Source organism: Marinobacter sp. SS21, from assembly GCF_028369065.1.
In the GTDB taxonomy this organism is placed as follows: Bacteria; Pseudomonadota; Gammaproteobacteria; order Pseudomonadales; family Oleiphilaceae; genus Marinobacter.
The window spans coordinates 1-459600 of sequence record NZ_JAQNDA010000002.1; the positions used below are offsets into that span (position 1 = coordinate 1).

At 59.7% G+C, this 459600-nt stretch carries 422 protein-coding genes and 2 pseudogenes (1 of these 424 only partly in view); 231 read left to right on the top strand and 193 right to left on the bottom strand.

Going from position 1 to position 459600, the window contains the following annotated elements:
* Window positions 1-148 precede the first annotated feature (148 nt).
* Window positions 149-1069: a restriction endonuclease gene (locus N6L25_RS02240; protein WP_271977423.1), complete on the top strand. Its 921-nt coding sequence runs from the start codon at window positions 149-151 to the stop codon at window positions 1067-1069.
* A 470-nt stretch (window positions 1070-1539) separates the two neighbouring features.
* Here the strand turns inward: N6L25_RS02240 and N6L25_RS02245 are convergent, their stop codons facing one another.
* Window positions 1540-1899 (bottom strand): transposase, encoded by a 360-nt coding sequence (locus N6L25_RS02245; protein WP_271977424.1) that lies wholly within the window; start codon window positions 1897-1899, stop codon window positions 1540-1542.
* Between the two features lie 138 nt (window positions 1900-2037).
* Here N6L25_RS02245 and N6L25_RS02250 point away from each other — a divergent pair, with 138 nt between their 5' ends.
* Complete coding sequence (locus N6L25_RS02250) at window positions 2038-2721, top strand: transposase (protein WP_271977425.1); 684 nt, start codon at window positions 2038-2040, stop codon at window positions 2719-2721.
* Between the two features lie 425 nt (window positions 2722-3146).
* Window positions 3147-3848 carry a transposase gene (locus N6L25_RS02255; protein ID WP_271977426.1) on the top strand — a complete coding sequence of 234 codons (702 nt, stop codon included), beginning with the start codon at window positions 3147-3149 and terminating at the stop codon, window positions 3846-3848.
* Between the two features lie 107 nt (window positions 3849-3955).
* Here the strand turns inward: N6L25_RS02255 and N6L25_RS02260 are convergent, their stop codons facing one another.
* The 3 genes from N6L25_RS02260 to N6L25_RS02270 are packed head-to-tail and all read right to left on the bottom strand — an operon-like array spanning window position 3956 to window position 6845.
* Window positions 3956-5215 (bottom strand): NADH:flavin oxidoreductase, encoded by a 1260-nt coding sequence (locus N6L25_RS02260; protein ID WP_271977427.1) that lies wholly within the window; start codon window positions 5213-5215, stop codon window positions 3956-3958.
* A gap of 47 nt (window positions 5216-5262) precedes the next feature.
* Window positions 5263-6099: an SDR family oxidoreductase gene (locus N6L25_RS02265; RefSeq protein WP_271977428.1), complete on the bottom strand. Its 837-nt coding sequence runs from the start codon at window positions 6097-6099 to the stop codon at window positions 5263-5265.
* A 17-nt stretch (window positions 6100-6116) separates the two neighbouring features.
* Complete coding sequence (locus N6L25_RS02270) at window positions 6117-6845, bottom strand: hypothetical protein (RefSeq protein WP_271977429.1); 729 nt, start codon at window positions 6843-6845, stop codon at window positions 6117-6119.
* A 101-nt stretch (window positions 6846-6946) separates the two neighbouring features.
* Between N6L25_RS02270 and N6L25_RS02275 the strand changes: the two genes are divergently transcribed.
* Window positions 6947-7978 carry an AraC family transcriptional regulator gene (locus N6L25_RS02275; RefSeq protein WP_271977430.1) on the top strand — a complete coding sequence of 344 codons (1032 nt, stop codon included), beginning with the start codon at window positions 6947-6949 and terminating at the stop codon, window positions 7976-7978.
* A 286-nt stretch (window positions 7979-8264) separates the two neighbouring features.
* On the opposite strand, the gene N6L25_RS02280 is transcribed toward N6L25_RS02275, so the two are convergent.
* From N6L25_RS02280 to N6L25_RS02290, 3 genes are all read right to left on the bottom strand, one after another.
* Window positions 8265-8555 carry a helix-turn-helix domain-containing protein gene (locus N6L25_RS02280; RefSeq protein WP_271977431.1) on the bottom strand — a complete coding sequence of 97 codons (291 nt, stop codon included), beginning with the start codon at window positions 8553-8555 and terminating at the stop codon, window positions 8265-8267.
* Complete coding sequence (locus N6L25_RS02285) at window positions 8552-8875, bottom strand: type II toxin-antitoxin system RelE/ParE family toxin (RefSeq protein WP_271977432.1); 324 nt, start codon at window positions 8873-8875, stop codon at window positions 8552-8554. Before N6L25_RS02285 ends, N6L25_RS02280 begins: the two co-directional genes overlap by 4 nt.
* 157 nt (window positions 8876-9032) lie before the next feature.
* Entirely contained in the window at window positions 9033-10385 is a 1353-nt protein-coding gene (locus N6L25_RS02290) for a hypothetical protein (RefSeq protein ID WP_271977433.1), read from the bottom strand.
* Window positions 10386-10687: 302 nt separating this feature from the next.
* Between N6L25_RS02290 and N6L25_RS02295 the strand changes: the two genes are divergently transcribed.
* From N6L25_RS02295 to N6L25_RS02320, 6 genes are all read left to right on the top strand, one after another.
* Window positions 10688-11011, top strand: coding sequence for a transposase (locus N6L25_RS02295; protein ID WP_271977434.1), 324 nt, complete (start codon window positions 10688-10690; stop codon window positions 11009-11011).
* 454 nt (window positions 11012-11465) lie between these two features.
* On the top strand, window positions 11466-12212 hold the full coding sequence (locus N6L25_RS02300) for a helix-turn-helix domain-containing protein (RefSeq protein ID WP_271978287.1): 747 nt from the start codon (window positions 11466-11468) through the stop codon (window positions 12210-12212).
* Between the two features lie 438 nt (window positions 12213-12650).
* Window positions 12651-14150 (top strand): radical SAM/SPASM domain-containing protein, encoded by a 1500-nt coding sequence (locus N6L25_RS02305; RefSeq protein WP_271977435.1) that lies wholly within the window; start codon window positions 12651-12653, stop codon window positions 14148-14150.
* A 14-nt stretch (window positions 14151-14164) separates the two neighbouring features.
* The gene (locus N6L25_RS02310; protein WP_271977436.1) at window positions 14165-14893 is read left to right on the top strand and encodes a 2OG-Fe dioxygenase family protein; all 729 of its coding nucleotides are present in this window, start codon (window positions 14165-14167) and stop codon (window positions 14891-14893) included.
* A gap of 85 nt (window positions 14894-14978) precedes the next feature.
* The gene (locus N6L25_RS02315; RefSeq protein WP_271978290.1) at window positions 14979-15629 is read left to right on the top strand and encodes an AzlC family ABC transporter permease; all 651 of its coding nucleotides are present in this window, start codon (window positions 14979-14981) and stop codon (window positions 15627-15629) included.
* Entirely contained in the window at window positions 15622-15927 is a 306-nt protein-coding gene (locus N6L25_RS02320) for a hypothetical protein (protein WP_271977437.1), read from the top strand. The genes N6L25_RS02315 and N6L25_RS02320 overlap by 8 nt, the downstream gene beginning before the upstream one ends.
* Before the next feature lie 300 nt (window positions 15928-16227).
* Here the strand turns inward: N6L25_RS02320 and N6L25_RS02325 are convergent, their stop codons facing one another.
* On the bottom strand, window positions 16228-16515 hold the full coding sequence (locus tag N6L25_RS02325) for a type II toxin-antitoxin system ParD family antitoxin (RefSeq protein ID WP_334312380.1): 288 nt from the start codon (window positions 16513-16515) through the stop codon (window positions 16228-16230).
* 189 nt (window positions 16516-16704) lie between these two features.
* On the opposite strand from N6L25_RS02325, the gene N6L25_RS02330 reads away from it, so the two are divergent.
* The 3 genes from N6L25_RS02330 to N6L25_RS02340 are packed head-to-tail and all read left to right on the top strand — an operon-like array spanning window position 16705 to window position 19673.
* Entirely contained in the window at window positions 16705-18504 is a 1800-nt protein-coding gene (locus N6L25_RS02330) for a DEAD/DEAH box helicase (RefSeq protein ID WP_271977438.1), read from the top strand.
* 58 nt (window positions 18505-18562) lie between these two features.
* Window positions 18563-19252, top strand: coding sequence for a nucleotidyltransferase domain-containing protein (locus N6L25_RS02335; protein ID WP_271977439.1), 690 nt, complete (start codon window positions 18563-18565; stop codon window positions 19250-19252).
* The gene (locus N6L25_RS02340) at window positions 19245-19673 is read left to right on the top strand and encodes a hypothetical protein (protein WP_271977440.1); all 429 of its coding nucleotides are present in this window, start codon (window positions 19245-19247) and stop codon (window positions 19671-19673) included. Before N6L25_RS02335 ends, N6L25_RS02340 begins: the two co-directional genes overlap by 8 nt.
* A 57-nt stretch (window positions 19674-19730) precedes the next feature.
* Here N6L25_RS02340 and N6L25_RS02345 read toward each other — a convergent pair whose 3' ends face one another.
* A complete protein-coding gene (locus N6L25_RS02345; protein WP_271977441.1) occupies window positions 19731-20138 on the bottom strand; it encodes a hypothetical protein in 408 nt (135 codons plus the stop codon).
* A 150-nt stretch (window positions 20139-20288) separates the two neighbouring features.
* Here N6L25_RS02345 and N6L25_RS02350 point away from each other — a divergent pair, with 150 nt between their 5' ends.
* Window positions 20289-21071 (top strand): helix-turn-helix domain-containing protein, encoded by a 783-nt coding sequence (locus N6L25_RS02350; protein WP_271977442.1) that lies wholly within the window; start codon window positions 20289-20291, stop codon window positions 21069-21071.
* Window positions 21072-21149: 78 nt separating this feature from the next.
* Complete coding sequence (locus N6L25_RS02355) at window positions 21150-21632, top strand: FKBP-type peptidyl-prolyl cis-trans isomerase (protein ID WP_271977443.1); 483 nt, start codon at window positions 21150-21152, stop codon at window positions 21630-21632.
* A gap of 312 nt (window positions 21633-21944) precedes the next feature.
* Here N6L25_RS02355 and N6L25_RS02360 read toward each other — a convergent pair whose 3' ends face one another.
* The 3 genes and pseudogenes from N6L25_RS02360 to N6L25_RS02370 all read right to left on the bottom strand — a co-directional run bounded on the left by N6L25_RS02360 (window position 21945) and on the right by N6L25_RS02370 (window position 23956).
* Window positions 21945-22364, bottom strand: a complete 420-nt coding sequence (locus N6L25_RS02360) for an SRPBCC family protein (protein ID WP_271977444.1) — start codon at window positions 22362-22364, stop codon at window positions 21945-21947.
* 808 nt (window positions 22365-23172) lie between these two features.
* Window positions 23173-23325 (bottom strand): annotated as a pseudogene (locus tag N6L25_RS02365) (glutathione S-transferase N-terminal domain-containing protein); the annotation flags it as partial.
* Window positions 23326-23341: 16 nt separating this feature from the next.
* Window positions 23342-23956 (bottom strand): DUF6635 family protein, encoded by a 615-nt coding sequence (locus N6L25_RS02370; protein WP_271977445.1) that lies wholly within the window; start codon window positions 23954-23956, stop codon window positions 23342-23344.
* A 113-nt stretch (window positions 23957-24069) separates the two neighbouring features.
* Here N6L25_RS02370 and N6L25_RS02375 point away from each other — a divergent pair, with 113 nt between their 5' ends.
* The 4 genes from N6L25_RS02375 to N6L25_RS02390 all read left to right on the top strand — a co-directional run bounded on the left by N6L25_RS02375 (window position 24070) and on the right by N6L25_RS02390 (window position 27653).
* On the top strand, window positions 24070-25089 hold the full coding sequence (locus N6L25_RS02375) for a sodium:calcium antiporter (protein ID WP_271977446.1): 1020 nt from the start codon (window positions 24070-24072) through the stop codon (window positions 25087-25089).
* Window positions 25090-25247: 158 nt separating this feature from the next.
* On the top strand, window positions 25248-25703 hold the full coding sequence (locus N6L25_RS02380; protein ID WP_271977447.1) for a GatB/YqeY domain-containing protein: 456 nt from the start codon (window positions 25248-25250) through the stop codon (window positions 25701-25703).
* A gap of 454 nt (window positions 25704-26157) precedes the next feature.
* Window positions 26158-26715, top strand: coding sequence for a YbhB/YbcL family Raf kinase inhibitor-like protein (locus tag N6L25_RS02385; protein WP_271977448.1), 558 nt, complete (start codon window positions 26158-26160; stop codon window positions 26713-26715).
* Between the two features lie 92 nt (window positions 26716-26807).
* Complete coding sequence (locus N6L25_RS02390) at window positions 26808-27653, top strand: helix-turn-helix transcriptional regulator (protein WP_271977449.1); 846 nt, start codon at window positions 26808-26810, stop codon at window positions 27651-27653.
* Window positions 27654-27743: 90 nt separating this feature from the next.
* On the opposite strand, the gene N6L25_RS02395 is transcribed toward N6L25_RS02390, so the two are convergent.
* Window positions 27744-28706, bottom strand: coding sequence for a DUF6635 family protein (locus N6L25_RS02395; protein WP_271977450.1), 963 nt, complete (start codon window positions 28704-28706; stop codon window positions 27744-27746).
* 90 nt (window positions 28707-28796) lie between these two features.
* Between N6L25_RS02395 and N6L25_RS02400 the strand changes: the two are divergent.
* Window positions 28797-29009, top strand: a pseudogene (locus N6L25_RS02400) (GatB/YqeY domain-containing protein); the annotation flags it as partial.
* A 17-nt stretch (window positions 29010-29026) separates the two neighbouring features.
* Here N6L25_RS02400 and N6L25_RS02405 read toward each other — a convergent pair.
* Window positions 29027-29587 carry a MarR family winged helix-turn-helix transcriptional regulator gene (locus N6L25_RS02405; RefSeq protein WP_271977452.1) on the bottom strand — a complete coding sequence of 187 codons (561 nt, stop codon included), beginning with the start codon at window positions 29585-29587 and terminating at the stop codon, window positions 29027-29029.
* A gap of 106 nt (window positions 29588-29693) precedes the next feature.
* Between N6L25_RS02405 and N6L25_RS02410 the strand changes: the two genes are divergently transcribed.
* Both N6L25_RS02410 and N6L25_RS02415 read left to right on the top strand, forming a co-directional pair.
* Window positions 29694-29939 carry a thioredoxin family protein gene (locus N6L25_RS02410; RefSeq protein ID WP_271977454.1) on the top strand — a complete coding sequence of 82 codons (246 nt, stop codon included), beginning with the start codon at window positions 29694-29696 and terminating at the stop codon, window positions 29937-29939.
* Window positions 29936-30676, top strand: a complete 741-nt coding sequence (locus tag N6L25_RS02415; RefSeq protein WP_271977456.1) for a hypothetical protein — start codon at window positions 29936-29938, stop codon at window positions 30674-30676. Before N6L25_RS02410 ends, N6L25_RS02415 begins: the two co-directional genes overlap by 4 nt.
* A gap of 407 nt (window positions 30677-31083) precedes the next feature.
* On the opposite strand, the gene N6L25_RS02420 is transcribed toward N6L25_RS02415, so the two are convergent.
* Window positions 31084-31590, bottom strand: coding sequence for an MOSC domain-containing protein (locus N6L25_RS02420; protein ID WP_271977458.1), 507 nt, complete (start codon window positions 31588-31590; stop codon window positions 31084-31086).
* A gap of 126 nt (window positions 31591-31716) precedes the next feature.
* Window positions 31717-33243, bottom strand: a complete 1527-nt coding sequence (locus tag N6L25_RS02425) for an alpha/beta hydrolase family protein (protein WP_271977460.1) — start codon at window positions 33241-33243, stop codon at window positions 31717-31719.
* Window positions 33244-33705: 462 nt separating this feature from the next.
* Here N6L25_RS02425 and N6L25_RS02430 point away from each other — a divergent pair, with 462 nt between their 5' ends.
* On the top strand, window positions 33706-34173 hold the full coding sequence (locus tag N6L25_RS02430) for a GFA family protein (protein WP_271977462.1): 468 nt from the start codon (window positions 33706-33708) through the stop codon (window positions 34171-34173).
* Window positions 34174-34249: 76 nt separating this feature from the next.
* Entirely contained in the window at window positions 34250-34432 is a 183-nt protein-coding gene (locus N6L25_RS02435; protein ID WP_271977464.1) for a hypothetical protein, read from the top strand.
* 102 nt (window positions 34433-34534) lie between these two features.
* Here N6L25_RS02435 and N6L25_RS02440 read toward each other — a convergent pair whose 3' ends face one another.
* A complete protein-coding gene (locus tag N6L25_RS02440) occupies window positions 34535-35350 on the bottom strand; it encodes an AraC family transcriptional regulator (protein ID WP_271977466.1) in 816 nt (271 codons plus the stop codon).
* Between the two features lie 83 nt (window positions 35351-35433).
* Between N6L25_RS02440 and N6L25_RS02445 the strand changes: the two genes are divergently transcribed.
* Both N6L25_RS02445 and N6L25_RS02450 read left to right on the top strand, forming a co-directional pair.
* The gene (locus N6L25_RS02445; RefSeq protein ID WP_271977468.1) at window positions 35434-36147 is read left to right on the top strand and encodes a DJ-1/PfpI family protein; all 714 of its coding nucleotides are present in this window, start codon (window positions 35434-35436) and stop codon (window positions 36145-36147) included.
* A gap of 236 nt (window positions 36148-36383) precedes the next feature.
* Entirely contained in the window at window positions 36384-36851 is a 468-nt protein-coding gene (locus N6L25_RS02450; protein ID WP_271977471.1) for a GFA family protein, read from the top strand.
* An 89-nt stretch (window positions 36852-36940) separates the two neighbouring features.
* Here N6L25_RS02450 and N6L25_RS02455 read toward each other — a convergent pair whose 3' ends face one another.
* A complete protein-coding gene (locus N6L25_RS02455) occupies window positions 36941-37312 on the bottom strand; it encodes a VOC family protein (protein ID WP_271977473.1) in 372 nt (123 codons plus the stop codon).
* Between the two features lie 144 nt (window positions 37313-37456).
* Window positions 37457-38458, bottom strand: a complete 1002-nt coding sequence (locus N6L25_RS02460) for a helix-turn-helix transcriptional regulator (RefSeq protein ID WP_271977475.1) — start codon at window positions 38456-38458, stop codon at window positions 37457-37459.
* A gap of 135 nt (window positions 38459-38593) precedes the next feature.
* Between N6L25_RS02460 and N6L25_RS02465 the strand changes: the two genes are divergently transcribed.
* The 5 genes from N6L25_RS02465 (at window position 38594) to N6L25_RS02485 (ending at window position 43748) form a co-directional block, all read left to right on the top strand.
* Window positions 38594-39751 carry an alkane 1-monooxygenase gene (locus N6L25_RS02465; RefSeq protein ID WP_271977477.1) on the top strand — a complete coding sequence of 386 codons (1158 nt, stop codon included), beginning with the start codon at window positions 38594-38596 and terminating at the stop codon, window positions 39749-39751.
* Between the two features lie 142 nt (window positions 39752-39893).
* A complete protein-coding gene (locus tag N6L25_RS02470) occupies window positions 39894-40136 on the top strand; it encodes a Rho-binding antiterminator (RefSeq protein WP_271977479.1) in 243 nt (80 codons plus the stop codon).
* Window positions 40137-40240: 104 nt separating this feature from the next.
* Window positions 40241-40723 carry a hypothetical protein gene (locus tag N6L25_RS02475; protein ID WP_271977481.1) on the top strand — a complete coding sequence of 161 codons (483 nt, stop codon included), beginning with the start codon at window positions 40241-40243 and terminating at the stop codon, window positions 40721-40723.
* 2 nt (window positions 40724-40725) lie between these two features.
* Window positions 40726-41217, top strand: a complete 492-nt coding sequence (locus tag N6L25_RS02480; RefSeq protein ID WP_271977483.1) for a hypothetical protein — start codon at window positions 40726-40728, stop codon at window positions 41215-41217.
* Between the two features lie 767 nt (window positions 41218-41984).
* Entirely contained in the window at window positions 41985-43748 is a 1764-nt protein-coding gene (locus tag N6L25_RS02485) for a BamA/TamA family outer membrane protein (RefSeq protein WP_271977485.1), read from the top strand.
* 70 nt (window positions 43749-43818) lie between these two features.
* Here the strand turns inward: N6L25_RS02485 and N6L25_RS02490 are convergent, their stop codons facing one another.
* Window positions 43819-44790 carry a ribonuclease Z gene (locus N6L25_RS02490; RefSeq protein ID WP_271977487.1) on the bottom strand — a complete coding sequence of 324 codons (972 nt, stop codon included), beginning with the start codon at window positions 44788-44790 and terminating at the stop codon, window positions 43819-43821.
* A gap of 143 nt (window positions 44791-44933) precedes the next feature.
* Here N6L25_RS02490 and N6L25_RS02495 point away from each other — a divergent pair, with 143 nt between their 5' ends.
* Entirely contained in the window at window positions 44934-45350 is a 417-nt protein-coding gene (locus N6L25_RS02495; RefSeq protein ID WP_271977489.1) for a PilZ domain-containing protein, read from the top strand.
* A 42-nt stretch (window positions 45351-45392) separates the two neighbouring features.
* Here the strand turns inward: N6L25_RS02495 and N6L25_RS02500 are convergent, their stop codons facing one another.
* Complete coding sequence (locus N6L25_RS02500) at window positions 45393-46136, bottom strand: class I SAM-dependent DNA methyltransferase (protein WP_271977491.1); 744 nt, start codon at window positions 46134-46136, stop codon at window positions 45393-45395.
* A gap of 125 nt (window positions 46137-46261) precedes the next feature.
* On the opposite strand from N6L25_RS02500, the gene N6L25_RS02505 reads away from it, so the two are divergent.
* The gene (locus N6L25_RS02505) at window positions 46262-47905 is read left to right on the top strand and encodes a cation:proton antiporter (protein ID WP_271977492.1); all 1644 of its coding nucleotides are present in this window, start codon (window positions 46262-46264) and stop codon (window positions 47903-47905) included.
* A gap of 265 nt (window positions 47906-48170) precedes the next feature.
* Here N6L25_RS02505 and N6L25_RS02510 read toward each other — a convergent pair whose 3' ends face one another.
* Entirely contained in the window at window positions 48171-49478 is a 1308-nt protein-coding gene (locus N6L25_RS02510) for a fibronectin type III domain-containing protein (RefSeq protein WP_271977494.1), read from the bottom strand.
* 469 nt (window positions 49479-49947) lie between these two features.
* Here N6L25_RS02510 and N6L25_RS02515 point away from each other — a divergent pair, with 469 nt between their 5' ends.
* Both N6L25_RS02515 and N6L25_RS02520 read left to right on the top strand, forming a co-directional pair.
* On the top strand, window positions 49948-50400 hold the full coding sequence (locus N6L25_RS02515) for an SRPBCC family protein (RefSeq protein ID WP_271977496.1): 453 nt from the start codon (window positions 49948-49950) through the stop codon (window positions 50398-50400).
* Between the two features lie 210 nt (window positions 50401-50610).
* On the top strand, window positions 50611-51174 hold the full coding sequence (locus tag N6L25_RS02520) for a cyclic nucleotide-binding domain-containing protein (RefSeq protein ID WP_271977498.1): 564 nt from the start codon (window positions 50611-50613) through the stop codon (window positions 51172-51174).
* A 202-nt stretch (window positions 51175-51376) separates the two neighbouring features.
* Here the strand turns inward: N6L25_RS02520 and N6L25_RS02525 are convergent, their stop codons facing one another.
* Window positions 51377-52423 (bottom strand): AraC family transcriptional regulator, encoded by a 1047-nt coding sequence (locus N6L25_RS02525; protein ID WP_271977500.1) that lies wholly within the window; start codon window positions 52421-52423, stop codon window positions 51377-51379.
* 131 nt (window positions 52424-52554) lie between these two features.
* On the opposite strand from N6L25_RS02525, the gene N6L25_RS02530 reads away from it, so the two are divergent.
* From N6L25_RS02530 to N6L25_RS02555, 6 genes are all read left to right on the top strand, one after another.
* Window positions 52555-53250, top strand: a complete 696-nt coding sequence (locus N6L25_RS02530) for an OmpW/AlkL family protein (RefSeq protein ID WP_271977502.1) — start codon at window positions 52555-52557, stop codon at window positions 53248-53250.
* Window positions 53251-53307: 57 nt separating this feature from the next.
* A complete protein-coding gene (locus N6L25_RS02535; RefSeq protein ID WP_271977505.1) occupies window positions 53308-54915 on the top strand; it encodes a GMC family oxidoreductase in 1608 nt (535 codons plus the stop codon).
* Between the two features lie 3 nt (window positions 54916-54918).
* Window positions 54919-56349, top strand: a complete 1431-nt coding sequence (locus N6L25_RS02540) for a coniferyl aldehyde dehydrogenase (RefSeq protein ID WP_271977508.1) — start codon at window positions 54919-54921, stop codon at window positions 56347-56349.
* A gap of 200 nt (window positions 56350-56549) precedes the next feature.
* Window positions 56550-57302 (top strand): TIGR01458 family HAD-type hydrolase, encoded by a 753-nt coding sequence (locus tag N6L25_RS02545; RefSeq protein ID WP_271977509.1) that lies wholly within the window; start codon window positions 56550-56552, stop codon window positions 57300-57302.
* A 97-nt stretch (window positions 57303-57399) separates the two neighbouring features.
* The gene (locus N6L25_RS02550; protein WP_271977511.1) at window positions 57400-58290 is read left to right on the top strand and encodes a DMT family transporter; all 891 of its coding nucleotides are present in this window, start codon (window positions 57400-57402) and stop codon (window positions 58288-58290) included.
* Window positions 58291-58420: 130 nt separating this feature from the next.
* Entirely contained in the window at window positions 58421-59515 is a 1095-nt protein-coding gene (locus tag N6L25_RS02555) for a malate dehydrogenase (protein ID WP_271977513.1), read from the top strand.
* A gap of 73 nt (window positions 59516-59588) precedes the next feature.
* On the opposite strand, the gene N6L25_RS02560 is transcribed toward N6L25_RS02555, so the two are convergent.
* Window positions 59589-60182, bottom strand: a complete 594-nt coding sequence (locus tag N6L25_RS02560; RefSeq protein ID WP_271977515.1) for an exopolysaccharide biosynthesis protein — start codon at window positions 60180-60182, stop codon at window positions 59589-59591.
* Between the two features lie 214 nt (window positions 60183-60396).
* Between N6L25_RS02560 and N6L25_RS02565 the strand changes: the two genes are divergently transcribed.
* Entirely contained in the window at window positions 60397-61086 is a 690-nt protein-coding gene (locus N6L25_RS02565) for an adenosylcobinamide amidohydrolase (protein WP_271977517.1), read from the top strand.
* A gap of 38 nt (window positions 61087-61124) precedes the next feature.
* On the opposite strand, the gene N6L25_RS17680 is transcribed toward N6L25_RS02565, so the two are convergent.
* Together N6L25_RS17680 and N6L25_RS02575 are read right to left on the bottom strand one after the other, a co-directional pair.
* A complete protein-coding gene (locus N6L25_RS17680) occupies window positions 61125-61391 on the bottom strand; it encodes a globin domain-containing protein (RefSeq protein WP_442915200.1) in 267 nt (88 codons plus the stop codon).
* Window positions 61363-61851, bottom strand: coding sequence for a DUF6942 family protein (locus tag N6L25_RS02575; RefSeq protein WP_271977521.1), 489 nt, complete (start codon window positions 61849-61851; stop codon window positions 61363-61365). The genes N6L25_RS17680 and N6L25_RS02575 overlap by 29 nt, the downstream gene beginning before the upstream one ends.
* A gap of 353 nt (window positions 61852-62204) precedes the next feature.
* Here N6L25_RS02575 and N6L25_RS02580 point away from each other — a divergent pair, with 353 nt between their 5' ends.
* Window positions 62205-64139: a methyl-accepting chemotaxis protein gene (locus N6L25_RS02580; protein WP_271977523.1), complete on the top strand. Its 1935-nt coding sequence runs from the start codon at window positions 62205-62207 to the stop codon at window positions 64137-64139.
* Window positions 64140-64228: 89 nt separating this feature from the next.
* On the opposite strand, the gene N6L25_RS02585 is transcribed toward N6L25_RS02580, so the two are convergent.
* Window positions 64229-64384 (bottom strand): hypothetical protein, encoded by a 156-nt coding sequence (locus N6L25_RS02585; RefSeq protein WP_271977525.1) that lies wholly within the window; start codon window positions 64382-64384, stop codon window positions 64229-64231.
* Between the two features lie 298 nt (window positions 64385-64682).
* On the opposite strand from N6L25_RS02585, the gene N6L25_RS02590 reads away from it, so the two are divergent.
* Both N6L25_RS02590 and N6L25_RS02595 read left to right on the top strand, forming a co-directional pair.
* Window positions 64683-65006, top strand: a complete 324-nt coding sequence (locus tag N6L25_RS02590; RefSeq protein ID WP_271977527.1) for a hypothetical protein — start codon at window positions 64683-64685, stop codon at window positions 65004-65006.
* A gap of 23 nt (window positions 65007-65029) precedes the next feature.
* Window positions 65030-65209 carry a hypothetical protein gene (locus tag N6L25_RS02595; protein ID WP_271977529.1) on the top strand — a complete coding sequence of 60 codons (180 nt, stop codon included), beginning with the start codon at window positions 65030-65032 and terminating at the stop codon, window positions 65207-65209.
* A gap of 90 nt (window positions 65210-65299) precedes the next feature.
* Here N6L25_RS02595 and N6L25_RS02600 read toward each other — a convergent pair whose 3' ends face one another.
* Entirely contained in the window at window positions 65300-65506 is a 207-nt protein-coding gene (locus tag N6L25_RS02600; RefSeq protein WP_271977531.1) for a cold-shock protein, read from the bottom strand.
* 514 nt (window positions 65507-66020) lie between these two features.
* On the opposite strand from N6L25_RS02600, the gene N6L25_RS02605 reads away from it, so the two are divergent.
* A complete protein-coding gene (locus N6L25_RS02605; protein ID WP_271977533.1) occupies window positions 66021-66986 on the top strand; it encodes an MBL fold metallo-hydrolase in 966 nt (321 codons plus the stop codon).
* Window positions 66987-67052: 66 nt separating this feature from the next.
* Here N6L25_RS02605 and katG read toward each other — a convergent pair whose 3' ends face one another.
* Complete coding sequence (katG, locus tag N6L25_RS02610; protein ID WP_271977535.1) at window positions 67053-69278, bottom strand: catalase/peroxidase HPI; 2226 nt, start codon at window positions 69276-69278, stop codon at window positions 67053-67055.
* A 438-nt stretch (window positions 69279-69716) separates the two neighbouring features.
* On the opposite strand from katG, the gene N6L25_RS02615 reads away from it, so the two are divergent.
* Window positions 69717-70415, top strand: coding sequence for a hypothetical protein (locus N6L25_RS02615; RefSeq protein WP_271977537.1), 699 nt, complete (start codon window positions 69717-69719; stop codon window positions 70413-70415).
* Between the two features lie 153 nt (window positions 70416-70568).
* On the opposite strand, the gene N6L25_RS02620 is transcribed toward N6L25_RS02615, so the two are convergent.
* Window positions 70569-71555 (bottom strand): hypothetical protein, encoded by a 987-nt coding sequence (locus N6L25_RS02620; protein ID WP_271977540.1) that lies wholly within the window; start codon window positions 71553-71555, stop codon window positions 70569-70571.
* 257 nt (window positions 71556-71812) lie between these two features.
* Here N6L25_RS02620 and N6L25_RS02625 point away from each other — a divergent pair, with 257 nt between their 5' ends.
* Window positions 71813-72151: a hypothetical protein gene (locus tag N6L25_RS02625; protein ID WP_271977541.1), complete on the top strand. Its 339-nt coding sequence runs from the start codon at window positions 71813-71815 to the stop codon at window positions 72149-72151.
* Between the two features lie 54 nt (window positions 72152-72205).
* Here N6L25_RS02625 and N6L25_RS02630 read toward each other — a convergent pair whose 3' ends face one another.
* Genes N6L25_RS02630 through N6L25_RS02640 form a run of 3 tightly spaced genes read right to left on the bottom strand, consistent with a single transcriptional unit; the run spans window position 72206 to window position 76174 of the window.
* Complete coding sequence (locus tag N6L25_RS02630; protein WP_271977543.1) at window positions 72206-72883, bottom strand: carbonic anhydrase; 678 nt, start codon at window positions 72881-72883, stop codon at window positions 72206-72208.
* A gap of 50 nt (window positions 72884-72933) precedes the next feature.
* Window positions 72934-74739, bottom strand: coding sequence for a sodium-extruding oxaloacetate decarboxylase subunit alpha (gene oadA, locus N6L25_RS02635; protein WP_271977545.1), 1806 nt, complete (start codon window positions 74737-74739; stop codon window positions 72934-72936).
* Between the two features lie 19 nt (window positions 74740-74758).
* Window positions 74759-76174, bottom strand: coding sequence for an acetyl-CoA carboxylase biotin carboxylase subunit (locus N6L25_RS02640; RefSeq protein WP_271977547.1), 1416 nt, complete (start codon window positions 76172-76174; stop codon window positions 74759-74761).
* 154 nt (window positions 76175-76328) lie between these two features.
* On the opposite strand from N6L25_RS02640, the gene N6L25_RS02645 reads away from it, so the two are divergent.
* Entirely contained in the window at window positions 76329-77276 is a 948-nt protein-coding gene (locus N6L25_RS02645; protein WP_271977549.1) for a LysR family transcriptional regulator, read from the top strand.
* Between the two features lie 2 nt (window positions 77277-77278).
* Here the strand turns inward: N6L25_RS02645 and N6L25_RS02650 are convergent, their stop codons facing one another.
* On the bottom strand, window positions 77279-77449 hold the full coding sequence (locus N6L25_RS02650) for a DUF2897 family protein (protein WP_271977551.1): 171 nt from the start codon (window positions 77447-77449) through the stop codon (window positions 77279-77281).
* Window positions 77450-77531: 82 nt separating this feature from the next.
* Between N6L25_RS02650 and N6L25_RS02655 the strand changes: the two genes are divergently transcribed.
* The gene (locus N6L25_RS02655) at window positions 77532-78200 is read left to right on the top strand and encodes a DNA-3-methyladenine glycosylase I (RefSeq protein ID WP_271977553.1); all 669 of its coding nucleotides are present in this window, start codon (window positions 77532-77534) and stop codon (window positions 78198-78200) included.
* Window positions 78201-78391: 191 nt separating this feature from the next.
* Here the strand turns inward: N6L25_RS02655 and N6L25_RS02660 are convergent, their stop codons facing one another.
* Window positions 78392-80905, bottom strand: a complete 2514-nt coding sequence (locus tag N6L25_RS02660) for a CoA transferase (RefSeq protein ID WP_271977556.1) — start codon at window positions 80903-80905, stop codon at window positions 78392-78394.
* Between the two features lie 377 nt (window positions 80906-81282).
* Between N6L25_RS02660 and N6L25_RS02665 the strand changes: the two genes are divergently transcribed.
* The 4 genes from N6L25_RS02665 to N6L25_RS02680 all read left to right on the top strand — a co-directional run bounded on the left by N6L25_RS02665 (window position 81283) and on the right by N6L25_RS02680 (window position 86870).
* Window positions 81283-82923: a BCCT family transporter gene (locus N6L25_RS02665; RefSeq protein ID WP_271977558.1), complete on the top strand. Its 1641-nt coding sequence runs from the start codon at window positions 81283-81285 to the stop codon at window positions 82921-82923.
* A gap of 71 nt (window positions 82924-82994) precedes the next feature.
* Window positions 82995-84152, top strand: a complete 1158-nt coding sequence (locus N6L25_RS02670; protein ID WP_271977560.1) for an iron-containing alcohol dehydrogenase — start codon at window positions 82995-82997, stop codon at window positions 84150-84152.
* A gap of 93 nt (window positions 84153-84245) precedes the next feature.
* A complete protein-coding gene (locus tag N6L25_RS02675; protein WP_271977562.1) occupies window positions 84246-85742 on the top strand; it encodes a CoA-acylating methylmalonate-semialdehyde dehydrogenase in 1497 nt (498 codons plus the stop codon).
* A gap of 219 nt (window positions 85743-85961) precedes the next feature.
* Window positions 85962-86870 (top strand): LysR substrate-binding domain-containing protein, encoded by a 909-nt coding sequence (locus N6L25_RS02680; protein WP_271977564.1) that lies wholly within the window; start codon window positions 85962-85964, stop codon window positions 86868-86870.
* 97 nt (window positions 86871-86967) lie between these two features.
* Here the strand turns inward: N6L25_RS02680 and N6L25_RS02685 are convergent, their stop codons facing one another.
* The 6 genes from N6L25_RS02685 to N6L25_RS02710 all read right to left on the bottom strand — a co-directional run bounded on the left by N6L25_RS02685 (window position 86968) and on the right by N6L25_RS02710 (window position 96933).
* A complete protein-coding gene (locus N6L25_RS02685; RefSeq protein ID WP_271977566.1) occupies window positions 86968-89022 on the bottom strand; it encodes an alkyl/aryl-sulfatase in 2055 nt (684 codons plus the stop codon).
* A 105-nt stretch (window positions 89023-89127) separates the two neighbouring features.
* Window positions 89128-90147 (bottom strand): AraC family transcriptional regulator, encoded by a 1020-nt coding sequence (locus N6L25_RS02690; protein ID WP_271977568.1) that lies wholly within the window; start codon window positions 90145-90147, stop codon window positions 89128-89130.
* Between the two features lie 572 nt (window positions 90148-90719).
* A complete protein-coding gene (locus N6L25_RS02695; RefSeq protein ID WP_271977570.1) occupies window positions 90720-92690 on the bottom strand; it encodes an acyl-CoA synthetase in 1971 nt (656 codons plus the stop codon).
* Between the two features lie 383 nt (window positions 92691-93073).
* A complete protein-coding gene (locus N6L25_RS02700; protein WP_271977572.1) occupies window positions 93074-94123 on the bottom strand; it encodes an AraC family transcriptional regulator in 1050 nt (349 codons plus the stop codon).
* 369 nt (window positions 94124-94492) lie between these two features.
* Window positions 94493-95464 carry an esterase/lipase family protein gene (locus N6L25_RS02705; RefSeq protein WP_271977574.1) on the bottom strand — a complete coding sequence of 324 codons (972 nt, stop codon included), beginning with the start codon at window positions 95462-95464 and terminating at the stop codon, window positions 94493-94495.
* Between the two features lie 191 nt (window positions 95465-95655).
* Window positions 95656-96933, bottom strand: coding sequence for a serine hydrolase domain-containing protein (locus N6L25_RS02710; RefSeq protein WP_271977577.1), 1278 nt, complete (start codon window positions 96931-96933; stop codon window positions 95656-95658).
* A gap of 530 nt (window positions 96934-97463) precedes the next feature.
* Here N6L25_RS02710 and N6L25_RS02715 point away from each other — a divergent pair.
* The 4 genes from N6L25_RS02715 to N6L25_RS02730 all read left to right on the top strand — a co-directional run bounded on the left by N6L25_RS02715 (window position 97464) and on the right by N6L25_RS02730 (window position 102968).
* The gene (locus N6L25_RS02715; protein WP_271977579.1) at window positions 97464-98753 is read left to right on the top strand and encodes a paraquat-inducible protein A; all 1290 of its coding nucleotides are present in this window, start codon (window positions 97464-97466) and stop codon (window positions 98751-98753) included.
* On the top strand, window positions 98750-100369 hold the full coding sequence (pqiB, locus tag N6L25_RS02720) for an intermembrane transport protein PqiB (RefSeq protein ID WP_271977581.1): 1620 nt from the start codon (window positions 98750-98752) through the stop codon (window positions 100367-100369). The genes N6L25_RS02715 and pqiB overlap by 4 nt, the downstream gene beginning before the upstream one ends.
* Window positions 100366-100893 carry a PqiC family protein gene (locus N6L25_RS02725; protein WP_271977583.1) on the top strand — a complete coding sequence of 176 codons (528 nt, stop codon included), beginning with the start codon at window positions 100366-100368 and terminating at the stop codon, window positions 100891-100893. Before pqiB ends, N6L25_RS02725 begins: the two co-directional genes overlap by 4 nt.
* Window positions 100894-101165: 272 nt before the next feature.
* Window positions 101166-102968 carry an ABCB family ABC transporter ATP-binding protein/permease gene (locus tag N6L25_RS02730; protein ID WP_271977585.1) on the top strand — a complete coding sequence of 601 codons (1803 nt, stop codon included), beginning with the start codon at window positions 101166-101168 and terminating at the stop codon, window positions 102966-102968.
* Between the two features lie 27 nt (window positions 102969-102995).
* Here the strand turns inward: N6L25_RS02730 and N6L25_RS02735 are convergent, their stop codons facing one another.
* Window positions 102996-103547, bottom strand: coding sequence for a cytochrome P460 family protein (locus N6L25_RS02735; RefSeq protein ID WP_271977587.1), 552 nt, complete (start codon window positions 103545-103547; stop codon window positions 102996-102998).
* A 399-nt stretch (window positions 103548-103946) separates the two neighbouring features.
* Here N6L25_RS02735 and N6L25_RS02740 point away from each other — a divergent pair, with 399 nt between their 5' ends.
* From N6L25_RS02740 to N6L25_RS02765, 6 genes are all read left to right on the top strand, one after another.
* Complete coding sequence (locus tag N6L25_RS02740; RefSeq protein WP_271977589.1) at window positions 103947-105509, top strand: long-chain-fatty-acid--CoA ligase; 1563 nt, start codon at window positions 103947-103949, stop codon at window positions 105507-105509.
* Window positions 105510-106004: 495 nt separating this feature from the next.
* Entirely contained in the window at window positions 106005-107138 is a 1134-nt protein-coding gene (locus N6L25_RS02745; protein WP_271977590.1) for a TAXI family TRAP transporter solute-binding subunit, read from the top strand.
* An 81-nt stretch (window positions 107139-107219) separates the two neighbouring features.
* Window positions 107220-109184: a TRAP transporter permease gene (locus N6L25_RS02750; protein ID WP_271977592.1), complete on the top strand. Its 1965-nt coding sequence runs from the start codon at window positions 107220-107222 to the stop codon at window positions 109182-109184.
* Window positions 109185-109200: 16 nt separating this feature from the next.
* Complete coding sequence (locus tag N6L25_RS02755) at window positions 109201-109881, top strand: 3-oxoacid CoA-transferase subunit A (protein ID WP_271977595.1); 681 nt, start codon at window positions 109201-109203, stop codon at window positions 109879-109881.
* Window positions 109868-110509: a 3-oxoacid CoA-transferase subunit B gene (locus N6L25_RS02760; protein ID WP_271977597.1), complete on the top strand. Its 642-nt coding sequence runs from the start codon at window positions 109868-109870 to the stop codon at window positions 110507-110509. Before N6L25_RS02755 ends, N6L25_RS02760 begins: the two co-directional genes overlap by 14 nt.
* Window positions 110506-111903, top strand: coding sequence for a hypothetical protein (locus N6L25_RS02765; protein ID WP_271977599.1), 1398 nt, complete (start codon window positions 110506-110508; stop codon window positions 111901-111903). The genes N6L25_RS02760 and N6L25_RS02765 overlap by 4 nt, the downstream gene beginning before the upstream one ends.
* Before the next feature lie 36 nt (window positions 111904-111939).
* Here the strand turns inward: N6L25_RS02765 and N6L25_RS02770 are convergent, their stop codons facing one another.
* Window positions 111940-112719, bottom strand: coding sequence for a crotonase/enoyl-CoA hydratase family protein (locus N6L25_RS02770; protein WP_271977601.1), 780 nt, complete (start codon window positions 112717-112719; stop codon window positions 111940-111942).
* Window positions 112719-114521 carry an acyl-CoA dehydrogenase gene (locus N6L25_RS02775; RefSeq protein ID WP_271977603.1) on the bottom strand — a complete coding sequence of 601 codons (1803 nt, stop codon included), beginning with the start codon at window positions 114519-114521 and terminating at the stop codon, window positions 112719-112721. Before N6L25_RS02775 ends, N6L25_RS02770 begins: the two co-directional genes overlap by 1 nt.
* 114 nt (window positions 114522-114635) lie before the next feature.
* Here N6L25_RS02775 and N6L25_RS02780 point away from each other — a divergent pair, with 114 nt between their 5' ends.
* Complete coding sequence (locus tag N6L25_RS02780) at window positions 114636-115625, top strand: GlxA family transcriptional regulator (protein ID WP_271977605.1); 990 nt, start codon at window positions 114636-114638, stop codon at window positions 115623-115625.
* A 123-nt stretch (window positions 115626-115748) separates the two neighbouring features.
* Window positions 115749-116315 carry an elongation factor P-like protein EfpL gene (gene efpL, locus N6L25_RS02785; RefSeq protein ID WP_271977607.1) on the top strand — a complete coding sequence of 189 codons (567 nt, stop codon included), beginning with the start codon at window positions 115749-115751 and terminating at the stop codon, window positions 116313-116315.
* Window positions 116316-116345: 30 nt separating this feature from the next.
* Here the strand turns inward: efpL and N6L25_RS02790 are convergent, their stop codons facing one another.
* On the bottom strand, window positions 116346-118031 hold the full coding sequence (locus N6L25_RS02790) for a methyl-accepting chemotaxis protein (RefSeq protein WP_271977609.1): 1686 nt from the start codon (window positions 118029-118031) through the stop codon (window positions 116346-116348).
* A gap of 285 nt (window positions 118032-118316) precedes the next feature.
* A complete protein-coding gene (locus tag N6L25_RS02795; protein WP_271977611.1) occupies window positions 118317-119201 on the bottom strand; it encodes a LysR family transcriptional regulator in 885 nt (294 codons plus the stop codon).
* 102 nt (window positions 119202-119303) lie between these two features.
* Here N6L25_RS02795 and N6L25_RS02800 point away from each other — a divergent pair, with 102 nt between their 5' ends.
* Both N6L25_RS02800 and N6L25_RS02805 read left to right on the top strand, forming a co-directional pair.
* Window positions 119304-119540, top strand: coding sequence for a DUF2798 domain-containing protein (locus N6L25_RS02800; RefSeq protein WP_271977614.1), 237 nt, complete (start codon window positions 119304-119306; stop codon window positions 119538-119540).
* Window positions 119541-119598: 58 nt separating this feature from the next.
* On the top strand, window positions 119599-120105 hold the full coding sequence (locus tag N6L25_RS02805; RefSeq protein WP_271977616.1) for a DUF2938 domain-containing protein: 507 nt from the start codon (window positions 119599-119601) through the stop codon (window positions 120103-120105).
* A gap of 30 nt (window positions 120106-120135) precedes the next feature.
* Here the strand turns inward: N6L25_RS02805 and N6L25_RS02810 are convergent, their stop codons facing one another.
* Genes N6L25_RS02810 through N6L25_RS02820 form a run of 3 tightly spaced genes read right to left on the bottom strand, consistent with a single transcriptional unit; the run spans window position 120136 to window position 122423 of the window.
* Window positions 120136-120942 carry an ABC transporter permease gene (locus N6L25_RS02810; protein ID WP_271977618.1) on the bottom strand — a complete coding sequence of 269 codons (807 nt, stop codon included), beginning with the start codon at window positions 120940-120942 and terminating at the stop codon, window positions 120136-120138.
* Window positions 120929-121540: an ABC transporter ATP-binding protein gene (locus N6L25_RS02815; protein WP_271977620.1), complete on the bottom strand. Its 612-nt coding sequence runs from the start codon at window positions 121538-121540 to the stop codon at window positions 120929-120931. The genes N6L25_RS02810 and N6L25_RS02815 overlap by 14 nt, the downstream gene beginning before the upstream one ends.
* A 40-nt stretch (window positions 121541-121580) precedes the next feature.
* The gene (locus N6L25_RS02820; RefSeq protein WP_271977622.1) at window positions 121581-122423 is read right to left on the bottom strand and encodes a substrate-binding periplasmic protein; all 843 of its coding nucleotides are present in this window, start codon (window positions 122421-122423) and stop codon (window positions 121581-121583) included.
* Window positions 122424-122605: 182 nt separating this feature from the next.
* On the opposite strand from N6L25_RS02820, the gene N6L25_RS02825 reads away from it, so the two are divergent.
* Window positions 122606-124345: an alkaline phosphatase D family protein gene (locus N6L25_RS02825; protein WP_271977624.1), complete on the top strand. Its 1740-nt coding sequence runs from the start codon at window positions 122606-122608 to the stop codon at window positions 124343-124345.
* Between the two features lie 12 nt (window positions 124346-124357).
* Window positions 124358-125818: an alkaline phosphatase PhoX gene (locus N6L25_RS02830; RefSeq protein ID WP_271977626.1), complete on the top strand. Its 1461-nt coding sequence runs from the start codon at window positions 124358-124360 to the stop codon at window positions 125816-125818.
* A gap of 87 nt (window positions 125819-125905) precedes the next feature.
* Here the strand turns inward: N6L25_RS02830 and N6L25_RS02835 are convergent, their stop codons facing one another.
* Window positions 125906-129130, bottom strand: coding sequence for an Ig-like domain-containing protein (locus tag N6L25_RS02835; protein WP_271977628.1), 3225 nt, complete (start codon window positions 129128-129130; stop codon window positions 125906-125908).
* 238 nt (window positions 129131-129368) lie between these two features.
* Window positions 129369-129821, bottom strand: a complete 453-nt coding sequence (locus N6L25_RS02840) for an Lrp/AsnC ligand binding domain-containing protein (protein WP_271977630.1) — start codon at window positions 129819-129821, stop codon at window positions 129369-129371.
* A 150-nt stretch (window positions 129822-129971) separates the two neighbouring features.
* Between N6L25_RS02840 and N6L25_RS02845 the strand changes: the two genes are divergently transcribed.
* The 7 genes from N6L25_RS02845 to N6L25_RS02875 all read left to right on the top strand — a co-directional run bounded on the left by N6L25_RS02845 (window position 129972) and on the right by N6L25_RS02875 (window position 143114).
* Window positions 129972-133478 (top strand): NAD-glutamate dehydrogenase, encoded by a 3507-nt coding sequence (locus N6L25_RS02845; RefSeq protein ID WP_271977632.1) that lies wholly within the window; start codon window positions 129972-129974, stop codon window positions 133476-133478.
* 194 nt (window positions 133479-133672) lie between these two features.
* Entirely contained in the window at window positions 133673-137296 is a 3624-nt protein-coding gene (gene putA, locus N6L25_RS02850; RefSeq protein WP_271977634.1) for a bifunctional proline dehydrogenase/L-glutamate gamma-semialdehyde dehydrogenase PutA, read from the top strand.
* A gap of 318 nt (window positions 137297-137614) precedes the next feature.
* Window positions 137615-138850 carry an HD-GYP domain-containing protein gene (locus tag N6L25_RS02855; protein WP_271977636.1) on the top strand — a complete coding sequence of 412 codons (1236 nt, stop codon included), beginning with the start codon at window positions 137615-137617 and terminating at the stop codon, window positions 138848-138850.
* A 10-nt stretch (window positions 138851-138860) separates the two neighbouring features.
* Complete coding sequence (locus N6L25_RS02860) at window positions 138861-140153, top strand: putative bifunctional diguanylate cyclase/phosphodiesterase (RefSeq protein ID WP_271977639.1); 1293 nt, start codon at window positions 138861-138863, stop codon at window positions 140151-140153.
* Window positions 140154-140238: 85 nt separating this feature from the next.
* Window positions 140239-141492 (top strand): cation:proton antiporter, encoded by a 1254-nt coding sequence (locus N6L25_RS02865; RefSeq protein WP_271977641.1) that lies wholly within the window; start codon window positions 140239-140241, stop codon window positions 141490-141492.
* A gap of 171 nt (window positions 141493-141663) precedes the next feature.
* Window positions 141664-142239, top strand: coding sequence for a TetR/AcrR family transcriptional regulator (locus tag N6L25_RS02870; protein ID WP_271977643.1), 576 nt, complete (start codon window positions 141664-141666; stop codon window positions 142237-142239).
* An 11-nt stretch (window positions 142240-142250) separates the two neighbouring features.
* The gene (locus tag N6L25_RS02875) at window positions 142251-143114 is read left to right on the top strand and encodes a peroxiredoxin family protein (RefSeq protein WP_271977646.1); all 864 of its coding nucleotides are present in this window, start codon (window positions 142251-142253) and stop codon (window positions 143112-143114) included.
* 73 nt (window positions 143115-143187) lie between these two features.
* Here N6L25_RS02875 and N6L25_RS02880 read toward each other — a convergent pair whose 3' ends face one another.
* Both N6L25_RS02880 and N6L25_RS02885 read right to left on the bottom strand, forming a co-directional pair.
* Window positions 143188-143892: a lytic transglycosylase domain-containing protein gene (locus N6L25_RS02880; RefSeq protein WP_271977648.1), complete on the bottom strand. Its 705-nt coding sequence runs from the start codon at window positions 143890-143892 to the stop codon at window positions 143188-143190.
* A 146-nt stretch (window positions 143893-144038) separates the two neighbouring features.
* Window positions 144039-144905: a LysR family transcriptional regulator gene (locus N6L25_RS02885; RefSeq protein ID WP_271977649.1), complete on the bottom strand. Its 867-nt coding sequence runs from the start codon at window positions 144903-144905 to the stop codon at window positions 144039-144041.
* 105 nt (window positions 144906-145010) lie between these two features.
* Between N6L25_RS02885 and N6L25_RS02890 the strand changes: the two genes are divergently transcribed.
* The gene (locus N6L25_RS02890; RefSeq protein WP_271977651.1) at window positions 145011-145448 is read left to right on the top strand and encodes a DoxX family protein; all 438 of its coding nucleotides are present in this window, start codon (window positions 145011-145013) and stop codon (window positions 145446-145448) included.
* A 46-nt stretch (window positions 145449-145494) separates the two neighbouring features.
* Here the strand turns inward: N6L25_RS02890 and N6L25_RS02895 are convergent, their stop codons facing one another.
* Window positions 145495-146487, bottom strand: coding sequence for a hypothetical protein (locus N6L25_RS02895; protein WP_271977654.1), 993 nt, complete (start codon window positions 146485-146487; stop codon window positions 145495-145497).
* A gap of 154 nt (window positions 146488-146641) precedes the next feature.
* On the opposite strand from N6L25_RS02895, the gene N6L25_RS02900 reads away from it, so the two are divergent.
* The 7 genes from N6L25_RS02900 to mtgA all read left to right on the top strand — a co-directional run bounded on the left by N6L25_RS02900 (window position 146642) and on the right by mtgA (window position 153852).
* Window positions 146642-147754, top strand: coding sequence for an esterase/lipase family protein (locus tag N6L25_RS02900; RefSeq protein ID WP_271977656.1), 1113 nt, complete (start codon window positions 146642-146644; stop codon window positions 147752-147754).
* A gap of 160 nt (window positions 147755-147914) precedes the next feature.
* The gene (locus N6L25_RS02905) at window positions 147915-148484 is read left to right on the top strand and encodes an NUDIX hydrolase (protein ID WP_271977658.1); all 570 of its coding nucleotides are present in this window, start codon (window positions 147915-147917) and stop codon (window positions 148482-148484) included.
* Between the two features lie 83 nt (window positions 148485-148567).
* Window positions 148568-149734 carry a GGDEF domain-containing protein gene (locus N6L25_RS02910; protein ID WP_271977660.1) on the top strand — a complete coding sequence of 389 codons (1167 nt, stop codon included), beginning with the start codon at window positions 148568-148570 and terminating at the stop codon, window positions 149732-149734.
* A gap of 104 nt (window positions 149735-149838) precedes the next feature.
* Window positions 149839-151116, top strand: a complete 1278-nt coding sequence (gene egtB / locus N6L25_RS02915; RefSeq protein ID WP_271977663.1) for an ergothioneine biosynthesis protein EgtB — start codon at window positions 149839-149841, stop codon at window positions 151114-151116.
* 9 nt (window positions 151117-151125) lie between these two features.
* Window positions 151126-152124: an L-histidine N(alpha)-methyltransferase gene (gene egtD / locus N6L25_RS02920; RefSeq protein WP_271977665.1), complete on the top strand. Its 999-nt coding sequence runs from the start codon at window positions 151126-151128 to the stop codon at window positions 152122-152124.
* Window positions 152125-152223: 99 nt separating this feature from the next.
* Window positions 152224-152988, top strand: coding sequence for a substrate-binding periplasmic protein (locus tag N6L25_RS02925; RefSeq protein ID WP_271977667.1), 765 nt, complete (start codon window positions 152224-152226; stop codon window positions 152986-152988).
* A gap of 168 nt (window positions 152989-153156) precedes the next feature.
* Entirely contained in the window at window positions 153157-153852 is a 696-nt protein-coding gene (gene mtgA, locus N6L25_RS02930) for a monofunctional biosynthetic peptidoglycan transglycosylase (RefSeq protein ID WP_271977669.1), read from the top strand.
* Window positions 153853-153949: 97 nt separating this feature from the next.
* Here the strand turns inward: mtgA and N6L25_RS02935 are convergent, their stop codons facing one another.
* Entirely contained in the window at window positions 153950-154780 is an 831-nt protein-coding gene (locus N6L25_RS02935; protein ID WP_271977671.1) for a hypothetical protein, read from the bottom strand.
* A gap of 474 nt (window positions 154781-155254) precedes the next feature.
* Between N6L25_RS02935 and N6L25_RS02940 the strand changes: the two genes are divergently transcribed.
* The gene (locus N6L25_RS02940) at window positions 155255-155998 is read left to right on the top strand and encodes a dienelactone hydrolase family protein (RefSeq protein WP_271977673.1); all 744 of its coding nucleotides are present in this window, start codon (window positions 155255-155257) and stop codon (window positions 155996-155998) included.
* A 7-nt stretch (window positions 155999-156005) separates the two neighbouring features.
* On the opposite strand, the gene nfsA is transcribed toward N6L25_RS02940, so the two are convergent.
* Window positions 156006-156743 (bottom strand): oxygen-insensitive NADPH nitroreductase, encoded by a 738-nt coding sequence (nfsA, locus tag N6L25_RS02945; protein ID WP_271977675.1) that lies wholly within the window; start codon window positions 156741-156743, stop codon window positions 156006-156008.
* Window positions 156744-157006: 263 nt separating this feature from the next.
* Here nfsA and N6L25_RS02950 point away from each other — a divergent pair, with 263 nt between their 5' ends.
* Both N6L25_RS02950 and N6L25_RS02955 read left to right on the top strand, forming a co-directional pair.
* Window positions 157007-158269, top strand: a complete 1263-nt coding sequence (locus N6L25_RS02950; RefSeq protein WP_271977678.1) for a hypothetical protein — start codon at window positions 157007-157009, stop codon at window positions 158267-158269.
* A 215-nt stretch (window positions 158270-158484) separates the two neighbouring features.
* Entirely contained in the window at window positions 158485-159249 is a 765-nt protein-coding gene (locus N6L25_RS02955; protein ID WP_271977680.1) for a hypothetical protein, read from the top strand.
* Between the two features lie 137 nt (window positions 159250-159386).
* Here the strand turns inward: N6L25_RS02955 and N6L25_RS02960 are convergent, their stop codons facing one another.
* From N6L25_RS02960 to N6L25_RS02975, 4 genes are all read right to left on the bottom strand, one after another.
* Window positions 159387-159662 (bottom strand): hypothetical protein, encoded by a 276-nt coding sequence (locus N6L25_RS02960; protein WP_271977682.1) that lies wholly within the window; start codon window positions 159660-159662, stop codon window positions 159387-159389.
* A gap of 12 nt (window positions 159663-159674) precedes the next feature.
* Complete coding sequence (locus N6L25_RS02965) at window positions 159675-160637, bottom strand: hypothetical protein (protein WP_271977684.1); 963 nt, start codon at window positions 160635-160637, stop codon at window positions 159675-159677.
* Between the two features lie 172 nt (window positions 160638-160809).
* Entirely contained in the window at window positions 160810-161736 is a 927-nt protein-coding gene (locus tag N6L25_RS02970) for an alpha/beta fold hydrolase (protein WP_271977686.1), read from the bottom strand.
* Window positions 161737-161960: 224 nt separating this feature from the next.
* Entirely contained in the window at window positions 161961-163976 is a 2016-nt protein-coding gene (locus N6L25_RS02975; protein ID WP_271977689.1) for an NADPH-dependent 2,4-dienoyl-CoA reductase, read from the bottom strand.
* Window positions 163977-164102: 126 nt separating this feature from the next.
* On the opposite strand from N6L25_RS02975, the gene N6L25_RS02980 reads away from it, so the two are divergent.
* Both N6L25_RS02980 and N6L25_RS02985 read left to right on the top strand, forming a co-directional pair.
* On the top strand, window positions 164103-164699 hold the full coding sequence (locus tag N6L25_RS02980) for a TetR/AcrR family transcriptional regulator (RefSeq protein WP_271977691.1): 597 nt from the start codon (window positions 164103-164105) through the stop codon (window positions 164697-164699).
* A 99-nt stretch (window positions 164700-164798) separates the two neighbouring features.
* A complete protein-coding gene (locus N6L25_RS02985; RefSeq protein WP_271977693.1) occupies window positions 164799-166082 on the top strand; it encodes an MFS transporter in 1284 nt (427 codons plus the stop codon).
* 40 nt (window positions 166083-166122) lie between these two features.
* Here N6L25_RS02985 and N6L25_RS02990 read toward each other — a convergent pair whose 3' ends face one another.
* A complete protein-coding gene (locus N6L25_RS02990) occupies window positions 166123-167370 on the bottom strand; it encodes a S8 family peptidase (RefSeq protein ID WP_271977695.1) in 1248 nt (415 codons plus the stop codon).
* A 292-nt stretch (window positions 167371-167662) separates the two neighbouring features.
* Between N6L25_RS02990 and N6L25_RS02995 the strand changes: the two genes are divergently transcribed.
* The gene (locus tag N6L25_RS02995) at window positions 167663-167902 is read left to right on the top strand and encodes a TIGR02647 family protein (RefSeq protein ID WP_271977697.1); all 240 of its coding nucleotides are present in this window, start codon (window positions 167663-167665) and stop codon (window positions 167900-167902) included.
* 147 nt (window positions 167903-168049) lie between these two features.
* Here the strand turns inward: N6L25_RS02995 and N6L25_RS03000 are convergent, their stop codons facing one another.
* From N6L25_RS03000 to N6L25_RS03025, 6 genes are all read right to left on the bottom strand, one after another.
* Window positions 168050-170713 carry a DUF6351 family protein gene (locus tag N6L25_RS03000; RefSeq protein ID WP_271977699.1) on the bottom strand — a complete coding sequence of 888 codons (2664 nt, stop codon included), beginning with the start codon at window positions 170711-170713 and terminating at the stop codon, window positions 168050-168052.
* Window positions 170714-170909: 196 nt separating this feature from the next.
* On the bottom strand, window positions 170910-171179 hold the full coding sequence (locus N6L25_RS03005; RefSeq protein WP_334312377.1) for an FCD domain-containing protein: 270 nt from the start codon (window positions 171177-171179) through the stop codon (window positions 170910-170912).
* Between the two features lie 93 nt (window positions 171180-171272).
* A complete protein-coding gene (locus N6L25_RS03010; RefSeq protein ID WP_271977704.1) occupies window positions 171273-171755 on the bottom strand; it encodes a DUF2244 domain-containing protein in 483 nt (160 codons plus the stop codon).
* A gap of 126 nt (window positions 171756-171881) precedes the next feature.
* Complete coding sequence (locus N6L25_RS03015; RefSeq protein WP_271977706.1) at window positions 171882-173255, bottom strand: nicotinate phosphoribosyltransferase; 1374 nt, start codon at window positions 173253-173255, stop codon at window positions 171882-171884.
* Window positions 173252-173803 (bottom strand): isochorismatase family protein, encoded by a 552-nt coding sequence (locus N6L25_RS03020; RefSeq protein ID WP_271977708.1) that lies wholly within the window; start codon window positions 173801-173803, stop codon window positions 173252-173254. Before N6L25_RS03020 ends, N6L25_RS03015 begins: the two co-directional genes overlap by 4 nt.
* Before the next feature lie 528 nt (window positions 173804-174331).
* On the bottom strand, window positions 174332-175138 hold the full coding sequence (locus tag N6L25_RS03025; protein WP_271977709.1) for a hypothetical protein: 807 nt from the start codon (window positions 175136-175138) through the stop codon (window positions 174332-174334).
* Between the two features lie 243 nt (window positions 175139-175381).
* On the opposite strand from N6L25_RS03025, the gene N6L25_RS03030 reads away from it, so the two are divergent.
* Window positions 175382-177067: a carbamoyltransferase family protein gene (locus tag N6L25_RS03030; protein ID WP_271977711.1), complete on the top strand. Its 1686-nt coding sequence runs from the start codon at window positions 175382-175384 to the stop codon at window positions 177065-177067.
* Window positions 177068-177096: 29 nt separating this feature from the next.
* Here N6L25_RS03030 and N6L25_RS03035 read toward each other — a convergent pair whose 3' ends face one another.
* From N6L25_RS03035 to N6L25_RS03055, 5 genes are all read right to left on the bottom strand, one after another.
* On the bottom strand, window positions 177097-177930 hold the full coding sequence (locus tag N6L25_RS03035) for a hypothetical protein (RefSeq protein ID WP_271977714.1): 834 nt from the start codon (window positions 177928-177930) through the stop codon (window positions 177097-177099).
* 365 nt (window positions 177931-178295) lie between these two features.
* The gene (locus tag N6L25_RS03040) at window positions 178296-179171 is read right to left on the bottom strand and encodes a DUF6160 family protein (protein WP_271977716.1); all 876 of its coding nucleotides are present in this window, start codon (window positions 179169-179171) and stop codon (window positions 178296-178298) included.
* Window positions 179172-179407: 236 nt separating this feature from the next.
* Entirely contained in the window at window positions 179408-180055 is a 648-nt protein-coding gene (locus N6L25_RS03045; RefSeq protein ID WP_271977718.1) for a hypothetical protein, read from the bottom strand.
* Between the two features lie 88 nt (window positions 180056-180143).
* Entirely contained in the window at window positions 180144-180878 is a 735-nt protein-coding gene (locus N6L25_RS03050; RefSeq protein ID WP_271977720.1) for an LrgB family protein, read from the bottom strand.
* Entirely contained in the window at window positions 180871-181236 is a 366-nt protein-coding gene (locus N6L25_RS03055) for a CidA/LrgA family protein (protein ID WP_271977722.1), read from the bottom strand. The genes N6L25_RS03050 and N6L25_RS03055 overlap by 8 nt, the downstream gene beginning before the upstream one ends.
* Window positions 181237-181592: 356 nt before the next feature.
* Here N6L25_RS03055 and N6L25_RS03060 point away from each other — a divergent pair, with 356 nt between their 5' ends.
* Window positions 181593-182333 carry a lysophospholipid acyltransferase family protein gene (locus N6L25_RS03060; RefSeq protein WP_271977725.1) on the top strand — a complete coding sequence of 247 codons (741 nt, stop codon included), beginning with the start codon at window positions 181593-181595 and terminating at the stop codon, window positions 182331-182333.
* A gap of 18 nt (window positions 182334-182351) precedes the next feature.
* Here the strand turns inward: N6L25_RS03060 and N6L25_RS03065 are convergent, their stop codons facing one another.
* Both N6L25_RS03065 and N6L25_RS03070 read right to left on the bottom strand, forming a co-directional pair.
* Window positions 182352-182531 carry a hypothetical protein gene (locus N6L25_RS03065; protein WP_271977726.1) on the bottom strand — a complete coding sequence of 60 codons (180 nt, stop codon included), beginning with the start codon at window positions 182529-182531 and terminating at the stop codon, window positions 182352-182354.
* Window positions 182532-182783: 252 nt separating this feature from the next.
* Window positions 182784-183065, bottom strand: a complete 282-nt coding sequence (locus N6L25_RS03070) for a YebG family protein (RefSeq protein ID WP_271977728.1) — start codon at window positions 183063-183065, stop codon at window positions 182784-182786.
* A gap of 193 nt (window positions 183066-183258) precedes the next feature.
* Between N6L25_RS03070 and N6L25_RS03075 the strand changes: the two genes are divergently transcribed.
* Window positions 183259-183759 carry a DUF1499 domain-containing protein gene (locus N6L25_RS03075; RefSeq protein WP_271977730.1) on the top strand — a complete coding sequence of 167 codons (501 nt, stop codon included), beginning with the start codon at window positions 183259-183261 and terminating at the stop codon, window positions 183757-183759.
* On the opposite strand, the gene N6L25_RS03080 is transcribed toward N6L25_RS03075, so the two are convergent.
* Window positions 183747-184754 (bottom strand): MBL fold metallo-hydrolase, encoded by a 1008-nt coding sequence (locus N6L25_RS03080; RefSeq protein ID WP_271977732.1) that lies wholly within the window; start codon window positions 184752-184754, stop codon window positions 183747-183749. The two genes, N6L25_RS03075 and N6L25_RS03080, sit on opposite strands and share 13 nt — an antisense overlap.
* Before the next feature lie 308 nt (window positions 184755-185062).
* On the opposite strand from N6L25_RS03080, the gene N6L25_RS03085 reads away from it, so the two are divergent.
* A complete protein-coding gene (locus N6L25_RS03085) occupies window positions 185063-185761 on the top strand; it encodes a hypothetical protein (protein WP_271977734.1) in 699 nt (232 codons plus the stop codon).
* A 52-nt stretch (window positions 185762-185813) separates the two neighbouring features.
* Here the strand turns inward: N6L25_RS03085 and N6L25_RS03090 are convergent, their stop codons facing one another.
* A complete protein-coding gene (locus N6L25_RS03090) occupies window positions 185814-186047 on the bottom strand; it encodes a hypothetical protein (protein ID WP_271977737.1) in 234 nt (77 codons plus the stop codon).
* Window positions 186044-186355 carry a DUF6316 family protein gene (locus tag N6L25_RS03095; RefSeq protein WP_271977738.1) on the bottom strand — a complete coding sequence of 104 codons (312 nt, stop codon included), beginning with the start codon at window positions 186353-186355 and terminating at the stop codon, window positions 186044-186046. The genes N6L25_RS03090 and N6L25_RS03095 overlap by 4 nt, the downstream gene beginning before the upstream one ends.
* A gap of 304 nt (window positions 186356-186659) precedes the next feature.
* Between N6L25_RS03095 and N6L25_RS03100 the strand changes: the two genes are divergently transcribed.
* Window positions 186660-188186, top strand: coding sequence for a hypothetical protein (locus N6L25_RS03100; protein WP_271977741.1), 1527 nt, complete (start codon window positions 186660-186662; stop codon window positions 188184-188186).
* A 101-nt stretch (window positions 188187-188287) separates the two neighbouring features.
* On the opposite strand, the gene N6L25_RS03105 is transcribed toward N6L25_RS03100, so the two are convergent.
* Window positions 188288-188584 (bottom strand): hypothetical protein, encoded by a 297-nt coding sequence (locus tag N6L25_RS03105; RefSeq protein WP_271977743.1) that lies wholly within the window; start codon window positions 188582-188584, stop codon window positions 188288-188290.
* 361 nt (window positions 188585-188945) lie between these two features.
* Between N6L25_RS03105 and N6L25_RS03110 the strand changes: the two genes are divergently transcribed.
* Window positions 188946-189269, top strand: a complete 324-nt coding sequence (locus N6L25_RS03110) for a putative signal transducing protein (RefSeq protein WP_271977745.1) — start codon at window positions 188946-188948, stop codon at window positions 189267-189269.
* A 393-nt stretch (window positions 189270-189662) separates the two neighbouring features.
* Here N6L25_RS03110 and N6L25_RS03115 read toward each other — a convergent pair whose 3' ends face one another.
* Both N6L25_RS03115 and N6L25_RS03120 read right to left on the bottom strand, forming a co-directional pair.
* Entirely contained in the window at window positions 189663-190112 is a 450-nt protein-coding gene (locus N6L25_RS03115) for an acyl-CoA thioesterase (RefSeq protein ID WP_271977747.1), read from the bottom strand.
* Window positions 190112-191251 carry an iron-containing alcohol dehydrogenase gene (locus N6L25_RS03120; protein ID WP_271977750.1) on the bottom strand — a complete coding sequence of 380 codons (1140 nt, stop codon included), beginning with the start codon at window positions 191249-191251 and terminating at the stop codon, window positions 190112-190114. Before N6L25_RS03120 ends, N6L25_RS03115 begins: the two co-directional genes overlap by 1 nt.
* A gap of 371 nt (window positions 191252-191622) precedes the next feature.
* On the opposite strand from N6L25_RS03120, the gene N6L25_RS03125 reads away from it, so the two are divergent.
* From N6L25_RS03125 to N6L25_RS03135, 3 genes are all read left to right on the top strand, one after another.
* Complete coding sequence (locus N6L25_RS03125; RefSeq protein WP_271977752.1) at window positions 191623-192225, top strand: CAP domain-containing protein; 603 nt, start codon at window positions 191623-191625, stop codon at window positions 192223-192225.
* 193 nt (window positions 192226-192418) lie between these two features.
* Window positions 192419-192763, top strand: a complete 345-nt coding sequence (locus N6L25_RS03130; protein WP_271977754.1) for a hypothetical protein — start codon at window positions 192419-192421, stop codon at window positions 192761-192763.
* 408 nt (window positions 192764-193171) lie between these two features.
* On the top strand, window positions 193172-193588 hold the full coding sequence (locus N6L25_RS03135) for a hypothetical protein (protein WP_271977756.1): 417 nt from the start codon (window positions 193172-193174) through the stop codon (window positions 193586-193588).
* Between the two features lie 42 nt (window positions 193589-193630).
* On the opposite strand, the gene N6L25_RS03140 is transcribed toward N6L25_RS03135, so the two are convergent.
* Window positions 193631-193879: a hypothetical protein gene (locus tag N6L25_RS03140; RefSeq protein ID WP_271977758.1), complete on the bottom strand. Its 249-nt coding sequence runs from the start codon at window positions 193877-193879 to the stop codon at window positions 193631-193633.
* A gap of 443 nt (window positions 193880-194322) precedes the next feature.
* Between N6L25_RS03140 and N6L25_RS03145 the strand changes: the two genes are divergently transcribed.
* From N6L25_RS03145 to N6L25_RS03155, 3 genes are all read left to right on the top strand, one after another.
* Window positions 194323-196488, top strand: a complete 2166-nt coding sequence (locus tag N6L25_RS03145) for a putative bifunctional diguanylate cyclase/phosphodiesterase (RefSeq protein ID WP_271977759.1) — start codon at window positions 194323-194325, stop codon at window positions 196486-196488.
* A 137-nt stretch (window positions 196489-196625) separates the two neighbouring features.
* Window positions 196626-196832 (top strand): hypothetical protein, encoded by a 207-nt coding sequence (locus tag N6L25_RS03150; RefSeq protein ID WP_271977761.1) that lies wholly within the window; start codon window positions 196626-196628, stop codon window positions 196830-196832.
* A gap of 513 nt (window positions 196833-197345) precedes the next feature.
* Window positions 197346-197843 carry a CAP domain-containing protein gene (locus tag N6L25_RS03155; RefSeq protein ID WP_271977764.1) on the top strand — a complete coding sequence of 166 codons (498 nt, stop codon included), beginning with the start codon at window positions 197346-197348 and terminating at the stop codon, window positions 197841-197843.
* 41 nt (window positions 197844-197884) lie between these two features.
* Here the strand turns inward: N6L25_RS03155 and N6L25_RS03160 are convergent, their stop codons facing one another.
* Complete coding sequence (locus tag N6L25_RS03160; RefSeq protein ID WP_271977766.1) at window positions 197885-198808, bottom strand: glutathione S-transferase family protein; 924 nt, start codon at window positions 198806-198808, stop codon at window positions 197885-197887.
* Window positions 198809-199041: 233 nt separating this feature from the next.
* Between N6L25_RS03160 and N6L25_RS03165 the strand changes: the two genes are divergently transcribed.
* The 4 genes from N6L25_RS03165 (at window position 199042) to N6L25_RS03180 (ending at window position 201733) form a co-directional block, all read left to right on the top strand.
* The gene (locus N6L25_RS03165; protein WP_271977768.1) at window positions 199042-199575 is read left to right on the top strand and encodes a shikimate kinase; all 534 of its coding nucleotides are present in this window, start codon (window positions 199042-199044) and stop codon (window positions 199573-199575) included.
* Window positions 199572-199904 (top strand): hypothetical protein, encoded by a 333-nt coding sequence (locus N6L25_RS03170; RefSeq protein WP_271977770.1) that lies wholly within the window; start codon window positions 199572-199574, stop codon window positions 199902-199904. Before N6L25_RS03165 ends, N6L25_RS03170 begins: the two co-directional genes overlap by 4 nt.
* A gap of 147 nt (window positions 199905-200051) precedes the next feature.
* Window positions 200052-201263, top strand: a complete 1212-nt coding sequence (locus tag N6L25_RS03175) for a DUF5610 domain-containing protein (protein WP_271977772.1) — start codon at window positions 200052-200054, stop codon at window positions 201261-201263.
* A gap of 119 nt (window positions 201264-201382) precedes the next feature.
* Window positions 201383-201733, top strand: coding sequence for a DUF1428 domain-containing protein (locus N6L25_RS03180; RefSeq protein ID WP_271977774.1), 351 nt, complete (start codon window positions 201383-201385; stop codon window positions 201731-201733).
* A gap of 66 nt (window positions 201734-201799) precedes the next feature.
* Here N6L25_RS03180 and N6L25_RS03185 read toward each other — a convergent pair whose 3' ends face one another.
* Window positions 201800-202255 carry an aminoacyl-tRNA deacylase gene (locus N6L25_RS03185; RefSeq protein WP_271977776.1) on the bottom strand — a complete coding sequence of 152 codons (456 nt, stop codon included), beginning with the start codon at window positions 202253-202255 and terminating at the stop codon, window positions 201800-201802.
* A gap of 210 nt (window positions 202256-202465) precedes the next feature.
* A complete protein-coding gene (locus N6L25_RS03190; protein WP_271977779.1) occupies window positions 202466-203227 on the bottom strand; it encodes a helix-turn-helix domain-containing protein in 762 nt (253 codons plus the stop codon).
* 214 nt (window positions 203228-203441) lie between these two features.
* Between N6L25_RS03190 and N6L25_RS03195 the strand changes: the two genes are divergently transcribed.
* Window positions 203442-203711, top strand: coding sequence for a YiaA/YiaB family inner membrane protein (locus N6L25_RS03195; protein WP_271977782.1), 270 nt, complete (start codon window positions 203442-203444; stop codon window positions 203709-203711).
* 5 nt (window positions 203712-203716) lie between these two features.
* A complete protein-coding gene (locus tag N6L25_RS03200; RefSeq protein ID WP_271977784.1) occupies window positions 203717-204424 on the top strand; it encodes a PspA/IM30 family protein in 708 nt (235 codons plus the stop codon).
* A gap of 4 nt (window positions 204425-204428) precedes the next feature.
* Here N6L25_RS03200 and N6L25_RS03205 read toward each other — a convergent pair whose 3' ends face one another.
* On the bottom strand, window positions 204429-204851 hold the full coding sequence (locus N6L25_RS03205; RefSeq protein ID WP_271977786.1) for a DUF4399 domain-containing protein: 423 nt from the start codon (window positions 204849-204851) through the stop codon (window positions 204429-204431).
* Window positions 204852-204979: 128 nt separating this feature from the next.
* Here N6L25_RS03205 and N6L25_RS03210 point away from each other — a divergent pair, with 128 nt between their 5' ends.
* Window positions 204980-205492, top strand: coding sequence for a GFA family protein (locus N6L25_RS03210; RefSeq protein WP_271977788.1), 513 nt, complete (start codon window positions 204980-204982; stop codon window positions 205490-205492).
* A gap of 10 nt (window positions 205493-205502) precedes the next feature.
* Here the strand turns inward: N6L25_RS03210 and N6L25_RS03215 are convergent, their stop codons facing one another.
* Entirely contained in the window at window positions 205503-206282 is a 780-nt protein-coding gene (locus N6L25_RS03215) for a hypothetical protein (protein ID WP_271977791.1), read from the bottom strand.
* A 218-nt stretch (window positions 206283-206500) separates the two neighbouring features.
* Entirely contained in the window at window positions 206501-206779 is a 279-nt protein-coding gene (locus N6L25_RS03220) for a peptidylprolyl isomerase (RefSeq protein WP_271977793.1), read from the bottom strand.
* Window positions 206780-206935: 156 nt separating this feature from the next.
* Between N6L25_RS03220 and N6L25_RS03225 the strand changes: the two genes are divergently transcribed.
* The 3 genes from N6L25_RS03225 to lpoB are packed head-to-tail and all read left to right on the top strand — an operon-like array spanning window position 206936 to window position 209487.
* The gene (locus N6L25_RS03225) at window positions 206936-208459 is read left to right on the top strand and encodes a COG3014 family protein (protein ID WP_271977795.1); all 1524 of its coding nucleotides are present in this window, start codon (window positions 206936-206938) and stop codon (window positions 208457-208459) included.
* Window positions 208460-208476: 17 nt separating this feature from the next.
* Window positions 208477-208875, top strand: coding sequence for a hypothetical protein (locus N6L25_RS03230; RefSeq protein ID WP_271977797.1), 399 nt, complete (start codon window positions 208477-208479; stop codon window positions 208873-208875).
* A gap of 9 nt (window positions 208876-208884) precedes the next feature.
* A complete protein-coding gene (gene lpoB / locus N6L25_RS03235; RefSeq protein ID WP_271977799.1) occupies window positions 208885-209487 on the top strand; it encodes a penicillin-binding protein activator LpoB in 603 nt (200 codons plus the stop codon).
* 32 nt (window positions 209488-209519) lie between these two features.
* Here the strand turns inward: lpoB and N6L25_RS03240 are convergent, their stop codons facing one another.
* Window positions 209520-211481: an MBL fold metallo-hydrolase gene (locus tag N6L25_RS03240; protein ID WP_271977801.1), complete on the bottom strand. Its 1962-nt coding sequence runs from the start codon at window positions 211479-211481 to the stop codon at window positions 209520-209522.
* 169 nt (window positions 211482-211650) lie between these two features.
* Here N6L25_RS03240 and N6L25_RS03245 point away from each other — a divergent pair, with 169 nt between their 5' ends.
* A complete protein-coding gene (locus N6L25_RS03245) occupies window positions 211651-212445 on the top strand; it encodes a crotonase/enoyl-CoA hydratase family protein (RefSeq protein WP_271977804.1) in 795 nt (264 codons plus the stop codon).
* 24 nt (window positions 212446-212469) lie between these two features.
* On the opposite strand, the gene N6L25_RS03250 is transcribed toward N6L25_RS03245, so the two are convergent.
* Window positions 212470-213405 carry a haloalkane dehalogenase gene (locus tag N6L25_RS03250; RefSeq protein ID WP_271977806.1) on the bottom strand — a complete coding sequence of 312 codons (936 nt, stop codon included), beginning with the start codon at window positions 213403-213405 and terminating at the stop codon, window positions 212470-212472.
* Between the two features lie 129 nt (window positions 213406-213534).
* Here N6L25_RS03250 and N6L25_RS03255 point away from each other — a divergent pair, with 129 nt between their 5' ends.
* The 3 genes from N6L25_RS03255 to N6L25_RS03265 all read left to right on the top strand — a co-directional run bounded on the left by N6L25_RS03255 (window position 213535) and on the right by N6L25_RS03265 (window position 216132).
* Entirely contained in the window at window positions 213535-214080 is a 546-nt protein-coding gene (locus N6L25_RS03255; protein ID WP_271977808.1) for a DUF1415 domain-containing protein, read from the top strand.
* A gap of 165 nt (window positions 214081-214245) precedes the next feature.
* Window positions 214246-215022, top strand: coding sequence for an SGNH/GDSL hydrolase family protein (locus N6L25_RS03260; RefSeq protein WP_271977810.1), 777 nt, complete (start codon window positions 214246-214248; stop codon window positions 215020-215022).
* A gap of 63 nt (window positions 215023-215085) precedes the next feature.
* Window positions 215086-216132 carry a hypothetical protein gene (locus N6L25_RS03265; protein WP_271977812.1) on the top strand — a complete coding sequence of 349 codons (1047 nt, stop codon included), beginning with the start codon at window positions 215086-215088 and terminating at the stop codon, window positions 216130-216132.
* A gap of 308 nt (window positions 216133-216440) precedes the next feature.
* On the opposite strand, the gene N6L25_RS03270 is transcribed toward N6L25_RS03265, so the two are convergent.
* Both N6L25_RS03270 and N6L25_RS03275 read right to left on the bottom strand, forming a co-directional pair.
* Entirely contained in the window at window positions 216441-217460 is a 1020-nt protein-coding gene (locus N6L25_RS03270; RefSeq protein WP_271977814.1) for a lipase secretion chaperone, read from the bottom strand.
* 52 nt (window positions 217461-217512) lie between these two features.
* Window positions 217513-218475 carry an esterase/lipase family protein gene (locus N6L25_RS03275; protein ID WP_271977816.1) on the bottom strand — a complete coding sequence of 321 codons (963 nt, stop codon included), beginning with the start codon at window positions 218473-218475 and terminating at the stop codon, window positions 217513-217515.
* A gap of 552 nt (window positions 218476-219027) precedes the next feature.
* On the opposite strand from N6L25_RS03275, the gene N6L25_RS03280 reads away from it, so the two are divergent.
* Window positions 219028-219684 (top strand): helix-turn-helix domain-containing protein, encoded by a 657-nt coding sequence (locus N6L25_RS03280; RefSeq protein ID WP_271977818.1) that lies wholly within the window; start codon window positions 219028-219030, stop codon window positions 219682-219684.
* 14 nt (window positions 219685-219698) lie between these two features.
* Here N6L25_RS03280 and N6L25_RS03285 read toward each other — a convergent pair whose 3' ends face one another.
* The 8 genes from N6L25_RS03285 to N6L25_RS03320 form a co-directional block, all read right to left on the bottom strand.
* The gene (locus N6L25_RS03285) at window positions 219699-222092 is read right to left on the bottom strand and encodes a putative bifunctional diguanylate cyclase/phosphodiesterase (protein WP_271977820.1); all 2394 of its coding nucleotides are present in this window, start codon (window positions 222090-222092) and stop codon (window positions 219699-219701) included.
* Between the two features lie 244 nt (window positions 222093-222336).
* The gene (locus N6L25_RS03290; RefSeq protein ID WP_271977822.1) at window positions 222337-222510 is read right to left on the bottom strand and encodes a hypothetical protein; all 174 of its coding nucleotides are present in this window, start codon (window positions 222508-222510) and stop codon (window positions 222337-222339) included.
* A gap of 147 nt (window positions 222511-222657) precedes the next feature.
* Entirely contained in the window at window positions 222658-223488 is an 831-nt protein-coding gene (locus tag N6L25_RS03295) for a metal-dependent hydrolase (RefSeq protein ID WP_271977824.1), read from the bottom strand.
* Between the two features lie 158 nt (window positions 223489-223646).
* Window positions 223647-225137 (bottom strand): flavin-containing monooxygenase, encoded by a 1491-nt coding sequence (locus N6L25_RS03300; protein WP_334312378.1) that lies wholly within the window; start codon window positions 225135-225137, stop codon window positions 223647-223649.
* Window positions 225138-225362: 225 nt separating this feature from the next.
* On the bottom strand, window positions 225363-226379 hold the full coding sequence (locus N6L25_RS03305) for a succinyl-CoA synthetase subunit beta (protein ID WP_271977825.1): 1017 nt from the start codon (window positions 226377-226379) through the stop codon (window positions 225363-225365).
* A 61-nt stretch (window positions 226380-226440) separates the two neighbouring features.
* Window positions 226441-227451, bottom strand: a complete 1011-nt coding sequence (locus N6L25_RS03310; protein WP_271977827.1) for a DUF1835 domain-containing protein — start codon at window positions 227449-227451, stop codon at window positions 226441-226443.
* Window positions 227452-227555: 104 nt separating this feature from the next.
* Window positions 227556-228302 carry a substrate-binding periplasmic protein gene (locus N6L25_RS03315; protein ID WP_271977829.1) on the bottom strand — a complete coding sequence of 249 codons (747 nt, stop codon included), beginning with the start codon at window positions 228300-228302 and terminating at the stop codon, window positions 227556-227558.
* A gap of 116 nt (window positions 228303-228418) precedes the next feature.
* Complete coding sequence (locus N6L25_RS03320) at window positions 228419-229933, bottom strand: L,D-transpeptidase family protein (RefSeq protein ID WP_271977832.1); 1515 nt, start codon at window positions 229931-229933, stop codon at window positions 228419-228421.
* A 230-nt stretch (window positions 229934-230163) separates the two neighbouring features.
* Here N6L25_RS03320 and N6L25_RS03325 point away from each other — a divergent pair, with 230 nt between their 5' ends.
* Window positions 230164-230895 (top strand): murein L,D-transpeptidase catalytic domain family protein, encoded by a 732-nt coding sequence (locus tag N6L25_RS03325; RefSeq protein ID WP_271977835.1) that lies wholly within the window; start codon window positions 230164-230166, stop codon window positions 230893-230895.
* A 172-nt stretch (window positions 230896-231067) separates the two neighbouring features.
* On the opposite strand, the gene N6L25_RS03330 is transcribed toward N6L25_RS03325, so the two are convergent.
* From N6L25_RS03330 to N6L25_RS03340, 3 genes are all read right to left on the bottom strand, one after another.
* Complete coding sequence (locus tag N6L25_RS03330) at window positions 231068-232474, bottom strand: sodium-dependent transporter (RefSeq protein ID WP_271977837.1); 1407 nt, start codon at window positions 232472-232474, stop codon at window positions 231068-231070.
* A gap of 103 nt (window positions 232475-232577) precedes the next feature.
* On the bottom strand, window positions 232578-233678 hold the full coding sequence (locus tag N6L25_RS03335) for a Glu/Leu/Phe/Val family dehydrogenase (protein WP_271977839.1): 1101 nt from the start codon (window positions 233676-233678) through the stop codon (window positions 232578-232580).
* A 130-nt stretch (window positions 233679-233808) separates the two neighbouring features.
* Window positions 233809-237288 carry an indolepyruvate ferredoxin oxidoreductase family protein gene (locus N6L25_RS03340; protein WP_271978296.1) on the bottom strand — a complete coding sequence of 1160 codons (3480 nt, stop codon included), beginning with the start codon at window positions 237286-237288 and terminating at the stop codon, window positions 233809-233811.
* A 579-nt stretch (window positions 237289-237867) separates the two neighbouring features.
* Between N6L25_RS03340 and N6L25_RS03345 the strand changes: the two genes are divergently transcribed.
* Window positions 237868-238656, top strand: coding sequence for a sulfite exporter TauE/SafE family protein (locus N6L25_RS03345; protein ID WP_271977842.1), 789 nt, complete (start codon window positions 237868-237870; stop codon window positions 238654-238656).
* A 151-nt stretch (window positions 238657-238807) separates the two neighbouring features.
* Window positions 238808-239347 carry a hypothetical protein gene (locus N6L25_RS03350; RefSeq protein ID WP_271977843.1) on the top strand — a complete coding sequence of 180 codons (540 nt, stop codon included), beginning with the start codon at window positions 238808-238810 and terminating at the stop codon, window positions 239345-239347.
* 52 nt (window positions 239348-239399) lie between these two features.
* On the opposite strand, the gene N6L25_RS03355 is transcribed toward N6L25_RS03350, so the two are convergent.
* Window positions 239400-240089, bottom strand: coding sequence for a PEP-CTERM sorting domain-containing protein (locus N6L25_RS03355; RefSeq protein ID WP_271977845.1), 690 nt, complete (start codon window positions 240087-240089; stop codon window positions 239400-239402).
* Window positions 240090-240516: 427 nt separating this feature from the next.
* Between N6L25_RS03355 and N6L25_RS03360 the strand changes: the two genes are divergently transcribed.
* The 4 genes from N6L25_RS03360 to N6L25_RS03375 all read left to right on the top strand — a co-directional run bounded on the left by N6L25_RS03360 (window position 240517) and on the right by N6L25_RS03375 (window position 242757).
* On the top strand, window positions 240517-241212 hold the full coding sequence (locus N6L25_RS03360) for an NAD(P)H-binding protein (RefSeq protein WP_271977847.1): 696 nt from the start codon (window positions 240517-240519) through the stop codon (window positions 241210-241212).
* Between the two features lie 145 nt (window positions 241213-241357).
* Window positions 241358-242068, top strand: a complete 711-nt coding sequence (locus tag N6L25_RS03365; protein ID WP_271977849.1) for an AzlC family ABC transporter permease — start codon at window positions 241358-241360, stop codon at window positions 242066-242068.
* The gene (locus N6L25_RS03370; RefSeq protein WP_271977851.1) at window positions 242065-242385 is read left to right on the top strand and encodes an AzlD family protein; all 321 of its coding nucleotides are present in this window, start codon (window positions 242065-242067) and stop codon (window positions 242383-242385) included. Before N6L25_RS03365 ends, N6L25_RS03370 begins: the two co-directional genes overlap by 4 nt.
* 156 nt (window positions 242386-242541) lie before the next feature.
* Window positions 242542-242757 (top strand): dodecin, encoded by a 216-nt coding sequence (locus N6L25_RS03375; RefSeq protein ID WP_271977853.1) that lies wholly within the window; start codon window positions 242542-242544, stop codon window positions 242755-242757.
* A gap of 35 nt (window positions 242758-242792) precedes the next feature.
* On the opposite strand, the gene thpR is transcribed toward N6L25_RS03375, so the two are convergent.
* From thpR to N6L25_RS03395, 4 genes are all read right to left on the bottom strand, one after another.
* The gene (gene thpR, locus N6L25_RS03380) at window positions 242793-243320 is read right to left on the bottom strand and encodes an RNA 2',3'-cyclic phosphodiesterase (protein WP_271977855.1); all 528 of its coding nucleotides are present in this window, start codon (window positions 243318-243320) and stop codon (window positions 242793-242795) included.
* A gap of 106 nt (window positions 243321-243426) precedes the next feature.
* The gene (locus N6L25_RS03385) at window positions 243427-244092 is read right to left on the bottom strand and encodes a hypothetical protein (RefSeq protein WP_271977857.1); all 666 of its coding nucleotides are present in this window, start codon (window positions 244090-244092) and stop codon (window positions 243427-243429) included.
* A gap of 127 nt (window positions 244093-244219) precedes the next feature.
* Window positions 244220-245374: a GNAT family N-acetyltransferase gene (locus tag N6L25_RS03390; RefSeq protein ID WP_271977859.1), complete on the bottom strand. Its 1155-nt coding sequence runs from the start codon at window positions 245372-245374 to the stop codon at window positions 244220-244222.
* Between the two features lie 74 nt (window positions 245375-245448).
* Window positions 245449-245841, bottom strand: coding sequence for a Spy/CpxP family protein refolding chaperone (locus N6L25_RS03395; RefSeq protein WP_271977861.1), 393 nt, complete (start codon window positions 245839-245841; stop codon window positions 245449-245451).
* Window positions 245842-246006: 165 nt separating this feature from the next.
* On the opposite strand from N6L25_RS03395, the gene N6L25_RS03400 reads away from it, so the two are divergent.
* The 6 genes from N6L25_RS03400 (at window position 246007) to N6L25_RS03425 (ending at window position 251190) form a co-directional block, all read left to right on the top strand.
* The gene (locus tag N6L25_RS03400) at window positions 246007-246693 is read left to right on the top strand and encodes a response regulator transcription factor (RefSeq protein WP_271978298.1); all 687 of its coding nucleotides are present in this window, start codon (window positions 246007-246009) and stop codon (window positions 246691-246693) included.
* Entirely contained in the window at window positions 246693-248012 is a 1320-nt protein-coding gene (locus N6L25_RS03405) for a sensor histidine kinase (protein WP_271977862.1), read from the top strand. The genes N6L25_RS03400 and N6L25_RS03405 overlap by 1 nt, the downstream gene beginning before the upstream one ends.
* 220 nt (window positions 248013-248232) lie before the next feature.
* Window positions 248233-248841 carry a YigZ family protein gene (locus N6L25_RS03410; protein WP_271977865.1) on the top strand — a complete coding sequence of 203 codons (609 nt, stop codon included), beginning with the start codon at window positions 248233-248235 and terminating at the stop codon, window positions 248839-248841.
* Window positions 248842-248895: 54 nt separating this feature from the next.
* Window positions 248896-249423: a DUF4136 domain-containing protein gene (locus tag N6L25_RS03415; RefSeq protein ID WP_271977867.1), complete on the top strand. Its 528-nt coding sequence runs from the start codon at window positions 248896-248898 to the stop codon at window positions 249421-249423.
* A 26-nt stretch (window positions 249424-249449) separates the two neighbouring features.
* Window positions 249450-249806, top strand: coding sequence for a translation initiation factor Sui1 (locus N6L25_RS03420; RefSeq protein ID WP_271977869.1), 357 nt, complete (start codon window positions 249450-249452; stop codon window positions 249804-249806).
* Between the two features lie 130 nt (window positions 249807-249936).
* Window positions 249937-251190: a D-amino acid dehydrogenase gene (locus N6L25_RS03425; RefSeq protein ID WP_271977871.1), complete on the top strand. Its 1254-nt coding sequence runs from the start codon at window positions 249937-249939 to the stop codon at window positions 251188-251190.
* 256 nt (window positions 251191-251446) lie between these two features.
* On the opposite strand, the gene N6L25_RS03430 is transcribed toward N6L25_RS03425, so the two are convergent.
* Both N6L25_RS03430 and ppnP read right to left on the bottom strand, forming a co-directional pair.
* Complete coding sequence (locus N6L25_RS03430; RefSeq protein ID WP_271977873.1) at window positions 251447-253090, bottom strand: fatty acid--CoA ligase; 1644 nt, start codon at window positions 253088-253090, stop codon at window positions 251447-251449.
* A 408-nt stretch (window positions 253091-253498) separates the two neighbouring features.
* Window positions 253499-253780: a pyrimidine/purine nucleoside phosphorylase gene (ppnP, locus tag N6L25_RS03435; protein ID WP_271978300.1), complete on the bottom strand. Its 282-nt coding sequence runs from the start codon at window positions 253778-253780 to the stop codon at window positions 253499-253501.
* Between the two features lie 67 nt (window positions 253781-253847).
* Between ppnP and N6L25_RS03440 the strand changes: the two genes are divergently transcribed.
* Entirely contained in the window at window positions 253848-254366 is a 519-nt protein-coding gene (locus N6L25_RS03440) for a DUF4112 domain-containing protein (protein ID WP_271977875.1), read from the top strand.
* Here the strand turns inward: N6L25_RS03440 and N6L25_RS03445 are convergent.
* Genes N6L25_RS03445 through N6L25_RS03470 form a run of 6 tightly spaced genes read right to left on the bottom strand, consistent with a single transcriptional unit; the run spans window position 254360 to window position 260168 of the window.
* Complete coding sequence (locus N6L25_RS03445; protein ID WP_271977877.1) at window positions 254360-254692, bottom strand: Na+/H+ antiporter subunit G; 333 nt, start codon at window positions 254690-254692, stop codon at window positions 254360-254362. The genes N6L25_RS03440 and N6L25_RS03445 overlap by 7 nt on opposite strands.
* Window positions 254693-254715: 23 nt before the next feature.
* Window positions 254716-254985, bottom strand: coding sequence for a K+/H+ antiporter subunit F (locus N6L25_RS03450; RefSeq protein WP_271978302.1), 270 nt, complete (start codon window positions 254983-254985; stop codon window positions 254716-254718).
* A 14-nt stretch (window positions 254986-254999) separates the two neighbouring features.
* Window positions 255000-255488, bottom strand: coding sequence for a Na+/H+ antiporter subunit E (locus N6L25_RS03455; protein WP_271977879.1), 489 nt, complete (start codon window positions 255486-255488; stop codon window positions 255000-255002).
* Entirely contained in the window at window positions 255488-257005 is a 1518-nt protein-coding gene (locus N6L25_RS03460; RefSeq protein ID WP_271977881.1) for a monovalent cation/H+ antiporter subunit D, read from the bottom strand. The genes N6L25_RS03455 and N6L25_RS03460 overlap by 1 nt, the downstream gene beginning before the upstream one ends.
* Window positions 257002-257367 (bottom strand): Na+/H+ antiporter subunit C, encoded by a 366-nt coding sequence (locus N6L25_RS03465; protein WP_271977883.1) that lies wholly within the window; start codon window positions 257365-257367, stop codon window positions 257002-257004. The genes N6L25_RS03460 and N6L25_RS03465 overlap by 4 nt, the downstream gene beginning before the upstream one ends.
* On the bottom strand, window positions 257367-260168 hold the full coding sequence (locus tag N6L25_RS03470) for a monovalent cation/H+ antiporter subunit A (RefSeq protein WP_271977885.1): 2802 nt from the start codon (window positions 260166-260168) through the stop codon (window positions 257367-257369). Before N6L25_RS03470 ends, N6L25_RS03465 begins: the two co-directional genes overlap by 1 nt.
* A gap of 609 nt (window positions 260169-260777) precedes the next feature.
* Between N6L25_RS03470 and N6L25_RS03475 the strand changes: the two genes are divergently transcribed.
* Complete coding sequence (locus tag N6L25_RS03475) at window positions 260778-261110, top strand: hypothetical protein (RefSeq protein WP_271977887.1); 333 nt, start codon at window positions 260778-260780, stop codon at window positions 261108-261110.
* Between the two features lie 68 nt (window positions 261111-261178).
* Here the strand turns inward: N6L25_RS03475 and N6L25_RS03480 are convergent, their stop codons facing one another.
* Window positions 261179-261988, bottom strand: a complete 810-nt coding sequence (locus N6L25_RS03480; protein WP_271977889.1) for a crotonase/enoyl-CoA hydratase family protein — start codon at window positions 261986-261988, stop codon at window positions 261179-261181.
* A gap of 206 nt (window positions 261989-262194) precedes the next feature.
* Window positions 262195-262359, bottom strand: a complete 165-nt coding sequence (locus N6L25_RS03485) for a hypothetical protein (RefSeq protein WP_271977891.1) — start codon at window positions 262357-262359, stop codon at window positions 262195-262197.
* Window positions 262360-262724: 365 nt separating this feature from the next.
* Between N6L25_RS03485 and N6L25_RS03490 the strand changes: the two genes are divergently transcribed.
* The 4 genes from N6L25_RS03490 (at window position 262725) to N6L25_RS03505 (ending at window position 267560) form a co-directional block, all read left to right on the top strand.
* Complete coding sequence (locus tag N6L25_RS03490; protein WP_271977893.1) at window positions 262725-262964, top strand: hypothetical protein; 240 nt, start codon at window positions 262725-262727, stop codon at window positions 262962-262964.
* 176 nt (window positions 262965-263140) lie between these two features.
* Window positions 263141-263440, top strand: a complete 300-nt coding sequence (locus tag N6L25_RS03495) for a hypothetical protein (protein ID WP_271977895.1) — start codon at window positions 263141-263143, stop codon at window positions 263438-263440.
* A gap of 205 nt (window positions 263441-263645) precedes the next feature.
* On the top strand, window positions 263646-265667 hold the full coding sequence (locus N6L25_RS03500; RefSeq protein ID WP_271977897.1) for a PhoX family protein: 2022 nt from the start codon (window positions 263646-263648) through the stop codon (window positions 265665-265667).
* 219 nt (window positions 265668-265886) lie between these two features.
* A complete protein-coding gene (locus N6L25_RS03505) occupies window positions 265887-267560 on the top strand; it encodes a methyl-accepting chemotaxis protein (protein WP_271977900.1) in 1674 nt (557 codons plus the stop codon).
* Here N6L25_RS03505 and N6L25_RS03510 read toward each other — a convergent pair.
* Entirely contained in the window at window positions 267523-268455 is a 933-nt protein-coding gene (locus tag N6L25_RS03510) for a LysR family transcriptional regulator ArgP (protein WP_271977902.1), read from the bottom strand. The genes N6L25_RS03505 and N6L25_RS03510 overlap by 38 nt on opposite strands.
* A 118-nt stretch (window positions 268456-268573) precedes the next feature.
* Between N6L25_RS03510 and N6L25_RS03515 the strand changes: the two genes are divergently transcribed.
* The 4 genes from N6L25_RS03515 (at window position 268574) to N6L25_RS03530 (ending at window position 272345) form a co-directional block, all read left to right on the top strand.
* A complete protein-coding gene (locus N6L25_RS03515; RefSeq protein ID WP_271977904.1) occupies window positions 268574-269194 on the top strand; it encodes a LysE/ArgO family amino acid transporter in 621 nt (206 codons plus the stop codon).
* Window positions 269195-269277: 83 nt separating this feature from the next.
* Complete coding sequence (locus tag N6L25_RS03520) at window positions 269278-269640, top strand: DUF4870 family protein (protein ID WP_271977906.1); 363 nt, start codon at window positions 269278-269280, stop codon at window positions 269638-269640.
* A 550-nt stretch (window positions 269641-270190) separates the two neighbouring features.
* Window positions 270191-271258: an OmpA family protein gene (locus tag N6L25_RS03525; protein ID WP_271977908.1), complete on the top strand. Its 1068-nt coding sequence runs from the start codon at window positions 270191-270193 to the stop codon at window positions 271256-271258.
* Between the two features lie 22 nt (window positions 271259-271280).
* Window positions 271281-272345, top strand: coding sequence for a thrombospondin type 3 repeat-containing protein (locus N6L25_RS03530; RefSeq protein WP_271977910.1), 1065 nt, complete (start codon window positions 271281-271283; stop codon window positions 272343-272345).
* A 120-nt stretch (window positions 272346-272465) separates the two neighbouring features.
* On the opposite strand, the gene N6L25_RS03535 is transcribed toward N6L25_RS03530, so the two are convergent.
* Window positions 272466-272786 carry a DUF6316 family protein gene (locus tag N6L25_RS03535; RefSeq protein WP_271977912.1) on the bottom strand — a complete coding sequence of 107 codons (321 nt, stop codon included), beginning with the start codon at window positions 272784-272786 and terminating at the stop codon, window positions 272466-272468.
* 754 nt (window positions 272787-273540) lie between these two features.
* Between N6L25_RS03535 and N6L25_RS03540 the strand changes: the two genes are divergently transcribed.
* Window positions 273541-274614: a hypothetical protein gene (locus tag N6L25_RS03540; RefSeq protein ID WP_271977914.1), complete on the top strand. Its 1074-nt coding sequence runs from the start codon at window positions 273541-273543 to the stop codon at window positions 274612-274614.
* 12 nt (window positions 274615-274626) lie between these two features.
* A complete protein-coding gene (locus N6L25_RS03545; protein ID WP_271977916.1) occupies window positions 274627-275427 on the top strand; it encodes a mechanosensitive ion channel family protein in 801 nt (266 codons plus the stop codon).
* 86 nt (window positions 275428-275513) lie between these two features.
* Here N6L25_RS03545 and N6L25_RS03550 read toward each other — a convergent pair whose 3' ends face one another.
* Window positions 275514-276611 carry a TRAP transporter substrate-binding protein gene (locus tag N6L25_RS03550; protein WP_271977918.1) on the bottom strand — a complete coding sequence of 366 codons (1098 nt, stop codon included), beginning with the start codon at window positions 276609-276611 and terminating at the stop codon, window positions 275514-275516.
* 156 nt (window positions 276612-276767) lie between these two features.
* Between N6L25_RS03550 and N6L25_RS03555 the strand changes: the two genes are divergently transcribed.
* Genes N6L25_RS03555 through N6L25_RS03570 form a run of 4 tightly spaced genes read left to right on the top strand, consistent with a single transcriptional unit; the run spans window position 276768 to window position 280055 of the window.
* Window positions 276768-277439: a TRAP transporter small permease gene (locus tag N6L25_RS03555; protein WP_271977920.1), complete on the top strand. Its 672-nt coding sequence runs from the start codon at window positions 276768-276770 to the stop codon at window positions 277437-277439.
* 43 nt (window positions 277440-277482) lie between these two features.
* Window positions 277483-278763 carry a TRAP transporter large permease gene (locus N6L25_RS03560; RefSeq protein ID WP_271978304.1) on the top strand — a complete coding sequence of 427 codons (1281 nt, stop codon included), beginning with the start codon at window positions 277483-277485 and terminating at the stop codon, window positions 278761-278763.
* A gap of 6 nt (window positions 278764-278769) precedes the next feature.
* Window positions 278770-279675 carry a DMT family transporter gene (locus tag N6L25_RS03565; protein WP_271977923.1) on the top strand — a complete coding sequence of 302 codons (906 nt, stop codon included), beginning with the start codon at window positions 278770-278772 and terminating at the stop codon, window positions 279673-279675.
* Complete coding sequence (locus N6L25_RS03570) at window positions 279672-280055, top strand: GIY-YIG nuclease family protein (RefSeq protein ID WP_442915201.1); 384 nt, start codon at window positions 279672-279674, stop codon at window positions 280053-280055. Before N6L25_RS03565 ends, N6L25_RS03570 begins: the two co-directional genes overlap by 4 nt.
* On the opposite strand, the gene N6L25_RS03575 is transcribed toward N6L25_RS03570, so the two are convergent.
* Complete coding sequence (locus N6L25_RS03575) at window positions 279984-280745, bottom strand: SDR family oxidoreductase (protein WP_271977925.1); 762 nt, start codon at window positions 280743-280745, stop codon at window positions 279984-279986. The two genes, N6L25_RS03570 and N6L25_RS03575, sit on opposite strands and share 72 nt — an antisense overlap.
* Window positions 280742-281635: an alpha/beta hydrolase gene (locus tag N6L25_RS03580; RefSeq protein ID WP_271977927.1), complete on the bottom strand. Its 894-nt coding sequence runs from the start codon at window positions 281633-281635 to the stop codon at window positions 280742-280744. The genes N6L25_RS03575 and N6L25_RS03580 overlap by 4 nt, the downstream gene beginning before the upstream one ends.
* 231 nt (window positions 281636-281866) lie before the next feature.
* On the opposite strand from N6L25_RS03580, the gene N6L25_RS03585 reads away from it, so the two are divergent.
* Together N6L25_RS03585 and N6L25_RS03590 are read left to right on the top strand one after the other, a co-directional pair.
* Window positions 281867-282883: an alpha/beta hydrolase gene (locus N6L25_RS03585; RefSeq protein WP_271977930.1), complete on the top strand. Its 1017-nt coding sequence runs from the start codon at window positions 281867-281869 to the stop codon at window positions 282881-282883.
* Between the two features lie 42 nt (window positions 282884-282925).
* Window positions 282926-283582, top strand: a complete 657-nt coding sequence (locus N6L25_RS03590) for an OmpA family protein (RefSeq protein WP_271978306.1) — start codon at window positions 282926-282928, stop codon at window positions 283580-283582.
* A gap of 77 nt (window positions 283583-283659) precedes the next feature.
* Here the strand turns inward: N6L25_RS03590 and N6L25_RS03595 are convergent, their stop codons facing one another.
* Together N6L25_RS03595 and serA are read right to left on the bottom strand one after the other, a co-directional pair.
* A complete protein-coding gene (locus N6L25_RS03595; RefSeq protein WP_271977932.1) occupies window positions 283660-283944 on the bottom strand; it encodes a hypothetical protein in 285 nt (94 codons plus the stop codon).
* A gap of 372 nt (window positions 283945-284316) precedes the next feature.
* A complete protein-coding gene (gene serA / locus N6L25_RS03600) occupies window positions 284317-285546 on the bottom strand; it encodes a phosphoglycerate dehydrogenase (RefSeq protein ID WP_271977934.1) in 1230 nt (409 codons plus the stop codon).
* 200 nt (window positions 285547-285746) lie between these two features.
* Here serA and N6L25_RS03605 point away from each other — a divergent pair, with 200 nt between their 5' ends.
* Both N6L25_RS03605 and N6L25_RS03610 read left to right on the top strand, forming a co-directional pair.
* Window positions 285747-287138, top strand: a complete 1392-nt coding sequence (locus tag N6L25_RS03605) for an FAD-binding oxidoreductase (RefSeq protein ID WP_271977937.1) — start codon at window positions 285747-285749, stop codon at window positions 287136-287138.
* Window positions 287138-287821: an SIR2 family NAD-dependent protein deacylase gene (locus tag N6L25_RS03610; protein ID WP_271977939.1), complete on the top strand. Its 684-nt coding sequence runs from the start codon at window positions 287138-287140 to the stop codon at window positions 287819-287821. Before N6L25_RS03605 ends, N6L25_RS03610 begins: the two co-directional genes overlap by 1 nt.
* 428 nt (window positions 287822-288249) lie before the next feature.
* Here the strand turns inward: N6L25_RS03610 and N6L25_RS03615 are convergent, their stop codons facing one another.
* The 5 genes from N6L25_RS03615 to N6L25_RS03635 form a co-directional block, all read right to left on the bottom strand.
* Entirely contained in the window at window positions 288250-289560 is a 1311-nt protein-coding gene (locus tag N6L25_RS03615) for an ABC1 kinase family protein (protein ID WP_271977941.1), read from the bottom strand.
* Window positions 289561-289683: 123 nt separating this feature from the next.
* Window positions 289684-290346: a fumarylacetoacetate hydrolase family protein gene (locus tag N6L25_RS03620; protein WP_271977943.1), complete on the bottom strand. Its 663-nt coding sequence runs from the start codon at window positions 290344-290346 to the stop codon at window positions 289684-289686.
* Between the two features lie 11 nt (window positions 290347-290357).
* Window positions 290358-290900, bottom strand: coding sequence for an adenine phosphoribosyltransferase (locus tag N6L25_RS03625; RefSeq protein ID WP_271977945.1), 543 nt, complete (start codon window positions 290898-290900; stop codon window positions 290358-290360).
* 11 nt (window positions 290901-290911) lie between these two features.
* Window positions 290912-292210 carry an NCS2 family permease gene (locus N6L25_RS03630; RefSeq protein ID WP_271977947.1) on the bottom strand — a complete coding sequence of 433 codons (1299 nt, stop codon included), beginning with the start codon at window positions 292208-292210 and terminating at the stop codon, window positions 290912-290914.
* A 181-nt stretch (window positions 292211-292391) separates the two neighbouring features.
* Window positions 292392-293003 (bottom strand): trimeric intracellular cation channel family protein, encoded by a 612-nt coding sequence (locus N6L25_RS03635; RefSeq protein ID WP_271977950.1) that lies wholly within the window; start codon window positions 293001-293003, stop codon window positions 292392-292394.
* A gap of 231 nt (window positions 293004-293234) precedes the next feature.
* Between N6L25_RS03635 and N6L25_RS03640 the strand changes: the two genes are divergently transcribed.
* From N6L25_RS03640 to N6L25_RS03655, 4 genes are all read left to right on the top strand, one after another.
* Window positions 293235-294215, top strand: a complete 981-nt coding sequence (locus N6L25_RS03640; protein ID WP_271977952.1) for an NADPH:quinone oxidoreductase family protein — start codon at window positions 293235-293237, stop codon at window positions 294213-294215.
* Between the two features lie 313 nt (window positions 294216-294528).
* Window positions 294529-295878: a hypothetical protein gene (locus tag N6L25_RS03645; RefSeq protein ID WP_271977955.1), complete on the top strand. Its 1350-nt coding sequence runs from the start codon at window positions 294529-294531 to the stop codon at window positions 295876-295878.
* A gap of 335 nt (window positions 295879-296213) precedes the next feature.
* On the top strand, window positions 296214-296528 hold the full coding sequence (locus N6L25_RS03650; protein ID WP_271977958.1) for a cupin domain-containing protein: 315 nt from the start codon (window positions 296214-296216) through the stop codon (window positions 296526-296528).
* Window positions 296529-296695: 167 nt separating this feature from the next.
* On the top strand, window positions 296696-297385 hold the full coding sequence (locus N6L25_RS03655) for a DUF899 domain-containing protein (RefSeq protein ID WP_271977961.1): 690 nt from the start codon (window positions 296696-296698) through the stop codon (window positions 297383-297385).
* 75 nt (window positions 297386-297460) lie between these two features.
* Here N6L25_RS03655 and N6L25_RS03660 read toward each other — a convergent pair whose 3' ends face one another.
* From N6L25_RS03660 to N6L25_RS03695, 8 genes are all read right to left on the bottom strand, one after another.
* A complete protein-coding gene (locus N6L25_RS03660; RefSeq protein WP_271977963.1) occupies window positions 297461-299290 on the bottom strand; it encodes a long-chain-acyl-CoA synthetase in 1830 nt (609 codons plus the stop codon).
* Between the two features lie 75 nt (window positions 299291-299365).
* Window positions 299366-300193, bottom strand: coding sequence for an SDR family oxidoreductase (locus N6L25_RS03665; RefSeq protein ID WP_271977964.1), 828 nt, complete (start codon window positions 300191-300193; stop codon window positions 299366-299368).
* The gene (locus N6L25_RS03670; protein WP_271977967.1) at window positions 300190-302175 is read right to left on the bottom strand and encodes an acetyl/propionyl/methylcrotonyl-CoA carboxylase subunit alpha; all 1986 of its coding nucleotides are present in this window, start codon (window positions 302173-302175) and stop codon (window positions 300190-300192) included. The genes N6L25_RS03665 and N6L25_RS03670 overlap by 4 nt, the downstream gene beginning before the upstream one ends.
* 9 nt (window positions 302176-302184) lie before the next feature.
* Window positions 302185-303018 (bottom strand): enoyl-CoA hydratase/isomerase family protein, encoded by an 834-nt coding sequence (locus tag N6L25_RS03675; protein WP_271977969.1) that lies wholly within the window; start codon window positions 303016-303018, stop codon window positions 302185-302187.
* A gap of 21 nt (window positions 303019-303039) precedes the next feature.
* Window positions 303040-304197, bottom strand: a complete 1158-nt coding sequence (locus N6L25_RS03680; protein WP_271977971.1) for an acyl-CoA dehydrogenase family protein — start codon at window positions 304195-304197, stop codon at window positions 303040-303042.
* A 48-nt stretch (window positions 304198-304245) separates the two neighbouring features.
* Window positions 304246-305862: an acyl-CoA carboxylase subunit beta gene (locus N6L25_RS03685; protein WP_271977973.1), complete on the bottom strand. Its 1617-nt coding sequence runs from the start codon at window positions 305860-305862 to the stop codon at window positions 304246-304248.
* Between the two features lie 11 nt (window positions 305863-305873).
* Window positions 305874-306740, bottom strand: a complete 867-nt coding sequence (locus tag N6L25_RS03690; RefSeq protein WP_271977975.1) for an SDR family oxidoreductase — start codon at window positions 306738-306740, stop codon at window positions 305874-305876.
* Window positions 306737-308554 carry an acyclic terpene utilization AtuA family protein gene (locus N6L25_RS03695; protein ID WP_271977977.1) on the bottom strand — a complete coding sequence of 606 codons (1818 nt, stop codon included), beginning with the start codon at window positions 308552-308554 and terminating at the stop codon, window positions 306737-306739. The genes N6L25_RS03690 and N6L25_RS03695 overlap by 4 nt, the downstream gene beginning before the upstream one ends.
* 134 nt (window positions 308555-308688) lie before the next feature.
* Here N6L25_RS03695 and N6L25_RS03700 point away from each other — a divergent pair, with 134 nt between their 5' ends.
* From N6L25_RS03700 to N6L25_RS03795, 20 genes are all read left to right on the top strand, one after another.
* A complete protein-coding gene (locus tag N6L25_RS03700) occupies window positions 308689-309303 on the top strand; it encodes a TetR/AcrR family transcriptional regulator (protein WP_271977979.1) in 615 nt (204 codons plus the stop codon).
* A 294-nt stretch (window positions 309304-309597) separates the two neighbouring features.
* On the top strand, window positions 309598-310662 hold the full coding sequence (locus tag N6L25_RS03705; protein WP_271977981.1) for a hypothetical protein: 1065 nt from the start codon (window positions 309598-309600) through the stop codon (window positions 310660-310662).
* 60 nt (window positions 310663-310722) lie between these two features.
* Window positions 310723-311733, top strand: coding sequence for a putative solute-binding protein (locus N6L25_RS03710; protein WP_271977983.1), 1011 nt, complete (start codon window positions 310723-310725; stop codon window positions 311731-311733).
* A 36-nt stretch (window positions 311734-311769) separates the two neighbouring features.
* On the top strand, window positions 311770-313821 hold the full coding sequence (locus tag N6L25_RS03715; protein WP_271977985.1) for a TRAP transporter large permease subunit: 2052 nt from the start codon (window positions 311770-311772) through the stop codon (window positions 313819-313821).
* Between the two features lie 358 nt (window positions 313822-314179).
* The gene (locus N6L25_RS03720; RefSeq protein ID WP_271977987.1) at window positions 314180-316726 is read left to right on the top strand and encodes a S8 family serine peptidase; all 2547 of its coding nucleotides are present in this window, start codon (window positions 314180-314182) and stop codon (window positions 316724-316726) included.
* Entirely contained in the window at window positions 316723-317199 is a 477-nt protein-coding gene (locus N6L25_RS03725; protein ID WP_271977989.1) for a protease complex subunit PrcB family protein, read from the top strand. The genes N6L25_RS03720 and N6L25_RS03725 overlap by 4 nt, the downstream gene beginning before the upstream one ends.
* Before the next feature lie 117 nt (window positions 317200-317316).
* Window positions 317317-319212 carry a DNA topoisomerase IV subunit B gene (gene parE, locus N6L25_RS03730; RefSeq protein WP_271977991.1) on the top strand — a complete coding sequence of 632 codons (1896 nt, stop codon included), beginning with the start codon at window positions 317317-317319 and terminating at the stop codon, window positions 319210-319212.
* Window positions 319213-319464: 252 nt separating this feature from the next.
* Entirely contained in the window at window positions 319465-320424 is a 960-nt protein-coding gene (locus N6L25_RS03735) for an ABC transporter substrate-binding protein (RefSeq protein WP_271977993.1), read from the top strand.
* The gene (locus tag N6L25_RS03740; RefSeq protein WP_271977995.1) at window positions 320424-321422 is read left to right on the top strand and encodes a FecCD family ABC transporter permease; all 999 of its coding nucleotides are present in this window, start codon (window positions 320424-320426) and stop codon (window positions 321420-321422) included. Before N6L25_RS03735 ends, N6L25_RS03740 begins: the two co-directional genes overlap by 1 nt.
* A 15-nt stretch (window positions 321423-321437) precedes the next feature.
* On the top strand, window positions 321438-322499 hold the full coding sequence (locus N6L25_RS03745) for a FecCD family ABC transporter permease (protein WP_271977997.1): 1062 nt from the start codon (window positions 321438-321440) through the stop codon (window positions 322497-322499).
* A gap of 72 nt (window positions 322500-322571) precedes the next feature.
* On the top strand, window positions 322572-323378 hold the full coding sequence (locus N6L25_RS03750) for an ABC transporter ATP-binding protein (protein ID WP_271978000.1): 807 nt from the start codon (window positions 322572-322574) through the stop codon (window positions 323376-323378).
* Window positions 323379-323467: 89 nt separating this feature from the next.
* A complete protein-coding gene (locus tag N6L25_RS03755; protein ID WP_271978002.1) occupies window positions 323468-324244 on the top strand; it encodes an HpcH/HpaI aldolase family protein in 777 nt (258 codons plus the stop codon).
* 98 nt (window positions 324245-324342) lie between these two features.
* The gene (locus N6L25_RS03760; RefSeq protein WP_271978004.1) at window positions 324343-326466 is read left to right on the top strand and encodes a TonB-dependent receptor family protein; all 2124 of its coding nucleotides are present in this window, start codon (window positions 324343-324345) and stop codon (window positions 326464-326466) included.
* A 252-nt stretch (window positions 326467-326718) separates the two neighbouring features.
* Complete coding sequence (locus tag N6L25_RS03765; RefSeq protein ID WP_271978006.1) at window positions 326719-327933, top strand: ATP-grasp domain-containing protein; 1215 nt, start codon at window positions 326719-326721, stop codon at window positions 327931-327933.
* Window positions 327930-329801 carry an IucA/IucC family protein gene (locus N6L25_RS03770; RefSeq protein WP_271978009.1) on the top strand — a complete coding sequence of 624 codons (1872 nt, stop codon included), beginning with the start codon at window positions 327930-327932 and terminating at the stop codon, window positions 329799-329801. Before N6L25_RS03765 ends, N6L25_RS03770 begins: the two co-directional genes overlap by 4 nt.
* Complete coding sequence (locus N6L25_RS03775; RefSeq protein WP_271978010.1) at window positions 329798-330988, top strand: MFS transporter; 1191 nt, start codon at window positions 329798-329800, stop codon at window positions 330986-330988. Before N6L25_RS03770 ends, N6L25_RS03775 begins: the two co-directional genes overlap by 4 nt.
* 4 nt (window positions 330989-330992) lie before the next feature.
* Window positions 330993-332819 carry an IucA/IucC family protein gene (locus N6L25_RS03780; protein WP_271978012.1) on the top strand — a complete coding sequence of 609 codons (1827 nt, stop codon included), beginning with the start codon at window positions 330993-330995 and terminating at the stop codon, window positions 332817-332819.
* Between the two features lie 29 nt (window positions 332820-332848).
* Window positions 332849-334090: a type III PLP-dependent enzyme gene (locus N6L25_RS03785; RefSeq protein ID WP_271978014.1), complete on the top strand. Its 1242-nt coding sequence runs from the start codon at window positions 332849-332851 to the stop codon at window positions 334088-334090.
* 8 nt (window positions 334091-334098) lie between these two features.
* Complete coding sequence (locus tag N6L25_RS03790; RefSeq protein ID WP_271978016.1) at window positions 334099-334836, top strand: (2Fe-2S)-binding protein; 738 nt, start codon at window positions 334099-334101, stop codon at window positions 334834-334836.
* A gap of 129 nt (window positions 334837-334965) precedes the next feature.
* Window positions 334966-336738, top strand: a complete 1773-nt coding sequence (locus tag N6L25_RS03795) for an SLC13 family permease (RefSeq protein ID WP_271978018.1) — start codon at window positions 334966-334968, stop codon at window positions 336736-336738.
* A gap of 4 nt (window positions 336739-336742) precedes the next feature.
* Here N6L25_RS03795 and N6L25_RS03800 read toward each other — a convergent pair whose 3' ends face one another.
* Window positions 336743-338050, bottom strand: a complete 1308-nt coding sequence (locus N6L25_RS03800; protein ID WP_271978021.1) for an EAL domain-containing protein — start codon at window positions 338048-338050, stop codon at window positions 336743-336745.
* A gap of 605 nt (window positions 338051-338655) precedes the next feature.
* Between N6L25_RS03800 and N6L25_RS03805 the strand changes: the two genes are divergently transcribed.
* Both N6L25_RS03805 and N6L25_RS03810 read left to right on the top strand, forming a co-directional pair.
* Window positions 338656-339213, top strand: a complete 558-nt coding sequence (locus N6L25_RS03805) for a cytochrome b (RefSeq protein WP_271978024.1) — start codon at window positions 338656-338658, stop codon at window positions 339211-339213.
* Window positions 339214-339267: 54 nt separating this feature from the next.
* A complete protein-coding gene (locus N6L25_RS03810) occupies window positions 339268-339855 on the top strand; it encodes a YceI family protein (RefSeq protein ID WP_271978026.1) in 588 nt (195 codons plus the stop codon).
* Window positions 339856-340050: 195 nt separating this feature from the next.
* On the opposite strand, the gene N6L25_RS03815 is transcribed toward N6L25_RS03810, so the two are convergent.
* On the bottom strand, window positions 340051-340296 hold the full coding sequence (locus tag N6L25_RS03815; RefSeq protein WP_271978028.1) for a hypothetical protein: 246 nt from the start codon (window positions 340294-340296) through the stop codon (window positions 340051-340053).
* A gap of 253 nt (window positions 340297-340549) precedes the next feature.
* Here N6L25_RS03815 and parC point away from each other — a divergent pair, with 253 nt between their 5' ends.
* Window positions 340550-342835 (top strand): DNA topoisomerase IV subunit A, encoded by a 2286-nt coding sequence (gene parC, locus N6L25_RS03820; protein WP_271978031.1) that lies wholly within the window; start codon window positions 340550-340552, stop codon window positions 342833-342835.
* A complete protein-coding gene (serB, locus tag N6L25_RS03825) occupies window positions 342828-344036 on the top strand; it encodes a phosphoserine phosphatase SerB (RefSeq protein ID WP_271978033.1) in 1209 nt (402 codons plus the stop codon). The genes parC and serB overlap by 8 nt, the downstream gene beginning before the upstream one ends.
* A gap of 53 nt (window positions 344037-344089) precedes the next feature.
* Here serB and N6L25_RS03830 read toward each other — a convergent pair whose 3' ends face one another.
* The 3 genes from N6L25_RS03830 to epmB all read right to left on the bottom strand — a co-directional run bounded on the left by N6L25_RS03830 (window position 344090) and on the right by epmB (window position 349476).
* Window positions 344090-346174, bottom strand: a complete 2085-nt coding sequence (locus N6L25_RS03830) for an EAL domain-containing response regulator (protein ID WP_271978035.1) — start codon at window positions 346172-346174, stop codon at window positions 344090-344092.
* Between the two features lie 242 nt (window positions 346175-346416).
* A complete protein-coding gene (locus tag N6L25_RS03835; protein ID WP_271978038.1) occupies window positions 346417-348210 on the bottom strand; it encodes a GTPase in 1794 nt (597 codons plus the stop codon).
* A 225-nt stretch (window positions 348211-348435) separates the two neighbouring features.
* Entirely contained in the window at window positions 348436-349476 is a 1041-nt protein-coding gene (gene epmB, locus N6L25_RS03840; RefSeq protein ID WP_271978040.1) for an EF-P beta-lysylation protein EpmB, read from the bottom strand.
* A gap of 45 nt (window positions 349477-349521) precedes the next feature.
* Between epmB and efp the strand changes: the two genes are divergently transcribed.
* Both efp and epmA read left to right on the top strand, forming a co-directional pair.
* Window positions 349522-350097: an elongation factor P gene (gene efp, locus N6L25_RS03845; protein WP_271978042.1), complete on the top strand. Its 576-nt coding sequence runs from the start codon at window positions 349522-349524 to the stop codon at window positions 350095-350097.
* 14 nt (window positions 350098-350111) lie between these two features.
* Window positions 350112-351089, top strand: coding sequence for an EF-P lysine aminoacylase EpmA (gene epmA, locus N6L25_RS03850; RefSeq protein WP_271978044.1), 978 nt, complete (start codon window positions 350112-350114; stop codon window positions 351087-351089).
* 23 nt (window positions 351090-351112) lie between these two features.
* Here epmA and asd read toward each other — a convergent pair whose 3' ends face one another.
* Window positions 351113-351970 (bottom strand): archaetidylserine decarboxylase, encoded by an 858-nt coding sequence (gene asd / locus N6L25_RS03855; RefSeq protein ID WP_271978046.1) that lies wholly within the window; start codon window positions 351968-351970, stop codon window positions 351113-351115.
* Window positions 351971-352170: 200 nt separating this feature from the next.
* Here asd and motA point away from each other — a divergent pair, with 200 nt between their 5' ends.
* Window positions 352171-353022 carry a flagellar motor stator protein MotA gene (gene motA / locus N6L25_RS03860; protein WP_271978048.1) on the top strand — a complete coding sequence of 284 codons (852 nt, stop codon included), beginning with the start codon at window positions 352171-352173 and terminating at the stop codon, window positions 353020-353022.
* A gap of 49 nt (window positions 353023-353071) precedes the next feature.
* Entirely contained in the window at window positions 353072-354037 is a 966-nt protein-coding gene (gene motB / locus N6L25_RS03865; protein WP_271978050.1) for a flagellar motor protein MotB, read from the top strand.
* Between the two features lie 18 nt (window positions 354038-354055).
* Here motB and rsgA read toward each other — a convergent pair whose 3' ends face one another.
* A complete protein-coding gene (rsgA, locus tag N6L25_RS03870) occupies window positions 354056-355111 on the bottom strand; it encodes a small ribosomal subunit biogenesis GTPase RsgA (RefSeq protein WP_271978052.1) in 1056 nt (351 codons plus the stop codon).
* 121 nt (window positions 355112-355232) lie between these two features.
* Between rsgA and orn the strand changes: the two genes are divergently transcribed.
* On the top strand, window positions 355233-355787 hold the full coding sequence (gene orn, locus N6L25_RS03875; RefSeq protein ID WP_271978054.1) for an oligoribonuclease: 555 nt from the start codon (window positions 355233-355235) through the stop codon (window positions 355785-355787).
* Here orn and queG read toward each other — a convergent pair.
* On the bottom strand, window positions 355784-356866 hold the full coding sequence (gene queG, locus N6L25_RS03880; RefSeq protein WP_271978056.1) for a tRNA epoxyqueuosine(34) reductase QueG: 1083 nt from the start codon (window positions 356864-356866) through the stop codon (window positions 355784-355786). The two genes, orn and queG, sit on opposite strands and share 4 nt — an antisense overlap.
* 112 nt (window positions 356867-356978) lie before the next feature.
* Here queG and N6L25_RS03885 point away from each other — a divergent pair, with 112 nt between their 5' ends.
* The 11 genes from N6L25_RS03885 (at window position 356979) to N6L25_RS03935 (ending at window position 370147) form a co-directional block, all read left to right on the top strand.
* The gene (locus N6L25_RS03885; protein WP_271978058.1) at window positions 356979-358538 is read left to right on the top strand and encodes an NAD(P)H-hydrate dehydratase; all 1560 of its coding nucleotides are present in this window, start codon (window positions 356979-356981) and stop codon (window positions 358536-358538) included.
* Complete coding sequence (gene tsaE, locus N6L25_RS03890; RefSeq protein ID WP_271978060.1) at window positions 358538-359056, top strand: tRNA (adenosine(37)-N6)-threonylcarbamoyltransferase complex ATPase subunit type 1 TsaE; 519 nt, start codon at window positions 358538-358540, stop codon at window positions 359054-359056. Before N6L25_RS03885 ends, tsaE begins: the two co-directional genes overlap by 1 nt.
* 1 nt (window position 359057) lies before the next feature.
* Entirely contained in the window at window positions 359058-360410 is a 1353-nt protein-coding gene (locus N6L25_RS03895) for an N-acetylmuramoyl-L-alanine amidase (RefSeq protein WP_271978308.1), read from the top strand.
* 169 nt (window positions 360411-360579) lie between these two features.
* Window positions 360580-362478: a DNA mismatch repair endonuclease MutL gene (gene mutL, locus N6L25_RS03900; RefSeq protein WP_271978062.1), complete on the top strand. Its 1899-nt coding sequence runs from the start codon at window positions 360580-360582 to the stop codon at window positions 362476-362478.
* 5 nt (window positions 362479-362483) lie between these two features.
* Window positions 362484-363518: a tRNA (adenosine(37)-N6)-dimethylallyltransferase MiaA gene (miaA, locus tag N6L25_RS03905; protein ID WP_271978064.1), complete on the top strand. Its 1035-nt coding sequence runs from the start codon at window positions 362484-362486 to the stop codon at window positions 363516-363518.
* 39 nt (window positions 363519-363557) lie between these two features.
* Entirely contained in the window at window positions 363558-363809 is a 252-nt protein-coding gene (gene hfq, locus N6L25_RS03910; protein ID WP_092022834.1) for an RNA chaperone Hfq, read from the top strand.
* Between the two features lie 134 nt (window positions 363810-363943).
* Window positions 363944-365254: a ribosome rescue GTPase HflX gene (gene hflX / locus N6L25_RS03915; protein WP_271978071.1), complete on the top strand. Its 1311-nt coding sequence runs from the start codon at window positions 363944-363946 to the stop codon at window positions 365252-365254.
* A gap of 76 nt (window positions 365255-365330) precedes the next feature.
* Window positions 365331-366521, top strand: coding sequence for an FtsH protease activity modulator HflK (gene hflK / locus N6L25_RS03920; protein ID WP_271978073.1), 1191 nt, complete (start codon window positions 365331-365333; stop codon window positions 366519-366521).
* Between the two features lie 2 nt (window positions 366522-366523).
* On the top strand, window positions 366524-367399 hold the full coding sequence (gene hflC / locus N6L25_RS03925; protein WP_271978075.1) for a protease modulator HflC: 876 nt from the start codon (window positions 366524-366526) through the stop codon (window positions 367397-367399).
* A gap of 193 nt (window positions 367400-367592) precedes the next feature.
* On the top strand, window positions 367593-368771 hold the full coding sequence (locus N6L25_RS03930) for an ATP phosphoribosyltransferase regulatory subunit (protein ID WP_271978077.1): 1179 nt from the start codon (window positions 367593-367595) through the stop codon (window positions 368769-368771).
* Window positions 368772-368851: 80 nt separating this feature from the next.
* Window positions 368852-370147, top strand: a complete 1296-nt coding sequence (locus tag N6L25_RS03935; RefSeq protein ID WP_271978079.1) for an adenylosuccinate synthase — start codon at window positions 368852-368854, stop codon at window positions 370145-370147.
* 111 nt (window positions 370148-370258) lie between these two features.
* Here the strand turns inward: N6L25_RS03935 and cmoB are convergent, their stop codons facing one another.
* From cmoB to N6L25_RS03960, 5 genes are read right to left on the bottom strand one after another with little or no spacing between them, the layout of a single operon-like run.
* Window positions 370259-371248 (bottom strand): tRNA 5-methoxyuridine(34)/uridine 5-oxyacetic acid(34) synthase CmoB, encoded by a 990-nt coding sequence (cmoB, locus tag N6L25_RS03940; protein WP_271978082.1) that lies wholly within the window; start codon window positions 371246-371248, stop codon window positions 370259-370261.
* A gap of 16 nt (window positions 371249-371264) precedes the next feature.
* Entirely contained in the window at window positions 371265-372017 is a 753-nt protein-coding gene (gene cmoA / locus N6L25_RS03945) for a carboxy-S-adenosyl-L-methionine synthase CmoA (RefSeq protein WP_271978084.1), read from the bottom strand.
* Entirely contained in the window at window positions 372014-372373 is a 360-nt protein-coding gene (locus N6L25_RS03950; RefSeq protein WP_271978086.1) for a kinase, read from the bottom strand. The genes cmoA and N6L25_RS03950 overlap by 4 nt, the downstream gene beginning before the upstream one ends.
* 33 nt (window positions 372374-372406) lie before the next feature.
* Complete coding sequence (locus tag N6L25_RS03955) at window positions 372407-373408, bottom strand: serine/threonine protein kinase (RefSeq protein ID WP_271978089.1); 1002 nt, start codon at window positions 373406-373408, stop codon at window positions 372407-372409.
* Between the two features lie 9 nt (window positions 373409-373417).
* Window positions 373418-373834, bottom strand: a complete 417-nt coding sequence (locus N6L25_RS03960; protein ID WP_271978091.1) for a hypothetical protein — start codon at window positions 373832-373834, stop codon at window positions 373418-373420.
* A 141-nt stretch (window positions 373835-373975) separates the two neighbouring features.
* On the opposite strand from N6L25_RS03960, the gene N6L25_RS03965 reads away from it, so the two are divergent.
* A complete protein-coding gene (locus tag N6L25_RS03965; RefSeq protein ID WP_271978093.1) occupies window positions 373976-375100 on the top strand; it encodes an NAD(P)/FAD-dependent oxidoreductase in 1125 nt (374 codons plus the stop codon).
* A 36-nt stretch (window positions 375101-375136) separates the two neighbouring features.
* On the opposite strand, the gene N6L25_RS03970 is transcribed toward N6L25_RS03965, so the two are convergent.
* A complete protein-coding gene (locus tag N6L25_RS03970; protein ID WP_271978094.1) occupies window positions 375137-375883 on the bottom strand; it encodes a ComF family protein in 747 nt (248 codons plus the stop codon).
* A 65-nt stretch (window positions 375884-375948) separates the two neighbouring features.
* On the opposite strand from N6L25_RS03970, the gene bioB reads away from it, so the two are divergent.
* The 9 genes from bioB to N6L25_RS04015 all read left to right on the top strand — a co-directional run bounded on the left by bioB (window position 375949) and on the right by N6L25_RS04015 (window position 385511).
* Window positions 375949-377007 (top strand): biotin synthase BioB, encoded by a 1059-nt coding sequence (gene bioB, locus N6L25_RS03975; RefSeq protein ID WP_271978097.1) that lies wholly within the window; start codon window positions 375949-375951, stop codon window positions 377005-377007.
* A gap of 10 nt (window positions 377008-377017) precedes the next feature.
* A complete protein-coding gene (gene bioF / locus N6L25_RS03980; RefSeq protein WP_271978099.1) occupies window positions 377018-378178 on the top strand; it encodes an 8-amino-7-oxononanoate synthase in 1161 nt (386 codons plus the stop codon).
* A 4-nt stretch (window positions 378179-378182) separates the two neighbouring features.
* Window positions 378183-378929, top strand: coding sequence for an alpha/beta fold hydrolase (locus N6L25_RS03985; RefSeq protein ID WP_271978101.1), 747 nt, complete (start codon window positions 378183-378185; stop codon window positions 378927-378929).
* The gene (gene bioC / locus N6L25_RS03990) at window positions 378929-379753 is read left to right on the top strand and encodes a malonyl-ACP O-methyltransferase BioC (protein WP_271978103.1); all 825 of its coding nucleotides are present in this window, start codon (window positions 378929-378931) and stop codon (window positions 379751-379753) included. Before N6L25_RS03985 ends, bioC begins: the two co-directional genes overlap by 1 nt.
* A 42-nt stretch (window positions 379754-379795) precedes the next feature.
* Window positions 379796-380488, top strand: a complete 693-nt coding sequence (bioD, locus tag N6L25_RS03995) for a dethiobiotin synthase (RefSeq protein ID WP_271978106.1) — start codon at window positions 379796-379798, stop codon at window positions 380486-380488.
* Between the two features lie 54 nt (window positions 380489-380542).
* Window positions 380543-380788: a flagellar basal body rod C-terminal domain-containing protein gene (locus N6L25_RS04000; RefSeq protein ID WP_271978108.1), complete on the top strand. Its 246-nt coding sequence runs from the start codon at window positions 380543-380545 to the stop codon at window positions 380786-380788.
* A gap of 60 nt (window positions 380789-380848) precedes the next feature.
* Entirely contained in the window at window positions 380849-381433 is a 585-nt protein-coding gene (locus tag N6L25_RS04005) for a putative metalloprotease CJM1_0395 family protein (RefSeq protein ID WP_271978110.1), read from the top strand.
* Between the two features lie 237 nt (window positions 381434-381670).
* The gene (locus tag N6L25_RS04010) at window positions 381671-383470 is read left to right on the top strand and encodes an acyl-CoA dehydrogenase C-terminal domain-containing protein (RefSeq protein WP_271978112.1); all 1800 of its coding nucleotides are present in this window, start codon (window positions 381671-381673) and stop codon (window positions 383468-383470) included.
* A 250-nt stretch (window positions 383471-383720) separates the two neighbouring features.
* Complete coding sequence (locus N6L25_RS04015) at window positions 383721-385511, top strand: acyl-CoA dehydrogenase C-terminal domain-containing protein (RefSeq protein WP_271978115.1); 1791 nt, start codon at window positions 383721-383723, stop codon at window positions 385509-385511.
* A 130-nt stretch (window positions 385512-385641) separates the two neighbouring features.
* Here the strand turns inward: N6L25_RS04015 and N6L25_RS04020 are convergent, their stop codons facing one another.
* The 5 genes from N6L25_RS04020 to leuS all read right to left on the bottom strand — a co-directional run bounded on the left by N6L25_RS04020 (window position 385642) and on the right by leuS (window position 391054).
* Window positions 385642-386277, bottom strand: a complete 636-nt coding sequence (locus tag N6L25_RS04020) for an endonuclease (RefSeq protein WP_271978117.1) — start codon at window positions 386275-386277, stop codon at window positions 385642-385644.
* Window positions 386278-386496: 219 nt separating this feature from the next.
* Window positions 386497-386760: a hypothetical protein gene (locus N6L25_RS04025; protein WP_271978119.1), complete on the bottom strand. Its 264-nt coding sequence runs from the start codon at window positions 386758-386760 to the stop codon at window positions 386497-386499.
* Window positions 386761-386872: 112 nt separating this feature from the next.
* Window positions 386873-387889: a DNA polymerase III subunit delta gene (gene holA, locus N6L25_RS04030; RefSeq protein WP_271978121.1), complete on the bottom strand. Its 1017-nt coding sequence runs from the start codon at window positions 387887-387889 to the stop codon at window positions 386873-386875.
* Entirely contained in the window at window positions 387886-388467 is a 582-nt protein-coding gene (locus N6L25_RS04035) for an LPS-assembly lipoprotein LptE (RefSeq protein ID WP_271978123.1), read from the bottom strand. The genes holA and N6L25_RS04035 overlap by 4 nt, the downstream gene beginning before the upstream one ends.
* A gap of 1 nt (window position 388468) precedes the next feature.
* Window positions 388469-391054, bottom strand: a complete 2586-nt coding sequence (leuS, locus tag N6L25_RS04040; protein ID WP_271978310.1) for a leucine--tRNA ligase — start codon at window positions 391052-391054, stop codon at window positions 388469-388471.
* 513 nt (window positions 391055-391567) lie between these two features.
* Here leuS and N6L25_RS04045 point away from each other — a divergent pair.
* Window positions 391568-392125 carry a zinc ribbon-containing protein gene (locus tag N6L25_RS04045; RefSeq protein ID WP_271978125.1) on the top strand — a complete coding sequence of 186 codons (558 nt, stop codon included), beginning with the start codon at window positions 391568-391570 and terminating at the stop codon, window positions 392123-392125.
* Window positions 392126-392177: 52 nt separating this feature from the next.
* Here N6L25_RS04045 and lnt read toward each other — a convergent pair whose 3' ends face one another.
* From lnt to miaB, 5 genes are all read right to left on the bottom strand, one after another.
* Window positions 392178-393704, bottom strand: coding sequence for an apolipoprotein N-acyltransferase (gene lnt, locus N6L25_RS04050; protein ID WP_271978127.1), 1527 nt, complete (start codon window positions 393702-393704; stop codon window positions 392178-392180).
* Complete coding sequence (locus N6L25_RS04055) at window positions 393694-394539, bottom strand: HlyC/CorC family transporter (RefSeq protein WP_271978129.1); 846 nt, start codon at window positions 394537-394539, stop codon at window positions 393694-393696. The genes lnt and N6L25_RS04055 overlap by 11 nt, the downstream gene beginning before the upstream one ends.
* The gene (ybeY, locus tag N6L25_RS04060; RefSeq protein WP_271978131.1) at window positions 394536-395009 is read right to left on the bottom strand and encodes an rRNA maturation RNase YbeY; all 474 of its coding nucleotides are present in this window, start codon (window positions 395007-395009) and stop codon (window positions 394536-394538) included. The genes N6L25_RS04055 and ybeY overlap by 4 nt, the downstream gene beginning before the upstream one ends.
* The gene (locus N6L25_RS04065) at window positions 395006-395989 is read right to left on the bottom strand and encodes a PhoH family protein (RefSeq protein ID WP_271978133.1); all 984 of its coding nucleotides are present in this window, start codon (window positions 395987-395989) and stop codon (window positions 395006-395008) included. The genes ybeY and N6L25_RS04065 overlap by 4 nt, the downstream gene beginning before the upstream one ends.
* 203 nt (window positions 395990-396192) lie before the next feature.
* The gene (gene miaB, locus N6L25_RS04070; protein WP_271978135.1) at window positions 396193-397539 is read right to left on the bottom strand and encodes a tRNA (N6-isopentenyl adenosine(37)-C2)-methylthiotransferase MiaB; all 1347 of its coding nucleotides are present in this window, start codon (window positions 397537-397539) and stop codon (window positions 396193-396195) included.
* Between the two features lie 240 nt (window positions 397540-397779).
* Here miaB and trmH point away from each other — a divergent pair, with 240 nt between their 5' ends.
* A complete protein-coding gene (gene trmH / locus N6L25_RS04075) occupies window positions 397780-398490 on the top strand; it encodes a tRNA (guanosine(18)-2'-O)-methyltransferase TrmH (RefSeq protein ID WP_271978137.1) in 711 nt (236 codons plus the stop codon).
* 47 nt (window positions 398491-398537) lie between these two features.
* On the opposite strand, the gene N6L25_RS04080 is transcribed toward trmH, so the two are convergent.
* From N6L25_RS04080 to N6L25_RS04095, 4 genes are all read right to left on the bottom strand, one after another.
* Window positions 398538-399551: a nucleoid-associated protein gene (locus N6L25_RS04080; protein WP_271978139.1), complete on the bottom strand. Its 1014-nt coding sequence runs from the start codon at window positions 399549-399551 to the stop codon at window positions 398538-398540.
* Between the two features lie 138 nt (window positions 399552-399689).
* On the bottom strand, window positions 399690-401348 hold the full coding sequence (cysN, locus tag N6L25_RS04085) for a sulfate adenylyltransferase subunit CysN (protein WP_271978141.1): 1659 nt from the start codon (window positions 401346-401348) through the stop codon (window positions 399690-399692).
* 11 nt (window positions 401349-401359) lie between these two features.
* The gene (gene cysD, locus N6L25_RS04090) at window positions 401360-402268 is read right to left on the bottom strand and encodes a sulfate adenylyltransferase subunit CysD (RefSeq protein WP_271978143.1); all 909 of its coding nucleotides are present in this window, start codon (window positions 402266-402268) and stop codon (window positions 401360-401362) included.
* Between the two features lie 194 nt (window positions 402269-402462).
* Window positions 402463-402867, bottom strand: coding sequence for a PilZ domain-containing protein (locus tag N6L25_RS04095; RefSeq protein WP_271978145.1), 405 nt, complete (start codon window positions 402865-402867; stop codon window positions 402463-402465).
* 267 nt (window positions 402868-403134) lie between these two features.
* Here N6L25_RS04095 and rimO point away from each other — a divergent pair, with 267 nt between their 5' ends.
* Entirely contained in the window at window positions 403135-404478 is a 1344-nt protein-coding gene (rimO, locus tag N6L25_RS04100) for a 30S ribosomal protein S12 methylthiotransferase RimO (protein ID WP_271978147.1), read from the top strand.
* A 378-nt stretch (window positions 404479-404856) separates the two neighbouring features.
* On the opposite strand, the gene gatB is transcribed toward rimO, so the two are convergent.
* Genes gatB through gatC form a run of 3 tightly spaced genes read right to left on the bottom strand, consistent with a single transcriptional unit; the run spans window position 404857 to window position 408103 of the window.
* Complete coding sequence (gene gatB / locus N6L25_RS04105; RefSeq protein ID WP_271978149.1) at window positions 404857-406320, bottom strand: Asp-tRNA(Asn)/Glu-tRNA(Gln) amidotransferase subunit GatB; 1464 nt, start codon at window positions 406318-406320, stop codon at window positions 404857-404859.
* Between the two features lie 25 nt (window positions 406321-406345).
* Window positions 406346-407791, bottom strand: a complete 1446-nt coding sequence (gene gatA / locus N6L25_RS04110) for an Asp-tRNA(Asn)/Glu-tRNA(Gln) amidotransferase subunit GatA (protein WP_271978151.1) — start codon at window positions 407789-407791, stop codon at window positions 406346-406348.
* A 24-nt stretch (window positions 407792-407815) separates the two neighbouring features.
* A complete protein-coding gene (gene gatC, locus N6L25_RS04115) occupies window positions 407816-408103 on the bottom strand; it encodes an Asp-tRNA(Asn)/Glu-tRNA(Gln) amidotransferase subunit GatC (RefSeq protein ID WP_271978153.1) in 288 nt (95 codons plus the stop codon).
* A 263-nt stretch (window positions 408104-408366) separates the two neighbouring features.
* Here gatC and N6L25_RS04120 point away from each other — a divergent pair, with 263 nt between their 5' ends.
* From N6L25_RS04120 to N6L25_RS04150, 7 genes are all read left to right on the top strand, one after another.
* Window positions 408367-409410 carry a rod shape-determining protein gene (locus tag N6L25_RS04120; protein ID WP_271978155.1) on the top strand — a complete coding sequence of 348 codons (1044 nt, stop codon included), beginning with the start codon at window positions 408367-408369 and terminating at the stop codon, window positions 409408-409410.
* Window positions 409411-409593: 183 nt separating this feature from the next.
* Complete coding sequence (mreC, locus tag N6L25_RS04125) at window positions 409594-410424, top strand: rod shape-determining protein MreC (RefSeq protein WP_442915204.1); 831 nt, start codon at window positions 409594-409596, stop codon at window positions 410422-410424.
* Entirely contained in the window at window positions 410424-410900 is a 477-nt protein-coding gene (mreD, locus tag N6L25_RS04130; RefSeq protein ID WP_271978159.1) for a rod shape-determining protein MreD, read from the top strand. The genes mreC and mreD overlap by 1 nt, the downstream gene beginning before the upstream one ends.
* A gap of 9 nt (window positions 410901-410909) precedes the next feature.
* Window positions 410910-411527, top strand: a complete 618-nt coding sequence (locus N6L25_RS04135) for a Maf family protein (RefSeq protein ID WP_271978161.1) — start codon at window positions 410910-410912, stop codon at window positions 411525-411527.
* Entirely contained in the window at window positions 411524-413005 is a 1482-nt protein-coding gene (rng, locus tag N6L25_RS04140) for a ribonuclease G (protein WP_271978163.1), read from the top strand. The genes N6L25_RS04135 and rng overlap by 4 nt, the downstream gene beginning before the upstream one ends.
* A gap of 29 nt (window positions 413006-413034) precedes the next feature.
* Complete coding sequence (locus tag N6L25_RS04145; RefSeq protein WP_271978165.1) at window positions 413035-416988, top strand: YhdP family protein; 3954 nt, start codon at window positions 413035-413037, stop codon at window positions 416986-416988.
* A 28-nt stretch (window positions 416989-417016) separates the two neighbouring features.
* Entirely contained in the window at window positions 417017-417868 is an 852-nt protein-coding gene (locus tag N6L25_RS04150) for a carbon-nitrogen hydrolase family protein (protein ID WP_271978168.1), read from the top strand.
* A gap of 38 nt (window positions 417869-417906) precedes the next feature.
* Here the strand turns inward: N6L25_RS04150 and yjgA are convergent, their stop codons facing one another.
* The 12 genes from yjgA to N6L25_RS04210 form a co-directional block, all read right to left on the bottom strand.
* On the bottom strand, window positions 417907-418440 hold the full coding sequence (yjgA, locus tag N6L25_RS04155) for a ribosome biogenesis factor YjgA (protein WP_271978170.1): 534 nt from the start codon (window positions 418438-418440) through the stop codon (window positions 417907-417909).
* 26 nt (window positions 418441-418466) lie between these two features.
* The gene (mgtE, locus tag N6L25_RS04160) at window positions 418467-419828 is read right to left on the bottom strand and encodes a magnesium transporter (RefSeq protein WP_271978173.1); all 1362 of its coding nucleotides are present in this window, start codon (window positions 419826-419828) and stop codon (window positions 418467-418469) included.
* A 143-nt stretch (window positions 419829-419971) separates the two neighbouring features.
* Window positions 419972-420241, bottom strand: coding sequence for an HPr family phosphocarrier protein (locus tag N6L25_RS04165; protein WP_271978175.1), 270 nt, complete (start codon window positions 420239-420241; stop codon window positions 419972-419974).
* Between the two features lie 7 nt (window positions 420242-420248).
* Entirely contained in the window at window positions 420249-421130 is an 882-nt protein-coding gene (rapZ, locus tag N6L25_RS04170; RefSeq protein ID WP_271978177.1) for an RNase adapter RapZ, read from the bottom strand.
* Window positions 421131-421157: 27 nt separating this feature from the next.
* The gene (ptsN, locus tag N6L25_RS04175) at window positions 421158-421628 is read right to left on the bottom strand and encodes a PTS IIA-like nitrogen regulatory protein PtsN (protein ID WP_271978179.1); all 471 of its coding nucleotides are present in this window, start codon (window positions 421626-421628) and stop codon (window positions 421158-421160) included.
* 142 nt (window positions 421629-421770) lie between these two features.
* A complete protein-coding gene (hpf, locus tag N6L25_RS04180; RefSeq protein ID WP_271978181.1) occupies window positions 421771-422079 on the bottom strand; it encodes a ribosome hibernation promoting factor in 309 nt (102 codons plus the stop codon).
* Window positions 422080-422204: 125 nt separating this feature from the next.
* Complete coding sequence (locus N6L25_RS04185) at window positions 422205-423725, bottom strand: RNA polymerase factor sigma-54 (protein WP_271978312.1); 1521 nt, start codon at window positions 423723-423725, stop codon at window positions 422205-422207.
* A gap of 205 nt (window positions 423726-423930) precedes the next feature.
* Complete coding sequence (lptB, locus tag N6L25_RS04190) at window positions 423931-424656, bottom strand: LPS export ABC transporter ATP-binding protein (RefSeq protein WP_271978183.1); 726 nt, start codon at window positions 424654-424656, stop codon at window positions 423931-423933.
* A 12-nt stretch (window positions 424657-424668) separates the two neighbouring features.
* Window positions 424669-425226: a lipopolysaccharide transport periplasmic protein LptA gene (gene lptA / locus N6L25_RS04195; RefSeq protein WP_271978185.1), complete on the bottom strand. Its 558-nt coding sequence runs from the start codon at window positions 425224-425226 to the stop codon at window positions 424669-424671.
* On the bottom strand, window positions 425198-425800 hold the full coding sequence (gene lptC, locus N6L25_RS04200; RefSeq protein WP_271978187.1) for an LPS export ABC transporter periplasmic protein LptC: 603 nt from the start codon (window positions 425798-425800) through the stop codon (window positions 425198-425200). The genes lptA and lptC overlap by 29 nt, the downstream gene beginning before the upstream one ends.
* Window positions 425791-426360, bottom strand: a complete 570-nt coding sequence (locus N6L25_RS04205; RefSeq protein WP_271978190.1) for a KdsC family phosphatase — start codon at window positions 426358-426360, stop codon at window positions 425791-425793. The genes lptC and N6L25_RS04205 overlap by 10 nt, the downstream gene beginning before the upstream one ends.
* Entirely contained in the window at window positions 426360-427328 is a 969-nt protein-coding gene (locus N6L25_RS04210; RefSeq protein ID WP_271978192.1) for a KpsF/GutQ family sugar-phosphate isomerase, read from the bottom strand. The genes N6L25_RS04205 and N6L25_RS04210 overlap by 1 nt, the downstream gene beginning before the upstream one ends.
* 313 nt (window positions 427329-427641) lie before the next feature.
* Here N6L25_RS04210 and N6L25_RS04215 point away from each other — a divergent pair, with 313 nt between their 5' ends.
* The 11 genes from N6L25_RS04215 to N6L25_RS04265 all read left to right on the top strand — a co-directional run bounded on the left by N6L25_RS04215 (window position 427642) and on the right by N6L25_RS04265 (window position 436210).
* Window positions 427642-428454 (top strand): ATP-binding cassette domain-containing protein, encoded by an 813-nt coding sequence (locus N6L25_RS04215; RefSeq protein WP_271978194.1) that lies wholly within the window; start codon window positions 427642-427644, stop codon window positions 428452-428454.
* Window positions 428451-429233: a lipid asymmetry maintenance ABC transporter permease subunit MlaE gene (gene mlaE / locus N6L25_RS04220; RefSeq protein ID WP_271978196.1), complete on the top strand. Its 783-nt coding sequence runs from the start codon at window positions 428451-428453 to the stop codon at window positions 429231-429233. Before N6L25_RS04215 ends, mlaE begins: the two co-directional genes overlap by 4 nt.
* A gap of 9 nt (window positions 429234-429242) precedes the next feature.
* Window positions 429243-429692, top strand: coding sequence for an outer membrane lipid asymmetry maintenance protein MlaD (gene mlaD / locus N6L25_RS04225; protein WP_271978198.1), 450 nt, complete (start codon window positions 429243-429245; stop codon window positions 429690-429692).
* 31 nt (window positions 429693-429723) lie between these two features.
* Window positions 429724-430377, top strand: coding sequence for an MlaC/ttg2D family ABC transporter substrate-binding protein (locus N6L25_RS04230; RefSeq protein ID WP_271978200.1), 654 nt, complete (start codon window positions 429724-429726; stop codon window positions 430375-430377).
* A complete protein-coding gene (locus N6L25_RS04235) occupies window positions 430374-430724 on the top strand; it encodes an STAS domain-containing protein (RefSeq protein ID WP_271978202.1) in 351 nt (116 codons plus the stop codon). Before N6L25_RS04230 ends, N6L25_RS04235 begins: the two co-directional genes overlap by 4 nt.
* A 116-nt stretch (window positions 430725-430840) precedes the next feature.
* Window positions 430841-431083, top strand: coding sequence for a BolA family protein (locus tag N6L25_RS04240; protein ID WP_271978204.1), 243 nt, complete (start codon window positions 430841-430843; stop codon window positions 431081-431083).
* Between the two features lie 30 nt (window positions 431084-431113).
* A complete protein-coding gene (gene murA / locus N6L25_RS04245; protein WP_271978206.1) occupies window positions 431114-432376 on the top strand; it encodes a UDP-N-acetylglucosamine 1-carboxyvinyltransferase in 1263 nt (420 codons plus the stop codon).
* A gap of 20 nt (window positions 432377-432396) precedes the next feature.
* On the top strand, window positions 432397-433050 hold the full coding sequence (gene hisG / locus N6L25_RS04250; RefSeq protein WP_271978209.1) for an ATP phosphoribosyltransferase: 654 nt from the start codon (window positions 432397-432399) through the stop codon (window positions 433048-433050).
* Window positions 433051-433086: 36 nt separating this feature from the next.
* A complete protein-coding gene (gene hisD / locus N6L25_RS04255) occupies window positions 433087-434403 on the top strand; it encodes a histidinol dehydrogenase (protein WP_271978211.1) in 1317 nt (438 codons plus the stop codon).
* A 4-nt stretch (window positions 434404-434407) separates the two neighbouring features.
* Window positions 434408-435463, top strand: coding sequence for a histidinol-phosphate transaminase (gene hisC, locus N6L25_RS04260; protein ID WP_271978213.1), 1056 nt, complete (start codon window positions 434408-434410; stop codon window positions 435461-435463).
* Between the two features lie 3 nt (window positions 435464-435466).
* Complete coding sequence (locus N6L25_RS04265; protein WP_271978215.1) at window positions 435467-436210, top strand: Nif3-like dinuclear metal center hexameric protein; 744 nt, start codon at window positions 435467-435469, stop codon at window positions 436208-436210.
* Between the two features lie 417 nt (window positions 436211-436627).
* Here N6L25_RS04265 and N6L25_RS04270 read toward each other — a convergent pair whose 3' ends face one another.
* Entirely contained in the window at window positions 436628-437065 is a 438-nt protein-coding gene (locus tag N6L25_RS04270) for a YhcB family protein (protein ID WP_271978218.1), read from the bottom strand.
* Window positions 437062-437322, bottom strand: a complete 261-nt coding sequence (locus tag N6L25_RS04275) for a hypothetical protein (RefSeq protein WP_271978220.1) — start codon at window positions 437320-437322, stop codon at window positions 437062-437064. Before N6L25_RS04275 ends, N6L25_RS04270 begins: the two co-directional genes overlap by 4 nt.
* Before the next feature lie 242 nt (window positions 437323-437564).
* Between N6L25_RS04275 and zapE the strand changes: the two genes are divergently transcribed.
* The 5 genes from zapE to N6L25_RS04300 all read left to right on the top strand — a co-directional run bounded on the left by zapE (window position 437565) and on the right by N6L25_RS04300 (window position 447032).
* Window positions 437565-438662, top strand: a complete 1098-nt coding sequence (zapE, locus tag N6L25_RS04280) for a cell division protein ZapE (protein ID WP_271978222.1) — start codon at window positions 437565-437567, stop codon at window positions 438660-438662.
* A gap of 94 nt (window positions 438663-438756) precedes the next feature.
* A complete protein-coding gene (locus tag N6L25_RS04285; RefSeq protein WP_271978224.1) occupies window positions 438757-439938 on the top strand; it encodes a thiolase family protein in 1182 nt (393 codons plus the stop codon).
* A 770-nt stretch (window positions 439939-440708) separates the two neighbouring features.
* Entirely contained in the window at window positions 440709-442616 is a 1908-nt protein-coding gene (locus N6L25_RS04290; RefSeq protein WP_271978226.1) for a DUF1302 domain-containing protein, read from the top strand.
* Between the two features lie 31 nt (window positions 442617-442647).
* Complete coding sequence (locus N6L25_RS04295) at window positions 442648-444009, top strand: DUF1329 domain-containing protein (RefSeq protein WP_271978228.1); 1362 nt, start codon at window positions 442648-442650, stop codon at window positions 444007-444009.
* Between the two features lie 320 nt (window positions 444010-444329).
* Window positions 444330-447032 carry a LuxR C-terminal-related transcriptional regulator gene (locus N6L25_RS04300; protein WP_271978314.1) on the top strand — a complete coding sequence of 901 codons (2703 nt, stop codon included), beginning with the start codon at window positions 444330-444332 and terminating at the stop codon, window positions 447030-447032.
* Window positions 447033-447105: 73 nt separating this feature from the next.
* Here N6L25_RS04300 and N6L25_RS04305 read toward each other — a convergent pair whose 3' ends face one another.
* The 11 genes from N6L25_RS04305 to N6L25_RS04355 all read right to left on the bottom strand — a co-directional run.
* Window positions 447106-448041: an acyltransferase gene (locus N6L25_RS04305; protein WP_271978230.1), complete on the bottom strand. Its 936-nt coding sequence runs from the start codon at window positions 448039-448041 to the stop codon at window positions 447106-447108.
* Between the two features lie 56 nt (window positions 448042-448097).
* On the bottom strand, window positions 448098-449021 hold the full coding sequence (locus N6L25_RS04310) for a glucosaminidase domain-containing protein (RefSeq protein ID WP_271978232.1): 924 nt from the start codon (window positions 449019-449021) through the stop codon (window positions 448098-448100).
* A gap of 83 nt (window positions 449022-449104) precedes the next feature.
* Window positions 449105-451243, bottom strand: a complete 2139-nt coding sequence (locus tag N6L25_RS04315) for a hypothetical protein (protein WP_271978234.1) — start codon at window positions 451241-451243, stop codon at window positions 449105-449107.
* 130 nt (window positions 451244-451373) lie between these two features.
* The gene (locus N6L25_RS04320) at window positions 451374-451931 is read right to left on the bottom strand and encodes a YfaZ family outer membrane protein (protein ID WP_271978237.1); all 558 of its coding nucleotides are present in this window, start codon (window positions 451929-451931) and stop codon (window positions 451374-451376) included.
* 280 nt (window positions 451932-452211) lie between these two features.
* The gene (gene yacG / locus N6L25_RS04325) at window positions 452212-452403 is read right to left on the bottom strand and encodes a DNA gyrase inhibitor YacG (RefSeq protein WP_271978239.1); all 192 of its coding nucleotides are present in this window, start codon (window positions 452401-452403) and stop codon (window positions 452212-452214) included.
* Between the two features lie 74 nt (window positions 452404-452477).
* Window positions 452478-454796, bottom strand: coding sequence for a response regulator (locus N6L25_RS04330; RefSeq protein ID WP_271978316.1), 2319 nt, complete (start codon window positions 454794-454796; stop codon window positions 452478-452480).
* 89 nt (window positions 454797-454885) lie between these two features.
* Window positions 454886-455683, bottom strand: coding sequence for a tRNA (N6-threonylcarbamoyladenosine(37)-N6)-methyltransferase TrmO (gene tsaA, locus N6L25_RS04335; RefSeq protein ID WP_271978241.1), 798 nt, complete (start codon window positions 455681-455683; stop codon window positions 454886-454888).
* Entirely contained in the window at window positions 455680-456714 is a 1035-nt protein-coding gene (locus N6L25_RS04340; protein ID WP_334312379.1) for a hypothetical protein, read from the bottom strand. Before N6L25_RS04340 ends, tsaA begins: the two co-directional genes overlap by 4 nt.
* A 28-nt stretch (window positions 456715-456742) precedes the next feature.
* Window positions 456743-457345 (bottom strand): dephospho-CoA kinase, encoded by a 603-nt coding sequence (gene coaE / locus N6L25_RS04345; RefSeq protein ID WP_271978243.1) that lies wholly within the window; start codon window positions 457343-457345, stop codon window positions 456743-456745.
* A gap of 90 nt (window positions 457346-457435) precedes the next feature.
* On the bottom strand, window positions 457436-458311 hold the full coding sequence (locus tag N6L25_RS04350) for a prepilin peptidase (RefSeq protein WP_271978245.1): 876 nt from the start codon (window positions 458309-458311) through the stop codon (window positions 457436-457438).
* Between the two features lie 111 nt (window positions 458312-458422).
* Window positions 458423-459600, bottom strand: partial view of a type II secretion system F family protein gene (locus tag N6L25_RS04355; protein WP_271978247.1) — the 3' portion only. 43 nt of this gene lie beyond the right edge of the window; only the last 1178 of its 1221 coding nucleotides appear in the window; its start codon lies off the right edge, out of view; its stop codon occupies window positions 458423-458425.

Here is a 459600-nt window from a genome sequence, read left to right on the forward strand (position 1 = left end):
GCGCTTCTTGGTCTGGTACTCGGCTTCGGAGAAGGTGATCTGATCCATGGTGACACTGAATCCTATGCGGTTGGCGATGGCCCTAATTATCGCTGAATTTGAGACTTATTCAGAGTCTCCTTAGCTTTTCAGGGGGAAAGGGATATAGATGGCAGCAAAACGATTATCACCTGCGGCGATTGTTGCTCTTAAGGAGTCTCTGTGTAGCGTCTACTGGTATAAGGCCGACCTACGGAGCTTCCTCTCGAATTCCGTGAGCAACAAGGCGCTGGTAAGTTCGTTGAACTGGGAAAACTACAAGCGGCAAATCGTTGCTGATTTGGTTGATACGTTGACCGGTAACCAGGACAGGTATCTGGGTGACCTGACCAAGCTTTGCTATGAGGTGACAAGCATTAGCAATTTCTCGCACCTAGAGCAGCTTGATGGTGGTCAGCAGAAAGCGCGCAGAGCCAAAGAGGCTGTTGAACAGCTACGACAACTGGTAGAACCTCATCAAGAAAAGAAGAAAGATGAGGAAGAATTTGAACGTAGGCGAAAAGAGCGAGAAGAAAAGCTCAGGTCAAATCGGGCAGTCCGCGAGAAACTGGTCGAATTGAACTCGCGCTTTATGGCAATCGCCGCGGGAACGAATCCGCAAAATCGAGGATTTGATCTCGAACGTTTAATGTATGACGTGTTCGAGCTTTTTGATCTCGATCCGAAAGCATCCTTCCGAAATGTTGGCGAACAAATAGATGGTGGCTTTTTTCTGGAGGGCACCGATTACCTTTTTGAGGCGAAGTGGCAGCAGGGACTCATTGGCGTTGAAGATCTCGATGCGTTCTCGCGAAAGGTCGAACGCAAACTCGAGAACACTCTTGGCGTATTTTTGTCAATGAACGGGTTTTCGCCAGATGGAGTCGCAGCACACTCTAGCGCAAGACCAAGTATCATCTTGATGGATGGAGCCGATTTGATGGCGGTTCTGGAAGAGCGGATTGATTTTGTCACTTTGTTGCTGCGCAAGAAGCGCCATGCTGCCCACACTGGCAATATCTATCTGAAAGTACATGAAATCACGCGATGAGTAAAAAGCCATTAATGCTGGCAGTAAAAAATGGGAAACTGGGACAGATTTATTTTTCAGGGTCGTGGTTGAAAGGCTAAAAACAATTAAAGGGGTCACCCATTAGCCAGTCGTAGTCAACAGGCAACAGCAACCCACCGCAACCGTAGGTTGTGGTGGTCCTCCCTGCCAATACACACCCGGTGTTCTCAGTGGTGGTTGCGGACTGATCCGCACCAGTCACCCATCAGGATCAAGGCGGCCCCTTCGGGCAGCCCCTGGCCGAAGCCCCAGAAAACCGTCGGTGCCTGATCGTGTCCAGGTGGGTACAGATTCAGTGGTTCGCCTGTCCGGCGCCAGTCTCTTGGTGGTTCACGATCAGGGCGCATCAGTGCACCGTTGGTGCTCGGGAGAATGCGCGGGGACTCATTCAGATTTCTGGTTTCACCAACCCCTTTTCGGAGCTCCCCCGCGCATTCAAATCAAAATCGTCAGGTGAACAGCCGCGTCTCATCGAACGCTACTCCATCGCGCATCACGTAGTAACAGGCTCTGGCCAGCTTGTGGGCGAGCGCCTTGGTGGCCAGAGCGCCGTTCTTCTGGGCGCGTTTGCGCTGGTAGAATCGGTGCGCCACCTTGTTGTGGCGGATGATGCTGTGGGCCGCCTCGACAAAGGCCCAACTCAGGTACTTGTTGCCGTTGCGAGTGTTGTTTTGACCTTTCGCCTTGCCATTGCTCATCCGGCGACTGTCGACGCAACGGCAGTAGGAGGCGAACTCAAAACTAAAGGGGTCCAAAACTAAAGGGGTCAGATCGATTTTAAATTGATCAATTCGCCCCGACCCGAACATCAAGCAAAACTAAAGGGGTCAGATCGATTTTAAATTGATCAATTCGCCCCGACCCGAACATCCGATACAATTCCCCCCTGAGCTAACGGATTGGCTCCAACCCTCAAACGGATTTGAACCATGCCACGGAAGACACGGATGTATCTCCCGGGCGTTCCCGCGCATGTGGTCCAACGCGGTCACAATAGGGATGCCTGCTTCTTCGCGGAAGACGATTTCCGCTTCTATTGCCAAGTTCTGGCGGAAGGCCTGAAGCGCTACGGCGCTGAGCTTCATGCTTATTGTCTGATGACCAACCACGTTCACCTGTTGATCACGCCGCTACATGCCGACAGCATCTCCAGGCTCATGCAGCATGCGGGTCGGCAGTACGTTCAATACGTCAACAAAACCTACCGGCGGTCCGGGACGCTGTGGGAGGGGCGGCACAAGGGAAGTTTGGTGGACGCCGAGAGCTATCTGTTGAGCTGCTATCGCTACATCGAGCTAAATCCCGTCACGGCTTGTATGGTCGATCAGCCGGAACAGTATCCCTGGAGCAGCTTTCGCAGTAATGCTTTAGGTGAACCGAATGAGCTGGTCACTGAACATCCGTTGTTTCTTGCATTGGGTCCCGAGGAGGGCGCTCGCCGTCAGGCTTATCGTGAGTTGTTTCGATTCAGTCTTCCCCGGGAACTCCGGAAGGAGATTGCAGATTGTTTGTCGGCCAGCCAGTTGTTGGGGAGCGGACGGTTCAAGGAGCAGGTGGAGGCAGCCTTGGGGCGCAAGGTGGGGCAGGTGAGTCGTGGCCGTCCGAGGAGGCAGACCGAATTGGTCAAATGAAAATCGATCTGACCCTTTTTAACCTTTACCTACTGATCCACGCCCATGGATAATGCGTCTGGAGCACGGGGCAAGAGCTTGCCCCGGCTCCACCCCATCACATCCGATCGAATCCCGCTTCCTTAAGCATTGCTTGCCGCGCAGGCCGTAGCTTGTCGTTGTAGCAATCCACCGGGCTACCGCCGGCACGCGCGATGCAACCGTTGCAGAAATCGCACTGTGGCCCTTCCACACCTTCGCGCAGATGTTGGACCAGGAACGGATCGGCAATCATGGCCCGGGCGATGGACACCGCGTCGCAAACGCCCGCGATTAAAGGGGTCAGATCGATTTTAAATTGATCAATTCGGCCCCGCCCCGAACATTCGATACAATTCCCCCATGAGCAAACGGATTGGCTCCAACCCCTCAAACGGATTTGAACCATGCCACGGAAGACACGGATTTATCTCCCGGGCGTTCCCGCGCATGTGGTCCAACGCGGTCACAATAGGGATGCCTGCTTTTTCGCGGAAGACGATTTCCGCTTCTATTGCCAAGTGCTGGCGGAAGGCCTGAAGCGCTACGGCGCTGAGCTTCATGCTTATTGTTTGATGACAAACCACGTTCACCTGTTGATCACGCCGCAACATGCCGACAGCATCTCCAGGCTCATGCAGCATGCGGGTCGGCAGTACGTTCAATACGTCAACAAAACCTACCGGCGGTCCGGGACGCTGTGGGAGGGGCGGCACAAGGGAAGTTTGGTGGACGCCGAGAGCTATCTGTTGAGCTGCTATCGCTACATCGAGCTAAATCCCGTCACGGCTTGTATGGTCGATCAGCCGGAACAGTATCCCTGGAGCAGCTTTCGCAGTAATGCTTTAGGTGAACCGAATGAGCTGGTCACTGAACATCCGTTGTTTCTTGCATTGGGTCCCGAGGAGGGCGCTCGCCGTCAGGCTTATCGTGAGTTGTTTCGATTCAGTCTTCCCCGGGAACTCCGGAAGGAGATTGCAGATTGTTTGTCGGCCAGCCAGTTGTTGGGGAGCGGACGGTTCAAGGAGCAGGTGGAGGCAGCCTTGGGGCGCAAGGTGGGGCAGGTGAGTCGTGGCCGTCCGAGGAGGCAGACCGAATTGGTCAAATGAAAATCGATCTGACCCTTTTTAACCCTTTTTAACCTTTACCTACTGATCCACGCCCATGGATAATGCGTCTGGAGCACGGGGCAAGAGCTTGCCCCGGCTCCACCCCATCACATCCGATCGAATCCCGCTTCCTTAAGCATTGCTTGCCGCGCAGGCCGTAGCTTGTCGTTGTAGCAATCCACCGGGCTACCGCCGGCACGGGCGATGCAACCGTTGCAGAAATCGCACTGTGGCCCTTCCACACCTTCGCGCAGATGTTGGACCAGGAACGGATCGGCAATCATGGCCCGGGCGATGGACACCGCGTCGCAAACGCCCGAATTGATAGCCTGTTCCATTGCCTCACGGGTATGGAAACCGCCAACGCAAATGACCGGGATATCCAGGGCTGCCTTGAACTGCCGGCTAAAATCCCCGTTGAATCCTTCCCGTGTCGGCCACGCCTTGTTGGCGCGTTTCGCCAGCGCCTTGGCGCCCAACTTTGCGGCCATGCGCATTGGTGCAGGCAAATATTTACCTGCCCCCTCGGCCACCTGAGCCTCCAGGAAGCCATCGAAACGCCCGCAAATCATCGGGAACCCCGACTCATAATGCCCGCAGGAAATCTCGATACCGTCCAAGCCTTCCGCCTGCAGTGCCTGCGCGACCTGCACCAGTTCATCGGTGTCGAGCCCTTTACCCTGCAGCAGCAAGTCGGCGCCGTTGAGCTTGGCAATCACGGGGTAGTCAGGCCCCACGCGTTTGCGCACCGCCCTCAACACCTCAAGCGGCAGACGCATGCGGTTTTCCAGCGAGCCGCCGTATTGATCCTTGCGGCGGTTGGTTTGCGGGGTAAGGAATTCGCTCAGCAGATAGCCGTGTGCCATATGAATCTGCACACCATCGAAACCGGCCTTCTGCGCCCGCACCACTGCGGCGACGTGATCCTCGATCACTTCCTCGATCTCGTTAAGCGTCATCGCCCGTGGCTTGGTCAGCATTGCCTTGTCACGCACGGCGGATGGGGCAAGCGCTTCCTTCACGCCAATGACATCCGGATTCATCTGTCGCCCGCAGTGATTGATCTGCGCGAAGATGCGGCTGCCATACTGGTGTGCCAGTTCAGTCCAGCGCGTGAGCCCCGGAATCTTGTCGTCGTTATCGATGCCACACATCCTGTATGTGGACTTCCCCTGCACGGAGATATACAGGTTTCCCGTAATAATCAGTGGCGTCCCAGCCCAGGCGATCGGCGCATAGAAGTCCAGCAATTCGTCAGTGACAAAGCCGTCTTCGCTGCCACGGGTTTCGGAAGTGGCGGTCTTGAAAATTCTGCCCGGCAGTTCCAGTTTTCCGATAGTCAGGGGGGAGAATAAAGTTTCCGTCATGACTGATCCTCAATGTTGGGACGCTTGAAGGGAAGGAGAGCATTAGCTCATCCTTCCTGATTGTCCTGTGCCAGTTTGTTGACGCGATCGCGATAGGACGCGCGGCTGTTCTGGTCGAGATGCTCCAGGGTGCGCTTGCGCGCGAGACTTCCACGAATCTTGCCGATCAGTGCGTCCGGCGCGATCGCCACGGTCGGTTCGTACAACCGCATCCACCCAGGGATAGCCATCACCGGCTGCCGGGTACGGCAGGACTTCACGATGCCCTTGGCAATGTCCTCCGGATCCACCGTGGGCAATACGCCGCCAAGCTGGATGCCAGAAACGAGCTCCGTGCGAACAGCGGAAGGCAGCACGGCGGTGACGGTGACCCCGGTATCGTGCAATTCTTCCCGCACGGCCTCGCTCAGCCCCAGGGTGGCGTGTTTGCTCGCCGCATAGGTGGCAAGGCCAGCCAGCGGGATCTTGCCCATGTAAGACACCACGTTGATGACGTGTCCGTAGCCGCGCTCGACCATGCCTGGCAGAGCAAGCTTCATGCCCCAGATCGGACCGAGGACGTTGATGTCGAGGATCGCCTCGGTCACCTTGTCATCCTCGTCCAGGAATGAACCCATAGGCATGATGCCGGCGTTGTTGACGAGAATGTCCAGCGGGCCTTCCACCTTGTCGAGAAAGTCGGCGAAGGACTGCTTGGAGCGAACATCCAGGGCAAACCCCTTTCCGCCCACGATTTCAGCAGCGGCCTGTGCCTCCGCGCCGTCGAGATCGCCGATCCAGATTTTAGCGCCCTGGGCGGCAAAGGCCTTGGCAGTCGCCAGGCCAATGCCACGTGCGGCACCGGTAATAGCAACATTTGCACCATCGAGATTAATGGCTTTCATTTGCGCTCCCTCCCCACTTATGCCGGAATTTTCGCGGCCCAGAAGGCCAGCTGGCGGTAACCGTCTTCCTGATGCCAGAGTTTTGCGCCGAGGTAGGTGCCGGGAACAATCTGGACAGCCTCATCACGAATCTGGTTGATCGGCCACGGGTTGGTGCCAATGTTTTCGTAATCGAGTACCAGCACCTGGGTGCCGGGCGATACCACGCTCTCTTCTACGAAGTTCAACATGTCAAAACCCTCAACCTTACCGCCGCCAACATTTTTCAGGCGGTAACCCGGAGACATCGGCGCAAACGGTGCAGCAACCAACCAGGCAGTGAGTGACATGGTGTTGGTGCCACGCTGAGCGGATTTATCGAACTTCTTGCCCAGCCAGGGCAACACACCGAGCTTCTCTACAACCGTACGTGCGCTGCGGTAGACAAAGCTGCCGGCGCGATCGAGATCTTGAGGGGCGAGCCAGCCAACCAGCAGGCCTTCGGTCTGGCCGTCCACATCCGCCGGCTGACCTGCGGCAAAGATCGCGGCCAGTTCCGCTTCGGCTGCTTCACCCGGCAGCTCGGCACCCAGACGCTGGAACCATGCCCAGGTGGCATCCTGTGCCGCCAGCGGATCAGATTCCGCCAGGGTGCGCAGCGCTGCTATGCGGGCAGCGACGGCTTGCTTCGCCACAGAACCAGGAACGGCATCAGAGACATTGTTTTTCGCGCTCTCGCGCGGTGCGGTCGTTGCTACAGTAGTCATTGTTCTTCTCCATGCGGGTCAGTTAACGCAGAACAGTGTTGCAAAAAAAAAACGGACGAACATGAGGCGGAGAACCGACATATCACTTATCATTATCAGACATGAAAGCATTCGCCGGATTTGACAGACCCTCAGTGCCCGCCTCCTACCTGCAGTTGCTGGTAGAGGTGGTGAGTGAGCGTGGGCATAACCAGACAGAACTGCTGGCGGGCTTGCCCATCGAGCCTTCAGTGTTGGAAGAAACCAATGCGCGCATCTCCCCAATGCAGTGGGGGCTCGCCGTCTCCCGCGCCATGTCACTGTGTGATGACAAGGGGTTAGGTTATGAATGCGGCCTGAGCATGCGCCCCACGGTCAACGGCTTTCTGGGTTACGCCATCATGAGCTGTGGCTCAATGCGTAAAGCGATGGAGCTAACCGCACGCTACTTTGAATCACGCCAGCGTAACTTTGCCATGTCGATGTCGATTAAGGGCGCGTATGCAGAAGTCGAGGTGCGGGAGAAGCATGAGATCCCGGCGCTTCGCGAGTTCTTTTATGAACATATTCTTATCGGGATAACACGCGGCGTGGCGACAATTCTGGGCAAACCCCTGTCGGATCTAGACGTCACCGTCTGTTTCGATTGGCGTGAACCGGCGTACTACGACGCTTATCGCGAGCGCCTGCCGACAACCTTGTTCTCTCAGAGCGCAAACCTGCTGCGCTTTCCCGCAACGCTACTGGATCTTCAGCCAGTCCTGGCGGACCCGCAGGCATCGAAACAGGCCATCGAACTGTGCGAGCGCGAACTGGCGCAACTCGGCAGCGCCGGTGACAGCATGGGCCTGCGCGTCTGCGCCCAGTTGGTGCAGGCCCCGGAAGGGGGATATCCGGACCTTGAGAGCATCGCCAGCAGAATCCATATGACCACCCGCACGATCGCGCGCAAGCTCAGTGATGAAGGCACCTCGTTCCAGCTATTGCTCGACGAAACGCGACGACGGGATGCCTGCGCGATGATCGAGGAAGGCACGCTGCAATTGCAGGATATCGCCACACGTCTTGGCTACCTCAACCCGGCGAATTTCACCCGCGCCTTTCGCCGCTGGACCGGCAAGACGCCCAGCGAGTGGCGCGATGGCCGTGAGTAGAGGAATTCTGGCTGGGCAGATGGAATTCTGATCTAGGGACTTTTAGCAGTACTGTCGACACCGGCCTGGAAGAGCATGCAAATAACGCGGTCAGGTCTTGCTTCTTGCTTTCCATGCAGGAGAGGGCAATTGGCAAGATCGGACTCCGGAGGTGTTACCGGAGGTGTTGTCGATGAGGTGGAGCGTCGAAATGGTCTGCGGGTAGCGCTCCGCAGTCCCGGGCGGGCAAGGAGTGGAAAATAAATCTGTCTTAGCTGCAGTAATTCAGATTTAATCGCTGCCACCATCATGCAGATGATCGGTTGTCTTCCACAGCCTCCAGTTTCACCCGAAAGCCACAAGCTGCCGCGTACTTATTGAGCGTGCTCCAGCTTGGGTTGCCCCTGCCGTGCTCAAGCCTGGAAATGTTGCTTTTGTTGGTGCCGAGCTTCTTGGCGACTTCCTCCTGGGTAAGCCCCGCTTTCGTTCTCATGCTGATTAACTGATCGATCAGGCTGAATTCGTTCTGGAGGGCATCGTACTCTTCACGAACTTCGGCGTTTTGCAACGCCTTCTGCTTTAACTCTTTGAACTTCATGATTTTTTGACCTCCATTAATCTTGCTTTGGCAAGTTCTAGGTCTTTCTTGGGCGTTTTCTGATCTTTCTTGACGAATACATGTAGAACGACGATTCGCTTGCCCTGCATATAGCAGAAAATCCCCCTTCCTATTCCTTCCTTGGCCTTGGCGCGGATCTCGAACAGCTCATCGCCCAGCGGCTTTGTGTGTGGCTCTCCAAGATTAGCGCCGTGTTTTTCCATCAGCTCCATCAGACGAATCATTCTTGCCTGGATCTTGGGTGGCATCCCCGCCAGGTCTTCGTCTACCTTCCCGTAGAACTCAATTTCCCAGACCATTTACACTCCTTCCATGTCTTAAGTTATCGTAAATGATAACTTTAGGCGAGAGTAATGATGATATGGAATAAAAACAGCTTCGCTTAGAGTTCGTAGTAAAAACAGTAAATGTGAAAACCAGGACAGCTCTAGTTTCCTGTCCCGGTCTGGACGAAAATCACTCTGCAGCTTCTTCCTCGAGATACTCTTCCTGTTTAGGTTCTATCGGTTCCGGCTTTTCGATCTTGGGCGGAGGCGCCGTCCATGCCTTCAACCACTGTCCTGCTTCCTGATAAAAGTGGGGGACGGCTTTTTCCAGTTCTTCTATAAAAACCTTCCTCCCACCGAATTTTGCGGCAAGGTCAATCTCATAGACCACTTCAAAGGTGGTTGCGGACGTGTTCGATGTATCGGACTCGAGTAGTTCTGGGTTATCTCGGAGATTTTTGAGGGCTTCGTGAGTCGGCTCCGCCTTTCCTGGTCTTGTGGCCCGGATATAGAAGCCTTCCGGATTTGTTTGTTTGAGTTGCCTGAGCAGCCAGTTAACGCGAGCTTTGGTGCTCTTTTTGTCTTTTGGAGCTGCCAGCCGCATTGAGCAAAAGATCATGCGTCCTTTTAGGTCGGCCTTTACCTCGAGATCCGCTGCGGCGTTGATGATGTTGAGAGCACACTGGAGTACCGGCACTTTGCAAAACTCTTCAGCATCGTCCTTCAAGCGTAGGGCAGGATCCAGCCGATGATTGTTTTTGAGCTTTAGTGAAACGTCGCTACCTGTTTTACGAGACATGATCAGGCAGAGGTCTCGCTGTTCTTGGTGCCACGCTGAGATCGTATTCTGGACTTCGTCGCTGGCCTTGTTCAGCGTTCCGTTGCTCTTAACTTTGTTAACCAGATCTTTCCACTCAGGATTCATCTGGTCAAAGTTGCTAATACCTGCGCGCTCACTTTCGAAGTAGCGAAGGATTTCGTTTAGGATGAAAATCTGATCCTCGTCTTCGACGCTGTCGTTCTTCAGTAGCAACGCGCACTGCGTTCTTACGAAAGCCCAGGACCAATGGAATAGGTCAACGGTTTTGGTGGCACTCTTTGGAAGCTTAATAGGGTGGTGAGTGGGTAGGGCGGCAAACTGGTTTGAAATAGTAATGACTGCATCCAATTGGTGGGTTTTGGCCTGCTGCAAATACTTGGCTATCTGCTCTTCATCAATCTTTTCATTCCCTACTTTCGCCTCTATCAGTGCTCGCCATTCCTTTTTCCCCGTTCGAAGGATCAACAAACCATCTGGGCGATCTTTGGGCTTTTGCTCTTTGGGCGATGACGCATCGAATACAACCTCTGTCCATGCCTCAAGTACCGCTTTGACACCAACTTTAATTCCGATGGATTTCAGAAGCGCTTGACGTAGCTCGAAGACCGAGCGCATTCCTGCGAGGAGCACAGAGGTGGATTTTTGTTCCCTGGCACTGTCAGCGACGATGGGGATAAGGCGTGCAGGCTCTCCCCCAGAGACAAAATCTGGACGGTTATGCATTGATGACTCCGTGTTCTTTTTATTGGGTTGCAGGGTAATAGCCTAGCAGCTATCTGGGAGTTTTCAGGTCAGTGCTTGGGGCTCACGAAAACCGGAACAGACTTATTTTCCGATCTCCATCAAGTTAGGTCTACATCTCGGAAGGGCTCAAGCGATCCGCTAGAATAACTCCTCTCTGCCCCAGAGCTGATGTTGGGCTTTAACTCTGCACAGGCAAGGAGAAGCCAATGCTCCGTCAGGCTGGAGTTATCGAGCCCGGTCTTCAGCACCACGTCGTTCAGCGTGGCCATAATCGTTAGCCGGTGATTGTCGAAGATCGCGACCATGAATATTACCTGTCGAATCTTAGGGAATGGAAAACGACGCTTGGCCTGGATGTGTACAGCTACTGTCTGATGATAAATCACGTACATCTGGTGGTGGGCGACAATGACAAGCTGACCGCTATTTCCCAGTTGATGAAACGCTTGGCAGGCCGCCAAACACGGTTTGTGAACGCCATGGAAAGAAGAAACGGCTCACTTTGGGAAGGGCGTTACAAAGTTAGCCCAATAGACACGGATGCATACCTGCTGAGTAGCTGTCGGTACGTTGAGCTAAACCCTGTGAAAGCGCGAATGGTTTAATCGCCGGAGACCTATCCCTGGTCGAGTTATTCGATGCGAGTCGACATTGTGGGTGACGATTGGCTCGATGAACCGCCCTCCTGGGAAAGTCCGGGGCATTCGGAGTTGGACCGGTTGGCGCGTTATCGCGATTTTTTCTCTGATTTGTCCGCAACCCAGGCGGAGTTTGATCAGTGCTGCTATCAACCGAAACAAGCTGACCGGTGGTGAGTGTTTTGTCGATGAGGTGGCGCGTCGAATTGGTCTGCGGGTAGAGCTCCGCGGTCCTGGGCGGCCAAGGAATGAAAAATAAATCAGCCTCGGTTTCGCGATGGTTTGCCTGATTTTGAATAGGGCGATAGGCAAAACCTGACCCCGGATCAGTTACTTGGGCTGGATGTAAAATCAGGATGAACAAGTGAAGAACACAAAGGATTGGACTAAGATTTCGCACCCAACTGCAAAAATAGAACGAATGGAGGCTTTCTTTGCCAGTCATGGATTTACCCCACACAAGCACGACACCTACGCCTTAGGAATTACCCTCAACGGCGTGCATAGTTTTAGCTACCGCAAGTCCATGCGGCACAGTCTGCCGGGCAATGCGGTCGTGATACATCCGGATGAACTGCATGATGGCGAGGCGGGTACGGAAGAGGGCTTTCACTATAAAATCCTCTATGTTTCGCCTGAAGTCATTCAGCAAGTGCTCGGCGGGAAGCCCCTGCCGTTTATTCCCGGCGGAATTTCGTCCGATCCGCGAATAGTCTCCGCCATTTCCAACATGCTTATCCATCTTGACGGTCCTTTAGATAGCCTGGAAGAAGATGATGGGATCTATGAAATCGCGCAAGCTCTCAGTGACGTGTCCGGTCAAAAGGCACGGCGCAAAAAATTAAATTACAAAGCGGCTGAATTGGCCCGACAATTTATGCTCGACGCCTCCAACGAAGCCGTCACCTTGGACCGTCTGGAGCTAGCCGCCGAGACGGATCGATGGAGTCTATCGAGGGATTTTCGTGCTTTATTCGGAACCAGTCCTTATCGCTATCTGACCCTGCGTCGGCTGGATAAGGCCAAGAGTATGATCAGCGCCGGGATGGCGTTGGTGGACGTTGCTGCCGCCTGTGGTTTCACCGACCAAAGTCATTTGACGCACCAATTCTCCAAAACGTACGGATTGCCCCCTGGCCGGTGGGCGGACCTTATGCTTCGCAACTAGCTCCAAATCTGCACGATCATACAAGACCCATTTTCGTACTAATACCTAGAATCGCCTGGGACTCCAGAGCAGAGCCCGAGTGTGCTCTTGCACGCTCCGGTTACATTTTTGGAATCAGGACGAGGGCTATTTGTCTTAGCAATGAGGCAAAGACTTCCCACTTAAAAACACTTTATAGGGACATATTTATGAAATTTGATAGCAAAGTGAATCCCGTTGCGGGAACTGTTGGTGGAACTGTTGGTGGAACTGTCGGTGGCACTGTGGGCGGAACCGTTGGTGGAACTGTCGGTGGCACTGTGGGGGGAACCGTAGGCGGGACCGTTGGTGGCACGCTTGGTCTGGAAGGCTTGCAGTTAGCCACTTCGTTGACCAAGTAATTTACCAGGCCATCCAGTAGGGTGGCCATTGATACACCTTAAGGATGAGGGCTGCTTTGTGATAACTGCAGTAGAAACAAAAACATTCACTTTATCTGAAGACATTATCCAGCAGCGAGTTGGGGATAGGACCGCGACCTACCACCGACTTTTGGGGGGGCTGTTCTTTTTGGACGGTGCCGGTCAAGAGGTTCTGCAATCCTTTAAACAAAATAGAGCTGTGCCGGAATCTGTTTTGCAGGGGCAGGCTAAAAACCGAACAGAAGAACTGGTTCAGCAATTGATTGCCAGGCGCATATTGGTCGAGAGCCCGGCGCCCAAAGCTCAGGACGCCACGCCTCAGTTAGAGAAAAAAGTAAATGTCATCCAGCTGATTTTGGCCAACGCGTGTAACTTTGGCTGCACTTATTGCTTTGAAGGCGTTCAGGGCAAAGAGATGTCGGTTGAGGATGAGGTCAATAAGGTTGAAGAGTCTCGGATCATTGCTAAGGACAGTATCAAGGTAAACATTGAAGACTCGATGTATGCCTCTAAAGAGCGGTTCGAGCACCAGTACAGTCCGCAGAATCGTTCAATGAAGCCGGAAGACGGCGTCGCTTATGTCGAATCCGCGTTAAGAGTGGCGCGCTCGGAAGGTGTCCGAGAAGTGATGGTTCAGTTTTTTGGCGGGGAGCCCCTGTTGAACTGGCGCACCATTAAGGCGGTTCTGGACCGGTTTGGTCGCGGTGAGAACGATGACATGACCATTCACTACTCGACGGTGACCAATGGCTCTTTGATCACCGATGAGGTGTCCAAGACATTCCGAGAGTACGAAGTGGCCGTGTGCGTCAGTGTGGATTCGCCGAACAGTCCGAGTCGCCCGCTCAAAAACGGGAATGACAGCATGCCTATTGTCATGAAAGGGCTCAGAAAACTCCAGAAATACAACAACCGGGTGGCCCTGAACGCGGCGTTGACGTCAGCCACATGGGACGACTTTAACGAGACGATCGTCGATTTGGCCGCCGACGTGGGTGCCAAGGAGATTGGTGTCGTTGTTGATTTTGCCCCCACCTTCTATTCCGAGTACGGCGCCGGGAACATCGTTGATCGCCTCTGGCAGGTGATTCAGTACGGCCGCGAAAACGGCGTGGTGCTGACGGGCTACTGGCACCAGATTTTTCAGGTCATGCTGGGCTTCGATACGGTCAGTTACCGAGGATTCAAGAACTGCTCGGCGAAGGGAGCCCAGTTCAGTATCGAGCCCAATGGATCGGTGTTCTCCTGCAAAGCCGGATCCACCTTACTGGGGGATATTCGTGATGAGGCCAAAATTCTGAACGAAAAGCCTTACTTGGACCACGCCAAGTTACGGCGGGAAAACCCGGCCTTCTGCAACGGCTGCGAAATTGAGGGCTTCTGCGGTGGACTGTGCCTCGGTCCCTTAGAAAAGAAGTACGGCTCAATCAAGTCGGTCGAAGAATCGGCCTGCGACTTCTATCGCGGCATCACGAAAAAGCACATTGAAGCGATACAGCCTTACGAAATTGCCACGTTTGATCTTGAGCCTGCCTAATTAAGGATACCTACATGACCGCTTTCGCCGAACAAATTCCCTTTGAGATCAGCGCTAATAAGGATTACTTGGAGAACGGGTACTGTGTCATTGATATGCCCGAGATCCCCCAGAGCCTATTGGATTCATTCGACAAGATGCCCCGAGACATTCACAGTCCGGGTAGACTCAGAGAGATTCGCTTGACCCAATACATTGGATACTGGGAAGAAGGGGAGTGGTTTTTTGCCCCGCTCCCAAAGCGAAAGTATGTGCAATCTGCCGACTATATAAAGCTGGCTGAAGCAGGTGGTGTCCCGAGGCACCGCGAACAAATTGTCGGGGACCCCACGGCGTTGATTGCGGCGGTATTGAATAAATTGCCCGTTGAGCTCAATGAAATGTTCCAAATCAACGTCAACCAGATCCGGGTCATCGCGAATGCTGAATTCAAAGGGGTCACGGTACCCGAAGGGCCACACAGGGACGGCCACGAATTCAGTGTGATCGCTGTCGCACGGCGAAGCAATGTTACGGGTGGGGAAACCCAAGTGATCGATCCTAAGACCCGGGAAATATTGTTCCGAACCATCTTGGATGAAAATCAGGCCATTCTGATTGATGACGAGCGCTTCATTCATTACGCGACTAACATTGAGCCGGACGAAGGTGATGTGGGTTACCGGGATATATGGGTAATTGAAATCAACCGCTGGCACAATCGATCATACGGGCCAGCCCACGAGCGGACATCTACTGCCTGAACCTATGCGCGATTCTTCAAGTCTTGATATAGCCATAGAGCGGGACCAAGGGAAGGCGTCATCCATTAGACGGCCTTTCCTTAGGGTGCTCCCATCCGCTATTACCATTATTCCGGTGAGCATGCTTTTCGGCGTACTCGCGTACCGGGCAGACTGGAGCATGCTTGAGGTTTTGGCCGCGGGGTTTCTCGGCTTCACGGGTAGCGGCCAGTTTGCATTGCTGCCGTTGGTAGACACCAATGCCAGTTTCCTGACAATGCTGATTGTCTGTGCATCCATTAACAGTCGTTATTTTCCAATTGCATTCACCACGACCAAAAGGTTGCCAAAGACATTTTTTGCCAGAACGTTTGTTTCACACATGCTTGGTGATGAAGCTTACGCAACGGAGAGAAGTGGCGATACGGTTAAAGAGACCCTCATTATTCGACTGACCATCTTCGCATTCTGGGTGGTTTCCGGCGTGATAGGCGCAATAGTTGCTCAGGTCATTCCCAGCGCTTGGTTAACTACTGATATCCACTTGGGATTTCCGGCCAGCGTTGTACTTGTTCATCTTTCTGTCTCACAAATAAAGATGCGGGTATCCGGCATTTTCCTGATGCAGTCGGTGATGGTGCTTACCTGTCTTTTATTGGCCACTGCTTTTTACTGGTGGTTAGGGCCTACCTATTTCTGGATCCCCAGCGTCATTATGACAGCCGTAGTCTTGGACCAATGGAAAAAACATGAGTGAAGGCGTAATCACTGGTATCGCGGCCCTTCTTTTTACGAGCCTCCTGGTCCGAGTGCTTCCGGTGGTCTACAACTTTAAGTTTCCCGAGGGGCTGGTAAAGTGGATGGAGACGATTCTTCCCTCGGCCGTGTTCCTTAACTTTATCGCGTATATTTTTTTGCAGGAAATGAGGGTCTCAGCTGTTGCTGCATTGGTTTCCTTGGGCTTAACAGCAATTATGGCCTATTTGAATCTCGGAGGCCTTTTCATGGGAGTACTTGGTGGCTGCATGTCTTATTACTTATTGACGACATCGTGATTGTTACACCGCCCAAATCTTGCCCACACTTTTGAATTCCCCTTTTGGGTCAAATCAAAAACCGGGACACCCATTAGCCAGTGCGCGTCTGGATCACGGGGTCAGGATAACGGGGTTTTCCTCACTTTCAGTAGTGGTACATCTGGCCCTTTTGCTTCAAGTTCCCGTATCGCACCCTGGATTTGTTAGGTATAGCGTTGGAGTTGAATGGTGCCGAACTCCAAGAGGGTGGCTTCCAGTATGTCGTCGAGATCGGAGAGCGCTGAGTCCGTTAGGGTAACCTCCATGGTTCCATTGCATTTAGGCGTCCGGTTTCTTAAGGGCTTTCAGATGGGCTCTCTCCGAGAGATAGCTCGCAAATTCATCTCCGGTGAACTTGCGGGTCTTGCCGGATTTCACATCTCGTTGGCCCAGTTCGATGGCGTCCCTCAGTTCGTTCATTTTCGTCAGGTAGGCGGATTCCGCCTCTTCTACCATTCTGAGGCCCGTTCGCAGTACTTCGCTGGCATTCTGGTATCGGCCAGATTCGACCAGTCGGTCTACCACTTCTGATTGGTGATTGGTGATTGGTGATTGGTGATTGGTGATTGGTGAGTACGATGTTCCTCGTAGCCATGGCGCTGATCCTGTGAGGACTTTATTGGCATATTATGCCAATGGGCTGGGGTGGCCAGCGAATCCAGGTAACCAGACGGGGTATGGGGTTCTAGCCCGGAGCACCGCAGCATTTGCTAGTATGACCGCCCTGTCTCCCTGATAACGATCAAACCCTGCAAAATGAACGCTCCCTTCAAACTGCGCCCCTACCAGCAGGAAGCGGTCGATGCCACCTTGCGGCATTTTCGCCAATCCGACGAATCTGCCGTCATCGTGCTGCCCACCGGTGCGGGCAAGAGTCTGGTCATTGCCGAGCTGGCCCGGCTGGCCCGGCGCAAGATTCTGGTGCTGACCCACGTCAAAGAGCTGGTGGAGCAGAATCACGCCAAGTACCAGAGCTATGGCTTAACGGGCGGGGTCTTCTCCGCCGGACTGAAACGGAAGGAAAACCGGCATCAGGTGACCTTCGCCAGCGTGCAGTCGGTAGCGGCAAACCTGGATCAGTTCCGGGATGAATACTCGCTGGTCATCATCGATGAGTGCCATCGGGTCAGCGGTGATGACAGCAGTCAGTATCAACGGATCATCGAGCTGCTGCGGCAACAGAACGACGCCCTCAAAGTGCTCGGGCTCACCGCCACGCCCTACCGGCTGGCCATGGGCTGGATCTACCGCTATCACTACCGGGGCTTTGTTCGCGGGTCCAGTGACGAGCAAGATAAGCCCTTTCAGCATTGCATCTACGAACTGCCGTTGAGTTACATGATCAGCCGGGGCTATCTCACCAAGCCTGACTTGGTGAACGCGGCGGTGGCGCAATACGATTTCTCCGCGCTGGCGCAGGACCGCTTTGGCGAATACGCCGAGAAGGACGTCAACCAGCTGCTGGGCAAACATAAGCGGGTGACCCGCGCCATCATAGAGCAGGTGATGGAGCTGGCCGTTGAGCGCCAGGGGGTGATGATCTTTGCGGCCACCGTGGAGCATGCGCGGGAGATCACCGGTTATTTGCCGGAACCGCAAACCGCCCTGGTGACCGGCGCGACCGATCTGAAGGACCGGGACCTGCTGATTCAGCGTTTCAAACAGCGGCAGTTGAAGTACCTGGTGAATGTGTCGGTGCTGACCACGGGCTTCGATGCGCCCCATGTGGACTTTATTGCCATTCTGCGGCCGACCCAGTCGGTCAGCCTGTACCAGCAGATCGTCGGCCGCGGTCTTCGTCTGGACGAGGGTAAGCAGGATTGCCTGGTGATGGATTACGCGGGCAACAGCGTGAATCTGCATCACCCGGAGGTGGGGGAGGCGAAACCGAACCCCGACAGTGAGCCGGTGCAGGTGTTCTGTCCGGGCTGTGGCTTCGCCAACATCTTCTGGGGCATCACCGACAGTGACGGCCGTGTGACCGAGCATTACGGGCGCCGTTGTCAGGGGCTGCTGGAGCCTGCGGATGAGGATGGCCCAGCCGGGCAGACCGGGCGCCCTGAGCAGTGCGACTACCGTTTCCGTTTCAAGGAATGCCCACACTGCGGAGGCGAGAATGACATTGCCGCCCGCAACTGTCAGCAGTGCCGTAAAGCGATCATCGATCCGGACGATCAGCTACGAGACGCCCTGAGACTCAAGGACGCCATGGTGATCCGTTGCGCCGGGATTACGTTGGGCACTTTTGATCGTAGCAATGGCAGGAGCGGCAACAAACTGAAGATCACCTATCACGGCGAGGATGGGGAGGAACTCAGCGAGTCGTTTGATTTCAGCAAGCCGACTCAGCGCATCGTGTTTAACAAGCTGTTCGGACGTCGCTTGGCGAATGGCCAGGCCCCGAACGAGTTCAGCAGAGCCGAGGAGGTTCTTGAGATTCAGGCCCTGCTGCCGGCACCGGATTTCGTCATTGCCCGCAAGCAGAAGCACTATTGGCAGGTACAGGAGCGAATTTTTGATTATCAGGGTCATTATCGAAAGGCGAACGAAGTGTAAGGCTTTGAAATTGAAACACGCGCTGCCGATTCGGAAGAGGTAGTGCACGGCCACGCGCATGAAGGGTAACTCCGGCATGTTGTGGGGTTTCATGATACCCGTTCTGGGTATAATATTACCCAAAATGGGTTTTATGGTCGCCGGTAATATGCTCGCAGTAACAACAGATCGTACTGGATTAGCGGACGCTCTGTTCTCCGCAACCCGCCAGAAGGTCTTGCACCTATTCTTCACGCGGCCGGGAAGGGACTTTTCGATCAAAGAACTCATTGAGCAGGCGGAAGCTGGTTCGGGTGCAGTGCAGCGGGAAGTTGCGCGTCTGGTGGATAGCGGGCTGGTGCAAGTTCATCTGCAGGGACGCCAGAAGCGGTATAAAGCCAATCCGAATTCGCCCGTTTATCCGGAATTGTCTTCTCTTGTCTCCAAGCTGCTCGGTCCAGAGCAACAAGTTGCAGATGCCCTCAAGCCGATTAGCGATGGAATCGAACTGGCCCTGATTTATGGCTCGGTGGCCAAGAAGACGGATCATGCCGATAGTGATATCGACCTTCTGTTGGTTTCAGATTCCCTGACCCTGGAAGAGGTCTTCGAGGCGTTGGGGGCTGCTGAGATCAATCTTTCCCGGACCATTAACCCCACCCTCTACAATCGAGAAGAGTTTAAAAAACGCCGAGCTAACGATAGCCCTTTTTTGAGGAAAGTCCTGGAAGGACAGTACATATTGTTGCAAGGAAGCATTGATGAATGAGGAAGCACTGGAAAATCTGGTCCGGATACACAAGCTCCACCATGAGCCAGCGGATGCCGGCGAGGTTCAGGGGCTCATCCAATCCGGTAGCGTTCGACTGAACGACGCGGGTTTGGAGGCGCTTAGCCTGGAGAGCCGCTTTGATCTGTCTTACAACGCAGCGCATGCGCTCTCTTTGGCGGCACTTCGTCATTTTGGCTATCGTTCTGACAACCGGTATCTGGTCTTCCAATGCCTGCAACACACGCTCGGCCTGTCACCAGCAAAATGGCGGGTGCTTGATCAGGCCCATCGCAAACGGAATTTGGCAGAGTATGAAGGCGATATCGAGGTAGACGGAGCGATGGTGACAAGTCTCGTGGAGATAACGGAAGAAATCAGGCGAGCGGTGGTTGCACTCACGGCCGGAGAAAACTCCTGAATACCCATATTGGGTAAACATGTGCCCAATATGGGTAGTGTTTTCGACGATGAGCCATTACCTGAGCGCAGGCTGGGGCGCCTTACCTGCAGCCACCCGCTTCATCCACGCCATATCCAGCGGAACCACCACGTTCAGGACGAACAGCACCCAGCCCAGGGGCAGCAGGCTCTGGGCAAACCACACCATCAGGGCGAGGGCCAGCAGGGCCCAGGTCACATCCACCACAATCATCAGGTTGAAGTACTTCTCCTGCCACTTCTGGTTGATGGCCATGGCGGCCATGTCCACGCACCACAGCAGCATCACAACGCCGACCACCAGGTAGAAGGTGGCGCCGGGGCCGCCCGCCCACTGGGCAATCGGCTCCGCGGCCAGGATGAGCGCCAACGCCAGGGGCGTGGAGAGGAAGACATCGCTCAGGATGATTTGCTTCACGCTGAATTGACGGACAAAGTTTTTCATGGGATCACCTCAATCGGGGTTCGCAATGGGTTGGACTACGCTTCCAAGCTTCCACCCGGGTGGTGATGGGCTCAATTACCTGTGAGGTAATGGTGCCGCCTACCTTCGGTTAGGATAATGGCTGAACTCTCGGAAATGACAGGGAATACAATGAGCGCCTTCGGTACGCTGTTCAGAGAAATGCGGCAGGGTAAGCGCCTGAGCCAGATGGATTTCGCGCTGGCGTGTGAGGTGTCGGCAAAGCACATCAGCTTTCTGGAAACCGGCCGCAGCCAGCCCAGCAAGGGCATGGTTCTGCATCTGGCGCAAATGCTGCAAACGGACCTGGCGGGCACCAACCGTCTGTTGTCGGCGGCGGGTTACAGCCAGGTCTACTCCGACCAGGATCTGAACGCGCCCTGCATGGCGATGATCAAGGAGGCGCTGGAGCACCTGTTGCAGGGGCACCTGCCGTACCCGGCGGTGGTGTTCGACCATGAGTATTATCTGGTGATGGCCAACCAGGCCATGCAGGCGCTGATGATGAAAATGGCGGCTCTGGGTGCCCAGTTTCCGGCCCGGCCAAACTTTCTGCTGTCGCTGCTGGACAGCAAGGGCATCAAACCCTTCGTGGGCGACTGGGAGAACATCGCCTGCCACATGCTGCAACGTGTCTACCATGAGCATCTTGCCGGCCCCTTCCGGGATCAGCCCAACCGCTTGCTTGAGCAGGCCCTGACGATGCCCGGTATCCCGCAACACTGGAAATCCCACGTGGTGGAACACCTGGACTACCCGGCGATTCCATTCACCCTGAACCTGGGGGACCAGCAGCTCAGAATCTTCTCCACCATCGCAACCATCGGCACGCCCCTGGACGTCACCGCCCAGAATTTGCGGATCGAGCATTTCTTTCCGATGGATGAGGCCAGTAAGGCGTATTGGAAAGATTGAGGGGGCATCTTTTTCTCCCCTGAAGTCGGCGCCGCTGCGGGCTATAATGGCGTACTTTTAATCGTCGCAGAGAACCTTATGCCAATCGAAAAGAATCAGGTGGTCTTGTTTCACTACAGCGTCCGTGATGAACAGGGCAACGCCGTTGAAAGCTCCCGTGGCGGCGAACCGAACGCCTACCTCCATGGCCACGGCGGCATCATCCAAGGCCTGGAAGAAGCCCTGGAAGGCCGCGACGCCGGCGATACCTTCAGCGTCACCGTCACGCAGGATAAAGCCTACGGTCCGCGCAGGCCCGACGCCATTCAGCGCGTGCCGATCAAGCATTTGATCGGTGCCAAACGCTGGAAAGCGGGCATGATCGCCCAAGTGCAAACCGAGCAGGGCGCGCGCCATGTGTTGGTCGCCAAAGTCGGCCACAAGTTTGCCGATGTCGACACCAATCATCCGATGGCCGGTAAAACCCTGACCTTCGATATCGAAATCATTGAAGTCCGCGCCGCCGATCCGGAAGAGATCGCCCACGGCCATGTGCATGGGCCGGGTGGGCATCATCACTAACTAAAGGCGCCAAGCGACTGGGGCCAGATTGATGTTCATTTGATCAATTTGGCCCCGCCCCAACATTCGCTATACCGTCAGATAACCGTTTGCAGATCCCGATTTCAATGCTCGAACCCTTTGGGCGCACTTTCATCGGATTGGTCAAATTACAATCGATCTGAAAATCATGTAGCCAGCCTCCCATAGCCCGCTATGCGGCCCCCTCATGCGCGGCACGATCAGCAACTGCGCGAGATTCAGAAAAAGAGGGCCGGCTCCACCCCGCACCGTTGGCCCAGGGCCGCCACGTGCTTGGGTGTCAGTTCAGTGTCAGGAGCCACCTTGCTGTTTCATGTATTTCACCAATGCCTGACAGCCCTTCTTGAAGGATCGCCCCAATATCGCCTTGCCTACCGGTCCGCTCAGCTTTAGGGGGAGCGCGGGTTCGTACGCTACGGTATAGGTGAAGCGGGTGATTGCCGGGCCGAGAGCCTCCAGGTGGTAATCTTCGACAAGCGTCTTCACAAACGGCAGGTTGGTGCCGGTGAAGTAGAATGAAAAGCGTTTGTTCTCCTCCCACTCAAAGAAATATTCGTCAACCTTGAGTGGGCCCAGGCGTACGGTTCGGGTGGTGCCAACGCCGAACGGCTTGGGGCTGGTCCAGGTGACCTTGTCGATCACGCCAAACCACTGGGGCCAGGAATGTTCATCCTTGAACACAGCAAACACCTGTTCAGGCGTGGCAGGCAAGTCGATGACATTAAGGAGCCTCTGATTAACTCCGAATCGCCTCTGCGCGATCTGAAGGCTGTAGATGCAAGACGCGGTTCGCAGCCAATGGCCGTCGCCCTTGGCAAGAGCCGCAACGCCGCAGGTGCAGCCTTCAGAGCGCGCCCTGCGGGGCGTTCAGAGCCATCCACACTCGGCGTTGCGCCTTTTTGCAAGGTCCAGACATTACTGCAAAGTCGCGCCTTGATTGTGAATGGCTCTGAATGCCAGAGGGGATCCGGAGTTAATCAGAGGCTCCTTAACTTCCTTTCGCGGTGCCTGCTCCAGATAATCCAGATCGGCGGGTGTGCAGTTTGGCATGATGGGTTACCCGTTCTGGTCAGCGGATTTTGTGTCGTCAGCAGTCTGGCGCTGGGAATCGTCCTGGGTGTTCTGCTCCGTCTTCTGCTTCTGGTCACCCAGGATCCGGGTCGCTGGGCAGATTTTGTAGGCTGGGCAACGGGTGCAGCTCACGGCGGCTGCTATTGGGCATAGGGTCATGGTTTCTCTCGGTCAGCTTTCGTTATTGGGTGTTTTTAGTTATCAAAAGCATGCGCGCGGCCATGTCCTCCGCAGCATCGGTCTCCAGATGGGGCCCGGTCATTCGGTCAGGGAGAAAACCGGGGCGTGATCCGCTGGCTTGGCGGCGCGCATCGCTTTGAGCCGATTATACGCTTCCAAAGCTGTTGGGCGATTGGCCCTGGCCCACGCCTAGGCCGATGTGGGGGTCAGGCATTATGGCGCGCGCGGGGCCAAACAACCGAGCCGCCTGGGGCCGCCCCTGTCGATTGCCCAGCGAGTGAATTTTCTTGAGGCTTGCAGGCGCCAGCATGGTTTTGGGGTCTCGCTGGTAACGCTGGATCTCGTAGGGCACGCCCAGCTCTTACAGTAACCAGAGAATACGCTGTGAGCGGGAATTGTTCAGGTGATGAACTGTAATCATGCAGAAATTCCGTTCGTTAGATTAAACCCGATCTGATCATGTCAAAGGTATCCAGAATGCGCGCCACATACTGGTCTTTCGGGCGGAAGCTGCTTTGGGGGCTGAGTGACACGTCCCGCTCCAGGTGGTCCAGCATCTTGTAGAGGCGCCGACGGTGCAAACCGATCGCCGCCTGCACCGGATCGGAAATGACGCCCGACAACGCCGCAAACGCCGCCAATGCGGCCATGACGGCAGCCATCACGCTGGCCGTTGTCGCCAGCGACGGCTCCGGTGGAAACCAGCTGTAGTACCAGCCGCCGATGGTTTCACCCAGGATGAAGTCCCTGGCGGCCAGGGTTTTTGCGAGCATGGACGCGAGCACCACCCCGAGCCCGATGCCACCCGGGGTAAACTTCTGGAATGCAAACGCGCCCAACACGGTACAGGAAATACTGTTGGTGATATCGGCAGACGCTGTCCGGGTTACCCGGTACTGATTGAGCGCGTCGGCGACCAGCGGTTCGATCAGCCTGCTAAACCGCTGGTGATTGACCGGCTCACAGGTATGGCGTGCATAGACAGCCTCCAGGGCCTCAACCAGATAGTCCTCCAGCAGGTGGCCCGACGGCCCCTTGTTCAGCAGCTCCATCTGGATCAGCTCCACTGGACTGGGGTCAGATTGATTTTTATTTGATCAGAGGCTCTTTAGAAACCGGGAAGGATTATTTTGCGCTCCAGCACTGAACAACCCGAGGCCCCTGCGTGTTCCCATCTCTGACCGTCAGTATCATTGCATTTATCATTGGCGCCGTGGTGATTGTCTCAGCCGGGAGCCGGTTGGCACGGGTCGCCGATGAACTGGCTGATCGAACGGGGCTGGGCGAGGCGCTGTTCGGCATTTTTTTACTGGCAGGCGTCACGTCCTTGCCTGACTTTGCTGCCACCCTGAGCGCGGCGCTGGATGCCAGGGCGGACCTCGCCATGAGCAACGTAATGGGGAGTATGGCGGCGAATCTGCTTTTTTTGGGCATCGCGGATATTATTTACCGCAAGGCCAACCTGGAGCATGCGGCGGCCTCTACCACCAACTTGATGCTGGCGGCCTTGCTGATCGTGTTACTGGCACTGCCATTGCTCGCGATCGCCAGTCCCCCAGTTGCCCTGTGGGGATTGCATCCGATTACGCCAGTGATTGTCGCAGCTTATCTGTTCGGGTTGCACCTGGTTCGCAGTACGGATACCAAACCGATGTGGTTTCCCCGGTACACCCGGCAGACTGTGCCGGACAAGCCAGACCCCCAAAATCAAGGTAGCCTGGCCAAGGCCTGGATCAGCTTCATCGCGCTGGCTGCTGTGACGGGTATGGCGGGCTGGGTACTGATGGAAGGCGCGAAGGTCATCAGTGACGAGACCGGGCTTTCTGACCCCCTGATTGGTGGCTTGTTCACCGCACTCGCTACCTCCTCCCCGGAATTGGTTACCACTATTGCCGCCATTCGTAGAGGAGCTCTCACCCTCGCGGTGAGCAATATCTTCGGGACTAACTGTTTTAACATGCTGGTGGTCGCCGCGGCTGATGCAGGCTACCCCGGCGGTTCCATCTACCATGGTATGGCGCCAATACAGATGACATGGGGCCTGATCAGCATCCTGATGTCTGCCATCCTTTTAATGGGAATGGTGCAGCGGCAACGCTATGGCATAGGTCGCATCGGGTTTGAGAGCGCATTGATATTGACGGTTTATGCGGTAGCGCTGGGCATCGTGGTCGCGAGCGGGTAGGGGAGGCGGCAATTCCGGGGTCAAGGTAATTCTGATGGCAGGACTTGAAGCTCAAGAAAGTATCTGACCCATTTCGCCCCATTTTCTTCTGTGCCCCCGTATACTGGGGTATTCATGGCCTTACCCCACAGATAAACCTACAGAACAGGAGCCCAATCATGGCGGAATCATCACTCAAGGACCAGCTTGGCAGTGCGGTTAAAACCGCCATGCGGGAGAAACAAAAAGACCGGCTGGTCACCCTGCGTACGGCCCAGGCGGCGATTAAACAGATTGAGATTGATGAGCGCCGGGAACTGGGTGACGAAGACGTTCTTAAGGTGCTGGACAAAATGCTCAAGCAGCGTCGGGATGCCGCCAGTCAATACGACGAGGCCGGTCGTGGCGAGTTGGCAGACAAGGAACGGGCGGAAATGGCGATTATCGAGGAGTTCATGCCCGTGGCCCTGACCGAGGACGAGCTGGACAGCCTGATCAGCACCGTCATCAGCGCTACCGGGGCCCAAGGGATGCCGGACATGGGGAAAGTGATGAACGAGTTGCGCCCTCAGGTAGTGGGGCGGGTTGATATGGGGCTGTTGAGCAAGAAGGTGCGGGCGGCGCTGGCGGGTTAACTTATTGATTGAACGTAAAAGGGGGCAGGCTGATATGGGGATAATTCATCCGACAAGCATGTAGCCTGCCTCCCATAGCCCGTTAACCGGCCCCCTCATGCGCGAGATTCAGAAAAAGAGGGCCGGCGCCACCCCGAATCGTTGGCCTAGAGCCTCTCTAATTCGAAGGTAAGCAGCGGATAGCATCACCATCACTCCTTGTTTCTGCGGTATTCGTCGGTTAGCCGGTCATACTCGCCATGGCTGCATATCTGTTTCACGTACATTCAGTTACCACGAAATTCAATAAAGGCGACCAAATAGCCCTGGAGCAGTCGCCAGGCAACCCTGGGTTAGCGCTATTTACTCAGACTTGCATGATTCAGGCAAAAAGTTGACGGTTTTTCAGCTATTTTGGCTCGCTACGAAGACTCTATGATGATGAGCGCCAAGCCAACCGACTCAGGAGAAACCAATGCGCAATTTAGTCATCAATTCAGCCTTAACCCTATCCGTATTGCTATCGGGTTCCGCCCTGGCCGACTCGTTACAGCTGTCGAGCACCGATATATCGGAAGGGAAGTTCATGGCGAGCACTCAGGAATTCCAGGGGTTTGGATGCAATGGCGGCAATCAGTCCCCGCAACTGTCCTGGACCGGGGCTCCTGAAGGCACCGAGGCATTTGCCATTCAGGCCTATGATCCGGACGCACCCACCGGCAGCGGCTGGTGGCATTGGCAAGTGGTCAATATTCCCAAGGATGTCACCACCTTGCCAGCGGGTGCCGGGGATCTGAGCAAAGCGCTGATTCCCGCCGATAGCATCAACGTCAAGAATGATTATGGCGTCGAAGGCTTTGGCGGCGCTTGCCCGCCCAAGGGCGATGGTGTGCACCGCTATCAATTTACCGTATACGCTCTCTCGCAGAAGCTGGAACTGCCAGACGATCCCTCTGGTGCCTTGACGGGGTATATGGTCCGTGCCCATTCACTGGCTTCCAGCACCATCGAGGCCCTGTATAAGCGAGACTGAATCAGAGGCTCCCTAACTCCCCGTTGATTTGACCACTAGTGTCCCGTCCCGGGCATTATGGCCGCGCAAGACAACTAAACAGCAGTGAGAATATGCAGGAAATAATAGAGCTCGCTAGAGAGACCCTGGATGAAAACGACCAGGTGCCATTCTCCGTGTATTCATCCTTCAGGGAACAGCGCATTTTAAATGTGCCTGTCATGAAGCCACTGCTGGTTTTTGTGCTAAGCGGCGTTAAAAGGCTGGGAAAAGGGCGTGAAGTATTGTGTCCTTCAGGAAGCTTCGTATTCCTGTCCAACAACCCCACCGTTGATATAAGGAACGTCCCCGACGACGAGGAGTATTTTGCCGTATTGATCGACTTTGATTACAACGACTTTGATCAGTTCAAGTTCAAACGGCGTAACTCGATGCGGTACTTCCAGGGCGAGATTGATTCAGTGCTGGCAAAAACATTGCACCAATATATTGAATGGTCGGGTTTCGCACCTCCTGAAGCCTGGCATTTCCGTAAAAAAGAACTTCTTCAGATTATGTACCAGTCAGGGTATGAAGAGGTCAGCGCTATCGCCGAGCCGCCAAGTCTCAGTCACCAGATACACGATATTGTCAGCGATAATATTTCAGGGAATTTGGGTGTTGATCGATTGGCCGAAACCCTGGCCGTGAGTGAGTCGACCCTGCGCCGGAGATTAAAGGCGGAGGGAACCAGTATTCAAGCCATTCGGGACCGGGTCAAATTGGGCCGTGGGCTTCACCTGGTGCAAACAACCATGGAGCCGATCGGGCACATTGCAGAGAGCTGCGGTTACTATTCCCAGTCGCAGTTTACTAACAGGTTCAAGCAATGGTTCGGCATCACCCCGACGGCACTCCGAAAGACACGAATTCATGATTCAGGGGGAAAGTGCCAAATATCGGGTCCTTGCACCCAATAAGGATCAGCGCCATGTTGTTGACCACCTCAATGGTGACGAGGTGGCTGAAAAGGCAGGAAGCTTTTAGTGAGGGGAATGGTCCGCCCCTGGCTAGAGTAAACCCGATCTGATCATGTCGAAGGTATCCAGAATCCGCGCCACATACTGGTCTTTCGGGCGAAAGCCGCCCTGGGTGTTGAGTGACACATCCTGCTCCAGGTGATCCAGCATCTTGTTGAGGCGCCGGCGATGCAAACCGACCGCCGCCTGAATCGGATCGGTAATGACGCCAGACAACGCCGCAACCGCCGCGAGTGCGGCCATGACCGCAACCATCACACCGGCCGTTGTCGCCAGTGACGGTGCCGGTGGAAACACGCTGTAGTACCAGCCGCCGATGGTTTCACCCAGGATGAAGTCCCTGGCGGCCAGGGTCTTTGCCAGCATGGACGCAAGCACCACCCCGAGACCGATGCCGCCCGGGGTAAATTTCTGGAAGGCAAACGCCCCCAGCACGGTGCAGGAAAGACTGTTGGTGATATCGGCCGACGCCGTCCGGGTTATCCGGTACTGATTGAGGGCGTCTGTAACCAGTGGTTCGATCAGCTTGCTAAATTGTCGGTGATCGACCGGCTCACAGGTATGGCGCGCATAGACGGCCTCCAGGGCTTCAACCAGATAGTCCTCCAGCAGATGACCCGACGGCCCCTTGTTCAGCAGCTCCACCTGGATCAGGTTCGAGATGTGCTGTTGCACCTGGGTGGTGAAACCGGCGGGCACACCATCGGCCAGACGGTGCAGCCACCTCAGGCCGGCTCGTTGGCGAACCAGAATTTTTACCAGACAGGCCAGGGCGTAAACCGGCGCCCAAAGCAGATTGATGGGTGCTCGCAACATGTCCCAGCCCAGCGCCATCCGGTTGGTGGCGATGGCTCCGGGGTAATGAAAATGGCGGTCAATGAACGCCGGCACTCGCGCCCGGCAGTCGGCAAAGTAGCGCTCAGTGCCTTGGCGGATGGCCTGGGCTATCTCGGCTTTGGAGATGGTTTGCTTGGGCAAGGTGGCAAAGGTCATGGCAACAGGCGTATCGACAAGTAACTATGTATATGAATGAGTGACTGGCACATTACAGCACAATTAAACCCACACAACAGGAGCTCGATCATGGCGGAATCATCACTCAAGGACCCGCTTGGCAATGCGGTTAAAACCGCCATGCGGGAGAAAGAAAAAGCCCGGCTAGTCACCCTGCGTATGGCCCAGGCGGCGATTAAACAGAATGAGATTGATGAGCGCCGGGAACTGGGCGACGAAGACGTTCTGAAGGTGCTGGACAATATGCTCAACCAGCGTCGTGGTGCCGCCAGCCAATACGATTAAGCCGGCCGGCGCGGCTAGCGTTCGTGTTCCTTGCAGATCAACAGCACATCTCGCTCTGACAAGGGTTGTTGCACCAACCCGCAATAGAATTGGCCATCGTCGTCGGTCCGGTTATGGCGGCAGCTTTGGCATTGACCAAACGGCTTCATGCCGTTGGCTTTCAGCAGCTGCGTCAGCAGCAATTGCAGGGATTGCTGGATTTGCTGTTGCTGATCGGCGCTCAAATTGCTGCAGGCTGCGTTGAACAGCGGGCCGGGAATGACACCGGCCAACAGGTCGCGACCTTGTTCGGTAACCTCCAGATGAACAACCCGTTTGTCGCCGGCATCGGGCACCTTTTCAATCAGCGCTTTCTTCTCCAGCACTTTCAGGGTCTGGGACACCGTGCCCTTGGTCTGGCCCAAATACTCGGTGACGGCCATCGGTGTGTTGGAGAACCGGTTGCACAGGGAGAGGTAGTGCAGCACTTCCAGTTGGATGGGCTGCAGACCAAATTCGTTCAATGACTGTCTGGCTCCTACCCGGAGCAGTTCCCCGAGGCGTTCAACCAGGTCGTAGATAGGCGTCGCATTCATGGGCAAATAGTATCGACTGAAAACAATGTTGACAACCCGGCAAAGGTGGCGGTAGTTTTTATAAGGTATCGACTCGATACATAAATAAACGAATGGAGGAAGACTTATGAATAGCGCCGTTTTCTATCACGCTGGATGCCCGGTCTGTGTCAATGCTGAACAACAACTTCTGTCAGCCCTGGATTCCCGTCAGTTTCAGGTGAGTGTGGTCCATCTGGGAGAGAACAAAGACCGGATTGCCGACGCCGAACAGGCGGGTGTGATATCGGTACCGGCCCTGGTACTCGACGGTCAGGTCTATCACATTAACTTCGGTGCGTCGTTGGATGACGTAAAAGGAGCGAGCGCATGAAGCCCCTTCCACTGGCGTTAATGGTCGCGTCTCTGGGCATCGCCCCGGTTAATGCAGGTAGCCATCACGAACATGGCATCCAGGCTGACGCGCAGGCTTCGGTTGAGCGTTCGTTTGACATTGTTCATGCCAGAATAACCACCGATGGTCGGGTAGCGACATTCCATATGGCGGTGTCCGGAGAGGCTGGGGTATCCCGGCCAACACCGTCCGGGCAGTTGGCGGGCAGCGATGTTTTTGCGTACGTCTGGCCAACTACATTGGACAGTTACGAGGTCGGATTCGAGCCCAATGCCGGTATCCTGGCGTTGGCGGTGACGTCACATCCCGACTTTGATGACACTCCATTGTTTGATGAAAATGGCGACGGCGACCTGGGTAACGATGGCAACCTCTGGCACAGCCACTGGGTGGTCTTGCAGCCCAACGAGCAATGCGGCGAGGGCGCCCTTGGGGTGGTGGACATTGCCGAGGGAACTGCGCCCAGATTGCCCCGGACCTGGCCCGGCCTTCCCATCCTGATTGACAGCCCAGGGTGGCAGCCCACCGTTGACGGGGACTCGGTGGAAGTGAAGGTGGCATTCGACGACATTGCCGATGTTGAGTCGGCCCGTTTCGATGGGGTGACGGCGGGACTCCGCGTCAATGCTAACGTTCATGCCCCCTTGTTGTGTGTCGTGGATGTCCGGGACATTGCATCCGGGGACCTCAGCTTGCCTGGAGAGGTGAATCTGTAAATTTAAGAGGCCAGGTCGATTTTAAAACCAATCAATCTGGCCCTTTTCTGCCCGTAATACAACGCAATGGGGCTCCTACTGGTGACGCCGGCGGACTCGAGGCAATCAAACAGGCTGGCCGGCTCCAAGCTCTCAAGCTGGATGCTGGAGCGACCGTAACTGCCTGTTCCTCAACTGGGTCACAACATTACTGAGGACACCAGCTTCTCTGTCAGCGCAGATGAGGACGATCAACTGTGGCTGACGGTGAAACAGGCTTTCTAGCGAACCAGAGCCCCTGACCCTCCAAACAACCCTCACGATGAGCCAACGGACTGGCTCTAAACTCTTCGGCACCCATGGCAATGGAAGTATAGCGGCGGGTGTATGTTCGTTCGCTGGACCGCTATGGCGGAATTCATAGCCGGTTACCATTCATTCCCGGGAAGGCAAACCTGCACGTCGTCTCCGAGTGCCAGTTCGCCGCCGTCAATAACCCGTGCCGTAATCCCGCCATGCCCGCGCATGGCATTGTAACCACCCGGACCAAGCGTGGTCTCCATCTTGCTGCAGGGGTGACAGCGGCCGGTATATTCCAGGACCACACCACCGATGCAGAATGTTTTGCCTTTCAGGGCCAGCAGGTTCAGGCCAGAGACGACAAGGTTGCGCCGGAAAACCTCCGGGCCGATGGCATCCCGATGCAGGCAGGCGGCAATGACCGGTAGGTGCTCCTGCTGAATCAGGGTGACCTGTCGTTTGCTGCTCTCGCGCCCCTTGAATCGGTCTCCTGCCAGACCATCGCCTGGAGTGACTGTGACGCGATCAAGCGCTTTCATGGCTTCACCACGGGCAGGGCGGATGCCAATCCATTCGACCCGGCCACGTTGGGGAAGGGTGTCCAGTAAGGTTTGAAGGGGCGTTGCCTCGGGCATGGGCGATCTCTTTTCTGTTATTGGTCTTTGATTACCTGCATTCTTGCTTACTCCTGCCAATCCCGGACCAGTTCCAGCAAATGTGGATGTAGTTACCTGACCCCTGAGTCCGATGAACAATGCGAACTAGCACCCCAAGGCCATGTATTCACAACTATGCATTTTTCCATTTCGATCCCTGAAGGCTCTCTTGCTCGGGAAGTACCAGCTTAAGCGGTCCCTGAAAATGCTGTCATTGAGCAATCGTGCGTCGGCATTGTCGTACCCTTGTTCACCGGGTAGCTTCATGTAACGGTCAAACCAGGCCAGCGTGTAATATTGCGCCACAGGATTGGCCCAGCCGCTGCCATTATCGCTACCATCTGCCGCAATCACCTTGCCAGCCTCCCAGTAAGATGAAGGGAATGGGTGAACCAGGCTCCAATCGTAATGGGTTGCGCTACGAATATTCACCTGGAAGGTGTCGACACCACTATCTCTCCACAAGTCAACGCCGGCGTTCTTGTTCTCTGTGGGCGGTTCCCTGTGGGGCGAAGGCAATAAAAAATAATCCCCCGCCTGCCCCATCGATGGCACCCGTGGGGTAACACTTATGCCATCGAGATTATCCTCCAGCATTAAGTTATCCCACGCGACCGCCGCTTTTATGGGGTTGCTCGCATGCATCGTTCCCTTCCAATCCGTCTCGCCCTGCACTACAGAAACGGCAATCGCTCCCATCGAGTGCCCAGCTATCCCTAACCGTCCTCGATCCAGCAGTTCGAATATTGGGTTGAACTCAGTGGTGTTGGCTAAGTTAAAGTCAGATATAGGGCCTGGTGCCCCAGGTAGGTTGTGTGGGTAAGGTTCATCCGGGGTTGAGTAGAAGAAGTCAATGGCGTCAATCAGGTTGCGTCGAAATACCACGGGATTGGCGTTGCTACCCAACTCACCGTCTGGGGTTGAACTGTCTGAATAACCTTGGCCCCGTGGGTCAAAGGTCATGACCAGATACCCATTTTCGACCAACAGTTGCGCCGCCCACCAGTAAAGTGTTTCGGGGGCTTGCACTGAGCCATTCAGAATGACCACGGCCGGATAGGTCTTGCCCGGTATGGTTTCTTTGGGAGCCCATACCCGACCACTAAGGCGGGCACCTTCGTTATCGTAGAAGTTAACAGGGAAAAACACCCCGACTGTGTCGTACCAGTCGTCCGATCCTGGGTGACGGAACGGATCGCCAGCGCAGTGGGGAATGATGGAACCGCACAAGTTCAACGTACTGTTCCAGAAAGGGTCTGTAAGTAGGCGCTCAGTAAATGCGAGGGTGCTTTTTATACCTTCCTCGATGAGGGCAGCTTGAAATTCGACATCCAGGAGTTGCCGTGGGCCGGCCTCGGTGGCAAGTGCAAAGTTTTGCTCCTCACACTTATCCCATTCTGGTGACGGGTACGTAGCGGCTCGACACGCTGAAACCGTCACGGGTTCTTCGGGCTCGGTAGGTTCTTCCGGTTCGGTTTGTTCTTCAGTGTCAGTCGCTTCTTCAGGCTCAATTGGTTGTAGTTGAGTTGTATTTGTATCCTCGGAATCGGTACCACATCCGGTCATTAGGACCAGTAGGAAGCTAGCTATTAGTATGTTCCTGAGCAAGTTGTTCTTGTTTATCGTCTTCATATTCGAACTCTTTATTGTTGATTATTGAGGTTGATGACAGCCAGATTCCCCTATTAAGCAACGGTGCCCGAATGGTTCGTGATGCCTTGTCAAGTATTGCTGGGCCACTATAATCCGGAATTTAGCTAGTTTCCGTGGCACTTTGTGCCAGGCGTCACATTTTGTGGTCGGCATTTATGGTACGGGTGGCGAGAGCGGCGGTCGCCGCCATACGCCGACAGCGAAGGTAATGATCTACAGCGAACGTAATGATTTGGTGTTTAATGGTGCCTTGTCTCTGAGTTTGTTTGGCAGTCACCATGGCACGCACGCCCCCTTGGACCAATGAGAACCAGGCCGAACTGGATCAGGAGCGGACGCTACGCGAGGCCGAGGACAAGCGCATGAAGGACAGGGCCAGCTTTTAGTGAAACTGATTTTTTGGTCCATCCATTGCCATCACCGACAAAAGGTTGAAACGGTATGAATGACTCTCTTAACGCACAGTGCCCCTGTGCGAGCACTCAGTTCAGCCTGCAAGGCAAGGCTCTGATGCGTGGCTTTTGTCATTGCACCATCTGCCAGGCCTTCAATCAGTCGGGGTATGCCGACATTACCGTCTTCCGTGCCAAGGATGTGACGAAGCCAGACCCGGCGCTGGTTGATTTCAAGAGCTATCGCTCACCACCGGTGTTGCAGCGGGGCAAGTGCTCCCATTGCCACAAACCGGCCATCGAATATTTTCACCTGTTTCCCATGCCGGAACTGGTCATTGTTCCAACCGCCAACATCCTGGATTCTGCCCTGATTCCTGAGCCATCGCTGCACATCTTCTACAATCGTCGTGTTGAGGATATTCAGGACAACCTGCCCAAATACAGCGGTTACCTCCGCAGCCAGCTTGCCTTCGGGCAACAGCTGGTGATGGCCCTGTGGAGGCGTGGTCGGTAATCCAGGCGAAAAAGTTGGGCTCGCGCAGAGTTTTGATTCTAGAATGTTTTTTTTCAATTATGTTCAGGGAGAGTCGATGCACCCCAACCGGCAGGCAATCGCATTTGGAAGTTTGGTATTTCTGGTGGCGATCTTCATCGGCCTCATTTTGCTGGCGTTGTGGGCATGGCCGAAGTACAAGGTCTATAAACAGGAGATGGACGGCATTATCAATCTCTCAGGACTGTCTGAGCCTGGGGCGCGTGAGGCACATGCGTAGCAATCAACTGGCCACCGGCTCAGGCCAGCGGGTATCGTGCAGTTTGATTGAAGGCCGACCGGGGATGTCCTGATCATTGCCTCCTCGCGCACCCGTTGCCGGTCATGACAATTCCGGGGGGCGGGCAGACAGTGTGGGCGGGGTAATCAGTGATGAGGGGGCAATACCAAATAACTGGCGAAAATCCCGGGTCATATGAGCGTGATCAAAGTAGCCGTGATCAATGGCTACATGGCTGAGGTTGATTCGGTTGTGGCTACCCCTTTTGATCGCCCTGAGGGCCACATTGGCTCTGGCTATTTTCCCCAGTCGCTGAGTACTCAAGCCAACCTCAGAACTGAAGTGGCGTTGCAGGTATCGCTCAGACCATCCGCTGGCTTGGCAAAGCGTGCTGATGGGCAGCGGGGTCGACCGTTCGAGAATCAAATTAACCACACTCTGCAGGACAGTGTGGCGCTCTGTCGGGGCTTGAACCAGGCCTAGCAGCCATTGGTCAAGAAGTGACACTCGATCTTGCCAACAGTTGGTAATGTTGAGCGATTTTAGAATGGCTTGCGTAGCCACTCCGGCACCAGCAAGGGGTATGTGGGTATTTAGGTACTCAGTGGCGGGTAATTGAGAAAAGCGAGCCTGGGCGCCCGGTTGAAACCGAATGCCGATCACGTCGGCCTGGTCGACGCCCAGTAATCGATTGCTTGTTCCCGTTGATGCATCAAAGACGCCTCCATGGCTGCAGCTACCCGTCGCGAAATCAAGCTGGCCATCAATCACCAGAATCCATCCGCTACCGCCCTCAATCGGCATCAGATCGTCGCGAGCCAGCGAGCCCAGGTGTCGTGCGTCGATTCTCCAGTAATTCCGAACCAGATGTTGTAAGGCCGGGGCTGGCGGCGCAATTGCGAATGACGGTAAATCCATCGGTGCCTCTCGAGACCTGTCGGTTTTATACAAGCCAGGGTAATGCGGGTGATGTTAGGGTGCCTGTGATTCACGTAAACATTATGGAGTTAAAGGAAATGTTCTCACGGCAAACGATCACGCTTTTATTGGCTCTCGTTATTTTTACAGGGTGGAACTCATCAGCCAACGCCGCCGACAAGAAAATTGGTGTTCTTGTTTACGATGAGGTGCTCACAAGCGATGTAATTGCGCCAGCCGAAGTGTTTGGCGTCGCCTCGCGTAAGGCTTGGTTCTCAGATTACGACGTGGTACTGATCAATGTTGAACGAACGGCAACGGTAACGACCGAAGAGGGTGTGACCCTCGCTGTGGATGCCAACATCTACGATGACCTTGATCTGGACGTATTGATCGTGAACAGCGCTTACGAGATGGACTGGCTGTTCGAGAACGAGGATCTAACCCGATTCATGCAAGATCAGGCTACCAGGGTGGAGTGGTTAGCGAGTAACTGTTCCGGGGCCTTTCTCTATGCCCACGCCGGCCTGCTGGATGGCTATCGTGCCACCACCTGGGCTGGCGGAGAGTCCGGCTTGCAGCGCGAGTTTCCGAACATCGACGTGGTTTTTGATCGTAATGTCGTCGTTGATCGCAATCGGATCACCAGCAATGGCGGCGTGCCGTCCTACCAGGGCGCGCTGGTGCTGCTGGCGCTTATGAGTGGCGAAAGCAATGCGAAGGAAGTATTTGAAACCATTCAGCTCAACCGCCTGATTCCCTGGTCGGAGATCACCAAATACGGTCTTGAAGACTAGGTTGCCGAAGTTTGTTGTACTGATGAACGGTCCAAAACAAACCGCCGATGAGCAGTATCACCGCGATCAGCGCCAACGCTCGCGACAACCTGATATCGAAGGCGAGTCGTCGAGTCTTTTCGTTCAAAATGCAAGCAGTAGATCTGTCTCGGTTTTCTGAATACCATCTGCTTGCACGGCAAACGCCATCGGCTTGTATCCTGGTCCATAGTCATCATTCAACAGGTTGAACTGGAATGAACGATCACCCTAACGCGCAGTGCCCCTGTGCGAGCACTCGCTTCAGCCTTAAGGGCAAAGCTCTGTTGCGTGGTTTCTGCCATTGCACCATCTGCCAGGCCTTCAATCAGGCGGGCTATGCAGACATCACTATCTTTCGCGCCAAAGACGTGGCGAAGCCGGACCCGGCGCTGGTCGAACTCAAGAGCTATCGCTCACCACCGGTGTTGCAACGGGGCAAATGCGGCCATTGCCACAAACCGGCGATCGAGTATTTTCATCTGTTTCCCATGCCGGAACTGGTCATTGTTCCAACCGCGAACATCCTGGATTCTGACCTGATTCCCGAGCCCTCATTGCACATCTTCTATGATCGTCGCGTCGAAGATGTGCAGGACAATCTGCCCAAATACAACGGTTACCTCAGCAGCCAGCTGGCCTTCGGGCGGCGTCTGGTGACGGCCCTGCGGTCCAGTGATCGGTAGGTAAGCCCGATCATGGCCTGGAACCTTGCCAGATGCTTCGCGCCAGCGACGGAGCATCGAGTCCGGCGTGAAAGGTTGGTCCGGGCCGGTTATCCGAACTGGAAAAACGCCAGTTTGTTGCCGTCCGGATCGCGTACGTAAGCGCCGTAGAATTGATTGGGAATGCGTTGTCCCGGCTTGCCAGCACAGCTGGCGCCCAGCTCGATGGCTTTTTGGTATAACCTGTCCACAGCCTCTTTTGAGCCCGCCTGAAGCGCCACCATATTGCCGTTGCCGGGGAGGTTAGGCTCGCCGTCATAGGGTGTGCAGATCGCCAGCATGGGCTTGGCCATGCTTTTACCGATAAAGGCGATGCGTCCCATGTCCAGCAGAACCTTGGCGCCCAGATCGCTCAGCAAATCTGTATAGAAGTTCTTGGCGTTCCCCAAATCGCTAACACCGATGGTCACGTATCCAATCATGTTGTTCCTCGCTGGTGGTTGATGAGCATTCAGCTGCCCGATATCGCCAAGTCAGGTTAGGCGCTTCCTGGTAACTGGGGGAGTGTGGTAACTGACAGTTATGAGGTGAAAAATGACAGTCGCTCGAGCCCGATACTCCTGGATCTACTTTTTCGAAAACTCCGAAGGTGTCATCCCCGTCGCGTTACGAAACGACCGGGTGAAGTTGGCGGAGTCCTGGTAACCCAGGCGGTAGGCTGTTTCGGTGACACTGAGCCGTTCGTATGTCAGGTAGTGTTTGGCCTGCTGAATGCGCGCTTGTTGTACCAGGTCGCGGAAGCTGACGCCATCGCGTTGCAGTCGCCGATGGAGGGTGCGGGAAGACATGCCGAGCTGGGCGGCGATCGTTTCCTGGTCCGCCGGCGGGCCCGCGACCAGCAGTTGGCGCAGTGTTCCCGCCAGGCTTTTCTGGCCGTTCAACGTCTTGAGTTCGCTCTCACACTGCTTGATTGCCTGGGCGTGGGCGGTTTGATCGGCGAGCGCAAAGGGGATATCGAGCCGTGCCTTGGGGATCGTGAAGCTGGCGCAGGGCTGATTGAAGGCAATGTGGCGAATGGCCGGGCTGAGCCGCTGGTTCAGTGCCTCCTGTTCCGGGAACGTCAGCGCCACCCGCAGCTCAAGATCCCCGACCAGAAAGCGGCCCATGACGTCGAAGCTGGCGAGCAGGGTATGCACCACAAACTGTTCTGCGCGTGACGAAATGCCGGCTGCGGGAATGACCTGCAGTTGAAGGCATTGGCTGGTGTGATGAAGGTCCAGCTTTACGAGTGAGGTGATGAGCGGGAAATAGCGAGCGGCGACTTCGATGGCCCTGCCTGCATTGGGCGTGGTCAGGCCGGCATAGCCCACGGCACCGTGTGCGCTAATGTTGAGGTGGTGACCCAGTAACAGGCCCGGCAGAGTAATTCGGGTTTGTTGCTCAATGTTCAGCAGAAAGCGGTCGAGCGCGTCATGGTGAACAAACTGACCCGGACGTTGTAGCGCTTCGGCCTGAACACCGGTGCCGTCCAGCAGGTTATCCACGGGCTCGCCTGCCTGGTGCAGCAACTGGCGTAGACTGTAGACGTAGCGGGCAGCGGTTGGCGCAAACAGCGGTGGCGTGTTCATGGTAACGCCTTCTTGTTTTCAAGGTGTTTGTCAGTGTCTGAAAATGACAACAGTCTGTCAATTTCCAACCTGCGTACCTCGGTGATTACGCGCACAGTGAACGGACGAACACAACGTTTGCTGATGGAGGGATGTATGGTTTCCTGGTTGCCTTCGCGAGTCATGATTACGTTAAAGAAGGGCTTGTTCCTGTTGGTGTTTGCGGTGGCGCTGTTGCCTTACAACGCCTGGCTGAACATGCAATCTACCGAGTATTGGAATCTGTATGCGTGGTGGCCGCTGTTCGTGATCTTCGGAATTCTACCGATCGTTGATCACCTGGTTGGCAAGGACAGCTCCAACCCGTCTGAGTCCGAGGTCGAGGCGCTGTCCCAACAACGTTGGTACGCCTTCTTGACCTTGATGGCGGTGCCGGCGCAACTGGCGGTGCTGGCGTTCGGCGCCTGGGTGTTTGTCACCACGGATCGGTTCTCGTTGGCGGGGCAGGTAGGGTGGATACTGTCTTGCGGGATCGTCAGTGCCATTCTCTCAATCAACGTTGGCCACGAGCTGATCCATCGCCGCAGTCGCCTGGAGCGGGGCGCGGGTGGCTTGCTGTATGCCTCTGTTTGCTATGCGGGGTTCAAGGTTGAGCATGTCCGGGGGCATCACGTCACGGTCTCCACGCCTGAGGATGCGTCATCGTCCCGGTACGGTCAGAGTCTCTATCACTTTCTGCCGCGGGCCTACCTTCACAATTTTCTCAGTGCCTGGAGGTTGGAGGCCGAGCGTCTGTCCCGTCGGGGCTTGCCGGCACTGCATTGGCGCAATGAGCTGATCTGGTGGAACGCCATCAGCGTCGGCTTTGCGCTGGCGGCCTTCGGGCTGTTTGGCTGGGCCGGACTGGTGTTCTATCTGGGGGTGAGCTGGATGAGTTTCACCACGCTGGAAATCATCAATTACGTGGAGCACTACGGGTTGCACCGACGGAAGCTGGCAAACGGCCGATACGAGCGCACCACCCCCGCCCATTCCTGGAACAGTAACTATCTGATTACCAACCTGGGGCTGTTTCACTTGCAGCGGCACTCGGACCACCATGCCTTCCCTGGCCGGCGCTACCAGGTGTTGCGACACTACGACGGCGCCCCGCAACTGCCGACCGGGTACGCTGGCATGTATGTGCTAGCGCTGATTCCGCCACTCTGGTTTCGGGTCATGAACCCGCGGGTGCGGTCCTATTATCAGGGCGAGGAATGGCAGCTGTCGGCCGGGGATTTTGAAAGGAGCGTTCAGGCTGGTAGAGGGTCATGAGAGAAAAAGGGGGTGAGCGATGGGCCACTAACTCAGATCGATGTTTAATAAATTCACCCCCTTTCCAGGCGTTAGCCAGCCGCTAAAATGTACGGCATAGGCGGCGAGTTAGGGCTGCCGAAGCTTGGGGAGCATTAGATAGATGCACTGCGATCAACAGGACTACATTGAAATTGCCTGCACCTTTCGGCTGCCGGTACGCCTCACCTTGCGCACGGGGGAGCAGTGCGCCGGCCAGGCGGTGGACACCTGCTACAACGACCGGAAAGAAGAGTGCCTGTGCCTGGCCACCGAGTCCGGCCAACGGGTATTGCCACTGACCTCATTGGCGGCCATGGAAGCCCTGACGGAGAATCCTCATTTCCGGTCGGTGCAGTTTGATTGATGGTCGTTGCCTTTTCCCGCTTGGCTAAGCGCCCCTCGATACTAAAACCGGGTGGATGAAACTACACTGACGGGCATTCCACGGATGCATAAGGGCGAACGGACATGAGATTCGTGTTGATAGGGCTGTGTGTGCTGCTTGCTGCCAGAGCGCAGGCAGGGGAGCCGGTATTTGAGGAATACACGGTTTCCCATATTTCATCGGTGGTTGTTGTGCGGATCATCCCGCCATCTACCGAGTTCGTCGATGAGATGTTCCTGAGCAGGATGGTGGGCGCACCCGCGAACTTTGCGGGAAAGTACGTGCTTACTTATTGGGGGTGTGGAACCCAATGCCAGCGCGTTGCGGCGATCAATGTCGAGACTGGCGCGGTGTTTTATCCGGGCGATGGCGGAGCGGCGAATGGGGTTTGCTTTGAGCTCGACAGCAGGCTCCTGATCGTCAACCCCATCGACAGGGAAGGGGCCCGGCAGATTCCTGATTGGTTCTACACGTATTTCTATGAGATCACAGACGAAGGCTTCCGGCTGCTGGGCAAGAGCCGGTCGGGGTTGTCGTCTCCATGTGGCACGGCACAGGGCGTCTAACAATGACAGATCAGGCGCTTGATGGCATACGGGTAAATGGTATCGGCTACGATATTGTCAGAGCCAATCCCGGGTTGTTCTCTCCCTGGGATTACGGCATCGAGCCACACAGTCTCTGCTCGTCCAATTGGTCCGGGTATGTCGCGGGTTTCGAAGTTGTGGGCAAGCGCCTTTGCTTGTCGTCACTGAGTGTTGGCTGGTCGCGGCCCCGCAAACGGCCGGCTGATAGGGAGTTGCCGCCGGACGATCCGCTGCGGATTCTCGGCGAACTTGAACCGGCACCTCTGCCGGCTTTGAATGGGGTAACTCCAGAACCCATCAGTGGCAGCTACATGCTGTATTCCGATGTGGACATGCCCCTCGATTACACCGGCAGGCTGGTGGGCTGCAAGGGTGACCCTCGCTGGCCCGAGGCCGGGGATTGCCTGGAGTTTGTGTTTGAAGCCGGTATTTTGATGGCCGCGGTTGAAACACCCTGGAATGACCTGGTTTGACGGCCCCGTAACGAGCATCCATTAACATGCCGGAATTACCTGGAACTCCAGCGCGACCCGAAAACCCAGGGCCATCGAAGATCAAACTGGCCCGATTGCTCCGCTGTCTTGTGGCTGAGTTTGAATCGGAACATGTCCGTAACCGGTTGGCCTTGAACGACCAAATCTTCGATCTGACGGCTGGTTTGGGGTGCCTGCGGAGCCTCGGAATCGCGGACGCTGCCGTCCATCAGCTGGCCGGGCAGGGCTATGTCGTCTGGGTGGATGAGGGGGCGCGGTTCGTCTTGTCTGAGCTGGGATTTAATATCGCCAGACCGGGTAGATAAGGTCTGGGTGAGTCTGGTGGGTGACTGGCGTATCCCCCCTCACCGCTAGCTGACCCCAATACAAGCCCCCAGCGTACCTTTTCGTTCTATAGTTGGCTTAGGGAGCCTCTGAATAGCTCGGGGTTGTCTCTGTGCGCTCAGAAGGCTGTAGCAGTAAGGCGCGGTTCGCAGCCAATGGCCCTGTTTTGACAAAGAACTTGGCCTTGGCAAGAGCCGCAACGCCGCAGATGCAGCCTAAAGAGCGCGTCCTGCGGGGCATTCTGAGCCATCCACACTTCGCGTTGCGACTTTTTGCAAGGTCCTGACATTACTGCCAAGTCCAGACATGCCTAAAAAGTCGCGTCTTGAATGTGAATGGCTCTGAAAGCCAGAGATGATCCGGAGCTATTCAGAGGCTCCTTAGAACGGATCGGGCTGAATCGCTGTATCCGGGGGCTGACCATGACCCGCATCGCAACCATCGACAAGTCGGGCGCCTGGGCGCGCTGGAGACACGGCTGCGTCAACGTCCTCGGCCACCTTCCTCGTGTGCTTGCCTTCTCCCTGCTCAGCCCGTGGCTGGCCGCCCAACCACACCTGGACGACTGCATCGCCAGCGAGGTGCAGCCGGAGGCCATTGACCTGGACCAGCCCCGCAATCTGCTCACGCGGCAGAGTGATCTTGTGATTCCGCAAGGGGCTCGTATCGGCGATATTCGTATCGTTCGCCGTCCCATCTTTGACCTTAGTGACCCGCAGCAGGACAACGTGTTGTACCGGGCACTGAACGCCCTCAATACACCCACCTGGGAATCGGCGCTGCGTGCCCAGCTGCTGTTCCGGGAGGGCGATCGGTACCAGCCGGAGCTGCTCGCCGAGTCCGAACGCCTTCTCCGTGAGCGAGAGTACCTGACGGCGGCCTGGGTTGGCGTGACCCGTATCTGCGGGCAAGAGCTGGAGGTGAGCGTTCTGGTGCGGGACACCTGGACACTGCTGCCCAGCGTGGGAGCCTCGCGCTCCGGTGGTGAGAACACTGCTAACACCGGGATCTCCGACCCGAATTTTCTGGGGTCGGGTAAGAACGTGGGGATTGGCTACCGCCGGGATCCCGACCGTACCGAAACCAGTGTGTTCTACGACGATCCCAACGTACTCGGCTCCCGCTGGCAAAGCGGCTTTGCCTTCGATGACCGCAGCGACGGCCATGGCCGCAGGGTCTATGTGCAGCGTCCTTTCTACCGCGAGGCGGCCAGCTGGCGGGCCGGGCTCAGTGCTGAAGACGATGAGCGCGAGGAGTCCCGCTTTGTCGGCGCGGAGGCCATCGCGGATTACCGTCGCAGCCTCGAAAGCGTCAGCGTCGATGTGGGCTGGCGTCTGGCGGAGCGGGGTGAGCGCCAACTCCGGTTGCTGACAGGCTACCGGTACGAGGCGCTGGAGTTTACTCGCCTGCCGGACGAGCCGGCGTTGGACGTTCTGCCGACGGACCGCACCCTGAGTTACCCCTGGATCGGATTCGATTACCGGGAGAACCGGTTCCGCGAAATGGTGAACCTGACCCGACTGCAGCGGGTTGAAGACGTGCGGGATGGCTTCGTGTGGCGCACTGAGCTGGGATACTCGCCCACCGGGCTCGGCGCCACCGAGGACCGCGTCGTGCTCGGAATGGACTTCGAGGATGCGCTGCTGGCCACCGAAACGAGCTTTGCACGTTACGGCGTCGGCCAGCGTGGCAACTATCGGCTCGACGAAGATCGTTTTGAGAATCTCCAGGGCACGCTCGATGTGGAGTACTTCCATGGTGGCTCCGTGCACTGGAACAGCTGGTATACCCAGCTGTCCTTCACCGCCGCTTACAACCTGACCGCGGACCAGACGCTGCTCATCGGCGGCGACAACGGTCTGCGGGGTTACCCCAGTGAGTATCAGCAGGGCAACCGACGTGTGCTGTGGACCCTGGAGCGGCGTTATTTCCCGCCTTGGTACCCGTTCAAGCTGTTTCGCCTCGGCGGCGTGCTGTTCACCGACGTGGGGCGAGCCTGGTTTCATGACGGCCGCAACAACGGCCCGGACGACGGGGTGCTGACGGACCTGGGCTTTGGGTTGAGGCTGGCGTCGAGTCGAATTGAAGTCCAGAGGATATTGCACCTGGATTTCGCCTTTCCGCTGAACGGCGACGACAGCATCGACTCCGTGCAGGTGTTGTTGCGGGGGAGGGCCGAGTTTTAGCGGGACACTGGGTTACTCCGGATCGTCGCCGAGTTTTGTGAATGAAGTCGGAATCGGAAGGTTTTGACGCTTAGTCCCCGGTCAGCCGGCTCAGCGACAGATCCTTCTCCAGCCGGTAGGTGTCGAAGTCCCGGGCCAGGAACAGCCGGCCCTGATACTGCTGCCGGGCTTCGGCGGCCACTTGGTCGATGTGGGGCGTGCCGCCGGGTTCGCTCTGGTAGCGGGAACTGAAGTGAGTCAGTACCAGGTTGGGCAGGTGGGCCTGCTGGGCGAAGCGGGCAACTTGCCTGGCGGAGCTGTGCTGGGGCCAGGGGCCGACCCGGTCGGCCACTTCCTGGGTGTAGGTGGCCTCGTGAATCAGTACATGGCTGCCTTTGCTGGCCTCGGTCAGCAGCTCCGGGGTGTCGTTGTCTCCGGCCACGATCAGGCGGCGGGCGACCCGTGGAACCCGGGTGTAGTCGTCACTCCTGAGCAGGCGGCCGTCATCCAGCTGTACGTCCTTGCCGTTTTGCAACTCGCCCCAGCTCGGCCCCGGTTCTATACCGTCCGCCCTTAGCTTGTCCTGTAACAGCTGTCGCTCCAGATTCCGTTCGGTGAACACATAAGCACGGCAGGAGACGCGATGGGACAATGCCACGTTGGTCACCCCGACGTGTTCATCCTGCCAGTGGAATTCCGGCTTCTCGGAATCGATGAAGTTCAAGGGATAGCTGAGGCTGGAATCGCTGTTTTCAATTACGGCGTTGATGAAACGTTGTACCTGAATGGGGGCGATGACATCGAGCGGTTCCGTGCGACCCAGCATGGAGGCGCTCGACAGCAACCCCGGCAGGCCGAAGGTGTGATCGCCGTGGATATGGGTGATGAACACCGCCCGCAGTTGCATGACGGAGTAGCGGGTGTGCAGCAGCTGGTGTTGGGTGCCTTCGCCGCAATCCACCAGATACCAGGGCTTGGGGCCGGAAGGGCACAGGGCCAGGCCGGTCACGTTGCGCAACTTTGTCGGCGTTCCGGCGGAGGTGCCCAGAAAGGTGAATTCCATGGTTTTCGAGGTCCCGTGTTTCTTGAAGGCCAGAGTTTCTCGTCTCGCAATCGGGCCTGTCCCAGGCTCGCCAATTTTGCTGAAAGGCGAAACCTATGCCATTGTTTCCATAGTCTGGTGCAACAGGCAAGGGAGGACGAAGCATGCGACGCTTTATACGTCACCCAACCGGTTTTCCAATTCTTGTTTTCTCCATGGACAGCGCCAATGGCGATGAGGCCAGTCTGTGCGACATCAGCCAGGGCGGGCTGGCCTGCAGTCTCCGGCGAGAGCTTCCGTCGGGTGCTGCGGTGGCCATGGGCATCCCTTCACTTCAACCGGATTATCGGTTCTCGGGGCAGGTGGTCAGGTGCAACCCCTGTTCCGATGGCTACCGAATCGGGATCCAGTTCCGTGATGATACCGAATCCTTCAAAAGCAAAATGGTTGAGCAGGTCTGCCAGATAGAACACTATCGCCAGGAGCTCAAACGGGATGGGCGTGAACTGGACAGCGAGACCGCAGCGCGAGAATGGATAGCCCGCTATGGCAGTGAGTTTGCGAGGGTCTTTGCGGGTTAATCAGAGGCTTCTTTGGGCTGGGGGCTGCCCGCTTTGGCGGTGTCAGGTCTTCACGCAGACGAACAGGGCGTTTCCGGAGCGCTGGTCCCAGGGCACGATGCGCTCGTAGTCGTGCTCGAAGATGTGAACGTCAAAGTAGGGCACCAGCAGGTGGCGGAAGTCCTCGAAGCCCAGCGCCACCATGGCATGTTCGTCCAGCCATGACTGGGTGACCCCCTGATGGGTTTTCTGGATGCTGAGGCGCAGGGACTGCCTCTCACCCTGGCCGCCATAGTGCCAGCCGGACTGGAACACGAAGTGGCTGTCGTCATGCTGTACGGTGTGAGCGACAGAGCGGCTGTTGTCGATCTTGTTCTTGTCCACGGCGTTGAAGCAGAACACGCCGTTGGGACTCAGCGCGCGGTGGGCACTGCGGATGCAGGCGTTGAGTTTGTCGATGCCGTCACTGTAGTGAATGGAGTAGAGAAAACAGGTAATCAGGTCGAACGGCTGTTCGAACTGGAAGTCGCACATGTCCTGACAGCTGAACTGCGCCTCGGGACAGCGTCGCTGGGCGATGTCCAGCATCGGCTGGTTGATATCCAGGCCATGGCTGCGGTAGCCGTAGTCGATAAAGTGGCGAATATGGGGCGCGGTGCCGCAGGCCAGATCCAGATGGTGGTTGCCGCCGGGGCCGAACAGCTGGTGGAGCCTGCGCACGCCAGAGCTTTGCGTGGCGTAGTCGATATCCGCGCACATCAGGTCGTAATAGCCCGACAAGTCGGTGTATAAGGCATTCGAAGACATGGGGACCTGGCGCGACGGGCGGGCAATTTCTGAGGGTGGCGTATCGTATAGCAAATGATCAGTGACGGGAAGCCTGATGAGGGAGACTATACTGGCTATAGCTGAAGGCCGGAATGCATGGTGTCATGTTTGACAGCGTGTTCGTACAGATTGGGGTCATTGTTGGCTTGGCGGCCGCCGCAGGAGGTGCTGCCCAGCTGCTACGTCAACCTCTGATCGTTGCGTTTATTGCGGTTGGAATCCTGCTTGGCCCGTCTGCGATTGGCATGGTGTCGCTCAGGTCGGAGATCGAGCTGTTTGCTCGCCTCGGTATCGCCCTGCTCCTGTTCGTGGTCGGCCTGAAGCTCGACGTCCATATTATCCGCACAGTTGGCCCAGTGGCATTGGCGTCCGGATTGGGGCAGGTGTTCTTTACTTCCGTGGTGGGCTACCTGATCGCCTTGCTGCTGGGGATGTCGCAGGTCACGGCGATCTATGTCGCGGTGGCGCTCACTTTTTCCAGTACGATCATCATCGTCAAGTTGCTGTCGGACAAGCGGGAGGTGGATTCCCTGCACGGTCGGATCGCGGTGGGATTCCTGATCGTGCAGGACATCGTTGTGGTTCTGGTCATGATTGGCCTGACAGCGTTCGGGCAGGCCGGTGATGATGTCAGTATGAGCAGGGAGGCCTTGAAGATCCTGCTCAAGGGCGGGGCCTTCCTCCTGACCGTAGCGTTGCTGATGCATTACGTACTGCCGCGCTTGCTGCACCGGCTGGCACGCTCGTCTGAACTGCTGATGTTGTTTGCCATTGCCTGGGCGGTGTTGGGTGCCGTGGCAGGGGAGGTGCTCGGTTTCAGCAAGGAGGTGGGGGCGTTCCTCGCGGGGGTTTCCATCGCCTCCACACCGTACCGGGAGCAAGTGGCTGCGCGTCTGGTCAGCTTGCGCGATTTCCTGCTGCTGTTCTTTTTTATTGAGTTGGGAGCGAGTCTGAACCTGGGCACGCTAGGAGCCCAATTGGGGGCTTCGGTGATCTTTTCGCTGTTCGTGTTGGTGGGCAATCCGCTCATCGTTATGGGCATCATGGGGTATATGGGATACCGGAAACGGACTGGTTTCCTGGCCGGTCTCACGGTCGCCCAGATCAGTGAGTTTTCGCTGATCCTGGCGTCGCTTGGGCTAAGTCTGGGGCATCTGCAACAGGAGACGCTTGGTCTCATCACCTTGGTCGGCCTGATCACCATCAGCGTCTCCACTTACATGATCCTTTATTCCCATCCGCTGTACGAGCGACTTGCGCCCTGGTTGTCCATATTTGAGCGCAAGGTTCCCCACCGGGAGCTAGACAGCCAGTTAAATCCTTCTGCCAGGGTAGATGCGCTGTTGATTGGCCTTGGCAGATACGGCGCGGCGCTGGCGGCGAACCTGCGTGAACGGGGTTGCCGCATGTTGGCCGTGGATTTCGATCCCACTGCGGTGCAGCGGCATGTGCGTGATGGCTACATGGTGCATTACGGTGATGCGGAGGACCCCGAGTTTGTGGCTACACTGCCGTTGACTGAGACCCGCTGGGTGGTCAGCACCATTCGCGATAGTGGCATCAACAATAGTTTGCTCCATGGCCTGAGACAGCAAGGATATCGTGGCAAGGTCGCCGTTGCCTGTTCCAGTCCTAGAGATGCGATCAGATTCGAGCAGGCTGGTGTAGACCTGGTGTTGATTCCATACTCGGATGCCGCTAAGGAAGCCGCTGACCTAATCCTGGCCGATGCTGAATCCGAAGAGTAGGTATTGAAAACTCGGGTAAGGAACTGTAAGCCCCGGTAATATTGGTTGGCTTCAGACGCCAAATGGTCAATGTGGGGCGTGCCACTTGCTCGGCGGAGCTGCCTGGAAAGGTGAATTCCATGGTTCCTCGTTTGGTGATCTGGTGCATCAGGAACCAGGAACCAGGAATCAGGAATCAGGAATCAGGAATCAGGAATCAGGAATCAGGGAAAGGGGGTAGGTCAATGCAACCATCCCCCCCTGCCTGGAGCCTATTTACGCCGGCTTAGATCTGTTTGTAAACCACCTCGGACAATTCGCTGCGATTGCCCTCGGTGTCCAGGGTGCGGATGGCGAAGTACCAGGTGCCGGTGGTGAGTTCGTCCACCAGCAGCTCGTCCACCGAGCCATCGCCGATGGCCAGGGTCTGGTCCAGGTTTTCGGCGTTGATGCCGTAGGCTACTTCAAAGCCGGCGATCTCGCCCATGGCGAGGCTTTCGCCGTCGACGCGGGTCAGCGGCGCGGTCCAGCTCAGCAGGGCAGCGTTGGCTGGAACGCTATTGTCGGCGCTACCTCCACCGGTGGAGCTGTCGTTGGTGGTGTCGTCAGTGCTGTCGCCGCTGTCCGCCACGTCGGTATTGGTGTCGCCATACACGTCGGCAAGGGTCTGGAAGCGCTGCACGTTGCGAGACTCCACCACCGCCAGCTTCTGGCTCACCAGGCTGGACTCCGCCAGGGTCTGCAGCTCGGACGCCTGGATGGCGGCGGCGGTCACCAGATCGGCCAGCGCCACATCGGTGCCGTCACCGGTCACACTGAGCCGGCCGGTGTCAGTGACCTGCACCGTCATGTCGTTGAGGACATCGGAAATGCTGTGCCACTGTGGATTGTCGTTCACCAATGCCAGGAAGGCGGCGTTGGCAATGGCGACCTGCATGGCATCGGCCGAGACATCGCTCATGTCATCGAGCCGGGTCAGATCCGGTGGCGCCAGGCGCAACGCGCCAGCACTCAGGCCGAACCAGTCTTCCACTGTTGCGTAAGCGCTGGACAGCGCCTCGGCTGACAGTCCGTTGCCACTGCGCTCCGCCAGGGTGACGGCCATGTGGGTCAGGGGGGTCAGGTAGACGGTTTCCGTGGTCAGATCGCCGGCGCCACTCAGCACGAAGTTGTGGTCCAGAGGCAGGGGTTGACCAAAGGCAACCGGGGCCGCGCCGGCCTGGTCGCACTGGGGAACCACGTCGCAGATCATCCGAGTATCGCTGTCTGCCACAAGCTCCACCAGGGCCCAGCCATCGGCTTTGCCGCGCAATTGCAGCTCGTAGCTGCCATCGGCTGCGGTCCGTACCGGTTTGGTGGACTGGCGTTGCGGACGGTAATGGCCGTTCTTATCGGCAACCAGGCGTTTGGCGGACACCAGTCCTTGCTGAATCACGCCTTTCACGGCGGCGCCGGCAATGTCCACCGTCGCTTCGGTTGAGCCTGGTGCTGAGGCATCGCTGCCATCGCCACCTCCACCGCAACCGGTCAGCAAGGCCACCGCTGGCAGGACCCAAAGACCGTGTTTTGCCAATTTGTTGTCGAAAATAGACATGGTTATCCGCCAAATAATCGTTAAGTTCCGGTCCATCATAAGGCTGCTGTGGCCGGCTGGATGCGGCCTGGTTCAGGGTTTTTCGGGCGGCGATCGTCAGCAATTTGACGGTTACCTGAAGATGCATGCTGAGACCAATTGTTACGCTGTGGCGGGTAGTGTGTTTTGAGTAATTCTCTGTTTTAAAAGGGTTCGCATGCAAAGAGCCGATTCCCGATCGGCGGAGCCGGGCAGTTCAGCCGGCGGGGCCTTACAAAATTAAACAGTGAAATCGACGGGCTGAGCCGCGAAACCGGGGCAGGCCGGTGGCTGCGCCGGCTGTCCTGTTCAAATTTTGACGGCGAGGCGTGAGTTCGGTTGTTCAGGCGAGGTGATCAATCGCTTTGATGTCGAAGTCGGTAGCCGGTATTCGACTAATCTACGACGCGTTCATGATGGACGGCGTTCATACCTTCAAAAGGAGAGTCTTATGCCTGGCAATACCATTCGACTGCACCGTGTTCTGCGTGGTACTCCCGAGCGCGTATACCGCGCCTTTACCGATCCTGAGGCCATGGTGAAATGGCTGCCGCCCCATGGGTTCACCGGCAAGGTGGACGAAATGGACGCCCGTGTGGGCGGGGGCTACCGCATGTCATTCACCAATTTCAGTACCGGTAAGCAACACGCGTTTGGCGGTCGTTATGTCGAATTGAAACCCGGTGAGCTGATTCGCTACACGGACCAGTTCGATGATCCTAACCTGCCCGGCCAAATGCAGGTGACCGTCTCCCTTAAGCCGGTACTTTGCGGCACAGAATTGACCGTGGTTCAGGAAGGGCTGCCGGAGGCCATTCCAGTGGAGTTCTGTTATCAGGGCTGGCAGGAATCGCTCAACCTGCTGGCCTTGCTGGTGGACCCGGAGATCCCGGACGAGGAGTGAGTGAAGCGGATCAAGTCTCCCAGGGCGGGACGGCCGGGCCGGATCTGCGGGGGCGTCTATACTGAAATAATCGTACAGGCGCCTATGAATAACTTCGGGTCCTCTCCGGCATTCAGAGCCATTCACCAGCAAGGCGCGTCTTGATGACGCAACGCGCAGAGACGATTCGGGGTTATTCCGAGGCTCCTTTACCAATCGAGTGGCAGCGGCATGCGCGAACTGGATGCTCGGGAATACTGGGAGGCGCAGGGACCGGCGTATTTTCATGAACTCTCCACCTTCGGAGCGCTACCGGATGAGGTGGTGCGGCGTCTGTTGCTCGACGGTCGGGTGATCCAGCTCGACGCCGGAGAGCTGCTGTACAACGTCCGTGAGCGTAGCGACGCTTTCTATATTGTGTTGAGCGGCAAAATGAACACCATCATGCCTCGCTCGGATGGCGGTTGGGCCATCGCCCGTTGCCATGAGCCGGGCGAAGACATGGGCTTCGTTCCCATGATCGCACTCAGGGATCGGCCTGCTCGCACCAGTGCCGAGGAGGCATCGGTGGTTCTGGAAATCCGCGTCGATCAGTTTTTTCAACTGCATCAGGATGAACCCGATGCCTTCGGCCTGATGCTGCTCAATCTCACTCGCGGTATGGCGCGGGCCATCATCAGCATGGCGACGGTGATGGCGGAACAGGAGCATCAGCTCCATAAAGCCTATTTGATGGAGCTTGAAAGCCGGCGGCAGATGGCTCCCCCCTCGTCAAAGCCGTCCCACGACACCTAAGGCCCCGATCAATGAAGCCGGTTCCCCGGATCAGTAGGACGGGCTGAGCGGGCATTGAGGCTCCTGGCGTTCATGGTCGCATCGACGGCGGGCCCGCCTCAATTCAGGCCTGCCCGGGGCGGGTGCTGAGCCGGACCACCCGCCGGATAGAGGGAGATCGGCGGTTCCAGCAACGGAGTGACGACCAGGAAACGCGGCAGAATCAGCCGGAGCGTTTACTCTGCCGATACTCACTGGGCGTCAGCCCCGTCCAGCGCTTGAAAGCCTTTCGGAAATTTGCCGCCTCAGAGAATCCCACCTGAGCGGAAACGACCTCCACCGGCAGGTCCGGCTGATCGAGGAACTGTTTGGCCAGGCTGCAGCGAATCTCGTCCAGCACCCCTTGATAGGTTTTGTTTTCACTGGCCAGCTGCCGGTGGAGCGTCCGCGTTGATAGCCCTACTTGTTCCGCGAAAACGTCCGCCGCGGGAAACCTGCCTCGATGATTGAGGCACGCCAACCGTATCTGTTCGATCAGAGAGGATTCCTCGGGTAGGTTTGCCAGCAGTTGGCGGCAGAGGTCAGCGGTCAAGGCTGCGGTGATCGGATTCGCGTTGGGGCAGTCGGCGTTCAGAATCTCGGCGTCAAAGCGCCACTCCATAACGTCACAGTTAAAGCTTACCGGACAACGAAAGACCTCCTGGTAACGATGCCAGTAATCGGGGGCTGGATAGGGGAGACGCAGGCTTCGGGCCGGGAAGCGGTCTTCAAGGATGAAGTTGACCAGTGCCTGGATCGACGATAACCAGAACTCGGTGGCCAGGGGCAGTAACTCGCCGAGCTCCATCAGCTGCCGCCCGCAAAAAACGCCTTCGTCGCCTTCAACGTGGAAGGCCTTTTCGAACACCGGCCCCATCAGGCGAACGTGCCTGATGCCGAAGTCGACCGCCTGGCCGAAGGTGCTGCAGCTCTGCAGGGCATAGCCGTATATCCCGAAATCACTGATTCGTTGGCGCTGGCCGGCACGCAACCCGCTGTCCGGTTCGCGCATACGCTGGTGCATGTTCTTGAAGATCAGAATTTTTTGCTGGTGGGATATTCTGGTGTCCGGTTCATTGAGCATTGCGAGCGACAGCCCCGTCCCTTCCAGCAGCGCCGCGGCAGGAACGTCCTGGGTTTCCATTTCCTTCACCAGTGCCGCCAGTCCCAACGTGCTGTGCTGTTGTACGTCGAGTTTGTGGCCGTAGGAGCCTTTTACCTTTCCGCGCATGCTTAACTCCCTGTCTCCAGGTGGCAGAAATTAACCCCCATACTGACACATTTCAACCTCGTCCGACCTCGCCAACCTCGCCAACATAGGCTCACTGCTACACCACACAACAATAACTATGAGGTTCGGAGATGAAAAAGCTTCCTTTGGCGCTTGCCATGGCGTTTCCATTTGTTGGTGTCCCGGCGCTGGCTGGCGAGGCCGACACAGACACAGACCACATCGTTCGCATCGGATACGCCGACATTCGGTTCAATGTTGATTCCGGAGAGCTGGCAGGACCGCCGGGTACGACCCCACCGGGCGTGACGGTTGCGGTACGGGACACCGCTACCTTGGCGTTGGTTTACGAGTATCGACTGTCGAAAGCGTGGTCCTTGGTGGCCCAGGCCGGAACGCCGCCCACCATTGAGATGGAGGGCGATGGTGCCGCTGCGGCCTTGGGCAAGGTGGGTAGCGTCAAAGCCTGGTTTCCCGCTCTTCTGATTGCCTACAACTTCGATTTTCACTGGATCAAGCCGTACGTTGGGGCCGGCCTTAATTACACCTGGTTTTCCGAAGAAGCGGTGACACCGGCCTACACCCGAGCCTTTGGCGGCACCGCCAGCGACGCCGAACTTGAGGACGCAGCCGGTGCGGTCGTCAAGCTGGGCGCAGAGTTTCCGCTGGCCGATCGCTGGAGCGCTGGCGTGTCCTATTCGCGGTACTGGGTCAGTACGACCGCTGAGGTCACCACCCACACGCCTGGGCTCGGTGACGTGAGGCGCTCCATCGACGTGGACGCCGACCCGGACGTTTTCTCAGTCACTCTGGGATACCACTTTTAATTTTTGCCGGCATCGTATTGGCCAGCTTTCAGAAGAGAGAAAAGTGCTGTGAACGTTATGCATAACAATTCCTTCGATTACATTGTTGTCGGTGGCGGATCCGCCGGATGCGTTGTCGCCAGTCGCCTGTCGGAAGATCCGAATACCAGGGTCTGTCTGGTGGAAGCTGGAGGCCCGGACAAGAGCGTGTTGATCCACGCGCCAGCGGGCGTGGTTGCCATGATGCCAACCCGTATCAACAACTGGGCCTTTAAAACCGTCCCCCAGCCGGGCCTGAATGGGCGTCGCGGTTACCAGCCGCGTGGTAAAACCCTGGGCGGGTCCAGTTCCATCAATGCCATGCTGTACGTCAGGGGGCATCGAAGTGACTATGATCACTGGGCAGAGCTGGGGAATCGCGGTTGGGCCTACGAGGACGTGCTGCCGTATTTCATTAAATCGGAGTCCAATGAAACGTTCGACAATCCCTTCCACGGCCGGCAAGGACCAATGAATGTTGCCGATGTTGCCTGTCCAAGTGTACTGAACAGGGCGTTCATCGAGTCGGCCAAACAGCATGGCGTCCCCTACAACCCTGACTACAACGGCGAGGATCAGGAAGGGGCATTCATGTATCAGGTGACGCAACGCAACGGCGAGCGCTGCAGCGCCGCCAAGGCGTACCTCACGCCTCACTTGAGCCGAGCAAATTTGACGGTGATCACCAAGGCACTGGTCGAAAAAGTGCTGTTGGCGTCGGGGCGGGCAGTGGGTGTCAGGCTCAAGCTGGCCGGAAAGTCCGTTGACCTGACGGCGCAACGGGAAGTCATCCTCAGCGCGGGCAGTTTCGGTTCGCCGCAGCTTCTCATGCTTTCGGGCATAGGCCCGGAACCGGAGCTGAGAAAACACGGTATTGCCGTGCAAAAGGCGTTGCCTGGTGTCGGGAACAACCTGCAGGATCACATTGACTATGTCTTCAGCTACCGCACCAGCACCGCTACCGACACCTTCGGTACCTCTGTGCCGTTCAGTTTCAAGTTCTTGAAGGCCATGCGGCAATGGCAACGGGAGCGCAAAGGCCTGGTGACCTCGCCATTTGCCGAGTCCGGGGCGTTCCTGAAGAGCACCCCGGAACTGTCACGGCCTGATCTGCAGTTGATCTTCGTGCGCGCCATCGTGGACGACCATGCCAGAAAACTTCGGCTGGGCCATGGCTTCAGTTGCCACCTGACCCTGCTGCGCCCCAAGAGCAGGGGCTCGGTCCGCCTGGCCAGCACCGATCCCGGTGACGCCCCATTGATCGATACCAACTTCTTCGCTGATCCGGAGGACATGGACGTCATGCTCCGTGGCGCCGATATTCAACGCAGCATACTGGATGGGGCGGCTCTGCAGCCCTATCGCGGCAGGTCGTTGTATCGACTGGATCAGCAAGACCGTGAAGCCGTTGAGCAGGACATCCGCAATCGGGCGGATACCCAATACCATCCGGTCGGCACCTGCAAAATGGGCACGGACCCCCTTGCCGTGGTTGACGACCGCCTGAGCGTCCACGGCGTTCCGGGGCTGCGGGTTGTCGATGCGTCGATCATGCCGACGCTGGTGGGTGGTAACACCAATGCGCCAGCAATCATGATTGGCGAAAAGGCTGCCGACATGATCCAACAAGATGCCAGGAGGGCTTGAGCCATGAACCAGATAGCCGTGTCGGCCGACACATTGGAAATCGAGCGGATGCAAGCCGTTTTTGAGCGCCAGCAGCAGGCGTTCCAGGCTCAGCCATTTCCTCAATATCAACAACGGGTAACCGCCTTGAAGGCGCTGATTGCGGCGTTGCAGCGCAACAAACACCGGATTGTCGAAGCGTTGGACGCGGATTTCGAGGGACGGGCGGCTTTTGAAACCCTGCAGATTGAGGTGTTAGGACCGATATTGCAGGCCAGGCATGCCATTTCAAGACTGCGTCGCTGGATGAAGCCCCGGCGGCGCAAGACCGAGCTGTTGTTCACTGGAAACCGGGCCTGGGTGGAGTATCAGCCCAAAGGTGTGGTGGGCATTGTTGGGCCCTGGAACTTCCCGCTGTACCTTACCTTGGGCCCCCTGGTGACGGCTCTGGCGGCTGGCAACCGGGCCATGATCAAGGTGTCCGAGCTTTCACCCAACAGTCGGCAGGTGCTTGAGACGTTGTTGCGAGAATGCTTCAGCGACGATGAGGTTGCCGTTTTTGGCGGCGAAGTGACGGCCGCCAAGGCCTTTACCCGGCTGCCCTTTGATCACCTGGTGTTTACCGGAGCGCCGGAAGTCGGGCGCCAGGTGATGCTGGCGGCCTCAGAAAATCTGGTGCCGGTCACCCTGGAACTGGGTGGAAAGTCGCCGGCGATCATCGGGCCGCAGGCCGACCTCCGGGATGCGGCGCTGCGGATTGCGCACGGTAAGAGCTTCAATGCCGGGCAAGTGTGTGTGGCACCGGACTATGTGCTGGTACCAAAGGGCCGTGGTCAGTCCTTTGCCAACGCGGTGAAATCGGCATTTGAGGGGCTGCACCAGGTGACGGAGGGCAGCAGTGAATACACCAGTATTGTCTCCGATCGCCACGCGAGGCGGCTGTACTCATTAATTGATGAGGCCGAAGCCAAGGGCGCGCAGGTGATTCGCTGCGGGCCGGAGGGAAGCCGGCAACGCCGTATGCCGTTACATGTGCTCACCCATGTGCGGGATGACATGCTGATTGCCCGTGAGGAGTTGTTCGGACCGATCTTGCCGGTGATCGAGTACGCCAGTCTGGACGAGGCCATACGCTACATCCGGCAGCGCCCGCGGCCGCTGGCGCTATATCCGATGGGAATTGGCGGAGCGGAGCTGTCGCGACTCCTGCGGGAAACCCACAGCGGCGGTGTGACGGTGGGGGATTGGGCCTGGCACGTGTTTCAGCATGATCTGCCGTTTGGCGGTATTGGAAATTCGGGCATGGGTTCCTACCATGGGGAGGAAGGCTTTGTCGCCCTGTCCCACGGTAAGTCGGTCTTTCATCGCCGACGATGGTTCCCCACGCAACTGTTCTATCCCCCTTATGGTCGGCTGGTCCAGCGATTAGCGTTGAGGTGGTATTTGGGGAGATAGAACGGTTGGTGCGCCGGGCGGAACCAGCCACGGGAGACTGCGGCAATTCTGGCGCCGCCAAGATGGGCACCAATTTTTACGGCGTGACGTTTGGCCGTCGAATGCCTGCTGCTAGACTCAGAAAGAGCGTGACGGCCCGAAGTGACGTTACCCGTGTCGGGGACGCCCACCGAAGCGCTGGTTTTGGGGGAGCCCGGATCATGTACAAGACGGTTCTTTTAGATATTTCGGGCGTGCTTTACCAGGGGAACGCCGCCATTCCCGGCGCGATCCAGGCGGTTCAGCGCCTGCGTAACGCTGGGGCGGTGTTGCGTTTCGTCACCAATACCTCGCGCCAGCCGGCAGCCGCGTTACTGAAGCGATTGCATGGCCTCGGGTTTGGGATTGCCTTAGAGGAGCTGTTCACCGCGCCCCAGGCGGCACGGCGCTGGTTGATCGAACGTCATCACCGCCCCTTACTGATCATTCATCCGGAGCTCGAACCGGAATTTGCCGACCTGGCACAGCACAACCCGGATGCGGTGCTGCTGGCCGATGCCGAAGAACGACTGAACTACGCCTACCTGGATCAGGCCTTTGCCTTGCTGATGGCCGGTGCGCCCTTGCTGGCCATCGGCGAAAACCGCTATTTCCAGGGTGCGGATCGCCTGCACCTGGATGCCGGCCCGTTTGTCCGCGCTTTGGAGTATGCCGCCGGGGTCCGTGCCCAGGTGGCCGGCAAACCGTCCCCGCTGTTTTTCCAACAGGCATTGGCCGAGGCCGGCGGCCAGGCCTGCGACACCCTGATGGTGGGGGATGACGTGCAGGCCGATGTGCTGGGAGCGCTGGATGCGGGGCTGCACGCCTGCCTGGTCCGTACCGGTAAGTACCGACAGGGTGACGAGCGGACGGTCAGCGGCCGCGCGCGAGTGGAATCGTCCCTGGCGTCCCTGGTGGAGCATCTGGGACTGTGATGGCTTGTGGTTCGCCGGGGCCAAGGTACGACCAAAGCCGCCTGTCGTAGTGCCCTGAAGCGGTCTAAGGTTTGAGGTTTTCACCGGAAGAGTCGCCATGCCTGCCGTGCTCTACAGCTACCTGATCCCCGCGTTGTTCGTCTGGCTCTGGAGTACCGGATTTATTGGTGCCAAATTTGGCTTGCCTTACGCCGAGCCCTTCACCCTGTTGCTGCTTCGCATGCTACTGACCCTGGCGCTGTTGACCGGGCTGGCGTGGTGGCTGAAGGTGCGCTGGCCGGACTGGCGTGGTGCCGGGCATGTCGCCGTCACCGGGCTGCTGGTTCATGGCTGTTACCTGGGCGGCGTCTACTACGCCATCCAGGGCGCAATGCCCTCCGGGGTGGTATCGCTCATAGTCGGCTTGCAACCGGTGGTCACCGGAGTGGCGGCAGTGGCCATCCTGGGGGAGGGCATTGGCGCCCGCCAATGGTGCGGGCTGCTGCTGGGATTGGCCGGCGTCAGTTTGGTCATCCTGGAAAAAATGGTGCTGGTTACCGATGCGGTGGCCGCCTTTCCGCTCTGGACACTGCTGTGGGCGCTGCTGGCATTGTTCGGTATTTCCCTTGGAACCGTGTATCAGAAACGTCACGGTACCCATGTGGAACTGGTGCCCGGCACCATCATCCAATACGCCGCCGCCTCCGTGTTTTTCGCCGTGGGCGCCTTCGGCTGGGAGAGTCGGGCGGTGGAATGGCATCCGCAACTGCAGCTGTCCATGGCGTGGCTCGTGCTGGGGGTGTCGATTGGTGCCATCCTGTTGCTGATGTGGCTGATTCGCCGTGGCGCGGCCAACCAGGTGGCCAGCCTGTTTTACCTGGTGCCCCCGGTTACCGCGCTGCAGGCCTATTGGGCCTTTGATGAACGATTGGGCCTGCTGGCCATGTTCGGTGGTGTGCTGTCCATCACCGGGGTGGCGCTGGTGGTGGCGCCCAAATCCACCGCCTGAGGGGGAGAGCGTTCCGGCGTCACGGTCTGGCAGACGGTGACACCGGCCAGCGTGGCCGATTCCTTGCGCCGGCACCACCCGGTGCTAGAGTTCAAGCAGAGACCACTCACTCGCGGAAGGGAAGGCATCCATGAAACGTCCCGTCAGAATCGCAATCACCGGTGCTGCCGGTAGCGTCAGTTATTCCTTGTTGTTCAAGATCGCCACCGGCGAGATGATCGGCCCTGACCAGCCCGTTATCCTGCAGCTGATCGAGGTGCCCGGGGCCATGGACGCCTTGCGTGGCATCGCCATGGAACTGGAGGATTGTGCCTTCCCCTTGCTGCACACCATCAGCTTGCACGACAGTTTCGAGGAAGGCGTGGTGGATGCCCACTATGTCCTGCTGCTCGGCGCCAAACCCCGTGGTCCGGGCATGGAACGTAGTGAGTTGATTGCGGCGAACGCCCCGGTGTTTGCCAGCCAGGGCCGGGCGATCAACGAATTTGCCAACCGGGACGTCAAGGTGCTGGTGGTCGGCAACCCCGCCAACACCAATGCGCTGGTGGCTAGCCGCAACGCGCCCAAGTTGTCTCCGGCCCAGTTCACTGCGCTCACCCGCCTGGATCACAACCGCTGTCGGGGCATCCTGGCCAACCATACCGGCGCCAACCCCAAGGACATTCGCCGCATCACGATCTGGGGCAACCATTCCTCCACTCAGTTCCCGGATCTCAATCACGCCACTATTTACGGCGAGCTGGCGTTATCCCAGGTTGAGGAAAGCTGGTATCGCGACCATTTTATCGACAAGATCCAGAAGCGGGGTGCGGCCGTCATTGAAGCCCGTGGGCGCTCCAGTGCGGCCTCCGCCGCCCAGGCGGTCATTAACCATATGCACGACTGGATCAATGGCACCGGCGAGCAGGACTGGGTGAGTATGGCGATCGTCAGCGACGGCAGCTACGGTGTCGCCAAGGGCATCTTCTATTCGTTCCCTGTGCGCTGCGACTACGGGCGCTACCAGATTGTGCAAGGGCTGGAAATCAGCGACTTTGCGCGGGAAAAAATGACCGCAACGGAGCAGGAACTGCTTGCCGAAATGAAGACCGTCGCCGACCTGCTGCCGAAAGAAACCGAAGCCTCCCACAATAACCTGTCGGTGGGCCTGCGCTCCGGCATCACCCTATACGACGATGGCATCTCGTTGCCCGAACAGTACCTGCAGACTGACCGGGTGAGCTAACGCCGTTCGGCCAACTTGCGTGGCGGCTCAGGCACACCGTCGCCCTGGTGCTGGGTCGTCGTTGGCCAAGGGGTCAAAACTGGCTCAGTACCAGCACCATCGCTAACAGAGCGGTGAATACAAAGGCGATCACCGCGAGCAGGCCATCCCGTGCCATCAGCGCCAGGCCGAAGGCGGTCAGGGCCAGTCCGGCCATGGTGGCCGAGAAGGGGATGAACTCCATGGCCGGAAGCGCCAGCGCGATCACCCCGCAAATCGCCGCGATCCCATAGCTGCCCGCGCGCCGAACCAGGAACGTCAGCCTGGGACGGAGCCAGCGGTCGATAAACCGCGCCGGCTTGCGCAGCCAGATGATTGCCTTGAGCAATTTCTTCTGCGAAATGGATCGGTTCAGCATCCACTGGGGCAACCAGAAATGCTGACGGCCCAGCAGCAGTTGCAATGCCACCAGCAGTACCAGTAGCGCCATCAGCGTGGGTACCCCTGGGATGCCGCTAAGGGGTGAGAAAAGGATGATGCCCACCAGCAATAACAGTGGCGCGAACGAGCGCTGACCCACGGCGCAAATCACCAGGTCCAGGGTCACCCGTCGCCGCTCATGCGCGGTGCTGGCGATGTGCTCCAGCAATTGATGCAGGCTGGAGATTTCTGCGTCGGGTTCGCTCATACGCACTGCAACCGCCCTTCAGTGAGCCGGCGGGTGGCGCCGCCGATTCTTGCCTCGGAACATCTGGCTGTGCACGGTTTAAAGCATCCGCCAACTGTTGGCGTCGGGTCAACAGGGGGGCGCAAATCTTGAGCGGCTGTGGATCGGTTGCGGTTGCAATTACCGGGCATCCGGCATGAAATGTCCCCCATGAAAACAAACGGGAGTAACCCTATTGCGTGAGTCAGTTTCACCGAGCCGGAGCGAGGCCAACTCAATCCAGGCAGGCAGAAGTGATCGACACATCTGCCTGTCCTGGCCAATCCCGCGTCCCTGCCTGAGTTCCGCGCCGCTGAACGGCGGCTACTGCCAAGCGAGCAGGATCCTGAATCTGCGGGTTAATGGGGAGCAGACGCCGCTGCCACCGGAAGACACGCTGCGGCAGTACGCCGATCGGCAGGGCTGGCGTGGCACTACGGTGGGTATGATGACCGCCGCGCCGATGGACACTTTGCGCCATTGCTCTGATCGGGTTGGCGAGGAATCCCTGCATCTGTGGCTGACCTGCGGTCTGGACAACGCCAGACGAGCAGGTGATCCGGCGGACTGGCGCGGCGAGTCGGCCCCGCCGGCGGGCACCATCAACACCGTCTTCGCCACGAGTCTGAGTCTCACTCCGGCCACCATGGCGGAGCTACTGATGGTATTGACCGAAGCCAAGTGTGCGTTTTTTCAGGACGCAGGCATCACCAGTCCGGCCTCTGGTGGCATTGCCACTGGTACGGGCACCGATGCCATGGTGATTCTCTCCGGCAGTGGCAGAGCAGAGCGCTGGGCGGGCAAGCACACTCTGCTCGGCGAGCGCGCTGCCCAATTGATGATGTGCGCTCTGGGGGACTGTTTAGGGGCCGCGGTCGAACATTGATCCCTGCCCGGCACCACCCCCGGTCGAGCGGGCGTTCGTCAACCGCCCGAAACCACGTTGTCCGCTTTGGTGGACTCGACAATGTCGAGGAGTTCCTGGGTTTCCGTGGCCGGAAGCTTATGTTTGGCGAGGATCTCCTTGAAGATGGTGACCATACGGTCCCACTCGCGCGGGGTGATGTTCAGGTGTGCGTGGGACTCTTTCATGGTGCGTCCCTGGTACTGTCTAGTCCCAGCGACCATGAATGCCATTCTGGGTCTTGCCTCGGGGGACTCCTTAGGGTTGCCAGCGCGCGGTGTCGTCATAGAAACCCTGGCGATCCAGGGCCGCGCGGATGTGCCCGACCACCTCGTTGCTGAGTTGCCGGTAATCCGGGTAAGGCGTCAGCAGCAGCCGTTGGTTGAAGTCTATGGCAACGCTGGCGCTGACCGTCAATGGCTGCGCCTGGTGTATCAAGCCTTCAAAGCGCCGCAGATTATCCTTGCCGCCGATCCAGTGCCAGTCGGCGCAGTTCGATAGCGCCGGGGCAAAGCACAGCGACGTGTGCTGGAACAGGCGGTCGTCCCGGAACTGGCGCCAGTCGTCGGCAGTCGGGCTCACGATTTTGGCCAGCAGGGATACGATCTTGCGCCAATGATTGGAATTGGTGGCCATCAGGGCCTGGGCGCTGAGATCGTCCTCGAGTTGCGGGAGCCCATTCGGGCGATGGGGCAGGTACAGTGCCAGACGCGGCTGGGAAGCGCCCAGGCAGTCGGAATGGGGCATGTGAGTGACGACCCTACGGGTAAAATGAGCGGCGATTTGCCATTGTCCATGGTTCGAATGCACGCTGCAAACCAGGGCCAAAGGCGGAGCCTGCTCAGACCTGTGGTGGCCCATTGTGGGGTTTATCTGGCCTTGTCTGCGCTTGATTTATGGGATATTTGATGTTCTCTGATATTTGACAAACTGGCATGTTTTCAAGTGGTTGGAACCCATTTGGGCCGATGTGCGTTTGTTAATGGGGAGCAGGCTGCGCATCGTCGTCCCAGCCCCGTGTCGTGATACTCCCACTGGATCCTCGATGAGCTGCCTGGCAACGAGGGGAACTGAATCACCCAACAACAAGATCAACCACCATGACTCTCGCCAAAAAGTTTGGATACTCCGTCACCGCTGCGTTTGTGGCCATCGCGCTGATGTTTGCCTTTTATTACACCAGCGCCTCGATCGATCACCTTACCGATCGTACCGATGAACAGGCCGCGATGTACCGGGAAGAAATAAATCGATTGCTGGAAATCAACGATGCCCACTTGTCTGGGCAGGTACAACGCAGTCTGCAACTGCTCAGCCGGGAAGGCCAGAGTGTTGGAGAAGGTGCCGCATCCGAGCTGGTGGTACGAGTGGCTGGTGCCATGGGTGGGCAAGCGGCGGTGTTTACCGGGCAGGGCGACCGTTTTGTGAGTGTCGCCACCACTTTCCGTGAGCCTGGCCGGCGCGGGCGGGAACCTGTCCTGGAACCCTCCAGTCGGGCATTAGCGGCCTTGCGACGGGGCGAGGCGTACTACGGTTTGGATGAGGTGCTGGGTGAGAGCTATGTGGTCGGCTACGAGCCGATGCGAGATGCGGCTGGGCGAATAGTGGGGCTTTGGATGGTGGCCTACGGTGCCGATCTGAGCGTCCTGCAGCCGGCAGTCGCTGAGCGTCGCCTGCTCGAGAGCGGGTTCGTCGGGGTGCGGGATAACCGGGGAGAGCTTGTCATTGCCTCGACGCACACCGATAAAAATAGCGCTCAGCGCGCCTTGGACGAGGGCAGCGGCTGGCGGCTGGCGACTACCCATTATGGGGCCTGGGGGGTGGACATAGTCACTGCGTACTCGCCCCAGGAATTGAGCCGTCAGGTACTTTGGGACGTGGCGCAAGTGTTGCTGGTGGTGGCCATTGGCGGCTTGCTGCTGCTGGCGTTGCTGCTGTATCTGCTGCACTTGCTGGTGGGTAAGCCCATTCAGGCCATGGTGGAGCGGATGGCGGACATAGCGGCGGGCGATCTGGCGGTGCGGTTGAACAGCGAGAGCCGGGACGAGTTTGGTGATTTGGCCCGCTGCTTCAATGAAACCCTGGTTCGGCTGCAGCAGACCTTGCTCGGTATTCGCAACGCCTCCTCCCAGTTGTCGATCTCGGCCGATCAGCTTTCGGCCGCCGCGGCCGATACCAGTGGCTCGGTACGGGCGCAAACGGCGGAGACGGAACAGGTGGCCTGTGCGATGACGGAAATGAACTCCACGGTGGCGGAAGTGGCGGCGAGCACCGAGCACGCGGCAACGGCGGCAGCCCAGGCCGAAACCAACGCCAGCGATGGCATCCAGGTGGTTCAGTCGGCCATACGGGGTATTGAGGGGCTGGCGGGAGACGTAGAGCAGGCCGCCGGGGTCATTGCGACACTCTCGCAAACCAGCCGGGATATCTCCCAGGTGCTTGATGTTATCCAGAGCATTTCCGAGCAAACCAACCTGCTGGCGCTCAATGCGGCCATCGAGGCGGCCCGGGCGGGGGAGCATGGGCGCGGTTTTGCGGTGGTGGCGGATGAGGTCCGGTCGCTGGCCCGACGCACGCAGGATTCCACCAACGAGATCCACAGCATCATCGAGCGTATCCAGAGCGAATCCCAGACGGCAGTGAGGGTGATGGAAACTGGCCAGAAAGCTGCCAACCAGAGCCTGCAGGAGGCGCGTACCTCGCAGCAGGCGCTGGATACCATTCTGGAGTCGGTGGCACGAATTAATGAACTGAACCGAGAGGTGGCCAGCGCGGCGGAACAACAAACCTCGGTGGCCGAGGAGATTGCCAGGAACCTCACCCGCATTCGCGATGCGGCGGAACAGAACAGCGAATACGCCGGCCGGTCGACCCAGGCCAGCGAGGATGTCGCCCGCCTGGCGATTGAGCTGCAGGAACGGATCCACTACTTCACGCTGGAACCCCAGGGATGTGGCGAGCAGCAGGACAGGGCACCGCTGGCGCCCGGAAACCTGGGCCAGGCGCCGGCAGGCGTTGGCTTGCTCGGCTCTTAAGTCGTCATCGGGGCGTTGGCGGTGCCATACTCCACGTTGTAGTCGCCCAGCTGGAACACATCCAGCCGGCGCTTCAGCGCGCCGAGTGATCAGGGCCAGGCGGCAGAGTTGCGACCGTTCTGGTCCAGGTAGTAACTGCTGCAACCGCCGGCGTTGACCAGGAACCAGATGGTGAACAACGCCAGCGCGAAACCGGTGATGTGCAACTGACGCAAAGCGTAAATCGACTGTTTGTTCGGGTTCAATTCGGAACTCGGCCGAGGTATTGCGCGTCGGCGACGTTGGGCAGGTGCCACGCCAGGTTCCGCGCTGAGGCCCTGAAATTAGGGGCTTGAGGCGGGTGGCGGATTGTTCGTCGGAGGATGGGCAGAGCGGCAGGGTGGCAGGTCTGGCTATTGGTTGAGTGCTTGTTCGGATTTTGAGTTGCGGTTCACTCGGTTTTGAGGGTACGGTTGGTCTGGGAGCCAGTCCGAAGCTCCTGGCATCCCCTGCTGCCTGAGGCCAGGCAACGAACTCACCCAAAGCAAGAACAGGCGGCCCCGAATGCCCGACAATCCCCTGAAAGCCCTGTCCGACATGGCCAGCGATGCCCACGCCCGGATCCAACAGGTTCATCAGCACATCAATCCAGTGGTCGCGGTGCGCCGCGGTATGCGTAACGCGGGCATTCCCGCCGACGCCATGACCATCGACTGCCTGCGAACCCGCCGGCGCATCATGCTGATCCTGCACGACGCGCAACCGGGCATCCTGCTTTACCAGTTCGTCACCCTGGACGATGAGTTCGGCAACGACTTCCAGCAGCTACCTCTGGCCGAGGTGACGGTTGAGACCTTGTTTGAGTGGATGCAGGATTACTTCGGCTGAGGCGGCCGATTGGGGAGCAAGGTATGGAAACCCTGATTGTTATCCTGGCGGTCCTGTTTTTGGCATTGTTTATCCTGGTGCCGCTGCTGGAGAAATTCGCCGGTAAGGGTGGGGGCCGGATCAACCCCAAGCTGGCGAAGTGGATTTTTCCGCTGATGGCGGCCGTCATTGTCCTGCAGTTGATTCGCTACTACTTCGGCTAGGGAGTCGCTGAATACTGGCTGGCCGATGAGGTGATCGCAGCCATAAAAAAAGGCAGCCGAAGCTGCCTTTTTTAGAGGGTTGTCTGCGGCTTACAGCGCGACAACGTTCTCTGCCTGAGGGCCTTTCTGGCCGTCAGTTACAGTGAACTCTACCTGCTGGCCTTCGGCCAGGGTCTTGAATCCACCGCCTTGAATGGCGCTGTAGTGAACGAATACGTCAGCTCCGCCTTCGCGGGTGATGAAGCCAAAACCTTTGGATTCGTTGAAGAACTTAACAGTACCGGTAATAGTAGACATATTTAAACTTCCTGAAATCAATCAAATAGATTGTTGGGGTTCATCGTTGTGATGACCATCCAACGGGATGCGGGAACTAATAAACAGGCGGAATCAAAAACAGGACGGCGTACTACTACTTGGTAACGTCTTATTCGTGAACTGCTTTGCTAACTCTTTCCTACGGCACCCACTGTACCCTTTTGAATCGGAAATAGCCAAGCTTTTCTGAGTAGGCATTTTCACGCACTTTCCTATTCCTGATCAAAGGCCCGGTGGCGCTGGTCCCAGCGTTTGCCCTGTCTGGACTTGGAAATGGACGTGCATCGGCAATTGATGGCGGTTGACTCGATTGCCCTCGCCAAGGCGATGCTCACAGCGAAGCTGTAGCAGGTCGCAGGATGGTTTCTGTCGCTGTTGGTCCGAGTCAGGATGTTGCACTGCCTGTGATAACCTGATGGGAGCCTTGCCGTTAGCGCCAAGCGCGTTGTAATACCGTCCCACTAATACCGTTTCACGTCAGGAATCCGACCCTATGGCAGTTCAGGTTTACGAAGACATCGGCCACCATATCACCCGTATCGATACCGGTATGATTCACGATGAACTGGCGGCCTGCTATCTGCTTGAGGGCGGCGATGAATATGCCGTGATCGAAACCGGTACTCACAACACCGTGCCAAGAATTCTGGCGCTACTGGAAGAGCGGGCGATTCGACGGGACCAGGTCAGCTATGTGATTCCCACCCATGTGCATCTCGATCATGCCGGGGGCGTGGGTGGGCTGATGGAAGCCTTGCCCCGCGCGACCTTGCTGGTGCACCCTCGGGGTGCCCGGCACATGATCGATCCGTCCAAACTCAAGGCCGGTGCGACGGCGGTCTATGGTGAAAAGGCGTTTGGCGAGATTTATGGCGACATCATCCCGGTGAGTGAAGACCGGGTGCGCACCATGGCGGATGGTGACGAGATCCTAGTGGGCAGCCGGCGGCTGGTATTCTTCGATACCCCGGGCCATGCCCGGCATCACTTCTGTGTTTATGATCCGGCATCCAGGGGCATATTTACGGGTGATACCTTTGGCCTGAGCTATCCGGTACTCACCACCGCGAAGGGGCCGTTTATTCTGCCCACCACCACCCCGGTGCAATTCGATCCATCGGCGCTGAAGGCTTCCATCCGTAAGTTGCTGGCACTTGCGCCGGAGCGCGTCTACCTGACCCATTACGGTCGGCTGGATAATCCTCAGCCCCTGGGTGAGCAATTGTTGATCATGGTGGATGATTTCGTCGCCCTGGCCGAAGGCGTGGCCGCTTGCTCGGACGATGACACGCTCGATGGCAACCTCAGGCGGGCCATGGCGGACTATCTGCTGGCGGCGGCACGGAGCCATGGTTGTACCCTGGCCGAAGAGCAGCTTCGGACCGCGCTGGGTATGGATATTCAGCTCAACAGCCAGGGGCTGGCGGTGTGGTTACGGAGCCGCCATCGGGCAGGTTAGTGGAGGAAAGGAAACAACGTCCGGGTTGTGGTGGGCGTTATTTCCTTTCCAGCTGCGCTGGCGAGGTCAGGCCAGATCGAAGCGGTCGGCATTCATCACCTTGTTCCAGGCGGTGACGAAGTCAGACACAAATTTTCCTTTGGCATCATCCTGGGCATAGACCTCGGCCAGAGCCCGCAGTTGAGAGTTGGAGCCAAAGACCAGATCCACTCGGGTGCCGGTCCACTTCAGGTCCCCGGTCTTTCGATCGCGGCCTTCAAACAGGTTGGCATCGCCGGACGTTGGTTTCCATGCCGTGCCCATGTCCAGAAGGTTGACGAAGAAGTCGTTGGTCAATTTACCTGGCTGCAGGGTCAATACGCCGTGTTGGGCGGTACCGTGATTGGCGCCCAGCACCCGCAGGCCGCCGATGAGCACGGTCATTTCCGGTGCGGTCAGTTTCAGCAATTGAGCTCGGTCCAGCAACAGTTCCTCCTCCGGCACCGAGAACCTGGCCTGGGTGTAGTTACGGAAGCCATCGGCGCGGGGTTCCAGCGGCTCGAACGAGCGAACGTCGGTTTGGTCCTGGCTGGCATCGGTCCGGCCCGGTGCAAAGGGCACGTCGATGGTGTGTCCGGCATCCTTGGCGGCTTTCTCGATGGCGGCGGCTCCCCCCAGGACGATCAGGTCGGCCAGGGAGATCTTTTTGTTGCCGGACTGAGCGTCGTTGAAGGCTTGCTGAATGCCCTCCAGCATTGTCAGTACCTTAGTCAGCTGAGTGGGCTCGTTCACCTCCCAATCTCGTTGCGGCGCCAGGCGAAGGCGAGCGCCGTTGGCTCCGCCGCGCATGTCCGAGCCCCGGAAGGTGGAGGCGGAGGCCCAGGCGGTGGACACCAGCTCGGCCACGGACAGCCCGGAGGCCAGAATTTTGCCCTTCAGATCGGCAAGGTCCTGGGCGTCGGCCAGGTCGTGGTCCAGCGCCGGCACCGGATCCTGCCAGATCAGATTCTCGGTGGGCACCTCCGGCCCCAGGTAACGGGCCTTGGGTCCCATGTCCCGGTGGGTCAGCTTGAACCAGGCTCGGGCAAAGGCGTCGGCGAATTCGTCCGGGTTCTTGTGAAAGTGCTCGGCGATCTTGCGGTAAGCCGGGTCTTCGCGAAAGCCCATATCGGCCGTGGTCATGATGGGGGCATGGCGTTTGTTGGGGTTGTGGGCGTCAGGGACTGAGTTTGCGGCCGCGTCACCCTTCGCGACCCACTGGTGGGCGCCCGCCGGGCTCTTGGTCAGTTCCCATTCGTTGCCCAGCAGGGTATCCAGATAACTCATGTCCCACTGGGTAGGCGTGTAGTTCCAGGCGCCTTCGATGCCACTGGTAATGGTGTCTTCGCCCTTGCCACTGCCCAAGCTATTGCTCCAGCCGAGGCCCTGGGTTTCCAGGGGCGCCGCTTCCGGCTCGGGGCCGACGTTGGCCGGATCGCCAGCGCCGTGGCACTTGCCGAAGGTGTGACCGCCGGCGGTGAGGGCGACGGTCTCGTAGTCGTCCATCGCCATGCGGGCAAAGGTCTCACGCACATCCCTGGCGGAGGCGATGGGGTCCGGGTTGCCATCGGGGCCTTCCGGGTTCACGTAGATCAGTCCCATCTGTACCGCTGCCAGGGGATTTTCCAGCTCCCGGTCGCCGGAATAGCGGCTGTTGGCCTTGTCGCTGGTGGCCAGCCACTCCCGTTCCGCCCCCCAGTAAATGTCGTCTTCCGGTTCGTAGATGTCCTCGCGGCCGCCGCCAAAACCGAAGGTCTTGAAATCCATGGATTCCAGCGCCACATTGCCGGCCAGGATGAGCAGGTCGGCCCAGGACAGCTGGTTGCCATACTTCTGCTTGATCGGCCACAGCAGCCGGCGTGCCTTGTCGAGATTACCGTTGTCGGGCCAGCTGTTAAGAGGGGCGAAACGCTGGTTGCCGGTATTGGCGCCGCCACGTCCATCGCCAATACGGTAGGTACCGGCGGCGTGCCAGGCCATGCGGATCATCAGCGGGCCATAGTGGCCATAATCCGCCGGCCACCAGTCCTGGGAGTCGGTCATCAGCGCACTGAGATCCCGTTTCACCGCAGCCAGATCCAGCTGTTTGAAGGCTTCGGCGTAGTTGAACTCTGGGGCGAGGGGGTTGGACAGGGGCGAATGTTGGTGAAGTAGCTTGAGGTTCAACTGATTGGGCCACCAGTCCTGGTTGCCTGGGCCTGTGCTTCCCGTGCTGGTTGGTGAGCCATGCATGATCGGACACTTGGCTGTGGAACTGCCGTTGGTCTTGTCCATTGTCTACTCCGGCTTCGTTGCGTTGGCGATCAAGAGCAGTCATCGGCACCGATTGTGTCTGCTCAAGTTGTGTCTATACATTTTTAGCAACGGGACCGGGGGACAGCTAGTTGCTTTTTCCAACCGGCGCCATAGTTTTCTGTTAAATCCCGCAGCCAGACAATGTCCTGCCAACAAACATTCATGGATTTGGGGGGGGGCTGAGAGCTTCGGATTAGGGGGTTTACGGTGATGGCCGTATTCCGGATCAGTGTCCTTTGAAATGCAAAATAATGCAAAAAACATGTCTGCAATGTGTTCATATTCACAGGCACGGCGTGATGGGATTAACCGAACCGGTTCCAGAACGCGGTTAGCATGGTGCCTATGTTGAAGGAACCAAGAGTCAACCAAGAAGGAGAGTGGTGGTTTGAATAAAACAATTAGATAGGTATTTTTATGAAGTTATCTCATGTGATCGTCCCTGCCCTGGCTGCATCGTTGCTTTCTACTTCCGCTCTGGCTGTTCAGGGGTCGAAGTTTTCCGCCACCCTGAGCAAAACCGCCCTGATGAATGAAGCCACCAACGGCTCCGCAGTGGTGATGGATACAATGATCCACACCGCCAATAAAAAAGAGCTGTTAATCGGTGTGTCGCTGGAAACCGGCCTCTATACCCAGACAGAGGTAAGGGGTAAAAACGGCGATAAAGATTCTGCCAGTGCCATGGCGGGGATCGATATCACCGTCTACGTCGATGGGGTGGCTGCTGAGCCCGGTACCATCACTTTTAATCAACGGGAGCAGGAACTAACTGCGGTGCTGGGTGGCGTCATTGAATCCTGCACCTTTAGCACCGATCAGGATGGCGATGGGATGACCGATGACTCACTTACCGTCACCATTGAAGATGACTGTACAGTCACCGACGAAGAGATTGAATTGATTCAAAGCACCATGTCGGCCCATCACTTCAATTTTGTCGCGCCCGATCTGTATGCCGGCGACCATACCATCACCGTGGAAGCGACTATCTCAAGCGATAGCAGCAGTGGTAATGGCAGTGCCAGTGCGGCCGCACTTGTTGGCAAGGGTTCCCTGACGGTTGAATCGGTTCGGGCCATCAATCAGGACGGCGGCCTTATCGTTCTGGAATGATACCGGCGGTTATCGATGACGCCGCTGTCTGGCCCTGAAGCTTCAGGGCCAGACGCTTCAGTTTAAATAGGAAGACGGAGCGATTGGCTGGTCGGAAAACCAATCGCCATGAGGCAACGCTGAGCTCGCAGTCGGGCTCAGGCTCTGGAGTGGTCAGTCCTCAAGCCGTTGCCGAAGGCGGTCGGCTGCCTGCAGCAGCAGGGCTTCCTCGGCGCTGTTGGGTGACTTGTCCGATAGTTGGTTGAGTAACACCAGGGCAGGTTCGACGCCGTCTTTTTCTTCCACCTTCAGTTTCGCCCGCGCATACTCGTAGTACACGCCCGGGTAGTTCGGTGCCAGTTCCAGCGCCCGCTCGAACTGGCGTTCCATGGACGAGGCTTTGGCGCCGTAGGTGAGTCGCGCCACCATCGAGCCAGCCTTTTCAATGATCCCAGACTCAACCCCGGCCATCAGGGTCATGGCGTAGACGTTATCGGGATTCTCCTCCAGCAGTCCGTTCAGGGTGTCCAGCACCTCCGAGGTGTAGCCGGTGCCCATTGCCCGGGAGGCCGACAGGTCCTCCAGGATGCGGGCCTTACCATAGGCATTACCAAAGCGGATCATGGGGTGGTCCGGCGCCATTGGCAGGATTTCCCGGGTCCGCTCGATCACTTCCTCCAGCAGGGCCTGGCGCTCGTCGGGGTTGGTTCCGAGCAGGCTGGCGTAGAGAACCTGGGCGTAAAGGCCGGGGAAATAGCCGGCGGGGCCCAGACTGAGGCCCAGATCCCGGGCCTGCCGGAATTGGCCGTTAAACAGCAGGCTCCAGGCACGGCGGAGTTCGGTGGCGTAGGCGTCGAAGTGCTCGCTCAGATCGCCTTCGGTGAGGTAGGCCAGCTCGGGATGGCTGTTGGCGATGGTCTTCAGGTGGGAGCGGGTATAGTCGTACAGTTCCGGCCAGCGCTCGGCGTCGGCTCTCAAGCTGGTGGCCGAGGGCAGAGGGCCGCGAAAGCCGCCGGTCAGATCGAGCCAATGCTCGCCCAGGTTCTGTTCGCTGTATTCGAACGGCGTCAAGGTGTCGGGATAGGGTGCCCAGCGCTCGGAGCCCAGGGCCAGGCCACTGGCGAAAAGCCAGCAGGTCAGCAGAAATAAACGTACCATCATGGTGAAAGTTCCTCTTTTTTTTAAAGATGACCATAGCTGGGCGGGTGTGCCATTGGCTGCCGTGTCCGCTTGGGTTGAATGTGTGCCAATGGGTATCCAGCTGCTGTGTCCACGTTGCCCGGGGGCTGAGTCCTGGAGGGGGCCAGAGCGGCGTACGGCACTGCAGCATGAGATCCGCTAGAATCCTCTCAGAACTCGGGCCTGCTGCAGCGCTCGAGCCGTTGATTTGCAGACGCTGGCGGACAAGGAGACTGGCCGTGTTTGAACATGTCAGCAGTGAGCTGCTTTCGATCCGCCGTTTTCTGCTGCGGATGGCGCGGTATTTTGCGATTGCGGTCCTGATGCTGCTGTTTGGCCTGTTGCCTGGCGTGGTGGGCTTTCACGTATTGGGATTGAGCTTGGGCGAAGCGACGCTGAATGCGCTCTCGCTGCTGGGCGGGGTGGAACCTCCCGTTGAATTGGCGGCGGATCACAGCCGGTGGTTCGTGGCCGGCTATGGGCTATTCATCGAGGCCGTCTTTTTCCTGGCGGTGGCAACCCTGTTGGCCCCCCTGATCCATCGGATGTTTCATCGGATGCACCTGCAAGAGCGGTGAACGGGGGCCGGCAATACCGCCCCCCGCACCTTTCGCGCCGTAGGTCTTGGGCGTTCAGCTTTCGTCTGCTGACGTCGTCACTCGTTTGATCTCTTCGGCATAGAAGTCGTCAAAATTCTTGAATTCCATGCTGTTCTGACCGCAGCAGCGGATGTCGCCAGACTTGATGTCGTACACCCAGCCATGGATTTGGACCTTCTGGGTCGCCAGCTTGGCCGCCACCACCGGATGGGTGCGCAGGTGCTGGACCTGTTGCAGTACGTTCTCTTCGATGGCCTCGTTGAGGTACTGGCCGTCCAGGCAGGCATCGGTGGCGATGCCATGACGCTCCCGCACGATTTCCATGGCGGAGCGGCAGTGGCCAAGCCATTCCTTGACGTGGGGCAGGCCCTTCAGGGCCGCCACATCCAGCGCGCCCTTGATGGCGCCACAGTCGGTGTGGCCACAGACGATGATATGACGCACCTTGAGCACCGCCACCGCATACTCGATGGAGGCGGTCATGCCGCCGGTTTCATTGCTGTGGGGCGGGATGATATTGCCCGCGTTACGGCAGATGAACAGGTCGCCGGGGTTGGAGCCGGTGACCAGATTGGGGTCGATGCGTGAATCCGAACAGGTCACAAACAGAACTTCCGGGCTCTGGCCGTCTGCCAGCGCGCCGAACAGGTCTTTGCGCTCAGGGTAGACGTTCTTGCGGAAGTCCAGCACGCCACGAACGATATGTTCCACGATTTCTCCTTAAGTCTTTCAGGCAATAAGTCTGTCAGGCAATAGGTCTGTCAGGCAATCTCGATCAACACTTCACCAGGGGTAACCCGGTCACCCTTGGTCACATGAATGGCTTGGACGGTACCATCGATGCCGGCATTTACCTCGGTTTCCATTTTCATGGCCTCGGTGACCAGCACCGCCTGGCCGGCGCTCACGGTGTCGCCGACCGCCACCACCACCTCGACAACGTTGCCCGGCATGGCGGTGGTGACATGGCCGGGTTCGCTGGCCCGCTTGCGGTTACTGCCGCCGTCAGCGACGTACTCGTTGAGGGATTCGAACACCACTTCTTCGGGCATGCCATCCAGGGACAGGTACAGTTTACGCTTACCGGCACCGGAATCCCCCACGCCGGTGACCGCCACTTCGTAAGTTTCGCCGTGAACGTCGATGCGGAACTCAGTGGCGACGGCGGTTCCCATACGGTCTTTGCCGCCATGCTCGGCAGGCAACAGTTCCTCCGGCTTCAGGGTGCCCTGGGCCCGTTGCTGCAGGAACTCCCGGCCCAAATCCGGGAACATGGCATAGGTAAGCACATCTTCCTCACACTTTGCCAGGCTACCAATGTCTTGTCGTAACTTGGCAAGCTCGGGGTTGAGCAGGTCCGCAGGCCGTCCCTCGTTGACGGATTCGTTGCCGATGGCCTTTTTCTGGATCTCGGCGTTGACCGCTGCCGGTGGCTGGCCGTAGCCCCCTTGCAGGTAGCGTTTTACCTCGTTGGTGATGGTCTTGTAGCGCTGGCCCGCCAGCACGTTGTAGACCGCCTGGGTGCCGACGATTTGCGAGGTTGGCGTGACCAGCGGCGGAAAACCAAGGTCTTCCCGCACTCGTGGGATTTCCTCGAAAACGTCGCGAATCCGGTCCAGGGCGTTCTGCTCTTTGAGCTGGTTGGCCAGGTTGGACATCATCCCGCCCGGCACCTGGTTGATCTGCACCGACACGTCTTCGCGGGTAAATTCACTTTCGAACTGGTGGTACTTCTTGCGGATCTCCCGGAAGTAGTCGGCGATGTCACTCAGCAGCGTCAAATCCAGACCGGTATCGTACTCGGTGCCTTTCAGCGCGGCGACCTGGGATTCGGTGGCCGGATGGCTGGTGCCGCTGGCGAAGGAGGAAATCGCGGTGTCGATGCGGTCGGCACCGGCTTCAATGGCCTTGAGTTGGCACAGGGGCGCCAGGCCGGAGGTGGCGTGACTGTGCACCACCAGCGGCAGTGCCACTTCCGCCTTGATGGCCTTGACCAGCTCATAGGTGGCGTAGGGGGTCAGCAGCCCAGCCATGTCCTTGATGGCGATGGAGTCCGCGCCCATGGCTTGCATGGCCTTGGCCTGCTCGACAAACAGCGCCGGGGTGTGGACCGGGCTGGTGGTGTAGCAGAGGGTGCCCTGGGCGTGCTTGCCGGCCTTCCTCACCGCCTTCATCGCGGTCTCGATGTTGCGCAGGTCGTTGAGGGCGTCAAACACCCGGAACACGTCGATGCCGTTGTCCGCGGCTTTCTGGACGAAGGCCTCCACGACATCGTCGGCGTAATGGCGGTAGCCCAGCAGGTTCTGACCCCGCAGCAGCATCTGCAGACGGGTAGTGGGCAGCGCTTTGCGCAGTTGTCTCAGCCGTTCCCAGGGGTCTTCCTTGAGGAAGCGAACGCAGGCGTCGAAGGTGGCGCCGCCCCAGACTTCCAGCGACCAGTAGCCTACCCGGTCGAGCTTGTCGCAGATCGGCAGCATGTCGTCGGTGCGCATGCGGGTGGCGATCAGCGACTGGTGCGCGTCGCGCAGGATGACGTCGGTGACTTCGATTTTTCTGGTGGTGCTCATATCTCATTCCTCCTGCGGATTACCAGCCGGCGTGGGCGGCAATGGTGGCGGCAATGGCCAGCGCAACTTCGCTGGGGTCGCGTTTGGTTGAATAGTTCAGCAATTCCGGATGGCTCGGCACAAAGCTGGTATCGAAAGTGCCGTCTTTGAAGTCCGGATGATCCAGGATCTGTTGGTAGTAGGCGGCGGTGGTTTTGATGCCGTGCAGACGCATGTCATCCAGGGCGCGCTTGCCGCGAGCGATCACTTCCTCCCAGGTCAGCGCCCACACCACCAGCTTCAGACACATGGAGTCGTAGTAGGGCGGTATCTCGTAACCGGTGTAGATCGCCGTGTCCACCCGCACGCCCGGCCCGCCGGGGGCGTAGTAGTGGGTGATGCGGCCGAAGCTGGGCAGAAAATCGTTCTTGGGGTCCTCGGCGTTGATGCGAAACTGCAGGGCGTACCCCCGGTACTGGATGTCGTGCTGGCGATAGCTCAGGGGCAGCCCTGCGGCTATCCGAAGCTGTTCGCGGACGATGTCGACCCCGGTGATGGCCTCGGTGATGGTGTGTTCCACCTGCACCCGGGTGTTCATTTCCATGAAGTACACTTCATTTCCGGACAGCAGGAACTCCACCGTGCCTGCGTTCACATAGCCAACCGCCTCGGCGGCCTTTACCGCCAGGTTACCGATGTACTGGCGTTGCTCTGGGGTCAGTTGCGGGCTGGGGGCGATTTCGATCAGCTTCTGGTTGCGACGCTGGATCGAGCAGTCCCGTTCGAACAGGTGCACCGCATTGCCCTGGCTGTCCGCCAATACCTGCACCTCGATGTGACGTGGGTTGACGATGCACTTTTCCATGAACACCTCGGCCGATCCGAACGCCTTGGTGGCCTCGGAGATGACCCTGGGGTACTGGGTTTTCAGTTCGTCCGGGCTGTCGCAGCGACGGATGCCACGGCCGCCACCACCGGAGGTGGCTTTGACCATCACCGGGTAGCCGATGTCGCTGGCCAGTGCCAGCGCCTCTTCCAGGCTGGCCAGATTGCCTTCCGATCCCGGAGTGATGGGTACGCCGGCCGCACGCATGCTGTCGCGGGCCTGGGTTTTGTCGCCCATTTTGTGAATGACCTTGGAGCTGGGGCCGATGAAGGTCACCCCTTTATGCTCACACAGGCGGGCAAATTCCGCGTTTTCAGACAGGAAGCCGTAACCCGGGTGGATGGCATCGCAGCCGGTTTCCACCGCGAGGTTGACGATGCGGGCGGGGTCTAGGTAACCGGCCAGCGGGTCCTCGCCCAGGGAGTAGGCTTCGTCGGCCCGCTTCACGTGCAGTCCGTAGCGGTCGGGTTCGGTGTAGATGGCCACCGAGCGGATGTTCATTTCGGCACAGGCGCGGATAATGCGCACCGCAATTTCGCCCCGGTTGGCAATCAAGACTTTCTTTAGCATGGGAAATTCCTCTTCAACATGGGAGATTCCTCGTCTCGTCGTCCCGAATGAAGGATGTGCAAAGCGTAGCGGGGTAGAACTCTAAGGAAAAATTGATATTATTTTTGATGTATATAACAGATCACTTATAGATGGGTGAAAAGGGCGATTCCCAATGCCATTGAGTACGCATAAACTGGCCAGCCGCCTGACCTTCAGGCAGCTCCAGGTCTTCAAGGCGGTCTACGATCTGGAAAGCTACAGTAAGGCAGGCGAACTGCTGGGCCTGACCCAGCCCGCGGTCAGCAGTCAGGTGCGTCACCTGGAACAGGCACTCGGACTGCCAATGTTTGAATACGTGGGACGCCGTTTGTATTGCACGTCGGCCGGAGAAGAAATGGCGCGGTGTGTACGGTCGGTTTTTGGTGAACTGGAGCGGGTGCAGAGTAAGTTGGCTGCCCTGGAGGGGCGGGTTTCCGGGCGGCTCAGCCTGGTGGCGGTTAACACCGCCCAATATGTGGTGCCCTATCTGTTGCGGGCATTTCTGAACCTCTATCCCGAGGTCACGGTATCCGTGACGGTGGTCAACCGGGCGGTCGCACTTCAGCGGTTGAATGAGAACCGTGACGATCTGGTTGTTATGGGGATGGTGCCCAGCGAACAGCCACTGGTGTCATTGCCGTTTCTGGACAACGAGCTGGTCCCCGTCGTACCCCGTGGCCATCCTTTGCTCGCACTGGAGACGGTCTCGCCCCAGGCGTTTCTCGACAGCCAGTTGTTGGTGCGGGAACTGGGTTCCGGCAGCCGGTTGGCCCTGGAGACCCATTGTCAGCAGCACCGCCTCAGCATGAATCCAGGTATGGCGCTCGGGTCCAACGATGCGGTCAAGCACGCGGTACTGGCCGGTCTTGGGGTGGCGGTCTTGCCCAAGCAGAGCATCCTGCCCGAGCTGGAGATGGGGAGTCTTGAGACCCTTGCGATGCCGGGCTTTCCTCTGCGCCGTAGTTGGTGCCTGGTGTACCCGCAGGCCAAACACCCCACCCCGGCGATGCAGGCGTTTATCGACTACATTCAGCAGAATATCCGTAATTTTGAACAGTTTTTTCTGCGGCGCCAGGCCTGATTTTAGCGATCCTCTGCCTCTTCTTCGGCGTCAAGTTCCGCCTTTCGCTTGCGGATCTTTTCCAGCTTGTCTTCGGGTATATTCATGCTGTGGGCGCTGTCCCGCAGCAGCAAGAGACTGCCGACGATCATCGCCAACGCCAGTAACAGTATCACCCAGCCAATCACGGGCATTGAGGTGTCTCCCTGGTTGTTTCTGTTTCCTCTATAGTGAACCACGGCGCCTGCCACCGACAACTGACTGAGGGAGAATGTCATGTCTTTTACCCGTATTTACGACCAGGCCGCTGCCCGCAAGGGCGGAGAGGATGCATTACGGTCGCTGTTGCCGCAAGTGCCGGGCCCCGGCGAACTGGAGGCCATGGGGGATGACCGGTATTTGTCCGAGCTGACCCGGTGCATCTTCAAGGCGGGCTTTGTCTGGCGGGTGATCGACAACAAGTGGCCGGGATTTGAAGCCGCGTTCGAGGGGTTTGTGCCGCTTTACTGGCAGCAGGTACCGCCAGAGGTGCTGGAAGCGCTGGCCCAGGATGAACGTATTGTCCGCAACCTGCAGAAGATCCGCACGGTTCCCGAGAATGCCCGGATGATTGTCGAGGCCGCCCAAGCCCATGGCAGTTTCGGGGCCTTCCTGAGCCAATGGCCCTCAGACGATGAAGTGGGGCTGTTGCAGTACCTGAAGAAACACGGCGCTCGCCTGGGAGGCAACACCGCCCAGTACTTCCTGCGCTGGGTAGGCTGGGATGGATTCATCCTGTCCCAGGATGTGGTGGCGGGGTTGCGCCGGGAACAACGGCTGGACGCCAGTCCGACCAGCCAGAAGGCCTTGAGTCAGGCCCAGCAGGCCTTTAACGAGTGGCACCTGGAAACGGGGCTGCCGTACAGTCATCTGTCCCGTATTCTGTCGTATTCGGTCGGCGATTAAACCCTGGTTCGCGGCGTTCGGCGAGCCTGTGCGGGAAGCTCTGACAGGCAATCGCTAACAGGCAATCGCTAATAGAGCAGCGACGAGGGGGCGCGACGAGGGGACGGAGGCCAGATCAACCTGCCGGCCGGAAGCGACCGGCAGGTGTCACTGACTGGTGGGGCAGGGGTAAGGAATACCCGCCCGATGACTCAGCTGGGCAAGTACTCCTTGCCCCAGCCCAGGCCGGCGATCCGTCGCTCGATCATGGAGTCGATCTCCTGCTCGGTATATCCCACGCTGGCCAGTACGGCGCGGGTGGAATGACCGAACCGCTCGGCCGGGGTGAAGGCCCGCACCCTCGCTTCGCTGGGGCGAATTGAGTAGTGGTCCACCTGGGTAATGCAGTGGCCGCTGGGGTGGTCAGGGTAGATGGAGAACGCGAAGCTGCCCAGATCGGTGCCCGGTGTGCCATCGGCTTCGCGGCTGTACTGCCCACGCAGGTTTTCAATGGCCATCGGCTCGGCAACGGCAACATCGACCTTACGCAGTTCCTTGGTCCAGTAAGCGACCGGGGCCTGGCCGAGGGCCTGGGTCAGGAAATCCCCCAGGTTGGCCGCTGCGCTGATGCCCTGCAGTCCCTCCACCTGCTCCAGCTTGTCCAGCTCGCCGCGATGGGAATCGATAAAGACCCAGCCGTCGCTGGTGGCGTAGAAGTGGGACAGCTCATGGTTGCCCAAAGCCTCGCGACCGGACGGCTCGTCGAACGGCGCGCGCCCCTGGTAATCAAAGGCGAACGGCGCCTGGGCCAGGTTGGTCACCGCGGACAGCGAGGTGCGGGCGCGGGACACTTGGCCGGTCTTGTGCTTGCGATACAGCGCCACCGCCATGGCCAGGCCCGCAGCGAAGCCGCAGTTGACGTCCAGGGTGCCCAGGTGGGCATGCTCCTCCGGGGTGGCGGCACCGCCGAAGCGGCTCATGATGCCACTGTTGGCCTGGATGATGTCGTCATAGCCAATGTAATCGGTCTTGGGGCCGCGGCGAGGACCGCCCAGGCAGTCCAGGCGGCAGAACAGCACGCCGGGATGAACCGCCTGCAAGCTGTCATGGTCGAGTCCCAGTGGCTTCATTTGCCGTTCCGGGGCATTGATCACCACGATATCCACCGAGCGCACCAGTCGATTGAATGCCTCCCGGCCCTCGTAGCTGGTGATGTCTACCAGTGCGCTTTGCTTGTTCACGCCGGTCTGGAAGGTGAACAGGGTGCCGATCAACGGGTCATACAGCGGTGTGACCGGGTCCAGCTTGATAACTTCGGCCCCGAACCGGCTGAGGAAGGCGGCGGAGTGGGGGCCGGCAATCACATTGGTCAGGTCGAGAATGCGCACGCCGTCCAGCCAGCCTTTGCCGCTGACCGGTGCGATGTTGCTGCCGGTGGGGCGGGTGATGGTTTCGCTGGCGGCCACTGCGCTGAGCTCCGCCAGCGCCTCGGTCACGGTGACCTGACGGCGGGGACGCGGCGTCAACATGTCCTCGGCGATGTCTTCCAGCCAGGCGATGGGGCCGCCCTGTTTCATCGGGCCGTATTCCGGGTCGTCCACTTCCACTATGAGGCCGGAGGCATTGGTGTGCTCATCGTTCACCCATTCCTGGGTGGTGCGGTGGGGTGCGCCGGGAATCTGGCCTTCGCCGAACAGTTTGCCCCACTCGTCGGAGGTGCGGGTGAGGAACGCCTTCTTCATCTTGGCGGAAATGATGTCCGCCCATTTCTTCGGCAGCGGATAGACGCCGATGGAGGTTTCACCGTCCCACTCGGCAATCGGCATGTGCAGGTCCTTGACGTCGGGCAGGCCCTCGGCCATCAGCTCGTCGTAAATGCCGAGCAGCTTCAGCGCCCGTTTGGCGTGGTTGCGGTGGGACGGGCAGACGCAATAGAACATGCGACCGTCGGCGCACTCGTAGGTGCGGTAGAACGGGTCCAGGTATTCCTGCAGGTCGTCGTAGCTCAGGTCCATGGTGATGTTGTGCGTCTTGCGATGCTCAATTTCCAGTTCACGCATGGTTTTGTAGCGTTCGGGCAGGCCGTCGATGACGTAAGAGTTGTAGGACAGGCCTTCCATCAGCGCTGCGGCCACCGGCACTTCGATACTGTCGCCGCGGCCGGATTTTTCCCGTGCCAGCAGACTCAGTACCACCGAACTGGCGGCCAGCGAGACGGCGTAGGACGAGCCCAGCGGCAGCGGCGAGAAGCTCGGGTTGACGCCCATCAGCACCCGGTTGAAGCCCATGTCGGTGAAGGCACCGCAGGTGGCGGCAACCACGGCCTCGGTGGCTTTCCATTCCTTGCGCAGATCATCGTTGCTGGCAAAGCCGGGCACCGACAGGGTGATCAGCTCCGGGCGCTCGGCGCGCAATTTCGCAAAGTCGATACCTAGGCGTTTCATCACCCCGGGGCGGAAGCTCTCGATCACGACGTCGGCCTGCTCGATCAGCGCCAGCGCCTGTGCCAGGCCGCTGTCCTGCTTGAGGTCCAGCCGCACGCAGCTCTTGTTGCGATGGAGCACGGCGTTGGCCGGATGGTCCCACTGGGGGCCTTCGGGGGGATCGACATGCACCACGGTGGCGCCGAAATCCGCCAGTACCATGGCCACGGCGGGGCCGGCGATCTGCTGGCCAAAGTCGACGACGCGTACACCGGTTAACGGAAGTTGAGTTTTATTGTTCATCGCTGTTTGCCCTTCCTGTCTCTGGGACCAATACCGGCCGACTCTGGCCGTGTGGGTCTGTGGCTGAAAACCGTTTCGTTGTTGTCGAGCACACGGGGAGTTGGTCAGCGTTTCTCCCTTGACTCGATTGCGCCAATGGTAGGGACAGAAATGTCGGCGGAACCAGCAATAAAAAATGGCCCTTAGCCCCAAGTTTTCTTATGGCTGATGGGGTCCGCCTGTGCCATAAAAAAACTTTGGTCTAAGGGGTGCATTTTATTGGTTCATTTTCGAACTCTTTTTTGATGTAAATAGTGTCACTTCGGTTCAGGAAGCATTAGCCCGCGGGACGTGGGCGCACAACAACAAACTGATACCTCCAACAGAGGACACGAAGAATGACCAATAACGACAACAGTCAATTGAAGTTACGCAGAGGTGGGGTGCTGGTCGGCACCCACCCGGTGATGTCGCTGGGGGCCGGAATACTGGTGTTTGCCTTTGTGCTGTTCACCGTGGCGGTGCCCGAGCTGGCCAACACGGTCTATACCGGTATCAAGGACTTTATCGCGGCCGATCTGGCCTGGTACTACATCGGCTTTATGAGTTTTGTGCTGTTTCTGGTGGTATGGCTGGTGTTCAGCCGCTACGGCGACATCCGCCTGGGCCAGGACAGCGACCGGCCGGAATTCAGCAACTTTTCCTGGTTCTCCATGCTGTTCGGGGCCGGAATCGGGATCGGCATCCTGTTCTGGAGCATTGCCGAGCCCATCTACCACTTTCAGAGCAATCCGCTGGTTCCCGAAGGCCAGCAGCTGACCGCAGAAGCCGCCCAGGTGGCGATGCGGATCTCCATCTTCCATTGGGGCCTGCACGGCTGGGCGCTGTTTGGCCTGGCGGGATTGACCCTCGGCTACTTCGCCTATCGCAAGGGCCTGCCGCTGTCGATTCGCTCCAGCCTGTACCCGATCTTCGGCGATCGTATCTACGGCCCCATCGGGCATATGGCGGACCTGTTGGCGGTGTTCGGTACCGTGTTCGGGATCGCCACCTCACTCGGTCTGGGGGCGCAGCAGATGAATGCGGGCCTGAACTACCTGATCGGCGTTGAGGTGTCCACCGGTAACCAGATCCTGCTGATTGCCATTATCTCGGTGATCGCGACCGTGTCAGTGATGACCGGGCTGCACAAGGGCATCCGGGTGCTCAGCGAGCTGAACATGCGACTGACCATGTTGATTCTGGGACTGTTCGTTGTGGTGGGGCCAACCGCGTACCTGCTGGGCGCGCTGGTGACCAACCTGGGCGACTATCTGGTACATGCGGTGGAGCTGGGTTTCTGGGTGGACCCGGACCCAGCCGGCCAGTGGCAGGGTTGGTGGACGCTGTTCTACTGGGGCTGGTGGATCGCCTGGGCACCGTTCTGCGGCATCTTCATTGCGCGGATCTCCAAGGGCCGCACCATCCGCGAATTCGTCCTCGGCGTGTTGGTGGCCCCGACCCTGCTGGCCGCAATCTGGATCACGGTGTTTGGTAACACGGCCATGTTCCTGGAACTGTTTGGCGACGGCGGTGTGGTTGCAGCGGTCAATAAGGACACCACCATGGCCCTGTTCTCCACCATCGAGCTGATGACCGACAGTGAACTCATGATCACGCTGATGGCGAGCATCTGTACCGTCATGCTGGTGACCTACTTCGTGACTTCCGCCGATTCCGCCACCCTGGTGATCTGCACCCTGATCTCCATGGGCAATTCGAACCCGCTGCCCCGCTACCGGGTGTTCTGGGGCGGCGCGATCGGTGCCGTGGCAGCGGTGCTGTTGTTGGCCGGCGGCCTCCAGGCGCTGCAAACCGCTTCGGTGGTGGCGGCCCTGCCGTTCTCCTTCATCCTGATCATGGCGATCTACGGCCTGTTCAAGTCCCTGCGGGAGGAGAGCCTGCCGGAAAAGGCGTCCCGGTTTTCCCGACTGACGGGGAAGGGAAGTCGGGCCAGCGCCCGCGAATCCTCGGCCGTACCGGCCACTGGCAACCTTTGAGTGCATCAGGCATCGCCGCGAGCGAGGCGGTGCCTGCCAAAAACCTTCAACTCTTCGATTCAGGATTCATTATGTCTACTCAAGTGATTCTTCCCCGTGTCATGCAGGTTGGTGAAGGTGCGTCCGAACAGGTCCCCACTGTGCTGGCCAGCCTGGGGTGTAGCCGGCCACTGATCATCACCGACAAGATGATGGTGCAGCTGGGCTATGTGGAGCGTATCCAGCAATGTCTGGCCCAGCACAGCCTGACCGCGGACGTGTTCGATGACACCGTGCCCGAACCTACGGTCAGCTCGATCCAGAGCGGCGTGGCGCGGGTCCGCGAGGGCGATTACGACTGCATCATTGCCCTCGGCGGCGGTAGCCCCATCGACAGTGCCAAGGCCATCGGCATCCTGGGCAAATTCGGCGGCGAGATGCGCGACTACAAGTTTCCCCGCCTGGTCAATCAGGTTGGTCTGCCGATCATCGCGGTGCCGACCACCGCCGGCACCGGGTCCGAGGTGACCCGTTTCACCATCATCACCGACGAGACTAACGACGAGAAGATGCTGTGTGTCGGGATTGGCTTCATGCCGGTGGCGGCGCTGGTGGATTACAACCTGACCCTGAGCCTGCCCAAGCGGATCACCGCCGATACCGGTATCGATGCGCTGACCCACGCCATGGAGGCTTATGTCAGCCGTAAGGCCAACCCCTACAGCGACAGCCAGGCGCTGTCGGCCATGCGTCTGATCGGCCCGAACCTGCGGCGGGCCTATCACGACGGTGCCGATAAGGCGGCCCGCGAAGCCATGATGCTGGGCTCCACTCTGGCCGGCGTGGCGTTTTCCAACGCCTCGGTGGCGCTGGTGCACGGCATGAGCCGGCCCATCGGCGCCGCCTTCCACGTGCCCCACGGTCTGTCCAACGCCATGTTGCTGCCCAGCGTGACCGAGTTTTCGATTCCGGCGGCGGCGGACCGTTACGCTGACTGCGCCCGCGCCATCGGCGTGGCCAACCAGGCGGACAGCACCGAGGTGGCCAATCGCAAACTGCTGGACGAGTTGCACGCGCTGAATGACGAACTGGAGGTGCCGAGCCCGGAACTGTTCGGCATCGACCGCAGCGAATTCTTCGAGCTGATGCCGACGATGGCGGAACAGGCCTTGCAATCGGGTTCACCCGGCAACAACCCGCGGGTTCCCAGTGCCGAAGAAATCATCGGGATCTACCGCCAGCTGTGGTAATCCGAGTCGCAATGTCTCGATACACGACTAACGACCCACGACTAACAACAATCCGCCGTCCAAGACGCGCATTTTTAAACTGAGGAAATGAAGATGAACACAGTAGGGCACCTGATCAACGGCCAGCTCACCACCGAAGGCGAGCGGCGTCAGCCAGTCTACAATCCATCCACCGGAGAGGTATCCAGGGAGGTGGCATTGGCGTCCCGGGCCACCGTGGAAGACGCCATTGCGGCGGCCGAGGCGGCGTTCCCGGAATGGCGCGCGACGCCCCCCATCAAGCGCGCCCGGATCATGTTCCGCTTCAAGGAACTGCTGGAGCAGAACGCCGAGCGCATCAGCGCGATGATCGGTGAGGAACACGGCAAAATTCAACACGACGCCATGGGTGAACTCCAGCGCGGAATCGAGAACGTCGAGTACGCCTGCGGTGCTCCGGAACTGCTGAAAGGCGAGCACAGCCGCAACGTGGGCCCGAATATCGATGCCTGGAGCGAGTTCCAGCCACTGGGTGTGGTGGCAGGCATCACGCCATTCAACTTCCCGGCGATGGTGCCGTTGTGGATGTACCCGATGGCGCTGGTGTGCGGCAACTGTTTCGTGCTGAAGCCTTCCGAGCGGGACCCGAGTTCTACGCTGTTCATCGCCCAGCTGCTGCAGGAAGCCGGGTTGCCCGATGGGGTGATGAATGTGGTCAATGGCGACAAGGAAGCGGTGGATACCCTACTGGAAGATCCGCGCATTCAGGCGGTGAGCTTCGTAGGCTCCACCCCCATTGCCGAATACATCTATGGCAAGGCCAGTGCCAATGGCAAGCGTTGCCAGGCCCTCGGTGGCGCCAAGAACCACGCCATCGTGATGCCGGATGCCGACATGGACAACGCAGTTAACCAGCTCCTCGGCGCCGCCTTCGGCTCCTCCGGTGAGCGCTGCATGGCCCTGTCCGTGGCGGTGGCGGTGGGAGACGCCGCCGGCGACGCCCTGGTGGCGAAGATGAGCGAGGCGATGCAGTCGCTGAAAGTGGGTGCCTTCTGCGAACCCAGCAACGATTTCGGTCCGGTGATTACCCGTCAGCACCAGCAGAAGGTGGTGGGCTACATCGACAGCGCCGAGGACCAGGGCGCCACGGTGGTGGTGGACGGTCGCAACCCACAGGTGGCCGGTTATGAAGACGGCTTCTTCGTGGGCGGGACGCTGATCGACCACGTCACCCCGGACATGGTCAGCTATCGCGAAGAAATCTTCGGGCCGGTGCTGCAGGTGGTTCGGGTTGCCTCCATGGAAGCGGCCATGAAGCTGATCAATGACCACGAGTACGGCAACGGCACCTGCATCTTCACCCGCGACGGTGAGGCCGCCCGTTACTTCACCGACCACATCCAGGTGGGCATGGTGGGTATCAACGTGCCGCTGCCGGTGCCGGTGGCGTACCACAGCTTCGGTGGCTGGAAGCGTTCGCTGTTTGGTGACCTGCATGCCTACGGGCCGGACTCGGTGCGCTTCTACACCCGCCGCAAGGCCATCACCCAGCGTTGGCCTTCGGCCGGGGTGCGTGAGGGCGTGGAGTTCTCCATGCCGACCATGAAGTAACCGCATTCGCTTCCCGGACCAGAACGGGACAGCGCTCCTTCGGCGGCACCGGCTAGGTGCCGCCTTTTTTTTGTTCCGTCAGGGGCTCTTTTTACCCTGACATGGACGCGTTTTTCCTGGCGGGGCGCTTTCCCCAGCGAGGACCGTTTCAAAAACACGCTGGCGCTGTGCTTAGAGTTCAATGAAAATTGACTATGAATGCACAATCGGGTTGTCACCATGAAGAAGAAACTCCCTCCGCTCAACTGGCTGAGGTCCTTCGAGGCCACCGCGCGTCACCTGAACTTCACCCACGCCGCCGGTGAGCTGAACTTGACCCAGGCTGCCATCAGTCAGCAGGTGAAAGGGCTGGAGTCGCAACTGGGCATGACACTGTTCACCCGGCTGCCCAGGGGCCTGGAGCTGACCGATGCCGGCAAGGCCTACCTGCCGGTGGTGCATGAGTGCATTCGACGCCTGGCCACCGCCACCGACGAAATCTTCGGCCAGGGTAAGGCCCGCTTGCTGACGGTGCGATGCAACCTGGTGTTCTTAACCACCTGGCTGGCGCCCCGGTTGCACCGGTTTCGGGAGCGTTATCCGGAGATTGGCATTCGCTTCACCAGCAATATCTGGGTGGAGGACGATGTCAAGGAAGCCGATATGGAGATTCGCTACGGCAAGGGCACCTGGCCGGGACTGGAGGCGGACAGGCTGAGCTGGGACGAGCTTTTTCCCGTGTGCAGCCCGGTGCTGGCCGGAGACCGGCAGCCCCCAGGCTCGCCGGAGCAGCTTGGCGAATACACCATCCTTCATGTTATCGGCTACGAGGAAGGCTGGGGATACTGGCTGGACCAGGCCGGCTTCGGCAACGTCAAGTCGGGCCAGGAGCTGCAGTTCGATACCCTGATCTCCGCGCTGGAAGTTGCACGCCAGGGCGGTGGCATCGCGTTGGGGCGCACCTCGCTGGTGCAGGAGATGATGTGCAAAGGCGAGCTGATTGCGCCGTTCGGGTATTCCGTGGCCACCTCCGAAGCCTTCCACCTGGTGCGGCCGGCGTTCAAGTACATTCATCCGCACGCGGAGATTTTCCGCTCGTGGATCTTGGCGGAAGCCGAAAACGACAAGGCCCCCCAAGAGGCGTCTTGAGTTTGGTCATCCGAGTTGGCGGGGTGACCTGTTAGCTAATGGAGGCAACGGATGATCAGGGACTGAGCCGCTCCTCCGGTCAGTCCCCATCGGCGGGTCAGGGAGTGACGATATTGAACGAGCCATCCGGCTTGTCCAGCATACCGAAGAACCTGATCAAATCGAGTTTGCTGCCCTCAAAGCTTACGTCGTCGCTGAACAACAGCTCCTTCACCCCTGCCTCACCCACCAGGAGATCGATGAACAGCGGATGGGTGAGGTTGAGGGTTGCGTCCGCAGGGGTGTCGTTGGCGGTTGCCTGGTGGTGCAGCACCGAGTTGTTCAGGGTCAGCAGGTAACTCTCGCCAAGGTCGGTAAAGGTGATCTTCACCGTCAGCGATTCGCCGTCGGCTTCGTCAGCCATCAGCCGCACCGCCATGCTGTCAAAGAACAGCGACACGGGCGTATTGACCAGCACCTCTTTCATCACGGCCGGGCTGATGCCCTCAGCCGGTGCGCCATGGCGTAACTCGAAGGCGCCGGTGAGGTAGAAGTCACGCCAGGGCGCCGATTCGGCGAGGTAACCCAGTTGGTCGTACACCTTGGCCAGCAGGGCCTTGGCCTCGGCATTGTCCGGTTCTGCAAACACCACATGGTTCAGCAACTCGGCCAGCCACCGGTAGGTCTGTTTACCGTCGGCGGGCGTCATGTCGGCCGCGGCGGCAAAGTCGGCGTCGGCTCGTTGGAGAATCTGGCTGGCTCCGCCCATCATCTCCACGTAGCGGCGGGCGGCATCGCTTTCCGGCAATGGATTGAGTTTGGCGGGATTGGCGGTAAACCAGCCCATGTAATTCTGATACACCGCCTTGGCATTGTGACTCACCGTGCCGTAATAGCCCTGGTTATGAAAATCCTCATTCAGCGCGGCCGGTAATTCCAGTTGCTCGGCGATTTCATTGGGCGTGTGGCCCTGGTTGAGCAAGCGGACGCTCTGATCATGGATGAACTTGTAGGTGTCGCGCTGCTTGATCAGGAAATCCTGAATGCTGTCCTGTCCCCACAGCGGCCAGTGGTGGCTGGCGAAATAGACCTCGGCTTCGGCAAAGCGGATTCGGGCCTCGTCGATATACGCACTCCAGGCGCGGGCGTCGCGCACCTTGGCGCCGCGCAGGGTATAGAGATTGTGCAGGTTGCGGCTGACCAGTTCGGCGCCGCAGAAGGCCCGCTGCTCGGGTAGGTAGAAGGTGAACTCCGCCGGCGCTTCGGAACCGGAAACCATCTGGAACACCATAGGCACACCGTCAACGGTCAACTCGGACCCGGTCTCGTGGATCAGGTCGGTGGCTGCCTCGAAGCCGAAGCTGCCGAAAGCCGGTCCTTTGCCCAGGCCGGTACCGACATGGCCGCGCTCGTCGCGACCAAGGCGCTTGCCGTACATGTACATGGCACGGCGGGTCATGGCGGGGCCCGCGATGATGTTTTCGCTGGTGGCTTCTTCTTCAAACCCTGCGGGCGCGATGATTCGCAGGTTTTGGCGCTCTTCCTCCGACAGGTGTTGGAGCACGCCTTGCACACCGCCAAAGTGGTCGATGTGGCTGTGGGTGAAGACGATGGCGTGCACCGGCTTCTTGCCCAGATGCTGCTGGGCGAAGAGGAAGGCCCGGCTGGCGGTTTCCCGCGAGGTCAGCGGGTCTACAAGAATCCAGCCACTGTCGCCCTCGATGATGGACATATTGGCCAGGTCGTAGCCACGGAGCTGATAGAGTCCATCGGTGACTTCAAACAGGCCGTGAATGTTGTTGAGGGCGGCCTGGCGCCAGAGACTCGGGTTAACCGAGGCTGGCGCATCGACACCTTCGGCATTGATGAAATCATAAGCGCCCATATCCCAGATGGTGTCGCCGTTCTGGTGCTGGATGACCAGGCTCGGTTCCTGGGCGATTAGCCCCCTCCGGGCATGGCTGAAATCCTCGCGGTTGCCGAACGGCCGCTGCTCGAGGACCTGCCCATTGGCGTTGGCGGTCGTGGTTGTGGCCGGGGTATGGCCAAGGGCATTGGCATCGACCTCCAGGGCTGGCCGCGAGTCGCAACCAGCCAGGCTCAGGGCCGCTGGCAGAAGCACTGCGATTAGCAGGGTGCGACAGTTGATTCTGGGGTACATTTTTGGGTGCATGGCAGACCTTTGTTGTTAGAGAACCTCACGGTCAGTGTACGGGGGCTGGCCAAGACGGCTTGTCTTTTGCGGACATTCGTCGGTCATGAGTGGTCCCGGCGACGCTCAAGCTTGGCGGGAGCGTGTGCGAAACTCGGAAGGACTCTTGCCGGCGTGGCGGGCAAAGGCACGGGAAAAGTTGCTGGTGTCGGAGAAACCGATGCTCAGGGCAATGTCGGTCACGCTCATATCACTGTGGCTCAAGTAGTGTTCCGCCACTTCCATCCGGCACTGCTGAACCAGCTCCCGGTAGGTGCGACCTTCCTGCCGCAGGTGCCGACGCAGGCTGCGTTCGGTCAGGTTGAGGCGTTCGGCAATCCGCTGGATCTTGGGCTCGCCCTGTTGCAATTGTGCTGCCACCAATTGCTTCACGCGATGGCTGAATGGGGTCGCCTGCAAGGCATCCACATAGCTTTTCACCACGGATTCGTTGAATGCGGCGAGCTGGGGATCACCCATGACCGATGGGCTGTTCAGTTGCGCCCGGTTTAGCCAGAGCGCATTGCGTTCGGCGCCAAACCTCACCGGTGCCTTGAAAAACCGCTCCCAGGGCGCAGTGGATTCAGGGTGTGATCGCATCAGTTCGACCGAGCTCAAGACCGGTTGCTCCGCGCCAAGTTGTTCGGCAAACAGGGCGAGGGTCGCCAGAAAACTGTCGATGGCCATGGCGCTGATGGTGACGCCTTCGATAGGCGCGATGCAGAAGCCAAGACAGGACGGGGTTTGCTCGATTCGGGTGGTGGCCGAGTTGCTCACCAGTGCGGAATAGTGACTCAGTTTCAGGAGTGCCTGCTCCAGGTTGCCGGTGGTATGCAGCAGCAAACCCAGGGCTCGGAAATGCATGGGCTGGACATATCGCGCCACCGTCAGGCCGAATGCCTCATCATCGGTGACCGCCAACACCTGATTCCAGAACTCGGTCATCAGCCGAATATCCACCCGGCCGTCGGGATGGGCGGTCAGCTCCCCGCGGTTCAGTCCCACTTGGGCCAGTATGGGGTCGGCGGGAATGCCCCTGGCCGCCAGCGCCCGACAGATGGCCAGCGGCCAGGCGGCAAGTGTGGTGTGATCGGCGTTGGAGGTCATGGCGCTGGATTTGGCCTGTGGGGTGGCTCCGCATTATCTCCAGTCATGCGAAATAAAACGTTGATGACTGCAAGGGAGTCAGCCATTAACTCGCCAGTTTCGCTGTGAGTTCGCAATAATCTCTTTAGCTCCCGATCCAGCATGGCAACAACATGACGCTCGGCCAATCGTACCCGTGCCTGAAGATCCGCTGACGGGGTATGCCATGGCACCCGAAAAACAAGCGCCTGATTTGGCAGCGGGCGCCGGTGGCCGTCAAGATTTGGTCCGGGCAATGGGATTGGCGACTGAAACAGCCATTGTATCTCCCAATCGTCAAGGCCAGGAACTTTTTTCCAGATCGATAGCGTGCCCACCCGCACCGAGACGGCAGCCGCTGTTGCTTCAGCCTGGGTATAGCAACTCTCGCCCTGCGAGGTGTGTGCAGGGGTTGTCTTTGTTAAATGGTCGCTCAAGGAACAGTCTCACCGGTCAGGTGCTCCGGATGGTTTCTTGTAGCCATTTCAGTTGATGGCAGCGCCATAAGCCACGGTCCAGAGAGGCGGATTCACAGGCTGAAGCCGAAGCCCCTTTTACCATTTTAATTTGATGGAAAATGGGAACTTGCCCAATATCTCGCCCGCGATATCTACCTTCGATGCATCAAGCAGACTTATTTTCAGCACCAAGCCTTTGTTCGAATCCTCACTGACCAACACTTCGCTCACCCCAACACCCGCTTCGTTCAGCTCATCCAATATGGCGTGCTCTATTTCTATCCGTTTGAGTGCGGGCTTGAAGATTTTCCCTACGCCGGTTAGGGGCATTTCATTGACGATGCGAATGCCCTTAGGCCGTGCCGCACGTTCCGCAATGTTCTGCTCGGCGAAGGCCAGGAGTTCTCTCTCGGTGACGGCGGCGCCGCTTTTCAACTGCACGTAAGCTACAGGAACCTCTCCGGCGTAGGCATCCGGGCGACCAACAGCCGCCGCAGTCTGGACTGCGGGGTGGCGGTGCAGTGGTTCCTCAATGATTAATGGGTCAATGTTATGGCCGCCTCGGATGATCAACTCCTTCTTACGGCCTGTGAGATAAAAGAATCCGTCCGAATCCTGCCAGCCAAGATCACCCGTATTAAGCCACTTTTCTCCATCACCCAAGTCCAGCCAAATACCCTTGTTATGCTCCTGGACTTTATAGCCGGCAAAGACATTGGGGCCATTCAGGGCGATTACACCAACCTCGCCAACACCGCAGATTCGGTTGAAGCCACCGTCATCATCGAGCTCCACTACCCGCATGTTCTGGAACGGTAAGCGGAGTCCGATAGAGCCGGTCTTTGTTTCCCCCAATGGTGGGTTGGTCGTGCTGGCACATGTCCCTTCCGTCAGACCGTAGCCTTCCAGAATTTTCAGCCCGGTCCTTTCCTGAAAACTGCGCAGCACCTCTCGAGGCATAGGCGCTGCCCCGCAAAGGGCGTATTCGAGGGAACTGACATCGTGATCTTCAATGGGAACCTGAAGCAGTGACGCAAAGAGCGTGGGGACACCGCTGAAGAAATTGATCCGATGCTGATCGACAATCTCCCAGAATCGCTCAATGATACCTTCCGCCCTATAGCCTTGGGGGGTTGCCAGCAGCACATGCGCACCCTTCGAAAAGGGTACGAGGCCGGTAACCAGTACGCCGTTGACGTGAAACAGTGGAAGGCCGCACAGCACGGTTTTGCCTTGACCAAAGTTGTCAGCCTGGAAGCGGGCAGCGCTCCACGCATTGAACACCTCGTTTCGGTGGCGGCGCATGGCGATCTTCGGGGTGCCTGTTGTTCCCCCGGTACAAAAATAGGAAGAGAAGTCCTCCGGCTCGATCGAGCGTCCGCTTACCAAGTGTCTAGAGGGTTGGGCGCTGGTGGCCTTATTGAAGTCATGGAGCTGAATGGATGGCGGTAACGAGCGATGCAGCCCGCCGGGTGCATGCAGTCTGCACGACTCCGCCCACTGAACGATTCTGGCCACAAGTTTGCCTGGAGCTTTGACGCGATCCGCCATATTCACCAGGACCAGGTGCTCTATTCCCAGAGTCAGCGGTAACACCTGATGAATCTTTTGCCATAGGTCGACGCCTGGAAACGGTGCCAGTGTGACGAGTACACGAGCCCCAGTGGCATTGAGCAGTTCGGCAATTGCCGACGGCTCCAACAAGGGGTTGATGGCAGCTACGATTCCGGCGGCCTGGCCACCCCAGATGGTGAAATGCGTTTCTGGTAGATTGGGTAACACATAGGCCACGACATCGTCTTTTCCCACACCCAGGGAATGGAATAGGTTAGCGGCTTGGGTTACCTGGGCCAGAAATTCGGCATAGCTCCACACTTCCGGACGTTTGTGCCCTTTAACACTCAGAAAGAACGATAAGGCGGGCGCGGTAGGGTCAAGTTCTGCGCCTCGCCTAAGCATGTCATAGGTGCTGTTGGGCAGATCGCTGGGGACACCGGTTGCCTCAATGGCTTCTACGTCGGCAATTGAGCCGACGCCACGGATGATCTCGTTGTTACGTGCTTCCACCACTATCAATACCCTGTATGCGAGCGACCTGGAACTTTTATGTCGCTGGTAGCGAATCAGGCCACCACTGGCAAGCGTGTTTGGCCGGTTGATGACTCCGTGGGTAGCATAGCGAAGCAAGGGGGGGCTCAGCAGTGTAGCGATAAGGACCTTTAATGCACAATTTCGGCCGTGATGAGTTTGGTGAAACTGTACACAGACACTAATTACGGTTTGGTTAACGGGTCTTATCCAGCTAAAAAGGACGGCTGTAGAAGCTTGGCGCGATTTGCATTGCGACTGTTCGCAAGGACCAGGGATTCCTGAAACACCTTGTCTTGATTGGGAATGGCCCTTGAGGCACCAGTGGTGCTCTGGAGTATTTCGGAGGTTCCCTGGGGGCCTCAGTTCTGTATGCTCTTCCGATATTGCCCCGGCGTTACCCCGGCCATTTTCCGGAACCAGCGGATAAAGGACTGACTTTCGGAAAATTTGAGCCGAAAGGCCACGGCTTCAATGCTGTCACTGCCATTGGCGAGGTAAAGGCGGGCCAGCTCAAGGCGAAGCTCATTGACGAGTTGTTGATAACTGAAGTTTTCCCGGCGCAGTTGGCGATGTAAATGTCGGCTGCTGATTCCAAGCGCTGACGCTAACGAATCCTTTGATGCATCACCCTGCCTAAGCAGGGCGCGCAGTTGTGTTCGCGCACGGTTGATAAAGGTGTCAGCCTGGCTTTGCTGCTCTATCAATATTCGGGCATGGCTCTCAAGCACACCCTGTAACTCGGAGTCGGGGTGAGATAAGGGTCGTTTCAGAGCGTCGATGGGCAGGGCCAGGGCCGACTCTCGCTGACTGAAATGAACTGGGCATCCGAATATTCGCTGGTACTCCGTCAGCAAACCAGGATCGCTCGGAGGCCCGTGCTGAAAGTGAACAGCGAGTAAGGGCGGCGGCAGTTGTTGCAACATGCCTAAATGAATAGAGAGCCAGCAGCCCATGATGTACTCGGTTGCCTGCCTCCTGAACAGAGGGTTGTCGCTAAGGCAATCCCAGCACCACAGCACAGAGCCGGGTCCGTAGGAAAGGCTGGTCAGACCGAAATCCCCCACCAAACGCTCATAGCGCATTGTCATGTCGATAATTTCTCGCAGCGTGCCACAGGCCAGTCGCAAATGACCGACCACGCCGAAGTCTGTGGCATCCGCCTGCTCGGACATATGCAAGCCGAGCAATGGGTCCTGACTGGTAGCTGTCGCAGCGCAGACCAGGTGTTCCAGCGTAGCAACAGGAACCCGTCCATTGGGGTCGGCAAGCGACTCCAGGTTCAAATGGGCGGTGTCCATAATCTGGTCGATGGCAAGACCACTGGCTACAGCACTGGCAATCAAGTGGCGCACCAAGCCCGCTCGAACGGTGCGACTGTTTTCAGTGCTTTCGTCGTAACTGCTTTCCATCACACTAGTAACTTTGCATATGTGTTTGGTGTTGTAAGTGCGGCTGCCATGCCCTGAACTCTTCGTAAATCGTGATCCTGACCTGATCGTGAGAACGCATTGGGGCCTTCGCAAGCAACATCTCGACTAAAGAATAGCCTATCAGGTGATCATTCTACTGGGGGGTGGTGGTCAGTTTTACGCGGTAGTTCTCGCCTTGTTCAGAGTCAACCACGAGCAACGAAGCGGATCGAGGGCGGGACTCCGGCTCTATCCCAGTCGGGTCGAGCCAGAGTCCGTATCAGTTCTGTATTGCAGCGTGTCGGCCCCAACTCGGCCACATTAGCGGGACCTAGCCAGCACCTACTGCGCCTGCGGGGCCATAGTGACCTACAAATTTCCGGAATGAAACACGCAAGGAGCTTGGTAGTTTCCTTCGTCATCCAACGCTTCCAGAATCAGTCCTGTGACTCGTGGGCTGGTGCTCATGGTAACGTGGGTGCTGAAGTCAAGATAGCAGCCCTCTTGCAGGGTGACGTTTTCCACCGTGGCACCGAGTCCGGCCGTCAGGAAGGTGGTTTCTCTGGGGGTAATGACGTAATCGTACAAGCTGGAGATGGAGACGTAGTGCACGCCGGGGACGGTCTCGCCATCGGCATTGAGTGTTTCGACAAACTCCGATCCGTGCAATTGCTGCTCCTGGGCCGGTGAGTTTTCGGCAAAAAAGCCGGTCAGGTCTTCGAAGGCACGCAAGAAATAACCGAGACCGCTGGCGGTGGAGCCATGGTGGGGAGCGCCGAAGGTAATCAGACTATGTACCTTGTTTAAACTGGGGTTCTCCGGATTGGCACCGCCTTCGAACTTCAAGTAATGGCGAGGCATCAAGCCGCCCTGAGAGTGGCCCACCATATCCACCTGAGTCGCGTTGGTGGCCGCCAGGATCTGATCGACGAAGTCGGACAGCTCCTTGGCGCCATCACGCATATCCGCCAGGCCCATGACGCCGGGGTAGTTCAGGGTGGCCTCTGGGTCTTGGCCGTAATTGAGTGCATACACACAGTAACCGGCGTCTGCCAGGCGCGGCGCGATGTAATGCCAGTTATTGTAGCGATTGGCGAGCGTGCCGTGGACCAAGACCACCGGGCGTGGACGCTGTGCGCTGGGCTGGCAGCTCCAATCATTGGCACCCGGTGTGTTGGCGTAAGGTTCTGCCAGGGAGTACAACACCGCTGCGGGCCAGGTCTTAAAGGAGGGACCGCTGGTTTCGTTGTCCTGGGCGCTACTGGTTTGCACAAAGCTACACGCGATCAAGCACGTTGCCGCGAAGGCCCGGGGCAGAATGCTGGTTGTGAATGAAGTCATTATAGTTGTTCTCCTGTGCTCACTTTTTGTTGTTTTGTCTAGGGAGCCTCTGAATAACTCCGTATCGTCTCTGCGCGCTCTGACGGCTGTAGCTGCCAGGCGCGGTTTGTCGCCAATGGTCCTAGCCCTTGGCAAGAGCCTTCCCTGGGGTTGCTGCTTCTGGGAACCGGTCATGCACTGTCTCGTTCAAATCAGTCATTGATGTCGGCAAAGTCTTTGCCCCAGAACAGATCCCAAGTCGTCGCCTTCATGGCGTTGTAGGCCTGTTGGGCAACGTCGAAGCCCAGTTCCATAAATCCGTCCCAGGCACTTTGGCCGTTGCACCAGAATATTGAACAGCCTTCGACGCTGTCCGAACCAATCCCAAAGGTCATCTCAAACAGGTGCCAGTTGGCCACGTCCAGGTCGAACTTGGTGATGTCAAACTGCGATGGTCCCTCAGGGTAGGTGTAAGGGCCTGGGTCGGTGTTCTGAGGCATATCCGCTACTGATGCGGTTACCAGGCGTACGAACTCCTTGTAGTCGACGCCCTCCACCGTGGACAAGCCACCGCCCGGCAGGCCATTGCGTACGATCACCAGGTGACGGCTGGGCACGACCACAATCATTTGTCCACCCGCGCCAAGCGCGCCATAGGCATCACGCGGGGTGCCCGGAAAAATGGGGTGATCCACCGGTACTGGACGACCGATATTGGAGGCCTTGTGAGTATCGCCCTCGTTCAGCCAGAGCAGGAAACCATAGCCCGGGTTGGCTTCGGTGCCAGTGAGGGCTTGGCGCATAAAGTCCTCATCGATCAACTGCTGGTCCCCCCAGCGTCCCAGGTAGAGCATCAGGTGCCCCAGTCGTGCGCTGTCCACCGGCCGTACTGCCAGCCCGCCAGACACAATGGTGTCGCCGCTATGGGTACGCAGCCCGACCCAGTGGTCACGGGGAATATCGAGTGGTGCGAACAGCTGCTGTTGGGTAAAGTCCTGGAAATCCTGCCCAGTGGTTGCCTCGATAATTCGTGACAATACCGCCAGGGCGCTCTGTCCATACATAAACTCGCTGCCAGGCTCGTACCAGAACGGTTGCTGCAGGGTGTACTGCACCGGATCGTTCAGGATCACCGCCGCTTCATCGACGATCGACACCCGCAGGCCGGAAACCTGATTGAGCAGTTGGCGGATGGTGATCACGCCGTGCTCGGCGCCCGCTTGTGGGAGATGCAAGGAAATTGGGTCGTCGAGGCCAAAATGGCCCAGTGTGACCGCGCGCCCAACTGCCAGCGCCAAAATCCCTTTTGAGGTGCTGGCCAGGGGATGCGGGACCGCATAGGCCGGTGCGTCCCATTGGTTCCTTCCGGCAAGACAGCCATAGCGGTAGACCCGGATCGCGGTACTACCGAGCTCGTTGCCAAAGGCAATGGCCTCATCCAGTTTTTCTGCATTGAAGCCCAGGGTTTCGGCAGCGACTGGCGCAAACAACTCCTCGTTCTTTGGTAGCTGACAATTGGGTATGTGATCGGGAATTTCTGACGGCAGAGCGGTCGCAATGCCTACATTGGCGCTCAAAAGTAAAATGGGCGCGATTAGTTTAGATGCCAAGTTAAACACGGTGTTGTTCCTCGCTTTTTCTATTTGTTTGTTATTTTGTGAGCTGAGGTTTTATTTTTCCTTGTTGTTCTTTGTTTTGATTTATTTTTATATGTTTTTAGTTGGTTGTTGTTTTAATTGGTCTTCCGGTTGGTGAATTAAGGCCTTATATGTTCTGAGCTGTCTTCAAGTCTAACCTAGGCGGTACATGGAGGAAGTAACCTATAGTGGCCATGCAGACAAACAAATCGGGCCGCGCATTGGCTGATGATTTATGCACTGGGAGAAAGTCCCCAAGGTTGGAGATAATGCCGCCCTCGGCAGCAGCCTTGCCATTCGCCGATTTCGAAAGCTGAAGAACGGTGAATTTGCACTAAGCTAATAGGCATCGCGACGCCTTGCATTCAGGGTGGGATGTCCACGTGTCAGTTTTAACGCCCGAGCCCAATGACCAACCTCATCTGCTGCTCGCCTGCTCCGAGTGCGACCTGGTGTCTGCCGTGGTATGTGATCAGGATGACCAGTGGCATGCCTGCCCGCGTTGCCATCACCCGCTGCTGCGCCCGGCACGCAGCGATCAGGCCACGCCGGCGCTGGCATTTACCGCGTTGATTTTATTGCTGCTGTCGCTGGCGTTTCCTTACCTCGGGTTCGAGAAGAGCGGCGTCGAACGCACCGTGACCGTTGCCGGGGCCGCCAATGAGTTGGCGCTGCACCAGCATCCGCTGCTGTCGGCGATTGTCCTTGCCACCATCGTGGTGATTCCTGCGCTGTACCTGATAGCGGTTTGCTGGATTCATCTGAGCCTGATGCAGGCTTGGCGCCTGCCGGGCGCGTTGTTCCTGGCCCGCTGGCTACCCAGATTGCAGCCGTGGATGATGGCCGATGTGTTCGCCATCGCCGCCCTGGTCAGCTTGATCAAAATCATCGGGATGGCGCACATCCAGTTGTTGTCGGCATTCTGGACCTTTGCCGGCTACGCGCTGCTGCTGTTGGTCACCGTGACACGCATGAATACCATCGCCCTGTGGCAGCGTCTGCTGGGGACCCTCCGGCAACCCGCAAGGTCCCGACCGGGACTGACCGCCCTGAAACAACGGCTGATCGGATGTGCCTGGTGTGGTCAGCTGCAACCGCTTGGGCACCATCATTGCCAGCGTTGTAACAGTGCGTTGCACGATCGCCATCCTTTTTCCCTGCAACGGGTCTGGGCGCTGTTGGTGACGGCGCTGCTGTGCTGTTTTCCCGCACACCTGTATCCAATCATGGTCACCTCCAGCCTCGGGCAATCCGACCCGGCCACCATCATTGGGGGGGTGCTGTTGTTTGTCGACCATGGCGACTGGCCCATTGCCCTGATCATTTTTGCGGCCAGCGTCTTGATTCCCTTCGGCAAGATTCTCGCCATCGGTTGGCTTTGCCTGGCTACCCGTCGGCGCCGGGTTCTGGATATGGCGGGCCAGATGAAACTGTACCGGATCACCGAGTGGGTCGGGCGCTGGTCGATGATCGACGTGTTCGTGGTGGCGATCATCGTGGGCCTGTTCCAGCTAGGCAACATCCTGACCATCACACCCGGGTTTGGTGGCCTGGCCTTCTCGGGGGTGGTGATTTTCACCATGCTGGCGGCGCATCAGTTTGATCCGCGCCTGATCTGGGACCAACAGCAAAGGCTGGCCCACGTCGGCCAGCGGATGGAGGAGCTGAAGTGAGCGAGTCAGCGGACAGCGGCCATCGGCCCAGGCTGTCGGCGGTCTGGGTCATCCCGTTGTTGGCCGCGCTGATTGGCGCCTGGTTGGTGTACAGCCATGTGACCAGCCAGGGGCCGGTGATCACCCTGAAACTGGCGGATGCGGAGGGGATCAGCGCCGGCAAAACCGCGGTGAGAACCCGCAACGTTCAGGTGGGGGTGGTCAAGCAGGTGTCGTTGTCGGAGGATCTCAGCCATACCCTGCTGACGGTGCAGATGCAGGCGGGTACCGGTCGCATGTTGCAGACCGACACCCAGTTCTGGGTGGTCAAACCCCGGGTTGGGCGGGAGGGGATCAGCGGATTGAATACCGTGCTGTCCGGGGCCTACATTCAATTGGTGCCGGGGGAGTCTGGAGTGTCGGCGGCGAGCTATACCGTCAACGATTCCTCGCCGCCGGAGGAGACTGGCGACGGTCTGTTCCTGCAACTGGTGAGCGAGGCCGGTAGCGCCGTCGATACCGGCGATCCGGTCAATTTCCGCAGCCTGCGGGTCGGCCGGGTGGTGGCGACGGAGTTTGATCCCGGGAAAAAGGTGTTTCGCCATCGCCTGTTCATTGAAAAGCCTTACGATGTCCTGGTGACCCGAGGCAGTCGTTTTTGGGAAGTGAGCGGTGTCAGCTTCAAGCTCGGCGCCCAGGGCTTTGAAGCCAAGTTGGGTTCGCTGGAAACCGTGTTGGGTGGCGGGGTTGCCTTCGCGGTGCCCGATCCGAACATCAGCGTTGGCGAGCCGGTCCAGGATGGTGACGAGTTCGTGCTCTACAAGGATCAGGAAGCAGCGCGCCGGGCCATTTATTCGCTGACCTTGGACTACGTTTTGTTGATCGACGGCAGTGTTCGCGGGCTAAGGGCCGGGGCTCCGGTGGAATATCGCGGCGTGCGGGTTGGGACCGTAGAGCGAGTGGCATGGGGCTTCGGCTTTGAGGGACCGAAATCCATGCGACAGGACCCGGTGCCGGTGTTGATTCGCCTGGAGCCGGAGCGAATTGCCCAGAAAACCGAGGTCGCCATGGTCCAGTGGGAACAGGAAGTGACGGAAATGATCAACGGTGGCCTGAGAGCCAGCCTGCAACCAGCCAACTTGTTGACCGGGGCGCTGTTTGTGGACCTGGCCTTTCATGGCAATGACGATGGCGCGGTATCGGCGGTCAGCTACCGGTCGGTGCCGGTGTTTCCCAGTGTTGATCATGACGGTATCCAGAAGATTGAAGAGCAGGTGAGCCAGTTGCTAAGGACCTGGAACCAGCTGCCCTTCGAGGCCATGGCCGATCGGCTGAACAATAGCCTGGATCGCATGGCCAGCGCCAGCGAGCGGCTGGAAAGGATACTCAGCAATCCTGCTATCGTACAACTGCCCCAGGAGGCGGTGAACACCATGAATGCGCTACAGGAGGCATTACAAGGCTGGCGCGCGGATGGCGAGGGCGATGCCTATCAGCAGGTGCAAACGGCCCTGGGCAAGCTCAATCGCCTGCTGGACGACGCCGCGCCGGTGATCGACACGCTGAATGAGCGACCTAATGCCTTGATCTTTCAAGGCCGCCCCACGCCGGACCCACAACCCAGGGCAACTCGATGATGAACTTGAAGCACCTATTCGTGGTGTGCTCGCTGGCGATTCTGCTGGCCGCCTGCGCCTCCGCGCCGTCCCCGCCACCACCGGGTTACCTGCTGCCCAGTGCTGCCATGTCGGGGCACGGTGCCATGGCAGTTCAGGTCCGTCTGGCGGGCTATCTTGAGCAGGGCGGCCTCGTGCTGCAGCTGAGCAAGAGCGAACTGCATAGTGCCCGCCAGCATCGCTGGGCGGAATCCTTGGCGCAGCAACTGCAGCGCGGGCTTCATGCCCACCTCGGTGAGCAGGCAGGGACAGAGAAAGGACAGCTCCTGGTCCGGCTCAGCCAGTTTCATGGCGTCCGGGACGCGCAGGGTGATCGGGCGGTGATTCGTGGCGCCTGGCAGTTCCAGGCCGCGGATGGCCCCCCCAGGCAGGGAACCATCGACTGGCACGAACCCATAGCCACGGACGGTTATGCGGCATTGGTGGAATCCCTCGATCTGGGGTGGCGGGACGTGGCGAGGCAGATTGCCTCAGCGCTGCAGTAGGGCGACGCGCTCGCCCTGCTCACCCCGCTCTCTTGTCCACAGAAACTGTGGGTAACTTTGTGTGCAACCTTCGGAGAACCCAGGGGAAGCCTTGTGGGGCAAGGCTTCGGGGTTGGTGGCTTTTAATTGATCGAGCCTCGCGTGGCTGTCGATAAATTGATCGAAGGGGGGCTGCGCAATGGTAACGTGGCGCTTCGAAGCGCCCACCCCCTTCGGCCAGAACAGCTGGAGCTGCTAAGCTCACTCTGACTCCCCCAGACAAGGTTTGCTCCATGCGCACCATGACCAGCGATATCACCCCCAAGCCCATCAACTGGTCGGTGCTGAAAACGCTGTTTCCCTACCTGCTGGAATTTCGCGCACGCATTGCTCTGGCGGTGGCCTGTCTGGTACTGGCGAAGCTGGCCAGCGTCGGGTTGCCGTTTATTCTCAAGTACATCGTCGATGACCTGGATGCCCAGGGCGCCAGTGAGCTGCTGACCCTGCCGCTGGGACTGTTGCTGGCCTACGGCGTGGTGCGGTTTTCCAACGTGCTGTTCGGGGAACTGCGGGATACCCTGTTCGGCCGGGTGACCGAGCGGGCTATGCGGCGGGTGGGGCTGACGGTGTTCCGGCATTTGCATGCACTGGACCTGGATTTTCACCTTAACCGCCGCACCGGCGGGTTGTCCCGGGACATCGAGCGGGGTACCAACGGCATCAGCTTCCTGCTGCGGTTCATGGTGTTCAACATCCTGCCCACGCTGCTGGAGGTTGGTATGGTCATCGGCCTGTTGCTGTGGAACTACGATGTCTGGTTCGCGCTGATAGTGGCGGTGTCGGTGGCGGCCTATGTGGGCTTCTCGGTGTTGGCCACCGAATGGCGGTTGGTGTTCATTCGCGAGGCCAACCAGGCGGAGTCCGCCAGCAGCACCCGAGCCATCGATAGCCTGCTCAATTACGAGACGGTGAAGTATTTTACCAATGAGGGCTTCGAGGCGGACAACTACGACCAGAACCTGGCCAGTTGGGAGCAGGCCAGGCGCAAGAATCGGCTGTCGCTGTTTGCGCTCAATGGTGGCCAATCCCTCATTATTGCCGCTGCCATGACGGCGGCCATGGTGCTGGCGGCGGTACAGGTGACCAACGGCAGGATGACCATCGGCGATTTCGTGTTGATCAATGCCTTCATGATGCAGGTGTTTATGCCGCTGAACTTTCTCGGTTTTGTATACCGGGAAATGAAAGGGGCGATGACCAATATCGAGAATATGTTCGCGCTGATGGCGGTGAGGCCGAAGGTGGCCGACAACGCAGACGCCGCCGGGCTGGCGGTGACGGCGGGTGAGATCGCGTTTCGGGACGTGCGTTTTGGCTACAACGACAGCCGTGAAATCATTCGCGGTGTGAGCTTTACCGTACCGGCGAAGCAAAAAGTGGCCATAGTCGGCAGCAGTGGGGCGGGCAAGTCGACGTTATTCAAGTTGCTGTTTCGCTTCTACGACGTCACCGGAGGCGAGATCAGCATCGACGGTCAACCGATTCGCGATGTCAGTCAAAACTCATTACGACGCCAGATCGGTGTGGTGCCACAGGACACGGTGCTGTTCAACACCAGCATCTTCGAGAATGTCCGTTACGGACGACTCGACGCCCGCGATGACGAGGTCTGGCAGGCCATTCGCCTGGCCTACCTGGCGGATTTTATCGCTGAACTGCCGGACAAGGAGCACACCCTGGTGGGTGAGCGCGGCCTGAAGCTCTCCGGGGGGGAGAAACAGCGGGTGTCGATCGCACGGGCGTTGCTTAAGCACCCTCCGATCATGGTGTTCGACGAGGCCACCTCCTCCCTGGACAGCCGCTCGGAGAAAATCATCCTGCAGGCGATGCGTGACATCTCCCACCAACAGACCACCCTGGTGATCGCCCATCGCCTGTCAACCATCATGGATGCGGACCGGATCATCGTGCTCGACAGCGGTCAGGTTGCAGAGCAGGGCACTCATGGTGAGCTGCTGGCGTGGGGCGGGCTCTATGCCCACCTGTGGTCGGTGCAACAGCAGGAAGGCTTGGGCAGACCCGCGCCGGCGGTGTAGCTCAGCGGCACCTGGCCGGATTCCGGTTCATTTCAGGGTCGGATAACCCTCGACGAAGACCCAGCCGGTATCCTGGGCCGGAACGTGGCAGCCCATGCAGGTGGCTTCAAAACTCTCGGAGACGTTCACCGCCGGGTTATCGGCCTTATAGAGTCCCCAGCCCCAGCCTTTGCCCCAGTGCGGCCCGTCGAAGCGGTTCTGGTTGTCCTTCACCATCACGAACCAGATCTGTGGCTCGCCCGCCCACAGTGCCGGTCCGGTGGTTTTGGTGCCGGACTCAATGCTGCGGATCTCCTTGATCAGCACGGTGCCATCGGCGAACTCGCCGGTTTCCCGGTAGGCTCGGGCCGCCTCAGGCTGGGTGTAAACGTCATGGAAGCCGGCTCCCGGCGCGTCAGCGTCATTCACCACCCAGGAACCCAGGTGGACCCAGCTGTTCCGGGCATTCGATGGAAGCGAGATGTTGCCCTCGGCATCCACGTAGTCCCGGAAGGTGGTGGTTGCCAAATCGTCCGCCAATACTGGCGTTGCGCTGAGGGCCAGCGCAGCCGACACAGCGATTGCCTTGGTTGTGGTCATGGTCCGGTTCCTCTTTTTGGATGTTGTTGAACTGCTTGCTCCGGTTGTTTCTGGCGTCCGTTGTTTTATCGGCGCGAGTTGACAGTGTAGTACGCGATTGAGGCAATAGGTCTCAACAATGGCTTCGCTCTGGCCAGGGTATTCCATTGCTATACCGGTCATTCGCCGTTGCAGTGGAGCAAGCCTGGAGGATCAATAACGCAGGAGCGACGCTGCGGAAACCGCAGGTCCATCTCAAGCTATGCCTTTAGCGTATGGCTCATATCGAAACTGTGTCATTGTTGGTATTTCTAGCCGGTGGTAGTTTGAAGCCTTTGGTGGGTGCGCTCTAACCACTGTCCAAACCCAATCGGACGATGAGTGCGCCCAGGAGGCTGAGAACCAAGGGTGAACGCAGCGATGTCAACGAAAACAACACCAGCGATTTCCATGGCCTGTTTGCTGCAACGGGCTGCGGAAACCTGGCCGGATAGCCCCGCCGTGAGTTATGACGGCGAGACCTTCAGTTGGCGGGCAACCCATGACCGCTGTCGGCGCATGGCCTCGGCCCTGGTCGGGCTTGGGGTGTCCGCGGGTGATCGGGTGGCCTACCTGGGCTTTAACTCGCACTGGTGTTTTGAGTTGTTTTTTGCCTCCCCGATGGCGGGCGCCATTTTCGTTCCCGTTAACTTTCGCCTTGCCGTTGGTGAGATGGTGGCCTGCCTCGAAGATGCCGAGCCGACTGTGTTGGTGGTGGATCAGCACCACCTGGGGCAAGCGGCGGCCATCGCTGAGGCCTGTCCCTGGCTAGAGACGTTGGTGTATGCCGGCACAGAGATGGGGCCGGAGGGTATGACTGGTTACGACCGGTTGTTGGCGGGGGCGGTGGACCGGGAGCCAGTCGCCAGCGGTGATGACGATACCCTGGTGATCTTCTACACCGGTGGGACCACCGGGCGTTCCAAGGGTGTGATGCTCAGCCATATCAACCTGTTCAGCAATGCGCTCGGCGGGATTCCCCGGTATTGCATGGTCGAGCGGGAAACCCATCTGCTGGCCAACCCCATGTTCCATACCGCGGCGGGATCGCGGGTTTATATGGCCGCGATGACCGGCACTCACTCGGTGATTCTGTCCCGCTTTGACGTGATGGAGCTGATGCATGCGGTGGAGCGTTATCGCATCAACACTATGCAGATTGTGCCGACCATGCTGCAAATGATCCTCGATCACCCCAAGTTCAGTGAGCTGGACTTCTCCAGCCTGCGCTTGATTACCTACGGCGCCGCGCCGATGCCGGTGGCGCTGCTGGAACGGGCATTATCGTTTCTCCCCGGGGTATCGTTTGCCCAGTCTTACGGCATGACCGAAGCCTCGCCGGTGGTGACCGTGCTGGATGGCGACGATCATTCGCTGGAAGTCAGCCGACTCGCCCGGTTGGAGTCGGTGGGACGCAGCATCACCCACAACCATGTGCGGATCGTGGATGCTTGCCGGCGGACCTTGCCGACGGGTGAGGTTGGCGAGATTGCCGTGAAGGGGGCAAGTATCATGAAGGGTTACTGGCGTGCCCCCGAACTCACCGAGGCGGTGTTGCAGGATGGCTGGTACTACACCGGCGACAGCGGTTATCTGGACGCCGACGGCTACCTGTTCCTCGCCGGCAGAATCAAGGACATGATCGTCAGCGGCGGTGAGAACGTCTATCCCATCGAGATCGAGAACCTGCTTTCCCGTCACCCGGATATCCAGGAGTGCGCGGTCATCGGCGTGCCCCACGACAAATGGGGTGAATCGGTTCATGCGGTGGTCCGGTTGACGGAGCCCGGCCTCGCGACTGAGCGCGATATCATCAGCTACTGCCGCGAACGCATCGCCCACTACAAATGTCCGACCGGCGTGACCTTTGTAACGCAACCGTTGCCGGTTTCAACGATCAACAAGCTCTTGAAATCCGAGGTCCGGAAAATGATCCTGCTGTAGGTGTGGTTTCGCCAGATTTTTCTAATCTACGGCGTTATTTTATTTGCGTTGTTTGTATTGCTGTTGGGGTTTTATCTGTTATCTGAAATCCCTTTTTTGTTATGTCTATTCCCCTTTTGTCTTATTGATCAATAATAAATATCAATCCTTAGGTTTTGTATTTAAAAAGTAAATTAAAACAAATTGTTATGGCTTTAATTGTTCGCCATTTCAAGCGATATAAAATCGGTATGGCGGCGATAAAATAATGGTTTGTTTTCGAATTTGATTGTTGTTGACCATGCTCTATAGGCAAGGGTAGCTTGATAAAGCTGCCTATGTAACTCATTGCCAGATTGCTGCTTGATCAACATTAAAAGAACTGTTCAGAGACCGTTCTGAATGAATCGGACCGTTTGGCTACAACAACAAGATCGGGAGAGTTCCATGCCCTTTAGCTTAAAGAATCGTTCAACGACGAATACAACGAAGAATACAACGAAGAGTTCAAAGAAATTGCGCCAACCCCTGACCGCGACGCTTTGCTCCGCCGCCCTCGCGCTGGGCATCAGTGCCCCGGTCAGCGCCGCCGAGACCGAACTACCGAGTACCATGACCTGGTCCTCCTACGACGTGGGCTCCGCGGGCTACGCGGAGGCGTCGGCGATCGCGGATGCCTTCGGCAAGAAGTATGGCACCCGGATTCGCATTCAACCATCCGGGTCTGCCATCGGCCGATTGCAACCGCTGCTCAGCGGCCGGGCCGACGTTGGCTTTCTGGCCACAGAAACGTTCTTTGCCGCCGAAGGCGTCCATGATTTTTCCACCCGTCGCTGGGGGCCGCAGGACCTGCGGGCCATTGCCGGCCGGCCGTCGTCAATTGGCATCTTCACGGCGGCGGACGCCAACATCAAGACAATGGCGGATCTTAAGGGGCGTCGCTTTGCCTACGTGGCCGGAAACCCCTCCATCAACGTCAAGTGCGATGCCTTCCTGGCGTTTGCCGGTCTGACCCGCGACGACCTGGAGGCGGTGATGTTTCCCACCTACGCCAGTGCCATGAGTTCCCTGGCCCGCAACGAAGCCGATGCGTCCTGTACCACCACCACGCCGAGCCACGTCTACGAGCTGGCCGAGTCCCCCCGCGGCATCCGCTGGCTGGAGATGGATCCCAACGACACCGAAGCCTGGGACAAGCTCAACAAGGTTGCCCCCTTCCTGGCCCCCTATGAGGAAACCGTCGGCGCGGGTATCAGTGAGGCCGATCCGGTCAACATCGTGGCCTACCGCTACCCGGTGTTGGCGGTGCGCGCCGATGCCAGTGCCGACGAAGTTTACAGCATGCTCAAGGCCCTGGATGAAACCTATCCCATGTACAAGGATGCGACCGCGGTTATGCCGCGCTGGAACATCAACCTCTCGGGGGTGCCCTCCATCGACGTGCCGTTTCATGATGGCGCCATCCGTTACCTGGAAGAAAAGGGTATTTGGACCGAGGATCTGCAGGCCTGGAACGACCAACGCACGGAACGTCTGAACGCCTTGCTGCAGGCCTGGCCGCAAGCGGTGACGGCAAGCGAAGGCAAGAGTGATGACGAGTTCGCCCGAATCTGGGAACACCATCGCCAACAGGCACTGAATTCCCTCTAACCGGCGATTGCCAACACCGAGCCAGGCGGCGGGGCGCCACGCCACCGTCGCCGCTCAGCCAAATCCGGAGTGATGCGAATCATGACTTCCCAATCGGGCGCTGATGCCCCGTCTCAGACAACAAACCGCGAAGGCTCAGGGAAGGGGCGACTCAGCGGCAGTGGCTACTGGGTCGTGCTGACGCTTGGCGCACTCGGCCTGCTGATGGCCGTCAATCAGACCTTTAACCTTAAGCTGCTGGGCTTCGAGCCGCTGGGTAATTCCTATCTGTACTACCTGATCGGGCTGTTTCTGGCGGCGGCATTTCTGTGTTTCCCGGCCTGGTCCGGCGCCCGCCAGCGGATCGCCTGGTACGACTGGGGGCTGGCCGCGCTGGCGCTGGTCGCCTGCGGTTATCTGGGGTACCACGGTCTGACCATGATCAATATGGGCTGGGAGTTCGAGGCCCCAACGGAGGCGACGGTGTTCTCCGGCATCCTGTTGGCGCTGGTGCTGGAGGGGGTTCGCCGCTGCGGCGGATGGCCACTGCTGGGTGTCTCGCTGTTCTTTGGCAGCTACCCGCTGTACGCAGACAGCATGCCCGGATTCTTGTGGGGTAACGAGTATGCGTTACCGGAGCTGATCCGGGCCCATGTCATCGGCGTTGAGAGCATCATCGGCATCCCCATGCAGGTGGTGGCGCAACTGGTGATCGGATTCGTGGTGTTCGGTGCGGCACTGACCATCACCGGCGGCGGCGATTTCTTCATGAAGTTCGCCACTGCCCTGATGGGGCGCAGCCGTGGCGGCCCAGCCAAGGTGTCGGTGATGTCCAGCGGTATCCTGGGCAGCCTGTCGGGCAGCGTGATTTCCAATATCCTCACCACCGGGCCCATCACCATCCCCACCATGAAGAAAACCGGTTATCCCGCCCACTATGCCGGGGCGGTGGAGGCCTGCGCCTCCACTGGGGGTACGCTGATGCCGCCGGTGATGGGGGCGGTGGCCTTCATCATGGCGTCTTTCCTCGGGGTCGCCTATGCGGAGATCATGATCGCCGCCTTCCTGCCGGCACTGCTGTTCTACCTGGCGCTGCTGTTCCAGGTGGATAATTACGCCGCCCGTCGTGGCCTCAAGGGCCTGCCGGAGTCGGAGATTCCGTCCCTCAGGGAGACCCTGAAAGAAGGCTGGCCGTACCTGTTTTCGCTGCTGATGCTGATCTACATGCTGTTGGTGATGCGACTGGAAGCCTACGCGCCTTACTATGCCTCGCTGGTGTTGTTGGGGGTGGCGCTGTTCAAGCGTGACTATCGGCTCAATCTGACCCGGGCGAAGGCCTTCATCACGGATCTGACCACCAACGTGGCCAATCTGGTGGCCATTCTGGCAGGCATTGGCCTGGTGGTTGGCGGTCTGTCCTATACCGGGGTGGCGGGGGCCTTTTCCCGCGAACTGCTGTTGTATGCGGACGGCAGTGTTCCGCTGATGCTGGCGGCGGGCGCGGTCACCAGCTTCATTCTGGGCATGGGGATGACGGTCAGCGCCTGCTACATCTTCCTGTCCATTCTGCTCGCGCCGGCGCTGGTGAATGCCGGGCTGAATCCTCTGGCCAGCCACCTGTTCATACTGTACTGGGGCATGCTGTCCTATATCACGCCACCGGTGTCGCTGGCGGCTATCACTGCGGCAGGGGTTGCCGGTGCCAATGCCACTCGCACCGGGCTGTACGCCATGCGGCTGGGGGGTATCCTGTTCATCCTGCCGTTCCTGTTCGTGTTGAATCCGTCGCTGATCTTGCAGGGTGAACTCTCCAATATCCTGTTGTCGACGGTGACCGCCATTACCGCCATCTGGCTGATTGCCTCGGCCATGGAGGGCTATTTGTACCGGATTGGCAGCATCGCACTGCCGTTGCGGGTGCTGGCGCTGATTGCCGGCGGCTTGATGATCTATCCGGATGCGGTGTCGGACGCGGTTGGCCTGCTGGTCATTGCGTTGATGTACCTGGGTAAGCGTTTGTTGAACTCGCCCGCGCTGGCAGTGCCGGCCTCTGACCATAGGGCGTGAACGAAGGAACTTGACCATGATTGATAAACGAATGGCGTCCTGCCGGGAAGCGGTTGCCGACATTCCGAATGGCGCACGGGTGATGATCGGGGGCTTTGGCAGCTCCGGTATTCCGCTGCGGCTGATTGAGGCGCTGCGGCAGCATGGCGCTGGCGACCTCACCATCATTTCCAACAACGCCGGCGTCGCGGAGGAAGGCATTGCGTCCCTGCTCCGGGACGGCCTGGTTCGCAAGATCGTGTGCTCCTTTCCCCGCTCGGCCGGTTCAGTGTGGTTCGAGAAACGCTACCAGGAGCAGTCGGTGGAACTGGAGTTGGTGCCTCAGGGCACCCTCAGCGAGCGTATCCGCATTGCCGGGGCCGGCATCGGCGGTTTCCTGACCCCCACCGGCTATGGAACCCGGCTCGCCGAGGGCAAGGAGACCCGGGTGATTGACGGCAAGGGCTACGTCCTGGAGATGCCGCTGCATGCGGATTACGCCTTGGTGCGGGCGGCTCAGGCCGATCCCTGGGGCAACCTGATTTACGACACCGCCGGCAGAAACTTCAATCCCATGATGGCGATGGCGGCCCAAGTCACCATTGCCGAGGTCGATACCGTGCGGGCGTTAGGTGAACTGAACGCCGAGCAGGTGGTGACCCCGGGCATTTTCGTCAATCGTGTGGTGGCACAGGAGCGTCAGCATGTTGCGGCTTAACCCTGAACAAATGGCGCAGCGGGTCGCCGCCGATATACCCGATGGCTCCTACGTCAACCTGGGCATAGGCCTGCCCACCAAGGTTGCCAACTACGTGTCCGGCGATCAGCAGGTCATCTACCACAGTGAAAACGGCATCCTTGGCGTGGGGCCTGCGCCGGCGACTGGCCAGGAAAACCCCAACCTGATCAACGCCGGCAAGCAGCATGTCACGCTGTTGCCCGGCGGCTGCTACTTCGATAACGCCGAATCGTTCGCCATGATGCGTGGTGGCCATCTCGACATTGCCGTACTGGGCGCTTTTCAGGTGTCCGAGCGCGGCGACCTGGCCAACTGGGCAACTGACAATGACCAGTTTCCCCCCGCCGTGGGCGGCGCCATGGATCTGGCGGTGGGCGCGCGCCGGCTGTTTGTGATGATGCGTCATAACACCCGGGACGATCAGCCGAAGATACTCGAGGCCTGCAGCTATCCGCTGACCGGAGCCGGCGTGGTCAGCCGTATCTTCACCGATCTGGCGGTTATCGACGTCACCCCCAAGGGACTGCAGGTGGTGGAGCTGTTCGGTGACAACCGTTTTGACGAAGTCCAGGCCGTCACCGGTGCACGGTTGCTGCCGCCGGTATGAGTGTTCAAGCCGCGGCGGACCCTGACGTAGAGCGCAAGGTGCCAGCGACGTCGGCACCCAGCAAGGCAACGCTGAACCCGGACAGCCTCAGCAAGCCCCGATCGATCCTGGCCTACCTGGCGTTGTTCGCCGGCATTGCCAACTTTGTGCCGGGCAACACGGTGTGGGCGTCGGTCTTTGCCTGTCTGGCCATTGTGCTGGGGTGGGGGAACCTGCGTCGGGTCGGCAAAGCCATCCTGGTGTTGATCGTCCTGCTTGCGCTTTCATCGGCGGTGTTCGAACCGACGGCCCTGGCGCCAGCGGCGGGCAACATGGCCCGCATCAGTGCCCTGATCATCACCGTGATGTTACTCTCGGCGGTGTTGGGACAGACCCGGGATTTGAAGGTCATTTCCCGTAGCCTGTTTGGTGGCCGCTCCACGGTCCGATACATGAGCATGACCTTTGGCACCACCTTGCTGGCCATTCCGCTGAATTTTGCGTCGGTGGGGGTGGTGGCCACCATGATCGGGCTCCAGGTCAAGGAACGTGGTGACTCCGCGCTTGCCCGCAATGCCGCCCGTGCGGTGGTCAGAGGGTTTGGCGGGTCGCCCATGACCTCGCCGCTGTCCATCTCCATTGTGATGACGGTGACTTTCCTACCGGGGCTGTCGAGCTGGAAGCTAATTGCCGTTGGGCTACCGGTGGCCACGCTCTACCTGCTGGCTGGGGCACTGGCGCGAGAGCAGGAACCACCCCAGCCTGTCACGCCACCGCCGGGTGAGGACGAGGAGTCCGCGCTGTTGCCCTGGTTGCGCTTCGTGGCCATTATTGCGCTGATCTGTTTGGGAGCTTTTGCCCTGAGCACCTGGGTTGGCCTGGTCTATTCCCTTGCCGTGACATTGAGCTGTCTGGCGGTGGTGATCCTGGGCCTGCTCCATCAGTGGAAGGTGGAGGGGGTGCTGGCACTGCCGTCGCTGGCGGCAATGAACAATGAGCTGGTGATCATGGGCGGTGCGTCCTTCCTGGGCGGGATCATCGGTACCTTCGCCCTGACCTGGCTGGGCATGGATTTCAGCCTGCAGGCCTGGGCCTATCCGCTGGTCGCCATTGCGGTGCCCTGGCTGTTCTTTGTGGGCGGTGCGGTCGGCATCAACCCAATCATATCCGGGACCCTCTCCGGCAGCATCCTCGGGCCGATCTGGCCCGAGTACGGATTGCTGGGGCTTGGCCTGGGCATGGTGACCGGCTGGGGAATCACCATCGCCGGAACGCCGTACTCAGCCAATGCCCTCTTGCTGGAGCGGTGCACCGGCTACAGCGCCCAACGCGCCGCCTACGAGTGGAGTCTGCGTTATTCCCTGATTGCGCTGACCCTGAGCAGCCTGCTGTGTATGGTGCTGACGCTGCCGTAATGAGCAGGCCGCCCAGGCGTTGGTTTGGCCCAGAAATCAATGGCCCTTGAACTTCGCCTCCCGCCGCTCCAGAAACGACTGGATTCCTTCCTTCACATCTTCACTGGCCATCACCGGTTGCAGGTCGGGGAACAGGCGCTGCTTGGCCTGCTCCTGGCCCTCGCTGACGGCGAGCTTGGAAGAACTGAGGCTGCCGCTGACACCCAGCGGCGCGGCATTGGCAATCTTTTCGGCAATCGCCAGGGCAACCTGGAACTGCTGGCCTGGTTCTACCAGTTCCTGAATCAGGCCCCATTGATAGGCCTGTTCCGCAGTCCACTCATCGCCGGTCAGCAGATAGCGCTGGGCATTGCCCCAGCCGATCTCCCGGGGCAGCCGGATGGTGGCGCCGCCGCAGGCGAAGATGCCGCGTTTGACTTCCAGCTGGGCGAAGCGGGTGCCCTTGGCGGCCACCCGGATATCGGTGTTGAGCATCATCTCGACGCCGCAGGTGTAGCAGATGCCCTGGGCGGCGAATACCACCGGTTTGCTCAGCCCTTCACCGACGATGTGGAACGGGTCCAGTTCGCCGTCGCCGGGCTCGATGCCGGCGCCGTTGGCAAACACGCCCGCCCAGTCGTCCAGCTGCAGGCCACTGGTGAAGTGGTCGCCTGCGGCGTGCAGCAGACCCACCCTCAACTCCGGATCGTGCTGGAGCTGGTAATAGGCGCGGGCGATGTCGTGGTACATGGCCCGGTTCATGGCGTTCATCTTGTCCGGGCGGTTGAGACCGATCAGCAGGATGTGACCCTGCTTTTCCACTGTAACGAGAGACATTAGAACCACTCCGCGTGCATGTTCAGACAAGTATCGTCCTGGTTGCGCAACAGCACCAGGTCCTGGGCCACCGTGGGCAGCTCCCAGTGGAAGAAGTACTGGGCGGCCTGCAGTTTGCCGTTGCAGAAGTCACGCTCGTCATCACTGCTGGCGGTGGCCAGCCTGCGGGTGGCGGCATTGGCCTGGCGCAGCCACATCCAGGCAACAATGATGTTGCCGAACAGGTGCAGATAACAGGCGGCGTTGGCCAGCGCCGGGTCTGGGTTGCCGGTCATCAGGGTCTTACCCAGGCTCTGGGTCACTTTGACCGCCTGTTGCAGGGTTTCGCTCAGGGACAGTGCCCAGGGCTGACAGCGTTCGCTGGTGGCCGCCTCAAGATCCACCTGCATTTCCTGCAACAGCAGCTGCAGGCCGTGGCTTTGATCCTGCCACAGTTTACGACCCAGCAAATCCAGCGCCTGGATGCCGTTGGTGCCTTCATGGATGGGGTTGAGGCGGTTATCTCGCCAACACTGTTCCACCGGGTGCTCCCGAGTGTAGCCGGCACCGCCGTAGACCTGAATCGCCAGATCATTGGCCTTGGGACCATACTCGGACGGCCAGGCCTTGATCACCGGGGTGAGCAGGTCCAGCAACTTGCCGGCTTCCTCACGCTTTCGCGGGTCCGGGTGGCTGTGCTGGTCGTCCATCAGCCGGGCGCCATACAGGCACAGGGCCAGGCCGCCCTCACTGTAAGCCTTCTGGGCCAGCAGCATGCGGCGGACATCGGCGTGCTCGATGATCGCTACCTGTGGGCTCTCCGGGTTTTTCTCAGACGGTTTGCGCCCCTGCAAGCGGTCCCTGGCGTATTCCAGGCTGTGCATGTAGCCGCGATAGCCGATCACTGCCGCGCCCAGACCGACGCCAACCCGGGCTTCGTTCATCATCTGGAACATGTATTTGAGGCCCTGGTGCGGCTCTCCCACCAGATAGCCGTAACAGGGGGCATCGTCACCGAAACTGAGGGCGGTGGAGGTGGTGCCCCGGTAGCCCAGTTTGTGAATCAGACCGGCAAGACTGACCCCATTGCGCTCGCCCGGAGCGCCGTCGTCCGCCACACGAAACTTCGGCACAATGAACAGGGAGATGCCCTTGACCCCCGCCGGCGCGCCTTTGATCTTGGCCAGTACCATGTGCACGATGTTCTCGGTGATCGACTGCTCACCACCGGAGATGAAAATTTTCGCCCCCTTGATCAGGTAATGACCTGCATCGGTGGGCGTTGCCGAGGTACGAATATCCGCCAGACTGGAGCCAGCGTGAGGCTCGGTCAGCGCCATGGTGCCGCTGAACCGGCCGGACAGCATGTGGGGCAGGTAGGTGCTGCGTTGCTGCTCACTGCCAAATGCCCGAATCAGGTTGGCCGCGGCGGTGGTCAGGAAGGGGTAACCGGCGGTACTGGGATTGGCGGCTGTGAACAAGCCGTTGCAGGCGGCCATGACCGACTCCGGCAGCTGCATGCCGCCGAGCTCATGGTCGTGGCGGCCGGCGATAAAGCCGGCCTGGGCGTAAGCGTCAAAAGCCTGCTTCACCTCCGACAGCATTGTGACCTCGCCATCAACGAAGCGGGGCTCGTCCTTGTCGGCCGCGCTGTTGTGGTTGGCGAAAGTTGCCCGCGCCATCTTGTCGGCGATTTCGATTACTGCATCGAAGGTGTCCTTGCTGTGTTCCTGGAAGCGGTCGCGCTTAACCAGCGCTTCGGTGTCCAGCACGTCGTAAAGCTGGAAGGCGAGATCGCGACGGTCGATCAGGGTATCGGTCATGGGGGGCTCCTTGTTGTTGCCCTTAGCCTCTCACACTCCGGCACTGCCGGGAAATCGGCATTTCTGACATAATCATGGTGAATATCGCCATGTCATGGGCACCATGGAGCGGTCATGAACACCATTTCGGTCATTGGGTTTGACGGAGCGCTGGCCAGCGCCATCACCGGGGTGATCGACCTGTTCCGCCTGGCGGGGGTGACTTGGGCGCGGATTCAGGGTGACACTCCGACGCCCTATTTCCAGACCCGCCTGCTGACGGCGGAGGGCGAACCCTGCCGCTGTATCAATGGCCTGAGTTTGCTGGCCGACGGCTCCTGGCGGGATATCGACCGGCACGACGAAACCGATCTGGTGGTGATTCCCACCATTGGCGCCGCCATCGAACCGGTCCTGACGGCGAACCCGGCGCTGGTGGTGTGGCTGAGTGCGTTCGTCGACGTCGACCCCGGCCAGGTACATATCGCCAGTAACTGCACCGGTGCTTTTTTGCTGGCAGAGGCCGGCTTGCTGGATGGCCGTCAGGCAACCACCCACTGGGGCTTCAGCAATCAGTTCCGGCAGCGATATCCGGCGGTGGATCTTTACCCGGAGAAACTGGTCACCGTGGACGGACCGGTCGCCTGCGCCGGTGGCGGCATGGCCTGGTGGGATCTGGGCATTTACCTGGTGGAGCGGTTTGCCGGCGCCCAGGTGGCCAGGGAGCTGGCCAAGGCCTTTGTGATTGATGCCGGGCGCACCAGCCAGGCGCCCTACAGCATGCTGCAGACTAAACGCTATCACTCCGACCGGGCCATTTTGCAGCTGCAGGACTGGCTGGAGCAGAGGTTTTGCGAACCGGTGTCGTTGACGAGACTGGCACAGCAAGCGGGGTTGACCGAACGGTCTCTGCTGCGGCGGTTCAAGCAGGCGACCGGCGACTCCCCTAACACCTATTTGCAGCTGCTGCGCGTGGAGGCGGCCCGACGGCGGCTGGAGTCGACTTCAGCCAGTATTGAGGTCATCACCCGGGAGGTGGGGTACGAAGACGTAAGCTCCTTCAGCCGGCTGTTTCGCAAGCACACCGGTTTGTCGCCGGGGGGGTATCGGGCGCGGTTCCGCTGAGCCGACCGACCGGGTATCGCACGGCGGGCGACTTCGTGTTATACCAGCAGTCCGCTGATCGGGACGGCTGCCCACGTCCCGAGTGATGATCAAAATTGGACATTTGTTGTGGAGCGTTAAACCATGCCCAAAGCCAGTGAAATCAAGAAAAATCAGGCCATCGAGTTCGAAGGCCGCGTGTATTTTGTCAAAGACATCGAACGCTCTGTGCCCCAGGGGCGGGCCGGGGGCAGCCTGTACCGTATGCGCATGTACGATGTGGTCACCAACAACAAACTCGACCAGACCTTTAAGGATTCCGACATGCTGAACCAGGCGGATCTGGTCCGCAGGCCGGCAACCTTCTCCTACAGCGATGGCGAGGAGTATGTGTTCATGGACAGTGAGGATTACACCCAGTACGCCCTGAACAAAGGGGCTATCGAGGACGAGCTGCTGTTCATCACCGAGGACATGCAGGGCCTGATGGTGATCCTGGTGGACGACGCCCCGGTTGCGCTGGATCTTCCCACCACTGTTGATCTGGAAATCACCGAAACCGATCCCTCCATCAAGGGCGGCTCGGCCACCGCACGGACCAAACCGGCGACCCTGTCCACCGGTCTGGTGGTGCAGGTGCCCGAGCACATCTCCACCGGCGACCGCGTCAAGGTGAATGTCGAGGACCGCAAGTTCCTGGGGCGCGCCTGAACAGGCGTAGCCGTCCTCATGAGGTGAATCTCAGGCCGTCTTGAACCGGCCCACCAGTTGCTGCAGCCGCCCGGCCAGTTGTGCCAGCTCTTCGCTGGCCACGGCGGTTTGCTGCGATCCCTGCGCCGTCTGCTGGGACGATTGCGCGATGGCATCGATGCTGCGAGTAATGTCGTCGGCGGCGGCGTTCTGTTGTTCGGCGGCACTGGCGATCTGGGTGTTCATGTCACTGATGACGGTCATGAATCCGCTGATTTCTTCAAGCGCGCCATGGGCGCGGGCGGCTTGTTCCACCGTGTCCGCCGCACCACGCCTGCCGGCTTCCATGGTGGTCACGGATTCCTTGGCTTCTTTTTGCAGGCGGGCAATCATCTGATCAATTTCTTCGGTGGAGTGCTGGGTCTTGGCGGCCAGCGACCTGACTTCGTCGGCAACCACTGCAAACCCCCGACCCTGTTCGCCCGCCCGGGCAGCTTCGATTGCGGCGTTCAGCGCCAGCAGATTGGTTTGCTCGGCAATGGTGCGAATGACGTCGAGAATGGTGCCGACATTGTCCGACTCCCGCTCAAGCTGAGCAATCTTGCCGGAGGCGGACTGGATATCATTGGCCAATGAGCTGATTGCCTCCCGCGTTCCGTTCACCACCAGCTGACCGTTGCGGGTGGCCTGATCGGCGTTTTGGGTTGCCTCCGCAGCCTGGCTGGCGCTGCGAGCGACCTCGCCAACCGTTGCGGTCATCTGGTGGGTTGCGGCGGCGGTTTGGCTGAGGGCTTGTTGTTGCTCTTCCACCTGCTCGCTGGTCTGCTGAGTGATGTTCGACAATTCTTCCGCCGAAGAGGCCAGTTGCGCCGTTGAATGATTGATTTCCAGGATCATGTCCCGCAGCTGGGCGATCATGTTCTTCATGGCCTGCAAGAGCTGGCCGGTTTCGTCCCGACTGGTGACCTGGATATCCATGGTCAGGTCACCCTCGGACAGGGCATTGGCGGCGTTGACGGCTGTTTTCAGCGGACCGGTTATGCTGCGGGCGAGCAGCAGGCCGATGGTGATGCCAAGCACCACGGAGACGAGACTGAGGCCAATCATTCCCTGCAGCGCCGCCTGCTCGTCCTGCTCTACGGTTTCCAGTGCGTGGTGGGTCATCTGTTCGATGCCCAGTAATATGGCCTCCAGGTGATGGTCGAGCGTGGTCTGGGCCTGCTCCATTTCCTGGGCATGAGCGACGGCCTTGGCTAGTTGGCCGCTGTTGATCTCGCCGAACAGCGCGCTGACCTCCTGCTCGAAGGCCTTGTGTTCCTGCTCGACGCTTTCCAGATCGCTGGTCAGTGAGCGGATTTCCTCTGCGATTTCGGGCGTTGGCGCGTGGACGAGTGCGCGTGCAATCAGCTCTCTGGCGGCGAGTATCTGCCGGTCTATGTCCTGAGCGAGTTCTGTCACCCGGGCTTCGATCTGCCCAAGGCTCTGGCCTTCCGCCAGAGGGATGTCCGCCAGCCGCAGCCCTCTTTCAATCAGGATGGACTTTTCCAGCTGCTTAATGGTGACTTCCGTCATCAATTCCACCAATGGCATGTCCTCGGTGGACACCGTATGCAGCTCGTTGCCGACTTTGGTGACTTTGATGATTCCGTAGCTCGATACCAGCACCAGCAGCATTAATAGCGCGCCAGCCATGGCCAGGATTTTGGTTCCGATCGTCAGGTTCTTGAGCTGTTGCATGAAAAGCCTCCCGGCTCCGGTGCGGGTGAGTCCTGGGGCCCGCTCGCAAAAGCTGACGGGTTATTGCAATAGTAGACGGTGATTCGAATCCGGCTAGCCAAAATATCAGTCAGTTAGCGGTTTTCGGCCGGGCACTGAAGCTGCGGCGGCAACAGCCAAAAAACGGCGTGATCATGGATGCGGCTCTGCGCATTGACGATCGGGCGTTCCGGCCCAGACGAAGCCTGAAGCCGAGCCTTGGGCTGTAACCCGGAGCCGGCACTTCATGGGCCCGTTCAGCCGGGCTCAGTGCAAGTTGCGCTGGATGTAATCCAACAAATAGGTCTTGAGGCACCGGGCACGAGCGTTGAGCAGTTTCCCGCTGGGCCAGATCAGAAATATTTCCCGAGGCTCGCCCAGCCATTGGGGTAGAACTCGCACCAGCTCACCAGAATCGAGTTCAGGCTTGACCTCGGTGGTCGGGAGCAGGGCGACACCCTGCCCATCGCACACCAGGTACTTGGCCAGACCGGTGTCGTTGAAGGTGGCGTTGTACCGGGGGTAAATCTCCTGGCCGGCGCCTGTTTCTGCATGGCTGAGTTTCCACCTGGACACCAGTGTGGTGCCAATGATGCGGTGCGCCTTCAGATCAGACGGCGTCTTTGGCTCGCCATGTTGCGCCAGGTAAGCGGGCGCAGCGACGACGATCTTGTCGATTTGCCCCAGCCTTTGCTGGTAGAGCTGGGAATCCGGCTGCGGGCCAATGCGGATGGCCAAATCCGCTTTGCTGTTCACCAGATCCTCTCGCTGGTTGCTGACGATCAGTTCCAGCTGAATGTCGGAGTGGGCTCGGGTGAAACCCAGCCACATGGACCGGAAAAAACCGTGGGATATATTGGTGGGCGCCAGGACCTTAAGGTGACCGCGCAATTGGGTCATGTCTTCGCTGAGCCGGCGCTGGGTCTGTTCGAACTGTTCTACCAGGCTGGCATAGGCCTGATAGTGAATCTCTCCTTCCTGAGTGAGCACACACCGACGTGCAGAGCGGTTCAGCAGGCGGCAGCCAAGCTGATGCTCCAGCTTTTGCAGTCGCCGGGTTACCGTGGCCAACGGCAGGCCAAGGTAGCGTCCGGCACTCGAAAGGTCACCCTGCTGAACGATGTGAACGAACAGGGCAATGTCATCCATCATGATTTCATTATCGAAATATAGATTCTAAATTATAGATGTATTTTTGATTATGAAATTGAGCTTATCATGAACGCACTACAGTAACCGACAGGAGATTGCCGCGTGATACCGGTGAAGTACTCGTCCTACGTGTTTTCGTTTTTCATGTCCCTGCTGATGTCGGGAATCATGTCACTGGTCATTTCCGCGTTTAACGTTGGCCTGGTTGACCACCTTGTGGCCATTTGGCTGAAGGCTTGGCTGTTTGCGTTTGCAGTCGCGCTGCCCACCATCATCATGGTCACTCCCCTGGTGAGAAAGTTGGTGGCGCTGCTTGTTTGCGATGGGAAGCAGTCCTGAAACACGGTTCAACGGGGCCTGGGTGGCTCCATAAGGGGGCAGGACGAGGAGACTCTCGATGGAAATGTCCTATCTTTGGGGATCAGTCTTGGTGGGTATTGGCGCCACCTTGTTGATGGATGTCTGGGGTGTGATCCAGCGCCGGGTATTCAAAACGACCTCACTGGATTTTTGTTTGGTGGGACGCTGGTTGCTGTATATGCCGGAGGGACAGTTCCGGCATCCGCACATTGCCCGCGCAGAGCCAAAGCCGGCGGAGTGCGCAGTGGGCTGGGCGGCGCATTACCTGATTGGTGTCGCCTTCGCCTTTGTGCCGGTGATCGCCACAGCGGGACAGTGGCTCGAACAGCCTACTTTGGCGATCGCGCTATGGGTGGGGATTGGAACAGTGCTGTTTCCGCTCCTGGTCATGCAGCCTCTGTTAGGCCTGGGGTTTGCCGCGTCGCGTACCCCGAATCCGACACAGGCGCGACTGAAAAGTCTGCTGACTCACACCCTCTTTGGCCTCTGGCTGTATGTCGCTGCGCTTCCCGTCAGTTTCTGGCTGATGTCTCAAGCCGGGTAGACAGTTTGATGGCCCCTAACGTCGGTTTCGTTAGTGTTCGCGATCTTCGACATAGCGGTCCAGCCGCAACCGGTGCCGCTCATCAAACAGCTGGCGCAAGGTCAGCTGCGAGGCGACCAGGATGCCGATGCCGGTACCGGCGGCGATCAGCAGGATGATCAGGATCTGGTAGCTGACTGCGCTGATGGGGTCGGCACCGGCCAGCAGTTGCCCGGTCATCATGCCGGGCAGGCTGACGATGCCACTGGCGGCCATCATGTTGATCACCGGGATCAGGCCCTGGCGAATGCCGTCGCGGCGGATGTCTTGGCAGGCTTGTGGCCAGGGTTCGCCAAGCGCCAGCCGCTGTTCCAGGATGGTCCGTTGCTGATGGGCGCCTTCGAGAATCCGGCTGATGGTCAGGGCGATGGCGGTCATGGTGTTGCCCAGCATCATGCCCAGGAAGGGGATGGCGAAACGTGGGTGATACCACGGATCGTGGCCGATCATCACCAACAGCGCCAGCAGGGTCAGTGTGAAGGAGCCGATGGCCATGGCGAACATACCGTCCCGCCATTCCCCCAGGCGGTGTCTGCGGTAGTGCTGTCGGGCCATCACCTCGCGGCCGGCGGCAAGTAGCATGACTGCGGCAACCAACAGCACCCACCACACCGTGATGTTGTCAAACAACGCCTTCAGGATCAGCCCGATCAAGGCAAGTTGCAGGCTCATGCGGGCCATGCCAATCAGCAGACCGTTGGCACTGCGTTTGCTCATGGGCCGTACAAAACCGGCCACCGCCACCACAATCAACGCGGCGAGGCCCAGGTCGAGCAGACTGAGTTCAGGTCCATTCACGGGTTGTTGCTCCTGTCTCGGTCACCTCACCATCCAGAATGCGCCAGTGCCGGTCCGCCAGGCGTTCGCGCTGGGCGGGGTCATGGCTGGTCATAATCAAGTGGCCCTGATGATGGCGGCACCAGTCCGTCAGTAACGCCTCCACCAGCAGGGTGGTGTCGGAATCCAGGTTGGCGCAGGGTTCATCGAGCAGCAGCACCTTGGGTGATCGGTCCAGGGCTCTCAGCAGGGCCAGGCGTTGTTTCTCGCCGCTGGACAGTTGCTGGGGATCGCGGCTGAGAATGGCTTCGCTGAGCCCGATGTGGCTCAGCGGCGCCGTTTCCGGCGAGTGAAAATGCTCGGACACCCGGTGATGCCACCAATGGCTGTCTGCCGCCACCAGCATCACCTGTTGACGCCATTGCGGGGCGCTGACGTCGAGGCTCGATTGCTGATCCAGCACGAGGTGCCCCTGCCAGGGGACGAGGTCGGCAAGCGCCCGCAGAAAATGGGTTTTTCCGGACCCGGACGGCCCTTGCACCAGCACCCGTTCGCCGGCAAGAACCCGAAGCTGGTCGGCCCGGATGAGGTCGGTTGTGAGTGATTTTACATCGAGCATGAATCAGGGTGGCCGGCTGCTGGGAAGTGGTGGCGGGATTCTAGCACGTACTCCCACGTTGGCAGGGATATCGAGAGGGCTTCGTGGCGGCTTGGGGGGCGTGTGTGGCTTCCCGCGTATAACGGTCCAGAAACGATCGGTAGTCTGGCAGTTGGCCGGAGCGAATGGCCAATTCGTAGCGTGGAATCAAGGCGGCCGCCACGGCCTTGGAAAACACCGGATAGGCCTGGGTTGGGGGTTCTGGCAGCGGCAGCAGTCTGATCTGATCCTCCAGGCCCAGCTGGTGCACCTTAAAACGCAGCACCTCGATGTCCGGGTTGTAGGTGGCATCGATCCGATTGGTCAGTAACCGGCGCAAATTGCGTTCCACCGAATTGCCTCCGGTGATCGGCGATTGGATCAGCCCGTGATGGGCAAGGATCGGTGACACGTAGGCGTCCTGCCAAACGCCGATGCGAAAGCCGGCCAGGTCGGCGATCGATTCGATTCGGCTCAGGGGCGACTCGTCACGAACCGCGATGCCAGCCTGGGCCGCATAGAGCGAGGTTTTTGGGTACTGAAACTTGCGCGCCCGTTCCGGCGTTCTGGCCAGGAACAACGCAATGTCCACCTCACCGTGCTCCAGTGAATGGAGCAGCCGTGAGATCGGGTAATCCCGAAACACAAAGTCCTCCATCCCCATCCGTTGCAGCACCATGCGGAAGTACTCCACTCCCGCGCCGGAGGGGCGCTGATCCCGGCCGACAAAGACATGAGGTTCCGCCGCGAAAGTGCCGATACGTAAGATGTCTCCCTGGGACTGGAGCGAGCAGCCGGCCAATGCAAGGACGATCAGCAGGCCGGACAACCGGCAGCGGTAGATGTTGGGCTTGTGGCGAGGCATCGTCGTGTGTGGTCCTTCTGTCAGGACATCGGCATTGATGCCGGAAGTATAGGCAATAAACAAGGGCTCTGAATGGCAGAATCGTGACAACCTGTCATTCCCTCTTGATAAATGACGTTAAACTGTCACATTCTATGTGTACGTTTGTCCCATTTCTTTCTGTCAGGCGTTGGGGTAGTACCATGGATAATCGACGAAGAAACGTGCTCAAAGGATTGGCGGCGGCCTCTCTCAGTACCACGCTGGTTGCCTGCAAGGGCACCGCCGATGGTCGTGCCGGGCCAGGAGACAACAGTGAGCCTGTGGTGCCCGGCGATCCTTCGGCGCCGGTGCCGGTAGCGTTCAATCATGGCGTCGCTTCCGGCGACCCGCTGGCGGACCGGGTGATCCTGTGGACCCGGGTGACGCCGACGGCTGATCTGCCACGCAATGTGGCCGCCGTTGCGGTGGAGCTGGTGGTCGGCCGTGATCCCGAGCTGCGCGACGTGGTCCATCGCTACCAGTGCGAAACCACCGCCGAGCGGGATTTCTGTGTCAAGGTGGATGCCGATGGCCTGACCCCGGACAGTTGGTACTACTATCAGTTCAGCGTGGGCGCGGAGCGCTCGCCGGTCGGCCGAACCCGGACCTTTCCGGCCGCCGGTACCCCGGCACAGCGGAGCCGGTTCGCGGTGGTGTCCTGCTCCAACTTCGCCCATGGCCTGTTTTCCGTCTACCGGGCGGTGGCGCAACAACCTGACCTGGACTTTGTCCTCCACCTGGGCGACTACCTCTACGAATACGGTGCCGGCGAATACGGCAGTTTCCCCGGGCGGGAGCCTGAGCCCGCCCATGAAATGGTGTCCCTGGACGACTACCGTCAGCGCCACGCCCAGTACAAGACCGACGGCGAGCTTCAGAGCGTGCATCAGCAACTCCCCATGATCTGCATTTGGGACGATCACGAATTCGCCAACGACAGTTACCGCGACGGCGCGGAGAACCACACCGAGGCCAGCGAGGGAAGCTGGACGGAGCGCAAGGTGGCGGCCATTCGCGCCTATTTCGAGTGGATGCCCATACGCCAGCTGCCGGTGGACAACCAGCGCCTGTGGCGCCGGTTCGCCTTTGGCGACCTGATGGACCTGTTCATGCTGGACACCCGCCTGGAGGGGCGTGATGCCCAGGTGGACAACCCAGTCTCCGGCGAACGCAATAACCCAGACCGTCATCTGATCAGCGAACAGCAGATGCAATGGCTGCAGGAGGGATTGACCACGTCCACCTCGCAGTGGCGGATGATCGGTCAGCAAGTGATGTTCGCCGAATTGAATGTAGCACGAACCCTCATCGAGGCGGACACGCTGGGCTTGCCCCAGCCGTCCCGGCTCAACGACCAGCTGGCGGTGCTGAATGTCGATCAGTGGGATGGCTACGTTGCCGATCGCGACCGAATTCTCACCACCCTGCACGAACAGGGCATCGACAATACCGTCATCCTCACCGGCGACATTCACACCTCCTGGGCCAACGAAATCTACCGGGACAGCTCACTAATTGGCGGTGCCTTGACGTCGCCGGTGGCCGCCGAGTTCGTGACGCCCTCGGTGACCTCTCCTGGGCTGGAGGCGTTCCTCAGTGAGACCGGGGCTGACCTCGCTGCGGCAGCGGTACGCATTGCCAATCCCCACATGAAGTACGTCGAACTCAAGTCCCGCGGCTATATGTTGGTGGATGTGACCCGTGAGCGCGCCCAGGCCGAGTACTACTACGTGGCCAGTGCCACCGAGCAGGACCGGCTCGGCGAGCTGGATGCCGCCAAGACCAAAGTGGTGGGCGTAGACAGCGGCAGCAGTGAGATCTATCAGGACCGCCCGCTGTCTTCGCCGCGTGCGGTGCGCACGGCGCTGTTTCAGCCCCGGGTTCCAGTGCAAGTCAGTTAATTGGAGACAACCATGACCAAGACGTCGAGCCTGAACCAGGCTCAGGGTAAAAACATGGCCATTCGTGGCTGGAACCGGCGGGAGTTCCTGCGCTCCATGTTCTATACCGCCGGGGCGGTGGGATCCACCGCCTGGCTGAGTGCTTGCGGTGGCGACGCAGGTACGACAGATTCGGCCATTGCACCGGGGGACAAACCGCTGCCCGGTGGCCCGGGCTTGCCTCCCGAGGTGCCTGCGCCGCTAACGGGCCGATTTGCCAATCTGGGGCCACTGGAGGAGGCCGACCGATATGGGGTACGGTCGCCCGCCGGCTTCACCACCCGGGTGGTGGCCATCAACCATGAGTTGCCCCAGCCCACCGGCATGGCGGCCGAAGGCCCCCAGACCGGTGGCATTGGCAACCGGCCCTGGCATATGTTTCCCGATGGCGCAGGTGTGGTGCCTCGGGACAACGGTGGCTGGATCTACATCAGTAACAGTGAAGTACCTGGTATCGGTACCATCGGCTTCCTCTATCCGGCGCTGTCGGGCCTGGCGAACGCAGCCGAGGCGCTGGTGCCTGGCCTGGCCCAGGTCGGCACCCTGGTGTTCGATCCGGACGGCACCATCGTGGATTCCTATACCATCCTGAGCGGCACCACCTTCAATTGCGCCGGGTGCGTCACACCCTGGCAGACCTGGTTGTCCTGCGAGGAGTTTCCCAATGGCCAGGTCTGGGAATGTGACCCGTTCCAGGCGGGGGAGGGCCTGGCCCGGCCGACGCTGGGCTTCTTCTCCCACGAAGCCATCGCCATCGACCCCAACCAGCGCCGGCTTTACCTGACCGAGGACATGCCCGACGGCCGTTTCTATCGCTGGATTCCCGATCCCGCCGATTGGCCAGAAGGCGCAGACCGGGCCGCGCTCCAAGCCGGAAGGTTGCAAGTGATGGCCGTGGCCGGCGACGGAGTTGCCGGCGCCCTGACGGCCCCCCAGCCGATCCGCTGGATCGACGCCCGTAACCCCCACCAACCCCAGAACGAGAACCGCATCCCTGAATCCACCGTCTTCGATGGTGGCGAGGGGGTCTGGTACTTCAACGGTATCGTCTACTTCGCCACCAAGGGCGATGACCGTATCTGGGCGCTTGATGTGATCAATCAGACCATTGAAATCATTTACGACCGGGCTACCGCCGAAGCGCCCAATAACATCCTGTCCGGGGTCGACAACCTGTTTGTTACCAATCAGGGCGATGTGCTGGTGGCCGAGGATGGCGGCGATATGCAGATTGTGGCCATACTGCCGGACCGCACCCTCAAACCCATTGTCCAGGTGGTGGGGCAGGACGCCTCCGAGATTGCCGGGGTGGCGTTCTCGCCCGATGGTCGCCGTATGTACTTTACCTCCGACCGCGGTGGTCGCGATGGCCGGGGCGGATTTACCAATGGCTTGGGGATGGTGTACGAGGTCTTGCTGCCGCAGAACCTGTAGCGGTGCTGCGGCGCAGACGGCGGGTACATTCCCGCCGTCTGGTGCAGGGAGGCCGGGGCCAGCAGGCGGCTCCGGCCGGCGGGTGGACTACTGGGTAATCGGCGACAGGTAATTTAACCGCAGACTACCTGGCGGAATCTCCAGCTGCAGCCGGGTGTCGGCGCTCACCGCGACGTTGGCGATGCCGCCACAAATATAGGTGAAGGGCCAAAGGCCGCACAGGCCGCCGGTGGTTTCACCATTGATCTCGATGGTGCCCCAGACGTCGGCGTTGATGCTGATCGCCTCTTCGTTGCTTAGGGTAATCTGCATGCGGCCATCCTCCAGGAAGGTCACCGGGCCGGTGATCACCAGATCGTTGAGCTCATAGCCGCGCAGGTTATGGGTGAGGTTGGCCGGCCCCAGGCTTGGATTGAGGTAGGGTGCATCGAGGTAGACGTCGAGCGTGGTGCTGAACATCAGCTGGCCACTGTCGTCGTTATAGAGTGAGCCCCTGGCGGGGATGGGATTGCCCGCTTCGTCCTCATGGTAGCGAATGCGCATGAACAGGGGGCCGGTGGGAATGCGTTCGTGCTGGCTCAGGTCCACATCCAGAATCACGTCCGGAAACAAGTCGATAAACGAGGTGTCGATCTGCACCCAAAGGTCGGCGCCGCTGGTGGACAATATGGTGGGCAGGATATCCACATCCAGTTGCCCCTGTTCGTTGGGCGTGCCATGGATAATGGCGTCGAGTCCTGCGGTCAGATACAGGTATTGGCTCTGCGGGCACCAGCCTGGCACCCAACAGCCCACGCGGCCGGCTTCGACCACCGAGGTCCGTGACCCCAACGACGACACATTGGCCACCTGCATCCCAATGGCGTTGGGCAGGGACTCGCCAGTCTCTGAGCCCGGCTCATGGCCAAGGTCGTAATTCAGATTGCCATTGACATCGGTGGCGGGCAGGTTGCGCAGTGGCAGCGCGAGCTGGTTCTCGACCTCAGTGGCAATAAAATGATTGATAAGATCCGGGCCGCCAAAGTTTCGCTGCGCCAGGGCGCGGGTCCCCTGGGTGAGCACCTGGGTCTGCAGTGGGTTACCGGTCAGCGAGCGGATAATGCTGCCGGCGTTGCTGACGTTGGACGCCAGGGTGTAGCGATGCAGGGCGCCGCTTTCCCATCCCGCCACCGGTACGATTTCCAGCGAGCGTGGGGTTAAGTGCAGCAGGTAATCGGAGCTGGGCAGCGACTCCCAAAGGCCGTCACGCTGGATCTCCACCCGCACGGTGTCGCCGGCGATGAAGGTGGATGGGTCCATGTCCTGGGAGAACCGCACCAGCAGTGGTTTGTCGCTGGCGTGGCTGGGCACCGGCAATTGGTCTTCCGAGGCTTTGCCTCCGGCACACTGGCCCTGATGGGCCGGTAAGCTGGGCGCTGTCTTGGCGCAGGGGTAGCCGGGCAGGGTGGTCAGGGGCCAGGGCGCCTGGTCGGTGGCGGCCCAGATGTCGGTGCCGGTCAGCGCAAAGGGCAGGGTCGTCGGCAGCAGCGGGTTGCCGGCCAGATCGGTCAGGTTGTTCAGGGTCAGGGTGTAATTGACGTTGCGCTGCAGGGGTTCTGCTGGGACGATCTTCAGCGCCGAGCCATTGCTCACCAACTCGATGTCCATTGCCCGTTGGCTGCCGGCGCCGTCGATATCGCTGAACAGCACCACATTGCCCGGCTCATGCAGACTGGTGGTCAGCATCGGTTCGGTAAAGAACACCACCAGCGGATCGCCGGGCTGGATGGTGTCCTGGGTGTCTGTGCCCGGAACCCAGCTGCGGATGCCGGGCTCGATGGTGTCGCCAAACTCCTCCGGCTTGGGTTCGGCGGCCTGGTTGGCATAGCCTTCCAGGCGGAAGCTGATTTGCCCCGAGGCCCGGTCCAGGCCCAGCACTTCGGGCTCGATCACGCCATACGCATCGATCACCATGCGGCCGTCTTCCACCATGGTAGTGCCCACCAGTTGCACGTGCAGCAACTGTTGGGCAAAGGCGCCGTTGGCCACCGGGTTTTCGGTGCTCAGCGCCAGGTCCAGGTACAGTTCGATCACCCGTGGCGCACTGGTCAGATCGCTGTAGGGGTTGGGATGCATGAAGCCGTTGGCGTCGGTGAGGAAGCGAACGTCAATGCTACCGGAACCAAAGCCTGCCGGCAGCGCTCCGGCCACCACCACATTCAGGTGGCTACCCTGCATCAGTGAATTGCGGCTGATGCGCAGCGGGATGCTCTGACCGCTGCCCTCGAATCGCGGCAGGTACCCCAGTTCGGCAAACACCGAACCGCTGGCCTCGGTGGCGGTGTCATCACCCAGTAGCAGGGAGCTCAATCCCACCGAGTTGTAGCCCAGGCCGGAGAGGTCCGAACGCTGGCGTCCGCCATTGGAGTCACGGGTACTTTGGGCTAGAAGGCCGCGGGGGTGAGTGTCGCTCGCCACAAACTGCCAGCCTTCAGCGGGTATCTCAAGGGCGGTGCCCACGATCCGGCTTTTGACCCCATCGGTGATGTCCAGCCGATACTGGCCGCCACTCTCCAGCGGCGCCAGGGGATCGACCGTAATGCGCTGATCCTGAACCAGTACCTGGGCTGCTACCAGATTGCCGCTGGCGTCCAGCAGGCTGATGGTGTCGCCGTAACGGACCGATGCCGGGGCCACCGGTTCGGACAGCTGCAGGCGCAAAGCCGAGAAGTCGGTGACCGGGCGATTGGCGCTGCCGTCTGGAATGCGGCGGAGGATCTGAAATGCCCCGGTGCCTTCGGTCTGGTCAATCGGCAAGCCATCGCTGGCGGGAGCGGTGGTGAAACGGATCTCCGGCTCGAACAGGGCACCCGACGGATTGTCCAGGGTGTAGGGGGTGCTGTAACTCAGTGCCGCCTCAGGTTTGAACACGATGCCCTGGCGATCTTCCGTCAGACGCACCAGTTCCAGCGGAACCGGGCCATGAGCGGATGTTAGCGTCAAGTCATCCACTGCGTCTTCGTCCAGGGTATGGTTGAAACGCAGAATCAGCGGGGTGGACGTGGGTACGGCGGCCTGACCGTCCAGTGGAAAACTGAATGTCAGGGTGTTGGCTTCGCCATCGCCGGTCAGCATGGTTTGCTGTTCTTCTCCACACCCGGCCAGCAGAGAGACGCAGACTGGTATCGCCAGCAGGCTGCGCCAGAATCGAGTCGACGGCTGAGACCGGAGGGGCCGGGTGGCGGGGAAGTGGCCGTGGCCATTGGAACGCCGACTGTCCAGTGTCTGACACGCAGCCGAACGCCTTCCCAAATCCAGGGATCGTATTGTCATAAGAAGGCCTTAGTGTTGTTTTTTTAAGTTTTTTGCGGTGCTGCCTGGGGCCATTTTCTTGTCGAGTGGCTGGAGTTCCGGCGCGCCGCTTTAGTCTGGAACGCCGTCTATGGTGCGCTACCGACTGGGTATGTTGTCATGCATTTTGGGACTAAGTGCGAACTGAAATGTAAAAAGTTGTACCACCGCCAGGGTTAATACCGCTCAGGGTCGGTGCCGTTCAGTTGCTGGCGGAGCTTTACAAGCCTTTGTCCTTCACATTCTCCATCACCACAAAGGTGCTGGTCTGCAGGACATGGGGTAGGGCGTTGATCTGTTCCCCCAATACCTGCCGGTATTCCGCCATGTTGCGGGTCCGCACCTTGAGCAGATAGTCGAAATTGCCGGCAATCATGTGGCACTGCTCAACGGCCGAGATCTGGCTGATGGCATGGTTGAAGGCCGCCAGGGCCTTGCTGCTGGTGTCTGATAAGGTGACCTGGGCGAACGCAATGTGGCTGAGTCCCAGCTTGGTCTGGTTAACCAGTGCAGTGTAACCGGTGATGTAGCCCTGCTCCTCCAGACGGCGCATGCGAACTTGGCAGGGGGTTTTGGAAAGACCAACCCGCGAAGCCAGCTCGGTCACGGTAATGCGACCGTTCTTCTGTAGCTCACGAAGTATGGAGTGATCGATTCTGTCCAGTTCGACCAAAATTGGGCTCCTCAGGGAGATATATGACTAAATGATCTGCTCAATATAATGAAGATGCCTGCTATTTGAAAGGTTATGGTCAAAGCGACTTTGGCGCCTTGGATATACTGGTCCGACACTCGTCCAGTTGGCCTACGCCGGAGACACCCCATGACCGATTCCCGCCCACAACTACAACAATCTTTGCTGGAACAACTCGCCGATCTGCTGCCGGATCAAACGCTGCAGCCGGATGACGCCGCCCATCTCAGACAGCTGCTGGCCAAGGTGATGGCGGAGTCCCGTTGTTGGGACGACGATCTACACACGCTGCTCCGGCGTTCCCTCGGCCAGGCCGAGGGCAGCAGGGCGGCGCGGATGTTTGGCAGCGGCTTCTCTCCGGCCTATCGGGCCCGATTCTCCGCCTCGGAAGCCGTGCATGACATTCGGATGCTGCAGTCCATTTCGGTGAGTTCGGACGTGTCGATGCAGTTTAACCCCTGTGGGGAACGGCCGGGTCAGGCACTGAACTTCAAGCTATACAGCCAGGGCGAGCCAGTGATCCTGTCCGACGTGGTGCCAATGCTGGAAAATCTCGGCATGCGGGTGCTCGACGAGCACCCCTATCGGGTGATGCGTGAAGACGGTCAGCCGTTTGGCATCAGCGACTTTACTGTGGAGCTCCAGACCGCGCCTCGCGGAACTGAGCTGGCATTGGTCAAACCGCTGCTGCAGGTAGCCTTTCGGGAAACCTGGAATGGCTTTGCAGAAAACGACGCCTTTAACCGTTTGATCCTGGCCTGCGGTCTGGGCTGGCGGGACGTGGCGATGCTCCGGGCCTATGCCCGCTACATCAAACAGCTGCGTTTTGGCTTCAGTCAGCCGTTTATTGCCGATGCCCTGGCTCGCCATGCCGACATCACCAATCAACTGGTGGCGCTGTTTCGGGCACGCTTCGAGCCGGATCTACCGTCGCCGGACCGCCGGGCAGCGGAGGCCGAACGCCTGGAGCAGGAACTCCAGTCGTCGCTGGAGAACGTCGACAGCCTGGATGATGACCGCATACTCCGGCGCTTCTTCGTGCTGATCAAAGCCACCCTGCGCACTAACTTTTTCCAGCGTCAGGGCGGCGAGCCCAAGCCCTACCTGTCCCTGAAGCTCAACCCGCGAGCGATTCCCGATATCCCGCAACCCCGGCCGATGTTTGAAGTGTTTGTGTACTCCCCGCGGGTGGAAGGCGTGCACCTTCGCGCTGGCCGGGTGGCACGTGGCGGGCTGCGCTGGTCTGATCGGGTGGAGGACTATCGCACTGAAATCCTGGGTCTGGTCAAGGCGCAACAGGTCAAGAACTCGGTGATCGTGCCAGAAGGGGCCAAGGGTGGCTTTATCGTCAAGCAGCCGCCGGAGGGGGGGTGGGAGTCCCTGCGGGAGGAGGGCATTGCCTGCTATCAGTTGTTCATCCGGGGGCTGCTGGACCTGACTGACAATCTGGATGGCGGCCGCGTGGTGCCGCCGCCGAGGGTGGTTCGTTACGACGACGATGATACCTATTTGGTGGTGGCCGCAGACAAAGGCACCGCGACCTTCTCCGACATCGCCAACCGGCTGGCCCAGGCGTATGGCTTCTGGCTCGGCGATGCCTTCGCGTCCGGCGGCAGCGAGGGCTACGACCACAAGAAAATGGGCATCACCGCCCGTGGTGCCTGGGAGTCGGTTAAACGACACTTCCTGGAGCGCGGCCTGAATACCCAGTCCGATGCGTTTACCGTGGTCGGCATTGGCGACATGTCCGGCGACGTCTTTGGCAACGGCATGTTGCTATCTGAGACGATCCGGCTGGTTGGTGCGTTTAATCATCAGCACATCTTTATCGATCCGCAGCCGGACGCCGCCCGGGCCTTTGTTGAACGCGAACGACTCTTTAGCGCGCCAGGCTCCAGCTGGGCCGACTACGATCGCACGGCGATCAGCGCGGGCGGCGGCGTCTTCTCCCGTTCCAGCAAGAGCATTGCGATCTCACCGCAAATGGCCAAGGCGTTGGCAATAGAAGCCGCGCAGCTCACTCCTAACGAACTAATTTCTGCCTTGTTGCGAGCCCCGGTGTCGTTGGTCTGGAATGGCGGCATTGGTACCTACGTGAAGTCAGCGGCGGAAACCCATGAACAGGTCGGTGACAAGGCCAATGATGGCGTGCGTGTGGACAGCCATGAGTTGCGCTGTCAGGTGCTGGGCGAAGGCGGCAACCTCGGCTTTACCCAACTGGCACGGATTGGCTTTTCCCGTGAGGGCGGTGCCGTCAACAGTGACTTTATCGACAACGCGGGTGGGGTGGACTGTTCCGATCACGAGGTGAACATCAAGATCCTGCTCAATGACCAGGTGCATCAGGGCCTATTGACGCTGGAGCAGCGCAACCGGAGGTTGCGGGAGATGACCGCGGAGGTGAGCGAGCTGGTGCTGCGGAACAACTATCGCCAGGCCCTGGCGTTGACCATTGCCGAGGCCGCTGCGGCGGCTGGCGTCGATCCGTACCAGCGTCTGATGCGCCGACTGGAAAGTGAGGGCAGGCTGGACCGTAGTCTGGAATTCCTGCCAAGCGACGAGGCGCTGCAGGAACGCAGGGAACGTGGAGCGGGACTGACCCGCCCCGAACTGTCGGTGTTGATCTCCTATGCCAAGATCGAGCTTAAGCAGTCATTGCTCGGCACCGCCATCGTCCACGACGAGCGCTTCCGGGCGGCGTTGCATTCGGCCTTTCCCGAGTCCCTGTTGGCGGCCTATCCGGCCGCGGTGAACGACCATCCCCTGAAGGCGGAAATCACCGCCACTCAGATGGCGAACGAGCTGGTCAACCGCATGGGCATCACCTGGCTGGACGAGATGCAGCGGGCAACCCAGGCCAGTTGCGAAGAGATCGCGGGCGCTTACTGGATTGCCTCCCGCATCTACGGCATCGAAAGTCAGTGGCGTGCCATTGAGGCCCTGGATGGCGAGATTGCCGCGGACGTCCAGCTGGACCTGTTCCGGGATCTGATTCGTCTGGTAACCCGTGCCACCAACTGGTTGCTACGCAATCGCCAGGGCGGACTGGACCCGGTGCTATGTCAGCAACGTTACGGTTCGGCGCTGAACCAGGTGCTCGAGTCGGTGGAAAGCCTGCGTGCGGTGGTGCCGGCCAGTCGCTGGCTTGAGCGTTATGACCAGTACCGGGAAAGTGGCGTGCCGGATCGGCTCGCGGCGTGTTGTGCCTCGGCGGGCAGCCGTTACTGGCTGTTGGATGTGATTGAAGTGGCGCTCCGCCTTGAACAGGGTCTGGACTCGGTTGCCTGGGTCTATTTCAGCTTGGGCGAGAGCCTCGACCTGACCTGGCTCGATCAGCAGATGCGGGTGTTTCCGGCGCAGGGACACTGGCAGAAGCTGGCTACCGCGCATTACCGGGACGAGCTGGACCGCCAGTTGCGGCATCTCACCTCCAGTGTGTTCCGCTCCGGAGCCGACGCGCAGGCCGAGTCGGTCACGCCTGAGCAATTGCTTGAGGTTTGGCGCACCGACAAAAAGTCCCAGTTGGGACGATGGCAGCGCATGCTGGCGGATATGCAGGCGGCGAACGAGGTGGATTGCGCCATTTTCTCGGTCGCCCACGGTGTATTGCGGGAGCTGGCCTCAACGGCGGGTTGAGCGCGCCGTGGGGCTGTTATATCGATCGATGGAAGGTAAAAGGTCTGTTTTTAATTGCAGGCTAGTTCGATATTAACTTTTTGTGAAAAACAAAAGATCAAACATATTGCCTGACTCTGGTTAAAAGGGAAAAAGCCTTTTTCGGGCTGGGTAAAATGCCCGTCAGAGCGACAAACAACGATGAGGTTAACGCTATGAGACCACAGCCGTCAGTGACTCCCGTACTAAACGAATGCCGTAACGCGATCCGCGATGACTACCTGGCAGACGAGCACAAGGTGATTCATGAACTGATTGCTGGGGCTCAGCTTTCACAGGCCGAGCGCGCGGCCATCTCGGCCCGTGCCGCCGATCTGGTGCGCAGTGTCCGGGCCAACGCCCGTCCGACCATCATGGAGAAGTTCCTGGCGGAGTATGGCCTCACCACCAAGGAGGGGGTGGCGCTGATGTGCCTGGCCGAAGCCCTGTTGCGCGTGCCCGACAACATGACCATCCATGCGCTGATAGAGGACAAGATCACCTCCGGCAACTGGGGTGCGCACTTGGGGAAGGCCTCGTCTTCGCTGATCAACTCCACCACGCTGGCGTTGCTGATGACCAGCAATTTGCTCAAGGACTCCGAGCGCCACAGCGTGGGCGATACCCTGCGCAAGCTGATCAAGCGCCTGGGTGAGCCGGTGGTTCGCACCGTAGCCGCTCGTGCCATGAAGGAAATGGGCCGTCAGTTTGTGCTCGGGCGTGATATTGATGAGGCCCAGGCGCAGGCCAAGGGCAACATGGCCCGGGGCTACACCTATTCCTACGACATGCTGGGGGAAGCCGCCCGCACCGATGCCGATGCGCGGCGTTACCACCGGGCCTATGCCGACGCCATCGGGCGTCTGGCCTCGGCCTGTACCGGCGACGTGCGCAAGAATCCAGGCATCTCGGTGAAACTCTCGGCCCTGCATGCCCGCTACGAGTACGGCCAGAAGGATCGGGTCATGACCGAACTGGTGCCGCGCGCGCTGGAGCTGGCGCGGATGGCCCGGGCTGCCAACATGGGGTTCAATATTGATGCCGAGGAGGCGGACCGGCTGGACCTGTCCCTGGACGTTATCGAAGCGGTGCTGGCCGATCCCGAACTGGCGGGTTGGGACGGCTTCGGTGTGGTGGTGCAGGCGTTTGGCAAGCGCGCCTCCCATGTACTGGACTGGCTGTACGCGCTGTCCGAGCAGCTGGATCGCCGCATCATGGTGCGACTGGTGAAAGGTGCCTATTGGGATGCCGAAATCAAGCGAGCCCAGGTGATGGGGCTGGCTGGCTTCCCGGTGTTTACCCGCAAGGCCTGCAGCGACGTCTCCTACCTGACCTGCGCGAAGAAACTGCTGGCGATGACTGACCGCATCTACCCCCAGTTCGCCACCCACAACGCCCATTCGGTTTCCGCCATTCTGGAGTTGGCCAAGGGGCGCGACTGTTACGAATTTCAGCGTCTGCACGGCATGGGCGAATCGCTGCATGATCAGGTGATCCGCGAGAGTGGGGTGCCCTGCCGGATCTACGCGCCGGTTGGGGCCCATCGCGACCTGCTGGCCTATCTGGTGCGCCGGTTGCTGGAAAACGGTGCCAACAGCTCGTTCGTGAACCAGATCGTGGACACCCGCATCACCCCGGAAGACATTGCCCGGGATCCGATTGATGCGGTGATGGCGCTGGGTGACGCGATTGCCAGCTCGGCCATCGTTCGTCCCGCCGAGCTGTTCGGCGCCCACCGTCGCAACGCCAAGGGCTGGGACATCACCGATCCGATCACGGTGGCCGCCATCGAGCAGGGGCGGGGCACGTTCCGTCGCCATCGCTGGAAAGGCGGGCCGGTGCTGGCCGCCGAGCCCGTAGGCACGGAAGTGCAAGTGATTCGCAACCCGGCCGACCCCGACGATCTGGTGGGGCATGTGGTCCAGGCGTCCCCGGCGGACATCGAAACCGCCATCGTGGCCGCCCGGGAGGGTTTCCAGACCTGGTCCCGGATGTCGGCGGAAGAACGGGCGCAGCGTTTGCGGAAGGTCGGTGACCTGTTCGAGGCCCACGCCGACGAGTTGTTCGCACTGGCCACCCGCGAGGCCGGCAAATCGTTGCTGGACGCCATCGCCGAGATCCGCGAGGCGGTGGATTTCGCCCACTTCTACGCCAATGAGGGCATTCGTAATCAGGGCAGCGGCGAGGCTCGCGGCATCCTGTGCTGCATCTCTCCGTGGAACTTTCCGCTGGCGATTTTTGCCGGTCAGGTGCTGGCCGGTCTGGCGGCGGGCAATGTGGTGCTTGCCAAGCCGGCGGAACAGACTGCGCTGATCGCGGCCCGTGCCGTCGAGTTGATGCATGAGGCCGGCATACCCAAATCAGCCATTCAGCTGCTGCCGGGCACTGGCGCTACCGTGGGTGCGGCGCTGACCTCGGACCCCCGCATCGCCGGCGTGTGCTTCACCGGCTCCACCGCCACCGCCCAGCGCATCAGCCGGGTCATGGCCGACAAGCTGGCACCGGACGCGCCGCTGGTGGCGGAGACCGGAGGCCTTAACGCGATGATTGTCGATTCCACCGCGTTGCCGGAACAGGTGGTGCGGGATGTGCTGGCGTCGTCGTTCCAGAGCGCCGGTCAGCGTTGTTCCGCCTTGCGCATGCTGTACGTGCAGCAAGACATCGCCGATCATTTGCTGGAGATGCTGTTTGGCGCGATGGACGAGCTGGCTGTCGGCAACCCCTGGCTGCTGTCCACCGACGTTGGGCCGGTGATCGACCAGGCCGCCCGGGACCGTATTGTTGCCCATTGCGAGCGGTTTGCCCGGCGTGACCGGGTGCTGAAGCAGGTGCCGGTGCCGGAAACCGGGCTGTTTGTTGCGCCCACGGTGATTCGTGTCGACGGTATCGCCGAGCTGGAAGAGGAAATCTTCGGCCCGGTGTTGCACGTGGCCACCTTCGAGGCCCGGGAGCTGGATACCGTGATCGACGACATCAACGCCAAGGGCTATGGCCTGACCTTTGGTATCCACAGTCGGGTTGATCACCGGGTGGCGCGGGTGACCCGTCGAATTCAGGTCGGCAATACCTATGTCAACCGCAACCAGATCGGCGCGATTGTCGGCTCCCAGCCGTTCGGCGGTGAGGGTTTGTCGGGCACCGGCCCCAAGGCTGGCGGACCGCACTACGTTCGGCGTTTCCTGACAGCTCCGTTCCGGGCCTTGGCTGCCGAGCCGGAGGCCGTGGTGGTCAAGGCCGGCCGGCTGCAGACCCTGATCGACAGTCTGGCAGGGCGCCCGGCGTTGCCGGCGGCCAGTCGCGCCGAGGTGCTGCGACCGATCTTTGGCGAGGTGCCGGTGGCCCTCGACGCCACGGCAGAAGACATGCCGGGACCGACCGGTGAGCTGAACCGGCTGTCGAACCACGCCCGCGGGGTGATTCTGTGTCTCGGGCCGACGGCGGAGTCGGCGCTGGCCCAGGCGGCTATGGCGCTGTCTCAGGGCAACCAGGTGGTAGTGATTGCTCCGGGCTGCGGCAGGTTTGTCGCCCAGGCCGCCAAGGCAGGACTGCCCGTTGTTGGGGGCGAGGGACTGCTGGAGCCCGAGGCGCTGGCGACGGCGACCGGGTTTGCGGCGGTCGTCAGTGAGGCCGAACACGAGCTACTGAAGCAATACCGGGTCGCGTTGGCCCGGCGTGAGGGTGCCTTGTTGCCGCTGATCACCGAGCCGGCACTGGCCCAGCGCTTCGTGCTGGAACGTCACCTCTGTGTTGACACCACCGCCGCCGGTGGCAATGCGAGCCTGATTGCCGCCTCCGAATAACCCATCGGTTCTGGTGTCGCAAGCCAACGCCCCGGAAGAACGTTTCCGGGGCGTGCTCCTCATTCTCGCCACATCCTTGGGCCAGCGATGTCAGCGTCTGCCGCCCTCCTTCCGCTAAAAACGGTTGCCGACCGTTTACCGCGCGCCACAATGGACTAAGCTGATATCGGATAGGGTTGTGAAGACCCTGCCGCATGGCCCTTCATTGACGTCGGTGCCTTGCGGCTGGATCGTCGTTGTCGCCCGACTGTCGCAGAACCAAGCGCAATAGTTTTCACGCGGCCTCTTTAGGTCTGGACTCATTGTGTGGAGTGGAAGATGGACCGAGAATCCGTCGCGATCAGCGTCGATGACTTGCAACCGGGCATGTTCGTCGCCCATCTGGATCGGCCCTGGCTGGAGACCCCCTTCCAGATTCAGGGGATCACGATCTTTGGTGAGCAAGACATAGCAACGCTGAAGAAGTACTGCAACTACGTGTATGTCGATCGTGAAACCCTGCCAGATTCGATGGCGTACAACGGGATTGAGATTAAGCCGAAGCAGGTGCCCACCAAGCCACTGCAGTCTGAATTGTCATCCAGCAAACCGGGACGCTATTCGCAGACCGTCGAGTTTGCCGAAGAGCTGGAAAACGCCAAGTGCATCAAAAACACGCTCTCATCGACGTTGTCGGAGGTATTCGATGATCTGACGAACGGTCAGTCGTTGGATCTGACGCAGATCAGGCAAATCCTGGACCCCATGGTGGATAGCGTCATCCGGAACCCGGATGCGATGATCTGGTTAACCCGCCTGAAACATCAAGGCGGGTACATCTATCGGCACGCCATGAGCGTGTCCATCTGGTCCGTCGCCATTGGGCGCCAGCTGGGCCTGCCGCGAAACCAGCTGTCAGCACTGGCCATTGGCGCGTTGTTGGCAGACGTGGGCAAGATCGATATCCCGTCGACCATTCTCGAGAAACCCGACCACCTGACCGAAGCGGAGTTTAATCAGGTGAAGTGCCATGTGACCAAGGGCATCGAGATTTTGAACAACAGCGAAGGCATTACCGACACCATTCGCAACATCGTGCTCTACCACCACGAGCGCCATCAAGGGCAGGGCTATCCCGAGGGATTGAGCGGGTCTGATATTCCGGTGTTCGCCCGCATCGTCGGGCTGGCCGACTGCTTCGATGCCATCACCTCGATTCGACCCTATCGCCGTCCGCTGTCCTCCAGTGAAGCCATCAAAAAACTCTACGAATGGCGCGACCTGGAATTCCAGAAGGAGCTGGTGGAGGAATTTATCCAGTCCATTGGCATTTATCCGGCCGGGACGTTGATCGAGCTTTCGGACGGCAGTGTGGCCATCGTGGTGGCGACCGGCCGGGAGAACCGTCTGCGACCGAGGGTGATGATCGTGCTGGATAAGGACAAGCGCCCGGTTAATCCGGTCAGGATTGTGGACCTGGCGCGACAGGACGCCGATTCCGAGGGTGTGTGCCACATCGAAAAGTCGTTACCCAATGAGGCCTACGGTATCGATCCTGACGAATACTACATCTGAAGGCGGGACCATGCTGGATATCTGTCCGAGGCAAGCATTCATCGCGCTGTTGCAGCGCCACGTCACCCAGTCCCTCAATCACTCGCGGTGCATCGGCCTGGCCTTCATCAAATTCCGAAACCTGAGGGAGAACAATCTGCACTACGGTTACGAAGCCGGTGACTTGCTATTGGCGGAAGCCTACAGCCGGCTTCAGCAGATCGCCAAGTCGGACGAGTGCCTGGTCCGCACCGGGTGCAACGAATTTGCGCTGATTCTCCCTTTTCTGGTGGGTCACGAGATCCTGGAGCTGGCCTGTGCCAAGCTGGAAACGGCACTGATGGAGGAGTATTCCCTCGGACAAAAGAACCTGTATATGTTGCCCCAAATTGGAATGAGTTATGTGGACAGCCAGGGGCAAAGCGCGACGGATCTGTGCCAGAGTGCCGAGCGGGCCTTGGCGATTGCGAGTCAGGGCTCCGCCAGAAGGATGATCGTCGATCCCGCCCAGGATGCAGGCGTACCGGATTACGACCTCTACAGTGGCTTGAGTCACGCGCTGGAAGTCGGAGATTTTGAATTGTATCTCCAGCCGCAGGTGGAACTGCGACGGGGTAGGTGCGTGTCGTTCGAGGCCCTGATTCGCTGGAAGCAGGACACGGAACTGGTGCCACCCGATGTATTTATTGGCTATGCCGAAACGTCGAACCTCATCTTTCCCTTGACCAAGTGGATCATCAATAACGCGCTGAGACAACTTCAGGCCCTGGGCGATAAGTATGATCAGCCGAGCACCAGCGTGAATATTTCGGGCGCCTGTTTCGATGAAGATCGGCTGATCAGGGAGGTCGCCAATGCGTTGAGTATCTGGGGGGTGGCGCCGTCGAGGCTGACGCTGGAAATCACCGAGACCGTTTTCATGAAGGATATGGAACGGACAAAGTACATTTGCGACAAACTCAGGAACGAGGTGGGGGTTCGCATTTCGATTGACGATTTCGGCACCGGCTACTCCAGTTTCGAGTTCTTCAAGCACATCAGCGCCGATGAACTCAAGATCGATCAGTCCTTCGTCAAGAGTATTGGTCGCAATGGTCGAGACCGGCACATTGTTGGCAGTATTCTGGCGCTGGCGAAGGGACTGAACATGACCACCGTGGCCGAAGGTATCGAAGACCTGGAAACCCTGTTCGCCCTGTCGGAAATGGGCGCGGATGTTGGGCAGGGCTATTTTATCGCCAAGCCCTTCTCAGAAAAGAATGTGCAGAGCTGGCTCGATATTCAGGCCAGGCTGGTCCGCGCCCACCTTTCCGTGCACGCGTAGTCGACTCGGGTCGGAGCCGTTGCAGTGCTGGTTCCGCTTGCCCAATAGGTGATGGCCGTTCAGAGTTTCGCGAGAGGAAGCGCCTTTGGTTGACGTTCACGGTAACCTGGCGGAGACGCTGGGCGGGTTCGCGGTTCTGCTGCTGGCGCTGGCTGCGTTGAGGGTGTTCAGTCGTCACTCCCGCTTGCCGGCGGAATCCTGGATCCTGCTTGTCGGTTTGGTCTACGGTGAGCTTTGGTCGTCATTCCCGGCCTTGCCGTTGCTGGAAGTTTCCCCAGATCTGGTCATCCTGTTGTTGCTGCCGGTGCTGGTGTTTGCCAGTGCCCGCTCCCTGCCGCCCCGTCAACTGAAATCCCAGCTCGTTCCCATCCTGTTTTTTGCCACGATTGGCGTCGTCACCACCATGGCTTTGATTGGATTGCCGCTGTACGCGCTGACATCGTTGCCGCTGGCGGACGCCTTGCTGTTTGCCTCGGCGGTCGCGGCTACCGACCCCTCCGCCGTGTCGGCAATCTTCCAGCGCTTTACCGTGCCCGAGAGGCTTGCGGTGCTGATTGAAGGTGAATCGCTGTTCAACGACGGCACCGCCATCGTGCTGTTTTTCAGTATGGCGACCTTGGCCATCAACATGGAATCCCTCACCGTGACGTCGGCCGCGCAAATGTTCGCCTGGACCATGGTGGTGGCAGTTGTGCTGGGGGCGGTTCTGGGCTGGTGCGCGGCTCATCTGATCCGGCTGTGGCGGGTCAAGAACCAGTTTCCCGGCCTCTCCATCACGCTGGCACTGGTGTATGGCGGCTTCCTGTTGGCAGAGCGGGGCCTGCACGTGTCCGGGGTGGTGACGGTGATGTTTGCGGCCTGGGTGTTCATGTTCGTCCGCGGGCGTGGCGAGCGCCCGCCAGCGGCCAGCGATGGCGCGCCGACCGATTCCCTCCAGCCACCGGAGCTGTTTGTGGGCTTTTGGGATTATCTGAATCAGCTGGCCGGTGGCATCCTGTTCTTTGCGTTGGGCGTCACCGTGGGCCGGCACGAATTCCCGTTCAGCTGGTTGATTCCCGGCATCATCCTGGTGTTGGTTCTGGCCCGGGTGGTGGTGATTTATGGTGGCAGTGCGCTGATGCGGGCAGGGCGGGTGCACCTGCCTGCCGGCTGGCAACACGTCCTGGTGTTGGGTGGACTGCGTGGTGCGGTTTCTGCCGCGTTGATCCTGATGTTGCCGGAAGACTACGTGTATCGCGAATACCTGTTGTGCCTGGCCCTGGTGCTGTGTTTGTACACTCTGGTGGTCCACCCCTTTCTGCTGCAGGCCTATCTGCAGCGCCAGCGGCTCCCGGAGTAACGCCGTCGATTCAACTCTCTGGTCGTTTCGCTTGTCCATTGCGATTGTCGTGTTGCAAGCCTCAGGGTCACGGATGGTCCGGCTCGAAAGTATTGGAACGATCGTTCTTTTCATGTAGTATTGGAATGATCGTTCCAAAACTAAGCCTGTAATCCCACGTCTGGAATCACGATGAGACCTGTCTCCTTCAACAAGCAAAAGGCGCTGGCTGAAGTCACCCAGCTGTTTTGGCAGCAGGGTTACGAGGGCACCTCGGTTCAGCAGATTCTCGACTGCACCGGACTGAGCCGAAGCAGTCTCTACGCCACCTTTGGCGACAAGCGCGCCTTGTTCCTCCAGGCCCTGGGGCACTTTGCCCGACTGTCGGAAGCGGCATGCCTGCCCCTGCGCAGCGGTGGCGACCCCCGGCAATCTGTACGGCAGTTCTTCGAACTGGTGTTCTTCGTGCTGCCGGAGGAGCAACGCCGGTTGGGTTGCCTGCTGGTCAACACGGTGCTTGAACAGTCCGGGCTGGACGATGAGCTGGCAACTTTCGCCAGCGCACAGCTTCGCAAGGTGGAACAGGCGCTTGAGCACTGCTTCGAACAGGCGGTGGCGAACGGCTCGCTGGCGCGGGACAAGGACCCGCGACAGCTGGCGGCATTCTTCATGACGGTGGTCCGCGGCCTGCGGGTCGTGGTGCGCGAAGGTCAAAGCGAGGCATTGTTGCGGGATACCATCGCAACTGCCCTGAACACCCTTGATTAGGAAACTCCAAGATGAGCAATCGATCCAAATCCCTGTTTATTTCTGCCTACCTGACGCTGCTGGCCCTGGCCGCGGGACACGGTCTGCTGGGCCTGTGGGCCGAAGGGCCGCTCAGCGGCTGGAGCGGCGTGGCGCTGGCCACCTGGCCGATGGTGTTTTTCTTCCTGCGGCTGTTCCTGTCGGATGTGGCGAGAACCAGTGCCAACCTGGCCGGATACCAGGCTGCCGCCTGGGCGGGCACGGCGCTCACGCTCGCCTTGGGGTGGTCGGGCGAGATGCTGATGCTGCAATTGGGTTACAGCGCCCTGATCGGTGGTGTCGGTGTGGCGATTTACGTGTATTGGTATTCCCGGTTCCAGCGGGACACCCGAACAGGCTTGCTGCAGGTGGGCGAACGCTTGCCGGCATTCACCCTGCAGGATGAGGATGGCCATGGGGTCTCTTCCTCGGAATTCCTGGGCCAGCCCGCGCTGTTGATCTTCTACCGCGGGAACTGGTGCCCGCTGTGCATGGCCCAGATCAAGGAAGTGGCCGGCCAGTATCAGGCGCTCGCCGAGCTGGGCGTTACCGTGGCGTTGATCAGCCCCCAGCCTCACGACAATACCCGCAGCCTGGCGGCGAAGTTTCAGGTGCCGTTCCGTTTCCTGGTGGATGCCGACAATCGCGCTGCCCAGGCGCTCGGTATCGACGCCGAGAACGGGCTGCCAAAAGGCCTGGAGGCACTGGGTTATGACAGCGATACCGTCATGCCCACGGTACTGATTACCGACGCCCAGGGCACGATCCTGTTCGCCGATCTGACCGACAATTACCGGGTCCGGCCCGAGCCGGAGACGTTCGTAGAGGTGTTGCGGGCTCACGGCGTCTCTGCCTGAACCGGGGAAGGGCGCTGCTGCAGGCCGGCGGTCCCATTGAATCGCTGGCTCACGGAAGGCCTGGGTTCAGTGGCTACCGCGACCCATATCTGCGATGCAGGATGCCCACCCGCTCGACGTAGGCCCGGGTTTCGGCGTAAGGCGGAATACCGCCGTAGCGGCTAACGGCGCCGGGGCCAGCGTTGTAGGCGGCGGTGGCGAGGGTGACGTCGTTATCGAACCTGTCCAGCATGCGGGACAGGTAGAGCACGCCGCCGCGAATGTTCTGCGCGGCATTGAGGGCGTCCGCCACCTCCAGTTCCTGGGCGGTCGCGGGCATGAGCTGCATCAGACCCTGGGCTCCCTTGGGCGAAACGGCGCCGGCATTGAAGGCCGATTCGGCATGGATCACCGCTCGCACCAGGGCGGGGTCCACTTCGTACTCAATGGCCGCTTCCAGAATCTCGTCCCGATACCGGGTGTGGAACAGTGGCGTGGTCAGCCAGTTGACGGTGGACGCGGGATTGCAGGCGTAGCAATGGAAGCGAATGACATCGTAGCTGGCGTCGGTGGGACGATGGCCGCTGTAGGAAATGACGCCGTTGTTGTCCTGGTAACGGTAGACGGTGGCATTGCTGGACGAGGCCAGTGGCTGGTTGCTGCCGACGTTGGTGAACTCCACCGAGCCGTCGGGGTGCTCAATGCGCCGGATATTATCGGCAAGCGTGGATGCCGAGACCACCAGCAGCGTCAGCGCAGTGATTAGCGTTGGGAAAAAGAAGCTCTTTCCGCCTGTCATCGCGAACCCTTGAAATCCTGTCATTTCCTCAAGTCGACCACCAGGTTGGCGTGGTCCTGGCCGCAAGTATAGAGCCTTCCACGGTGGAAAGAAGCGATCTGTGTCGAATTGCGGCGAATACTGTGGCCTCACGTCCCGAGCCGGAATCAGAACGCCCAGCGACCGAAGGTTTCGGTAAGGTGTTGCATAACCAGCCGGATTCGCTCCACCCGTCGCAAGTCGGGATGGGTCAGCAGCCAGAGCTCACTGGCTGGAGCGGCGGGGCAGGCAAACAGGCGCTCAAGCCCATAACGGGCCTGATCATCAGGCAGGAAGGCCAGGCCGTGACCGGTTTCCGCCAGGTACGACATGGCGGTCAGCTCGTCGCTGCGAGCGACGATCCGCTGCCCAAGCTGTCTGTCGAGCCAGGTGAAGGCCGGTAGGTTGGCCATGGCGCCACTGCCGCCAATGAGCCAGTGACGGCTCAACTGGTCGGGGCTGCCGGGGTGGTCGAAGCGGAGTCGATAAGCGGGGCTGCCGAACACACTCCAGGGAATGCTGCCCACCTTGCGGCCAATGAGGTGCTCGGGGGGCGCTGACGTCGCCCGTACCGCGATGTCAGCCTGCCTGGAATTCATGTTGATCTCCAGATTGCTGGACAGCAGCTCGATGTGGATGTCGGGATAGGATTGCCGGAAATCCGCCAACGCTTGCGGCAGATACCGACAGGCCAGGTTGTACGGCGCGGTAATCCTGACGGTCCCCTGCGGCTGAATGTCCTTGCCGGCGATGCGCCGTTCGATCTGTTCGAAACGGTCGGCAATCGCCTGCCCCTGTTCGAGCAGCTCTTCTCCCATCGCCGTTAACACGTAACGCTGGTCGATCTTATCGAACAATCGACCGCCGATCTCGGCCTCGAACGCCTTCAGGCGTCGAAACATGGTGGAGTGATTGACCCCTAATAATCTGGCGGCAGCCGCCAGTGACCCGGTTTGGGCAATGGCGAGAAAGCTCTTGAGTCCGTTCCAGTCCATGTTTTGATCTTGCGTATCTGCAAAGTCGGTTTGTGATTATTGCGAATTAACTTGCGTAAGAGCAAGTGAGAGTCTATCTCCCACAAACCACAGAGGAGTTATGACATGAACGCATTACATCGTCCGGAATGGGCCGCAATGATACTTCGCACGGTGCTTGGCCTGGTCATGGTCGCCCACAGCCTGTACCTGAAACTGGTGGTGTTTACCTTGCCGGGCACCGCGCAGTTCTTCGAATCCATCGGCCTGCCGGGGCCCCTGGCTTATCTGGTGTTCACGGTGGAGGCACTGGCGGGCCTGGCCTTGATACTGGGGTACCAGACCCGGCTGGCCGCGTTGGTACTGATCCCGGTGTTGCTGGGCGCCACCTGGGCCCATCTGGGCAATGGTTGGCTGTTTACCAATAGTGGTGGCGGCTGGGAATATCCGTTGGTGCTGGTGGCGCTGGCCGTGGTCCAGGTGATGCTCGGCAGCGGCGCTCTGGCGCTCGACAACCTCCGTCCGGGCCGGGCGGTGGTATCGGGTGCTTACACCAGCGGCTGAGTAAATGGGCCCCGGCTACCCGTTGCCACCGGGTGGCCGGGTTCGCTCAGTTCAGGCCGTATACCTGTGGTTCGGTAAATCGGTAATAGCCGGACTGTTCCTCATTGCGAATGATCTCGGCCTCCGCGCCGAACTGGTTTTGCTGCAGGTTGCGGAGCCGGCTCTGGAACTCGGCTCCGCTGTACTGTTGCTGAAGCTGTTGCCGTTTCGACATGTAGTCCATTCCAATTTGTCGGCGACGGTCCCGCTGAGCATCCAGAGCCTGCCAGCGGGCCACGGCGTCTTCGTCCATGCCCAGAGCGCGGCGGAAATCCGCAAGCTGTTCCCGGCGCTGCTCGGCGGGCATATCATGTAACCGGGCTTGTACGGCATCAGAGGACAGGAAACGGTCGGCCAGTTCCTGTCGCCGCAGAGCCATCACCGTGTCGGTTTGTGCTCCGTAGGCGCTACTCAGGGCATTGAGGTAATGCTGGGTTTGATCCCGGAATCCGCTGTCCGGGGGCAGGTTGCCAAGCTCAGTGAGGGCATCGCTGACCTGTTGGTTCCTGAGCGTTTCGGCCCAAATCTCTTCGGCGGCATCGCCAAAAAAGCTGCGACGCATTTCCCATAACAGCTGCAGGCGGTCCTCGGGCGACAACGCTTGCAGGTTCTGCCGTTCGCTTTCCAGCCAGGCACTGTAGCCGGTCATGCGGGAATGCATGGCCATCAGCTCGTCCACTCTGTCAGGAAAGGCCAGGCTCAGCATGCCCCGTAGGCGCTCTTCCCAGTCGTCCGGATAGCGGCTCCTCAGGTAGCCGGCCAGTTTTTCGATCGCCTTCACCTGACTGTGCCCATGCTCGATGGTGGCGCCGTACCGCTCCTGCAGATAGATCACCAGCTCCAGTTCGGGGTCGCTGGTCGCAGCCACCTGTCCTTGCGGAGCTGGCCAGCTGGGGGCGGAATCCGGTGGCGGGGCGTCTGGCCTGTTGGCTTCGACGCTCTGCGGGGCGGGCTCTGGGGGCGGGTCAATAACCGTCAGCTGCCAAATCGCTACCGCCACCAAAAGCGCCGCCGTTAGCCCAGTTATGGTTTTGTTCAAAAAATATGACGCCTTCATCATTTTTTTCCACTTTTTGTTCTTAGTATGGTTAAAATCTGATCGGTTCCGGTCGTGGACTAGCAATACCTACAATAAATACAAGAGGTCAATCATCATGCCACAACGCATCGCCAACGTTCTGCTGGGCGCCACCCTGGCATTCGGCATCAGCCAAGCTGCGCTCGCTGGAAGCGCGAGCAAGACTCAACACCCGATAGTGTTTGCCCATGGAATGGCCGGATTTGACAATATTCTCGGGTACGATTACTGGGGTGACGACTACGGCGTCTTCGTTCTCGACCCCTGTGATTCGCTGTTCGAATTAACCTGTAACGCTGACATCGACGCGAACCAGCAAAGCTACATTTCCTCGGTGACGCCGTTTGAATCTTCCGAGGTTCGGGGTGCCCAGCTGGCGGATAACATCGAAAGTTACATGGCCAGCACGGGGGCGACCCACATCAATGTGGTAGGCCACTCCCAGGGCGGCATCGATATGCGCAAGGCCGCCCGGCTGTTGCATGAGCGTAAGGGATACCGGGTTGTCCAGAGCATGATCAGTCTGTCCTCTCCGCACCGGGGTTCTCCGACCGCCAAGGAACTCCTGGACAATTACCGGTATCAGCTGGTGGAGATGTTGGCCAATTACTACGGTAACGTGGTCTATGGTGCCGGCAACGACGCCATCGCCGGCGCCAAGCAGCTGGTGTTCGACGACTATGAAGACGATGGCGTCATTACCGGCATGAAGGCCTTCAATGAGAAGTATCCGGCCAGTACGACCTACGCCAAGGACATCGCCTCGCTGTTGACGGCCCAGAATGGGCTCTCGGTGAACCCGGCATTGTGGCTGGTGTCCAATGGTATTCATGACATCGATGGCGATGGCTATTGCAACGACGACTGCAATGGCGATGGCGCTGCCGGTCAGGGCGACGGTAACCCTGGCAACCGGGATGATGATGGCCTGGTGGGAATCAACTCCCAACAGATGGGGCATCGCCTGGACTATGAGGAAGCATTTGGCTATCTCGACCAGGTGCATCTGCGAACAGATCACGGTTATGTCGATAACCTGAACCACCTGTCGCAACCGGAGCAGATGACCTCCCTCCAGTATGTCATCAATCAGGATCATCTGGATGTCATCGGTGTGGGCCCTGATACCTTCGATGAGATGGAGTTCTACGCCGCAATCACCGACTACATTGCCGACCAGGGCAACTGAGCCTGGGGGTAACCTGAGGTCAGTCTCCCGCCAAGAAGACGAGAGACTGACTCCTGGTCGCATGAGGTGCCAGTCCACTCCTTGCGACCCGGCTCATTCTGTGGCTGACTGTCCTCTGTTGTCAGATGTCTGCCCGAGAAGGTTTCCATAAACGGTGAAAATGAACTGGCCCGCCTTGCGGCCCCATAAAATACCCTTCCGCCAGCGCCTGAGCCGGGCATCGGTGGCGCTGATTCAGCGTCGGCTTCCAGGTTCTGGACGTTCCGAATTGCTGTTCATCCAACGAGCACAACGGGAAGGGGACCCCTGGTCCGGTGACATGGCATTTCCCGGCGGTCGCATGCAGCCGGACGATGCCGGACCGCGCGCCACCGCCGAGCGGGAAACCCTGGAGGAGACCGGGCTGAACCTGTTGCGGTATGGCCGCTTCCAGGCCCGCTTGTCCGACCTGATTACCCGCCATCACAGCCGTTGGCGGCCCATGGTGGTCACACCCTATGTCTACGAGTGGCATGGGCCGGAGGAGCCGTTACTGAATCATGAGGTGCAACGGCTGGTGTGGATTCCGCTGGAGCACCTTGCCGCGCCGGAACATCAGTCCCGGCGTCCCTTTCGTACTCCGGTGGGCACGGTCGGGCTGCCCTGCTGTCGCTACCAGGATTACTGCATTTGGGGGCTGAGTTACAGCATGCTGCAGGAACTGCTGGCGCGAGATCCGCTCAGCCGCTGAACGGCTTTCCTGGCCAAGGTAGTAGCGGCTCCCGTCAATCTTGTCTATACCTTATTCGTACCAAGGAACTGGGTAACGTCGGTATGGATACACTTCGCTCGTTTTGGCAACAGCGCTCCCTCAGATTCTGGTTAGTCGTGGGCCTGGCGATGGTCATGCTGCCCGTATGGCTGCTGGCAACGCTGGGTTACGCCCGCCTCCACCGTGACATTGTCCAGCCACTGGTTACTGTGACTTCCCAGCAGAGCCCGGCCCTGCAACCGCTGAATCGCATCGAGCGCAGCTTTCTGGATGTCTCCCGTTTGTTGGAGGGCGCCTCTGCCGAAGGGGCCGACGGGCGTGTTGAGGGGGTTGTCCTGCAGCGGGCCCGTATCAGTCGGGCTTTTGATCGGTTTGGCAACGAATTGGGCCAACTTCATCAGGGCATTCGAAGCGAGAACAATGCCGTCCACCAGCGTGTCCTGGCGGCGGTGGAGAGAATGGATGCCTGGGCGCTGACGGGCGGGTTATCCGCACTGCTGGTGGGCGCTTTGGGGCTCTGGATCATCCATCGTGTGCTGATCGAGAACTTCAACCGTGTGTCAACGGGGGCGGTGCGGCTGGCGCAGGGCGATCAGGATCATCGCATCGAGGTGCGTATGCCCAAGGACGTGGCTGAGGTAGCGGACACCCTGAACACCCTGAGGGACAGCCTCGTCAGTCAACAACAAGAACTGGCGGCAACGTCCGTTAGCGACCGGCTGACGGGGCTCAATAATCGCCGCTACTTTGAACAGGCGCTGCGGCAGGAGCTGCTTCGGGCGCAGCGCTTTGCTGATCAGTTTTGCCTGATCCTGCTGGAAATCGATCATTTCAAGGGCGTTAATGACAGCTATGGTCATCAGCAGGGGGATGAGGTCCTGAAACTGGTTGGCGGCCACCTTCAGGCGACGGTACGCCAGGTGGATGCCGTCTGCCGCTATAGTGGTGCGAAGTTTGTGGTGATCATGCCCCACTGTGGCCCGGATCAATGTCGCGATTCGGCTGGGCGCTTGCGACGGGTGATTGCTGAGCTGCCGATCCCGCTGGCGGATGGAACGGCGATTGCGGTGACCTGCACCTTCGGCGGCGTGGTGTACCCGGACCACGCCGCCACGGGAGATGGCTTGATCCGTCGGGCCGATAACGCACTGTATGAGGCCAGACGACATGGTCACAATCGGGTCCTGATGGTCGGTGATGTGGTTGCGGAAGGTCCCAGCGTCCAATAGCCGAAGTGGGTGAGTGTTGGTGCCGGCGCACAGCTGGCGTTTGCGTGTGCTGCTGAATTTTGATCTATCTTAATCAGACGCCCGGAACAATAAGACGCCTCGTTATGGATGAACTTGCCGCGGAAATTCGTGCCCACTACTGCAAGGTCCGACGTCAAAGTGAGACGCTGTGTGCTGGCCTGGAGCCAGAGGATCTGTGTCTTCAGGGGATGCCCGATACCAGCCCTTTGAAGTGGCATTTAGCCCATACCACCTGGTTTTTCGAAACCTTTGTCCTCAAACCGTTCCACGCCGGTTACCAATCCTTCAATGATTGCTTTGAGTACCTGTTCAACTCCTATTACAACGCCGTTGGCAAGCAGTATCCCCGGCCCCGGCGTCACCTGCTGTCCCGGCCCACGGTACGGGAAGTCAGCGCTTACCGGCAGATGGTGGATGAGTGCGTATTGGGGTTGCTGGAAAGTCCTGGGACGGCGGACTGCGCCGAACTCTGTCACCGACTCATCTTGGGCCTGAATCATGAACAGCAGCATCAGGAACTGATGCTGACGGACCTCAAATACTGTCTGTCGCTGAATCCGCTGGCTCCGGTATACAACGATACCCCCATACCGGCTAGTCAGGCCTCGCCGTTGACCTTCAGCGAATTTCCGGGGGGGGACGGAGAGATGGGCTGCGGCCGGGCCGGCGGCCAGGCTGACTCTGTCGGCGGCTTCTGTTATGACAACGAAGGGCCACGGCACCGGGTCTGGCGGGCCCCGTTTGGGTTGGCGAACCGGCTGGTAAGCAACGGCGAGTATATTGAGTTCATTGAGGCCGGCGGTTACCGAACGCCAGCCTGGTGGCATTCCGATGGCTGGGCTACGGTGCAGTCAGAGCAGTGGCGGATGCCGCTGTACTGGCGCCGAGAGGGACAGCGCTATGTTGCCTTCACCCTACATGGTGAGCTGGAAGTCGACCCGGCCGCGCCGGTGTGCCATGTCAGCCTGTACGAGGCGCAGGCATTTGCGGCCTGGAAAAACCTGCGCCTGTGCAGGGAATCAGAATGGGAACAGGCGGCCGCGGGGGTAGCACCGGCAGGGCAGCTGTGGAACCGCCTTTGCCACCATCCGCTCGCGCCTCCGGCCAACCAACCGCAACCACGACAGCTCTATGGCGCCGTCTGGGAGTGGACGCAGAGCGCCTACAGCGCCTACCCGGGCTATCGGGCCCAGGCTGGTGCCCTCGGGGAATACAATGGCAAGTTCATGCTGAACCAGATGGTGCTGCGTGGCGGCTCAGTGGCAACCCCGGCAGACCATATTCGCGCCACCTACCGCAATTTCTTTTACCCCAGAGACCGTTGGCAGTTCAGTGGCATACGGTTAGCCTACGACCTGTAAGGAGGCAGTGTGCACTCCCGAGTCAGTGATGCACAGGAACAGTCCCAGAAGCCCGCCAGCGGGCTTCATTTTCACAACGTCAAACCGCCGTTGGTGGACCAGCGTGAGGAAATCCTCAGCGGACTCCTGGCAACCCGCAAGTCCGTCTCACCCAAGTACTTCTATGATGAGGCGGGAAGTCGTCTGTTCGATCAGATCACCGAGTTGCAGGAATACTATGTCACCCGCGCCGAGCGCAGTATTCTCGAGCAGCAGGGGCGGGCGATCTGTCGCTATTTAACGAGGGACACCATGCTGGTGGAGCCAGGTAGCGGCAGCAGTGACAAGATCAAGATGCTCCTGCAGCACTACCTGCCCGCAAGCTACGCGCCCATCGAAATCTCCGAGTATTACCTGGAACGGGCTGCGTACCAGTTGCAACGGGATTTTCCCGAGCTGGTAGTGCATGCCGTGTGTGCGGACTTTACCAGTCTGGACCGGATGCCCGCGTCCGTGCCTGAGGCACCCAAGTCGGCATTTTTCCCCGGTTCCACCATTGGCAACTTTGAACGGGGGGAGGCGGTGCAGTTGCTGAAAAACCTCCATCGTATGCTGGGCCCTCACGGCAAGTTGTTGATCGGGGTGGATCTGATCAAGCGTCCAGAGCGGTTGCATGCGGCGTACAACGACGCCCAAGGCGTTACCGCTCGTTTTAACCTGAACCTGCTCAACCACATCGGCCGGATTTTGAAGCGTCCCTTCGACCTGGACCGTTTCCGTCACCTCGCGTTCTACAACAAAGACCAGAACCGTATCGAGATGCACCTGGAATGTCAGCAAAGCCACACCATGGAGGTGGCTGGACAGACACTGGTCTTCCATAAGGGGGAGACCATACACACCGAGAATTCCTATAAATACAGCGTTGAGGGATTTGAAACCCTGGCGCTGGAGGCGGGATTCCTGCGGCGGCAGACCTGGACCGACCGAGACCGCAACTTCAGTTTTCATTGTATGGAAACGGTGTGAATGGATTCGGTGGTCGGCGGACGCCTCAATTCCGGTGGCTGCTACCGCGAATCGCAGGCAAACTGAGGCTCCATGGCGAACTTGTGGGTCAACTTTTGGATGAAAGCAGCGAAATACGGGATAGCGGTGGCGGTGCTCCTGGCCATCTTGCCATTAATGGCGAGCGCCGAGTTGTTCATAGGCCATTGCCGGGACCGGCTTCCCGAGCTTAATCCCTTGGGCATGCGCTGTGCGGGCCCAGGGGCGGAAGTCATCGAACGGGCCCTGGCCTACACCGGTCATCAGGTCGAATGGGTGTCGGTGCCTTGGGCCCGGACCTTGTATATGGCTCAGCGGGGAGCGGTGGATATTCTCCCGGTTCACTCTATGGCGCTGGCCCGGGAAAGCTACCTGCTTCCAATTCATTACGGCAGCCGTAGCCGCTCGGTCTATTACTTTGCCCGAGCCGCCAGTACCATTCGGGTGGCCAGTTTTGACGACCTGTTCCAGTATCGCATTGGGGCCCTGAGAGAAAGCTTTTACTCTGAACAATTCAATACCGCCCAGGGGCTCGATGTGTTTTATGCCACCGAGCCTGATCAGCTCATCAATATGTTGCTTCACAACCGACTCGACGTAGTGGTCACCAGCTCCTTCCATGAACCGGATCTGTATTTCTCCAATCCTCGCCTGACACAGCTGGAGTATGTCGAGTACTTCGTCAATGAACGCTACTTCAGTATTCCGCTTGCATCGCCCATGGCCCGCCATTACCAGGACATCCAACAGGTCGTTCGGTTGATGCGGGACCGAGGCGAAATCAACGAAATCTATCGGCTCCATGGGGTTCCCGCACCCAGTCGAAATCCGCCGCTGGAACCTTGAGGCTCGCTGAATACCGCCTGCAATCGACAGAACAACTCGCCACCACCGGCTTGCCAATTTGTAACCGGGTTGGTCTCGGAAATTCGCTAAACTGGCGCCGAACGCCCCGGAGGGCGCCCAGAGACGATTCGGAGCTATTCATAGGCTCCCTCAGCAAAGGCATGAGTGATGGCGGCGACGACACTGATTGGCCAGCTCCGGCGACGGCTGCTGCAGCTGCTGGCTGGCGTTGTGGTGTTGATCCTTTCGGTCGTGCTGCTGTTGCGTTTTATTAACCCACCCACCACGGCGTTCATGGCGTCATACACACTGGCCCATCCAGACCGGCCGGTACAGCAGGAGTGGGTCGCGCTGGAAGCGATTTCTCCCTCGATGCGACTGGCGGTGATTGCCAGCGAAGACCAGCGATTCCCCCACCATTGGGGGGTGGATGTCAGCGCCATCCAACAGGCCGTTTCGGAGTATTACGAGGGTGGAGACCTGCGTGGCGCCAGCACCATCACCCAGCAGACCGCCAAGAACCTGTTTCTATGGAATGGCCGCAGCCTTGTGCGCAAAGTCATGGAGGCCGGGCTGGCCCTGAGCCTGGAGACGCTCTGGAGCAAAAGCCGGGTGTTGGAGGTGTATCTGAATATTGCGGAGTTTGGTCCGGGCATTTACGGAGTGGAAGCGGCCAGTCTGGCTTATTTCGGTGTGCCCGCGCGGCAGCTGTCGCCAAACCAGGCGGCCCGACTGGCTGCGGTGTTGCCCAACCCCAAGGTGCTGAACGCGGCCAATGCGTCGCCTTATGTCTTGAATCGGGCCAGCTGGATCCGTCAGCAGATGGTGAGATTAAAAGCGCAAAACTATCTACAGGCGTTGTAACTGCAACTCGCCAGCGGATTCCAGGCTCGCCGGCCAGGATGCGGTCACTTTCGCACCCTGGCCAGTTATGGCGCCGTTGCCAGCGTGGCCGAGAGGATTATTCCTCCTCCTCTTCTTCCGGACACAGTTCCTGGTCTTCGTTGTTGCAGAACCCGTCTTCCTCCGAGAAAGTCTGGTTGCCAAACGAGCCGTTGGGTCGCAGCTCGATGGCACCCACCTCCACTTTCAGTGGCAGGTCGGCGGGCAAGGCCGCCAGGTATTCGCTGGGCACGGTCAGGGCATTGACCGTTGCGGGCACCCGTACCGAGAAGGTGAAGGCGGACCAGGCATCGTCGTCCGGCTCCATTACCACCTCATAACCGGCGATACCGCCCTCCGGTGTCGGCATGAACAGGTCTGGCACGGTGGTGCATTCCCCCAGATCATCGCCGTAACTCCAGGAGATTTCCGAGCCGTCGAAGTCCACGTCGGCGGGGGCGGCGGGAATGCTATGGGTCAGAATGGTACTGCCCGCCAGTTCGCCGCCGTTCTCAAGTTTCAGCCGAAACTCATAGAAACCGGCCGGAAAACGTGCGAGAAACTCGGGGAGCGTTACAACTTCGTCATCCTCCTCTTCGGCCAACTCGTCTTCACACACCGGTTCGCTACTTTCGAAGAAGTTTTCCGTCAAGAGTTGGTCCCGCAGGTGGGACGAGGCGATTTCATGAAAGAGTTGTGAACCGTCAGGCCCCATGATCTTGGCTTGGCGCCAGCCTTCGGCATCGAACAGCACATGGAAGCCGATGTCGCCGTCGGAGGCGTTGATTTCGATGATCACCTTACATTCGCCCAACTCATTGCAAGGAGCGTCGGCGAACAGGGGAGCGGAGAGTAGGGGGGACAGAAACAACGACAGGCCAAGACCTGGCCGTTTGAGTGAATATAACATCTGTGGATCCTCCTTTATCGAGGCCTCGTCGAAAGCTGAGGAGGCGTGGGCCGGAGGTGGCCGCTTGCAGCACGGTCTACTCCTGTTTGTTACCAGGAACTGCTTTGTGGAAACGCAGAAACGCAGAAACTGGGTGGGTACAGCTCAATATCTTGCGCATATTCTATGCCAACGAACAAAAGCTCATGAATTCAATGGATTGAAAAAATGGCAGTTGCACAGGTGTATAAAATTTGGACATGCCGTCGAGCACCAGGAAAGCTGCCTGGCTAGCCGTTGAAATCTATCCATAAAACGCCACCTGAAATTTGCGCTGTGGCACGGGATTCCGCGTCAGCTTCAACAGCGATACAGTTTCCAGACCAGGCGGTGTTCAGAGGCCCCATGTGAGTCTGGTGGCGGTGTCCCTGGATCGGGGATACTGTCTTGTTGGATACTCAAGTGCTTGGACAATCAACGCGCAATGGGCACGCCATGACTGAACAGCAGATCGCCATTACTTTACCTAACGGCCACCCCATGCGGGCTCGCTGGCTCCGGCCGGACAGCCCCAACCCCCATCAAGCCGGCATTATCGCCGTCCACGATATCTTCGGGTACACCGAGGATATGGCGCGTATCGGCCAACGGCTCGTCAAGCGTGGCTATTCGGTGCTGATTCCCGATCTGTACGATCTGCCGGGCAGCAAGCCGCTGTGTGTGGTGAAAACCCTGAAAGCCCACGAAACCGGCGCAGGGCAGGCATTCGAACAGCTGGAGGCATGCCGGTTGTGGTTACTGGCGCAGCGTGACGAGACGATTACCCAGGTTGGCGTGATGGGTTTCTGCATGGGTGGGCGTTTTGCCGTACTTTATGCCAGCCGGGCCCCGGTGCAGGTGGTGGCTCCCTTTTACGGCGGGATTCCCCGCCACGCCGAGGCTCTCAAGGGCATTTGCCCGGCAGTGGGTGGCTGGGGACGGCGCGACTTGATCTATGGCCACCATGGCGACCGGCTGGCCAGTCACCTGGACGCCTTGGGTGTACCCCACGACATCAAAACCTACGACAACGTGGGGCATTCCTTCATGAATAACCACCAGAGCTTCACGTTCAAGAAGTTGGGCGGACTGTCGCCGTTGCGGGCCAGGTACGACGCGGGGGCCGCGGAAGACAGCTGGCACCGGGTGTTGGCGTTTTTCGAGCAGGTGTTTTCGGGCGCCTTCAGCACTGGCGCCTGAGGTGCTGCTACTTCATCTCGAAGCCCCGGCCCTTCAAAAAGTCGCGCATATGGGGACGCAGCTTGGAGGTAAACAGTGGTTTGAGCTGCTCCGACCAGCTGGTGTCCTTGTTGCCCCCGGTGCGCGCCAGGTAATACTGGCGCATGGTGTTGTCGAACTCGGCGATGTGGGCGCGGTCCTGTTCATCCTGGTAGTAGTCCTGCTTGAGAATGGATGCGAGCGGCAACCGGGGTTTAACCTCCGGGTCCTGCTCCGGGTAGCCCAGGCACATGCCAAACACCGGATAGACGTGGTCCGGCAGTCGGAGCAATTCGCTGACCTCGGCCGGGTTGTTTCGAATGCCACCGATGTAACAGAGCCCAATGCCCACCGACTCCGCCGCCACTGCCACATTCTGGGCCATCAGCGCGGTATCAATGCTCGCGACCAGCAACTGCTCGGTCATGCCGCGGATGACCTCGGCCCCGGCGCGTTCGGCCGCGTCGGTGGAGCGTTTCATATCGGCACAGAACACCAGGAAATCCGAACAATCGGCCACGTAGGCCTGGCCGCCGGACAACTCTGCCAGCGTGCGACGATTGTCGGCATCGACGACACGGATAATGGTATAGGCCTGAACATGGTTTGAGGTGGCAGCGCTTTGACCGCTGCGAATGAGCGCCTCGAACAGATCCTGTGGAATCTTCCGATCGCTGAATTTGCGGATGGAACGGTGTGACTGAAGCAATTCGATGGTTGAATTCATAAGGCCTCGCGGTCGTTATCCAGGCACGGTAGCAGACCCCTCATTCTGCCCGTTTATTAAATAGGATGCGAACGATGCGGTTGTGGCAATGGTGGTATTGACTAAGTACTGGCATTGACCAAGCGCCGTTATTTCGTGGCTCCCTGGCGGCAATACTGTCGTTTTTCCAACTCTGTGCTAATACTAACGATTGGTTCGCGGTTTGTTTATTGAGAGCAGGCCAGAATTCGGCCAGGGAACCGAGTGTCGAGGGAGTGACCGGAATGTCCATTTATCAACGGGTGATCGCCGCGTGTATCGGCCTGGTCTGTGTTGCCATCGTAACCTTCAGTGTGTTGGTCTTCCTGGGGGGGCGGCAAATTCTTCACAGCTCCCTGGAGGATCGTTTAAACGCTGTTGCAAATCATGAGCAGGACAAGATCAGCGCAATCCTGCTTGCCTGGCAGGACCGAGTGGCCTTGATCGCCAGTCGGACTCAGCTGCGCATCAGCCTGCGGGAATATCTGGTGTCAGGAAACCCTCAGGCCTTGTTGCGGGTTCAGCGCATCATCGGCGATGCCAGGAACGCGGTGCGTGCCGTCAGGGGCATTGCGATCGGCCCTGCCAACGGCGATTTGCTTACCGAGACCGGGCTCGCACACAGCAGCATGGTTGAGCGGGTTGATCTGGACGCTGGCGACTCGGCACCGGTGCGGATAATGCGGGATGCGGATGGCCTTTTTTATGCCCAGCTACAGGCACCTCTGCTACTGGATGGCGAAACGATTGGCCATGTCTGGGTGCTGTTGTCCGCCGATGAGCTGATTCAGGCGACCAGCGATTACACCGGACTGGGTTCGACGGGAGAGATCCTGCTGGCGGCGTACGATCACCAGGGCGAGGCTATCTATCTGACCCCGCTTCGTCACCTGCCGGAGGCAAGCCTGACGCCGGTTCACGACTTCGCCCAGGAACCCAAGGCATTGCGACTGGCGTTGACCGGAGAGGAGGGGCTTATTGAGGAGGTGATGGATTACCGTGGCCAGGCCACCATGGCGGCCATACGTTATCTCCCTAAGTGGCAATGGGGCCTGGCGGTAAAAATAGACCGGCCGGAGATTCTTGCCCCCATCCGCCGTTATCAGAATGTCATTATGATCCTGGCGGCTGCGTTGATTATCGTCGCGGTGGCGCTCGGGGTGGTGATCGCCAATGCCATTGCACGCCCAGTGGTTAACCTGGCAACAGAAGCTGGCCGAATACTGGCCGGGGAGCACCGTCTGCGGGCAACGGTCAATCGAAAAAATGGCAAGGAAATTCATGACCTGGCAGTCGCCTTCAACCGCCTCACGGATTACCTGCTGGAAGCTAATGCCAGTCTTGAGCGCCGGGTTTCCACCCGGACCCGAGAGCTGCAAACCCTGAATGAAACCCTGGAACAGCAGGTACGCGAACGCACCGCAGCGCTCGCCACGGTTCTGACCGGCCGCTCGGCCAGACATGGCACCCCTCAGAGCGCAGAGCCGGAAAAAGGGCCTGAATCCTGACCGAAGGCGGTCCCTGGCCCCGGCTGGTATCCGTCTCAGGCCCCGCAGTTCGCCATGCCCGAACGATCCCGCCAGGGTGCTGTCGATCTTTGAACCAGCCTCGCGGATGTCGGTGTGCGGTCAGGTCGACGCATTGGCAGGGCGGGAGTGCTATGCTGTAGCTATCTGCTCCGCAATTATCCACGCTGTCTTGGTAGGCCCAACCAGGAGGTGCGATGTCCTTGCCATCTGCCGGTGCACAGCATTATGTGCTGCTGTTGATCCCCGCTCTGTTGCGTGAACTGGAGCGGATGGGGGTTGAGGCCGTTATTGCCAAATCCGGACTTCCCGAGAATGAAATTACCCGTCTTTTTTTTCAAGCCCGGTCGCTGGGCCGGAATTTGCCGGTGCATCCGGCCTCCCTGGGGCCGGACTTGTGGCCGGAGCTTCTGCAGTGGGCAAGGGTGCTGACCAGTCTGGTTAATCTGATCTCTCAGGATGATCTGCTTCATGCCCGAAATCAGGCGGTTAGCCAATACCTTCCCCAGGCTCGACAGCACTTGCTTGATGAGTTGGCCCGCCAGCGTGAGGAAGGCGAAGTCGACTTTCACCTGGCTGGTATGGTGCGCGGCGAACAAAGCGCCAACCACGCAGATGAAATCTGCATGGAAGCGCTGCGCCTGGAGCGTGAACAGCGCTACGACTCCATCAATCAGCTCATCCATTCGGGCCTTTCCGAGCTCCAGTCGTCGGTGGTTCGGGAGGCGCAGGATTATGCCCGTGAAGGCATGCTCCGCCCCCCTGACGATTTCAGCACACTGGATCTGGTCATTCGGTTACTGGACCTGCTAAAGGCGGAAATAGCTGAGGCTTGTGGTCAGGGGCGTAATCCGGGGGACGATTCCACCATCGCCAGTGTCGTGCTTGGGCTTGGCAATCTTCTGTATCGTGAGGAACTGGGGTTGATGGCACACCGGGCCGGCGATGTGAATTTGCTCTAAGTTTGGCTGGCGCCGCGAGCAACCCTGTGAGCCGATCGGTATCGACAGCGGGAACGGCACCGATCGGTTCAATGCGGCGACACCTCGGTATCTGCAGCGACACCCTGGTCACCGCAATTAAACCCGGGCCACTGCTATTAAGAATTGGTAAAGGGTTTGAGCTTGTCGTCCAACGCGGCTACGCGGGATTTCAGTGCGGCAATGTCCTTGCAGAGGCCATCGCAATCGGCCTTGCCAATGGCATGGGCCTGCAGTGCTTGCTGAACCCGCTTCTCGTAGTTGTCCAGAATCGTTTCCAACGACAGCTCAATGCGCGGCGCCGTCGCTGCGGCCACCGGCTTGGCTTTGAGCTCCGGGCGGACCCTGGCGGCGTTCCAGCGTTGTTCAAACTCCTTGTGACTCAGGTGCTTCATGGCGTTTTCTCCTTAAAACGTAATCTGGTTGACGCTCACGCCGTTGGCTTCGAAGGCCTTGGCGGTGATGCCATGGATGGCAACCGGCAGTTGAATGTCCTGCAGTTGTACGGCGCCCAACTCGGCACTGAGTTCGGCATCGCTGATGACCATGGCGCCAACATTGAGGTGAACCGTCGGCGTGACCTGTAGGGTGACCTTGAGGATGCCGAGATCAACACTGAGGCTATGGGGGGAGGCGGCCGCGTCGGCTTGGAAATCGCCGCTGCGGATCTGTGGGATCTGGATCTGCGGGATCTGCAGGTTGCTGAGGGTCGCCCCCGGTAACGTCAGGGCCTGCTCCGGCGTGGCTTTTGCCACCTCAAGAGTCTGGCTGCTGGCTCCCGGAATTTCCAGGGAGCTGACGCTGACCTCGCCAACACCCAGGCCGGTCAGGTTCAGCCCCGCGCTGGGCACCGCCAGTTTACCGAGGTCGGTCTCGCTCACCGTAAATGTGCCCAGCTGCAGGTTGGTGATGGGCTTCATTTCGGCGAGCAGCTGGGGAATGTCGATCCTGGGCATGGCCAGTTCGATGTTGTCCAGGTCTGGAACCTCGACGTCACCCAGTTCCACCGGAATGTCGAGCTCTCCCAGGTCGCTGGCGCCCTGCCAGTGGCCCACCCAGCCCAGGTCAATCTCCCAGTGCAGACGGAAATCCAGCGACACCAGGGCGCGCACGTTGTTCAGCAAGGCGCTACTGTTGGCCAGTCGGGCCGAGCTGTTGGTAATGGCGAGATTGCCGATGGAGGCGTTGCCCAGGTTTACTTTGCTGATTTCAACGTCGTTCAGGCTGGCATTGCTGACGCTGACACTGCTGATGCTCAGCTTGCGGGTGGTTTGTCCCGCCAGGACGCCCAATCGGCTGAGAAACTCTCTGGATAGGGGCAGGGACTCAATCAGTTGTTCGGTGGATGGAAGTCGGTCTTTGATGGGCATGTTGCGCTCCTTGCGTTGGTTCTTGCGTACAGCATTCGGCCGTAATCCTTGGATGCGGCAGCATGCAGTATGGCACAGACCGACCGGGATTCCTTGGCGGCTGGCAAAGTGGCGCAACCTGACTGATGGCCTGGTCTTCCCACCAGTGACCGGAGCCAGCTAGCATCGGGCTTCAGGGCGCGGCCTGCGCAAGCGGGGACTCAAGCACGAAGCGGCTGAATTCCTGCTGGAAGCGCAGAGGCTCGTCGATGATGGGGATGTGTCCCGAGTGCTCGAAAATCACCAGGCGGGCTTGTGGAATCAGTGCTTGCATGGCCTGTTGCGCCTCCAGGGTGAAATAGCAGGAGTGGCGTCCCATCATCAGCGTGGTGGGGGCCTCAATATTGCTGAGAGCAGGCCAGGTATCCCGACCCGCCATAAAGGCTCGAAGTACCATCAGGTACACCGACCAGCGCTCGACCGGCATGACCAGCTGGGTCAGCAAACGCTCGGCGAGCAGCGCACTGGCGGCGATGCCGAGTCGGTTCAGTGGCCGGTAAACCGCAATGCGGTAGATGTCGGTCACCGCATTACGCAGGGCCAGCCGGACTTGCGGCGGCAGCTCCCAATAGGGGGTGTCTTCACCAGAGTCGGCCACCATATCCAGCAGCTTCTCAAAGCGGTCAAACATCTCTTCCTGGCGTTCGCCGAACAGGCCGGTGGCGCCCTGGTCGGAATGCCGGCTATCCGCCACATGTTCGATATTGAGGTAACTGCGCACTCGGGAGAACCCATGGAGCGCGTTGTAATTCAGGCACACATAGGCGCCCGTGGAAATGCCGCCGAGAATGACCTGGTCGAGCTGGAAGTGCTCCAGTAGATCGTGGAGGTCGTTGGCATAGGTGTTGAAGACGTCACGGCCGCTCAGGTCGGCGTGATGGGAGCCGCCAAACCCCCGCAGATCCGGTAGGTAGAAGCGGAATCGGTGGGCCAGCGGGAGAACGTTGGGGAGCCAATGGGCACCGCGGGAGCCGAAGCCATGGAGCAGGACCACCGGGTCGCCTCGGCCGAGGCAGGTTACGTGAAGTTGTTCGCCGTCACTAAGGGGTATCCAGGCCATGGCGCACTCTCCATTCGACCGGGAAATTCATGTTATGCCGACGTCCTGTCCACCATAACGTTTTCGAATCACCGGGCAAGATATGGGCCGGTTTGGATAAACGGCTTTGATTCAGCCGATTGTGGCTGTCTACAGCGGGAGTAGGGGGGAGTGTGTAAAAAAGTCCGACGATCGACGTCCAGGTCTGCCGGGTCCGATCATTCGAACCCGGCTCCTGGTGTCGACTACAGCTGGGCCGCCAACTCCGCGCCTTGGCGGATGGCCCGCTTGGCGTCAAGTTCTGCCGCCAGGTCGGCGCCACCGATCAGGTGGTGGTTGGCGGATTGCTCCTGGTACAGCTCTCGCAGGGAGTCCTGACCTGCGCAAACGACCACGTGATCCACCCGCAGCGTCAGGGCCTTGCCCCCCATCCGGATATGAAGGCCGTCGTCATCGATTCGCTCGTAGCTGCAGCCCCGTAGCATTTGCACCTGGCGGGATTTCAGGGTCGCCCGGTGTACCCATCCTGAGGTCTTGCCCAGATCCTTGCCCAGGTGGGTGGGCTTGCGTTGCAGCAGGGTGATCTGGCGTGCGGGTGCGGCCACGTCAGGCTCCACCAGGCCGCCAGGGCTGTCGCCATTGAGGTCTACGCCCCATTCCTTCATCCATTCCGGCAACGGCTGCTCGCCGTCACGAGGGTGTTCCGCCAGGTATTCGGAGACGTCAAAGCCGATGCCGCCAGCCCCGATGACCGCGACCTTCTGGCCCACCTGGGCCTTGCCCCTGAGCACGTCGACGTAAGACAGCACTTTGGGGTGGTCGATGCCCGGAATGGCCGGCTTGCGGGGTGTGACGCCGGTGGCCACCACGATTTCGTCGAAGCCGGAAGCTTCCAGGTCGGCCATCTCCACCCGGGTATTCAGTTTCAGGTTCACGCCGGTGTTGGCGATGCGCTTACTGAAGTAACGGATGGTCTGGTGAAATTCTTCCTTGCCGGGAATCGCCTTGGCCATGTTGAACTGGCCGCCGATTTCGCCGGCCTGGTCAAACAGCGTCACCTCGTGACCGCGTTCCGCCGCCACCGTGGCGCAGGACAGGCCTGCCGGACCGGCACCGATCACCGCCACTTTCTTGGGCTTGGCGGTCTTGACGTACACCAGCTCGGTCTCGTGACAGGCCCGTGGGTTGACCAGGCAGGAGGCGCGCTTCAGCTCGAAGGTGTGGTCCAGGCAGGCCTGGTTACAGGCGATACAGGTATTGATCTCGTCCGCCTTGCCGGCGGCGGCCTTCTGCACAAACTCCGGGTCTGCCAGCAGGGGGCGTGCCATGGATACGGCATCGGCCTGGCCCTTGCTGAGGATGTCCTCGGCGATGTCCGGGTCGTTGATGCGGTTGGAGGCGACCACCGGTACCGACACCACGTCTTTCACCTGACGGGTGGCCTCGGCGAATGCAGCGCGGGGAACCGAGGTGACGATGGTGGGCACCCTGGCCTCGTGCCAGCCAATGCCGGAGTTGATCAGGCTGACACCGGCGGCTTCCAGCTCCTTCGCCAGCGCCAGAACCTCTTCACGGGTGGCGCCATCGGGCACCAGGTCGATCACCGACATCCGGAACATGATGATGAAATCGTCACCACAGCGTTTGCGGGTTTCACGAACAATCTCAACCGGGAAACGACGGCGGTTCTCGGCGCTGCCGCCGTACTTGTCGGTACGCTTGTTGGTGCAGGGCGCGGTGAACTGGTTAATCAGGTAGCCTTCGGAGCCCATGATTTCGACGCCGTCATAACCGGCCTTCTTGGCCAGCTCGGCGGTGCGGGCGAAGTCCTGAACGGTTTTCTCGACCTCCCGCGTGGACATCGCCTTGGGCTTGAACGGGTTGATCGGGCTCTTGATGGCAGAGGCGGAGCGTGACAGCGGATGGTAGCTGTAGCGGCCCGCGTGGAGGATCTGCAGCGCGATCTTGCCGCCTTCCTTATGAACCGCCTTGGTCACCTTGCGGTGATTGAGGATGTCGAGGTGGTTATTGAACAGACCGGCGAACGGGTAGAACCAGCCGTGCATGTTGGGGTTGAAGCCCCCGGTCACGATCAGACCAACGCCGCCACGGGCGCGCTCGGCAAAGTACGCGGCCAGCTTGGGAAATTGCCAGAAGCGGTCTTCGAGCCCAGTGTGCATGGAACCCATGATTACCCGGTTCTTTAACTGCGTGTGTCCCAGATCCAGTGGGGACAGCAGATGTGTGTAGCGGTCGGTCATTAGTTGTCTCTCTCGTTCGGCGGCCTGTAGTCGTTATCTGGACAGTGTCAAGATAGGGGTATATTTTGACAGTGTCAAGATTGTTCGCGACACTTGGCCCCTATTACGCAGTGAGGAAAACAGCCAATGACAAACTCCGCCCGTTACCATCATGGGGATTTGCGTGCGACGTTGCTGCACGAAGCCAATGAGCTGCTCAGCGAACAGGGTGTGGAAGGCTTGTCCCTGCGCAAGCTGGCGGAACGGGTAGGGGTTTCCCGCACGGCGCCTTACCATCATTTCAAGGACAAGAACGCGCTGCTCTGTGCGTTGGCCGCCCAGGCATTCAGCGAACTGGACGCCTTGATTGGCCGCCAGTTACAGGATGGCGGGTCGCGTCTTCGGGTGCAGGAATTTGTCCGCGAGTACCTGCGGTTCGCCACGGAAAATCCCGAGCAATACGAGTTGATGTTCGGCCGCACCCTGTGGAAGATCGGAGAGCCCAGCGAGGAGCTCAAAGCGGTGGCGCACCGCAGCTTTCGCCACTACGCCGAGCGGCTGGCAGGCTTGCTGGAAGGGCGGTTGCCGGAAGGCACCGACCCGCGACGGATAGCGCAGGCCAGTTGGGCCACGGTGCATGGCCTGTGCCGCCTGCTCATCGATGGTATTTACATCAATCGCGACGATATGGAAGAGGTGAGTGAGCAGTCGGTGGCGCTGTTTATGGCGGCGCTGGCCAAATAGGCGTACTCGCGTTTGCTGAACGCGGTGCGCTGCCGGCGGCTGTGCTAATCTCAGCGCAAAGGCAATGCATTGCTTCCAGCGGACGGGGCCCCTGCTGCCATGCGCTTACTGATCATCTCTCTGCTCGCGCTGTTTCTCAGCCTGATCCTGCTGATTACCGGCAATTCATTTCTCACCACCTTGCTGGGGCTCCGGTTCGGGCTCTTGGGCGTCGAACTGGGCACCATCGGCCTGGTTATGGTGGGTTATTCCTTGGGGTTTGTGATCGGAGCCCGCTGGGGCGGCGTCGTCATTCGCCGGGTGGGACACATTCGTGCCTTTGCCGTGTTCGCCGCCGTGGCTGCGGTGGCCTCGCTGGTGTATCCAATGACGGACAACGTCTGGGCTTGGTGGGCGATGCGGGTCATCGGCGGCATGACCCTGGCGGCGCTGTTTGTGACCATCGAGAGCTGGTTCAGCGCCGTCGCCAGCAACGCCAATCGGGCGACCATCTTCTCGCTGTACCAGATCGCCTCCTACCTGGCGGCGGCCAGTGGTCAGTTGTTGATTGGGCTCAGCAGCCCGATCAGCTACCTGCCGTTCAGCCTGACGGCGATGTTACTGGTGGCGGCGATCGTGCCTTTGTCGCTGTCCCATATGCACTCGCCGGAACTCAGTGAACCCAGCGAGCAGATGCCGTTACGGCGCATGGTGCGACTGGCTCCGCTGGGGGTGGTGGCGGCCTTTACCAGTGGCATCTTCATCGGCTCCTTCTACGCGTTGGCCCCACTGTTCGCCAGTCTGACCGGGTTGGACAGCGACCAGGTCTCGCTGTACATGTTTGCCGCCGTGCTGGCGGCCATGTGCTTTGCCTGGCCCGTTGGCTGGGTGTGCGACCGGGTTCAGCGCAGTTATGTGCTGCTGGCCATCTGTGTGCTGGGCGGTGGGTCGAGCCTGTTGAATGTGTGGCTGGTGGAGGCCACGTTTGGCATTCGGCTGGCGGTGGTGTGCGGGTGCATGGGGTTGTCGGCCGCGTTGTACCCGGTGGCAGTCGCCATCACCAACGATCAGATGGACAGCAGTCAGATGATTGCCGCAAGCACCGGCTTATTGCTGAGTTACAGCTTCGGCGCCGTACTGGGGCCGCTGGTCAGTTCGCGGCTGATGGAAGTCCTGGGGCCCGGAGCCCTGTTTCAGACGTTGGCGGTGTCGCTGTTGCTGATGGCGGTGTATACCCTGTACCGCCAGCATCGCCGGGCTCCGCTGGCGGTGGCGGAGCAGGAGGGCTTCGTGCCGGCCATCCCCACGTTGCAGCCGATCCCCGATATTGACCCCCGCCATGAGAACTTTGTCGATACGCCGATAGAAGACCTGTTCGATGGCAAGGGCCAGGGCCCCCGGTAATCCCAGGTGCCCTGGCTGATGGCTGCCGTTAGGTTGGCGGTTATTGCGCGGTTTTGAGCAAGGCGTTCGGCGAACCGGCGCCGATGTCGCTCAACACGTTTACGGTGGCGCCACTGAGCAGGGCCGCAAACACCTCGGCGGGTTCCAGCTCCGGATCATTGGCCAGCAGCAGTGCGGCCGCGCCGGCCACGTGTGGCGAGGCCATAGAGGTACCGCTGATGGTGTTGGTCTGGGTGTCCGACTGATACCAGGCCGCAGTGATGTTGGAGCCCGGCGCAAACACGTCCACACAGGCGCCGTAGTTGGAGAACGACGAACGTTGGTCGTTGCTGGTGGTGCTGCCCACGGTGACTGCTTCGGCAACCCGGTTGGGCGAGCCGTTGCAGGCGTTGGCGTCGTCATTGCCGGCGGCCACCACGAAGGTTACCCCACTGGCGACGGCGCCCCGCACCGCCGAATCCAGGGCGTCGGAATTGCCGCCACCCAGAGACATGTTCGCCACGGCCGGGGCCTGATGATTGGCCGCCACCCAGTCAACCCCGGCAATGACGTCGGCGTTGCTGCCGGAGCCATTGCAGTCCAATACCCGAACGGCGGCGATCTGCGCCTGCTTGGCGATGCCGTAGTCAGAGCCTACCGCGGTGCTGGCGACGTGGGTGCCGTGGCCATTACAGTCATCGGTATCGTTGGGATCGGTGGAGAACAGCAGGCCGCCGAGACCGAAGAGGCCAAGGCCGGTAACGAAGTTACGGCCGTCGGTAACCCGGCCGGTGAACTCTTGGTGGGTGGCCCGCAGGCCGGTGTCAATGACATACACGGTGGTGCCGGCACCGGCACTGTCCGGATAGTCATAGGTGTTGTTCAGCGGCAGGTAGCGTTGGTCGGAGCGGTCAAGGCCCCAGGTGGCGCCGGTCTGGACGCCGGTTCCCAGAACCAGGGTGTCCGGTTCGATGGCCAGTACCCCTGGCATGCTTTCGAGCAGCGCCGCCTGGCTGGCGGTCAGTCCAACCGCGGCGCCGGACAGGGCGTGCTGGTAGAGGTGGATGAGGTCACCGCCGCCGACGGCGGTCAGCAGCGACTGCACGCTGTCCTCGAAACTGGCCAGTCCCAGCAGTCCCGGGAGATTGGGTGACAGGCTGACGATGTAGCGGTTCTCCAGTACCTGGCCGACCGTCGGCGCCTCGGTGGCGGTGTTGCTGTCGACGCTGACAAGCGGGAAGGCAAAGCTCTGTGCGCTGGCTAACACACTCGTAGCGGCCAGGGCGGCCAGCAGTTTCCGTACGTGCATGAGGGCTCCTGTGAATCGTTAGGGATATCGGTTGTTATTGGATGTTGCGGAGGCATCATGTTGAGGCCCCCAGTGATAACGAACGAACTGTCATGTCCGTTCCCATCCGCCGCAAAAAAATGTGCGCCGGTTCACATTTTGACGGCGAGTCAGTGATGTTCGGTTAGAGATGTCGGGCAAATGACCTCAGCCAGAGGGCCTCACCTGAGGTGTTGACCAGTGGCGGCGTCATTGGCGAAAGCCGATGCCTTGTACCACACTAGGGTATGTTTCATGACACTTTGAGGATCCTATGCCGTTCTCGCCTGACCAGATCGCTGAGCTTAATTTGTTGACCCTGTTTGAATCTGCCTCCTCCCAGGAAGGCATCAAGGTGCACCAGCACTCCGCCTCGCCAGAGGCCATTGCCGCCGCCGAGCGTCTCCACCGCAAGGGGTTGATCACGCAGCAAGACGGTGGCTATCTCACCAGTCTGGGCATTGAAACGGTCGAGCACACCCAGAAACTGTTGTCGGTGCTTTCCTGCAGTTGATGACATCCACCAGCCTGGTGGTTGGCGCGCATTGAACCTTTCCCGCCATTTGCAGCTATCGTCGAGCCAGTGGTTTTGTGGGTGTTTGCCAGCGAAACGTCGGGCATGATCGAAAGCGTGTCGCTGCCAATCATGCCCGGGACGGGGCTAGAGGCCCAATTCGAAGGAAGGTGAAGCCCAGCCCTGGCGGGAACTGGGCACCTCTGATGGCAACGGTTCGCCGCCATACACCACGTGATCCGCAGTGCCGTAGTGCAGCCAGGTCAGGGTCTCAACCGCGCCGACCGGCGGTCGGCTGTAGTCACAGACCCCACCGGGGAACAGCGCGGCAACCTCTGCGGCGAAGGCGTCAGCGTCACTCACCAGCGGGCTCTCGGCATAGTCCACCGCATCCACTGGCTTGAGCTGGCACTTGTTGGTCAGCGTCTTGATGGAGTCACCGGCCAGCGTGCGGGGGGTGCCGAAGCGGCTCTGCACGATCAGCTGCTGATGCTGCACGACCGCGTCAGTGAGCGGTTCGCTCACTTCGCTGGGCAGGCCCGCCTCGTTGAGGGCGGTCAGATCCAGTCCGCAGACCTGGCCCGATACCGCATCCACAATCAAACCCGCTTCCGCCGGCGGTGGCGGCAACAGAGCCGGGTTCAGGCCCGGAATGATCGGGTCCGGATACAGCAGGTTGCCGGTCATCGGAATGACCGGACCATCCGGGTTGAACAGCGACGAAGTCTGCAGGCAGCGGTCCCGGGCCTGGGGCGGTTTCTGATCCACCACCTTGGTCTCGACCGGAATGGCGCTGTCGTCCGCCTCGATGTTGGCTAGCCAGCGATCCATCACCACCAGCGCCTCGGTGCTGTAGACCGTGTCGCCAAACAGCGGCGCCGCGCCGTACCAGATCACGTGGTTGTCGGCATGGCCCTGGGTCGCTTCTATCCGCGCCCGCATTTGCCAGGAGTGATAGGCGTCGTGGGCGATGCCGGGGTCGGGGCCGCGCAGGTCCATGATGGCCACGTTGGCCAGGTGCTCGGCGGTATTGATGGCGCCGCTGCGGTAGGCCTGACTCAGGGCGGCCGGGTCGGCCTGGAAACGGGCCTCCTGGAAGCGAATGTCCACATTCAGCCCGCCGATGTCGCGGTTAACGGCCAGGAACTGGTCCGGGCTGATCACCCCCTGCTGCAGTGAATGCAGACCGTACTGCACCCCGACATTATCCAGCGGAATGCCGCCAAAGCCTCGGGCCAGCAGCTGTTCGTTGGGGGACCAGTTCTCCACCTGGCGCGGGCCGAACTGGCTGATCATGTAGTCCAGCAGGCCGCAGCGCAGGCCGTCGGGGTGGGTGTCCGGGTCATACACCTCGGCCGCCCCATTCAGTCCCGGACAGTTGGCCTGGTCCGGGAACGCCGATGGGAAGAAGGCCGCATCGGACGCCTGTGGGTTCAACGGCAGGTGGCCATACAGGGCGGGCCACTGCACCGGCAGCAGGTTCGCCTGCCCCGCCTGGAACAGGCTGACCATGGTCTGGAAGAAGTCTTCCGCCGAACCTGGCTGCTCCGCGCCAAAGTAGTGGTTGAGCAGGTGGTAGTCGGCGAACTGAGTGGCGGTGGTCCAGACGTCCGGATAGGAGCACTGCAGGATCAGGCCCTGGTAGATGCCGGGGTAGGCGTTGGCGATGTGCTGCTGGGCGATGGCGCCGCCGGAACAGCCGGTGCCGATGGTGTAGCGAATCTCGCCGTACTGCTCAACGATGCGCTCCTTGGCCATCATCAACGATTCCGCCGCCGTCACCAGGTTGACGTTGTGGCCGAGATTGGCCTGGGCGGTGGACAGGGTCACAAAGCCCCGGCTCAGCGCGACGGTGATGCTGTCGCCCAGCAACAGCTGGCCGCCTTCTGGTGCGGTGCCTGAGATGTCGCCGTTGGGTGGGTTACCCATGCCATAGCTGACCCCGACATTGCCGCCGTGGTGAATCAATACCTTGCCGTTCCACTGCTCCTGGGGGGCAAGGGCGGTCCAGTCCTGGTCGGGCTGGTAGAGCGCCATGATCTGGTAGCGATCGCGGTTCTGTACGCCGGTTTCCACCCGCACGATGAAAGGCACTTCCTTGCCTTCGTCGGTGGTGGTCATGGCGATGTCCTCGGCCGGGGGCGGGTTTTCCGGGTCGTAGGGATAGAAGGCGCCGGGCAGTCCGGGCTGGAAGCTGTCGGGGCTGTAGCTGGCCAGATAGGTTTGCAGCTTGTCCGCCGGTACGTATTTGAAGCTGTATTCCGGCGCCTGGTTGCAGTCGTCGTCGATGGCCTGGTCGTTGGTACAGTTCCAGGGTTCCACTTGGGGACCGGAAATGACGGGGCCGCCGTTGGGATGGTTGGTGATGGTGGTTTGCAGGAACGATTCGTCCGCCAATACCACCCTCAGTTCGTTATGACCCAGCGCCAGGCCGTTGAGCAGGCCCTTCAGGGTGTTTGGCCCGGTGGCAGTGAATGCGCCGGTCACCTCAATGTTCCCCAGCCATACCGTAGCGCCGGACAGGTTGTCCGGATTGTCGGCATGAACTTCTATCAGGGCATCGCCGCCGCTGATCAGATCGGCCCGGTTTGAGAGGACCTGGATCGCGCCTTCGCCAGCGACCGGTTCCGGTTCGGGCAGCGGCGGGGGTGACGGTGGCTTGGTGTTTGGTTTATTTGGTCTGGGTGTGGTTGGCGAGGTCTCGTTCACGCCTGCCACGACGGGTTCAGGGCTGGAGCTGGAGTCGGAGCCTCCACAGGCGGTCAGGGCCGCCGCCAGCGCGAGCGCAAGGGCATTGCGATGCTGCAACATCTTTTGGGTCCTTGATCGTGTTGTTGTTGTTGATGGACAGGGAAAGGCTGTCGCCAGTTAACACGACGCAAAGGAGAAGATGGTTCGACGGAATACCGGATTCGTTCGAAAAACGGCGCTAAATGACAAGTGTGGGCGGGGCTTCTTCAGGGCCCGTCCACGGCGAACCGGGGGCGTGCGGCCAGTCCTCGGCGGGTTACTTGGCGCTTTGCACCCGTCGCAGCGCCCGCTCGACCCGGGTTTCCCGCTTGGACAATTCCAGCAGGCCTTCTTCCACGTACACCAGGTGTTCGTGGGACATTTGTTGCGCGCGTTCGGCGTCGCCCGCCAGGATGGCGTCCATCAGGGCCTGGTGTTGCTTCAGCAATTGGCTGCGGGAGTTGTCCCGCTCGAACAGCTGGTCGAGGTTTTCGACGATGCTTTGTTGCAGCAGGTTGAACAGGCCACGGATGGTGTGCAGCAGCATCCTCGCGCTGCTCGCCATCCATGTGCTGGGGGTGACCGACCCGCTGTTATAAGCCTGGCTGGCTCGGCCCAGCCGTGGCATCGGCCGCGGGATTCAATACCAGAACCAGAGCGATGGTGGGCGTAATTGACGTTCTGCCCGGATTCCCTGACGTTCCAATATTGCGATCAGCGCTTCGGTATCGGTGCGATTGAGAAATTCCCCCAGCGGGAGCGAGGTGTCCCGGTGAACCAGAAAAAGTTTCGGTGGTGACTCGGGGTGAGCGCCCGGCGTCAGATGCAGCCGGGTATAGCTGCGGGGCAGCGACCATTCGGCCTGTTTGCGGCGATGTCCTTTCTCGAGCCGAAGTTGGTGGTCCGAGATGATCAGGACTTCCTGGCGTTGGCAGGCATGGGCGGTGTAATACAAGGCGGTGGCCAGCGCCATCAGCTCGATGCCGGCGAACGGCAGTACCACCCAGGCGCCGATCAGCGCCATGCCGACGGCAACCAGCAACGCCAACAACGCCAGCGCTATCCAGATAGCGACGTTACCGTGCCAGCTCAGCGAACGGTTGGGAGCCAGTATCAGACGCATCTCCTGGCTTCCGGGTAGGAGTCGCACCATGACGGTCTGCCTTTGGGGAATCGGCTATCGAACGGCAAGTCTCCCAAGCCGAAGCGCCGGGGTGGTGCTCGCCACTGTCCATGGATATCTGGGATGTCATGGAAGGTCCGTTCCGTGACGCTCGGTCAAGGCCTGCTGTTGCACCGAGTGGAGGTGCTCGCTGATGGTGACCGGATAGGGTACGTCCTCGTCCAGGCTGTGCAGGGCCTTGGGCAGCTTCTGCTGGGCCTCGTGGCAGTAGCGCCGACTGTCTTCGAGACTGGCGATGGCGCCGGGCACCAGTTTGCCCGCCCGCAGGGTCGGGACCAACAGCGGTTCGCCGTCGCAGGTTTCGTGTCGCCCGGTGATGATGTCGCCGCTGCAGTGACCCAGGTGATCGTGCTGGCGGTAAACCTGCTTCGCACCAGGGAACGACTGCTTGCCCGGGGAGTGCTTCATGCGCGGCTGGCCGTCATATTCGGTCAGCTTGTAGGCCAGATCCAGTGTCGGCGAATCGCTCACCGAGCCCAGTGCGGTACCCACCCCGAAGCCATCGATGGGGGCTCCGGTGCGCACGATCTGTTGAATGGCGTACTCGTCGAGCCCGCCGCTGGCGAGGATGCGGATGTGCTCGAAGCCGGCCTCGTCCAGTCGTTGGCGGCAGTACCGGGCCTGCTCGGCCAGATCGCCGGAATCCAGTCGGATACCGCTGATGTGAGCCCCGGCGTCCGCAGCCAGCCATCGGATGATCCGTTCCACCGCACGCCGGGTGTCGTAGGTATCCACCAGCAATGTCGTACCGGGGTACAACGCGGCATAGGTGCGGAAGGCCGCCAATTCGTTGTCGTAGGCCTGGATGAAGCTGTGGGCCATGGTCCCGCGTACCGGCAGATTGAAATCCTGCCCGGCCAGGACATGACTGGTGCCGGCCAGTCCCGCAATTTTATAGGCGCGTACACCCCGGTAGGCGGCATCGAGCCCATGCATGCGTCGCATGCCGAAATCAATGACCGGACGGTCTCCGGCGGCCGACACCATGCGGGCGGCCTTGGAGGCCAGCAAGGTTTCCAGGTGCACGTAATTCATCACCAGGCTTTCCAGTAGCTGGGCTTCAATCACCGGTGCCTGCACTTCCAGGAACGGCTCCTGGGCAAATACCGGGGTGCCCTCCGGCAGGCAATGGATATCGCCGGTGAAGCGGAACTCGGTCAACCAGGTGAGAAACTCGGGCTGGAACATATCCAGCTGCTGGAGCCGTTGGATCTGGTCCTGGCCAAAGTGGATGTTGCGGATCACCCGACACACGCTTTGTTGGCCGCAGGCCAGCATGAAGTTTCGGTGCGCTGGCTGCTGGCGGTAGAACAGGCTGAAAACGGCGACGCCATCGCGACCGGCTTGCCAGTAAGCTTGCGCCATGGCCAGTTCGTAGAGATCGACCATCAATGGCCAATCGCTGGACGGGAGCAAGTCGTGATGGTCCGAGTCACTCATGCCGAGACCACCCTGGCGCCAAGAGTGGCAAGCTCGTCGAAGACGCTGTCGGCCTCCGCCTGCTGGACCGCTCGGGTTCCGCCCCGGGGCAGCGTCACCGCCAAACCATGCTGGAGCGCGTCGCGCACCGTTGCGGCGACACAGACATCCAGTGCCAGCCCGACGACCCGAAGCTGGGTTATCCCGCGCTGTTGAAGAAACTTGGCCAGGCCGGTGCCTTCAAACGCCGAGTAGGCGTCCTGATCGAACGCGCTGCCCTTGCTGACCCGGATCGCCTCGGCGGGCAGGGTCATAGCGGGGTGAAACGCCGCCCCGGCGGTGTCCTGAACGCAGTGTGGCGGCCACGGACCACCCATGGCCTGGAAGCTGCAGTGGTCAACCGGGTGCCAGTCACGGGACGCGATGATCAAGGTGCCGTCGTGTTGCGCTCGAGCGATTTCGGCGTTGACCATGGGGAAAATGGCATCGCTGTCGGGCACGGCCAACGAGCCGCCCTCACAGAAATCGTTTTGGATGTCCACCAGCAGCAGAGCTTCGGAAGTGCTCATGACGTCCTCCTGTTCTCAAGGGGACTGTTTCTCAAGGGGGCTGTTTCTCAGGAGGACTGCGCAGGTTGGTAACCGCTGCCTTTGAAAACAAGCGTCCTCATCGAATTACCGTGTCAGCCGTTAGGGAGCCTCTGATTAACTCCGGATCCCCTCTGGCACTCAGAGCCATTCACAATCAAGGCGCGACTTTTTAGTCATGTCTGGACTTGGCAGTAATGTCTGGACCTTTCAAAAAGGCGCAACGCCGAGTATGGATGGCTCTGAACGCCCCGCAGGGCGCGCTCTGAAGGCTGCACCTGCGGCGTTGCGGCTCTTGCCAAGGCCAAGTTCTTTATCAAAACAGGGCCATTAGCTGCGAACCGCGTCTTGCATCTACAGCCTTCAGATCGCGCAGAGGCGATTCGGAGTTAATCAGAGACTCCCTCGGTAACTGTGGGCTCAAACCCTGCATTTAACAAGCCTCGACTCCTACTGGTAAGTTAGACCGGGGAAAGAGCAAAAGGTTGGCTCGGGGATGAGGCGGCCGGCTTAGTCGTAGATCTGCCAGTCCTGGTAGGGTTGATGAACCCGCCGGTGCAGCTCGCTGAGCCTGCCCTGGGCTTCGAGGGTCTCCAGCGCCTGCTGGAGAATGGCTTCGGTACGTCTGCCGCGATCGCCGCGTGGCAGAATGATCACATCGTCGTAGCACTCAAACAGCGTTCGGTGAATGGTGTTTAATTGAAGCTGCCGTAACACATGGTCTGCTTCTTCCTGGGCCCCCAGAAATCCATCGATCCGCCTCAGAGCCACCTGTTGCAGTCCCTGTTCTATTCGGGTGACTTCCTCTACCGGGAGATCAATGAACTGGGCGCTGCCACGGACGACGGAGAGGTGGTACGGGTAGATCTGTGCATTCTTGACGCGGTACAGCTGCTGCGGCCTCAGCCGCATGTCCACGTGGGAGTAAAGCACCAGGCAAACCTGTCCCATTGGCTTATTCATCAACCGGAAGGGGCGGCCCTGATCCGAGTAATGCGGGCTTCTGAGCATGGGTAGATGAAAATCCGCCATGTCGCTGGTGACATTCTGAATGGAGCGTGCGAAGGGAAAAACTTCAATGGAAATGGTGCCAGCTGAGTAGACCTCATCGATGGCGTTCACCAATTCAATGAAAGGCCCTTCAGTGGGCGATTCCGCCAGGGTGGGGATGTAGGCAACGCTGGCCCGCAGATCCTGAGCCCAGGCTTGGACCATCACCAGGGACAGCACCAGGCCTTGGGCGAGCGCCGACACGATGGCGCTCACGGGTTGGTGTTGCCGGGGCGCTTTGGCGTTGAGTGTTGGCGAGTTGGGCATGGCATCGCTCGACGGATTCCGGCCTCTGCCTTGCTGTATCGGGGGCAAACCGCAACTGTTCATCGTATATATGCTCCAGTTCAACATCGATTTTACACGTTGGCGCTATGCTTAGGGAGCTGCAGGGCAAATCAGTGGTGTCGCCGCTTAGGCGGGCGTTTCAGTCGGTGCTTGAGTGTAACGGTGTTCTGTCGGTAAAGTCGGTAAGGTCAAGGAATGCGGAATAAAAGGAAATGGACTGACATGAACATCTTAGGCATTAATTATTTTTTTCACGATACCTCCGCCTGCATTGTCAAAGACGGCGAACTCATAGTTGCCTTGGAGGAGGAACGCTTCACCCGCAGGAAACACACGTTTCAGTTCCCCGTGACGGCGATAGACAAATGCCTTGAAATAGCGGGCCTGTCCTATGACGACATCGACCATGTGGCGCTGTCCATCGCGCCGTACAAAGACCTTGCCAAGAAGCTGGTGTACGCCGCCTCTCTGACCAAGGGTGCCAAGCCCTTCCTGAAACATGAGTTCTGGGGCATATTTTCCAAGCAGACCACGTTTCGGCGCTGGTACAAGTCGAAGTGGTCCAACGGTGTTGGCCCGCGGATTCATTATGTGGAGCATCACCTCTCCCACGTTGCCGGAAGCTATTTTGTCTCGCCCTACGACAACGCCGCGTTGCTGTCTATCGACGGTTCTGGCGAATGGTCCACCGCCATGCTGGGGGGGGGCAGGGGCAGCCAGATTGATGTGTTTGCCGAGAGTTTCTTCCCCCATTCGCTGGGTTCCTTTTACGAAGCCGCCACCCAGTTCTGCGGATTTCAGCCGAATTACGATGAAGGCAAAACCATGGGGTTGGCCCCCTTCGGCAACCCGGACCGGTTCTACGACCAGGTCAGCAAGCTGGTGCGGATTACCAGCGAGGGCAAAATAGAGCTGGATCTGAGTTATTTCCAGTTCCAGAACTATGGCCATCAGCGCTGCAGCCAGAAGTTTTTTGATACCTTCGGCAAGCCCCGGCACCCGCAGGCACCTTTCGAGGAGCATCACCACGATGTCGCGGCGGCATTCCAGCAGGTGCTGGAAGACCGAATTCTGGACATGTGTCGAATTCTGGAGACGCGAACCAAGGCCGAGCACCTGGTGATCGCCGGCGGAGTTTCCCTGAACAGCGTGGCCAATGGCCGGATCGTGCGGGAGACCCGATTCAAGGATGTATACGTGATGCCGGGGGCTGGCGACAACGGTACCTGCATCGGCGCGGCTTACTATCTCTACAACGGGATACTCAAGCAGAAGCATCGCTTCTACCACAACAGCCCGTATCTGGGCACTTCCTACGAGTCCGACGAGATCGAGCGTATCCTGAAGGAATGCAAAGTCTCCTACGAACGGTCGGACGATGTCTGTGTGGATACCGCCAAGCTGCTGCGGGAAGGCAATATTCTGGGGTGGTTCCAGGGCCGCATGGAAATTGGCCCGCGGGCCCTGGGCAGCCGCAGCATCCTGGCGGACCCGACCCTGCCGGGGATGAAAGACAAGATCAATGCCGAGGTCAAACACCGGGAAGCCTATCGTCCCTTTGCTCCCTCCTGTCCGGTGGAGCACCGCCAGGCGTTTTTTGACATTGAGGTGGAAGACCCGTTCATGCTGAAGGTCTGCTATGTCCGGAAGGACAAGCAATCGACCGTGCCCGCGATTACCCACGTTGATGGCAGCGCCCGGCTGCAAACGGTGCATGCCGAGACCAATCCGCTCTATCACCGCATGATCAACGAGTTCGGCAAGCTTTCGGGGGTGCCGGTGGTATTGAATACCAGCTTTAACATCATGGGGGAGCCGATTGTCGAGTCGCCCTTGCATGCCATCCGCTGCTTCTTCTCCACGGGCCTGGACAAGCTGGTCATCGACGATTTCATCGTCCACAAGTAGGTCGGGCCAATGGTCGTCCGGTTTGTCAATCAATGGACCACGGCTATGCCCAGCCACAGGGCGGTGTGATTTGGGCGGTTGAGCCGAACCTTGGCGCCGTCGCTCAGCTGGTACCGCCACCGTTCCCGGAAATAGTAGCTGGCGCCCAGGCGGAGTCGCAGGGACGCCAGCAGTTGCCATTCCACGGCGAGACTGGAGTGCCAGCGGCGTTGCCGCAATTCGCCTGCCTGGCGGAGGGCGTCATCGCGGACACGCCATTGGCCGCCATCCGGTCCCAGGCTCAGGCGCATGGTTAGCTGGGGGTGCCAGCGCCATAGGGCGCTGCTGTCGGGTACGCCCAGGGCGAGTTGGCTACCGTTGGAGAATGCTTGTCGCCACTGCGCGGTGGGGTAAGGCCGGTAGTCGCCCAGCCGGCTGTCGACGCGAACGCCCCACATTCCGCTGCCCCAGCTGGAAAGGTCCACCGCCCGCACTGCCGATCCCTGTAGCTGCCAGTCGCTGAGGGACAGTGTCTTGAGGTTACGCAGGATATTGGACGAAACCGCCAGCACCGGGGCGAGCTCAAGTTGCCAGGAGTGGAGCGAGCGCTGGCCGTGCAGGGCGAGGGTGTGCACATGGCCATTGGCTGCGGCAGCGCTCCCGTTGACCTCTGGCAGCGCGAATACCCGGTAATTATGGTGGGCAAGCCAGTGGGTGCCCTGGGGGGTGCTCGGAGTGGAGTCCAGCTGAAGCCGGCTTTCCCGGTAACCGACCCGCTCATTGCGATCGGTGGCATCGACGCTGAAACCTACCTCGGCCAGCACATTGACCGACAGGCCGAGCAAGACGAGAGCACCAATATAGGCATGGGGGGAGGCGGCCATGGCGAGCCTCACGTGGGACGACTTCTGTTAGGCTGGTTTATCGCGTTGAAAAGCGCAAGGGAGCCTCTGCATAATTCCGAATCGCCTCTGCGTGCTCTGAAGGCTGCACCTGAGGTGTTGCGACTGCTTGAACGACCCCGGCACTACTGCAAGGTCACGCCTTGATTGGCAATGGCTCCGAAAGCCAGAGCAGATCCGGAGTTAATCAGAGGCTCCCAAGTGGTATCGTTGTTCAGGATAAGGTCAGTCAGGCTTGAGGGGAGGGCTCCGGACAGCGGGTTTGGGACACCGGGTTTGGGACAACCGGTTCGGAACAGCAAAAGGGGGAGCGCAGGCTCCCCCTCTGGATGCAGTGAAGCGATGGCTCAAGGGCGACCGTACACCGCAATTTCGCTGCCGGCCATGGTTAGCCCCTGCACAGCCACCGAGCCGACACTGCCGCCGCCGACCTGGACATCCCCCATCCACACGTCCAGATTGGAATCGCCGATCGACAGGCGCATGGCATTGGGTTGTGCGCCAGCGGTGTCGCTCAGGCGATTACCGGAGCCAATGGTGATCGTGTTGGAGGCCATCATGGCGCTGGTAATGGCGCCGCCGCTCATCAGCGTGTCGAGGTTGCCGCCGGCAGCTACCCGCACATCCCGCAGCTTGAGGCCGATCATATCCACGTCGGCTTCCAGGTTGTCGACTGCGAATGAAGACTCAATAACCAATGAGCCGGTGTTGCCGCCGCCGGCAAACGGGTTGGTGTTGGTGGCGGTAATGGTGGTTTCACCTACCAAAGCCTGAATTTCCAGGTTGGAGATCAGGGTGGTGCCTGGGGCATCAGTCATGTTGGTGCCCAGGCCGATGCTGTCGATACCAATGCCCACCTGGAATGGATCGGTGGTACCCCGGTTGCCCAGCTTGATCACCGCATCGCCGTTGGCCGCGATGTCGACATCAATCTGCAGTTCGAGATTGTCGTAGATCGGATTGCCGGAGCCATCGGTGCCGGATTGCCAGCCTGAGATGCGGATGTTGTCGATCAGCAGGGCGCCCATGCCGACGCCGCCATCGTTCTGGGAGTAGGCGACTCGATCAATATTGATGTTGGCGTCCACCTCCACGGTGATTCCGGCCTGGCCGGTTACATTCCCCATCGCAGTGTCGTCCATTGGAACCAGACCCTGCGCCATGACAGGCAAAGCGGTTGTCGCTGCTACTACAGCGCACGCAAGTTTTGTTACTGAAGGCATTGTTATTGTCCTCGGGCAAATTTCAGGATGAAAGCAGATTGGCCATCCTTTGCTGATGTTGATCAGTGTTCCGAGAACGGTTGTTATTCTTATGGTGACGCTGTTCGCGCTTCTTTTTTCTGCATCGCTTTCTTTTTTTCTAGTCTGGCCCCGCTGTCTCTAGGCGGAGTGTCTGATCCAGACAGCTCAAAACATAGCGTGTCTGGCGACGCTTGACTACGTGATGGCGAACCCTTTCACAATTCTTTACCTGGGTTTTGTGACGCAGTTCCGATTCCCAGCGTCGACTTCACCAAATCGTGCAGTCGGGGCTCGATCACCTGTTGCACCGCGTTGCCGACCCGCCACTCTCCGTTTTCCTGCCAGTACGGCACCACATGCAAGAGGCCAAGGCCGGCCAGATGCTGCATTTCGATCAACAGGTAGCGTACGTGGGCAATGTCCCGGCCCTCGGCGGTTAACTGCTCCTGAAACCTGGACAGCAGTTCCTCGGTTAACGACGGGCTACTGTCGGTGGTGATGTACAGCAGACTGGCGATGAGGGTTCCTTCCAGGGCGCCCTGGACCACGGTTTTCTGGATCGCGTGAGCTGCGACATCTGGCGGTATCTGTTGCTCGCTGGACAGACGGATAAATCGCCCGCCTCCTTCGTAGTCCCCGATATACGCAAAGGGACGGATGCCACCCTGACGGCGAATCTGCTCAAGGGCTTCGTCGATCGACGATTCCAGCAAGTGCTGCAGATTGCCGAGCACCACTTCTCGTTCGGATTCGCTGATTGAGCGGAACACCGTCGTGCGCGCCGAATCCTCGCCGGGGCTGGCCACGGCGAGGTTGGCGAGCGCGAGCAAGGCCAGAAGGGTGATCTGTCGAAGGGTGATCATTGTCGAGCTCCGTATTGTTATGGGTAGCGCTAATGTCGAGGTGCGATTATTTGACGTATTGCAGCACGAATGGGCAACAGGTTGCCAGCTACAGAATGTTCAGTAACTGCAGCGCAATGGGGAGCGTCAGGGCGGTAAAAATACCGGTTAAGCCCATGCCCAGGGACGAGAAGGCACCCGCCTGGGCACTGATTTCGAAGGCCCGTACGGTGCCAATAGCGTGGCCATTAATGCCCAGGGTCAGGCCAATCAGACGGTCATCGGTGATGCCCAGGCGAGAGGCCAGCCAATCCACGAACAGTGACGCGACAACGCCGGTGACCAGCAGTCCGCCCATCAGTAACGATACCGAACCACCGATCTGCTGGTTGATGCCAATGGCGATTGGAGCAGTGACGGATTTGGGGGCCAACGAGGCCAGTACTTCGCTGGAGCCACCCAGTGCCCAGGCGATCGCCAGGGCATAAATGACCGCCACCGTGGCAGCCAGGGGGATGGTCACAAGGATCGGCTTCCAGAGCGCGCGCACGTGATGGAACTGCTGGTACAGCGGCACTCCGAGGGCTACGGTTGCCGGGCCGAGCAGGAAGGTCAGCCAGGTCGCGCCAGCTTGGTAGTTCGGATAGCTGATGGAGCCTAGCCACAGCATGGCGGCCAATAGCAGGCCGGCCAGCAGGACTGGCGGGCACCAAACCGGTTGGCGCAGCTTACGAAATACCGCCACGGCCACAAAGTAGGCGATCAGCGTAAGCAATACCGACAATGCAGGGCTTTGCTGCAGATGAGGGAGGGTGTGACCCAGTCGCTGTAAAAACTCAGTCACAGCGCTCTCCCGCCGGCTGCTTCGATATCAGGCGACGCAGCACCAGCAGGGTGGTCAGCACGCTGAGAAAGGTGCCGGCAATCAGTCCCACCACGACGGCGGTCCACTGGCCATCGAATCGATCACCCAGGAAAAAGACCCCGACCACGCCGGGCATGATCAGCAGGATCAGAATCGAGATCAGTTGCTGGCTGGCGTTGGCGAGTGCGTCGCTGGCGCCGCCCGTCAGCATCAGCCAGCTGGTCAGCAGCAGCATGCCGATCACGCCGCCACTCACCGGCCAGCTGAACATGAAACGCAGACCTTCCCCCAGGATCAGGAACAACAGGAGGGTCAGAAAGCCTCGTAACATGGGCATGGGGTGGCCTTGAATGTCTGTCTGAAACTGAGGGGAATCTCGCCGCGGCACGATAATGAGGTGAAGCGGCTGAAAAACGGCCGCAGTATGCCTCCTCCGCGGCAGCGATGCCAGTATCAGATGGTCTCGCAAATGCCGGAGCAGTTTCCGCTGGATTACTGGCTGCAGGTCCACGCCCCGTTTCGACGGAGCACCGGTTGGATGCCGGCAAGGATTTGATTAAGGTGCGGTAAGGGGGGGGGTAAAGGAGGGATCGTGAGCAACCGGGGTTCCCACACCGTCCACTATACTCCTAGTGAGCCCGGTTGGGTCCGACACTGAATGGACTGCGGGACGGTGGAACTGGAGAGCCATGCATGACGTCAATGGTGGATCGACTGAAAATGGCCTGGTTACTTTTTTGGGCGATTGCGTTGACGTTGTTGCTGGCCGGGCCGGTGATCCTGGCGGCGATGCTGGGGCGCACTGGCAACCTGGCGTTTAACCTCACCAAGGTGTGGGCCTGGTGTCTGCTGAAACTGGCCGGAGTGCGGCTGGAGGTGCGGGGACGCGAGCACATTCAGCCCGATACTCGCTATGTGATTGTCAGCAATCACCAGTCCTATTTCGATCCGCCGGCACTGGTGCTCAGCCTGGGGCTGCAATACCGCTGGGTGATCAAGCAGGAGCTGCGTAAAATTCCGCTGTTCGGATTTGCCCTAGAGGCGTCCCGCAATCTGTTCATCGATCGCTCCCAGGGCCATGAGGCGCTGCGTAGCATTCAGCAGGGGGTCGCCCGATTGCCGCCTGGCACCGGGGTGCTGTTTTTCCCGGAGGGAACCCGGTCCATCGATGGCCGGATGCTGCCGTTCAAGGTTGGTGGATTCCTGGTGGCCCGGGAAGGCGGACTGCCAATCCTCCCCATCACCATCAATCACTCCCGGGCGCGGCTGCCCAAGGGCCGGCCGGTGTTCACACCTGGTCCCATCGAGATCATCATTCATCCGCCTATCGAGCCTGCGACGGCCGATCAGCAAGGCCATTCCGTTGAATCGTTGGATCAGATGGTGGAACGGGTACGTCGGATCATCGCGGCGGATTTTAAGGGAGCGCTCTGAACAATAACTTCGGCGGGTTCAGTGTGCCTTCACTTTCTGTTTGCCGCAGCGCTGGCAGCGATAGACGGTGACCAGCTTGCCCTCCTTCACGTCGAACTGCTTTTCCTTGCACACTTCCCATTTGTGGAAGTCATGTTGGCACAGGCCTTTGCGGGGTGCTTTTCGTACCGGTTTCTTGAACGGGAGAATGGTGGCCATGTTTACGTCGTCTACTGAGCCTGAGGCCTTGGTGAGTTTCCTAATGCTTCCACCTTCCTGGCGCTGTTGCAACTTTTGTAATTCGCGCAGCTCTAGAAGCTGGGGTAACTCTCGCATTTCATGTAACGCTGGCAACTAATGTAACGCTCACGACTCATGTAACGCTCACGACTCACACAGCTCTCACGACTTACACAGCTCACACAACTTTCCGGCTGCGTTAGTCGGCCACCATTCTCTTCAGCAGGGCCTTCAGCTTTCCTGCTCGGGGACCTGGTTGAGTAAGGTGGGTTTTTTTAGCGCTCTGGCGAACAGCTCTTTTTCTTCAGCAATCGCCATCGCAGCCTTTTCGGCCAGCTCCTCACCCAGCCCGTCTACCCTGGCTTGCAGAAACTGGGTGATCTCCTCCGCCAGTTCCAGGATCTTATCCCGGGCGTCGGCATCGGACTTGGATGAAAACAGCATGGTTTCCGGGTGCTTCAGCGCCATGTCCAGTCCATCCCTCTCTGAGTAATACAGTGCTTGTACTGCCATTGATGCATCTCCATGGGGTTACCGGCCTAAGGCCGACAACGGCGATTAAATTCGGTCAGCAGTTTACCTGATAATGCTGTACATAAAAACAGTGTTTTGGCTAAGTATAGAATGATCCGTCGCGCCGAATATGCCCTATAGTTATAATCTGCACCGGTACTCGTTCGTATATAGCGAAACAGGATGACACTTCATGGATGACGGAAGGGGGCAGTTGGGCATGGTGGCTCACCCACGGAAACGCTGGCGTCAACGCGTGTTGCTGGCCAGTTGTCTGGGCGTTTTGCTTGGCTGTACCAGCCCGGCGCCGGATACGCTGGGGCTTGGGGTTAACAACGAACTGCAGTCGTGCCCGGCCAAGCATAATTGCGTTTCCAGCCTCGGCGACTATCGCGACAAGGATCGCTACATCGCCCCGTTGGTCGCCAGCCCGGTAACCTGGTCATCGTTGCCACTGGTTTTATCGGCACAACCGAATTTGCGGGTTGTTGAGCAGGATGAAAATTACTTGCGGGCAGAGGCCACGTCCCGTTTCCTGCGCTTCGTGGATGACCTGGAGTTTCAGTTCCGGCCTGACCTGGGGCTCATTCACGTTCGTTCTGCCTCGCGGATTGGCTACTCCGATTTCGGGGCCAACCGGGATCGACTGGAGCAAATTCGCCGCAGTCTGAGATTGACGATTCAATCTCCATAATTGGCCGGAAATACCAGGGTTTCACCATGCTGCATGACCCTGAAGCAGCTTTCCGCCACGGCTTGCTCAGCCAGCGCTTTCCGTAATCGACGGGGCGGCTCGTCCATCGGTTCATCGGTGAGCACAAAGGTGCCCCAGTGCATGGCGACCGATTGCCGGGCACCGATATCCCGATGAATGTGGACGGCTTCTTCCGGTGCAACGTGAACTGGCGCCATGAACCAGCGCGGTTCGTAGGCGCCAATGGGAATGAGGGCTAAATGAATGGGGGCAAAGAGCTCCCCAATCTGACGGAATACCCCGCCATAGCCGGTATCGCCAGCAAAATAGAAGCGGTAACCGTCCATTTCCATCAGCCAGCTGCACCATAACGTGGTGTTGCCGTCGAGCGCCGAGCGGCCACTGAAATGCTGGGCAGGCAGACAGAACACCTCGGTGTCGTGGCCCAGCATTTCGGATTGCCACCAGCCGAGTTCCACCAAGTTGTGAATACCCCGTCGTTCGAACCAGTGCCTCAATCCCATCGGAATGCAAAACTGAAGCGCGTCCCCGAACCGTCGGTGCAGTTTTTCTACGGTGGCTTCATCCAGGTGATCGTAATGGTTATGGGAAATCAGTACCCGGTGGATTGGTGGCAGCTCCGCTACCTTCAGGGCCGCGGGGGTATAGCGCCGGGGACCGACGAAGCGGAATGGACTGGCCCGCTCCGAAAAAACAGGGTCAGTCAGTGCATTGAATCCCTGGTATTGGAAAAGGAACGAGGAATGACCCAGCCAGGTCAGCTGCGCATCTGGCGGCGGCTGGGACAACAAATGGGCATCGGGGCGTAGCAGGTGATATTGCTTGCCCATTGGGAAGCGTCGACCCGGCGCCAGTTGCCATCTCAGAAAGTCCCTGAGGCCATGCGACGGTACCGGTTCCAGATTCTGGAAGCGAGAGTTGGCGCTCGGGACGGCGGCTGCCAGTGCAGCCAGGCGTTTTCGGTCTATGGTCATATTGGGTGGACGAGCCTCGAAGTAATCCCTGGCGCGGTCGGCCTGAAAGTTTCGCCAGTCGGCAGAACCTGAACGACGTTCTTCCCAGGGGGCCGCAACAGTTTAGGTGGGAGTCTGCGCAATTGACACAGCCCCTGCGTCGGGCTGAGTGCCGAAGCCGATGACGCCGGGACTTGGCTTCATTGACTCTAGTACCCCACATCCTGTCAAGGTTTGGCCACTTTGTGCGCGAAATACTTTTGTCATAGTCGTTGCAGCGTTATCCAGAAGCTCCTTAACTCACCTGTCCATCAATGAAGGCGAAAATAATGACGACAGCAAACGCGCTTTGGGGATTTCCCATTGATCAGGATCTGCACACCAGCGCCCGCGAAACGGCCCGCCGCATTCAAACCGATAACGGTCAAAGCACCCGTGAGCTGAGTCAGGAAGCGGCCCAGGTGGTGGTCAAACTCACCCAGCATGGTCTACAGAGCTATTACTACCGGCCAACGGAAATCGTGCCACTCACACCAGCCCTGAAAAAGACTGCGGATACCGGAATCAAAGCGATCCTGGCCGCGATTCAGATGGTGATTAAGCAGTTTTTCAGCAAGCGTTCCGATGAAGAGCTGAAAGAACTCAGCGCTTACCTGGAGCACATGCTGTGGCAGCGGCCGGGCAGCGCTGAACCGCATCTGGTGTTCAGCGTACACGCGGAACTGCACCAGCGCGCGCTCGCTCTGATTGCCCAGGTACGTACGGAATCCGATACCTCTGCGTATATTGACGGCGTCATTGATGCGCTGTGTGAAATTGTCGACCTCAGCATCGTCCACTATTACCGCCAACCTACCAGTAAGGTCAGTATGGGGCGGGTCAGCAAGAAAACCGCGGATGTGGGCATCAGTACGGCGGAAAAAGGGATCCGCAAGCTGATTGACCGGTTACTGCGGGATCTCAAGCACGAACAGCTGATGGAGCTGTCGTATCACTTGGAGAGTTTGATTCATACACCGGAGAGCTGACGGTTCCGCTGCCTTCCCTTGGCTGCGGAGAGGTTCGTCACGGGGAAGGTGGTTACGGCAGCTTCTTGATCGTATCCATCTGTTCCTCAAGCTTGCCCTGGGGCTTGCCTGACCAGAACATGGCGGAAGCCGTATCCCCATGAATCGCTAACGGACGGTCGGGATTGCGAATTTCGACGACGGCGAGGTAGGCCCAAAGGCCAACGATGAAGATGATCGTCGAAAGGACGACTCGCCAGCGATGCCTGATTTGAAACGATTGCGTGACCGCGACTTCGTTGTTCACAGACCGTGGGCTCGTGGCAGGGTGTAGTTCTGGAGCAGGCTGAGCTCATCGCACAGGGCGCAGTCAGGGGTATCGCAGCCGTCGATACGATGGATGGTGGCGGTGTGCGCGGTATCGATAAAGCTGGGGCGGGGGAGGTGGCCAAATTGGGCGACATGCTGGTACAGGCCCGCAATGGCTTTATCCCGGCTGCTGAATGGGCCCAGTTCGGGAACCTCGCGAGTACGGACGTACCACTGATTTTCCTTTTCCAGAAGTCTTTTTTCCACTTGGTAAAGCTCGCCGGAGCGTACTGCTTGACTCGTCATGTGTTTTTCCCCTGTACATTCGCTGTTTTTTTGTCTTGTTATAAGTTGGGTGCATCGTGCGCCCTTCGCAGAGAAAACGTCGAATAGGTCACAATCGTTCCATAAAAAAATTGTCAATTTGGGCCGCTAGGTCGCACCTGCAGGCATCCGTTCCCGTCCCGTCTGGGGTGATCCGGCATTGACCCCATTGCCGGGGATCAGCGGCAGCACGCCAACGGACATTGCCGGGTAAGCTTTTATACTGGCCCGGAACGGATCTGGAATTGCCGAATCCAAAACAACAAATAGAACCTCCGGTATCTTCATGACCAAGACAATCTGTACGTGGCTGCTGGCCACGAGTCTGCTGCTTCCCACGGTGACCGTTGCCGTACCCAATGACGTGATTGAACGCGCCTGGCGGCCTCCGGTTGAACTCACGGGTCAGGGGAACGCCGATTTGGCGGTATCACGGCTCAGGGACTATGTCTCTTTGCAGCGGCTGATGATGGACCATACCGAGTACCATCAACAGACCCAGAGCTTCGTTGATGACCTCTGGGGTTCGCTGGAAAGTTTTGATCTGGAAGGCTTCTACCGGCTGTTGCCGGAAGAGCAGGCGCAATGGCGCCAGCTTCGGGTATTCGGGGCCGCAGATCGCGGGGTATACCGTATTGGGCCGGAGCCGTTGGCCACCGACGCGGCATCCGCCGGTTGGGGGCTGGGGGATTTTGAGGCCCGGATTCGGGCCCAAGAGATCGATGCGTCCAGCGCCACCCATTATCTGCTGAATGGCAACCTTGAGCTTGGCCTCGGTGGCATTACCTGGCCATCCATGGTGCAGGCGACGCGCGAAACCCTGCGGTTGATGGCGGAGAACGACCCAAGTTTTTCCGGGAACCGATCGGTGCCCGCTGAGCGTTACCGCTCTCTGGTACGCTCGATGAATCCTCAGTTAGACCCGCGGGAGGTGGAAGTGCTGGCGCCTTTGTGGGCCGCCTATCCGGATATGTGGAACCTGATCGCGGGCCTGGGACAGGTGGAAGGGTTGCTGGTTTCAGGAGGCAGTCACGGAGATCATCGAGAGGTCGCCGCCGTGTTCATGCTGGACCCGGATCGACTGCGCCATGCCTACCCCTCGCTCTCGGAGTACCTGGATCAGCTCGACAACCTGTTGCAGTTTCAGCTTCGGGTCTACGATGACCACGGCCAGTTGATGTCCCTGGCGTTTGACACCGAGACCCTTCGAGGGCGCCTGGCGATGTCGATCAGCGATGGCCAGGTGCTGCCGACCCGCCATGGTAAGCCGATCACCGATTCCGAACCGTTCGATCCCAAGCAACCCAAGCGGTTGACCGTCCGGCTGAACAGCCAAATGAATATTCTAGGGATTATCGCCAATGTTCAGGGTATGACGGCTCAGGTTGATTACCTTCCAACCGCCACGGGCGCCCGTTTTGAGTGGAGAATTCAGGACGTTCCAGGGATTCGGGTCGGCGGACGGGCCCTGGGCATGGTGCCGCCCGACCTGATTGACGTGTTCATCCCCCAACAAATCGACGAACTGATTGTGGACTTTCTGACGGTGGCCTGTAAGGGCAATAATGGCAATGGCATTGCCGGGTCGTTGGAATTGAAGGAATCACAGGATGGCGAGTCGGCGCGACTTAATGCTGAAGGTTCGTTCGAGGGGCTGGATAACTTCCTGGTCCGTGTCGGCATGAGAATCGTCAACAATCGCATCATCCCTAATGCCCGTGTGTCGGATGAGTTGCGGCAACTGGTTTATGATGCCCATGAGGCATTTTCCCGTGACCTGGACCAGTTCGAGCGGGTCAGCGCAGTGCCCTGACGACCCGACAGGCGGCGCCTGTACCGGCGTATCGGCGCTGAATCAACAGGCGGTAGAAAAGTGAACCCGGCGCCACATGTGCCGGGTTCACCGGCTTGCGCTTAGAAATCCTCGGAGTCGAAGATATAGCGTTTCCTTTCGTGGGCGGTTTCTACATGCTCCGGGAAATCGATACCCCAGGAGTCCTCCAGGGCTTGGGTGTCCTTCATCATGCCTTCGTCGCTGGTCGGGCCAGCAGCGGTTGCGCCATAGGTCTGATGAATTTCCTTGATCGGGTCGGCCTGCTGGGTCACACCGGTTTCATTGCGTCGGTCCGCCTGACCCTCGGCGACAGCAAAGGCCGAAGCGAACGCGAATGCAGTGGCTGAAGCAAAGAGCATCATGCGCTGAATGACCATGATCGAACCTCCGTTTGCGTTTGCTCTTCTTGATACGAATCCATGACTGAAAAAGTTTCGATTCTGAATTCGTATCAGTTGGACAGTGAAAATCGGCAAAGTTCGTCGGCGACGGGTTAATTTGGTTTTACGTCGCGTTGGAATTGCGTGCCAAGCACTGAGCGGGGTGGCGTCGGGCCGCACGACTGTTGCCGGCCTTCACCGCAACCGCTACTGAAAGTGTACGTCATCGCCACGGCTACCGCTCTTGACGGGACTTCCTCCTGGCTCGCCGATCATTCAACTTGCGGATCTTCAATGCGTTGCTGCAGCCGCTCACCTAGACTTATGGTGTCGTATGAGATTGAAAAGGGAGCTGCCTGTGCGGATTGCGTACCGTGCCAAAGACCTGGCCGAAGCCCATATTGTGGCTGGCTTGTTGCGAGCCCGTGGCATCGAATCTCATGTCGGCGGCCATTTTCTTCAGGGTGCCATGGGTGAAATTGGCGCATCCGGTTTTACCAATGTGCACGTTGACGATGACGACTACCCAAAGGCCCGCGAAATTGTGGGTGAATATGAACGCTCCTCGCCACGGTTACTGGGTCGACCGCGCCCAAATAAAACGGTGGACCGCTATGCCCGTGGATTTCTCGCCATCCTGTTGTTGATCGTGCTGGCCCTGTTTCTGGCGGTGAGTTGGTAGTTGGGCCCTGATTGTTTTGTAGACGTATCTAGGGCCACTGACCTTTTACCTACCAGCCCTTCGTTGGTTTTGAGCCCCCGGTTGACTCCCTGGCGGGGGCCTTTTTCTTAGGGAGCCTCTGATTAACTCCGGATCACCTCTGGCATTCAGAGCCATTCACAATCAAGGCGCGACTTTTTAGTTATGTCTGGACTTGGCAGTAATGTCTGGACCTTGCAAAAAGGCGCAACGCCGAGTGTGGATGGCTCTGAACGCCCCGCAGGGCGCGCTCTGAAGGCTGCACCTGCGGCGTTGCGGCTCTTGCCAAGGGCGACGGCCATTAGCTGCGAACCGCGTCTTGCATCTACAGCCTTCAGATCGCGCAGAGGCGATTCGGAGTTAATCAGAGGCTCCTTAGCAACGTTCGCTGCTGATTTCTGCCAGGCTGCCTCGCAGCGGTTCCGGCATGGCCATGGCCTGGCGGGTCGCCCGATCGACAAATACATGCACGAAGTGGCCCTGGGCAACGGCCGTCGTCTCGCCCTTGCGAAAAATGGCCAGCCCATACTCCACCGAACTGCGCCCCAACCGGTTCACTCTGAGCCCCCCTTCCAGGGCGTCGGGGAAGGCAATCGGAGCGAAGTAGCTGCAGCCGGAATTCACCACCAGGCCGATGCAGGGGCCTTGATGGATGTCCAGTCCACCCTGTTCGATCAGGTAGCGATTGGCCACCGTGTCGAACATGGCGTAATAGGTGACGTTGTTGACGTGGCCGTACAGGTCGTTGTCGTGCCAACGGGTGGTGATGGGGGTAAACCAGTGATAGTGCTCCCGTGACTCGGGCAGGGTTCGATGGTTGCTCATTACCAGGCAGCCTCGTAGATGGCGTGTGCGTCCGCTTCAGTAACCTCTCGCGGATTATTCACCAACAGCCGCTGCTGCAACATGGCATCCCGTGCCAGCTGTGGAATGGCATCCTGAGGGACCTGGGCATCGCGCAACCGGTCTGGTAGGCCCAGTGCGCCGGCCAGACCCGCCAGGTAGTCGATCAGGTCGGTGGCGGTGCGGTTGCTGTCGCGCAGCACGATAGGCGCCAGCTCGCCGTACAATTCGTTCGCTTGCGGTTGGTTGAATCGCATGACGTGAGGAAGCACCAGGGCATTACTGAGCCCGTGGGGAATATGAAAAATTCCTCCCAACGGATAGGCGAGGGCGTGGACCGCCGCGACCGGTGCGTTGGCGAAGGCCTGGCCCGCCAGCATGGCGCCAAGCAGCATGTCATGACGCGCGGCCAGATCCTGCCCCTTGGTCACCGCTGTGTGGATGGCGCCGGAGAGCAGGCGAAGGGCCTCGCGGGCGAGCATGTCGGAGTACGGGTTCTTGCGGTGACGACTGGTGTAGGCCTCAATGGCATGCACCATGGCGTCGATGCCGGTGGCGGCGGTGACGGCCGCTGGAAGCCCCAGGGTGAGCTCCGCGTCCAGCAGCGCCAGATCCGGTAATAGTTGCGGTGCCACTACCCCTGCCTTGGTGGTCTCGCCGGTGGTGACTATGGCAATGGGCGTGACCTCAGAGCCGGTGCCGGCTGTGGTTGGTACCTGTATCAGGGGCAAACGATCGCCTTGGGCAGTGCCGACGCCGTAGGTGTCCGCCAGCGGTTGTGGACTCCTGAGCAGTAGGGCCACCAGCTTGGCGGTATCCATGGCGCTGCCGCCACCCAGGCCGATCACGCCGTCGCATTGATGTTCCCGGGCAGCTCCGAGCGCGGCTTCGACGACATGCTCGGGAGGGTCCGCAATCACGTCGCTGAAGACGGCAATGGCAAGCCCCGCTTGCTCAAGGCTGCTCAGTGCCGGCGTGAGAATGCCTGTGGCCAGAATTCCGGCATCGGTTACCAGGAATGGTCGGGTCATCCCCAGGGCTCGGGCCTGGTCACCCAGTTGCTGGCTGGCACCGGGTTCACATAACAGGCTCCGGGTGGTGGAGAACTGGAAAGCGGACATTGTGAGCTCCTGTTTTTATTGGAATTTGTGATTTAGGCTCGATTTCGTAGCCTCGTTTTACAGCGTTTTAGTTTCCCGTAACACGCCGCAACAGTTGAAGGCTGGCCACCGTGATTTCTAGTTTTACCAAACGTTATCCGTAAGCGACAGGGGGGGATGGTGGTGTATTGCTTAACCTTATGAAACGTAACTGAAAAACATTCTTGCTGGCGGGCCTTTTATGACCTGTCGCAGGTTTCCGTGAGGGGTTGTTTTCTTTCAGACTGTACCGGAATGTAGTGAGATGTAAGCTGGGAGATCTGTCACGATTTTTTGTCGTACATCTGTGCAAACTGGCGCCAATACTTGGACATCAGCACGCAGGGGTCAATATGTACGTCAAGAGTATCTTACTGATTTCGGTAACGGCAGTGCTGACCGCCTGTGGTGGTGGTAGTGGTGGTGGTGGCGGTGATTCTGGAAAGTCTAACGCAGTGGCTGATTCCCGGGCGGAAGCATCCGCTCAGCCCAGCCAACAGGCGTCTGCATCAAACCGCGAGCCTGGGTGTGCGCTCACCACCTACCAGCAAGAGATGCTGGCCCAGCTAAACAAGGTACGGGCTGCGGGGCGCAGTTGTGGTGGTCAACGGTTCGATCCGGCACCGGCGTTGCGCTATAGCTGTAGCATTCAGCCGGCGGCTCGGGCCCACAGCATCGATATGGCCAGCAATAACTTCTTCAGCCATACCGGCTCCGATGGCTTGCGGGTTTCCCATCGGGTGGATAGTACCGGTTACGAGTGGAGCGTGGTGGGTGAAAACATTGCCGCTGGATTCGACACTGTCGGCGAGGTGATGGGCGGGTGGCTGGATAGCGCCGGCCATTGCCGCAACATCATGGACCCCCGCTTTGAGGTCGTCGCGGTGAGTCGAATCGACACTTCCAGTGCCGATTACGAGAACTATTGGACCCAGGTCTTTGCCACGCCCCGTTGACCCTGGGTTAAACCGCCCGCTCGTTGCCTCGGGGACGGGGCCCGCCCGGGGCAGGGCCGGATCGCAGTCTGGCGGATTGCCGTAGCTCGCCGTTGGACACAGTCCAACGCTGGACACAGATTGTACAAACAAGTAACCTTGCTGGCTCAAAAATTAACCAGCTTTTACTTGTCTCGACATGAAACCTGCAACTTTGAAACTGTCTATTACCGGCCTTTGCCTGATGTTCATGCTGGCGGGCGCATTGGTTCTTGTTCAGGCCATGGGCAGCGGGGCCGCTCCGGAAATTATGACCCTGGGCGCGATGCTGATTCTGGTGCCCGCATCCGTCATGATGACGCGACTGCCAAAACTCTGGAAGTTGCAGTCCATGACCCTCAACTGGTATCAGTCAACGTATCCGCAAGCGGTGAGTGGCGACCAGGTGGCCTGCTACGAATGCGGCAGCGATCAAATCCAGGCCCGGGACCTGAAGGTGCAGACCGGTCATCGCGGCCATTTCTGTGGTGAGTGTGACACGGCGCTGTACTACTCCTGATCCGACCTGTTGGGGCGGGAGAGCCTGGCGTCATCCCAGTTTACACCTTTCACCCGACGTTCCCCCGTTCGTGCCAGTCCTGGCCCGTCGTCACCGGTAAGCGCTGGCACCGGTAAACTGCCGTCTCGAGGCTGGTTCTTCTCGCCCGCTAACGACCATCCCTTTCCCGGAGGGCGGCATAGGTTGATGTCAGGGTTTTATACATTGACCCTGGGGCGGCCGGCGTCTCCTTTTCCAAGGTCCTGAAATCTTCTGGGTTCTCCTGCTGGTTTGGATCTTGCAGTGCTCCGGGCATGCCCACGGCAGCTCCAACCCCCAGCGCATACGCGTCGTGCCGTGTCGCGCCGTTCCCGGGGTCTGGAGCGCGTGGGCAACCACAGAGTTACGCCATCAAGAGAATCAGCTGAAATGTTTGGATTCAATAGGCTAGGAGCCTTGGTTATGCTTTGCCTGGCGGCGACCTCCCAGGCCGATCCGGTGCGCAGCGACGCGGCCGGAATTGCCAGCTACGGGCAAATGAATCAATCCTGTCCACTGAATGATGCAGTGACTGGAGCATGCGTCACTTATTTATACATCGGTGAAGTGACCGGGAGCCGTTTGGTGTGGGGCTGGAGCCCCGGCGATACGTCGGTTGACGTTGCATTTTCAACCGGTTCAACATTGATTTATCGGTTTTCTTCCCGTGACGCCGAACCTGAGGCGTCGATGTATAGACGCGTCGTCCTGGTGCAAGAGCCGGCGACCCTGGTCTTGATTGGACTCGGATTGCTGAGCCTGGGAGCCTTCCAGGCTCGTGTGTGGCGACGACGGGGCAACTGCTGAGCAGGAAACCAGCCCCGCTTAATCTTGAGCATCATTGCCCACTCAGTCTGCCCCGGCTGTTCTGAACAGTTCCAGCGCCTCATTCAGGGTTTGCACCGACTGCTGATGCTTGCCCTGCTGGTGCATGGCTTCGCCCTCATTACGAAGCGCCACGATTTTTTGCCTGGTGCTGCTGTCCAGTTGTGCGCTTTCCAGCTGAGTATCGATTTGCCGGATGAGCGTTGGACAACTGCCGGCCCAGGCGATACTGCTCAACACTAGGCTGAGTCCGACGGCTATGAGTATTCGCATGTTCGTTCTCCCGTTCAGGCCTCTCAGTTGCAGTTTAGTTGAAGGTTTCCCAATCGGTTATGTCCAGGCCAATCTTTCAGCTTGAGTTCTGACCAATGTGCGACTCACCGCCGCTTTTCGGTATTCGATGCAGGCAAGGCGAAGGAGGCAAGGTGAAGAGGGCAAGCTATCCGCGCCGGGGCGCATAAACCTTGCCCGCGGCGCATCAACATGGGGGGTGGCGATGGCGAGTGCCGTAGCCTGCAGAAAATTGGACTAATGTACCACTGTGTACAACAATGGCAAACACGACTCTTCAAAAAGGATGCTCTGGCCTAAGGCCGGTCGTCCTTCCGCGCACGGGAATGCCACTGAAGACACGGTACGCTGCTGGAACTCGATGGCTATGTCGCCTTCAGACCGAGAGATTGCTGCCGCAACCAGAATGAATGGCGAGACTGCATATGAACTCACAAGAAATGGTGGCGTACGATTGCCCGGAAAATTCAGCGCACTACGTAGACTTGCTTCAGGAAGTTTCGGTAGCGGCAAACGAGGCCCTCAATATTGACGCAGCGCTGTTAATGGCGCTGCAGGGAATATGCCGTATCACCGGATGGCCGGCTGGGCGCGCGCGCCGCAGTCTGCCCGATGGCGGTTTGGAGGCTGGCGGACTCTGGCAAGTACATAAGCAGTATCATCAAGCCGATTTCCTGGAGTTTCGGCGCAAACTGGAAGCGCAGGGCGACTTTGAGGATGATCGATTCGTCAAGGTTTTTACCCTGCCGGTGGGGGAAACGAATCGCGTGAGCGCCATGCTTGAGTTTTACGCCAGCGGAACGCAACCGTTATCACCTGAACTGGAGCAGGTAATGAAACAGATCGGAGTTCAACTGACTCAGGGCTTCGAGAATCAAGCCGTACAGCGGGCGTTGCAGGCCAGCGAACGGCGCAGTCGGCAGATCATTGACAGTGCCGGGGATGCCTTTATCGCCATGGACTGCCAGGGCGTCATCACCGCCTGGAACAGGGCCGCCGAGTCCATTTTCGGCTGGTTGAGCGACGAGGTGGTCGGGCGTTCGGTGGCCGAAATCATGATTCCGGAGGCGTATCGTGACGCCCATCACCGGGGGATGCAGCGTTTCCTGCGCGATGGCAATTCCAAAGTGCTCGGACAACGGCTCGAACTGCCGGCGTTGCATCGCAGTGGTCGGGAGTTCCCCATCGAAATTACGTTGTGGTCATTGGAGGAAGAGCATGAGCCGAGCTTCTTTGCCTTCGCTCACGATATCAGTGAGCGCAAGAAGGCGGAGCAGGAACTTGAGCATCGCGCCCTGCACGACACCCTGACCGGCTTGCCCAATCGTTCGTTGGCGCTGGATCGGCTGCAACAATGCCTGTCCAGACGGCAAGCAGAGGGGACATGCCTGGCCGTGTTGTTCGTGGACCTCGATCACTTCAAGCGCATCAACGACAGCTTTGGTCACGAGGCGGGCGATCAGGTACTGATCACCGTGGCGCAACGTTTAAGCCGCGCGGTTCGTCCGGCGGACACCGTTGCTCGACTGGCCGGCGACGAGTTTGTGGTGCTGTGTCCGGATATTGCTTCCCATCGGGATGCGGCCAGGGTGGCAAGTCGGCTGTTGGATGAAATGGCACCGGCGATTGAGTTGAAGGATGACAAGGTCTTTGTCAGTGCCAGTGTTGGCATTGCCATCGCGACGGACACCTGTAGTGCGGAGCAGTTGATCGGCTCGGCGGACATCGCCATGTACGAGGCGAAATCCAGCGGTCGCGCTCAGTTCCAACTGTTTGACTCGAAGATGCAGATGCAGGTCGCCGGCCGGATAAGCCTTGAGAATGACCTCCATCAAGCCCTCGTTCGAGAGGAGTTTCGCCTTTATTTTCAGCCAATAATTGCCGCAAGTACTGGCAATGTGGTGCGCGTGGAAGCCTTGTTGAGATGGCAGCATCCGCATCGGGGTATGATTGCGCCAACGGATTTTATTCCCATTGCCGAGGAGACCGGCCTCATCGTGCCTATCGGAATCTGGGTGGTCAAAGAGGCCTGCCGGATTGCCCAGAGCTGGAACATACCGGACGATGTCTCGATCCCGCTCGGCGTATCTGTAAACCTGTCGGCGCGGCAGCTGCTGCAGTCCGACCTGGTGGAGACGGTGCAGGAGATTTTTGCGGCCTACGCATTCGACCCGGCGCGCATCGAATTCGGCTTTGAGGTCACCGAAACGGCGGTCATGCACGATCCCGAAGTTGCGGCGGTCACGTTGCAGGCTCTGCGCGATCTGGGGGCGCATGTTCTGATCGACGACTTTGGCACCGGTTATTCGTCGCTGGCCTATCTCAAGCGGTTTCCGGTGGACACGTTGAAGATCGACCAGTCGTTTGTCAGCAACATCACCTCCGATTCGGTGGACCAGGCCATCGTCCGGGCGGTAACCGATATGGCCCACAGCATGAATCTGCTGGTGGTAGCCGAGGGTGTGGAGACCGTCGAACAGGCGCAGGCGCTGAAAAGTCTCGCCGTTGACCTCCAGCAAGGCTATCTGTACGCGCACCCGTTGCCGGCGGAGCAGTTGGGCGCCTTGCTGGCATCCTGTCGGTCGGCTTGACGTTCAAGCCGCCCATTGGTGAGGGCTGGGGGCTCCCTGGCGTTTTTCAGGACTGCCGGTTGAGGCTCTGTAGCTGCCCGGGTGTTCTCAGCAAAAGCGAAGCAAGGAGGCTCGGTTATGGTGGGAGAGTGGCATTCATGGCGGGCTATTATATCAAGTTGGTATTAGTGAATACGGTGGCCTTGATGGCCCTGGTGGCCGTTACGACTGCTCTCTCCCATACCCTGAATGTCCACGTGACCGGCTTGCCGCGGGTCAATGCGCCAGGGCTCAACCTCACTTTCCCCCTGCCTTCTGCCCCCGATCTCTACAGCCATCTGCTCGACAGCATTCGAAAACCGTGACCCGCCGCCTGTACCAGGGGTAACCGGCTTCGCGGACTCTGACGACAGCAATGGATGACTCCCCGCTTCGGCGTTCGATTTCAAATTTTCCCGTTTGTTGATTCTCTTCCTCGGTTGATCCGATAAGCGCGCGGCAACGGGCTCCGTTTCGGCAGCCGTTGGCCCTAAAACTGCTATTACCAAATGTTAATGCGTGGGCTGGCGTCATTTCTCGTTGTCGAGTTTCCCGGTTGTTTTTTAAGGGAAAGTCTTGCTGTCGAGCCAGCTTGCCTGAGGTGTCTGCGGTATCCGAAGGCAGTGATAGTTCTCCGACTGTGTGCATTTGTGGTGAATTGTAAGATGCCATGGCGTCGGCGATTTTTTGACCTAGTTTGAGATTGTAGCGCGTCAAAAAGACGACCGATGAGAAAGGGGGATTTACCCATGCAACCCAAGAACCTGCTCCTGATTTTGGTATCCGCATCCTTGACTGCGTGTGGCGGTGGCGGAGGCTCATCGAGCAAGGCCAGCACCGTGGCTGACGCATCCGAGGAAGCCTCGGTATCCCAGGTTCAGCGATCGTCAGGTTCCCCGGTGGTGGATTGCGCGATGACCGATTACCAGCGTGAGATGCTGGCCCAGCTGAACAAGGTGAGGGCGGTTGCCCGTAATTGCGGAGCTCAGCGCTTCGAAGCCACGTCACCGCTGACCTTTAGTTGCAGCATTCAGCCCGCCGCGCAGCGTCACAGCATTGACATGGCGACCAACAATTTTTTCAGCCACACCGGTTCCGACGGCCTGCGGGTCTCCCACCGAGTCACGGCCACGGGTTACGAGTGGGGCGTGGTGGGCGAAAACATTGCCGCTGGGTTCGATAGTGTCGGGGAGGTCATGGACGGATGGCTGGCGAGCGAAGGTCACTGCCGGAATATCATGGACTCCCGCTTCACGAACTTCGCGGTCAGTCGGGTGTTCACCTCCACGGCTGATTATCCTGACTACTGGACCCAGGTGTTTGCAGCGCCGCGATGATCCCATTGCCAGCGCGGCGATGCAGGCACTGGGCGTGCCGGTTAGGACGCCTCAGTCAGCTTGAACCCGGCACGGGGAAAGTGCAGATGAACCACGCCGACTCGGGGGTGTTCATGTCCCAGAATCAGACCTTGTTCCCGCTCCTGATGCAAGGTGCCTGTCACGGGGTCGCGGCCGTAGTCTGTCGGTTCAATCGATACCGTTCGAGCACCTTGAGTTTGACCATCTGGGGTGGGCTCGGCCAAGGGCCGGGGGGTTGATCGGCAGGCGAGGTCCAGTGCTTCATCTCGAGGAAGCTGCCGAACATTGCCATGACCGAAAGCGCGCATCTTTTCCATCCAGGCTTGCACGGCGGGGAAAGGCTCAAGCACCGGTTTGTTCGCCACATCCACGACAAACCACAGGCTGTGGTAGGCCGAGAAGTCAGCGGCACAGGGGGTGTCACCGAACAGGAAGTCCTGTCCCAGCATGGCCTCCATCCGCTCAAGGTGGGCCTGTAGTCGATGCTTGGCCTGCCTGATAGAGAGTGCTTTCACTTTAGCCTTGCGGCCCAGCTCTACACGATCCTTGAGGAATCTCATGGCATCCAGCAAGGAGGTATTGCGGATCAGTTTGACAAGCATGCCTCTGCCGCTGGCCGAGATGATGCAGGCCAGGAAAACCTCCAGATCCACCTCCTCGATAAACCGTTGTACCTGTTCCGGCTGTTGGTCTGGATCCAGCTCCGGTTTGTTGGCCAGCCGGGCGATCTCGGCGGCGATGGACCGGGTATCACAAAATACGTCCGCACCCAACTGGGCGACGGGAATCTTGCGGTAGCCTCCGGCCAGGGCCGCCAGCTCCGGCCTGGGCGGCATCTCCTTAACGATAACCGATTGCCAGGTCAAGCCGGCGTAGCCCAGCATGGTGCGGATTTTCTCAGAGAACGGTGAAAGCGAATAATGGTAGAGGATCAGGTCAGACACGGCGTAGGCTCAATTGGGTTGATGGATCAGTAAGGCTAGTGGTTGCGGGTTTCGCATCCATTGGCCAGATTGCGGTTAGAGGGCGTCGCGGGAAATACGGATCACCTGATCGGCGGGGTTCGCTGACGGTGCGGACCAGGTCTTGGTAGCATTTGACGCGATGCCGGCGGCGGCCGATCATGCAGAATACCGGGCCAGACGCGCCCAAACCACTCGGCAGGAACGACCTGGCAATGACCGCGAGACGTAACAATCTGGTGTTGATCGGCATGCCGGGCAGCGGCAAGAGCACGGTGGGGGTGTTGCTGGCCAAGGCTCTGGCGTTCGGGTTTGTCGATACCGACCTGTTGATTCAGTCCGACCAAGGGCGAACCTTACAGGACATTGTCGACCAGGACGGCTATCTCGCGTTGAGACCGATTGAAGAACAGATTCTGTGCCGACTCACCGGGCAGCGTCAGGTGATTTCGACCGGGGGCAGTGCGGTGTACAGCGATGCCGCCATGACCCATCTCCGGTCGTTGGGTGTGGTGGTCTTTCTCGACATCCGTCTGACTACCGTGCGCAAGCGCCTCGGGGACTACAGCTTGCGCGGTATCTCAAAACGACCGGATCAGACTCTGGAGGCGCTGTTTCGCGAGCGCCACCGGCTGTATAGCCGCGCCGCCGAAATCGTGGTGTCCGGAGACGGCCGTAACCAGGACGAGGTCTGCCAGGCCGTGCTGGCAGCACTGCCCGCAACGTTCAATCAGGGAGCCCGGGAATGAGGAAGTATTGGCACGTCGTTGTTCTGGTTTGGCTGACGGTGGCGCTCTATGGTTGCCAGGCCGGCCCCGCGGAGCCCCAGCGGATCGGTGCGATGGTGCTGGAGATTGAACAGGCGCTGTCCCACCCTGAAGACCCGCAGGCCTTGGCGACCATCGTGCGCCACGGTACCGATTCCCGCTATTACGTGATGATCCGCGGCTGGTTGCGGCAGGAGCTTGCCGGGGTGGAGAGCCAGCTGGCGTCCCTCCGCGATGTCGAGCGGCGGAGGCACTTGGCGATGCGAGCCGACTTTCTGCGCCTCGCCATACGCCGAATCGACCTGGAGTGAGGTTTATAGGCTGCTCGATGCTCAAAAGAGGGCAGGCTATGAAGAATCGTTCCTAGCATGCGCTGTCCCGTCGTGGACTACCATTAGATACTGACCCTGTTGCCAGCAATGTCTGTGCATTGACCGAGTTAACTGAGGGCTGTGCTGATGGCTGCTCCCCTAACTGGCCCCGGCTCCGATTCGACCGGGCGAATCCCGACCCAACCCTCGGGCCAACCGCTGAGTTCAACCCGCCAAGATCAACCCCCAAAGCCAGGGGAACAGCGAGCGCCGACATCGCCGGGACCCCAGATACGCACTGCCCAGGATGCCATCAACCTCCTCCGTACCCGCCTGGATCAGCGCTTGCAGCAAAGTCTCGCCGCTCAGCCTGGGTCGGGGAACGAGCCCCTTGCCGAACAGTTCGAACCGCCCAGCGCCGCCGACGTGGCTGCCCGGGTACTTGGCTTTATTCAGGGGCGACTGCAGCTAGAGGCCGACGCCGGCGCGGATCAGTCCCGGCTGGCGGACCTGCTGGCTCAGGCCCGGGCCGGCGTGGAACAGGGGTTTCGGGAGGCCCGGGAACAGATTGAAGCGTTGGGTATGATGAACGACACCCTGTCCGCGGACATTGACGACGGCTTTAACCGAATTCAGGAGGGCCTGGCGAGCCTGGAGGATCGCTTCCTCGGGAACGAGCCCGCCGAGCGTGGGGCGATGGTGCGCGGTTCCCTGGCCGAGGTTGATAGCCTGTCGCGGGACGCTCTGGCCTTCGAGGTCCGGACCCGGGAGGGGGATGTGGTTCAGGTACGGATGGACGAGCGTCGCTACCTGGGCGTGCGTGCCGGTGACGGTGATAACGAAGGCGGCGTCAGCAGTGCCGAACTGTTCGCGGGACGGTATCGGTTTACCGTTGAGGGCGAGCTGAATGAGGCCGAGCGTGGGGCTTTGACCCGACTGTTTGAGCAAGCACAGGGCGTCGCCGGCCGATTCTTCGACGGCGATGTCCAGGGTGCTTTCGAGGCCGCCCAATCCCTGGGTCTGGAGGGCGAGGAACTGGCCAGCTTCAGCCTAAACCTGACCAGCACTCGTACCATCCGCGCCGCCGCCTATGAGTCGTTGTCGGAACAGCCTTCCTCCTCGACCAGCCCGCTGCGGCCATTGGGCGGGTTGGCCCAGGCAATTCAGCAGCTGGGTCGGCAGGCCCAGGCCAATGGCCTCGAGGCCGGGGCGCTGGAAGGGTTGATGTCACGGATACTTGAGGACTTCCAAGCTGCCTTGGCGCCAGCGGAGCAAGCCGAGGAACTGGACCCGATGGACGATTTTTTCCGTCGCATCCTGGCACGGCTCCAGCCGGAGGTCGCGGACCAGCCAACCTGATTGCATGCTGATGGCGTTGGCTTTTTTTGGGGGGAGTGCGCTGGGTTTGTCGATTGTTTCCTGCGCCATACGACCAGTAGGGAAGCCGTATCCAACCCAATTCTCAAAGGAGCATGAACATGAACTACATCGATGGATTCGTGGCAGCGGTACCGACCGCAAACAAAGACGCTTATATCAAGCACGCCACCGAGGCGGCGAAGGTGTTCAAGGAACATGGGGCCTTGCAGGTGGTCGAGACCTGGGGGGACGACGTGCCCAACGGCAAGGTGACCTCTTTCCCCATGGCGGTAAAGTGTCAGGACAATGAAACCGTCTGTTTTTCCTGGATTGTCTGGCCTTCCCGGGATGTTCGCAATCAGGCGATGGATAAGGTGATGTCCGACCCCCGCATGCAGCCGGACACCAATCCCATGCCCTTTGATGGCAAACGGCTGATTTACGGAGGATTCGAGGTTATTCTGGAGTAATCGCCCGGCGTGAAAAGACGGCCACAATGCCTCGCATGTGGCCGTACTCAAGCCCTGGGGCAGGGGCTAGAAGTGAACCACGTTGGGATGGACCAGCCGTTCGTAGTCCCGATAGCTCATCTTCATGACTTCATCATGGCTACCGGCGTTGAACGTGATGCTCTCATCGACACGTAAATGTTCACTCACGAAGACTTCCATATCGTATAGATTGCCGAACGGAGGCATGGCTCCGATGTCGCAATCCGGGAATGCCGCTTTCATTTCTTCTTCGCTGGCCAAGGACACTTCGGTGGAACCCAGTGCTTTGCGGAGTTCCGCCAGATGGACCTGGTCGGTGGCTGGCAGTACCGCCATCCCGACGCGGCCGTCGGCTTTAAAAATCACCGTCTTGGCAAATTCCCGACCGGGCACATGGGCGGCCTGGGCGGTGCGCATGGCATCCGGCGTGGAAGGGTGCATTTCCGTATGATATTTGACGAGGTTCTGCTCCAGGAAATTTCGCAGTCTCTCACTGATCATGATCCGTCCCTCCTATCGTTGGAGTCACAACTACTGTGTGGAGCTACAACGACCAATCCTTGGAAATCCCCGAACGAAAACCAAACCCGTCCGGGGGCTCCACTTTCATTATAGCTGGCCGCTGAATACACGAAACAGTCGAAATCTTCGCCGGATAGCCTTTTCGCCCTATCGTCCTATCGCTACGCGCCGATCGCACCGGCGGATGGCTCATCCGCTACCGGGGTAGACCTTGGCGGTGCCGGGTTTGCGGTACTGCTGGAACACCGCCACTTCCCAGGGCCGGATGGCCAGCATCATGCTCACACCGAAGCGTTGGTGCAGCGGCAGCCCCAGATCGTCCTGGTGGCAATGGCGAAAATCCAGCGCTAGTCGGCGCAGCTTCTGCTGCATGATGTCGTTGGATCGGGGCGACAGCATGCCATTGAGGAACAGGCGCAGCTCTCCAGGTCGGTTGAATCGGCACTGAAAAAAATCCGCCTGCACCTGGGATTCAAAAAACTGTTGAATGGGGCCGTTCTTTTGCCACTGGAAGTCATGAGAAATCAATGCCTTGATGCGATTGTCCGGTAGCAGCTCGATCAGGCCCATGCGGTCCAGACTGGCCAGTCGGCTGATGACTTGGTGTTCACTGAGTTGGTAGTTGTCGAGAATCTGCTGGAAACGCCACCGATTCAGGGCACAGATGGCCACCAGCAACAGGGCACTGTCCGACACCAGCTCCTGCTCCTGACTCACGGTGAGACGGTCGATACGGACCTCCGGTTCCAGCCTCCGGATCAGGTCGCTGATCTCAAGCCCCATCAAGTTACAGACCTGGTCGAGCCGCTTCAGGGAAAACTGCCGCTCGGCGAATAGCCGCTTGACGCTGGCCTCCGACAGGGTGAGTTCCTCGGCCACCTGCTGGTAGGTCAGGCCGTGTTCTTTCAGTGCCCGCTTAAGGGCATCCACGATGGCGCTGGTTTGGGCCACGGACGGCTTCCTGAGTTGGGGGGCTTGCAGGTCAGCATAGGCCGGAAAGTCGCAAAATGTAATACCTCGCGTGTCCTGAGGTGCAACTTCTTGGGTTTGTCTGGAGGCGTGTCCTGGTTGGCGACATAGTGTGCCCAGACGTGATGCCGAGGGTCTGGTCCTCGCTTCAAAGCGTCATCTCAAACCCCGCCCATGCTCTGTGCAGGAGAAAACCGTGGATAACGAAATAAGCAGTAATTCAGCGAGTTGGCTGTTCTATGTGAAGGTGTCCTTTGCCGTGGCCTTGCTGGCTACCGGAGTGGGTATCGTGTTCGCTCCCACCGATTTGCTGGTGAAAGGGTACATGGCCATTTGCGCACTGTTTCTGGTGAGCACGACCATCACCCTGTCCAAGACCCTGCGGGACGAACACGAGAGTCGGCGGATCCACAATCGACTCTCCGAGGCCCGCGCCCAACAACTGCTGAAAGAATATACGGAGTAAACGCCATGATGATCTGGAGAAAAGTCGGCACGTTGTTTCGGGCCTCGGCCTGCGAGCCTGCCGAGAAGCTGGTAGACGCCAATGCCCTGCGCATCATGGCTCAGGAAATCCGGGAGACGGAGCAGGCGATGGTGCTGGCCAAGCGGGATCTGGCAGCACTGATGGCGGAAGTCAAACAGTTGGCCCGCAGTAACGCCGAACTGGAAGCGGCCATCGGCCAGCGGGAAGCCCAGGCGCAGGCGGCGCTCTCAAAAAACGAGGAAGGGCTGGCGCTGGAGCTGGCCGCGCGGATTGCCGCCGACGAGAATCTGCTGCGGGAACAGCGCCAACACGCGGAACAACTGGCGACACAGGAGTCCTCGTTGCGACAGCAGCTGCGGGACGCCGCGCGAAACCTGCAGCATTTCAAGCGCGAGATGAGTCTGGCAAGGGCCAACCGAAACGCGGAACAGGTGATGCGCCACCTGGGACGGCAGACGGTCGGGTTGAACGCCCATATGGGCGACCTGGCGGAATCCCTGGAACGGATCAAACACCGTCAGACCCGCTTCCGCGACATGGACGAAGCGTTGAAGGAGCTGGATCAGGATGCCTCGGATGGCGATCTGGAAGGTCGCCTGCGACGGGCCGGCATCCAGACGGACAAACAGGATGCCGAAGCCGTGCTGGCCCGCCTGCGGAAGGGGCGGAATCCGGGGGCTGAGGAACGCTGAGGCGTCATTCCGACACGGTGACGCTGATCTTGTCGGACATCACCGGCGGGGTATGGGGGGCATGCATGTGGTCCCCCAGCAGCAGTTGCAGGGTGTGTTCCCCCGGCGGCAGGTCGAGAGTTACTTCGGTCTGGCCGCCGCCGAAGTGTCGGTGGTGTTCGTCCGAGGGAATGGCCTGGCCGCTGGGCGGGAGCGTCTCCACATCCACCAGCAGGTGGTGGTGCCCGGTATGTTCTCGCTCCACCCCCGCCGGTGCCACGCCCATGCCCGATAGGCCGAAGGTGACGACAAACGGCGAGGAGACAGTTGCGCCGTCCTTGGGGGAGATGATGCGTGCCTCGGCACCGTCGGGTGCCGGCGCGGCCTGGGTTGTCAGGGGCACCGCCAACAGTGCGGTTGCCATCATTGCGGCGAGTGAACGAACCATGGCCGGGATCCTTGTGCGAGCAGTGTGGGGTTGGCATTCATCCAAAATACCTTAAGCATAGGTAAGTATGCAGGATTGGCAAACTCGACTAGGTTTGTCAGTAGGTTTGTCACCAGGGTGCAAAGACCATGAAACTGCAAGGCTCCTGCCATTGCGGCGCGGTTCGGTTTACGGTGGACTGCCCGCATCCTTACCCGTTTAATCTGTGTTACTGCTCGATCTGCCGCAAGACCGCCGGGGGCGGCGGTTTTGCCATTAACCTTGGCGGACGGTTCGATTCATTGACGGTGGAGGGGCGGGATCACCTGTCGGTATACCAGGCGAAGCTGACCGAAGAAGCTAGCGGCAAGGTGAGCCGGAGTCCGGCGAAACGGCATTTCTGTCGCCACTGTGGCAGCGCACTGTGGCTGTGGGACCCTCGCTGGCCCGAGCTGGTTCACCCCCACGCTTCGGCCATCGACACGGAGTTGCCGATCCCGCCACAGCACAGCCACCTGATGGTGGGCTCCAAGGCCAACTGGGTCGCGGTCCACGCCCAACCGGGGGACAAGGTATTCGGCGAGTACCCCGACGAATCGTTGGCGCAGTGGCATCAGCGGCTGGCGCTGGAAGATCCTCCCGAGGATTCAGAGGCTCCTTGACCCAAAGCCGTCACCCGAATTTTTTCTCGTGGGCCTGCAGCGTCTTTTCCACCTTCTGCAGGGCGGTCAAAATTCTATTCGCGATCGAAGCCGATGGATTGTCGCGGCCCAGCACAGTGGCGGAATGGGCCGCGCAGAGGTTTTCGGCGTCGCTCCAGCGCGCCGCCAGTGCCTGCGCCCAGTTCCGGAAATCCGCTGCCGCCCCTGGTCGTCGTTCCAGGGTTTTGGCCAGGGTCGGGTGGAAGGTGACTTGCGGCTTCTTGAGCTTGCCCAGCGGGCCCGGCAGCTGCAGGAACATCAGTGTGTCATCCGAATGGATCGTTCTGGAGGCCCGGTGATAGGCCAGCACGGATGAAAAGTGTAGGTGTTCGTTGGCTGAGATGAAATCGACACCGGCTGGAATGGCGAATTCCAGATCCTCTGCAAACAGTGCCGCGCAAGCCTCCGATTCGGTTAACTCTGATTCCCAGGGCAGATTGGGGAATTTGTCCCGATGCCGCTGGGTGCCGTATAGCCGTGCCTGCGGGTATTGCCGGTGAACAGCCTCCACATGCAGCGTGTGGAACGGATGCAGATTGATGATAGCTTCCAGTTCTGTGCCGCTATGGGTGAGGGCATCAACCTTCACTTTGGTCTCGCCTCGCAGGGTATAGGCATCCAGCAGCACAAATTTACCGTTGCCACGCTTGACCAGTGAGGCATGGGTGCCAATATTCAGGACACCGCCGATCTTTAGATCGCCTCGGATGTTCCAGAAAGAATTGGAGATTTGCTGAACCGGGTTGCTCATGGAGGCTGCCTTGGTTGCGAGGTTGTCTATGGGGGCTGATATCGATTCTGTGCTGAAGGTGGTGTGCCCGGCGATTCAGCCGGCCTCGAAGAATGGGGCGCCGTACCGCACAGCGATTGGACGCGCGGTTTGAACCGCTTTGCTGCCGGGTTCGGTGACCGCCTGGACGGTCACCTGTAACGGGGTAGGCAGTGTCCCAGAGATAATCTGAGACGCCCTTAGCCCCGGCTGGTGATTTCCAGCAGGTGGTAACCGAATTGGGTTTTCACCGGGCCCAGCACTTTGTGCAGCTCGCCACTGAACACGACCTTGTCGAATTCCGGTACCATCTGGCCCGGGCCGAAAGATCCCAGATCGCCGCCGTTGCGACCGGACGGACAACTGGAATGCTGTCGGGCAACTTCAGCAAAGTCCTGACCGCCTTCGATCGCCTTCTTGAGTTCTTCGCATTTTGCTTCGCTGTCTACCAGAATGTGGCGTGCGGTTGCCTGAGTCATAATAAATACCTTGCAGTTAATCGGGTGATTGCCGAGGGTTGTAACGTCGGCGTGGATCTGAGCCGCCCAGACGTTCCCTGGCTATGCTGCCGCCCCGGTTGGCTGGTGGCAAGCACTTTATGGCTGGTTGTAAATGGCATTCTGATCGGAAGCCTCATGGCAAACTGGATGAGTCGATTTTTTTCCGTACCGCTGCTGATCGTACTGTTGCTGCAGGGCGGCTGTGCCTCATGGCAGCAACGTAGCCAGCAGGCCCGCTTTAACGAGGCCTATTTTGTCGGCGATTACGAGGCGGCAGCCAGTGCTATGGCCGCCGCCGATGCCGATGGCCGGCCCCAGGTCCTGCAGCTGCTGCATCAGGGCGAAGCCTTCCGGCTGGCCGGCGATTTTCAGCAGGCGATCAACCTGTTCGACCGGGCCGAAGCCGGCATGAAACACCTGGACACCCAAGGCGTGATCTCGGGTGTGGGGCGGGACCTGGTGTCGCTGCTGGTGAATGAGTCGTCGCGGGATTACCGCGCGCTGATGTCAGAGGCGATCCTGGTCAATACCTACAAGGCGCTGGCGTTTCTGGCCCAGGCAAACTCCGACTTCGCCAGGGTGGAGTTTAATCGGGCCGATGATCGCACCCGCAGGGCTGTGGATTTCTTTGCCGACGACATCCGCGAGCAGCGTGAAGCCCTCGGCAAGCAGGGCGGCGGTGCGGCCAACGCCGCGCGTTCATTGAGCAATGACGAGACCCGGTCAGCGGTTGTCCGTCATTATGGTGATCCGGCGCAATGGCGGGTGTATCCGGAATACATGGTGCCGGTCAGCACTTACCTGCACGGGCTGTATTTCCTGGCCAACGGCGGCGGCCCCTCGGAACTGGAGCGGGCGGTGACGTCGCTGCAGCGGGTGTCGCAGATGGTTCCGGACAATGCGGTGCTGCACAGGGACGCCGAGCTGGCCGAAGCCCTGGCGGCAGGACGCCCGCGTCAGGAGCTGGAACCCCTGGTCTGGGTGCTGTACGAGAATGGGTTGGGGCCAGTGCTGGAGGAAGTGCGGTTCGAAATTCCGCTGTTCGTTTCCGGCGATCACGGCTCTCAGCTGATCATAACCGCCATCGCTTTGCCACGTTACCGGGATCGGGCGGCACTGCCGGGGGAACTGGTGATTGAGGGCTCGCCTGATGCTGCCGTGGAGACCGAGGCGCTGGCGAGTATGGGGCAGGTGATACGGACCGAAGTGCAGGCCCGATTTCCGGGTATCCTGATGCGGGCGTTGGCCTCGGCAGTGATCAAGGGGGTGATGCAGCGGGAAGCGGCTGAGTCCTTGGGCGCGCTCGGCCAGTTCGGCGCCATACTCTATACTGTGTCCACGACTCAGGCCGATCTGCGCAGCTGGCAAAGCCTGCCGGATCACTGGTCGGTGGCTCGGGTGGCGCGACCGGAAGCGGGTACTCTGTCGCTCCGGGACAGCCAGTCCGGGCAGCTTGGCGAGTTTCCACTACCGAATTGGCCATTCACCCTGGTCTATGTGAAACGGCCAACCGCCGCGACGCGGGCAACCGTCACGATGCTGGATCTACAGGGGCGTCATCAGGCACTGAGCTACCCCATGGCGAGAGGCGAAGGTAGGCTGAACACCGCCGCAGTGGCGGACGCGCCCTCTGGTTTGGATTACTCTGATTTGGATTAACCGAAATGGAGAATGGAATGCCGAGAAAAATCACCCAACTGTGTGTGGTCCTGCTGGCGCTGCTGTTGTCGGCCTGCGCGCCGTTACAGCCCGGACGCGAATACGTCGAGCGTGACGATCTCAAGGTCGACCCCGAGGTGCGCCATTCCCTGATCGTAACCGAACTGCTGCAAAGCCGGCGGGATCAGCCTGGTGGCGGCAGCCTGTTGCAAATCCAGTTCTCGGTGGAAGCCTATGAGGATACGGATATGGAATGGGCTGTCCAATGGTTTGACGAAGCCGGAATGGTGGTCCCCGGCGTGGGCGTGGGCTACCGCGATGTCCGTATTCTGCGTAACCAGACCCGTTTCTTCATGGCGACAGCTCCCCATGAACGCGTGGTCAGCTTTCAATTACACCTGCGCGAAGACCGCTGAGGAACACTGATGATAAAACCATTGGCTGTGGCCACCTTGAGTACCCTGTTGCTGGCGGCCTGCGCCGCACCCACTCGCTATATTGATCCGGCCGCCGACGACGGCCCGGTGACCATGACCATGGATTACCGGGATTTTGAACGGGCCGCCGATGCCGCCATCCAGGATTTGCTGGCCAGTGGCGCGGTGGACCGCCCCGGCGGCGAGCGTTATGTAATGGCGGTCAGCCGTATCGTCAACGACACCATGCAGCGCATCGATACTGACCAGCTGGTGAAGAAGATCCGGGTGGCGCTGTTGCGTTCGGGCAAGGTCATCACCACCACCGCGGTGGGCCTGGACGGCGCGGAAGACGAAATGAACCTGGCGGCGCGAGAGCTGCGGGAGTCGGCCGAGTTTGACCAGTCCACCGTGCAGCAGAAAGGCACTCTGCAGGCGCCGGACCTGAGCCTGTCCGGCAAGATTATCCAGCGCAACCACAAGGTGGATGACGAGCAGCAGGTGGAATACTACTTCCAGCTCAGCCTCACCGATCTGCGCCGGGGCCTGGCGATCTGGGAAAATGAAACCCCCATCATCAAACGCGGTTCGGACGACGCCGTCGCCTGGTAATGGGGAACCGGCCACGGCCATTGGCGGCGGGATCAGGAAACCTCTTCCTTTCGGGGTACGATCAGCCGTTCGGTATGCCGTTGTAGCTCCCGGTAAACCTGGTCGCGCTTTTTCTCATAACGGTGGGAAAAGTGGAAGGCCACCAGCTGCTTGACCCGGGCCCGATTGGCGACCCGGGCGCAGGCGTCGGTGGTCAGGTGATGGGTGCGGGTGGCCTGGTCGCGATCGGCACACAGGAACGACGATTCGCAGAACAGGGTGTGGGCATCCTGGGCCAGCCGGCTGAGCTTGTCCACATTGGCCTCGGTATCACCGAAATCGGTGGCATAAGCCAGCTTTTCCCCCGGTTCGGTCAGCAGCAGCGCCTGGGACAGTTCGTCCACCGTGGGTCGACGGCCATCGGCCAGGGGGATGCGCTGTTGCCAGTGACTGGCCAGGTAAGCGCGTTTCAGGTCCTGGAGCCAGGGCCCCGGGCTCAGTCCCAGGGCGTCGAGCCGGTCTTTGCGGACATTGATCTGGCAGCGGGGTTCGTAGGCATAGGCCAGTACCGGAATGCCGTGGTCGAGTTCGGTGGCCCACACCAAAAAACCGGGTTCCCGCAGCACCACGCCGTCCTCTACCGGCACGCTGGCAAGCGTCTCGATATCCCGGTTTCCGGCGGTCAGCCGCCAGCGCCGCAGATGATCCCGATGCCATTCGTGAACCTCAAAGCACGGTCCCCGGTCTTCCACCCGGTCCCACAGGATGCCATTCATCATGCCCTCGACCTGTTTGAGCAACCCGGCCGGGCCGAACACCCGACAGGGCGGGAAATGGCCGATGCGGCAGCGCACCAGCCAGATGAATCCGCCGATGTGATCGGCGTGGGCATGGCTCAGGAACAGGTCCGAGACCTGATGGGCGGCCCGCAGCGGCATCCGCCCGGTATCGCCGATATCAAACAACAGGCTGCGGGCGTGGTGCAGCATACGCACCTGCAACAACGGGTCACCCATAACGCCGTTGACCAGGGTTGCCATCACATTGCCGACTCGCACGGCGATTTGCGGTTCTCGCGCCACACTGGTCAGTGCGCCCAGTTCCACCCGGACTTCCGCCGCACCACTGCTCTCTGGCATCGCGGCGTCACGGGTGGGCCGAGCCCGGGCTGTGCTGCGTAACTGACCACCCCGGCTGACGGCGTCCCTGATCAACAGCTGGTCCGGCCGATGCGGCGGCCGGGCGAGCCGGAGTCGAACACCGTTAGGGGTGGCGGACACCACCTCGCCGAGGCACTGAAGCCGACCCTGTTTAAGTAAGGCAACCTGCCTTCCCCTCCAGGCGTCGCCCGAAATCAGCGGCGGCGGGGTGCCCGTTAGCTGCAGGGTGGCGGGCGACAGCTCCACGGTGGTCGAATTGGCCAGGTACTCGCTCCAGATCTGGCTGCGCCGTTGCAGGCGCTGGGAACGGGGCAGGGCATGGGCCTCGGGTGCAGGTGCCAGACGAGCGATCTTTACCGCCAGACCCTGAAGCGCCGATGCCACCGGCACCGGGGTGCGATCTGGCACCAGCGCCAGTATCAGGTCGACCCCGGCGAGGCTGGTTAAGGCCGGAATCAGTTCGGCGGCACCGGTGCCGCGGGTCAGGCCCGGGGTATCGATAAACAGCGTGGCGGACGCGTCGGGCAAGGCTTTCAGCAGCTCCTGGCTGGCCATCAGCAGGGGTAACCGGAACCGGCCGGCATCCAGGCTGCACAGCGGGTGGCTGGCAACCAGGTGCCAGCTCTGGCCATCGAACCGGCCGAGGGCGAGGGTACCGGGAACACCAAACCCCGGTAGTCCGGGGTCGCAGTTCAGGCACAGACTGGTCCGTCCGCGTCGATTCAACTCCGTCATCAACGCGGTGATCAGGCGGGTCTTGCCCGATCCGGAATCTCCCAGCAGCAGAATCCGCCGGTCATCGGGACAGTACCGGTCGACCAGCTCCGCCGGCGTGGCTGGCCTGGACGCGCCCATTCCGGGAACCTCCTAAAACCAAAGACCCTATCACTATGCGCCTGATGGGCGGAAAAACAAAATCCAGGGGGGAGCCCTTTCCCGGCTGGCTGGACAGGTTTGGAATGCTTTGGTGTGATACCTGAACCAAGGCGTGATCAATAACAAATAACAAATACAGGAGCCGTTCATGGCAAGTTCTTCTGTTCAGGTAGTGCATTCTGGTGTTGTCTGTCTCGTTACGATCCACCGACCGGAAAAACGCAACGCCGTTGATGGCCCCACTGCGACCGCCTTGCGGGACGCCTTCGAGGCCTTCGAGCGGAATCCGGACTTGAAGGTGGCGGTTCTGACTGGTGCGGGCGGCAACTTTTGTGCCGGCGCTGACCTGTCTGTTATGGCAAGCCCCGAACTGCGTAACGAGGTGGACCCGCAGGGAACGGGCCCGGGGCCCATGGGGCCGACCCGAATGCAGTTGTCCAAACCGGTGTTGGCCGCGGTGTCCGGCTATGCGGTGGCTGGCGGTCTGGAGTTGGCGCTGTGGTGCGATTTGCGGGTAGTGGAGCGTTCGGCGGTGTTCGGGGTGTACTGTCGTCGTTGGGGCGTACCGCTGATTGATGGTGGCACGGTGAGGTTGCCCCGGCTGATTGGTCAGGGCCGTGCCCTGGATATGATTCTGACGGGGCGCCCGGTATTCGCTGAGGAAGCGTTGCAGATCGGTCTGGCCAACCGGGTGGTTCCGGACGGCGAGGCCTTGACTGCGGCCTTGGCTCTGGCCAGGGAACTCGCCGGATTTCCACAACAGTGTGTGCGTGCCGACCGTCTCTCGGCTTACCAACAGTGGGACCACTCCCTGGATGAAGCCTTGCGTCTAGAAGGGGCGGCCGGCTATCCGGTGGTGTTCGAAGAAGCCATCCAGGGTGCGGCCCGTTTCGCGGGGGGCGCGGGCCGTCACGGTCAATTTGAGGATGAGCGTCCTGAATGACTGGGCCCAGGCCAGTCGTGAGCGTTAGCCGTGGCTGGCCTGGGCCGACCGTTGCGCCGGGACCGTTTCTCGATCCATCCGGGTTAGTAGCGTGTTGATCGCCTGGGCAAATTGCACCGGAGAATCCTCCTGCAGGAAATGACCGCCGGTCAATGTTTGATGCGACTGCCCTACGGCACCGGGAATTCGGTCCTGCATGTAACGATCTCCACCGCGGGTGATGGGGTCGCCATTGCTGAAGGTGGTGAGGAATGGTTTGGTCCAGTTCTCGAGCACCTGCCAGGCCTTGAGGTTTGCCTCACGAGCGGGATCGTCCGGGGTGACCGGGACCAGACGGGGAAAGGCCCGGGCTCCGGCTTTGTAGCGTTTGCCGGGGAAGGGCGCGTCATAGGCCTTCAGTTCATCCGGCCCCAGCCTGCGAAAGGTGCCGGTGTTGATGATGCGAGAGATCGGAAACCAGGGACTGTAGAGGGCAAAGTTCTTCCACACCTGGAAGGCTGCTGGCACTTTCTGGTCCCCGGTGGGGAGCATGCCATTGCCCACCACGATGGCGCGGAAACGGGACTCGTTTTCCGCGGCCAGCCGCAACCCGAGCAGGGAACCCCAGTCCTGGCAGACCAGGGTAATGTCGTCCAGGCGCAGCTGGTCAAGCAGCGCCTGCAACCAGTCCATATGGGACTGATAGCTGTAATCGTCGATTTGGGTGGGCTTGTCGGATTTGCCGAAACCGATCAGATCCGGAGCAATCACCCGGTGACCCGCAGCGGCGCAGATGGGAATCATGTGACGATACAGGTAGGACCAGGACGGTTCGCCGTGGAGCATCAGAATGGGCTTGGCCGTCTGCGGGCCTTCGTCCACATAGTGCATGCGTACCCCGTCCACCTCGGCGTAGTGGGGGGTGAAGGGATAATCGAGCAGGCGCTTGAAGCGATGTTCCGGGGTACGTACCACGTCCATAATCTCTACCTCGATAGTGGCTGGGAATTGTTATAATCCTTCAAAGTTAGCAGGATTTGTCGGGATTGCTTCCCGGTCACGATTTGAATAGCTGCACCTGTACCCTTCTCAGCCGTCTGGACTCTTAATGTGAATTCTCACCCGTATCTTGATGCCACCCGCCAATGGGTAGAACGCGTGGTGATCGATCTGAATCTCTGTCCGTTTGCTAAACGTGAGCTGGTCAAGGACCGGATTCGATTCGCCGTCACCGAGGCCGACAGCGAGGATGCGCTGGTGTGGGCCTTACAGGAGGAGCTCCAGCGTCTTGACCGGCAGCCGGAAATCGAAACCACCCTGTTGATTCATCCTCGGGTATTGACCGACTTTCAGGACTATATCGACTTCCTGGCGGTGGCTGAGGGACTGCTGACGCACCAGGGGTATGAGGGCATCTATCAGATTGCCAGCTTCCATCCGCACTACCAGTTCGAGGGCACGGCCGGCGCTGACGCCGAGAACTACACCAACCGCAGCCCTTACCCGGTGCTGCATCTGCTCCGGGAAGCGAGCTTGAGTCGGGCGATCGACCAGTACCCGGATGTGGACGCCATTCCGCAACGTAACATTCAGGTGGTCGACCGGTTGGGGGCGCAGCACATGAAGGCTCTACTGCGGACCTGTTGCGAGGGCTAACCCAAGGTTCAATACGCTTCGGTCTTTCGCCGATTGATGGTGATAGAGTGTCCTGTTTGTGCAAATGTTAACCAGTCGTCGTTTCTCGTGTTCCGCCTTTGTTTAAATTTGTTGTGCAGTTCTTGAACAACTACAACAAAACAAACAGAACAAAAGGGAACGATGATGAAACAGAGAACCAATCTATCAAGGCGGATTCAATCCGCCGGCTTTGCTTTCTCCAAGCGGGTCGCGGCGTTGATTGTGGTGGCTGCACTTACCGGCTGTAGTGGTGCCGGAAGCCTGCTCAGCAATCCGCGTGTCGCCGATGCGGATAACGATCGGGTGATCACCATTGGCGATTCCATCTTCGCCTTGTCCGGTGAACTCCAGGACTTTCTTGAAGCTTACGCCGGAGAAACGTTCCGTCGTTACACCCTGTCCGGTGCCGAGCTGAGCGGCGGTGTGATTGCCACTTCGGTAGTGGATCAGTACGCGATGGCCCGCGCCGACAATCCGGACATTGACACGGTGATCATGGACGGTGGCGGCAATGACATCCTCATTCCTGCCATCATGTTTGACCCCTACGACTGCAAGACCCAGTGGTATGAGTTCGGTCAACTGAGCAGCCGTTGCAAGGCCCTGATTGACGATCTGTATGTGGAAGGGGTCAACTTGCTCAATGATATGCACGCTGATGGTATCGACCATGTCATCTACCTTGGTTACTACTACACCAAGAATGGCCTGTTTCTGCTCGATAGCATGGAAGAAGCCATCGATTACGGCGATACCCGGCTGGCCCAGGCCTGCAGCTATTCGGCAGTGGACTGCCAGTTCGTCGATCCCCGTCCCGTGGTCAACGACAGCGACATCGTTATTGATGGCATCCACCCCAATACTGACGGTTCCCGAAAATTGGCCAACCTGATCTGGCCCAAGCTCCAGCCACTGCTTTAGGCACCCTTGGCCGGGTGGCTGAGCCGCCCGGCCATCCTCGGTAAACGGAGTGGAGACAGGCCCATGGCGATAAAACTCCCGTTGGTGCTCATTGGACTGTGTGCGCCGCTTGCAATGATCTATGGCATCGGTGAGCTGGCCGACCCAACCCTCCCTGATAAAGGCACCGACATCGATACGGGCCAGGCGGTGACCGCCCAGCGGGACGTCGTCTCAGCCGCTGAATCGCCCAACGATGCAGTTGCAGCCCAGAGACAAAGGCTGGTTCAGCAGCTGGCCATTGAACTGCTGGAGCAATTTGGCGAGGACATCGATGACCGGGCCGTTCAGTCGCGATTGCTGGAGGTTCGTAATCGGGTGATCGCGGCGCACCCCCAGGATGGCCGACTGCTGTTTGAGCGCGCGGTGATGCTGGCGTTTCCGATGTACGCCAATGAAATTTTTGGCACGCTGGACAAACTGGTGAGTTACCAACAGTGGTTGGCTTCCAACGACCTGATGTTGAGCGAGATGCCCTACCTGGAAAGGGAGGGTGCCAAATGGAACAAACGGTTGGCATTGTTCGGCACCGATGCGGAGCGCATCTGGGCGGAGGAGCATGCGCTGTGGGCGAGTAAGCAGCGAGCGGTGCGGCACACCATCGAAACTCTGGACCAGGCCCGACAATACTCCCTCGACGAGACGCTATTCCAATTGCAGAGCCAGCTTGAACAAAGCTATGGCGTGGCCGGTCAGGCCTTTGCGCCGAATCGTGGCTTGATCGCTCAGGTTTTCTTTGGTCTCGATTCCGTGCAGTCAAGGCTGAAGGCGCTGCCGGCGGAGCAACGTCAGCGGCAAATCGACCGGATTCGCAGTCAGTTGGGCTATTCCGAGGCACAGGTGCAACGACTCGCCGATCGCGACCAGCAGCGGGAGGACCGCTGGCAAAGGGGGCTGGCCTATATGGCGGCCCGGCAGCCACTGGAGGCGCGGCTGTCTGGCCCCCAGTTGGAGCGGGCTTTGGCGTCATTACGACAGGAGTACTTCCGGCACGAGGCGGCGACCATCGCGCTGGAAGAGCGGGACGGTTTTTTCCGCTACCAGCGGCCCCGACTGTATGGTCGCAATTGAGTCAGGTTTAAGAGCCTCTGAACAACTCCGAATCGTCTCTGCGCGCACTGAAGGCTGTAGCTGCCAGGCGCGGTTCGCCGCCAATGGCCCTGTTTTGATAAAGAACTTGGCCTTGGCAAGAGCCGCAACGCCGCAGGTACAGCCTTCAGAGCGCGCCCTGCGGGGCATTCAGAGCCATCCACACTCGGCGTTGTGCCTTTTTGCAAGGTCCAGACATTACTGCCAAGTCCAGACATGACTAAAAAGTCGCGCCTTGATTGTGAATGGCTCTGAATGCCAGAGATGATCCGGAGTTGTTCAGAGGCTCCTTAAATTTCCTTCGACAGGGCCCGCACCCGTCGGGCCTCCAGCGGGGTGAACTGCTCGTTGATCCACCGATCGATGGCTGCGGCCTGATCGTGCTGGCTTAACCCGGAGCGTTGAATACGGTCTCGTTCGGCGGCGAAAGCGGTCAGTCGTTGCTGCCATTGTTGGCGTTGACGATCCAGGTTGGCGAGGTTGGCGGCGGCGTCGTTGCCCAGTGCCTCAGCCCGCAGCTGATACAGCTGCTCGGCGCTGGCCCCGGCCTGACGAAGTTGCCGACTCTGTTCGTAAAGCCGGGCATTCTGGGTCACCCGTTGCCGAATCTCCCTCAGGGGCGCGGGTAAATTCCGTTCGAGTTCCGCCAGGGCCAGGGTTTTCTGGGCGTTGCTTAGCGTCGGCTGTTGTTCGACCCCGAGGCGTTCTAGCATGTAGCTGTCCTGGGCGGCTTCCAGGGCGAAGAAAGCGTCCCGTTCGGCGGGCTGGAAGTTGGCCGCCCGCAATGACAGCAGGGTGTCCTGGCGGCTGCGCAGTGCCTGGAGATCAAAGCCGGTGGCGGTGTAGACAGGACCGCTGGCCTGACTCAAACGGTCAAGCTCGATTCGATAGTTGACGTAGCGTTGGAGCAGATTTCGTGCCTGGGCCAATGCCGCGCCTTGGAGGCGAGCGGCAAGCGCCTGATCGAGTCGGCCGAGGGTCAGGGCCATGGGTTCGTCGCTCAAGCCGGCCAGATAGAAGTCGAACAGGTTGCGGATGCCCGGTGTCGGAATCAGGTTGTTGTCGGCATCGACCCTCAGTTCGGCTTCGGGCTCGGCGTTCGCCAGATGTGAAGGTAACGGTGGTAACGCCTCGTGGGTACCCGTCACGACCCCGAACGGCGCGGGTGGCGAGGACGCTGTGAGCCCTGCCGGAGGCCCGGATAAAGGTGCAGGGGTGCCGGTGGGCGCCAGCCGATCGGGGGGTAACAGCGCCAGCCCGGCGCCAATGGCGAGGGTTACGCCGACAAATAGCCGTGTGCTCAGATTCATTTCGACCGACCGAAACGTTGCGCCCCGGGCCTGCTGGCCCGGAGCTTTGGTGCTATAGGCCCGCGTTCTTGAGGCGGTTGGCGTGGTTCTGGAACAGGGTTTCCGGGCTGATTTCGAACAACGACACCAGGCCGAGAACGTGGTTGTTCACGTCGATGTGGTTCATGGTGTAGTTGTCCTTGATGACCCGGCCAAAATGGCTGGAGCAGCGCCCGGTGACGCCGTCGTTGGGCTCCTCAAAGGCGAGTCCGGTAATTCCGAACAGCGCATCGGAGAGGTCGAGGCCGGTGGTCACCGTGGCCGTTCCACTCCACGAGTAAAGGGCAATGGTATGACCGGCAATGGTCACCTGGCCGGGGCCCTCGCCGCATTCGGTCGTTGGTACGCCGGCGGGAAACTGCTGGTTAAAGGCGGCTGAACCCGGCTGGTTAAATTCCGCCAGCATGGCGTACACATCGGCCTCGTCCTGGGGGTTGGCGGATAACAGGTTGACCAAGTCGCCCACCGCGTTGGAAAAGACCTCAAAGGTCACACCCTGCAAGCTGTCTTCGGGCGCAACGCCGGTGACGATATCCGCCAGGGGCGAGCCCTTGTGGGGGGTGTGCATGGTGGTGACCGAGGCCACCAGGTCCGGGCGAACATTCATCACGTAGCGGGCGGTGACGCCACCCTGGCTGTGTCCGATCAGGTTGAACTTGGTTATCTGGCCATTGGCGGCGGCGCGGATTTCTTCCAGTTGCTCGATCAATCGTTCGCCGCGCATGGCAGAGCTGTCAAAGGCGTTGATTTTGGGAATGAAGACAGTGGCGCCTTCGGCTTCCAGCGCGGCGGGAATGCGATACCAGTAATCGACACCGGCAATGGTATCGAACGCGAAGATACCCGGCACCAATACAATCGGATGCGTGGTTTTGGCGTCGTCGTTGCTGAAGAGCCAGCTGAACCAGCCTGCGTGGGCGGAAACGGAGGTGCAGAGGCCGAGGGCGATTGCCCCGGCGAGGATCAGTTTTTTCATGGTTTTCCCTTTTAATTTATTGTTGTTACTGCAATTTTACGGTTGTTGCTGAAGCATTTGTTGTTGAAATATTTGTTGCTGAAACAGTTGTTGTTGAATCATTTGTTGCTGAAACTGCAGGATGGATAAGGCCGGGTTTGGGAGCCCCGATACCATCATGAGCACTACCTTAGCGGTCTGAAATTGATGCCAGCTTGTAAGAACTGATGAAGTTGTGCCGATGCGGGGGAAAACGCGTTGCCGGTCACGAATTGAACAGATGGCAGCGTCAGGCGTCCGGATTTGGCATAGACTGACCCGGAGCCCAATAAAAACAACCAATGCGTGCCTAAGGTCGCAGGGCCAGATTGACAGGGTGTCTGGCTGGCAGCGATCTATTGGCGAACCGATTGGAAGCGACCCGTGTCAGATCAAGCATCCTCCCGTCTTCTTTATCTGTGGCCAAGGCGAACCCTTCATATCGGTCGTCTACTCAGGCCTGTCCAATTCAGTCAGGCTGCGGCTACGCTTACGGTCAGCCTGGAGGGGCCATTCCGCTATCGCACATCGGAGATGGCGAGTTCTCGGCAAAGCCGCAGCCTGCTGTTACCGCCGGGGGGCTCGGTCAGCGTCGATGCAGGACAGACCCTGATTGGCACTTGTTATCTTGATGCGCTCGGGCAGGATTACGCCTGGCTACGGGGACAAATGGCCGTGGGAGCTGAAGGAACGGCCACCGGGGTGGTGCGGGAGGATCAATTCCGCTCACTATTCCGGCGCTTGCTGCGTTCGCCGACCACCTCGGAGGACGCCTACCGGTGTCTGGAAAGCGTCATCAATCCCCATCACTGCCCTTATCCCGAGGTGGACCCCCGGGTTGCCAGGGTGGTGGCGCTGATTCGGGAACTGGTGGCGGAAAACACGTCGGTGGAAACCTTGGCTCAGGCGGTGAACCTGTCGGTGCCTCGCCTGATGCAGTTGTTCCGCCAGTATGTTGGCGTGCCGATCCGTCGTTATCGGCAATGGCATCGGCTCTTTGTCACTACCATTGCCGTTGCCCAGGGCAAGTCGCTTACGGAAGCGGCGATGGACGCCGGCTTTACCGATTCGGCCCACTTTTCCCATACCTTCCGCACCACCCTGGGGTTAAAACCAACCGATGTGTTGACGGAGCTGGGACAAACCGGACTCATTCCCCCGTCGGCTGGTCTGGGGCCATTCCGGCTTTGACCTCTCGGCACCGGTCAGCGCAGAGGTTGCTGAGCTTCCCCGTTCAGTACCTGGTCCAGGTGGCAAGGGTGGTGTATGGCGCTGCCCTGTAGGTAGTCGATTCCCAGCTTCTGGAGGGTATCGGCGATTTGTTCGGATTCAACAAAACTGCAGATGGTTTGGATGCCCAGGGAACGGCAGATATCGTGAATGGCCCTGACCATGGCCAGCTCGGTACCGCCATTGAGCAGGCCCTTCATATAAGCACCGTCGATCTTCAGCTTGTCCACCGGCAGTCCACGAAGGTAGCTGAAGGAGGTCAGGCTGCTGCCAAAATTATCGAGCACAAAGCGGCACCCGAGGGGGCTGAGTTGGTCCATGAAATTCTGAACATCGACCAGATGGTGTACCGTGGTTTCCTCGGTAATTTCGAAGCACAGTTTGTGGCCGGGGAAGCCGGTCTTCTGGATCAGGCTAACCACATAAGCGGCGAAGTCCGGCTGGTCGAATGAGGGGCTGGCGAGATTGATGTGGCATGCGGTCAGCATGGTCAGGTGTTGGGGAGCCGAAGTCAGTCGCTCCAGGACCGTGCGGATGACCCAACGGTCGAGCTCATGCATGACCCCAAAACGCATGGCCGCCGGCAGGAACTCTGCTGCCGCGATCAGCTCGCCATTGTCATCAAGCATGCGCAACAGGATTTCGTAACGCAGCTCGGTGTTGGTGCCGAGGGTTGATGTGACCCGCTGAGCATTGAGAATGAGCCGATTGGCGTCAAGCAGCTCCTGGGTATCGCTCAACCAGGTATGATGGGTACGCTTCGGGGACGGGGAAGCCGCTTCCGGCGTGGAAACGCACACCCGATTTCGCCCCTGGTCCTTGGCCGTGTAGCAGGCCATATCGGCCGTTCTCATGAGGGCACTGATGTCTGGCGCCTGCTCATGGATTCGGACCACCCCGATGCTGCAGCCAATGTGATGGGTCCGGCCTTCCCAGACAAAGGTCAGCTCTTCAATGGAGGTGCGGAGTTTTTCGGCGATGGTTGCGGCGGTGCGTAGGTCGCAGTTCTCCAGGATCACGCCAAATTCATCGCCCCCGAGACGGGCCAGGATGTCACCCTCACGAATGTCGGCCCGTATGGTGCCGGAGACTAGCCGCAGCAGTTGATCGCCGGCACCGTGACCGGAGGCGTCGTTGACTTGTTTGAAGCCATCGAGATCGACAAAGCATAAAGCGTGGGAAGTGTTGTCATTTCGTGCCCGGCCCAGGGTGCTCGCCAGCCGGTGTTCGAATGCCCGTCGATTTAGCAGGTCGGTGAGGGGGTCGTGGGTGGCCTGATGGCTGAGTTCTTTCGACAGTCGGTGGGACTCTGAAATATCTTCCAACATGACGATGAAATAGGGCTTCCTGCCACTGCCTTCCTGCATGATCGAAGACGTCAGGCGTGCCCACATGACATCGCCACTGCCTTTGAGCATGCGTTGTTCCTGAGTGCGGCTTTCCCGGTTTCCGGCAATCAGCCGGTCGCGCACGTTGGGGTTCAGCGCCCAATCTTCTGGATGCATCAGATTGCTGTAGTGGGCGCTGGTTAACTGCTTCTTGTCGTAGCCCAGTATCTGGCAGCAGGCCTCATTTGCATCCAGCAACTGGCCCTGGTCGTCCAGCTGGAGAATGCCGACCGCGGACTGCTCAAAGATCGCCCGAAACTTCTGCTCCGAGCGACGCAGTATCTGTACTAGCCGACGTGTCAATCGCCAGGCGCCCAAGGCAAGGAGTGCCAGAAAAATCAGGCTGACTACCGACATCAGCACGGTGGCATTGCGGGCTGCCCGGCCGATGGCCAGGCGAAATTCCAGCGCCACGACTTCAAGGCTGGCGGCCCGTTGACCAATGTCTTGCTGGGCCTGGACTAGCACTGCCTCGGAGGGGGTTGCCTGGCCCCACTCGTATTCCAGGCGATTGGCGATGGCGACCAACGCCAGTATGTCGTCGTCGGAGCTGACCCATTCCTGGATGGCGCGATTGAAGTCGGGGTAGGCCGAAAAGTATTGGTAAAGCCAGACCAGTCGGCTGACGTCGTCGGGATGGATATTGGCCCGTACCAGAGCGGCGCGGGTATACTCCATATCCGGTCTGGGGCCGTCAAGCTCGCGGCGGGCCAGGAAAATACTATGGGGAATGTCGAGCCATCTTCTGGCCAGTTTCAGGTCGTTCGGATTGCCGGATTCCGCATACTCCGCCAGGTAGTGCACCGATGCCAGCTGCGCCCGTGACCAGATGCCGTTGCCAGCAACGCAGGCGACCACCGCCGCCTGGATCTGTACCACCGCGACGGTGAAGATGACCGCAGCCAGCACCAACCCCAACAAACCTGCGATAAGGGAAACGATCTTCCACTGCTTTTTTGAGCTGACAGAAAGTCCGAGCATTGGTGCGAGTTTCCCCGGCCGCAATGTTCACCATACCTTGTCAAGTCTAGTCTAACCGGCGCCTGCCGGGGGCACGCGGCCGCGGTTGAATATTCGTGCTGAGGTGGCTTGGGTCTCAGGGAGAAGGTTCCGCCTCGCCCCAGTGGGATAAAGATACGGGGAAATTCTGGATAACGCCTCAGAGTTATTCAGATCCCCGTTTGATCAAGATGGGCTTTCCGCATTGAAAACGGAGCAACTCGGGCTATCCCGCCGGCTTTGGTGTGAGTACCTTTTCCAGCTTCTCATGCAACAGGGCGCCGCGCTTAAGGAGCTGTAGGCGGGTTTTCTCATCCCGACGATGGGTAAACAGGTCCACGTATGTCTGGGTGATTTCACTCATCACCGGATGTTCTTGTTTGTACTGCTCATCTCTCATGACCGCTCTCCACTACTGAATCGAAGCAAAGGGTCTACGTCTTTATCCTACGCTTGGAGAGAGAGGCGGGGAAATAACATTTAGGCAGGAAAAGCAAAAGCCAGGATAGGCAAAGCGCATATCCTGGCTTTTTGGGAGCAGCTTGGCTCAGCTCTGCATGCCGGTTTTCTTGCGCCAACGTGCGAGCAGCAGGTTGGTGTCGTGATCCCAGGGATGGAAGCTCGGCTTGAAGTAGTCCAGATATTCCGGAACGATCGCACTGAAGATACCACGTCGTCCCCACAGCGAGTTCAGGCCCTTGGCCCACGATTTGATGTTGGTCAGCTGCTTGTCTTCACGCATCAGCTCGATAACGAAGGCGTGAATGGCAACCATAATCAGCGCGGTCGCCAGCGCCATGATGCCCATCCGCAGGGCGTAGCTGGCCACATCCTTGCCGTAGATTTTCTCGAAGGTATCGAAGGCCACGGCTTTGTGCTCGTTTTCCTCGATGCAGTGCCAGGCCCACAGGTCACGCATGGACGGATCGATCTGTTCGACCAGGTCTTCGCGCTTCAGGAGCTGGGCTGAGAGAATGCCGGTGAAGTGCTCCAGCGCGACGGTCGCCGCCAGATGCACTTTGTCGTTCTTGAAGAACGGCAGCTCGGCGACGGCGAGGAATTTGCGGGTCCAGCCTTCCAGTCTGGGGATGTCAAAACCTTCTTTGATGGCGCCGGCATTGAAGTTGCCATGTTCTTTGGCGTGCATCGCTTCCTGGCCGATAAAGGCACCGATGTCCTTTTGCAGCTGGGGGTCTTCGATCTTTTCGCGAACCGCCCTGACGCTGGCCACGAAGAAGCGCTCTCCATCCGGGAACAGTGCAGACAGGGCGTTGAAGAGGTGGGTCATGAACGGGTCATTGGCAACCCAATGACGAGGCACTTCATCAAACTCAAAATCCTGACGGCGAACCGGAAAAGACGATGTAACTGCAGTCATGCTGACCTCGAATGCGTTGTTATCCTGCTAGAAACGATACGGAATGCAAACAAGGAATGGTCGTTCATTTAAGGCCAGAAGCTTAGCAACTGGCCTTAACTGCACGTAAAAAGGAGCAACCGGGCAAATGGTTTCCTGGCCGCTTGTGGTTGCGGGATTCAACCGCTGGAGGCTTGGGCGGGCACTTCCTCCGCCGCTTTGGTGCTGAAATCCAGGTAGCCGTCGTCAATCGGCTCGTTGAGCAGCAAATGACGGTCTTTTTCGTAGTTATTCAGAACCTTCCAGGGCACCTTGCGGCCTTGTCTGGGCATGATGGCGCTGGCCCGTTGGATGTAGCCCGAGTTGAGACTGTCCATCACACAACGGTCCGTGGCGGCGCCGTCCCGGTCCCGGGCCACGGACACAGCTAGGTCATTGCAATCCATATGGTTGAGCAGACGGCACAGGTAGTTGGCGGCCAGGTCTGCCTTGAGGGTCCAGGAGGCATTGGTGTAGCCGAACACCCAGCCCAGGTTGGGCAGGCCTTCCACCAGCACGCCCTTGTAGGTCAGGCGCTGGCTGAGATCGCAGGGTGCGCCGTCCAGGCTCAGCTTGACGCCTCCGATCAGTTCGATTTGCAGGCCGGTGGCGGTGATCACAATATCAGCTGGCAGCTCCCTCCCCGATGTCAGGCGGATACCGCGCTCGGTAAAGGTCTCAATTTCCGCGGTTTCAATGGAGGCCTGCCCCGATTTCAGCACCTTGAACAGATCACCGTCGGGTACCGCACACAGTCGCTGGTCCCAGGGCAAGTAGCGGGGCGTGAAGTGCCTCGGGTCGAAGTCCTTGCCCAGGTGCTTGCGTACGTTTCGCAACAGCAACCAGCGGGTGGCCTTGGGATAGCGTCGGGCGCCCTTGTAGATCAGTCGCTGGAGCAAGATATTGCGCCGCCGGGCCAGCCGGTACACCCAGTCGTCTGGGAGTACCTTGCGCAGCTGTGCCGACAAGGCGTCCCGGGCCGGCAGCGAAAAGATATAGGACGGCGATCGCTGCAGCATGGTGATGTGGCCGGTGTCGGGAGCCATTGCGGGCACCAGTGTCACGGCGGTCGCGCCGCTGCCGATGACCACCACCTGTTTGCCCCGATAGTCCAGGTCCTCCGGCCACTGCTGTGGGTGGATACACTGGCCCTGGAAGCGATCAATGCCGGGGAAATCCGGTAGGTAGCCTGAGCTGTAACAGTAATAGCCAGTGCAGGAAATCAGGTAGTGACAGGTGTAGGTTCGCACGTCGCCAGTGTCGAGGTCCTGGGCGGAGACAATCCAGCGTTGCTGGCGACTATCCCAATTGGCGGCATTCACTTCCTGCCGAAAGTGAATCTTCCGTTCAACATCGTAGGCCTGGGCGGTTTCGCTCAGGTATTGCTTGATGGCCGGACCATCGGCCAGCACTTGCAGCTCATTCCAGGGGCGGAACTCGTAGCCAAAGCTGAACATGTCCGAGTCGGAGCGAATGCCCGGGTATCGGAACAGGTCCCAGGTCCCACCAATAGCTTGGCGCCGTTCCAGGATCGCGTAGCGCTTGCTGGGGCACTGTCGGGTCAGGTGACAGGCCATGCCGATCCCTGACAGGCCTGCGCCCAGAATCAGAACGTCGTAGTGCTCCGCCATCAGCTCATCGCTCTTCAGTCACCGCTCTATCGCCACCGCCTAACGCCACCCTTAACGCTACCCTCTAGCCACCCCTTCAAGCCACCAGTCACCACCTCAAACCAGCTCACAGGTGGATCTTGACAGCCTCAACCGGGTTAGGGCGCTTCGGAACGTCAGAGCGGATTCAGGTGTTTTTCAGAGGCTCCTAAATCTTTTAACAGCATAGGCCATGGTCAGAGAATGTCAGGGCTGCAGGTCCCGGGCGAGTCGAATTCTGGTCAGATAGACGATTTCCGGCGCTGGGAGGTACACCGTGAACAGACCCAGGCGGTGGAGGTTGCTCATGTCCATTTGTCGGGTTGCCGGGGCATCCCGAACCTCACGGAGGTCGATGGTGAATTCGTTGAGGCCCGGGCGTAGAAACAGTCGGGTGTTGAACCGATCGTCGTAGGCATTATCGCCCCGGTCATGGCGAACGTCGTTGATGCGTAGCGTCATGGTGAAGGGGGAGGTCGACGGGTTGAACAGGACCAGTTCAAGACGCTGGTAGTCACGCCAGTCGCTGGCCAGCTGGTGAAGCCACACGCCGGAGTATTGCTCCGTTCCCAACTGGATTTTCAGGGTGGGTTCGGCCGAACCGTTGCGCGCGATGTCCCGGCTCATGGAGCCGGACCAGAAGCTTTCGGGATGGGGCTCGGAGAAGTCGTAGAGATTGGGCAGCTGACGGACGATTTGATACTGCTGGTAGGCCACCTGTGCCACCGACCACAGCTCCAGCAACACCAGTGCCGTTGTGGCAAAGCGGGTGGTATGCAGGATGCTGACTTGCCGCGGGGGCGAGCGGTCACCGATGCTGGGGTGCCAGGCCAGCACCAGCCAGCAGCCGATCAGGTTCCGGAACACATCGTGCCAGTCGGCGTGGCGGTCAAGGCCATCCTGCAGCAGCTCCAGCCCGATACCCACCAGCAGCACCATCGTGGTTACCGATAGCCAGAGGGGCCAGCCGGCCAGCCAACGTCGGGGGTTGATCCACAGCGTCAGCAGGCCAAAGAACAGTATGTGTCCCAGGTTCCAGGCGGATCGGTACAAAGGGCCGGAACTCCAGTCAGGTCCGCCGAAGAAGAACAACGGCAGCATCAGCAGCAGGGTCAGCGCCATCAACCGTTTCGGCAATGGGCCTTGAGCGAAGGCCCCCCGTTGTCCTGTCCTGGCAGGGGGCGGCACAATGAGGCCGCCAGCCTCATGTTGGAGTTTGCTCATGTGGATCCTTCACTGGCTTTGGGGGCGGTCGGGCGAGTCCGGTTCGCCGTGAGCGCTGAGTCTACCGCAATTCGGGGCATTGACGGTGTTCGTCCCAACGCCAGTTGGCCTGGTTGTCGCCAAGCCGGATGCCGCCCAACCACCGGGTGGGTGGATGGCACGACATCCAGTCGGTCTCCCCCCTAATGACGGCAAGCCCGGTCTCGGTCAACTTCAGTTGTCGATGCGGCCAGCTGGCCTGACGGGTTTCGGCGGTCACCGCGATGGGAGGCTGCTTCGCCGACAGCAGTGATTCGACGATGTGCCAGAACATCAGGTCTCCAAGCCAGGGACGGGGGTCGAGTTGCATGGTCAATTTCTGAAACAGCTGGGCCACGCTGTTTGGGCCAGTCCGCAGTTGTTCCAAAACGATTTGCTCCGTCAGCCCCAGACCATGGCCGAGGGCAGGCAGTTCCTGCAAGTGGCGGCGCAGGGCACCGGACAGGTATGGCAAAGTCGAGGTGTTCGGGTCCGCCATCAGGGATGCCAGCCCGGTGGGTAGCGGCTCCCTCAGGGCCTGCCAGCATCGGCTGCCCAGCTCCAGTTGCGCGGGGGTGATGGCACTGCGTTGCTGCCAGAGCGTTTGTAACGCGGCGCCGTTCAGCTGGCCCAGACCGATGAAACGCTCAAAACCGGGGTAATGATCGGTGGTCACCATCTCCAATTTGCGGGGGACGTCGGCGCTATGAAAATGGTCCAGTACCCGGCACAGAATCAGTTGATCGAAGCTGTCGTGCTCGAACCAGAGCACCACCCGGTGATAGCGGGACGCTGCCTGCTGCAGACCCGTTTCCCACGTTTGCAACAGTGCCAGCGTCTCTTCGAAGCCCTCGGGCGTGTCGGCTTCGTAGGCCCGATTAATGAATTCGGCGCGGCAGGTCAGCAGGTCATCATCCGCCAGCGGTACCGGTCCCTGGCAGATGGGGTCGGCATACTCCAGGAAGTCGCCGGCAAACCCCGCCGACTGTAAGGGCACCCTGAGGTCTGAGCCGCAACGGATGTGCAGCGTGGTTTGATCGTCGTCTTGCGGCATGAAGCACCTTGCCTGTTCAGTTGTTATCAGCAGTTATAGCAGCCCTGACGGAGTGCGGCGGAAGAAAGGTCGGGATTCTGTGCCCGCTGGCGGCAAATGGTCGGTCATGGCACCAGCCGCTGGCTGGTTCCCCGGAAGGTGGCGGTGTAGGTGCCGTTGTCCATGAGCGTCCGAATGGCTTGATCGAACCGGGTTTTCAATTGCTCCCCTTCGGGGGTTGCCTGAAAACGGTAGGCCAGTTGCCCGACGCCAAATTCTTGCCCGTATTGGACCCGGTTCAGCAGATTCATGGCTGCAAGCTGCTGCAGGCCGTCGGACTGGTATTCAACGGTCGCGTCGATGCGTCCATGCAGCAGCTTGTTGAAATTCTGCTCCAGCGAATTGGCGGATTCAATGCGTATGTGGGGGTCGTCAAGCAGACTTGCCGGATAGTAACGACCTCGTATGATGCCCACTCGTCGGCCCCGGAGTTCGGCCGGGTGGTCGAATGCCCGGGTGTCGAGGCGGGAATACACCACGAAGCCGTAGGTCAGCGCAACTGGCCGCCCGGTGATGCCGGGTTGACTCGCATCGCCGACGATTTCGGGGAACAGCACGTCGATGCGTCGCTCCGCAAACATCATGTTGGCGCGAGCCCAGGCATCGACGAAGATCATTTCGCAGCGGGTGCCTCGGGACTCCAGGTGGCGGACGAGCTGTTTGGTCCACGCCCGGTTGGCGACGGTGAGCTCGGGATCGCTGGTCGGCCCAACCACCACCCGGCAGGGGAGGGTGTCTGCCGGTGCCAGCGATGGCAGAACGATCAGCAGTAGAAAACCCACTGCTGCCAGGAGTCCGATCAGGTTGTTCATGGCTCAGGTTACGAACCTCTCAGCCGAACGCCCAGGCATTGGCGCCTTGGTCACTGTGTCATTTTGGCGCTTAATGACGTTGGATTCCAGCGACCACCAGGGAGCGGCAGGCGGCGTTATTGGATGGCGTGGGAGGTGGTTGCGCTGACCTGACTCAACTCGGCGAGCAGGCGGTCATCCGTTTGGTAGGTGTCCGGGCGGAAATAGAGCTTGCCTTGATCGTCCGCCTCGGCCGTCCAGTAGGCCAGTAACACCGGCACGCTGCGCGGCAGGTGTACGTTGCGGGTTTCTCCGGAGGCGCGTAGCGCCTGCACTTCCTGCCAGCGGTTGGAATGCTCGTGCTCAAACAGTTTGGCGGTGAGATCCAGGGCGTTCTCCACTCGGACACAGCCGGAGCTGTAAAACCTGTTTGAGGTGTCGAACAGACCGGAGGAGGGCGTGTCGTGCAGGTAGACCGCAAAGGGGTTGGAAAAGCGTATCACCACCTTGCCCAGCGCATTGCCGGGGCCTGCGTCCTGGCGTAACAGGATGCCCCTGGGGTCGTTCCAGTCCACGTCCGCTTCACCGAGCTCCTCGCCCTGGCGGTTGAATATCCGAATGTTTCGCTGCGCCAGATAGCTGGGGTTGCGCTGGATTCTTGGCAACTGGTCCTGCAGGAATATGGACGTCGGGATGGTCCAGGTGGGGTTGACCGTCACGTGGGTGATCAGCGACTTGAGCCTGGGGGTTTCGCGCAGTGGCTGCCCTACCTGCGCGCGTCCGGACCAGATAATGTCGCCTGCCCGATAATACTGGATTCTGGCGGCGGCAATGTCCACCAGCAACAGGTTAGGCTCCATGTCCGCCGCCAGCCACCGCAGGCGCTCCAGATTGGTTTTGATCTGTCGCAGCCGCCGGCTTGGGCTGATGTTGAGCTGGGCAAGGGTTTGCGGCCCGAGCTTGCCATCCGGTTCGAGGTAGTGGCGGCGCTGGAATTGCTTGAGGGCGCCCTGAAGGGTCTCGTCGAATGGCTGTGGTTGTTCAGCGGAAGCGTTGCCCTCCGGCAAGTAATCTTCGGCTGCGAGCCGCTCGCGAAGTGCATCAACCCGCGGCGAACGATCGCCTAACTCAAGCACGGCGCCAGCGGGAACCTGGGGCCAACGCGCGGGAAAGTGGGCCAGCGCTTGCTGATAAGCCGTGCGCAGGTTGACGTACAGCGGCAGGGTGGGGCGGGCCAGGGCGAAGGCTTCCGCTGGGGTGCTGGCCTGATTCAGGGCGAGCGTCGTCAACGCCTCCGCGCGCAGGCGGTTGCCAAGTAAGGGCGAGTACCAGATGGTGTCCTGGTCGAGGGAGGTGGCGCGTCCTCCTTGCAGGTCCGACAGCGCACTCAGGAATGAGAAACTGGCCAGCTCCGCATCGCAGGGCAGCACGACACCCCAGGTGTGCAGGAACTCCTGCATCTGGATCAGGGTGTCCAGATAGTAGTTGGCCGGCTCCAGACCATCAGCGCGAAGACTTTCCAGCTGTTCGATCAGTGATAACAGGCGGCCCGGGCGTGCCCAGTAATCCGCAGGTACGGCTTGCTGGAACTCAGACATCGCCTGTAGGTGGGCCTTGGGGCCATCCGGCAGTGTCACACAATCATCGGGCATGACGCGAAAGTTGGCCAGGGCGCACAGCGGCAGCAACAGAGCGATGCCCAGTATTGCCGTTTGTAAACCGACTCGCCGGCAATGATGTTTTGTGTAAAATTTGTACATATGTCGATGGCCGTCCCACGCTTCCCTGCTAGAATGCGGCAACTTACTCGGGAACGCAGCATTGCTCCCGTAGGTGTCAGCTCAAACTGAAAACCTGCACGACGCTATTGGAGACTGTTTGGATGTCTTATCGATTACAACTCTCGGTTCGCAGCGCTGTACTCGGCCTGAGTCTCGCGACTTTGTCGTCCGTCAGTCATGCCGATTCGTTCGATGCACATCTGTACACGAATTTAGCCAATACGGCGCCAAATCTCAATCCACAAGTGCTGGCGTCGGCCCTTACCGCCTATGGCTGTGCCCGGGCTCAAGGCTTCGACTCGGTTGAGCGCTTGGCGGTGATCGATTTCTCCCTGCCATCCAGTGAACAGCGTCTTTGGATCTTTGATTTGGAGTCGCAAGCGCTGGTGCTGCGAGAGCTGGTGGCCCATGGCAAGAACTCCGGCATGGCGAGCGCAACCTCGTTTTCCAATACCGAAGGCAGCCATCAGTCGAGCCTCGGGTTGTTCATGGGTGGTGAAAGTTACCGCGGGCAGCATGGCTACGCTCTGCGGCTCGATGGCCTGGAGCCCGGCGTCAACGACCTGGCCCGTGAGCGGGCGATCGTCATTCATGGCGCGGACTATGTTGACCCGTCCTGGGTTGAGCAACACGGCCGCATCGGCCGCAGCCACGGTTGTCCGGCGGTGAGCCGGGGTATGATTCGGGAAGTGGTGGACAATCTCAAGGGCGGGCAGTTGGTGTTTACTTACTATCCGGATCAGGAGTGGCTTGCTTCGTCCGCCTTCTTGAACTGCAACTCTGATACTCAATTGGCTAAGGCCGAGTCTGGCTCTGTCTCGGTAGACGGCTAGTTTGATTTATCGGTAGTCTGCCACGGAAATGCCCTCCCAGCCGTATTCAAAATTCAGAAACTATCGCAAAGAAAAAAGGGCGTAACGGTCTAAGCCGCTACGCCCTTCGTCATTGCCTGAACGGGGCCGGTTCAAACCTGTCCCCGTTCGACTCTTTCGCTACTCAGCCCAATCAACTCAGGTTGTAGATAAACACCACCAGCACCGCCACCGGTGTCAGGTAACGCAGGGTGTTGTACCACAACTTGAAGCTGGAATCGGACAGCGACAGCTCGTTTTTCAGCGCCTGCTTGGACATGAACCAGCCGGTGAACACGGCCACCAGCAGACCGCCCAGCGGCAGCAGGATGTTGGCGGTGAGGAAGTCCAGCAGGTCGAAGATGGTCTTGCCCTCAAACATGGCGAACATGCCCAGCGGCGCCACGTCTGACCACAGGTTCAGGGACAGGATGGACGCGATGCCCAAGCCCCAGCAGGCCAGGCCCGCCACCAGCGTGCTGATGGTGCGGTTCATGCCTTTCTGTTCTTCCAGCCATTCCACCAGCGGTTCCAGCAGTGAGATGCCGGACGTCCAGGCGGCAAAGATCAGCAGTACGAAGAACAAGGTGCCAAACAGGCTGCCCATGGGCATCTGGCCGAAAGCCAGCGGCAGGGTCTGGAAGATCAGGCCAGGTCCGGCGCCCGGTTCCATACCGTTGGCGAAGACGATCGGGAAGATCGCCAACCCCGCCAGCAGCGCGACGCCGGTGTCCATGATGGACACGGTGATGGAGGTCTTGGCGATGGAAATGCCCTTGGGCAGGTAGGAGCCGTAGGCCATCATGATGGCCATGCCCAGGCTCAGGGTGAAAAACGCGTGGCCCAGGGCCACCAGCACGCCCGAGGTGGTCAGTTTGGAGAAGTCCGGCTGGAACAGGAAGCTGACCGCCTGACCGAAGTGGCCTGTGGTCATGGCATACGCGACAACCGCCAGCAGCAGCAGGAACAGCCCGGGCATCAGGATGCTCACGGCGCGCTCAAGACCGGCACGCACACCACGGGCGACCACTACCATGACCAGCGCCATGAATACGGTATGCCAGAGCAGCAAGGTGCCAGGATCGCTGAGCAGATTGGAGAAGATAGCGCCAATGGACTCGGCGGTCTGCCCCGCCAGTTGCCCGCTGGCCGCAGTGCCCACGTAGGAGACTGCCCAGCCGCCGATCACCGAGTAGAACGACAGAATCAGGAACGCGGCCAGTACCCCGATCACGCCCACCAGTTTCCAGGCCGGGTGGAGTTTGTCCCGCTCGGCAATCAGCCGCAGGCTGTTGACCGGACTGCGGCCACCGCGGCGGCCGATCAGCACCTCCGCCATCATGATGGGAATGCCGACTGCGGCAATGCACACCAGGTACACCAGCACGAAGGCGCCACCACCGTTCTCGCCGGTGATGTAGGGGAATTTCCAGATGTTACCCAGGCCGACCGCGGATCCGGTGGCGGCCAGAATAAACGCCAGTCGCGACGACCAGAGTCCACGCTTGGCGGTGGCTCCCTCTTGGGCACCGGTGGTGGTGGCGGAGGTAGAATAGGACATAGCTGTCTCCTGCTTACGAATTGTTGTTGTCGGGGGACAGGGCTTGAGCCGAAAAGCTCAAGCCCAGGGGTTTCCGTCAGCTAAACGGGATCAGTGCGCCCAGTTACCCGGCCTTGGCGAACCGGTGGGCGTGCTGCTCCTTTGCGGCGGGCAAGTGGTCGAAGCGCTCCTCCGCCAGCTCGTTGGCGATGGCGCCGGTGGGGCGGCCGTCTCGATCGGAGCGGGTGAAGATCTCTTCCAGGGTCACGCCGATGGACTCGACGTGGGCACGTACCTTGTCGGCGTCGTGATCGGTGCGCTCATGGAACACGTCGATGATGCCGCCGGCGTTGATGACAAAATCCGGGGTGTAGAGGATGCCGCGCTTCATCAGGGCTTCATCGTGGTGCGGGTGCTCCAGCTGGTTGTTGGCGGCACCGGCGACCACCGTGGCCTGCAGCTTGGCAATGCTCTGGTCGTTCAACACGGCGCCCAGGGCGCAAGGGGCGACCACGTCCACTGGCAGAGTCAGAATTTCATCTGCACTGACCGGGGTGGCGCCGAACTCTTCCACGGCACGGTCCATCTGATCCTGATGGATGTCGTAGATCCACAGCTTGGCGCCGGCTTCATGGAGGTGGCGCGCCAGACGGTAACCCACGTTGCCAATGCCCTGAACCGCCACTTTCAGGCCATCCAGATCGCTGCGTCCCAGTTTGTGCTTCACGGCGGCCTTGAGTCCGACAAAGGTGCCGTAGGCGGTAGCCGGAGACGGATCGCCGTTGCTGGGCTTGCCGTCGAAGCCGATGTGGGAGGAGATACCTGCTACGTGCCTGGTCCGGCGGCCCATTACTTTCAGGTCGGCGACGCTGGTGCCAGAGTCTTCGGCGGCGATGTAGAGGCCATTGAGCTGCTCAACAAAGCGCCCCATGGCTTCCATCAGGTCTTCGGTCTTGTGCTTGCGCGGGTCGCCGATGATCACCGACTTGCCGCCACCGAGATCCAGGTTGGCCAGGGCGGATTTGTAAGTCATGCCGCGTGACAGCCGCAGGACATCCCGCAGAGCTTCCTCGTCGGTGGCGTACGGGAACATGCGGCAGCCGCCCAATGCTGGCCCACGAGAGGTATTGTGTACGGCGACGATGGCCTTCAGGCCGGTCTTGGGATCGCAGAAAAACGATACGTGTTCGTGGTTATCAAATTCGGGATGGCTGAATACGTTCATGGCGTTTCACCTTACTTCCGAGGCCATTGGTACCCTTGTGGGGCCAACCAACAGCAGGTTTTTGTTTGAGCCCGCCCGGGATCACCGATTGGGCTCTCTTTTAGTTTAGTTCAGGCTTTTTTAAATCGGTTCACACCGCGGCACTGGCAATCCGGTTGTGTTGCACGGAGGCCGGATTGATCACGGTGCGCAACTGTTGGCGCTCTTTCTGTGCCGCGTCGTAGGCCGCTTCCTTCACCGGGCCGAAGCCGCGAATTCGACCGGGCAGGGCCGCAAGGTTACGGGCGGCATCCAGATGGTCGCGGCTCAGGTGCTTGAGCAGCCACTGGATGTCGGCTTCGTATTCCCGGATCAGCGTCCGTTCCAGCCGACGGTCGGCGGTATAGCCGAACACATCCAGCGGGGTACCGCGCAGGGATTTGAAGCGGGCCAGGAGGTGAAACACTTTCTCCATCCAGGGACCAAACTTCAGCTTGCGGGGACGTTCGCCGTTTTTGCCTCGGCTGAGCACCGGCGGCGCCAGGTTGAATTCCAGCTCGATGTCACCTTCAAACTGTTCTGCCAACTGCTTGCGCAGGCTGCCGTTGCTGAACAGCCGGGCCACTTCGTACTCGTCCTTGTAGGCCAGTACCTTGGCGTAGTTCTCTGCCACCGCACGTACCAGCATGGGGTCGTTGCCGACCTTTGCTTCCACGGCGCGTTGAACCTTCCGCACCAGCGCTTCATAACGCTTGGCCAGGGCTGCATTCTGATAGTCGGTCAAGTGACGTTTGTTGCGTTCAATCAGCTGATCGGTGGTTTCCACGATCTGCACCGGGCTTCCTTTCGGTTGCGGGAACGCCAGCGCCTTGACCTTGTCGAGATCGTGAGCCGCACGCCGGCCCCACAGGAAGGCCTGCTTGTTCTTGTCCACCGCCACGTTGTTGAGCTCGATGGCCCGTTCGATGGATTCGGCTTTCAGCGGCAACAGGCCCTGCTGGTAGGCGAAACCGACGGTAAACAGGTTGACGGCCATACCATCACCCATCAGCGCCTTGGCCAGTCCGCCGGCATCGAGGAACCAGCTGCCGTCGGCCTTGGACGCTTCGCGCACGGTGTTTTCCATTGCCTGGCCGGGGTATTTCAGGTCGGGATCACGGGTGAAGGCGGCCGGCATGGCCGTTTCTGTGTTGACCACGCTGTGGCTGAAGCGGTTGTCCAGCTTGGCCAGGGCGTCGTCACTGGCGCCGACCATCAGGTCGAAGGCGATCATCAGATCCGCTTCGCCAGCCGGAATGCGCACCGCATGAATGTCTTCCTGCTCGCTGCCAATGCGGATGTGGCTGACCACCGCACCGAACTTCTGCGCCAGGCCGGCCTGATCCAGTACCGACACCCCTTTACCCTCCAAGTGGGCGGCCATGCCGAGCAGGGCACTGACGGTGACCACCCCGGTGCCGCCGACACCGGTGAGCAGGATGCCGTAGGGATCGTGCTTGCCTGCGAAGGTGGGCTCGGGCAGCGCCGGGAAGTTGACGTCCTGGCTGATGCCGGGGGCCTTCTTGAGTTTGCCGCCTTTGACGGTGACAAAGCTGGGGCAAAAGCCACGAACGCAGGAGAAATCCTTGTTACAGGCAGACTGGTCAATGGTGCGCTTGCGCCCCTGTTCGGTATCCTTGGGCAGGATCGACAGGCAGTTGGACTGGATGCCGCAGTCGCCGCAACCCTCGCACACATCGGAATGGATCATCACCCGCTGGTCCGGGTCTACCATGGTGCCGCGCTTGCGGCGACGACGCTTCTCGGCGGCGCAGGTCTGGTCGTAGATGATGACCGAACAGCCTTCAATCTCACGCATCTCCCGCTGTACCGCATCCAGATCGTCCCGGTGGTGAAAGGTGGTGCGGTCGGCAAAGTCGGCCCGCGATGGGTACTTGTCAATGTCGTCACTGACCACGGCAATGCGGCGCACGCCTTCGCCGTAGAGCTGGTGACTGATCTGCTGCACGGTGAGGGTGCCGTCTACCGGCTGGCCACCGGTCATGGCGACGGCGTCGTTGTACAGGATCTTGTAGGTGATGTTGGAACCGGACGCGATGGCGGCACGGATGGCCAGCAGCCCGGAATGGAAATAGGTGCCGTCACCGAGGTTCTGGAACACGTGGTTCTGGTTGGTGAACGGTGCCTGGCCCAGCCAGGTGACCCCTTCGCCGCCCATCTGAGTGAAGGTGTCGGTGCCACGATCCATCCAGGTGGCCATGTAGTGACAGCCGATGCCGCCCAGGGCACGGCTGCCTTCCGGCACCTGGGTAGAGGTGTTGTGGGGACAGCCGGAGCAGAAATGCGGCGTACGCTCCAGGCGCTCCTTGGGTTGAGCCAGGCTGCTTTCCTTTTCGGTGAGGAAGTCCAGGCGCTGGCGCAGGGTGTCGTTGCAGTAATGGTCCTTGATGCGTGAGGTGATGGCCCGGGCGATCATGGCCGGGGTCAGCTCGTCATTGGAGCGTAGCAGTTCGGCACCTGACTCGTCGCGTTTGCCAACGATGCGTGGGCGGACCTGGTCCTGCCAGCCGTACAACTGGGTCTTGATCTGTTCTTCGATCAGGCCACGCTTCTCTTCCACCACCAGAATCTCTTCCAGCCCGGTGGCGAACTCAAAGATGCCTTCAGGTTCCAGCGGCCAGGGCATGGCCACCTTATAGACCGTCAGCCCCAGGGCTTCGCGTTCGGCTTCGCCCAGACCGAGGTCCGACAGCGCCTGAAGGGTGTCGAGATAGGACTTGCCGGTGGTGACGATGCCAAACCGGGGCTGGCTGGCGCGCAGCACGGTCTTGTCCAGTCGGTTGGCGCGGCAGAAAGCCTTGGCGGCTTCCAGCTTGTAGCGATGCAGGCGTTCTTCCTGTGCCAATGGCTTGTCCGGCCAGCGGGAATTGAGGCCGCCTTCGGGCAGTTGGAAGCCTTCCGGGATCTTGATATCGATGCGGCTCAGGTCCAGATTGGCGCTGAGGGACGAGTCCATCACTTCTGCCAGCGCCTTGAAGCCGATCCAGCAGCCGCTGTAACGGGACATGGCCCAGCCATAGAGACCGAGATCGAGGATTTCCTGCACGCCGCTGGGATTGAGCACCGGCATGGACGCATCCATGAAGCCGTAATCGCTCTGGTGCGGCAGGGTAGAGGACTTGCAGGAGTGGTCATCGCCGGCCACTGCCAGCACGCCGCCAAACTGGGAGGTACCGGCCGCATTGGCGTGTTTGAACACGTCGCCGGTGCGGTCGACACCGGGGCCCTTGCCATACCAGAGGCCAAAGACGCCGTCGTATTTGGCGCCTTCAAAAATATTGACTTGCTGGGAGCCCCAGACAGCGGTCGCACCGAGGTCTTCGTTGACTCCGGGCAAGAAGTGAACATTGCGCTGCTTGAGGTATTCCTTGGCTTTCCAGAGTACCTGATCGAACCCGCCCAGGGGCGAACCACGGTAGCCGGAAATGAACCCTGCGGTGTTCAAACCGTTTTGTTGATCGAGTTGGGCTTGCAGCAGGGGAAGGCGGGCGAGCGCCTGGCTGCCGGTCATGTACACCGGGCCGGAGTCGCGTTCCCACACGTCGTTGAGGCTGACATCACGCATAGCTATTCACCTTTTTCCGGTTAAGGCGATTCAACGTCGGCGATCGTTATCGGCCAACCGTCGGAATCGATTCGATTTGGGATTCGAAATCAGAAACGCAATCCGGGCCGAGTCAGCTGCACGCGGCCGAGAGCCGGAGTCGCAGAGCCCAGAACGATTGTCTGTACGGAAAAAGGGGAACTTCGATGGTGGTGCAGATGGCCGGGTGCCGGGCACCGACCAGCATTGGCAAATGCTGTCTGAGACATGGTTGAAATCCTCTCCCACCTGACCGGATCACGGTACGAGTGGTGGTCTTGTTGTTGTATTCCGGCTTTTGACCGGCATTCCGATTTCAGTTGCCGTGGCCCTTGTGGGGCACGAACAAGGCCACAAGCTAGATGCTTTTTCAAAACAGGTCAATGAATATTTTCTAACCAAAAAGTCGAGGTTGGCGGTTGGGCTTTTGGTGAGCCAAACAATTTCAACTGCTTAACGGGGCAGGACTTTGCGCGGCTGTTTCGGTTAACACGTAGGCGGGGCCCCCTGGCGTCCGGTACACTCCTCCGCTTTGTCCGTCCCTCCCCGGAGCCCATCAGGAGCGTCATGTCCGACCTGTCGATAGTGCAGTACTCCCTCATTGGCCTGATTTTCATCTGGAGCGGCTTCGTTCGTTCCGGGCTTGGCTTCGGCGGCGCCGTGCTATCCCTGCCCTTTCTGTTGTTGGTGTACAACGAGCCGCTGGTTTACCTGCCGATCATTTCCGTGCATCTGCTGGTGTTCTCGTCCCTCACCATTGCCATCAACAACCGCAAGCAATCCGCATCGTTAAGGGCGGGTGAGGGGACCGTGGACTGGCAATACCTGTGGCGGATCCTGGGAATCATGATCGTGCCCAAGCTGGTCGGGGTATTTGGGCTGATTACCCTGCCCGCCAGCGTGATGAGCGGCATCATCTTTGCCATCGTGTCGGTGTACTCACTGTCGTACATCCTGAATCGGCCCTTTCGCAGCAACAGCAAGGCGGTCGATATTCTGTTCCTGATGTTGGGCGGCTACATCAGCGGTACCTCGCTGATCGGCGCACCGCTGATCATTGCGGTTGTCGCCCAGCAGTTGCCCAAGGAGCGGTTGCGGGACACCCTGTTCGCCCTCTGGTTTATCCTGGTAACCATCAAAATGGCGGCCTTCGTCTGGGCCGGGGTCGACTTGCAGCTGATCCACCACGTGTGGCTGTTACCCTGTGCAGCCATAGGCCATGTGCTCGGGCTGCGCTTCCATGATCGCATGTTGCAGGCTGAGACCCCGGTATTCTTCCGGGTACTCGGCAGCATCCTGCTAGTAATCAGTGCCATTGGCCTGTGGAGCGGAGTGGTGTCACCCATGCTGGCGTGATGAGCGCTGGCCGGAGCCTTTAGCGCATGCCGGGCTAAGCCCGCCCAGGTTATGGCGAGACGGTCTTAGGGGGCCGGGCTGACCGGCAATTCACCGTCGTATAATGACCGTTGAGGTGGTTAAACGTTCTCTGCGAGAGCGGAGGTGAGTTATGAAACGGTTATTCTATTTGGTTGACCGTATTGACGACGTACAGGACATCTCCGATGACCTGCATGCCCGAGGCATCGGCGATTGGCACTTCCATATTGTAAGTAAGGATGAAGCCGGGCTGTATACCCACCGCCTGCATCGGGCCAGCGTTCTTGATCGGACCGACCTGGTTCGCTACGTCGAGCGAGGTATGTTGATCGGCTTGGTCATTGGGTTGTCGTTCATCCTGCCCGCTGCCTTGTACGGGGGCGTGGAGTGGCCAACTCTGGCCTGGGTGGCCCTTGGTGCGTTCGCGGTGATGGCGGGTGGCTGGCTAGGAGGTTTTGGCGGAATATCCGCTGAGAACTACCGCATTCGCAAATTCCACAACGCGATCGAAGCCGGCAAGTACCTGGTCATGGTGGATGTGCCACGCAAATACGCGGCCGAAATTGAACAGGAAATGCTTGAAAATCATCCTGAAGCCATGCTTGGCGGTGAGGGGAGCAGTATCAATAACCCGTTCGCTGGCCGGGATGGCCATGTTCATGTGATTTAAACTGACATAAGCATGGCGGAGTCTGTAAGGCTGGCGTGGCGTGGGCCAGGGGCTAGGCCGGTTGACGGCGTAAGTGCAACGCGCCGGAACGGAATCCCAGCCCCAGCAGCGCCAGGGCAAGCAGGCTTATGGTCGAGGGTTCTGGTACCCGAACCAGGGTGGGTGCGGGCATAAAGTGCTCTTCGTTCCCATTGTCGCCAGCCAGGTTCAGGCTGAACCAGCTTGATTCGTTAATCAGGCTCACATCGGGCGGCGTCAACGGCAACTGGTCGCTCTCTACCAGCATCGGGGTGGGGGGAAGCACAAAAAACTGCTCAAGGTGTATGGACGCCGAAATCCCGGAAAAGCCCAGAGTTGGTTCGATCTCCCACCACACATCGTATTGATTAACAAAGCCGAGGGGGCCCAGATCGGAATGGATGGCCTGTATGCCGTTGGGGCCGGTTGGATTGAACTCGAAGATATGGCTGCCCGCCATGATGGTTGCCGCGGTAATGGCGGCGGGAAATAGGCCGTACTCGGGAGAGCTGTCCGCATCCGGTGTCAGCGAGTCGAACGTGAAACGACCGACGATCGCTTCGCCCGGAGTCAGGAAGGCGTCCAGCGCCGTCGATGGGCCGGAGTTTTGGTATTGGGTAGTGAATTCAAACGTGATCAGCTCCGCGTTGGCCGCTGTTGTACCGAGCAACAGCCAGACGGCTAAGGCTGCAAACAACCGTCCCGGTGTGGTTGAATGAAGCATGGCTCCCTCCTTGGTAATGACAGAGCGTGTGACGATTTTTATGGAACCGCAAGCGCATCCGATGCGCAGACTGTGAATTCCCGATGTAGAAAAGAACGGCTATACATAATTCGTACCAGTCATCCGACCAAGACCGTCTATCAGCGTGCTAACGGGAGCGTCCAAGGCGCTGGCATCAACGAGTGAAAAGAAAGCTGACGCTCAAAACTGTCGTCTTGGTATACGGTTGTCTGCCTGACGCCCAGGCTGACATTGTTTTGAGTCGATTGGCAGCGCCAATCGCACTGGTCACAGCCTGGTTACCGCTGTAGCCAATGCTGACAGCCTGGCCCCGCAGGGGCGATGGCGATGGCGATGGCGATGGCGAAGCTGAAGCTGAAGCTGGAGGCCGCAGCACCGCGGCGGCTTTATTCACGGAGAGATTTGCATGAATGTTTTACTGTTGGGGGCCACGGGCCTCACTGGTAGCCAGTGCCTGCAAGGCTTGCTCGCCACCCCTGAGGTCCAGCGGGTGGTCACGCTGACCCGGCGGCCGTTGGTGCTGGAGCATCCCCGCCTCGTGTCAGTGGTGGCGGACTTCGATCATCTGGAAGCCTCCGCCAAACACTTCGAGGTGGACGTGGTGCTCTGTTGCCTGGGGACGACCCTGAAACAGGCCGGCTCCCGCTCCGCTTTTCGCAAGGTGGACCATGACTACTGCCTGGCGGCGGCCCGTCAGGGCAAGGCGCGTGGGGCTAAGGCTTTCATTCTGATGTCTGCCGTGGGCGCCAGTGCCAACTCGCCGGTGTTTTACAATCGGGTCAAGGGCGAGTTGGAGCGAGACCTGGCCACGCTGCAGTATCCCTACCTTTCCATCTATCATCCTGGTTTGTTGCTTGGCGCGCGGGCCGAACACCGCACCGGGGAGGCGGCCATGGGGGCCTTGATGCCGGCCTTGAATTGCCTGTTACCGGGGCCCCTGTCCAAGTACCGGGGCATTGCCTCCGCAGACGTCGCCCAGGCCATGGTCAATGAGGTTCGTGGCCTGGTCCTGGACCGTGCCACCGAACCTCGGGTGTTGCTCCGGCATTACGATGACATCATGGCCCTGGCTCACGCGGCACCGCTGGCGGTTGGGGCCTGAGCGCACGTCTGCGGAAATTACCTATACGCAGTTCGGGCCAGATTACCTAGTGTCCTAACAAATCGTCGCGCTATGAGGCCGCACTGTGGCTTGGCCGACGCTGGATCCAAATCGATTCACTCAGTTAGGACAACGGTTCGCCACCATGGCCACGCTTTCTCCCAGTTACCAGTTGCAGCCCGCCAGAGTGCGGGCTGAGTTTATCCGGCTGATGCCCATTGCTTTGTTTGTGGTGGCATTTGGTGCCGCGTTCGGTCTGGCAGCCGTACAGGCTGGCCTGACGCCGGCGCAGGCTTTGTTGATGAGTACCACGGTGTTTGCCGGGGCCTCCCAGTTTGCCGCCTTGGACATGTGGGGATCCACGGTGGCCCTGGTGCCGTTGATGGCGGTGGTGTTTGCCATCAATTCACGGCACCTGCTGATGGGCGCTTCGTTGTACCCGATGCTGAAGGAACTGCCCGCGACCCAACGCTATGGCATATTGCTGGTGCTCACCGATGCCAACTGGGCGGTGGCCGCGCAGGATTACCAGAACGGTCAACGCAATCTGGAGGTGATTCTCGGAGGCGGGCTGGTGCTTTGGTTGGCCTGGCTGCTCGGCACCGCCGTCGGGGTCTATTTTGGCGGCCTGCTGCAGCAGCCGGAAGCCCTGGGCCTTGATATGGTACTGGGCTGCTTCCTGCTTGCCATGGCGTTGGGCGGTAAAAAGTCGCCACGGGTGCTGGTTGCCTGGGGGGTATCGGCGGCAGCGGCTATGGTTGCCTACCGGTGGCTGCCGCCGCATACCCATGTGGTGGTGGGAGCGCTGGCTGGCGGTGTGGTGGGTTACTTCTGGTTGGAGCAAAAGCCGGCATGAGCATCGAAACTTCCACCTTGGGCACCTTGGTACTCATTGCAGTTATGACGGGCGTGACGCTGCTTACCCGTTATGGCGGTGTTTTCCTGATGTCGTTTGTTCGCATCAGCCCCCGCATTGAAAGCTTTATTAACGCCATGGCCAGCTCGGTACTTATTGCCATCATCGTACCCATGGCCTACGAGGGAGACCTGGGGGCCAGAGTGGCTTTGCTGGCCACCGCCGGGGTGATTCTGGTGACCCGCAAGCCGCTGCCGGCCATTGCCGCAGGTCTTGCCGCCGCCGCGGCCTGTCGCTACCTGATTCCGGGAGCCTGAGGGCTCTGTTTGGCCGCACCCACTGCTGGCCTGAACCGATTGGCGTGCCCCGGTGATTGCCGGTCGCCGGAATCAAAGCCCCGGTATTATCTGCCATTCCCTCGAACCTTGGTCTAGGCTCAAGTAACAACCGTTACCGATTCAGCGGAGGTTCCCATGTCTAACCATCATACCTACAAGAAAGTGGAAGTCGTCGGTTCGTCCAAGGCGGGTATCGAAGATGCCATCAACAATGCCTTGGAGGAATGCAGCAAAAGCATTCGTAACATCGAGTGGTTTGAGGTGAAGGAAACCCGGGGGCATGTCGTCGACGGCAAAGTTGGCCATTATCAGGTGGTCATGAAGGTAGGCTTCCGCATCGAGGGCAGTTGACGACCTCGTGGGAACAAGAGGCTCCTTAAGGGTCGCTAGAACGGTGGCATCGGCTCTTCGGAGCGCGCGATGACTTCATACTGTGATCCCTGTGGTCCCTGGGTGCTGGCGAACAGAGCGACCTGATGGACGCCGAAGAGCACTGACCGAAACTCCCGCTGCACCTCCAGATAATGGCTGCAGTCGCTATCGCGGCCCAGTCTGGCCACCGTGATATGGGGTCTGAAGCGCCGCCTTTCCGTCGGCCAACCCTGGGCCTCCAGGCGATGCCGTAGTGCCAGGTAGAGCTGGATCACTGGCTCCTCCGGGACAACGCCTAACCACAACGCATGGGATCCGAAGCGCCCTGCGCCCGCCAGCTGCAGACTAAACGGTGTGAAGCTGAAGTCTGAGACCAGGTTGCACAGTGCCGGAGCCTGGTCCTCTGCAACCTGGCCAATGAAATTCAGGGTCAGATGGAGCTGGTTGGCGTTTTGCCAGCGGGCGCCGGAACAGCGATGTTGGGTCGCCAAAACCTGTTGTTTGATTTCCGCCGGAAGGGCGAGCCCGATAAACAATCTCATGATGACGGCGATCTCGTCCGGTTCGTTGGTTGACTAATGTTAGAGGCCGGAGCATTTGCTCAAGGCATGGCATCGGCGCGGTATGGCGACGCGTGCCGAGCCTGGTTCAGTCTCCGCGTTGAACGGTGCGACGCCTGATCGCTTCGATCAGTTCGTTCATCAGCTCTGGCACCTCGCCCTCGTAAAGCAGCCGGAATTTCTGGTGTTGAACCTCCTGTTCGTGACTGGTGGCGTTGGCATCGCTGTCCCGCTGCAGTTCCTGATAGTGGCAGCCGGCCAAGTGGGCCTTGATTTCGCTGTCAATCAGCTGGGTGGCCAGTTCCTCCACCCGCGCATGACAAAAGGGCCGCACCTGGTTAAGTACGGATCTAGCCTCCAGGGCCGCGTTGCGTGCGGTAAGTCGGTCGTCGTTGGCAGGTTCCTGTGCCTCCACGGCCCGCAGGAAGGCGCCCAGCTTGTCGTGCAGATCGCAAACCGGTGGCCAGAGTTGCTCATAGGCCGAGCGCTCAATCGCCAGATGTTCCCTTGCCAAACCGTCGGTAGGGTGGCCAGTTGCAACGTGGGGCATATCGACCTGGCCCACGCGCAGATCGTCCAGCTCCTGCCAGAGTGTATCCAGCCGCTGTTTTTGTGCTTCGTACTCCGACTCCGACTGTTGCCGGTGGCGATTGACGATGAGCACCAATGTCAGCGCCACGATCAGGGCGCCGCAGGAGATAAGGATCGCCAAGTGATCATCCGCGAAGAAGGCCAAAATACTGCTTGAATCCATGTATACCGCTCCGCAGGGACAAAAGGGGTCAGTATCGGACGGACGGGTGCGACAGGCTCGGGTGCCGAAACAAGCCTCCGACGCTCCTAAAGTGTAGCCCATGGAGCGGCCAGCAGGGCCGCGTCGTTCATTGCTGCGACGTTTCCGCCCGGTACGGCAGGGCGCCCAGGGCGTCGTCCCGGTACTGGGCCACCTGGGCGGCTTCTTCATCGCAAAAACGGTGGATGGCGGCGCGAAAGCCGGGGTGGGCGATGCCGTGCCAGGAGTGGGTGAGCTCCGGGGTAAAGCCACGAATCAGCTTGTGCTCGCCCTGGGCGCCGGCATCAAAGGTGTTCAGACCACGGGCAATCGCCAGTTCGATGCCCTGGTAGTAACAGGTTTCGAAGTGCAGGTGATTGAACTCTTGCAGGCAGCCCCAGTAGCGTCCGTAGAGGGTGTCGCTACCCAGCAGGAACAGCGCGCCGGCAATGAACCGGCCGTCTTGCTCCGCCATTACCAGGTAAAGCTGCTCGCCCTGGCGGTCCCGCAGCAGGCGAAAGAACGCCGGATTGAGATAGGGGCGTTGTCCCCGTTTATGGTAGGTGGCCTGATAGAAACGGTAAAAGGTGTCCAGCACGGTATCCGGCAGTTCATCCCCGGGGTAATGGCGAAAGCGGATACCCTGGTCTTTCACCTGGCGGCGTTCCCGTTTGATGGATTTACGCTTTCGGGAGGTTAACGTGGCCAGAAAGCCGTCAAAATCGGAATAACCCCGATTGTGCCAGTGAAATTGACAGCCCAGCCGATGAATGGCGCGGGGATGCTCTAACAGCGCCTGGTCGGTGGCATCCGGGAACAGCAGGTGCCAGGAGTGAGCGCCCAAGTCGCGGATTGAGGTATCCAGAGCCCGGTGCAGCATAGCGGCGTTTATCCGATCGCGAGCCTGGGGCGCCAACAGCAGGCGTGCCCCCTGGGATGGTGTGAAGGGCACGGCGATTACCAGTTTGGGATAGTAGTCCTGACCGTGGTGCCGGTAGGCGTCAGCCCAGGCCCAGTCGAACACGTATTCGCCCATGGAGTGGGATTTCAGATAACCCGGCGCCAGGCCGACCAGCTCGTCGTCGAGCAGGATTTTCAGGTGACAGGGTGCCCAGCCGGTGGTCGGGCTGGTGCAACCGCTTTCCTCCAGAGCCTGCAAGAACTGATGGCGCAGAAACGGCGATGTCGTACCGCTGAAACGTTCCCAGGTGGCCTGGGGAATGTCGCTGATGGAGTCGACGGTGTGCAGGGTCAGATCGGGCATGGGGTTGTCATGATGGCTAAGGTCACCCGTAACCATACCGGCAAAGCCGGTCCCGATCATCATGCTCGGCGGTATCAGTCTTGCGGGTGGTTGTTATTAACGTTGTTATTGACGTTGATGTTGTTGCTGCACTGCTCCATCAGCCGTTCACGACGCTGTTCCCTGCGCTGCTCGTGCTGGGCTTTGTGCTCCTCATGTATCTGGTCCCAGATTTCCCGCTGTGCTTCGGTCAGTTGTAGACGATCGGCGATATCCGCCCGTCGTTGGGCCATCCGCTCGGCCATATCTTCGTTGTGGTGGCGGGGCGAGGGGGCCTCTCCCGCCAGTAGGCGTTCGCACAGTTCCTCTGGTGGCTTGTCGTGGTGCGAGCGGTTGCCGTGATGGCCTGCCAGTGCCAGCGGGCTGGCCAGCAGGGTGGCGGTTAACAGAGCGGGCGTCAGCCAGCGGGTTCCCTTGGGTTTGCTCATGGTGTCACTCTCTTTGTGGTGCCTGGTGAATGGATACCCGACAGTTTAGGGCCGCGTTTGTCAGCGGTTGTCAGGGCAATGTAAAGGTCATGCAAAGACCGCTCGGGCAATCGGGAGCGTGGCCCGCTCATGCTAGACTTCAGGCAGGTTTCAGGAGGTCGCTGGGTGCAGAACCGGGTATTGCTGATAGAAGACGACGACGAACTGCGACAACTGCTGGCCCGCTATCTCGGGGGGCAGGGCTTTACGGTGCGGGAAGCGGCCACTGGCCGCGATGGCCTGTCGCTGGCGGTTGAGCATCACTGTGATGTAGTTGTCCTGGATATCATGCTGCCGGACCTGAATGGCCTGGAAGTGCTGCGGGAGCTGCGCACCCATACGCACCTGCCTGTGGTGTTGCTGACCGCACGAGGAGATGAGACGGATCGCATTGTCGGGTTTGAGGTGGGCGCCGATGACTATATTCCCAAGCCCTGCAATCCGCGGGAGCTGGTGGCGCGACTGCAGGCGTTGCTGCGACGGGTCAGCTGGGACCGCAAAGCCGAGGATGCCGGCACCCGGCGTTGCGGTGATCTCCGCATTGAGCCGGAACAGCGGCGGGTCTTCCTGCAGGAGCTGCCCCTGGAGCTGACCGCCACCGAATATGAAGTCCTGCAGGTGCTGCTGGCCCATGCCGGCGGCGTCGTGCGCAAGACCGATCTGATGCAATGGGCGCTGGGCCGCCGGCTGGCACCCCACGATCGCACCCTCGACATGCATATCAGCAACCTGCGCCGAAAGCTGGGCGCCGCTGAGCATACCCGAATCGAAACGGTCCGGGGCCTGGGCTACAGCCTCAGGGTGCCTGCCTGATGGCCAAGCGACGGCTGTTTCCTCTGTTTTGGCGGTTCTTTCTGCTGATTTGGCTGGCCATGGCGGTTACCGTGCTGGCCAGCAACCTGGCCACCCGAGAGCTGATTGATCGCGAACGTCACGCCATTGAGCGCCAGCAGGGCTTGCGGGAACTCGGCGTTCAGGCCATTCGGCTGCGAGAGGACGCGGGGCGCTTGGCCATGCGGCGATTCTTGCGCCAGCAGGGTCTGGAACGGAACCTACATATCGTGCTGCTGGAGAGCGGGCGCCAAAACGAAACTCTGCCAACCGAGGTGCGGGACCGCATGAAGCCGGGCTGGCACCGACATAGACCGGCGGTGCTCGAGTTTGGCGATGACTACCAGTTGGTGGCTTGGCCCCGCCTGGGCGGCGAGGGCTGGTTGGACCCAAGGCTGTTCCGTTTGCTTGATCTGAGCATCGGCTTTGTGTTGATTACCCTGGCTTGCTGGTGGCTGGCCCGGTTGATCTCCCGGCCGCTCCGGCATATGGAAAGCACCGCTCAGTTAATCGCCAGCGGCGATGCCTCGTTACGGGTCAGCGAGCGGATCGCCAATCGCCTGGACGAAATCGGTGCGTTGGCCACGGCCTTCAACAACATGACCGACAGACTCTGCCATTTACTGGACCGGCAAAAGCATCTGTTGCGTGACATCTCCCATGACCTTCGAACGCCCCTGACCCGGCAGCGTATTGCCATTGAGCTGGCGAGCGATGCCGGCGCCGACGCTGAGTTCATGGCCAGTATTCTACGCCAGAACGAACGCCTGGAGGCGATGACCGCACAGATCCTGTCCCACTACCAGGTGTTGGAGCAGGGGCGTGACATGGTTCGGGAGGCGGTCAGCCCGGTGCGGGTGTTGCAACGGGTGCTGCGGGATGCGGCGGACTACGCCGAGCAGCGTGGCGTGGATTGTCGGCTGCAGTGCAGTCCCGAGTGTGCCGCGGCTTCGGTGCTGGGTGATCCGGCGCTGTTACAGCGGGCGTTTGATAACATTCTGCAAAATGCCCTGGATCACACTCCGCCGGGCGGTGTGGTCAGCTGTCTCGGCCGGCTTGGCGACGATGGCGTTTGTATTGCCATCCAGGACCAGGGGCCCGGTGTTCCCGAGGCGTCGTTGACCCAGCTGTTTGATCCCTTCTACCGCACGGATGACGCCCGTACAGGCCAAGGCTGGGGGTTGGGGCTAGCCATTGCCCGTGACATCGTCAGCGTCCATGATGGCGCCATCGACGCCAGCAATACCAAAGCGGGCGGATTGATCGTGCGAGTCACCTTGCCGGTGTTTGTCGGGGGGTGAGCTCCTCACGGGGCTCTGGCGAGGTGTCTTCGTTGACGGGGCGGAGTTGAACTGCGTTCGAAAAATCAATACCTTCGTGCAACTCATCCGCTTCGAACTGGATGCCGCAGGCGGCTTTTCGGATTTTTGCGGGAGGCGCGGTTCCCGGGCTGGTACGCTCGCTGTCGGACACGGTGGTGTACCTCCTGTCGGTTCCCATAGGTTCATCAGGTACAGTGCTGTGGCAAAAGATTATCCCATACCTGCCGGCGTGATAGAACGCGAGACGGAGGTCAAGAAGAGCCGGTTCATTGCCCGGGTAGCCCCGGTCTCGAACCGGGACGAGGTGCGGGAATGGCTCGATCAGGCTCATCGGGATCACCCCGATGCCCGCCATATCTGCTGGGCCTACCAGATCGGCCGGCCTGGCTCTGCTGCGGAAGCGGCCATGAATGATGACGGTGAGCCCTCGGGCACCGCCGGCAAGCCGATCCTGAATGTCATACAGCACAAGGACATGGGCGATGTGATGGTGCTGGTGATCCGGTATTTTGGCGGTATTAAACTGGGCGCAGGCGGTTTGGTGAGAGCCTACGCGGGAGCTGCCGAGAGCGTGTTGTCGCAGGTGCAGCGGGTGGTTCAGCCGGCTCTGGAAACCGTTACCGTCGCAATGTCGTATGCAGATGAACAGGTCGTTCGTCATTGGTGTGACCAGCATGCAGCCGAGGTCGTCTCGGTGGACTACAGTGCCGGCGTGCAGGCCGTGGTCAGGCTGCCGGTGGCCAGTCTGGCTGAGTTCAAGGGATTTTGCGATGCCCAGAAACTGCAGTGTATGACGAATGAACGCTGACGATAATTGCGGTCAAAAAGAGCATCCACATTGAAACAAATGAGGTAACAGCCCATGCGAACCCTACCGATCATCGTTGCCGTTTTGTTGCTGGCTGGCTGCGCCGGTAAGGTGGTGACGGACTACGACGCCGCCGCCACGTTTGACAGTTACCAGTCCTGGGCGTTTGCGCCAGGGTTGCAGCCCCAGGGCTTTACCTCGCTGGATAGCGCCCGGGTGGCGAGTGCGGTGACTCGGGAAATGGCGGCCAAGCAGTTACAAAGCCTGCCGCCTGAGCAGGCCGACCTGCTGGTGTTTTATCAGGTGGTCGAGGAGGATCGCCTGGAAAGTTATGGCTTCAGTTATGGTGTCGGCTTTGGGCACCGCCCGTTTGGCTGGGGCATTGCGTCGGCGCCGCCGGTGCGGGAAGTGAAAGAAGGTAAATTGGTGGTCGAACTGGTCGACAACGACAGCGAGCGTGTCGTCTGGCGTGCAGCCAGCAAGCGCTATCTCAATGAAAACCAGTCCCCGGAATACCGCAGTGAGCTGATCGACGAGGTAGTCGCTGAGATGTTCGCCAGATTCCCGCCGGAAAACCGCTGAGACCATCCCGACAATTTGGAGTCTGCATGAAAAAACAATCCCAGGGCGGCCTGGTCTATTCGACCGACCAGGGCCGCATGTGTCCCGACTGCCGGCAAGCCATGGAATCCTGCCGATGTGGGCAGTCTCAGCCGCGGGCTGGCGACGGGGTGGTACGGGTTAGCCGCGAAACCAAGGGCCGCAAGGGCAAGGGGGTGACGTTGGTGACCGGTATTCCCCTCGCCGATAAGGAACTGAAAGCCCTGGCCAAGGTTCTGAAGGCCCGCTGTGGCACCGGTGGCACGGTTAAGGACGGTGTGGTGGAAATTCAGGGAGATCAGCGAGACATACTGGTGCCTTTGCTTGAGCAAAAGGGCTGGTTGGTCAAGCGCGCCGGAGGTTAGTGTCCCGTCTGGTTAATTCCCGGAACTGGCCGAAAGTCACGCCCTATTCAGACCGGTGAACGGGTACAATGCCCGGGAGCCGGCTCGCGGCTCGACACGTCGTACTCATACTTTCCAGCGGAGGGTTACTATGCACGTCCTGGTTATGGGCGCCGGAGTGGTCGGTATCACGTCGGCCTGGTTTCTGCGCAAGGCCGGTTACGAGGTCACCGTGGTGGACCGCCAGAACAAGGCAGGCCTGGAGACCAGTTTTGCCAATGGCGGCCAAATCTCGGTGTCTCACGCCGAACCCTGGGCGAACCCGGGTGCGCCATTGAAGGTACTCAAGTGGCTTACCCAGCCGGACGCACCGCTGCTGTTCAAACCCCGTCTGGACCTCGCCCAATGGCGCTGGGCCATCAGTTTTCTGTCCCAGTGCACCGCTGCCAAGGCGGCCTACAATATTCGTCAGATGGTACAGTTGGGTACCTACAGCCGGACCCAGTTGCAGGCCCTGCGAGAGGAAACCGGCATTGAGTACGACTGCCTTTCCAAGGGCATCCTGCATTTTTACACCAACCCCCGGGAATTTGAGGCGGCGTTGGAGCCCGCGCGTTTGATGCGAGAGCTGGGCTGCGATCGCCAGATCATCGACGCCGACCGTGCCATTGAGCTGGAACCGGCACTGGCACCGGCCCGCCACCGCATAGCTGGCGCCACCTACACCTCGGAGGACGAATCCGGAGACGCGCGCAAGTTTACCCAAGGGCTGGCCGGGTTGGCCGAGGCCGCAGGTGTGAAGTTTCGCTACGGCACCGAGGTTCTCGGTTTTGAGCACACCCGCGACCGTATCCTGGGTGTACGTACCTTGCATGAAGGGCTCCATGAGACCCTCCACGCGGACAGCTATGTGCTCAGTCTGGGCTGCTTCAGTGCGGTGCTGGCGCGGCAGCTGGGGTTGTTCCTGAACATCTACCCCGCCAAAGGCTACTCCATCACCGTCCCGGTGAAGGATGAGAAGGCGGCCTATCAGGTCAGCCTGACGGATGATGAATACAAGCTGGTCTACTCGAGACTGGGGGACCGCATCCGTGTCGCGGGCACGGCCGAGCTGAATGGCTATGACCGCCGGCTGAATCTCACCCGCTGCCGGGCCATCGTGCGGCGCAGCGCCGAGTTGATGCCGGATGCGGCGCTCTGGGAGCAGGCGGAGTTCTGGGCCGGGCTGCGTCCGGCGACACCGTCCAATATCCCCTACATCGGCAGGAGCCATTTCGGCAACCTGTATCTCAATACCGGCCACGGTACGCTGGGCTGGACCCATTCCTGCGGCTCTGCGGCTGCGTTGGCCGATATTGTCTCCGGCAAGCGCCCAGAGGTGGACTTTGCCTTCGCCGGATTCTGACCCGTCAAACATCAGGGAACAGGGTTAAAAATCGGGGTCGGTTCAGACCCCGTTTTTACTTCGATCATTGGGGCGCATCGTAGGATGCCGGTGAGCGCCGCGAACCGCATCATTCTTGTTGCGCGCACAGAGTTGCCTTTGATGCGGTTCGCTTCGCTCACCGGCATCCTACGTATCTACTGAGGCTACTTGCCAACTTGAAGGTTCAAGCTGGCAGGCGATGACGGTGATTCCGGCATGGTGTGCTTGAACGCCATCAGCCCAGCTGGTCCCGGATCAGCTTCTTGTTGATCTTGCCAACGCTGGTCTTGGGGATGTCATCGACAAAGTCGATCTCGGCCGGTATTGCCCACTTATTGATTTCACCGCTGTCGACAAACTGCCGCAGATGGTCTTGTATCTCCGCCAGGGTGGCCTCCTGGCCCGGTTTCAGGGTGACCAGAGCATGGGGGCGTTCGCCCCACTTGTCATCCGGCACACCCACCACGGCAGCGGCAGCAACGGCGGGATGCTGGGAGATGAGGTTTTCCAGGTCGAGGGACGATAGCCATTCGCCGCCGGTCTTGATCACGTCCTTGATGCGGTCCTTGATGACCAGCGTGTGGTCGGGGTCCATGCTGGCGACATCGCCAGTGTGCAGCCAGCCTCCTTCCCACAGCTCCCGGCCTTTCTCGGGTTCCTTGAAATAGCTCTGGGTCAGCCAGGGCGCGCGAGCCACCACTTCACCCTTGGTCGTGCCGTCATGGGGCAGCGGGTTGCCGGCGGGATCGACAATCTGCACGTCCACCAGTGGCACCGCCACCCCGGTCTTAACGCGCTTGCCGGTCTGCTGCGCCAGCGGCAACTCCAGGTCGTGCGGCTGCAGGTGGGTAGTGGTCAGCAGGGGGCCGGTCTCGGACATGCCGTAGCCGGTGTACAGGCGGATGCCCAGTTCTGCGCCGGTTTTGCACAGGCTTTCGGTGAGGGCGCTGCCGCCAATCAGCACGTGCCAGTTGCTAAGGTCAGCGGTCTTGATGGCGACGGTGGCCAGCATCATCTGCATGATGGTAGGCACACAGTGGGAGAAGGTCACCTGGTGTTCCTTGATCAGGTTCACCAACAACTCCGGCTCATAACGGCCAGGATAGACTTGTTTGATACCGAGCATGGTGGCGGCGTAGGGCACGCCCCAGGCGTGAACATGGAACATCGGGGTGACTGGCATGTAGACCGATGACGAACGCAGCATGGGCATTTCGTCATAGGCGGACAGACCGCTGGCCATGGTCAGGGTGTGCAGCACCAGCTGTCGGTGGCTGAAGAAGACGCCCTTGGGATTGCCCGTGGTCCCGGTGGTGTAGAAGGTGGTGGCGACACTGTTCTCGTCAAAATCCGGGAAATCGAACTGGTCGGAGGCCTGTTCCAGCAGCGTCTCGTAGTTGCCCAGGCTCGACAGCGTGGTGTCGGCGGGGGCGGCATTGTCGGTGAGCTGGATATAGCCTTTCACCGACTCGATCTGGTCCTGGACGCTTTCCAGGATCGGCAGGAAATCATCATGCACCAATACAAAGTCGTCTTCGGCATGGTTCATGGTGTAGACGATCTGGTCCGGGGACAGCCGAACATTGACGGTATGCAACACGGCGCCAAGCATGGGTACGGCGAAAAAACATTCGAGGTAGCGGGGCGTGTCCCAGTCCATCACCGCGACGGTGTCGCCGGCCTTAACGCCTGCTTTGGTGAGCGCGTCGGCCAGCCGGTTGACTCGCTTGATCAGTTCGGCGTAGGTGTACTTGCTACGATTGCCGTAAACAATTTCCTGGTCCGGGGCATAGCGTGGCCCGGAGAGCAGCAGTTGTTTGATCAACAGGGGGTATTGATAGGCATTCTCGGCCGCTGGCAGAATCTTGGTCTGAACCATGTAACGCAGTCTCCTTGCTAAGGAGCCTCTGGACAACTCCGGATCATCTCTGGCATTCAGAGCCATCCACAATCAAGGCGCGACTTTTTATGGATGTCTGGACTGGGCAGGATTGACTGGCCCTTGCAAAAAGTCGCAACTCGCAGAGACGATCCGGAGTTGTTCAGTGGCTCCCTTATTGTTGATATTGAGGGGAGTGACTGGTCTCAAGTGTACCCGGTTAGTATGGGGCTGAATGTAAACGAATTTACAGTTGATGGATCTTGTTGGGGGGGGGGCAGGATTGGCTGGTGGCCAGCCGGCGTGGTGGCAGGAGAGCCGCCGCCGCGCCGGATGGGAAATGCCGGAGGGCTTACTTGCAGGTACTTGCTTTCAGCGACTCACTCGAAGGTACTCGCTCGCGGTAACTTACTCGTAAGTACAGAGGTAGGCGGTGTCGATATCGGTTTTCGCCTTGAAGCTGGCTTGTGCGGCCACTTCAAAGGCCTCGCCTGCGCCGTAGGTCATCCATTCGCTCATTCCGGGCAGCAGTACGGTCAGGGCGCCGCTGATGACCGTCATGGTTTCCTTCTGGCTGGTGCCGAACTCATACTCGCCCGGGCTGATGACACCAACGGTGGCGGGCAGGGTGGCGGTCTGGAAAGCAATGGACTTTGCCTTTCCGTCAAAATACTCGTTAACTTGCAGCATCATTTAGGCTCCGTGAATCGTTTGGGGGCTTACTATACGGCAAAAATACCAACAAGGAATGACAAAATTGACGAAGGTTTCCGACACTTCTTCGACCGGCAATGAGTCCGAACGTTACCAGCAGGCGTTGGCCAGACTCGACCGCTATGCCCGCACCCTGGATAGCCAGTTCAGGGTGCCGTTTACCCGCATCCGGTTTGGGTTCGATCCGTTGATCGGTCTGGTGCCGGTTGTTGGCGATGTGATTGGGTTGCTGCTGTCACTGTACCTGGTGGTCGAGGCCATCCGGCTGGGTGCCGGTCCCGGGTTGGTGATGAAAATGCTGGGCAATCTGCTCGCCGAGTTTGTGATCGGCCTGGTGCCGGTGCTGGGCGATGCCTTTGATGTGATGTGGCGGGCGAACGATCGTAACGCAGCCTTGCTACGGGGATACATCCAACGAAAGTTGCATCCCCGCAAACCATCGCGTCCCTGGCTGTCTTACATCCTGATGGGCGGTTTTGCCGCCCTCATGCTGTTGCTGCTCGGATTGGTGGTTTACTCGCTGCTGGCTCCCACCGTTGAACAGGCCCTGGCCACTCACTGATCCCAGGGTTTGCCACGGGTCTCCGGTGTCCGGTCCACACCGAGGTGCATCGCGGCTTTGGCGAGAATGTTGGCGCTGACCGGTGCGGTGAGGAACAGGAACACGGTGATCAGGATTTCCGCGACGTTTACCCCAGGCGCGCGGGCGCTGAAGTACGCCACCGAACCCAGCATGATCGCGCCCACGCCCAGCGTGGTCGCCTTGGTCGGCGCGTGCAGGCGGGTGAAAAAATCCGGCAGCCGGACCAGGCCGATGGCGCCGACCAGGGTAAACAGGCCTCCGGTCAGCAGCAGTGCCGAAATGACGTACTCGTAAATTGGCTGCATGGCTCGTTACTCCCAGTCAGTGCTTATTCTATGACGCTACCGCGTTTAAGGTATTTGGCCAGTGCGACGGTGCCGACAAAGCCCATGACCGCGATCAGCAATGCCGATTCCATGTACAGCCGCGTGCCGAGGGCGATCCCCAGCAGGATGATCAGCGCAATGGCGTTGATGTACAGGGTGTCCAGCGCCAGTACCCGGTCGGGTGCGTCGGGCCCTTTGAGCAGGCGGTAGACGTTTAGCAGGATCGCCAGGACCACCATGCCGATGGTGATGTGCAAGGCCCAGGAAAGGATGGGGAGATCGGCAATCATTGGAAAATCTCCTGCAGTGGCTGTTCGTAACGCTTCCTGATGGTGTCGATCACTTCCTGCTCGTCCTTGGCGTCGAGGGCGTGAATCAGCAAAATGCGGTTGTCGTCACTGACATCGGCGCTGACCGTGCCCGGCGTCAGCGAAATGGTGCTGGCCAGCATGGTGATGGCCAACGGGTGTTCAAGGCTGAGCGGATAGGAAATGAACACCGGTTGCGGCTGGCGCGTGCTCAGCACCAGTCGGGCGACCACCACGCTGGCTGTAATGATGTCCCAGACCACACGGAGGAGGTACATGGGTAACAGCCAGCCTTTCACGGTGGCCGGGCGTTCGGGCCAGAAGTTGTTGGTGAGCCGTGGCAGCATCCAGGCCAGGATCAGGCCCATGACCACGCTGCCGCCAGAGACACCGTCACTGAGTAACTGCCAGACCAGGAACAGGTTCAGGCTGAGAAACGGTTGTGGAAATCCTAATCGCGCCAGCATCAGAGTCCTCCCACCACGACCGGGGTATGCAGGGTCGTCAGGTATTCTGCGGAATTGAAAAGTTGCTGCGCGGTGGCATCCACGTAGGCACTGATGGGGCCAGCCAGCAACACGATCACCACGGCCATGGCCACTAGCCCGCCGGCGGCCACCGTCACCGGTAGCGTCAGCCGCTCAGACTGGGCAACATGACCCTCAACGGTGCGCCAGAAGACGATGGAACCCGCCCGGCTGTAGGCAATCAGGGTGAAGAAGCTGCCAACAATGAGTACGCCCCACAGCCAGGCCATTTGAGGGCCAGGGGTGGTGGCCTGCAGAATCAGCAGCTTGGCAAAGAAACCACTGAGCGGCGGCAGGCCGGCGGCAGCGACGGCGCCGAGCATGAACAGCACGCTGAGCAGTGTGCGGTTGTGCATCGGCGGTGCCGTGACGATCTTGTCCGCCGCCGCGCCGCGCTGGCCGGCGATCAGGTCTACCACCAGGAACAGGCCAGCGACAATCCAGGTGGTGTTCAGCAGGTAGAACAGGGCGGCAGAGGTGCCCTGCTCGGTGCCTAGTCCCACCGCTGCCAGCAGCGTGCCGATGGAGATAATGACCTGCCAGGTGATCAGGGTGCGCAGATTTCTGGCGCCGATCGCACCCACCACACCCATGGCCAGGGTTGCCAGCGCAACCGGGAACAGCCAGTCGAGGCCGAGATTGGCCAGTGGTCCGGCGTCTGCACCGAAGATCAGGGTAAATACCCGCACAATGGCGTAGAAGCCGACTTTGGTCATCACCGCGAACAGTGCGGCTACCGGGGCGGTCGCGCTGCCATAGGCCTTGGGCAACCAGAAGCACAGCGGCAGAATGGCGGCCTTGAGCCCGAAAACCACCAGCAATATCAAGCCGCCGGCTTTCACCAGGGGAAGGTCCTCGGCGCTTACCTGGGGCACCTTAACCGCCAGATCCGCCATGTTGAGGGTGCCGGTCACGCTGTACAGCATACCCACACTGATCAGGAACAGGGCTGAACCGGCCAGGTTGAGTACCACGTAATGCAGACTGGGAATGGTCCGCTTGGTGCCGGTGCCCTGCATGAGCAGGCCATAGGACGCGATCAACAGCACTTCGAAGGCGACAAACAGGTTGAACAGGTCGCCGGTCAGGAAGGCAATGTTCAGCCCCAGCAGCTGGAACAGGAACAGCGCGTGGAACTGGCGACTGCTCTCGTCGGTTTTGTGGATGGCGAACAGGTGGCAGAAGAAGGCCAGGATGGCGGTCATCAACAGCATCAGTGCCGACAGCCGGTCCAGCACCAGTACGATGCCATACGGTGGTGCCCAGTTACCGAAGCTGTAAACCCGGTAGCTGCCATCGTTGGCGAGGGCGAGCAGGCCTACGGTGGACACCAGGAGCAGTACGGTGGTGGCAAGCGCCACGGTTCGCCGCAAGGGAATCGGCGCATAGCCGATAAAGATCTGAAGGATTCCCCCCAGCAGCGGAATCAGAATCGGAGCGGTCAGCCAGTGGTTCATCGGTCGTAGTCCTCCTCGTCTTCCGGAAGCAGGCGAGCGGAGCTTTCGCGACCGTCGACATGGTCGTCGTGATGGTCGGCCTGTTTACGCAACGCCAGCACCACCACAAAGGCGGTCATCGCAAAGCCGATGACGATGGCGGTTAATACCAGCGCTTGGGGCAGTGGGTCGGAATAGCTGTCGGTACTGCCGAGGATGGGCTGGCCACCGGTGACCAGGCGACCGGTGGAGAACAGGAACAGATTGACGCCGTAGGACAGCAGGGTCAGGCCGACGATCACCGGAAAGGTGCGGGCCCGCAGCAAAAGATAGACGCCGGAGGCGGTCAGCGCGCCAATGGTCAGGGCATAGACCAATTCCATCACAGCCCTCCTTTGATATGGGTGGTGGCCGAGTGGGGCGACAGATTGCCCAGGCTGACCAGTGCCAGCAAGGTTGCGCCGATCACGGTGAGGTAAACCCCTAAATCGAAGACCAGGGCAGAGGCCACCTCAAACTTGCCTACCACCGGCCAGGTAATGTAGCCGAAAGTGGAGGTCAGGAAGGGGTAACCAAAGGCATAACTGCCGGCGCCGGCAACCGCCGCGAACAGCAGGCCCAGGCCGATCACATTGTGATAGCGGATGGGGATTCGCGCCTGGGTCCACTGTATGCCGCTGGCGATGTACTGGAGGACCAGCGCCACCGAAGTGATCAGACCGGCAATGAAGCCACCGCCGGGCATGTTGTGACCGCGCAGGAAAATGTAGAGCGATATCATCAGGGCGAGCGGTAGCATCGGGCGGGCAATTTGCCGGAGCATGACCGGATAGGCGTCCCGGGTCCAGGGATGACCGTGGCCGTCGCCGGGGGGCGGTGCCAGCTGCGTGTTCTTCAGCAGGGTGTAGATGCCGAGGGCGGCAATGGCCAGTACGGTGATCTCACCCAAGGTATCGAAGCCTCGGAAATCCACCAGGATCACGTTTACCACATTGGTACCGCCACCGCCGCTCTTGCTGTGCTCCAGGAAGTAGCCGGAGATAGACTCGAAGGGCTGTGTCAGCATCGCCAGGGTGATCAGTGTCATGCCGATGCCGGCGACCAGGGCAATGGCGATGTCGCGCAACCTCCTTGGCCAGGACGCTTCGATCGGTGTCCAGGAGGGCATGTAGTACAGCGCCATCATCAACAATACGATGGTCACCACCTCCACCGACAACTGGGTCATCGCCAGATCCGGCGCCGAGAAGCGGGCAAAGGCCAGCGCCACCATCAGGCCGACCACACTGAGCAGGATCAGGGCGTCGAAACGGGAGCGGTGCATGGCGGCGGTGCCGATTGCGCAGAGAATCAGCACCACGGCACCGATCAGGGTGGGTACGTCAATGGGTGACAAGCCATTGGCACCGATGAATACCCCCAGTTCTTCAATGGGCCTCCAGGCAACCGCAATCGCGCTGAGGACCAAGAGCATGGCGTAGCGTTGCAGGGAGCCGCTTTCCAGTTTGTTGGTAAAGGTGCTCGCCAGGTCTTCCATGCGCATGGCCACCTTCTCGAACACCGCTTTCTCGTCGATTTCCTTGAAGCGGGCATGGAAGTCGAAGAAGCGCTGGCGCTGGCTGTACATCAGCAGGCCACCGAAGAACGCCAGGAAACTCATCAGCAGGGGCAGATTGAAACCGTGCATCAGCGCCAACTGGTAGTCCGGGACATCGCCGGCCAGAGTGGCGGAGGCGGCGGCGTACAGTAGCGGGCCGATGGAGATGGCTGGGAACATGCCCACCATGATGCAGGCGAACACCAGAATCTCCACCGGGATCTTCATATACCGCGGTGGCTCATGGGGCGGGTAGATTGGCAGATCCACCGGCTTGCCATTAAAGAACACGTCATGGATGAAACGCGCGGAGTAGGCCACAGCGAATATCCCCGCCAGGGTGGCGATCAGCGGTGGCACGTAGGCCCAGAAGCCGGGCAAATTGAGGGCCAGGGATTCGGCAAAGAACATTTCCTTGCTGAGGAAGCCGTTGAGCAACGGCACCCCCGCCATGGACGACGCAGCCACCATGGCCAGCGTGGCGGTGTGCGGCATGAAGCGCCAGAGACCATTGATGCGTCGCATGTCACGCGTGCCAGTTTCATGGTCGATGATGCCGGCAGCCATGAACAGCGAGGCCTTGAAGATCGCATGGTTGATGACGTGGAACAGCGCCGCTACCGCCGCCAGGCGGGTGCCCATGCCAAACAGCAAGGTAATCAGACCCAGATGACTGACGGTGGAATGGGCCAGGAGGCCTTTCAGGTCATGTTTAAACAGGGCAACGTAAGCGCCGATGAGCAGGGTCGCCATGCCGGTGAAGCTGACCATGTAGAACCATTGCTCGGTGCCCGCCAGGGCCGGGTAGAGCCTGGCCATCAGAAAAATGCCTGCCTTGACCATGGTGGCGGAGTGCAGGTAGGCGGAGACCGGCGTCGGCGCCTGCATGGCATGGGGCAGCCAGAAGTGAAAGGGGAACTGGGCCGACTTGGTAAAAGCGCCTAGCAGCACCAGAGTGAGGGCGAAGGGGTACAGTGCATGGGCCTTGATCAGGTCGGCGGCCGCGAGTACATCGTCAAGCTCGTAGCTGCCGACGATGCGGCCAATCAGCAGGATGCCGGCGAGCAGGGCGAGACCGCCGCCCCCGGTGACGGCGAGTGCCATCCGGGCACCGCGACGGGCGTCCTTTTTGTGGTTCCAGAAGCTGATCAGCAGGAACGACACCAGACTGGTCAGCTCCCAGAATACCAGCATCAATAACAGGTTGCTGGATAGAACAATACCCAGCATCGCCCCCTTGAAACACAACAGCAAGGCGTAGAACTTGCCGACGTTCTCCTGGGGCTTGAGGTAGTAACGGGCGTACAAAATGATCAGCAAGCCAATAACCAGGATCAGCAGCGCGAACAGCAGCGACAGGCCGTCGAGGCGGAAGCTGAGCGAGAGCCCGATGGAAGGCATCCAGTCATAGGTCTGGACCAGAACGCCGCCTTCGGACAGCCGTTTCCAGTATGGGAACAAGGCCATCAGAGCGACCAAAGCCGGAACCGACGATGCGATGGCAATGGCGGTTCGGCCAGCCTGGGCAAATAAAGGCGCAGCAATGGCGCCGAGAAACGGTAGTAAAACGACCAGCGATAGAGTCATCGCAACCTCGTTGTTGAATCCATGCCACTGATGTGACGGAGTTAATTACTTTGGTTGCCTGAGTTTAGTAGCCGCTATTCAGGCTTGCCCGAAGTTGCTGCCGGCTACTTGGATTTGGCGGGGTGGGTCTGGAAAATACGGAAGCCTTCCCGAGCGCACGCCCGTGCACGCCAAGGATCGAAATGGAACTGGGCCTGTAAAAACGCTGGGCCAAACAGTCATGAACGCTCCGCAATCAATTCGCGATGTGTGATGATACGTACCCTTCCTTTCAGGTCAAGACTTTGGAGTGATTATCCGTGGTCGCCTTTGTCGATCCAGGGCATCTTTATCTATCCTTTTTGGTTGCATATTAAGCAGATTTCACTGGATAAACCCGGACTCTCGGTCCTTAATAGTTACATCGGGTGGCGGGCGCTTGTCGCCCACTCCAAGGGCGTTAGCCCGCCGGATCTGAGCCCGATCGCCGGTTTTCCCCGTGTATTACAGCGCCTCAAGCGCAGATTGGGTTAACCGGTCAGAGACCGGCGACTCCGGAAACCGTTCCGAAAACGCCAGGCTTGTGGTCAACAACAGATCGAAACAAGGCATCTACACAGGAGATATCTTATGAAGATCACGACCTTGACCTTTGCCGCCGCAGTGTCGTTCGCGCTGACGTCACCGTGGGCGCTGGCCGCGACTGATGAAACCAAGGCCGGCGAGGACACCATGATGGAAGATCAGGGCATGACCAGTCTGCATTCGCCACAGTTCGAAGAACTCGACGCTGATGGCAATGGCCTGATCAGTGCCGAAGAACTGAATGTGTATGGCAGCACGGCTGCCGGTCAGGCTGCTGAAGCCGCCGGAGAATCCATCACACTGGAGGTCAGCGACGCGAATGAGGATGGCAGCATTGATAGGGATGAATTTGAACAAAGCGTGATGCCCATGGAATAACGCTTCGTTCGCGACCAAAAGCCCCGGCAGGAATTGCCGGGGCTTTTTTTATCCGCGTATCCGCCGCCTCAGAAACCGCGGCGATCTTGGTAAGAACGCTCCGGATCGCTGGTATTGCGCAGCACCGCGGTGCGCTGGTTGGCGCGAGCCAGGATCTTCTTCTGAAGCCGGGTTTCCCAATCCAGCGCGGTTTTGTCAGAGGCGGTCCAGGTGCGGTTAAACAGCAGCTTGCTGGCGGCGACCGCATCGGGGGAACGGTCAGCCAGTTCGCGGGCAAAGGCCTGGGCTTGCTCAAGAGGGTCGGCACAGACTCGTGTCACCAACCCCATGGCTTTGGCTTCCTCGCCGCTAAAACGGCGCGCCGTCATGGTCAGTTCTTTGGCGAGATCGATGCTGATCAGCTCGCGTAACGTCACGGTCAGGCTCATGTCCGGGATCAGCCCCCACTTGCTCTCCATAATGGAGAATTCGCAGTCCGGTGTGGCAAACCGGAAATCGGCACCCAAGGCAATCTGGAAACCGCCGCCGAAACAGTAGCCGTGCGTCACCGCGATCACCGGAGCCGGAACATCCCGCCACAGGTAGCCAACGTCCTGCGCTAGGTTGCTGATCTTGCGTCCTGGTTTGACCAGCAGTTTCAGGAAATTTACCGGGTTTTTGGACACCTTGCCCACATCCAGGCCGGAACAGAAGGCCTCGCCGGCGCCTTTCAGGATGATGGCCCGAACGCTCCGGTCTTTCTTCAGCTGCCGGGCAACGCGGGTGATGGCTTCAAACATTGGCATGTCCAGGCCGTTGTACTTGTCTGGACGATTCAGCGTCACCGTGGCGATGCCCTGATCAATCTCCAGCAGCACCCGTTCGTTGTTTGCGTTCATCTGCTAGCCTACCTTCTCATGCTTTAGTCGAAAGCGGCTATGCTAACACGTCCGTCGAGTATTGGCGGGGGATAGGTCGCAAGGGCAGGCATAGCGGCAAAACGTTGCCGTATTCTCGTGGCCGGACCGGATGAGCTGTTGAGCTGGGCGGCCTACTTCCTGGCACCAGGATTGAAGTACCCAGCTCGTTGCGTTGATACGCCGTTCTAGCGATCGGATTTCATTGCATCACTGATGGCTTGCGCTTCGGCCGAGAGCACTCGGTAAAGCAAGCTGTCTGTCTGTTTGCGAGCCTGGAGCAGTTGTTTCAGCTTCAGGTCGTAAAGACGGTTTAGTAAGGCTGCCTGGTCTGCTCGCGCCGGTGCGTTCATGGTCATTTCCTCCCACGTAAAACACCTGGTTACTGCTGCTAAGGAACTCTTGTCAGAGTCCTTTACATTGTTATCGGCAATACCCCGATATTCTTGAATAAGGCATAAAGCGTGCCACGGGAGGTAAGACACCTGTTGTATCGACACCTACTCGTTATATACGAAGCGGGCAGCCGATGGACCTGTCAGAAAGCTGTCAGTGCCGGAACTGCGCCTGATTGGGGAGGTTGGCGAAATGCCGCCCGGTGGGCCACACTGAGTTGATCAATAACTGAGTTGATCAATAACTGAGTTGATCAATAATAGGAACGCCTGATGTCGTTGCAGTCAACGCATAATCCATGAGGGGGCCTCTGGGGTTCATCATGACCAATCACTATCAGCCGGTCGGCTGCGCGATCCAGTCCGCACTGAGGGAATACCTGACATCCGGTCAGTTGGTGGAACTGGTCTATCGGGATGAGTCAGGCCAGGTTCAGGCGGTTCATGATGTGGTTCGCGAGCTGTTCACGCGGGCCGGCGAAGACTTCATGCTCAGTGGGCGCGGTAAGCTGATCCGGCTCGACCATCTGCTTCTCCTGAACGGGCAGCCGCTGTCAGGCTAGTGTCCCGTCTGGTTAACAATACCGTAACACCCAGGTAATTGTGTCGTTGGAGGCTTGTCTCCTAGACTGAAAGAGCTAGCCAGCCTCTGACTGACTCCGGATCAGCTCTGGCATTCAGGGGCTCCAAATGGAAGGCGTCACTTAAGGGATGATGAATGGAACCAAAAGGAAACACCATGAAACGAATAACGCTGACTTTGATGCTTTTGTTCACCTCCGCTGGGCTTGTTGCATGCAGTGATGACAGTGAACAGCCAGTAGATATGGAGCAGGCCGCGGACAACGCGGCGGATATGGTCGAGGATGCCGGCGATGCGGCCGGAGACCAGATGGAAGAGCTCCAGGGCGAGCGGGACAGCACCTGGGATAGGGTAAAGGACAGTGCTGAGGAAACCGCCGAGCGGCTGGAAGAGTCGGCCGAAGAAAGCGCCGACGCCGTAAAGGATGGTTATGAGGATATGACCACCAGCGAATAGCAGCCAATCTGAAGAATACCAGGGCCTGCCCCGATTGTGGGGCAGGCCCTTTTTTGTTTTGGGCCTGGCGTCAGGCTGTCATCAATTGGTCATAGGGCTGTCTTGCTTGCTTCATATGGCAGTCAAATTCGGTCGGGACACTGAGCGAGCCGGAAGTCGATTTGATGGTTTCCGGTCTAACCTATAACTCAGAGAGATGCTCGCTATGGCCAAGAAAGATTTGAACCCCCGTTATCAAGACCCGAATTACGAACCGGTTGTCAATGAGTCCGGGAACACGCCATTTGCCTCGGTGCTCGCCAGCCGCATGCGGCGTCGGACCGTAATGAAGGGCAGTGTGGGGGCGGCACTGGCGGGTCTGATGGCAACAACTCTGGTGGGCTGCAGCGATGATGAGGACGGTGACAACGCTGGCCCGGGCGATACCGCGCAAGCATCACAGCGGGAACTGGGCTTTACCGCGGTTGCGGTATCCACGCTCAATGAAGTCGTGGTGCCAGAAGGATATAGCGCCAAGGCCTTTGTGCCCTGGGGGACTCCGCTGACCGGAACTTTGCCGGATTTTCTCCCGGATGGCAGCAACACCGGTGCGGATCAGGAGCAACAGGTAGGGATGCACCACGATGGTATCCATTTTTTTTCCATCGATCTGAAAACCGGTGGTGACAGTTCCGCCGAAGGCTTGCTGGTGATGAACCATGAATACATCAATCAGGACGCCCTCCATGCCGCCGGCGCCACCTACGTCGCCGGTGCCCGGCCGGAAGACGAGGTTCGCAAAGAGGTTGCCGCACACGGAGTCTCGGTCATTCATGTCATGCGTGATAGCCGTGGCGAATGGACGGTGGTTCATGGGAGCCCGTACCATCGTCGCATCACCGGCGCCACCGAAATGGAGATTCGAGGCCCGCTGCGTGGGTTTGACAAGCTGTACACCAAATTCAGCACGGATGGCACCCGTACCCGTGGAACGCTCAACAACTGCGCCATGGGGCCGACGCCCTGGGGCACCTATCTGGCCGCGGAAGAAAACTGGCATGGCTACTTTGCCAATGGCGACGCCAATCCTCCCAAGGAGCATCAGCGCCATGGCGTCGGGGACGCCTCCCGTTACGACTGGGAACTTGTTGAAGGCGGCGCAGACGCGTATGTGCGGTTCAACGCGACCAGCATTGGCGCATCCGCCATCGAAGACTACCGCAACGAGCCCAATACCTATGGCTACATGGTGGAAATTGATCCCTTTGAGCCAGCGAGCAAGCCCCAGAAACGTACGGCACTGGGACGCTTTGGCCATGAGGGGGTGATCTTCGCGCCGGTGACCGAAGGGCAGCCGGTGGTGTGCTATTCCGGCGACGATTCCCGTTTCGAGTACATCTACAAGTTTGTGTCCAGCAAGCCCTATTACGCTACCACTGCGGACGGTTCGCTGCTGGATGAAGGGACTCTGTATGTGGCGCGATTCCGCGACGACGGGACCGGGGAATGGCTGCCGCTGTCGATGGACGACGCCAATTTTGTTGCCAAGATGAACGCCGCGGTCACCACGGGAATGGTTGGCAACATTAGCTTTGATGAACCCTTCGCCAGCCAGGCGGATCTGCTGGTGAACACCCGCCTGGCTGCCGACATCGCTGGGGCCACGCCGATGGATCGGCCGGAATGGGGCGCTGTCGATCCCGTCAGCGGCGAGGTCTACTTCACCCTAACCAATAACTCCAGGCGTACCGAGCATCAAACCAACGCTTCGAATCCCCAGGGGCCGAATCCCAACGGCCATATTATTCGTTGGCAGGAGCTGGGCGGTGACTATGCCGCGACAGACTTCGAGTGGGATATTTTCGTGTTTGCCGGTGAAGAGGGCACCGAGACGGTTGTCGATGGCGAGGCGGTGGTGACGCTCGACGCCGACAATCATTTCAACAGCCCCGACGGCCTGTGGTTCGACTCCAAGGGCAAGTTGTGGATCCAGACCGATGGCTCCGACGCACCGCCGTACCAGAACAACATGATGCTGGCCGCCAATCCGGCCACCCGGGATATCCGTCGTTTCTTTGTGGGCCCGGTTGGTTGCGAGGTCACCGGTGTGGTGACCACACCGGACTGCAGGACCATGTTCGTCAATATTCAGCATCCTGACGGCTTCTGGCCGGACGCCGGTTCCGAGCGCCCGCGAGACGCCACCGTGATTGTCACCAAGGACGATGGCGGCGTGATCGGCAGCTAACCCCCCACCCCCTGTCGGCAGGCGCCCCGTCCCGGAACTGACCGGGAGTGGGGCGTTTTCATGTGCGAGTTTGTGATCTTTTCCCCATCGTTCCAGAAAACACCACTAAAGTATCAGTTATAACCAGAACGTAATTTCATAGGCTTTGTCGATGGCCGTTCGGCGCATTGTGCAGCATAGGCTGGGGTGGTGATGAAGTTAATATCGGGGCGCGTGGTTATGGCTGGAGCCATCACCGCGCTTTTGCTGACACTTGTTGGGTATGCCTTGGCACCGATGCTGGGGTTGGACCCGCTATCCATTGTGGCGGGGGTCATTCTTGGTTTGGCGGCGGCCACCGGATTCCTCGTGCTGAGAGTGCTGGAGCCGTTGGAGCACGGCCTTCGGCAAATGCTTGAGGGTGAAGTTACAGCGGATAATCCGCTGGGTGAGCCTGGGCAGAAACTGGTGGCCGATGCCGAGACCGCCCGCTCGCTAATCCGGCGGTTATCCGCCAATGCCGACGCCAACGCCATTTCTGCGGCGGAAGTGTCTCACGCCTCCGATCAGCTTAAGCAGCGTCTCGACCAGCAGGTGCGGGAAACGTCTCAGATGACCGACTACGCCGGTCAGATTTCCGATACCGTTCGTCAGTCCGCCCAGCAGGCGCACGAAGCGGCTGGCATGGCGCGGTTGGCAAGCCAATTGAGCGCAGAGGGGGGGCAGGCGCTGGAGGGGGCCATCGAACGGGTCCGGCTGGCCCACCAGCAGTCCAATGAAAATCTGGCCCGCATTCAGGACCTCAACGAAAAATCAGAGCGCATCCAGGGGGTCACCGGCGTGATTCAGGGGATCGCCGAGCAGACCAATCTACTGGCGCTCAACGCGGCCATCGAGGCGGCCCGCGCTGGCGATCAGGGGCGTGGCTTTGCGGTCGTGGCGGACGAAGTACGTCAGTTAGCTGCCCGTACCGCTCAGGCCACCGGTGAAGTGGCGGCAACTCTGGACGAGATTCGCAGCGATACCTCCTTGATCGTGTCCCGCATCGAAGCGTTGGCGGAGAGCGTGGATGACGGGCTGTCTTCGGTGCAAGGTGTTGGCGAACGCCTCCAAAAAATTCGAGAACAGTCCGATCAGCTTGAGCAGCGAGTGGTGCAGATGGCGGCCAACGATCAGCACAACGACGACAGTCTCCAGCAGATGTTTCACGCCATTGCCGCACTCAGGGACCAGATTGCGGAAAGCGACATCAGCGTCGAATCGTTGGCGGTGCAGGCAGCCAAGCTCATGGAGTTGGCGGAAGACGCCAATGCCGCCTACGCCAAAAGCAGTGACGCCAGTTACCACCAGTTTTTCTACCAGCAGGCGCGGGCCGGCGCGGAGCGCATCGGGACTATGTTGGAGCAAGCCTTGGCGGACGGACAGTTACGGGAGGCTGACCTGTTTGATCGAAACCGGGAGCGGATTCCGGACACCGAGCCGCCAAAGTATCATTGCGGATTCGACCGCTTTACCGACGATCGGCTTCCGGCCATTCAGGAACCTGTTAAAAGTGCCCATTCGGCCTTGGTGTTCGCCATTGCCTGTGCGCCGGACGGTTATGTCCCCACCCACAATCGGGAGTTTGCTCATTTACCGACCGGTAAGCCGGAGGTAGACCTGCTGAAAAGCCGCAGCAAGCGGCTTTTCAATGACCGCACCGGCGTTCGTTGCGGCAGCCATACTGAGGACATGCTCCTGCAGACTTACCGCCGGGATACCGGTGAGATCATGCACGACCTGTCGGTCCCGATCTATGTTCGCGGCAAGCACTGGGGGGGATTCCGGCTGGGGTACAAACCCAACGCCAACGCCAACGCCAACGTAAACGCCAGCGCTAAGCCAAACCTGGAGGCTCGGGACAGTCAGGGATGAGCCCGGTTGGAGAGGGGCATCCTAAGCCTGCAGCGGCGTAGCGCAATAGTGCCTGGGTAAGCCGGTCCATGAAAGTGCCTCCATGACGCCAGAAATGCCAGAACAGCTCCACCTGGAGCGGAGTTTCTGGTGCCATATCTCGCAGCTCGCCCTGCGCGATCAACGGGTTCCCCTGATGGTCTGGAATCATACCGTACCCCATGCCCGCCCTGGCCAGTTGCACAAATCCCTCGGATGACGGGCAGAGATGGTAAGGGAACTGGCCGTGATAGCCACTCTGTGCCAGGAAGCGGTGCTGCAGCTGATCGTGAGGACCGAACACGATGGCGGGGGCCTGACGAAAACGGTGGGCCTCAAGCCCTTTGGGAAAATGCTGCGCCAGGTAATCCGCTCGTGCCAGGGCCCGGTAGGTCATCCGCCCCAGGGCAACACAGCGCGCGCCGGCGACGGGCTGATCGCTCGCGCACAGGCAGGCGGCGACATCCCCTTCACGCATCCGGCGCAGGCCGACATCCTGATCTTCAATAACCAGGTCCAGCAGCAACGCTTCATCCCGGCAAAACTGGCCGATGGCTTCGGCCCACCAGGTGGCCAGGGAATCGGCATTCAGGGCGATGCGCAGTCGGCTACGTTCGTTGTGAAGTTCTGGCAGGTTGCGTTGAAGGTCGCGTTCCAGGAGCTGTACCTGCTGAACGTGATTGAGCAACTGTCGTCCGAGGGTGGTGGCTTGAAGTTCTGGATGTCTTACCAGTACCGGCTGTCCCAGCCTGCTCTCAAGCAATTTAATGCGCTGGGAAATCGCCGATTGGGACAGGCCCAATTCATGGCCGGCCCGTTCGAAGCCGCCCGCCTCCACCACTGCGGCCAAGGCCTGGAGCAATTTGTAATCAAGCATAAGAAAAACTAATGCGTCATTAGGATAATGATTTTTCAGTATAGCTTCTTCAGCGTACTCTGGCGCCATCAGATCGCCGACCGGGAGCGGTCGACATAGCCAATCGGGAGGCTGGAACGTGCTGGAGAGTTATCTGACCGGGCTGATAGTGTGTGGCGGGATCATTGTCGCGATCGGAGCCCAGAATGCCTATGTGCTGGGGCAGGCCGTCCGGCGCGAACACCACTGGTGGGTGGCCGGGCTTTGTATGAGCTCGGACATTCTGTTGTTCAGTGCCGGTATGTTTGGCATGAGCGCGCTGTTGTTGACGTATCCCGTCGCCCTCGATGTGCTGCGTTGGCTAGGGGTTGGTTTTCTGCTTTGGTTAGCCGTGGTGGCAACCTGGCGCGCAGTGCTCGGCCGGGTGCAACTGAAATCCGGGCAATCCGGGGGCAGTCGATTGCGGAGCGTGGTGGCCACCACGCTGGCGGTGACACTGCTGAACCCGCAGGTGTATCTGGATACGCTGTTGCTGGTGCCCGCCGTGGGCGCCCAACAGTCGGAGCCGTTCGGATTTCTGGCTGGTGCCAGTAGCGCCTCGGTGCTGTGGTTTGGGCTGCTGGCCTGGAGTGGGGCGATGCTGGCACCCATACTGGCCCGACCGCTGGCCTGGCGTATCATTGATGGCGTCATCGCCACCATGATGGCCGCCATTGCGTTGCATCTTGTGGTCAATGGCATTCAGCTTGCGGTTGTCTGATGGCACTGGGGCCGCCTGGGTTGTGTGGCGATCGATTCGGTTGTGATATGTTTATCAATGTACCCACCCATGGAGAGCTTTGCGTGGCTGACCAGGAATATATTCCCGCAGAATCCGATCCTATTGCTCGTCGTTCCGAACCGGCCCGCAACCTGGCGGTGACGGTATACATCCTCCAGGCGCTGGTGTTTTTTTCCGGTGGTGTCACCGGGCTCGTCGGAGTCATTATCAACTACATCAAATTGGACGATGTTCTTGGCACCTGGGTGGAACCCCATTTTCGTTGGCAGATCCGTACCTTCTGGATCGGTTTGCTATGGATGGTCATTGGCACCATCACGACCTTTCTACTTATCGGGTGGTTGATCCTGTTTGCGGTGTCGATATGGATGATTTACCGCATCGTTAAGGGCGCACTGGCCCTCAACGATGGGGCGTCGCCCTAAGTGCCGTTCTAAGCCCGAGCGGACAAAAGGGGTGACATTCTGATCGATGCCATTCCTCTACGGAGCCGCGCCATACGTTTCTATATTTAAAGTGATTTGACCTTGCTTGCATTCTATTGGCCTATCCTGACAAGGATGACGTTAATTAGCGAAAAAAAGGCCAATTTCTTAGTGTGCACTTTTGGTATGTTGTTAGCACAGATGTGCAATTTTCCTGGCCCTCAGCGGAACAAAAAGAGTCAGTGGCTTAAATAAGAGCCTGTTTGCAGAAGAGCACAAAGAATTACAAAAGCTAAACTGATCAATTTTTGAGCTGTGCGAAAGTGTGAACGCAGCGTGTGTCTATTCATGGCTGTCAGCCACGGTAGTTTCGGTGCAACATCGCAATGGGTCAGGTAAGGAAACACCGTTTACTCATTTACAAAATCGACCATCCACAAAGAGAGAGGGAACGCCGTCGTGTGGGTGAACGTTTTGTGGTGAGTAGGCGCAAGTGGTTAGGTTTGCTAAATAACTTTAAACAACAAGGCCATCCATGAAGGGGATTGCGATGAAAGGACTGGGGAAAAAAGCGCTTGTGACGGCGTTGGCAGCAGTTGCTGTGACGCCAAGCTATGCCACCGATAGCGTACAGCATACCAATGAGATTTCTGTGATGGGGGTCTACATTGAGCCAGATGATGATCGATCTGACGAATACGGTTCCGCGGTGCGAGCCATTTACGGCATTCGGCTCGACCGCCATTGGTGGCTGGAGCCGACTTTTTTTGCCGGCGTCATCGAAACGGGTGAGCAGGGTGGTCCGGACTTTTTCCAGCAGGGACTGGGGATGGACATATCCTACCGCCTGTTTGGTGATGCCGAGTTTACACCCTACGGCCTGGTTGGCCTGGGGGTTTCCCGCAACGATGTCGCCAACAATCCCGCCAGTGAGTTTGATGGCTACGCCAACCTCGGCCTGGGTGTGCTGACCTCGCCGCTTACCGAGTCAGGGCTTCGCCTGCGTGGTGAGGTGCGTTACCTGTATGACAACTATGATGATGGCCTGTTTGATTGGCACTTCGGCCTGGGTATAACCGTTCCCATTGGCGTCACCCGTCGCCAGGTCGTTGAAAAAGTCACGGTGATCGAACGGCCGGTGGTGGTGGAATCCCAGCGGGTCATCGAGCTGGCGGATTCCGATAAGGACGGCGTGGTGGACGGAGTTGACCAGTGCCCGAACACCCTGGCCGGGTTGCAAGTGGATGCCTTGGGTTGCGTGAAAACCGATCAGGTGCAGTCGGTGGTGCTCAGCGGTGTCAAATTCGAACTTAATTCCGATCGCCTGACCGCCAACGCTCGCGACATCCTCAATCGTGCTGCGGACGCGCTGAAAGGCCAACAAGATTTGGACGTGGAAGTCGCTGGCCACACCGATGCGTCGGGCTCCGACAGCTACAACCTGAAACTGTCTCAGGCACGTGCGGATTCGGTCAGGAACTACCTGATCGAGAACGGGGTCAATCCTGGGCAGCTGACAGCGGTTGGCTATGGTGAGACTCGGCCTATCGCGAGTAACGATACCGAGGAAGGTCGCGAACGGAATCGCCGAGTTGAATTCAATGTCATCTCCGAGTGACGAGAGAGGAAGGTAGTAAGGTATGAAAACAAAACTAAATTGGCCTTTGGTTGTACTGGTTACATTCTTGTTGGCGTTGGCGGGTTGTCAGTCAGACAGTTCGTCCGGTGCCGCGGTCGCTGGCGACAGCGCTATCTTCAATGGCGATGACGATGGCGACGGCATTCGTAATGGGGACGATAACTGCGTGCTGATTCCCAATCCTGGCCAGGAAGATCTGGACGGCGATGGTCTCGGGGATGTCTGTGACAGTGATCGTGATGGCGATGGCATCGACGACTCCGTGGATGATTGTCCGGCCGATCCGAACAATGCACCGGGGTGCGAAACCAACGGCGATGATGATGGCGACGGCATCATCAACGGTGACGACAATTGCCGATTCGACTTTAACCCGGGCCAGGAAGATGAAGACGGCGACGGCATTGGTGACGCTTGCGATGACAACACCGACACTGATGGCGATGGTGTGCAGGACAGTGAGGACAACTGTCCGAATACTGCAAACGCACCGCAAACCGACACCGACGGTGATGGCATCGGTGATGCCTGCGACCCGGTCGACAATACCGGTGACGATGCGTACGCCTGTGGCACAGCAGCGGCAGCCCCATACAAGCCATTTCAGGAGCCCGCGGCTTCGGCAAGTGGAACTGACTCCGTCCTCTGCCTAGAAGGTTGCGTTGTCAACGCTGGCAACGTTGTTGACAGTCATCTGCTGAACAGCGCAACCCTGCAGTCCACGTTGTTGGGTGGGGCGACGCTGACTGTAACGGATGCCGTGGAGACATACGAAGCGCCCAACAAATTGGGAGTGGCCATTGCTGATGCAGATGCCCTGCTGAGTATCTCGCTGTTGAGTACCATCGATGTCACAACTCGACTGGACGGTGCCGTACAGGAAACCTTCAGCGATTTGACTTTGGCAGAGTTGGATCTGCTGGGAATGATCAACGACGAATCGGTCGGGTTCCTGGTGTTCGACACTGCGGCGGACTTTGATGAAGTCGCTATCAGTCTCGGCGGCGTTAACGTGCTAGAGAGTATCGACGTGTTCGCAGTCTGTGCGAGCCCTGATGCGCTGTAATCTGCAAATCAGTTGATTACCAGAACAAGAAAAGCCCCGACATTTCGGGGCTTTTCTTGTTTGGGCCTGCACAAAGTGGCGAGGCCTGGGATGGGGCCGAGATTTCGCTGCACTGCTGGGTCACCACCCGGAATTCATTTTCTGCGCCATGGCGTCCGCTTCTGCACATCGCCCACAATTGATCTTGTGACACGTCTGGGGGTCGTGTAGATAAAAGCCGGAGAACGAGGCGTAAGGCGATCGGTTGGCCACGCGCTCGTGTTGTTTCAGGTGGCGGGACAGCGCACGTTTAGCCTCGGACAGGGAGGTATAGGGGCCGAGGTCCGCTCTTTCCCGGGTCAGTACGTACCAACCCACGGAAGTTTCAACGAAGCGGTTCGGTAGTGCGGCTACCTTCTCTAACTGTTGTGGTTCGGCAAGTGTTTGTGAATCATGATGCATAGTTATTCCTGTAACCCCAGCCACCAACAGGCTCTAGTAGGGGCTTGGCGTGAGCGTGAGTGAGCACACATGCGCCCAGCCTGCAAAACGGCGGCTTGCTGATTGAAATAGCAGTTTCAAGCAGTGCAGATTCCCTCCACCCGAAGGACAGAGTTTTTAAGTGTAACATTCATTTTGTGATCCGGGTCACACCTTAAGACGAATGACATCTATGGTGTATAGCAACCGTCGTTGATGGATTCTTCCCCGTTTAAGGCTATCTATAGGGCGTAAGGTGCTCTCCCAGTGGACGCAATGACGAGTCTGGCGCTGCGGTGCCAGATTGTCAGGGGCTGCGCAGTGAGGGCTACGACCAGGGTGGTGGTGATTATGATTTGCCTTCGTGTAATGAGTAACTGGGGTACATGGGGGTGTTATGTCTTAGCATTATGGGAGGAGCAAGCGGCTTGGCAGTCACTGGCCTTGTCCGAGGGCAGGCTTATAGGGCCTAATGCGGTAGAGGCCATTGGCTCGGAGCGGATCAGCTACGATCATCAATGGAAGTCGGTTCTTTGGAGGGGGGCAGCGTGACAGAATCGGGACAGGAGGAGCGCCGTTGACGGTACAGGAGCAGGGTATCGACACGGGTTCGGCTTTGCCGGGAGGGCTGATCCCTCTGGCCGATTGGAGGCTGCCGTCGGCTTCAGTCAAGCATACCCTGAAGGATGCTTTGCGTTCGGCATGGACGCGACTACACCGGGGATACAGGCATGACATGGGTGATCTTGTCGGCCAGTCAGAGATAGCCGCTGTCACCCAGCTGCAGCTGAGACGGCTTGCGCCAGAGCCGGATTGGCAGGCGCGTGCCAGCGCGCTGGCGAACGCATTGGAGGAAGCCGCCCCTGGCCAGAAGCTTGCCCGCTCCGTCTTGTTGGTGGCGCCGCCATTCTCTGGGCTTTGCCAACCTTTGGGTTTGTTGGCTGAGCGGTATGGTTGGCAGGTCATCGAGCCCCCCGAAGACCTATTGATGAGCCCGGACGCGGCGGCGGTTTGGTGGGATCGACAACCGCTGGATCAACCCTGGGTGATTCCGGAACTGGCGAAGTTCTGGCTTCGAAACTATGCCGGCTTGGCGGCGATCAGGGAGCTGCTAAACCGGGTGGCCAGTGATCAGTGCGCTCCCGGTGTCGTCGGCTGCTCCAGTTGGTGCTGGAGCTTCTGGCAGCGTTACCTGCCCGATCTGCCGGTGACGGTTCAGACCCTGGCCCCCATGGGGGCGGAAGAACTGGCGGTTTGGCTGGAATCTCTACCCGGTAATGCCAGTCGGCCGCCCTTACGGGTCCGCATGGCAAACAACAACGATTGGGTCATCCCGCTCAAGGATCGGCCGGCGCTTGGTGCTGGTCGCCACAGTACCTACCTCAAGGATCTGGCGGCGCTATCGCGGGGTAACCCCGGCGTCGCCCTGGCCATTTGGCAACGGGCGCTTCGGGCCCGCCCGGACGACGCCCAGTTGGCGGGCGATGGCGAGGCAGCATCGCCAACCGGCACCGCAACCCGGGATTGTTGGGTCATTCCCCTGGAGCAGGTGAGCCTGCCGGAGGTGTCAACGGTGTCCCGGCCGATGACGAGCGTGCTCCACTCGATCTTGTTGCACGCTGGCCTGACCACGGATCGACTCGCCTTGGTGACCGCGTTGACGAGCCTTGATGTGCTCCGTGCGCTTCGCTGGCTGGAGCGATACGAGCTGGTTGCCAACGGAGAAGACGGCTGGCAGGTAACAGCCCAAGCCTATCCATGGATCCGTCGCCAGTTGCAGGGCGAGGGCTATCCGGTGGACGGCTTCTAAAAGGAGATTGCGATGGGGGATTTTGGGCTTAAGGCGGCGTTGTCCTCGTTGACGTCGGAGTCGGTGTTCCAGGCTATCATGCTGGTGCTGGTGGCCGCCGTGTTGATCACTTTGATCCAGACGTTCCTGCCAAGGCTGGCGTATTCACTGGGCGGCAAGACCCGGTTGTATTTGCTGGCTTCGGTGCCGTTACTGCGTCTGCTGGTGATTGTCGCTGCCATTGTGTTGGTGGTGCCTGTACTGATTGAACCATCGTTCGAGAACATGTTCGCGGTGTTTGGCGCGCTCGGACTGGCCCTCGGCTTCGCGTTCAAGGATTACGCCAACAGCCTCATTGCCGGCATCGTAACGCTGTATGAAATGCCCTATCGTCCCGGTGACTGGATTGAAATTAATGGCCAATATGGTGAGGTTCGGAGCATCGGAACTCGGGCTGCGGAAATCACCACCCCGGACGACACGGTGGTGGTGATTCCCCACAGCGTGCTGTGGAGTGCGCTGATTTCTAATAGCACCGATGGCAGCGATAACCTGATGTGTGTCACCGAGCTTTGTCTGCAGCCGGGCCACGACGTTGGCCGGATCAGGGCGTTGCTGAGGGACGTCGCCTACACCAGTCCGCTGGTGAAAACCTGGCAGCCGGTGCTGGTTCATGTGTATAACCGCCCTTATGGCATGTGTTACAAGATCAAGGCCTATCCGCTGGCCCCCAGTGATCAGTTCGCCTTTAATAGTGATCTGGTTGCCCGCAGTGCCGAGGCTTTGGCGAAAGAAGGCGTTCAATTTACCTGTGTCGAATCGTTGGTTGGCTGACTGGGGCGTGGCAGCAGTTGATCGGCAGGTGCAAAAAGGCACGGTCGAAACCGTGCCTTGACGGGGCCTTGTTCAACGACTGAAATTCACATCTGGCCGTCTTCCGCCTCCTTGACCATTTCGGTGATGGTGGTGAGGATCTCTTGACCCCGTTCGCCAGCATCCTCCAGATAAATGTCCCGTACGCTCATACTGGCGGCGCGAAACACTTCCCGCTCTTCACTGGTGAGTTCCACCACTTCAATGTCGCTATTGGCCTTGATCTTCTCCAGGCGCTCATTGTTGAACTCGGCTTGTTTCTGGTAGATGTAATCCACCAGTTTGGCCCGTGTGTCATCCAGCCACTGACGTTGATCTTCAGCCAGTCCTTCGTACCACTGCTTGTTGGACACCAGGGTGGTGATGAACTGAGCGTGATTGGCGAACGTCATGGCTTCCTGCACCTCGTAGAAGCTCATTTCCTCGATTGCGAAGATGGGATTGACCTGACCGTCGATCTGTTTCAGCTGCAGGCCGCTGTATACCTCGGAATAGGGCATTGGCGATGGGTTGGCGCCGTATGCCTTGTAGGATTCGGTGAGGATTGGGGAGGTCATCGTGCGCATCTTGAATTCCCTGAAATCGTCCGGTGACCGAAGCGGCTTGCTGCCGGTCCAAACCATCCAGCCTTCCGGAACAATGCCCAGCAGCTTCATGTTCTGGTCTGCGTAGGGGGCTTCGAACAGGCCATGAACCCGCTCGCTGGAAAGCACGTCCTTGTTAATGTCGTTGTCATCGGATAGCACGAAGTGCAGCGTGAAAATGCCGACTTCCGGTATCACCGAGGCCAGGTGGCCCGGCGATGCGAAAGCCAGCTGGATGGAACCATCCTGCACCAGTTCAGTCAGTTGGGACGATGTGCCCAGAGCCCCGTAGGGGTAGATTTCAATGGAGATCTGACCCTTGGAGATCTCTTCGATCTGACGCTTGAACTCTTGCGCATAGGCGTCTTGAACGCTGCCTTCGATTTCTTCCAGGGCAAAGCGCCAGGTAACGGGTTCCGCCATCGCTTCTGATTCGGCTTGCTGAGCAGAAGGCGCGGCAGTCGAAGCCGCTTGTTCGTCGTTACCGCTATCGGAGCACCCCGCCAGGATCAGTGAAAGGGCTACGAACAAACTTGCGAGCCCGCGTGTGAGTATCGTCATTTGGTATCTCCTTTGCGATCTTTTCCTCTTCATGAATTTGGCAACAATCATCCAGAATTTCTTGGTAACAGCTTATTAGATAGACAAATTTCTTGATGTTTGCCACCTTTAACAACCTATACTGTGCAGAAAGTCATGGGAAATGGAGCCTCTGCGATGACTGTGCCGACCGAGGATTCAGTGCGCCAACGCGTCGGAAACTACGTCAAAATTCCCTTTCGTTGGTTGGATATCGGCCTCAATTTTATTGAAAAGTCCATTCTGATTGTCGGCATCCTGACCATGGCCGCCGTCAGTGTCATCAATGTATTTGCCCGCAACCTTGGCGCCAGCCTGTCCTTTGCCGATGAGGTGGCGCAGCTCCTGGTGGTGGTGGTTACCTTTGTCGGCGTAGGGCACGGCGTTCGTAATGCCCGGCATATCCGGGTTTCGGCACTGCACGACTTGCTTCCACCCGTTGGCCAGAAGATTTTGCTCACCATAGTCAGTTTCGTGTCTTGTGGCTTGCTGGCACTGCTGGCGGTGTACGCCTGGGAATACGTGATGAAACTGCAGGGTACCGGCCGGAAAATGCCGTCCTTGGGGATGCCATTGTGGACGGTGTACCTGATTGCTCCCATCGGGTTGGCGGTGGGCGCGGCTCAGTTCCTGCTGGCTGGGGTCCGTAACCTCGTCAGTCCAGGCGCTTGGTTGTCTTGGCATCACCCGGATGAATACGATTCCAAACTGGATGAACTGACATCGGAAATCGGCCTGGCGGACGAGTTCGAAGAGCCGGATCAGCCCGAGGCATTAAAAGGGAAGAACCGGGAGGCAGGCCATGACTGAGGTTATGGAAGTTCTTGGTCTAGGCAACCTGGGGATGGCCGCCATGTCCATTGTGGTGGCGGTGGTGATGGTGGCGCTGCTGCTGATGGGGTTCCCAATGATGGTGCCGCTGCTGGTGGGGGCCATGGTGTTGCTGTTCACCCAGTTTCCGTTTATGGACGGCTCGGTGATTGTGCAACAGATGATTGGCGGCATCTCCCAGAGCGTTTTGGTGGCGGTACCGATGTTCATTTTGGCGGCTGACATCATGATCAAGGGTCACACGGCAGACCGGCTGTTGGACTTGGTTTCCAAATTTGTTGGCCACCTGCGAGGGGGGCTGCCGATGACAACGGCTGTGTCCTGTACCCTGTTTGGTGCGGTGTCCGGTTCCACCCAGGCGACTGTGGTGGCGATGGGGCAACCGTTGCGTCCCAAGCTTGTCGAGGCGGGTTATTCCGACAAGTTCACCATGGCGTTGATCATCAATGCCAGCGACATCGCGCTACTGATCCCCCCGTCCATTGGCATGATTATCTATGGCGTGGTGTCTGGCACCTCGGTCGGTGATCTGTTCATCGCCGGGATTGGTCCCGGACTGATGATCCTGGCACTGTTTTCAGCGTACTGCTACGTCAAATCCATCAAGCTGAACATTCCCCTGATGGAAAAGGCCAGCTGGCCAGATCGCCTGGCGGCGCTGAAAAAGGCGCTGTTGCCGATGGGATTTCCGGTGATCATCATTGGAGGCATCTATTCTGGCCTGTTCAGTCCCACCGAAGCCGCGTCCATGTCGGTGGCCTATGCACTGCTGCTGGAGATGGTCATTTTTCGCCAGGTCAGCTTTCGGGATTTACCTTCCATTGCCCTGTCCACCGGTCTGATTACGGCGGTGGTGTTTATCCTGGTTGCCGCCGGTACCGCCTTTTCCTGGGTGATTTCTTTTGCCAAGTTGCCGGAGCTGATGTTGGGTGGGGTGATTGAGAGCGCGGCAGAAAATCCCTACATGGTGCTAGCGCTTATTGCTGTATCCTATTTTATCGGCTGCATGTTTGTGGACCCCATCGTGGTCATCCTCATTCTCACCCCCATCTTTGCCCCTGCCGTGGCGGCGGCCGGCATTGATCCGGTACTGGTCGGAACTCTGGTCACCCTGCAGGCGGCCATTGGCTCGGCGACACCGCCTTTTGGATGCGATATATTCACCGCCGTGGCCATCTTCCGAAGGCCCTACCTGGATGTGATTGCCGGAACACCGCCGTTCATCATGCTGTTGTTGTTGTCGACGGTGCTGCTAATCCTGTTCCCGCAGATCGCGTTGTTCCTGCCTGGCTTGATGGATTAGGGCACCATGAAAAATCAGACCCACGCCATGCTGTTTGGGCTTGGCGCCGTACTGCTGTGGTCGACGGTAGCCACTGCGTTCAAACTATCGTTACGGGAGCTGAGCCCGGTTCAGCTGCTGCTGGTGGCCTGTCTGGCTTCCATTGCGGTGATGGCGCTTGTGGTGATAATCCAGGGGCGCTGGCGGCAGCTGTTCACCCTTAGCGCCCGCCAATACCTGCTGTCCCTGCTGCTGGGGCTGATCAATCCCTGTCTCTATTATTTTCTGCTGTTCGGCGCGTTCGATCGCCTGCCGGCCCAGGAGGCTCAACCGCTGAACTACACCTGGGCGCTGGTGCTGGCCTATTTGTCGGTGCCATTTTTGGGGCAGCGCTTGCGAGCGGCGGACATCGTGGCCGGATTTATCTGCTATGGCGGGGTGGTGGTCATTGCTACCCGGGGCGACGTACTGTCGCTGTCGTTTTCCAATCCGGTGGGCGTGGCGTTTGCCTTGGGGAGCACTCTGGTGTGGGCGAGCTACTGGATTGCGGCAACCCGGGATACCCGCGAGCCGGTGATCGGCCTGTTGCTTAATTTTGTCTGTGGACTGCCTTTTATCGTCGCCGCCTGTGCTCTGACCGACGGCTTTGAGCTTGAGCCGGGCGTGGCGCTGTATAGCGCGATCTATGTTGGGGTGTTTGAGATGGGATTGGCGTTCGTGCTGTGGTCCTTCGCCATGAAAAAGGCCGACAATACGGCCCGGGTCAGTAACCTGATCTTTATTTCTCCTTTCCTCTCTCTGGTGTTTATCTCCTGGATTCTGGACGAAGTCATCCTCGGGTCTACCTTCATCGGGCTGTTGCTAATCGCGGCGGGGCTCTGGGTTCAACAGCGTAAGGTGCGTGGTCGAATGACCGAGGCGGCCACTTCGTGAAGCCCTGGCATCTCTACCTGGTACGAACGGCCGCCGGACACCTGTATACCGGGGTGACCACCGATGTGGCGCGCCGATTTGCCGAGCACCAGGCGGGCGCTCCCAAGGGCGCGCGAAGCCTGCGTGGCAAAGGGCCGCTGTCGCTGGCCTATGCAGCGGCAGTGGGCAACCGGTCCGACGCGTTGCGGCTGGAGCGGCAGATCAAGCGCTGGTCCCGGCAACGTAAGGAGCACCTGATTAGTGGTGATGCCTGCCTGCCAGCCTTGCCCTCCGGAGGCAGTGACAAGGCTGGTCGGGGCGAGCCGTCCTCAGTGACTGAGGGCGGCCATGATGCCGCGGGTAAAGATATTGGGCAGCCACTTACTGGCCAGGGCCAGTGATTTGAACTGAAGCCCGACCAGGTGGTGTACGTCTTCGGTCTGCGATGTCTGCCAGACTTCATCCGCCAGGTTGTCCGCCGACAGGTTGACCCCCAACCGCTCGATGACCGGTGCCTTAAACGATTGGCTGTCCACCATGGGCGTTTTCACAAACGGGGTCATGATGTCCTGCACCAGGATATCGTGAGCTTTCCACTCGATGTTCAGCGCTTCCGTCAGGCCCCGTACGGCGAATTTCGAGGCGGAGTAGCTGGCAAAATGCGGCGTGCCGTACATCGCCGAAGCCGAACTCATGTTGATCACCCGCGCCCCTGGCGTTTGTTTCAGCAGCGGGAAGGCCGCCCGACACATGCGAATCAGGCCGGTGACGTTGATGTCTATGATGCGTGCGTGGTCTTCGACCGATATCTGTTCGAAGTGGCCAATACGCAGGATGCCGGCACAGTTGAACAGCAAATCCAGCTGGCCTTTGCTGAAGCGGGTGAACTCAGCCAGGGCCTTCTCTACCGACTGTCCGTCGGTCACGTCCACTTCACAGGTCCAGTGCTGACCGCCCAGGGATTCATTGAGGCTGCTCAACGCGGCCCCGTTCACGTCCAGCAAGCCCAGTCGCCAGCCTTCGCGGGCGAATTTGCGTGCAGTGGCGGCGCCGATACCGGAAGCGGCACCGGTAATAAGGATGGTTTTCATAGGGCCTGATTTCTCCGTATGTGTTCACCGGCGGTGGTCATGGCTTCGGTGGCGCGGGACAGTTGTCCGGCGTGGACCTGGAAGACGTGCCAGAGGCTGTTGTACACCTCCAGCGTGACGTCGGTTTGGTGTTGGCGAGCTTTGTCGGCCAGCCGTTGGGAATCGTTTAGCAGGATTTCATCGCTGCCAACCTGGATCAGGATTGGGGGAAGCCCGCTGAAATCGCCGTAGAGGGGTGAGATGTAGGGGTTAGTACGGGGTTCTCCGGCGCAGTACAGGCCCGCGGCATTCTCGATCCAGCCCTGCTGAATCACCGGTTCATTCTCTGGGGCATAAAGTTCTGCGTGGCTCAGATCCGCCCAGGGGGAGAACAGCGTCAGGGAGCCCGGCAGGGCGATGCCTTCGTCGCGCAGGCGCATGGCCAGGGCCAGGGCCAGGCCGCCGCCTGCAGAGTCGCCTGCAATGGCAATGTTCTTCGGGTCATAGCCCTCGGCCAGCAGAGCCTGATAAACCGCCAGGGCGTCATCAAGCGCCGCCGGATAGGGGTTTTCCGGCGCCAGTCGGTAATCCGGGGCATAGACGGTCGCCTTGGTCGCTTTCGCCAGGTGACCGGTAATACCCTTGTGTGTCTTGGGAGAACCGATAACATAGGCGCCGCCGTGCAGGTAAAGGATGGCCTGATTCGAGTCGCTGCCGTAGCGGGTCCGCAGTACCGGAACCTCTGCCAGCCGGATTGCCTTGAAGCGGCAGCCCAGTGGCGGCACGGAACTGCGATAGGCCTGTCGAATCAGGCTGCGCTGCAGGGGCACTGGTATGGCCGGATTTAGCAGCGGCTTTACCAGCCGCTGCATGGTTTGGCGTAGTCCAGCGGTCAGGATATCTTGCAGCATCGGGGATTCTCCTGGAATTCCGGAATTAAGTAGACAGCCAGCATAGTCAGAGACTTGCGAGCGGCCAATGGCAAATATGACGGCGAACCCCCGGCGCTGGATTGCGCCGGTCCCTGACGGTCCGGGAGGTTGCTCACTGATGCAGCGGCTCCCAGGGCAGTTCTGCCGCACCGGGTATGCTAATCTTTCCCATATTTCGACCAACCCATCATGACAGGCGTTTAATCCTACGTGTATTGGAAAACCGATAACATAGACATACCGGATTGGGACCGGGACTCGCTGCTACAGGCGATACCTTTGTTTGATCCGGAACTGCCAGCACCGCTGTGCGAGGAAGCGACCGCTTACTGCCGCTACTACGGTCTGGATCTGTGGGTCGAGCATCCGGAGATCGTCTACCAGCAAGGCTATCTGATGGCCGGAGGCCACAAGGTGGTGGCGCACCATTACCGTCAACCCGGGAGCGGCTCCAAGGGCACGGTGTTCATTATGCACGGCTATTTCGATCACATTGGCCTCTACAGCCAATTGATTGATCGTTGCCTGGGCGCCGGTTACGACGTGCTGGCCTATGATCAACCGGGGCATGGTCTGTCCAGCGGCACGCCGGCGGCCATCGGCAGTTTTATGGAGTATCAGACCGTGCTGTGCGATGTGATGGCACGGCTGCGCAAGCGCGTTCCGGAACCCTGGTATGCGGTGGGGCAAAGCACGGGCGGTGCGATCCTGCTGGATTACCTGCTTTCAAACCACCACAGCGAACGCACGTCGGAATTTCGGCGTGTGGTGTTGCTGGCGCCGTTGGTGCGGCCCATGGGGTGGTTGGGAGCGAAGCTGTTACACAGCCTGGTGCGGCCGTTCCTGAAACGGTGGCGTCGGATTTTCTCGGAAAACAGCGGCAACAGCCGATTTCTGAGGTTCCTGAGGGAACATGATCCGCTGCAGGCCAGGGCCGTGCATGTGGACTGGGTGTCGGCGCTCCGTCAGTGGGTGCCACACATTGAATCCTGCCGACCAATTCAATTTCCGGTCACAGTGGTACAGGGTGAAAAAGATTTAACCGTTGACTGGCAGCATAACTTGAGGATTATACGAAACAAGTTCTCGTCAGTTGAGGAAATACGGATTCCCGATGGTCGACACCATCTGGTGAATGAAGCAAAGGATCTGCAGGCGACAGTGTTCAACAGCATTATCGACACGTTTGATAATGTGGAACCGGGGCATTATTCGGAGGCCTGCTGAATCATCAATTCTCACAACATAACCAAAGTGCAGAGGTGTATGGTGAAGAAAACAATACTGGCAGTCACAGTCGCAACAGTAGGGCTCGCGGGTTGCATGACCTATGACCCGTATACCGGTGAAGAAAAAGTGTCCAGTGCCACCAAAGGCAGCATCATCGGTGCCATCGGTGGTGCGGCGGTGGGCGCAGCCACCTCCAGCAAGAGCGACCGGGCCAAGGGCGCGCTTATCGGTGCCGCGGCCGGTGGGGCAGTTGGTGGCGGTATTGGCTACTACATGGACCGCCAGGAAGCGCAGTTGCGTCAGAAGCTGGAAGGTTCCGGCGTGCGGGTGGTCCGCAATGGCGACCAAATCGAGCTGATCATGCCTGGCAACATCACCTTTGACGTTAACCAGTCCACCATCAAGCCCAGCTTCACTGGTGTGCTGGAGTCTGTTGCGCTGGTACTGAAAGAGTTTGACCAGACTGTGATCGGTATTGAAGGGCACACCGACAGCACCGGCTCCCAGAACTACAATCAGTTGCTGAGCGAACGCCGTGCCGGGTCGGTCCGGGACTTCCTGCTGAACCAGGGCGTTCAGCCTGGCCGTACCCGTGCTGTGGGTTACGGTCCCCGTTACCCGATCGCCTCCAACGACACCGCTGCCGGTCGCGAGCAAAATCGCCGTGTTGAGCTGACGCTGGCCCCTATCCAGTAATTGTCAGGCCAGAACCCGCAATCCCGCCGCCCCGAATAGGCGCGGCGGCGGGATTCATGCCCTTGTGTTGCGGGGCGTTAGTTGGTGTTGCTGGGCAACCACTCGTCGATACGATCCTTGAGATCCTGCAGCTTGTCTTCGCCGGTGTTGACGATCTTCTTGAGTTCTTCCCGTGATTGTTCAATCTGAGCTTCGAGCGCTTTGATCTTGCTGGCGAATTCCCGTTCAATGCGAGCTTCGGCTTCGTCATCCTTGGCTTTGGCAATTTTTTCTTCGGATTCGGCGTAGAGCGCTTCAATCTGCTTGCTCCATTTTCCCGCCTGGGTTTCCAGTTTGTTGATGAGCGAGTCTTTGATCGTCATAGCTGATGCTTCCCTGGTAATCGTGTATTCAATACCATGGTCGCTATTTAGGAGTTAGCAAGTTTTTGTCGGCAGGAAAGTTTTACAAATTGTTAAGGTGGCAACGGGCTTGTTGGGGGCGCCGTATATCACCGTGAACTCCCAAATTTAGCCGGTGGCTCCGTAGAAAACCAGGATGCCGGTGAGCGAAATGAACCGCATTTAAGCCATTTCAGCGCAAACGACGAGAATGATGCGGTTCGGCTGGGCCTTTCGAAATCCTGCGAGTGCGCCTTAGTCAGTGGGTCGCGTCTATCTTTTGGGCGGGCTGCGATGAAACTAAAAAAGGCCTCGTGAACGAGGCCTTTTCAAAGTGTGCCAATCCGGATTGGATCAGAACAGGACGCGGCAGCGAACGGTGCCCTTGACGGACTTCAGTTTCTCCAGCGCCAGTTCACTGTAGGCTTTGTCGACGTCGATAACGACATAGCCGATCTCTTCCTTGGTCTGCAGGTACTGACCGCAGATGTTGATGCCGTTTTCCGAGAATACCTGGTTGATCTCGGACATCACGCCCGGCACGTTCTCGTGGATGTGCAGCAGGCGGTGTTGGTTTGGATGGGAGGGCAGGGCCACTTCCGGGAAGTTGACGGACGACACTGAGGTGCCGTTGTCGCTGTACATGGACAGCTTTTCGGCCACTTCACGGCCAATGTTCTCCTGCGCTTCCATGGTGGAGCCGCCTACGTGCGGAGTCAGGATCACATTGTCGAATTCCCGCAGCGGTGACACGAACTCCTCATCGTTGGACTTCGGCTCCACCGGGAATACGTCCACGGCGGCACCCAGCAACTTGCCGCTGCGGACGGCTTCGGCCAGCGCGTCGATGTCGACCACGGTGCCCCGGGAGGCGTTCATCAGGATGCTGCCGGGCTTCATCTGGGCAAACTGTTCGGCGCCAAACATGTACTTGGTGGCCGGCGTTTCAGGAACGTGCAGGCTGACCACGTCAGAGATGTTGAGCAGCTCGTGCAGGGTGCCAACCTGAGTGGCGTTGCCGAGCGGTAACTTGGACACAACGTCGTAGAAGAACACGTCCATGCCCAGGGCTTCCGCCAGTACACTGAACTGGGTGCCAATACTGCCGTAGCCGATGATGCCCAGCTTCTTGCCGCGAATTTCGTAGCTATTTTTGGCGGATTTGATCCACTCGCCACGGTGCGCCTTGGCGCTCTTCTCGGGAATGCCGCGCAGCAGCAGGATGGCTTGAGCCAAGACCAGTTCGGCCACGCTGCGGGTGTTGGAGAAGGGCGCGTTAAAGACGGCGATGCCAAGCCGGGTGGCGGCTTTCAAATCGACCTGGTTGGTGCCGATACAGAAGCAGCCGACCGCCACCAGCTTCTTGGCGGCTTCAAATACCCGTTCAGTCAGCTGGGTTCTCGAGCGGATACCCACGAAATGAGCGTCGGCGATCTTCTCGATCAGATCGTCCTCGGCCAGCGAGTGGGTCAGATACTCAATGTTCGTGTAGCCTGCGGCATTGAGGGTATCAATAGCGGATTGATGCACGCCTTCCAGCAGCAGGATCCGGATTTTGCTCTTTTCGAGAGACGTATTTGACATGGGCTTGCTTCCAGACCTTTCGTCGCGTCGTATGACTGTAATGTCACCTGTGAGACCCCGCGGAACCGCCGCCAGCGGCCAGGCTCACAGAACAGGGGCGGTATGATACCATAAACGCAGATTTTCACAGCGCGTCAGATCGCATGGATCAATTCATCCCGCTGACGGCCCGCCTAACCCAGAATGAGACCGGAAACTGCATGAATCCCGAACAGATCATTGCCACTTTGAAGACCCTGGTGGACGATGGCAAAGTCCTGACCGATCCCGCTGACCTCGAAAATTACGGTAAAGACTGGACCAAGATTTACCCCCCTAAGCCGCTGGCCATTGTGTTCCCCAAATCCACCGAGCAGGTGCAGGCCCTGGTTCGGTTTGCCAATGACGCCGGGGTAGCTTTGGTGCCCTCTGGCGGTCGGACTGGCTTGAGTGCGGGAGCCGTGGCCGCTCATGGCGAAGTGGTGGTGGCGTTCGATTACATGAATCAGGTTCTCGATTTCAGCGCCAGCGACCGAACTGTGCGTTGTCAGGCCGGGGTGATTACCGAGCAGCTTCAGGATTTTGCGGAGGAGAATGGCCTCTACTACCCGGTCGATTTCGCGTCTGCCGGCTCCAGCCAGTTGGGTGGCAACCTGTCCACCAACGCCGGCGGCATCAAGGTCATTCGCTACGGCATGAGCCGGGATTGGGTGGCTGGGCTGACGGTAGTGACCGGTAAGGGCGATATCCTGGAACTCAACAAGGATCTGGAGAAGAACAACACCGGGTACGATCTGCGTCACCTGTTCATCGGCGCCGAAGGTACCCTGGGCTTTATCACCGAAGCCACCATGAAGCTGACCCGCAAGCCCGACAATCTCACTGTGCTGGTGCTGGGGCTGAACGATCTGACCAACACCATGGATGTGCTGCAGACATTCCAGAACAGCATTGATTTAACCGCTTACGAATTCTTCTCCCATCAGGCCATGCAGCACGTGCTGGCCCATGGCCAGGTGCAGGCTCCGTTCGAGACCGAGGCACCGTATTACGCATTGCTGGAATTCGAAGCAGTGTCCGATCAGGTGATGGACGAAGCCATGCGCCTGTTCGAGCAGTGCGTGGAAAACGGCTGGGTGCTGGATGGTGTCATCAGCCAGAGCGAAACCCAGGCCAAGAATCTGTGGATGCTGAGGGAAGGGATTTCCGAATCCATTGCGCCCCGCACCCCCTACAAGAACGATATTTCCGTGGTTGTCTCCAAGGTGCCGGAGTTCCTCAACGAGATCGATGCGGTGGTGACCGAGCATTATCCGGACTTCGAGATCATCTGGTTCGGCCACATTGGTGATGGCAACCTGCATCTGAACATCCTGAAGCCGGAAGGGCTGGCGAAAGAAGTGTTTTTCGAGAAGTGCCAGCAGGTCAACAAGTGGGTGTTTGAAATCGTCGAACGCCACCAGGGTAGTGTATCCGCCGAACACGGTGTCGGCATGACCAAGAAGCCCTACCTGCACTACACTCGCAGCGAGGCGGAAATCGCCTATTTGCGCGGTATCAAGCAGGTGTTCGACCCCAATGGCGTGATGAACCCAGGCAAGCTCTTCGACTGATGAAGCAACACATCGTTGTCCTGACCGGTGCTGGCATCAGTGCCGAGAGTGGCCTATCCACCTTCCGCGACAACGGCGGGCTGTGGGAGGAACACAGCGTCTACGATGTGGCTACACCCGAAGCCTTTGCACGCAACCCGGAACTGGTGTTGCGCTTCTACAATGATCGCCGCCGGCAGCTGGAAGGTGCACAGCCCAACCGGGCCCACCGGTTGCTGGCGCAACTGGAGGCGGCTTATCGAGTCTCCATCATCACCCAGAATGTCGACGACCTGCACGAACGGGCCGGCTCCAGTGAGGTGATCCACCTGCACGGCGAACTCACCAAGGCTCGCAGTACCCGTTATCCGGAGGACGTCTACGACATCGGCTACCAGCCCATCCAGCTGGGGGATACCTGTGAGCACGGCAGTCAGCTGCGCCCGCATATTGTGTGGTTTGGCGAGTTGGTGCCGATGATCGAGGTGGCGGCGGATGTGGCTCGTACCGCCGATCAACTGCTGATCGTGGGTACCTCGTTGCAGGTCTATCCCGCAGCCGGATTGGTCCATGAGGTGGACTTCGACGTGCCGGTGACGGTGATTGACCCAGGCGAACCGGCCAGCGTGTCCCGGGCGCGGGTCATCCGTAAGGGAGCCTGCGACGGGGTGGCGGAGTGGGTGGCCGGTCTTGGTAGGTTTTAGACGTTGATGGAAGCCCTCGGGAGGGGGAGCCATGCTCCACCGCATTGAAGGTACGTCCTGTACCTGCAATGCTACCGGGGCATCCATGCCCCTGCTCCGCAAGGCTCCCCCTCCCAGGGCCCCGACTGCATGCGGGCCTGAAACCGGCAGGTCATGTAGGATGCTGGTGAGCAACGCGAACCGCATAAATTATTGTGCCGGTATTGACGAACTGTGGTGAAGACCATCGTGAGGGGCAGCGTTCAGGCCTGCAACAGACCCTGTGACGAACCTACGATATCTCTGGAGTCGATGAGTGGACGGTGGTGGGGCTTCTGGAGCAGCGGCATGGATGCCGCGGTCTCCGATAGGTACAGGACGTACCTTTGAGGAGAGCGGAGGAAGCCCCACCACCGGCCACATCCACAAAACCCTCAGGCTGGGCGCGATCAGCCAGCGCCCTCCAAATACTTCTCCAACTCCGACCGAAACGCCGCCTGTACCCCCAGCCGCTTCAGCATCCAGTAATGCCCGGCAATCATCCGGTCAATGAAGATGCTCTCCACCGGCGGCCGGAAATAGTCCAGATACTTGAACACCGTGCTGGTCTTGGCGGCAACGTCCTTGTGGATGTTCGATTCCGCAAAATCGTAGGGACCCTGGCTGTCAAAGGGGCGAATCAGAATGTCCCGCCACATGGCATAGTAGGCCTCGTCGATGGCCGGCTTGGATTCCACCCGGGCGCCCAGGTCGATTAGGTGGCGGTCCAGCGCCTGGTAGTCTTCGTGCAGGGCGGCAACCAGCGCCTTGCGATAGGACTCGACGATCTCGGGTTTGAGCTTCTTCACGCAACCGAAATCGTACAGGATGATGGTGCCATCGGGCCGATAGGCGAAGTTACCGGCATGGGGATCGCCGTGGATGCACTGGAACCGGAACAGCTGGTCCGCCATGGTGGTGAAGATCCGATGCCCGATGTCGTTGATGGTCTCCTGGCCGTATCGTTCCGGCGTCACCTCGCTGACATGATCGCCTTCCACCAATTCCAGGGTCAGTACCCGACGGCGGGAGTGACTGTCGAGCACCTCGGGGATAATGACCCAGGGATCTTTCTCATGGAATTCCCGAAACAGGCGAATGTTGCGGGCTTCGTTGTCGTAGTCCAGCTCTTCCTTCAGGCGCTCGCGAATCTCGGCAAACAGCTGATCGACGCTTTCTTTTGGCATCTTCAGCAAACCGCCGAGCTTGAGGGCAAGCCGCAGCTGCTTGAGGTCGGAATCGCAGGATTCATCCACGCCCGGGTACTGCACCTTCACGATGACATCGCGGCCATCGTGCAGGCGGGCCCGGTGAACCTGGCCGATGGAGGCGGCAGCATAGGGCGTCTCCTGCAGGTACTCGAATAGCTCGCCCGCCGGTTTTCCGAGTTCGGATTCAATCTGCCCGACGATGACCTCAAAGGGCATGGGCGGGGCTTCTTTCTGGAGCCGCTGCAGGGCGTCGGAGAATTCCTTGGGCAGGAAGTCCTGGGTTTGGGAGGCAATCTGGCCAACTTTCATCACCGCTCCCTTCATTTCCCCCAGGGTATTGGCGATCTGATCCGCCATCCGGCTATAGCCTTCGCTGCGAGCCTGTTCATCCAGTTCACCGGAAAACAGCCGGCGGGCCCGCTGGCCGGCGTATTGTCCGGCAACAGAGGCAGTCATGCCCGCCAATTTAAAGAAGCGTCCGCTGCGGGACGTAACCGGTTTTTTGGCCATGGTTGCTAAGGGTGTCCTGACTGATTGGCTGGAAACTACCAGTTTGTTTGAAACTACCGGTTTGTTTGAAACTACAAGTTGTTGGAATCTAAAATCTAATTGGAAACAACAGGGCGACAGATATCAGACGACGGTCGTTTCGACAAACAGCGCGTCTTCCAGTTCCAGTGACAGCACCTGCCCGGATTCCAGTTCACCCACCCCGGCTGGCGTCCCGGTCAATATCACATCGCCTGGTAACAGGGAGAAGTGTTGGCTGATGTGGCTGATCAGTGCCAGGGTTGGTGTCAGCATATTGCGGGTATCGCCAGTTTGGCGACGCTGACCGTTGATGTCGAGGGTGAAGGTCAGGTGGTCCTTTGCCAGGGCTTCCGAAGCCACAAAAGGTGACAGCGGACAGGCACCATCGAAGGCTTTGGCGCGTTCCCAGGGATGGCCGTTTTCCTTCAACTGGGATTGAACGTCCCGCAGGGTCAGGTCCAGAGCCAGGCCGTAGCCGAGAATGGCGTCCCGGGCCTCTGCTTCCGAGGCGTTGCACAGCGGCCGTCCGATCAGTACCGCCAGTTCGGTTTCAAAGTGCACAGAGCCCCGGTCCCGGGGAGGGTTAAGGGGGCGGGTGATGTGCATGGCCGACGTGGCGGGTTTGATAAACAGCAGCGGCTCATCCGGAATCGGGTTGTTTAGTTCCCGGGCGTGCTCGGCATAATTGCGGCCAATACAGACAATCTTGCCCAATGGCAGGTGGATTGGACTGCCATCCTTCCAGTGGTGTTGGTAGTCAGTCATGGCTGCACTCCTTAGTCGCCGTCAAACGAGCACACAGTATAAACCTGTAACCCCTGGTCCCGCAGTTTTTGTGAGCCTCCCAGATCCGGCAGGTCGATCATCGCCGCCGCCTCCACGATGTCGGCGCCGATCCTGCGGATCAGGCTTGCCGCCGCCAGCATGGTGCCGCCGGTGGCGATCAGGTCGTCCACCAGCACAACCCGGTCGCCGGGGCGGAAGGCGTCTTTATGCAGCTCCACCGAGGCGGTGCCGTATTCCAGTTCGAAGTCTTCCACCAGGGTGTCGAAGGGCAGTTTGCCCTTCTTTCGAACCAGTACCAGTCCGGCATTGATCTCGTAGGCCAGGGCGGAGCCGATGATGAAACCACGGGCGTCCACCGCTGCAATGGCGTCAATGTCCTGGCCATGATAGCGGTGCACGAAGGCGTCGATCAGCTTGCGGAACGCGGTACGGTCCTGCAGGACCGTGGTGATATCACGAAAGTTCACGCCGGGCTTGGGCCAGTCTGGCACCGTGCGGATGGTTTTCTTGATGCTGTCAGCGAAATAGTCCATAGCGAATCCGATCAGGCTGCGTCCAGGAAGATGAATTTGAGTATAAATACCGCGGCGATAACACTCACGCTGGCACTGATCTGGGCCCAGCGACCGCTCAGGGCTTTCAGTAAAGCATAGGTGATGAAACCAAGGGCAATACCGTTGGCGATGGAGAAGGTGAGGGGCATCATGATGGCGGTCACCACCGCGGGTGCCGCTTCGGTGAGGTCGTCCCAGTCGATCAGCTTGAGGCCTCCGGCCATCAGCACCGCCACATACAGCAAGGCCGGTGCGGTGGCGTAGGCCGGGATTATGCTGGCAATGGGTGACAACAACAGGCAGGCCAGGAACAGGGCGGCCACGACCACCGCGGTGAGCCCAGTTCGGCCGCCGGCGGCAATGCCCGCGGTGGACTCGATGTAGCTGGTGGTGGTGGAGGTGCCGAGGGCGGCGCCGGACATGGTAGCGACCGAATCACTCATCAAGGCGCGGCCCAGGCGGGGCAGTTTGCCGTCCTTGTCCAGCAGGTTGCCGCGCTGCGCCGCACCGATGAGAGTGCCGGAGGTGTCGAACAGATCCACGAACAGGAAGGCGAAGATCACGCTGACCATGGCCACATCGAAGGCCCCGGCAATGTCCAGTTGCGCCAGGGTAGGGGTGAGGCTGGGAGGCGCGGAGACGAAGCCCTGATACTCCACCATGCCCAGGCCCATGGCAGTGCCCGTGACGGCAATAATGCCGATCATCACGGCGCCGGTTACCTGTCGGTAAGCCAGGGCGCAGATCAGCAGGAAGCCGCCAAAGAACAGCAGGCTTTCGGTGGCCTTAAGGTCACCCAGTCCCACCAGCGTGGCGGGATGATCGGTGACAATCCCCGCGTTTTTCAGGGCGATCAGCGCGAGGAAAAAGCCGATGCCCGCGGAAATGCCGAAGCGCAGCGACAGCGGGATGCTGTTAATGATCCATTCCCGCACCCGGAAGATGCTGAGCAGGAAAAACAGCAGGCCGGATAGGAACACCGCCCCCAGGGCGACCTGCCAGCTGTAGCCCATGCTGCCCACCACCGTGAAGGAGAAGAAGGCGTTCAGACCCATGCCGGGGGCCAGGGCTATGGGGTAGTTGGCCCAGAGGCCCATGATCAGGGTGCCGATGACAGCGGCGAGGCAGGTGGCCACGAACACCGCACCGAAATCCATACCGGTGCCCTGCAGCATGCTGGGATTCACCACGATGATGTACGCCATGGTCAGGAACGTGGTGACGCCGGCGATGATTTCTTTACGAACCGTGGTGCCGTGGGCCTTGAGTTGGAACAGTCGTTCAAGCATTGGGGAAGTCTGCCTTTGGGGGCTGGTCAGGACGATAGGATTGGCCGCAACCTCGCCTGGATTAGGCGGATTGGTTAAAAAAATCGCAATGGTACCGGCTCGAACTACCGAGGCCAAGTAAGGGAAGGCCCCAGTAGCAAAGCGCTCATTGCCGAGCCTGTGGCCGGTCTGCCCCGAATGGTCAGTGCTGCGGCCGTTGCAGGCGGATATCGAAGCGAACGGCCAGCAGCCGGGTGATGACGATGAACATCAACCCGATGGTCAGCGCAGCGGTTTCGCTCGCCAACTGCCACTGGCACAGGAAATAGACCCAGCAGCCGGCAAATGAAATGGAGGCATAGACCTGGTCCTTGCGGAAGATGAAGGGCACCTCATTGCACAGGGTGTCCCGCAGCGCGCCGCCGAAGGTGCCGGTCATGACCCCAAGGAGGGAGGCAATGAACCAGGAGTGGCCGAGATCCAGAGCCAACTGGGCCCCCAGAATCGAGAACACGCCCAGGCCAATGGCATCGGGCACCACAATACGGGACTCCTTGATTCGCCCCAGGCGATGCCAGTAGCTGAAAATAATGGCCAGGATCAGGATGAACACCGGCTGCTCCTGGTGCTTGATCCAGTACAGCGGGTGGTTATCCATCATCAGATCCCGCAGTGTTCCGCCCCCCAGTGCGGTGATGAAACCGATGGTAAAGACCCCCACCGGGTCCATGTTTTTGGAGCGGGCGGCAATCATGCCTGAAATGGCAAAAGCGACAATGCCAACCATTTCAAGGCCATAAACGATGTCAAACATGAACGGTCGGTTCCGCGAGGTTTTCAGTGTTAAAGGCGCTGGTTCAGGGCGCGCAGCATAGCGAAAATCGATGGTTGATTCATCCTCGGGCAGAGGGGTACTTGCACTTATATTAGACATTTTTATAGGGGGGCATGAGTGGGTTTTATTTGATTCATGGAGGGTCTGGGATTAGCGTTGACCGATAGCTTCCGAACTAATTAACGGACACAACCAACAGGAAGAGACACGATGCGCGCGATTCTATGCAAAGAGTACGGACCCGCCGATACTCTGGTGATCGAAGAGGTTAAGAGCCCGGAAGCCAAAGGGCGTGGGGTAAAGGTGCGGGTCAAGGCCGCGGGTCTGAACTTTCCCGATACCCTGATCATTGAGGGCAAATACCAGTTTAAACCCACCATGCCGTTTTCCCCGGGCGGTGAAATGTCTGGCGAGGTCATTGCGGTTGGCGACAAGGTGACCCGCTTCAAAGTGGGCGACCGGGTTGCCGGCCTGACCGGCTTCGGCGCCTTCGCAGAGGAAATTGTGGTTGCGGAGGACAACCTGTTACCGGTGCCCGCCACCATGAGCGACGACAAGGCCGCAGCTTTCACCATGGTTTACGGCACCTCCTACTACGCGTTGAAGCAGCGTGCCAACATTCAGCCCGGAGAGTCCCTGCTGGTATTGGGAGCCAGCGGCGGCGTTGGCCTGGCAACGGTGGAGCTGGGCAAGGCCATGGGAGCCCGGGTCATTGCAGCGGCAAGCAGCTCGGAGAAGCTGGCGGTGGCCAAGGCCGCCGGCGCGGACGAGGTGATCAACTACAGCGAGGAGCCGCTGAAGGATACCGTCAAGAAGCTGACCGGCGGCAAAGGTGTGAACGTGATTTACGATCCGGTAGGCGGCGATTTCACCGAGCAGGCCTTGCGCGCCATGGCCTGGAATGGCCGCCACCTGATCATCGGCTTCGCCGCCGGTGACATTCCCAAAATCCCCGCCAACCTGACCCTGCTCAAGGGCTGTTCGGTGGTCGGCGTGTTCTGGGGCAACTTTACCCGGATGGAACCGGAAGCCAGCGCCAACAACATGATGGAATTGCTGGCACTGTATGAGCAGGGCAAGATTGACCCGAAAGTGAGTGAGGTTTATGAATTCGAGGATTACGTCAACGCCCTGAACGCGCTGACGGAACGCAGGGCAAAGGGAAAAATCGTCCTGAAGGTCGCCAAGTAACGGCTACCCCCCCCTTACTCCGCCCCTGCGGGATACGCTGAACAAAAAACCGGACGATGCTGCCACCGCCCGGTTTTTTTGTTCTTCGCCCAGGTGCTCGTACGGAGGCTCAGGAAGGCATTAATGTAGGAGTAAATCGCAGCAGTCCAATGATGCCATGGTGAAGCAAAAAATTATTGGCTAGGCTATTGTTTTGTATCTTGAGGATCGGTCCAAGATCGCAGTGAAGTTGTGTAGTCATGACGCAGTCAACTTTGTGTGAAAGCGGAGCGATCCGTCTAATTGCTGTTAGCAGTACTTAAGAAGGATCTATATGTCGAAATCAGTAGGACTAATAATTCACTTTGATGAAGATCAGAGAAACTATCTACTGAGTGAAGAACGAAGGGATCATAGATTTTCAGATGCATTAAGTGTTTATGACTGGGAAATTAAACAGGTTCAAGTTGTATTGCTATCCTTTACCGGGCGCACGATTGACTTTATAGCGCTAGCCACAAAAGGAAGTCGAGTGGTTACTGGTAAGTCACGAGTTGAGTTTTCTGATTTAGTTGACTTGGGCTCAATCTCCATTCGTGAAGTAGAGGGTTTGCTATCTCCCAATACACAACTGCACTTTATGAAGAGTTCAACTGGTCGAGGAGGAAGGCTGCCAGAGAAGACGTGGTTTGAAACTATAAAAGCCATAAAAGAACTCCGCCCAGGCTTGGTCGATGAGATCGAGAGACTAATATCAATAACCACAGTTTCAAAATATCGATTAAAAGGTGAGGCTGCAGAAGTCCTTATTCAGGAGCGTGAAGCTTTAGGTGCAGCGCTTGATATTTTTAGTGGTAATAACGAGCTAAGGAAGGACGTCCTTAAGTCCTGGGCACCTAAGCTTGACAACGTAGATAACTACGATCACGACTCTATGGAGGCTTATTTAAATCTGCCGCAAGATAGTTCAGTGTCATTTTTGTCTGGCATTCCAGAGCGTTATATCCAAGAAGAGTCTGCAATTCAGCACGATTTATTCAATTGGGAAAATGAGAAAGCTTCTTTACATAACTTGGGTGTTTCAAAGTTTGAGCAAGGAAGTAGAGTTCTAGAGGTTGTTTATGCTAATAAAAATCATTTAGAGCACACGCTAGGTGTTGACCTAATCTACTATAACAGGAGATTTCATTCTTTTGTTCTGGTTCAGTATAAATTGATGAAAGAAAAGAGTGATGTCGAAGGATTTTATTATAGGCCTGATGAGCAACTAGATAAGGAAGTAGCCCGCATAAACGATTTTCAAGAAAAAGTAAAAATAAATTCAGATATATCGAGCCACGATGAATTTAGACTTAATCATGATGGTTTCCTTTACAAGCTGGTGCCAAATAAGGGTTTGCAGGCTGCGACGGAAAAACTAATTGCAGGAATGTACATCACTAACAGCTATATGAAATTTTTACTTGGGGGTGATGGCCCGAAAGGTGAGCGAGGAGGAAGGCTTATTACCTTTAAAAATTCGCCAAGGTATCTAACAAACACTGAATTTTCTGGAATGGTCAATCGCGGCTGGATAGGTACCAGCTCAGATCAGAGTAATAGCCTTGCTCAACTAATACGTGAGTTTCTTGAAATTGGTCGGGCAGTTATTGTGGCAGTTGAAGAGGGTACTGCTAACAAGTGACTGTGGTGTCAGCCGTTGAATTAGAGCCTGTAGTTCCCGCCACGGTTCGTGATTTTTTGCCATGGCATTGAGCGCCACCACTGGTAGCTTCCTCTGGGAGCTTCAGGACGCAGCCCTCGGGGGGATTGGTGGAGCGTTCAGTTCAAAGCCATCCACACGCCCCGTTGCGACTTTTTTGCACGGTCTGGATACGCCTTCAAGATCGCGCTTTGAGGGTACGCGACTCTGAAAGCAAGCGATGGTTCGGAGTTATATAGGGCCGCCTTAACCATGCTGACCCTGTAACGAATTACGCAACGCCTGTTTTGCACACGGAGAAGACAAAGGAGGTCAAAGTGCCAGGAAAATACCCCGACAAAATTCGTACCCTTCCACTGTTTGACGGCCGGTTTGACGCCTATCGGCTGGCGGCAAATGGCGCGGATGTCCTGTTCGCTTCCTATCCTGCTGGCACCAGCATTGCTCCCCATTCCCATGAGACGGACAACCACGGCGTGATCGTTTGCGGCGAGCTGATTCTGACTATGAATGGCAAGACGGCGCGTTACGGGGCGGGGGATTGGTACCATGTGCCGGCAGGTGTTGAGCATGCGGCCCAGTTCGAACAGGAGACGGATGAAATCGAGTTCTGGTTTGAGCCCGGAAGTTGAGTGGGAGTGCTTCGATAGCTCCGAGCAAGGCCTCCGTGCAAACCAGGTAGTCATGGGGGGGCACTCGTAATCATTCACTCCGCGACGCAGTCGGCCCGATAGTGCGGCTTGTTGGTGCTATAAGTTAACACGGAAGGCTTGGGTTGATCGCAACGGAGGAACGCACCATGACCACAACCGGAAAACCACTGCCGGACATAGTGTCGCCGGAGGCGTGGCAGGCGGCGATGGATCGGCTGCTGGTCAAAGAAAAGGAACTGACCAGGGCCCGGGATGCACTGAATGCCGAGCGGCGACGGCTGCCGATGGTGAAGGTGGGCAAGGCGTATGCATTTCAGGGCGATGAGGGTACCAGGAGCCTGCTGGAGCTGTTCGAGGGCCGCCGTCAGCTCATTGTCTATCATTTCATGTTTGCCCCGGACTGGGAGGCTGGCTGCGACGGTTGCTCCTGGGTGGCCGATGCGATGTCTCACCCCGCTCACCTGCACGCCCGGGACACGTCGCTGGTGATGGTGTCACGGGCGCCGCTGGAAAAGCTGCAGCAGTACCGGGCGCGGATGGGATGGAACTACCCGATTCCCTGGTATTCCCCCTACGGGAGCGACTTCAACTACGATTTCGGCGCCACCACCCGTCAGGGGGAGCAGCACGGCGCGAGTGTGTTCCTGCGTGACGGCGACGACATCTACCGCACCTACTACACCGGTGCGCGAGGCGTGGAGTACCTGGGCAGTCACTGGAGCTATCTGGATCTGACGCCCTATGGCCGCCAGGAGCGCTGGGAGGATTCGCCGGCAGGCTGGCCCCAGACCGAGCCTTACACCTGGAACCGCCGGCACGACGAATACGTCGACTGACTCGTTGGCCTCAATACCGGCGACAGACAGGGTGCCGCCGGTAATGGGGCCGTTTCAGTCAACGGCGAGTGGGGATCAGAACCGTACCTTGCCCGCGTTGATGTCCTGCTCCAGCTCCGGCGTCACCAGGGTGTATTCCTGGGTCTTCGGCAGCCAGGCGTAGACATCGTCTTCGGCTTTCTCGGTGGTGTAGGCTAATTTCTGGATATCGACTTTGCGGTACTTGAAGGTGCCGGTCTTTTCGATGCCGTCGGTGACCCGGACAAACACGGGAATGGCGTAGGGCGGCAGATTGTCGGTCAGGTAGCGGAACAGCGCCTGGATATCGAACCCGGCCTTGCCCTGCTGCGGCACCAGAGTCACCATACCGGCCTTGCCGTTGGTGTTGGGGATCTCGACGCCGTAGCCAATCGCTTCTTCCACCAGCCCCGAGCCGTCAATGATGTTTTCCACTTCGGTGGTGGAGACGTTCTCGCCTTTCCAGCGGAAGGTATCGCCCATGCGGTCCACAAACTGCAGGTGGCGGAAGCCGATTTCCCGCAGCACGTCACCGGTGTTGAACCACTGATCGCCCTTCTTGAACGCATCCCGCAGGATGGACTTTTCGGTAGCCTCTTTCTGGGTATAGCCTTCGAAGGACCACTTCTGGGTGATCTCGCCCAGCAACAGGCCCGGCTCACCGGAATTCACTTCTTCCATGAAGCCCTTGGCGTTGCGGATGGGGTCGCGGGTGCCTTCGTGGAATCTCACCAGCTTGTAGGGCGCGGTGGAGAAACCCACGGTGTTGTCCATATTGAAGAAGTTGCTGAAGCCGATGTTGCCCTCGCTGGAGGCGTACAGCTCGGCCACGGTTTCAATGCCGAATCGATCCTTGAAGGGTTTCCAGATCGACGGCCGCAGGCCATTGCCAATCATCTTGGTCAGGTTGTGGTTGCGGTCCTGGGGGCTGGCGGGCTGGTTCAGCAGGTACCGGCACAGCTCGCCGACGTAGCCGAAGGTGGTGGCGTTGTAGCGGCGGACATCGTCCCAGAAGGCGCTGGCGGAGAATTTGCGGCGCAGGGCGATGGCAGAGCCACCGGCAATCACCGAGCCCCAGCACACCAGCAGGGCGGTGCCGTGGTACAGCGGCAGGGTGCAGTACAGCACGTCTTCCGGCGCCATGCTCAGGGACATCAGACCGAAGCCACCATAGGCCTTGATGAACTTGCGGTGGGAGCCTGGAGCCGCTTTCGGCAGGCCGGTGGTGCCGGAGGTGAACAGGTAGATGGCGGTATCGCCCAGGGTGGGCGGGTTGACGACCACCGGATTGACCCCTTTGTAGGCGCTGATCTGCTCCGCCAGGTTGGTGTAGCCCGCCGGAGTGTCACCAAACACATTCAGGGTATTGGCGTCGGCCAGGAACAGGAAGGGTCGTTGGTGTTGGAGGTCAAGCTTGTCTTTGATGCCATCAAAGGATTCGGTCAACTCTTCGCCGACCACCACCAGTTTGGGTTGGATCAGGTTGATGCTGTGCTCCAGCACCTTGCCCTTCTGGGAGGTGTTGAGCATGGCGCAGGCAATGCCGATTTTGGCGGCACCGGCGACGACGGCCAACAGCTCGGGCCGGTTTTCCAGGAACACGGCGATGGCGTCGCCTTTCTGCAGACCCTGGGCCCGGAAGAAGTGGGCATAGCGATTGGCCCAGGCATTGAAATCGTGCCAACTGAGGGTGCGGTCTTCGTAAAGGATGGCGTTACGGTTGCCAAATTTATCCGCGTTGTTCTCAATCAGGGTGCCAAGGGTCAACGCCTTCTGCTCGTCTTTCACTGAATAGTAGTAGAAGCCCTTGGCAATTGAGGGAATGCGCCGCAGTATGCCGGGCAAACTGCGGGCCAGATCGGTGGCGGTGACGGTCTTATCGGTCATTCGGTTATCCGTTTGGGTTGGTGCAATTTGCGTGTTGTGAATTTACCGAGCCCACGGATACGTTATGCCCTGGGCTCAGTCGAGAAACAGGTCTGGCAGCAGTGGCTTGTCGGTCTGGGCGTAGCGGTAATGATCGAAATCCGTTACGCCAGCCTGCCTCAATACCTCCTCGTCGATCAGCGCCTGCCCGGTTAGGGACTGGTCGCTGCGGCTGAGAATGCTGACTGCGGCATCGGCCATGATGTCCGGTTTGCGTCCTTGTTCCATCATTGCCTTGCCGCCTACTTCAAACTCGATGGCGGCGGTGGCAATCAGCGTCTTGGGCCACAGCGCATTGACGCTGATGCCGAAGCGCCGGAATTCCTCGGCCATGCCGATGGTGAGCATGGTCATCGCGTACTTCGTGGTGGTGTAGGCCCCATATTGGGCGAACCACTTCGGATTCAGATTCAGTGGCGGCGACAGGCTCAGCACATGGGCCTGTGGCGACTGCTTGAGCCAGGGTAATGCCGCCTGGCTGCAAGCGAACACCGCTCGGGCGTTGACCTGATGCATCAGGTCGTAGCGGCTGACCTTGAGGTTTTCGACCCCTTGCAGCCGAATGGCGCCGGCGTTGTTGACCAGCATGTCGATGCCACCGAAGTGGTCGGCGGCTTCGTCGATGCGGGCTTTCACCATGCTTTCGTCACGGACGTCCAGCACCAGCGGCAGGGCTTCGCCACCCAGCTGCCGAATCTCGTCGGCCACCGTATGAATGGTACCCGGCAGTTTAGGGTGCGGGGTGTCTGACTTGGCGGCGATGACCACCCTGGCTCCTTCGTGGGCGCAGGCCAGTGCAATGGCGCGGCCAATCCCGCGACTGCCCCCGGTGATAAACACCGTGCGATCGGTGAGTCGGCTCATTGTTCGGTCTCCTTGGCAGCATCAGTTTCATGTGTCGTGAGTTCGGGTTCGACTTCCACTAACAGCTGCTGCCTTCGGACCTGGTCGCCCTGAGCGGTATGGACACCACAAACCCGACCGTCTCGATCGGCTTTGACCGGGTGTTCCATCTTCATGGCTTCCAGGATCACCAGCACATCCCCCTGTCGCACCGGTTGACCTTCCTCAACCAGTACGTCGATGATGGCGCCGTCCATGGTGGCCAGAACCTTGCCAGTGCCGGTCAGGCTGTCCACTTCGGGCGGCTGGTGAGTCCGGTCGGTAAACCGCACCGACTGTCCAGACAGCTGCAAATATAGGTGATCGCCGTAATGCTGATAATGGCAACGATGACGAACCCCATTGTCGATATAGCATAGCTGGCCTTCTCCAATCCGGATGTCAGCCAGTTCAATCTGGTCTTCGTCGAGACTAACCCGCAGCGACTTATTGCGACGCTGCACCAGCAGCTCATGGGTACCCTCGTCACTGCCCAGGCGCAGCGGGATCACTGTGGCCAGAGCATTGCTCCAGCCTTCGGTGTGGCCGTGGTCGTGGCTCAGCACAGCCGCCGCCAGTGCCAGCTCGCGTATCGAGACGGTGGTCGCAGTCATCGAAGGGTCGTCGGCGAAATGCTGTGCCAGGAAGGCGGTGGTGGCCTCACCGGCGCCGAAGACGTCATGGCCGATCACTCGGCCAAGGAAATAGCGGTTGGTGACCACGCCGTTGACCTGGGTGTCCTCCAGCGCCCGTAACAAGCGGCGTCGGGCCTCGCTGCGGGTGCTGCCCCAGGCGATCACCTTGGCCAGCATGGGGTCGTAGTGGGGCGTGATGGTGTCACCGGTACGGATGCCGCTATCGATACGGATGCCATCGCCCAGGGCCGGTTCAAACCGCTCCAGCCGACCGGTCTGCGGGGTAAACTGGCTGGCCGGGTCCTCCGCGTACAGCCGCACCTCGATGGCGTGTCCGTTGAGCCGGATCTGGTCCTGGTTCAGTGGCAACGGCTCGCCTTCGGCAACGGCGAGTTGCCAGGCCACCAGGTCCTGGCCGGTGATGAGTTCGGTGACCGGGTGCTCGACCTGCAGGCGGGTATTCATCTCCAGGAAGTAAAAGTTGCGCTCCTGGTCCACCAGGAACTCGACCGTACCGGCGCCCCGGTAATTGCAGGCCAGGGCGGCCTTGACCGCAGCCTCGCCCATGGCCTGGCGCAGCTCCGGGGTGACGAAAGGCGAGGGTGCCTCTTCCACCACTTTCTGGTGGCGGCGTTGGATGGAGCAGTCCCGTTCCCCCAGATAGACCGCATGCCCGTGATTATCGGCGAACACCTGAATTTCGATGTGACGGGGCTCCATCACCGCCTTTTCCAGGATCAGTTCGTCATCGCCAAACGACTGCTTGGCCTCCGAGCGGGCCCGGGCGATGTTGTCGGCCAGCGCGCCTTCGTTATGGACCAGCCGCATGCCGCGGCCACCGCCACCGGCGGAGGCCTTGATCATCAACGGATAGCCGATGTCCTTGGCGGCGATGATCAGCCGCTCGTCACTGGCATTGTCGCCCTCAAAGCCGGGCACCACCGGTACACCGGCCTCCTGCATGGCGATTTTGGAGCGACGCTTGCTACCCATCAGCTCAATGGCGGCTGCGGGTGGTCCCACAAACACCAGGCCGGCATCGGCACAGGCGGTGGCAAAGCCTGCGTTTTCCGACAGGAAACCATAGCCTGGGTGGACGCAGTCGGCGCCGGTCCGGCGGGCAGCATCGAGGATGGCGTCGGCGTTGAGGTAAGAGGCCGCCACCTGGGCTGGCCCGATCCGTACCGCCTCGTCCGCTTCGTCAACGTGCAGGGCGTTGGCATCGGCATCGGAGTACACCGCCACGGTGCGATAACCCAGCGACCGTGCGGTCCGAATCACCCGGACCGCGATCTCGCCCCGGTTGGCAACTAACAGTTTCTTCAGCATGGCGAGTCCTCAGTGATCATCAGCCGGCCCGGCTTGCGCCCAGGCTGGTGGCCGTTTCTGGACAAAGGCCAGGGTGCCTTCAGCGCCCTCGGGGCCGCGCACCGCGGCGGCAAATTGTTCCGCGGCGTTGTCCAGCAGGCTGTGCATGGGTTCCTTGCCGACTCGGTGCAGCAGGCGCTTGGTGGTTGCAGTGGCTTGCGGCGCACAGTGCAGAACGCACTCAAGGGCGTTGGTGACGGCAGACTCGACGGCTTCGTCGTCGGCGCAGTACTGGTGCACTAGCCCCAGGCGTTGGGCTTCGGCGCCGTCGATACGGAGTCCCAAGAGGGCAAGGCGCCGGGTTTGGGTCAGGCCGATGCGTTCCACCACAAAAGGAGCGATCTGGGCGGGGATGACCCCCAGGCCGGTTTCTGGCAGGCCGAACTTGACCGTAGGGCCGGCAATGGCCAGGTCGGAGACACAGGCCAGGCCGAAGCCGCCGCCCATTACCGCGCCGTCCAGCACCGCAATGACCACCTTGGTGGATTCGTTGACCCGCTGGATCATCTGTCCGAAAGCCCGATTGAGGCGGTAAAACGGATCCTGTTCGCCCTCCGCCGCAGGCTGGCTGCGAGCACCGGCCATGTCCTTGATGTCGCCGCCGGCGCAGAAATGGCCCTCGCTGCCACGGAGGACCACGGCACGGATGGCATCGTCGGACTCGATCTGATCAAACACGGTGGCCAACTCGGCCACCATCTGCAGGCTCATGGCATTACGGACCTGAGGCCGGTTCAGGGTGATCCTCAGGGCATGGCCCTGGTATGCCAGGTCAAGAGTGTCGCAATGGGGTAAGTTGCTCATGGCTGTCTCCGGGCTGCATCCTTATTTCCGTTTGCCGGGCAGGGTGCCCATCATCTTGCAGATAATGCCCAGCATGATCTCGTCGGCACCGCCACCGATGGAGGCCAGGCGCACATCCCGGAAGGCCCGGGACAGCGGGTTGTCCCACATGTAGCCCATGCCCCCCCAGTACTGCAGGCAGCTGTCGGTGACTTCACGGCCGAGGCGGCCGGCCTTGAGCTTGGCCATGGAGGCCAGCCGTGTCGCGTCCTTGCCCTCGATGTGCAGCTCACAGGCCTGGTAGGTGAGGGCCCGCAGGGCCTCGATCTCGGTTTGCAGCTCGGCCAGGCGGAAATGGATCACCTGGTTGTCGATCAGGGGTTGCCCGAAGGTCTTGCGCTCGCGGCAGTACTCGATGGTTTTCTCGACGCAGTTTTCCAGCGCCAGGATCATGTTGGCGCATGCCCACATGCGCTCCTCCTGGAACTGCATCATCTGCATCATGAAGCCGGTGCCTTCGGCGCCGATACGGTTGCGCTGCGGCACCCGGACATCGTCGAAGAACACCTGGGCGGTTTCCGATGAGCGCATGCCCAGCTTGTTCAGGTGGCTGCTGAAACTGATGCCGGGGCTGTTCATCGGTACCACGATGAGGGATTTGTTTTTGTGGGCGGAATCGTCCGAGGTGTTGGCCAGCAGACAGATGAAATCCGCCTTCGGGGAGTTGGTGATCCACATCTTCGAGCCGTTGATGATGTAGTCGTCGCCGTCCTTCCTGGCGGTGGTCTTCAGGCCTGCCACGTCGGAGCCTGCGCCCACTTCGCTGACGCCGATACAGCCCACCATGTCACCGGCAATGGCCGGGGCCAGATAGTCGCGCTTCAGCTCATCGGAACCGAAACGGGCCAGGGCCGGGGTGCACATGTCGGTCTGTACCCCGATGGACAGGGGCACACCGCCGCAGGTGGCGCGGCCAAATTCTTCCGCCGCCACCAGGTTGTAGCTGTAGTCCAGTCCCATGCCGCCATACTCTTCCGGCTTGTGAATGCCCAGCAGGCCCAGGTTGCCCAGCTTCTTGAAGACCTCGTGGATGGGGTATTCACCGGCCTCCTCCCATTCGTCGATGTGGGGATTGAGTTCTTTCTCGACAAAATCGCGGACCGTTTTTCTGAGGGCCGTGTGTTCTGGGGTGAATTTCATGGGTCGCTCCTTAAATTCGTGACTTGTGCTTGTCGTTGTGGTCTTGAGTTAGAGCCGGCCGACACCAAAGGTGTTGGGGCGCAGTGGTCGCGCTTCCGCCTCGCGACAGACCGCCAGGGCCAGGGCCAGCACCCGTCGGGTATCCCGCGGGTCGATCAAACCGTCGTCCCACAGGCGGGCGGTACCAAACAGCGCAGTGGAGCCATCCTCCAGCTTCTTGGCGGTGGCCTGCTCCAGGAACGTCAGTGTTTTCTCATCGGGTTCGACACCGCTGCGGCGTTGTTTCTCCTCCGCCACGATGCGCATCACCTTGCCGGCCTGGGCGGGGCCCATCACCGCCGTGCGGCTGTTGGGCCAGGCAAAGATGAAGCGGGGGTCCAGACCACGGCCACACATGGCGTAGTTGCCGGCGCCGTAGGAACCGCCCACCACCACCGCGAGCTTGGGTACCCGGCAATTGGCGACGGCCTGGAGCATCTTGGAGCCGTGTTTGATGATGCCGTTCTGCTCGGAGTGGGTGCCGACCATGAAGCCGGTGGTGTTATGCAGGAACAGCAGGGGGGTACCGGCCTGGTCGCAAAGCTGGATGAACTGTGCCGCCTTGACCGCCCCCTGGGCCGTGATCGGTCCATTGTTGCCAATGACTCCCACGGCGTGGCCTTCGAGGCGGATGGTGCCGCACACCGTCTGGTCGTCGTAGTCGTTCTTGAAATCCAGGAAGCGGGAGTCGTCGGCGATGCGGGCGATGATCTCCCGCACGTCATAAGGCTTCTTGGCATCGGCCGGGACCACGCCCACCAGTTCGTCGGGGGAATACCTGGGTTCCTCCCACTCCAGGACCCGTTGTGCCGGCAGTTGCTCGTTCCAGGGCAGCGCGGAGAGGATGTTGCGGGCGTAGCGGATGCCATCGGCATCGTCCTCGGCCAGGTATTCGGCGGTACCGGCTATCTGGGCGTGCATCTCGGCGCCACCGAGTTCCTCGTCGGTGGCGATTTCGCCGGTGGCCGCTTTCAACAGGGGCGGGCCGGCCAGGAACATCTTGGCCTTGTTGCGCACGGTGATCACGTAATCGGACAGGCCGGGCTGATAGGCGCCACCGGCGGTGGCATTGCCGTGGACTACCGTGACCTGGGGGATGCCGGCCGCCGACATCCGGGCCTGGTTGGCAAAGCCACGAGCGCCCAGTACGAAGATATCGGTGGCGTAGTTCAGGTTGGCGCCGCCGCTCTCGGACAGCGACACCACCGGCAATTTGTTCTCCATGGCGATCTGCTGCAGGCGCAGGGTCTTGTCGAGTCCGGCGGGGGTTATGGTGCCGCCCTTGATGGCGCTGTTGCTGGCCACCACCAGGCAGCGAACACCGCAGACCATGCCGATACCGGCGATGATGCCGCCGCCGGCCATGCTGCCGTCCTTGTCGTCGTGCATCTTGTATCCGGCCAGGGAGCACAGTTCCAGAAACGGGGTGCCCCGGTCCAGCAGGCGGTTGAGACGGTCCCGTGGCAGCAACTTGCCGCGTTGGGTGAATTTCGCCCGGGCCGCTTCCGCCAGATCCAGCACTTTCTGTTCCACCTCGCGCCAGGTCCGGATTTGGAGTTCCATGGCCTCTGCGTTGGCGCGATACTCGTCCGATTGCGGCGTAAGGCTGCTTTCAAGCACTTCCATGACAGGTCTCCTCAGGAATCGCTGAGCACTTTGGGCGTGGCGCTGCGATGAAATCCGTTATACGGCGCATTGTTCTTGGCGTTTGGCAGTGGCCAGATGGGGGAGCCCTGGGAGGCGCCGCCGTCGATGCGCAGACAATCGCCGTTGATAAAAGCCGCGCCGGGACTGAGCAGGAAACAGATGGCGGAACTGATCTCCGCTTCGGTACCCATACGCTTGATGGGCACGAAGTTGGCCAGGTTGCGGATCCACTCGCGCATGGATTCGGGGTAGTTGTCCATGCCGCTGGAGGCGATCCAGCCCGGCGCCACCGCATTGACCCGAACCCCGGAGTGGCCCCATTCGTAGGCGGCGGTCTGGGTAAAGTTCACCATCCCCGCCCGCGCCGCGCCGGAGTGGCCCATGCCGGGCATGCCTCCCCACATGTCGGCGACGATATTGACGATGGCGCCGCCAGTCTTGGACAGTGCCTGGGTGTAGGCCTCCCTGGCCATCAGGAAACCACCGGTCAGGTTGGTGCGTACGACGGTTTCCCAGCCTTTCTGGTTGATGCCGGTGAGTGGTGAGGGAAACTGGCCGCCGGCGTTGTTGACGACGGCATGCAGGCCGCCGTGCTCTTCGATGATGGCCTGCACCGTGGCCTTGACCGAGGCTTCCTCGCGGATGTCGCAGACATGGGCGCTGGCGACGCCGCCGTCGTCGAGAATCTCGGCTTTCACCGCCTCCACTTTCTCGACCTTGCGGCCAACCAGGGCAACCCGGGCCCCCAGCGATGCCAGTTCGTGGGCGGTGCAACGGCCGATGCCCGAGCCGCCGCCGGTCACGATGATGGTTTGACCCTCGAACAGGCCGGGGCGCAGGACGGATTGGTAGCTCATGATTGGGTTCCTTTATTCAATACTGAGGAGGCAACCGGTACCGGTATCTCCAGAAGTTGCTGGGCGAAGGCCTTGCCCTGGGGGTCGATGCGCAGGCTGGCGACACCGCCGCCGCCGAGGCTGTGTTCCAATAGGAAGTTGAGGGCGTGTAACCCGGGCAGGCCCCAACGCCTGACCCGTCCAGTGTCCGGGTTCAGGGTGTGGGCCATCCAGGCTGCGACCCGTTCTTCGCTGAGGGCGGCGGCTATAAAAGGCAGGTATTCCGGTTGACGGGCGATGACGCCAATGTTGCTGTGGTCGCCTTTGTCGCCGCTGCGGGCCCAGGCCAGATCGATCAGGGGTACTTCGGTGTCGGTGGCCGGTGCGGTATCAGCCGGGCTGTCCACAGGTAGGGTGTCCGGATTGAAGCCGCCCCCGGTAGCCACCGCCACCGGCATCGGCGCATCGGTCAGATCGACGGTGACGGTCACCCGGTCCTTGGGCACCAGGCAGGAATAAAGGCGGATCTTGGGCCACACCGTGGGACGGCCGCCAACGATGCCGGTCAGGCCCGGCGCCATGCCGGTGGCGGCCTGGGCAATCTCCCGCGAAAACAGCACCAGTGCTTCCTTCTTGGGGTGGGCGACGCTGATTTTCACCACCACCTCGCGACAGCGTTCGCTCTGGCCGTGGGGGCCGTAGGTGGCTTCGGTGCCGAGCAGCTCGACGCTGGTGTCGGAGTAAGCGGGTAAGTCCCGCTCCTGAAACATCCGGCCAGTCTTGGCCAGGATGGCGTCGGCCACCCGCTGCGCCTTGGCTTTGGCGTCGATGCCGGCGAGCAGGAAGGTCACCGTGCACTTGAAGCCATCGGGCCAGGTGCCGGAGACCTTGTAACTGTCGGTGGGCGCACGGCCCTTGGCACCGGTGACCCGAACCCGGTCCTGGCCAATCTCTGTCAGGTTGACCTGGGTAAAATCGCAGCTGACATCCGGCAGCAGGTAGGCTCGTGGATCGCCAATCTCATACACCAGCTGTTCGGCCACGGTGCCGCGGCTGACCTGGCCACCGGTGCCCTCGGGTTTGGTGATGACAAATTCGCCCGAAGCGCTGACTTCGGCAATGGGGAAACCCATGTCCTCAAAGCCATCCGCCACCTCGCGCCAGTCGGTAAAGTTGCCGCCGGTGGCCTGGGCCCCGCATTCCAGCAAGTGTCCCGCCAGGCTGCCCTGGGCAAGCCGGTCGTAGTCGTTCCAGGCCCAGCCGAACTCATGCACCAGCGGCGCCAGCACCAGGGCGCTGTCGGCGACGCGTCCGGTAATCACTATGTCCGCTCCCTGCTCCAGCGCGGCCACCAGCCCCGGCGCGCCCAGATAGGCGTTAAGGCTCACCATGACTGGCGGCATGGGCGCGCCGGAAGCCATCTCGGAGACGCCGGATTCCGCCAGAGCCTTCTTCTGGGGCATCAGGTCGTCGCCCAGCACCAACGCAATGTTCAAGTCCAGGCCGGCCTGATCACACAGCGCTTTCAACGCATCCCGGCACGCCACCGGATTAACCCCGCCGGCGTTGCTGAGCACGCGGATGCCCTTGGCCTTGATGGTCTGCAGCAAGGGTGCCATGACGGTCTGGACAAAATCCCGTGCGTAGCCCGCGTTGGGATCTTTCATTCTTTGACCGGCCATGATCGACATGGTGATCTCGGCCAGATAGTCAGACACCAGGTAGTCGATGTCGCCGTGCTGAACCAGCTGCCGTGCCGCGGTCTCGGTATCGCCCCAGAAAGCGGCGGAACAACCGATGCGAACGATTTGCGGGGGGGTGTCGAGCTCTGCCATGAGGGGACCCTGCTGTATGGATAATGATGTCTTCTGAACGATGGTGAAATGACAATACCAAGCAAGCGCTTGGTTTGTAAATAGGCCGGAACGCGATAGAATAAGCCCTTCCTGACAACCTGCCGGAATTGCCTGTGAACCAAGACGCCATTCTCCAAGCCCTTGTTGCCGATAAGCTGGTCTCCGCCCCCGACAGTGCCCGTGGTCGCTTACTGACCGAAGCCGCCCGGCTGTTTCGGGATAGGGGTTATGAGCGAACCACCGTGCGGGATCTGGCGGCGGCGGTCGGTATCCAGTCCGGCAGTCTTTTTCATCATTTCCGGACCAAGGAAGCCATCCTCAAGGCGGTGATGGTGGAGACCATTCGCTTGAACACGGCGTTGATGCAGGCGGCGGTCGACGAGGCGCAAGGCGACCGCGCCAAGCTAAGAGCCCTGATACACGCCGAGCTGGAATCCATTAACGGTCTGACCGGCGAAGCCATGGCGGTGCTGGTGTACGAGTGGCGTAGCCTGTCGCCAGAAGCTCAGGAAGAGGTGCTGGCGCTGCGGGACATTTACGAGCAGCTTTGGTTGGATGTGCTGGGGCGCCTCCACCGGTCGGGTGAGGTTACCGCCGATCCGTTTGTGGTCCGGCGGTTGCTCACGGGCTCCTTGAGTTGGACGGTGACCTGGTTTCAATCCGGCGGAAAAATGGGGTTGTCGGAGCTGACCGATCAGGTGATGCTGAGCCTTGGTCTGATTGATTAATTTTCCAATTGATATGGCACGCCCGTGCCATTTCTGGTATTAACCTTAACACCCTGAAAATAAAAGGGATGTAGAAAAGCTGCCACTTGTTGCGAACGGGCCATTGGCCTGATCGGCATATATTTTTGGCAGCAAAGCCATTATTGTTGTGCGACGTTCGTCGCATTCTTCGTAATGTGAGAGACACGACTCGGATGGCGCGTCAGTGATTGGCCTGTTTTCGGCTGAAATCTGGTGCGGTCTACTGCGCTGAACCCTCGCGAGTCAATAAAAACAACGTAAACAGGGCGATCTATGACTTCCTCCTTAGTGACTCCAAAAGCCACCCTGGGTGGTTTTAAATCCAAATTGCTGGCCTTGGCGGCGCTGGTGCTGCTGGCGGGGTGCTCTGCCAATCCGATCTACACCACCACGGGCATCGTGCTGTCTAACTACTCTGAGGGTGAAGCAACCCCCTATGTCATGCAGACAAGCGACACCCGCATGGCCTGCAGCCTTGGTGAGGGCCTCGATCCCTTACTGTACTCCTTCTCCCGCGTGACCTCCGCTCCGGATTCCACCGGCTCGATGCTGATGCTGCTGGCGGCCAACTGCGCCGAGTATGACGCTTGGGAAGAAGAGCTGCGCTATCTGCGGGCCGATTACCAGGGCAATGTCTCTGCCGCCAAGGATGCCCGTGAGAGCATGAAGCGGCTCAATGCCCAGGTGGCCCAGCGTCGTTATCAGTCGTTCCAGCGGGCGATGAATGCGTATGACTACGATCCTTCTGCCGAGAATGCCGATTGTCCGTTCCTGTTCGAGGACCAGGACGAACTCACCTTTATGCTTGGCCTGCTTACTGGCATGCAAAGCATTGTGAACGACGCCAATTCAGGCGCCATGGCCGGCGTTCCCCGTAATATCGCGCCGCAGGCCGAGCGTGCCGCTCAATGTCTGGATAACGAGAAGTGGGGCGGGTTGCCCAACGCCATCCGGTCTCTGGTCTGGCTGTTGATTCCCGATACCCAGCCCTCTCTGGCACCGGATCCCTGGCGGGTCTTTAAGGACAGCTCACGGCTTGGCATCGAGAGTGGTCTGCGAGCGTCCATGGCGCTTGAAGCCGTGGCTGCGGAAACGTTTGGTCGTCCCGATGTGCTGGAAGACGTGCTCAAGCGCTACGTTGAATCGGAAGACCGCTTCGAGGTTCGCGAGGAGTATCGGCTAGTGGATAAGATCGCCGGAGAGGTCATGGTGTTCACTTCTGATAAATACTGGACCGCGAACTACGGCTACCGCACTCCGCAGCGGTTCTTCGGGCAGCTCAGCGAGGAGCGTCCCGGCGAAGAAACGGAAGTCATGGATCTGGACAGCCTGCTGTAAGCAGGTGACTTATCCCTTCGACATCATTGTACAAACATAAAAACGACCCGGAGGTCCCACATGTTTCGTAAAACCCTTGCTGCAATGACCCTGACCCTGGCTGCGCCGGTTGTCGCCGCTGAGCCGGTTAAAATGTGCGTGTTCGATGTTATCGGCGCCAACGGCGATGTCTTCAACATGGTGAAAGACTACGCCCTGGAAATGAAAGCCCTCGGCGTTGACTTTGAGCTGCGCCCGTACACTGACGAAGGTGTCGCGGTCGGTGACTTCAATTCCGGGCAGTGTGACGCCGTTGCGGCGACCGACCTGCGTACCCGTCCGTTCAACCGCTTTACTGGCAGCATCAGCGCCGTCGGTGCCATTCCGACCTACGACGATCTGAGAACTTTGCTGGCGACCCTGGCTCAGGCCAAGGCCGCGCCGCTGATGAAAGAGAATGGCTATGAGGTACTGGGTATCGTTCCTGCCGGCGCCGGTTACCTGTTCGTAAATGACCGCTCCATCGATACCGCGGGCGAGCTGGCCGGCAAGCGCATGGCAACCCTGGACTACCAGAAAGACGCCATCCACATGGTGAACTACATCAAGGCCACCGTGGTGCCGTCCGACATCACCAACTTTGCCGGCAAGTTCAACAACGGCTCTGTTGACACCGCTTATGCCCCGGCGTTCGCCTATGAGGCGCTGGAACTGTATAAGGGCATCGGTGACACCGGCGGTATCGTCGACTACCCGCTGGCCCAGCTGACCATCCAGATCATCGCCAAGGATCACGTGCTGGACGACGCCACAGCGCAGCAGTCCCGCGAAGTAGCCTGGGGCATGTACGGTCAGGCCATGGATCTGGTAACCCGTCTCGAGAACGCCATCCCGGAAGAAAAGTGGATCCGCATTCCCGACAACGACGTCCAGGGCTATCAGGAAATGTTCCGTGAGAACCGTATCCAGCTGCGTGACGGCATCGGCGGAGCCAGCCAGGTCTATCATCCGAAGATGCTGAGCCTGCTCAGCAACATTCGTTGTGCCAGCAACCCAGGTTCGTCCGAGTGCACCGCCGGTAACCGGGAATAACAGCTGATACCAAGACCAATAAAGGGCTGAACCTTCATGATCTCGCGCGTACTGTCTTCAGCCAGGGCCACAACAATTTACCCCGTGCATCGCCTGCACGGGGGCATTCTGTTGCTGCTCCTGTTGTTTACCCTGCTCCTGGGAATGGGGAACTCGTTCCACTCACGGTTACTCTGGATCGGCGAGCAGACTTGGCCGAACTACTATCTGCTCAACCCCGATGCGGTGGCACCGGAATGCGAACTCGAAATGGATGTCGAAAGGGAAGTTCAGCGCAGGCTGGATGCTTACCAGCCGGATCCTGACGACCTGTTCAGCTCGCCCCCCAACCCTGGCGCTCTCCGGGAATCGTTGCAGCGCAACCTGGAAATGTGTCAGCAGAAATATCTGGCGTTTGAAGAGAACCAGAAGCACGCTACGCCTGCGCTTGCCGCCTTCAAGACGGTAGAGCAGGGGCTGGCGCACTTCCTCCTCGAAAACATCGATCTGATGAAGTACCTGTTCATCGCGATGTTTGCCATGGCCGCGGCGATCTCGGCGCTGGATGCCGATCACATCGCCTTACGCCTGCCGCGTAACCGCGCCGAGTGGCGGTTGAATCAAGGCTCGCAACTGCTGGTCAACGGCCTGATGGTGTTGTCGCTGCAGTCCTACGCGGGCTTGCTGAGTTCGACGCCGGGCTCGGAGAGCACCGCCGCGCTTCAGAATGGCTGGACGCTGGTGTTTGGGTTGTTCATGGTCATTAATGTGATCCGGCTGATGTGGGTGCCGGAGCGAATCAAGGCCGGTGGGCTCAGTGCCTCTTCCGGGCTGGTGATCCCGCTCTATTGCGCCATGGGCCTGATCGCCATGAGTTACTTCTTCTTTGTGGATGGCTACAAGTCCGGTCTTGCCATCTACTTCGGCATGATGAGCAACCTGTCGTCCATGTTCATCAATATCGGCCTCTATGTGCTGGTGGGCATGGCGCTGAAGCAGACCCGTATTCCGGAGTTGCTGCTGAACGTCATCAAGCCGTTCCAGTTGCCGGCGCCGATGCTTGCCTCGGTGATGATTTTTGCCACCGCCTTCCCAACCGCCTTCACCGGCGCCTCGGGTATCTTCATCCTGGCGGTCGGTGGCGTGGTCTACGACGAGCTGCGTCGTGCCGGGGCCGGCCGTCAGTTGTCGCTGGCGACCACCGCCATGTCAGGGAGTTTGGGTGTGGTGCTGAACCCGTGCCTGCTGATTGTGGTGGTAGCGGCTCTCAACAAGGAAGTCACCACTTCCGAGATGTATGGCTGGGGCATCTGGGTGTTCCTGATGTCCGCATTGCTATTCTCCTTCATTGTCTGCAAGACCGAAGGTAACTGGCGGCCGAAGCCGGTGCCGGGTGCATTGCGTGAGGCGATCAGTCAGCTGAAGCCGCTGTTCCCTTATGTCCTGGTCGGCGGTCTGGTGATTTTCGCCATCTGGCTGCTGTTGGATCTGAACTTCAACGAGTACACCGCGCCGCTGATCCTGCCTCTGGTGATGCTGGTGCTGGTTTACCTGGACGCGGACAAGGACAATCGTGACGAAGAGCAGTCGCGGCTGAATGCCTTCTGGACCCGCAGCGCCTCCGCTGCCAGCGACTCGGCGGTGCATATTGGCGCGCTGCTGGCTTTGATTGGGTTCTCGATCTGCCTGGGCGGTATCCTGGAGCGGTCCGACATTGTGCATGCGATCTTCCCGGAAAATCTCGATAACCCCTGGCTGGTCATGCTGGTGGTGGTCTTCATGCTGACCTTTATCGGCATGGTGATGGACCCGTTCGGTGCGGTCATCCTGGTGTCCGCCACCATTGCCCAGGCGGCCATCAACTTGGGAATCGATCCGCTGCACTTCTGGATCGTATGCCTGGTTGCTTTTGAGCTGGGCTATCTCAGCCCGCCGGTGGCGTTGAATCACCTGTTGACCCGACAGGTGGTAGGCGAGACCGAAGTGCTCGCTGCGGAACGGACCGGATCGCTCTGGCACCGGTATGAACGGCTGCTGCTGCCGCTGGTGGTCATGGCAACCACCTTGCTGCTGGTCGCCTTCGTACCGATGCTGTTCTACGCGCTGTAAGCGGAGCTAAGGCCCCCAAAACCGCCTGCAGGTGACCACCTGCAGGCGGTTTTTTTTGAGCCGCATACCTCAGATGTTCGTATACTGTGGGTTATTGGAAGTCAAAAGGTGGCTGATGGCATCGGGACCTCGATCCAACGGGTAGCTTCGTGCGCTCGTTAATACGAGTGGTTTACCTGCGGAAAATCTTGGAACGCTCGCGGAGGGCGGGGCGTGTTGTTGTCAGATTCCAGAAAAAGGCGGGCAAATGGCAGACAGGCATGCAGAGAAAAGGTTCTCGGTCGTCGCCGTGGTGCTAGGGGCTTTGGCGGGATGCAGTGGGGGCTCGGGTTCCTCGAGTCCTGACGACCTCAGTGGCGTGATAACGATCGAGAGCCACAGTCGGATTGATTCGGATACCGCGGATGACAGCCAGGTGGGTGCCGCGGTCGCCAATAATGATGCCGCAAACGCCCAGCTGTTACCGGAGACGGGCATCGTCGGCGGCTACCTCAGTGGCTCCAGCGGATTTTACGCGACCGGTGGTGAGCAACAGTTCGAATACGTCACCGACACCAGCGATGTCTATCTGGTCCGGTTGCGCCAAGGCGATCGGGTGGTGCTGCAGACATTCCTGTCCAGCTCGACCCCTGCCGGAACCGACATGACCATCACCGAAGTGGGTGGCGGCGAAATTTGCGGCTCCGATTGCGACGGCTCGCCACCGTTCACCCACGTGGTGGACTCAATCCCGGACGCCGAATCCCGGCCTCATCTGATCCAGATTCGGGCCACCGGCGGCGGACCGTTTCGCTATGTGCTGACCGTCGCCGCCGAGGCCAGCGTCTCGGCGGCTAACGTGGCGTTTCAGGAACCGGAACTGGTGCCCAACGAAGCGGTGGTCATGGTGGATGCGCCCTCGGCGCCGGGCGGAAGTGCCAACGCGCTGGACATCCCCACCGCGTTGGACATCGTCAGCGGCCTGTCCGCGGGCCAGGTCCGGAATCTGGGCAGTGGCATCTGGCATCTCACGCGGGCGTCGGCAAGCTCTTTGCAGGCGGCACCGGGTCAGGAGCTGGCGGCTTTACGCCAACAAACTCTGGAATGGATCGGCACCCTTAATAGCCAGCCCGGTGTGACGGCCGAGCCCAACTACCTTTACCGGGCGCAGGTGGTGGTCCCGCAAGACGACGACCTGTACCGGCTGCAGTGGCATTACCCATTGATCAGTTTACCAGTGGCCTGGCAGGCGGCCCCCAGCGCTGGTGCCGATGTCGGGATCGCGGTGATGGACACCGGGCTGTTCAGTGCCACGCCCAGCAGTTACGGCAACTGGCATCCGGACATTCACGCCAATGTGGTGCCGTTTACCGGTCAGATTCTCGATTACGTCACCGGCAGTCTCGATATCGACGAGGACCAGGGCCAGCGGGACCAGAATCCGGCGGACCCAGGCGATGGCCGGGCCCAGAACAGCAGCTTTCATGGTACCCACGTAGCGGGCATCGCGGCCGGTGTGGACAACAGTACCGGCATCATCGGCGTTGCACCGCAGGCCACACTTTTTCCGGTGCGGGTGTTGGGCCAGGACGGGTCGGGGAACGCCAGCGACCTGATCGCCGCACTGAATTGGGCCTCTGGGCGCAGCGACATCGATGTCATCAACCTGAGTCTGGGAGGGCTGCCGGATTCCGAAGCCCTCAAGGCCGCGATTGACCAAGCCCATGGCAATGGCAAGTTGCTGGTGGCGGCGGCGGGCAATGGCGGCTCCGACAATCCGACGTTTCCCGCGGCCTTTGCCAATGTGGTGGGTGTGGGGGCCGTGGATGGTGGCAAGCAGCGGGCGTCCTATTCCAACATAGGTCCGTCGGTGGATCTGGTCGCGCCGGGTGGTGATGCCAGCCGCGATGGCAACCTGGATGGCAACGCCGATCTGGTGATCAGCACCTGGGGGGACGACACGGTATCGCCCCCTGAACCCCGATACGCGGGGTTGCAGGGCACCTCCATGGCCTCGCCCCATGTGGCCGGCGTCTATGCCCTGATGAAGAGCGCTGCCAACTCGGTAGGGGAGGATGTAACGCCGGACCAGTTTTTCGCACTGATGGCCAGCGGTAGCATCACCGACGAGGTAGGCAGCGAGAGTGAGTACGGTGCGGGCCTGATCAATGCCATCAAGGCGGTGGATGCCGCGATCAGCGGCGATTTCCCGACCGTGCTTGCGGCGTCCCCTTCCGCATTGCAATTCACGGACGCCACCCGCCAACAGACGGTGCAGTTACAGGTCTACCCGGATGGCGCCGACGTCACCATCGACACGGTGGCGGACATGCCCAGTTGGCTGACGGTGACGCCGGCGTTGGTGGTCGGTAACCCTCCTCCGGATCAGGTCCTGGTATCGGTGGACGTGGCCCAGCTCGAACAGAATACCAATTACGTGACCGAGCTGGAGATTGGCTATAGCGATGGCGGCGACAGTGGTGTCCTGGAGGTGCCCATTGCGGTACAGCGTCAGGACGAGGTAGACCAGCGGGATGCAGGCAGGCATTACGTGCTGTTGCTGAAGACCGACCCGGCGCGTAGCCTGGTCGACCAGGTCAGTGTTGACGCCGATGCCGGAATATACCGGTTTGCCTTTGATGACGTTGATCCCGGCGAATACTTTCTGGTCGCCGGCACGGACATCGACAACAATGGTTTTATCTGTGAAACCGGGGAGGCGTGTGCGGAATATCCGGTGCTCGGCTTGTTGGAACCGATCACCATCACAGAGGCGCCGGTTGCGGGGTTGGCCATGAACACCAGTTTTCGGCGTCCAACCCTTACCACCCTGGGACAGCCCCGTTATGGCTTTACCGGCTACCCCTTGAAGGCGCTGTCCGGTAACACTCAGCTCTTACGACAGTATCGCGGAGGTGGTGAATGAAATCCTGGCAGGGGTTGAGCGCTGGCATCTGGCTGTCGCTCGTTGGCGGCTGTGCGAGTCAGGCCGAACAGGCGGGCCCGGTGGCTCGGCAGCTAACGGCTTCCGCCCATTGCGGGCTGCAGGACCGGGGCTTGCTGTATCTCGCCTCGGGGCAGGATCTCCAGCAACTCTCGGGTTTGCCGGCGCAGGCACTGACGCTGGCTCCCCTGAACGCAGTGGATTTCTCCCGCGAGCATGTGGTGATCGTTGCCTTGGGCCAGAAGACTTCCGCGGGCTATGGTGTAACGCTGGATAGCGCCCAGCTGATCGGGGACCGGCTGACGCTGGAAATGCGCCTGCAGTCGCCGCCTCCCGACAGCATGGTGGCTCAGGTTATGACCACGCCCTGCGCCGCTGTTGCGGTTATTAACCAGGGCTGGAGCCATCTCTCTGTTTACGGCGAGGGCTATCCCGCTGTGTCGCACCAGCGTTGAGGATCGCGACCGAGCTTTCGCCAACCGCAAAACAACCGTTGATCTTTCTCGGGGAATCCCTAAGCTAGTGGCCCATTGAACAAGTTGATGGGTTTTGCCTGGAGTTATGCCTCATCTATGAGCCAGAAACAATATAACGCTGATGCCATTGAAGTCCTGAGTGGTTTGGATCCGGTCCGCAAACGGCCCGGTATGTACACCGAAACCAGTCGTCCGAACCACCTGGCCCAGGAGGTGATCGACAACAGTGTCGATGAGGCGTTGGCCGGCCATGCCCGTCGGATTGACGTAGTGCTCCACAGCGACGGCTCACTGAGCGTTGAAGACGACGGCCGAGGTATGCCGGTGGATCTCCACAAGGAGGAGGGGCTGCCGGGGGTAGAGCTGATACTGACCCGGCTGCATGCGGGCGGTAAGTTCTCCCAGGGCAACTACAACTTTTCCGGCGGTCTGCACGGGGTAGGGGTGTCGGTGGTCAATGCCCTCTCCAAGACGCTGGAGGTGACCATCAAGCGGGATGGCCAGCTCCATCGTATGACCTTCGCCGACGGTGACAAGGCCTCTGAGCTCGAGGTCATCGATACGGTCGGCAAACGCAATACCGGCACCCGGCTCCAGTTCCTGCCGGATGCCTCCTACTTCGACAGCCCCAAGTTCTCCGTTAGCCGCCTGCGCCATAACCTGCGGGCCAAGGCCGTCTTGTGCCCGGCCCTGACCGTCACTTTCCTGCAGGAAGCCACCGGCGAGAAAGACGAGTGGTATTACGAGGACGGCCTGCGGGATTACCTGCGAACCGCTTTGGCGGACATTGAAGCCGTTCCTCTGGAGCCGTTCACCGGTACCTTCGCCGGCAACACCGAGGAAGTCGACTGGGCTCTGCAGTGGTTGCCCGAAGGCGGCGAGGCGGTGACCGAAAGCTACGTCAACCTGATTCCCACCGCTCAGGGTGGCACCCACGTTAACGGCTTGCGCACCGGTTTGCTGGAGGCCATGCGCGAGTTCTGCGAGTTCCGCAACCTGATGCCGCGAGGGGTGAAGCTGTCTCCGGAGGACATTTGGGAGCGCTGCAGCTACGTGCTGTCGTTCAAGATGCAGGATCCGCAATTCTCCGGCCAGACCAAAGAACGGTTGTCGTCCCGCGAAGCCGCCGCGTTTGTTTCCGGCGTGGTGAAGGACGCCTTCAGTCTCTGGCTCAACCACCACACAGACATCGCCGAGGCGCTGGCCGAGCTGTTCATCAGCAACGCACAGCGGCGGTTGCGGGCGAGCAAGAAGGTGGCGCGGAAAAAGGTGACGTCTGGCCCGGCACTGCCTGGCAAGCTGGCGGACTGTTCCGGTGGCGATACCAGCCGAGCCGAGCTGTTTCTGGTGGAAGGGGATTCGGCGGGTGGTTCCGCCAAGCAAGCACGCGACCGGGAATTCCAGGCAGTGATGCCGCTGCGGGGGAAGATTCTCAACACCTGGGAAGTGGACTCCGGCGAAATCCTGGCGTCCCAGGAAGTGCACGATATTGCTGTAGCCATCGGTGTGGACCCGGGCTCTGACAACCTGTCCGGCTTACGCTACAACCGGGTCTGTATTCTGGCGGATGCCGATTCCGACGGCTTGCACATTGCCACCTTGCTGTGCGCCTTGTTCGTCAAGCATTTCCGACCGCTGGTGGCGGCCGGTCATGTGTTTGTCGCCATGCCGCCGCTGTATCGGGTGGACCTCGGTAAGGAAACCTTCTACGCCCTGGACGAGCACGAGAAACAGGGCATCCTCGACCGGCTGGAGGCCGAAAAACGTCGCGGCAAGGTCCAGGTCACCCGCTTCAAGGGCCTGGGTGAGATGAACCCGCTGCAGCTGCGCGAGACCACCATGGCGCCGGACACCCGTCGCTTGGTGATGCTGACCCTGGAAGAGGGCGACGAAACCGACGAGCGCATGGACATGCTGCTGGGCAAGAAACGCGCCTCCGACCGCAAGGTGTGGCTGGAGAGCAAGGGCAATATGGCGGATCTGGTGGTGTAACCGGGTCCGCGGACACTTCTCTTCGTTTGAGCTTTGGGGCAGGCCGTTGCCTGTCTGACCTTCCTGTTGAATCCTGGCAGTGGGCGGTCCAAGACCGGCCCGTTTCGCTCGTGCTCGGTCGTTTCGATCCCTCGCACCACGCCTTCGCCACTTCTCATCGGATTATTGTTGTTATTTGTAAATGTGAATTGGACGCATTAGACTTTCGCCCTTTGGCCCGAGGGTCGGTATTTCTCAGCGGGAGTGGGCATAGTGAGATCCGTGACAAAACGGCTCGGGGCGGCTGCCTCGGTAGTGGTACTTGCTGCAGTGTTTTCTCAAGCTGTCCTCGCGGTCACCCAGGTGCAGGATGACCGGGGTGTCTGGGTAAGCGTGCCGGATAATGTCGGCCGGGTGGCGGCTATCTCGACCTTTGCCGCCGACACCCTGGTGGCTTTGGGGGTGTCACCGGTCGCGGCTTCGACGTTCGCCGACCAGCCACTGCCTCAGTTTCTCGGGGAGCGGATCGACGGGGCGACCAGCCTGGGGCCGCGGGCGAAAACCAATCTGGAACTGCTCACCGCGGTACAACCGGACCTGATCGTTGCCATTCGCCGCTATACCGAGCCCTATGAGCGCCAGTATGAGCGGCTGGCGCCGTATCTGGCGTTTAACGTGATTACCTTCGAAGACAGCTTGCGGGCCGTGCGTCAGGTCAGCCGCGGGCTGGGGCTTCAGGAAGAGGGCGAACGCCTGAACCGGGAGTTCATCGCCGAGCTGGAGCGTCTGGGCCAGGCGGCACCCGGCGGCGTCAGTGCGGCGCTGTTGGTGTCCAGCAGCGAAACCCCCTTTGCCTACTACGACAACTTCCTGCCCGCCTACCTGCTGAATCGCCTCAAAGGGGTCAATGTGGTCGGCGCGGCCCCCCGCGGGGACGATCAGAGCCTGGGCTACCGGATCAGCCTGGAAGCGCTGCTGGCATTGGACCCGGATGTGCTGTTTGTCCTGCCATCGATTCAGCAGCAGGCCTATCGCAACAACCCGATCTGGCCTTACCTGAAAGCGGTTCGCAGCGGCCGGGTTTACGAGGTGGGGCAGCACTGGAAGGAAGGGGCCGGGCCCATTGCCCGTGGTTACATCCTGAACGAAATGGCCCATCTGCTTTACCCTGAGACCTTTCCCGCGCCGGCCATGCCGGAACAGATTCGCAGCCATTCCCTGGAGAACCGGTAATGGCTGCCGAGCAGGCCGTAGCCTGGGTGCGTTGGAGCGGTTGGGGGCTGGTGGTGCTGGCCGGCTCCCTGGTGTTGGTGCTGGCGAGTCTGAGTCTCGGGGTCGTGCCGGTGGCGGTTTCTGCCATCGTTGAGGTGTTGCTCGGTGAGCAGGGGGGCTTGTCACGGATCTTGGTCTGGGAGCTCCGGCTGCCGCGCACCCTGCTGGGGTTACTGGTGGGGGCGAACCTGGCCGTGGCGGGCACCTTGATGCAGGCAGTGACGCGCAATCCGTTGGCCTCGCCGAGCCTGACCGGGGTGATGGCCGGCGGTGCCCTGGCGGTGGTGGTGGCCATGAGCTATTCGTCCTGGCCCGTCACCGTCACCCCATATGTGGCGCTAGTGGGTGGCTTGGCAGGTGCGGCGGCCAGCATTGGCCTTGCCTGGAACGGCCAGTTGGCACCGGTGCGGCTGGCGCTGGCTGGGGTGGCGGTAACGGCGTTGTGCGGCGCGGTGGTGACGGCCGTGTTGCTGAACGTGGGCTCCTCGGCCGATGAGCTGTTCTTCTGGATGGCCGGCGGCCTGTTGGGGCGCAGCTGGCCGCAGCTGGAGCTGATTGGTGCCACGTCACTACTGGGCCTGCTGTTGGCGCTGGCGTTTCGGCGCCAGTTGAATCTGTTATCGCTCGGCGACGAGGTGGTGCGCAGCCTGGGCATGCGGGTATGGCGTTGGCGTCTGGGGCTGGCGGCACTGGCGGTGTTCTTGACCGCACAGGTGGTGGCCGTTGCCGGGCCCATTGGTTTCGTGGGGTTGGTGATACCCCACCTGGCACGCATCCTGGTGGGCGACGATCAGCGTCGCCTGCTGCCGGTTGCCGCCTGTCTGGGTGCCTGGCTGATGGTGGTGGCCGATGTGGCGGCGAGAACCCTGGTGGCGCCGGCTGAGCTGCCGGTAGGGCTGTTCACCGCCACGCTGGGTGGTGCGGGATTCATTGCCTTGATTTATCGTCAGCGTTTATAGCTGGGAGGGGAGCCGATGTCGAATCCAGGGTGGTTACTGCAGCTGTCGCGCCATCGTCTCATGCTGGTGTTGGGGCTGATGTTGGTGGCTGTGGCTGCCATCGTCGTCAATCTGCTGGCGGGCGCGGTGACCCTACCGTTTGGCCTGCTGTGGCAAACACTCTGGTCTTCGGTGGATGCGGCGGCTGGGCCCGATGCGGTGGCCGCCGACGTACTCTGGCAGTTGCGTATGCCGCGGCTGTTGCTGGGTTTGCTGGTCGGCGGGCAGCTGGCCGTGGCTGGCGCCATTCTGCAGGTGGTGTTGCGTAACCCGCTGGCGGATTCGCACATTCTCGGCATCTCAGGCGGTGCGAGCCTGCTGGCGGTGTTGCTGTTCCTGTTCGCCTCCGATGGCGTGCTGACGGTTGCGGTTTGGGACTGGCAGGTGTCGACCTTGTATCTGATGCCTTGGGCGGCCACCGCTGGCGGGTTGCTGGCCGCAGGCCTGGTCTTCCGGCTCAGTGCGGCCGGCGGCCTGACGCCGATGCGGCTGGTGCTGTGCGGCATCGCCGTGGCCAGTGTATTGAACGCCCTGGTGGGCGGGATTCTCGCCGGCTGGGGACACGCCAATGCCGAAACCGTACTGGCCTGGCTGGCCGGCACGCTGTATGGCCGTGACTGGCTGTATATCTGGGCCTTGCTGCCCTGGAGCCTGCTGGGCCTGCTGTTGTTGCCCGCCATGGCGAAGCCGTTGAACCTGCTGCAGCTGGGCGAGGAGTCGGCCACGTCACTTGGGCTGGCGGTCACCCGGTGGCGCGGCTTGAGTCTGGTCATGGCGAGTCTGCTGGCGGCCAGCGCAGTGGGGATGGTGGGCCCCGTCGGATTCGTGGGGTTGCTTGTGCCGCCGATCGCCCGGGCACTGGTTGGCTCCGACATGCGCCGACAGCTGCCCCTGAGTGGGCTGCTGGGTGCTTTGTTGGTGGTGGCGGCCGATGGTGTGGGGCGGTTGATGCCCGGGGCCAATGAGCTGCCGGTGGGCGTGGTGACCTCGTTGGTTGGGGTGCCGTTTTTCATCTACGTGCTGAGGCGCCAGTCATGACGAATCTGGTTCCGGCCTCTCTGTGGCGAGCCTGCCAGCCAGCCGCCAAGCAACCGGGTTAAGGAGACAGCTATGCGCTTGTCCGCTCAACAGATTTGCGTCGATTACGGCAAGAGCCGGGTGCTCGATGATTTGTCGCTGACCCTCGCCGAGGGCGAAATCACCTGCTTGTTGGGACCCAACGGGTCAGGCAAGAGCACGCTGTTAAAGGCGTTGAGCGGGGCGCTGCAACCGGTCTCGGGCCAGGTGGTGCTGGGTGACAGAGCGCTCGCGCAGTGGTCCGGCAAGGCCCTGGCGCGTCAGTTGGCGTTGCTGCCGCAACACCCGGTGGCCCCGGAGGGGCTGCTGGTGACGGAGCTGGTGCATTACGGGCGTTCGCCTCACCAGGGCTTCTGGGGCGCCCGCTCCCGGGAAGACGATGACATCGTGGCCTGGGCCCTGGCCGCCACCGGCCTGGAGGCATACGGTGCCCGGCCACTATCCCAGCTCTCCGGTGGCGAACGGCAGCGGGTGTGGATTGCCCTGGCGTTGGCGCAGCAGGCGCCCATTCTGCTACTGGATGAGCCCACCACCTTTCTGGATCTTGGTCATCAGCTCGAAGTGATGGAGCTGTTGACGGATTTGAACCGCGACCATGGTCTGACCGTGGTGATGTCGCTGCACGACCTCAATCAGGCGGCCCGTTACGCCCATCAACTGGTGGTCATGGAGCAGGGGCGCATCGTCGCTCACGGCGAACCCGCCGCAACGTTGACTGAAGGCCTGTTGGCCCGCGTCTTCCGGGTTCGGGGGCAGGTCGAGTCAGACCCGCATTCCCGGCAACTGTCCTGTCGATTCCACTCTTCCCTGAACTACACTATTGCAAATGAGAATGGTTAGCATTATAGTTCCGCCGGCTGATTCATAGCGTCCTCGCCTGGCAGTAAACAGACATCCTGGCGGCGCGGACACACTGCTGGAGAACCTGGATGCTGCACCGCAATGCCCTCAAGGCAAAAATGGCCGCGGGTGAAGTCGTGACCGGATTGCTGAATTCCGTACCCAGCCCCTGGTTGGTCGAGATGATCGGATACGCCGGCTATGACTTTGTCATCCTCGACATGGAGCACCTCTCGGTAAACCCCGAATCCATCGAGAACATGATCCGCGCGGCGGAATGCGCCGGCCTGACCCCGTTGGTGCGGGTGCCTGCCAGTCGGCCGGACGCCATTACCCATGCTCTGGACAGCGGCGCCCAAGGCATCGTGATCCCCCGGGTGAGCACGCCCGAACAGGCGCGCCAGGTGGTCAACGCCAGTCGTTATCACCCCCTGGGCGAGCGTGGAATCACCGGCGGGCGCACCACTGGCTTTGGGACCCTCGATCTGGCCACTTATTTTGAGCGGGCCAACCGGGAAATCCTGGTGATCATGATGATCGAGGACCAGCAAGGGGTGGAGTGCATTGACGACATCCTCGAAGTGCCCGGCATCGACTGGATTCTGGAAGGCGCGATTGATTTGTCCCAGTCGCTGGGTGTGCCCGGCGATGCCCAGCATCCCAGCGTGCAGGCCGCAATCCATACCGTCGCCCAGGCCTGCCAGCGTCATGGCGTGACGTTTTGTGCCTTGCCGCGCAGTCAATCCCAGGTCGATTATTGGCGACAGCAGGGAGTCAAGGCCCTGCTCCTCGGTGAAGATCGAGGGCTGCTGTTTCGTAAATTGAAATCCCATCGACAGAGTTTTCTCGAGCGCGACCAGGCCTAGCGGATCGCTTTGCTCTGATACCGGGGCTTAGTCGCCTCCAAAACGTAAATAAGACGCATTTGTAAAAGTAGTGCAATTCAATAAGGAGTTTGCAACGAATGAATAACCGTCCCAACACCCCGTTACGGCCATTGGCCCGCGCCATCAAGCGACTTGGTAGTGGCCCGTCCAGCTGGCTGCCGCTGCTGCTGGTCGCGAGTGCTCCGGGCATAGTCGTGGCACAGGATTCTGGTCAGGAGCCGCTTGAACTGGGCGTGCTGGAAGTCGTTGGCGACTGGATCGGCGAGTCCACCAACGAGTCCGCGCGAACCTACACCGGGGCGCGTACCGTGATTGAGCAGGAGGAGCTGCACCAGCGCGGCGCGCTTAATCTGGAAGATGCGATGCGCTCGACGCCGGGTGTGCAGGTACTGGATGAAACCGGCACCGGCGTGCTGCCCAACATCGGCGTCCGGGGCTTGAATCCGTTGCGATCGGAGCGGGTACAGTTGCTGGTGGATGGTTACCCCATCGCGCTTGGTCCCTACAGCAACGTAGGCGTGTCTCTGTTCCCGGTGACCATGGCCAGTATCAATGCGGTCGACATCGTGCGTGGCGGTGCGGCGGTTCACTATGGCCCCAATAACGTGGGCGGTGTGCTCAACTTCGAAACCCGCCCGATTCCTTACGAACTCGAGCAGACCATTCGTCAGCAGCTGACCATTGCCGAAGAAACCGGCAATGTGTTCAGCGATACCTACTATCGGGCCGGTGGTTACGTTACCGATAAGCTCGCGCTTCAGCTTCAGGCCAACGTGCAGCGTGGCGACGGTTTCCGTGATCACAGCGACACCGAAGTCGACAATGTCATCGTGGATGGCCGTTATTTCATCAACGATGAGCACGAAGTGGCCGCTCAGTTGCAGTACTACGATGTGCGGGCGGAGCTCCCCGGCGCCCTGAGCCCGGACGCCTACCGGGATGACCGTACCCAGTCCCAGCGCCCCTTTGATGAATTTGATGCGGACATCGTGCGTGGCACCCTGGAGTGGGTGTATACCCCCAGTGACGATGTCAAATTCGAGTGGCGCAACTTCGCCCACGATGCCGACCGTACCTTCGACTTTGGCCAGAACTTCAGCAGCGGCGGTCATTGGGCCGATCCTGCCATCCCCTCCACCCTCGTCGCCGACTCACCACGGCCGTTCAAGGTCTACGGTACTGAGCCGCGCCTGACGCTGCGTCAGGGCAACCACACGGTGATTGTCGGTGCGCGTTATGTAACCGAAGACGTGCAGTTCCTGGTGAATCGGGAAGAACTGGCCACCGGGATCACCACCAACGTCCGTGACTGGTCGCTGGATACCGAAGCCGTGGCGGTCTATGTCAGCGATACCATGAGCTTTGTGGACGATCGTCTGACGGTGACGCCTGGTGTGCGTTACGAAAACGTCAAAATGGATTTCACCGACAACATCGCTGGCGCCGATCAGGACAACCACGCCGAAGAGCTGTTGCCGGGTCTGACCGTGGGCTATCAGGCCACCGATGAGGTGTTCCTGTTCGCCAACGGCCAGCGGTCTCTGGTGCCGGTGCAGATTGCCCAGGTGTCCCGCGAAGGGGAAGTGGCAAACGAAACGGCCTGGAACTATGAGCTGGGCGGTCGCGTTCAGTTGCGTCCGGATCTGCTGACGTCCGCCACCCTGTTCCGCATCGATTATAAGGACCAGATTCAGTTCGACAGAACGACCAGCCGCTTCGAGAACCTGGGCGAAACCCGACACCAGGGCCTGGAGCTGGATAATCAGTGGCAGGCCACCGACAACCTGTCGTTCCGCCTGGGTTATACCTTCCTCGACACCGAACAGCGTAGCGGCGACGACAAGGGCAATGAGCTGCCGAATGCGCCCCGTCATCACGTGACGGTCGGTGCTGCTTATGACTACCAGCAGTGGAACGCCAGCCTGGTCGGTAACTACGTCAGCGAGAGCTTCAGCGATGCCGCCAACACCGAGGAAGAGACCGCCGACGGCAGCGCTGGGGAACTGCCGAATTACGTATTGCTGAACGCCCAGCTTGGTCGTGACTTCAACGTCGGGCAATCCCGTAACCTGCACCTGGCCTTGTCAGTGAACAATCTGCTGGACGAGGACTACTACTTCCGTGGTGTCGATGTGAGCCCGGTAGGACGGGTACCCGCGCCGGGTCGAGCCTATCTGGTGTCGGCACAGCTGGATTTCTAAGCGTTACTGGCCGATGCCGGCCGTTAAGGGTGGGTTGTCGCGGTACCGGGCAATCCACCCAGAAGCCCTCTTTCATTGGCGGGCTCGGGACATGCACCTTCCGGCTACCACAGCCATCGGATGTCACGCCTTCGCGCTCGGTAGGTCGTGCCAGCGTGATGCCCGCCACCGACAAACCTGAACAAGGCCAAGGAGTTGCCTGAAGGCGTATCCAGCCTCTCCCGCCTAACTCCCATCAGACTGGAGACGATTATGCGTCCTGAGTTGGTTGTTTTGACTCACGTGGTTACCGAAGCCGTCAACCTTGGATTCCTGCCCGCGGCCCGTCAGCTGGGGTTAACGGTGACCATCCTTACCGATCAGCCCGAAGAGCACCATCGGCATTTCAGCGCGCCGGGGATGCCTGCCTATCCCGATGAGATCGTCGGCTGTGACGTGTTTAACCCGATTGCCGTCATTGAATTGCTGGAGCAGCGCGGGCGACCGGCGGCGCTGTTTTCCAACAGCGACCATTTGCAAGCGGTCACGGCGATGGCGGCGGATTATTTCAGCCTGCCCGGCAAGGACTGGCGGGTGTGTTACCGGGCCAAGAACAAGGCCGCGATGCGAAGCTGGTCGCGCCAGGTCGGCGTGGCGGCGCCCTGGGCCCAGGTGATCTCCGACCAGGGCGCGTTGGAGGCCGCCATGGCACAGGCTCCGTTCCCCGTCGTGGCAAAGCCCAGGGAAGGCGTCGCCAGTATGGACGTGTGCCTACTCAGTTCCCGCGATGCGCTGCGCCGTCATGTGGAGGCCTTCTGGCAGCGTTGCCCGGGACAGCCGTTATTGCTGGAAGCGTATATGCAGGGAGACCTGTTCACGCTGGAGACGCTGGGGGATGGCGAGAACTTTGTGGTACTGGGGGGCTTCCGGGTAGAGCTGTCGCCGCCGCCGGATTTCGTTGAGATACGGGCTCAGTGGGTACCAGCCGGTGACGCCGAACAGTTGGCTGAAATGGTTCGCCAGATCCGCGATTTTGGCGTGCAGTTCGGTGCCTGCCACAGCGAGTTTGTGTTGACCGAAGACGGCCCGCGGCTGATTGAAATCAACTACCGCAGTGTTGGCGATGGCCGCGAACTCTTGCTCGACCGGCTGTTCCCATTCCCGTTGTTTGAAACGATCCTGCGATTGCACCTGGGCGAGCCGCTGCCTGAACTCACCGTGGAGAGGGGCCACGCGCTGATTGAATACCTCGTGGCCAGCCGCGAAGGTCGGATCAGTCAGGCCCCTGATGGCTTCACCAGGCCGCTGGGCCAAGGCGAACTCAGCTTCCATCCACTTCGTCAAGCCGGAGAGCGAATCGTGCTGTCCCGTTCCAACAAAGACTATCTGGGGGTGATCAAGGCCTATGGCGCCGATCTTGAGACCCTGCACGAGCGGGTCGGCGAGCAGGCCAGGGCGTTGCTGCCGGCATGGGAGATTGGCTCATGACTGCATTCGGGTCCGGCGAGACCGTATCGGCACTATCAGCACCACCATCGGCATCGCAGCCTGGCATCGAGCGGCGGGCCGCCGTCGATTACGTCAGCCTGCGCTTGATCGATACCTTGTTGCGTGAAGACGCCCAGGGGTTGATTGCACGCAGCCAGCTGCTGCCGTCGGCTGGTGCCCCTTTTACCCTTGCTCAGAGTCTGCCGGAGGGGGCGCACTGGCTGTGCTACCCCCTGGCCGATCGCACATCGTTGTGGTTTCTGGTGAACCCTGGCGAATTCATGCAATCGTGGCGGTCGGCCGCTGGCGTGGTGATGCACTACCACCCCGAGCAAGGCGCACAGTGGGTCCCGGATTACCGGGAACTCTTGGCACGGCTCGCCGTCGGGCTGCCGGAGGAGGCCGCTGGGCTCTATACCGACTATGCGCATGAGTGTGACGTTGCGGTTTCGCACCGGCTGCTGTGCGAGGCCGAGCGTCGCCGCTGGTTCAACGAACTGCAGCACCAGGGGGATGCCTGGCCGGCGGCGAATAACTGGAGCGGCCGCTTTCTGTTCTACGACCGCCTGGCGGCATTCCTGGACCACCCCTTTTACCCGTCGGCACGGGCCAAGCTGGGCTTTGGCCCGCGAGAGCTGGCGGCCTATGCCCCGGAGTTTCAGCAGGCCTTCGAACTGCGCTGGTTGGCGGTTCCCTCATCCCTGTTCGAGGGGACGCTGGATCAAGTCCCCGAATACTGGCCGAGTTTTGCCAAGGTCGGGTTGTCGCCGGAGCTGCAGGGGTGTTACCAGCTGGTGCCGGTGCATCCGGCATTGTGGCATGCGGCACTGGACGGATACCTGCAGGAGTCCGGCCTGGACGGCGAGGTCATTCGCGCCCCGGAATCGGCGCTGCGGGTCAGGCCAACCCTGTCGGTGCGCACACTGGTGATCGAAGCGGATCCCGGCACCCATCTCAAAGTACCCCTGACCATTCGTACGTTGGGCAGTAAGAATATTCGCACCGTGAAACCCAGCACCATAGGGGATGGGCATCGGGTACAGACCGTGTTACGGCGAATTGCCGCCGACGATGGGGCATTGCAGGACCGGCTCCTGCTCACCGACGAGCAGCGCGGTGGGCATGTGGCGGCGCAGAACTTCCTCGGCTTTATTCTGCGTGGCTATCCGGCGGAGCTGGCCAATGCCTCGCTGATCAGTGTGGCCGGTTTGTTGGCGGAGGGTGCCGACGGTCGGACGACGGTGGAAGTTGTGGCGGCGGAGTTCTACCACGGTGATCTGGCGGCCCTGTGGCAGGAGTACCTTGACCTCACCTTGACCCTGCATCTGCGGCTGTGGCTGCGCTATGGCATTGCCCTGGAGTCGAACCAGCAGAATTCGATGCTGGTGCTGGAGTCCGGGCAGCCGTTGCGGTTACTGCTGAAGGATAACGATGCGCCGCGCATCTGGCTGGAGCGGCTGGCTGCCGTCTGCCCGGAGCTGGCTCACCGTGCCGATCAGCTTCAGGATCGACGTATTCTGGCTGACGGTGAACAGGCGTTGGCGCAGATGTTCATCACCATCAGCTTGCAGCTGAATCTGGCGGTGCCATTGGAAGGCTTGATCGCGAGAGGACTTATGGACCGGCAGGCGGGTTACCGGCAGTTGCGCGGCAGCGTAGAGCGGCAATTGCGGGAGCTGCATCAGGAAGGGCTGGATACCCGGCTGGCCGACGAAGTCCTGTTGCAGGCAGAACGGCTCCCCGCCAAATATCTGCTGCGGGCTGGCAGCCTGGAGAGCAAGGCGAGCACCGGAGCGGCGGATATCAACAAGTTCTATGGCGAAACCGCCCCCAACTTTCTCCGCCAGGACGTTGAGGCGACATCATGAACCGCGCCCAGCGGCGGCAGGTGATGCTGGTGTTGTTCTGCCATTTCACGGCGGCCTTGGCGGCTTTGGGCATGCCGCCGTTCTTCGGCTTGATCCTGGCGGATTCGCTCGGTGTCAGTGCTGGCTTTGTGATCGGCTGGTGCTACGTGGTGCCAACGGTGTGTACCGCCCTGACCAGCCCCTGGTGGGGACGATTTGCCGATCGCTTTGGCAAGAAAGTGTCGCTGTTGCGGGCCCAGCTTGGGCTGGCGCTGGGATTTGGCTTGGCCAGCCTGGCCGACAGCCTGTGGATGTTCGTGCTGGCCCTGGTGGTGCAAGGCGTCTTTGGTGGCACCTTTGCGGCCTCCAACGCCTATCTCAGCACCTTCGTGCGCGGTGAAGCGTTGGCGCGCTGCCTGAATCTCATGCAGGGCTCGGCGCGGGCGGCGATGGTTGCAGCCCCGGTACTGTTCGGCTTTTTGGTGATGCAACTTCGTCCCCTGAGTCTCTATGGCTATCTGGCCCTGTTGCCGTTGCTGGCCGCTTTGTTGCTGTGGTGGGCGCCGGCCACCCTGCAACCGCAAGCCGAAACCGCGCCCGAGTCGCCTCGAGCCGAAGAGCCGCCGTCGGGTAACCGGCCATGGCCATTTGGGTGGCTCTACGGGCTTCAGTTCGGGTTTGCCTTCTGCACGGTGGTCACCTTTCCGTACTTCGTGTCTTTCGCGCAACAAATCGGCGCTTCGACGCTGCAGGCGGGGCTGTTGTTCAGCCTGCCTCATCTGGTTTATCTGTTGTCGGTCTGGGCCATTGCCCGTCTGACCGAGTCCATGTCGGCCATCCATGTCATCGCGGCAGGCCTTGGATTGCTGGTGCTGGCACTGCCAGTCCAGGCCGTCGCAGCTGACTGGATTCAGCTGATTCCTGGACGTGTGGTCATGGGCGCGGCAATGACACTGTGCTTTATCGGGCTTCACCGCCTGGTCAGCAGCGCTCTGGTGTCGCGACGCAGTGGTCGGCTGTTTGGGTCGCTCGACAGCGGCTCCAAATGGGCCGGTGTGGCAGCCGGCCTGGTCGCCGGCCTGGCAAGTGTGCCCTTGGGGTTGACGGCGCCGTTCTGGCTCGGCGCCGCCAGCGCGGCACTGACACTGTTGGCCCTGGCGCTATTGCTCTCGTTCCGGAACACCACTACAACCTTGGCAAAGGAGTGATCCCATGGGCAGTCCCGCCTATCAAGACTATTTTCTCACCAAGACACACAGTGATTTGGCCAATCAGCGCTCAATTGAAGCGCTCCTGAACTGTTACTGCCGGGATGTGGCCGCGCCAGCAGAGTGCCTGAGTGTTGAAGCCATGCAGGGCGGGCGTTGGCCTCAGGCTTTGTATCAGCGGGCCGCCGTAACCGGGCACAGCGGTGCGGTACTGCAAATCCAACTACCCGCCGAGCGAGGCAGCGTGGCAATCGCGGTGCTACGGGCTTCCGGCAGCCTGAACTTCCGGTACTTGTCAGCACCGTTCCACAAAGCCAAAGGACAAGGCTGGAAGCGACTGGACTACCGTCAGTTGGCCGCGCTGTTGCTGGACTCCATGGCCCGGCAGTTTGAGGAGCCGTTTAACGCCGAACTGTATCGCCAGATACTCAACAGCGCGCAGATGATGCAAGAGTTCGTGGCAAAGGCGCCGGCATTAATCGAGTGGGGTGAAGGCGCTCGCGGCTATGTTGCTTCCGAGCAGGCACTGACGTTCGGTCATGCCTTCCACCCGACGCCCAAGAGCCGAGAAGGTTTCAGCGCCGAGGATACACGTCGTTACTCGCCGGAAGTGGGAGCGGCTTTTCAGCTGGAATACCTCGCGGTTCGACATGAGGATCTGTTGTTTGCCGCTAATGCCGAGCACCTCGGCGACGACTGGCTGACCGCGCTGTCACCTGCGGATCTTGCGGTGCCAGACGGCTACACCGCCTTGCCCATGCATCCCTGGCAGGCGGATTACATGCGCCGCCAGCCGCTGGTGCAAGCCGCTCTGGCCTCGGGCCGCTTGCACGAACTGGGGGTCTCTGGACCGGAGTTTCACCCCACCGCGTCGGTGAGAACCCTGTACTCCTCAACAGCTGAGTACTTCTATAAATTCTCCCTGCACATGCGACTCACCAACTGCGTGCGCAAGAATTCCTACTATGAACTCGAAAGTGCGGTGGCGTTGAGTTCGATTCTACGGTCCCGTTTGCGGGGGCTGTCGCAGCTGTTCCCGGATACCGGCGTGCTGTATGAGCCGGCGTACGTGTCGGTGCGATTCGATGACCACACGAAGGAAGAGCAGACGCTGTTGACCGAAGGCTACGGTATGTTGCTGCGGGACGGGCTGGCGCCGAGCCTTGCCAAAGGCTTCACCCCCATGCTCGCCGCTGCCCTGTTTCAGGAGGATGTGACTGGAGTCAGTCCGGTGTGGCGTTATGTTTCCCGGCTCGCTCGCCGGCGTGGGTTGGACCCCGCCAGTGCCGCCCTGGTCTGGTTTGATGCCTATCTTGAACGAGTGCTGGAGCCGGTACTGTATTGCTTCTTCCATCATGGGGTGGTGTTCGAACCGCATCTCCAGAACGTGGTGATCTGCCTCGATGGGGACCTGCCGGCGCAAGTGCTGTTGCGGGATCTGGAAGGCACGAAACTGGTCCAGGAGCGCTGGCCGGAACAGCAGCTGCTGGAAATGGGGAATCGGGCCAGAAAGTCCGTACTGTACGGGGCATCTCAGGGTTGGGGGCGGGTGGCCTACTGTCTGCTGGCCAACAACCTGTTTCAGGCGCTGTTCCATCTGGCTGGCGCTGATGCCAGTTTGGAGCAGCGGCTGTGGCAGCGGCTGCGGGAACGACTGGCCAGATACCAGGCCCGCCATGGCTGTGCCATGTCCGATGTCCATATCGGTGGCCTGCTGCGGGGCGAGGCGTTTCCCTATAAAACCAACCTGTTGACCCGGGTGTTCAAGCGCGCCGATCGGGATTCCCAATACGTCTCGCTCCACCACCCCTTAGGCACCCAACATCCATAGCGGCAGATCGTCGAACAAAGGTAATGACCATGCAACTGAATTATGACCTTGCGGTGGCGGTGGCGACGGAGCTTGCCGCCACTGAAAACGACCCCTTGTGCGCCTATGTGTACGACCTGGACGGTTTGCGTACTCATATCCAACAGCTGGTTGCCAGTCTGCCGCCGCAATGCCAGTTGTTCTACGCCGCCAAGGCCAACGCCGAGACGCCGGTACTGCAAGTGCTGGCGGACCATGTTCATGGCTTCGAGGTGGCCTCCGGCGGGGAGCTGCACTGGCTCCGTGAGCACTTTGCCGAGGTGCCGCTGATCTTCGGCGGGCCCGGCAAGCTGGAATCAGAGCTGCGCGCCGCCATCGATGCCCAGGTGGAGCTGATCCACGTGGAGAGCCGGCTCGAGCTGGAGCGCCTGGCTCGGTTAGCGGACGAGGCGGGGCGGCCGGTCGATATCCTGCTGCGCATCAACTTAACTTTGGCAGAACTGCCCAGTACCACCCTGACCATGGGCGGGCGACCTACGCCCTTTGGCCTCGATGAGTCGGAGCTGGAAGGGATTCTGGCGTGGTTGCCCACTCAGCCGAATCTGCGGCTACAGGGATTCCACTTTCACCTGTTGTCGCACCAGCTGGACGCCGCGGCCCACCTGCGCCTGCTGCAGGGGTACTGCCGTCAGGTGAAACGCTGGTGTAATGACTATGGCCTCGAGAGTCGGCACGTTAATGTCGGGGGCGGCATTGGTATCAACTACGTGGAGCCGGACAACCAGTTCAACTGGCCGGTGTTCAGCCAGGGGCTGGCAACCCTGATCGAGCAGGAGCAGATGCAAGACTGGACCATCCGCTTCGAATTTGGCCGCTACGTGACGGCGGCGTGCGGCTACTACGTGATGGAGGTGCTGGATCTCAAGCGCAACCTCGGCCAGTGGTTCGCGGTGGCGCGTGGCGGCACCCACCACTTCCGGACACCCGCCGCACAGAGCCATAGCCATCCTTTCCATGTGGTATCCCGTAGCCAAGCGGAATCCCGTACCGGCGGCGCAGGGAATCCGCCAGCGGTGCTGGAGCGCGAGCCGGTTACCATCGTGGGCCAGCTGTGTACGCCCAAGGATGTGCTGGCGCAGCAAGTACCATTAGACCGGGTGGCGGTGGGGGACTGGCTGGTCTTCCCCTACGCCGGTGCCTACGCCTGGAACATCTCCCATCATGACTTCCTGCGTCATCCCCGACCGCGCTGTGGTTATTTCGACGGCGGCCGGGTGGTGGTGGCACCCTAGGGGGACCGGTGCTGTCTTCGTTGCTTGAGCCGGTGCTGCCGGACGATCCCAGTGCCCGCGGCCACTGCCTGAAAGCCTTGGCGGTGACGGTGCCGCGTCTCGAGGGCGATGCCGGGCGGGCGCAAGGCTGGCTGCCACTGAGTCGGTTGCTGGCCGAGCACAGCCTGGTGCAGCCATGGCTGCAAGCGGACCTGGACGCGGGTTCATTACCCTCCAGGCGGGTTGCGCTGTCCCAGTTGTACAAGCAGATCTGTCTCGATCTGCTGGCGCCGGTTTGGGTGGCCGCGCTGGCCCGGGGGAGGGAGTTTGCCGTCGCGCCCAGCCAGCTCTGGCTGCGCCGGGACGCCGGTGCCGACCGCTACGGGGTCGCCTTTGTGGCTGGCGACCCGAGCGCCAGCCCACTGGATGAGTCCCGTCTGCTTGCTGACGTCGGGGTGCTGGTGGCCGCGCTGGAGCGATTATTTCGCCAGCGGTTGCAGCTCGGTGCCGCTTCTTTCTGGAGCACGACCGCACTGGCGCTGGCGCAACCGTGGATTCGGCTGCGCGGTGAACTCGATTCGGCCATCCTGGCCCCGGCGGCAATGGCGGTGCTGGAACAGCTGGACCCGAGGCTCTGCCGCTACCTCCAGTGGGCGCCAGTGAGCCAGGCGGGAACGGCAATGGATTTCGTCTTGCGTCGCCGCGGTTGCTGCTTCAAATACCAACTCCCTGGCGAAAGTTTTTGCGGCACTTGCGGGATAGGCTGAGGACTTGCATTGACGGGCCCTTGCGGTTTGGTTCCTTATGCATATAAATGCTTTTAAAAGCATTCGTTATTCTTTCTCTGGTTTTGTGATCTTCGTTATTCTTGCGCTTTCCCTCCCTGAGTAACACGTATGGAATGGCAAGGCTGGTTTGCGCTGGGCTTGGCGGGTCTGGCGCTGCTGTTGATGAGCATTGGCCGCCTGGGGCCGCACCTGGTGATGCTGGGCGTGATGATCCTGCTCAGCGCCACCGGCATCATCGAGGCCCAGCAGGCCTTGTCCGGCTTCAGTAATGGCGGGTTGATCACCGTGGTAGCCATGTTCGTGGTTGCGGCGGGTATCCACCATTCCGGCGGAGTCGATCTGGTGGTCCAGTACCTGCTGCGCTCGCCCCGAACCGTCCGCTCGGCCCAGGCCCGTATTGCGCTACCGGTGTCGCTGTTGAGCGGTTTCCTTAACAACACCCCGGTGGTTGCCACCATGATCCCCGCCATCCATGCCTGGTCCCGCAAGATCGGCATTGCGCCGTCGAAGCTGATGATTCCACTCAGCTATTCCGCGATTCTCGGTGGCACCCTGACGCTGATTGGCACCAGCACCAACCTGGTGGTCAATGGCCAGTACCGACAGCTGACCGGTGAACCAGGATTCTCCATTTTCTCGATTACCGCCGTGGGGCTGCCAGTGGCTCTCGTGGGTCTTGCGACCATGTTGCTGGTATTGCCGCGCCTGTTGCCGGACCGTAAGGACCAGCAAAAATTCGGCTCCATGCGCGAGTTCACGCTGGAGGTGGCGGTCGCCTTCGACGGCCCGCTGGTGGGCAAGAGTGTCGGCGAAGCCGGGCTACGGGAGCTGGACCGACTTTACCTGGTTGAAATTGAACGGGATGGCAGCGTGGTGACGGCGGTGCCGTCAGAGGAACGTCTGCGCGGCGGCGACCGGCTGGTGTTCGCCGGGGAGACCCAGGCCATTTCCGACCTGCTGAGAATCAACGGGATCGTGCCGTCGGTGCATGAGGATGAACCCAGCCTGAGTCAGGATCGGGCCGAACGCTGCCTGGTAGAGGCGGCCTTGTCTCCGCAATCGGATGTGCTGGGGTTAACCATTCGCGATGCCCGGTTCCGGGATCGCTATGGTGCCGTGGTGCTGGCGGTGGCCAGGGGCGGCGAACGGGTGTCCGGCAATCTGGGCAATATTCGGCTGCGGCCGGGGGATGTGTTGCTGTTGGAAGCACGACCGGCCTTTCTCAGCCGCCAGCGATACGCCAAGGACTTTTTGCTGATCAACGACCTCGACACCCAAACCCCGCGGCATGACCGCGCCTTTGTTTCCTGGGGCATTCTGCTGGTGCTGGTGGCTGCAGCCGCGCTCGGGGTTACCAGTATGCTCAATGCGGCCTTGATCGGCGCGGCCTTGATGATCATGAGCGGTTGTTGCTCCGTCGGGCAGGCGCAAAAGGCGGTGGATGTTCCGGTGATGCTGACGATTGCGTCTTCTTTTGCCCTGGGGGCCGCGCTGGAGTCAACCGGGGCCGCCGCCTACATGGCACAGGAGATTCTGGGCCTCAGCGCGGGTCACCCCTTGCTGACCTTGATGCTGGTCTATCTGGTGGTCTCGGTGCTGACCGAAGTGATCACCAACAATGCGGCAGCGGTGTTGGTGGTGCCGGTGGTGCTCTCGATGACCGGCGTTCTGGGCATTGCGCCGGAGCCATTCATCATTGCCGTGATGATGGCCGCGTCGGCCAGCTTCGCCACCCCCCTGGGATACCAGACCAATATGATGGTGTTCGGCCCGGGAGGCTATCGCTTCCTGGACTTCGTCAAGATTGGTTTGCCGTTTAATTTCTTTATCGGGCTGGTGAGCGTGGCGGTCATCGCCCTGGTCTACGATATTCCGCTCTAGGACACTAGCCGATCGCCCGGGGTCGGGCCTCTGGTGGCGCCATCTGGGCCGCCAGTAGGTCGCAGCACAATACCTGCAGGCGACCGCACTGGTAATAAGCCAGGGACAGGGTGATGCACATGTGCGCGCCGGTGACTGAGAGGTAAGGCGTGGTGGCCTGCAGGATGTTGGGCTGCGCCAGCGCCTGCTTCAGGTAGTTTTGCCGAAAACCATCGGCGCTTTCCGTATTCTCCAGGGGCAGGAAACGACGGTCCTGTCGGTGCTTGGGGGCTGCCGCCGTGGCGGTCCGGTCTATCTGTATCCCGTTGATGTCCATGAGGTAGCAGCGGGAAGCCGCGGGATGATCGAGCAGTGCCTGGCAGGCCTGCTCCAGTTGCATCCCCTCATTAAGCCCCTTGATCGCTGTCAGGAAGTGGCCGCTGAACTGGGGGATGATGCCGGCAATCGGGTCCTGATCCAGCCGCTTGCCGTTCTTGTACTCCGCCAGCAGGGCGCTGATGTCCGGGGCCTGTTTCCGCAGCGTCGACAGATCGGTGGTGGGGTGGCAGAAAAAGAAACCCTGCACGAAGTCGACACCGGCATCGATGGCGATCATGGCTTGATCCCGGGTTTCCACGCCTTCCAGCAATACCAGGCAGCCGGACTGGTGGAGCAGCGCCACCATGCCGTTGAGGATGTGCCTGGCTTTGCGGTCCCGGGTGGCCCGGGTCAGCAGCGAGCGGTCCAGCTTCACGATGTCCGGTGACAGGTTCCAGATCCGTTCAAAATTGGAGTGGCCGGCGCCGAAATCATCGATCGCGGTCAGACAGCCCAGTGCCTGATAGTAATTGACGGCTTCCTGGAGCTGGCCGGCATCGTCCGTGGGCTGCTCGACAATTTCAATGACCACTCGATGTGGCGCCAGTCCGGTGCGTTCCAACAACTGGCCAAAGAATGAGTCGCAGCGTCGGCCATTGGCCACCACCTGCGGTGATACGTTGAGGAACAGCCAGTTGATCGGGTCACTGAATGCGGCGAAATTTTGCAGGTGGAGGTAACGGCAAAGCCGATCCAGCAACAGGTTTTCGGCCGCGTCCCGGGGCAGCTGGAAAAGGTGAATCGGCAAAACGCGGGCCTGGTCGGTGTCGTAGGCCCGAACCAGGGCCTCGTAGCCAACAACCCGTTGGTGGGAGATGCTGTAAATGGGTTGCAGCGCAGTTTTGAGTGTCAGTCCCTGGTAATCGGCGCTCCAGCCAGATTCACTTTGGTTCAGCAAGGGCGCGATCAGGCTGAATTCCGTGGTCGCCAGCGGTTGGGGCAGTAACTTGGACATGGAGCACTACTGACATCGGATTAAGGCAGATACTGCGGCCGGTCGCTGCGACAGCGACGGCCCCCCTGAGTCTTCATGTTCGACAAACCAACAGAGCTTGCCAGAGTTTCGGGGGACATGCCACTGCCAGCGTTACGCCAGCGTGCGTGCAACGAATGGCGCCGATGGGAATGGGCCCAGAGCGTGCAGGCCGGGAAACCGGTGATGCAAAAGGGAAGTGGTTGATTAAATTAAATACGCAGTGGCGGTGCCGCCGGCTCGATGTTGAAGCGCCTGGCGACACCCTCTGGAAAGCGTGATTAGTTGTTGCTTGGAACGACGACACTTTCGTCAAATTCGACTTCCATGATGCCTCCTCCTGTTGGGGTGGTCGCTGATAGGTGTTAATTCTATTAGTTGCACAAATCCGCTCAATCCGTAAAACCCGAATCAGACTAAAGGTGGCCGGGGCGAGGGTGGCTCGGCTGGCCCGATGGTGCCGGGGCCTATCAATTTCCATCAAATAATTTGAACGTTCAGGCCAAAACATTTCGGTTGGTTTTTGCAGGGCGCATTTCTAAACTGGTTTTCTCAACCTGCTGAATTTATTGAAAGGAAATTGCGGCATGCCGCTGAAAAATACGTCAACCCGATTTGGCCTGGTGAACGTGATTCTGCATTGGGGCGTTGCGCTGGCAATCCTTGGGCTGTTTGGGCTGGGGTATTACATGGTCGATCTGAGCTACTACGACCCCTGGTACCGGACCGCTCCGCATATCCACCGTAGCATCGGCATTCTTCTGCTGCTGGTGATGGTGTTCAGGCTGTTTTGGCGCTTGGTCAATCCAACCCCGGAGCCGCTGCCCAGTCACCAGCGCTGGGAGCGGTTTGCCGCTCACCTGACCCACGGTGTGTTGTACCTGCTGATTTTTGTCGCGCTGGTGAGTGGGTATCTGATTTCTACCGCCGATGGCTCCGCCATTCGGGTGTTCAACTGGTTTGAGGTACCGTCGCTCACCGGCCGCGTTCGCGGTATGGAAGAAATCGCTGGGGATATCCATTACTGGTCGACTTGGGCACTGGTGGCGCTGGCGCTACTGCACGCCCTGGCCGCCATCAAACACCATATGTTTGACCGGGATGAAACCCTGCGCCGTATGTGCGGTTTGGCACCCCGGTCTTGATGTGATTCGTCGTTGTTACTCATTGCCTATGGGCAGTCATCAAAGGAGAAAACTATGAAAAAACGTTGGTTGGTTTCGGCCGTTGCGGCCATGGCCTTAAGTTCTGGCGTTCAGGCCGATGACGGCGCCGGCGTCTATGCCTTCGATAAAGAGGGCTCCCACCAGTTCGTGATGTTCAAAATCTCCCATTTGGGATACAGCTGGCTTTACGGCCGCTTCAATGAGTTTGAAGGTCAGTTCAGTTTCGATGCGGAGAACCCGGCGGCGAGCTCGGTCAATGTGACCATCAATACCGACAGCGTGGATTCCAACCATGCCGAGCGGGACAAGCACCTGCGCAGCGAAGATTTCCTGTTTGTGGACGAGTTTCCCCAGGCTACTTTTCAGAGCAAGCGTATCACCATCGATGAAGACGGTGACGAGGCTGATATCGTGGGAGACCTGACCCTCCGTGGCGTGACCCGTGAAGTGACCCTGGAAGCCGAACTGATCGGCCATGGTGAAGACCCCTGGGGTGGCTACCGCATGGGCTTTGAAGCGGAGACCGAACTCGAGTTGGCGGATTTTGGAATCCCCATGGACCTGGGCCCGGTCTCACAAACCGTGGAAATGATCATCTCCATTGAAGGGGTGCGGCAGTAATCTGCTGACTCCGCTACGGCCAGGGCTTGGTGTCCTTTGAAAAGTGATACCCGGTGCTGGCCGACTTCCCACCTTTTATCTTGACGCTCCCATGGGCGTATCTCTGCGCACCCGATTACCGGCTGATAGGTTGAAACTGCGGATGTCGTTGTTTCCGCTAGAATGGAAGGTGCAATCGCGCGGGCGGCCGTGGTGTCAGCGGCGTGTTTGGCTGGCGGACTGTTGTGAGCCATGGCCGCAGCGGCACAGGTGACGTTGGCGCAGGAACTGGGCGATGAAGATGACCAGGCAAACCAATACGCCGGCCCACAGGTAGGGGGCGGTAATCCGCAGGGTTCCACTGATCGCGAATTCAACCAGCAGCATCAGCAGCAGAGCCAGCGATCCGTTGATCAGCGCGGTCAGCAAGGCTCGCCCACAGGCTTTGAGGTTTGGGGTCATAGGTTGCGCTCTTACTCTCGTCCAACGGACTGGCGTGTACTCTGCCGGCAGAATACGGCGAGCCAGGGTAGCCCTCCATTCGTGAATTCCGCTATTGGAAAGGATTGGCTGTTTGATCCGGCCTCAGCAGCGGGCGCCACGCCGACGCTGCTAATAGGGTTGGTGTCGGAGTCCCTGGCTCCATATAATGAGCGACCAGTAACGTGCCGCCTGGGCGGCAGAGGGAATTCATAACAGCCAGCAAGAGGCATCCATGCCAGAGTTTCAGACGACGGACGAGGGCTTTGAACGGGTCTCACTCAAGGAATACACCGAGAAGGCCTACCTCGACTACTCTATGTACGTCATCCTTGATCGGGCCCTGCCAAATATTGGCGATGGCCTGAAGCCGGTGCAGCGGCGGATTATCTATGCCATGTCGGAACTGGGCCTGAAATCCACCGCCAAGTACAAAAAGTCCGCCCGTACCGTAGGGGACGTTCTGGGTAAGTTCCACCCCCATGGTGACAGCGCCTGTTACGAGGCCATGGTCCTGATGGCGCAGCCGTTCTCCTACCGCTATCCGTTGGTGGACGGTCAGGGCAACTGGGGCTCTCCGGACGACCCCAAATCCTTTGCCGCCATGCGTTATACCGAATCTCGTCTGACGCCTTTTTCCGAGGTGTTGCTGGGTGAACTGGGGCAGGGGACCGTGGACTGGGTACCCAATTTCGATGGCACCATGGATGAGCCGGCGACACTGCCCGCCCGGCTGCCGCACGTATTGCTCAATGGCACCACGGGCATCGCGGTAGGGATGGCAACCGATATCCCGCCCCACAATGCGCGGGAAGTCACTGCCGCGTGCATTCGATTGCTGGACGAGCCCGACGCGACCGTCGGCCAGCTGTGCGAGCACATCAAAGGCCCGGACTTTCCCACTCAGGCCGAAGTGATCACCCCCCGCAAGGACCTGTTGCAGATGTACGAAACGGGCCGGGGTTCGCTGCGGATGCGGGCGCGCTGGGTCAGTGAGGGCGGCGAGATCGTCGTCACCGATTTGCCGCACCAGGTGTCCGGCAACAAGGTCCTGGAGCAGATCGCCCAGCAGATGCAGGGCAAGAAGCTGCCCATGGTGGCGGATCTCAGGGATGAATCCGATCACGAAAACCCGACCCGTCTGGTCATTGTTCCCCGGTCCAACCGGGTCGATCTGGAAGGGCTGATGGCGCACCTGTTCGCCAGCACCGACCTTGAAAAAACCTATCGGGTCAACGTCAATGTGATCGGCAACGATGGTCGTCCTGCCGTCAAGGATCTGCGCACGCTGCTGACCGAGTGGCTGAGCTACCGCCGGACGACGGTTCGGCGCCGGCTTCAGCACCGTCTGGACAAGGTACTGGCCCGCCTGCACATCCTCGAAGGGTTGTTGATTGCGTTCCTCAATATTGACGAGGTGATCGCGATCATCCGTCACGAAGACAAGCCGAAGCCGGTGTTGATGGAGCGCTTTAGCCTGTCGGCGGACCAGGCGGAGGCAATCCTCGAGCTCAAACTGCGCCACCTGGCGAAACTTGAGGAAATGAAAATTCGCGGCGAGCAGGACGAATTGGCCGCCGAACGTGACGAGCTCCAGGCTATCCTGGCGTCCGAAGAACGTCTTCGCGATCTCATCAAGGCCGAGCTTCAGGCTGATGCTGAAAAGCATGGCGATGACCGTCGTTCGCCCATCGTCGAGCGGGGCGAAGCGAAAGCCTTCAGCCAGACAGATCTGGTCTCTAATGATCCGGTCACGGTGGTGCTGTCTGAGAAAGGTTGGGTCAGAGCGGCCAAGGGCCACGACATCGAGCCGGAGGGCTTAAGTTACAAGGCCGGGGATCGATTCGCCCTGGCTGCGCGTGGTCGCAATAATCAGCAGGCGATCTTCCTCGATTCCACTGGTCGGGCTTACGCGTTAATGGCCCATACCCTGCCTTCGGCCCGTGGCCAGGGCGAGCCCCTGACCGGTCGTATTAACCCGCCTTCCGGCGCTGCGTTTTCCGGTCTGCTGATGGGGGATTCGGAGCGGAAGGTGTTACTGGTGACCGATGGCGGCTACGGTTTCGTCACCTCCCTGACAGAGATGGTCAGCAAGAACCGCAATGGTAAGTCCGTGGTAACGGTGCCCAAGGGTGCGCGCATCATGCCGCCCCAACTGTTACCCCGGGACAGCGCCCATCTCTATCTGACGGCGGTGTCCAACGAAGGTCGGATGCTGGTCTTCCCCCTCAGTGAGCTGCCGGAACTGGCGAAGGGTAAGGGCAACAAAATCATCAGTATTCCGGGTGCTCGGGTACAGAATCGGGAAGAGTACGTGGTGGCCACCGCAGTGTTTGCCGAGTCCGATCAGCTGGAAATCCGCGCCGGTAAGCGCAAACTGGGACTCCAGTTCCGCGATCTGGAGCACTATCTGGGTGAGCGCGGTCGCAGGGGCCATAAACTACCCCGCGGACTGCAGCGGGTGGACGGCATAGAGGTGATTCGAGCCGCCGACAACGAGGAGCAAAGCGAGAGTGAGTGAGCTGGTCTTGATTAACGTTTCCGGGCGGGATAAGCCTGGATTGACGTCGGAAATTACCGGCATCATGGGGCGCTACGAGGTGCGGATTCTCGATATTGGGCAGGCGGTTATTCACGACCACCTGACATGGGGCATCCTCGCCGAGATTCCCGATGAGTCGAAGGCGCCGCCGGTGATCCGGGATCTGCTGTTCCGGCTGCATGCCCTGGACCTTCAAGTGCGGTTCGCGCCCATCACCGTGGAGGAGTACCAGTTATGGGCAGAAGGGCGGAATCGGGCCCGTTACATTGTCACCCTGCTGTCCCGGGACATCAAAGCCGAACAGATCGCCAAAGTATCCGCCATCACGGCGCGTTACGGGCTGAATATCGACAACATATCCCGGCTGTCCGCGCGGCCATCGCTGGATCCGACCGAGAACCGGATCGCCTGCGTGGAATTTTCCGTACGCGGTGCGCCCTCCGATGCCGAACAGTTACGGTCGGATTTTCTGCGCATCGCCGCTGAGATGAACGTGGACATCGCCTTTCAGGAGGATTCCATTTTTCGCCGAAATCGCCGGCTGGTGGTGTTCGATATGGACTCCACCCTGATCGAGGCGGAAGTGATCGACGAACTGGCGCGGGAGGCTGGTGTCGGCGATCAGGTCGCTGATATTACCGAGCGCGCCATGCAGGGGGAGCTGGATTTCAGTCAGAGTTTTGCGGAACGCCTCGGACTGCTCAAGGGCCTGGATGAGTCCGTGCTGGAACGCATCGCCCAGCGGCTGAAACTTACCGAAGGCGCGGAACATCTGATCAGCCGGCTGAAATCCCTCGGTTACCGCACGGCCATTCTTTCCGGGGGCTTCACTTACTTTGCACAGCATCTGCAGCGCAAATTAGGCATTGATTACGTGCATGCCAATGAGCTGGAAATCATCGACGGCAAGGTGACAGGCCAGGTCTCCGGGCCCATTGTCGACGGCAAGCGCAAGGCCCAGCTGTTGCTGGAAATTGCCGAGAAGGAGCATATTTCCAGGGAGCAGGTGATTGCCGTGGGTGATGGCGCTAACGATCTGCCGATGCTCAGTCAGGCTGGGCTGGGGGTCGCTTTCCGCGCCAAACCGCTGGTGAAGGAGTCGGCTCGCCATTCCATTTCCACTCTGGGGCTGGACGCCATTCTGTACCTGATCGGCTTCCGGGAAAGCGAGAATCGCTGATTCAGTCACGGGGTGGCCAGTAGCGGCCATCCCGTGACTGCCACTGAGGCGGCCTACTGATCGCCAAAGTCGTAGTTCATCTCTGGAACCGGGGCCTGTACATAGTAACCCTGGATGTAGTTGACGCCGGCTTGCCAGAGCGTTGACAACACCACCGCGTTCTCCACCATGGGGATAATGGTGAGTTTGCCGGTGCCTTGCAGCTCTTTCACCATCTCCTGGACTCGCTCCTTCGCCTCGTCGTTTTTCTGCAACTCTTCGGTAAAGGAGCCATCGATTTTCACATAGTCCACTTCCACATGCTTGAGGGTGTTGAACGGGTTCAACGCACCGCCGAACTGGCTCAGGGACACCTTGCAATGCAGCTCATGCAGTGATTTGGCAAACTCTTTCGCCAGCTTCAAATGGTTGGTGGCGTCTCCCTCACGCAGCTGGAAAATCAGGGCGTCACCAGGCAGTCTGGCGGCTTTCAGAGCCACACTGAGCCATGGTGTGAAGGTCTTATCCTGAAGGGATTCCGCACAGACATTAAGGAACAGGCGGGAATCATGCCCGCGGGAGCGATGGGACGCCAAATGCTTGATGGTTTGCAGGATGACCCAGCGATCAATCTTGACCGCCATTTCTGACGGTCCCATGGGCGGCAGGATTTCATAGGGAGAGACTTCTTCGCCGTCTTTGTTGAGCATGCGAACCGTTGCCTCGTAATGCTCTTCCCCTTCACCGCGCAAGTTGATGATGGGCTGGTACAGCAGACGAAACCGGTCTTCATCGAGAGCCTTCTGAATCACCTCAGCGGCACTTTCTCCGCCGAGCCCCTCGGCATCCGCGGGATTGTAGACCACGATACCGTTGCCATCCTGGTGTCCGTCCAGTTTGCGGACCTCGTCGGAGGCAACGTGGCCGCGCCCCAGCATGTCGGCGGCCTTGGGCGCATTCTCGGTAATGGCGGCTATGCCGATGCTGACGGTCAGCTGAATGGTGCGACCGTCAATGTCGAAGAGGTGATCCTCAATGGTCTTGCGCAGGCGCTCGCAAGCCGTGTGCATCGCCTGCTGATCGCAGGTGCCGGTCAGCAGGCCGAAAGCATCATCGCTCAAGCGCGCCAGCAGGAATTCATTGCCGACCTGCTCCTTGAGGATGTTGGACAGGTCGCCCAATAGCAGATCCGCCCCGGCGATGCCGAGCTGCCCTTTAATGGACATGAAACGGTCGAGAGCGATATAGGCCAGGGCGCCCGGTTCGCTGCGTTCGGCGGCTTGGGCAATGGTGGCCGCAAGCTCATCCATGAAATACTGTCGGTTGTAGAGGCCTGTCAGCAGATCCTGGCTGCTGATCTGGCGCAACTTTTCTTCCAGCTCGGCGTCGCTGTGTTCCGGCTGTATAACGATCTGGGTACAGGGTTCGGAGTCATAGGTTGCCGACGACACGGCGAAGGTTATGCTCAGCTGCTGGTCGTCGCTGCGCCGGGCCTGGCAGTTCAGGGTCATGCCATCGCTGCCGGATTCCGCGAAACTCTTCATGAACTCCTTGTACTTGGCCTGGCTGTCCGGGGTCAGGGTGTCGAGGATCGGGACGCACATCAGCTCATCGAGGTCGTCGTAGCCGAGAAAGTCCATGTACGACTGGTTGGCGTAGATGTGCATGCCATCGTTGATGTAGGCGATGGCGTCCTTGGAGCTTTCCAGCAGTAGCTGGCAACGCTGCTCGGCCTCGTGCAAATGAGATTCCAGGGCGCGACGCCTGCGCCGCTCTTCCAGTGCACTCAGTTCCCGGAAAATGGTCAATACCAGCAAGTCGGAATGCTCGGCCTCGACTGTGGCCTGGGCTCCAGAGCGCATAACCTGGACGGTGCGGTCCCGGTCGAACTGGTCGGTGAGCAGGATGAACGGAAGGTCCTTGTCGAGACGCTTTATCATCGCCAGCGCGGCGTCGGGCGCGAATTCCTGAGCCTTGTCACGGGCCAGTAGCAGATCCCACGATGCGGATTTTAGCGTTTCTTCGAGGTCTTCTTCCGACGTGATGCGGTGTGCCCGCGTGGCCCTGCCGGAATTTCGTAACAGGCTGACCAGGGATTCCGCGTCATTCTGGTCGGGGTCTAGAATCAGTACGTGAACCGTCGATTTCTTCTTCTGCATACGTCAGGTGTCTCGCGGATAGGGAAAACCGGGATGCCCGGTCCTTTCGGAGTCAGTCTTGTCTTCAGGGAACGCCGACAGTTCGGAGTGTGGAATCGCTTGACGGCAGGTGAGCGTTCTTGCCGCCAAGGGCCAGTCGGGAACCCTGAAATTGTTATAAGGTATGCCGAATGATGCAAGGGTTGTCCGGTAATGACAACCCTTGCACCTAATTGCTGAGACCTGGGTGGCTCAGCTTGTCGTTACAGCGACGGCCAAAGCGAATCGAATTCATCTTCGCTGGTGCCGGAACCTTGCCCCGGGCTGGATGCCGCCAGTGGGGCCTGCTGCTGCAATTTCAATTCGAACTGGCTAATGCTGCCCGAAGCGGAGATGCGGGTGGTGAGTTGTCCGTGGTCTTCTCGGCCGTCGTGTAACAGCGTGATCCGGCTGCCAGCCTGGAAGGGCAAGCGCGGTGTGATCAGCGTGGCAGCCTGGTTGGCGACGCTGATCTCCGGCAGTAGCAGGCCCCGTAGGAATTCACTGCTACTGCCAACTTTCTGGATCAATTTGATGCCGCAGGGAGCGGCATTCGGTGCCAGCAATTCGATGCCGATCTCGGTACCCTGATGCTTGGCCTGGCGAATCCAGCGCACGATGGCGACGCTCCAGGGGTGGCTGGACTGCTCCCGTACGCCCAGAACTTCACCAGCCTGCATCGAGGGGGGTAGGTTGGCGCCCCAGGACACGCAATAACCTCCAGGGCTGGTGTTCACCAGGGCCGCCTTATGGGCGGTCGGCTGACTCTTGCGGGTGGGCTTGCTGATCGCGCCCGTGCTGGCGCGGAAGTCAATCGGCGTGTCCGTGACGTGATGGCGTTCCTCGCTGGGCCCGGCATCGAACGCTCCCGCCCAGGCATCCTGCTTGCGTTTGGCGGTGTTGAGGAAGCGGTTCTCCTCCTCTTCGGGTTCGTTACCGGCTACGAATTCGGTAAAGCTCTTCTGGCCGGCAATGAAATAATGGGCCGCCGTGAGGCCGACGCAAATCTCCAGGTGGCCCTGGCTGGCAATGCGGTTAAAGTTTCGTTTGGTGATTGCCCCGAACGCTTGGCTCAGGTGTGTCAGCAGGGTGTCGTTAACGCCCACAGGCAGCGGCACGCGCGACTCAAAACGCCGATTATTCAATTCAAGGCGCTCGTGCAGATACTCGGCAAGGTGCGAGGACAGCTCGCGGGTATCGAGGTCGATGGTGTCTCCGTTTTGTCCCCCCGCGACCAGGCTGCGGTACACCGGCGGTGAATCCTGCTCCAAATTGACCACAAACAGCGAGTCGTTTTCCCGGCCGGTGCCGCACCGAACCTGGCCGGTCCAGTACTCAAACAGGTCGTAGGTTTGGCTCAATTCATTCTGCCGCAGCTGATTGGGGCGTGCGCAGCCCAGTAACAGGATGCGTTTGTAGCAATCTGCGACGGTGCTCTGGTTCCGATGGCTTAGGGTTTCGTCGTCGATAGCCAGGTCTGCGAGCTTGTTGCGCTGGGCAAAGCGGAACAGCCGGTGGCATTCCAGCCAGCTCCGGGCCGGACTGGGGCAGTAAAGCTGTTGCGCGCGAACGATGGTGGCACCCAGCTCGGTGATCGCCCGGTGGCAACTGCTGGTCAGGGCCTTTCTGTTCTTCTCGATATTGCCTTCATCAATCAGCTCAAGCAGACAGAGTTTGTAGCCGTGGGCCAGATGCAACTGTAACGCCTGGGTCAGGTTGGCGATCTTGCGTTGTTTCTCCGGCAGGGATACCGCATGACCCAAAAAGTGACGGGACAGTTCGCCGCATACAAAGCGGATCTTGGGGCGAGCCAATTCCAGTAACTGGAGCCGGGTCTGGGGGGCAACGAACAGCTGGTTGAGTTCGATGATGGCGTGATATAGCTGGCGCGAGGCCTCGCCGACGTTTGCAATGGGCAGGTTGCGCGTCCAGTCGCGAAATGCCTTGGGGTTGGCATCGCAGAAAGAGAGGCTTGCAATTTTCTGTTCAGGTACGGACAGATCGGGTTTCAGGGTCATTCGTATGTATGCTCAGGCCATGCGAAGGTGCTGTTGTATTTTTCCTGCGGCCTCCTTCATCCTTGAACTGTGACGAGTTCCGCAAAAAGTGCCGAAAATACAAATCTTTATTAATAGTTAACCATGAACTGTAAAATAGCAGACGAGCAGCAGAAAGCCATTCATCGCGTAAGTTTGCAAGATTTGACACTTTTTTGGCTGTCCGGTTCCTTTTTCCGGGGCCGACTAGAAGTGTAGATCAATGGGTGTCTTGCCTGCGCGACCAGGCTGCTCCCGCACCAGTTTGGGGACCAGAAAGCCAGGCAGCCGTTCCACCAGGGTGCGGACCAGTTGACGGGCTTCGTCGTCACTGACGTCGAAGTGGTGGGCGCCGGCAACCGGATCGAAGGCGTGCAGGTAATAAGGCAGCACGCCGGATTCGAACAGCGCCTCACTGAGGGCGGCCAGGGTATCGGCGTCGTCGTTTACCCCCCTTAAGGCGACGCTTTGGTTGAGCAGCGTTACGCCGGCTGCTTTGAGTCGGTTCAGCGCATGACGGGTTTGCGAGTCCAGTTCGTTGGGGTGGTTGATGTGCACAACCAGAACCACCTGCAAGCGAGTTGCTGTCATCCAGGCGAGCAGCTCGTCGCAGATCCGCTGAGGGATGACCACCGGCAGCCGGCTGTGGATCCGGATCCGGCGAAGCTGGGGCAGGGTGGCCAGGTCGTGAGCCCACCGTGCCAGAAGCCGGTCGTTGACGGCGAGGGGGTCGCCGCCGCTCAGTATCACTTCGTTGACTTCCGGGGCCGCCGCCAGGGTGTTCAGCACCGCCGTGCGCTCGCTGGGCGACAGTCGGTGTTCGTCATAGGGGAAGTGGCGTCGAAAACAGTAGCGGCAATTGATGGCACACTGGCCGGTGACCATCAGCAACGCCCGGCTCCGGTATTTACGGATCAGTCCCGGGCTGGCGGTGGCTTCACGCTCGGCAAGGGGATCGCGAACATAACCCGCGCGCTCGGCGGCTTCGTCCTGAAGCGGCAGGATCTGCCGCAGCAGCGGGTCGGCGGCGTTGCCCCGCTCAATTCGGTCCAGGTAAGGTTGTGGCACGCGGATTGGAAACAGGCGATGGCCAGCCTGGGCTCCGCTGAGCCAGCGCTGCGGGGACAGCCCAAGTTCCTGCAGCAGGGCTTCCGGGGTGGTTACCGAATCGGCTAATAGCTGCTGCCAACTATGGCTGTCGATATCCTGCGGACGGGCTTCTATCGCGGTAGGAGTTCGCTGTATCATAGCGACCTTTCGATTCCAAACAGCTTTCTTTCAGGTGGTTTTATCATGGCATCCTATTCTACCAACGAATTTCGCAGTGGTCTTAAAGTTTTGCTGGACGGTGACCCCTGTGTGATTCTGGACAACGAGTTCGTTAAACCCGGGAAAGGCCAGGCCTTCAATAGAGTCAAACTGCGTAATTTGATGAGCAGCCGGGTCTGGGAGCGAACCTTCAAGTCCGGTGAGAGCCTGGAGTCCGCCGATGTCATCGATCAGGATATGGAATACCTGTACACCGATGGCGAGTTCTGGCATTTCATGCTGACCGACGGCTCTTTCGAGCAGCACGCTGCCGACGCCAAGGCGGTGGGCGATACCCTGAAATGGCTGAAGGAGCAGGACGTCTACACCGTGACGCTGTACAACGGCGCTCCCCTGACGGTAACGCCCCCCAATTTCGTGGAACTGGAAGTGGTCGAGACCGATCCGGGCATGAAAGGCGACACGGCGCAGGGAGGCTCCAAGCCGGCAACGCTGTCCACCGGCGCGGTGGTGAACGTGCCGCTGTTTATCTCCATCGGTGAAGTGCTGAAGGTGGATACCCGCAGTGGTGAATACGTCAACCGCGTCAAGAACGCCTGATTCGAGCCGGCGGCATGGTTGAGGCCACCAACTGGCTCCCCACTGCCCCGATGCAGGCCCTGCGGCAGCGGGCCTGCCAGCTGACCTACCTGCGCAGTTTTTTTGCCGAGCGGGACGTGCTCGAGGTGGAAACCCCGGTGCTGGCCCGCCACGGCGTTACCGATCTCCATCTCGACAGCGTTGCGGTCGAGATGTCTCCTGTCCCAGGCTGCCGCCAGACCCGCGGCTGGCTGCAGACGTCTCCGGAATTTCACATGAAGCGCTTGCTAGCGGCCGGTTCCGGTGCCATCTATCAGGTCTTTCGCGCGTTTCGTGATGGCGAGCGGGGCGGGCGCCACAACCCCGAGTTCTCCCTGCTGGAGTGGTATCGTCCCGGCCTGTCAGACGTCGACTTGATGGCGGAAGTGGCCGACCTCGTCTGCGGCTGGCTGGGGTGCGAGCGTCCGCAGACCCTGCGTTACCGTGACGCGATGCAGCTCTACGCCGGGGTGGATCCGTTTACCGTTAAGGATGATGCGCTGGCTACACGCTGCGAGCCGTGGGTTGGTCGTTCCGTTGCCGCGGAACTGGGGCGGGATGGTTGCCTGGAATTGCTGATGAGTCACGTCGTGGAGCCGGCGTTACGGGCGCAGCCGCCCACATTCATCGTGGAGTACCCGGCCAGCCAGGCCGCGCTCGCCCGGGTCTCCAGCAAGGACGGTCACCAAGTGGCGCATCGGTTTGAACTCTATGTCGCGGGTATCGAGCTGTGCAACGGCTACTGGGAACTGACCGATGCCAGCGAGCAGCGCCGACGGTTCGAGGTGGATAATGCGGCTCGGGCAGCGGCGGGGAAGGCACCTATGCCGGTGGACGAGGCCTTGCTGGCGGCCTTGGCCGCAGGCATGCCCGAGTGCGCCGGCGTTGCCCTGGGCCTGGACCGGCTGCTGATGTTGAAGCTCGGGGTAGAGCGAATCGACGAGGTGGTCAGCTTTCCACTGGAGCGGGCCTGAGTCGACCCGCCCGCATTTTTTGGTCAGTTCCAGCTGCCAAAGGCCGTGCCCATGCGTACGGTGGTGCCGGCCGCGAGCTCCGGATTCCAGCGAGCGGCACCTTTCGGCAGCAGCATGACTACCGTCGAGCCGAGCCGGAAGCGGCCCATCTCATCGCCCTTATTGAAATGGATTGGGGACTTCATGTGCTCATAGCGTGTGCTGGTAACCAGGCCGGTGCCTGGAGCCACCACGCCGGCCCAGGTGGTTTCGACGCTGCCAACGATCATCGCGCCCACCAGAACCATGGCCATAGGGCCGATCTCGGTGTCGAAAATGGCGGCCACCCGCTCGTTACGGGCGAACAGATTAGGTACGTTCGCTGCGGTTACCGGGTTAACCGAAAACAGTTTTCCGGGGATGTAGACCATTTCCCGCAGGGTGCCGGCCATGGGCATGTGGATGCGATGGTAATCCTTGGGAGCCAGATAGATCGTGGCGAACTCGCCGCTCTCGAAAGGGGCGGCCCGCTGCTCGTCGCCACCCAATAGCTCATTGAGGCTGAAGGACTGCCCTTTGGCCTGGAAGACCCGGCCGTCACTGATCTGCCCAAGCTGGCTGATGGCGCCGTCTACCGGGCTGGTCAGGGTATTCGGATCAGCGTCGACAGGGCGCAGCCCCGGTTTCAGTTCCCGGGTAAAAAACGCGTTGAAGCTCGGGTAGGCGGAGGGGTTGGATTCCAGCGCTTCACTCATGTCTACGCCGTAGCGGCCGATAAACCAGTTGACCACCTGGTTTTTCAGGGCGGGCACCTTATCGTTGTCGGCAAGCTTGCCTGCCAGTCGTGAGACGGCCAGTTGCGGAGTAACGTATTGACTGAGGACGAACAGCTTGTCGAACATTGGGGAAGTCTCTTGCACCGAAAGCGCGTGATTCTACCAAAGTCTGCCTCGCAGGTGGCAGCGGAATTTGGACATGGCCTGGAAAGGGTGGCTGCGCAGGCGGGCTGAATGCTCAAAAAGCGAACCGGTTTTTCGCGGACCGTTCCAGTGCTTGCTATGATTGGGGCGGCGCAATTGGATAACAGGGTGAAGTAGACTCTATGGCATTGATTATTGGCGCAGTTATCGTCGTTGCCTGTGTGCTCGGCGGCTTCGTGCTTCACGGTGGAACACTGCTGGTGCTCTGGCAACCGACCGAAGTGCTGATCATATTTGGCGCGGCGCTTGGTTCCTTTATCATTGCGAACCCGCCCAATATCATCAAGCAGGTGTTTCAGGGATTCATTCGCCTGCTGGTTGGCTCGCCCTTCAACAAGGCGTTCTATCTCGATCTGCTCAGTCTGCTGTACGACATCTTCGATAAGTCACGCAAGCAGGGCGTGATGGCCATCGAAGAGGACATCGAGAACCCGGAATCCAGCCAGATTTTTTCCCGATACCCGGCGGTGGCGAAGTCGAAGGAATTAATGGCCTTTATCACCGACTACATGCGCATCATCAGTTCCGGCAACATGGCCCCCCATGAGCTGGAGGGCATGATGGACAGCGAAATCGACAGTCGCCACCATGAGCTGGAAGAACCGTCCCATGCGGTGAACAAGATCGCCGACGCCTTGCCGGGTCTGGGCATCGTGGCGGCGGTACTGGGTATCGTCATCACCATGAATTTCCTCAGCGAGGGGCCGGAGCGGATTGGTCTCAGTGTCGCTGCGGCTTTGGTCGGGACCTTTCTGGGCATCTTCATGGGCTATGGCTTTGTTGGGCCCATGTCCATTGCACTGGAACATTCTGCCAAGTACGAGATTAAAGCCTATGAGTGCGTCAAGGCCGCCGTCGTGGCGACCGTGTCCGGGCAGGCGCCGCAAATGGCCATAGAATTTGGTCGCAAGTCGTTGCCGACCCACAAACGCCCGGGCTTCCAGGAGCTCAATGATCATGTGCGTTCCAAGTGACCGCCAATCAGAGGCTCCTTAATCAAAGCTGCTGGGCTAGGGTGACGTAGTGGAAGAAAGGCCAATCATCGTCAAGCGGGTGAAAAAAGTAGCCGGTGGCCACCATGGGGGTTCCTGGAAGGTGGCTTTTGCCGACTTCGCTACGGCAATGATGGCGTTTTTCCTGGTGCTCTGGCTGACCGCCACAGCCACGCCGGAACAGATTCGTAGCGTGGAAGGGTATTTCCGGGATCCGGTGGGCTTCAGCGAAGGTGGCTCGCCCAATCCGGTCGATCTGGGAGGCAGTGCCTCGGTGGTGGATGCCACCGATGCCGATGTGGCGGATGCCGAGATCCGGCTGGAAGATCAGCGTATCGAGGAGCTGGCGGACACCCTGGAGCGCCGGCAGATGCAGGAGCTGTTCCAGGATTTGCAGGAGCAGATCGAGCAAAGCCAGACTCTGCAGGAGTTTAAGGACCAGTTGCTGATCGATATTACCGATGAGGGGCTGAGGATACAGATTGTCGACCGGTCCCAGCGCCCGATGTTCGACAGCGGCCGGGCTCAGCTCAAGTATTATTCCCAGGAAATTCTGTTTGAGCTGGCCAAGCCGCTCAGCGCCGTTACCAACAAGCTCAGCCTTACTGGTCACACCGATGCCACCCCCTTCAGTGGGCGTCCTGGCTACACCAACTGGGAGCTGTCCGCCGACCGGGCCAATACGGCGCGGCGCGCGCTGGTCGCCGGCGGCGTGAACGGAACGCAGATTGCCCGGGTGGTGGGGCTGAGCGATTCGGTGTTGTTCGATGAAGACGACCCCACGGCGCCGGTGAATCGGCGGATTTCCATCATCGTGCTCAACAAGAAGACCCAGAAAGATATCCAGGACAATGCGGGGCGGGCCGACCCCAATGCGCCACTGATCGATTTGACCGCGCCTACCGAGGAAGAGCAGCGGGAGGCGCGGCGGTTGCTGGAGAGCGGTGAATTGCTTGAGCCCCGGGCGGAGCCCGATCCGCAAGATTTGAGCTGGTAATCCGGGGCCTGCCTCGGGTTAGGACACGGTCAGGCCTCGGGCCTGTTGCTCGGCCATGTCTTGCAAGATGCGATGAAAACTGTGCAGCCGTTCCAGGCTCAGGCGGCCTTCGGCCACCGCCTGGTCAAAAGCGCAGCCCGGATCTCCCTGGTGACTGCAATTGCGAAAGCGGCAGTGGCCGATCAGCTCGCGAATTTCCCGGAACCCATACTCGATTTCCTGTGCGGTCATGTGCCACAGGCCGAATTCCCGAATCCCCGGCGAATCGATCAGGTCGCCCCCGCAATCCAGGTGGAAAAGCCGGGCGGTGGTGGTGGTGTGGGTGCCTTTGCCAGTACTTTCGGACACCGCCCCGACGCGAATGAATTCATCGGGCAGCAGGGTTTGTATGATGGAGGATTTCCCCACTCCGGACTGACCAACGAACACGCTGGTCTGGCGGGTAATCAGCTCCTGCACCTGGGGCGCGGGGCCACCATCGGGGGCCTTGGCGCTGGTGCGCACGACCCGGTAACCAAGTTGCTCGTAGCGGGCAAGCAGGGTGGCGATGGCCTGGTGATTATGTTCGTTGATCAGGTCCTGTTTGTTGAGCAGGATGACCGCGGGTATGCCGGTGATTTCAGCAGCCACCAGATAGCGGTCGATCAGGTTGTCGTGGGGCTCAGGTTCCGGCGCAATGACCAGTATGATGTGGTCGATGTTGGCGGCGACCGGTTTGATTTGGCCAAACTTGTCCGGCCGCTGCAGCAGTGTGTGGCGCTCGGAGCGTGCCACGATGACGCCGGTGCTCTCCGCGCCGGCACGCCAGATCACCCGGTCGCCGGTCACCAGATTGTCGATATTGGCCCGCACGAAACAGCGAAACACGGTGCCTTGCCGGTCTCCCTCCAGCGCTTCAACGTCCAGTTGCTGACCATAGTGGGCAATAATCAGGCCTGCTTGTTCATCGCCCAGTTCGCCAGAATCCAGTTGCTGATCGATCACGCGTTCCTTGCGTTGTGCTCGTTCGGCACGTTCCGCCTGAATTTTGCGGATGCGCCATTGTTGTTGCTTGTTCAGTCGACGTTTGGCCATGGAGTAGGTTCGGGGAGTCGGTATCGGGAGTCGTTATGGTGTAACATCATACGCTATTTGCCCAGTGTCTGCCTGCAGCGGCAGGCGTCGCCATGACAACCCGACAATGTGGAGAGTGCCCATGTCCGCAACTGACCGCCTGGTCTGGATCGACCTGGAAATGACCGGACTGGATCCGGAGCGTGAGCGTATCATCGAGATCGCTACCATTGTGACCGATTCCAACCTGGAGATAATCGCCGAGGGGCCGGTGATCGCGGTTCACCAGCCGGACAGCCTGCTCGATGCCATGGACGAATGGTGCACCAAAACCCATGGCGAAAATGGCCTGACCCAGCGGGTCAAAGCGAGCACTGTGTCCGAGGTCGCTGCCGAACAGCAGACCCTGGCGTTTCTGCGCCAGCATCTGGACTCGGGGCAATCGCCGCTATGCGGCAACAGCATCGGCCAGGATCGTCGCTTCCTGGTGAAGTACATGCCGGAACTGGAGGGCTTCTTCCATTATCGCAACCTGGACGTCAGCACCATTAAGGAGCTGGCCCGCCGCTGGCGACCGGATGTGCTGGCCGGGGTGCAGAAGAAGGGATCGCATCTGGCACTGGACGACATTCGCGATTCCATCGCCGAGCTTCGGCACTATCGTGACAGTTTCTTTCGCCTCGATCCGACGCCCTAAAGCTCAGGCCCGGTGGGTGATTCCGGCTCGATGCCATGCTGCACCAAGGCCCAGAGAACATGCTCCCGCACCAGTGCCGAGGGATGCTGTGCCCGGCGTTTCAGGGCCTCGATGACCGGAATCGTGCTGGGTGCATTGCCCAGCCCCACAGCAAGATTGCGTAGCCAGCCCTCGTAACCGGTGCGTCGAATGGCGGACCCTTCGGTACGCTTGAGAAACTCCTCCTCGCTCCACAGGAACAACGTCGCCAGCTCGGTGTTGTCGAGTTGGTGACGAGGCTTGAAGTCGTCTTCCGCTGAGATTTTGCTAAACCGGTTCCAGGGGCACACCAATTGGCAGTCGTCGCAGCCAAACACCCGATTGCCCATCAGTGGCCGCAGCTCTTCCGGGATGCTGCCTTTCAGTTCAATGGTGAGGTAGCTGATGCAACGTCGGGCATCCAGGCGATAGGGCTCTGGAAAGGCCTGGGTGGGGCACAAATCGAGGCAGGCGCGACAGCGACCGCAATGTTCCTTGTCGTAGGGGGTGTCTATCGGTAATGGGGCGCTGGTGAAAATTTCTCCGAGAAAGAAGAACGACCCGGCCTGGCGATTGAGCAGCATCGTGTTCTTGCCTTGCCAGCCGAGCCCGGCTTTCTGTCCCAGGGCACGTTCCAGCACCGGGGCGCTGTCCACGAACGCGCGGAAATCGTAGCCGGCCACGGCGTCGTCGATGCGCTTGGCGAGAGTCGCCAGCCGCTTCCGGATCAGCTTGTGATAGTCCCGTCCCAGGGTATAGCGGGAGATGTAGGCCTTTTCCCGATTCGCCAGCACATCACCGGGGCTGTCCGGTGCGGTCAGGTAATCCATCCGCACCGAAATAACCCGCAGTGTGCCAGGCACCAGGGCATCCGGCGTGTAGCGTTTGTTGCCATGATCCGCCATGTACTCCATCTCGCCATGGAGCCCTTCCGCCAGCCACTTTTGCAAGTACTCGCCGTGTTTGCCGGTGTCAGGCAAGGTGATGCCGATGTCCGCGAAGCCGAGATCGCGGGCCCATTGGCGAATGGTGTCCGGCAGGTTGTCGAGAGAGTGGCTCATGGTGGTTGGTAATGAGGGAAGGTTAATTTGTGACCTTTTCGTCCGTTTTGCTATTCTTTACAGACCTCTGGCCAATCTACTTAATCCGAATTCTTTGCCGGGATAGACCCTTATGATCATGTCTGGTGCTAACAGCTTACCAGAATCCCTGTACGTCGCCGATGTCGTCAGGACGATGGATCGCTACTTGATTGATGGCGGGCAGGTGCCGGGCTTCGAATTGATGCAGCGCGCCGCCAGCGCTACCTTCCGTCAGTTGGTGCGGCTCTGGCCACAGCCAGGCCTTGTGCTGGTGGTGTGCGGCGCTGGTAACAACGGCGGCGACGGTTATCTGGTTGCTGCGGCTGCCAAGCGCCATGGCCTTGAGGTGTGCTGTCTGGCCATGACTGCGCCGGAGCGGCTCCAGGGTGATGCGGGGCAGGCCTGGCAGGCCGCGGTGAACGACGGCGTCGCGATTCATCGTCTGGAGGCACTGACCGAGGCGGAGCTGACCGGGTTGGTGAGTCGCGCGGAGCTGATTGTTGACGCCATGCTGGGCACTGGCGCTCGCGGCGTTCCCCGCGAGCAGTTTGCCGCTATGATCGCCCGCTGTAATTCGGCCGCAGCCCCGGTGCTGGCAGTGGATGTGCCATCCGGGCTCGATGCCAGCACCGGGGCCGTTGCGGGTGTTGCCATCCAGGCTGCGGCGACGGTGACGTTTATCGGTCTGAAGGTTGGCCTGTTTACCGGTCAGGGCCCCGCCTGTGCCGGCTCGGTGCTGTTTGATGCGCTGGTGGATGCGGCGCAGCTGGACGGTTTCAGTGGGGAGCCCGCGGCGCGCCGGGTTGATTGGTCGAGTGCGCAGTGGCAGCTGCCGCTGCGATCGGCCTGTGCCCACAAGGGCCGTTTCGGTCACCTGCTGATCGTGGCCGGAGATCGGGGCTTTGGGGGTGCCGGGCTGTTGGCGGCGGAGGCTGCGGTGAGGGCCGGTGCCGGACTGGTGACTCTGGCGACCCGGCCCGAGCACGTTGCCCCGGCCCTGGCCCGCTGCCCGTCGGTCATGGTTCATGGCGTCACCCATGGCTCAGAACTGGCGCCGCTGATTCGGAACGCAACGACACTGGTATGTGGGCCCGGTCTCGGGCAGTCGGCCTGGGGGCAGCAGATGTTGCAACAGGTGCTGGCCTGCGGGCAGCCCAAGGTGCTGGATGCCGACGCCTTGAACCTGCTGGCCCAACGGGTGCCGGTGAGGGCCGATAACCATATCCTCACCCCTCATCCCGGTGAAGCCGCCCGCCTGCTGGACCTGACGGTCGCCGAGGTGGAGGCTGATCGCCTGGCTGCGGCCTCGGCCCTGCACAATAAATACGGTGGCGTTATCGTGCTCAAGGGCGCCGGCACCGTGGTGGCGGGCAGCGCGGGTCTGGCCATCGTGCAGGGCGCCAACCCAGGCATGGCTACCGGTGGTATGGGGGACGTGCTGTCGGGTATTATCGGCGCGTTGCTGGCCCAGTTGGGTGCAGCAGAGCAAGCGACAGAGCTGGGGGCAACCCTGCATCTTGCCAGTGCCAACCGGGCCTCCGACCTGGTGGGCTATATGGGGCTGTCGCCCGGTGATGTGATCGATAGGCTGCCGAGTCTACTTCGTGACGCGGAAGTCGCGCTCGGACAGGCAGTACGCGGGGTTAAGTGATGACGTTGACGGCAAGTGAGGCTGTGCGCTGCTCGGTCGCCCTGTCTGATGAAGGCGAGACGGAGCAGCTGGGGCGAGAGATTGCCCGCCGGGTGCAGGCGAGTGGCAGTGGCTTGACGATATTTCTCGAAGGCAACCTGGGCATGGGCAAGACCACGCTCAGCCGGGGGGTGCTGCGTGGTCTTGGTCACCAGGGCGCGGTGAAGAGCCCGACCTACACCCTCGTGGAGCCATATGAACACCTGGTGCCGGTCGCCTATCACTTTGACCTGTACCGTCTGGGCGATCCGGAGGAGCTGGAGTACATGGGCATTCGCGACTATTTCCTTGGCGACGATGTCTGCCTGATCGAATGGGCGGAGCGAGGCCAGGGGGTGTTGCCGGAGCCGGACCTGGTGGTTCGTCTTGAGGTGCAGGGGGGCGGCAGGATGGCCTATTTGAACGCGGGAACCAAGCGGGGTAGTCAGGTTGTGCTGGCGTTGGCCGCCGGTCCTACCCAGGGAGGCGTAGGTGGATAGCATGAGTGGCGTGATCGGTAGGTGGTTCCGGCTGGCGGTGCTGTCATTGGTGTCTGCGCTGGTGGCCGTGAACGCCAGTGCAGCCACCGAGGTGAAGGGCGCCAGGATCTGGCCAGCCCCGGATCACACGCGTCTGGTGCTGGACGTTGGTGCTCCGGTGACCCATAACATTTTCGCCCTCGCCAACCCCGATCGGCTGGTGATTGATATTCGCGATGCCACCCTGAGCGCCAACCTGAGTCAACTTGAGCTTGCCGGCAGTCCCATTCGGCGTATCCGAACTGCGCCGCGAAATGGCACCGATCTTCGGGTGGTGTTGGATCTGGAGAGCGAGATCAAGCCTCGCAGCTTCCAGTTGGAGCCCAATCAGCAATACGGCCATCGTTTGGTGCTGGACCTTGTTGGGGAAGCCGGCGCTGAGCAAGTGGCGACGCCGCAGCCAACCCTCAGCGACGATGCCTCCGGCAAACGTGACATTATCGTGGTGATCGATGCCGGCCACGGTGGTGAAGACCCGGGCGCCATCGGTCCCCGTGGCTCGCGGGAAAAAGATGTGGTGCTGCGGCTGGCCAAGACCCTGGCGGAGTTGATCGAGAGCAAGCCGGGCTACGCCGCGCGTTTGACTCGGAGCGGAGATTATTACATTCCCCTGCGTGAGCGCACGTTGCTGGCGCGCCGCCACAACGCCGACCTGTTCGTGTCGGTGCATGCCGATGCGTTTCGCACGCCACAACCCCGTGGCGCTTCGGTGTTTGCGCTGTCGCAGCGGGGAGCAACCAGCGAGACCGCCCGTTGGTTGGCGCGCACCGAGAATCGTTCCGACCTGATCGGTGGTTCCGGTGGGGTCTCGCTGGACGGCAAGGACGATACGCTGGCGGGCGTGCTGTTGGACCTGTCCATGACCGCGAGTATTAATGCCAGCATCGGCGTGGGTGACTACATCTTGCGCCAGTTGGATCAGGTGACCCGGCTGCATAAGCCCGGTGTGGAGCAAGCGGCGTTTGTGGTGCTCAAATCGCCGGATATCCCCTCGATATTGGTTGAGGCCGGGTTCATTTCCAACCCGGACGAAGAGCTCAACCTGGGCAGCAGCAACTATCGACGCAAGCTGGCGCAGGCGGTGTTTAGCGGTATTGAAGACTACTTCGACCACACTCCGCCTCCCGGCACCCTGGTCGCCTGGCAGAAGCGTCAGGGCACCCAGGGCGTGAGTCATTACCAGATCCGGCGGGGCGATACCCTGTCGGCGGTGGCCAGGGACAACCAAACAACCGTGAGTGAATTGATGCGGTTTAATGGCCTCAGTAATGACCGGGTGGTGGTGGGCCAGACCATTCGCATCCCTGCCTCCTGAGCGGTGACGGCGGTTGGCTCGGCCTGCGACTTCCGCTTGCCGATGGGTGAGCCGTCACCGTTCCTTCTGATATGATGTCCAGCCTGGAAGGCCGAGGCGTAACGCCAAGGTTCCCGGCCTTCCTTCAATGGGTTTTTCCTGTCGCCGCAACCAGAGGCTGCTCTGTTCCATGTCTGTCATCAAACTCCTGTCGCCCAGACTCGCCAACCAGATTGCCGCCGGAGAGGTGGTGGAACGACCGGCTTCGGTGCTTAAGGAGTTGGTGGAAAATGCCCTGGATGCCAGCGCTGGCCAGATCGACGTGGATGTTGAACAGGGCGGGGTGAAGCTGATCCGGGTACGAGACAACGGCTCCGGTATCGGGGCGGCGGATTTGCCCCTGGCGCTGAGTCGCCACGCCACCAGCAAAATCTCCAGCCTGGACGACCTTGAGGCCGTGGCATCCCTGGGCTTCCGGGGAGAGGCGCTGGCCAGTATCAGCTCGGTGTCCCGACTGGCGCTCACGTCCCGCACCGAACAGCAGGACGCCGCCTCCCGGGTGGAGGTGGAAGGTCGGGAGATGGAGGCGCGGATCTCTCCGGCCGCCCATCCGGTGGGAACCACGGTGGAAGTCCGCGACCTGTTCTTCAATACGCCGGCCCGGCGCAAATTTCTGCGCACCGAGAAAACCGAGTTCAACCACCTGGAGGAGTGTCTGCGACGCCAGGCGCTGGGGCGGTTCGATACCGGCTTTACCCTGCGCCACAACCAAAAGGTGGTTCAGAACCTGCGCCCAGCGGCCAGCCAGCTGGACCGGGAACGGCGCATTGGTGCGCTGTGCGGGCAGAAGTTCATCGATAATGCGGTGGTGATTGATGCCGAAGCCACCGGGCTTCGGCTGTGGGGGTGGGTGGCGTTGCCAACCTTCTCGCGCAGCCAGGCCGACCTGCAGTATTTTTTTGTGAACAACCGGGTGATCCGAGACCGTTTGGTGGCCCACGCGGTGCGCCAGGCTTACCGGGACGTGTTGTACAACAACCGGCATCCGGCGTTTGTGCTGTATCTTGAAGTGGATCCGGCCACGGTGGATGTCAATGTCCATCCGACCAAGCACGAGGTGCGTTTTCGTGATGGCCGCTTGGTCCACGACTTTATTTTTCGCACGCTCCATAAGGCGCTGGCGGATGTGCGCCCCGACGACCATTTTCGCGGTGCGATGGCGCAATCGGGGGCGGACGGCACCGCTATGGACAGCCCGGTCACCGGCCCCGCCACGGGCCAGCTGCCAGCGCCAGCGGCTTCGCCGTTTGCTGGCCACAGACCGCAGCCCGCTCAGAAAACCTGGGAAGCGCGAGACCAGATGGCGTTTTACCAGTCGCTGAATCAGGGCGGCGGGGTGCAAACACCCTTGCCTGTTGAGCCGGCTGCCGAGTCTGGGCTGCAATCGGTCCCCGCCTCAGGGCTCTTGGAGGCCGCTCCTACGCGGCCGTCATCGGACGGTGACGAGCCGCCCTTGGGCTACGCCGTCGCCCAGCTTCATGGCATTTACATTCTGGCCCAGAGCCATCAGGGCATGATTGTCGTGGACATGCACGCGGCCCATGAACGCATCACCTATGAGCGCATGAAGCTGGCGCTGGCGGCGCAGGACCTCAAGAGCCAGCCGCTGCTGGTGCCATTGTCGCTGGCGGTCAGCCAGAAAGAGGCGGCCCTGGCTGAAAGTCATGGCGAAGAGCTGCTGCGTCTTGGGTTGCTGATCGAGCGTATTGGCCCTGAAACCATTGCGGTGCGCCAGTTGCCGGCCCTGCTGCGGGGCGCGGATGCCGAGCAGCTGGTAAGAGATGTCCTGGCTGACCTGATCGAGCATGGTCAGAGCGACCGGGTCGAGGCGGTTACCCATGAGCTGCTCGGCACCATGGCATGCCACGGCTCGGTACGGGCCAATCGTCAGCTGACCATCCCTGAAATGAATGCGCTGTTGCGGGACATGGAGGCCACCGAGCGCAGTGGTCAGTGCAACCATGGTCGTCCGACCTGGACCCTGCTGACCCTGGCCGAGCTGGACAAACTGTTCCTGCGGGGGCGCTAGCTACTATGTCCGATTCCATCAAATCAGCCGGAGCGCTACCGCCGGCCATTTTCCTTATGGGGCCCACCGCCTCCGGCAAGACCGATCTGGCCATCGAGCTGTGCCAGCGCCTGCCGTGCGAGATCGTCAGTGTCGATTCGGCGATGATCTACCGCGACATGGACATTGGTACCGCCAAGCCCGATGCCGTCGAGCTGGCGCGCGCCCCCCATCGCTTGATCGATATCTGCGACCCGGCGGAAATTTACTCAGCGGCGGATTTTCGCCGCGATGCGTTGCGTGAAATGGCGGATATCACCGCTGAAGGTCGTATTCCACTTCTGGTGGGCGGCACTATGATGTACTTCAAAGCCTTGTTGCACGGTCTGTCCGATCTGCCGTCGGCAGATCCGGCAATTCGGCAGGCGCTGGTGCAGGAGGCCGAGCTGCGGGGCTGGGCGGAACTGCATCGCGAGCTGGCGCGACGGGATCCCACCGCGGCCACATTGATCCATCCGAATAATCGCCAGAGACTGCTGCGTGCCCTGGAAGTGATTCGGATTACTGGCAAGCCAATATCCCGGATCTGGCAATCCGCGCAGTCGCAACAGACGGGCGATTCTCACCAGGATATTGAGGATTACCCTTATTTTACGCAGTGGCAGGCAGACGAATCGTCAACTCTGCCGTATACTGTGGTGCAGCTTGCGATTGCCCCCTCAGAGCGACGAGTGCTTCATGAGAGAATTCGCCTCCGGTTCCTGAAAATGCTGGATCAAGGCTTTCTGGATGAAGTTCGGGCGCTAATGGCGAGGGGCGACCTGACCCCGGATTTACCCTCCATGAGATGCGTTGGCTATCGCCAGGCCTGGGCTTACCTGGCCGGGGATAGTGACCGGGATGCCCTGGTGTCGACGGGCGTGGCGGCAACCCGGCAGTTGGCCAAGCGTCAGCTGACCTGGCTAAGGAAGTGGCCAGACGTTAACTGGCTTGACTCGGAGTCCGGGCAAAATGCCGACGCCGCCTTGAAAATAGTCGGGGCTCGCACCACATTAAACTGACTAAGACGATCCGCTTTAATAAATTACAGGAGAAAATACATGTCAAAAGGGCACTCTCTACAAGACCCTTACCTCAATGCACTGCGCAAGGAGCGAATTCCGGTATCCATCTTCCTCGTTAATGGAATCAAGCTGCAGGGCCAGATCGAGTCGTTCGATCAGTTTGTTATTCTGCTGAAAAACACCGTCAGCCAGATGGTGTACAAGCATGCGATTTCGACCGTGGTGCCCGCCCGTAACGTTCGCATTCCGCAGCAAAATCCTGCCGGTGAAGGCGAAGCCGAAGGCTGATAGCGTTCCCCGTTATTTCTGGCTTTCGGGCCAGTCTGCACCCGCCCTTTTGGACATCGTGAACCCTGGTGTCCGAAAGCGCGGGTATCTGTGTTTTTCTTGTGTGTCAGTTTTGGCTTTGGAGTCTGAGTCCCTTGTTTGAACGTCCTGATGTCGGTGAGCGGGCGATCCTGGTCCATATCGAGTTTTCGTCCCAGGCCGATGGCGAGGATCTGGGCGAGTTTGTCGATCTGGTGGGATCGGCGGGTGTTGAGGCGGTAGCAACGGTCACCGGCTCTCGGAACCAGCCCAGTCCACGGTTGTTCGTGGGCGAAGGCAAGCTCGAGGAGATTCGCCAGGCGATCCAGCTCTATGAGACGGATGTGGTGCTCTTCAATCACGCCCTCAGTCCCAGTCAGGAGCGTAACCTGGAGCGGGAGCTGAAATGCCGGGTGCTGGACCGGACCGGTGTCATTCTGGACATCTTTGCCCAGCGGGCGCGAACCCACGAGGGGAAGTTGCAGGTTGAGCTGGCTCAGTTGGAACATCTGTCCACCCGACTGGTTCGGGGTTGGACCCACCTGGAGCGGCAAAAGGGCGGTATCGGCCTGCGTGGGCCCGGTGAGACCCAGCTGGAAACGGACCGCAGGCTGTTGCGAGAGCGCATCAAATCGATTCACCGCCGGCTAGAGAAGGTTCGTAAACAGCGGGACCAGGGCCGGCGGGCACGCCATCGCGCGGACATTCCGACGGTGTCATTGGTGGGCTATACCAACGCCGGCAAATCGACGCTGTTCAATCAAATGACCGAGTCTACGGTCTACGCCGCCAATCAGTTGTTCGCCACGCTGGACCCAACCCTGCGTCGGCTGGAGCTGCCAGACATCGGGGCCGTGGTAATTGCCGATACCGTGGGATTTATCCGGCACCTTCCCCACAAGCTGGTGGAGGCCTTCCGAGCGACACTGGAGGAAACCACCGACGCCACCCTGCTGCTTCACGTCATCGATTGCCGTGATGAGCGTCGCGATGACAACATCGATCAGGTGGAGGAGGTGCTGCTGGAGATTGGCGCCGATGAGGTGCCGGTGCTTCAGGTGTTTAACAAGATCGACCTGCTGGATGATTTTCGGCCCCGGGTGGAGCGAAACGAACAGGGTGTGCCGATGCGGGTCTGGGTGTCCGCGGTTACCGGCGACGGCATGACCGAGTTGTCGGATGCCATCGTGGAGCGCCTGGCGGAGAGGGTGTTGCACCAGTTTGTGGTGTTGGGGCCCGCCGACGGCAAGTTTCGCTCCTTGTTGCACCAGGCAGGCTCGGTACTCAGCGAACGGCATCGTGACAACGGTGACACGGTCATGGAAGTTCGCCTTCAGGAGCGGGACTGGCTACAGTTGCTAAGGCGAGCGGGCCTGAGCGAGAGCGATGTTCGCCTGGAGGGTGCAGGGGATGATGGCGCTTTGTAGGTTGGTTGCTATTGCCCGCGCGTCGATAAATCCCTAGTATTTGCAGCCATTCGAACAGTTTAGAACGGAGAGGACTATGGCCTGGAATGAACCGGGTGGAAACCGAAACGACAATGACCCCTGGGGAACGGGTGGTCGTCGTGGCAACGACCAAGGGCCCCCAGATCTGGACGAGGCACTGAAAAAAGGGCTCGACCGGCTCAACAAGATGCTGGGCGGCAAAGGCGGTAAATCAAGCGGTACCGGCGGCTCCTCTGACAGCAGCGGCGGCTTCGGCGCGATTCTGGCTCTGGTCGGCATCCTGCTGGTTGGTTACGTTCTGTTCCAGTCCTTCTACACCGTGGACGAGCAGGAGCGCGCGGTGGTACTGCGCTTTGGTGAGTACCACAAGACCGAGAGCCCCGGTCTGCGTTTCAAGGTCCCGCTCATTGACGATGTCACCAAGGTCCGTGTAACCAACGTGCGGAACGCTGAATCCCGCGGGCAGATGCTAACCCAGGACGAGAATCTGGTGACCGTGGAACTGCAGGTTCAGTACCGTGTTGCCAGTGCCCGGGACTATGTCCTCAATGTTCGCGATTCCAACCAGGCGTTGGCGTTCGCCACCGATAGCGCGCTCCGCCATGAGGTGGGCAGCTCGCTGTTGGATGGGGTATTGACCGAAGGTCGTGCTGAACTGGCGGTGAGTGTGGAGCAGCGCCTGCAGCGGTTCCTGGAAGAGTACGGCACCGGGCTGGAAATCGTCCGGGTGAACGTTGAAAGCACCCAGCCGCCGGCACCGGTGCAGGACTCCTTCCGGGAAGTGCAGCGCGCCCGGGAAGATGAGCAGCGCCTGAAGGAAGAGGCGGAAACCTACCGCAACAAGGTAGTGCCCGAGGCACGAGGCCGTGCCCAGCGCATGGTAGAAGAGGCCATGGCCTACAAGGAGGAGGTGATCGAACGGGCCAACGGTGAGACCTCACGCTTCCTGGAGGTGCTGGCGGTCTACCGGCAGGCACCCAGAGTAACTCGCGATCGGATGTACCTGCAGGCTATCGAGAATGTGATGTCCAACACCAGCAAGATCCTGGTGGATGCCAAAGGTGGCAACAACATGTTGTACCTGCCTCTGGATCGTCTGGTTGGTCGTGCCGGCAGTGCCGCTCGTGATGACACGATGCAGAGCCCGCACCCAAGCCTGACCGAAAGCGACATCCGTTCGCTCACCGAACGGGTGGTTCAGGAGATTCAGGACAGACAGGGTAACAGCGTACGGAGGGGGAGATAATTATGGGACCTAAAGGAGTTGTGGGTCTTGCAGGCACCCTCATTGTGGTCCTGCTGGTATTGTCGAGCGTCTACATCATTCCGGAAACCCATCGTGGTGTGCTACTGCGATTCGGGGAATTGATTGAAACCGATATCCAGGCCGGGATTCATTTCAAGGTGCCGGTGATTGACCAGATACGCCGTTTCGACGTGCGGGTATTGACTAACGATCTACCCTCCAAGCAATACCTCACCATCGAGAAGAAGCCGTTGGATGTGGACTCCTACATCGCCTGGCGAATCCGTGATGTGGACGAGTTCTATCGGGCCACCGGCGGTGACGAGTTGCGGGCTCAGTCGCTGTTGTCTTCTCGTGTCGACAACGGGCTGCGTGACGAGTTCGGTGTGCGGACCATGCATGAGGTGGTGTCGGGGCAGCGTGATGAGCTGATGCACACTCTGCGGGACCGGGTTAACGAAACCTCCGTCGCCGAGTTCGGTATCGAGGTTTTGGATATTCGCGTCAAGGCCATCGAATTGCCGGGGCAGGTGAGCGAGAACGTCTACCGTCGCATGGCGACCGAGCGCGAAAAGCTGGCTCAGGAATTCCGCTCCCGTGGGCGGGAGGCCGCTGAGGGCATTCGGGCCGACGCCGATCGTCAGCGTACGGTCATCCTGGCGGAGGCCTTCGCCAAGGCGGAATCCACTCGCGGTGAGGGTGACGGTACAGCGGCAAGCATCTACGCCGACGCCTACAGCTCCAACGAAGAGTTCTACCAGTTCTATCGGAGTCTGGAGGCCTACCAGAAGACCTTCGCCAGCAAAGACGATCTGATGGTCATCGATGCGGAGAGTGACTTCCTGCGCTTCCTGAAGGACCCACAGGGCGCCAACTGAGACTGGTATTGATCCGCAAACCGGAATGCTTGGAGACTCTTTAGGCATTCCGGTTTTTTTGTGGCTATTAACAGTGTAAAATTCCGCCGGTTTTGGTCTGGTTTTCCGCTCCGCAACGGGCCTGGCCCTCAACTCTCTACTATCCTGGACCGGCTTGGCTGTACCCCGGGATACAGACGGACACTAGAAACGCATGACTGTATCTGATCGCTGGTTACTGCCAGACGGGGTGGAGGATATTCTGCCGCCGTTGGCCGGACGCATCGAATCACTTCGCCGGGACGTGATGGACACGTGCCAACGCTGGGGCTACCAGCTTGTTATCCCGCCGCTGATTGAATACCTCGAGTCCCTGTTTACCGGCACCGGCCATGACCTCGAGCTGCAGACCTTCAAGCTGACCGATCAGCTTACCGGTCGCATGATGGGGGTGCGGGCCGACATGACGCCGCAGGCGGCCCGAATCGATGCCCATACCCTGAAACAGGAAGGGGTCACGCGACTGTGTTACGCCGGTCATGTGTTGAATACCCGTCCACGACACATGTTGACCGGTCGTACCCCGATTCAGGCTGGGTGCGAGCTGTTCGGCAGCGCTTCGGAGTCGGCCGACCTGGAAGTAATCAGCCTGATGCTGGAGACCCTGCGTGTCTCCGGTCTGCCGCAAGTGCATCTGGATCTGGCCCATGTAGCCATCTACGAATCGCTGATTGGCGAAGCCAACTTCGACGCGGCCACCGAGGCTGAGATCTTCGATGCCATGGGGCGGAAATCGGTGCCGGAGCTCAACCGGTTGCTGGGCGACTGCGCGGCTGACAGTGCCGGCGGCCGGTTGCGGGAGCTGGCGGCTCTCACTGGCGGCCTCGACGCGCTGACGCAGGCACGCAAGGTATTGCAGGGAGCATCGCCGACGGTGATTCAGGCACTGGACCAGCTGGAGCGAGTGGCGACCATGCTGACCCGGGACTATCCGGAAGTCGGTGTTGGGTTCGATTTTTGTGAGCTCCGCGGCTACAACTACCATACCGGATTGGTGTTTGCGGCTTACTCTCCCGGACACGGAGATGCGGTTGCCAAAGGTGGGCGCTATGACGCCATCGGCAGTGATTTTGGTCGGGCTCGTCCCGCCACCGGTTTCAGCCTGGATGTCCGTGCCCTGGTGGCGCTGGGCGAGCGTGGCGTTCCGTCCAGCGGCGCAGTGTGGGCGCCGGCCAGTGACGATGCGGCCTTAGGCGGCGTTGTTGCTGGACTTCGAAAGACCGACGTCGTTGTCCAGGCCTTACCGGAAGATCAGGCGGTAGACCCGCGCAAGCGTGGCTGCGATCGGGTCCTGGTCAAGCAGGGCGATCAGTGGGTTGTGGAGACCCTGTAACCGCTGCTTGGCGGTCGGCATTCATTTTGGATATTTTACCGTTGCCGCTCCCTGGGGTGGCGGCACATCGAGAGAGAGTCATGGGTAAAAACGTTGTAGTTCTTGGCACCCAATGGGGTGATGAAGGTAAAGGGAAAATTGTTGACCTGCTGACCGATCAGGTCGCCGCGGTGGTGCGGTTTCAGGGTGGGCACAATGCCGGTCACACCCTGGTTATCGAAGGCAAGAAAACTGCGTTGCACCTGATTCCATCCGGGATCCTGCGGGAGCACGTCAACTGCCTGATCGGTAATGGCGTGGTGCTGTCGCTGGAAGCGCTGATGAAAGAGGTTGGCGAGCTGGAAGAGCGTGGCGTCGCGGTGCGGGATCGACTCAAGATCAGCCTGGCCTGCCCGCTGATCCTGCCGACCCATATCCGTATCGATCAGGCTCGTGAGCGAGCCCGTGGTAACGACAAGATCGGCACCACCGGCCGCGGCATCGGCCCCGCTTACGAAGACAAGGTATCCCGTCGCGGTCTGCGGGTGGGGGATATGCTCGACGCCGCCGGTTTTGAAGTCAAACTCCGGGATATCATGAGTTATCACAACTTTATGCTCACCGAATACTTCAAGGAAGAACCGGTGGACGTGGATCAGGCCCTGGCTGACCTAATGGCCCTGGGTCAGGAGGTCCTGCCGATGGCGGCGGACGTCACCGATCTGCTGCACGACTATCGCAAGAAGGGTGAGCATATCCTGTTTGAAGGCGCTCAGGGTTCCCTGCTCGACATCGACCTGGGTACTTATCCGTTCGTAACGTCGTCCAACACCACTGCCGGCGGTACCGCAACCGGCTCTGGTTTCGGGCCGATGTTCCTTGACTATGTTCTGGGTATTACCAAGGCCTACACCACCCGAGTGGGTTCCGGGCCGTTCCCGACTGAGCTGTTCGATGCTACCGGTGAATACCTGGCGGTGAAAGGTAACGAGGTTGGCACGACCACCGGCCGTGGTCGCCGTTGCGGCTGGTTCGATGCCGTGGCGCTGCGTCATGCCATCCAGATCAACAGCGTTTCCGGCATCTGCCTGACCAAGCTGGACGTGCTCGACGGCCTGGAGACCGTTAAGGTCTGTGTCGGCTACCGGACGCCGCAGGGCGAAATCCAGCGTCCGCCCATCGGCTGCGACAGCTACCGCGATATCGAGCCAATCTACGAAGAGTTGCCGGGTTGGCAGGAGAGCACCGTTGGTCTGACCAAGCTGGAGCAGTTGCCGGAGAACGCCAAGGCCTATATCCGGTTCCTGGAGCAACAGATCGAGGCGCCGATTGACATTATCTCCACCGGACCGGACCGGGTTGAAACCATCATCATGCGCCATCCGTTTGGTCAGTAAGTAGAACGAAAGCGCCTAAAAAAGGGCCAGCACAACCGCTGGCCCTTTTTGCATTTTGCTACCCGTCAATTGCCCACTAGCCAGTTCCGGTGGTGGCCAGCGGGCCAGGTTTCAGGGTTTCTCGGCAATGACCGTGGCCCGCTTCGGTCCAGGGTAGCCTTCCACCGTCCTGCTCGGGTCCTCAGGGTCGAGAAAGTCCGTCAGTGATTGAAAACGCATCCAGTCGGTTGTCCGCTGTTCGTCAGTAGTGGTTGCGGTGACGTCGACGACCCGGGCATTGCGATAACCAGCGCGGTCGAGCCAGCGCAACAGGGTGTCGCAGCTGGGCAGGAACCAGACGTTGCGCATTTGGCCGTAGCGGTCTTCAGGCATCAGGCTGTAGCCTTCCGGTCCGTCCACCACCAACGTTTCCAGCACCAGTTCGCCGCCACGCCGCAGGGTGTCCTTGAGCTCGAGTAGGTGATCGATTGGGGAGCGGCGGTGGTAGAGCACGCCCATGGAAAAGGTGGTGTCGAAGGTTTCCAGCTTCGCCGGCAAGTCTTCCATCCGTATCGGCAGCAGATCCACTGGCGCATCGACCAGGTAGCGTTTGACGCTGAGGAACTGGAACAGGAACAGCAGTCCGGGGTCGATCCCGATCACCCGCCGCGCGCCAGCGCCGAGCATGCGCCAGCAGTGATACCCAGATCCACAGCCGACATCGAGCACTCGGCGTCCTTCCAGGTCGGCGAGATGGGGGGCGACCCGATCCCACTTCCAGTCTGAGCGCCATTCGGTGTCGATATGGATGCCGAAGAAGTCGAACGGGCCCTTGCGCCAGGGCATCAGGCCGCGCAGACCCGCTTCCAGTGTCTCCGCCTGATGGCCGTCCGCGGTATCTGTGCGCAGGGTAATGGCCGAGCGCTGCAGGTCAACGGTGGCATTGGCGAGCTCGGGCAGCCGGGACAGTGCCTTGTGCCAGCGCTGGACATCGCCGTGGGGGTTGTCCTCAAAGCGCCAGGTCAGTTGCTCTCGCAAACGGGCGGCCCAGTCCTCCAGGCCAGTGGCGGAAAGGTTATCGAGTAGGGGCGCGAAGCAGCGCTGCCAGTCAAACGTGGTCATGGATCGACTCGAAGGCTCAGATGGATTTGAGGGCCAGCATGGACACGAAGTTGAAACACTGATACCACACCAGAACCTGGTCGAAGCCGGCCGCTTGCAGCCGGGTCCGGTGTTCGGCCAGGGTCTCGGGAATCAGCACCCGTTCCAGCGCCGAGCGTTTTTGGCTGATTTCCAGATCTGAATAACCGTTGGCGCGTTTGAATTCGTGGTGCAGCCGGGTCTGGATATCCTGTTCCTGGGGCGATTCGAAGAGGATCTTTTCCGACAGAATCAGGGCGCCGCCCGGGCGAGTCGCCGTTGCGATTCGGGTCAGCAGTTCCTGCCGGCGCTGCGGTGCCACAAACTGTAGGGTGAAGTTCAGTGTGGTCACCGACGCGTCGTCGAGCCGGGTCTGCAGAATGTCTTCGCAGCGCAGCGTCACCGGCAGCGGATGGTCATCCAGGGCAATGTGGTGCTCGCAGCGTTCGATCATCGCACTGGAATTATCCACGCCGACCAGGCTGCAATCGTCGAAGGGGATGCCATGGCGCATGGCCAGCGTGGACGCGCCCAGCGAACAGCCGAGGTCGTAGCAATGGCTGCCGGCCTGGGCGTACTGTTCGGTAATCACTTCGATCATGGGAATGATGGTGGTGTAGCCCGGCACCGAGCGCCGAATCATGTCCGGAAACACGCGCGCCACCGAGGCGTCGAACCGAAAGTCGGTGCGTGGCTGCTGTTCGGCGAACAGTCGATCGGTAGTCTGGGGTGGGGGGTTGCGCTTGCTCATTGAGGCGCCTCGCCGGCGGCTGGGTTCACCGCGCCCGCGCGGAGCTGGCCACAGCGCACGCCGCGATTCTTGTAGTCCACCAGGATGGCGCGGAACGCGGGGTCGACGTCGGAGGCAATGGCCAGATAGCCTTGCTCGCAGACCGCGTGCAGCTCGGACGATTTTGGCGACATGCGAACGCCGTCTGTTCCGGGGGTTAGATGAATGGCCTTGAACTCGCCTACCGGCACGTCGGTTTTACTGCCGGAGTGATCGATACGGCCACTCGTTTCAAGGGTGAGTACCGTGACCACCATGGCGATAAAAGCCGCAGCGATCAGGGTGCGAACGGAGTAGCGGCGCTCGGATTGGCTCATGGGATAGCTCCAGACAAAGTGGTGAAAGCAGGGTCAGTACTGGCCCGGAATGGCGATCGGCGGCGCCTGCAGGGCGGCCAGCTGCTCGCGCAGGGCGAGGATCTGATCGGACCAATACCTGGGCTGGGTGAACCAGGGGAAGTAGCGGGGAAAGGCCGGGTCATCCCAGCGTCGGGCCAGCCAGGCACTGTGGGTAATCTGGCGGTAGCAGCGCAGTGGCTCGATCAGGTAGCGTTCGCGACGGTTGAACTCACGGAACATTTCGTACCCTTCCAGCAGCTCGCCGAACTGGGCGCCTTGGTCCGCTTCGGCGCCATTCAGCAGCAGCCAGAGATCCTGGACGGCAGGTCCCATGCGGCAATCATCCAGATCGACAAACAGCATCTGTTCGTCCCGCACCAGGATGTTGCCGGCGTGGCAGTCGCCGTGCAGGCGTAGGGTCTCTACAGGACCGGCATCGTCGATACGGCGGGCGCAGGTGTCGATCAGATCGGGGATCAGGCTATCCCAGGCGGGCCGCAAGTCTGCCGGCACCCAGTTGTGGTCGGTCAGGTAGCGACTGTTATCGGTGATGCCGGCGAGTATTGAGAAGGCCGGCCGATGCTCGAACGATCGAGTGGCGCCGATATTGTGCCACTGCCCGAGCCACTGCCCAAGCCGGTAGAGGGTGTCCTCCGTGCTGGTGTCCGGTGCCTGGCCGCCACGTTGAGGAAACAGGGTGAACAGGAAATCGCCATGGCGTCCAAGCGTGTCGCCGGAGGCCGGCATGGCTATTGGGGCAATCAGGGGTACATCGGCCGCGGCCAGCTCCTTGGCGTAGTCGTGTTCTTCGCGCACCTGCGCCTCAGTCCAGCGGTTTGGTCGATAGAACTTGGCGATGATAGGAGGGCCTTCTTCGAGGCCAACCTGGTACACGCGGTTTTCGTAGCTGTTCAGGGCGAACAACCGGCCGTTTACCACAAAACCTTGAGCTTCCACGGCATCGAGAATCTGGTCCGGGGAGAGCGCATCGTAGGGGTGTGAGCTGTTGGTCATAGGGTCTTGTCAGTGAAAGCTGTTGCTCTGCATCCTGGTGAGATGGTACCAGTTGTTGTCCAGTTCCCACCGTATACGGGAAATGCTGGAAGCCTGCAGAATAAGGTTGCCGGCCCGGGCCTGCACCCTGGCCAACTCGCGCTCGGCCCGTTGCCACTCGCGATGATTGTCGGGCAGGGACTTCATGCTGGGAAAGAGGGTGGTTAGCGCCTCTCGGGTGGATACATCATGGGATCGCAGTGAGCTCATGATGGCGGTGCCGCCCTCAACCCGCAGCACCCGGTGCTGGTATGGGTAGTCGGCAACCACCGGATCGTCCTTGAGTCTTTGGTTCAGGCTGGTCACAACAAAGCCGCGCCAGCCTAACCAGCTGACAAGTAGCGCCGCTACGACCATCACCACCAGGAACTGCTTCCGGTCCGACATATCCAATTATGCTCCCTGCACAGGTTTTCTTCGGCGCTAAGTATATCTTGTTCGTACAAGCCTGACTAAGGGCAGCACAGGCGTTTTTCAGAATCGGACGGCTTTGCGTTACCCTGCCGTTTTTGGGGTGAGGAAACGGCGGTGAGCGGCGAAGAAACACTGACAGTGGAAACGGCGGTGATTGGCGGTGGCGTCATAGGTCTTGCCGTGGCAAGGGCGCTGGCCCTGCAGGGGCGGCAGGTGGTGGTGCTTGAGCGGGAAGCGACGTTTGGTGAGGGTGTGTCGTCTCGCAACAGCGAAGTGATTCACGCCGGGATTTATTACCCCAAGGGGTCCATTAAGGCGGCCACCTGCGTGCGCGGCCGGGAGCTGCTGTACCCGTTCTGCCAGCAACGTGGCGTGCCCCACCGTAAGTGTGGCAAGTGGATCATCGCCGTTACGCCGCAGCAGATCGACGTGCTGGAACGGATTCAGGCGCAGGCGGCCGGCAATGGCGTGGCGCTGGCGTTTGCCGGACGTAACGATGTCAGCAACGCCTTGCCCGGTGTGGACGCGGCAGCGGCACTGTATTCTCCTGAAACCGGCATCGTTGACAGTCATCAGCTCATGCTGGCGATGTTGGCTGATCTGGAATCCGCCGGTGGGACCTTGATCTGCCGGGCGCCGGTGGCGTCGGTCGAAAGTTCGGTCGACGACGGCGCTGGCCAGCATACGTTGGTTGTTGGCGGGGCGGTGCCCTGTCGGGTGCGGGCCAACTGCGTGGTGAATGCCGCCGGTTTGGGGGCGGTGCCGTTGGCGCAGCACTGGCAGGGCTACCCAGCCGACGCCTGTCCCACGCCTTATTATGCTCGTGGCGTGTATTTTAGCTACAGCGGCCGGCACCCGTTTCGACAGCTGGTCTATCCGGTACCGGAACCTGGTGGGTTGGGCATTCATCTTACGCTCGACCTGGCCGGGCAGTTGCGTTTTGGTCCGGATGTTGAGTGGATCGCGCAGCCGGATTATCGAGTCGACAAGGCGCGTGCCGAGGCCTTTGCCAGCGCCGTGCGTCAGTGGTGGCCGGCGCTGGACGTCGCGCGGCTGCAGCCTGGCTACGCCGGGGTTCGGCCTAAACTGGCCGGGCCCGGAGAGCCCGATGCTGACTTTGTCATCCAGGGGCCCGCTAGCCACGGCGTTCCAGGCCTGGTGCAGCTGTTCGGCATCGAATCGCCGGGGCTGACCGCCAGCCTGGCCATTGCCGAGGAGGTCGTGCGAGCTTTGCCATAGGGCCCTGTCTGGTTAATGAACTAACCAGGTGAGGCTCTATGGCGTACGGGCCAGCGCCCAGACCTGGATCTCTTGGGCGCCGGCGCTCGCTAACGCCTGAGCCAGCGCGCGGGCGGTGGCACCGGTGGTCATCACGTCGTCGATGATGGCGACCCGCCGAGGGGCGCGACCACGCGCCTGAAAAATACCTCGAAGGTTGTCCTGGCGCTGCTGGCGATTGAGCCCGGACTGTCTGCGTGCCGACCGGGAACGTTCAATCAGCGTAATGCTCCACGGGATGTTGAGCCTGCAGCCGAGCTGTTCCGCGATGTCCTCTGCCTGGTTGAAGCCCCGTTGGCGCTGCCGCTTGGGGTGCATGGGGCTGGGTACCATCAGTTCGGGTCGACGCTCTGGATGTGTCTCCAGCACCTGCGCCATGTGATCAACAAAGGCGTGGATCAACGGGTGGCCCAGGCTGAGCTGGCGTTGATATTTGTAGCGGCCAATCAGCTGATCGACCGGGAAGTGGTAGAGCCACGGGGCCTCGGTCAGCCAAAACGGTGGCGGCTGAGTCTGGCATTGCCCGCATAGGGCTTCAGGTTGAGCGGTTCCCGGCAGCGGTAGGGCGCAACGCCGACAAGCCCAGCGGTTGCGGGGCAGCTGGGCGAGGCATTGGGGGCAAAGGCCGCTGGTCGCCCCCGGAGCCAGGCAGGCGACGCAGAGGGTGTGGTGATCAATGGTGCTGTTAACCTTTAGTTTAAATTGGGTTGACAGCGAGAGCAGTCCCTTTATCATTTGTGCCATCCATGAATCCGGGCGGTGCCGGTATCTGCTGCCCCGAATGCCCAAAACGTTAACAGGACCCTCACATGACCGCCACCGCCATTCGTCACGACTGGACCGTTGCCGAAGTTCGCGCTTTGCTCGAAATGCCATTCAACGACCTGGTGTTCAAGGCTCAGAGCGTGCACCGGGAGCATTTCGATCCCAATGAGGTGCAGGTTTCCACTTTGCTTTCCATCAAGACCGGCGCCTGCCCGGAGGACTGCAAGTACTGTCCTCAGAGTGGTCATTACAACACCGGTCTGGAGAAGGAAAAGCTACTGGAAATTGAGAAGGTGGTGGCCGAGGCCCATGCTGCGAAAGAGAAAGGCGCTTCGCGTTTTTGCATGGGCGCAGCCTGGCGCAGTCCGTCCAAGAAAGACATGCCCTACGTGCTGGATATGGTGAAACGGGTCAAGTCACTGGGACTCGAAACCTGCATGACCCTGGGAATGTTGAACGAGGACCAGGCCGGGGAACTCGCCGACGCCGGGCTGGACTATTACAACCACAACCTGGATACCTCCGAGAAATACTACAACCACATCATCACCACACGCACTTACCAGGACCGACTGGATACGCTGGACAACGTGCGCAAGGCCGGCATGAAGGTGTGTTGTGGCGGTATCATGGGTATGGGTGAAGATCTTGCCGACCGTGCCGGGCTGCTGGTACAGCTGGCCAACCTGCCGCAGCACCCGGAGAGTGTCCCGGTCAACATGCTGGTCAAGGTGGAGGGTACACCGCTTGACCAGGTGGACGATCTCGACCCGTTCGACTTCGTTCGCACCATCGCGGTGGCGCGCATAATGATGCCGGCGTCTCACGTGCGGCTGTCCGCGGGTCGTGAAAACATGAACGATCAGATGCAGGCGCTGTGTTTCCTGGCCGGTGCCAACTCCATCTTCTACGGCGAAAAACTCCTGACCACCGCCAATCCGGAAGCGGACCATGACCGGCAGCTGTTCAAGCGACTCGGCATCCGTCCTGAGCAGCGGGAACAGAGCCACACCGAGGAAGAACACGTGGAGGCGTTGGCGGACGCAGTGGAGTACGAACAAACCCGCCATATGTTCTACGACGCCACGCGCGAATCCGCCTGAGGTTCAGTCCTTGCGTGATTTTGCTAGTGAGCTGGAAACGCGCAAACAGGCTGGCTTGCATCGCACCCGGCGGCTGGTGGATGGACCTCAGCAGCCGGCGCTGACCGCCGATGGCAAGCCGGTGCTGGCGTTCTGCAGCAACGATTACCTTGGGCTGGCCAGTCATCCTGCCGTGTCTGCCGCGCTGGCGGCAGCGGTAGCCGGGGTCGGGGTGGGTGGCGCCGCCTCGCACCTGATTTGTGGGCATCACCAGGCTCACCACCGCCTGGAACAGCGGCTCGCCGCGTTTACCGGCCGCAGCTCGGCATTATTCTTCTCCACCGGTTACATGGCCAATCTTGGTGTGATCTCGGCGCTGGCCGGGCGTGGCGACACCATCTTCTCTGACCGATTGAATCATGCCTCCATCATCGACGGCTGTATCCTCAGCCGGGCCAAGGTGAAGCGCTACCCCCACAACGATGTCCAGGTATTGGCGGATCAGCTGGCGCAAACCCGCGGCCACAAATTGGTGGTGACCGATGGAGTCTTCAGCATGGACGGCGATCTGGCGCCGTTGAAGGAGCTGGCCGCACTTTGCCGCGAATCCGACGCCTTGCTGGTGGTGGATGATGCTCACGGCGTCGGCGTGCTCGGGACACACGGCGGGGGCTCGCTGGAACAGTTGGGGCTGTCCGAGGACGAGGTGCCCCTGCTGATCGGCACCCTGGGCAAGGCGGTGGGCACCAGTGGCGCCTTTGTCGCCGGGCCCGAGCTGTTGACCGAATACCTGGTACAGAAAGCCCGCACCTACATCTATACCACCGCCATGCCGCCCGCCCTGGCGGAGGCCACCTGTGCCGCGCTGGATATCATTACCGCGGAGCCTCAGCGGCGTGCCCATCTGCAACGCCTGATCAAGCGTTTTCGTGATCGCACACAGGCGCTGGGCTATCGGCTGATGCCCTCGCAAACGCCGATCCAGCCCATTTTGGTCGGCGACAATTGGCGTGCCTTGGAACTCAGCCGTCGGCTCGAGGAGATGGGCTTGCTGGTCACTGCCATACGCCCGCCAACGGTGCCGGAAGGTGAGTCCCGGCTGCGGGTAACCCTCAGTGCGGCCCATACCGATGCCGAGCTGGAGCGGTTGCTGGAGGGCCTGGCGCAATGTGCCGATTTGGCCGGGGCGTGATGGCGTGAGCCCGAAGACTCAATCCCCTCCGGTGGTGCTGATCGGCGGCTGGGGCGTTTCCGTAGACATGGTCATGCCGCTGGTGGAGGATTGGCCCGCACCGGTATTCCCGGTGAGCCTGGATGATGAAGGTGTGGGCACATGCCCTGACGTTTCCGCGCTGGCGGAGCAGCTCACCAAGCGGTTTCCCAGGCCGGCACTGTGGATTGGCTGGTCGTTGGGTGGACAGGTGGCCATGGCAGCGGCAGAAGCAGCGCCGGCACAGGTTCGGAGCGTGGTGACGCTGTGCAGTTTTCCGAAGTTTGTTGCCACGCAGCAGTGGCCCCAGGGTATGGCCGCCGCCCAGTTTCATCAGTTTGCGGAAGGGCTGCAGCGGGATGCCCAGCGCTGCCGGCAGCGCTTCCTGATGCTCCAGACGCTGGGGGATCCCGATGAAGCTGAGGCCAGGCGAGCGCTCAAGCCCTGGCTGGCCAGAACCGAGCAGTTTTCCCCGCAGATGCTGGCCAAAACGCTGGATTGGCTGGCCCTTACCGATCAACGCTCGCTATGGCAAAGGCTGGATCGACCGGCGTTGCATGTCTGGGGCGACCGGGATCAGGTGGTTAATGCCGCCATGGCCGACGCTACATTGTCGAAGCGGGCACGGGGCGAGCGCGTTGCCGACCTGAATCACTGGCCCCGAGGTGATGCCATGGCGCGCTGTCGACAACTGGTGCGCGGCTTCGTCAATGCGTGCGAGGGGGTGGCGTGATGGCCGAAACAATGCAGTCTGGGCGAAACCCGGATCAGGACGCCCGCCTTCCCATTGCGGGCAAGGATACCGTAGCCAGGGATTTTGGTGGCGCATCCGGGTCTTACGATGGCGCTGCCCGACTTCAGCGGCATATGGGGCAGCGGCTGCTGGAGCTGTGCCTACCGGGCTCAGGGGCGGGGCAGGTGCTGGACCTTGGCTGTGGTACCGGCCAGTTTGCCGGTGAGCTTCAGGCTCACCTTGGCGCAGCGGCCCTCACCGGCGTGGATTTGTCCGAATCGATGATTCGCTACGCTCGAGCGCACCGGCCGGTCAAGGCCAGCTGGCTGGTGGCCGACGCTGAACAGTTGCCAGTGGCAGACCGAAGTGTCGATCTGGTCTTTAGCAATCTGATGATTCAATGGTGTGCCGATCCCCGGCCGGTATTGCGGGAATGTATGCGGGTGCTCAAGCCTGGCGGCCTACTGGTTTGTTCCACCCTGGTGGACGGCACCCTGCGGGAACTTGCGCAGGCTTGGCGGGTTGTCGATCCCGGTCGTGATCACGTCAATCGCTTCGAGCACCCCGCCGACTTGGCCCAGATGGTGGATGAGGTGTGCCCCTCGACGGTCCTCCATTATGAGACGGTTCGACTGGACTACGATTCGCCACTGCAGTTGCTCAAGGAGCTCAAGAGTCTGGGGGCTCAGTACAAGGGCGAGAGCCGCCGCAGGACGGTAACGGCTCCTGGCCGCATGCGCCGGCTTTGCGAGGCCTATCCCGGTGATGGAAACAGCGTTCAGGCGAGTTACGAAGCGGCCTACCTGCAGTGCCGAAAGGTCTGAGACTGAACGCTGGTCGAATCTGCTAAAGAGAAGGGAAAAGAGATGGCAAAAAGATCCTATTTCATAACCGGCACCGATACCGGCGTTGGCAAGACGCTGGTGTCGGCCGCGATACTGGAAGCGGCCAATGCCCAGGGGCGGCGGACTCTGGCCATGAAGCCCATTGCGTCCGGCTGTGATGAGACGGCGGAAGGGCTGCGAAACGAAGACGCCGTGATGTTGATGGCCTCGATGAGCGAATCGCTCAGTTACGAACAGGTGAACCCCATTGCGCTCAAGCCTGCCATCGCCCCACACGTGGCGGCGGCCCAGGAGGATCGTCGGCTTGCGGCTGAGCGCCTGGTGGGGTTCTGTCGTGGACTGCAAATGCACCCTGGCGACCTGATGCTGGTGGAGGGCGCCGGTGGCTGGCGGGTGCCGTTGAACGACCGCGAAACCTATGCCCGGGTACCGCAGGCGTTGGATATGCCGGTGATCATGGTTGTCCCGCTGCGCTTGGGCTGCATTAATCACGCCCTGCTGACTGCGGAAGCCATACGCAGTGATGGCCTGGCGCTTGCCGGATGGGTCGCTAATCGGCCGGATCCGGAAGCCATGAGTTGTGAAGGTGATACCCTTAATTACTTGCTCGGACACCTGGGCGCTCCGTGTCTGGGAGTGCTGCCCTGGCAGCCGACGCCAGACCCCAAGGCGCTGGCTGAAAACCTTGTGGTGGATGTATTGTTTGAAAATTGACCATGTTTGTGTCTTAATTGGGTCAAGTAATCGTCACTGAATCGGGCACCCGGTATGATCAACAACACCCTGGCCATTGGTATTCAAGGCATGCAGGAAGGCATGCTGGGAATGGAGAACGCCGCACGCAAGATTGCCCGCGGGGGTGTTGACGGGCCCCAGGGTTCGGCGGGTAGCGGCGCGGGTCTGATTGAGCCCATCATCGACCTGAAACTCTACCAACGCAGTGTTGAAGCCTCCGCGCAGGTTGTCAAAACCGCCGATGAAACCCTCGGGACGTTGCTCGACATCATGGCTTGATGCCGGATACCCGGTGAATCAGCCCGTTTCCTGCCTCGCGACTGACTGGGTGATTGAGCCATGATCGCTGGTCCCGCCTTTTCCCCGTCTTATCCTCAGTTACCGCAGGCGTCCGGCCCGGCCCCGACAGATTCGCTCGAACGTCGGGGGAGTGCGAGCAATCCGCAGCAACAGGATTTGGCCCAGTTGCGGGTTCTGGCCGAGCTGAAAGCCCGTGATCGAGAGGTGCGTGCCCACGAGCAGGCGCACCAGTCTGTTGGTGGCCAGTACGCCAGCGCGCCCAGCTACACCTATCAACGGGGGCCCGATGGCGTCCAGTACGCCGTTGGCGGCGAGGTTCAGATCGATATCTCTCCAGTCTCCGGCCATCCCCAGGCGACCATTGACAAGATGCGTACGGTGCGTGCCGCCGCGTTGGCACCGGCGGAACCGTCCGGGCAGGACCGGACCGTTGCCGCCGAAGCCATGCAACTGATGCTGCAGGCCCAACAGGCGTTGGCGAGGCAGCGATCCGCATCGACAGAGGCCGGTTCGAGTGCTGATTCGTCCCAGGAATCGGAGCCGGCTAGGTCTTATCGGTTGATAAATGAGCTGTCTGACTCCGGGCTCGAGGATCTGCCGTCATCCTTTCAGGTGGTTGCCTAAAATCAATGAGTTATCCGAGAGAGCCATTGTTTTCGCCGGCCTTGTAACGGCCATCTGTTGCACTCGGCAACACAAAATTTAAATCCCGCGCTTGACATCTCATTGCTTACAAACGTATGTTTCAAACACTTGTTTAACTGGCGTCGTTGGAAGGTTTTGTCCGACGTCTAAGCAAACCCAAAGGCAGAGTGCTGCGAGCTCGATTGCAGACCTAACCGATAATCTGAGGTGGATTCCATGCCTGAATATAAAGCGCCCCTGCGTGAAATCAAATTCGTAATGAATGAGCTGCTGAACAGTGAGCAGCACTACGCCAATCTGGATGGTGCCGAAGACGCGACTCCGGATATGGTCGATGCGATTATTGGAGAAGGTGCCAAATTCGCTGAGCAGGTCCTTTCCCCTCTGAACGCGGTTGGCGACCAGGAAGGCTGCACCCTGACCGAAGCTGGCGTGACCACCCCGAAGGGCTTCAAAGAGGCCTACCAGCAGTACGTGGAAGGCGGCTGGCCGTCCATGACTGCCGACCCCGCCTATGGCGGTCAGGGCCTGCCCAGCTCCATCGGCATCGTAATTAGCGAAATGGTGGGGACTGCAAACTGGTCCTGGGGTATGTACCCTGGCCTGAGCCACGGCGCCACCAACACCGTTGAGGCTCACGGTACCGAAGAACAGAAGCAGACCTATCTCACCAAGCTGACCAGCGGTGAGTGGACCGGCACCATGTGTCTGACCGAGCCGCATTGTGGTTCCGACCTGGGTATTCTGCGGGCCAAGGCCGAGCCGAACGCCGACGGTTCGTACAGCGTCTCCGGTACCAAGATCTTCATCTCTGCCGGCGACCACGACATGGCAGAGAACATTGTTCACATCGTACTGGCACGCCTGCCGGGCGCTCCTGAAGGTACCAAGGGTATTTCCCTGTTCATCGTGCCCAAGTATCTGCCGAACCAAGATGGCTCCGTGGGTGAGGCCAACGCCGTTTCCTGTGGCTCCCTGGAGCACAAGATGGGCATCCATGGCAACGCTACCTGCGTGATGAACTTCGACGGCGCCAAGGGCTGGTTGATCGGACCTGAGAACAAAGGTCTGAACTGCATGTTCACCTTCATGAACACGGCCCGTATCGGTACCGCGATCCAGGGTCTGGGCGCCTCCGAGCTGGGCTTCCAAGGCTCCCTGGCGTACGCCAAGGACCGTCTGGCCATGCGTTCCCTGACTGGCCCGAAAAATCCTGAGGGACCTGCCGATCCGATCATCGTTCATCCAGATGTTCGTCGCATGCTGTTGACTCAGAAGTCCGTGTCTGAAGCGGCCCGTGCTCTGGTTTACCTGGCGGCACAGCAGGCTGACATCGTGCATCAGGGCAAAACCGAAGAAGAGAAGAAAGCTGCGGATGCCATGCTCGGCTTCCTGACTCCGATCGCCAAGGCGTTCCTGACCGAGATCGGTTACGAGTCCGCCAACCTGGGTATGCAGGTATTCGGTGGTCATGGTTTCATCAGCGAGTGGGGCATGGAGCAGAACGTTCGTGACGCCCGTATCGGCATGATCTACGAAGGCACCACTGGTATCCAGGCGCTGGACCTGCTGGGTCGTAAGGTTCTGATGACCCAGGGTGAGGCGCTGAAGCAGTTCACCAAGCTGGTTCACGTGTTCTGTAAGGAAAATGCTGACAATGAGCAGCTGAAAGAATTCCTTGAGCCGCTGCAAACCATGAACAAAGAGTGGGGCGATCTGACCATGAAGATCGGTATGAACGCCATGAAGAACCGTGACGAAGTGGGTGCCGCTTCTGTGGACTACCTGATGTACTCCGGTTATGCCGTGTTCGCCTACCTCTGGGCCCGTATGGCCAAGGTTGCTCTGGACGCTATGGCCGAAGGCACTTCCGAGGAGGCCTTCTACAACGCCAAGGTTCAGACTGCACGCTTCTACTACAAGCGTCTGCTGCCGCGCGCCAACGCCCACGCCGAGATGGCACTGGCCGGTGCGGACACCCTGATGGACATTCAGGAAGACGCGTTCGCCTTCTAAGGCGGAGTTGCTCTGGTAGAAAAAAAGCCCGCTCATCACGATGCGGGCTTTTTTTGTTGCCAGTCTGACCGACCCCCTGTCCCTCGCATGCCATCGTTAACCGTGAGCCGCGCGTAAAAATTGGGTAGAATACGCGGCTACAATAACGAGCAAAATTCTCGGGCACATATTTACGGGCACATAATTAAAGGGTGCGCCAATGAATCGGCGACACCGAAATTGTTAGAGATTGAGATCTGGAGAGATATAGATGGCTGACTATCAGGCGCCTTTGCGTGACATGCGCTTCTTGCTGAACGAAGTATTCGACGCTCCCGCTTTGTGGGCTTCCATGCCGCGGCTGGCGGAAAACGTGGATCCGGACACTGCCGATGCCATCCTGGAGGAAGCCGGCAAAATCACCAGCGGAGTGCTGGCGCCCCTGAATCGCGAGGCCGATGAGCAGGGCTGTCGCTGGAACGATGGTGAGGTGACCTCGCCGGAAGGCTTTAAGGAAGCCTACCAGACCATCGTGGAAGGTGGCTGGAACGGTTTGGGCGGTAACCCGGAATTTGGTGGTATGGGCATGCCGAAGATGCTGGTGGCCCAGTTCGAGGAAATGATGCAGGGTGCCAACATGGCGTTCGGCCTGGCCCCGATGCTGACGGCAGGCGCCTGCCTGTCCCTGAATGCCCACGGCAGCCAGGAGCTGAAGGAAAAATACCTGCCGAACATGTACTCCGGTGTATGGGCCGGCGCCATGGACCTGACCGAGCCCCATGCCGGTACCGATCTGGGTATCATTCGCACCAAAGCCGCACCGAACGATGACGATTCCTACAGTATCACCGGTACCAAGATCTTCATCACTTGGGGTGAGCACGACATGGCGGAGAATATTATCCACCTGGTGCTGGCCAAACTGCCGGACGCCCCAGCCGGTCCGAAAGGCATCTCGCTGTTCCTGGTGCCTAAATTTATGGTCAACGAAGATGGCTCCCTGGGCGAGCGCAACAGCTTCAGCTGTGGCTCCATCGAGAAGAAAATGGGCATCAAGGCATCTGCGACCTGTGTCATGAATTTTGATGGCGCCAAAGGCTGGCTGGTGGGCGAGCCCAACAAAGGGCTGGCAGCCATGTTCACCATGATGAACTACGAGCGTCTGGGGGTGGGCATCCAGGGCATCGGTGCCGCCGAAGCGTCTTTGCAAAGCGCCCGTGAGTACGCACTGGATCGGATTCAGAGCCGTGCTCCCACGGGGGCCCAAAAGAAAGACAAGGCGGCGGATCCGATCATTGTCCATCCGGACGTGCGTCGCATGCTGTTGACCATGAAGAGCTACGTCGAAGGTGGTCGTGCCTTCTCCACCTACGTGGCTCAGTGGCTCGATATCTCCAAGTTCTCCGACGACGAAGAGCAGCGCAAGCACGCCGAGGGCATGGTTGCTCTGCTGACCCCCATTGCCAAGGCGTTCCTGACCGATCGCGGCCTGGATACCTGTATCCTGGGGCAGCAAGTGTTCGGTGGCCATGGCTTTATCCGTGAGTGGGGGCAGGAGCAGTTGGTGCGCGACTGCCGCATTACCCAGATTTACGAAGGAACCAACGGTATTCAGGCACTGGACCTGATGGGGCGGAAGATTGTCGCCAATCAGGGCCAGCTGTTCGAACTGTTTGCCGCTGATGTGGCCAGGTTCATTCAGGATAACAGTGACGATGCCACCCTGCGCCCGTACCTGGAATCCCTGTCTGCGGCGCTTGAGCGTCTGGCGGACGTGACCGAGGACGTGATCAAGCAGGCGGCGGAAACGCCGAATGCCATTGGCGCGGCTTCCGTGGATTACCTGGATCTGTTCGGTCTGACAGCGGTAGCGTACGTATGGGCCCGAATGGTGAAGGTGGCGGCGCCGAAGGCGGCGGGCGACACTTCAGGCTTCTACACTGGTAAACTGAAGACTGCCCGTTTCTACTTCGATCGCCTGTTGCCCAAGACGGTCTCGCTGGCGGAAGGGATCCGCAGTGGCAGTGATTCCATGATGGCACTGGCGGACGAGGAATTCTGATTTCCTGAACGCCAACAGGGCTGGTTGATCGGACCAGCCCGGGAACATAAAAAAGTCGGGCCTAGGCCCGACTTTTTTATGTCTGAAACAATCGACTGACCGCAGGATCAGAAACGGAGCCAGGTTCAGTTTAGAGTTCGGTCATCCTGGCTGGCTCGCGGATGAAGGGGTTGGCGTTGCCTTGCAACTCGACGATCCGGTTGTGGCGGGTCAGCTCACCGTCGTCCGGTGGATCCAGCTCGTTCCAGTCACGGAACACGGCGAATGCGCCCACCCAGGGCAGGTCGTAAGTACTCACCATATAGGCGACGGTCCGAGCGACATCGCCTTTGATCCGCTGCGGTGGTTCGATGAACTGAGTGCTCTCCCGGATACCGCAGTCGCCCTCGGGACTGGTGCCCGCCAGCTGTTCAAATTTTGCGTTGCGACGGCGCATTTCAACCCGGCTCTGCACCGGTACGATGTTGTGTAAATCCGAGGCGATCTGGCGATAGCGGTCGTCTTTCTCGCATTGCCGGGGCGTACCGCAGCGCAACGCGTTGCGGACGTGGACCAACGGATAGACATACCCTTCGGAGATCAAGAAGCCCTTACGGTCGAACTGCTTATCGCAGAAAAAGGTGCTGCCGCCAGCGGCATACAGCTTGCCCCAGAATTGCTGCTGCAGGGTTTGATCCGGGTCATTGAAGCGGTTGTTCTGACTGGTGGCCAGAGAGGGCACCAGGAGCAGGAGTGTAAATGTGACTAGCAAGTGATGTTTTTTCATGGCCTTTTTATACCCGGCAGCTTTCGCGCCTGCATCGGCCAATCGGGCCACCTTGGCATTCCTGTGGAGTGACAGGTGCAATTTGTGCGCTGGTTCCGATCGGCCCTGTAAGAAAAATGACACCGCGTTCATTTACTGGGCAGTATGGCACAGGTGTACGCTGAACAGCGTATCGGATTGTAACCGTTGGTTAATCAGAGGCTGCATAAGCCACAGGCACTATTTCAGCCGATTACGCAGGTTCTCGTAACGTGTTCGCAGTTCGCTGCCCAACTTGTGGGCGGCTTCACGGGTCTCCTGGGTGGCGTCGCTTGCGTCATGGAGAATCCGGTCAAGCCGTTGGCGAAACCGTTCCCAGTCTGCCTCCAGATCGTCCCATTCATCCCTTACGTCCTCGCGGGCAAGGTGCAACTGCACTCGGGCCTCATCGCGGTATTTGCGGACTTTTTCAGCAATTTTCTTCAGGTCGTCTTGCAGGTTCATGGCGCTCTCCAACTCAAAGCTGGTTGCTATTTAACCATGCTCCCGGCAACAAATTGTTGTCAAGTGGGATGTTTCAGTCGTCCTGTCGGGCTGTGGTTGAACGGACGGTGGTTTAACGGGCTGCAGGCGCTTGGGCCATCACGTTGGCCAGTTCCCGGAGGTAATGCCAGGGTGGGAGTTGGCCAAAGCCTTTTGCGGCCCGGTCAATGTCACTACACAGTTCCAGTGCCTGGTAAAGCTGGCCGCGCTGAAGGCGGCGGCAGGCTTGTTCCAGGGCGCGTGCGCGTTGAGGTTGGCGAACCCCCCGTTGCTTGAGAAAGCTGCCGGGTGCTTCGCGGCGGGCCATGGCCTGCTGGAGTTCCAGGGCCAGGTTGAGGTCGCGACTGAGGATGCTCAGCAGTCCCAGCGGGTTCTCTCCTTCCTGTTGGATGAAGCCGATCATGCGATGTGCGTTGCTGGCATGTCCGCAGAGTAATTCGGTGACCAACTCAAAGATGTTGAAGCGTGCGCTATCCTGAACCGCCTGTTCCACCGCCTCTTCATCAATGGTTGCTCCGTTGCTGAACAGTGCCAGCCGATCCAGTTCCTGGGCGGCAGCTAGGAGGTTGCCCTCCAGCCGTTCACAAAGCATGTCCAAAGCGCCCCGGGTGAGACCAAGGTTTTGGCTGCGGGCCCGCTGCTGTAACCAGGATGGAAACTTGTCCGGATCGATCGGCCAGACGGTGACGTGTACACCCTTGTCCTGCAGCAGCTTGTACCACTTGCGGCGCAGCTCGGCGGCGTCCAGTCGGGCGCTGATCAGCAGCAGGATGATGTCTTCCGGAGGTTCCGGTAAAACCTGCTCCAGCAGCTTGCGGCCGTCGCCAAGCTTGCCGGAAGGCAGGTGAATCTCGATTCGACGCCGTTCCGCAAACAGGGAGAGTGCGCCAAATTCCTCGCCTACGCTGTTCCAATCCAGTTGCTGATCGGCGTGATAGGTCACTCGGTCCTCGAAGCCGGCTTGGCGGGCCGCGTTGCGAATCTGGTCGCAGCATTCCTGGACCAGCAGCGGCTCGTCGCCGGATACCAGGTAAACCGGGGCCAGCCCTTTTTTCAGCAGTTGCGGCAGTTGGCCGGGCTGCGCCTTCATTGAGCGTTGTCCTGCTGAGCCTGGGCGGCTTCCACTGCCTGCTGCTTCAAAGCCTCGATGCGCGTTTCGTTCAGGGGTGTCAGGCGGAACAGGATCTGTTGCGCCAGGCGTTGGTAGAGGGTTGCCTCTACCTCTCGCTGTTCCCGCTGCTTGGCGAGAACGTTGGTTTCATCGTAGCGGAAGGACTCGCTGCTGCGGATTTCGGCCTCGGCCACCAACGGAATGCCACCGGCGGCCAGGACGTCGATCCATACCCGCTGGCGAAGGTCGTATTCGGCGGCTGCGCCCTGCAAGGTGATGGCGCTGGCCCGCCGGGTCTGATCGAAGCGGGTCAGGCGGAGCGCATATTCGCTGTCGCCGTCGGGTGCCAGGATAACGCCACCGAGGTGGAGCTGGTCTTGCACCTCACGGCACAACGGCTCTGGAATATCCGCCGTGCAGTGCACCGAGAGGGGCTGCAGGGCGGCAGAAACGGGTGCCGCGCCGCGAAGCTGGAAGCCGCACCCAGCCATGGCGGCAGTCAACACGACCAGCGCCAGGGCGGTCGTGCTGCGGCCTATGGCCTTCGCCGGCGCCATATCAGTTGGCCACCACATTGACCAGCTTGCCGGGCACCACGATCACCTTGCGAACGGTCTTGCCGTCGATGAAGCGGGTGACATTCTCATTGTCCAGCGCGAGCTTTTCCAGCGCTGCCTTGTCGATGTCCGCCGGCACATCGGCCTTGGCCCGGACCTTGCCGTTGACCTGCAGGACAACCTGGATTTCGGTCTTCACCATGGCCTGTTCGTCGGCCGTCGGCCAGTCGGCGTCTACCACCGCCTGCTCATGGCCGAGGGCACGCCAGAGGTCGTGACAGATGTGCGGTGCGATCGGGGACAGCAGCAGTACGGCGGTGTCCAGTGCTTCCTGGGTGACGGCGCGACTCTGGGGCTGATCATCGCCCAGTTTGCCGACCTCGTTCATCAACTCCATCACGGCCGCGATGGCGGTGTTGAAGGTGAGCCGGCGGCTGACATCGTCGCTGACCTTGGCGATGGTCTCGTGGGTCTTCCGTCGCAGCGCCTTCTGATTACTGTTCAGCGTCTCAATCGCCAGTGCCGGTACCTCGCCTCCGGCGGTATGCTCGCTGACCGCGCGCCACAGCCGCTTGAGGAAGCGATGGGCACCTTCGACACCGCTGTCGGACCATTCCAGGGACTGCTCCGGCGGTGCGGCAAACATCATGAACAGGCGTACCGTGTCGGCGCCGAACTGGTCAATGATGGCCTGGGGATCGATGCCGTTGTTCTTCGACTTGGACATCTTGGTAACGCCGCCGGCGATGACCGGTTGGCCGTCGTCCTTGTGGATGGCCTGGATGACCTGGCCCTTGTCGTCCCGCTCGATGGTGACATCGGCAGGGGCGATCCAGACCTTGCCGCCCTTGTCGTCTTCACGGTAGTAGGTTTCGGCCAGCACCATGCCCTGACACAGCAGGCGATTGAACGGTTCCGAGCTGGTGACCAGGCCGACGTCCCGCAGCAGCTTGTGGAAGAAGCGGGCGTACAGCAGGTGAAGGATGGCGTGCTCGATGCCGCCGATGTACTGGTCCACCGGAAGCCAGTAATTGGCCGCCGCCGGGTCCAGCATGCCCTTGTCGTATTTGGGGCTGCAGAAACGGGCATAGTACCAGGAAGATTCCATAAAGGTGTCAAAGGTATCGGTTTCCAGCGTCGCCGGCTGGCCTTCAAAGGTGGTTTTGCACCACTGTGGATCCGCCTTGATCGGCGATTTTACGCCGTCCATCTCGACATCTTCCGGCAGGGCGACGGGAAGCTGATCGTCCGGTACCGGACGCTCGCTGCCGTCAGCCAGGGTCATCATGGGAATCGGTGCACCCCAGTAACGCTGACGGGATACACCCCAGTCGCGCAGTCGGTAGTTCACGGTGCGTTTGCCGATACCTTGTTGTTCCAGATCGTCGGCAATGGCCTCAAACGCTTCTTCGCTGCTGAGACCGCTGTACTTGCCCGATGACACCAGGGTGCCCTTTTCGGTGAAGGCGGTTTCCTGAATGTCGATTTCCCGACTGTCATTTGGCGCAATTACCTGCTTGATGGGCAGGCGGTATTTCAGCGCGAACTCGTGGTCCCGTTCGTCGTGCCCCGGCACCGCCATCAGCGCGCCAGTGCCATAATCCGTCAGTACGAAATTGGCGATCCACACCGGAACCGGCTCCTGGGTCAGCGGGTGAATCACCCGAAAACCGGTGTCGATGCCCAGTTTCTCCATGGTGGCCATTTCCGCCTCGGCCACCTTGTGGTGGTGACACTCTTCGACAAAGTCAGCCACTTCCTTGCTGCGCTCTGCCGCGGCCTTGGCCAATGGATGCTCCGCGGCCACCGCCATGTAGCTGACGCCCATCAGGGTGTCCGGACGGGTGGTGTAGACCGTCAGCCCGTCTTGGTGGTTCTCCAGTTCGAAAGTCAGTTCGACGCCGACGGACTTGCCAATCCAGTTGCGCTGCATGGTCTTGACCTGTTCCGGCCAATCCTCGAGGTGATCCAGATCGCTCAGCAGTTCCTCGGCGTAGTCGGTGATGCGGATAAACCACTGGGGAATCTTTTTCTGTTCCACCAGGGCGCCCGAGCGCCAGCCGCGACCATCCACGACCTGTTCGTTGGCCAGTACCGTCTGGTCCACCGGGTCCCAGTTCACCGTGGCCATCTTCTTGTAAACCAGGCCTTTTTCATACAAGCGGGCGAAGAACCATTGCTCCCAGCGATAGTAGTCGGGATCGCAGGTGGCGAGTTCCCGGTCCCAATCGTAACCGAAGCCCAGCTGCTTGAGCTGATTCTTCATGTAATCAATGTTGGCACGGGTCCACTTGGCAGGTGCGGTCTTGTTGCTGATGGCGGCATTTTCAGCCGGCAGGCCGAAGGCATCCCAGCCCATGGGTTGCATGACGTTCTTGCCCTGCATGCGCTGATAGCGGGAAATGACGTCGCCAATGGTGTAATTGCGTACATGCCCCATGTGCAGCTTGCCGCTGGGGTAGGGGAACATGGACAGGCAATAGTACTTGGGCTTGCCCGGCTCTTCCTTTACGGTGAACGTGTTGTGGTCTTCCCAGAATTTCCGGGCGTTCTGTTCAACGTTGCTGGGGCTGTAGTGCTCGTCCATTCCTGCCATTACCGAAATTACCTTGTGTGAAAATCAAAGAACCCTGTGTCGAAAAAAGATCTGCCGAGGGGCCGGACATTCTAACGTACCGGCGCTGCTACAGGTAGTCTGCCAAATCCGGAAAGTTGTGCCAGACTCTAGGGAGCCTCTGATCAACTCCGGATCACCTCTGGCATTCAGAGTCATCCACAATCAAGGCGCGACTTTTTAGTCATGTCTGGACTTGGCAGTAATGTCTGGACCTTGCAAAAAGGCGCAACGCCGAGTGTGGATGGCTCTGAATGCCCCGCAGGGCGCGCTCTGAAGGCTGCACCTGCGGCGTTGCGGCTCTTGCCAAGGCCAAGTTCTTTATCAAAACAGGGCCATTGGCTGCGAACCGCGTCTTGCATCTACAGCCTTCAGATCGCGCAGAGGCGATTCGGAGTTAATCAGAGGCTCCCTAGAAGCGAGATGGAATCCCGGGCTGCTACGTTGGCCAGGGTTCCTGGCCGTCGATTTGGGCGAGGAGTGAGCATGACACAACCGGAGCGCAATCATTTGTCGGGGCAGGCCCTCGAGGTTTATGACCGAATGTTGCACAGGGTGCAGGATGGGCTCAGCGAATTGGAGGAGATTACCCTGGACGGCCTGCACGAAGAGATCGGTAAGGCAGTGGAAGTGGAGTATGCCCTGGAGGAAATGACCCGGGAGGAGGTGGATTTGCTGTCTGCCTACCTTAAGCGGGATCTGGCGCACCTGATGAGGTTCGTCGATGAGACCGGCGAGGGCCTGAGTGAGTGGTTGCAGCTGGATATCTCGCTGATTGAGCGCCAACTGGCTGACATGCTGTTCTCGGTGGCGGACAAGACGCGGCTGGATACCCTGGAGCTCAACCAGAAACTGGCCAATGAAGACCAGAGCTATTACATCTGTGGCGAGGTGGCCACCGCCGGCATGTTCAAGTGTCTGAACTGCGGCCACATGAAATGCCTGACCGCCACCAGTCACATCCTGGCCTGTGAAGCCTGCGGCTCACACTACTATGAGCGAGTGACCAGCCGTTGGCCTAAGGAGCCCCTGCGCGATGCCTGAATCGCCTCGAGAGCCGATTTGAGGCTCCCGCAGGCGGCGTGACCAGCGGGCTTCAGGCCGAACGGGGAATGATCCGCTCCCGGCTGAACACGATCAGGATGGCGGCCAGGGTGAGGATGGGCCAGGATCCCGATTGCATGTAGGGCGTTAGGCCGGTGACCGGAAACACCTCGCCGCGCAGGGTGGCGCGGGTGAATTGTGGGATTGATTCGGTGATCTCGCCGTGATGGTTGACGATCGCGGTCGCTCCGTTATTGGTGCCCCGAATCAGGTAGCGTCCAGTTTCCAGAGCCCGCATCCTTGCAATTTGCAGGTGTTGATGTGGCCCGATGGAATCGCCAAACCAGCCGTCGTTGCTGATGGTGATCAGCAGGCCCGCTCCGCGCGCATTCACGGCAACAAAATCCGGATAGGCCACTTCGTAGCAGATGAATGGCATCACCAGGGTGTCACCGACCTGTAACGGCACTTGGTGTTCCGGGCCGCGGGAAAACTCCGACATCGGCAGGTCAAAGAAGCCGATCAGCCCCCGCAACCACTGCTGTAAGGGTACATACTCGCCAAAGGGCACCAGCTTCTGTTTGTGGTACATCCCATCGCCGTTACCCAGCGCCATAATGCTGTTGTGGAAAGTGAAATTTTCCAGCCGATCGCTGAAACCGTACCAGGGGATGCCGGTAATCAGGGTGCTGCCGGGCGCCAGCTCGGTCTCGATGTGCTCGAAGATCGCGCCTGCCTGGTCCTGGGTTAGCGGTATTGCGGTCTCGGGCCAGAGAATCAGGTCCCTTTCCCAATCTTGCTGGGTCAGCTCCAGATAGGTCACGATCTGGTCTTTCAGGTAGGCCGGGTCCCATTTGATCAGCTGCGGGACGTTGCCCTGCATGGTTGCCACCGACAGCGGAGCATCGGACGGGATCGTCCAGGCGGCGTCTTTCAGTGCTGGGCCGGAGAGCCAGGGCGCCAGAGTCAAGGCGGTGACCGCCAGCGCGGCCTTGTGGTGCTGTTGCCGGACAAGCCAGTAGAGCCCGTAAGCACTCACCCCGGTCAGCAGAATCCAGAAGGTCAGGCCATGAACGCCGACAATGGGGGCAAATCCCGCCAGTGGGCCGTCCACTTGGGCGGTGCCGAGGTACAGCCACGGGAATCCGGTCAGCAGCCAGCCGCGTACCCAGTCGGCCAGCAGCCAGACGGCGGGAAACAGGATCAGCCTGCGTACGGCGCTGTGCTTGGCCAATTTGCCCCAACACAGGAAGGCAAGGCCGTGGAACAGCGCCAGGCCCGCCACGAACACTACGGTCAACAGGATCGATACCGGCACCGAGGTGTTACCGTATTGGCTGATGCTGATATAGACCCAGGAGGCGCCGCTGCCAAACAGTCCGAACCCCACCAGCCAACCGGCCCGGAACAGTTTGTGCGCCGGCAGCGGCAGCGCCACCAGCAGGATCAGGGCGATGGAAGCCGGGCCCAGCCACCACCAGCTAAAGGGCGAGAAGGTCAGGGTTTGCAGTGCGCCTGCTGCCAGCAGCAACAGGGCGCTCAACCGGGGATGGCGGCTCAGTTTGGTTTCAGGTGTCACTGCGGGTTACCTGGAGCAGTCGAATGACACGATTGTCGGCATTGGCAATGGTGAAGGTCAGTCCGCCGACGCTCACCGATTCGCCCCGACGCGGCAGGTGGCCGAATTCCTTGAGGATGACACCACCGATGGTGTCGAACTCCTGTTCGTCGAGCTCGGACTTGAAGAATTCGTTGAAATCTTCGATGGGCGTGACCGCCTTGACGGCGAAGATGCCGTTGCCGCGGGCCTTGATATGGGTTTCCTCGTCGAAATCGTGTTCATCCTCGATTTCGCCGACAATCTGCTCCAGCACATCCTCGATGGTGATCAGGCCGGCAGTGCCGCCGTATTCGTCCACCACGATCGCCATGTGGTTGCGGGTTTCCTTGAACTCCTTGAGCAGCTGATTGAGTCGTTTGCTCTCTGGCACGAACGTGGGTGGTCGCAGGATTTCCCGGATCTGAACCCAGTTCAGTTCATTGTTCAGTGCCAGCGGCAGCAGGTCCTTGGCGAGCAGGATGCCGATGACGTCGTCCTGATTGTCGCCGATGACCGGAAATCGACTGTGGGCAGACTCGATGATCTCGGAGAGGAAGGCTTTGGGTTCCTGGGACGCCTTGACGGTCACCATCTGGGAGCGCGGGATCATGATCTCCTCGACCCGCATGTCGATCACCTGCATGGCCCCCTCAATGATGCTCATGGCATCGGAATCGAGCACACTCTGGGCTTCGGCATCCCGCAGGATTTCAAGAATGTCCTCGGCGGACTCGGGTTCGTTGGAGAAAGCTTGTGATATTCGTTCCAGCCAGGACCTGCTGCCCTGGCTGCGACTCGACTGATCGTCGCTCATGAGTCTGGTTCCGTTTCCTCTGATTCGTAAGGATTGGCGTATCCGAGCTGGCCGAGCAGCCGGATTTCGAGGCTTTCCATAACCTCTGCGTCATCGTGGTCGATGTGGTCATAGCCCTGCAGGTGCAGAACGCCATGTACCACCATATGGGCCCAGTGCGCTTCCACGGCCTTGTTTTGTGCGCCGGCTTCGTTGCGGACCACGTCCGCCGCGATCACCAGGTCACCGGCCAGTGGCACCGTTATACCGGCTGGTGCCTCAAATGGGAAGGACAGCACATTGGTTGGTCCGCTTTTGCCGCGATACTGTTGGTTCAGATCGGCGCTCTCGGCAACATCAACAAGGCGAATGGTGACTTCCGAGTCGTGATCCTGCAGCCAGGCCGCATTGGCCCAGCGGGTCAGAGCCCGGTCGTCCGGCAAGTCCGGGCCATCCACCGCCCGCTGCACGTCAGTGATGAGCTCGCTCAATGGGAGCCTCCACTGCCATCGTCAAAGGCGTCATAGGCTTCTACGATCCGCTGCACCAGCGGGTGTCTGACCACGTCCTTGGCTTCGAAACGGGTGAAGCTGATGCCCTGCACTTTGCCGAGCACGCCCGCGGCATGAATCAGTCCTGAATTCTGGCCTCGGGGCAGGTCGACCTGGGTGGTGTCGCCAGTGATGACTGCGGTGGAGCCGAAGCCGATGCGGGTCAGAAACATCTTCATCTGTTCCCGCGTTGTGTTCTGACTTTCGTCGAGAATGATGAACGCATTATTAAGGGTTCGACCCCTCATGAAGGCCAGCGGGGCAATTTCGATCACGCTTTTTTCGATCAGCTTGGTCACCTGATCGAAGCCGAGCATTTCGTAGAGCGCGTCGTACAGCGGGCGCAGGTAGGGGTCCACCTTCTGGGCCAGGTCGCCAGGCAGGAAACCCAGTTTCTCACCGGCTTCCACCGCCGGCCGCACCAGCAGGATGCGCTTGACCTGTTCGTCCTTGAGCGCTTCGACGGCGCAGGCAACGGCAAGCCAGGTCTTACCGGTGCCGGCCGGCCCGATCCCGAAGTTGATGTCGTGGGTACGGATGCTGTGGACGTACTTCTGCTGGTTGCCGCCACGGGGTTTGGCCTGCAATTTAGGGGTCTTGATGACCACCTGGCTGCCATCGTAGGGCTTGTCTTCCGGTAAGCGTTCCAGTCCGGATTCGCGGATGAACAGATGAACAGTATCCGGCGTTATGTCGTCGTTTCCCTCGGTTTCCCGATACAGGTGGCGGATGACTTCCGACGCTGCCGCGACGTGTTCTGCTTCACCCTCAAGGCGAAAGTGATGGCCGCGCCGACCAATTCGGATATCGAGGCGCTTTTCAATGTGTTTGAGATGTTCATCGAACTGGCCACAGAGGGTGGCAAGCCGGCGTTGGTCCACTGGGTGGAGGTCAAACTGTTTGACGTCGTTGGTATTCAATCAGTCCTCTTTCGTATTCGTTGCTGCTCCGAACGGTCGGAGTTGGGGGTGAGGGTGCTTCGTGGTTGCCAATTATCAGGCCTCGCCTCTGGCGTAGGATGTGGTGAGCAACGCGAACCGCATCGCGGAATTCAGGCGCAAACCCGACTGATGCGGTTCGGCAGGCCTCACCGCATCCTACGTTCCGAGGCCGGCATCGAGTTTTAGTATAGCGTCGAGTCGACCGGCGCGCCCCGCAAAGAGTTTGGCAGCGCCTCTTTGATGTCTACGTCGATGAAATGGCCGATCACCTTGGGGTTGTCATGCCGGAAATTGACGATGCGGTTGTTCTCGGTGCGGCCGGCGTACTCGCCCGGATCTTTCTTGGACAGTCCGGTCACCAGGATGCGCTGGGTGGTGCCGACCATCTTGCGGCTGATGTCCATGGCGTGTTGGTTGATGCGCTGTTGGAGGATGCTCAGGCGCTGCTTTTTGACGTCCATCGGGGTGTCGTCCGGTAAGTCTGAGGCCGGCGTTCCCGGGCGGGCGCTGTAAATGAAGCTGAACGAGACGTCAAAGCCGATGTCGGTGATCAGCTTCATGGTGTCCTCGAAATCTTTGTCGGTTTCTCCCGGGAAGCCGATGATGAAGTCGGACGAGAAGCTGATATCCGGCCGAATTTTTCGCAAGCGCCGTAACTTCGACTTGTATTCCAGGGCAGTGTGACCCCGCTTCATCTGAGCCAGAATGCGGTCGGAACCGCTCTGCACCGGTAAGTGCAGGTGGCTGACCAGCTCCGGGACCTGGGCGTACACCTCGATGAGGGCATCCGAGAATTCCACCGGGTGGGAGGTGGTGTAGCGGATGCGGTCGATGCCGTCGATGGTGGCAATCAGGGTGATCAGTTCCGCCAGATCCATGGCATCGCCATCGTGAGTGTCACCGCGGTAGGCATTTACGTTTTGCCCAAGCAGGTTGACCTCGCGGACTCCCTGCTGCGCCAGGTGAGCGATCTCGGCAATGACGTCATCCACCGGTCGGCTCACTTCCTCACCTCGGGTATAGGGCACCACGCAAAAGGTGCAGTACTTGCTGCAGCCTTCCATGATGGAGACAAAGGCGGACGGGCCTTCGGCACCGGGGGAGGGCAGGTTGTCAAACTTTTCGATCTCCGGGAAACTCACATCCACCACGCCGACGCCGTCGCCCTTGCTGCGCACCTCGGTGATCATGTCAGGCAGTCGGTGGAGGGTCTGAGGGCCGAAAACCATGTCCACATACGGCGCACGGTCGAGGATGGCCTGGCCTTCCTGGCTGGCAACGCAGCCGCCGACGCCGATGATCAGATCGGGGTTGGTCTTTTTCAGACTTTTCCAGCGACCCAGCTGGTGGAAGACTTTTTCCTGGGCTTTTTCCCGGATGGAGCAGGTGTTCAGCAGCAGGATGTCCGCGTCTTCCGGGGTCTCAGTCATTTCGACTTTCTCGCCGGTACGGAGCAAGTCTGCCATGCGGGACGAGTCGTACTCGTTCATCTGGCAGCCGTGGGTCTTGATGTAAAGCTTCTTGGCCATGTGTCTCAACGTGCATTGGTGAATGTTCGCGTGACCGGTTTTAGCCGGGGGCGATCGGCCAGCGCGGCCGTTTTGGTTAAATAACCGTGGTCAAACAACTCCGGGTAACGCTGGCAGCTGTGAAAGCAACTGGCTATTATAGCGAGCCGCTCAAATCGCAACCAGCGTTTCCTGGCCTCAATTACGGCAAATCCCGATGTGGTATGATGGCCTGCTTTGGACGTCACCGAGAGACCGTGAATGACCCCGGAACGCCTCGCACGCATCAAGCAGATCCTCGATCGCCGCCAGCCCGACCTGACCGTACTGACGGATCAGGTTCACAAACCGCGTAACCTTTCGGCCATTATCCGGTCCTGTGATGCCTTTGGTGTCGCCAATATGCACGCGGTGTGGCCGAAGGAAGGTTACCGGGCGTTTCGCAAGACCGCGGGTGGCAGTTTCAACTGGGTGACGACCCGCACCCATCCCGCCATGACCGACGCTGTTGAAGCCCTGCGCCGCAGCGGTCACAAACTCTATGCGGCGCAGCTGTCTGAGCGGGCGGTGGATTACCGGGAGGTGGATTACACCTTACCTTGCGCGGTGATCATGGGGAACGAGGTGGAGGGTGTGAGCGCCGATGCCGCCGAGCAGGCGGACGAGCACATCGTCATTCCGATGATGGGGATGGTGGAATCGTTGAACGTTTCCGCGGCCTGCGCCATCATCCTGTCCGAGGCGCAACGACAGCGTAAGGAGGCCGGCCTCTATAAGCAGCGACGGCTGCCGGACGACGAGTACCTGCGCTTGCTTTTCTGTTGGTGTCAGCCAGCGGTTAAGCAGTACTGTGATGACCGCAATTTGCCGTACCCGCCGTTTGACCCTGAAACCGGGGATCTCATTGATGGCGTTGGCTGGATGGAAGCGGTGCGGCGGCAGCGGCATCCGCATTTGGCTGAAGAATCTTGAGCTGGGGGCAGATTCGAAACCTGTCCCCGATCGGCCGGGCGGAGCGTCTACTCTCTTGCTTCCAGATAGCGCTGCAATTGCTCCCGCAACGCCTTTGGTAACCGGGTGATGGTCAGGGCGTCCTTGTCTCGGTCATAGTACACCGCCTGGTTGACCAGGTCGGAGGAAAACGACACGCTCATGCCACCGCCAGAACCGGCGATGCGGACCAGTTTCTTGACCTTGCGATGATCTGGGTGCAGCAGTCCGCTTTCGGGCAGCTCGGTGGACTGCTTGGCAAATTCCTTGAAGCGCTCGGGCTGGTTCTCGTCCAGATAGCCGGACAAGGCTTCGATGGCAACGGGTTCGCCCAGGGCATGCTGCTCTTTGCAGAACTCGTAGGCACGGTGGCGGACCTTGCCGGCTTCTTCCGGCTCGGAGGTCTTGGCGAAGGATTCGACGGCATCCAGAAAGGTCAGTGTTTCCTTCTCAACATCAATCTGGTTGGTGAAACCGCACAGTTTGATGAAGCGCTCACCCGGTTCGCCGGTGCCGCGGCCGTGAACCAGGGTGAGGTAGTTCTCCGCCGGGGTGTCGCCGAGCCAGTCATCCAGTTCGATGCGAACCGCCAGGTTCAGGCGGGAGAGGCTCAGTACGTCGGTGGCATCCAGCGTCTGTTCGCTGTCGAAGCGCATGGCGCTGTCGTTTTCCACAACCAGCAGGTAGACCGCGTCCGAGTCCGCCAGGGCTTCATGGGCAATCATCAGATGGCCGTCATGCTCCTCCTGGCAGTCATTCAGTAATTCCTGCCACTGGCCAAACAGGCGCTCGCTCAAGGAATCGAAGCTTTGCTTGTCTTCGATGTAGTCCTTCAGCCAGGCGCTGAACGGGGACTGCCCAATGTCGTCAGAGAAACGGCCGTATTTCTTGCCGGGCTTGCTGTTGAACAGCCGCTTCATCTGCTTGTGCAGCGCCTCGTAGTCGCCGCCGGGTTCCTTGAGCGGTGCTCCAGGGCGAATCCGGGCCGGCTGCCCCGGTTGGTATTGGCTGGCAAAGGCGGTGCGAAGGTATTTGATGGCCATGAACGATTTCCCTGGTCGCTAAAACAGAAAAAGCCTCAGCCTGGGGCTGGGGCTTTTTATCATAGCCGCTGAGTCTGCGGAAGCGAGGCAGGCTTTGCCTGGCCTGGCCGACTCAGCGGCTTGTTGGGGCTGGAGCCACTAGATCCGTTGCTCCCGGAGCAGGCTCTCCACCAGCTTGCCAACGGCCGCCGGAATATCGGCTTCGGAGTCCGCTTCGGCTTGGGCGGTGGCCACATCGGTGCCGAGATTGACCGCTATGGCAATCAGACCGTGTGCCGTAAGCAACTGTGCGGTCCTGCGCCGGTCGTCGGCGTTGCCTGCACTGTCTTCGGTCAGCACCACCGAGGTCTTGCCCTGGTCAAACAGTGCCCGCTCGACGGCCAGAGCCAGGGCGGGGGCCTGCTTGCCATTGCAGGCAATGATGGCGGGTTGCTGGGCCAGGCGACGGCTGCGCTCTTCGCCGGTGACCGGGTCCAGGGATTCGTCACCATCGGCATTGCCGGCGATCATGCCGGCGCCAATGGTGACGTTGGTCAGTCGGTCAATGACGATGAAGCTGCCAGTGGCGTGGTTGCGACCATAGGCGTCGAACGCCACCGGTTGGCTCAGGGTGAACTCACACAGGCCAATCTCGTTGAGCTGCAGCGCGGACGGATTGGGCTGTTGCTCCAGGGTGTTGACGTCGGTCTGGTGGTGAATCTTCTTGACCGTGCCGGAGGTGAACGTTGGGCCCAGTTTGATGTCATACAGGCGGCCGGTTTGCAGCGGGGCGTCGGTCATCCAGACCACATTGGCATTGAAGCGGTTGCCCACCTCCGGCTCGTCTGCCGCCTTGACCAGCATATCACCCCGGCTGATATCGATTTCGTCATTCAGGGTGAGGGTGACCGCCTGGTCAATGTAGGCTTCGTCCAGGTTGCCTTCGAACGACACGACTTCCTTGACGGTGCTGGTGCGGCGAGAGGGCAGGGCCATCACCTGATCGCCCGGGCGAACCACGCCGGAGGCAACCGTGCCGCAGAAGCCGCGGAAGTTAAGGTTGGGGCGATTGACGTATTGAACCGGGAAACGGAAGTGTTCCAGGTTCTTGTCCCGGGACACCTCGACGTTTTCCAGGATTTCCATCAACGGCTGGCCGGTGAACCAGGGGGTGTTTTCGCTTCGGCTGACGACGTTGTCCCCTTCCAGTGCGGACATGGGGACAAAGCGTATGTCCTTGAGTCCGAGTTGGTCGGCAAACGTCAGATAGTCCTGCTTGATTTCCTCAAACCGGGCTTCGCTGTAGTCCACCAGGTCCATCTTGTTGATGGCCACTACGATGTGGCGAATACCCAGCAGCGAGGCGATGAACGAATGGCGACGGGTTTGGGTCATCACGCCGTGGCGGGCGTCAATCATCAGGATTGCCAGTTGCGCCGTGGACGCGCCGGTGGCCATGTTGCGGGTGTACTGCTCGTGGCCCGGTGTATCCGCGATGATGAACTTGCGCTTGTCGGTGGAGAAGTAGCGGTAAGCAACGTCAATGGTGATGCCCTGTTCCCGCTCGGCCTGAAGGCCGTCAACCAGCAGCGCCAGATCCAGCTTCTCGCCGGTGGTGCCCATTTTTGCGCTGTCGGATTTCAGACTGGCCATATGATCTTCGTAGATCATCTTGGTGTCATGGAGCAGGCGCCCGATCAGGGTGGACTTGCCGTCATCAACACTGCCACAGGTGAGCAGGCGCAGCAGTTCCTTGTTTTCGTGCTGTTTCAGGTAGGCCTGAATATCTTCAGCGATGAGGTCTGACTGATGTGACATGAATAAATTCCTTAGAAATAACCTTCACGCTTTTTCTGTTCCATGGAGCCGGCGGAGTCGTGGTCGATGACTCGGCCCTGGCGTTCGGAACTGGTGGCAAGCAGCATTTCCTGAATGATATCGGGCAGGGTTTTGGCTTCGGACTCGATGGCGCCGGTCAGCGGATAGCAGCCCAGGGTGCGGAAGCGGACCGATTTCATCATCGGGGTTTCGCCTTCCTTCAGCGGCATGCGGTCGTCATCCACCATGATCAGGGTGCCGTCCCGTTCAACCACCGGACGCTCGGCGGCGAAATAGAGTGGAACGATGTCGATGTTTTCCAGGTAGATGTACTGCCAGATGTCCAGTTCGGTCCAGTTGGACAGCGGGAAGACCCGGATGCTCTCACCCTTGTTGACCTTGCCGTTGTAAATGTTCCAGAGCTCTGGGCGCTGGTTTTTGGGGTCCCAGCGATGGTATTCGTCACGGAATGAGTAGACCCGTTCCTTGGCGCGGGATTTTTCCTCGTCCCGGCGGGCACCACCGAAGGCGGCGTCGAACTTGTACTTGTCCAGGGCCTGCTTCAGTGACTGGGTTTTCATCACGTCGGTGTGCTTGGCGCTGCCGTGGGTAAAGGGGCCGATGCCCTGCTTTACGCCGTCTTCGTTGATATGCACGATCAGGTCGAGGCCATACTCGCTAACCTGCTTGTCGCGGAATTCAATCATGTCCTTGAATTTCCACGTGGTGTCGACGTGCATCAGGGGGAAGGGCGGCTTGCCAGGATGAAAGGCCTTGCGCGCGAGGTGGAGCATGACCGCCGAGTCTTTACCGATGGAGTAAAGCATGACGGGGTTATCGAACTCAGCTGCCACTTCCCGAATGATGTGGATGCTTTCCGCTTCCAGCTGTTTGAGGTGAGTCAGATTATAACTGGTCATCGTAAGGTTTTACCGATTGCCGTGGGCGTATGAATGCCGCAACTATACCAGACGCGGCCTGGATATAAGAAGGCGAATTACTAGAGTTTGGGGCTATAACAATATGCCGCTTAGCAACGAATGGTTGGCTGGGCACGGCTGCGCAGAAGCCCGCAAGATCCGACCAACCTGCCGCTGGCCGGGGGTCACCCCGGCTAGCCCAGGGTGGCTGCGAGTAAACGGCTGACGTACTGATCCAGGTAGTCGTAGCCATTATCTTCAAAGTCACTGAACTGGATGCCAAGGTGAAATTCGTCGCGGGAAACCCGGCGTAAGTGCACGATGTGGCCGTGTACGCGAATCGACACATTTTGTGAGGCAACCACTGGCACGGCGAAGCGGGTGGATACCTGAATCCACTGGCCCGGAGCCGGTGTCACCTGGCCAGGGAGTAGTTGGCGCACGGCGTCCAGGTTGCATCGCAGCATAACGCCGGTGCGGGACAGATTGGCCGCGTGGCAGTGCAGTTCATCGCCTGCGGGGTTGCTGACCAACACTTTCAGCCCAACGTCTACGCGTTGCTGGTTACGAAGGTTGGGCTTGGTTGGTGACGCTTTCATGGCAATCTGCCTGGTAAATTCTGGCTGCGATTGAATGGCCTTTCCCATACTGCTGAATCCCGGCGTGTAATCTTACATAAGCTCCTGAAAGTTTAGTGGTTTAAAAAATGAACAGCAAGCCATCTGTCGTCTTTGTGGTCAGCTTTGTGATGAAAGCCCGGGACGAGTCGTCGGCATGGGGTGCGCAAAGATGTGTTTTTCATTGGGTTGGTGGCCGTGGCTGCGGTAAAATGCTGCTCCAATTTTGAACAGCGCTCCTGAGACGTTATGACAGACAAGACAGCTACTCCCGCGACCGGCAGCGGTAAAGTCGGATTTATCAGCCTGGGATGCCCCAAGGCCCTGGTGGATTCCGAGCGAATCCTGACCCAGTTGCGCCAGGACGGCTACGATGTTGTCCCTACCTATGAAGATGCGGATGTGGTTGTGGTGAATACCTGTGGCTTCATTGATGCTGCCAAGCAGGAGTCGCTGGATGCCATCGGCGAGGCGATCAGTGAGAACGGCAAAGTGATCGTCACCGGCTGTATGGGGGTTGAGGAGGAGCGCATACGGGAGTCCCACCCCGGCGTGCTGGCGGTGTCGGGGCCACACGCCTACGAGGAGGTGGTGGGAGCGGTGCATGAATTTGTGCCGCCGAAAAAGGAGCATGATCCGTTCGTGGATCTGGTGCCTCCCCAGGGCGTCAAGCTGACCCCCCGTCATTACGCCTACCTGAAGATTTCCGAGGGCTGCAATCACCGTTGCACCTTCTGCATCATTCCCTCCATGCGCGGCGATCTGGTCAGCCGTCCCGTTGGCGAGGTGATGGATGAGGCCAAGCGCCTGGTCGACGCCGGCGTCAAGGAGTTGCTGGTCATCTCTCAGGATACCAGTGCCTATGGCGTGGATATCAAATACCGCACCGGGTTCTGGCAAGGGCGTCCGCTGAAGACGCGGATGCTGGCGTTGTGCGAGGCCCTTGGGGAGTTGGGCGTTTGGGTGCGGCTGCATTATGTTTACCCCTATCCCCACGTAGACGACGTGATCCCACTGATGGCGGCAGGCAAGGTGCTGCCCTATCTGGATATCCCGTTCCAGCATGCCAGCCCGAAGGTGCTCAAGGCGATGAAGCGGCCGGCCCACGACAGCAAGACGCTGGAGCGCATTCGCAAGTGGCGGGAGATCTGTCCGGAGCTGACCATTCGCTCCACCTTCATTGTCGGTTTCCCTGGTGAAACGGAAGAAGACTTCCAGTACCTGCTGGATTGGCTGGATGATGCCCAGCTCGATCGTGTGGGGGCCTTCAAGTACAGCCCGGTGGATGGGGCTCCGGCCAATGCGTTGGACGGTGCCGTGCCGGAAGAAGTGAAGGAAGAGCGGTTGGCGCGGTTTATGGCCAAGCAGGCGGAGATCTCGGCGGCGCGGTTGCAGGCCAAGATCGGCAAGACTATCGAGGTGTTGATCGACGAGGTGGACGAGGAGGGCGCCATCGGGCGTTCCAAGGCGGATGCGCCGGAGATCGACGGCATGGTCTACCTCAACGGCGAGATTGAGCTACAGCCGGGGCAGGTGGTGAGTGCGGTGGTTGAGCATGCGGATGAGCATGATCTTTGGGCGGTGCTTGCTTGAGTCTTGTGAGTAGCCTGACTGGCATGGCGGTGGGCCTTGACGGGAGGCACCTCCCAAAAACCGCTACAAGCACATCCATGTGCGCTTGACTCCGGCCATCCATGGCCTCCGACATTTTTGGGAGGTGCCTCCCGTCAAGGCCATGGAGCTCTGAGATATCTCAATTGGATCGCGGGTAGCTGAGCCGAAGCATTCGGAAGCTGGGGTTTTTTGATGCGGTTCGGCAAGCCTCACCGGCATCCTACGGGTGTGCATTGATTGGAGGTCGAGGGTAATAATGCAGTTCGCTTCGCTCACCAGCATCCTGCGAGGGTGTAGGATGCTGGTGAGGCTTGCCGAACCGCATCGAAGCGGCCGGTGATCTGAGATAAGGAGGGATTATCCCTCCAGCTTCTTCTTCAAAATCTCCGTAAACAGCTTCGGGTTGCCCTGGCCTTTGGAAGCCTTCATCAGCGGTCCCATAAAGCCGCCCATCAGCTTCTTGCGCTTCTTGTCGTCGGCTTCCTGGTACTGTTGGATCTGATCCGGCATGCCGGCCAACACCTCATCCACCAGTTTTTCCAGCGCGCCGGTATCGGACACCTGCTTCAAGCCCTTGGCGTCAATGATCGCGTCGACGTTGTCGTTTTCCCCGGCCCAGAGCGCTTCAAACACCTTCTTGGCGCCGGCGGAAGAGACGGAGTCGTCGGCAATGCGCACGATCAGGTCGCCCAGCTGGGCCCCGGTGATGGGGGAGTCGGCAATCGATTTGTCTTCCGCGTTCAGGCGAGCGGAGAATTCACCGAGAATCCAGTTGGCGGCCAGTTTGGCGTCTTTACCCCGCGCGGCGACCTCTTCGAAGAATGAAGCCAGTTTGGCATCGCCACTGAGCAGGCTGGCGTCGTAGTCATTCAGGCCGAACTGTTCCTTGAAGCGCGCCTTACGGGCGTCCGGCAGTTCAGGCAAGCGGCTGCGGCAATCCTCGATAAAGCTGTCATCGATTTCCACTGGCAGCAGGTCCGGGCAGGGGAAGTAGCGATAGTCGTTGGCCTCTTCCTTGGTCCGCATGGAACGGGACTCGTCCCGGTCGCCGTTGTACAGGCGGGTTTCCTGCACGATCTCGCCGCCGTCTTCCAAGATGTCCATTTGTCGCTCCACTTCATGGGCAATGGCTTGCTCCATGAAGCGGAAGGAGTTCAGGTTCTTGGTCTCGGTGCGGGTGCCAAGCTCGTCCTGGCCTTTTGGTTTGAGGGAGATGTTGACATCAAAGCGCATGGAGCCCTGGGACATGTCGCCGTCACAAATGCCCAGCGAGGTCACCAGGCTGTGCAGCTTCTTGGCGAAGGCCACGGCCTCCTCGGCGTTACGCATGTCGGGTTCGGTGACCACTTCGATCAGCGGGGTGCCGGCGCGGTTCAGGTCGATGCCGGACATGCCATGGCCATGTTCGTCAAAGAACGCTTCATGGAGGGATTTGCCGGCGTCTTCTTCCAGGTGCGCGTGGTGAATGCGGATGGTCTTGGTGCTGCCGTCCGGCAGGTCGATTTCCACGTGGCCGGGGCCAACAATGGGCTGCTCCAGCTGGGTGGTCTGGTAGCCCTTGGGCAGGTCCGGGTAAAAGTAGTTCTTGCGCTCGAACACCGAGCGCCGGCCGATCTCGGCGTCGATGGCCAGGCCGAACATCACCGCGTAGCGGAACGCCTGCTCGTTTGGTACCGGCAGGGTGCCCGGCATGGCCAGGTCAACCGCGTTGGCCTGGGTGTTGGGCTCGGCGCCGTACGCGGTGCTGGAGCCGGAAAAAATCTTGGTGTTGGTGGCGAGCTGAACGTGAATTTCCAACCCGATTACGACATCCCATTGCATGGTGTTTGGTCTCCTGATTGCCCGCTTATTCCGGTGTACGCTGGTGCCAGTCGGTCACTTGCTGATACTGGTGTGCAGCGTTCAGCAGCCGGGCCTCGGAAAAGTAGTCGCCAATGATCTGCAGGCCAACCGGCAGCCCGTCGACCAGGCCGGCTGGCAGCGACAGTGCCGGCAGTCCCGCCAGGTTTACCGCGATGGTAAAGATGTCTTCCAGGTACATGGTGACCGGGTCGTTGGCCTTCTCGCCCTTGGCAAAGGCCGGTGACGGGCAGGTAGGGCTCATCAGCACGTCGACTTCTTTCAGTGCATTGACGAAATCCTGCTGGATCAGACGGCGAACCTTCAGTGCCTTAAGGTAGTAAGCGTCGAAGTAGCCGGCCGACAGGGCGTAGGTGCCCACCATGATGCGGCGTTTCACCTCGGCGCCAAAGCCTTCGCCCCGGGTGCGGGTGTACAGGTCCATCAGGTCTTTGGGGTCATCGCAGCGGTAGCCATAACGCACGCCGTCAAAGCGCGACAGGTTGGCGGATGCCTCGGCTGGGGCGATGACGTAATAGGCGGCAATGGCCAGGTTGGCGTTGGGCAGGGAGACTTCCTGAACGGTGGCGCCGAGTTTTTCGTATTCGGCGATGGCGTTACGGATGGTCTGTTCCATCGCCGGGCTGAGCTGGTCGGTGAAGTATTCCTTGGGCAGGCCAACCTTCAGGCCTTTCAGCGGCTCATTGAGAGTGGCGGTGTAGTCCGGCACGGCGCGGTCGAGGCTGGTGGAATCCTTGGGGTCATGGCCGGCCATGACGTTGAGCATCATGGCGTTGTCTTCGGCGCTGCGGGCCATGGTGCCGCCCTGGTCGAGACTGGAGGCGAAGGCGATCATGCCGTAACGGGACACCCTGCCGTAGGTGGGTTTCAGTCCGGTGATACCACACAGCGCGGCCGGCTGGCGAATGGAGCCGCCGGTGTCGGTGGCGGTCGCGGCGGGGGTCAGGCGGGCGGCAACCGCAGCCGCCGAGCCGCCGGAGGAGCCGCCGGGCACCCGGTTGTGACCCCAGGGGTTGGTGACGGCGCCAAAGTAACTGGTTTCGTTGGAAGACCCCATGGCGAATTCGTCCATGTTGGTCTTGCCCAGGCAGACTGCGCCAGCGGCACGGAAATTGGCGGTCACGGAGGCGTCGTAGGGCGGAACGAAGTTCTCCAGCATTTTGGAGGCGCAGGTGGTGCGAACGCCGTTGGTGCAGAAGATGTCCTTATGGGCGAACGGCACACCGGTCCAGGGCGTGGCGCTGCCCTGGCTGCGCAGGGCGTCGGCCTGGCGAGCTTCGGCCAGCGCCTCGTCCTCGCAGACCGTAATAAAGCTGTTGTACTTGCTGTCTTCCTGCTTGATCCGGTCGAGGAAGTGCTGGGTCAACTCGACGCTGGAGACCTCGCCAGCCGCCAGATCGCGGGAGAGTTCGGCTACGGTTTTGTTATGCATTGCGGGTTCCTGGAGAAACTGGGGTTAATCAATCACTTTGGGGACCAGGTAGAGACCGGCTTCGGTGGCCGGGGCGATGGCCTGAAACGCCTCGCGCTGATCGGTCTCGGTTACTTCGTCTGCGCGCAGTCGCTGAACCGCATCCAGGGGGTGAGCCATGGGCTCGGTGTTCTCGGTATTGGCGTTCTGAAGCTGATCCACCAGGTTGAGAATGTTGCCGAGGTCTTTTTCCAGCTCAGAGACCTGCTTGTCGTCCACCCGGATACGAGCCAGCAGGGCAACTTTTTCTATATCTTCGCGGGAAATGGTCACGCATTGTCTCCCAGGTAAATGAAATGTCTGTAAGGTCTGATACTTGCGGCCGGGCCGAGATGACGGATTGGTCTTTCCCTGTCGGACGGCTGATACCAGGCCGGGCAAAAGGGGTATGGTAACAGATTCAAGGTGCATCGCGAGGGGCAGTTGGCCTGCAAAGTGCGCCGTTAGGCCGCCTCGCGCCTTGCCTGTGGGGGTGCTCACTGCTAAAGTTGCCGCAACATTTCTGCGACTGCACATCTCAGGTTGAAATAACACGAATGTTAATCAAAAAAATCCGAGGTCTATTTTCCAGCGATCTGTCCATCGACCTGGGCACCGCCAATACACTCATCTACGTTCGCGATCGCGGCATTGTGCTTGACGAGCCTTCCGTGGTGGCCATTCGAACAAACAACGCCCAGAAATCCGTGGCGGCGGTGGGGACCGAGGCAAAACGCATGCTGGGCCGTACGCCCGGTAACATCACGGCAATCCGCCCGCTCAAGGACGGTGTGATCGCGGACTTCGTGGTGACTGAGAAAATGCTTCAGCATTTCATCCACAAAGTGCACGAGAACAGCTTCATTACCCCGAGCCCGCGGGTTCTGGTGTGTGTGCCGAGCAAGTCCACCCAGGTGGAACGCAAGGCCATTCGCGAGTCTGCGTTGGGTGCTGGCGCCCGCGAGGTGTTCCTGATCGAAGAGCCGATGGCTGCAGCCATCGGTGCCGGACTGCCGGTCGAAGAGGCCAGCGGGTCAATGATCGTGGACATCGGTGGCGGCACCACTGAGATTGCCATTATCTCCCTCAACGGCATCGTTTACGCCGAATCCGTACGAGTCGGCGGTGACAAGTTTGACGAAGCCATCGTCACCTACGTCCGTCGCAACTACGGCAGCCTGATCGGCGATACCACCGCAGAGCGCATCAAGCATGAAATCGGCTGCGCCTATGAGGGTGTCGAGATTCGTGAAATTGATGTGCGCGGCCGCAATCTGGCCGAAGGGGTGCCGCGGGCCTTCACACTTAATAGTGAAGAGATTCTGGACGCGCTGCAGGAGTCGCTGGCGCAGATCGTACAGACCGTGAAAAGCGCTCTGGAACAGTCGCCCCCAGAACTTGCGTCGGACATTGCCGAGCGCGGCATTGTGCTGACCGGCGGTGGCGCCCTGCTGCGTGGGTTGGACAAGCTCATCAGCGAGGAGACCGGTTTGCCGGTCATCATCGCCGAAGATCCGTTGACCTGCGTTGCCCGGGGCGGCGGTAAAGCCCTTGAGGTCATTGATCGCAGCGGGATTGGAATGTTTTCCCAGGAGGGATAAACGTGGTATTGGCAGCAAAACCGATACCTTCCCGCTCGCAACCGCCGCTTGTGTCTCCGCACAGCGGCGGTTGTCGTATCAGTGCTGGTCAAGACGGGAGGAGGCGTCCCCATTAAGACCATTTTTGTTCAAGGTCCCATTCCCGGTTTTCGACTGTTTCTGGCCATTGTGGTATCGGTTGCTTTGATTGTCGCCGATGGCCGCTTGGCGCAGCTGCAGACGGTACGCAGTGCCATTGGTACCGGGTTGGCGCCGGTCTATTGGTTGGGCAATGCGCCGTCCCAGTTCAGCGCTTGGGTGTCCGGTCTGTTCACGACCCGGGACGACCTGCTGGAAGAAAATGACGCTCTCAGGGCACGGCTGTTGATCCTGGAGCGGCGCGCACTCAAGTACGCTGCCCTGGCGGCCGAGAACAATGAGCTGCGCCGGCTGATGAACTCATCCGAAGTGCTGGATGACCGGGTGATCGTGGCCGAAGTTGTCAGCGTCTCTCCAGACCCGTTTTCCCACGAAGTGGTGATCAACAAGGGCAGTCGTGACGGGGTTCAGGTCGGGCAGGCCATACTCGATGCCACCGGGCTGATGGGGCAGGTGCAGCAGGCCAGTAGCTTTACCTCCCAGGTTCTGCTGATCTCCGACAGCAGTCACGCGGTGCCTGTAGAGGTGGTGCGTAACGGCTTGCGGGCCATCCTGTTGGGTAATGGCAACATCAACACGCTGGAACTGGTTCATGTGCCGGACACGGCCGATCTCCGCGAAGGCGATCTGCTGGTCAGCTCGGGACTGGGCGGCCGTTTCCCCAAGGGGTATCCGGTGGCCGAGGTTGTTTCGATCCGCAAGGATCCAGGGGAGCCGTTCATGCAGATCGAGGCGAAACCGAAGGCCGAACTGAGCCGTAGCGAAATGGTGCTGGTGGTGTTCAGCCAGATTCAGCAGGCGATTCAGTCACCGTCAGAGGTGTCCGGTGACGAAACGGAGCTGCAACAGCCCACTGACTCCGGGGAGGAAAACTGATGCTGTCGGTCATCAGTTACCCGGTATTCGCCATCAGTATTCTCATTGCGTTGGTGCTGAGTATTTCGCCGTTTCCCCTCGGTTGGTTCGAGTTCCGCCCGGAATGGCTGGGACTTTTGGTGTTTTACTGGACCTTCCGGGCGCCAGCCCAGTTTGGCATCCTGCTAGCCTGGTGTCTGGGCTTGATGCTCGACGTGCTGGAAGCCACGGCCCTGGGGGTGAATGCCGTCGCCATGGCGATGATTGCCTTTCTGGTGTTGACCATCCATCAGCGCCTGCGCATGTTCCCCATTCCCCAGCAATGTGCGATGGTATTTCTGCTGCTGGGTATCAATCAGATGCTGGTGCATTTCATCAAGCAGATGCTCGGCGCGGATGACGCCGGATTCAGTTACCTGTGGCCCGCCATCACCAGTGCCATCATCTGGCCACTTTTGTGTGTGCTGCTGGACGGCTTAAATCGAAAACTGGGATAGGAAGTTCCCATGCCGCAGATTGTACTTGCTTCGGCGTCCCCCCGACGCGCGGAGTTGCTCGCCCAGATCGGGGTGGACTTTACCGTCTCCCCAGCCCATATCGATGAAACTCCCAGGCGGTTGGAGTCTCCAACTGATTATGTGATTCGCATGGCCCGGGAAAAGGCGCTGGCGATCTACCGCGAGGGTGACGGGGTGGTGATTGGCGCAGACACCAGCGTCGTGCTGGGTGACCGGATTCTCGGCAAACCGCCTTCCGTGGAGGCGGCCGCGGCCATGCTGGATCTTTTGTCCGGCTCGGTGCACCAGGTGTTAACGGCGGTTGCGGTGGTCTGTCGGGGCGATTGCCGGGTCAGGCTGGTGACCACGGATGTCAGTTTTCGGCAGCTGGCGCCACCGGAAGTCGCCGCCTACGTGGCTACGGGGGAACCAATGGACAAGGCCGGTGGCTACGGTATCCAGGGTCTTGGCGGCGTGTTCGTAGATCGCCTCCAGGGGAGTTACAGCGCCGTGGTGGGCCTGCCACTGGAACAAACCGCCGAATTGCTGGCCGATGCCGGTTGCCCGGTTTGGCGCGGCTGGAATAACAATAACGTGAGCAAGATTGATAACGGAGAGACTCAATGAGTGAAGAAATCCTGATCAACGTCACGCCGGTGGAGACCCGAGTGGCCCTGGTGGAAAACGGCATGCTTCAGGAGGCTTACATTGAGCGTACCAGCCGCAAGGGCATCGTGGGCAACATTTACCGCGGCAAGGTGGTAAGGGTGCTGCCCGGTATGGAGGCGGCCTTTGTCGATATCGGTTTGGAACGGGCCGCGTTCATCCATGCTTCCGATGTGGTCAATGGGCAGTCCAACGACGACGAACCCGGCGACTCCCCCAAAACAGTGCCGGATATCCGCACCTTACTCCGGGAAGGGCAGTCGTTGGTGGTGCAGGTCACCAAAGACCCGATCGGAACCAAAGGGGCTCGCCTGACCACCCAGCTTTCCATTCCATCCCGCTACCTGGTGTTCATGCCCGGGGTCAATCACATTGGTATCTCCCAGCGCATCGAGGACGAAACTGAGCGAGCCCGCCTGAAGGGCATTGTTGAGGAAGAGGCCGCCTCCCAAGGGGAGCTGAAGGGGGGATACATTATCCGCACTGCCGCCGAATCCGCCTCGTCGGAAGATCTGATCGGAGATATGAAGTACCTGCACCGGTTGAGCCACTCCATTCACGAGCGCATCAACCGGGTGAACGCGCCTGCGGTGGTTTATCAGGATCTTCCCCTGTTTATTCGAACCATTCGCGATCTGATTCGTCCGCAAACCGAAAAAGTCCGCATCGACAGCCGTGAAAGTCACCAACGGGTGGTGGAGTTCGTCGAGGAGTTTGTTGCCGAGTTTGCCGATAAGGTGGAGTATTACCCTGGCGAGCGCCCCATTTTCGATCTGTACAGTGTCGAAGATGAGATCCAGAAGGCGCTGAGTCGGAAAGTCCAGCTGAAGTCCGGTGGCTATGTCATCGTTGACCAGACCGAGGCGATGACAACCATCGACATCAACACCGGTGCCTTCGTGGGACACCGCAACCTGGAAGAAACCATCTTCAAGACCAACCTGGAGGCGGCCCGGGCCATCAGCCGGCAACTTCGGCTGCGCAACCTCGGTGGTATCATCATCATCGATTTTATCGACATGGAAGATACCGAGCACCAGCGCCAGGTTCATCGAATGCTGGAAAAAATGCTGGAGCGGGATCACGCCAAGACCAAGATCACCGGGGTCTCTGAACTCGGGCTGGTGGAGATGACCCGCAAACGCACCACCGAGAGCCTGGGTCAGGTGCTGTGCGAGCCCTGCCCAGTGTGTGATGGCCGGGGCTTCCTCAAAACGGCGGAAACGGTGTGCTATGAGGTCTTCCGCGAAATCCTCCGGGTTAACCGGGCTTACGAGGCGGAAAGCTATCTGGTGATGGCCTCACAGAGTGTGGTTGACCGATTGCTGGATGAGGAGTCCGACAACGTGGCCGATCTCGAAACATTCATCAGCAAGAGCATTCGCTTCCAGGTTGAGCCTTTTTACAGCCAGGAACAATACGATGTGGTATTGCTCTAAGGTGGCGTTGATGGGCCCTGGCGGAAGTCATGTCAAGAATTGACGCGACGGTAGCCGATGCCGGGCGGCCGATCACCTTGCTCCAACGCCTGGCCGGGTTGGTGTGGTGGCTCGCGCTCACGGCACTTATTTTGCTGGCCCTGTATGCGGGCATCGGCCGCCAGTTCACCGAAAACATCGACAGCTATCGCGACGATCTGTCGCAGGCGTTGTCCGCTCGCCTCGGGCAAGACGTCACCATTGACTCTCTCAGTGCGCGCTGGACTTGGCTCGACCCCATTATCGAGGCCCGGGGAATTCGGGTGGCGTCCAGTCCGGATCATGCCGAACCCTTCCTGGCCAGGCTGGATTATCTGACAATCCGCCTGGACAGCCTGGCGTCGTTGCTCCGGCAGAGAGTGGTCTTCGGCGAGTTCGCCGCGGACGGGCTGGATCTCGCGCTCCGTCAGACCGACGATGGACGAATTCTGCTGGAAGGTCTTGGCCAACCAGCGTCGTCCCCACCGTCTCCCCAATCAATCAGCGGTAACTGGTTCACCCGTGTCGGGCAATGGCTGTCTGATCCTTCGGTCCGGATTACCCGGGTCAACCTGGCGCTTCGCTCGCCGGATCAGCAAGATAAGCACATCGACATTCCCCAGCTGGATCTCAACTACGTACGCGGCCTGTTTTCCGCCTCGGGCCGGGCGATGCAGGCTGGCACTACCCATCAGTTGGCCAGCTTTTCGTTGGTGGGGCAGCATTTCTTTCGCGGTGAGTTTACCGGACAGCTCCATATCGGCCTGAATTCGGGCCGGCTGTTTGACGAGCTGGCGGGAACCTACCAGTGGCGCGGGCTGAGCATTGAGGGCTTCGATGTCGGCGGCCAGGCCTGGCTGACATTCCGAAACGGCTTAATGGAGCAGGTGAGCGGGCATCTGGAGGTGCCCTTCCTGCAGCTCCGGGCGCAGCAACAGTCGCTGGCGCCGCTGGAAAATATAGCCTTCGAGTTTGGCTGGCGGGCACGTCGGCCGGTCGCCGACAACGATCTGCTGAGTGGCGAGCTGCATCTTCGCAACCTCCGCTGGCTGTGGCTGGATGACTGGGCCGAGGGGTTCGACCTTCGCCTGACCCACCACAGTCACGCCATTCATGCCTACGCCTCTGGGCTGCCGCTGGGACCCCTGGGCCGTCTGGCCAGCCGCCTGGGCGTGCTGCCCGAGCGCGCCAACCGGGCGCTGCTGGGGTATCGACCGGAAGGCCAGCTCGATGATCTCCGGCTCACCATCCCCACCAGTGCCGAAGGCCCAGAGTTCGGTCTGCGGGCCGACCTCAATGACGTCAGTGTTGAGGCCTTTCGGGGCGCACCTGAAATCGCCGGCGCGGTGGGAACGATTTCGGCCAATCGCCGCGGTGGTACGGTTCGGGTTTCCGGGCCGGATATTACCCTGGGATTCCCGCTGCTGTATGCCAACAGCTGGCAACTGGCTCAGGCCGAGGCAACGGTATCCTGGCTGTTCGATGGCCCGTTGCTCCGGGTGTTTTCAGATGCCATTCAGCTGCGTTATGGAGAGCAGACCGAGCTGGCCGAAATCACCGAACTGAGCGGTGCCTTCGATCTTCGTATGGACCGGGACGGTGAAGACAACCTGGGCCTCATGGTGGCGGTTCGCAATGGCACGGCAGACATGCTGGCCACTTTCGTTCCCAGCAAGAAGGTTGCGCCCGAGTTGTACCAGTGGTTGACCACCGCGATATCCAGCGCCCACATAGCCGAAGGTGTGTTCTATGGGCATGGTCAGATCAATCAGGGAGCGCCCCGGCGTTCCTTCACGTCGTCCATGCGCTATCGGTTTAGCGATGGCGTCGTACGCTACGGCTCCGACTGGCCCGAGGTTGAGCAGGCGAACGGGACCGTGGTGGTGCACGATGGCGCCACCGAGGTCTGGCTGGATTCGGCCAGGACCGGTGGCCTGGAGGTCCGAAACACTCGGGTACAGGCGGTGGTCGAGGAGGGCGACTTCCTGGTGCGTGTGGACACAGAAACGGACGTGCCGGGGCCGGCGGTAAGTTACTGGCTGGCGAACACGCCGCTGGGCGAGTTATCGGGTCTGACCGCCGATACGGTGGAGCTGGACGGGCAGTATCGGTTGGCGCTCGGGCTGGAAATACCGCTCTCCGGTGATCGGGACGTGGGAATTCGTGTTACCGCTGAGACCGGCAACGGTGAACTGCGCTACCCCGGGGCAAGCCTGAGTTGGCGTGAGCTCGCGGGCAAGGTCAGGTTTGACAGTCGCAGCGGTTTCCAGGCGTCGGGCCTGAGGGGACTGTTCATGGGGCAGCCGGTCAGGCTGGGCTTTGATTACGACCCCAGTACGCATCACTTCACTCTGTCCCAGACCGGCGAACTCTCGGTATCCAGCTTCTTCGACCTCTTGTCCGTATCCCCTCCCCAGGGCGCAGGCCTGGCGGGCCAGTTCGCTTACACCGCTCGCCTGGGGCTGGCGAAGGGGGCTTCGCCGGAGTTATCGCTGTACAGCAGTCTGTTGGGCACCGAAATCGACTGGCCAGCCCCGCTCGGTAAACGGTCCGATGAGTTCGTGCCGTTGCAGGCGGTGTTGGAGCCCGGTGACCAGGGCCAATTACAGCTTGCCGGTGTCTGGAATGACCGGCTTGCATTCCGGGTGGAATGGGGGGACACCGGATTTGAGCGGGGGCATGTGGTGTTTGGGTCGCAGTCCGCTGAGCGGTTGGCATCGCCCGGCCTGACGCTGTCCGGACGGGTCCAGCGGGTAAATATGGATGATTGGAACGAACGCTGGGGGCGGCTTTCCGCTGGCGCAGGGGGCGGCGACGTCGATGCTGCTGAGTACACCGAGCAAGTGGCCAGCTGGCTCAACGACATCACCCTGACCATTGCCGAGCTGGAGGTGCTGGGGCAGAGTTTCCCCAATGTGCGGGTGGCAGCCGGCCTGGATCAGGATCGCTGGACGATCGATACCGCGTCATCGCGGGTAACCGGTCGCCTGATTTTGCCCCTGAGGCCGTCGGCGGGAGTCGAGGTGAACCTGGCGTCGCTGTCCCTGATGAGTGATCGCAGCGAAGAGCCCAAGACCAGGCCAGCGATGACCGCAAGCGAGCAGGTCGCGGCGTTTCGCGCGATGACCATGGAAGGATGGCCCGAGGTGCAGGTCCGCATCGAGGCCCTGAGCATGGATGATCGTCCCCTGGGCCGTTGGAGGTTCAAGCTCTTGCCCAGCGCCCAGTCGCTGCACATTTCCGCGCTGGAAGGCCAGATCGAGTCGCTGAATTTCAACGGTGACCTGCACTGGGACATACTCGAAGGTCGCCAGATGTCCCGATTGAAGGGGGAGGTCTCAGGCGAGGACCTGGGCGACATGGCGCTGCTGATCGGGACACAGGCGCCGTTGCGGAACAAAAACAGCCAGCTGCTGCTGGACCTTGACTGGCCGGGCCGACCCGATGATTTCAAGTTGACCGAGCTGGAAGGCGAGGTCAGCATCCGGCTCGACGACGGGGTTATATTGGAAAGCAACAACACCGCCCAGCTGTTCCGGCTGTTCAATGTGTTGAATGCCGACACCCTGTGGCGCCGGTTGCAGCTGGACTTTTCCGACCTCTATGAGGCTGGCGTCGCCTTCGATGCCATCTCTGGAACGGCGGAACTCCGGGGCGGGGTGCTGAATTGGGCTCCGGAACTGCAAATTGTCGGACCGTCGGGCGCGTTCAAGTTGTCCGGGTCCAGTAACATGATTGACGAGTCTCTCGATATGCGTTTGGTGGTGGTGTTGCCGTTGACCCAGAACCTGCCGCTGGCGGCGCTCCTGATGGGGGCGTCAGCGCCCATCGGTGGCGCGCTGTTTGTTTTGGACAAGGTGTTGGGCGATCCCTTGAGCCGGCTCACCAGCGCCACCTATAGTGTCAAAGGCAGCTGGGATCAGCCGGAAGTGCGTCTGCGTAACGTGTTCGATACCGGTAACTGAGATTAACCCGCAAGGGTAGGAGGGCGGCATGGGGACGGCATTGTCAGGCACTGGTACCAGCGTGGCCGGTATTCAGATGGTCAGCGGTGGCGATGTGCAGGAGAACCTGCGGGAAGCCCGGGAACTGCTCGAAGCGGCGGCGCAGGCCAAGGCCAAGATCGCGGTGTTACCGGAAAACTTCGCCGTTCTGAAGGCGGCCCAGATGGTGGCGCAGGGCCGCCGCGAATGCGACGGTGACGGGGAGATTCGTGCCTTTCTGTCCGCTCAGGCTCGGCGACTGGGGATGTGGCTTGTCGGGGGTTCCATGCCGCTGGCGCAGCGGCCCGATGGCAGCGCAATGGAGCGGCGGGTTCGTGCCAGCTGCCTGGTGTACGACGACCGCGGGCAGCAGGTGGCTCGCTACGACAAGGTGCATCTGTTCGATGCCGACGTGGACGATGCCCATGGCCGCTACCGGGAATCCGACACCTTCGAGCCGGGACAGGAGGTGGTCACGGTGGACACCCCGGCCGGGGTGCTGGGGCTGGCGGTGTGTTACGACCTGCGCTTCCCCGAACTGTTCCGGAAACTGCGGGAACAGGGAGCGGATTGGGTGGCGCTGCCCAGTGCCTTCACCTACATGACCGGGGAGGCCCATTGGCATGCGCTGATTCGTGCCCGAGCCATTGAGAATCAGTTCTGGATGGTGGCCGCCGGACAGGGCGGTCGTAACAGCCCGCGGCGACACACTTTCGGCCACTCGATGGTTGTCGATCCCTGGGGCGTGGTGGTCGCCGAACGCCAGAATGAGGGCCCGGGTTGGGTGAGCGCTGAGCTTGATCCCGAACGGCTGGCGAAGGTACGACAGCGAATGCCGGTTTGGGGGCATCGCAGGCTGTAGGACATCCTATGAGCGGGCCGCAATCTTAAAGCGTAGCCTCAGGATTGTTCACCCTCGTCGATGCATTCCCGCAAATAGCGAAACAGCTTCTTGCTCAGGCCGGTGTTTTTTTGCTGCTCAGCGTCTCTGCGGGCATTTCGGGTCAGGTTGCGCAGGTGCTGGATGTCGGCGCCTGGGCAGTAGTCGATAAATTCCGCTAGCGCGGTATCACCCTCGCCGATCAGCCGATCCCGCCAGCGTTCGGCCAGATGGTGGCGTCGAGTGTGCTCCTCGCTGCCGGCGTGGAATGCCTCAATGGATCGACGCACCTGATCGATATCGTCTTCCTGACGAATGACTTTTCCAATGTACTGCAGGTGACGCCTGCGCGCTTCGTGCTGGCGAATGCGGTGGGATTCGTCGATGGCCCGGCGGAGCGTGTCGCTGATGGGCAAGGTGTCCAGCTGTTCCCGTGACAGATTGAGCATCTGTTTTCCCAAATCCTGCAGGGCCTGCATTTCCCGCTTTATCTGGGACTTGCTTTTGTCCCACTCCAGTTCGGAGTCATCTTGGTGGTCGTCGAAATCAGACATAACGGCTATCCGGCTTGATGAACAGGTCAGGCGTAACAGATGGTCGCCAGCCCCAGAAAGGACATGAATCCTACCACATCGGTGACGGTGGTGAGTATGACCCCGCCGGCGAGGGCGGGGTCGATGTTGCGAGATTTGAGGAACAGCGGCAACAAAGTGCCGACACAGGCTGCGGCCAACAGGTTAATGACCATGGCTGCGGCAATGATCGCGCCGATCAACGGGTCCTTGAACCACAGGGTGGCGGCGGTTGCCACCACCAGTGCCCACAGCAGGCCATTGAGCACGCCGACCAGGAACTCCCGGTTCAGCAGCCAACGGACGTTGGCTCCGCTGATCTGGCCCACCGCCATACCTCGAATCACCAGGGTCAGTGTCTGGCTGCCGGCGATGCCGCCCATACTGGCTACAATCGGCATCAGCACGGCTAGGGCCACCACTTTTTCGATGGTGCCTTCAAACAGGCCGATCACCGCGGATGCGATGAACGCGGTGATCAGGTTGATGCCTAGCCAGACCGCACGACGGCGGGAGGTTTTCATGACTGGGGCGAACGTGTCTTCATCCTCGTCGAGACCGGCCATGCTCATGAGGGAGTGGTCGGCGTCTTCCCGGATGACGTCTACCACGTCATCGATGGTGATGCGGCCCAGCAGGTTGCCGTCCTCATCCACCACCGGCGCCGAGATCAGATCGTAGCGCTCGAACAGCGTCGCGACCTGGGTGTCGGAAAGCGTCACCGGGATTGGTTCAATGCCCGTGTCCATGACCTCCCGCACGGTGGTGGCCGGGTTGGTGACCAGCATCTTGGTGATCGGCAGCATGCCAATGAACTGGTCTTTCCGGCTCACCACGATCAGGCTGTCGGTCATCGGTGGCAGTGAGCGGTGGCGACGTAGGTAACGCAGCACGACGTCAATGCTGATGTCCGGACGAACCGTAATGGTGTCCGTATTCATCAGGCCGCCGGCGGTGTCCTCTGGATAGGCGAGGACTTCTTCCACCCGCTGCCGGTCCTGCTCGTCCATGGTATCCAGGACTTCCTGGATAACCGTGTCCGGCAGCTGTTGCAGCAGGTCGGCCAGGTCATCGGACTCAAAGTCTTCGATGATATCGGCCAGTTCCTGGGCGTTCAGTTTGCTGAGGAAGTAACCCCGAATGTCGTCACTGAGGTACTGGAGAACTTCCCCTTCCAGGCTCTTATCGACCAGGTTCCACAGCAGCGCCCGCTGGCGCGGTGGGGAGGATTCCAGCAGGTGAGCGATATCGCTGGGACTCAGGCCGCCATTGAGGATACGTGCCACCTGTTTCAGGGCACCACTGTCCAGAGCCTCTCCGAGGGAGCGGAGGCGCTGGCGAGCCTGGCTTTGTTCCAGAATATCCGTCATGAGTTACCCAAGCGTACTGAGCGGTTTCGTCGCAGTTGGCCGATTCCCGCGCCGCGCGGCGGCATGAGCGGAAACTTAAGTATTATAGCGGGCTTACGTTGCGGTAGTGAGAAAGAGTTGTAAGTGAATGCCGCAGCGGCGGGTTACTCGCCCTCGCCAAAGTAATCGTTGATCAGCTCAAGCAATTTGTCGAGGGCCTGGTCCTCGTCCGCGCCCGAGATGACCAGTTCGATCTCGGTGCCTTTACTGGCGGCAAGCATCATTACCGGCATGATCGCTTTGGCATCCACCTTCCGGTCCTCCTTGACGATCTGGATGTTACTTTCGAATTCCGAGGCGGTGGCAACGAGTTTGGCGGCTGCTCGGGCGTGCAGGCCGAGCTTGTTAATGATGGTTACAGGCTGGCGAATCATAGGTGGCTCAGGAGTCGACGTGTTTCAGGTGGGGCAGTTCGGTATGGCGGACCTGGACGTTGTTGTAGCGCTCGGCAAAGAACTTGCCGAGCTGCTCGCAGATGTATACGGAGCGGTGCTGGCCGCCGGTACAGCCGACGGAAATGGTCATGTAGCTGCGATTGCTCTCGCCGAAGGAGGGCAGCCAGCGTTCCAGGAAATGAGTGAGATCCTCCACCATCTTCAGGGTCGCAGGCTCGTTTTCCAGGAAATCGACCACCGGTTGGTCGATGCCGGTAAACTTGCGCAGACTGGTGTCCCAATAGGGGTTGGGTAGGCAGCGAACATCGAACACGTAATCGGAATCCACCGGCACCCCATGCTTGAAGCCAAAGGATTGGATCAACAGCGCCAGCTCCTGCTCCCGTCGCCCGATGACGCGCTGCTTGACCATGTCGCGCAGTTCGTAGATCGACAGTTCGGTGGTGTCTACGAAAAGATCCGCGAGGCTGGCAATCGGTTCCAGCAGGTGTTTCTCGCTATCAATAGCCTCTTTGAGGGAGGTGCGATCGTTGCTTAACGGGTGTTTGCGTCGGGTGGCGTGGAAACGTTGTAGTAGGGCCTGGTCGGTGGCATCGAGGAAAATGGTTTCGATGGTGGCACCGGTCTGTCGCAGTTGGTGGTGGATATCCTCGAAATTGGCAATCTCGTCCGAGAGGTTGCGGGCGTCGATGCTGACTGCGATGCGCTTGAGCCGGGCGGTACTTTCCTTGACCGTGGCTTCGCGTGTTAGTGGGAATAGCAGGCCAATGGGCAAATTGTCGATGCAGTAGTAGCCCAGGTCTTCCAATACGTGCAGAGCGGTACTTTTGCCTGATCCGGAACGACCACTCACAATGATCAGCTTCATAACCCCTTACCCCTGAAAAGACGTTCGCTACTGATTGGCTCCGATCATGCGTTTATACAGGGTGTCACTATCAGCGCATTGGCGCAGCTGGTCACAGAAGCTGTGGTCATTGAACTTTTCCGCCAACTGGCTGAGCAGTTCCAGGTGCTCACTGGTCGCCTCTTTCGGTACGATCAGCGTGAACAGCAAGTCCACCGGCTGATTGTCGATGGCGTCAAACGCCACGCCTTCCTCCAGCGTTACCAACACCCCAATCACTTGGTCGCACCCCTCCAGACGGCAATGGGGGATCGCAATGCCCTGGCCGATGCCTGTGCTCCCCAGCCGCTCGCGGGACACCAGGTTATTGAAAATCTGGCTGTCACTGAGCTCTGGCTGTCTCCGATGAATTTCCTCGGAGATGTGTTCCAGAATACGCTTTTTACTGCTTCCTGGCACGCGGCAAAGGGTGAGCTCCGGTGTCAGGATGGTGTCTATGGTGAGTGTAGTATCCGTCATGAATCGACAGTTTATCCGTTAAAAAAAGGCTGCGGTACGTGGCACGTACCGCAGCGCGATCAGTCTTATGGTGCCTCTGAATGCCAGAGATGATCCGGAGTAAATCAGAGGCTCCATCATCGTTAGCTGGCAAGGCTACCGCTTAGCGCGCGCCGTTTCCATGCTTACGATCGATATTTTTCTCTTTGTGCTTCAGGATCTGACGATCCAGCTTGTCCACCAATGCGTCAATCGCCGCGTACATATCCTCATTTTCAGCCTTTGCGTGAATCTCACCGCCAATCACGTGCAATGTGGCTTCCGCCATCTGACGTACCTTCTCGACTTCAAGTGTGACCTGGCAATTGCTGATGTGGTCAAAATGGCGCTCGAGCTTTTCGAATTTGCCAGATACATACTCTTTGAGAGGCGGAGTCAGTTCGACGTGATGACCTGAAATGTTGAGTTGCATAGGCGTCTCCTATTGTTAGCTTGCCAGCGACACGGATCACTGGCGGGGCTGCTATCGCCGGTGGCGGTAGCGATGTATCCCTGCATGCCAGAGTCAGGCCTTCGGACGACCTGCGCTACCCTGGTCTACACTAATCGTTTTCGCTCGTTCGACGGCGGAATCTGCATGGCCTCGCGATACTTGGCGACGGTTCTGCGAGCGACCTGGATTCCCTGTTCTCCTAGCATGGCGGCAATTTTGCTGTCGCTCAATGGCTTTTTGGGTGTTTCGGCTGCGATCAGTTTTTTGATCATGGCGCGAATGGCCGTGGATGAGCATTCGCCGCCTTCGTTGGTGCTGACATGGCTTGAGAAGAAATACTTCAGCTCGAAAATGCCCCGGGGTGTATGCATGAACTTTTGGGTGGTAACCCGGGATATGGTCGATTCATGCATTTCCACAGCCTGGGCAATATCCGACAGGATAAGCGGCTTCATGGCCTCTTCGCCGTGGTCAAGGAAGCCCTGTTGATGCTCGACAATCCGCGTCGCCACCTTCAACAACGTTTCATTGCGGCTTTGCAGGCTCTTGATGAACCATTTGGCTTCTTGCAACTGATCCCTCAGGTATGTGTTGTCTGCACTGCTGTCTGCACGTCTTATAAGTGAAGCATAGCTCGCATTCACGCGAATGCGTGGTGCAATTTCAGGATTCAGCTCCACACGCCAGCGTTCGTTGTGCTTTCGGACGATGACGTCGGGGATGACGTAATCCGGTTCGGCCTGGTCGATGGCGCTGCCAGGACGAGGATTGAGCTGGGTGACCAGGGCCAGCACTTCTTTGAGCTGGTCTTCCTTGAGCCGGCTGCGGCGCAGCAGTTGCGCGTAATCCCGGTTACCCAGCAGATTGATGTAATGAGTGATCACCAACCGGGCCTGGGGCAGCCAGGGGGTGTCGGCAGGCAGCTGGTTGAGCTGGATCAGCAGGCATTCCTGCAGACTGCGCGCAAACACCCCGGGCGGGTCGAAATGCTGCAGTCGCCGTAACACCGCTTCCACCTCATCGAGCTCGACCGGGTCGTCATCGTCTTCGTCGATCAGGCCGGAGTGGATTTCGTCCAGGTCGGAGCTGAGGTAGCCTCGGTCATCCACCGAATCCAGCAACGAGTGGGCGATGGCCTGATCGCGCTCACTCATCGGCGTCAGATTGAGTTGCCACTCCAGGTGATCGTGCAGAGTTTCCGTCGGAGAATTGCGAGTCTCGAAATCGTTGTCGTTTTCGTCGTCGACGCGGTTTGCCGGCGCAGGAGCGGGCTGGTAGATGTCATCCCAGGCGGTGTCCACCGGCAGATCGTCGGGAATGTTGTCGTCGGCGTTGTTGTCCGCCTGCCATTCCTCGGGTGGCTCCTCGTCCCAGCTATTGTCGGTGTCTGCGGTGGCGGTGTCGTCGTCGCCGTGATCCGCGCGGTCGGCTTCGTCGTTCTTCGTCGCGTCGGCCTCCAGGCTATCGTCGTCCTCCTGGGATTCCAGCAAGGGGTTGGAGTCCAGGGCTTGCTGGATCTCCTGTTGCAGGTCCAGCGTGGACAGCTGAAGCAGTCTGATCGCCTGTTGCAGCTGGGGCGTCATGGTCAGGCTTTGACCCAGTTTCAGCTGAAGAGAGGCTTTCATTACCATGATTTAACTTCCGTCACCTACTCGCTCCCGGTGCCCGTCTGGCCTCGTCGTGACTCACCGCTATGACAAAAAAGTCTTGCGTATTGGTTACTTGCTGCGACAAGCAAGTTCTCTGCCGAGTGTACTTGCTTGTGGCTAGCAACACAATCTGACTGCTGTATGACAATCCTCCGCAAGCCCATGGTAAAAATCAATGGGATTACAGTCTGAATTCATTACCCAGATACACTTCTTTGACTTGCTGGTTGGCCAGAATGTCCTCGGCATGGCCCGACGCGATGATGTGGCCGCCACTGACGATATAGGCATTCTCGCAGATATCCAGTGTTTCGCGAACATTGTGATCGGTGATCAGCACGCCGATGCCTTTGTCGCGAAGGTGGCGGATGATCTGCTTGATGTCGCTGACTGAAATTGGATCCACCCCGGCAAAAGGCTCGTCCAGCAGGATGAATGCCGGCTCCATGGCCAGGGCGCGGGCGATTTCGACCCGTCGACGTTCGCCGCCGGAAAGCGCCATGCCCAGGCTGTCGCGAATGTGGGTAATGTGGAATTCTTCGAGCAGTTCCTGCAGTTTCCTTTCCCGCTCGGCGCGCTTGAGGCCCTTGCGGGTTTCCAGGATCGCCATGATGTTGTCGCGAACCGTGAGTTTGCGAAACACCGAAGCCTCCTGAGGCAGGTAGCCGATGCCCTTGCGAGCGCGACCATGCATGGGCAGCGGGGTGATGTCTTGCTCGTCAATGGCAATGCGCCCGTGGTCGGCGGGCACCAGTCCGACGATCATGTAGAAGCAGGTGGTTTTGCCCGCGCCATTGGGCCCGAGCAGGCCAACGATCTCGCCGCTGCGAATTTCCAGTGACACGTCCAGAACGACTTTCTTGTGCTTATAGCTTTTCGCCAGGTTGCTGGCTCTGAGAACTGCCATGGGATGCCTTGCCTAGTTCCGAGGTTCTGAAAGAGGGCGATTTCGCGGATGGATCACCATTTCCACCCGGCCTTGGCCGTCGCTGCCGCGTGCCGCGCCCTCGGCGGTGACCACGCGGTTTTCGGTATCATAGTAAATGCGCTCGCCACGGAACAGGTTGCCGCCTTGCTCGATGATGGCCTCCCGTTCCAGGGTCAGGCGCTGATCCGATGCCGAATAGGTGATGATCCGGGCGCTCGCGTCCGTCGCTTCGCCCAGGGTGGCCGATGGCTGGAAGTAACGCGCGGGCTGGCCGGTGGCTTCAATTCGTTGCAGCCCGGTTTCGCCTCGGTACAACACCACCCGGTCTGCGGTCAGCTGGGTGTTGAGTTGGGTTACCACCACGTCACCGGTGTAGGTGGCAATGCCCTGAGCGTCGTCCAGGCGGGCGGTGTCGGCATTCACTGTGATGGGGGCGTCCGAATTCAGGTCGAACCCAAGCGCCGGGGGCGCCAGGAACATCAGCGTGGCGGTCAGCGCCAGCATGGCTGGGTTTGAGCGCTTATCGGGCAGGGCGGTGCTCAGGTTCATAGTGTCCTTCTACCTGTGATTTGAATTCCACGATGCGATCGTCGATCCAGGCGGTCATGCCGGTGGCGCGGGTAACGCTGCGGCCATCGGTCATCACCACCAGGTCGTCGGTGTGAACGGTGCGTTTTCTGTTGTCCAGAGTAAGGCTGTCGGTCTCCAGCGTACCCTCGCGGTCGGCTCTGATGGGGCGGGTCACCAGGACGTCGCCATCGAGTTGAATCAGGTCGCTGTTTTCGCGGAACGTGCCGCGATTGGCCGTGAGGTTCCAGGATGCCCCGGTTTTCTGGTGGATCAGGGTGGCATTGGGTTCGGCCATGATGGCCGTGCCGTTATGATCGAACTGTTCAATCCGTGGGCTGCTGATCATGGTGGCGAGGTTGCCCTGTTCATCAAAGGCGCGGTAGTGGCCATTGATGACAAAGCCGTCCGGCTCCGAGGGTCCCCGCAGGGATTCGGCATCCGGGGCGGGCATCCGCTCGTCCGATTGCCACAGCAGCAGAACCAGAACCGCCACACTGATCAGCAGTGCCAGGGTACGCACCCAGGGGCGGGTCAGTGCGTCGGTCAGGGGCATTCAGCGGGCTCCAGGCAGAAACTGGTGAGCGCGGATTGCAGTTGTCCCTGCGCGTGCAGGATCAGGTCGCAGACTTCCCGGACCGCGCCGCTGCCGCCTGGGGTGTGGGTGCAATAATCCGCATGCTGGCGAACAAACCAGTGGCCGTTGGGAACGGTCAGGCCCAGTCCCGCGTGCTGGATGGCCGACAGGTCGGGCAGGTCGTCCCCCATATAGGCAATGGCGTCGGCTTCGATGGCCAGCCTGGTGGAGAGTTCCAGCAGGGCGACCCGCTTGTCCTCTCGGCCTTGCATCAGGTGGCGGATGCCGAGATCGTTCATGCGTTTCTCGGTCAGTGGCGACGAGCGGCCGGTGATGACGGCCACTTCCACGCCGGCGGTCATCAGAAGCTTGATGCCGAGGCCGTCGAGGATGTTGAACGCTTTCAGCTCATCGCCCTTGGCGCTGAACTGCAGTCTGCCGTCGGTCATTACACCGTCCACATCCAGCGCCAGCAGCTTGATGGCTGCGGCCTGAGCCAGGATCTCTTCGGGCCAGCTGGGCGTTTGCGTGGTCGTCATCAGATTACCCCCGCCCGCAGCAGGTCGTGCATATTGATGGCGCCGGTCAGGCGGCCATCGCGATCAATCACCGGCAGGGCGTTGATCTTCAGCTCTTCCATAATGTTGAGCGCCTCGGCGGCCAGCTGGTCTTCGTGGATGGTCTTGCCGTTGCGGGTCATGACGTCACAGATGGGGGTGCTGTGTATGTCGATGGGCCGGTCCAGGGTTCGGCGCAGGTCGCCGTCGGTGAAAATTCCGGTGAGGTTGCCGCTGTCGTCAACGACCGTTGTCATGCCCAGGCCCTTGAGGGAAATCTCAAGCAGCGCACCGCTGAGCGGGGTATCTTCGGCTACCTTTGGAATTCGTTCCCCGGCGTGCATGATGTCCGAGACCCGAAGCAGCAAGCGGCGCCCGAGGCTGCCGCCCGGGTGCGAGAAGGCGAAGTCCTCGGCGCTGAAGCCGCGGTGCTCGAGCAGGGCGACTGCCAGAGCGTCGCCCATAACCAGTGTGGCGGTCGTGCTGGATGTTGGCGCCAGGCCAAGGGGGCAGGCTTCCTTGGTCACGCTGACGTCCAGGTTTGCTTCCGCCTCCCGCGCGAGTACCGACTGGGCGTTGCCGGTCATGGAGATCAGCGGGGCGCCCATGCGCTTGATCAGCGGCAGAATGGTGAGCACTTCGCTGGTGCTGCCCGAATTGGAAATCGCCAACACCACGTCCTGGCCGGTAATCATGCCGAGATCGCCGTGACTCGCTTCGCCGGGGTGAACATAGAAGGAGGGGGTGCCGGTGCTGGCCAATGTTGCGGCGATCTTCTTGCCGATGTGGCCGGACTTGCCCATGCCGGTGACCACCACTCGCCCCTTGCAAGCCATGATCACCTCGCAGGCGTGAACAAACTGCTCGTCGATACGCTGGGTGAGGGCGTCGATGGCATCCCGTTCAATGGATATCGCCTGGAGGGCGGAGTCTTTGTACTGTTTGCTCATTTGTACGGTTGGCTCCCTGGTTGCAGCCGCATTCGGATAAAGATTAGTAGAGGCGGAGTATATCACTTTCCTGTAGAGCCTCAGAATAACTGCCCAATCGCCGCAGTGGCGAGTCCCGGCAGTCTGGCGAAACGTCCGGTTGGGCGTTTCCACGGCGCACTCGGTATGTTGGCTCCGTTACGGTTTGGATAAAATCGGGGTCATTGATTGAGCTTGGTGCAGAGTTCGAATACTGTACTGCTCCAAATGGAAGTCCGTTGCGGGTGATGCTGCCCGGCCGGGACGCGATCAAATGCCATCACAGAACAGATTCATGGATTCTGCCTCTTATATAGATCTTGAGAATGTCGTTTTTTCCCGCAATGGGCGGCGAATTTTTGATGGCGTATCCCTGTCCATTCCGCGGGGGCGCATTACCGCCATCATGGGGCCGAGTGGAACCGGTAAGACCACGCTGCTGCGTTTGATCGGCGGGCAGTTGCGGCCAGACAGTGGCCGCATTTCGGTGGCCGGTCAACAGGTGCCGGCCTTGGGCCGCAAGGCGTTGTACCGGCTGCGTGAGAAAATGGGCATGCTGTTCCAGAGCGGCGCCTTGTTTACCGATCTCAGCGTGTACGAAAACGTGGCGTTTCCGTTGCGGGTTCATACCTCCCTGCCCGAAGACATGATTCACGATATCGTGTTGATGAAGCTGCAAGCGGTGGGGTTGCGGGGTGCCCGCGACCTGATGCCGGCCGAGTTGTCGGGAGGCATGACCCGGCGGGTGGCCCTGGCGCGGAGCATCGCGCTCGACCCCGAGCTGATCATGTACGACGAGCCCTTCGCGGGTCAGGACCCCATCGCCATGGGGGTGCTGGTGAAGTTGATCCGGGACCTCAATCGCACCATGGGCTTGACCAGCGTACTGGTGTCCCACGACGTTCCCGAATCGCTCAGCATCTGTCACTTTGCCTGCATCATCGCGGATGGTCATGTGATTGGTCAGGGCACGCCGGAGCAGTTGCGCAATCACCCCTCCGAACGGGTTCAGCAGTTTTTGCAGGGCCAGCCGGACGGTCCTGTGCCATTTCACTATCCGGCGCCCGACCCCGGGCAGGACTGGTTCGCGACAGGAGAGGGCGCGTGATCCATCGCATTCGCCGGCTGGGTCGGCAGGGTATCGAAGTTCTGAGGGCCCTGGGTCGCTCCGGGGTTTTTCTGTTCGGGGCGTTATGGGGATTGCCGCGGCCGTCCGAGGGATTGCCGCTGTTGATTCGCCAGCTTTATGTGGTCGGTGTGCTGTCGCTGGCCATCGTCATTGTGTCGGGGCTGTTCATTGGCATGGTGCTCGGGCTGCAGGGCTATACCATCCTCAGCGACTATGGCAGCGAGGATGCCGTGGGCCAGATGATCGCCCTGACCCTGGTGCGTGAGCTGGGTCCGGTGGTGGCGGCGCTGCTGTTCGCCGGCCGGGCGGGATCGGCGCTGACGGCGGAAATTGGCCTGATGAAAGCGACCGAGCAGCTGTCCAGTCTGGAGATGATGGGGGTGGACCCGTTGCGCCGGGTCATCGCGCCGCGACTGTGGGCGGGGTTCATCGCCATGCCTTTGCTGGCGGTTATATTCTCCACCGTGGGCATCTGGGGCGGTATGCTGGTGGGTGTGGAATGGCTGGGGGTGTTTGAGGGCTCGTTCTGGGGCAACATGCAGGCGTCGGTCAGTTTCGTGGACGATGTGCTGAATGGCGTGATCAAGAGCATTGTGTTCGGTTTTTTCTGTACCTGGATTGCGGTGTTCCAGGGGTATGACTGTGTGCCGACGTCCGCCGGGATCAGTTCGGCGACCACCAAGACCGTGGTTTATTCTTCGCTGGCCGTGCTCGGCCTGGACTTTGTGCTGACCGCGGTTATGTTCGGCAGTTTTTGAGGGAGCGTCATGGCGCAAAGAACAACGGAATTCATTGTGGGCGTGTTTATGGTGGCGGGATTTGCCGCGCTGGTGTTTCTGGCGCTGCAAGTCAGTGGTCTCACCCCGGGTGCGGCCTCCGATACCTATACTGTGTATGCGCGGTTTAATGATGCCGGTGGGCTGGCGGTGCGAGGCCGGGTCTCCATGGCGGGTGTCACCATAGGCCGGATTCAAACCATTACCTTGGATCAGGAATCCTTTCAGGCCCAGGTGGTCATGGATATCGATGCCAGCGTCAACAACATTCCCACCGATAGCTCGGCGATAATACGTACATCAGGGCTGCTGGGAGAGCAGTACATTGATATCTCGGTGGGTGCGGACGAAACCGCCATGCAAAACGGTGATGCGTTCTATTCCACGCAATCGGCGCTGAACCTCGAGCGTATGATCAGTAACTTTGCCTCCGGGCGTTAGTGGGTTTCGGGTTTCAAAAAGGGGAAAGGATATGGTGAATTTCAGGAAGTGGGTCTCGTTTGTAACCATGGTCATGCTGGCGGTTGCGCTGACGGCACCGGCCAGTGCCAATGAGGCATTGCGCCAATACGTTGACGAGAATACCCAGCACCTGGTGCAGAAGCTGAACGAGGATCGCGGTCTCTATACGACTGACCCCGAGGCGTTCTACCGCAGCATGAATGAAGCGCTGATCGATTTCGTGGACTTCCGTCGGATTGCCGCTCGGGTGATGGGGCGCTATGCCCGTCAGGCTACCCCCGATCAGCGCGACGAGTTTGTGGCGAAGTTCAAGCGCAGCCTGTTCGACAGCTACGCCCAGGCGCTGGTGGAGACCGAGCAGTTTTCCATCGAGGTCAAGGATGCCGTAGTCAGTGCCGGCAACGACGCCCGCGCTGCCGTGCAAATGGAGGTGATTTCCGCGTCCGGCAACCGGTATCCGGTGACCTACTCCATGTACCTTAAGGAAGGTCAGGACTGGATGATGGAGAATGTCATTGTTGAAGGCGTGAACATTGGGCTGGCCTTCCGCGATCGATTCAGTCAGGAGATGGAAGCCAATCGCGGCGATATCCAGGCGGTCATTGATGGCTGGGGCGATGCGGTGAAAGAGATCAGTCTCGAGGGAGAGGCTGGCGAATCGTGAGTGGGCGCTCGGTCACTGGCGATGCGACCGCCCGGCCTCGACTGCTGGTTCGGGACGGCTGCATCCAGGTTGTCGGCTGGTTGGGGGTAGATACGGTTTTGGCCCTGCGCGAAGAGGGCGAGCGTGTGATCGCCACCGGCAGTGGAACCTTGGAAATTGATCTGTCCGATGCGATGGGGGCCCACAGTGCCGCGCTGTCCCTGCTGCTTTGTTGGTCCCGCTCTGCCGCTCAGTGCCGGCGATCGCTGTCGTTTACTCACGCCAGCGAGCAGCTGGTTGCACTGGCCGCATTGGGTGGGGTTAGGCAGGCGCTGTTTGGCACAGGGCAGGCTGGCGACCTTGCCTGAGTCCCAGCTGCTGACATAGCTGCTCTCGAGGAATCAGTCTTTGCCAAGGCTGACCCGCACTGCAATATTGGTTACAATTCCGCTCCTGAATTATAAACACCCCGAGGACTGTTGTTATGGAAGCCCACGAAGTAGCCGAGCTGGTGAAAAACGCACTGCCGGACTGTGAAATCGAAGTGCAGAGCGAAGGTAATCACTACCTGGTCATTGCCGTGGGGGATCGGTTTGAAGGTCTGTCTCCAGTCAAGAAGCAGCAGCTCATCTATGGTGCCCTGAACCAACAGCTCGCCGAAGGCACCATTCACGCCTTGACCATCAAAGCATTCACTCCGGCCCAATGGGCTGCGCGCCAGGGCTGAGGCTGGCCCGTACTGACAGGGAAAACAACTGTGGACAAACTTCTGATTCGTGGCCGCAAGCCGCTCGATGGTGAAATTCGTATTTCCGGCGCCAAGAATTCCGCGTTGCCGATTCTGGCCGCGACTCTTCTGGCCGATGAGCCAGTTACTGTGGGCAACCTGCCGCACCTGAACGACATCACCACCATGATCGAACTGCTCGGTCGCATGGGTGTCGAGCTGATGATCGATGAAAAGATGAGTGTTGAGGTGCATGCCAACACCATCAAGCAATTTCATGCGCCCTATGAGCTGGTCAAGACCATGCGGGCCTCGATCCTGGTGTTGGGCCCGCTGGTCGCCCACTTTGGCGAAGCGGAAGTCTCGCTGCCTGGTGGCTGCGCCATTGGCAGTCGGCCGGTCAACCTGCACATTCACGGCCTGCAACAGATGGGTGCCGATGTGAAGGTGGAAAACGGCTACATCAAGGCCAAATCCAATGGCCGGTTGAAGGGTGCGCATATTTTCCTGGATACGGTGACCGTGACCGGCACCGAGAATCTGATGATGGCGGCGGCCCTGGCCGACGGTAAGACCATCCTGGAAAACGCTGCCCGTGAGCCGGAAGTGGTGGATCTTGCCGAGTGTCTGATTGCCATGGGCGCGGACATCAAGGGCCACGGCACAGCCACCATCGAGATCAACGGCGTGGAGCGTTTGCACGGCTGTCACTACGACGTGCTTCCGGACCGGGTGGAAACCGGCACCTACCTGGTCGCCGCGGCGGCCACCGGTGGCCGGGTCAAGCTCAAGGATACCCGCGAAGATCTGCTCGACGCGGTGCTGTTGAAGCTGGAGGAAGCCGGCGCCCATATCAGCACCGGCGACAACTGGATTGAGCTGGACATGAAAGGCAATCGCCCGCGCGCGGTCAGCCTGCGCACGGCGCCCTATCCGGCGTTCCCGACCGATATGCAGGCTCAGTTCGCGGCCATGAATACCGTGGCCGAGGGCACCGGCACCATTGTGGAGACGGTGTTCGAAAACCGCTTCATGCACCTGCAGGAATTGATCCGCATGGGCGCGGATGTGACTCTGGAAGGCAATGCGGCCATCATCAAGGGCGTGGATCATCTCACCGGCGCCCCGGTGATGGCGACCGATCTTCGGGCCTCGGCCAGCCTGGTCATTGCTGGCCTGGTGGCCGATGGCGATACCGTGGTTGATCGCATCTACCACATCGATCGCGGCTACGAGTGCATCGAAGAGAAGTTGCAGTTGCTGGGTGGCAGTATCCGCCGGCTGCCGGCGTGACCAACAAACCGGAAAGGCTCATGACTGATACCATCACGATTGCGTTGTCGAAGGGGCGCATCCTCAAGGAAACCCTGCCGCTGCTGAAGGAGGCGGGGATTGAGCTGATCGACGATATCGATAAATCACGCAAGCTGGTGTTTCCCACCACCGATCCCGAGGTGCGGGTGCTGATTATTCGCGCCACCGATGTGCCGACCTATGTCCAGTACGGCGGTGCCGATCTGGGCGTAACCGGCAAAGACGTGCTCATGGAGCACGGCGGAGATGGGCTCTATGAGCCCCTCGACCTGAACATCTCCCGCTGTCGGCTGATGACCGCCGGACCCAAGGGACAAACGCCACCGCAGGGGCGGCTGCGGGTGGCGACCAAGTTCGTCAACCTGGCACGACGCTACTACGCGGCTCAGGGCCGTCAGGCCGACATCATTAAGCTCTACGGAGCGATGGAGCTGGCGCCGATCCTGGGACTGGCGGATGAAATCGTCGATATCGTGGACACCGGCAATACCCTGAAAGCCAACGGCCTGGAGCCGCGGGAGCTGATTGACTACATCAGTACCCGGCTGGTGGCCAATCGCGCCTCCATGAAGATCAAGCATCGCAAGATCCTCCCCATCATCGAGAAGATGGGCATCGCCGTGGCGCGGCGCAACGAATCTGAAACGGCCTAACGCCCAACCATTCACTCCTGTCAGCAGGACGATACTATGACCGAAATCGCCATTACCCGATTGTCAGCCCGTCAGGCGGATTTTGACACCGCGCTTGCCCAGCTCCTGGCCTGGGACGACAGTGTCGATCATCAGGTCAATGAGTCGGTTCGTCATATCCTGCAGCAGGTTCGAACCCGTGGCGATGCTGCCGTACTGGAGTTTACCGCCCAATTTGATCAGCTCGAGGCGGCGTCGCTGTCAGCGTTGGAGATCTCCGCGGACCGTCTGCAGCAGGCGTTGCAGACTATCCCCTCGGAGCAGCGAGAGGCCTTGGAGCAGGCGGCGGAGCGGGTGCGTGACTATCATCAGCGGCAGAAACAGGATTCCTGGCAGTATCAGGAAGCCGACGGCACGGTGCTCGGTCAAAAGGTTACCCCGCTGGATCGGGCCGGTCTCTACGTACCGGGTGGCAAGGCCGCTTATCCCTCTTCGGTGTTGATGAACGCGATTCCAGCCAAAGTGGCGGGGGTCAGCGAAGTGATCATGGTGGTGCCGACCCCGGCGGGTGTGGTGAACGAGATGGTGCTGGCGGCCGCGGCCATTGCCGGCGTTGATCGTGTGTTCACCATCGGCGGCGCCCAAGCGGTGGCGGCGCTGGCTTACGGCACTGAGACGGTGCCCCAGGTCGACAAGATCGTGGGGCCTGGCAACATCTATGTCGCCACCGCCAAGCGCGAAGTCTTCGGCACCGTTGGTATTGACATGATCGCCGGTCCGTCTGAGATTCTGGTGATTTGTGACGGTAAGACCGATCCCGACTGGATCGCCATGGATCTGTTCTCACAGGCCGAGCATGACGAGCAAGCGCAATCCATTCTGATCTGCCCGGATGCGGCCTATCTCGACCGGGTTGAGGCGAGCATTCGCCGGCTCCTGCCCACCATGGAGCGAGCCGCCATCATCGCCACCTCCTTGAACAGTCGGGCGGCGTTGATCGAGGTCGCGGACCTGGCCGAGGCTGCCCGGGTCAGTAACCGGATCGCGCCGGAACACCTGGAGCTGTCGGTGGCAGACCCCCAGGCATTGCTGGCGGAGATTCGCCATGCCGGCGCCATTTTCATGGGCCGTTACACCGCCGAGGCACTGGGTGACTATTGCGCGGGTCCCAACCATGTGTTGCCCACGTCTGGCACGGCCCGATTCTCCTCGCCGCTTGGGGTTTACGATTTCCAGAAGCGTTCCTCCATCATCGGCTTCTCGGCCGATGGCGCCAGCGAGATGGGCAAGGTCGCGTCGATCCTGGCCCGGGGCGAAGGACTCATTGCCCACGCCCGATCCGCCGAGTACCGGATCAGGCAGGGCGAGGAATAGCGCCATGAGCAAATTTTGGAGTCCGCTGGTGGAAAGCCTGGTGCCCTATGTGCCGGGTGAACAGCCCAAGGTCGATAACCTGGTCAAGCTCAACACCAACGAAAATCCTTTCCCGCCTTCGCCCAAGGCAGTGGCGGCAATGCAGGCGGCCATCGGCGACAGTCTGAAGTTGTATCCGGACCCTGAGTCGGAGCAATTGAAGGCCGCCATTGCCGACTATTATCGGGTGGAGACCGACCAGGTCTTCGTCGGCAACGGTTCTGACGAGGTGCTGGCACACATCTTTTACGGCCTGTTCCAGCACGGTGAGCCGGTGTTGTTCCCGGACATCAGTTACAGCTTCTACCCGGTTTACTGCGGGTTGTATGGCATTGAATACCGCACTGTCCCGCTGACCGACAGCTTCGAGATTGATCCGGCGGATTACCTTGCGCCCAATGGTGGCATTATCTTCCCCAACCCCAATGCGCCCACGGGCCGTTATCTGCCGTTGGAGCAGGTGGAAGCGATTGCTGCTGCCAATCCAGATCGGGTGGTGGTGGTCGATGAGGCTTATGTGGACTTTGGCGGCGATACTGCCATCGCCCTGGTCGAGCAATACCCAAACCTGCTGGTGACCCAGACACTGTCCAAATCCCGGTCGCTGGCCGGTATGCGGGTGGGCTTTGCGGTGGGGCACCCGGAGCTGATCGAAGCCCTGCAGCGGGTGAAGAACAGTTTTAATTCCTATCCGTTGGACCGGGTCGCCCAGGCCGGTGCCGTTGCCGCGTTTGCCGATGAGGTCTATTTCCGGGAAACCTGTGCCGCGGTGATTGCGGAGCGGGAACGGGTCAGCCAGGCCATGTCCGAACTGGGTTTTGAGGTTCTGCCATCGGCCGCCAATTTCGTATTTGCCCGCCATGGTACTCACGCCGGTGCCGATCTGGCCCAGGCCTTGAGGGAACGCAAGGTGATCGTGCGTCACTTCAACAAGCCGCGGATCAGTGAATTCCTGCGTATTACCATTGGTACCGCCGGGCAGAACGACGCCTTGCTGGCGGCATTACGAGAGGTGGTGTGAGTCATGGCCTCCCGCGATGAGTTGTTGCAAGCCCTGGATCGCTGGTTGGTCCCTGATAACTTCCAGGACTACTGCCCCAATGGACTTCAGGTCGAAGGTGCCACCGAAATAACCCGAATCGTCAGTGGGGTCACCGCCTCCCAGGCCTTGATCGATGCGGCGATTGAACAGGGCGCCCAGATGGTGCTGGTGCACCATGGTTATTTCTGGAAAGGAGAAGATCCGACCGTTCGGGGCATGAAGCACGCCCGGTTGAAGGCGCTGCTTGAGCACGACATCAATCTGGTCGCCTACCATTTGCCGTTGGATGACCATCCCGACTACGGCAACAATCGACAGCTGGCTCAGGTGCTGGGGGTCCAAAATCCGGCGCCGTTGGATGGCCTGGTCTGGCATGGCCAGTTACCGAAGCCCATGACCGCCGACGAGTTCGCCGAGCATCTATCGGTACGGCTCAGTCGGCCCCCGCTGCATATCGGCAACGGACCGGAACGAATTTCACACATCGGCTGGTGCACCGGCGCGGCTCAGGGCTACATCGGTAAGGCCTTGGACGCCGGGCTGGATGCCTTTGTCAGTGGTGAAGTTTCCGAGCCCACTACCCATGTGGCTCGGGAATGTGGCATCCACTACTTTGCCGCCGGCCACCATGCCACCGAGCGCTATGGCGTGCAGGCGTTGGGTGAGGCCTTGGCCAAGGCGTTCCATATCGAACACCGTTTTATCGATTGCGATAACCCGGTGTGATGCAGTGAAATAGGGCTTGCTGAGTTGCGCGAGCCACAAGCGTGTCATAGGCAGTCGACGTAGGATGCCGGTGAACAAAGTGAACCGCATCAAACGCAAGTTGCAGCAGGCAAGGGCGATGATGCGGTTCGGCAGGCCTCACCAGCATCCTACGATTACTGTATGCGCTTTTAGCTTTGCTGACATTGCTCGACACTCTGGCGAGGCATGCCAAGCCGTAGGATGCCGGTGAACGAAGTGAACCGCATCAAACGCGGGTTGCAGTAGGCAAGGGCGATGCGGTTCGGCAGGCCTCACCAGCATCCTACGTTTACTGTATGTGCTTTTGGCTTTGCTGACAGTGCCCGACACTCTGGTTCAGGATGCTGGGACGTAGGATGCCGGTGAACAAAGTGAACCGCATCATTGTTCGCTCAGTCAGGCCTTTTCCTGTGACTTGGCTGACAGGCCAAAGTCTTCGGACAGTGTCCCTTTTTCCTTGGGATCGCTCTTCGGTGCATAGTCCCTTGGCGGCTCCACGCCATCGTCACGGACGTCTTCCAGGCGAGCCCTGGTGGCTTCGCGGTCGAGTTCTTCCAGCCAGTCTTCATCGTTACACAGCCGGTTGGCGCCGCGGGCCATGTGTTGGTTTACGTCCCGGTAGGTATCGTTGAAGCGACGCAACAGATGAGCCGACTCCATGAAGTGTTCGTTGACTTGGGCTTGGTAGCGGGTGTATTCGCTACGCAGCTCGTCGATCTGCTGCTCGGCTCTGCGCTGCCGCAGGGTGGAGCCTTGCCCCGAGCGCCCGATGAGTACGCCGATGACAACGCCAGCGACGAGTGCGGCAACGGCTGCCAGAATCAGGTTAGTCATATGCTGCAAAGTCCTTTGTCATGAAAACCAACTGTCATGAATACCAACGCCGATGGATTGTCTGGATTCACCAGACCTAATTTGTTGTTATGGAGGCTCACTGAATCCAACGCCTGTGACTGAGTATAACGTCCGATTGTGTTGTCGCCCATGACCACGCGCTGCGCCAATCGTCGTATTGCCAGAGTCATGGCTTGGGGTACCGTAGCGAAATTGGTCGAAATCAGCGACAATACCCGGCCCATACGCGCGGCCATCCAATATCATGGCGCTATCCGCGGGTTTGTTGACCGGCTCACGCGACGACTCGCAAGACCGCCGGACACTGCCGCCTGAGCACACCGGCGGGTTGCCCCGTCAGAACATTCGCCAGCAGTGATCTCTCAACAATCATCAGAGCAAAGGATGCCGCCGTCAAGCCTTTGACGAATGCCCTGTGCCAACGTCGGCCAGAGCCCAGAGCAAAACAGTACGAGTCACCAACTTCGGGAATTCCTAGATGACACCTTGGGAACGCTATCAGCACGACCTGAAACGTCCTGATTTTCACAAAGACCCGGCGCAGGAAGACGCGGTGCGGCGCCTGCAGTCTCTCTATGACAGACTGGTGCTGGCCGAAAGCGAGCGCGAAAAAACCCTGTCGCGACTACGTCGCAAGCTCAAGAAAGGGCGCCAGGAACCGGTCAAGGGGCTGTACTTTTGGGGTGGTGTAGGGCGTGGTAAAACCTATCTGATGGACACCTTCTACGAGGCGCTGCCGTTCGAACGCAAGATGCGGGTGCATTTCCATCGTTTCATGCAGCGGGTGCACCATGAGCTGAAAAGTCTCAAGGGCGAGAAGAACCCTCTGGACATTGTGTCCAGGCGTTTTGCGGCCGAAGCCTGTGTTATCTGCTTTGACGAGTTTTTTGTCTCCGACATCGGTGATGCAATGATTCTCGCCACCTTGATGGAGGGGCTGTTCAGCCGCGGGGTAACACTGGTGTGTACCTCCAACATCGTTCCCGATGGCCTGTATAAGGACGGCTTGCAGCGCGCCCGGTTCCTGCCCGCCATTGAGCTGGTGAAGAAGCATACCGAAGTGGTCAATGTGGATGGTGGTGTGGATTATCGCCTGCGTACCCTGGAGCAGGCGGAGCTTTATCATTGCCCGCTGGATGATGACGCCGATACCAGTCTGGGCCGCAGTTACGATGGTCTGGCCCTGGAGGCGGCGAGTCATACCCTTGATCTGGAAGTGAACGGGCGCAAGCTGCGGGCGCTCCGCCACGCCGATGACGTGGTCTGGTTTGACTTCAAGGAACTGTGTGACGGGCCCCGCAGTCAGAACGATTACATCGAACTGGCCAGGGAGTTTCACGCCATCATCATCAGCAATGTGCCGGTGCTGGGTGCAGAGAAGGACGACCAGGCCCGCCGCTTTATCAACATGATTGACGAGTTTTACGATCGCAACGTCAAGGTCATCATGTCGGCGGCAGCACCGATTACCGAGCTGTATGCCGGCGGGCGGCTCAGTTTCGAATTCGAACGGACGGAGTCCCGGCTGCTGGAAATGCAGTCCCACGAATACTTGGAGGCCCCCCATAAGCCTTAGGGCGCGGTTTCCTGATAATAAAAACATTCGACAGACAATACCGCCGGTTGATGGCAGGCCGGGCGGTTCATTCACCGAAGAGGTCCATTAAACCATGAGTAATAACGTAGTCATTGTCAGCGGCGTTCGTACGCCGATGGGTGGTTTTCAGGGTAGTCTGAGCGCTGTCTCCGCCATTGAGCTGGGTGCGGTCAGCGTTGCCGAAGCGGTTCGTCGCGCCAACATCGAAGCGGCGGACGTTCAGGAAATTATTCTGGGTAACGTACTGCCGGCCGGGCTCAAGCAAGGGCCGGCGCGTCAGGTCATGCGTAAGGCCGGGCTTCCGGACAGCACCGGCGCCACCACTATCAACAAGCTGTGCGGCTCCGGCATGAAGGCCACCATGCTGGCCCACGATCTGATCAAGGCGGGCACCAACGACATCATGGTGGCCGGTGGTTTCGAGAGCATGTCCAACGCGCCCTACCTGCTGCTGAACGCCCGTAAGGGTTACCGCATGGGAGCTGGGGATACCGCGCAGGATCATATGTTCCTCGACGGTCTCGAAGACGCCGAGACTGGCCGCCTCATGGGCTCCTTCGCCCAGGACATGGCCGACAAGAAAGGTTATACCCGTGAGGAGATGGACAATTACGCCATCAACTCCCTCAAGCGCGCCCAGCTCGCCATCACCGAAGGCCTGCTGAAGGACGAGATCACGCCGGTGACCGTCAAGACCCGTAAAGGCGAGACCGTGGTGGTGGACGACGAACAACCGCTGACCGCCAACCTGGAGAAGATCCCAACGCTGCGTCCCGCGTTCAGCAAGGACGGCACGGTGACAGCAGCCAATGCATCTTCCATTTCCGATGGCGCCTCCGCGCTGGTTCTGATGAGCGAAGCCGAAGCCGAGCGCCGTGGCCTCAAGCCACTGGCTCGTATTGTTGGCCACAGCACCCATTCCCAGCATCCTTCCGAGTTCACCTGTGCGCCAGTTGGCGCGATCAATAAGTTGTTTGAGAAGACCGGCTGGACCAAGGACGAGGTGGATCTGTTCGAGATCAACGAGGCCTTCGCGATGGTTGCGATGATGCCGATTCGTGAGTTGGGCCTGGATCCTGAAAAGGTCAACGTCCACGGTGGCGCCTGTGCCCAGGGCCATCCGGTAGGTTCCACCGGCTCCCGTCTGCTGGTGACACTGATGTATGCGCTGCAGCGCTACGGTAAGAAGAAGGGCGTCGCCTCGCTTTGCATCGGCGGTGGTGAAGCCACGGCCATGGCCATTGAGCTGCTGTAAGTCGGCGCAAGACTGTCGAAACAAAAAAGGGTGTAGCGGCTGATGCCGTTACACCCTTTTTTTGTTCATTGCACCTTAACCGATAATCCGGCGTTGACCATGAGGCTCGGCAGCCCAGTAGGATGCCGGTGAGCAAAGCGAACCGCATCAATACCCAACCTATACCGGCGGTTAGAATGATGCGGTTCGGATGCGCCTCACCAGCATCCTACGGAGTATCCGGAAGTAAGTCAGAGACCGGACGTGAAAGAAAGGGTGTAGCGGGTGATGCCGTTACACCCTTTTTTTGTTCATTGCACCTTGACCGGTAATCCGGCGTTGACCATGAGGCTCGGCAGCCCAGTAGGATGCCGGTGAGCAAAGCGAACCGCATCAATACCCAACCTATACCGGCGGTTAGAATGATGCGGTTCGGATGCGCCTCACCAGCATCCTACGGAGGACCCAGTGTCAGCGGGAAAGCTTTACCACCGGTTGAGGTCACACCAATTGGCAACGAACTTTTTGATGGGCCGTCCGCCGGCCTTCATCCCATTTCCCCCGCTGGTTGCCTTGCGGATTGTTGTCTATAGTGTCTCTGAGCTAGGGAACCAGCGGAAAATCATACTTTTGACTGATCAAAGGGCCAGTCTACGTTAGCTATAGTGCGAACATCACGAGCGCTGTGCGTGAAGCCTCTATTCTCGTGGTCACCAAGAATTCGAGAGCACCAAAAATAGAGCACTAAAAAATAAAGTCGCGACTCAGAACAACAATGGAGTAGCCTTCCAATGACAAGAAAAACTCATCAAAGACAGACTTGGGCCAAACTACCTTTGGCCGTGGCTGTTGCAGCTGGCATGTCGGGTCAGGCGTCAGCTTTTTCATTCTATATTGGGGACGTGGAAGCCTCTCTAGACACCACCCTCTCCGCGGGTGCCACCTGGCGTACCGAAGACCGTGACAAGCGGTTGATTGCCCAAGGTAACCTGGGGCCCGAGTTTGCCCCGGGCGGTGCCCAGCAAAATATCGGCGCCTCCACCAACAATTATGACGACGGCAACCTTAATTTCGACAAGGGCGATACCGTCTCCAAGATCGTCAAGGGCACAACCGAGCTGTTCCTGAACTATGACGTAGACAGCGATGTGCTTACTCGCGTCGGGGGCTTCGTTCGCGGTCGTTACTGGTACGATTTCGAACTGAAAGACGAGATGCGCGCGGAGGACGACGTGGGCCAGCGTCGTGAGCTCAATGATGACGCCAAGGACAACGCCTCCGGCGCGGAATTCCTCGATGCCTATGTGTTCACTGACTGGTACCTGGGTAACGTACCGCTGAGTGTTCGCTACGGTAAGCAGGTGGTGAGCTGGGGTGAAAGTACCTTCATCCAGGGTGGTATCAACACCATCAACCCGATCGATGTTCAGGCGTTCCGCGCCCCCGGCTCCGAGCTGAAAGAAGCCTTGCTGCCGGTGGAAATGTTTTACATGTCGGCCGGGGTGACCGAGAACATCACCCTTGAGACCTTCGTCCAGACCGACTGGGAGCCGGTTCGTCCGGATGATTGCGGCACCTTCTTCTCCACCAACGATTTCGCCGCCGATGGCTGTGGCCCGGTGCTTCTGGCCGGCCAGTTGCCCGACTCCCTGGCCCTGGCCAATGGTCTGGTAGCCCCGCGTCTGGGGGATCGCGAGCCGGATGAGAAAGACCAGTTCGGGGTGGCGTTGCGCTGGTACGTGCCGGAGCTGAACGATTCCGAGTTTGGTTTCTACTACATCAAGTACAACAGCCGGCTGCCTTACGTCAGCGGTCTGGTGAACAATCCCAGCTCGCCTGCGGGCACTCAGACCAATGACGCGACATTGCCGAGCGCGGCTTTCCCGAGCTACTTTGTCGAGTACCCGGAGAATATCAACCTCTATGGCATCAGTGTCAACACCACCACACCGGGTGGCTGGTCGTTGGGCGCGGAGTACAGCTTCCGCGATAACCTGCCGCTGCAGTGGAACGCGTTTGAGCTGCTCCTGGGTGGTTCACAGGCCCGTACCGCGGCTGATGGCTCCCAGACCCCGCTGAGTCTGCTGGAACGCCAGCGCCTGGCCGAGTCTGGTGGCGCCAACCTTGCCGGTAAGGCCGTTGACGGATTTGACCGTTTCAAGGTTTCCCAGGCCCAGTTCACGCTGATCAAGTTCTTCGATCAGGTGATGGGTGCAAGCCGCCTGGCGCTGATCACCGAAGCCGGCGCCACCTATGTGCATGACCTGCCGGATACCGATGAGGCCCGCTACGGCCGCTCCGGAACCTTCGGGGTTGGTGAAATCGAGCTGGATACCCTGGGCGGCGCCGATGTCTGTGCCCTTGGTGCCAACATCAATACCAACTACTGCAACAACGAAGGCTTTACCACGGCCTTCTCCTGGGGTTACCGGGCGCGTCTGGTTTGGGATTACTCCAACGCGTTTGCCGGCATCAACCTCAGCCCGCAGTTGGCCTGGAGTCATGATGTCAAAGGTTATGCGCCCCAGCCGGGCGGTAACTTTAACGAAGGCAGCAAGGCCATTGGCCTGTCGCTGACCGGGACCTACCAAAACCAGTACACAGGGACAATTGGTTACACAAACTTTTTCGGCGGCAAACCGTATAACGAGAGAACCGACCGTGATTTTGTGAGCGCGAGTGTGTCGTACGCGTTTTGATCGGCCTGAATTCGTTAACGAGGTAACTTCCATGAGATTGACAAAGAACGTTTTGGCAACCGGTGTGCTGGCAGCTTCGCTGGTTGCGGCTAATGCGCAGGCAGCAGTATCAGCGGCCGATGCCGCCAAGCTGGGCGACACCTTGACCCCCATCGGGGCCGAGAAGGCGGGTAACGGCGGGGATATTCCTGCCTGGGACGGAGGTCTGAGCCAAGTTCCCGCCGCCTATAAGGGCGATGGCATCTACGTGAATCCGTTCGCCAACGAACAGCCGTTGTTCACTATCGATCAAAGCAACGTCGGCGACCACGCCGACAAGCTGTCCCCGGGACAGGTTGCGATGATCAACAAGTACAGCGATTACGTCATTCCGGTGTACCCGACCCATCGGACGTCCGGCTACCCAGATGACATCGAGCAGGAAACCATCGAAAACGCCACCAAGGTCGAATTGGTGCAGGGGGGCAACGGTCTGGCGAACTACCAGAACGCAACCCCGTTCCCAATTCCCCAGAATGGACTCGAGGTGATCTGGAACCACATCACCCGTTATCGGGGTGGCTCGGTCCAGCGTAACGTTGGTCAGGTAACGCCGCAGGAAAACGGCGCCTACAGCGTGGTGAAGTTCCAGGATGAGCTGACCTGGCGTGCCTTCCTGACAGACTTCAATCCCGATGAAGATGCTAACGTACTGTTCTACTTCAAGCAGGCCATTACCGCTCCGGCCCGCCTGGCGGGTAACGTGCTGCTGGTGCATGAAACCATCGACCAGATTGAGGAACCCCGTCGTGCCTGGGTCTACAATGCCGGGCAACGCCGCGTGCGCCGGGCTCCCCAGGTGGCCTACGACGGTCCGGGTACCGCTTCCGATGGCATGCGGACGTCTGACAACTTCGATATGTACAACGGCGCGCCGGACCGCTACAACTGGGAGCTGGTAGGCAAGAAGGAAATGTACATTCCATACAATTCCTATCGGCTGGTGGACCGTGATCTGAGCTATGATGAAATCATCAAGGCAGGTCATATTAATCAGGAGCTTACTCGCTACGAACTGCACCGCGTCTGGCACGTTCGGGCGACGCTTAAGAGCGGTGAACGCCATATCTATGCCCAGCGGGACTTCTTTATCGATGAGGACAGCTGGCAGGCCTCGGTCATTGATCACTACGATGGTCGCGGAGAGCTATGGCGTGTCGCCGAAGCGCACAACATGTACTTCTATGACCAGGAAGTTCCCTGGTACGCGATCGAAGTGCTGTACGATCTGCTGTCTGGACGCTATTTGGCGCTGGGGTTGACCAACGAAGAGTCTGATCCGTACACCTTCGGTGTCGAGCGGGCTTCCCGTGAATACACGCCGGCTGCGCTGCGCAGGGCAGGTACCCGGTAAGTCAATCACGCGGCAAACAAAAAAGCAGGCCTCCGGGCCTGCTTTTTTTTGTGATGGCAGCGGCTTGGTATGCAGGGCTTATGCGGTGGCTCCCGCCCAGGGCTGTTCATTTCTCGTCACTCTAAAACATAAGAATCTGTCAAAGATTTTGCAGTTTCCGGTTTTTCTGGTTTAATCGTGACCGCAATCATACTAAAGGCGTATCCAAAGCAGGTCGCCACTCAGAGGTCATCCTCCTGATCAACATTCTGGCACCAATCCGTACACACTTTGGGGTGATTCGGCTGTTGGTGTTTACGACGGGGTAGCTTGTGAAAGCGATGGACAGTCATGCGGCGGCCAATGATGAGGGCCTGGCCGAGGCCGGCGAATGTAAGCCCGGACGGCTCGTCATGGATTTGCTCCGGAATCGGGTCAAAACGCCCAGACCGGTAACCGAGCATTTTCGACGCGAAGCCTTGCTGACGCGGATGCGCAGTGCCTTGCGCCCTGGGTGCATCCTTCATCTCGAAGCGCCCGCTGGCTACGGCAAGTCTTGCGAGTTGGCGGCGGCGTTGAGTGCGGCTGAACACGCTGCCGATGCCGTTAGCTGGGTAACTCTCAATCATCAGGACAATGAGCCCTCCCGATTGTTGTCGTTGCTGAGCATCGCCTTGCACTGCGACACGGAATCAGGCCCGCCGGCGATCACGTCGGATTCCTCGCAATTGGCGGATGCCCTCGATCTACTTCTGGTTCAATATGCCCGTGGTGCCGCTGGCGCAGAGCCAAGGGTGCTGGTGCTCGATGGGTTGGATGTACTCAGCAGCTCGGCGGCTATCGCGCTGATTCGGCGTCTGCTGGCGCACCTGCCGCCGTCCCTGTCCCTAGCGTTGACCTCCCGTCAGTCCCTACCGTTCGAAACCCACGCCTATGAGATCCAAGGCCGGTTCACCCGGTTGAGCAGCGATCAGTTGGAGTTGTCGAGGGAGGAGACCCTGGCCTTTTTTCAGCCGTTGATGGACCGGGACCTTGTGACCCAGGTAGCGGTTGAACACGTCTATAGCTTGACCGAGGGGTGGCTAACGCCACTGGCGTTGTATCGATTGGAGGTTCAGGCGCACGGCGAATCCCGACTGCCGATTCAGGAGGCGCGTAACGTCGTTGCATTTTTGAACGGTGCGGTGTCAGGGCAGTTGACCCAGGCTCAGCGTCGCTCCTTGATGGTGATGTCTGAAATGGATGCAGTCTCCGACGAGCTGTTCCAAGCGATTGCTGACCCGCACTGCGCTCTGGACTATTCGCCCTCGCGGGCGGCGGCGGCTGGTATGCCCGTGCGAGGCGTACCGAATCGGGGGCGTTGGTTCCGCGTCCTGCCGCTGGTGAGGGAATGGTTGCTGGCGGAGCCTTCGCCGGGCAGAGCCGCCCGAGCCACCCTGGCTTGTGATTGGTTCAGTCGCCAAGGGCAGTTCACAGAGGCGCTTCGCTATGCCTTGATGTGCGACGACAGCGACCGCGCCCTCGCAGTGGCGTCCTCGGGGTCTGAGGACCTGTTGATCAGTCAGGACACGGCATCATTGCTTACCTTGCGCAGATCGTTACCGCTGGGGCTGATCCAGAGCAGCCCCCGGCTGCGGGTTGTGTACAGTTGGGTACACGCCATCGGCGGGCAATTCCGGGAGGCTCGTGGCTTGCTTGAAGGGCTCTGCTCAAAGGAGCAGGAGGAGTTGAGTGGTAGGATCAGCGCCCTTAGGGCGTTCCTGCTCAGCGGCGAGGGTAACATAGAGGCCGCGCTGCCAGAGGCCGATGCCGCCCTGGACTCGGCGGAGTTGTCCTGCCACGGCCGCTTGGTCACCTTATTGGTCAAGTCGGGCGCGTTATGCGCCCTGGGCCGGTTTGCCGAGGCGCGATCGGCCAATCGATCGGCCGCCAGGCTGGCAAGGGAGGCCGGGGATGCCGGATCGGAAATGCTCACGGTTTATGCCCATGCCAGGATTGAGCTGGCCAAAGGCGCCCTGAAGCATGCTGAACGGCTCTTGCGCACCGGGCTGGACACGGCGGTTAGCGAACCGGTACGTCCGCCCCGGGTTGGAGAGGGACGCTTAATGATCAATCTGGCGTTGGTGATGTGGCATCAGGGCCGGATTGCCGAAGCCGATCGATTGCTGACCCGGATTATCCGCCAGGCCGATCAAACCCGCGATTTGGCACTGCTGCTGGCCTTGGCGGTGCGGGTGTTGATTTCGAAGGCCCAGGACCGGCTGGACGAAGCATTCGCCTGGATCGGAGTGGCGGAGCGTACCATGCATGCCTGGCAGGTGGACGACGCCGTGTTCGTTCCGGTACTGGAGGCTTTAAAGATTAGCTGCTGGCTTGCGACCGGGCAATGGGACAGTGCCGCCCAGTCGATGACGAGGCTGTCTCCCTATCGTGAGCAGTTCCGGGTTCTGGAACTTTTTCCCATGATGCCCGGGTTGTTGGATACGCTGGAAGTACGGGTCGCCCTGGCGGCTGATCGGCTTGATGAAGCTCGAGACCTTCTGGATCGCCCGTCCGGTGGCAGTGATCAGGGCCGCCATTTTGGCCATCAGCTTCATTTGTCCCTTCTCGGTGCGTTGACAAGCTTTCGTCAGGGCGAGAAGAGTCGTGCCTTTGAGGCAGTTAGAAAGGTGGTCGAGCTGGCCGAGCCGGAGCATTACATCAGTCCGTTCATTGAGCTCAAGGGAGAGATCCGGGAGCTGGTGGCCCAAGGGTTGGCGGGTAGCGGTCGATCCCGGGTCAGGGACTCGCTACGGGAGCTTTTTGGGCTGACGGTCGAACCGGCGGCCGGGATTCAGGCGTCGACGTTGCCGGACCCCATCAGCGACCGTGAGTTCGGCGTCCTGGAGTTAATCGCGATGGGCTTGTCCAACCAGGAGATTGCCGATCGCTTGCACATCTCCCTGCACACGGTCAAAACCCACGCCCGCCGTATCAACGCAAAGTTGGGGGTTAAATCCCGCACCCAGGCGATCGTGCGTGCCCGTGAGTTGGGGTTGTTGTGATGAGGGCAACCAAGGGGAAGGGGGCAGATTTTAAATCTGTCCCCGGCGCAAGGAGCCATTGCGGTGCTCTCGTTCAGGAGGCCTCTGGCACCTGGCCTGCGGGCACCGTCTCGCCCGCAGGCTGCTTAAGCTGATCGATCAGGGCGTCCTTATCGCGCCATAGTTCACCCACCCAGGCCTGAAACGCCTGTTGTACCTCGCCATCGTTCTGGTAATCCATGCCCAGAAACTGGCGGGGGATCTCCAATGTACGGATATCGATGACGATCCGGGTGATCCGGCCACAGAGAAAATCCCAGAATCCGGCACGTCCGTCTGGATAGACAATGGTGACGTCCAGCATGGTGTGCAGGGATTCACCCATGGCGCCCAGGACGAAGGCGGTCCCGCCTGCCCTGGGTTTGAGCAGGTTACGGTAGGGCGACTGCTGGGCCTGGTGTTTGGCAGGCGTCAGTCGGGTGCCTTCCATGAAGTTGAACACGGTAACCGGGGTATAGCGGAATTTCTCGCAGGCCTGGCGGGTGGTTTCCAGGTCCTTGCCCTTGAGTTCGGGCCGCTTGGCGACCTGATCCCGGGTGTAGCGGCGCATAAACGGGAAATCGAGGGCCCACCAGGCGACACCCAGCAGAGGCACCCAGATCAGCTCTTTTTTCAGGAAAAACTTGAGTAAAGGAATCTGGCTGTTGAGGGCATACTGGATTGCAGGAATATCCGCCCAGCTCTGGTGGTTACAGGTAACAAAGTACCAATGGTCCCGCTGCAACCCCTCCAGGCCACGAATGTCCCACTGCACCTTGTGCAGCACGTCGCCAACGATGTTGTTAAAGCCGATCCACACGTAGGCGATAAAATTGAGAATAACGGTGCAGGTCTTGCGCACGCTTTCGATGGGCAGAATGAGCTTGAATAGCGCAAAGGCGAGCAGGACCGGTAACAGAACCAGGGTGTTCAACAGGATCAGGACTGCCGCTATCGTACCTTTCAGGGGCGCCGGCAAGAAATTCAACATGCTTGGGGTCTCTCCAAATGGGGTTTTCGGTGCGTTCACCGGCTGGATGAACGCGGTCAGCCCTCATTTTCCGGGCTGGATTGCACTAATGTGGCACGATCGGGCACCAGACTGCGTTCTTCGTCGGCAACCGCGATGTGTTTCAGGGTGTGTTCTGACGAGGGGGTAAGCAGCACCGCAAATTGTTGGTCAAAGTAGCCCAGGTTGTTGAATCGAATCATACCTTGGATTTCTTGCACGTAGGCATCCCCTCGCTCTGAGTATTGAGACAACCCTGCGGCCATTGACAGCCCATCGGGCCGCTGTCCAGCCTGACGTGCCTGGGCGCGGATATGCCTGAGATGGCGATAGGAACGATGCCGATTAAGGTTCTGGATGTAGGCGCTGATCGAATGATAGGGCGAGGCGAACCTGGCCACCTCATGGCTCTGGTCTTCGCCGCGACGCTGAGGCACCAGGCCACAGCCTGTGGCAAAGCACCACTGACCAAACAGATTGTTCCCTTCGCGAGCGAAGCGTGAGGTGCCCCAGGCGGATTCGTTTGCAGCCTGGGCCATCACCAGCGATGGCGGAATGGCATCCAGTCGTAACCGGAGGGCGGCGAAGCTCTCGGCACTGCCGGCTGGCGCAGTCACCCGCAGCCTGTCTCCCTGTTGTTTCAGCCACGTCAGTTCCGAAGGCCTGAGGGTGTCCTGTTGTGACAGCTTCAGCAGGTACTGTCGAGCGATCAGCACTCGGCTGTTGGCCAGGACGATGCGGGGGTATAGATAGGCGAAAAAAGCTGCCTTCTTCTCGATGGTATCGTGGTAACTGGAGAATTCGGGCAGCGGCGCTTGCGACCACCGGGGCAGTGGCGGCAGTTTACCTGTGGGCTGGGCGCCAGGGCCTTCAGCCTGGTAGGGCGGCGGCGTGTAGAGGCTGCCCCAAAAGGCAAAGCCAATCAGCGGTACTAACAACAGCAGGGCGCGAACAACCAACAATTCTCAACCTCGCGTCAACAACGACATGCGCGAAAGTATAACAGGTTGCGTCACCTTTGCCGGTATTGGGCAGTTTGCGCTGGCTAGGGCAGGCGGGTTGCCAGTAACAATCCCAACTCCTGGCGGGCGCCGCTGTTATTGACCAATCGCAGGAACAGGGATTGGTGATCGGCCGTAACAAATCCCGTAAGCACTTGAACGCCGTCGGTGAAACTGATCTGTCCATTGCCCAGATCCGCGTAACTGAGGGCGATGTCGGCGCTGGCCATGGCGGTGGGCGTACTTACCTTCGAAGACGCCACCGTGTGTTCCACCGTCAGGCCGGCGGTAGCCAGCGTGGCGGTGGTGGACGAGGTTAGGGTCAGGGTGGCGTCCTGGTAATGGCTGAGCAGGTTGCTGTTCGCGGCCAGTCCCAGGGCCACACCCTGCACGCGGTAGCTTCCGCTGGTCGGGGCCAGGCCTGGAAACTGCTGGCCTGCCACCACCAGGCCATCGCCGATTTCCGAATCGTCCAGGTTGAACGCCAGCAGGTTGCCGTCGGGTGTGCTGGCACCAATGCCATCGCTATCCAGATTGAGACGGCCGATTTGTTGGGGCCCGCTACTCAACTGGGCTTCCCGCAGGGTCAGGCTGTGCCCGCCCACACGGGCGCCCACCTGGGAGGCAACCGTGCCACTGCCGTCCCGGCTCAGGACCTGGGTTGTCAGGTTGCGGCTGATGCTGGAACCGTTCACCGTCCAGGTACCGATGGCGGACTCGGCGACGAACGGCGAGGCTAGGTTTTGATTCAGTTCCAGTCCCAGGGTCATTACGTTGTAGGTCTTGCCATCGAGGGTATCGAGACTGAAGTCTTCCGCTCTGGCCAGGTTGAGTTCAATGGCTGACAGATAGTGGTCGTCCAGGGTTTGCAACCGTTTCAGTTGGTCTCCCTGGCGCTCCAGCTCGATGGCCTTACCGGCACTGAAATAACCCGCGAGAACCTGGCTTGGAGTGGTGTCGCCGTCTGCGACGAAGGCATCGAGGAAGAACGGATTGCGGGTCCAGCCGATCACCCGGGAGCTGTCCTGGCCGGTGATGCTCTGATAGAACGCTCGGCCAGTCACCAGGCGCACGGCGTCTTGCAGGGTCGCCGCACCCGGGGCGGTGGCGTGGGTGTTGAGGTCCCAGGTCTCGTTGCCACGGGAGAGGAAGTCGTTGCCGGCCGTCTGAACCAGTGTTTCCCGGCGGTAGGGAATATCGCCGGTGACCGAGGTGACATTGATGTCGAACACGTTGAAAGACGTCAGGGTAAGCGCAGGGTAGACGTGGGCACTGCCATTCTCGTCTTGCAGCAGTTCTTCCTGGGCGATGCGGACGCCCCATTGACCGGGGGCGCCGAGGTTGGGCTCGAGAAAACTTTGCCCGAGCTCAATGCCCAGCAACACGCTGTTGAAATCCACCGACGAAGCGGAAATCGTGCCGGCGGAGGCGCTGTCCAGCAGGGCGAAGCTCGCCATGTCCGCGGTGTAACTGACGAAGTCTCTGCGTTCGCCGAGGAGGGCAAGGGTGCCGGCACCGTCCAGATTGGAGGGGATCTCGATCTCGAAATCGTGGACCTGGTCGGCCAGGGTAGACCAGACATATTTGTTGAGACAGAGGTTGTCTTCGCCACTGTTCACACAGCTCATCACCTGGTCGAACTCGGCTGCGCTGTAGGTGCTCAGTACGTCCCTGATCAGGAACTCGGAAAATGGATTGACCTTGATATCCCGGTCTTCGTCCGCGGCCAGTGAGCGGAACACCGTGTTGCCGAAAGACGCCTCGATGATCACGTCCGGGCCCAGAGGTTGGCCATCGCTGAAGGTAATGACGTGGCGACCGTTGCCTTCGGAGCGAAGGTCAACGTCCACCGACGCCAGCCTGGCCAGGGTATGATTTGAACGGTACACGTCAATTCGATCCGGCGTCACGAGGCGCAGGTTGCGGCGGGTCTCCTCGCCGTCCGGCGCGATGGCTGCCGGTACCTCAAGGCTGACCCGGACCTCATTGGCGGCAAGGCCGGAACTGTTGTTGGAATCGCCCGTGGTGCCGGACTGAAAATCATCCAGGGCATTGGTGGCGGGTGGGAAGGTGTTGGGTTTGCCAGCCGCTTCCTCAAGGGAGTCGTCACTACCGCCGCCACAGGCCGTCAGCTGCACAGACAGGGCGATGAGTGTGAACAGAGCGGGGCGTTGCAACCACATGCCGTAGATTCCATCGAAGAAGTGGAATCTCAGTGTAACAGGCGGGTTGGTTGGAAACAGTGAGTCAGGACACGAAATAACAGCGGAATGTCGCCGGTGGCGGGCCCTGGGCCGCCACCGGACGGCAGGTTTAGAAGTAGATCTTGAGGCCAGCCATGACGCCCTCGTCCAGGTTGACGTCTGTACGGAAGTCTTCCAGGTCGGTATTCAGGTAGCGATACCCCGCAAACACTTCCGCGTTGCGAATAACCCGGTAGCTGCCGCGCAGTTCAATGCTGGTGAGATCCTCGGAATCGCCGAAGGACAGAATGTCCGGTGCAAAATGGGCGGAGCCGGTGAAGGAAAGACCAGGCACATTCGGAATGTTCAGGGTGGCGTAGCCGCCGATGCCGAGGGCGCCGCCGTCAAAGGGACTGTCGTCCCAATAAATGCCTCGTACGCCCAGCCCGGCGGTGGTGGGCAGGTTGCCGATGGCGGTGCGGCCCTGGGCATGGAAGTCCAGATTGGTGATGTTTCGGCTACCTTCGTGGTAAGTATGGCCCAGGCCCAGTTGCAATTCGGAGTTGCCATCGAACAGGTTGACCTGGCCCTTGACGGAGTCGTCCGTCAGGCTGAGGTCGACGTCGGCAGCCATCACAGGGGCTGTCAGCAGGGACAGAGCAACAAGCGGAATACGGCAATACTTCATGCGGGCACCTTTGGTTTGATTTAACTCGTTGAATTGAATACTTGCCAGCGCTGGGCAATGATTTTGACGCCATGGTAGCGGGAGGGTCCGGAGCACTCAACTTACAATGGGGTAAGACGAACACGATACCTATTGTGTGCATGCTCGTAGGATGCTGGTGAGGCATAGCCGAACCGCATCAATCGCGCCTGAATCCAAGGGTATGACCGGTGCGGTTCGCGTTGCTCACCGGCATCCTACGGGATTTGGAGCCTGGCCCTCGATCGTGCGGGATCCTCGCTCAATGTTGGGTTGAATCGAGGTCGCCTTGGTCCAGGTCATCGGGCGACACATTCTCTGCGGGCACGCGATAATCCTCATTGGCCCAGGCGCCCAGGTCAATGAGTTTGCAGCGCTCGCTACAGAACGGTCGAAACGGGTTCGAAGTATCCCATTCCACGGCTTTTTTACAGTTGGGGCAATCAACAATCATTCAGAAAACCACCTTGCATTCAGAAAACCACCTTTCATTCAAGAAACCACCTGCATTCAAGAAACCACCTGCATTCACGAAACGACCTTACAATACTGTTCCAGGACGGCGCGCAGCATTTCTATATTGACCGGTTTGGCCACAAAGGAATTCATTCCTGCCTGACGGCAGCGCTCTTCGTCTTTCTCCATGGCGCTGGCGGTGAGCGCAACTACCGGAATGGGCGCGCGGTGTTCATGCCGTTCCCATTCCCTCAGCCGGCGAGTGGCTTCAAAACCGTCGACCTTGGGCATCACGCAATCCATAAAGATGATGTCGAAGGGGTGCCACATCCACAGGCTGGCGGCGGCTTCGCCATCGTTGGCGGTCATCACATCACAGCCCAACTTCTCCAGCAAGCGCCGGGTGAGCGTGCGATTGACCGGGTTATCCTCTACCAGCAGCACCCGCATGCGGCCGCCCGGCAAATGCTGGCGCTGGGTGGTCGGGGCACCGGACTGCAGGGAAAAACGGGTCAGGAACTGGCGCTCGTCCGCGCTGGCGTCGAGAAACAGCTGGTGCAGGATGGGGCTCAGGCAAGACTCCCGCAGGGACTTGCTGAGGAACGCATCGGCGCCGGCCTGACGGAAGTGTTCCGCATCCCCCCGCTGGGGGTTGGAGGACAGGATCAGCAGCCGGGTACGGGCCCAATCGGGGTTGCCGCGAACCTGCCGGCACAGCAGATCGCTGTCCATGTCCGGGACGAAGCCATCGAGTACCACGGCGTCGAAGGGTTGGTGGCCATCCGCGGCCTGGCGCAGTGAGGTTAATGCTTCGCCGGCGGACTTCACGGCCTCAATACCGAGGTCATAGCGTGACAGCATTTCCAGGGTGATTTTGCGAGACAGCTCATAGGAATCCACCACCAGAATGCGCTTGCCCTGCAGCATTCGGGTATCGGGGCGAATCCTGGCAGCGCCGTCCGGCGCGACCGGCAACGCCAGCTCTACCCAGAAGGTACTGCCTTCGCCGGGTTGGCTTTCCACGTCCAGGGTGCCGTCCATCAGGGTCACCAATTGCCGACAGATGGCCAAGCCCAAACCGGCACCGGGGGATTGACGCTGAAATCGTTGGCCGAGCTGGACGTAAGGCTCGTAAACCAGCGGCAGATCTTCCGGGTTGATGCCGACGCCGGTGTCTTCCACGGCCAGCCGAATGCGGACGCGATCGTCCTGGCGGCCGAGCACCTCAATGCTGATCAATACGTGCCCGGAATCGGTGAATTTAATGGCGTTGGAGGTCAGGTTGAGCAGGATCTGGCGAATCCGTACCGGGTCGCCTTCCAGGCCGAAGGGCAAGTTCTCATCCACCCGTTGCTCCAGTGCCAGCCCCTTCTCCCTGGCGCGATTGCCCAACATATGCACCAGGTCGTTAAGGGTTTCCCGGAGGTCAAAGGGGATGGTCTCCAGAACCAGCTTGCCGGCCTCGATGGCGGAGATGTCCAGCAGGTCATTGATGATGGCAGACAGGTTTTCCGAGGCGTTTTGCAGGGTCAGAACGTATTCTCGTTGTTCCTGGTCCAGCTGAGTATCCGACAGCAGGCTGGCATATCCCAGCACCGACTGTAGCGGAATGCGCAGTTCGTGGCTGACATTGGCCAGAAACTGGTTCTTGGCGTGGTTTGCCTTGACCGCTTCGTCGCGCTCGCCCTGGGACTGAATGGTGGTTTGGCGCAGGCTGCGGGTGTCTTCCAGTAACTGCAGACGCATGGTATTGAGCGCCTGCTCCATTTCGCTGAGTTCATCGGGATGTTTGAGCGCCCGGCGTTTCAGTTTCAGCGGTTCGATCAGGGCATCGAGATTGAGGCGGGCGGCATAGCGGGACATGGCTTCCAGGTGTCGGGACAAGGTGAAGCGAACGATCACCAGTAGGCCCAGGGTGCCTAGCATGACGACAAATGACTGAAACAGTAGGGTCAGAACCACCCGGTCCATGAGCTGCTGGTAGGCCACTTCCACCGACGAGGTCAGGGTCAACGTGCCCAGCGAAACGGGTTCATTGAGCTGGGGGCGCTTGTAGATCAGTGGAAAGGTCTGGCTGATCACCCGGCCCTCGGGATAGATACCGGCGACAAAGGCATCACCCTCCGGAACCCGTACTTCGGCATGGGCGATATCCGGTAGGTTGAGGATGGCATCAATGGTGTTGGCCACCTCACTGTAGTTCAGTAGCCAGAGGTTGTTGCTGAGCGTGCCGGAAATCAGGTCGGCTGCTTTCTTCTGGGAGGTTTTTAATTCGTCGGTACGGCTGTCCAGTTCTCCGATCATTTGCAGACCGGTCGCGAGAATGGAAACCACCACACTGAACAGTAGGACGTAAATGAGCAATCGTGCTGCCAGCGGGCGCACGCCCATTTTCTTCAGCAAGTTGGTTAATGGCAAAGCACGCGTTCCCTGACTCGTCGAGTTCCTGAATAATGCCTGTCTATTTCCTGAGCGGAAGTTTAACAGACACTTAGCACCTCGACACTATTCACGGGCAAAGATACAGGGGGTTCTGGGCAAGGCGCCGGGGGCGATACGGTGGGCGCTGATGCCGAGGCTATGAAACGAAACCGCACATTGAGGTCATACAGATGAGCCCCGTAAATGCGGTCCTCATCGCGGCCGCGACGGAACGAGGGGCGAGGATCGTAGCTGACGACATCCTCGATCAGCGCCCGAAAGTCCGGGTAGCGCTCCGGATCCAGCCCAGTCAGCTGCTGCTCCGCCTCATCGCTGAACCTTACTGGCAATCGCTCGGTGGGGGGCGTGTCGGCCCAGCCCAGGCTCGCGTCTGGAATGGCGTCGGCAAAAGGTAGGTAGGGCTTGATGTCCAGGATGGGGGTGCCGTCGATCAGGTCGTGATCGCGGATACGCAAGATCAGTTGGTTGCCCTGCCGGCGCAGACCTTCATTGTGGACCACCGACAGTCCCAGGCTATTGGGGCGGAACGGTGAGCGGCTGGCAAACACCCCCATCTTCTTGTTGCCGCCCAGCCGTGGCGGACGCACCACGGGACGCCACTCTTCCCGAACTGCCTCATGGAACTGAAACGTTAGCCAGAGGTGGCTGCAGGATTCCAATCCACGAAAGGCATCCTCCCGATCAAATGGAGGCTGGATGACCAGATCTGCCCACGCATGCCGGGTGAGTCCAGGTTGTCGGGGCACGCCGAACTTGTCCCGAAAACAGGACCGGGTGAGGGCAATCGGGGTCAGGGTCAGCGCGTCGGTGGCAGGTTTGGAACGGTGTCGACTCATCGCTCGAGATTTCCGGAGAAGTACATTTCAATTCGAACAATCAAAGAGGTGCGATCCTTGAAACTGGCATCCCTGGGGAACTCGATGGCAGGAATCAGTTCGCCAAAAAGCCAACTATGATACAGCCGATAACGGTAGGTGACATCGGCAAAGTAGCTGGTGGTGCGCCAATTGGGCTGACTTTCACCCAAGATACCGATCCGGGGGTTAACGGTGGCCCGGTTGTTCAGCTCCTTGAAGCCATTGGCGGTCTGGGACATCATGAATTCGCGCTCCCGGTGCACCCACTCCAGTTCCGATGCCACCAACAATCTCCAGCCCTTACCGACCTCCCGGCCAAAGCTGACCCGCGATCGCTCACCCCAGCCGGTCTGGTGAAAGTAGAAGAAGCGTTGGTCGGCCAGAAGTGTCCAGTCTTCGTCCAATTGCCAGCGCTTGCGCGCCGTCGCCCGCCAGAAAGCGTCAGGGGGAATGCGTAGGCGGATACCGACATCATTGCTTAGGTTGATGGCATCGCCAACCTCGGACAGAAAGCGCAGGGCGCCAGTGGCGTCGGTTTCGCTACGCTGGTCATCGGTGAGCTGACGGGTACGGCGTCGTTCTTCCAGCGGAATCAGCTCATCGCTTTCGCTCTCGATGACGAGACGGAGCTTTTCTTCCACCGTGGGAATGTCCAACCGGAATCGCCCTTCCGGCTCGAGTTGGAGGGGGTCGCCATACTCAGATTTTGTCGCGAAGCCAATACGGACGTAGCTGGCGTTATCCGGTAGCACGCTGTCGCTTCCCGACAGGGTTCGGTCCGCCCATTCACCAAAACTCTGTACCAGGCGAGACCGACTGCGCTGGCTGCCAAGCACCCAGTTGGAGAATTGCAGCCAGTAGGAGTCTTCCGGCTCCAGCCAGTATTCGTCGGGATCGAACTGGTAGAACTCCAGTGGCAAGGCATCCACGGAGAGCGTCTCGGAAATATCGGGCTCGCGGACCGAAACAATGGAGTCCGCCCAGCTGGCCAGGGGCACCGCACTCAGCAAGAGCAGAGTCCAGGATTTCAAGTGATGTTTAAGCAAATGCCACCAGGAACCGATTGTGCAGCGACTCAACCCGACGCTGAACGTCGGCCAATGAGACGCTATTATCGATCACTTCGCTGGCCTTTTTAAGTCGTTCTTCCCGGGGCATCTGAGCGGCGATGATGCGCTCAACCTGAGTCTGGTCATTACTGTCCCGAGACATGGTGCGTTCGATCTGGGTTTCGACGGGCACATCCACCACCACCACCTGACGTGCCAACTTGTGTTGATCGGTTTCCAGTAACAGCGGCGAGACCAGCAAGGCGTAGGGTAAGGGGTAGTTCTCCGGGGCGAGCTGGCGGATCAGCTCCTGGCGAATCAGTGGGTGCAGCAGTTGTTCCAGCCATTGCCGTTGCGCCGGATCCTTGAACACGATGGCCCGCAGGGCGGCCCGATCCAGACTGCCCTCACTCGTGAGAATCTCCGCACCAAAGTGTTCCCGAATCGACGCCAAGGCCGGCTGTCCCGGCTCCACCACCTGGCGGGCAACGTCATCGGCGTCCACCCAATGCACGCCCAGCTCGCCAAACAGCTTGGCCACGGTGGACTTGCCACTGCCAATACCACCGGTCAGACCTACGATCTGTGTCATATTCTACGTACGTCCTTAAGCCAAATCCCGTAGGATGCGCTGAGCAAAGCGATGCGCATCACCCGTGCCCACTTGCACCGTGCTACAACGCTACACGCCAAGATAACCCAGCCACCAGGCTTGCAACTGCTCACCAAACCACAGCGCGAGCAACCCAGCCCCTGCGAGATAGGGGCCGAAGGGAATCGGGACCTCCCGTCCATGCTGCCGGAAAACAATCAAACCAATGCCAACGACCGCCCCCACCACGGAGGACAGCAGAATCACCACCGGCAGCATTTGCCAACCCAACCAGGCCCCCAGCGCAGCCAGCAGCTTGAAGTCGCCATGGCCCATGCCCTCCTTGCCAGTGACCAGTTTAAACAACCAGTACACGGACCACAGCGACAGATAGCCGGCAATGGCCCCCCAGAAGGCACTGTTGAAGTCCGTGAGTACGCCGTGGTAATTCAGAATCAGCCCGAGCCAGAGCAGGGGATAGGTGATGCTGTCTGGCAACAGCTGGGTATCCAGGTCAATGCCTGTCAATGCGATCAGCGCCCAGATCAGCAGCAATGCCCACAGCGTCGCCACGGTAGGGCCCAGCAGCCAGATCGTCAACACAGAGACCAGAGCCGTCAGGGCTTCAACTATGGGGTAGCGTGGCGAAATGGCCGTTTTACACGCTGAGCACTTACCCCGCAGGGCCAGGTAGCTGACCACCGGAATATTCTCCCAGGCCTTGATCTCATGACCGCAGGAAGGGCAGGTGCTGTTGGGGGATGACAAAGTGATTTTCTGCGCCGGCGTGCGTTGCTTTTCAGGCACCTCCAGAAAGTCCTCGCACTGGCAGCGCCAGTCCTGCTCCATCATCTTGGGCAGGCGGAGGATGACGACGTTTAGGAAGCTGCCGATGCAGAGGGATATGGAGACAACTCCTGCGAATAGTATCCAGGGAGCTGATAGAAGCTGTTCAATTAGATTCATGGGTTCGTTGCTTGATTGTGAGAATATGCAAAAGGAGAACTGTTAGGTTCTCCTTGAATCTTTTGTAGTTATGGCGACGGTAGACAAATTGGAAGGTTGGCCAGATGGTGATTACCCGACTACCTGGCCCATCTGGAATATGGGGAGATACATACCAATAATTAGCCCGCCAACTAACACGCCGAGAACTGCCATGATCATTGGCTCCATGAGTGCGGTAAGATTGTCCACCATGTCATCGACGACTGATTCATAGTGATCCGCAACTTTCTCTAGCATGGAATCTAGATTGCCTGACTCCTCCCCAATCGCTGTTAGTTGAACAGCCATAACAGGAAATACATCGGATTGTCGCATCGCAGCTTGAAGCTGGGTTCCGCTAGAAACCTGATCTTTGATTGAGGTAACTGCATCGCGATAAACCGCATTACCTGTTGCACCGGCTACTGAGTCCAAGGCTTCAACTAATGGAACACCCGACGCAAAGGTTGTAGAAAGTACACGTCCGAATTTTGCTACTGCTGATTTGTCGAGGATCTCTCCAACAATTGGAAGTTTTAATACGTATTTATCAATTAAATCAGAAAACCTTTTTGATCGCTGCTTGCCTTCCTTGAAGGAAAATATAATACCTAGCATGGCGAGTACGGTGATAAACCACCATTTTTGCATCCACTCTGAGATATTGATAATAAATTGCGTAAATACAGGTAACTCGGCGCCGAAGCCTTGGAAGAGGTTTTCGAACTGAGGTACTACCTTCACGAGAAGAATGGCTGTAACGACTATCGCGACTACGATGACCGCGATTGGGTAAGTCATGGCTTTTTTAACTTTTTTCTTAAGTATCTCGGTCTTTTCCAGGTATGTAGCGATCCGGTCCAACAGCTGCTCAAGGGCCCCGGCCTTTTCGCCAGAGTCAACCAAGTTGCAATAAAGGTCATCGAAATGCCTGGGATGTCGACGAAGGGCATTGGCAAAACTGGTACCTGACGCCACGTCATTACGTACCGCTGAGATAAGCTCTTTTAAGCCTTGGTTTTCCAGGCCGTCAGTGACAATGTCGAAGCTTTGGACAAGGGGAACGCCAGCTTTCATCATTGTCGCCATCTGCCGAGTGAACATGGCAATGTCGAATGGGGTGATTTTCTTGCTGCCACCAAAGAGTGGCTTGGGCTTCTTGCGAACTTTGCTGGGTAGGATGCCTTGTTTACGGAGTTGAGCCTTCACCACGGCAAGATTAGAGCCTGACACTTCGCCCTTGGTTTTGTTGCCCTTTTTATCCTTGC

Excerpts from the sequence above, each read along its gene's own strand:
- N6L25_RS02240 (WP_271977423.1), top strand. The coding sequence starts at position 149 with ATGGCAGCAAAACGATTATCACCTGCGGCGATTGTTGCTCTTAAGGAG.
- N6L25_RS02245 (WP_271977424.1), bottom strand. The coding sequence starts at position 1,899 with ATGTTCGGGTCGGGGCGAATTGATCAATTTAAAATCGATCTGACCCCT.
- N6L25_RS02250 (WP_271977425.1), top strand. The coding sequence starts at position 2,038 with ATGTATCTCCCGGGCGTTCCCGCGCATGTGGTCCAACGCGGTCACAAT.
- N6L25_RS02255 (WP_271977426.1), top strand. The coding sequence starts at position 3,147 with ATGCCACGGAAGACACGGATTTATCTCCCGGGCGTTCCCGCGCATGTG.
- N6L25_RS02260 (WP_271977427.1), bottom strand. The coding sequence starts at position 5,215 with ATGACGGAAACTTTATTCTCCCCCCTGACTATCGGAAAACTGGAACTG.
- N6L25_RS02265 (WP_271977428.1), bottom strand. The coding sequence starts at position 6,099 with ATGAAAGCCATTAATCTCGATGGTGCAAATGTTGCTATTACCGGTGCC.
- N6L25_RS02270 (WP_271977429.1), bottom strand. The coding sequence starts at position 6,845 with ATGACTACTGTAGCAACGACCGCACCGCGCGAGAGCGCGAAAAACAAT.
- N6L25_RS02275 (WP_271977430.1), top strand. The coding sequence starts at position 6,947 with ATGAAAGCATTCGCCGGATTTGACAGACCCTCAGTGCCCGCCTCCTAC.
- N6L25_RS02280 (WP_271977431.1), bottom strand. The coding sequence starts at position 8,555 with ATGAAGTTCAAAGAGTTAAAGCAGAAGGCGTTGCAAAACGCCGAAGTT.
- N6L25_RS02285 (WP_271977432.1), bottom strand. The coding sequence starts at position 8,875 with ATGGTCTGGGAAATTGAGTTCTACGGGAAGGTAGACGAAGACCTGGCG.
- N6L25_RS02290 (WP_271977433.1), bottom strand. The coding sequence starts at position 10,385 with ATGCATAACCGTCCAGATTTTGTCTCTGGGGGAGAGCCTGCACGCCTT.
- N6L25_RS02300 (WP_271978287.1), top strand. The coding sequence starts at position 11,466 with ATGGAGGCTTTCTTTGCCAGTCATGGATTTACCCCACACAAGCACGAC.
- N6L25_RS02310 (WP_271977436.1), top strand. The coding sequence starts at position 14,165 with ATGACCGCTTTCGCCGAACAAATTCCCTTTGAGATCAGCGCTAATAAG.
- N6L25_RS02320 (WP_271977437.1), top strand. The coding sequence starts at position 15,622 with ATGAGTGAAGGCGTAATCACTGGTATCGCGGCCCTTCTTTTTACGAGC.
- N6L25_RS02330 (WP_271977438.1), top strand. The coding sequence starts at position 16,705 with ATGAACGCTCCCTTCAAACTGCGCCCCTACCAGCAGGAAGCGGTCGAT.
- N6L25_RS02335 (WP_271977439.1), top strand. The coding sequence starts at position 18,563 with ATGAAGGGTAACTCCGGCATGTTGTGGGGTTTCATGATACCCGTTCTG.
- N6L25_RS02340 (WP_271977440.1), top strand. The coding sequence starts at position 19,245 with ATGAATGAGGAAGCACTGGAAAATCTGGTCCGGATACACAAGCTCCAC.
- N6L25_RS02345 (WP_271977441.1), bottom strand. The coding sequence starts at position 20,138 with ATGAAAAACTTTGTCCGTCAATTCAGCGTGAAGCAAATCATCCTGAGC.
- N6L25_RS02350 (WP_271977442.1), top strand. The coding sequence starts at position 20,289 with ATGAGCGCCTTCGGTACGCTGTTCAGAGAAATGCGGCAGGGTAAGCGC.
- N6L25_RS02355 (WP_271977443.1), top strand. The coding sequence starts at position 21,150 with ATGCCAATCGAAAAGAATCAGGTGGTCTTGTTTCACTACAGCGTCCGT.
- N6L25_RS02370 (WP_271977445.1), bottom strand. The coding sequence starts at position 23,956 with ATGGAGCTGCTGAACAAGGGGCCGTCGGGCCACCTGCTGGAGGACTAT.
- N6L25_RS02380 (WP_271977447.1), top strand. The coding sequence starts at position 25,248 with ATGGCGGAATCATCACTCAAGGACCAGCTTGGCAGTGCGGTTAAAACC.
- N6L25_RS02385 (WP_271977448.1), top strand. The coding sequence starts at position 26,158 with ATGCGCAATTTAGTCATCAATTCAGCCTTAACCCTATCCGTATTGCTA.
- N6L25_RS02390 (WP_271977449.1), top strand. The coding sequence starts at position 26,808 with ATGCAGGAAATAATAGAGCTCGCTAGAGAGACCCTGGATGAAAACGAC.
- N6L25_RS02395 (WP_271977450.1), bottom strand. The coding sequence starts at position 28,706 with ATGACCTTTGCCACCTTGCCCAAGCAAACCATCTCCAAAGCCGAGATA.
- N6L25_RS02405 (WP_271977452.1), bottom strand. The coding sequence starts at position 29,587 with ATGAATGCGACGCCTATCTACGACCTGGTTGAACGCCTCGGGGAACTG.
- N6L25_RS02410 (WP_271977454.1), top strand. The coding sequence starts at position 29,694 with ATGAATAGCGCCGTTTTCTATCACGCTGGATGCCCGGTCTGTGTCAAT.
- N6L25_RS02415 (WP_271977456.1), top strand. The coding sequence starts at position 29,936 with ATGAAGCCCCTTCCACTGGCGTTAATGGTCGCGTCTCTGGGCATCGCC.
- N6L25_RS02420 (WP_271977458.1), bottom strand. The coding sequence starts at position 31,590 with ATGCCCGAGGCAACGCCCCTTCAAACCTTACTGGACACCCTTCCCCAA.
- N6L25_RS02425 (WP_271977460.1), bottom strand. The coding sequence starts at position 33,243 with ATGAAGACGATAAACAAGAACAACTTGCTCAGGAACATACTAATAGCT.
- N6L25_RS02430 (WP_271977462.1), top strand. The coding sequence starts at position 33,706 with ATGAATGACTCTCTTAACGCACAGTGCCCCTGTGCGAGCACTCAGTTC.
- N6L25_RS02435 (WP_271977464.1), top strand. The coding sequence starts at position 34,250 with ATGCACCCCAACCGGCAGGCAATCGCATTTGGAAGTTTGGTATTTCTG.
- N6L25_RS02440 (WP_271977466.1), bottom strand. The coding sequence starts at position 35,350 with ATGGATTTACCGTCATTCGCAATTGCGCCGCCAGCCCCGGCCTTACAA.
- N6L25_RS02445 (WP_271977468.1), top strand. The coding sequence starts at position 35,434 with ATGGAGTTAAAGGAAATGTTCTCACGGCAAACGATCACGCTTTTATTG.
- N6L25_RS02450 (WP_271977471.1), top strand. The coding sequence starts at position 36,384 with ATGAACGATCACCCTAACGCGCAGTGCCCCTGTGCGAGCACTCGCTTC.
- N6L25_RS02455 (WP_271977473.1), bottom strand. The coding sequence starts at position 37,312 with ATGATTGGATACGTGACCATCGGTGTTAGCGATTTGGGGAACGCCAAG.
- N6L25_RS02460 (WP_271977475.1), bottom strand. The coding sequence starts at position 38,458 with ATGAACACGCCACCGCTGTTTGCGCCAACCGCTGCCCGCTACGTCTAC.
- N6L25_RS02465 (WP_271977477.1), top strand. The coding sequence starts at position 38,594 with ATGGTTTCCTGGTTGCCTTCGCGAGTCATGATTACGTTAAAGAAGGGC.
- N6L25_RS02470 (WP_271977479.1), top strand. The coding sequence starts at position 39,894 with ATGCACTGCGATCAACAGGACTACATTGAAATTGCCTGCACCTTTCGG.
- N6L25_RS02475 (WP_271977481.1), top strand. The coding sequence starts at position 40,241 with ATGAGATTCGTGTTGATAGGGCTGTGTGTGCTGCTTGCTGCCAGAGCG.
- N6L25_RS02480 (WP_271977483.1), top strand. The coding sequence starts at position 40,726 with ATGACAGATCAGGCGCTTGATGGCATACGGGTAAATGGTATCGGCTAC.
- N6L25_RS02485 (WP_271977485.1), top strand. The coding sequence starts at position 41,985 with ATGACCCGCATCGCAACCATCGACAAGTCGGGCGCCTGGGCGCGCTGG.
- N6L25_RS02490 (WP_271977487.1), bottom strand. The coding sequence starts at position 44,790 with ATGGAATTCACCTTTCTGGGCACCTCCGCCGGAACGCCGACAAAGTTG.
- N6L25_RS02495 (WP_271977489.1), top strand. The coding sequence starts at position 44,934 with ATGCGACGCTTTATACGTCACCCAACCGGTTTTCCAATTCTTGTTTTC.
- N6L25_RS02500 (WP_271977491.1), bottom strand. The coding sequence starts at position 46,136 with ATGTCTTCGAATGCCTTATACACCGACTTGTCGGGCTATTACGACCTG.
- N6L25_RS02505 (WP_271977492.1), top strand. The coding sequence starts at position 46,262 with ATGTTTGACAGCGTGTTCGTACAGATTGGGGTCATTGTTGGCTTGGCG.
- N6L25_RS02510 (WP_271977494.1), bottom strand. The coding sequence starts at position 49,478 with ATGTCTATTTTCGACAACAAATTGGCAAAACACGGTCTTTGGGTCCTG.
- N6L25_RS02515 (WP_271977496.1), top strand. The coding sequence starts at position 49,948 with ATGCCTGGCAATACCATTCGACTGCACCGTGTTCTGCGTGGTACTCCC.
- N6L25_RS02520 (WP_271977498.1), top strand. The coding sequence starts at position 50,611 with ATGCGCGAACTGGATGCTCGGGAATACTGGGAGGCGCAGGGACCGGCG.
- N6L25_RS02525 (WP_271977500.1), bottom strand. The coding sequence starts at position 52,423 with ATGCGCGGAAAGGTAAAAGGCTCCTACGGCCACAAACTCGACGTACAA.
- N6L25_RS02530 (WP_271977502.1), top strand. The coding sequence starts at position 52,555 with ATGAAAAAGCTTCCTTTGGCGCTTGCCATGGCGTTTCCATTTGTTGGT.
- N6L25_RS02535 (WP_271977505.1), top strand. The coding sequence starts at position 53,308 with ATGCATAACAATTCCTTCGATTACATTGTTGTCGGTGGCGGATCCGCC.
- N6L25_RS02540 (WP_271977508.1), top strand. The coding sequence starts at position 54,919 with ATGAACCAGATAGCCGTGTCGGCCGACACATTGGAAATCGAGCGGATG.
- N6L25_RS02545 (WP_271977509.1), top strand. The coding sequence starts at position 56,550 with ATGTACAAGACGGTTCTTTTAGATATTTCGGGCGTGCTTTACCAGGGG.
- N6L25_RS02550 (WP_271977511.1), top strand. The coding sequence starts at position 57,400 with ATGCCTGCCGTGCTCTACAGCTACCTGATCCCCGCGTTGTTCGTCTGG.
- N6L25_RS02555 (WP_271977513.1), top strand. The coding sequence starts at position 58,421 with ATGAAACGTCCCGTCAGAATCGCAATCACCGGTGCTGCCGGTAGCGTC.
- N6L25_RS02560 (WP_271977515.1), bottom strand. The coding sequence starts at position 60,182 with ATGAGCGAACCCGACGCAGAAATCTCCAGCCTGCATCAATTGCTGGAG.
- N6L25_RS17680 (WP_442915200.1), bottom strand. The coding sequence starts at position 61,391 with ATGACGACACCGCGCGCTGGCAACCCTAAGGAGTCCCCCGAGGCAAGA.
- N6L25_RS02575 (WP_271977521.1), bottom strand. The coding sequence starts at position 61,851 with ATGCCCCATTCCGACTGCCTGGGCGCTTCCCAGCCGCGTCTGGCACTG.
- N6L25_RS02580 (WP_271977523.1), top strand. The coding sequence starts at position 62,205 with ATGACTCTCGCCAAAAAGTTTGGATACTCCGTCACCGCTGCGTTTGTG.
- N6L25_RS02590 (WP_271977527.1), top strand. The coding sequence starts at position 64,683 with ATGCCCGACAATCCCCTGAAAGCCCTGTCCGACATGGCCAGCGATGCC.
- N6L25_RS02595 (WP_271977529.1), top strand. The coding sequence starts at position 65,030 with ATGGAAACCCTGATTGTTATCCTGGCGGTCCTGTTTTTGGCATTGTTT.
- N6L25_RS02600 (WP_271977531.1), bottom strand. The coding sequence starts at position 65,506 with ATGTCTACTATTACCGGTACTGTTAAGTTCTTCAACGAATCCAAAGGT.
- N6L25_RS02605 (WP_271977533.1), top strand. The coding sequence starts at position 66,021 with ATGGCAGTTCAGGTTTACGAAGACATCGGCCACCATATCACCCGTATC.
- katG (WP_271977535.1), bottom strand. The coding sequence starts at position 69,278 with ATGGACAAGACCAACGGCAGTTCCACAGCCAAGTGTCCGATCATGCAT.
- N6L25_RS02615 (WP_271977537.1), top strand. The coding sequence starts at position 69,717 with ATGAAGTTATCTCATGTGATCGTCCCTGCCCTGGCTGCATCGTTGCTT.
- N6L25_RS02620 (WP_271977540.1), bottom strand. The coding sequence starts at position 71,555 with ATGATGGTACGTTTATTTCTGCTGACCTGCTGGCTTTTCGCCAGTGGC.
- oadA (WP_271977545.1), bottom strand. The coding sequence starts at position 74,739 with ATGAGCACCACCAGAAAAATCGAAGTCACCGACGTCATCCTGCGCGAC.
- N6L25_RS02640 (WP_271977547.1), bottom strand. The coding sequence starts at position 76,174 with ATGCTAAAGAAAGTCTTGATTGCCAACCGGGGCGAAATTGCGGTGCGC.
- N6L25_RS02645 (WP_271977549.1), top strand. The coding sequence starts at position 76,329 with ATGCCATTGAGTACGCATAAACTGGCCAGCCGCCTGACCTTCAGGCAG.
- N6L25_RS02650 (WP_271977551.1), bottom strand. The coding sequence starts at position 77,449 with ATGCCCGTGATTGGCTGGGTGATACTGTTACTGGCGTTGGCGATGATC.
- N6L25_RS02655 (WP_271977553.1), top strand. The coding sequence starts at position 77,532 with ATGTCTTTTACCCGTATTTACGACCAGGCCGCTGCCCGCAAGGGCGGA.
- N6L25_RS02660 (WP_271977556.1), bottom strand. The coding sequence starts at position 80,905 with ATGAACAATAAAACTCAACTTCCGTTAACCGGTGTACGCGTCGTCGAC.
- N6L25_RS02665 (WP_271977558.1), top strand. The coding sequence starts at position 81,283 with ATGACCAATAACGACAACAGTCAATTGAAGTTACGCAGAGGTGGGGTG.
- N6L25_RS02670 (WP_271977560.1), top strand. The coding sequence starts at position 82,995 with ATGTCTACTCAAGTGATTCTTCCCCGTGTCATGCAGGTTGGTGAAGGT.
- N6L25_RS02675 (WP_271977562.1), top strand. The coding sequence starts at position 84,246 with ATGAACACAGTAGGGCACCTGATCAACGGCCAGCTCACCACCGAAGGC.
- N6L25_RS02680 (WP_271977564.1), top strand. The coding sequence starts at position 85,962 with ATGAAGAAGAAACTCCCTCCGCTCAACTGGCTGAGGTCCTTCGAGGCC.
- N6L25_RS02685 (WP_271977566.1), bottom strand. The coding sequence starts at position 89,022 with ATGCACCCAAAAATGTACCCCAGAATCAACTGTCGCACCCTGCTAATC.
- N6L25_RS02690 (WP_271977568.1), bottom strand. The coding sequence starts at position 90,147 with ATGACCTCCAACGCCGATCACACCACACTTGCCGCCTGGCCGCTGGCC.
- N6L25_RS02700 (WP_271977572.1), bottom strand. The coding sequence starts at position 94,123 with ATGGAAAGCAGTTACGACGAAAGCACTGAAAACAGTCGCACCGTTCGA.
- N6L25_RS02705 (WP_271977574.1), bottom strand. The coding sequence starts at position 95,464 with ATGACTTCATTCACAACCAGCATTCTGCCCCGGGCCTTCGCGGCAACG.
- N6L25_RS02725 (WP_271977583.1), top strand. The coding sequence starts at position 100,366 with ATGATGAACTTGAAGCACCTATTCGTGGTGTGCTCGCTGGCGATTCTG.
- N6L25_RS02730 (WP_271977585.1), top strand. The coding sequence starts at position 101,166 with ATGCGCACCATGACCAGCGATATCACCCCCAAGCCCATCAACTGGTCG.
- N6L25_RS02735 (WP_271977587.1), bottom strand. The coding sequence starts at position 103,547 with ATGACCACAACCAAGGCAATCGCTGTGTCGGCTGCGCTGGCCCTCAGC.
- N6L25_RS02740 (WP_271977589.1), top strand. The coding sequence starts at position 103,947 with ATGTCAACGAAAACAACACCAGCGATTTCCATGGCCTGTTTGCTGCAA.
- N6L25_RS02750 (WP_271977592.1), top strand. The coding sequence starts at position 107,220 with ATGACTTCCCAATCGGGCGCTGATGCCCCGTCTCAGACAACAAACCGC.
- N6L25_RS02755 (WP_271977595.1), top strand. The coding sequence starts at position 109,201 with ATGATTGATAAACGAATGGCGTCCTGCCGGGAAGCGGTTGCCGACATT.
- N6L25_RS02760 (WP_271977597.1), top strand. The coding sequence starts at position 109,868 with ATGTTGCGGCTTAACCCTGAACAAATGGCGCAGCGGGTCGCCGCCGAT.
- N6L25_RS02765 (WP_271977599.1), top strand. The coding sequence starts at position 110,506 with ATGAGTGTTCAAGCCGCGGCGGACCCTGACGTAGAGCGCAAGGTGCCA.
- N6L25_RS02770 (WP_271977601.1), bottom strand. The coding sequence starts at position 112,719 with ATGTCTCTCGTTACAGTGGAAAAGCAGGGTCACATCCTGCTGATCGGT.
- N6L25_RS02775 (WP_271977603.1), bottom strand. The coding sequence starts at position 114,521 with ATGACCGATACCCTGATCGACCGTCGCGATCTCGCCTTCCAGCTTTAC.
- N6L25_RS02780 (WP_271977605.1), top strand. The coding sequence starts at position 114,636 with ATGAACACCATTTCGGTCATTGGGTTTGACGGAGCGCTGGCCAGCGCC.
- efpL (WP_271977607.1), top strand. The coding sequence starts at position 115,749 with ATGCCCAAAGCCAGTGAAATCAAGAAAAATCAGGCCATCGAGTTCGAA.
- N6L25_RS02790 (WP_271977609.1), bottom strand. The coding sequence starts at position 118,031 with ATGCAACAGCTCAAGAACCTGACGATCGGAACCAAAATCCTGGCCATG.
- N6L25_RS02795 (WP_271977611.1), bottom strand. The coding sequence starts at position 119,201 with ATGATGGATGACATTGCCCTGTTCGTTCACATCGTTCAGCAGGGTGAC.
- N6L25_RS02805 (WP_271977616.1), top strand. The coding sequence starts at position 119,599 with ATGGAAATGTCCTATCTTTGGGGATCAGTCTTGGTGGGTATTGGCGCC.
- N6L25_RS02815 (WP_271977620.1), bottom strand. The coding sequence starts at position 121,540 with ATGCTCGATGTAAAATCACTCACAACCGACCTCATCCGGGCCGACCAG.
- N6L25_RS02820 (WP_271977622.1), bottom strand. The coding sequence starts at position 122,423 with ATGCCTCGCCACAAGCCCAACATCTACCGCTGCCGGTTGTCCGGCCTG.
- N6L25_RS02825 (WP_271977624.1), top strand. The coding sequence starts at position 122,606 with ATGGATAATCGACGAAGAAACGTGCTCAAAGGATTGGCGGCGGCCTCT.
- N6L25_RS02830 (WP_271977626.1), top strand. The coding sequence starts at position 124,358 with ATGACCAAGACGTCGAGCCTGAACCAGGCTCAGGGTAAAAACATGGCC.
- N6L25_RS02835 (WP_271977628.1), bottom strand. The coding sequence starts at position 129,130 with ATGACAATACGATCCCTGGATTTGGGAAGGCGTTCGGCTGCGTGTCAG.
- N6L25_RS02845 (WP_271977632.1), top strand. The coding sequence starts at position 129,972 with ATGACCGATTCCCGCCCACAACTACAACAATCTTTGCTGGAACAACTC.
- putA (WP_271977634.1), top strand. The coding sequence starts at position 133,673 with ATGAGACCACAGCCGTCAGTGACTCCCGTACTAAACGAATGCCGTAAC.
- N6L25_RS02855 (WP_271977636.1), top strand. The coding sequence starts at position 137,615 with ATGGACCGAGAATCCGTCGCGATCAGCGTCGATGACTTGCAACCGGGC.
- N6L25_RS02860 (WP_271977639.1), top strand. The coding sequence starts at position 138,861 with ATGCTGGATATCTGTCCGAGGCAAGCATTCATCGCGCTGTTGCAGCGC.
- N6L25_RS02870 (WP_271977643.1), top strand. The coding sequence starts at position 141,664 with ATGAGACCTGTCTCCTTCAACAAGCAAAAGGCGCTGGCTGAAGTCACC.
- N6L25_RS02875 (WP_271977646.1), top strand. The coding sequence starts at position 142,251 with ATGAGCAATCGATCCAAATCCCTGTTTATTTCTGCCTACCTGACGCTG.
- N6L25_RS02880 (WP_271977648.1), bottom strand. The coding sequence starts at position 143,892 with ATGACAGGCGGAAAGAGCTTCTTTTTCCCAACGCTAATCACTGCGCTG.
- N6L25_RS02885 (WP_271977649.1), bottom strand. The coding sequence starts at position 144,905 with ATGGACTGGAACGGACTCAAGAGCTTTCTCGCCATTGCCCAAACCGGG.
- N6L25_RS02890 (WP_271977651.1), top strand. The coding sequence starts at position 145,011 with ATGAACGCATTACATCGTCCGGAATGGGCCGCAATGATACTTCGCACG.
- N6L25_RS02900 (WP_271977656.1), top strand. The coding sequence starts at position 146,642 with ATGCCACAACGCATCGCCAACGTTCTGCTGGGCGCCACCCTGGCATTC.
- N6L25_RS02905 (WP_271977658.1), top strand. The coding sequence starts at position 147,915 with ATGAACTGGCCCGCCTTGCGGCCCCATAAAATACCCTTCCGCCAGCGC.
- N6L25_RS02910 (WP_271977660.1), top strand. The coding sequence starts at position 148,568 with ATGGATACACTTCGCTCGTTTTGGCAACAGCGCTCCCTCAGATTCTGG.
- egtB (WP_271977663.1), top strand. The coding sequence starts at position 149,839 with ATGGATGAACTTGCCGCGGAAATTCGTGCCCACTACTGCAAGGTCCGA.
- N6L25_RS02925 (WP_271977667.1), top strand. The coding sequence starts at position 152,224 with ATGAAAGCAGCGAAATACGGGATAGCGGTGGCGGTGCTCCTGGCCATC.
- mtgA (WP_271977669.1), top strand. The coding sequence starts at position 153,157 with ATGGCGGCGACGACACTGATTGGCCAGCTCCGGCGACGGCTGCTGCAG.
- N6L25_RS02935 (WP_271977671.1), bottom strand. The coding sequence starts at position 154,780 with ATGTTATATTCACTCAAACGGCCAGGTCTTGGCCTGTCGTTGTTTCTG.
- N6L25_RS02940 (WP_271977673.1), top strand. The coding sequence starts at position 155,255 with ATGACTGAACAGCAGATCGCCATTACTTTACCTAACGGCCACCCCATG.
- nfsA (WP_271977675.1), bottom strand. The coding sequence starts at position 156,743 with ATGAATTCAACCATCGAATTGCTTCAGTCACACCGTTCCATCCGCAAA.
- N6L25_RS02950 (WP_271977678.1), top strand. The coding sequence starts at position 157,007 with ATGTCCATTTATCAACGGGTGATCGCCGCGTGTATCGGCCTGGTCTGT.
- N6L25_RS02955 (WP_271977680.1), top strand. The coding sequence starts at position 158,485 with ATGTCCTTGCCATCTGCCGGTGCACAGCATTATGTGCTGCTGTTGATC.
- N6L25_RS02960 (WP_271977682.1), bottom strand. The coding sequence starts at position 159,662 with ATGAAGCACCTGAGTCACAAGGAGTTTGAACAACGCTGGAACGCCGCC.
- N6L25_RS02965 (WP_271977684.1), bottom strand. The coding sequence starts at position 160,637 with ATGCCCATCAAAGACCGACTTCCATCCACCGAACAACTGATTGAGTCC.
- N6L25_RS02970 (WP_271977686.1), bottom strand. The coding sequence starts at position 161,736 with ATGGCCTGGATACCCCTTAGTGACGGCGAACAACTTCACGTAACCTGC.
- N6L25_RS02975 (WP_271977689.1), bottom strand. The coding sequence starts at position 163,976 with ATGACCGACCGCTACACACATCTGCTGTCCCCACTGGATCTGGGACAC.
- N6L25_RS02980 (WP_271977691.1), top strand. The coding sequence starts at position 164,103 with ATGACAAACTCCGCCCGTTACCATCATGGGGATTTGCGTGCGACGTTG.
- N6L25_RS02985 (WP_271977693.1), top strand. The coding sequence starts at position 164,799 with ATGCGCTTACTGATCATCTCTCTGCTCGCGCTGTTTCTCAGCCTGATC.
- N6L25_RS02990 (WP_271977695.1), bottom strand. The coding sequence starts at position 167,370 with ATGCACGTACGGAAACTGCTGGCCGCCCTGGCCGCTACGAGTGTGTTA.
- N6L25_RS02995 (WP_271977697.1), top strand. The coding sequence starts at position 167,663 with ATGCCGTTCTCGCCTGACCAGATCGCTGAGCTTAATTTGTTGACCCTG.
- N6L25_RS03000 (WP_271977699.1), bottom strand. The coding sequence starts at position 170,713 with ATGTTGCAGCATCGCAATGCCCTTGCGCTCGCGCTGGCGGCGGCCCTG.
- N6L25_RS03005 (WP_334312377.1), bottom strand. The coding sequence starts at position 171,179 with ATGCTGCTGCACACCATCCGTGGCCTGTTCAACCTGCTGCAACAAAGC.
- N6L25_RS03010 (WP_271977704.1), bottom strand. The coding sequence starts at position 171,755 with ATGCGTCTGATACTGGCTCCCAACCGTTCGCTGAGCTGGCACGGTAAC.
- N6L25_RS03015 (WP_271977706.1), bottom strand. The coding sequence starts at position 173,255 with ATGAGTGACTCGGACCATCACGACTTGCTCCCGTCCAGCGATTGGCCA.
- N6L25_RS03020 (WP_271977708.1), bottom strand. The coding sequence starts at position 173,803 with ATGAGCACTTCCGAAGCTCTGCTGCTGGTGGACATCCAAAACGATTTC.
- N6L25_RS03025 (WP_271977709.1), bottom strand. The coding sequence starts at position 175,138 with ATGCCCAACTCGCCAACACTCAACGCCAAAGCGCCCCGGCAACACCAA.
- N6L25_RS03030 (WP_271977711.1), top strand. The coding sequence starts at position 175,382 with ATGAACATCTTAGGCATTAATTATTTTTTTCACGATACCTCCGCCTGC.
- N6L25_RS03035 (WP_271977714.1), bottom strand. The coding sequence starts at position 177,930 with ATGGCCGCCTCCCCCCATGCCTATATTGGTGCTCTCGTCTTGCTCGGC.
- N6L25_RS03040 (WP_271977716.1), bottom strand. The coding sequence starts at position 179,171 with ATGCCTTCAGTAACAAAACTTGCGTGCGCTGTAGTAGCAGCGACAACC.
- N6L25_RS03045 (WP_271977718.1), bottom strand. The coding sequence starts at position 180,055 with ATGATCACCCTTCGACAGATCACCCTTCTGGCCTTGCTCGCGCTCGCC.
- N6L25_RS03055 (WP_271977722.1), bottom strand. The coding sequence starts at position 181,236 with ATGCCCATGTTACGAGGCTTTCTGACCCTCCTGTTGTTCCTGATCCTG.
- N6L25_RS03060 (WP_271977725.1), top strand. The coding sequence starts at position 181,593 with ATGACGTCAATGGTGGATCGACTGAAAATGGCCTGGTTACTTTTTTGG.
- N6L25_RS03065 (WP_271977726.1), bottom strand. The coding sequence starts at position 182,531 with ATGGCCACCATTCTCCCGTTCAAGAAACCGGTACGAAAAGCACCCCGC.
- N6L25_RS03070 (WP_271977728.1), bottom strand. The coding sequence starts at position 183,065 with ATGGCAGTACAAGCACTGTATTACTCAGAGAGGGATGGACTGGACATG.
- N6L25_RS03075 (WP_271977730.1), top strand. The coding sequence starts at position 183,259 with ATGGATGACGGAAGGGGGCAGTTGGGCATGGTGGCTCACCCACGGAAA.
- N6L25_RS03080 (WP_271977732.1), bottom strand. The coding sequence starts at position 184,754 with ATGACCATAGACCGAAAACGCCTGGCTGCACTGGCAGCCGCCGTCCCG.
- N6L25_RS03085 (WP_271977734.1), top strand. The coding sequence starts at position 185,063 with ATGACGACAGCAAACGCGCTTTGGGGATTTCCCATTGATCAGGATCTG.
- N6L25_RS03095 (WP_271977738.1), bottom strand. The coding sequence starts at position 186,355 with ATGACGAGTCAAGCAGTACGCTCCGGCGAGCTTTACCAAGTGGAAAAA.
- N6L25_RS03100 (WP_271977741.1), top strand. The coding sequence starts at position 186,660 with ATGACCAAGACAATCTGTACGTGGCTGCTGGCCACGAGTCTGCTGCTT.
- N6L25_RS03105 (WP_271977743.1), bottom strand. The coding sequence starts at position 188,584 with ATGGTCATTCAGCGCATGATGCTCTTTGCTTCAGCCACTGCATTCGCG.
- N6L25_RS03115 (WP_271977747.1), bottom strand. The coding sequence starts at position 190,112 with ATGAGCAACCATCGAACCCTGCCCGAGTCACGGGAGCACTATCACTGG.
- N6L25_RS03120 (WP_271977750.1), bottom strand. The coding sequence starts at position 191,251 with ATGTCCGCTTTCCAGTTCTCCACCACCCGGAGCCTGTTATGTGAACCC.
- N6L25_RS03125 (WP_271977752.1), top strand. The coding sequence starts at position 191,623 with ATGTACGTCAAGAGTATCTTACTGATTTCGGTAACGGCAGTGCTGACC.
- N6L25_RS03135 (WP_271977756.1), top strand. The coding sequence starts at position 193,172 with ATGTTTGGATTCAATAGGCTAGGAGCCTTGGTTATGCTTTGCCTGGCG.
- N6L25_RS03140 (WP_271977758.1), bottom strand. The coding sequence starts at position 193,879 with ATGCGAATACTCATAGCCGTCGGACTCAGCCTAGTGTTGAGCAGTATC.
- N6L25_RS03145 (WP_271977759.1), top strand. The coding sequence starts at position 194,323 with ATGAACTCACAAGAAATGGTGGCGTACGATTGCCCGGAAAATTCAGCG.
- N6L25_RS03150 (WP_271977761.1), top strand. The coding sequence starts at position 196,626 with ATGGCGGGCTATTATATCAAGTTGGTATTAGTGAATACGGTGGCCTTG.
- N6L25_RS03165 (WP_271977768.1), top strand. The coding sequence starts at position 199,042 with ATGACCGCGAGACGTAACAATCTGGTGTTGATCGGCATGCCGGGCAGC.
- N6L25_RS03170 (WP_271977770.1), top strand. The coding sequence starts at position 199,572 with ATGAGGAAGTATTGGCACGTCGTTGTTCTGGTTTGGCTGACGGTGGCG.
- N6L25_RS03175 (WP_271977772.1), top strand. The coding sequence starts at position 200,052 with ATGGCTGCTCCCCTAACTGGCCCCGGCTCCGATTCGACCGGGCGAATC.
- N6L25_RS03180 (WP_271977774.1), top strand. The coding sequence starts at position 201,383 with ATGAACTACATCGATGGATTCGTGGCAGCGGTACCGACCGCAAACAAA.
- N6L25_RS03185 (WP_271977776.1), bottom strand. The coding sequence starts at position 202,255 with ATGATCAGTGAGAGACTGCGAAATTTCCTGGAGCAGAACCTCGTCAAA.
- N6L25_RS03200 (WP_271977784.1), top strand. The coding sequence starts at position 203,717 with ATGATGATCTGGAGAAAAGTCGGCACGTTGTTTCGGGCCTCGGCCTGC.
- N6L25_RS03205 (WP_271977786.1), bottom strand. The coding sequence starts at position 204,851 with ATGGTTCGTTCACTCGCCGCAATGATGGCAACCGCACTGTTGGCGGTG.
- N6L25_RS03210 (WP_271977788.1), top strand. The coding sequence starts at position 204,980 with ATGAAACTGCAAGGCTCCTGCCATTGCGGCGCGGTTCGGTTTACGGTG.
- N6L25_RS03215 (WP_271977791.1), bottom strand. The coding sequence starts at position 206,282 with ATGAGCAACCCGGTTCAGCAAATCTCCAATTCTTTCTGGAACATCCGA.
- N6L25_RS03220 (WP_271977793.1), bottom strand. The coding sequence starts at position 206,779 with ATGACTCAGGCAACCGCACGCCACATTCTGGTAGACAGCGAAGCAAAA.
- N6L25_RS03225 (WP_271977795.1), top strand. The coding sequence starts at position 206,936 with ATGGCAAACTGGATGAGTCGATTTTTTTCCGTACCGCTGCTGATCGTA.
- N6L25_RS03230 (WP_271977797.1), top strand. The coding sequence starts at position 208,477 with ATGCCGAGAAAAATCACCCAACTGTGTGTGGTCCTGCTGGCGCTGCTG.
- lpoB (WP_271977799.1), top strand. The coding sequence starts at position 208,885 with ATGATAAAACCATTGGCTGTGGCCACCTTGAGTACCCTGTTGCTGGCG.
- N6L25_RS03240 (WP_271977801.1), bottom strand. The coding sequence starts at position 211,481 with ATGGGCGCGTCCAGGCCAGCCACGCCGGCGGAGCTGGTCGACCGGTAC.
- N6L25_RS03245 (WP_271977804.1), top strand. The coding sequence starts at position 211,651 with ATGGCAAGTTCTTCTGTTCAGGTAGTGCATTCTGGTGTTGTCTGTCTC.
- N6L25_RS03250 (WP_271977806.1), bottom strand. The coding sequence starts at position 213,405 with ATGGACGTGGTACGTACCCCGGAACATCGCTTCAAGCGCCTGCTCGAT.
- N6L25_RS03260 (WP_271977810.1), top strand. The coding sequence starts at position 214,246 with ATGAAACAGAGAACCAATCTATCAAGGCGGATTCAATCCGCCGGCTTT.
- N6L25_RS03265 (WP_271977812.1), top strand. The coding sequence starts at position 215,086 with ATGGCGATAAAACTCCCGTTGGTGCTCATTGGACTGTGTGCGCCGCTT.
- N6L25_RS03270 (WP_271977814.1), bottom strand. The coding sequence starts at position 217,460 with ATGAATCTGAGCACACGGCTATTTGTCGGCGTAACCCTCGCCATTGGC.
- N6L25_RS03275 (WP_271977816.1), bottom strand. The coding sequence starts at position 218,475 with ATGAAAAAACTGATCCTCGCCGGGGCAATCGCCCTCGGCCTCTGCACC.
- N6L25_RS03280 (WP_271977818.1), top strand. The coding sequence starts at position 219,028 with ATGGCGAGTTCTCGGCAAAGCCGCAGCCTGCTGTTACCGCCGGGGGGC.
- N6L25_RS03285 (WP_271977820.1), bottom strand. The coding sequence starts at position 222,092 with ATGCTCGGACTTTCTGTCAGCTCAAAAAAGCAGTGGAAGATCGTTTCC.
- N6L25_RS03290 (WP_271977822.1), bottom strand. The coding sequence starts at position 222,510 with ATGAGAGATGAGCAGTACAAACAAGAACATCCGGTGATGAGTGAAATC.
- N6L25_RS03295 (WP_271977824.1), bottom strand. The coding sequence starts at position 223,488 with ATGACTGCAGTTACATCGTCTTTTCCGGTTCGCCGTCAGGATTTTGAG.
- N6L25_RS03300 (WP_334312378.1), bottom strand. The coding sequence starts at position 225,137 with ATGGCGGAGCACTACGACGTTCTGATTCTGGGCGCAGGCCTGTCAGGG.
- N6L25_RS03305 (WP_271977825.1), bottom strand. The coding sequence starts at position 226,379 with ATGAGCAAACTCCAACATGAGGCTGGCGGCCTCATTGTGCCGCCCCCT.
- N6L25_RS03310 (WP_271977827.1), bottom strand. The coding sequence starts at position 227,451 with ATGCCGCAAGACGACGATCAAACCACGCTGCACATCCGTTGCGGCTCA.
- N6L25_RS03315 (WP_271977829.1), bottom strand. The coding sequence starts at position 228,302 with ATGAACAACCTGATCGGACTCCTGGCAGCAGTGGGTTTTCTACTGCTG.
- N6L25_RS03320 (WP_271977832.1), bottom strand. The coding sequence starts at position 229,933 with ATGCCCGATGATTGTGTGACACTGCCGGATGGCCCCAAGGCCCACCTA.
- N6L25_RS03325 (WP_271977835.1), top strand. The coding sequence starts at position 230,164 with ATGTCTTATCGATTACAACTCTCGGTTCGCAGCGCTGTACTCGGCCTG.
- N6L25_RS03330 (WP_271977837.1), bottom strand. The coding sequence starts at position 232,474 with ATGTCCTATTCTACCTCCGCCACCACCACCGGTGCCCAAGAGGGAGCC.
- N6L25_RS03335 (WP_271977839.1), bottom strand. The coding sequence starts at position 233,678 with ATGAACGTATTCAGCCATCCCGAATTTGATAACCACGAACACGTATCG.
- N6L25_RS03345 (WP_271977842.1), top strand. The coding sequence starts at position 237,868 with ATGTCCGACCTGTCGATAGTGCAGTACTCCCTCATTGGCCTGATTTTC.
- N6L25_RS03350 (WP_271977843.1), top strand. The coding sequence starts at position 238,808 with ATGAAACGGTTATTCTATTTGGTTGACCGTATTGACGACGTACAGGAC.
- N6L25_RS03355 (WP_271977845.1), bottom strand. The coding sequence starts at position 240,089 with ATGCTTCATTCAACCACACCGGGACGGTTGTTTGCAGCCTTAGCCGTC.
- N6L25_RS03360 (WP_271977847.1), top strand. The coding sequence starts at position 240,517 with ATGAATGTTTTACTGTTGGGGGCCACGGGCCTCACTGGTAGCCAGTGC.
- N6L25_RS03365 (WP_271977849.1), top strand. The coding sequence starts at position 241,358 with ATGGCCACGCTTTCTCCCAGTTACCAGTTGCAGCCCGCCAGAGTGCGG.
- N6L25_RS03370 (WP_271977851.1), top strand. The coding sequence starts at position 242,065 with ATGAGCATCGAAACTTCCACCTTGGGCACCTTGGTACTCATTGCAGTT.
- N6L25_RS03375 (WP_271977853.1), top strand. The coding sequence starts at position 242,542 with ATGTCTAACCATCATACCTACAAGAAAGTGGAAGTCGTCGGTTCGTCC.
- thpR (WP_271977855.1), bottom strand. The coding sequence starts at position 243,320 with ATGAGATTGTTTATCGGGCTCGCCCTTCCGGCGGAAATCAAACAACAG.
- N6L25_RS03385 (WP_271977857.1), bottom strand. The coding sequence starts at position 244,092 with ATGGATTCAAGCAGTATTTTGGCCTTCTTCGCGGATGATCACTTGGCG.
- N6L25_RS03390 (WP_271977859.1), bottom strand. The coding sequence starts at position 245,374 with ATGCCCGATCTGACCCTGCACACCGTCGACTCCATCAGCGACATTCCC.
- N6L25_RS03395 (WP_271977861.1), bottom strand. The coding sequence starts at position 245,841 with ATGAGCAAACCCAAGGGAACCCGCTGGCTGACGCCCGCTCTGTTAACC.
- N6L25_RS03405 (WP_271977862.1), top strand. The coding sequence starts at position 246,693 with ATGGCCAAGCGACGGCTGTTTCCTCTGTTTTGGCGGTTCTTTCTGCTG.
- N6L25_RS03415 (WP_271977867.1), top strand. The coding sequence starts at position 248,896 with ATGCGAACCCTACCGATCATCGTTGCCGTTTTGTTGCTGGCTGGCTGC.
- N6L25_RS03420 (WP_271977869.1), top strand. The coding sequence starts at position 249,450 with ATGAAAAAACAATCCCAGGGCGGCCTGGTCTATTCGACCGACCAGGGC.
- N6L25_RS03425 (WP_271977871.1), top strand. The coding sequence starts at position 249,937 with ATGCACGTCCTGGTTATGGGCGCCGGAGTGGTCGGTATCACGTCGGCC.
- N6L25_RS03430 (WP_271977873.1), bottom strand. The coding sequence starts at position 253,090 with ATGGTTCAGACCAAGATTCTGCCAGCGGCCGAGAATGCCTATCAATAC.
- ppnP (WP_271978300.1), bottom strand. The coding sequence starts at position 253,780 with ATGCTGCAAGTTAACGAGTATTTTGACGGAAAGGCAAAGTCCATTGCT.
- N6L25_RS03445 (WP_271977877.1), bottom strand. The coding sequence starts at position 254,692 with ATGCAGCCAATTTACGAGTACGTCATTTCGGCACTGCTGCTGACCGGA.
- N6L25_RS03455 (WP_271977879.1), bottom strand. The coding sequence starts at position 255,488 with ATGCTGGCGCGATTAGGATTTCCACAACCGTTTCTCAGCCTGAACCTG.
- N6L25_RS03460 (WP_271977881.1), bottom strand. The coding sequence starts at position 257,005 with ATGAACCACTGGCTGACCGCTCCGATTCTGATTCCGCTGCTGGGGGGA.
- N6L25_RS03465 (WP_271977883.1), bottom strand. The coding sequence starts at position 257,367 with ATGGAATTGGTCTATGCCCTGACCATTGGCGCGCTGACCGCCTCCGGC.
- N6L25_RS03470 (WP_271977885.1), bottom strand. The coding sequence starts at position 260,168 with ATGACTCTATCGCTGGTCGTTTTACTACCGTTTCTCGGCGCCATTGCT.
- N6L25_RS03475 (WP_271977887.1), top strand. The coding sequence starts at position 260,778 with ATGAAGATCACGACCTTGACCTTTGCCGCCGCAGTGTCGTTCGCGCTG.
- N6L25_RS03480 (WP_271977889.1), bottom strand. The coding sequence starts at position 261,988 with ATGAACGCAAACAACGAACGGGTGCTGCTGGAGATTGATCAGGGCATC.
- N6L25_RS03485 (WP_271977891.1), bottom strand. The coding sequence starts at position 262,359 with ATGAACGCACCGGCGCGAGCAGACCAGGCAGCCTTACTAAACCGTCTT.
- N6L25_RS03490 (WP_271977893.1), top strand. The coding sequence starts at position 262,725 with ATGACCAATCACTATCAGCCGGTCGGCTGCGCGATCCAGTCCGCACTG.
- N6L25_RS03495 (WP_271977895.1), top strand. The coding sequence starts at position 263,141 with ATGAAACGAATAACGCTGACTTTGATGCTTTTGTTCACCTCCGCTGGG.
- N6L25_RS03500 (WP_271977897.1), top strand. The coding sequence starts at position 263,646 with ATGGCCAAGAAAGATTTGAACCCCCGTTATCAAGACCCGAATTACGAA.
- N6L25_RS03505 (WP_271977900.1), top strand. The coding sequence starts at position 265,887 with ATGGCTGGAGCCATCACCGCGCTTTTGCTGACACTTGTTGGGTATGCC.
- N6L25_RS03510 (WP_271977902.1), bottom strand. The coding sequence starts at position 268,455 with ATGCTTGATTACAAATTGCTCCAGGCCTTGGCCGCAGTGGTGGAGGCG.
- N6L25_RS03525 (WP_271977908.1), top strand. The coding sequence starts at position 270,191 with ATGAAAGGACTGGGGAAAAAAGCGCTTGTGACGGCGTTGGCAGCAGTT.
- N6L25_RS03530 (WP_271977910.1), top strand. The coding sequence starts at position 271,281 with ATGAAAACAAAACTAAATTGGCCTTTGGTTGTACTGGTTACATTCTTG.
- N6L25_RS03535 (WP_271977912.1), bottom strand. The coding sequence starts at position 272,786 with ATGCATCATGATTCACAAACACTTGCCGAACCACAACAGTTAGAGAAG.
- N6L25_RS03540 (WP_271977914.1), top strand. The coding sequence starts at position 273,541 with ATGGGTGATCTTGTCGGCCAGTCAGAGATAGCCGCTGTCACCCAGCTG.
- N6L25_RS03545 (WP_271977916.1), top strand. The coding sequence starts at position 274,627 with ATGGGGGATTTTGGGCTTAAGGCGGCGTTGTCCTCGTTGACGTCGGAG.
- N6L25_RS03550 (WP_271977918.1), bottom strand. The coding sequence starts at position 276,611 with ATGACGATACTCACACGCGGGCTCGCAAGTTTGTTCGTAGCCCTTTCA.
- N6L25_RS03555 (WP_271977920.1), top strand. The coding sequence starts at position 276,768 with ATGACTGTGCCGACCGAGGATTCAGTGCGCCAACGCGTCGGAAACTAC.
- N6L25_RS03560 (WP_271978304.1), top strand. The coding sequence starts at position 277,483 with ATGTCCATTGTGGTGGCGGTGGTGATGGTGGCGCTGCTGCTGATGGGG.
- N6L25_RS03565 (WP_271977923.1), top strand. The coding sequence starts at position 278,770 with ATGAAAAATCAGACCCACGCCATGCTGTTTGGGCTTGGCGCCGTACTG.
- N6L25_RS03575 (WP_271977925.1), bottom strand. The coding sequence starts at position 280,745 with ATGAAAACCATCCTTATTACCGGTGCCGCTTCCGGTATCGGCGCCGCC.
- N6L25_RS03580 (WP_271977927.1), bottom strand. The coding sequence starts at position 281,635 with ATGCTGCAAGATATCCTGACCGCTGGACTACGCCAAACCATGCAGCGG.
- N6L25_RS03595 (WP_271977932.1), bottom strand. The coding sequence starts at position 283,944 with ATGACGATCAAAGACTCGCTCATCAACAAACTGGAAACCCAGGCGGGA.
- serA (WP_271977934.1), bottom strand. The coding sequence starts at position 285,546 with ATGTCAAATACGTCTCTCGAAAAGAGCAAAATCCGGATCCTGCTGCTG.
- N6L25_RS03605 (WP_271977937.1), top strand. The coding sequence starts at position 285,747 with ATGAATCCCGAACAGATCATTGCCACTTTGAAGACCCTGGTGGACGAT.
- N6L25_RS03610 (WP_271977939.1), top strand. The coding sequence starts at position 287,138 with ATGAAGCAACACATCGTTGTCCTGACCGGTGCTGGCATCAGTGCCGAG.
- N6L25_RS03615 (WP_271977941.1), bottom strand. The coding sequence starts at position 289,560 with ATGGCCAAAAAACCGGTTACGTCCCGCAGCGGACGCTTCTTTAAATTG.
- N6L25_RS03620 (WP_271977943.1), bottom strand. The coding sequence starts at position 290,346 with ATGACTGACTACCAACACCACTGGAAGGATGGCAGTCCAATCCACCTG.
- N6L25_RS03625 (WP_271977945.1), bottom strand. The coding sequence starts at position 290,900 with ATGGACTATTTCGCTGACAGCATCAAGAAAACCATCCGCACGGTGCCA.
- N6L25_RS03630 (WP_271977947.1), bottom strand. The coding sequence starts at position 292,210 with ATGCTTGAACGACTGTTCCAACTCAAGGCCCACGGCACCACGGTTCGT.
- N6L25_RS03635 (WP_271977950.1), bottom strand. The coding sequence starts at position 293,003 with ATGTTTGACATCGTTTATGGCCTTGAAATGGTTGGCATTGTCGCTTTT.
- N6L25_RS03640 (WP_271977952.1), top strand. The coding sequence starts at position 293,235 with ATGCGCGCGATTCTATGCAAAGAGTACGGACCCGCCGATACTCTGGTG.
- N6L25_RS03645 (WP_271977955.1), top strand. The coding sequence starts at position 294,529 with ATGTCGAAATCAGTAGGACTAATAATTCACTTTGATGAAGATCAGAGA.
- N6L25_RS03655 (WP_271977961.1), top strand. The coding sequence starts at position 296,696 with ATGACCACAACCGGAAAACCACTGCCGGACATAGTGTCGCCGGAGGCG.
- N6L25_RS03660 (WP_271977963.1), bottom strand. The coding sequence starts at position 299,290 with ATGACCGATAAGACCGTCACCGCCACCGATCTGGCCCGCAGTTTGCCC.
- N6L25_RS03665 (WP_271977964.1), bottom strand. The coding sequence starts at position 300,193 with ATGAGCCGACTCACCGATCGCACGGTGTTTATCACCGGGGGCAGTCGC.
- N6L25_RS03670 (WP_271977967.1), bottom strand. The coding sequence starts at position 302,175 with ATGCTGAAGAAACTGTTAGTTGCCAACCGGGGCGAGATCGCGGTCCGG.
- N6L25_RS03675 (WP_271977969.1), bottom strand. The coding sequence starts at position 303,018 with ATGAGCAACTTACCCCATTGCGACACTCTTGACCTGGCATACCAGGGC.
- N6L25_RS03680 (WP_271977971.1), bottom strand. The coding sequence starts at position 304,197 with ATGAAATTCACCCCAGAACACACGGCCCTCAGAAAAACGGTCCGCGAT.
- N6L25_RS03685 (WP_271977973.1), bottom strand. The coding sequence starts at position 305,862 with ATGGAAGTGCTTGAAAGCAGCCTTACGCCGCAATCGGACGAGTATCGC.
- N6L25_RS03690 (WP_271977975.1), bottom strand. The coding sequence starts at position 306,740 with ATGAGCTACCAATCCGTCCTGCGCCCCGGCCTGTTCGAGGGTCAAACC.
- N6L25_RS03695 (WP_271977977.1), bottom strand. The coding sequence starts at position 308,554 with ATGGCAGAGCTCGACACCCCCCCGCAAATCGTTCGCATCGGTTGTTCC.
- N6L25_RS03705 (WP_271977981.1), top strand. The coding sequence starts at position 309,598 with ATGACTTCCTCCTTAGTGACTCCAAAAGCCACCCTGGGTGGTTTTAAA.
- N6L25_RS03710 (WP_271977983.1), top strand. The coding sequence starts at position 310,723 with ATGTTTCGTAAAACCCTTGCTGCAATGACCCTGACCCTGGCTGCGCCG.
- N6L25_RS03715 (WP_271977985.1), top strand. The coding sequence starts at position 311,770 with ATGATCTCGCGCGTACTGTCTTCAGCCAGGGCCACAACAATTTACCCC.
- N6L25_RS03725 (WP_271977989.1), top strand. The coding sequence starts at position 316,723 with ATGAAATCCTGGCAGGGGTTGAGCGCTGGCATCTGGCTGTCGCTCGTT.
- parE (WP_271977991.1), top strand. The coding sequence starts at position 317,317 with ATGAGCCAGAAACAATATAACGCTGATGCCATTGAAGTCCTGAGTGGT.
- N6L25_RS03740 (WP_271977995.1), top strand. The coding sequence starts at position 320,424 with ATGGCTGCCGAGCAGGCCGTAGCCTGGGTGCGTTGGAGCGGTTGGGGG.
- N6L25_RS03745 (WP_271977997.1), top strand. The coding sequence starts at position 321,438 with ATGTCGAATCCAGGGTGGTTACTGCAGCTGTCGCGCCATCGTCTCATG.
- N6L25_RS03750 (WP_271978000.1), top strand. The coding sequence starts at position 322,572 with ATGCGCTTGTCCGCTCAACAGATTTGCGTCGATTACGGCAAGAGCCGG.
- N6L25_RS03755 (WP_271978002.1), top strand. The coding sequence starts at position 323,468 with ATGCTGCACCGCAATGCCCTCAAGGCAAAAATGGCCGCGGGTGAAGTC.
- N6L25_RS03760 (WP_271978004.1), top strand. The coding sequence starts at position 324,343 with ATGAATAACCGTCCCAACACCCCGTTACGGCCATTGGCCCGCGCCATC.
- N6L25_RS03765 (WP_271978006.1), top strand. The coding sequence starts at position 326,719 with ATGCGTCCTGAGTTGGTTGTTTTGACTCACGTGGTTACCGAAGCCGTC.
- N6L25_RS03770 (WP_271978009.1), top strand. The coding sequence starts at position 327,930 with ATGACTGCATTCGGGTCCGGCGAGACCGTATCGGCACTATCAGCACCA.
- N6L25_RS03775 (WP_271978010.1), top strand. The coding sequence starts at position 329,798 with ATGAACCGCGCCCAGCGGCGGCAGGTGATGCTGGTGTTGTTCTGCCAT.
- N6L25_RS03780 (WP_271978012.1), top strand. The coding sequence starts at position 330,993 with ATGGGCAGTCCCGCCTATCAAGACTATTTTCTCACCAAGACACACAGT.
- N6L25_RS03785 (WP_271978014.1), top strand. The coding sequence starts at position 332,849 with ATGCAACTGAATTATGACCTTGCGGTGGCGGTGGCGACGGAGCTTGCC.
- N6L25_RS03795 (WP_271978018.1), top strand. The coding sequence starts at position 334,966 with ATGGAATGGCAAGGCTGGTTTGCGCTGGGCTTGGCGGGTCTGGCGCTG.
- N6L25_RS03800 (WP_271978021.1), bottom strand. The coding sequence starts at position 338,050 with ATGTCCAAGTTACTGCCCCAACCGCTGGCGACCACGGAATTCAGCCTG.
- N6L25_RS03805 (WP_271978024.1), top strand. The coding sequence starts at position 338,656 with ATGCCGCTGAAAAATACGTCAACCCGATTTGGCCTGGTGAACGTGATT.
- N6L25_RS03810 (WP_271978026.1), top strand. The coding sequence starts at position 339,268 with ATGAAAAAACGTTGGTTGGTTTCGGCCGTTGCGGCCATGGCCTTAAGT.
- N6L25_RS03815 (WP_271978028.1), bottom strand. The coding sequence starts at position 340,296 with ATGACCCCAAACCTCAAAGCCTGTGGGCGAGCCTTGCTGACCGCGCTG.
- parC (WP_271978031.1), top strand. The coding sequence starts at position 340,550 with ATGCCAGAGTTTCAGACGACGGACGAGGGCTTTGAACGGGTCTCACTC.
- N6L25_RS03830 (WP_271978035.1), bottom strand. The coding sequence starts at position 346,174 with ATGCAGAAGAAGAAATCGACGGTTCACGTACTGATTCTAGACCCCGAC.
- N6L25_RS03835 (WP_271978038.1), bottom strand. The coding sequence starts at position 348,210 with ATGACCCTGAAACCCGATCTGTCCGTACCTGAACAGAAAATTGCAAGC.
- epmB (WP_271978040.1), bottom strand. The coding sequence starts at position 349,476 with ATGATACAGCGAACTCCTACCGCGATAGAAGCCCGTCCGCAGGATATC.
- efp (WP_271978042.1), top strand. The coding sequence starts at position 349,522 with ATGGCATCCTATTCTACCAACGAATTTCGCAGTGGTCTTAAAGTTTTG.
- epmA (WP_271978044.1), top strand. The coding sequence starts at position 350,112 with ATGGTTGAGGCCACCAACTGGCTCCCCACTGCCCCGATGCAGGCCCTG.
- asd (WP_271978046.1), bottom strand. The coding sequence starts at position 351,970 with ATGTTCGACAAGCTGTTCGTCCTCAGTCAATACGTTACTCCGCAACTG.
- motA (WP_271978048.1), top strand. The coding sequence starts at position 352,171 with ATGGCATTGATTATTGGCGCAGTTATCGTCGTTGCCTGTGTGCTCGGC.
- rsgA (WP_271978052.1), bottom strand. The coding sequence starts at position 355,111 with ATGGCCAAACGTCGACTGAACAAGCAACAACAATGGCGCATCCGCAAA.
- orn (WP_271978054.1), top strand. The coding sequence starts at position 355,233 with ATGTCCGCAACTGACCGCCTGGTCTGGATCGACCTGGAAATGACCGGA.
- queG (WP_271978056.1), bottom strand. The coding sequence starts at position 356,866 with ATGAGCCACTCTCTCGACAACCTGCCGGACACCATTCGCCAATGGGCC.
- N6L25_RS03885 (WP_271978058.1), top strand. The coding sequence starts at position 356,979 with ATGATCATGTCTGGTGCTAACAGCTTACCAGAATCCCTGTACGTCGCC.
- tsaE (WP_271978060.1), top strand. The coding sequence starts at position 358,538 with ATGACGTTGACGGCAAGTGAGGCTGTGCGCTGCTCGGTCGCCCTGTCT.
- N6L25_RS03895 (WP_271978308.1), top strand. The coding sequence starts at position 359,058 with ATGAGTGGCGTGATCGGTAGGTGGTTCCGGCTGGCGGTGCTGTCATTG.
- mutL (WP_271978062.1), top strand. The coding sequence starts at position 360,580 with ATGTCTGTCATCAAACTCCTGTCGCCCAGACTCGCCAACCAGATTGCC.
- miaA (WP_271978064.1), top strand. The coding sequence starts at position 362,484 with ATGTCCGATTCCATCAAATCAGCCGGAGCGCTACCGCCGGCCATTTTC.
- hfq (WP_092022834.1), top strand. The coding sequence starts at position 363,558 with ATGTCAAAAGGGCACTCTCTACAAGACCCTTACCTCAATGCACTGCGC.
- hflK (WP_271978073.1), top strand. The coding sequence starts at position 365,331 with ATGGCCTGGAATGAACCGGGTGGAAACCGAAACGACAATGACCCCTGG.
- hflC (WP_271978075.1), top strand. The coding sequence starts at position 366,524 with ATGGGACCTAAAGGAGTTGTGGGTCTTGCAGGCACCCTCATTGTGGTC.
- N6L25_RS03930 (WP_271978077.1), top strand. The coding sequence starts at position 367,593 with ATGACTGTATCTGATCGCTGGTTACTGCCAGACGGGGTGGAGGATATT.
- N6L25_RS03935 (WP_271978079.1), top strand. The coding sequence starts at position 368,852 with ATGGGTAAAAACGTTGTAGTTCTTGGCACCCAATGGGGTGATGAAGGT.
- cmoB (WP_271978082.1), bottom strand. The coding sequence starts at position 371,248 with ATGACCACGTTTGACTGGCAGCGCTGCTTCGCGCCCCTACTCGATAAC.
- cmoA (WP_271978084.1), bottom strand. The coding sequence starts at position 372,017 with ATGAGCAAGCGCAACCCCCCACCCCAGACTACCGATCGACTGTTCGCC.
- N6L25_RS03950 (WP_271978086.1), bottom strand. The coding sequence starts at position 372,373 with ATGAGCCAATCCGAGCGCCGCTACTCCGTTCGCACCCTGATCGCTGCG.
- N6L25_RS03955 (WP_271978089.1), bottom strand. The coding sequence starts at position 373,408 with ATGACCAACAGCTCACACCCCTACGATGCGCTCTCCCCGGACCAGATT.
- N6L25_RS03960 (WP_271978091.1), bottom strand. The coding sequence starts at position 373,834 with ATGTCGGACCGGAAGCAGTTCCTGGTGGTGATGGTCGTAGCGGCGCTA.
- N6L25_RS03970 (WP_271978094.1), bottom strand. The coding sequence starts at position 375,883 with ATGGCACAAATGATAAAGGGACTGCTCTCGCTGTCAACCCAATTTAAA.
- bioB (WP_271978097.1), top strand. The coding sequence starts at position 375,949 with ATGACCGCCACCGCCATTCGTCACGACTGGACCGTTGCCGAAGTTCGC.
- bioC (WP_271978103.1), top strand. The coding sequence starts at position 378,929 with ATGGCCGAAACAATGCAGTCTGGGCGAAACCCGGATCAGGACGCCCGC.
- bioD (WP_271978106.1), top strand. The coding sequence starts at position 379,796 with ATGGCAAAAAGATCCTATTTCATAACCGGCACCGATACCGGCGTTGGC.
- N6L25_RS04000 (WP_271978108.1), top strand. The coding sequence starts at position 380,543 with ATGATCAACAACACCCTGGCCATTGGTATTCAAGGCATGCAGGAAGGC.
- N6L25_RS04005 (WP_271978110.1), top strand. The coding sequence starts at position 380,849 with ATGATCGCTGGTCCCGCCTTTTCCCCGTCTTATCCTCAGTTACCGCAG.
- N6L25_RS04010 (WP_271978112.1), top strand. The coding sequence starts at position 381,671 with ATGCCTGAATATAAAGCGCCCCTGCGTGAAATCAAATTCGTAATGAAT.
- N6L25_RS04015 (WP_271978115.1), top strand. The coding sequence starts at position 383,721 with ATGGCTGACTATCAGGCGCCTTTGCGTGACATGCGCTTCTTGCTGAAC.
- N6L25_RS04020 (WP_271978117.1), bottom strand. The coding sequence starts at position 386,277 with ATGAAAAAACATCACTTGCTAGTCACATTTACACTCCTGCTCCTGGTG.
- N6L25_RS04025 (WP_271978119.1), bottom strand. The coding sequence starts at position 386,760 with ATGAACCTGCAAGACGACCTGAAGAAAATTGCTGAAAAAGTCCGCAAA.
- holA (WP_271978121.1), bottom strand. The coding sequence starts at position 387,889 with ATGAAGGCGCAGCCCGGCCAACTGCCGCAACTGCTGAAAAAAGGGCTG.
- N6L25_RS04035 (WP_271978123.1), bottom strand. The coding sequence starts at position 388,467 with ATGGCGCCGGCGAAGGCCATAGGCCGCAGCACGACCGCCCTGGCGCTG.
- leuS (WP_271978310.1), bottom strand. The coding sequence starts at position 391,054 with ATGGACGAGCACTACAGCCCCAGCAACGTTGAACAGAACGCCCGGAAA.
- N6L25_RS04045 (WP_271978125.1), top strand. The coding sequence starts at position 391,568 with ATGACACAACCGGAGCGCAATCATTTGTCGGGGCAGGCCCTCGAGGTT.
- N6L25_RS04055 (WP_271978129.1), bottom strand. The coding sequence starts at position 394,539 with ATGAGCGACGATCAGTCGAGTCGCAGCCAGGGCAGCAGGTCCTGGCTG.
- miaB (WP_271978135.1), bottom strand. The coding sequence starts at position 397,539 with ATGGCCAAGAAGCTTTACATCAAGACCCACGGCTGCCAGATGAACGAG.
- trmH (WP_271978137.1), top strand. The coding sequence starts at position 397,780 with ATGACCCCGGAACGCCTCGCACGCATCAAGCAGATCCTCGATCGCCGC.
- N6L25_RS04080 (WP_271978139.1), bottom strand. The coding sequence starts at position 399,551 with ATGGCCATCAAATACCTTCGCACCGCCTTTGCCAGCCAATACCAACCG.
- cysN (WP_271978141.1), bottom strand. The coding sequence starts at position 401,348 with ATGTCACATCAGTCAGACCTCATCGCTGAAGATATTCAGGCCTACCTG.
- cysD (WP_271978143.1), bottom strand. The coding sequence starts at position 402,268 with ATGACCAGTTATAATCTGACTCACCTCAAACAGCTGGAAGCGGAAAGC.
- N6L25_RS04095 (WP_271978145.1), bottom strand. The coding sequence starts at position 402,867 with ATGAAAGCGTCACCAACCAAGCCCAACCTTCGTAACCAGCAACGCGTA.
- rimO (WP_271978147.1), top strand. The coding sequence starts at position 403,135 with ATGACAGACAAGACAGCTACTCCCGCGACCGGCAGCGGTAAAGTCGGA.
- gatB (WP_271978149.1), bottom strand. The coding sequence starts at position 406,320 with ATGCAATGGGATGTCGTAATCGGGTTGGAAATTCACGTTCAGCTCGCC.
- gatA (WP_271978151.1), bottom strand. The coding sequence starts at position 407,791 with ATGCATAACAAAACCGTAGCCGAACTCTCCCGCGATCTGGCGGCTGGC.
- N6L25_RS04120 (WP_271978155.1), top strand. The coding sequence starts at position 408,367 with ATGTTAATCAAAAAAATCCGAGGTCTATTTTCCAGCGATCTGTCCATC.
- mreD (WP_271978159.1), top strand. The coding sequence starts at position 410,424 with ATGCTGTCGGTCATCAGTTACCCGGTATTCGCCATCAGTATTCTCATT.
- N6L25_RS04135 (WP_271978161.1), top strand. The coding sequence starts at position 410,910 with ATGCCGCAGATTGTACTTGCTTCGGCGTCCCCCCGACGCGCGGAGTTG.
- rng (WP_271978163.1), top strand. The coding sequence starts at position 411,524 with ATGAGTGAAGAAATCCTGATCAACGTCACGCCGGTGGAGACCCGAGTG.
- N6L25_RS04145 (WP_271978165.1), top strand. The coding sequence starts at position 413,035 with ATGTCAAGAATTGACGCGACGGTAGCCGATGCCGGGCGGCCGATCACC.
- N6L25_RS04150 (WP_271978168.1), top strand. The coding sequence starts at position 417,017 with ATGGGGACGGCATTGTCAGGCACTGGTACCAGCGTGGCCGGTATTCAG.
- yjgA (WP_271978170.1), bottom strand. The coding sequence starts at position 418,440 with ATGTCTGATTTCGACGACCACCAAGATGACTCCGAACTGGAGTGGGAC.
- mgtE (WP_271978173.1), bottom strand. The coding sequence starts at position 419,828 with ATGACGGATATTCTGGAACAAAGCCAGGCTCGCCAGCGCCTCCGCTCC.
- N6L25_RS04165 (WP_271978175.1), bottom strand. The coding sequence starts at position 420,241 with ATGATTCGCCAGCCTGTAACCATCATTAACAAGCTCGGCCTGCACGCC.
- rapZ (WP_271978177.1), bottom strand. The coding sequence starts at position 421,130 with ATGAAGCTGATCATTGTGAGTGGTCGTTCCGGATCAGGCAAAAGTACC.
- ptsN (WP_271978179.1), bottom strand. The coding sequence starts at position 421,628 with ATGACGGATACTACACTCACCATAGACACCATCCTGACACCGGAGCTC.
- hpf (WP_271978181.1), bottom strand. The coding sequence starts at position 422,079 with ATGCAACTCAACATTTCAGGTCATCACGTCGAACTGACTCCGCCTCTC.
- N6L25_RS04185 (WP_271978312.1), bottom strand. The coding sequence starts at position 423,725 with ATGAAAGCCTCTCTTCAGCTGAAACTGGGTCAAAGCCTGACCATGACG.
- lptB (WP_271978183.1), bottom strand. The coding sequence starts at position 424,656 with ATGGCAGTTCTCAGAGCCAGCAACCTGGCGAAAAGCTATAAGCACAAG.
- lptA (WP_271978185.1), bottom strand. The coding sequence starts at position 425,226 with ATGAACCTGAGCACCGCCCTGCCCGATAAGCGCTCAAACCCAGCCATG.
- lptC (WP_271978187.1), bottom strand. The coding sequence starts at position 425,800 with ATGCCCCTGACCGACGCACTGACCCGCCCCTGGGTGCGTACCCTGGCA.
- N6L25_RS04205 (WP_271978190.1), bottom strand. The coding sequence starts at position 426,360 with ATGACGACCACGCAAACGCCCAGCTGGCCCGAAGAGATCCTGGCTCAG.
- N6L25_RS04210 (WP_271978192.1), bottom strand. The coding sequence starts at position 427,328 with ATGAGCAAACAGTACAAAGACTCCGCCCTCCAGGCGATATCCATTGAA.
- N6L25_RS04215 (WP_271978194.1), top strand. The coding sequence starts at position 427,642 with ATGGATTCTGCCTCTTATATAGATCTTGAGAATGTCGTTTTTTCCCGC.
- mlaD (WP_271978198.1), top strand. The coding sequence starts at position 429,243 with ATGGCGCAAAGAACAACGGAATTCATTGTGGGCGTGTTTATGGTGGCG.
- N6L25_RS04230 (WP_271978200.1), top strand. The coding sequence starts at position 429,724 with ATGGTGAATTTCAGGAAGTGGGTCTCGTTTGTAACCATGGTCATGCTG.
- N6L25_RS04240 (WP_271978204.1), top strand. The coding sequence starts at position 430,841 with ATGGAAGCCCACGAAGTAGCCGAGCTGGTGAAAAACGCACTGCCGGAC.
- hisG (WP_271978209.1), top strand. The coding sequence starts at position 432,397 with ATGACTGATACCATCACGATTGCGTTGTCGAAGGGGCGCATCCTCAAG.
- hisD (WP_271978211.1), top strand. The coding sequence starts at position 433,087 with ATGACCGAAATCGCCATTACCCGATTGTCAGCCCGTCAGGCGGATTTT.
- hisC (WP_271978213.1), top strand. The coding sequence starts at position 434,408 with ATGAGCAAATTTTGGAGTCCGCTGGTGGAAAGCCTGGTGCCCTATGTG.
- N6L25_RS04265 (WP_271978215.1), top strand. The coding sequence starts at position 435,467 with ATGGCCTCCCGCGATGAGTTGTTGCAAGCCCTGGATCGCTGGTTGGTC.
- N6L25_RS04270 (WP_271978218.1), bottom strand. The coding sequence starts at position 437,065 with ATGACTAACCTGATTCTGGCAGCCGTTGCCGCACTCGTCGCTGGCGTT.
- N6L25_RS04275 (WP_271978220.1), bottom strand. The coding sequence starts at position 437,322 with ATGGCCGCGCGTATGGGCCGGGTATTGTCGCTGATTTCGACCAATTTC.
- zapE (WP_271978222.1), top strand. The coding sequence starts at position 437,565 with ATGACACCTTGGGAACGCTATCAGCACGACCTGAAACGTCCTGATTTT.
- N6L25_RS04285 (WP_271978224.1), top strand. The coding sequence starts at position 438,757 with ATGAGTAATAACGTAGTCATTGTCAGCGGCGTTCGTACGCCGATGGGT.
- N6L25_RS04290 (WP_271978226.1), top strand. The coding sequence starts at position 440,709 with ATGACAAGAAAAACTCATCAAAGACAGACTTGGGCCAAACTACCTTTG.
- N6L25_RS04295 (WP_271978228.1), top strand. The coding sequence starts at position 442,648 with ATGAGATTGACAAAGAACGTTTTGGCAACCGGTGTGCTGGCAGCTTCG.
- N6L25_RS04300 (WP_271978314.1), top strand. The coding sequence starts at position 444,330 with ATGGACAGTCATGCGGCGGCCAATGATGAGGGCCTGGCCGAGGCCGGC.
- N6L25_RS04305 (WP_271978230.1), bottom strand. The coding sequence starts at position 448,041 with ATGTTGAATTTCTTGCCGGCGCCCCTGAAAGGTACGATAGCGGCAGTC.
- N6L25_RS04315 (WP_271978234.1), bottom strand. The coding sequence starts at position 451,243 with ATGTGGTTGCAACGCCCCGCTCTGTTCACACTCATCGCCCTGTCTGTG.
- N6L25_RS04320 (WP_271978237.1), bottom strand. The coding sequence starts at position 451,931 with ATGAAGTATTGCCGTATTCCGCTTGTTGCTCTGTCCCTGCTGACAGCC.
- yacG (WP_271978239.1), bottom strand. The coding sequence starts at position 452,403 with ATGATTGTTGATTGCCCCAACTGTAAAAAAGCCGTGGAATGGGATACT.
- N6L25_RS04330 (WP_271978316.1), bottom strand. The coding sequence starts at position 454,796 with ATGGGCGTGCGCCCGCTGGCAGCACGATTGCTCATTTACGTCCTACTG.
- tsaA (WP_271978241.1), bottom strand. The coding sequence starts at position 455,683 with ATGAGTCGACACCGTTCCAAACCTGCCACCGACGCGCTGACCCTGACC.
- coaE (WP_271978243.1), bottom strand. The coding sequence starts at position 457,345 with ATGACACAGATCGTAGGTCTGACCGGTGGTATTGGCAGTGGCAAGTCC.
- N6L25_RS04350 (WP_271978245.1), bottom strand. The coding sequence starts at position 458,311 with ATGAATCTAATTGAACAGCTTCTATCAGCTCCCTGGATACTATTCGCA.